Source organism: Pseudomonas sp. GW821-FHT03A09 (assembly GCF_059421065.1).
On sequence record NZ_JBWKUX010000001.1, the window covers coordinates 170,422 to 600,401 of the forward strand.

At 60.7% G+C, this 429,980-nt stretch carries 404 protein-coding genes, 1 other RNA gene, 3 pseudogenes and 1 riboswitch (1 of these 409 running past the window's edge); of the genes and pseudogenes, 209 read left to right on the forward strand and 199 right to left on the reverse strand.

Annotation, left to right across the window (positions count from 1 at the left end):
• Window positions 1-238 carry the 5' portion of a metal ABC transporter ATP-binding protein gene (locus tag AC07V4_RS00805; protein WP_492635175.1) on the reverse strand. Its footprint begins 431 nt before the window's first position, so only the first 238 of its 669 coding nucleotides appear in the window; it begins with the start codon at window positions 236-238; its stop codon lies beyond the left edge, outside the window.
• The gene (folE2, locus tag AC07V4_RS00810) at window positions 235-1,125 is read right to left on the reverse strand and encodes a GTP cyclohydrolase FolE2 (RefSeq protein ID WP_492635174.1); all 891 of its coding nucleotides are present in this window, start codon (window positions 1,123-1,125) and stop codon (window positions 235-237) included. The genes AC07V4_RS00805 and folE2 overlap by 4 nt, the downstream gene beginning before the upstream one ends.
• A 128-nt stretch (window positions 1,126-1,253) precedes the next feature.
• Between folE2 and AC07V4_RS00815 the strand changes: the two genes are divergently transcribed.
• Window positions 1,254-2,465 carry an N-acetylmuramoyl-L-alanine amidase gene (locus AC07V4_RS00815; protein WP_492635173.1) on the forward strand — a complete coding sequence of 404 codons (1,212 nt, stop codon included), beginning with the start codon at window positions 1,254-1,256 and terminating at the stop codon, window positions 2,463-2,465.
• Here the strand turns inward: AC07V4_RS00815 and AC07V4_RS00820 are convergent.
• Window positions 2,462-2,830 carry a glutamine synthetase gene (locus AC07V4_RS00820; protein ID WP_431751598.1) on the reverse strand — a complete coding sequence of 123 codons (369 nt, stop codon included), beginning with the start codon at window positions 2,828-2,830 and terminating at the stop codon, window positions 2,462-2,464. The genes AC07V4_RS00815 and AC07V4_RS00820 overlap by 4 nt on opposite strands.
• Before the next feature lie 128 nt (window positions 2,831-2,958).
• On the opposite strand from AC07V4_RS00820, the gene dksA reads away from it, so the two are divergent.
• Genes dksA through AC07V4_RS00840 form a run of 4 tightly spaced genes read left to right on the forward strand, consistent with a single transcriptional unit; the run spans window position 2,959 to window position 6,250 of the window.
• Entirely contained in the window at window positions 2,959-3,363 is a 405-nt protein-coding gene (dksA, locus tag AC07V4_RS00825) for an RNA polymerase-binding protein DksA (RefSeq protein ID WP_431751592.1), read from the forward strand.
• A gap of 27 nt (window positions 3,364-3,390) precedes the next feature.
• Entirely contained in the window at window positions 3,391-4,599 is a 1,209-nt protein-coding gene (zigA, locus tag AC07V4_RS00830) for a zinc metallochaperone GTPase ZigA (RefSeq protein WP_492635172.1), read from the forward strand.
• Window positions 4,599-5,243 (forward strand): DUF1826 domain-containing protein, encoded by a 645-nt coding sequence (locus tag AC07V4_RS00835; RefSeq protein ID WP_492635171.1) that lies wholly within the window; start codon window positions 4,599-4,601, stop codon window positions 5,241-5,243. Before zigA ends, AC07V4_RS00835 begins: the two co-directional genes overlap by 1 nt.
• 44 nt (window positions 5,244-5,287) lie before the next feature.
• Complete coding sequence (locus AC07V4_RS00840; RefSeq protein WP_492635170.1) at window positions 5,288-6,250, forward strand: CobW family GTP-binding protein; 963 nt, start codon at window positions 5,288-5,290, stop codon at window positions 6,248-6,250.
• Here AC07V4_RS00840 and AC07V4_RS00845 read toward each other — a convergent pair.
• The gene (locus tag AC07V4_RS00845; RefSeq protein ID WP_492635169.1) at window positions 6,244-6,639 is read right to left on the reverse strand and encodes a DUF3301 domain-containing protein; all 396 of its coding nucleotides are present in this window, start codon (window positions 6,637-6,639) and stop codon (window positions 6,244-6,246) included. The two genes, AC07V4_RS00840 and AC07V4_RS00845, sit on opposite strands and share 7 nt — an antisense overlap.
• A gap of 117 nt (window positions 6,640-6,756) precedes the next feature.
• Between AC07V4_RS00845 and pdxY the strand changes: the two genes are divergently transcribed.
• Window positions 6,757-7,629: a pyridoxal kinase PdxY gene (gene pdxY / locus AC07V4_RS00850; RefSeq protein ID WP_492635168.1), complete on the forward strand. Its 873-nt coding sequence runs from the start codon at window positions 6,757-6,759 to the stop codon at window positions 7,627-7,629.
• Window positions 7,630-7,707: 78 nt separating this feature from the next.
• On the opposite strand, the gene AC07V4_RS00855 is transcribed toward pdxY, so the two are convergent.
• Entirely contained in the window at window positions 7,708-8,184 is a 477-nt protein-coding gene (locus tag AC07V4_RS00855; protein WP_028618540.1) for an acyl-CoA thioesterase, read from the reverse strand.
• Window positions 8,185-8,475: 291 nt separating this feature from the next.
• Between AC07V4_RS00855 and AC07V4_RS00860 the strand changes: the two genes are divergently transcribed.
• The gene (locus AC07V4_RS00860; RefSeq protein WP_431752149.1) at window positions 8,476-10,239 is read left to right on the forward strand and encodes a cation:proton antiporter; all 1,764 of its coding nucleotides are present in this window, start codon (window positions 8,476-8,478) and stop codon (window positions 10,237-10,239) included.
• Window positions 10,240-10,260: 21 nt separating this feature from the next.
• Here the strand turns inward: AC07V4_RS00860 and AC07V4_RS00865 are convergent, their stop codons facing one another.
• The 3 genes from AC07V4_RS00865 to uvrD all read right to left on the reverse strand — a co-directional run bounded on the left by AC07V4_RS00865 (window position 10,261) and on the right by uvrD (window position 14,054).
• On the reverse strand, window positions 10,261-10,668 hold the full coding sequence (locus tag AC07V4_RS00865) for an SMI1/KNR4 family protein (protein ID WP_123716619.1): 408 nt from the start codon (window positions 10,666-10,668) through the stop codon (window positions 10,261-10,263).
• Between the two features lie 135 nt (window positions 10,669-10,803).
• On the reverse strand, window positions 10,804-11,679 hold the full coding sequence (locus AC07V4_RS00870) for a Tim44 domain-containing protein (protein WP_431752148.1): 876 nt from the start codon (window positions 11,677-11,679) through the stop codon (window positions 10,804-10,806).
• Window positions 11,680-11,870: 191 nt separating this feature from the next.
• Entirely contained in the window at window positions 11,871-14,054 is a 2,184-nt protein-coding gene (uvrD, locus tag AC07V4_RS00875) for a DNA helicase II (protein ID WP_492635167.1), read from the reverse strand.
• A 279-nt stretch (window positions 14,055-14,333) separates the two neighbouring features.
• Between uvrD and AC07V4_RS00880 the strand changes: the two genes are divergently transcribed.
• The 3 genes from AC07V4_RS00880 (at window position 14,334) to AC07V4_RS00890 (ending at window position 18,597) form a co-directional block, all read left to right on the forward strand.
• Window positions 14,334-17,207: an EAL domain-containing protein gene (locus tag AC07V4_RS00880; protein WP_492635166.1), complete on the forward strand. Its 2,874-nt coding sequence runs from the start codon at window positions 14,334-14,336 to the stop codon at window positions 17,205-17,207.
• 163 nt (window positions 17,208-17,370) lie between these two features.
• Window positions 17,371-18,237: a transcriptional regulator HexR gene (gene hexR, locus AC07V4_RS00885; protein ID WP_003177007.1), complete on the forward strand. Its 867-nt coding sequence runs from the start codon at window positions 17,371-17,373 to the stop codon at window positions 18,235-18,237.
• A 162-nt stretch (window positions 18,238-18,399) separates the two neighbouring features.
• Window positions 18,400-18,597 carry a PA3496 family putative envelope integrity protein gene (locus AC07V4_RS00890; RefSeq protein WP_087945270.1) on the forward strand — a complete coding sequence of 66 codons (198 nt, stop codon included), beginning with the start codon at window positions 18,400-18,402 and terminating at the stop codon, window positions 18,595-18,597.
• Here the strand turns inward: AC07V4_RS00890 and AC07V4_RS00895 are convergent.
• Window positions 18,527-19,501 carry a LysR family transcriptional regulator gene (locus tag AC07V4_RS00895; RefSeq protein WP_431749427.1) on the reverse strand — a complete coding sequence of 325 codons (975 nt, stop codon included), beginning with the start codon at window positions 19,499-19,501 and terminating at the stop codon, window positions 18,527-18,529. The two genes, AC07V4_RS00890 and AC07V4_RS00895, sit on opposite strands and share 71 nt — an antisense overlap.
• A 196-nt stretch (window positions 19,502-19,697) precedes the next feature.
• Between AC07V4_RS00895 and AC07V4_RS00900 the strand changes: the two genes are divergently transcribed.
• Entirely contained in the window at window positions 19,698-21,113 is a 1,416-nt protein-coding gene (locus AC07V4_RS00900; protein WP_016971700.1) for an acetyl-CoA carboxylase biotin carboxylase subunit, read from the forward strand.
• An 11-nt stretch (window positions 21,114-21,124) separates the two neighbouring features.
• Window positions 21,125-22,933: a sodium-extruding oxaloacetate decarboxylase subunit alpha gene (oadA, locus tag AC07V4_RS00905; protein ID WP_431749426.1), complete on the forward strand. Its 1,809-nt coding sequence runs from the start codon at window positions 21,125-21,127 to the stop codon at window positions 22,931-22,933.
• A gap of 86 nt (window positions 22,934-23,019) precedes the next feature.
• Here the strand turns inward: oadA and AC07V4_RS00910 are convergent, their stop codons facing one another.
• From AC07V4_RS00910 to AC07V4_RS00925, 4 genes are all read right to left on the reverse strand, one after another.
• On the reverse strand, window positions 23,020-24,309 hold the full coding sequence (locus AC07V4_RS00910) for an autotransporter outer membrane beta-barrel domain-containing protein (RefSeq protein WP_492635165.1): 1,290 nt from the start codon (window positions 24,307-24,309) through the stop codon (window positions 23,020-23,022).
• Window positions 24,310-24,456: 147 nt separating this feature from the next.
• Window positions 24,457-25,128 carry a GNAT family N-acetyltransferase gene (locus tag AC07V4_RS00915; RefSeq protein ID WP_492635164.1) on the reverse strand — a complete coding sequence of 224 codons (672 nt, stop codon included), beginning with the start codon at window positions 25,126-25,128 and terminating at the stop codon, window positions 24,457-24,459.
• Between the two features lie 10 nt (window positions 25,129-25,138).
• A complete protein-coding gene (locus AC07V4_RS00920; protein ID WP_492635163.1) occupies window positions 25,139-25,585 on the reverse strand; it encodes a GNAT family N-acetyltransferase in 447 nt (148 codons plus the stop codon).
• The gene (locus AC07V4_RS00925) at window positions 25,582-26,220 is read right to left on the reverse strand and encodes an FMN-binding negative transcriptional regulator (protein WP_492635162.1); all 639 of its coding nucleotides are present in this window, start codon (window positions 26,218-26,220) and stop codon (window positions 25,582-25,584) included. Before AC07V4_RS00925 ends, AC07V4_RS00920 begins: the two co-directional genes overlap by 4 nt.
• Before the next feature lie 87 nt (window positions 26,221-26,307).
• Here AC07V4_RS00925 and pdxR point away from each other — a divergent pair, with 87 nt between their 5' ends.
• Window positions 26,308-27,852 carry a MocR-like pyridoxine biosynthesis transcription factor PdxR gene (gene pdxR, locus AC07V4_RS00930; RefSeq protein ID WP_492635161.1) on the forward strand — a complete coding sequence of 515 codons (1,545 nt, stop codon included), beginning with the start codon at window positions 26,308-26,310 and terminating at the stop codon, window positions 27,850-27,852.
• Between the two features lie 86 nt (window positions 27,853-27,938).
• A complete protein-coding gene (locus AC07V4_RS00935) occupies window positions 27,939-30,194 on the forward strand; it encodes a hypothetical protein (protein WP_492635160.1) in 2,256 nt (751 codons plus the stop codon).
• Here AC07V4_RS00935 and AC07V4_RS00940 read toward each other — a convergent pair.
• From AC07V4_RS00940 to aspA, 25 genes are all read right to left on the reverse strand, one after another.
• Entirely contained in the window at window positions 30,178-31,269 is a 1,092-nt protein-coding gene (locus AC07V4_RS00940) for a polyamine ABC transporter substrate-binding protein (protein WP_492635159.1), read from the reverse strand. The two genes, AC07V4_RS00935 and AC07V4_RS00940, sit on opposite strands and share 17 nt — an antisense overlap.
• Window positions 31,266-32,306, reverse strand: coding sequence for a histone deacetylase family protein (locus AC07V4_RS00945; protein WP_492635158.1), 1,041 nt, complete (start codon window positions 32,304-32,306; stop codon window positions 31,266-31,268). The genes AC07V4_RS00940 and AC07V4_RS00945 overlap by 4 nt, the downstream gene beginning before the upstream one ends.
• A gap of 152 nt (window positions 32,307-32,458) precedes the next feature.
• Window positions 32,459-33,451 (reverse strand): AraC family transcriptional regulator, encoded by a 993-nt coding sequence (locus tag AC07V4_RS00950; RefSeq protein WP_492635157.1) that lies wholly within the window; start codon window positions 33,449-33,451, stop codon window positions 32,459-32,461.
• Between the two features lie 50 nt (window positions 33,452-33,501).
• On the reverse strand, window positions 33,502-34,479 hold the full coding sequence (locus AC07V4_RS00955) for an asparaginase (RefSeq protein ID WP_492635156.1): 978 nt from the start codon (window positions 34,477-34,479) through the stop codon (window positions 33,502-33,504).
• A gap of 77 nt (window positions 34,480-34,556) precedes the next feature.
• Window positions 34,557-36,002 (reverse strand): alanine/glycine:cation symporter family protein, encoded by a 1,446-nt coding sequence (locus AC07V4_RS00960; protein WP_492635155.1) that lies wholly within the window; start codon window positions 36,000-36,002, stop codon window positions 34,557-34,559.
• Between the two features lie 308 nt (window positions 36,003-36,310).
• Window positions 36,311-37,537, reverse strand: a complete 1,227-nt coding sequence (locus AC07V4_RS00965) for a hypothetical protein (RefSeq protein ID WP_492635154.1) — start codon at window positions 37,535-37,537, stop codon at window positions 36,311-36,313.
• A gap of 415 nt (window positions 37,538-37,952) precedes the next feature.
• Entirely contained in the window at window positions 37,953-38,912 is a 960-nt protein-coding gene (locus AC07V4_RS00970) for a PDR/VanB family oxidoreductase (RefSeq protein ID WP_492635153.1), read from the reverse strand.
• Entirely contained in the window at window positions 38,905-39,336 is a 432-nt protein-coding gene (locus AC07V4_RS00975) for a RidA family protein (protein WP_492635152.1), read from the reverse strand. The genes AC07V4_RS00970 and AC07V4_RS00975 overlap by 8 nt, the downstream gene beginning before the upstream one ends.
• Window positions 39,333-40,367 carry a Rieske 2Fe-2S domain-containing protein gene (locus tag AC07V4_RS00980; protein ID WP_492635151.1) on the reverse strand — a complete coding sequence of 345 codons (1,035 nt, stop codon included), beginning with the start codon at window positions 40,365-40,367 and terminating at the stop codon, window positions 39,333-39,335. The genes AC07V4_RS00975 and AC07V4_RS00980 overlap by 4 nt, the downstream gene beginning before the upstream one ends.
• Window positions 40,368-40,388: 21 nt before the next feature.
• Window positions 40,389-40,616: a recombinase-like helix-turn-helix domain-containing protein gene (locus tag AC07V4_RS00985; protein WP_034116488.1), complete on the reverse strand. Its 228-nt coding sequence runs from the start codon at window positions 40,614-40,616 to the stop codon at window positions 40,389-40,391.
• A 1-nt stretch (window position 40,617) separates the two neighbouring features.
• Entirely contained in the window at window positions 40,618-40,935 is a 318-nt protein-coding gene (locus tag AC07V4_RS00990; protein WP_492635150.1) for a hypothetical protein, read from the reverse strand.
• 2 nt (window positions 40,936-40,937) lie between these two features.
• Window positions 40,938-42,080 carry an FAD-dependent monooxygenase gene (locus tag AC07V4_RS00995; RefSeq protein ID WP_492635149.1) on the reverse strand — a complete coding sequence of 381 codons (1,143 nt, stop codon included), beginning with the start codon at window positions 42,078-42,080 and terminating at the stop codon, window positions 40,938-40,940.
• A 13-nt stretch (window positions 42,081-42,093) separates the two neighbouring features.
• Window positions 42,094-43,059 (reverse strand): VOC family protein, encoded by a 966-nt coding sequence (locus AC07V4_RS01000; RefSeq protein WP_492635148.1) that lies wholly within the window; start codon window positions 43,057-43,059, stop codon window positions 42,094-42,096.
• Complete coding sequence (locus tag AC07V4_RS01005; protein WP_492635147.1) at window positions 43,059-44,552, reverse strand: aldehyde dehydrogenase; 1,494 nt, start codon at window positions 44,550-44,552, stop codon at window positions 43,059-43,061. Before AC07V4_RS01005 ends, AC07V4_RS01000 begins: the two co-directional genes overlap by 1 nt.
• Window positions 44,553-44,562: 10 nt before the next feature.
• Window positions 44,563-45,366, reverse strand: coding sequence for an aspartate dehydrogenase (locus AC07V4_RS01010; protein ID WP_492635146.1), 804 nt, complete (start codon window positions 45,364-45,366; stop codon window positions 44,563-44,565).
• A 10-nt stretch (window positions 45,367-45,376) separates the two neighbouring features.
• The gene (locus AC07V4_RS01015) at window positions 45,377-47,059 is read right to left on the reverse strand and encodes a thiamine pyrophosphate-binding protein (protein ID WP_492635145.1); all 1,683 of its coding nucleotides are present in this window, start codon (window positions 47,057-47,059) and stop codon (window positions 45,377-45,379) included.
• The gene (locus AC07V4_RS01020; protein WP_492635144.1) at window positions 47,052-47,849 is read right to left on the reverse strand and encodes an SDR family oxidoreductase; all 798 of its coding nucleotides are present in this window, start codon (window positions 47,847-47,849) and stop codon (window positions 47,052-47,054) included. The genes AC07V4_RS01015 and AC07V4_RS01020 overlap by 8 nt, the downstream gene beginning before the upstream one ends.
• A gap of 1 nt (window position 47,850) precedes the next feature.
• A complete protein-coding gene (locus AC07V4_RS01025) occupies window positions 47,851-48,684 on the reverse strand; it encodes an IclR family transcriptional regulator (RefSeq protein WP_034116480.1) in 834 nt (277 codons plus the stop codon).
• Window positions 48,681-49,559 (reverse strand): alpha/beta fold hydrolase, encoded by an 879-nt coding sequence (locus tag AC07V4_RS01030; RefSeq protein ID WP_492635143.1) that lies wholly within the window; start codon window positions 49,557-49,559, stop codon window positions 48,681-48,683. The genes AC07V4_RS01025 and AC07V4_RS01030 overlap by 4 nt, the downstream gene beginning before the upstream one ends.
• Before the next feature lie 4 nt (window positions 49,560-49,563).
• A complete protein-coding gene (locus AC07V4_RS01035) occupies window positions 49,564-50,103 on the reverse strand; it encodes a cupin domain-containing protein (RefSeq protein WP_029289969.1) in 540 nt (179 codons plus the stop codon).
• A gap of 13 nt (window positions 50,104-50,116) precedes the next feature.
• Window positions 50,117-50,881: an SDR family oxidoreductase gene (locus tag AC07V4_RS01040; RefSeq protein WP_492635142.1), complete on the reverse strand. Its 765-nt coding sequence runs from the start codon at window positions 50,879-50,881 to the stop codon at window positions 50,117-50,119.
• The gene (locus AC07V4_RS01045) at window positions 50,881-51,654 is read right to left on the reverse strand and encodes an ABC transporter permease (protein ID WP_492635141.1); all 774 of its coding nucleotides are present in this window, start codon (window positions 51,652-51,654) and stop codon (window positions 50,881-50,883) included. The genes AC07V4_RS01040 and AC07V4_RS01045 overlap by 1 nt, the downstream gene beginning before the upstream one ends.
• 28 nt (window positions 51,655-51,682) lie before the next feature.
• Window positions 51,683-52,675: an ABC transporter substrate-binding protein gene (locus tag AC07V4_RS01050; RefSeq protein ID WP_492635140.1), complete on the reverse strand. Its 993-nt coding sequence runs from the start codon at window positions 52,673-52,675 to the stop codon at window positions 51,683-51,685.
• Window positions 52,676-52,713: 38 nt separating this feature from the next.
• Window positions 52,714-53,550, reverse strand: coding sequence for an ABC transporter ATP-binding protein (locus AC07V4_RS01055; RefSeq protein ID WP_492635295.1), 837 nt, complete (start codon window positions 53,548-53,550; stop codon window positions 52,714-52,716).
• A 432-nt stretch (window positions 53,551-53,982) separates the two neighbouring features.
• Window positions 53,983-55,407, reverse strand: a complete 1,425-nt coding sequence (gene aspA / locus AC07V4_RS01060) for an aspartate ammonia-lyase (protein WP_492635139.1) — start codon at window positions 55,405-55,407, stop codon at window positions 53,983-53,985.
• A 182-nt stretch (window positions 55,408-55,589) separates the two neighbouring features.
• Here aspA and AC07V4_RS01065 point away from each other — a divergent pair, with 182 nt between their 5' ends.
• The 5 genes from AC07V4_RS01065 (at window position 55,590) to AC07V4_RS01085 (ending at window position 59,384) form a co-directional block, all read left to right on the forward strand.
• A complete protein-coding gene (locus tag AC07V4_RS01065) occupies window positions 55,590-56,513 on the forward strand; it encodes a LysR substrate-binding domain-containing protein (RefSeq protein WP_492635138.1) in 924 nt (307 codons plus the stop codon).
• Between the two features lie 316 nt (window positions 56,514-56,829).
• On the forward strand, window positions 56,830-57,321 hold the full coding sequence (gene purE / locus AC07V4_RS01070; RefSeq protein WP_003176980.1) for a 5-(carboxyamino)imidazole ribonucleotide mutase: 492 nt from the start codon (window positions 56,830-56,832) through the stop codon (window positions 57,319-57,321).
• A gap of 11 nt (window positions 57,322-57,332) precedes the next feature.
• Entirely contained in the window at window positions 57,333-58,418 is a 1,086-nt protein-coding gene (locus AC07V4_RS01075; protein WP_095014035.1) for a 5-(carboxyamino)imidazole ribonucleotide synthase, read from the forward strand.
• A 105-nt stretch (window positions 58,419-58,523) separates the two neighbouring features.
• Window positions 58,524-58,769: a GlsB/YeaQ/YmgE family stress response membrane protein gene (locus AC07V4_RS01080; protein ID WP_431749398.1), complete on the forward strand. Its 246-nt coding sequence runs from the start codon at window positions 58,524-58,526 to the stop codon at window positions 58,767-58,769.
• Between the two features lie 78 nt (window positions 58,770-58,847).
• The gene (locus tag AC07V4_RS01085; protein ID WP_050784921.1) at window positions 58,848-59,384 is read left to right on the forward strand and encodes a DUF3299 domain-containing protein; all 537 of its coding nucleotides are present in this window, start codon (window positions 58,848-58,850) and stop codon (window positions 59,382-59,384) included.
• A gap of 118 nt (window positions 59,385-59,502) precedes the next feature.
• Here AC07V4_RS01085 and AC07V4_RS01090 read toward each other — a convergent pair whose 3' ends face one another.
• Together AC07V4_RS01090 and AC07V4_RS01095 are read right to left on the reverse strand one after the other, a co-directional pair.
• Complete coding sequence (locus tag AC07V4_RS01090; protein ID WP_492635137.1) at window positions 59,503-60,402, reverse strand: D-hexose-6-phosphate mutarotase; 900 nt, start codon at window positions 60,400-60,402, stop codon at window positions 59,503-59,505.
• A 57-nt stretch (window positions 60,403-60,459) separates the two neighbouring features.
• A complete protein-coding gene (locus tag AC07V4_RS01095; RefSeq protein ID WP_003176975.1) occupies window positions 60,460-60,864 on the reverse strand; it encodes an acyl-CoA thioesterase in 405 nt (134 codons plus the stop codon).
• 458 nt (window positions 60,865-61,322) lie between these two features.
• On the opposite strand from AC07V4_RS01095, the gene AC07V4_RS01100 reads away from it, so the two are divergent.
• The 10 genes from AC07V4_RS01100 to AC07V4_RS01145 all read left to right on the forward strand — a co-directional run bounded on the left by AC07V4_RS01100 (window position 61,323) and on the right by AC07V4_RS01145 (window position 72,538).
• Window positions 61,323-62,612, forward strand: coding sequence for an MFS transporter (locus AC07V4_RS01100; protein WP_492635136.1), 1,290 nt, complete (start codon window positions 61,323-61,325; stop codon window positions 62,610-62,612).
• 250 nt (window positions 62,613-62,862) lie between these two features.
• The gene (locus AC07V4_RS01105; RefSeq protein WP_431749401.1) at window positions 62,863-63,849 is read left to right on the forward strand and encodes a phosphate ABC transporter substrate-binding protein PstS; all 987 of its coding nucleotides are present in this window, start codon (window positions 62,863-62,865) and stop codon (window positions 63,847-63,849) included.
• A 484-nt stretch (window positions 63,850-64,333) separates the two neighbouring features.
• The gene (locus AC07V4_RS01110; protein WP_492635294.1) at window positions 64,334-66,367 is read left to right on the forward strand and encodes an ABC transporter permease subunit; all 2,034 of its coding nucleotides are present in this window, start codon (window positions 64,334-64,336) and stop codon (window positions 66,365-66,367) included.
• A 15-nt stretch (window positions 66,368-66,382) separates the two neighbouring features.
• Window positions 66,383-68,053 carry a phosphate ABC transporter permease PstA gene (gene pstA / locus AC07V4_RS01115; protein ID WP_492635135.1) on the forward strand — a complete coding sequence of 557 codons (1,671 nt, stop codon included), beginning with the start codon at window positions 66,383-66,385 and terminating at the stop codon, window positions 68,051-68,053.
• Between the two features lie 179 nt (window positions 68,054-68,232).
• Window positions 68,233-69,066 carry a phosphate ABC transporter ATP-binding protein PstB gene (gene pstB / locus AC07V4_RS01120; RefSeq protein ID WP_017738993.1) on the forward strand — a complete coding sequence of 278 codons (834 nt, stop codon included), beginning with the start codon at window positions 68,233-68,235 and terminating at the stop codon, window positions 69,064-69,066.
• A 71-nt stretch (window positions 69,067-69,137) separates the two neighbouring features.
• Entirely contained in the window at window positions 69,138-69,899 is a 762-nt protein-coding gene (gene phoU, locus AC07V4_RS01125) for a phosphate signaling complex protein PhoU (RefSeq protein WP_431753060.1), read from the forward strand.
• A 168-nt stretch (window positions 69,900-70,067) separates the two neighbouring features.
• Complete coding sequence (locus tag AC07V4_RS01130) at window positions 70,068-70,976, forward strand: response regulator (RefSeq protein WP_431753061.1); 909 nt, start codon at window positions 70,068-70,070, stop codon at window positions 70,974-70,976.
• A 187-nt stretch (window positions 70,977-71,163) separates the two neighbouring features.
• Window positions 71,164-71,487, forward strand: coding sequence for a type II toxin-antitoxin system RelE/ParE family toxin (locus AC07V4_RS01135; RefSeq protein ID WP_431753062.1), 324 nt, complete (start codon window positions 71,164-71,166; stop codon window positions 71,485-71,487).
• Window positions 71,488-71,491: 4 nt separating this feature from the next.
• Window positions 71,492-71,791, forward strand: a complete 300-nt coding sequence (locus AC07V4_RS01140) for a helix-turn-helix domain-containing protein (protein ID WP_492635134.1) — start codon at window positions 71,492-71,494, stop codon at window positions 71,789-71,791.
• Between the two features lie 66 nt (window positions 71,792-71,857).
• Window positions 71,858-72,538, forward strand: coding sequence for a peptidoglycan DD-metalloendopeptidase family protein (locus AC07V4_RS01145; protein WP_492635133.1), 681 nt, complete (start codon window positions 71,858-71,860; stop codon window positions 72,536-72,538).
• A 4-nt stretch (window positions 72,539-72,542) separates the two neighbouring features.
• Here the strand turns inward: AC07V4_RS01145 and AC07V4_RS01150 are convergent, their stop codons facing one another.
• From AC07V4_RS01150 to phoB, 3 genes are all read right to left on the reverse strand, one after another.
• Window positions 72,543-73,883 carry a hemolysin family protein gene (locus AC07V4_RS01150; protein WP_431753065.1) on the reverse strand — a complete coding sequence of 447 codons (1,341 nt, stop codon included), beginning with the start codon at window positions 73,881-73,883 and terminating at the stop codon, window positions 72,543-72,545.
• Between the two features lie 269 nt (window positions 73,884-74,152).
• Window positions 74,153-75,439 carry a phosphate regulon sensor histidine kinase PhoR gene (phoR, locus tag AC07V4_RS01155; protein WP_492635293.1) on the reverse strand — a complete coding sequence of 429 codons (1,287 nt, stop codon included), beginning with the start codon at window positions 75,437-75,439 and terminating at the stop codon, window positions 74,153-74,155.
• A gap of 80 nt (window positions 75,440-75,519) precedes the next feature.
• The gene (gene phoB / locus AC07V4_RS01160; RefSeq protein ID WP_003176964.1) at window positions 75,520-76,209 is read right to left on the reverse strand and encodes a phosphate regulon transcriptional regulator PhoB; all 690 of its coding nucleotides are present in this window, start codon (window positions 76,207-76,209) and stop codon (window positions 75,520-75,522) included.
• 153 nt (window positions 76,210-76,362) lie between these two features.
• Here phoB and AC07V4_RS01165 point away from each other — a divergent pair, with 153 nt between their 5' ends.
• Entirely contained in the window at window positions 76,363-76,740 is a 378-nt protein-coding gene (locus AC07V4_RS01165; RefSeq protein WP_492635132.1) for a COG4315 family predicted lipoprotein, read from the forward strand.
• A gap of 112 nt (window positions 76,741-76,852) precedes the next feature.
• Here AC07V4_RS01165 and ubiA read toward each other — a convergent pair whose 3' ends face one another.
• Both ubiA and AC07V4_RS01175 read right to left on the reverse strand, forming a co-directional pair.
• Window positions 76,853-77,743: a 4-hydroxybenzoate octaprenyltransferase gene (ubiA, locus tag AC07V4_RS01170; protein ID WP_492635131.1), complete on the reverse strand. Its 891-nt coding sequence runs from the start codon at window positions 77,741-77,743 to the stop codon at window positions 76,853-76,855.
• Entirely contained in the window at window positions 77,743-78,306 is a 564-nt protein-coding gene (locus tag AC07V4_RS01175; RefSeq protein ID WP_492635130.1) for a chorismate--pyruvate lyase family protein, read from the reverse strand. The genes ubiA and AC07V4_RS01175 overlap by 1 nt, the downstream gene beginning before the upstream one ends.
• Before the next feature lie 195 nt (window positions 78,307-78,501).
• On the opposite strand from AC07V4_RS01175, the gene AC07V4_RS01180 reads away from it, so the two are divergent.
• From AC07V4_RS01180 to AC07V4_RS01190, 3 genes are all read left to right on the forward strand, one after another.
• The gene (locus AC07V4_RS01180; protein WP_015886569.1) at window positions 78,502-78,669 is read left to right on the forward strand and encodes a rubredoxin; all 168 of its coding nucleotides are present in this window, start codon (window positions 78,502-78,504) and stop codon (window positions 78,667-78,669) included.
• A gap of 37 nt (window positions 78,670-78,706) precedes the next feature.
• Window positions 78,707-79,855, forward strand: coding sequence for an NAD(P)/FAD-dependent oxidoreductase (locus AC07V4_RS01185; protein ID WP_431750136.1), 1,149 nt, complete (start codon window positions 78,707-78,709; stop codon window positions 79,853-79,855).
• 191 nt (window positions 79,856-80,046) lie between these two features.
• Window positions 80,047-80,322, forward strand: a complete 276-nt coding sequence (locus AC07V4_RS01190) for an HU family DNA-binding protein (protein ID WP_003176958.1) — start codon at window positions 80,047-80,049, stop codon at window positions 80,320-80,322.
• A 90-nt stretch (window positions 80,323-80,412) separates the two neighbouring features.
• Here AC07V4_RS01190 and AC07V4_RS01195 read toward each other — a convergent pair whose 3' ends face one another.
• From AC07V4_RS01195 to tssA, 12 genes are all read right to left on the reverse strand, one after another.
• Window positions 80,413-81,075 carry a hypothetical protein gene (locus AC07V4_RS01195; protein WP_492635129.1) on the reverse strand — a complete coding sequence of 221 codons (663 nt, stop codon included), beginning with the start codon at window positions 81,073-81,075 and terminating at the stop codon, window positions 80,413-80,415.
• 8 nt (window positions 81,076-81,083) lie between these two features.
• Window positions 81,084-85,526: an RHS repeat-associated core domain-containing protein gene (locus tag AC07V4_RS01200; protein ID WP_492635128.1), complete on the reverse strand. Its 4,443-nt coding sequence runs from the start codon at window positions 85,524-85,526 to the stop codon at window positions 81,084-81,086.
• A 12-nt stretch (window positions 85,527-85,538) separates the two neighbouring features.
• On the reverse strand, window positions 85,539-85,970 hold the full coding sequence (locus AC07V4_RS01205) for a DcrB-related protein (protein WP_492635127.1): 432 nt from the start codon (window positions 85,968-85,970) through the stop codon (window positions 85,539-85,541).
• A gap of 15 nt (window positions 85,971-85,985) precedes the next feature.
• Window positions 85,986-87,926 (reverse strand): type VI secretion system Vgr family protein, encoded by a 1,941-nt coding sequence (locus AC07V4_RS01210; RefSeq protein WP_492635126.1) that lies wholly within the window; start codon window positions 87,924-87,926, stop codon window positions 85,986-85,988.
• A 96-nt stretch (window positions 87,927-88,022) separates the two neighbouring features.
• Window positions 88,023-90,701 carry a type VI secretion system ATPase TssH gene (tssH, locus tag AC07V4_RS01215; RefSeq protein ID WP_492635125.1) on the reverse strand — a complete coding sequence of 893 codons (2,679 nt, stop codon included), beginning with the start codon at window positions 90,699-90,701 and terminating at the stop codon, window positions 88,023-88,025.
• Window positions 90,694-91,737: a type VI secretion system baseplate subunit TssG gene (gene tssG, locus AC07V4_RS01220; protein WP_431749802.1), complete on the reverse strand. Its 1,044-nt coding sequence runs from the start codon at window positions 91,735-91,737 to the stop codon at window positions 90,694-90,696. The genes tssH and tssG overlap by 8 nt, the downstream gene beginning before the upstream one ends.
• Window positions 91,701-93,560, reverse strand: coding sequence for a type VI secretion system baseplate subunit TssF (gene tssF / locus AC07V4_RS01225; protein WP_492635124.1), 1,860 nt, complete (start codon window positions 93,558-93,560; stop codon window positions 91,701-91,703). Before tssF ends, tssG begins: the two co-directional genes overlap by 37 nt.
• On the reverse strand, window positions 93,557-94,072 hold the full coding sequence (gene tssE / locus AC07V4_RS01230; protein WP_431749800.1) for a type VI secretion system baseplate subunit TssE: 516 nt from the start codon (window positions 94,070-94,072) through the stop codon (window positions 93,557-93,559). Before tssE ends, tssF begins: the two co-directional genes overlap by 4 nt.
• 78 nt (window positions 94,073-94,150) lie before the next feature.
• Window positions 94,151-94,639: an Hcp family type VI secretion system effector gene (locus AC07V4_RS01235; protein ID WP_005792512.1), complete on the reverse strand. Its 489-nt coding sequence runs from the start codon at window positions 94,637-94,639 to the stop codon at window positions 94,151-94,153.
• A gap of 172 nt (window positions 94,640-94,811) precedes the next feature.
• Entirely contained in the window at window positions 94,812-96,308 is a 1,497-nt protein-coding gene (gene tssC / locus AC07V4_RS01240) for a type VI secretion system contractile sheath large subunit (protein WP_431751480.1), read from the reverse strand.
• 2 nt (window positions 96,309-96,310) lie between these two features.
• Window positions 96,311-96,817, reverse strand: coding sequence for a type VI secretion system contractile sheath small subunit (gene tssB, locus AC07V4_RS01245; protein ID WP_010168268.1), 507 nt, complete (start codon window positions 96,815-96,817; stop codon window positions 96,311-96,313).
• A gap of 54 nt (window positions 96,818-96,871) precedes the next feature.
• Window positions 96,872-97,891, reverse strand: coding sequence for a type VI secretion system protein TssA (gene tssA, locus AC07V4_RS01250; protein WP_492635123.1), 1,020 nt, complete (start codon window positions 97,889-97,891; stop codon window positions 96,872-96,874).
• A gap of 393 nt (window positions 97,892-98,284) precedes the next feature.
• On the opposite strand from tssA, the gene tagH reads away from it, so the two are divergent.
• The 13 genes from tagH to AC07V4_RS01315 all read left to right on the forward strand — a co-directional run bounded on the left by tagH (window position 98,285) and on the right by AC07V4_RS01315 (window position 115,750).
• Window positions 98,285-99,595, forward strand: coding sequence for a type VI secretion system-associated FHA domain protein TagH (gene tagH, locus AC07V4_RS01255; RefSeq protein WP_492635122.1), 1,311 nt, complete (start codon window positions 98,285-98,287; stop codon window positions 99,593-99,595).
• A gap of 52 nt (window positions 99,596-99,647) precedes the next feature.
• Window positions 99,648-100,157 carry a type VI secretion system lipoprotein TssJ gene (gene tssJ / locus AC07V4_RS01260; RefSeq protein WP_492635121.1) on the forward strand — a complete coding sequence of 170 codons (510 nt, stop codon included), beginning with the start codon at window positions 99,648-99,650 and terminating at the stop codon, window positions 100,155-100,157.
• Window positions 100,158-100,175: 18 nt separating this feature from the next.
• Window positions 100,176-101,510 (forward strand): type VI secretion system baseplate subunit TssK, encoded by a 1,335-nt coding sequence (tssK, locus tag AC07V4_RS01265; RefSeq protein ID WP_492635120.1) that lies wholly within the window; start codon window positions 100,176-100,178, stop codon window positions 101,508-101,510.
• 6 nt (window positions 101,511-101,516) lie between these two features.
• Window positions 101,517-102,806: a DotU family type VI secretion system protein gene (locus AC07V4_RS01270; RefSeq protein ID WP_492635119.1), complete on the forward strand. Its 1,290-nt coding sequence runs from the start codon at window positions 101,517-101,519 to the stop codon at window positions 102,804-102,806.
• Entirely contained in the window at window positions 102,803-106,303 is a 3,501-nt protein-coding gene (gene tssM, locus AC07V4_RS01275) for a type VI secretion system membrane subunit TssM (protein WP_492635118.1), read from the forward strand. Before AC07V4_RS01270 ends, tssM begins: the two co-directional genes overlap by 4 nt.
• Window positions 106,300-106,953: a type VI secretion system-associated protein TagF gene (gene tagF / locus AC07V4_RS01280; protein ID WP_431749138.1), complete on the forward strand. Its 654-nt coding sequence runs from the start codon at window positions 106,300-106,302 to the stop codon at window positions 106,951-106,953. Before tssM ends, tagF begins: the two co-directional genes overlap by 4 nt.
• Window positions 106,954-107,673 carry a PP2C family protein-serine/threonine phosphatase gene (locus tag AC07V4_RS01285; protein WP_492635117.1) on the forward strand — a complete coding sequence of 240 codons (720 nt, stop codon included), beginning with the start codon at window positions 106,954-106,956 and terminating at the stop codon, window positions 107,671-107,673.
• Window positions 107,670-110,636, forward strand: coding sequence for a serine/threonine-protein kinase (locus tag AC07V4_RS01290; protein WP_492635116.1), 2,967 nt, complete (start codon window positions 107,670-107,672; stop codon window positions 110,634-110,636). The genes AC07V4_RS01285 and AC07V4_RS01290 overlap by 4 nt, the downstream gene beginning before the upstream one ends.
• On the forward strand, window positions 110,636-111,340 hold the full coding sequence (locus AC07V4_RS01295; protein WP_492635115.1) for an ABC transporter ATP-binding protein: 705 nt from the start codon (window positions 110,636-110,638) through the stop codon (window positions 111,338-111,340). Before AC07V4_RS01290 ends, AC07V4_RS01295 begins: the two co-directional genes overlap by 1 nt.
• Window positions 111,340-112,524 carry an ABC transporter permease family protein gene (locus tag AC07V4_RS01300; RefSeq protein WP_492635114.1) on the forward strand — a complete coding sequence of 395 codons (1,185 nt, stop codon included), beginning with the start codon at window positions 111,340-111,342 and terminating at the stop codon, window positions 112,522-112,524. The genes AC07V4_RS01295 and AC07V4_RS01300 overlap by 1 nt, the downstream gene beginning before the upstream one ends.
• Window positions 112,517-114,244 carry a formylglycine-generating enzyme family protein gene (locus AC07V4_RS01305; protein WP_492635113.1) on the forward strand — a complete coding sequence of 576 codons (1,728 nt, stop codon included), beginning with the start codon at window positions 112,517-112,519 and terminating at the stop codon, window positions 114,242-114,244. The genes AC07V4_RS01300 and AC07V4_RS01305 overlap by 8 nt, the downstream gene beginning before the upstream one ends.
• 83 nt (window positions 114,245-114,327) lie before the next feature.
• The gene (gene tagQ, locus AC07V4_RS01310; RefSeq protein ID WP_431751012.1) at window positions 114,328-115,251 is read left to right on the forward strand and encodes a type VI secretion system-associated lipoprotein TagQ; all 924 of its coding nucleotides are present in this window, start codon (window positions 114,328-114,330) and stop codon (window positions 115,249-115,251) included.
• Window positions 115,252-115,375: 124 nt separating this feature from the next.
• Complete coding sequence (locus AC07V4_RS01315; RefSeq protein WP_010207528.1) at window positions 115,376-115,750, forward strand: hypothetical protein; 375 nt, start codon at window positions 115,376-115,378, stop codon at window positions 115,748-115,750.
• Between the two features lie 131 nt (window positions 115,751-115,881).
• Here the strand turns inward: AC07V4_RS01315 and AC07V4_RS01320 are convergent, their stop codons facing one another.
• The 6 genes from AC07V4_RS01320 to exbB all read right to left on the reverse strand — a co-directional run bounded on the left by AC07V4_RS01320 (window position 115,882) and on the right by exbB (window position 122,751).
• Window positions 115,882-117,282: an aminoacyl-tRNA deacylase and HDOD domain-containing protein gene (locus AC07V4_RS01320; RefSeq protein WP_492635112.1), complete on the reverse strand. Its 1,401-nt coding sequence runs from the start codon at window positions 117,280-117,282 to the stop codon at window positions 115,882-115,884.
• Between the two features lie 77 nt (window positions 117,283-117,359).
• Window positions 117,360-119,435 (reverse strand): ATP-dependent DNA helicase RecG, encoded by a 2,076-nt coding sequence (recG, locus tag AC07V4_RS01325; protein ID WP_492635111.1) that lies wholly within the window; start codon window positions 119,433-119,435, stop codon window positions 117,360-117,362.
• Between the two features lie 8 nt (window positions 119,436-119,443).
• A complete protein-coding gene (locus tag AC07V4_RS01330) occupies window positions 119,444-120,364 on the reverse strand; it encodes a hydrogen peroxide-inducible genes activator (RefSeq protein WP_431751009.1) in 921 nt (306 codons plus the stop codon).
• Window positions 120,365-120,592: 228 nt separating this feature from the next.
• Window positions 120,593-121,342, reverse strand: coding sequence for an energy transducer TonB family protein (locus AC07V4_RS01335; protein WP_492635110.1), 750 nt, complete (start codon window positions 121,340-121,342; stop codon window positions 120,593-120,595).
• Window positions 121,339-121,764 (reverse strand): TonB system transport protein ExbD, encoded by a 426-nt coding sequence (exbD, locus tag AC07V4_RS01340; protein WP_003195519.1) that lies wholly within the window; start codon window positions 121,762-121,764, stop codon window positions 121,339-121,341. The genes AC07V4_RS01335 and exbD overlap by 4 nt, the downstream gene beginning before the upstream one ends.
• Window positions 121,765-121,770: 6 nt before the next feature.
• Window positions 121,771-122,751, reverse strand: a complete 981-nt coding sequence (gene exbB, locus AC07V4_RS01345; protein WP_492635109.1) for a tonB-system energizer ExbB — start codon at window positions 122,749-122,751, stop codon at window positions 121,771-121,773.
• Between the two features lie 187 nt (window positions 122,752-122,938).
• Between exbB and AC07V4_RS01350 the strand changes: the two genes are divergently transcribed.
• Complete coding sequence (locus AC07V4_RS01350; protein WP_492635108.1) at window positions 122,939-123,790, forward strand: SDR family oxidoreductase; 852 nt, start codon at window positions 122,939-122,941, stop codon at window positions 123,788-123,790.
• Window positions 123,791-123,915: 125 nt separating this feature from the next.
• On the opposite strand, the gene AC07V4_RS01355 is transcribed toward AC07V4_RS01350, so the two are convergent.
• The 6 genes from AC07V4_RS01355 to AC07V4_RS01380 all read right to left on the reverse strand — a co-directional run bounded on the left by AC07V4_RS01355 (window position 123,916) and on the right by AC07V4_RS01380 (window position 129,226).
• Window positions 123,916-124,659, reverse strand: a complete 744-nt coding sequence (locus AC07V4_RS01355) for a hypothetical protein (protein ID WP_492635107.1) — start codon at window positions 124,657-124,659, stop codon at window positions 123,916-123,918.
• Window positions 124,660-124,715: 56 nt separating this feature from the next.
• Window positions 124,716-125,096: a RidA family protein gene (locus AC07V4_RS01360; protein WP_003176922.1), complete on the reverse strand. Its 381-nt coding sequence runs from the start codon at window positions 125,094-125,096 to the stop codon at window positions 124,716-124,718.
• Between the two features lie 38 nt (window positions 125,097-125,134).
• On the reverse strand, window positions 125,135-127,240 hold the full coding sequence (gene spoT / locus AC07V4_RS01365) for a bifunctional GTP diphosphokinase/guanosine-3',5'-bis pyrophosphate 3'-pyrophosphohydrolase (RefSeq protein ID WP_056860838.1): 2,106 nt from the start codon (window positions 127,238-127,240) through the stop codon (window positions 125,135-125,137).
• 60 nt (window positions 127,241-127,300) lie between these two features.
• Window positions 127,301-127,564, reverse strand: a complete 264-nt coding sequence (rpoZ, locus tag AC07V4_RS01370; protein WP_003195508.1) for a DNA-directed RNA polymerase subunit omega — start codon at window positions 127,562-127,564, stop codon at window positions 127,301-127,303.
• A gap of 167 nt (window positions 127,565-127,731) precedes the next feature.
• Entirely contained in the window at window positions 127,732-128,352 is a 621-nt protein-coding gene (gmk, locus tag AC07V4_RS01375) for a guanylate kinase (protein ID WP_033901130.1), read from the reverse strand.
• A 10-nt stretch (window positions 128,353-128,362) separates the two neighbouring features.
• Window positions 128,363-129,226, reverse strand: coding sequence for a YicC/YloC family endoribonuclease (locus AC07V4_RS01380; RefSeq protein ID WP_492635106.1), 864 nt, complete (start codon window positions 129,224-129,226; stop codon window positions 128,363-128,365).
• A gap of 185 nt (window positions 129,227-129,411) precedes the next feature.
• Here AC07V4_RS01380 and rph point away from each other — a divergent pair, with 185 nt between their 5' ends.
• Together rph and AC07V4_RS01390 are read left to right on the forward strand one after the other, a co-directional pair.
• On the forward strand, window positions 129,412-130,134 hold the full coding sequence (gene rph, locus AC07V4_RS01385) for a ribonuclease PH (RefSeq protein ID WP_431751774.1): 723 nt from the start codon (window positions 129,412-129,414) through the stop codon (window positions 130,132-130,134).
• Between the two features lie 24 nt (window positions 130,135-130,158).
• On the forward strand, window positions 130,159-130,530 hold the full coding sequence (locus tag AC07V4_RS01390) for a DUF4870 domain-containing protein (RefSeq protein ID WP_431751775.1): 372 nt from the start codon (window positions 130,159-130,161) through the stop codon (window positions 130,528-130,530).
• A 58-nt stretch (window positions 130,531-130,588) separates the two neighbouring features.
• Here AC07V4_RS01390 and crc read toward each other — a convergent pair whose 3' ends face one another.
• On the reverse strand, window positions 130,589-131,368 hold the full coding sequence (gene crc, locus AC07V4_RS01395) for a catabolite repression control protein Crc (RefSeq protein ID WP_003195493.1): 780 nt from the start codon (window positions 131,366-131,368) through the stop codon (window positions 130,589-130,591).
• Between the two features lie 82 nt (window positions 131,369-131,450).
• Here crc and pyrE point away from each other — a divergent pair, with 82 nt between their 5' ends.
• On the forward strand, window positions 131,451-132,095 hold the full coding sequence (pyrE, locus tag AC07V4_RS01400) for an orotate phosphoribosyltransferase (protein WP_492635105.1): 645 nt from the start codon (window positions 131,451-131,453) through the stop codon (window positions 132,093-132,095).
• A 201-nt stretch (window positions 132,096-132,296) separates the two neighbouring features.
• Here the strand turns inward: pyrE and argB are convergent, their stop codons facing one another.
• The 4 genes and pseudogenes from argB to coaBC all read right to left on the reverse strand — a co-directional run bounded on the left by argB (window position 132,297) and on the right by coaBC (window position 136,555).
• Window positions 132,297-133,202 (reverse strand): acetylglutamate kinase, encoded by a 906-nt coding sequence (argB, locus tag AC07V4_RS01405; RefSeq protein ID WP_431751160.1) that lies wholly within the window; start codon window positions 133,200-133,202, stop codon window positions 132,297-132,299.
• Window positions 133,203-133,221: 19 nt separating this feature from the next.
• Window positions 133,222-134,643: pseudogene (locus AC07V4_RS01410) on the reverse strand (phosphomannomutase/phosphoglucomutase); the annotation flags it as partial.
• Between the two features lie 242 nt (window positions 134,644-134,885).
• The gene (gene dut, locus AC07V4_RS01415; protein ID WP_016975923.1) at window positions 134,886-135,341 is read right to left on the reverse strand and encodes a dUTP diphosphatase; all 456 of its coding nucleotides are present in this window, start codon (window positions 135,339-135,341) and stop codon (window positions 134,886-134,888) included.
• Between the two features lie 5 nt (window positions 135,342-135,346).
• A complete protein-coding gene (gene coaBC / locus AC07V4_RS01420) occupies window positions 135,347-136,555 on the reverse strand; it encodes a bifunctional phosphopantothenoylcysteine decarboxylase/phosphopantothenate--cysteine ligase CoaBC (RefSeq protein WP_016970585.1) in 1,209 nt (402 codons plus the stop codon).
• A 157-nt stretch (window positions 136,556-136,712) separates the two neighbouring features.
• On the opposite strand from coaBC, the gene radC reads away from it, so the two are divergent.
• Window positions 136,713-137,387: a RadC family protein gene (gene radC, locus AC07V4_RS01425; RefSeq protein ID WP_492635104.1), complete on the forward strand. Its 675-nt coding sequence runs from the start codon at window positions 136,713-136,715 to the stop codon at window positions 137,385-137,387.
• Between the two features lie 3 nt (window positions 137,388-137,390).
• Here the strand turns inward: radC and AC07V4_RS01430 are convergent, their stop codons facing one another.
• Window positions 137,391-138,983 (reverse strand): ABC transporter substrate-binding protein, encoded by a 1,593-nt coding sequence (locus AC07V4_RS01430; protein ID WP_492635103.1) that lies wholly within the window; start codon window positions 138,981-138,983, stop codon window positions 137,391-137,393.
• 458 nt (window positions 138,984-139,441) lie between these two features.
• Between AC07V4_RS01430 and rpmB the strand changes: the two genes are divergently transcribed.
• On the forward strand, window positions 139,442-139,675 hold the full coding sequence (rpmB, locus tag AC07V4_RS01435) for a 50S ribosomal protein L28 (RefSeq protein WP_010207494.1): 234 nt from the start codon (window positions 139,442-139,444) through the stop codon (window positions 139,673-139,675).
• Between the two features lie 11 nt (window positions 139,676-139,686).
• The gene (gene rpmG, locus AC07V4_RS01440; RefSeq protein ID WP_003176906.1) at window positions 139,687-139,842 is read left to right on the forward strand and encodes a 50S ribosomal protein L33; all 156 of its coding nucleotides are present in this window, start codon (window positions 139,687-139,689) and stop codon (window positions 139,840-139,842) included.
• Window positions 139,843-139,913: 71 nt separating this feature from the next.
• Here rpmG and AC07V4_RS01445 read toward each other — a convergent pair whose 3' ends face one another.
• Window positions 139,914-140,276, reverse strand: coding sequence for a cupin domain-containing protein (locus AC07V4_RS01445; protein WP_492635102.1), 363 nt, complete (start codon window positions 140,274-140,276; stop codon window positions 139,914-139,916).
• Between the two features lie 230 nt (window positions 140,277-140,506).
• On the opposite strand from AC07V4_RS01445, the gene AC07V4_RS01450 reads away from it, so the two are divergent.
• Together AC07V4_RS01450 and AC07V4_RS01455 are read left to right on the forward strand one after the other, a co-directional pair.
• Window positions 140,507-142,000, forward strand: a complete 1,494-nt coding sequence (locus AC07V4_RS01450) for an aldehyde dehydrogenase (RefSeq protein ID WP_492635101.1) — start codon at window positions 140,507-140,509, stop codon at window positions 141,998-142,000.
• Between the two features lie 182 nt (window positions 142,001-142,182).
• Window positions 142,183-143,325, forward strand: a complete 1,143-nt coding sequence (locus AC07V4_RS01455) for an MFS transporter (protein ID WP_492635100.1) — start codon at window positions 142,183-142,185, stop codon at window positions 143,323-143,325.
• Window positions 143,326-143,440: 115 nt separating this feature from the next.
• Here the strand turns inward: AC07V4_RS01455 and AC07V4_RS01460 are convergent, their stop codons facing one another.
• On the reverse strand, window positions 143,441-145,009 hold the full coding sequence (locus AC07V4_RS01460; protein ID WP_492635099.1) for a phospholipase D family protein: 1,569 nt from the start codon (window positions 145,007-145,009) through the stop codon (window positions 143,441-143,443).
• A 62-nt stretch (window positions 145,010-145,071) separates the two neighbouring features.
• Window positions 145,072-146,496, reverse strand: coding sequence for an aminotransferase-like domain-containing protein (locus AC07V4_RS01465; RefSeq protein ID WP_492635098.1), 1,425 nt, complete (start codon window positions 146,494-146,496; stop codon window positions 145,072-145,074).
• 165 nt (window positions 146,497-146,661) lie between these two features.
• Here AC07V4_RS01465 and AC07V4_RS01470 point away from each other — a divergent pair, with 165 nt between their 5' ends.
• A complete protein-coding gene (locus AC07V4_RS01470; protein ID WP_431750283.1) occupies window positions 146,662-146,880 on the forward strand; it encodes a DUF1127 domain-containing protein in 219 nt (72 codons plus the stop codon).
• 1 nt (window position 146,881) lies between these two features.
• Here the strand turns inward: AC07V4_RS01470 and AC07V4_RS01475 are convergent, their stop codons facing one another.
• Window positions 146,882-148,174: an NAD(P)/FAD-dependent oxidoreductase gene (locus AC07V4_RS01475; RefSeq protein ID WP_492635097.1), complete on the reverse strand. Its 1,293-nt coding sequence runs from the start codon at window positions 148,172-148,174 to the stop codon at window positions 146,882-146,884.
• A gap of 115 nt (window positions 148,175-148,289) precedes the next feature.
• On the opposite strand from AC07V4_RS01475, the gene AC07V4_RS01480 reads away from it, so the two are divergent.
• Window positions 148,290-148,643, forward strand: a complete 354-nt coding sequence (locus AC07V4_RS01480) for a YkgJ family cysteine cluster protein (protein ID WP_016975913.1) — start codon at window positions 148,290-148,292, stop codon at window positions 148,641-148,643.
• 49 nt (window positions 148,644-148,692) lie between these two features.
• On the opposite strand, the gene AC07V4_RS01485 is transcribed toward AC07V4_RS01480, so the two are convergent.
• The gene (locus AC07V4_RS01485) at window positions 148,693-149,181 is read right to left on the reverse strand and encodes an Lrp/AsnC ligand binding domain-containing protein (RefSeq protein WP_003176896.1); all 489 of its coding nucleotides are present in this window, start codon (window positions 149,179-149,181) and stop codon (window positions 148,693-148,695) included.
• A gap of 155 nt (window positions 149,182-149,336) precedes the next feature.
• On the opposite strand from AC07V4_RS01485, the gene dadA reads away from it, so the two are divergent.
• From dadA to AC07V4_RS01515, 6 genes are all read left to right on the forward strand, one after another.
• Window positions 149,337-150,638 carry a D-amino acid dehydrogenase gene (gene dadA / locus AC07V4_RS01490; protein WP_492635096.1) on the forward strand — a complete coding sequence of 434 codons (1,302 nt, stop codon included), beginning with the start codon at window positions 149,337-149,339 and terminating at the stop codon, window positions 150,636-150,638.
• Window positions 150,610-150,963, forward strand: a complete 354-nt coding sequence (locus tag AC07V4_RS01495; protein ID WP_034116404.1) for a RidA family protein — start codon at window positions 150,610-150,612, stop codon at window positions 150,961-150,963. Before dadA ends, AC07V4_RS01495 begins: the two co-directional genes overlap by 29 nt.
• Window positions 150,964-151,042: 79 nt before the next feature.
• Window positions 151,043-152,116, forward strand: a complete 1,074-nt coding sequence (gene alr, locus AC07V4_RS01500) for an alanine racemase (RefSeq protein WP_492635095.1) — start codon at window positions 151,043-151,045, stop codon at window positions 152,114-152,116.
• A 116-nt stretch (window positions 152,117-152,232) separates the two neighbouring features.
• Window positions 152,233-152,781, forward strand: a complete 549-nt coding sequence (locus AC07V4_RS01505) for a cupin domain-containing protein (protein ID WP_492635094.1) — start codon at window positions 152,233-152,235, stop codon at window positions 152,779-152,781.
• Between the two features lie 181 nt (window positions 152,782-152,962).
• Window positions 152,963-153,373, forward strand: a complete 411-nt coding sequence (locus AC07V4_RS01510) for a c-type cytochrome (RefSeq protein ID WP_431751989.1) — start codon at window positions 152,963-152,965, stop codon at window positions 153,371-153,373.
• Window positions 153,374-153,509: 136 nt separating this feature from the next.
• Window positions 153,510-155,432 (forward strand): acetyl-CoA hydrolase/transferase C-terminal domain-containing protein, encoded by a 1,923-nt coding sequence (locus AC07V4_RS01515; protein ID WP_492635093.1) that lies wholly within the window; start codon window positions 153,510-153,512, stop codon window positions 155,430-155,432.
• A gap of 144 nt (window positions 155,433-155,576) precedes the next feature.
• Here the strand turns inward: AC07V4_RS01515 and AC07V4_RS01520 are convergent, their stop codons facing one another.
• The gene (locus AC07V4_RS01520) at window positions 155,577-156,149 is read right to left on the reverse strand and encodes a xanthine phosphoribosyltransferase (protein ID WP_003195447.1); all 573 of its coding nucleotides are present in this window, start codon (window positions 156,147-156,149) and stop codon (window positions 155,577-155,579) included.
• Window positions 156,150-156,207: 58 nt separating this feature from the next.
• A complete protein-coding gene (rep, locus tag AC07V4_RS01525; RefSeq protein ID WP_492635092.1) occupies window positions 156,208-158,217 on the reverse strand; it encodes a DNA helicase Rep in 2,010 nt (669 codons plus the stop codon).
• A gap of 255 nt (window positions 158,218-158,472) precedes the next feature.
• Between rep and AC07V4_RS01530 the strand changes: the two genes are divergently transcribed.
• Window positions 158,473-160,137: a putative bifunctional diguanylate cyclase/phosphodiesterase gene (locus AC07V4_RS01530; RefSeq protein ID WP_492635091.1), complete on the forward strand. Its 1,665-nt coding sequence runs from the start codon at window positions 158,473-158,475 to the stop codon at window positions 160,135-160,137.
• A gap of 109 nt (window positions 160,138-160,246) precedes the next feature.
• On the opposite strand, the gene AC07V4_RS01535 is transcribed toward AC07V4_RS01530, so the two are convergent.
• Window positions 160,247-161,650 (reverse strand): NorM family multidrug efflux MATE transporter, encoded by a 1,404-nt coding sequence (locus tag AC07V4_RS01535; protein WP_492635090.1) that lies wholly within the window; start codon window positions 161,648-161,650, stop codon window positions 160,247-160,249.
• 152 nt (window positions 161,651-161,802) lie between these two features.
• On the opposite strand from AC07V4_RS01535, the gene AC07V4_RS01540 reads away from it, so the two are divergent.
• Both AC07V4_RS01540 and AC07V4_RS01545 read left to right on the forward strand, forming a co-directional pair.
• Entirely contained in the window at window positions 161,803-162,723 is a 921-nt protein-coding gene (locus AC07V4_RS01540) for a LysR substrate-binding domain-containing protein (protein WP_492635089.1), read from the forward strand.
• A gap of 167 nt (window positions 162,724-162,890) precedes the next feature.
• Window positions 162,891-164,867, forward strand: a complete 1,977-nt coding sequence (locus AC07V4_RS01545) for a methyl-accepting chemotaxis protein (protein WP_492635088.1) — start codon at window positions 162,891-162,893, stop codon at window positions 164,865-164,867.
• A 3-nt stretch (window positions 164,868-164,870) separates the two neighbouring features.
• On the opposite strand, the gene AC07V4_RS01550 is transcribed toward AC07V4_RS01545, so the two are convergent.
• Window positions 164,871-165,785 (reverse strand): ABC transporter six-transmembrane domain-containing protein, encoded by a 915-nt coding sequence (locus tag AC07V4_RS01550; RefSeq protein ID WP_492635087.1) that lies wholly within the window; start codon window positions 165,783-165,785, stop codon window positions 164,871-164,873.
• 112 nt (window positions 165,786-165,897) lie between these two features.
• Here AC07V4_RS01550 and AC07V4_RS01555 point away from each other — a divergent pair, with 112 nt between their 5' ends.
• The gene (locus tag AC07V4_RS01555) at window positions 165,898-166,482 is read left to right on the forward strand and encodes a TetR/AcrR family transcriptional regulator (RefSeq protein WP_492635086.1); all 585 of its coding nucleotides are present in this window, start codon (window positions 165,898-165,900) and stop codon (window positions 166,480-166,482) included.
• Here AC07V4_RS01555 and AC07V4_RS01560 read toward each other — a convergent pair.
• Both AC07V4_RS01560 and AC07V4_RS01565 read right to left on the reverse strand, forming a co-directional pair.
• Entirely contained in the window at window positions 166,479-167,975 is a 1,497-nt protein-coding gene (locus AC07V4_RS01560; RefSeq protein WP_492635085.1) for a YifB family Mg chelatase-like AAA ATPase, read from the reverse strand. The two genes, AC07V4_RS01555 and AC07V4_RS01560, sit on opposite strands and share 4 nt — an antisense overlap.
• 232 nt (window positions 167,976-168,207) lie before the next feature.
• Window positions 168,208-168,468, reverse strand: coding sequence for an accessory factor UbiK family protein (locus AC07V4_RS01565; RefSeq protein ID WP_492635084.1), 261 nt, complete (start codon window positions 168,466-168,468; stop codon window positions 168,208-168,210).
• Window positions 168,469-168,890: 422 nt separating this feature from the next.
• On the opposite strand from AC07V4_RS01565, the gene glnK reads away from it, so the two are divergent.
• From glnK to sutA, 4 genes are all read left to right on the forward strand, one after another.
• Window positions 168,891-169,229 carry a P-II family nitrogen regulator gene (glnK, locus tag AC07V4_RS01570; protein ID WP_002555808.1) on the forward strand — a complete coding sequence of 113 codons (339 nt, stop codon included), beginning with the start codon at window positions 168,891-168,893 and terminating at the stop codon, window positions 169,227-169,229.
• A 35-nt stretch (window positions 169,230-169,264) separates the two neighbouring features.
• Window positions 169,265-170,605, forward strand: a complete 1,341-nt coding sequence (locus AC07V4_RS01575; protein ID WP_492635083.1) for an ammonium transporter — start codon at window positions 169,265-169,267, stop codon at window positions 170,603-170,605.
• Window positions 170,606-170,817: 212 nt separating this feature from the next.
• Window positions 170,818-171,243: a secondary thiamine-phosphate synthase enzyme YjbQ gene (locus tag AC07V4_RS01580; RefSeq protein WP_492635082.1), complete on the forward strand. Its 426-nt coding sequence runs from the start codon at window positions 170,818-170,820 to the stop codon at window positions 171,241-171,243.
• 102 nt (window positions 171,244-171,345) lie between these two features.
• Window positions 171,346-171,672, forward strand: coding sequence for a dormancy-specific transcriptional regulator SutA (sutA, locus tag AC07V4_RS01585; protein ID WP_016970540.1), 327 nt, complete (start codon window positions 171,346-171,348; stop codon window positions 171,670-171,672).
• A gap of 181 nt (window positions 171,673-171,853) precedes the next feature.
• On the opposite strand, the gene AC07V4_RS01590 is transcribed toward sutA, so the two are convergent.
• The 6 genes from AC07V4_RS01590 to lptM are packed head-to-tail and all read right to left on the reverse strand — an operon-like array spanning window position 171,854 to window position 176,430.
• Window positions 171,854-172,549, reverse strand: coding sequence for an HAD family hydrolase (locus AC07V4_RS01590; protein ID WP_492635081.1), 696 nt, complete (start codon window positions 172,547-172,549; stop codon window positions 171,854-171,856).
• Window positions 172,546-173,445, reverse strand: coding sequence for a tyrosine recombinase XerC (xerC, locus tag AC07V4_RS01595; protein WP_492635080.1), 900 nt, complete (start codon window positions 173,443-173,445; stop codon window positions 172,546-172,548). Before xerC ends, AC07V4_RS01590 begins: the two co-directional genes overlap by 4 nt.
• Before the next feature lie 2 nt (window positions 173,446-173,447).
• Entirely contained in the window at window positions 173,448-174,164 is a 717-nt protein-coding gene (locus AC07V4_RS01600) for a DUF484 family protein (protein WP_431753470.1), read from the reverse strand.
• Window positions 174,165-174,177: 13 nt separating this feature from the next.
• Entirely contained in the window at window positions 174,178-175,008 is an 831-nt protein-coding gene (dapF, locus tag AC07V4_RS01605; RefSeq protein ID WP_492635079.1) for a diaminopimelate epimerase, read from the reverse strand.
• A 3-nt stretch (window positions 175,009-175,011) separates the two neighbouring features.
• A complete protein-coding gene (lysA, locus tag AC07V4_RS01610; protein ID WP_492635078.1) occupies window positions 175,012-176,259 on the reverse strand; it encodes a diaminopimelate decarboxylase in 1,248 nt (415 codons plus the stop codon).
• 9 nt (window positions 176,260-176,268) lie between these two features.
• Window positions 176,269-176,430: an LPS translocon maturation chaperone LptM gene (gene lptM / locus AC07V4_RS01615; protein ID WP_074851643.1), complete on the reverse strand. Its 162-nt coding sequence runs from the start codon at window positions 176,428-176,430 to the stop codon at window positions 176,269-176,271.
• Window positions 176,431-176,668: 238 nt separating this feature from the next.
• On the opposite strand from lptM, the gene cyaY reads away from it, so the two are divergent.
• The 3 genes from cyaY to rnk all read left to right on the forward strand — a co-directional run bounded on the left by cyaY (window position 176,669) and on the right by rnk (window position 177,782).
• Window positions 176,669-177,016, forward strand: coding sequence for an iron donor protein CyaY (gene cyaY, locus AC07V4_RS01620; protein ID WP_431750844.1), 348 nt, complete (start codon window positions 176,669-176,671; stop codon window positions 177,014-177,016).
• 2 nt (window positions 177,017-177,018) lie between these two features.
• On the forward strand, window positions 177,019-177,237 hold the full coding sequence (locus AC07V4_RS01625) for a DUF1289 domain-containing protein (RefSeq protein ID WP_431750845.1): 219 nt from the start codon (window positions 177,019-177,021) through the stop codon (window positions 177,235-177,237).
• Window positions 177,238-177,368: 131 nt separating this feature from the next.
• Window positions 177,369-177,782 carry a nucleoside diphosphate kinase regulator gene (gene rnk, locus AC07V4_RS01630; RefSeq protein ID WP_492635077.1) on the forward strand — a complete coding sequence of 138 codons (414 nt, stop codon included), beginning with the start codon at window positions 177,369-177,371 and terminating at the stop codon, window positions 177,780-177,782.
• 11 nt (window positions 177,783-177,793) lie between these two features.
• Here rnk and AC07V4_RS01635 read toward each other — a convergent pair whose 3' ends face one another.
• From AC07V4_RS01635 to AC07V4_RS01645, 3 genes are all read right to left on the reverse strand, one after another.
• The gene (locus AC07V4_RS01635) at window positions 177,794-180,634 is read right to left on the reverse strand and encodes a class I adenylate cyclase (protein WP_492635076.1); all 2,841 of its coding nucleotides are present in this window, start codon (window positions 180,632-180,634) and stop codon (window positions 177,794-177,796) included.
• 168 nt (window positions 180,635-180,802) lie between these two features.
• Window positions 180,803-181,057: a TIGR02647 family protein gene (locus AC07V4_RS01640; RefSeq protein ID WP_014720451.1), complete on the reverse strand. Its 255-nt coding sequence runs from the start codon at window positions 181,055-181,057 to the stop codon at window positions 180,803-180,805.
• A gap of 152 nt (window positions 181,058-181,209) precedes the next feature.
• Window positions 181,210-181,494 carry a hypothetical protein gene (locus AC07V4_RS01645; protein WP_431753486.1) on the reverse strand — a complete coding sequence of 95 codons (285 nt, stop codon included), beginning with the start codon at window positions 181,492-181,494 and terminating at the stop codon, window positions 181,210-181,212.
• A 126-nt stretch (window positions 181,495-181,620) separates the two neighbouring features.
• Here AC07V4_RS01645 and AC07V4_RS01650 point away from each other — a divergent pair, with 126 nt between their 5' ends.
• Window positions 181,621-182,280: a glutathione S-transferase family protein gene (locus AC07V4_RS01650; protein ID WP_492635075.1), complete on the forward strand. Its 660-nt coding sequence runs from the start codon at window positions 181,621-181,623 to the stop codon at window positions 182,278-182,280.
• 105 nt (window positions 182,281-182,385) lie between these two features.
• On the opposite strand, the gene argH is transcribed toward AC07V4_RS01650, so the two are convergent.
• Window positions 182,386-183,780, reverse strand: coding sequence for an argininosuccinate lyase (argH, locus tag AC07V4_RS01655; protein ID WP_071488042.1), 1,395 nt, complete (start codon window positions 183,778-183,780; stop codon window positions 182,386-182,388).
• Window positions 183,781-184,282: 502 nt separating this feature from the next.
• Here argH and AC07V4_RS01660 point away from each other — a divergent pair.
• From AC07V4_RS01660 to rsd, 7 genes are all read left to right on the forward strand, one after another.
• Window positions 184,283-185,029 (forward strand): LytR/AlgR family response regulator transcription factor, encoded by a 747-nt coding sequence (locus tag AC07V4_RS01660; RefSeq protein WP_492635074.1) that lies wholly within the window; start codon window positions 184,283-184,285, stop codon window positions 185,027-185,029.
• Between the two features lie 138 nt (window positions 185,030-185,167).
• Window positions 185,168-186,109 (forward strand): hydroxymethylbilane synthase, encoded by a 942-nt coding sequence (gene hemC, locus AC07V4_RS01665; protein ID WP_431750760.1) that lies wholly within the window; start codon window positions 185,168-185,170, stop codon window positions 186,107-186,109.
• Window positions 186,106-186,864, forward strand: coding sequence for a uroporphyrinogen-III synthase (locus tag AC07V4_RS01670; protein WP_492635073.1), 759 nt, complete (start codon window positions 186,106-186,108; stop codon window positions 186,862-186,864). Before hemC ends, AC07V4_RS01670 begins: the two co-directional genes overlap by 4 nt.
• 18 nt (window positions 186,865-186,882) lie before the next feature.
• Window positions 186,883-187,995: a uroporphyrinogen-III C-methyltransferase gene (locus tag AC07V4_RS01675; RefSeq protein ID WP_492635072.1), complete on the forward strand. Its 1,113-nt coding sequence runs from the start codon at window positions 186,883-186,885 to the stop codon at window positions 187,993-187,995.
• A 5-nt stretch (window positions 187,996-188,000) separates the two neighbouring features.
• On the forward strand, window positions 188,001-189,242 hold the full coding sequence (locus tag AC07V4_RS01680) for a heme biosynthesis protein HemY (protein ID WP_492635071.1): 1,242 nt from the start codon (window positions 188,001-188,003) through the stop codon (window positions 189,240-189,242).
• A gap of 235 nt (window positions 189,243-189,477) precedes the next feature.
• Window positions 189,478-189,999 carry a disulfide bond formation protein B gene (locus AC07V4_RS01685; protein ID WP_492635070.1) on the forward strand — a complete coding sequence of 174 codons (522 nt, stop codon included), beginning with the start codon at window positions 189,478-189,480 and terminating at the stop codon, window positions 189,997-189,999.
• Between the two features lie 210 nt (window positions 190,000-190,209).
• On the forward strand, window positions 190,210-190,668 hold the full coding sequence (rsd, locus tag AC07V4_RS01690; RefSeq protein ID WP_492635069.1) for a sigma D regulator: 459 nt from the start codon (window positions 190,210-190,212) through the stop codon (window positions 190,666-190,668).
• A 53-nt stretch (window positions 190,669-190,721) separates the two neighbouring features.
• Here the strand turns inward: rsd and AC07V4_RS01695 are convergent, their stop codons facing one another.
• Window positions 190,722-191,399: an FKBP-type peptidyl-prolyl cis-trans isomerase gene (locus AC07V4_RS01695; protein WP_492635068.1), complete on the reverse strand. Its 678-nt coding sequence runs from the start codon at window positions 191,397-191,399 to the stop codon at window positions 190,722-190,724.
• A 192-nt stretch (window positions 191,400-191,591) separates the two neighbouring features.
• Between AC07V4_RS01695 and AC07V4_RS01700 the strand changes: the two genes are divergently transcribed.
• Window positions 191,592-192,545 carry an AlgP family protein gene (locus AC07V4_RS01700; RefSeq protein WP_495029356.1) on the forward strand — a complete coding sequence of 318 codons (954 nt, stop codon included), beginning with the start codon at window positions 191,592-191,594 and terminating at the stop codon, window positions 192,543-192,545.
• On the opposite strand, the gene AC07V4_RS01705 is transcribed toward AC07V4_RS01700, so the two are convergent.
• The gene (locus AC07V4_RS01705) at window positions 192,542-193,009 is read right to left on the reverse strand and encodes a TIGR02444 family protein (RefSeq protein WP_492635065.1); all 468 of its coding nucleotides are present in this window, start codon (window positions 193,007-193,009) and stop codon (window positions 192,542-192,544) included. The two genes, AC07V4_RS01700 and AC07V4_RS01705, sit on opposite strands and share 4 nt — an antisense overlap.
• A 50-nt stretch (window positions 193,010-193,059) precedes the next feature.
• Between AC07V4_RS01705 and AC07V4_RS01710 the strand changes: the two genes are divergently transcribed.
• From AC07V4_RS01710 to AC07V4_RS01725, 4 genes are all read left to right on the forward strand, one after another.
• Window positions 193,060-194,970: an ATP-binding cassette domain-containing protein gene (locus AC07V4_RS01710; protein WP_492635064.1), complete on the forward strand. Its 1,911-nt coding sequence runs from the start codon at window positions 193,060-193,062 to the stop codon at window positions 194,968-194,970.
• On the forward strand, window positions 194,970-195,524 hold the full coding sequence (locus AC07V4_RS01715; protein ID WP_431749951.1) for a mechanosensitive ion channel domain-containing protein: 555 nt from the start codon (window positions 194,970-194,972) through the stop codon (window positions 195,522-195,524). Before AC07V4_RS01710 ends, AC07V4_RS01715 begins: the two co-directional genes overlap by 1 nt.
• A 70-nt stretch (window positions 195,525-195,594) precedes the next feature.
• On the forward strand, window positions 195,595-196,227 hold the full coding sequence (locus AC07V4_RS01720; RefSeq protein ID WP_492635063.1) for a LysE family transporter: 633 nt from the start codon (window positions 195,595-195,597) through the stop codon (window positions 196,225-196,227).
• 329 nt (window positions 196,228-196,556) lie between these two features.
• Window positions 196,557-198,452 (forward strand): FTR1 family protein, encoded by a 1,896-nt coding sequence (locus AC07V4_RS01725; protein ID WP_492635062.1) that lies wholly within the window; start codon window positions 196,557-196,559, stop codon window positions 198,450-198,452.
• Window positions 198,453-198,580: 128 nt separating this feature from the next.
• Here AC07V4_RS01725 and elbB read toward each other — a convergent pair whose 3' ends face one another.
• Window positions 198,581-199,246: an isoprenoid biosynthesis glyoxalase ElbB gene (gene elbB / locus AC07V4_RS01730; RefSeq protein ID WP_431749948.1), complete on the reverse strand. Its 666-nt coding sequence runs from the start codon at window positions 199,244-199,246 to the stop codon at window positions 198,581-198,583.
• Between the two features lie 116 nt (window positions 199,247-199,362).
• Here elbB and AC07V4_RS01735 point away from each other — a divergent pair, with 116 nt between their 5' ends.
• Window positions 199,363-200,598, forward strand: a complete 1,236-nt coding sequence (locus tag AC07V4_RS01735; protein ID WP_492635061.1) for a sterol desaturase family protein — start codon at window positions 199,363-199,365, stop codon at window positions 200,596-200,598.
• Here the strand turns inward: AC07V4_RS01735 and AC07V4_RS01740 are convergent.
• Window positions 200,579-201,226, reverse strand: coding sequence for a DedA family protein (locus AC07V4_RS01740; RefSeq protein WP_431749946.1), 648 nt, complete (start codon window positions 201,224-201,226; stop codon window positions 200,579-200,581). The two genes, AC07V4_RS01735 and AC07V4_RS01740, sit on opposite strands and share 20 nt — an antisense overlap.
• A gap of 208 nt (window positions 201,227-201,434) precedes the next feature.
• On the opposite strand from AC07V4_RS01740, the gene hemB reads away from it, so the two are divergent.
• Window positions 201,435-202,448 carry a porphobilinogen synthase gene (hemB, locus tag AC07V4_RS01745; RefSeq protein WP_431749945.1) on the forward strand — a complete coding sequence of 338 codons (1,014 nt, stop codon included), beginning with the start codon at window positions 201,435-201,437 and terminating at the stop codon, window positions 202,446-202,448.
• Window positions 202,449-202,466: 18 nt separating this feature from the next.
• Complete coding sequence (gene ppk1 / locus AC07V4_RS01750; RefSeq protein WP_431749944.1) at window positions 202,467-204,689, forward strand: polyphosphate kinase 1; 2,223 nt, start codon at window positions 202,467-202,469, stop codon at window positions 204,687-204,689.
• Between the two features lie 132 nt (window positions 204,690-204,821).
• On the opposite strand, the gene ppx is transcribed toward ppk1, so the two are convergent.
• Window positions 204,822-206,324, reverse strand: coding sequence for an exopolyphosphatase (ppx, locus tag AC07V4_RS01755; RefSeq protein ID WP_492635060.1), 1,503 nt, complete (start codon window positions 206,322-206,324; stop codon window positions 204,822-204,824).
• A 445-nt stretch (window positions 206,325-206,769) separates the two neighbouring features.
• Here ppx and AC07V4_RS01760 point away from each other — a divergent pair, with 445 nt between their 5' ends.
• The 4 genes from AC07V4_RS01760 to AC07V4_RS01775 all read left to right on the forward strand — a co-directional run bounded on the left by AC07V4_RS01760 (window position 206,770) and on the right by AC07V4_RS01775 (window position 211,296).
• Window positions 206,770-207,420, forward strand: coding sequence for a DUF1120 domain-containing protein (locus AC07V4_RS01760; RefSeq protein ID WP_492635292.1), 651 nt, complete (start codon window positions 206,770-206,772; stop codon window positions 207,418-207,420).
• Window positions 207,421-207,550: 130 nt separating this feature from the next.
• Window positions 207,551-208,252 (forward strand): fimbria/pilus chaperone family protein, encoded by a 702-nt coding sequence (locus tag AC07V4_RS01765; protein WP_492635291.1) that lies wholly within the window; start codon window positions 207,551-207,553, stop codon window positions 208,250-208,252.
• Window positions 208,253-208,259: 7 nt separating this feature from the next.
• Window positions 208,260-210,776 (forward strand): fimbria/pilus outer membrane usher protein, encoded by a 2,517-nt coding sequence (locus AC07V4_RS01770; protein ID WP_492635059.1) that lies wholly within the window; start codon window positions 208,260-208,262, stop codon window positions 210,774-210,776.
• Window positions 210,766-211,296, forward strand: coding sequence for a DUF1120 domain-containing protein (locus tag AC07V4_RS01775; RefSeq protein WP_492635058.1), 531 nt, complete (start codon window positions 210,766-210,768; stop codon window positions 211,294-211,296). The genes AC07V4_RS01770 and AC07V4_RS01775 overlap by 11 nt, the downstream gene beginning before the upstream one ends.
• Here AC07V4_RS01775 and AC07V4_RS01780 read toward each other — a convergent pair.
• The 4 genes from AC07V4_RS01780 to AC07V4_RS01795 are packed head-to-tail and all read right to left on the reverse strand — an operon-like array spanning window position 211,277 to window position 214,116.
• Window positions 211,277-212,014, reverse strand: a complete 738-nt coding sequence (locus AC07V4_RS01780) for an amino acid ABC transporter ATP-binding protein (RefSeq protein WP_492635057.1) — start codon at window positions 212,012-212,014, stop codon at window positions 211,277-211,279. The two genes, AC07V4_RS01775 and AC07V4_RS01780, sit on opposite strands and share 20 nt — an antisense overlap.
• A complete protein-coding gene (locus AC07V4_RS01785; RefSeq protein WP_492635056.1) occupies window positions 212,001-212,651 on the reverse strand; it encodes an amino acid ABC transporter permease in 651 nt (216 codons plus the stop codon). Before AC07V4_RS01785 ends, AC07V4_RS01780 begins: the two co-directional genes overlap by 14 nt.
• Complete coding sequence (locus tag AC07V4_RS01790) at window positions 212,648-213,316, reverse strand: amino acid ABC transporter permease (protein WP_431749125.1); 669 nt, start codon at window positions 213,314-213,316, stop codon at window positions 212,648-212,650. The genes AC07V4_RS01785 and AC07V4_RS01790 overlap by 4 nt, the downstream gene beginning before the upstream one ends.
• A 14-nt stretch (window positions 213,317-213,330) precedes the next feature.
• Window positions 213,331-214,116, reverse strand: coding sequence for a transporter substrate-binding domain-containing protein (locus AC07V4_RS01795; RefSeq protein WP_492635055.1), 786 nt, complete (start codon window positions 214,114-214,116; stop codon window positions 213,331-213,333).
• A 256-nt stretch (window positions 214,117-214,372) separates the two neighbouring features.
• Here AC07V4_RS01795 and AC07V4_RS01800 point away from each other — a divergent pair, with 256 nt between their 5' ends.
• The 6 genes from AC07V4_RS01800 (at window position 214,373) to AC07V4_RS01825 (ending at window position 221,645) form a co-directional block, all read left to right on the forward strand.
• The gene (locus tag AC07V4_RS01800; RefSeq protein WP_492635054.1) at window positions 214,373-215,068 is read left to right on the forward strand and encodes a FadR/GntR family transcriptional regulator; all 696 of its coding nucleotides are present in this window, start codon (window positions 214,373-214,375) and stop codon (window positions 215,066-215,068) included.
• A 121-nt stretch (window positions 215,069-215,189) separates the two neighbouring features.
• Window positions 215,190-215,519 carry a thioredoxin TrxA gene (gene trxA, locus AC07V4_RS01805; RefSeq protein WP_015886460.1) on the forward strand — a complete coding sequence of 110 codons (330 nt, stop codon included), beginning with the start codon at window positions 215,190-215,192 and terminating at the stop codon, window positions 215,517-215,519.
• A 234-nt stretch (window positions 215,520-215,753) separates the two neighbouring features.
• Entirely contained in the window at window positions 215,754-217,013 is a 1,260-nt protein-coding gene (gene rho, locus AC07V4_RS01810; protein ID WP_016973082.1) for a transcription termination factor Rho, read from the forward strand.
• A gap of 155 nt (window positions 217,014-217,168) precedes the next feature.
• Window positions 217,169-219,151 carry an acyltransferase family protein gene (locus tag AC07V4_RS01815; RefSeq protein ID WP_492635053.1) on the forward strand — a complete coding sequence of 661 codons (1,983 nt, stop codon included), beginning with the start codon at window positions 217,169-217,171 and terminating at the stop codon, window positions 219,149-219,151.
• Between the two features lie 59 nt (window positions 219,152-219,210).
• Window positions 219,211-220,677 (forward strand): 4-hydroxy-3-polyprenylbenzoate decarboxylase, encoded by a 1,467-nt coding sequence (ubiD, locus tag AC07V4_RS01820; protein ID WP_492635052.1) that lies wholly within the window; start codon window positions 219,211-219,213, stop codon window positions 220,675-220,677.
• Window positions 220,677-221,645: a CDP-6-deoxy-delta-3,4-glucoseen reductase gene (locus AC07V4_RS01825; protein ID WP_492635051.1), complete on the forward strand. Its 969-nt coding sequence runs from the start codon at window positions 220,677-220,679 to the stop codon at window positions 221,643-221,645. The genes ubiD and AC07V4_RS01825 overlap by 1 nt, the downstream gene beginning before the upstream one ends.
• A 130-nt stretch (window positions 221,646-221,775) precedes the next feature.
• Here AC07V4_RS01825 and AC07V4_RS01830 read toward each other — a convergent pair whose 3' ends face one another.
• Entirely contained in the window at window positions 221,776-222,240 is a 465-nt protein-coding gene (locus AC07V4_RS01830; RefSeq protein WP_492635050.1) for a sn-glycerol-3-phosphate transporter, read from the reverse strand.
• 286 nt (window positions 222,241-222,526) lie between these two features.
• Here AC07V4_RS01830 and AC07V4_RS01835 point away from each other — a divergent pair, with 286 nt between their 5' ends.
• Window positions 222,527-224,914 carry a TonB-dependent receptor plug domain-containing protein gene (locus tag AC07V4_RS01835; RefSeq protein WP_492635049.1) on the forward strand — a complete coding sequence of 796 codons (2,388 nt, stop codon included), beginning with the start codon at window positions 222,527-222,529 and terminating at the stop codon, window positions 224,912-224,914.
• Between the two features lie 27 nt (window positions 224,915-224,941).
• Window positions 224,942-225,598: a gamma-glutamylcyclotransferase gene (locus tag AC07V4_RS01840; RefSeq protein ID WP_431749574.1), complete on the forward strand. Its 657-nt coding sequence runs from the start codon at window positions 224,942-224,944 to the stop codon at window positions 225,596-225,598.
• Here the strand turns inward: AC07V4_RS01840 and glpT are convergent.
• Together glpT and AC07V4_RS01850 are read right to left on the reverse strand one after the other, a co-directional pair.
• Window positions 225,584-226,933 carry a glycerol-3-phosphate transporter gene (gene glpT / locus AC07V4_RS01845; protein WP_492635048.1) on the reverse strand — a complete coding sequence of 450 codons (1,350 nt, stop codon included), beginning with the start codon at window positions 226,931-226,933 and terminating at the stop codon, window positions 225,584-225,586. The genes AC07V4_RS01840 and glpT overlap by 15 nt on opposite strands.
• A gap of 233 nt (window positions 226,934-227,166) precedes the next feature.
• A complete protein-coding gene (locus tag AC07V4_RS01850) occupies window positions 227,167-228,144 on the reverse strand; it encodes an NADPH:quinone oxidoreductase family protein (protein WP_492635047.1) in 978 nt (325 codons plus the stop codon).
• Between the two features lie 150 nt (window positions 228,145-228,294).
• Between AC07V4_RS01850 and AC07V4_RS01855 the strand changes: the two genes are divergently transcribed.
• Window positions 228,295-228,702 (forward strand): flagellar basal body-associated protein FliL, encoded by a 408-nt coding sequence (locus tag AC07V4_RS01855; RefSeq protein ID WP_431752810.1) that lies wholly within the window; start codon window positions 228,295-228,297, stop codon window positions 228,700-228,702.
• Between the two features lie 97 nt (window positions 228,703-228,799).
• Here the strand turns inward: AC07V4_RS01855 and AC07V4_RS01860 are convergent, their stop codons facing one another.
• From AC07V4_RS01860 to AC07V4_RS01875, 4 genes are all read right to left on the reverse strand, one after another.
• Complete coding sequence (locus tag AC07V4_RS01860; protein ID WP_492635046.1) at window positions 228,800-229,918, reverse strand: ABC transporter permease; 1,119 nt, start codon at window positions 229,916-229,918, stop codon at window positions 228,800-228,802.
• On the reverse strand, window positions 229,918-232,635 hold the full coding sequence (gene rbbA / locus AC07V4_RS01865; RefSeq protein ID WP_492635045.1) for a ribosome-associated ATPase/putative transporter RbbA: 2,718 nt from the start codon (window positions 232,633-232,635) through the stop codon (window positions 229,918-229,920). Before rbbA ends, AC07V4_RS01860 begins: the two co-directional genes overlap by 1 nt.
• Window positions 232,632-233,597, reverse strand: a complete 966-nt coding sequence (locus tag AC07V4_RS01870) for an HlyD family secretion protein (RefSeq protein ID WP_492635044.1) — start codon at window positions 233,595-233,597, stop codon at window positions 232,632-232,634. The genes rbbA and AC07V4_RS01870 overlap by 4 nt, the downstream gene beginning before the upstream one ends.
• A 69-nt stretch (window positions 233,598-233,666) precedes the next feature.
• On the reverse strand, window positions 233,667-234,116 hold the full coding sequence (locus AC07V4_RS01875) for an EVE domain-containing protein (protein ID WP_492635043.1): 450 nt from the start codon (window positions 234,114-234,116) through the stop codon (window positions 233,667-233,669).
• Window positions 234,117-234,311: 195 nt separating this feature from the next.
• On the opposite strand from AC07V4_RS01875, the gene AC07V4_RS01880 reads away from it, so the two are divergent.
• Window positions 234,312-234,461: a hypothetical protein gene (locus AC07V4_RS01880; RefSeq protein ID WP_017253679.1), complete on the forward strand. Its 150-nt coding sequence runs from the start codon at window positions 234,312-234,314 to the stop codon at window positions 234,459-234,461.
• Between the two features lie 12 nt (window positions 234,462-234,473).
• On the opposite strand, the gene AC07V4_RS01885 is transcribed toward AC07V4_RS01880, so the two are convergent.
• The 4 genes from AC07V4_RS01885 to AC07V4_RS01900 all read right to left on the reverse strand — a co-directional run bounded on the left by AC07V4_RS01885 (window position 234,474) and on the right by AC07V4_RS01900 (window position 235,893).
• Window positions 234,474-235,103, reverse strand: a complete 630-nt coding sequence (locus AC07V4_RS01885; protein WP_492635042.1) for a 5-formyltetrahydrofolate cyclo-ligase — start codon at window positions 235,101-235,103, stop codon at window positions 234,474-234,476.
• 57 nt (window positions 235,104-235,160) lie between these two features.
• Window positions 235,161-235,339: non-coding RNA, 6S RNA (gene ssrS, locus AC07V4_RS01890), on the reverse strand.
• Between the two features lie 30 nt (window positions 235,340-235,369).
• On the reverse strand, window positions 235,370-235,687 hold the full coding sequence (locus tag AC07V4_RS01895; protein WP_492635041.1) for a cell division protein ZapA: 318 nt from the start codon (window positions 235,685-235,687) through the stop codon (window positions 235,370-235,372).
• Window positions 235,684-235,893: a TIGR02449 family protein gene (locus tag AC07V4_RS01900; protein ID WP_003177365.1), complete on the reverse strand. Its 210-nt coding sequence runs from the start codon at window positions 235,891-235,893 to the stop codon at window positions 235,684-235,686. The genes AC07V4_RS01895 and AC07V4_RS01900 overlap by 4 nt, the downstream gene beginning before the upstream one ends.
• A gap of 138 nt (window positions 235,894-236,031) precedes the next feature.
• Here AC07V4_RS01900 and AC07V4_RS01905 point away from each other — a divergent pair, with 138 nt between their 5' ends.
• The 8 genes from AC07V4_RS01905 to gcvH all read left to right on the forward strand — a co-directional run bounded on the left by AC07V4_RS01905 (window position 236,032) and on the right by gcvH (window position 245,000).
• Window positions 236,032-236,589, forward strand: a complete 558-nt coding sequence (locus AC07V4_RS01905) for a YecA/YgfB family protein (RefSeq protein WP_492635040.1) — start codon at window positions 236,032-236,034, stop codon at window positions 236,587-236,589.
• Between the two features lie 19 nt (window positions 236,590-236,608).
• Window positions 236,609-237,931 carry a Xaa-Pro aminopeptidase gene (gene pepP, locus AC07V4_RS01910; RefSeq protein WP_492635039.1) on the forward strand — a complete coding sequence of 441 codons (1,323 nt, stop codon included), beginning with the start codon at window positions 236,609-236,611 and terminating at the stop codon, window positions 237,929-237,931.
• Complete coding sequence (ubiH, locus tag AC07V4_RS01915; RefSeq protein ID WP_492635038.1) at window positions 237,928-239,115, forward strand: 2-octaprenyl-6-methoxyphenyl hydroxylase; 1,188 nt, start codon at window positions 237,928-237,930, stop codon at window positions 239,113-239,115. The genes pepP and ubiH overlap by 4 nt, the downstream gene beginning before the upstream one ends.
• A 61-nt stretch (window positions 239,116-239,176) precedes the next feature.
• Entirely contained in the window at window positions 239,177-240,394 is a 1,218-nt protein-coding gene (locus AC07V4_RS01920) for a 2-octaprenyl-3-methyl-6-methoxy-1,4-benzoquinol hydroxylase (protein WP_492635290.1), read from the forward strand.
• Window positions 240,395-240,556: 162 nt separating this feature from the next.
• Window positions 240,557-241,561: an extracellular solute-binding protein gene (locus AC07V4_RS01925; protein WP_492635037.1), complete on the forward strand. Its 1,005-nt coding sequence runs from the start codon at window positions 240,557-240,559 to the stop codon at window positions 241,559-241,561.
• A gap of 145 nt (window positions 241,562-241,706) precedes the next feature.
• Window positions 241,707-243,323, forward strand: a complete 1,617-nt coding sequence (locus AC07V4_RS01930) for an ABC transporter permease (RefSeq protein WP_492635036.1) — start codon at window positions 241,707-241,709, stop codon at window positions 243,321-243,323.
• A 157-nt stretch (window positions 243,324-243,480) separates the two neighbouring features.
• Window positions 243,481-244,563, forward strand: coding sequence for a glycine cleavage system aminomethyltransferase GcvT (gene gcvT / locus AC07V4_RS01935; RefSeq protein ID WP_492635035.1), 1,083 nt, complete (start codon window positions 243,481-243,483; stop codon window positions 244,561-244,563).
• Between the two features lie 53 nt (window positions 244,564-244,616).
• A complete protein-coding gene (gene gcvH, locus AC07V4_RS01940) occupies window positions 244,617-245,000 on the forward strand; it encodes a glycine cleavage system protein GcvH (RefSeq protein WP_492635034.1) in 384 nt (127 codons plus the stop codon).
• 133 nt (window positions 245,001-245,133) lie between these two features.
• Here gcvH and AC07V4_RS01945 read toward each other — a convergent pair whose 3' ends face one another.
• The 6 genes and pseudogenes from AC07V4_RS01945 to AC07V4_RS01970 form a co-directional block, all read right to left on the reverse strand.
• A complete protein-coding gene (locus AC07V4_RS01945; protein ID WP_492635033.1) occupies window positions 245,134-246,276 on the reverse strand; it encodes a DegT/DnrJ/EryC1/StrS family aminotransferase in 1,143 nt (380 codons plus the stop codon).
• A 162-nt stretch (window positions 246,277-246,438) separates the two neighbouring features.
• Window positions 246,439-246,753, reverse strand: coding sequence for a DUF2388 domain-containing protein (locus AC07V4_RS01950; protein ID WP_043046966.1), 315 nt, complete (start codon window positions 246,751-246,753; stop codon window positions 246,439-246,441).
• A gap of 69 nt (window positions 246,754-246,822) precedes the next feature.
• Window positions 246,823-247,269 carry an NfeD family protein gene (locus AC07V4_RS01955; protein ID WP_492635032.1) on the reverse strand — a complete coding sequence of 149 codons (447 nt, stop codon included), beginning with the start codon at window positions 247,267-247,269 and terminating at the stop codon, window positions 246,823-246,825.
• Between the two features lie 10 nt (window positions 247,270-247,279).
• The gene (locus AC07V4_RS01960) at window positions 247,280-248,200 is read right to left on the reverse strand and encodes an SPFH domain-containing protein (protein WP_492635031.1); all 921 of its coding nucleotides are present in this window, start codon (window positions 248,198-248,200) and stop codon (window positions 247,280-247,282) included.
• Window positions 248,201-248,277: 77 nt separating this feature from the next.
• Window positions 248,278-249,966 (reverse strand): annotated as a pseudogene (locus AC07V4_RS01965) (GspE/PulE family protein).
• An 83-nt stretch (window positions 249,967-250,049) separates the two neighbouring features.
• Window positions 250,050-250,388, reverse strand: a complete 339-nt coding sequence (locus AC07V4_RS01970) for an ACT-like domain-containing protein (protein WP_492635030.1) — start codon at window positions 250,386-250,388, stop codon at window positions 250,050-250,052.
• 127 nt (window positions 250,389-250,515) lie between these two features.
• Between AC07V4_RS01970 and AC07V4_RS01975 the strand changes: the two genes are divergently transcribed.
• Window positions 250,516-250,986, forward strand: coding sequence for an Lrp/AsnC family transcriptional regulator (locus AC07V4_RS01975; RefSeq protein WP_003195279.1), 471 nt, complete (start codon window positions 250,516-250,518; stop codon window positions 250,984-250,986).
• A gap of 87 nt (window positions 250,987-251,073) precedes the next feature.
• Here the strand turns inward: AC07V4_RS01975 and AC07V4_RS01980 are convergent, their stop codons facing one another.
• Complete coding sequence (locus AC07V4_RS01980; protein WP_492635029.1) at window positions 251,074-252,441, reverse strand: CYTH domain-containing protein; 1,368 nt, start codon at window positions 252,439-252,441, stop codon at window positions 251,074-251,076.
• A 158-nt stretch (window positions 252,442-252,599) separates the two neighbouring features.
• On the opposite strand from AC07V4_RS01980, the gene argE reads away from it, so the two are divergent.
• Window positions 252,600-253,748: an acetylornithine deacetylase gene (argE, locus tag AC07V4_RS01985; protein ID WP_492635028.1), complete on the forward strand. Its 1,149-nt coding sequence runs from the start codon at window positions 252,600-252,602 to the stop codon at window positions 253,746-253,748.
• A gap of 135 nt (window positions 253,749-253,883) precedes the next feature.
• Complete coding sequence (argA, locus tag AC07V4_RS01990) at window positions 253,884-255,185, forward strand: amino-acid N-acetyltransferase (protein ID WP_431750042.1); 1,302 nt, start codon at window positions 253,884-253,886, stop codon at window positions 255,183-255,185.
• 117 nt (window positions 255,186-255,302) lie between these two features.
• Here the strand turns inward: argA and tauA are convergent, their stop codons facing one another.
• Window positions 255,303-256,289, reverse strand: a complete 987-nt coding sequence (gene tauA, locus AC07V4_RS01995) for a taurine ABC transporter substrate-binding protein (RefSeq protein WP_492635027.1) — start codon at window positions 256,287-256,289, stop codon at window positions 255,303-255,305.
• A 370-nt stretch (window positions 256,290-256,659) separates the two neighbouring features.
• On the opposite strand from tauA, the gene AC07V4_RS02000 reads away from it, so the two are divergent.
• The 8 genes from AC07V4_RS02000 (at window position 256,660) to AC07V4_RS02035 (ending at window position 263,902) form a co-directional block, all read left to right on the forward strand.
• Window positions 256,660-257,991, forward strand: coding sequence for an OprD family porin (locus AC07V4_RS02000; RefSeq protein WP_492635026.1), 1,332 nt, complete (start codon window positions 256,660-256,662; stop codon window positions 257,989-257,991).
• A gap of 273 nt (window positions 257,992-258,264) precedes the next feature.
• Window positions 258,265-258,903 carry a peroxiredoxin gene (locus AC07V4_RS02005; protein WP_492635025.1) on the forward strand — a complete coding sequence of 213 codons (639 nt, stop codon included), beginning with the start codon at window positions 258,265-258,267 and terminating at the stop codon, window positions 258,901-258,903.
• Between the two features lie 324 nt (window positions 258,904-259,227).
• The gene (gene ssuE / locus AC07V4_RS02010) at window positions 259,228-259,821 is read left to right on the forward strand and encodes an NADPH-dependent FMN reductase (RefSeq protein ID WP_492635024.1); all 594 of its coding nucleotides are present in this window, start codon (window positions 259,228-259,230) and stop codon (window positions 259,819-259,821) included.
• Between the two features lie 93 nt (window positions 259,822-259,914).
• Window positions 259,915-260,883, forward strand: a complete 969-nt coding sequence (locus AC07V4_RS02015) for a sulfonate ABC transporter substrate-binding protein (protein ID WP_492635023.1) — start codon at window positions 259,915-259,917, stop codon at window positions 260,881-260,883.
• Between the two features lie 25 nt (window positions 260,884-260,908).
• Window positions 260,909-262,057 (forward strand): FMNH2-dependent alkanesulfonate monooxygenase, encoded by a 1,149-nt coding sequence (ssuD, locus tag AC07V4_RS02020; RefSeq protein WP_492635022.1) that lies wholly within the window; start codon window positions 260,909-260,911, stop codon window positions 262,055-262,057.
• A 9-nt stretch (window positions 262,058-262,066) separates the two neighbouring features.
• Window positions 262,067-262,855 carry an aliphatic sulfonate ABC transporter permease SsuC gene (ssuC, locus tag AC07V4_RS02025; protein ID WP_431750178.1) on the forward strand — a complete coding sequence of 263 codons (789 nt, stop codon included), beginning with the start codon at window positions 262,067-262,069 and terminating at the stop codon, window positions 262,853-262,855.
• A complete protein-coding gene (ssuB, locus tag AC07V4_RS02030; RefSeq protein ID WP_492635021.1) occupies window positions 262,852-263,658 on the forward strand; it encodes an aliphatic sulfonates ABC transporter ATP-binding protein in 807 nt (268 codons plus the stop codon). Before ssuC ends, ssuB begins: the two co-directional genes overlap by 4 nt.
• Window positions 263,659-263,686: 28 nt before the next feature.
• Entirely contained in the window at window positions 263,687-263,902 is a 216-nt protein-coding gene (locus tag AC07V4_RS02035; RefSeq protein WP_431750176.1) for a TOBE domain-containing protein, read from the forward strand.
• 115 nt (window positions 263,903-264,017) lie between these two features.
• On the opposite strand, the gene AC07V4_RS02040 is transcribed toward AC07V4_RS02035, so the two are convergent.
• Both AC07V4_RS02040 and AC07V4_RS02045 read right to left on the reverse strand, forming a co-directional pair.
• On the reverse strand, window positions 264,018-264,647 hold the full coding sequence (locus AC07V4_RS02040; protein WP_492635020.1) for a TetR/AcrR family transcriptional regulator: 630 nt from the start codon (window positions 264,645-264,647) through the stop codon (window positions 264,018-264,020).
• Between the two features lie 220 nt (window positions 264,648-264,867).
• Window positions 264,868-266,244: a glutamine synthetase family protein gene (locus tag AC07V4_RS02045; RefSeq protein WP_492635019.1), complete on the reverse strand. Its 1,377-nt coding sequence runs from the start codon at window positions 266,242-266,244 to the stop codon at window positions 264,868-264,870.
• 278 nt (window positions 266,245-266,522) lie between these two features.
• Here AC07V4_RS02045 and AC07V4_RS02050 point away from each other — a divergent pair, with 278 nt between their 5' ends.
• The 8 genes from AC07V4_RS02050 to AC07V4_RS02085 all read left to right on the forward strand — a co-directional run bounded on the left by AC07V4_RS02050 (window position 266,523) and on the right by AC07V4_RS02085 (window position 275,172).
• On the forward strand, window positions 266,523-266,762 hold the full coding sequence (locus AC07V4_RS02050) for a hypothetical protein (protein ID WP_492635018.1): 240 nt from the start codon (window positions 266,523-266,525) through the stop codon (window positions 266,760-266,762).
• 80 nt (window positions 266,763-266,842) lie between these two features.
• The gene (locus AC07V4_RS02055; RefSeq protein ID WP_135290680.1) at window positions 266,843-268,201 is read left to right on the forward strand and encodes a glutamine synthetase family protein; all 1,359 of its coding nucleotides are present in this window, start codon (window positions 266,843-266,845) and stop codon (window positions 268,199-268,201) included.
• A 58-nt stretch (window positions 268,202-268,259) separates the two neighbouring features.
• Complete coding sequence (locus AC07V4_RS02060; protein WP_492635017.1) at window positions 268,260-269,624, forward strand: aspartate aminotransferase family protein; 1,365 nt, start codon at window positions 268,260-268,262, stop codon at window positions 269,622-269,624.
• A 194-nt stretch (window positions 269,625-269,818) separates the two neighbouring features.
• Window positions 269,819-270,913: a polyamine ABC transporter substrate-binding protein gene (locus tag AC07V4_RS02065; protein WP_492635289.1), complete on the forward strand. Its 1,095-nt coding sequence runs from the start codon at window positions 269,819-269,821 to the stop codon at window positions 270,911-270,913.
• Between the two features lie 151 nt (window positions 270,914-271,064).
• On the forward strand, window positions 271,065-272,159 hold the full coding sequence (locus AC07V4_RS02070) for a polyamine ABC transporter substrate-binding protein (protein ID WP_492635016.1): 1,095 nt from the start codon (window positions 271,065-271,067) through the stop codon (window positions 272,157-272,159).
• Window positions 272,160-272,231: 72 nt separating this feature from the next.
• On the forward strand, window positions 272,232-273,374 hold the full coding sequence (locus AC07V4_RS02075; protein ID WP_016973037.1) for an ABC transporter ATP-binding protein: 1,143 nt from the start codon (window positions 272,232-272,234) through the stop codon (window positions 273,372-273,374).
• Window positions 273,371-274,291 carry an ABC transporter permease subunit gene (locus tag AC07V4_RS02080; RefSeq protein WP_431750475.1) on the forward strand — a complete coding sequence of 307 codons (921 nt, stop codon included), beginning with the start codon at window positions 273,371-273,373 and terminating at the stop codon, window positions 274,289-274,291. The genes AC07V4_RS02075 and AC07V4_RS02080 overlap by 4 nt, the downstream gene beginning before the upstream one ends.
• Window positions 274,288-275,172: an ABC transporter permease subunit gene (locus AC07V4_RS02085; protein ID WP_492635015.1), complete on the forward strand. Its 885-nt coding sequence runs from the start codon at window positions 274,288-274,290 to the stop codon at window positions 275,170-275,172. Before AC07V4_RS02080 ends, AC07V4_RS02085 begins: the two co-directional genes overlap by 4 nt.
• Window positions 275,173-275,232: 60 nt before the next feature.
• On the opposite strand, the gene AC07V4_RS02090 is transcribed toward AC07V4_RS02085, so the two are convergent.
• Window positions 275,233-275,871 carry an HD domain-containing protein gene (locus AC07V4_RS02090; protein ID WP_492635014.1) on the reverse strand — a complete coding sequence of 213 codons (639 nt, stop codon included), beginning with the start codon at window positions 275,869-275,871 and terminating at the stop codon, window positions 275,233-275,235.
• A 255-nt stretch (window positions 275,872-276,126) separates the two neighbouring features.
• Here AC07V4_RS02090 and AC07V4_RS02095 point away from each other — a divergent pair, with 255 nt between their 5' ends.
• Entirely contained in the window at window positions 276,127-277,092 is a 966-nt protein-coding gene (locus tag AC07V4_RS02095) for a GlxA family transcriptional regulator (RefSeq protein WP_492635013.1), read from the forward strand.
• Here AC07V4_RS02095 and AC07V4_RS02100 read toward each other — a convergent pair.
• On the reverse strand, window positions 277,070-277,423 hold the full coding sequence (locus AC07V4_RS02100; RefSeq protein WP_016973032.1) for a carboxymuconolactone decarboxylase family protein: 354 nt from the start codon (window positions 277,421-277,423) through the stop codon (window positions 277,070-277,072). The two genes, AC07V4_RS02095 and AC07V4_RS02100, sit on opposite strands and share 23 nt — an antisense overlap.
• 99 nt (window positions 277,424-277,522) lie before the next feature.
• On the opposite strand from AC07V4_RS02100, the gene AC07V4_RS02105 reads away from it, so the two are divergent.
• Window positions 277,523-278,425 carry an AraC family transcriptional regulator gene (locus AC07V4_RS02105; protein WP_492635012.1) on the forward strand — a complete coding sequence of 301 codons (903 nt, stop codon included), beginning with the start codon at window positions 277,523-277,525 and terminating at the stop codon, window positions 278,423-278,425.
• Window positions 278,426-278,539: 114 nt separating this feature from the next.
• Here AC07V4_RS02105 and AC07V4_RS02110 read toward each other — a convergent pair whose 3' ends face one another.
• The gene (locus tag AC07V4_RS02110) at window positions 278,540-280,894 is read right to left on the reverse strand and encodes a penicillin acylase family protein (protein ID WP_492635011.1); all 2,355 of its coding nucleotides are present in this window, start codon (window positions 280,892-280,894) and stop codon (window positions 278,540-278,542) included.
• A 158-nt stretch (window positions 280,895-281,052) separates the two neighbouring features.
• On the opposite strand from AC07V4_RS02110, the gene AC07V4_RS02115 reads away from it, so the two are divergent.
• Both AC07V4_RS02115 and AC07V4_RS02120 read left to right on the forward strand, forming a co-directional pair.
• Window positions 281,053-282,159 carry a GNAT family N-acetyltransferase gene (locus AC07V4_RS02115; protein ID WP_492635010.1) on the forward strand — a complete coding sequence of 369 codons (1,107 nt, stop codon included), beginning with the start codon at window positions 281,053-281,055 and terminating at the stop codon, window positions 282,157-282,159.
• Window positions 282,156-283,034 carry a hypothetical protein gene (locus AC07V4_RS02120; RefSeq protein ID WP_492635009.1) on the forward strand — a complete coding sequence of 293 codons (879 nt, stop codon included), beginning with the start codon at window positions 282,156-282,158 and terminating at the stop codon, window positions 283,032-283,034. The genes AC07V4_RS02115 and AC07V4_RS02120 overlap by 4 nt, the downstream gene beginning before the upstream one ends.
• On the opposite strand, the gene AC07V4_RS02125 is transcribed toward AC07V4_RS02120, so the two are convergent.
• From AC07V4_RS02125 to AC07V4_RS02140, 4 genes are all read right to left on the reverse strand, one after another.
• Complete coding sequence (locus AC07V4_RS02125; protein ID WP_492635008.1) at window positions 283,012-284,232, reverse strand: DegT/DnrJ/EryC1/StrS family aminotransferase; 1,221 nt, start codon at window positions 284,230-284,232, stop codon at window positions 283,012-283,014. The genes AC07V4_RS02120 and AC07V4_RS02125 overlap by 23 nt on opposite strands.
• The gene (locus tag AC07V4_RS02130) at window positions 284,232-284,642 is read right to left on the reverse strand and encodes a DMT family transporter (RefSeq protein WP_492635007.1); all 411 of its coding nucleotides are present in this window, start codon (window positions 284,640-284,642) and stop codon (window positions 284,232-284,234) included. Before AC07V4_RS02130 ends, AC07V4_RS02125 begins: the two co-directional genes overlap by 1 nt.
• Window positions 284,642-284,998, reverse strand: coding sequence for an EamA family transporter (locus AC07V4_RS02135; protein ID WP_248730984.1), 357 nt, complete (start codon window positions 284,996-284,998; stop codon window positions 284,642-284,644). The genes AC07V4_RS02130 and AC07V4_RS02135 overlap by 1 nt, the downstream gene beginning before the upstream one ends.
• Before the next feature lie 90 nt (window positions 284,999-285,088).
• Window positions 285,089-285,667: a DUF6436 domain-containing protein gene (locus AC07V4_RS02140; protein ID WP_492635006.1), complete on the reverse strand. Its 579-nt coding sequence runs from the start codon at window positions 285,665-285,667 to the stop codon at window positions 285,089-285,091.
• 99 nt (window positions 285,668-285,766) lie between these two features.
• On the opposite strand from AC07V4_RS02140, the gene bipL reads away from it, so the two are divergent.
• Complete coding sequence (gene bipL, locus AC07V4_RS02145; protein ID WP_492635005.1) at window positions 285,767-286,708, forward strand: phospholipase BipL; 942 nt, start codon at window positions 285,767-285,769, stop codon at window positions 286,706-286,708.
• Between the two features lie 104 nt (window positions 286,709-286,812).
• Here the strand turns inward: bipL and AC07V4_RS02150 are convergent, their stop codons facing one another.
• Window positions 286,813-287,565, reverse strand: coding sequence for a DUF2059 domain-containing protein (locus AC07V4_RS02150; protein WP_492635004.1), 753 nt, complete (start codon window positions 287,563-287,565; stop codon window positions 286,813-286,815).
• 131 nt (window positions 287,566-287,696) lie between these two features.
• Here AC07V4_RS02150 and AC07V4_RS02155 point away from each other — a divergent pair, with 131 nt between their 5' ends.
• Entirely contained in the window at window positions 287,697-288,329 is a 633-nt protein-coding gene (locus AC07V4_RS02155) for a 2OG-Fe(II) oxygenase (RefSeq protein WP_492635288.1), read from the forward strand.
• A gap of 2 nt (window positions 288,330-288,331) precedes the next feature.
• Entirely contained in the window at window positions 288,332-288,826 is a 495-nt protein-coding gene (locus AC07V4_RS02160) for a 2-thiouracil desulfurase family protein (protein WP_492635003.1), read from the forward strand.
• A gap of 30 nt (window positions 288,827-288,856) precedes the next feature.
• Here the strand turns inward: AC07V4_RS02160 and AC07V4_RS02165 are convergent, their stop codons facing one another.
• On the reverse strand, window positions 288,857-289,351 hold the full coding sequence (locus AC07V4_RS02165; RefSeq protein ID WP_492635002.1) for a transporter substrate-binding domain-containing protein: 495 nt from the start codon (window positions 289,349-289,351) through the stop codon (window positions 288,857-288,859).
• Window positions 289,352-289,485: 134 nt separating this feature from the next.
• On the opposite strand from AC07V4_RS02165, the gene AC07V4_RS02170 reads away from it, so the two are divergent.
• Window positions 289,486-289,926 (forward strand): DUF4399 domain-containing protein, encoded by a 441-nt coding sequence (locus tag AC07V4_RS02170; protein WP_492635001.1) that lies wholly within the window; start codon window positions 289,486-289,488, stop codon window positions 289,924-289,926.
• Between the two features lie 63 nt (window positions 289,927-289,989).
• Here the strand turns inward: AC07V4_RS02170 and serA are convergent, their stop codons facing one another.
• Window positions 289,990-291,219, reverse strand: a complete 1,230-nt coding sequence (gene serA / locus AC07V4_RS02175) for a phosphoglycerate dehydrogenase (RefSeq protein WP_431750253.1) — start codon at window positions 291,217-291,219, stop codon at window positions 289,990-289,992.
• A gap of 366 nt (window positions 291,220-291,585) precedes the next feature.
• Between serA and AC07V4_RS02180 the strand changes: the two genes are divergently transcribed.
• From AC07V4_RS02180 to AC07V4_RS02195, 4 genes are all read left to right on the forward strand, one after another.
• On the forward strand, window positions 291,586-292,980 hold the full coding sequence (locus AC07V4_RS02180) for an FAD-binding oxidoreductase (protein WP_492635000.1): 1,395 nt from the start codon (window positions 291,586-291,588) through the stop codon (window positions 292,978-292,980).
• Window positions 292,981-293,001: 21 nt separating this feature from the next.
• Complete coding sequence (locus tag AC07V4_RS02185) at window positions 293,002-293,667, forward strand: fumarylacetoacetate hydrolase family protein (RefSeq protein WP_492634999.1); 666 nt, start codon at window positions 293,002-293,004, stop codon at window positions 293,665-293,667.
• A 248-nt stretch (window positions 293,668-293,915) separates the two neighbouring features.
• Entirely contained in the window at window positions 293,916-294,848 is a 933-nt protein-coding gene (locus AC07V4_RS02190; RefSeq protein WP_492634998.1) for an SdiA-regulated domain-containing protein, read from the forward strand.
• Window positions 294,848-295,753, forward strand: a complete 906-nt coding sequence (locus tag AC07V4_RS02195) for an SdiA-regulated domain-containing protein (RefSeq protein WP_492634997.1) — start codon at window positions 294,848-294,850, stop codon at window positions 295,751-295,753. Before AC07V4_RS02190 ends, AC07V4_RS02195 begins: the two co-directional genes overlap by 1 nt.
• Before the next feature lie 122 nt (window positions 295,754-295,875).
• Here the strand turns inward: AC07V4_RS02195 and rpiA are convergent, their stop codons facing one another.
• Complete coding sequence (gene rpiA / locus AC07V4_RS02200; protein ID WP_431750248.1) at window positions 295,876-296,547, reverse strand: ribose-5-phosphate isomerase RpiA; 672 nt, start codon at window positions 296,545-296,547, stop codon at window positions 295,876-295,878.
• A 108-nt stretch (window positions 296,548-296,655) separates the two neighbouring features.
• On the opposite strand from rpiA, the gene ilvA reads away from it, so the two are divergent.
• Window positions 296,656-298,200: a threonine ammonia-lyase, biosynthetic gene (gene ilvA / locus AC07V4_RS02205; protein ID WP_492635287.1), complete on the forward strand. Its 1,545-nt coding sequence runs from the start codon at window positions 296,656-296,658 to the stop codon at window positions 298,198-298,200.
• Between the two features lie 40 nt (window positions 298,201-298,240).
• Window positions 298,241-298,654 (forward strand): DUF2269 family protein, encoded by a 414-nt coding sequence (locus AC07V4_RS02210; RefSeq protein ID WP_431750247.1) that lies wholly within the window; start codon window positions 298,241-298,243, stop codon window positions 298,652-298,654.
• A gap of 101 nt (window positions 298,655-298,755) precedes the next feature.
• Here AC07V4_RS02210 and AC07V4_RS02215 read toward each other — a convergent pair whose 3' ends face one another.
• Entirely contained in the window at window positions 298,756-299,412 is a 657-nt protein-coding gene (locus tag AC07V4_RS02215; protein ID WP_492634996.1) for a histidinol-phosphatase, read from the reverse strand.
• 143 nt (window positions 299,413-299,555) lie between these two features.
• On the opposite strand from AC07V4_RS02215, the gene AC07V4_RS02220 reads away from it, so the two are divergent.
• Together AC07V4_RS02220 and ptsP are read left to right on the forward strand one after the other, a co-directional pair.
• Complete coding sequence (locus AC07V4_RS02220; protein ID WP_003176750.1) at window positions 299,556-300,035, forward strand: RNA pyrophosphohydrolase; 480 nt, start codon at window positions 299,556-299,558, stop codon at window positions 300,033-300,035.
• 22 nt (window positions 300,036-300,057) lie between these two features.
• Entirely contained in the window at window positions 300,058-302,337 is a 2,280-nt protein-coding gene (gene ptsP / locus AC07V4_RS02225) for a phosphoenolpyruvate--protein phosphotransferase (protein ID WP_492634995.1), read from the forward strand.
• 98 nt (window positions 302,338-302,435) lie between these two features.
• Here ptsP and AC07V4_RS02230 read toward each other — a convergent pair whose 3' ends face one another.
• The gene (locus tag AC07V4_RS02230; RefSeq protein ID WP_492634994.1) at window positions 302,436-303,182 is read right to left on the reverse strand and encodes an NRDE family protein; all 747 of its coding nucleotides are present in this window, start codon (window positions 303,180-303,182) and stop codon (window positions 302,436-302,438) included.
• 214 nt (window positions 303,183-303,396) lie between these two features.
• Here AC07V4_RS02230 and lgt point away from each other — a divergent pair, with 214 nt between their 5' ends.
• Window positions 303,397-304,209, forward strand: a complete 813-nt coding sequence (gene lgt / locus AC07V4_RS02235; RefSeq protein WP_492634993.1) for a prolipoprotein diacylglyceryl transferase — start codon at window positions 303,397-303,399, stop codon at window positions 304,207-304,209.
• Between the two features lie 63 nt (window positions 304,210-304,272).
• On the forward strand, window positions 304,273-305,106 hold the full coding sequence (locus tag AC07V4_RS02240) for a thymidylate synthase (RefSeq protein WP_431753659.1): 834 nt from the start codon (window positions 304,273-304,275) through the stop codon (window positions 305,104-305,106).
• A 140-nt stretch (window positions 305,107-305,246) separates the two neighbouring features.
• Here AC07V4_RS02240 and cadR read toward each other — a convergent pair whose 3' ends face one another.
• The gene (gene cadR, locus AC07V4_RS02245; RefSeq protein ID WP_176999723.1) at window positions 305,247-305,696 is read right to left on the reverse strand and encodes a Cd(II)/Pb(II)-responsive transcriptional regulator; all 450 of its coding nucleotides are present in this window, start codon (window positions 305,694-305,696) and stop codon (window positions 305,247-305,249) included.
• An 85-nt stretch (window positions 305,697-305,781) separates the two neighbouring features.
• Here cadR and AC07V4_RS02250 point away from each other — a divergent pair, with 85 nt between their 5' ends.
• From AC07V4_RS02250 to AC07V4_RS02280, 7 genes are all read left to right on the forward strand, one after another.
• A complete protein-coding gene (locus tag AC07V4_RS02250) occupies window positions 305,782-308,082 on the forward strand; it encodes a heavy metal translocating P-type ATPase (RefSeq protein WP_492634992.1) in 2,301 nt (766 codons plus the stop codon).
• 16 nt (window positions 308,083-308,098) lie between these two features.
• Window positions 308,099-308,962 carry a LysR family transcriptional regulator gene (locus tag AC07V4_RS02255; protein WP_492634991.1) on the forward strand — a complete coding sequence of 288 codons (864 nt, stop codon included), beginning with the start codon at window positions 308,099-308,101 and terminating at the stop codon, window positions 308,960-308,962.
• A 237-nt stretch (window positions 308,963-309,199) separates the two neighbouring features.
• Window positions 309,200-310,264, forward strand: coding sequence for a putative 2-aminoethylphosphonate ABC transporter ATP-binding protein (locus AC07V4_RS02260; protein ID WP_178920007.1), 1,065 nt, complete (start codon window positions 309,200-309,202; stop codon window positions 310,262-310,264).
• Between the two features lies 1 nt (window position 310,265).
• The gene (locus AC07V4_RS02265; protein WP_492634990.1) at window positions 310,266-311,978 is read left to right on the forward strand and encodes a putative 2-aminoethylphosphonate ABC transporter permease subunit; all 1,713 of its coding nucleotides are present in this window, start codon (window positions 310,266-310,268) and stop codon (window positions 311,976-311,978) included.
• Between the two features lie 22 nt (window positions 311,979-312,000).
• Window positions 312,001-313,023 carry a putative 2-aminoethylphosphonate ABC transporter substrate-binding protein gene (locus AC07V4_RS02270; RefSeq protein WP_431753664.1) on the forward strand — a complete coding sequence of 341 codons (1,023 nt, stop codon included), beginning with the start codon at window positions 312,001-312,003 and terminating at the stop codon, window positions 313,021-313,023.
• 125 nt (window positions 313,024-313,148) lie between these two features.
• The gene (locus AC07V4_RS02275) at window positions 313,149-314,282 is read left to right on the forward strand and encodes a TIGR03364 family FAD-dependent oxidoreductase (protein ID WP_492634989.1); all 1,134 of its coding nucleotides are present in this window, start codon (window positions 313,149-313,151) and stop codon (window positions 314,280-314,282) included.
• Window positions 314,282-314,836 carry a phosphonate degradation HD-domain oxygenase gene (locus AC07V4_RS02280; protein ID WP_492634988.1) on the forward strand — a complete coding sequence of 185 codons (555 nt, stop codon included), beginning with the start codon at window positions 314,282-314,284 and terminating at the stop codon, window positions 314,834-314,836. The genes AC07V4_RS02275 and AC07V4_RS02280 overlap by 1 nt, the downstream gene beginning before the upstream one ends.
• On the opposite strand, the gene AC07V4_RS02285 is transcribed toward AC07V4_RS02280, so the two are convergent.
• Both AC07V4_RS02285 and AC07V4_RS02290 read right to left on the reverse strand, forming a co-directional pair.
• Entirely contained in the window at window positions 314,833-316,200 is a 1,368-nt protein-coding gene (locus AC07V4_RS02285) for a GTPase/DUF3482 domain-containing protein (RefSeq protein WP_492634987.1), read from the reverse strand. The two genes, AC07V4_RS02280 and AC07V4_RS02285, sit on opposite strands and share 4 nt — an antisense overlap.
• Complete coding sequence (locus AC07V4_RS02290; RefSeq protein ID WP_492634986.1) at window positions 316,193-317,572, reverse strand: DUF2868 domain-containing protein; 1,380 nt, start codon at window positions 317,570-317,572, stop codon at window positions 316,193-316,195. Before AC07V4_RS02290 ends, AC07V4_RS02285 begins: the two co-directional genes overlap by 8 nt.
• Before the next feature lie 69 nt (window positions 317,573-317,641).
• Here AC07V4_RS02290 and AC07V4_RS02295 point away from each other — a divergent pair, with 69 nt between their 5' ends.
• Window positions 317,642-318,154, forward strand: coding sequence for a dihydrofolate reductase (locus AC07V4_RS02295; RefSeq protein WP_492634985.1), 513 nt, complete (start codon window positions 317,642-317,644; stop codon window positions 318,152-318,154).
• Window positions 318,155-318,239: 85 nt separating this feature from the next.
• On the opposite strand, the gene AC07V4_RS02300 is transcribed toward AC07V4_RS02295, so the two are convergent.
• Window positions 318,240-319,631 carry an L-cystine transporter gene (locus tag AC07V4_RS02300; RefSeq protein ID WP_492634984.1) on the reverse strand — a complete coding sequence of 464 codons (1,392 nt, stop codon included), beginning with the start codon at window positions 319,629-319,631 and terminating at the stop codon, window positions 318,240-318,242.
• Between the two features lie 241 nt (window positions 319,632-319,872).
• Between AC07V4_RS02300 and AC07V4_RS02305 the strand changes: the two genes are divergently transcribed.
• Window positions 319,873-320,931 (forward strand): HAD family hydrolase, encoded by a 1,059-nt coding sequence (locus tag AC07V4_RS02305; RefSeq protein WP_492634983.1) that lies wholly within the window; start codon window positions 319,873-319,875, stop codon window positions 320,929-320,931.
• 124 nt (window positions 320,932-321,055) lie between these two features.
• Here the strand turns inward: AC07V4_RS02305 and ilvD are convergent, their stop codons facing one another.
• The 3 genes from ilvD to AC07V4_RS02320 form a co-directional block, all read right to left on the reverse strand.
• Window positions 321,056-322,897: a dihydroxy-acid dehydratase gene (gene ilvD, locus AC07V4_RS02310; protein ID WP_492634982.1), complete on the reverse strand. Its 1,842-nt coding sequence runs from the start codon at window positions 322,895-322,897 to the stop codon at window positions 321,056-321,058.
• A 263-nt stretch (window positions 322,898-323,160) separates the two neighbouring features.
• Complete coding sequence (locus AC07V4_RS02315; RefSeq protein ID WP_492634981.1) at window positions 323,161-324,360, reverse strand: MFS transporter; 1,200 nt, start codon at window positions 324,358-324,360, stop codon at window positions 323,161-323,163.
• A 138-nt stretch (window positions 324,361-324,498) separates the two neighbouring features.
• A complete protein-coding gene (locus AC07V4_RS02320) occupies window positions 324,499-325,695 on the reverse strand; it encodes a class I SAM-dependent rRNA methyltransferase (RefSeq protein WP_003195152.1) in 1,197 nt (398 codons plus the stop codon).
• Window positions 325,696-325,961: 266 nt separating this feature from the next.
• Here AC07V4_RS02320 and AC07V4_RS02325 point away from each other — a divergent pair, with 266 nt between their 5' ends.
• Together AC07V4_RS02325 and mutM are read left to right on the forward strand one after the other, a co-directional pair.
• On the forward strand, window positions 325,962-326,774 hold the full coding sequence (locus tag AC07V4_RS02325; protein ID WP_492635286.1) for an HDOD domain-containing protein: 813 nt from the start codon (window positions 325,962-325,964) through the stop codon (window positions 326,772-326,774).
• Window positions 326,775-326,795: 21 nt separating this feature from the next.
• Window positions 326,796-327,608: a bifunctional DNA-formamidopyrimidine glycosylase/DNA-(apurinic or apyrimidinic site) lyase gene (mutM, locus tag AC07V4_RS02330; RefSeq protein WP_492634980.1), complete on the forward strand. Its 813-nt coding sequence runs from the start codon at window positions 326,796-326,798 to the stop codon at window positions 327,606-327,608.
• 103 nt (window positions 327,609-327,711) lie between these two features.
• Here mutM and AC07V4_RS02335 read toward each other — a convergent pair whose 3' ends face one another.
• From AC07V4_RS02335 to AC07V4_RS02355, 5 genes are all read right to left on the reverse strand, one after another.
• Window positions 327,712-327,963 carry a YfhL family 4Fe-4S dicluster ferredoxin gene (locus tag AC07V4_RS02335; protein WP_017139475.1) on the reverse strand — a complete coding sequence of 84 codons (252 nt, stop codon included), beginning with the start codon at window positions 327,961-327,963 and terminating at the stop codon, window positions 327,712-327,714.
• Between the two features lie 102 nt (window positions 327,964-328,065).
• Window positions 328,066-328,545 carry a pantetheine-phosphate adenylyltransferase gene (gene coaD, locus AC07V4_RS02340; RefSeq protein WP_003176711.1) on the reverse strand — a complete coding sequence of 160 codons (480 nt, stop codon included), beginning with the start codon at window positions 328,543-328,545 and terminating at the stop codon, window positions 328,066-328,068.
• Window positions 328,546-328,648: 103 nt separating this feature from the next.
• Window positions 328,649-330,244 (reverse strand): GMC family oxidoreductase, encoded by a 1,596-nt coding sequence (locus AC07V4_RS02345; RefSeq protein WP_492634979.1) that lies wholly within the window; start codon window positions 330,242-330,244, stop codon window positions 328,649-328,651.
• Window positions 330,245-330,304: 60 nt separating this feature from the next.
• A complete protein-coding gene (locus AC07V4_RS02350; protein WP_492634978.1) occupies window positions 330,305-330,850 on the reverse strand; it encodes a twin-arginine translocation pathway signal protein in 546 nt (181 codons plus the stop codon).
• A 28-nt stretch (window positions 330,851-330,878) separates the two neighbouring features.
• Complete coding sequence (locus AC07V4_RS02355) at window positions 330,879-332,306, reverse strand: coniferyl aldehyde dehydrogenase (protein ID WP_492634977.1); 1,428 nt, start codon at window positions 332,304-332,306, stop codon at window positions 330,879-330,881.
• Window positions 332,307-332,451: 145 nt separating this feature from the next.
• On the opposite strand from AC07V4_RS02355, the gene AC07V4_RS02360 reads away from it, so the two are divergent.
• Both AC07V4_RS02360 and AC07V4_RS02365 read left to right on the forward strand, forming a co-directional pair.
• Window positions 332,452-333,123, forward strand: a complete 672-nt coding sequence (locus tag AC07V4_RS02360; RefSeq protein ID WP_492634976.1) for a TetR/AcrR family transcriptional regulator — start codon at window positions 332,452-332,454, stop codon at window positions 333,121-333,123.
• A gap of 33 nt (window positions 333,124-333,156) precedes the next feature.
• The gene (locus tag AC07V4_RS02365) at window positions 333,157-334,011 is read left to right on the forward strand and encodes a sulfurtransferase (RefSeq protein ID WP_492634975.1); all 855 of its coding nucleotides are present in this window, start codon (window positions 333,157-333,159) and stop codon (window positions 334,009-334,011) included.
• Between the two features lie 30 nt (window positions 334,012-334,041).
• Here AC07V4_RS02365 and AC07V4_RS02370 read toward each other — a convergent pair whose 3' ends face one another.
• From AC07V4_RS02370 to AC07V4_RS02385, 4 genes are read right to left on the reverse strand one after another with little or no spacing between them, the layout of a single operon-like run.
• Entirely contained in the window at window positions 334,042-335,037 is a 996-nt protein-coding gene (locus AC07V4_RS02370) for a hydrolase (protein ID WP_492634974.1), read from the reverse strand.
• An 8-nt stretch (window positions 335,038-335,045) separates the two neighbouring features.
• The gene (gene rsmD, locus AC07V4_RS02375; RefSeq protein ID WP_431749815.1) at window positions 335,046-335,654 is read right to left on the reverse strand and encodes a 16S rRNA (guanine(966)-N(2))-methyltransferase RsmD; all 609 of its coding nucleotides are present in this window, start codon (window positions 335,652-335,654) and stop codon (window positions 335,046-335,048) included.
• Entirely contained in the window at window positions 335,654-337,144 is a 1,491-nt protein-coding gene (locus AC07V4_RS02380; RefSeq protein ID WP_492634973.1) for a M16 family metallopeptidase, read from the reverse strand. The genes rsmD and AC07V4_RS02380 overlap by 1 nt, the downstream gene beginning before the upstream one ends.
• A complete protein-coding gene (locus AC07V4_RS02385) occupies window positions 337,137-338,492 on the reverse strand; it encodes a M16 family metallopeptidase (RefSeq protein WP_431749817.1) in 1,356 nt (451 codons plus the stop codon). The genes AC07V4_RS02380 and AC07V4_RS02385 overlap by 8 nt, the downstream gene beginning before the upstream one ends.
• Window positions 338,493-338,830: 338 nt before the next feature.
• Here AC07V4_RS02385 and ftsY point away from each other — a divergent pair, with 338 nt between their 5' ends.
• The 4 genes from ftsY (at window position 338,831) to rpoH (ending at window position 342,893) form a co-directional block, all read left to right on the forward strand.
• On the forward strand, window positions 338,831-340,219 hold the full coding sequence (gene ftsY, locus AC07V4_RS02390) for a signal recognition particle-docking protein FtsY (protein ID WP_492634972.1): 1,389 nt from the start codon (window positions 338,831-338,833) through the stop codon (window positions 340,217-340,219).
• Window positions 340,216-340,887, forward strand: a complete 672-nt coding sequence (gene ftsE / locus AC07V4_RS02395; RefSeq protein ID WP_003176700.1) for a cell division ATP-binding protein FtsE — start codon at window positions 340,216-340,218, stop codon at window positions 340,885-340,887. Before ftsY ends, ftsE begins: the two co-directional genes overlap by 4 nt.
• Entirely contained in the window at window positions 340,884-341,909 is a 1,026-nt protein-coding gene (gene ftsX, locus AC07V4_RS02400) for a permease-like cell division protein FtsX (RefSeq protein ID WP_431749819.1), read from the forward strand. The genes ftsE and ftsX overlap by 4 nt, the downstream gene beginning before the upstream one ends.
• 129 nt (window positions 341,910-342,038) lie before the next feature.
• On the forward strand, window positions 342,039-342,893 hold the full coding sequence (gene rpoH / locus AC07V4_RS02405) for an RNA polymerase sigma factor RpoH (protein WP_016972967.1): 855 nt from the start codon (window positions 342,039-342,041) through the stop codon (window positions 342,891-342,893).
• Window positions 342,894-343,017: 124 nt separating this feature from the next.
• On the opposite strand, the gene mtgA is transcribed toward rpoH, so the two are convergent.
• The gene (gene mtgA, locus AC07V4_RS02410; RefSeq protein ID WP_492634971.1) at window positions 343,018-343,740 is read right to left on the reverse strand and encodes a monofunctional biosynthetic peptidoglycan transglycosylase; all 723 of its coding nucleotides are present in this window, start codon (window positions 343,738-343,740) and stop codon (window positions 343,018-343,020) included.
• Window positions 343,741-343,814: 74 nt separating this feature from the next.
• Between mtgA and AC07V4_RS02415 the strand changes: the two genes are divergently transcribed.
• The 4 genes from AC07V4_RS02415 to trmB all read left to right on the forward strand — a co-directional run bounded on the left by AC07V4_RS02415 (window position 343,815) and on the right by trmB (window position 346,042).
• A complete protein-coding gene (locus AC07V4_RS02415; protein ID WP_431752387.1) occupies window positions 343,815-344,192 on the forward strand; it encodes a DUF423 domain-containing protein in 378 nt (125 codons plus the stop codon).
• A gap of 71 nt (window positions 344,193-344,263) precedes the next feature.
• Window positions 344,264-344,464, forward strand: coding sequence for a sulfur carrier protein ThiS (gene thiS / locus AC07V4_RS02420; RefSeq protein ID WP_032865944.1), 201 nt, complete (start codon window positions 344,264-344,266; stop codon window positions 344,462-344,464).
• A 48-nt stretch (window positions 344,465-344,512) separates the two neighbouring features.
• On the forward strand, window positions 344,513-345,307 hold the full coding sequence (locus AC07V4_RS02425) for a thiazole synthase (RefSeq protein WP_003234615.1): 795 nt from the start codon (window positions 344,513-344,515) through the stop codon (window positions 345,305-345,307).
• Window positions 345,308-345,316: 9 nt separating this feature from the next.
• Window positions 345,317-346,042 (forward strand): tRNA (guanosine(46)-N7)-methyltransferase TrmB, encoded by a 726-nt coding sequence (gene trmB, locus AC07V4_RS02430; RefSeq protein WP_431752388.1) that lies wholly within the window; start codon window positions 345,317-345,319, stop codon window positions 346,040-346,042.
• Window positions 346,043-346,186: 144 nt separating this feature from the next.
• On the opposite strand, the gene AC07V4_RS02435 is transcribed toward trmB, so the two are convergent.
• The 9 genes from AC07V4_RS02435 to AC07V4_RS02475 form a co-directional block, all read right to left on the reverse strand.
• Entirely contained in the window at window positions 346,187-346,510 is a 324-nt protein-coding gene (locus AC07V4_RS02435) for a DUF3392 domain-containing protein (RefSeq protein WP_431753053.1), read from the reverse strand.
• Window positions 346,511-346,529: 19 nt separating this feature from the next.
• Window positions 346,530-347,732: a radical SAM family heme chaperone HemW gene (gene hemW / locus AC07V4_RS02440; protein ID WP_492634970.1), complete on the reverse strand. Its 1,203-nt coding sequence runs from the start codon at window positions 347,730-347,732 to the stop codon at window positions 346,530-346,532.
• Complete coding sequence (gene rdgB, locus AC07V4_RS02445) at window positions 347,729-348,325, reverse strand: RdgB/HAM1 family non-canonical purine NTP pyrophosphatase (RefSeq protein WP_492634969.1); 597 nt, start codon at window positions 348,323-348,325, stop codon at window positions 347,729-347,731. The genes hemW and rdgB overlap by 4 nt, the downstream gene beginning before the upstream one ends.
• Window positions 348,322-348,756, reverse strand: coding sequence for a DUF4426 domain-containing protein (locus tag AC07V4_RS02450; protein WP_492634968.1), 435 nt, complete (start codon window positions 348,754-348,756; stop codon window positions 348,322-348,324). Before AC07V4_RS02450 ends, rdgB begins: the two co-directional genes overlap by 4 nt.
• Window positions 348,757-348,777: 21 nt before the next feature.
• A complete protein-coding gene (gene metW / locus AC07V4_RS02455) occupies window positions 348,778-349,398 on the reverse strand; it encodes a methionine biosynthesis protein MetW (protein WP_016972957.1) in 621 nt (206 codons plus the stop codon).
• Window positions 349,399-349,405: 7 nt separating this feature from the next.
• The gene (metX, locus tag AC07V4_RS02460; protein ID WP_492634967.1) at window positions 349,406-350,545 is read right to left on the reverse strand and encodes a homoserine O-succinyltransferase MetX; all 1,140 of its coding nucleotides are present in this window, start codon (window positions 350,543-350,545) and stop codon (window positions 349,406-349,408) included.
• Window positions 350,546-350,738: 193 nt separating this feature from the next.
• The gene (locus AC07V4_RS02465) at window positions 350,739-351,326 is read right to left on the reverse strand and encodes a YggT family protein (protein ID WP_431750075.1); all 588 of its coding nucleotides are present in this window, start codon (window positions 351,324-351,326) and stop codon (window positions 350,739-350,741) included.
• Window positions 351,327-351,351: 25 nt separating this feature from the next.
• Entirely contained in the window at window positions 351,352-352,170 is an 819-nt protein-coding gene (gene proC / locus AC07V4_RS02470; RefSeq protein ID WP_492634966.1) for a pyrroline-5-carboxylate reductase, read from the reverse strand.
• Window positions 352,171-352,203: 33 nt separating this feature from the next.
• The gene (locus AC07V4_RS02475; protein WP_492634965.1) at window positions 352,204-352,890 is read right to left on the reverse strand and encodes a YggS family pyridoxal phosphate-dependent enzyme; all 687 of its coding nucleotides are present in this window, start codon (window positions 352,888-352,890) and stop codon (window positions 352,204-352,206) included.
• A gap of 57 nt (window positions 352,891-352,947) precedes the next feature.
• On the opposite strand from AC07V4_RS02475, the gene AC07V4_RS02480 reads away from it, so the two are divergent.
• The gene (locus AC07V4_RS02480) at window positions 352,948-353,979 is read left to right on the forward strand and encodes a type IV pilus twitching motility protein PilT (protein ID WP_492634964.1); all 1,032 of its coding nucleotides are present in this window, start codon (window positions 352,948-352,950) and stop codon (window positions 353,977-353,979) included.
• A 147-nt stretch (window positions 353,980-354,126) separates the two neighbouring features.
• Here AC07V4_RS02480 and AC07V4_RS02485 read toward each other — a convergent pair whose 3' ends face one another.
• Window positions 354,127-354,762: a C40 family peptidase gene (locus tag AC07V4_RS02485; protein WP_492634963.1), complete on the reverse strand. Its 636-nt coding sequence runs from the start codon at window positions 354,760-354,762 to the stop codon at window positions 354,127-354,129.
• A gap of 250 nt (window positions 354,763-355,012) precedes the next feature.
• On the opposite strand from AC07V4_RS02485, the gene AC07V4_RS02490 reads away from it, so the two are divergent.
• Window positions 355,013-355,441 (forward strand): NINE protein, encoded by a 429-nt coding sequence (locus AC07V4_RS02490; RefSeq protein WP_431750080.1) that lies wholly within the window; start codon window positions 355,013-355,015, stop codon window positions 355,439-355,441.
• A 151-nt stretch (window positions 355,442-355,592) separates the two neighbouring features.
• Here the strand turns inward: AC07V4_RS02490 and AC07V4_RS02495 are convergent, their stop codons facing one another.
• The 7 genes from AC07V4_RS02495 to gshB form a co-directional block, all read right to left on the reverse strand.
• Window positions 355,593-356,864, reverse strand: coding sequence for a dihydroorotase (locus AC07V4_RS02495; RefSeq protein ID WP_492634962.1), 1,272 nt, complete (start codon window positions 356,862-356,864; stop codon window positions 355,593-355,595).
• Window positions 356,861-357,865, reverse strand: a complete 1,005-nt coding sequence (locus AC07V4_RS02500; RefSeq protein WP_338574510.1) for an aspartate carbamoyltransferase catalytic subunit — start codon at window positions 357,863-357,865, stop codon at window positions 356,861-356,863. The genes AC07V4_RS02495 and AC07V4_RS02500 overlap by 4 nt, the downstream gene beginning before the upstream one ends.
• Before the next feature lie 24 nt (window positions 357,866-357,889).
• Window positions 357,890-358,396 carry a bifunctional pyr operon transcriptional regulator/uracil phosphoribosyltransferase PyrR gene (pyrR, locus tag AC07V4_RS02505; protein ID WP_069078480.1) on the reverse strand — a complete coding sequence of 169 codons (507 nt, stop codon included), beginning with the start codon at window positions 358,394-358,396 and terminating at the stop codon, window positions 357,890-357,892.
• A gap of 71 nt (window positions 358,397-358,467) precedes the next feature.
• Window positions 358,468-358,905 carry a Holliday junction resolvase RuvX gene (gene ruvX / locus AC07V4_RS02510; protein WP_003195067.1) on the reverse strand — a complete coding sequence of 146 codons (438 nt, stop codon included), beginning with the start codon at window positions 358,903-358,905 and terminating at the stop codon, window positions 358,468-358,470.
• Window positions 358,905-359,474, reverse strand: coding sequence for a YqgE/AlgH family protein (locus AC07V4_RS02515; RefSeq protein ID WP_431750082.1), 570 nt, complete (start codon window positions 359,472-359,474; stop codon window positions 358,905-358,907). The genes ruvX and AC07V4_RS02515 overlap by 1 nt, the downstream gene beginning before the upstream one ends.
• Window positions 359,475-359,541: 67 nt before the next feature.
• A complete protein-coding gene (locus AC07V4_RS02520; RefSeq protein WP_492634961.1) occupies window positions 359,542-360,447 on the reverse strand; it encodes an energy transducer TonB in 906 nt (301 codons plus the stop codon).
• Window positions 360,448-360,524: 77 nt separating this feature from the next.
• Window positions 360,525-361,478 carry a glutathione synthase gene (gene gshB / locus AC07V4_RS02525; protein WP_016976046.1) on the reverse strand — a complete coding sequence of 318 codons (954 nt, stop codon included), beginning with the start codon at window positions 361,476-361,478 and terminating at the stop codon, window positions 360,525-360,527.
• Window positions 361,479-361,717: 239 nt separating this feature from the next.
• Between gshB and pilG the strand changes: the two genes are divergently transcribed.
• From pilG to AC07V4_RS02555, 6 genes are all read left to right on the forward strand, one after another.
• Window positions 361,718-362,125: a twitching motility response regulator PilG gene (pilG, locus tag AC07V4_RS02530; protein ID WP_492634960.1), complete on the forward strand. Its 408-nt coding sequence runs from the start codon at window positions 361,718-361,720 to the stop codon at window positions 362,123-362,125.
• 46 nt (window positions 362,126-362,171) lie between these two features.
• Entirely contained in the window at window positions 362,172-362,537 is a 366-nt protein-coding gene (gene pilH / locus AC07V4_RS02535) for a twitching motility response regulator PilH (protein WP_016972941.1), read from the forward strand.
• Between the two features lie 12 nt (window positions 362,538-362,549).
• Window positions 362,550-363,074: a chemotaxis protein CheW gene (locus AC07V4_RS02540; RefSeq protein ID WP_492634959.1), complete on the forward strand. Its 525-nt coding sequence runs from the start codon at window positions 362,550-362,552 to the stop codon at window positions 363,072-363,074.
• Window positions 363,071-365,122: a methyl-accepting chemotaxis protein gene (locus tag AC07V4_RS02545; RefSeq protein WP_492634958.1), complete on the forward strand. Its 2,052-nt coding sequence runs from the start codon at window positions 363,071-363,073 to the stop codon at window positions 365,120-365,122. The genes AC07V4_RS02540 and AC07V4_RS02545 overlap by 4 nt, the downstream gene beginning before the upstream one ends.
• 184 nt (window positions 365,123-365,306) lie before the next feature.
• Entirely contained in the window at window positions 365,307-371,126 is a 5,820-nt protein-coding gene (locus AC07V4_RS02550; RefSeq protein ID WP_492634957.1) for a hybrid sensor histidine kinase/response regulator, read from the forward strand.
• Window positions 371,119-371,574, forward strand: coding sequence for a chemotaxis protein CheW (locus AC07V4_RS02555; protein ID WP_492634956.1), 456 nt, complete (start codon window positions 371,119-371,121; stop codon window positions 371,572-371,574). Before AC07V4_RS02550 ends, AC07V4_RS02555 begins: the two co-directional genes overlap by 8 nt.
• A gap of 125 nt (window positions 371,575-371,699) precedes the next feature.
• Here the strand turns inward: AC07V4_RS02555 and AC07V4_RS02560 are convergent, their stop codons facing one another.
• Complete coding sequence (locus tag AC07V4_RS02560; RefSeq protein ID WP_431752577.1) at window positions 371,700-371,987, reverse strand: HigA family addiction module antitoxin; 288 nt, start codon at window positions 371,985-371,987, stop codon at window positions 371,700-371,702.
• A 640-nt stretch (window positions 371,988-372,627) separates the two neighbouring features.
• Here AC07V4_RS02560 and AC07V4_RS02565 point away from each other — a divergent pair.
• The 10 genes from AC07V4_RS02565 to madM all read left to right on the forward strand — a co-directional run bounded on the left by AC07V4_RS02565 (window position 372,628) and on the right by madM (window position 380,429).
• Window positions 372,628-373,047 carry a hypothetical protein gene (locus AC07V4_RS02565; protein WP_492634955.1) on the forward strand — a complete coding sequence of 140 codons (420 nt, stop codon included), beginning with the start codon at window positions 372,628-372,630 and terminating at the stop codon, window positions 373,045-373,047.
• Window positions 373,048-373,305: 258 nt separating this feature from the next.
• A complete protein-coding gene (mdcA, locus tag AC07V4_RS02570) occupies window positions 373,306-374,976 on the forward strand; it encodes a malonate decarboxylase subunit alpha (protein ID WP_492634954.1) in 1,671 nt (556 codons plus the stop codon).
• Window positions 374,977-375,810, forward strand: coding sequence for a triphosphoribosyl-dephospho-CoA synthase (locus tag AC07V4_RS02575; RefSeq protein ID WP_492634953.1), 834 nt, complete (start codon window positions 374,977-374,979; stop codon window positions 375,808-375,810). It begins immediately after the preceding gene.
• Window positions 375,810-376,109: a malonate decarboxylase subunit delta gene (locus AC07V4_RS02580; protein WP_032884109.1), complete on the forward strand. Its 300-nt coding sequence runs from the start codon at window positions 375,810-375,812 to the stop codon at window positions 376,107-376,109. The genes AC07V4_RS02575 and AC07V4_RS02580 overlap by 1 nt, the downstream gene beginning before the upstream one ends.
• Window positions 376,102-376,944 carry a biotin-independent malonate decarboxylase subunit beta gene (locus AC07V4_RS02585; RefSeq protein ID WP_492634952.1) on the forward strand — a complete coding sequence of 281 codons (843 nt, stop codon included), beginning with the start codon at window positions 376,102-376,104 and terminating at the stop codon, window positions 376,942-376,944. Before AC07V4_RS02580 ends, AC07V4_RS02585 begins: the two co-directional genes overlap by 8 nt.
• Entirely contained in the window at window positions 376,941-377,711 is a 771-nt protein-coding gene (mdcE, locus tag AC07V4_RS02590; protein ID WP_492634951.1) for a biotin-independent malonate decarboxylase subunit gamma, read from the forward strand. Before AC07V4_RS02585 ends, mdcE begins: the two co-directional genes overlap by 4 nt.
• Window positions 377,705-378,292 carry a malonate decarboxylase holo-ACP synthase gene (locus tag AC07V4_RS02595; protein ID WP_492634950.1) on the forward strand — a complete coding sequence of 196 codons (588 nt, stop codon included), beginning with the start codon at window positions 377,705-377,707 and terminating at the stop codon, window positions 378,290-378,292. Before mdcE ends, AC07V4_RS02595 begins: the two co-directional genes overlap by 7 nt.
• A complete protein-coding gene (gene mdcH / locus AC07V4_RS02600; RefSeq protein WP_492634949.1) occupies window positions 378,289-379,188 on the forward strand; it encodes a malonate decarboxylase subunit epsilon in 900 nt (299 codons plus the stop codon). The genes AC07V4_RS02595 and mdcH overlap by 4 nt, the downstream gene beginning before the upstream one ends.
• Window positions 379,189-379,255: 67 nt before the next feature.
• A complete protein-coding gene (madL, locus tag AC07V4_RS02605) occupies window positions 379,256-379,663 on the forward strand; it encodes a malonate transporter subunit MadL (protein ID WP_431749204.1) in 408 nt (135 codons plus the stop codon).
• Window position 379,664: 1 nt separating this feature from the next.
• Window positions 379,665-380,429 (forward strand): malonate transporter subunit MadM, encoded by a 765-nt coding sequence (gene madM / locus AC07V4_RS02610; protein ID WP_060753435.1) that lies wholly within the window; start codon window positions 379,665-379,667, stop codon window positions 380,427-380,429.
• Between the two features lie 103 nt (window positions 380,430-380,532).
• Here the strand turns inward: madM and AC07V4_RS02615 are convergent, their stop codons facing one another.
• The 3 genes from AC07V4_RS02615 to AC07V4_RS02625 are packed head-to-tail and all read right to left on the reverse strand — an operon-like array spanning window position 380,533 to window position 382,593.
• Entirely contained in the window at window positions 380,533-381,447 is a 915-nt protein-coding gene (locus tag AC07V4_RS02615; RefSeq protein ID WP_431749203.1) for a LysR family transcriptional regulator, read from the reverse strand.
• 37 nt (window positions 381,448-381,484) lie between these two features.
• Entirely contained in the window at window positions 381,485-382,027 is a 543-nt protein-coding gene (locus AC07V4_RS02620; protein WP_492634948.1) for a chromate transporter, read from the reverse strand.
• Window positions 382,027-382,593 (reverse strand): chromate transporter, encoded by a 567-nt coding sequence (locus AC07V4_RS02625; RefSeq protein ID WP_492634947.1) that lies wholly within the window; start codon window positions 382,591-382,593, stop codon window positions 382,027-382,029. Before AC07V4_RS02625 ends, AC07V4_RS02620 begins: the two co-directional genes overlap by 1 nt.
• Window positions 382,594-382,778: 185 nt before the next feature.
• Here AC07V4_RS02625 and trhA point away from each other — a divergent pair, with 185 nt between their 5' ends.
• A complete protein-coding gene (trhA, locus tag AC07V4_RS02630) occupies window positions 382,779-383,396 on the forward strand; it encodes a PAQR family membrane homeostasis protein TrhA (protein ID WP_060753433.1) in 618 nt (205 codons plus the stop codon).
• A 63-nt stretch (window positions 383,397-383,459) separates the two neighbouring features.
• On the opposite strand, the gene AC07V4_RS02635 is transcribed toward trhA, so the two are convergent.
• Window positions 383,460-384,362: a LysR family transcriptional regulator gene (locus AC07V4_RS02635; RefSeq protein WP_492634946.1), complete on the reverse strand. Its 903-nt coding sequence runs from the start codon at window positions 384,360-384,362 to the stop codon at window positions 383,460-383,462.
• A 108-nt stretch (window positions 384,363-384,470) separates the two neighbouring features.
• Here AC07V4_RS02635 and AC07V4_RS02640 point away from each other — a divergent pair, with 108 nt between their 5' ends.
• From AC07V4_RS02640 to AC07V4_RS02650, 3 genes are read left to right on the forward strand one after another with little or no spacing between them, the layout of a single operon-like run.
• Window positions 384,471-385,712, forward strand: coding sequence for a D-amino acid dehydrogenase (locus tag AC07V4_RS02640; protein WP_492634945.1), 1,242 nt, complete (start codon window positions 384,471-384,473; stop codon window positions 385,710-385,712).
• Window positions 385,713-385,722: 10 nt separating this feature from the next.
• Window positions 385,723-386,073 carry a RidA family protein gene (locus AC07V4_RS02645; protein WP_492634944.1) on the forward strand — a complete coding sequence of 117 codons (351 nt, stop codon included), beginning with the start codon at window positions 385,723-385,725 and terminating at the stop codon, window positions 386,071-386,073.
• A gap of 25 nt (window positions 386,074-386,098) precedes the next feature.
• Window positions 386,099-387,001, forward strand: coding sequence for a transporter substrate-binding domain-containing protein (locus tag AC07V4_RS02650; protein WP_492634943.1), 903 nt, complete (start codon window positions 386,099-386,101; stop codon window positions 386,999-387,001).
• A 142-nt stretch (window positions 387,002-387,143) separates the two neighbouring features.
• Here the strand turns inward: AC07V4_RS02650 and AC07V4_RS02655 are convergent, their stop codons facing one another.
• Window positions 387,144-387,863, reverse strand: a complete 720-nt coding sequence (locus AC07V4_RS02655; protein ID WP_492634942.1) for a 16S rRNA (uracil(1498)-N(3))-methyltransferase — start codon at window positions 387,861-387,863, stop codon at window positions 387,144-387,146.
• Window positions 387,864-387,893: 30 nt separating this feature from the next.
• On the reverse strand, window positions 387,894-389,300 hold the full coding sequence (locus AC07V4_RS02660) for an adenosylmethionine--8-amino-7-oxononanoate transaminase (protein WP_492634941.1): 1,407 nt from the start codon (window positions 389,298-389,300) through the stop codon (window positions 387,894-387,896).
• A gap of 273 nt (window positions 389,301-389,573) precedes the next feature.
• Between AC07V4_RS02660 and AC07V4_RS02665 the strand changes: the two genes are divergently transcribed.
• Window positions 389,574-390,125, forward strand: a complete 552-nt coding sequence (locus AC07V4_RS02665) for a cytochrome b (RefSeq protein ID WP_431750380.1) — start codon at window positions 389,574-389,576, stop codon at window positions 390,123-390,125.
• 32 nt (window positions 390,126-390,157) lie between these two features.
• The gene (locus tag AC07V4_RS02670; RefSeq protein WP_431750381.1) at window positions 390,158-390,757 is read left to right on the forward strand and encodes a YceI family protein; all 600 of its coding nucleotides are present in this window, start codon (window positions 390,158-390,160) and stop codon (window positions 390,755-390,757) included.
• Window positions 390,758-390,981: 224 nt separating this feature from the next.
• Here the strand turns inward: AC07V4_RS02670 and rhlE2 are convergent, their stop codons facing one another.
• From rhlE2 to ahcY, 5 genes are all read right to left on the reverse strand, one after another.
• A complete protein-coding gene (gene rhlE2 / locus AC07V4_RS02675) occupies window positions 390,982-392,859 on the reverse strand; it encodes an RNA helicase RhlE2 (protein ID WP_492634940.1) in 1,878 nt (625 codons plus the stop codon).
• Window positions 392,860-393,080: 221 nt separating this feature from the next.
• On the reverse strand, window positions 393,081-393,884 hold the full coding sequence (locus AC07V4_RS02680) for a substrate-binding periplasmic protein (RefSeq protein ID WP_492634939.1): 804 nt from the start codon (window positions 393,882-393,884) through the stop codon (window positions 393,081-393,083).
• Window positions 393,885-393,947: 63 nt separating this feature from the next.
• On the reverse strand, window positions 393,948-395,030 hold the full coding sequence (locus AC07V4_RS02685; RefSeq protein WP_492634938.1) for a hypothetical protein: 1,083 nt from the start codon (window positions 395,028-395,030) through the stop codon (window positions 393,948-393,950).
• Window positions 395,031-395,108: 78 nt separating this feature from the next.
• Window positions 395,109-395,954, reverse strand: a complete 846-nt coding sequence (gene metF / locus AC07V4_RS02690) for a methylenetetrahydrofolate reductase [NAD(P)H] (RefSeq protein WP_492634937.1) — start codon at window positions 395,952-395,954, stop codon at window positions 395,109-395,111.
• 176 nt (window positions 395,955-396,130) lie between these two features.
• Entirely contained in the window at window positions 396,131-397,540 is a 1,410-nt protein-coding gene (gene ahcY, locus AC07V4_RS02695) for an adenosylhomocysteinase (RefSeq protein ID WP_492634936.1), read from the reverse strand.
• Window positions 397,541-397,561: 21 nt separating this feature from the next.
• A riboswitch (S-adenosyl-L-homocysteine riboswitch) is annotated at window positions 397,562-397,668 on the reverse strand.
• 198 nt (window positions 397,669-397,866) lie between these two features.
• Between ahcY and AC07V4_RS02700 the strand changes: the two genes are divergently transcribed.
• Together AC07V4_RS02700 and AC07V4_RS02705 are read left to right on the forward strand one after the other, a co-directional pair.
• Entirely contained in the window at window positions 397,867-398,271 is a 405-nt protein-coding gene (locus tag AC07V4_RS02700; protein ID WP_003194988.1) for an acyl-CoA thioesterase, read from the forward strand.
• A 99-nt stretch (window positions 398,272-398,370) separates the two neighbouring features.
• Window positions 398,371-400,301: pseudogene (locus tag AC07V4_RS02705) on the forward strand (patatin-like phospholipase family protein).
• 90 nt (window positions 400,302-400,391) lie between these two features.
• Here the strand turns inward: AC07V4_RS02705 and AC07V4_RS02710 are convergent.
• From AC07V4_RS02710 to AC07V4_RS02720, 3 genes are read right to left on the reverse strand one after another with little or no spacing between them, the layout of a single operon-like run.
• On the reverse strand, window positions 400,392-401,807 hold the full coding sequence (locus AC07V4_RS02710; RefSeq protein ID WP_492634935.1) for an ArnT family glycosyltransferase: 1,416 nt from the start codon (window positions 401,805-401,807) through the stop codon (window positions 400,392-400,394).
• A complete protein-coding gene (locus tag AC07V4_RS02715; RefSeq protein ID WP_492634934.1) occupies window positions 401,807-402,793 on the reverse strand; it encodes a glycosyltransferase family 2 protein in 987 nt (328 codons plus the stop codon). Before AC07V4_RS02715 ends, AC07V4_RS02710 begins: the two co-directional genes overlap by 1 nt.
• The gene (locus AC07V4_RS02720; RefSeq protein ID WP_493074385.1) at window positions 402,774-403,202 is read right to left on the reverse strand and encodes a GtrA family protein; all 429 of its coding nucleotides are present in this window, start codon (window positions 403,200-403,202) and stop codon (window positions 402,774-402,776) included. Before AC07V4_RS02720 ends, AC07V4_RS02715 begins: the two co-directional genes overlap by 20 nt.
• Before the next feature lie 276 nt (window positions 403,203-403,478).
• On the opposite strand from AC07V4_RS02720, the gene AC07V4_RS02725 reads away from it, so the two are divergent.
• The gene (locus AC07V4_RS02725) at window positions 403,479-405,365 is read left to right on the forward strand and encodes a DUF3857 domain-containing transglutaminase family protein (protein WP_492634933.1); all 1,887 of its coding nucleotides are present in this window, start codon (window positions 403,479-403,481) and stop codon (window positions 405,363-405,365) included.
• A gap of 17 nt (window positions 405,366-405,382) precedes the next feature.
• Here AC07V4_RS02725 and AC07V4_RS02730 read toward each other — a convergent pair whose 3' ends face one another.
• Window positions 405,383-406,642, reverse strand: coding sequence for a cation:proton antiporter (locus tag AC07V4_RS02730; protein ID WP_492634932.1), 1,260 nt, complete (start codon window positions 406,640-406,642; stop codon window positions 405,383-405,385).
• Between the two features lie 181 nt (window positions 406,643-406,823).
• Here AC07V4_RS02730 and AC07V4_RS02735 point away from each other — a divergent pair, with 181 nt between their 5' ends.
• The gene (locus AC07V4_RS02735) at window positions 406,824-407,210 is read left to right on the forward strand and encodes an MAPEG family protein (protein WP_492634931.1); all 387 of its coding nucleotides are present in this window, start codon (window positions 406,824-406,826) and stop codon (window positions 407,208-407,210) included.
• A 69-nt stretch (window positions 407,211-407,279) separates the two neighbouring features.
• On the opposite strand, the gene mltA is transcribed toward AC07V4_RS02735, so the two are convergent.
• On the reverse strand, window positions 407,280-408,461 hold the full coding sequence (gene mltA, locus AC07V4_RS02740; RefSeq protein ID WP_492634930.1) for a murein transglycosylase A: 1,182 nt from the start codon (window positions 408,459-408,461) through the stop codon (window positions 407,280-407,282).
• Between the two features lie 129 nt (window positions 408,462-408,590).
• Between mltA and AC07V4_RS02745 the strand changes: the two genes are divergently transcribed.
• Window positions 408,591-409,040 (forward strand): c-type cytochrome, encoded by a 450-nt coding sequence (locus AC07V4_RS02745; protein ID WP_492634929.1) that lies wholly within the window; start codon window positions 408,591-408,593, stop codon window positions 409,038-409,040.
• A 6-nt stretch (window positions 409,041-409,046) separates the two neighbouring features.
• On the opposite strand, the gene AC07V4_RS02750 is transcribed toward AC07V4_RS02745, so the two are convergent.
• The 5 genes from AC07V4_RS02750 to AC07V4_RS02770 all read right to left on the reverse strand — a co-directional run bounded on the left by AC07V4_RS02750 (window position 409,047) and on the right by AC07V4_RS02770 (window position 414,050).
• Complete coding sequence (locus AC07V4_RS02750; protein ID WP_492634928.1) at window positions 409,047-409,442, reverse strand: DUF1090 domain-containing protein; 396 nt, start codon at window positions 409,440-409,442, stop codon at window positions 409,047-409,049.
• A gap of 70 nt (window positions 409,443-409,512) precedes the next feature.
• Complete coding sequence (ligB, locus tag AC07V4_RS02755) at window positions 409,513-411,177, reverse strand: NAD-dependent DNA ligase LigB (RefSeq protein WP_492634927.1); 1,665 nt, start codon at window positions 411,175-411,177, stop codon at window positions 409,513-409,515.
• 95 nt (window positions 411,178-411,272) lie between these two features.
• Entirely contained in the window at window positions 411,273-411,623 is a 351-nt protein-coding gene (locus AC07V4_RS02760; protein WP_431749972.1) for a hypothetical protein, read from the reverse strand.
• A 221-nt stretch (window positions 411,624-411,844) separates the two neighbouring features.
• Window positions 411,845-413,035 (reverse strand): methionine adenosyltransferase, encoded by a 1,191-nt coding sequence (metK, locus tag AC07V4_RS02765; RefSeq protein ID WP_431749973.1) that lies wholly within the window; start codon window positions 413,033-413,035, stop codon window positions 411,845-411,847.
• A gap of 19 nt (window positions 413,036-413,054) precedes the next feature.
• Window positions 413,055-414,050 carry an ArsR/SmtB family transcription factor gene (locus AC07V4_RS02770; protein ID WP_492634926.1) on the reverse strand — a complete coding sequence of 332 codons (996 nt, stop codon included), beginning with the start codon at window positions 414,048-414,050 and terminating at the stop codon, window positions 413,055-413,057.
• Window positions 414,051-414,309: 259 nt separating this feature from the next.
• Here AC07V4_RS02770 and tkt point away from each other — a divergent pair, with 259 nt between their 5' ends.
• The 6 genes from tkt (at window position 414,310) to fba (ending at window position 420,664) form a co-directional block, all read left to right on the forward strand.
• Window positions 414,310-416,307 (forward strand): transketolase, encoded by a 1,998-nt coding sequence (tkt, locus tag AC07V4_RS02775; protein WP_492634925.1) that lies wholly within the window; start codon window positions 414,310-414,312, stop codon window positions 416,305-416,307.
• 138 nt (window positions 416,308-416,445) lie between these two features.
• Complete coding sequence (gene epd, locus AC07V4_RS02780; protein WP_431752008.1) at window positions 416,446-417,501, forward strand: erythrose-4-phosphate dehydrogenase; 1,056 nt, start codon at window positions 416,446-416,448, stop codon at window positions 417,499-417,501.
• 17 nt (window positions 417,502-417,518) lie between these two features.
• Window positions 417,519-418,682, forward strand: a complete 1,164-nt coding sequence (locus tag AC07V4_RS02785) for a phosphoglycerate kinase (protein ID WP_492634924.1) — start codon at window positions 417,519-417,521, stop codon at window positions 418,680-418,682.
• Between the two features lie 29 nt (window positions 418,683-418,711).
• Window positions 418,712-418,939, forward strand: coding sequence for a hypothetical protein (locus tag AC07V4_RS02790; protein ID WP_492634923.1), 228 nt, complete (start codon window positions 418,712-418,714; stop codon window positions 418,937-418,939).
• 61 nt (window positions 418,940-419,000) lie between these two features.
• The gene (locus tag AC07V4_RS02795; protein ID WP_492634922.1) at window positions 419,001-419,333 is read left to right on the forward strand and encodes an MliC family protein; all 333 of its coding nucleotides are present in this window, start codon (window positions 419,001-419,003) and stop codon (window positions 419,331-419,333) included.
• 266 nt (window positions 419,334-419,599) lie between these two features.
• Complete coding sequence (gene fba / locus AC07V4_RS02800) at window positions 419,600-420,664, forward strand: class II fructose-bisphosphate aldolase (protein WP_003177554.1); 1,065 nt, start codon at window positions 419,600-419,602, stop codon at window positions 420,662-420,664.
• Window positions 420,665-420,738: 74 nt separating this feature from the next.
• On the opposite strand, the gene AC07V4_RS02805 is transcribed toward fba, so the two are convergent.
• Window positions 420,739-421,404: a polysaccharide lyase family 7 protein gene (locus tag AC07V4_RS02805; RefSeq protein ID WP_492634921.1), complete on the reverse strand. Its 666-nt coding sequence runs from the start codon at window positions 421,402-421,404 to the stop codon at window positions 420,739-420,741.
• Between the two features lie 311 nt (window positions 421,405-421,715).
• Between AC07V4_RS02805 and AC07V4_RS02810 the strand changes: the two genes are divergently transcribed.
• From AC07V4_RS02810 to AC07V4_RS02820, 3 genes are read left to right on the forward strand one after another with little or no spacing between them, the layout of a single operon-like run.
• A complete protein-coding gene (locus tag AC07V4_RS02810; protein ID WP_492634920.1) occupies window positions 421,716-423,821 on the forward strand; it encodes a putative bifunctional diguanylate cyclase/phosphodiesterase in 2,106 nt (701 codons plus the stop codon).
• Between the two features lie 42 nt (window positions 423,822-423,863).
• A complete protein-coding gene (locus AC07V4_RS02815; protein ID WP_431750731.1) occupies window positions 423,864-424,364 on the forward strand; it encodes a M48 metallopeptidase family protein in 501 nt (166 codons plus the stop codon).
• A gap of 18 nt (window positions 424,365-424,382) precedes the next feature.
• A complete protein-coding gene (locus AC07V4_RS02820) occupies window positions 424,383-424,679 on the forward strand; it encodes a winged helix-turn-helix domain-containing protein (RefSeq protein ID WP_431750730.1) in 297 nt (98 codons plus the stop codon).
• Between the two features lie 108 nt (window positions 424,680-424,787).
• Here the strand turns inward: AC07V4_RS02820 and AC07V4_RS02825 are convergent, their stop codons facing one another.
• Window positions 424,788-425,240 (reverse strand): GNAT family N-acetyltransferase, encoded by a 453-nt coding sequence (locus AC07V4_RS02825; protein ID WP_431750729.1) that lies wholly within the window; start codon window positions 425,238-425,240, stop codon window positions 424,788-424,790.
• Window positions 425,241-425,438: 198 nt separating this feature from the next.
• Here AC07V4_RS02825 and AC07V4_RS02830 point away from each other — a divergent pair, with 198 nt between their 5' ends.
• Window positions 425,439-426,176: a substrate-binding periplasmic protein gene (locus tag AC07V4_RS02830; RefSeq protein ID WP_492634919.1), complete on the forward strand. Its 738-nt coding sequence runs from the start codon at window positions 425,439-425,441 to the stop codon at window positions 426,174-426,176.
• A gap of 94 nt (window positions 426,177-426,270) precedes the next feature.
• Here the strand turns inward: AC07V4_RS02830 and yccS are convergent, their stop codons facing one another.
• The gene (gene yccS / locus AC07V4_RS02835; RefSeq protein ID WP_492634918.1) at window positions 426,271-428,454 is read right to left on the reverse strand and encodes a YccS family putative transporter; all 2,184 of its coding nucleotides are present in this window, start codon (window positions 428,452-428,454) and stop codon (window positions 426,271-426,273) included.
• Window positions 428,455-428,670: 216 nt separating this feature from the next.
• Entirely contained in the window at window positions 428,671-429,849 is a 1,179-nt protein-coding gene (locus AC07V4_RS02840) for a BaiN/RdsA family NAD(P)/FAD-dependent oxidoreductase (RefSeq protein ID WP_492634917.1), read from the reverse strand.
• Between the last annotated feature and the right edge of the window lie 131 nt (window positions 429,850-429,980).

A 429,980-nucleotide genomic window follows, 5' to 3' on the forward strand; every position in this document is an offset into this window, starting at 1 on the left:
GGCGATCCAAGTGTTGTTGTTGGGGCAGAAATGACAAGCCACCACGGCGTGGAACCTCCACGGTGACTTTGCCAGCCAGCGGTTTTTGCAGGCCGGCGATGACTTTAAGCAGGCTGCTTTTACCGGTGCCGTTGGCGCCGATGATGCCAGTGAGGCTGCCTTTTTCCAGGGTCAGATCCAGCGCGGGGGTCAGCGGTTGGCCCGGTGCGCCCCAGCGCAAAGCATTGCAGGTGATCATGCAGGGTGTCTCGTCCAGCGGCTTTCAGCCACGGCATCGTGCGCGTGCAGGCTTTCGGCGTGGATCACTTTGAGATGGAAGGCTTTGACGGCATCCGAGCGTTTCAAGGCGAGGTTCAGGCGGCGGGCGGCGTCTTCGCAGAACATCAGGTTCTGCCCGTTGGCCAACGCGAAGGCTTGTTCGTCCGCACGTTTCACCGCGGTTTGTACGGCGGTGCCGAGGGCGGCTTCTGCGGTGTTTATCAGGTCTGTCAGCGGCAGATGCTCGCCTTGCAATTGGACGTGCAACTGCGCGCTGCTGCGTTGGCTGTGCGGCGTGGCGACGATACCGTTCGCGCTGCCAAGCCATGTCAACACGTCTTCATGCTGCAACGGCGTTTTGGCGAAATCTTCGAGAAATTGTTGTTGAATCAACTGCCTGGCGAGGGCAGCTGAGCAGGGGCAGGTTGAGGAGTAAGTAACGTCAATTTTTAGTTCCACGTGGAACATCTGGTTTTCCAAGCGCGCTTCGATGCACACCGGGTAGCCTTTCCACCCGGCCAATGGGCTGACCAGTGCCGGGCGCTTCAGCAGCAGATTCGTGTGAATACGCAAGTAAGCGTTCTTAGATAAACCTTCATGACTGTCGAGAAAGCGCTGAAGTACATTACGCAGAAGTGCAGGCGTAAGAAGTTGCTGATCGAGCATTTCCAGGGCCAGGTACAGGCGCGACATATGAATGCCACGGGCCGAACCATCGTCCAGGCTCACGCCGGCATCAGCGGTGGCGGTCAGGCGTTGGTTGTCGATCAGGATGGGCAGGGCGATGCCGCACATGCCCACCCAGTCGAGTGGCAAGGCTTGGCGTGAAGCCTGCGCGGCGATATCCGGCAGAGTCAGCGCATTCATGGGCAGGTCCATCGTTGGAAATAAAAAGACATGTTATATTATAACGATTGAGTCGACGATGATTTTTCTACTTCAGTCTTTCTTCAGTCATGTCGAGCAGGGACGCTCCTTTATTTGCGGTATTTGCCATGCACAGACGTCAGCTCCTTAACCTGCTGTTGGTCAGTCCCCTGTTCACCTTGCCGTTGGGGGCTTATGCCACGCAGATTCGCAACGCGCGCTTGTGGCGCTCGGAAGACAAACTGCGGCTGGTGCTCGACCTCAGCGGCCCGGTGCAATACAAGACCTTTTCCCTGACGTCGCCGGAGCGCGTGATCATTGACCTGAGCGGTGCCGGCCTCTCGGGTGATTTTTCTCAGTTGGCGTTGAAGAACAGCGGGATCACTTCCATCCGCTCCGGGCATTTCGGCAAAGGTGACACGCGCATCGTGCTGGACCTGGCCGCACCGATGCAGCTCAACAGCTTTCTATTGCCGCCGCAGGATGGCCAAGGGCATCGCTTGGTACTGGATTTGACCAATGCCGCCCGTGCACCTCGTCAAATCGCTGCAGAGCCCGCGCTTTTGGCCGCGCCTGTGGACAAGGCCCACCCCAAGCGCGACATCATCGTTGTGGTCGACCCTGGCCACGGTGGCAAAGACCCAGGGGCCATTGGCTCCAAAGGCCAGCGCGAAAAAGACGTGGTGCTGTCTATCGCCCAATTGCTGGCCAAACGTTTGAAGCGCGAGAAGGGCTTCGACGTGAAACTGGTGCGCAACGATGACTTCTTCGTGCCGCTGCGCAAGCGCGTGGACATCGCTCGTCAGCACAAGGCCGATATGTTCATCTCGGTGCATGCCGATGCCGCGCCACGGCTGACGGCCTCGGGGGCGTCGGTGTACGCGTTGTCTGAAGGCGGCGCCACATCTGCCACGGCGCGTTTCATGGCGCAGCGCGAAAACGGCGCAGACTTGCTCGGCGCCACCACGTTGCTCAATCTCAAGGACAAGGACCCGATGCTGGCCGGGGTGATTCTCGATATGTCGATGAACGCTACCATCGCTTCCAGCCTGCAACTGGGCAGCTCAGTGCTCGGCAGCCTGCAAAGCATCACCACGCTGCACCAGAAGCGCGTGGAACAGGCGGGCTTTGCGGTGCTCAAGTCACCGGACGTGCCGTCGATCCTTGTGGAAACTGGGTTTATCTCCAATACCCAGGATGCCCAGCGGCTGGTGACGGCGCGTCATCAACAGGCGGTGGCGGATGGTCTTTTTGAAGGTCTGAAAAAATACTTCCAGAAGAACCCACCGATGAACAGCTATATGGCATGGGTTCAGGAACAGAAGAACGGCCAGGTCTAACAGCCGGTAATGCGGCTGCACGTGAACTTGGCGCTGGCGCCACCTGAACTGGAGAACCGGTTGATGGTGGTCCAGCCCACGCGGCGCGTGTAGCCGACCCACGCCTCACCGTCCGACGCCAACCCGGTAAAGAACGTCAGTTGCCCGTAGCGGCTGTTGGTCTGTGCCCAATAGCGCTTTCCGATCACTTCGAAACCCCGCAGATACGTGGTGCTGCCAACAGTCGCCACGCTATAGGCGTTGCCCAACGGGTCCACACAGGCCAGCACGTTGGCGCTGCGCGTGCAATTGGCCAGCAGGCTCGGCGCTTGAGCATGGGCTTGGCCTGTCGCTGCCAATAACAGAGCGCACACCAGGTATTTCATCGAGGCTTCTCGTCGCAAGAAAGTGCTCCAGCATTGCGCCCTTCGTCGTGACGAGCAAGGGAGGATTGGCTTATCTGTATTGTTATACTATAACATTAAAAGACAACCCGATCCGTGAACCGCTTCCCATGACTGAGCAAGACCTCCTGGCCCAACCGCCCGCCGATTACATGAATGAGGCCCAGCAAGGCTTCTTCCGCGAGTTGTTGCTGGCCCAACGTAATGAGCTGCAAGCGCGTATCGATGCCGAGTTCCTGGCGCTACGCGAGCAGGAAACCAACAGCGACCCGGCCGATGTCGGCAGCGCAGAAGAGCAACGCCAATGGCAACTGCGCCTGCTGGAGCGGGAAAAGAAGCTGTTGGACAAGATCGACGACGCCCTGGAACTGCTGGCCCGTGGCGAATACGGCTGGTGCCGTGAAACCGGCGAGCCCATCGGCCTGCAACGCCTGCTGCTGCGTCCCACCGCCACCCTGTGTATCGAAGCCAAAGAACGTGAAGAGCTGCGCGAACGCCATAAACGGGCGATTTGACCGGCCACCCTTGATGAGGATTACCTGATGACCAACCGTCTTCCCGTTACCGTGTTGTCCGGCTTTCTCGGCGCCGGAAAAAGCACGCTGCTCAACTATGTCCTGCGCAACCGCGAGAACCTGCGGGTGGCGGTGATCGTCAACGACATGAGCGAAATCAACATCGACGGCAGCGAGGTCCAGCGCGACGTCACCCTCAATCGTGCCGAAGAAAAACTGGTGGAAATGAGCAACGGCTGCATCTGCTGCACCTTGCGTGAAGACCTGTTGGAAGAGGTCGGAAAACTCGCCAAGGAAGGTCGTTTCGACTACCTGCTGATCGAATCCACAGGTATTTCCGAACCGTTGCCCGTGGCTGAAACCTTCACCTTCCGCGATGAAAACGAGCAAAGCCTGGCCGATATTGCCCGCCTGGACACCATGGTCACCGTGGTCGACGGTATGAACTTCCTACTCGACTATCAGGCCGCCGAAAGCCTTGCTTCTCGGGGTGAAACCCTGGGCGAAGAAGATGAGCGTTCCATCACCGACCTATTGATCGAGCAGATCGAATTCGCCGACGTGATCCTGATCAGTAAGATCGACCTGATCAGCAGTCGCGAGCGCGAAGAACTGATGGCCATCCTTGAGCGCCTGAATGCCCAGGCGGAAATCATTCCGATGGTCATGGGTGAAGTGCCGCTGCACAAGATCCTCAATACTGGCCGTTTCGACTTCGAACGTGCCTCCCAAGCGCCGGGCTGGCTGCAGGAAATGCGCGGTGAACATGTGCCGGAAACGGAAGAATACGGCATCGCCTCCACGGCCTATCGCGCACGCCGTCCGTTTCATCCACAGCGCTTTTTCGACTTTATCGACCGCCCGTGGGTCAACGGTAAACTGCTGCGTTCCAAAGGCTTTTTCTGGTTGGCCAGCAAACATCAGGATGCGGGAAGTTGGTCCCAGGCCGGTGGTTTGATGCGTCATGGTTTTGCCGGTCGTTGGTGGCGTTTTGTGCCGAAAAGCCAATGGCCTCAAGACGAAGAAAGCATCGCGGCGATCATGGGCAACTGGCAATTGAGCACCGGCGACTGCCGACAGGAATTGGTCTTCATCGGGCAAAATATCGACTTTACCCAGATGCGCGCCGAGCTGGACGCGTGCCTGCTTACCGATGAAGAAATGGCCCTGGGCGTCGAAGGATGGCGCCAACTGGTCGACCCCTTTGGCCCTTGGTATGAAGAGGCTGCCGCGTGATGCTTGCCCCGGTTATCCCGCTACGGCCCGTTATCCGCCAGACTCGCGGCGAAACCCCGTTGGCGCTGTCCGACATCCTCGAAGACGGCGTCAACCTGGCGGTGTGGCAACGCCAGTTACCGCTGCACATCGCGGAATTTGGCGCCTTGCTGGTAGCGCTCAACGAGCCATTGGCCGAGTCCTTGGTGATTGAGCTTAATCACGAGGATGCCATGCCGAACTTGCAGGGCTTGGCGTCCAGTTGCCGCGATCTGGAAGGCTACGAAGGCTTTATCGCCGACGTATCATGGCTGGTCAGCGCCTTCGCTTGCCTGCTGGGGGCCAAACGGATTGGCGTACGTCTGCGGTTGTTGGACAAGGCCATGTGCCCGCGTTTTCACGTCGATCATGTGCCTGTACGACTGATCACCACTTATGCCGGGATCGGTAGCCAGTGGTTGCGCGAAGGGGTGATGGACCGACGTAAGCTTAGCCAGCCGGAGGCCGAACCTGTCGAGCGTATCGAGCAGATCCACTGCGGTGAAGTCGCCTTGCTCAAGGGCACCAAATGGCATGGCAACGAAGGTCACGGTCTGATCCACCGCTCGCCGGCGCTCAACGCGGATGAGCGACGGTTGATCCTGACGCTGGATTGGCTCGCATAACCGCGTAGGATCAACCTCTCTACACGGTCTGAATGATGCCCCTCATGCTGCAGAACATCCCGACTCATGTGATTGCCGGGCCTTTGGGCGCCGGCAAGACCAGCCTGATCAAACACCTGCTCGCCCAGCGCCCGGCCAACGAGCGTTGGGCCGTCTTGATCAACGAGTTCGGGCAGATCGGCCTGGACGCTGCCTTGCTCACCCAGGATGACGACGGCATTGCCCTGGGTGAAGTGGCCGGAGGCTGTTTGTGCTGTGTGAATGGTGCGCCGTTCCAGGTGGGCCTGGGTCGCTTGCTGCGTAAGGCCAAGCCGGATCGGTTGTTTATCGAGCCATCAGGCCTGGGGCATCCGGCGCAATTGCTCAAGCAACTGCGGGCTGCGCCTTGGCAGCAGGTGCTGGCGGTACAACCCTGTGTGCTGGTGTTGGATGCCCAGGCGCTGGCGGCGGGCAAAGCTTTGCCTGAAGCGCAGCGGGAAACACTGACAAGTGCCGGGCTGCTGGTATTGAACAAGGATGAGTCGCTCGATGCGGCTCAACGCCAGGTTATCGAACGCCAATTACCCAATCGCCCGCTTTATTGGACCCAGCAGGCGCATTTGCCGTTGGCGCAGTTGCCGGGTCTGAATTCAACAGCGGTAACAGCTGTGGATAACTTCGAGTTGCCCAAAGGTTTGGCGCAAATACCCGCCATCTGGAGTGATCCGGCGCTGCCTATCTGTCTCAGTCAATCACAGGAGGGTGGCTGGAGCATCGGCTGGCGCTGGCACCCGAGCCAGCAATTCGATACCCCGCGCCTGCATCACTGGCTGAGCAGCCTTGAATGGCGTCGTGCAAAGCTGGTTATCCACAACCGCGATGGTTGGGTCTCGGCCAATGCTGTGGATAACAGCCCACTCGACTGGCAACCCAGCGAGTGGCGTCGTGATTCGCGCATGGAATTGATTTTCAGCGAACCCCAGGATGAGGTCGCGTTGCAGAGCGCTCTTGCCGCCTGCCGTCAGTGACGGTGCTTGGTGGCGTGGTCCTGACGCCACTGGCTCAATTCAATCACCTCGGCGCTGGGCAGCGGTGTCTTGATCTCGAACGGGTAGGGCGCCAGTTCGATCTGGGCGCTGTGGGCGCCAAACTGGGTGATGGTCCCGGGATGACGGGCTTCCCCGGTCACGGTGAACTCGAAGTTATAGATGCGGGCCAGGCGCCGCCGACCATTGGCGTCTTTCACAAAACCAATGCGTTTCAACGCCACCGCGCCGTCGAGCAGTTCTATGTCGAGCTTGGCGCAATGCTGCTTGACCCGCTCCAGCGCCCGCTCGCGCAGGCCGTGGTTGTGCCATACCCAGGCGGCACCGGTCGCCAGCAGCATCAACATGAAGATGTTTCCCAGGGTCAGCATGCGATGAACTCCAACAAAGTGAGAGCAGCTTAACTGTGTCGCTGGTCTGTCGTACAGGCTGCGTTTAGTCGCATACTGCGCGGCCAGAATTTCAATGGCTTTACGGAAATCTCCCGCATGAAACGCACACCTCATCTGCTTGCGATCCAGTCTCATGTGGTCTTTGGCCACGCCGGAAACAGCGCCGCCGTATTCCCCATGCAGCGGGTCGGGGTGAATGTCTGGCCGCTCAACACGGTGCAGTTCTCCAACCACACTCAGTATGGCCAGTGGGCGGGAGAAGTGTTGGCGCCGCAGCAAATTCCTGCACTGGTGGAAGGCATTGCCGCGATTGGTGAACTGGGTAACTGCGACGCGGTGCTGTCCGGCTACTTGGGCAGTGCTGATCAGGGCCGGGCGATTCTCACGGGTGTGGCGCGTATCAAGGCCATCAACCCCAAGGCCCTGTACCTGTGCGACCCGGTGATGGGCCATCCGGAAAAAGGTTGCATCGTGCCCCAGGATGTCAGTGATTTCCTGCTGGACGAAGCCGCAGCCATGGCCGATTTCCTATGCCCCAACCAGCTTGAGCTGGACAGCTTCGTCGGGCGCAAGCCGCAATCGCTGTTTGATTGCCTGGGCATGGCCAAGGCGTTGCTGGTGCGGGGGCCGAAGGCGGTGCTGGTCAAACACCTGGATTACCCGGGCAAACTGCCGGATGGTTTCGAGATGCTGCTGGTCACCGCTGAAGGCAGCTGGCACCTGCGCCGGCCGTTGCTGGCCTTTCCGCGCCAGCCGGTGGGTGTGGGGGACCTGACGTCCGGGCTGTTCCTGGCGCGGGTACTGTTGGGCGACAGCTTGCTGGCTGCCTTCGAGTTCACGGCAGCCGCCGTGCATGAAGTACTGCTGGAAACCCAGGCCTGCGCCAGCTACGAGTTGGAACTGGTGCGGGCCCAGGATCGTATCGCCCATCCGCGCGTGCGCTTCGAAGCGACACCGATCGGCCTATAAGTACACAGATCAAAATGTGGGAGGGGGCTTGCCCCCTCCCACATTTTGATCCGGTTAACAGCTCGGAATTTGCGCCCGTCAGCCTTTGATTTCCTGGTAACGTTTTTCCAGCTCCTGGCGAATCTGTCGACGCTGCTGGGCCTGTACGAACCGGCGTTTGTCTTCGCTGTTCTGCGGCTGCAGCGGCGGTACGGCGGCCGGTTTGCGCTGGTCGTCCACCGCCACCATGGTGAAGAAGCAGCTGTTGGTGTGGCGCACCGAGCGCTCGCGGATGTTCTCGGTCACCACCTTGATGCCCACCTCCATCGAGGTGTTGCCGGTGTAGTTGACCGATGCGAGGAAGGTCACCAGCTCGCCGACATGGATCGGTTCGCGAAAAATCACTTGGTCGACCGACAGTGTGACGACATAGCGCCCGGCATAACGGCTGGCGCAGGCGTAGGCCACTTCGTCGAGATACTTGAGCAGGGTGCCGCCGTGGACATTGCCTGAGAAGTTGGCCATGTCAGGGGTCATCAATACCGTCATCGACAGCTGGGCGTTTCCGGGTTCCATAGCACACTCACGGGTTGTAGGCATCGGTTGGGGGGCACCTCTGCGGGTGCTGGAATCTTTGCAGCGCTCTCCCTTACGGGACGCCGGTGGGCCGCTCGCCGTCACGCCGGGACCGATCTGTTTCCATATATTGCACCGGCTTTCTGCCGGAAGTCGCGGTGTTAACCTTCAAAAGCCCATCTCAGGGTATTTCTTACGATCAAGGCCGACTTTTCCTTTCGCACTTTGCGACATTTCAAAGGTGCGCGCGGAAGTGGGAAAAGCGCCAGTACCCTCAAGGAGCCCCTCGCCATGCACGCCATCAGCTTTATCCAGGACTTGGCCGTGATCATGCTGGTGGCAGGGGTTGTCACCATCCTGTTTCACCGTCTCAAGCAACCGGTGGTACTGGGCTACATCGTCGCCGGCTTCATCATCGGCCCTCACACTCCGCCATTCGGTCTGATCCACGACGAAGACACCATCAAGACCCTCGCTGAGTTGGGGGTGATTTTCCTGATGTTTTGCCTGGGCCTGGAGTTCAGCCTGCGGAAGCTGTTCAAGGTGGGCGCCACGGCGTTTATCGCGGCCTTCCTGGAAATCATCCTGATGATCTGGATCGGCTACGAAATCGGCCGCTGGTTCGACTGGAACACCATGGACTCGCTGTTCCTCGGTGCGATCCTGGCGATTTCCTCGACCACCATCATCGTCAAGGCGCTCAATGACTTGAAGATGAAAAACCAGCGCTTCGCCCAGCTGATCTTCGGTGTGCTGATCGTCGAAGACATCCTTGGCATCGGCATTATTGCCTTGCTGTCGAGCATTGCCGTCAGCGGTACGGTCAGCTCCGGTGAGGTGTTCTCCACCGTCGGCAAGCTCTCGCTGTTCATGATTGTTGCGCTGGTCATCGGCATTTTGCTGGTGCCGCGCCTGCTGGCCTATGTCGCCAAGTTCGAAAGCAACGAAATGCTGTTGATCACCGTGCTGGGCCTGTGTTTCGGCTTCTGCCTGCTGGTGGTCAAGCTGGAATACAGCATGGTATTGGGCGCATTCCTGATTGGCGCGATCATGGCCGAATCCCGCCAATTGATTAAGATCGAGCGCTTGATCGAACCGGTTCGCGACATGTTCAGCGCAATCTTCTTCGTTGCCATCGGTTTGATGATCGACCCACAAATTTTGCTGCAATACGCCTGGCCGATCGCGGTGATCACCGTGGCAGTGGTGCTGGGCAAGATGCTCTCCTGCGGCCTGGGTGCCTTTATCGCCGGCAATGATGGTCGCACCTCGCTGCGGGTGGGCATGGGGCTGTCACAGATTGGCGAGTTCTCTTTCATCATCGCGGCCCTTGGGATGACGCTTCAGGTAACCAGCGACTTCCTGTATCCAGTGGCGGTGGCTGTGTCGGCGATCACCACGTTGCTCACGCCGTACCTGATTCGTGGGGCAGACCCATTGTCATTGAAGATCGCGTCGGTAATGCCCAAGCGTATGAGCCGGGTGTTCGGGATGTATGGCGAATGGCTACGCAGCATTCAGCCTCAGGGTGAAGGCGCGATGCTGGCATCGATGATCCGTAAGATCATCCTTCAAGTAGGCGTGAACCTGGCGCTGGTGGTGGCGATCTTCTTCGCCGGCAGCTTTTTTGCGGCGCGCATCGGCGGGTATCTGGAGGGTTGGATCAACGATCCTAGCTGGCAAAAGGCGTTGATCTGGGGTGGGGCGTTACTGTTGTCGCTGCCGTTTTTGATTGCGGCGTATCGCAAGCTCAAGGCACTGTCGATGCTGCTGGCGGAGATGAGCGTAAAGCCGGAGATGGCTGGGCGGCATACCCAGCGGGTGCGACGGGTGATCGCCGAATTGATACCGATCTTGTCGTTGCTGGTGATCTTCCTGCTATTGGCAGCCTTGTCGGCCAGTATTTTGCCAACCAACAAGTTGCTGGTGTTGATCGCCGTGGTGACGGCGGCGGTGGCGGCTGTGCTCTGGCGGTGGTTCATCCGCGTGCATACGCGGATGCAGGTCGCTTTGCTGGAGACGCTGGATAACCACAAGGACACGCCGGAGCACTGACAGGTTCTGACTGGGGCGGGCTCAGCTTTCCAGCCAGACGTCCCGCGCCCAGTGCCACACCGACTCCCAGGACTCTTCGGTGACAAGTTCCTCTTCGCCGGACCACAGCACCACGGTGCCGTCTTCTTCCACGCAATAGTAGTCATCGCCGTCCTGGCAGATCGGGATCAGCTCGCGCGGTACACCGATGTCCCAGGCGGTTGCCGCCACTTCAGGCAAGTAGGTGTGGGAGCCCGGATCAGTGATGGTCACTGGCTCCAAACTGCCGTAGACCACGTCGCTGACAGTCAGCAGGAATTCCTTGAAGACAAACGGAATGTTGATGAACAGCTGTTCTTCGACTTCCACCAGTTGGTCTTCGTCTGGCAGCTCCAGCGGTACCGGGACCGGTTCGTTGGCTTCACGCAATTGTTCGATGATTTCTTCCACGGCCGGGATCCTCTTGCTAGATGGCGCGGTTTATAGGGGCGTTTTATACAGTAGCTCGCTATAAGTGCAACCGTGAAATAGAAAACCCCGGAACATGTCCGGGGTTTTATTACCAAGTGCTTAAACGCGCAGCTATCAGCCGTTCTGGCGGATACCGGCGACCAGCCAAGGCTGGTTGTCGCCCTGGGCACGTTCCATGTTCCAGCTTTCGCTGAACACTTCACCCTGGTCGAAGCGCGAGGTCTTCGACACACCGCTGAAGGTCAGAGTGGCGATGGTCTTGTCGGCGCGATCATCCACACCTTCCAGTTGTACGCGCAGGTCGTCGATGTAGGTCGACTGGAAACCGTCGCCCAGGTCGGCGCGTTCGCGCTTGAGGAACTCCAGCAGTTGTGGGGTCACGAACTCGGCGATCTTGTCCATTTCGTTGGCGTCCCAGTGTTGCTGCAGGGACTGGAAGTGGTTACGGGCTGCTTCGACGAAACGTTCTTCGTTGAACCAGGCCGGTGCGTTGATTACCGGACGGGCGGCGGCAGGCGCAGCCGAACCACCGAAGATCGAACCCATGGCAGCGGGCTTCTGCTCGAACACTTCACGCTGCATCGGTGCGCCGGCTGGAGCCATGTGCTCCTGCTGCTTGCGTCGACGGGCGGCGATAAAGCGGAAGATCACAAAGGCGATGACCGCCATGATCAGGATGTCGAAGATCTGCATGCCCTGGAAGCCGCCGCCCATGAACATGGAGGCGAGCAGGCCACCGGCGGCGATACCGGCCAGAGGGCCCAACCAGCGCGAAGCACCGCCGGCCTTGGCAGCAGCGCCTGCTGCACCAGCTGCACCAGCGGTTGCGGCTGCGCCGCCCATGCCACCGGCAGATGGAGCCATTTGGCTGGTCTGGTGAGTCGGTGCCGAGCCCATGCTTTTGCCGCCACCGAAGCGTTTGGCGTTGGCGTCGAGGCTCATCGTCAGGCCGATGCACAACGCCATGGCGATGCTAAGAAAACGTTTCATAAAGGGAATTCCCATTTGTGGATTGCACGCGCGCCATGTTGCACAGGTGTCGTGACAGTGGCTAGCGACATAATGTTTCGGGCTTTTGCGTAGGACCGAATCAGAATGGTCTGTAGGACTTATTACTGATATTGGCCCGCGCTCGTTAAAAACAAGGGCGAGCCAATAATCTTCGCTACGCGGGCAGGGTGTCAGACGGCTTCGAGCTTTGCGTAACCCATCATCAGCCACTTGCTGCCTTCGGCGAAATTCACCTGTACCCGCGCCTGGGCGCCGGCGCCTTCGAAGTTGAGGATCACCCCTTCGCCGAAGATCGCATGCTTGACCTGTTGGCCCAGGCTGAATGGAGTTTCCGGGATCTCGGAGCCGGCAAACATGCTGCTGGAGTTCTGTTGCTGACCACCACCGAACGGACGGCTGACGCTGTTGGACAGACGTACTTCCTGGATCAGCCCCTTCGGCACTTCACGTACGAAGCGCGACACCTTGTTGTAGGTCTCGCTGCCGTAGAGGCGCCGGGTTTCGGCGTAGGTCATCACCAGGTTCTGCATGGCGCGAGTGATGCCCACGTAAGCCAGGCGGCGTTCTTCCTCAAGGCGGCCGGGCTCTTCCAGGCTCATCTTGTGCGGGAACAGGCCTTCTTCCATGCCCACCAGGAACACATACGGGAACTCCAGGCCCTTGGCGCTGTGCAAGGTCATCAGCTGGATGCTGTCTTCATGCTCATCGGCCTGGGTATCACCGGCTTCCAGCGACGCATGGCCGAGGAAAGCCGCCAGTGGCGTCAGCTCTTCATCTTCCTCGGTGTTCTCGAACGCACGGGCGGCGCTGACCAGTTCCTCAAGGTTTTCTACTCGAGCCTGACCTTTTTCGCCTTTTTCCGCTTCGTGATAGGCAATCAGGCCGGATTGTTCGATCACGGTCTGGGTCATCAAATGCAACGGCATTTCCGCGCACTTGGCGGCCAGGTTCTCTATCAGCTCGACAAACGCGCCCAGCGCACCCGCAGCGCGCCCGGTCAGGCCTTTATTGGCGATCAGCAGGCGCATGGATTCCCACATCGACACATCGGCGTGACGCGCGTGGTCGCGGATCGCTTCAACGGTTTTTTCGCCGATGCCACGGGCCGGGATATTGATCACCCGTTCCAGCGCCGCATCGTTGCCCCGACCTTCCAGCAGGCGCAGGTATGCCATGGCGTTCTTGATTTCCGCCCGCTCGAAGAAGCGCTGGCCGCCATAGATGCGGTACGGGATACGTTCGCGTAGCAAGGCCTCCTCCAGCACCCGCGATTGGGCGTTGGAGCGGTACAGAATGGCGATGTCGCTGCGTGCCAGGCCGGTTTTCAGCGCGCTTTCGATGGTTTCCACCACGTAGCGTGCTTCATCGTGCTCGTTGAACGCGGCGTACAGGTTGATCGCCTCGCCTTCGCCACCGTCGGTCCACAGCTCTTTGCCCAGGCGCCCGGTGTTGTTGGCGATCAAGGCGTTGGCGGCCTTGAGGATGCCGGCGGTGGAGCGATAGTTCTGTTCCAGGCGGATGGTGACCGCGTCCGGGAAGTCTTCGGAGTACTGGTAGATGTTCTCGATTTTCGCGCCACGCCAGCCGTAGATCGACTGGTCGTCATCGCCCACCACCATCAGGCTGTCGCCACCTTTGGCCAGCAGGCGCAACCAGGCGTACTGCACGGCGTTGGTGTCCTGGAACTCGTCCACCAGGATGTGGCGGAAGCGCTTCTGGTAATGGGCCAGCAAACCCGGGTTGTCACGCCACAGGTCCAGGGCGCGCAGCAGCAGTTCGGAGAAGTCGATGACACCGGCGCGCACGCAGGCTGCCTCGTAGGCTTCATAAATACTGCGCATGGTGGCCAGGAACAAATCGCCGCTGGCCTGGATGTGTTGCGGGCGCAGGCCTTCGTCTTTCTGGCCGTTGATGAACCATTGCGCCTGGCGTGCTGGCCAACGTTGTTCGTCGAGGCCCAGCTCGCGGATCACCCGCTTGACCAGGCGTTGCTGGTCGTCGCTGTCGAGGATCTGGAAGGTCTGGGCCAGGCCCGCCTCCTGCCAGTGGGCCCGTAACAGGCGGTGCGCCAGGCCGTGGAAGGTGCCCACCCACATGCCTGCCGGGCTGATGCCCATTAACTGTTCGATGCGATGGCGCATTTCGGCAGCAGCCTTGTTGGTGAACGTCACCGACAGGATGGAATGCGGGGACGCGTTCTCGACCTGGATCAACCAGGCGATACGGTGCACCAGCACTCGGGTTTTACCGGAGCCAGCACCGGCCAGGACCAACTGACGGCCAACGGGGGCTGCTACGGCCTGGCGTTGGGCATCGTTGAGGGAGTTCAGCAAAAGAGAGAGATCATCGCGCATCGGCGCATTCTAGGGTGCTGGGGGGAGACGGGCAAATCCCAATGCCGGGTGGTCGACGCAAAGCGCCAAACGCTGTGACGGGCGGGTCGACATTCTGCGATCAGTGATGACCGGTTGGTCATGGGCCACAGCCCGCGCAGCGTCTCGCTCAAGCTGTCTGGCCCCGATGTTTGCGCGCAAATGTCGTGCGGTTTTTATGACGTGGAGCAGTTTGGCCCGCGCGTTTGCTTGTGTATGCTCCGTCGACGTTTCGGGCTCACCATTATAAGAACACTGCCTATGACTCTCAGCTCCGACCTGCTCGGCCCCTCGGCGGCGCCCGCGCAGGTCATCCGTAAATACTATGCGACCGAGATGGCGGTAGAACGCACTCGTCTGCTGTATCAGGGCTCGCTGCTACCCACCTTATTGATGCTGGTCAACGGGTTGGTCTGCGCCTGGCTGTTGTGGAACCCCAAGCAATACGTGTTGGACAGCATCTGGTTGATCTGGCTGCTGGCCCTGGTAGCCATGCGCGTGATCCAGGTGGCGGCCTTTGATTCGGCCATGCCCAGCCGCCAGGCCCAACCGGTCTGGGGGCGCATGTTCATGCTCGGTTCGGCGGTCAGCGGTTTAACCTTGAGCACCGCCGCCATTGCCCTGGTGCCGGCGGACAGCTTTATGCAACAGGCCTGGGTGTTCGGCCTGATCGGTGCTGCGACGTTGTCGGCCAGCGTTGCCTATGCCGTGAGCCTGCCGGCGTTCCTGTCATTTGCCGTGCCTTGCCTGGTGCCGACCATCCTTTATCTGTTCTGGAGTGGCGCCCCACAACAGCAAGGCTGGGGCGTGCTGGGTCTGATCCTGTTGGCGTCCTTGAGCCTGGTTGCCTGGCAGGTCAACCGCTTGATCCAGCGTGGATTGCTGCGCCGTTTCCAGAACCAGGCTCTGATCGAGCACCTGCAACAGGCACAGCAGCGCAGCGAACAGTTGAATCAGGAGTTGTTGCGCGAAGTCGAGCAGCGCCGCCAGGTTGAACAAGAATTGCGCGAAGCCCAGATCGGCCTGCAAGACCGCGTCACACAACGCAGCCAGGAGCTGGACGCCGCCAGTCTCGCCCTGAACAAAAGCGAAGCGCGCCTGGCCATGGCCCTGCAAGCCAGCGAACTGGGCCTGTGGGACTGGAATCTGCAAACCGACGAAGTCCACCACACCCAGCTCAAGGAGCTGTTTGGTCTGGAACCGGAGTACGTCACGGCGATGCTCAGCCATCTGAAGCCGCGCCTGCACCCCGAGGACTTGCCGCTGCTCAAGCGCGCCTTGGTGGAGCACCTGAAAGGTCGCAGCGAGGACTATCAAGTGGAATACCGTGTGCGCCATGGCGACGGCCATTGGGTGTGGATCGAAGACCGTGGCCGTGCGGTGGAGCGCACCGCCAGCGGACGGGTCACGCGCATGCTGGGTACACGCCGTGATATCAGTGCTGACAAAGCCTTGGAAGAGCAGCAGCGCCTGGCCTCGACCGTATTCGAAGCCGCCAGCGAAGGCATCGTGATTCTCGACCCGGACTATGTGTTGATCGCGGTGAACCAGGCGTTCAGCCGTGTCACCGGCTTTGAAATCGACGACATGATTGGCCGTAATGTCGTGGAATTACCCAGCAGCCGCGATGCGCGACGCCACTTCCCGGTGATCCGCCAGGCTCTGCTCAGCCACGGCACCTGGCAGGGCGAGTTGGTGGAGACCCGCAAGAACGGCGAGCTGTATCCACAGTGGCTGCAACTGAATGTCGTGCGCGATGTTCGTGGAAAAGTCAGTCATATCGTGGGGTTTTTCGCCGATTTGTCGGCGCGTCGCGAATCGGAGGAGCGTATGCGCTACCTCACCCATTACGACGAGTTGACCGGCCTGGCCAACCGCTCGCTGTTCCGCGAGCGCCTGCGCGAGGCTCATGGGCGGGTGCGCCAGGGCGGGCGTAGCCTGGCGCTGCTGCATATCAATCTGGACCGTTTCAAGCTGCTTAACGACAGCCTGGGCCACGAAGTCGCCGACCAATTGCTGCAAAAAATGGCGCGACGGTTGATCAATGCTTTACCCGAGGCCGACACCATTGCGCGCCTGTCCGGTGATGAGTTCGCGGTGCTGTTCGATGCCTACGGCAACCTGTCGAGCCTGGCGCGGGTGGCGACTCGGTTGCTGGCCAAGTTACGAGTACCGGTGACGGTGGAGGAGCATGAGCTGGTGGTCAGTGCGTCCATGGGCGTCAGCTTGCTGCCGGATAACGCGCGGGAAATTTCCGCGCTGGTCAGCCAATCGAATATGGCCATGCAGCACGCCAAGCACTTGGGCGGCAATAACTTCCAGTTCTATACCGACAGCCTGCAGGCAAGCACCCTGGAGCGCTTGCAGCTGGAAAATCATCTGCGCAAGGCCATCGACGAGCGCCAGCTCACGGTGTTCTATCAGCCCAAGCTGTGCCTGGCCACCGGTAAGCTGAATGCCGCCGAGGCGCTGATTCGCTGGGAGCATCCGCAGTGGGGCATGGTGCCGCCGGGCGATTTCATCGGCTTGGCCGAAGAGACCGGGCTGATCGTGCCGCTGGGCGAGTTCGTGTTGCGCCAAGCCTGTTGGCAGGCGTGTGAGTGGCAGCGTCAGGGGCTGGCGCCGATCCGGGTCTCGGTGAACCTGTCGGTCCATCAATTGCGCCAGGGCAAGTTGGTCAGCCTGGTGCGGCAGGTGCTCGAAGAAACCGGCCTTGATCCGCAATATCTGGAGCTGGAGCTGACTGAAAGCCAACTGCTCGACAGCGTCGAGCACATCATCGCCACGTTCCAGCAACTGCGCGACCTGGGTGTGAAGCTGGCCATCGATGACTTCGGCACCGGTTATTCCTCCCTCAGTTACCTCAAACGCATTCCGGTGGATTACGTGAAGATCGACCAGACCTTTATTCGCGGCCTTGGCCAAGGTCGTGAAGACGCCGCGATTACCCGCGCCATCATTGCCATGGCGCACGGGTTGGCCCTGAAAGTGGTGGCCGAGGGTGTGGAGGACCAGCAGCAGCTCGATTTCCTGCGAGTGGAGCGTTGCGATGAAGTGCAGGGCTACCTGATCAGCCGGCCTATGCAGGCTCAAGGGGTGGCAGAATTGTTACGGAAAAATGCGGATTTTCCTTAGCGACGACGAGGGCGCCTTTGTGGCTACCAAAGCGTCTGCCCTTTGATTCAGAGGGCAGCAGGGCGATTTAGTGATGCATCGGACGGGCAAAACGACAATTCTTGTAGTATAACTACAAGCTTGCTACATCCCTGGCGTCTGCCAATAACAAGAGTCCTGTCCTTTGAACCTGTTGCAACATATCGCCCAGTCGCGCCACCTGTTACGCAAATCGGAACTCAAGGTTGCCGATCATGTGCTGCTTGACCCTGCGGCCGTGATGCACAGTTCCATGGCCGACCTGGCCCACAGTGTGGGCATCAGTGAGCCGACCATCGTGCGCTTCTGCCGCGCCATCGGTTGCTCCGGGTTCCAGGACTTGAAACTCAAGCTGGCCCAGAGCCTGGCCGCGGGTGCGAGCTTCGGGCAGTTTGCGATCCACGAAGACGACTCCGTCGCCGACTACAGCCTGAAAATCTTCGACACCACCCTGCATACCTTGATGGAAGTGCGCGAGAAGCTCGACCCGGTGGAGCTGCAAAAGGCCGTGACTGCCATGTCCCAGGCTCAGCGAGTGGAGTTCTATGGCTTTGGTGCTTCCGGTGCAGTAGCTGCCGATGCCCAGCACAAGTTCTTCCGCCTGCTGCTCACGGCGGCGGCCTACAGCGACCCGCACATGCAGGCGATGTCGGCGGTGACATTGAAGCCAACCGATGTGGCCATCTGCATTTCCCAGTCGGGCCGTTCCAAAGACCTGCTGATCACCGCCAACTTGGTGCGCGAAAGCGGCGCCTCGCTGATCACGCTGTGCCCGAGCCAGACGCCGTTGGCGGAACTGTCCACGGTCAATCTGGCGATCGATGTGCACGAAGACACTGAGATCTATACGCCGCTGACTTCGCGCATTGCGCATCTGGTGGTGATCGACGTGTTGGCGATGGGCGTAGCCATGGCGCGCGGGCCGAGCCTGGTCAACCACCTCAAGAGCGTGAAGCGCAGCTTGCGCAGCCTGCGGCTGTCACCCAAGTCCGTCAAAGCGCTCGACGACTGATCTTCGGCTTAACTCGGTCAAAGTGTGGGAGGGGCAAGCCCCCTCCCACATTTGGATCTGTGCCAGCGTCGGAATATTCATCGTCCTGTAATCCTCACGCCGCTAAACCGTCATCCCCTGCGCCCATCCTGAGCTCCCCGTACTCGCATTGGGAGACTCCAAATGACCCGGCACTACGAAGACAGCAACAGCACCGTCAAGACCCGTCGTCAGCAGGAAGACCAACGCCGCATGGCGTTCCGTCGCGCAATCGAAGACCGTTGCGAGGAGCGTCAACTGCTCCAGAGCATCAGTGACTACCCGGAACTCCACTGGCAGGCACCCGTGGCTGCCCAGCGAAACGCTCAGCCAGCGCGCTGATCTGTAGCCGTTCGCTGCGGATAAAGCCCAGGAACGCATGGGCCACCGGTGACAGTCGCTTGGCCTTGGCTTGCACCAGGCACCAGCTGCGGTATAGCGGCAGCTCTTCCACCGGCAACTCCTTGAGTCCGCCGGTAGCCAGCTCCAGGTTGACGGCGTGGCGCGTCAGCAAGGCCACGCCCAATCCTGCGGTCACGCATTCACGTTGGGCTTCGGCTGAAGACACTTCCACCGTCTGGGTGAAGTGCACGCGCTTCTCCTTGAAGTACTCCTCGCAGGCCAATCGTGTGCCGGACCCGGGTTCGCGAATCAGCAGCGTGTAAGGTTCCAGGTCCTGCAGGCGCAGCGGGCCTTGCAGGCTCAAGGGATGGTCCAGAGGCGCCACGGCAACGATTGGGTTGTTGAGGAATGGCAGGAATTCCAGGCCCATGTCCTGAGGCACCATGGACATGATCACCAAGTCATCGCGGTTGTCCGAAAGCCTGCGGATCACCTGGCCGCGGTTGACCACCGTCAGGTGCAATTGCACCTCGGGGTGCTGGCGCTTGAAGGCGGCAAACAGGTGCGGCACGAAGTATTTGGCGCTGGACTCAATCGCCAGTTTCAACTGGCCTTGCAGCGAGCCTTGCATGTCCGACAGCTGCATATCGAGGTTTTCCAGGCGTCCGAAGATATCGCGGCTGGCCCGTTGCAGCGCTTCGGCGGCTTCGGTCATGTAGAGCTTTTTGCCGACATAGTCGAACAGCGGCTGACCGATTAGCTCCTCCAACTGGCGAATTTGTAGGCTGACGGCTGGTTGTGTGAGCGACATTTCCTCAGCGGCACGGCTATACGAGCGCAAGTCGCACACTTCATTGAAGATCTGTAATTGACGCAATGTCATACGCATCAATGACTTACGCATTTTTTAAGTCCTTTCGCCCGAGGCTGTTCGGCCAACTATAAGTCTTTGCTTATGCACGACCCAATAATTATTGATTTTTGTTAATCCCTTGAGCGGCTTAGTGTGTGTCTCGCGACTGGCTTGAAACATTTGGTCACGCGCCGACCCGGGTCTAGCGGGTCGAAGAACGCAGCAATCGGCTCAAGGGAATTTCCAAGTGATAAAAAAGATCCTGATCGCCAACCGTGGTGAAATTGCCGTACGAATCGTGCGTGCGTGCGCCGAGATGGGCATTCGCTCGGTCGCGGTCTTTTCCGACGCCGACCGTCATGCGTTGCACGTAAAACGTGCCGACGAAGCCCACAGCATTGGTGCCGAACCCCTGGCCGGCTACCTGAACCCGCGCAAGCTGGTGAACCTGGCTGTGGAAACCGGTTGTGATGCGCTGCACCCGGGTTACGGTTTTCTCTCGGAAAACGCCGAACTGGCAGACATCTGCGCCGAACGTGGAATCAAGTTCATCGGCCCGTCCGCCGAGGTCATTCGCCGCATGGGCGACAAGACCGAAGCGCGCCGCAGCATGATCAAGGCCGGTGTGCCGGTCACGCCGGGCACCGAAGGCAACGTGGCCGACATCCATGAAGCGCTCACCGAAGGCGACCGCATTGGTTACCCGGTGATGCTCAAGGCCACCTCCGGTGGTGGCGGCCGTGGTATCCGTCGTTGCAACAGCCGCGAAGAACTCGAACAAGCCTTCCCCCGCGTGATTTCCGAAGCCACCAAGGCGTTCGGTTCGGCGGAAGTGTTCCTGGAAAAGTGCATCGTCAATCCCAAGCACATCGAGGCGCAGATCCTCGGTGACAGTTTCGGCAACGTGGTGCATTTGTTCGAGCGCGATTGCTCGATCCAGCGCCGTAACCAGAAACTCATCGAAATCGCCCCCAGCCCTCAACTGACTCCGGAACAGCGTGCCTACATCGGCGACCTGTCAGTGCGTGCGGCCAAGGCGGTGGGCTACGAGAACGCCGGTACCGTGGAGTTCCTGCTCGCCGAGGGCGAGGTGTACTTCATGGAGATGAATACCCGGGTGCAGGTGGAGCACACCATCACCGAAGAAATCACCGGGATCGACATCGTCCGTGAGCAGATCCGCATCGCCTCGGGCCTGCCGCTGTCGGTGAAACAGGAAGACATCCAGCACCGTGGCTTTGCGTTGCAGTTCCGCATCAACGCCGAAGACCCGAAAAACAACTTCCTGCCCAGCTTCGGCAAGATCACCCGTTACTACGCGCCCGGCGGCCCCGGCGTGCGCACCGACACGGCGATCTACACCGGCTACACCATCCCGCCGTTCTACGACTCCATGTGCTTGAAGCTGGTGGTGTGGGCGTTGACCTGGGAAGAAGCCATGGACCGCGGCCTGCGTGCCCTGGACGACATGCGCCTGCAAGGCGTGAAGACCACCGCCGCCTACTACCAGGAAATCCTGCGCAACCCGGAATTCCGCAGTGGCCAGTTCAATACCAGCTTCGTGGAAAGCCATCCTGAGCTGACCAACTACTCGATCAAGCGCAAACCCGAAGAGCTGGCCCTGGCCATCGCCGCCGCCATCGCCGCCCACGCAGGCCTGTGAGGAATATTCCAATGACTAAAAAGATCTTCGTAACCGACACCATCCTGCGCGACGCCCACCAATCGCTGCTGGCAACCCGCATGCGTACCGACGACATGCTGCCGATCTGCGACAAGCTCGACAAAGTCGGCTACTGGTCCCTGGAAGTCTGGGGCGGCGCGACGTTCGACGCCTGCGTACGCTTCCTGAAAGAAGACCCGTGGGAGCGCCTGCGCAAACTGCGCGCCGCGTTGCCCAACACTCGCCTGCAAATGCTGCTGCGCGGCCAGAACCTGCTGGGCTATCGCCACTACAGCGACGACGTGGTCAAAGCCTTCGTCGCCAAGGCTGCGGTGAACGGTATCGACGTGTTCCGTATCTTCGACGCGATGAACGACGTGCGTAACCTGCGCGTGGCCATCGAAGCGGTGAAAGCGGCGGGTAAACATGCCCAAGGCACCATCGCCTACACCACCAGCCCGGTGCACACCATCGACGCGTTTGTGGCCCAGGCCAAGCAAATGGAGTCCATGGGCTGCGACTCGGTCGCGATCAAGGACATGGCCGGCCTGCTCACTCCGTACGCCACCGGCGAACTGGTCAAGGCACTGAAAGCCGAGCAAAGCCTGCCGGTGTTCATCCATTCCCATGACACCGCTGGCCTGGCCGCGATGTGCCAACTCAAGGCCATCGAAAACGGTGCCGACCACATCGACACCGCGATCTCCAGCTTCGCCTGGGGCACCAGCCACCCAGGGACCGAGTCGATGGTCGCCGCCCTTAAAGGCAGTGAATTCGACACCGGTCTCGACCTGGAGCTGTTGCAAGAGATCGGCCTGTATTTCTACGCGGTGCGCAAGAAGTACCACCAGTTTGAAAGCGAATTCACCGCCGTCGATACCCGCGTACAGGTCAACCAGGTGCCAGGCGGGATGATTTCCAACCTGGCCAACCAGTTGAAAGAGCAGGGCGCTCTCAACCGCATGAGCGAAGTGCTGGCTGAAATCCCGCGCGTACGTGAAGACCTCGGCTTCCCGCCGCTGGTGACGCCGACTTCGCAGATCGTCGGCACCCAGGCGTTCTTCAACGTGCTGGCCGGCGAGCGCTACAAGACCATCACCAACGAAGTGAAGCTCTACCTGCAAGGCGGCTACGGCAAGGCGCCGGGTACCGTGAACGAGAAGCTGCGCCGTCAGGCCATCGGCAGCGAAGAAGTCATCGACCATCGCCCAGCCGACCTGCTCAAGCCGGAAATGACCAAACTGCGCGGCGAAATCGGCGCGTTGGCCAAATCCGAAGAAGACGTGCTGACCTACGCCATGTTCCCGGATATCGGCCGCAAGTTCCTCGAAGAGCGCGACGCTGGCACCCTGACGCCGGAAGTGCTGTTGCCGATCCCTGAAGCGGGTGGCGTGGCCCGTGCCGGCGGTGAAGGTGTGCCGACCGAGTTCGTCATCGACGTGCACGGCGAGAGCTACCGCGTGGACATCACCGGTGTGGGTGTGAAGGCCGAAGGCAAGCGCCACTTCTACCTGTCTATCGACGGCATGCCGGAAGAAGTGGTGTTCGAACCGCTCAACGAGTTTGTCAGCGCCGGCGGCAGCAAGCGCAAGCACGCCACCGCGCCGGGCCATGTCAGCACCGCGATGCCGGGCAATATCGTCGATGTGCTGGTCAAGGAAGGCGATGTGGTCAAGGCCGGCCAGGCCGTGCTGATCACCGAAGCCATGAAGATGGAAACCGAAGTGCAGGCAGCGATTGCCGGCAAGGTGACCGCCGTTCATGTGGCCAAGGGCGATCGGGTCAACCCGGGCGAAATCCTGATTGAAATCGAAGGCTGATCCAGCCTTCGACATTACCGTTTAATCCTCGGGGGGGCAGGTGCCCCCCTTTTTTTGCCTGGGATTTATCCCCGGCCAGGGAGGCTTTAGAACGTCAGCCGCCATTGCCCCATCAGCCCATGGTTGCGGCTGTTTGAGCCGTTCTCACCGCTGTAGGCCAGGCCGATCGTGTGTTCCTGTGACAGTGCCAGATCCAGCCCAGCCTGCTGGTTGACACTGTTGCGGTCCAGGGAGGTGCCGCTGATGGTGAAGTCATCGACGAGGCCGGGTGCATGGCGAAAAGACTGGCGAACCTGGCTGCCGACGTCCCCATAGAGGTGTTTCCAATGGGTACTCACGTAGGGCGTGAGGCTCATCCGGTTATCGAAGCGGTATACCGTGGCCATTCGTAAGCCGACGGTACTGTTCAGGTTTTGTAGAGTTTGCGGGCCAACGTTCAGGGCCGTCAGGCCGCCACGCTCCTTGAAGCGGTCACGCTGATAGCGCTGGTAGCCGAGGCCGGCAAAAGGCTCGACGCTGAAGTCTGCGTTGCCCAGTTGGTAGCCCCACTCGGAAAACACACTCTGGCTTTGGGCGTCATAGCTGCCCTTGAGCGAATCCTTGTAATCCAGGAATTGAACATGGCGAGTGTTCTGCCCGGCATGGCTGCTGTAGATCGCCCCCAGACGCATGGCCAGCGGACCGTCCTGTCGCACGGCGTAACCGCCCAGGTGCCAGCTGTCGAGGTCGGCGGAGAAGCGTTGCGCATCCAGTTTGCTGTTGGTTTTTGCGCCCATCACACCGACCCGCCAGGCGTGGTCCAGTGCCCAGTCGGCACCCAGCAACAAGCCTTGGGTACCGTACTTCAGACCGGCGCTACCACCTTGCTTGTCGAGGCTGCCGTCGTTGCCCAGGCGTTGTACCCAGAAGTGCCCACTGTCGTCAGTGGGCAGGCTGCGCAGGGTCGACAGCAGTTGAGCGTTGAGCTGTTGGGTGGCATTTTGGGTCGCGGCGGCCAGGTTGGCATTTTGGCTACCAGCCAGTTGCTCAAGCACTGCGCCGACCCCGCCGGGTTGCCGGGCAAGCTCATCACCCAGTTTTTCAAGTGCTTTGATTTGCTCAGAGGTCAGTTCCCCGGATTCGAGCAGGCGAGCCAGCGCGGGCTTGAGCACCTTGGCTACCTGCAAGCCGTTGTGCGTCGTGGCCTGCCGGGTGAAATAGCCATCGACGGGGTTCACCTCGAACTCCGGAGTGTAGGGCCAATCATCAGCAGGTGCGTCGTAGGGTTGAAATCGATACGGCGTGTATTCGATATCGCCTCGCGCTTGCGCCTGTTGAAAGCAGGCGGCAACGGCGAGGCTGATGGCAAAGACGAATGTGCGGGGTGTAAAGGGCATGAATTCCCGACCTCTTATGGATGAGGCCGGGAATTTAGCGAGCGGGCGGGGTGATAACTGTCAGGTCATCGCTCCCTGGTTTGCGGGAGTTGTCTCCCGTTTTGGGCGATTAAAAACACATCGCCCAATGGCAGGTGTTCGGGCGTTTCAGGCCCGACACTGCGCCAGGCTTTGCACCTGTGTCTCACCACTTTGGTTTTCATCCGACAACCATGCTTCGAACCCGGCCCCAACCTTCGGCCATTCCGAATCGATGATCGAATACCAAGCGGTATCCCGATTCTGCCCCTTCACCACCATGTGTTGGCGGAACACGCCTTCAAAACTGAAGCCCAGGCGCTCGGCTGCATATTTGGAGCGCGCATTGCCGTTGTTGCACTTCCACTCCAATCGGCGATAGCCCTGCTCGAACGCATGCTTGGCCAGCAGGTACACCGCCTCGGTGCTTTTCGGCGAGCGCTGCATCGGTGCGCCGAAGGTGACGTGGCCGATCTCGATGCGGCCCTGGGCCGGGACGATGGACATCAGGCTGAGGATGCCTTGGACCTGGCCGGATACGCGGTCGATCACGCTGAAAAAGTAGGGGTCGCTATGGGCCGCGTGGTTGTTCAGCCAGTCATTGAACGCGCTGCGCTCTGGGAAAGGGCCGTAAGGCAGGTAGTCCCACAGTTTCGGATCGGCGCCGGGGCCTTGGAGCGCTTGGAACAGGTCATCGCCATGGCGCGCCGGGTCGAGTTTTTCCAAGCGGATAAACCGTCCTTCGAGCAGTTGGACGGTGGGCGCCGGAACGCCTTTCCAGTCGGCGGGGGAAATGGGCATGGTGCGCTCCTTAAAGGCCTTTGCGAAATTGGATGAAACCCGGACGTTCGGCGATGCGTTCGTACAACTGGATCGCTGTGGCGTTGGTTTCGTGGGTCAGCCAATGCACCTTGCAGCAACCATCGGCCTTGGCGGTGGTGTAAACGAATTCGATCAGTTTGCGGCCGACGCCGGTACCGCGTTGGGCCGGGTCCACCAGCAGGTCTTGCAGGTAGCAGGAGTTTTCGATGCTCCAGTTGGAACGGTGATAGATGAAGTTGACCATGCCCACCGCTTTACCGTCCTGCCAGGCCAGCGCCGAATGAGTGGGTTCGTTGGCGTCGATCAGGCGTTGCCAAGTGTTCTGGCTTACCGCGTCGGGCAGTTCGGTGTTGTAGAACTTCAAATACGCTTGCCACAGTGGCAGCCAGGCCGCGTGGTCGGCAGCGGTGACGTGGCGGATATCGATCGAACTCATTCTGAAACTCCTTGAGGAATAAAGCGGGCGAGTGTCTGGTCGCGCACGTCGGTACTGGCCGCCAAACCCTCGCGCACGCCGGCCATGTCGGCCTGGCTGCGGTTCTGGCTGAGTTTGCGTTTGCCGATCAGGCGGTCAATCGGCAGGGCGAAACCGACAATGGCCTTGAGCATGCCGTCGATGTAGTCGGCCGGAGCGTCGCTGACTTTCCACGGTTGGGCACGCCCACCTTCGTGGTGATCAGTCAGCGCAGTGACAACACGCAGCAGGCGCTCGGCGTCGCTGAATACTTCGGCTTTGCCATAGGCATGCACCGCGAGGTAATTCCAAGTGGGTACCACTTTGCCGTGCTCGGCTTTGGCTGGGTAAAACGCCGGGCTGATGTAAGCGTCGGCACCGGCAAAAATCACCATGGCTTCACTGCCGTTCTGCAATTCTTTCCATTGTGGGTTGGCCTTGGCCATGTGCCCGTAAAGCGTTCCGTTCGGACCTTCATCGGGGTTGAGCAGCAGCGGTAGATGGCTGGCTAGCAAGCCTTGCTCGCCAAAGGTCACCAATTGCGCCAGTCGGGTGTGCTGGATCAGTTGCTGGATTTCAGGCAAGTCATCGAGGGCAAAGGCGCGAGGTGTGTACATGGAAATTTTCCTTGGCGAATGCCTGCATCCTAGGCAGGCTAATGGTTCGTTGTAAGAGCCATCTCGGGTCAATTTCATAGGTCCAATATGCCGCTGATCACGCCACCGCTGTCCTTCAACCCTGCGGGTATCGAGTTGGATCGCCGCCAAGGCTTGACCCGTCAATTGTATGAAGCCCTGCGCCTGCGGGTGCTGGACGGACGTCTGGTCAGCGGTACGCGCCTGCCGGCTACTCGCGATTTGGCGACGGCCTTGTCGATCTCCCGCAACAGCGTGGTACGTGCCTACGATCAACTGTATGCGGAGGGTTTTATCGAAGGCCGGGTCGGCGATGGCACTTATGTGGCCCAATTGCCCACGACAAAAAAACTATCCACAAAAGTATCCACAGGGTTTTCAACAGGCTTATCCCCAGCCTTATCCACAAAATGGGCACTTTTGCCGGAAGATCTGGACAGTGAAGTTATCCACAGCGCGAGCTTGGCGCGGATAAAAACCAACCATCTGCCTCAGCCTCCGTCGGGCCCGCCACGTGCGTTCCGTGTGGGTGTGCCGGCGTTCGATCTGTTTCCGTTCGAGGTCTGGGCCAAGCTGAATGGGGCGTTTTGGCGAAAGCCGGACCTGGAGCAACTCTGCTACGGCGATCCGGCCGGCGACGCTCGGTTGCGTGGTTTGATCGCCGCCTACCTGCGTAGCTCACGTGGGATGCAGTGCACGGCTGAACAAATAGTGATCACCAGTGGTGCACAACAGGCAATCAGCCTTTGTGCACAGTTGCTGGTGGAGCCCGGAGACGGCGTGGCTGTGGAAAACCCCGGCTATCGCGCTGCAGGACATGCATTCGCCCTGGCGGGAGGCCAATTGCACGGTGTACCGGTGGACGGTGAGGGTATCGATTGCCAGGTGCTCAACACCTTGCAGGATTGCCGTGTGGCCTATGTCACGCCCTCCCACCAATACCCGCTGGGCGTGGTGATGAGCCTGGCGCGACGCCTGGAACTGCTGGCCTGGGCTGATCGTACGGGTGGCTGGATTATCGAGGATGACTACGACGGCGAGTATCGCTACAGCGGCGCGCCGCTGTCGCCATTGGCTGCGCTGGATCGCAGCGGGCGGGTGCTGTATGTCGGCACGTTCGGCAAGGTGGCGTTCCCTGCGCTGCGCCTGGGTTATCTGGTTCTGCCGCCGGGTTTGGTGGACGCATTTTCCCGGCGCCGTGCCGTCGACATGCGCCACTCTGAAGTCAGCACGCAGTCAGTGATGGCCGAGTTCATGGCGGCAGGGCACTTCCAGCGTCATATCCGGCGTATGCGACGTGCAGCGTTGAGCCGGCGTAATGCTTTGCTGGCAGGTTGGCCCAGCGGTTTGCCAGGTGTTGGCGAACTGCCCAGCGTCGCAGCGGGGCTGCATATGACGGTGCGCGTGGACAGTCTGGCCCGCGAGCAGGAGCTGCTGGCACAGGCGGATACGGCAGGGGTTGAAGTCAACGGGTTGAGCAACTATTGGCTGGCACAATCGGCCACCCCCGCAGACCAGCGCGCCGGTTTGGTGCTGGGCTTTGCCGCCGTGCCTGAGGCCGACATCGCCTCGGCGTTGGCGCGGTTGCGCCAGGCCTGGGCTGGCGTCAACTAAGTACCCACATACGCAAGAGCGGATCTCTACCTTGGGCTGGATTGCCGGCAGCAGCATGCGGCCGGTGCTTATCAAGGTAATCCGTTATGCCTGACCTCTTTATGTTGCACCTCTGCCAGCTGTTTGCGCAGCGTCCGACGCTCCGGTCGCTAGGGATCACCCAAGCGCAGCTCGATCAGCAATATCAGGGCGTGCTCGATCACTATTCTGAGCAATTGATCCGGTTTTTCAGCAAGCCCAACACCCGTGAAGGTAGTCGATGGGCGCATTTGGCGCAGATGCTTGCAGGGCGTCTGCACCTTGCTCGGCTGGCACTCGACGATACCCCCGTGCGCACGATGGTTGGCGCCGTATTGAGTTACCCCGACAGTGGCCAGCGCGACAGCCAATTGGGTGAGCACTCGCCGCAGGTCTACCGCATGACACGACACGATTGCCTGGGGCTGGCGATCCGCCTGACGGGCGTCCCCCTTGTGGTATTCACTCTTGCACGAGGTTTTGAAACACTCGATGACGCCAGCACCTCGTTGGCTGACGCTGAGTACCTGGAGCACGACGTATTCGAGGAGTGGGCTTTGGGTGCTTTGGACGCAGTGTTGCAGCGTGTCGCGCAGATCGACCCGGCCCGGTTTTCTCGCCTCGACGCCCTGGAGCTGCAACTGGCACTGGCTTCGCGCCCGTCGGATTTTATTGAATATCAGGCCAATCAAGATCCCCTACGTCATGAGTTGGAGCAGCAGTTGCCGGCCTGGCTCAAGAACGCCGTGTCCGAGGGATGCGTGGCATACAGCCGTTGGCTGGAGGCGTTGGCGCTGTTCCATGAAACGTCCGAGAGCAAGACGGCTCAAGAACAATTCGAGCACCAACTGGCCCTGCACCTGCGTCGCCTGGCTTTGGAGTGCTGGCTTAAAGGTGAGTCCAACGTCACGTCCGAAGGCTATCGCGTTATGCGTGCGGCGCTGAAAACCCAAGCGTCGGATCGCCGCCTGCATGGTGTGGTTGTCGCGTTTCGGCCATTGCTGGATGGCAGTGGGTATCTGGTCGGCCCATCAAGGGGGTCGCAGGGAACTTGGTTGCTGGTGCGGCCGGGTACAGCGCAGGTGATAGAACAGGTGGGCACCCAGCAGGAGGTAGGCGCACCGCTGAGTGATCCGCTCGCGGCGCTTTACCACGCAGGCAGAGAGCGTTGGCTACCGCTATTCGAAGAACCGTTAGAGACTTTGGCACGCCTGAAGCAAGTCGGTGGCAATCTGCAAGGAGAGTGCGCATCAGCGCCTACTATGCGATGTAACGTCAGCCTGCTGCGTAACCTGGCGTTGTTGCTGGTTTGCCCCGGCGCCGTGCAGCCTGCCGGGCCTGTGGTTAACGTGGCGCGGCTCAAACGCCTGGACGGTGCGTGGGCCGGTGCCCACGCGGATTTGTCGGTGGCGCAAAACCAGCGGATGGAAGCACTTCGGTTACCGTCACCCAAGACCTTGGGCAGCTTGATCACCGACGGCGTGCATAAAGGGCTGCAGTGGTTGGGGGGCGTGCTGGTCTACAACAAGGACGAAAACCACTACAACGTCTTTTCCAACAACCAGATTTACTTCAACGTGCCCGTCGTCGAACACCAGTTGGTGGACCAACCCGAGCAACCGACCCTGTACGGTCCGCACATTGCTCCCGATGCCAATAGCCATTGGCAGCCTCAGCGCGCACCCAGGCTGCGGCGCGATCTTGATCGCCAGAGTCCGGCGCAGGTGAGTGCCCGCTTGTCTGAGCTGTTGCGCGCCGCCACCCGGCGGTCACAGGTGCCAGGCACATTGCCGGTGGAGGTGGAGGAGGGGCTTGAGCGCAGTGCTCGCGCTTTCGATGATGCAGCGCGCACTCTCCAGCGAACCGGTGACAACGTCGCACAGGTTCGTCAGCTAAGCGACGGGGCCCGAGAGCTGCGCGCCTATGGCCGCAGATTGCGCATCGACATGGTCCGGCACACGCCTAGGCCGACCGTGGGAGATGTGGAATACCTGCTGCGGCAACAGGTGATCCGCATCTGCCGGGTCGATGGCCGTATGGCAGAAACCATCGACGGCCAGATGGACTACTTGCAGGAATACGAAGTCCAGGACCTCACTGACGGTAACAAGCCGCTGTGGTACGCGCACTTTCACTACGCGACGCTCCAGACGGCCGATGACCACCCCACCAAAGCGCATTTGAAGACCGTGGCCCAACGCAAGCTGGGCCGTCTCTTCGAGCAGAGTGAGCGCACGGCCGGGCGTAACACCCAGGTCTATCGCGGGCCGATCACCAATGCGGCTGGGCGGCAGCTATTTCTCGGGGTCAGGTGCCCGACTTGATCTTGGTCCAGGCCCGCGTCCTGGCCCGTTCCGCATCACGCCCCAGGGGCTTCAAGGTGTACAGCGTGGCCATTGCCGCCTCGGTCGGGTACAGGTTGGGATTGTTGCGAATCGCTGGGTCGACCAGCTCGGTCGCGTCTTTGTTCGGGTTCGGGTAGCCGACAAAATCACTGATCGGCGCGATCACCTGAGGTTGTAGCAGGTAGTTGATAAAGGTGTAGGCGTCCTGTGGGTTCTGCGCGCCCTTGGGAATGGCGAGCATGTCGAACCAGATCGGTGCGCCTTCTTTAGGCAGGCGCATGTCCACGGTCACACCGTTCTTGGCTTCCTTGGCGCGGTTGGCGGCTTGGGAAAAGCTGCCCGAATAGCCCACGGCCACGCAGATGTCGCCATTGGCGATATCGGCCATGTATTTGGACGAATGGAAGTAGGTAATGTACGGGCGGACTTTCATCAACAGCGCTTCAGCCTTGACGTAGTCCTTGGGGTTGTTGCTGTTGGGGTCCAGGCCCAGGTGCTGCAGGGCCAGCGGCAGGATTTCCGAAGGTGAGTCGAGGAGGGCCACGCCGCACTGCTTGAGCTTGCTGATGTTTTCCTCCTTGAAGATCAGGTCCCAGCTGTCCACCGGCGCGTCAGGGCCCAGTACGGCCTTGACCTTGTCCGGGTTGAAGCCGATGAGGATGGTGCCGTACATGTAGGGCACGGCGAATTTGTTACCGGGGTCGTTGGCTTCGATCAGCTTCATCAGCTTGGGATCGAGGTGGTTCCAGTTAGGTAGTTGGCTGCGGTCCAGGGGCTGGAACACACCGGCTTCGATCTGCTTGGCCAGGAACACGTTGGACGGCACCACCACGTCATAGCCGGAGTTACCGGTGAGCAGTTTGGCTTCGAGGGCTTCGTTGGTGTCGAAGATGTCGTAGACCAGCTTGATCTTGGGGTTCTGGGCCTTGAAGTCTTCAAGCGCCTTGGGGGTGATGTAGTCGAACCAGTTGTAGACCTTCAGGGTTTTCTCTTCGGCCTGGACCGCGCCGCTCAGTACCGCCGCGCACAGGGCAAGGGAGGTGAGCATCTTCATCGGGTAGCTCCTTCTTGTTCGAAACCTTCGAGGACGTTGACGGCGTTGATGCCGATTTCTTCGACGGCGTAGCCGCCTTCCATCACGAAGAGAGTGGGCTTGCCCAGGCGGGCGATGCGTCGGCCCATGGCCAGGTAATCCGGGCTGTCGAGCTTGAATTGCGAGATGGGGTCGTCCTTGAAGGTGTCCACGCCCAGGGACACCACAATGATGTCGGCGCCGTAGCGTTCGATCTCCCGACAGGCTTCTTCGAGGGCTGCACTCCATTGGTTCCAACCGGAGCCGGCCGGCAGTGGGTAGTTGAAGTTGAAGCCTTCCCCGGCACCTTCGCCCAACTCATCGGCGTAGCCCAGGAAGAACGGGAATTCCGCTTCCGGATGGCCATGAATCGAGGTGAACAGCACGTCGTTGCGTGCGTAGAAAATCGACTGTGTGCCGTTGCCGTGGTGGTAATCCACGTCGAGGATCGCGACCCTGTTGTGGCCCTGGTCGAGGAAGGCCTGGGCGGCAATCGCGGCGTTGTTGAGGTAGCAATAACCGCCCATCAAGTCGCTGGCGGCGTGATGTCCCGGTGGTCGACATAAGGCGAATGCACTGTGGGCGCCTTGCTGGATCGCCTGTTGCGCGGTCAGCGCCACTTGCGCCGCGCTGTAGGCCGCTTGCCAGGTGCCGGCGGTAATTGGTGCACCACCGTCAAAGCTGTAATAACCCAGCTGGCCATGCAAGCTGGTGGGCAATACGCGGCGCAGGGTGCGGGCGGGCCAGGTGTAGGGCAGAAGATCGCCGTCTGTACCGAACTCGGTCCAGCGGGCCCAGGCACCTTTGAAGAAATCGAGGTAGTCGCGACTGTGGATGCGCTGCAACGGTGCCAGGCCAAAGTCTTGCGGCGGCTGCACCGGGCCCAACTCGCGATCCTTGACCCGTTGCAATACATGGTCGGCGCGGGAGGGCATTTCGAAGCAGGGCATCAGTTGCCCGTCCATCAATTCGCAACGGCCGTGGTGCAAGTGGTGATCGTCCGAGTAGATCGTCAGCATTATTGTTCTCCGCAGGCTGTATCGGTGGATGCAGTCTTGCGGCAGGCAGGTTTTAAGAGAACGGCAAGAGCGGCCAAAAGGGGATAAATACGGCCAAATTGTTTGTCCGTAATTCGCCCCGATACCGAGCGGCTGCGCACCAACAGGAGGCGTCAGGGGCGAAACTGACTCGGCGCCACGCCGCTCCAACGCACAAACGCGTGACGAAAACTGGCGGTTTCGCTGAAGCCCAAATGCTCGGCTATCTGGTAGATCGGCAGTTCATCCTGCCCCAGCAACTGCTTGGCGCGCTCAAAGCGTAGTTCGTCGAGCAGTTCCTGATAGCTGCAACCCAGGTCATGCAGGTGTCGGCGCAATGTGCGCGCGGAACAGTTCATCTGCTCGGCCAGGCCATCGATGCCGGGGGCTGCGTGGAGTTGGGCGGCGAGTAACTGGCGGATGCGCCCCAGCCAGGCCTGGCGCCCGGTGAACTCCAGGTTCTGCTTGCGGCAGCGTTCGGCCACCGTCTGGTGGGTAACTGCGTCGGCCAATGGCAATGGCTGGTCGAGCCAGCGCTTATCAAACGCGAAGGCGTTGCTGCTGGCTTCAAAGTGCAGCGAGCAGTTGAAGCACTCGTTGTAGCGCGCGTGATAGTCCGGCGCGCTGTGTTCAAAGCGTGCGTCGAGCAGCGGCAGCGGTTGGCCCAGCAGGTCGTCGCAGATGATCTTCATCGAGACCAGGCAGAATTCGACGTTGAACATTTCCAGCGCGGAATTTTCCCGGTAATCGGCGGCGGTGAGCCAGATACGCTCACCGTCTGCTTCCAGGCTGAGTTCGAAAAGTGTTCCCAACAGCGCCGGATAATGCAGGGCCAAGCGTAAAGCGTCACCTAAGGTGGCACAGGTGAGCAGGGCATAACCGAGCATGCCGTAGGACGACACATGCATCCGCTGGCCCAATTCCAGTCCGATATCCCGTCGGCGCGCCACGGCATTGGCACACACACGCATTTCTTGATCGGTGGTGATGCAGGTGTCGGCACGGCTCAAATCCGCGGCACAAATGCCGCTACCCGCTAACAAGTCTTCAGCAGCCGAGCCTTCGGCCCTGAAGGCACTGAGCACCAGTGAGACGGCATTGAGGGTGGTGAGGTGGGAGTGCAGCATGGGATCTTCCAGCCAGGGGATGGCTGGAAGAGGAGCAAGTTACATGCCGTTCAGCGCAGTTCGCCGCACAGGTCCAATTCCACCAGGCGGCGGATTTCCTCGGTGTCGAGCCCGGCGCCGATCAGCGCGTTGAGCTTGCCGAACGCCGCTTCGCGGGTCATGCCGCCGCCGGACAATACGCCCACGCCGCGCAAACGACTGCCGGCTTCGTAGACATCCAGCTCCACGCCGCCTTCATGGCATTGGGTGATTGCCACTACGACAATCCCTTTTTCCTGCGCGTGCTGCAGGCTGGCGAGAAATTCCGGGTTGTCGCTGGGGCCGGTGCCACTGCCGAAGCATTCGAGGATCAGTGCCTGGATACCGCTGGCAACGATTGCGTTCAGCTGCGCCGCGCCGATGCCCGGCACCAGCGGCAGTACGCCGACAGTAGCCAGGGCCTTGGGCTGGCGATAGTCCAGGGCTTGAGGGATGGCGTCGGCACGGGCCACGCCGCCCTGGCGATTCAACGCCGCGAAAGGGTTGCGCCCAAAGCTGCGGACTTTCGCGCAGCGGGTCGGTGCGATCAATGCGCCGTGGAAGTGCAGGTGTACACCCGGCGCCAAACCGGTGCCCAATGCCTGCAATGCGCCGCTGACGTTTTCCCAGGCATCACTGTCCGGCACGCCAGCCGGCAACATCGAACCGGTAAACACCACCGGCGCTGGCAAACCCAGCAATTGGAAGCTCATGGCCGCCGCGCTGTAGGCCAGGGTGTCGGTACCGTGCAGGACCAGCACGCCATCGCAGCCTTGGTCCACGGCGTCGATCACCGCCGTGCGCAGGCGCTGCCAGTAGGCGGGGGTCATGTTGGCGCTGTCGATCAGCGGGGCCATTTCCTGGAAGCGCCAGGCGGGCAATGGCTGGTTGGCTAGCTGTTCGCGCATGCGGGCTTCGAAGCCGGATGCAGGGGCCAGGCCATTGGCGCTGGCCTGCATGCCGATGGTGCCACCGGTGTAGAGCACCATGACGCTATGAGATGGGGACATCGAATTTTCTCCTGAACGAAAAACGCCGCCGGGCCCAGAGCATGCCCAAGGCCAGGCGGCGTGTCATCTATCTACGCTCAGCGTTGCGCTTGAGCGTTCAGTTCAGCCGATGGGGCCGCTTGCGGTTTTACCGGGTTGGCCGGCCAGGCCTTGCGGTCCAGATCCAGGTCAGGGAACTGGCTGGAGTCGAACACCGGGGTCTTGATGCCCGCAGCACGCTGGTTGTCGTAGTCGTTCAGGATGCGCATGGCGATCTTGAACAGGAACGCCAGGGCGAACAGGTTGACGAACGCCAGCATGGTCATGGTGATGTCGGCGAAGGCGAACACAGTGCTCAGGTTCTCGATGGAGCCCCAGAAAATCAGCACCAGCACCAGCGCACGGTAGCCCATCAGCACCTTGCGGTTGTTGCCTACCAGGAAGCGCAGGTTGCTCTCACCCAAGTAGTAGTTGTACATGATCGAAGTGAACACGAACAACGCCAGGGCCACCGAGATGAACATGCGGCCCCAGTCACCGACCACGGCCGCCAGGGAGTTCTGGGTCAGGGCAATGCCGTCGCCTTCGAAGCCTGGGGTGTAGAAGCCGGAGAGCAGGATCAGCAGCGCAGTGCAGGTGCAGATCACGAAGGTGTCGAGGAACACGCTGAACGCCTGGACCACGCCTTGGGCGATCGGGTGTTCCACGGAGGCCACCGCCGCCACGTTAGGCGCACTGCCCAGGCCGGCTTCGTTGGCGAACACGCCGCGTTTCACGCCCATGATGATTGCGCTGCCCACCAGGCCACCGAAGGCTTGGTCGAGACCGAAGGCGCTCTTGACGATGGTCGCGAGCATGGCCGGTACGTGATCGAATTGCAGCACGATCACGTAGAGGGTCACGGCGATGTAGACCAGGGTCTTGACCGGCACCAGCAGGTCGGCAATCGAGGCAATGCGCTTGATCCCGCCGATGAACACCAGGCCCAGCAATACCGCCAGGGCCAGGCCGGTGTAGGTGGTGTCGAGGCCGAAAGCGTTGTTCAGCGAGTGGGTCACGGCGTGGGCTTGCAGGCCATTGAAGGCAAAGCCGAAGGTCACCAGCAGCAGGAACGCCATCAGCATGCCCAGCCAGCGTTTTTGCAGGCCGTGCTGGATGTAATAAGCCGGGCCGCCACGGAAGGTGCCTTCCGCATCAGTACGCTTGTATAGCTGGCCGAGGGAGCACTCGATAAAGCTCGAAGACATGCCCACCAATGCGGTGACCCACATCCAGAACACGGCACCCGGACCACCCAGGGTCACGGCGATGCCGACACCGGCAATGTTACCGGCACCCACGCGGCCAGCCAGGCTGAGCATCAGCGCCTGGAACGAGCTGAGCTGGTCGGAACTGTTTTTCAGGCTGTCGCGAAACACCGAAAACATGTGGAAAAAGTGACGCAATTGAACGAAACGCGAGCGGATCGTGAAATAACCGCCGAGCCCGACAATGAGCACGATCAGTACTTTCCCTGAGAGGAAGTCGTTGATGACTTCGAGCATGGAGTGTTCCTCGCTGATTTTTCTAATGGCAAACGCAGGACGGTCCGAGCCCTCGCATGGCACCAGGCAGTGCGCGACGGTTCGATCCCAATCCTTTTGCGGGTGTTGTTATTCATGCGCTTTCGCGTTATTTCCGGGCCTCGTTACCGACGGCCGCAGACGCGAAGAGGGGCGGCACTATACCTAGGTGCGCGCCAGCCGTCTGCAAACAACGCAACGGGGCGAGGAACGGTAAGCGGGTCAAGGGGATGGATCGATTCTTGCGCCAGCGGGGTCGCGCCGATCCAGAGCCCCTGTGTGCGTCGGGCTTAGAAGTAATATCCGATGTTGACGTTAGTGCGGTAATACCACTCATTGCTGCCCACCGAGCTGGTGTTGGTAAAGCCGCTGCCATTCTCTGCGCCGCCGTAGGGGTTGGCGTTCCTGGCCCAGGTCAGGTCGACCCAGGCCATCACCGGCATCGCCAGGAACTGCGCGCCCACGGTAAACATCTGCGAATCATCCCAGGCGCTCTTGTCTTTCATCATCCGACTGTAATCGGTGTACAGCTTGACCTTCTTCAGTTGCCCCAGCGTCGGCGTGTAGACGTCGTAACCGACGTTGAGCGAGGCCAGGCTGGCCTTGGCGGCGATCAGGTACGCAGGGGTCAGGCCATTGCCGCCCATCAGTATCGAATCCTTGCTGACGCCGGCCGGGTTTTCGGGATCGTATTCGTAGCGGATGGCCTGGGTGGTGACAGTCCACAGGCCTTTGCTGATGACGGCATGTACGCCTGCGGCCCAATAGTCACCGTTGTCCTTGGTGGTGGCGTTGTACAACTGGGCTGTGGCCAGTGAAGCCCCTATTTCGGTCTGCCAGCCATCGCTGTTGAAGGTTCGCGCTACGCGGGCGTTGAGCTGGTTACGCTTTTCGTTGTCCTGCCCCGATTGGGTGAAGGCGATCGCATTGTCCTTCAGGTTGGCGTAACGCCCGACTTCGGGCGAATAGCGAAGGTCGCTGGGGAGCATGCGCGGGAAGTAGCCCAGTTGCACGTCCCAGTCCCGATCCTTGTAGCTGTACTTGAGGCCCGTACCGGCGCTGACCCCATAGCCCATGAAAAACGGCAGGTGGTAACTCCAGCCGAATTGCGGATAAGGCTCCAGGCCAAACGGTTTGAACGGCGCTCCCAGTTGCAGGTTGGAGTTGGCATTGAGCCGATAGCCAACGAAGCCACGATCGATGGAGCGCTTGCCGTCGTCCTGGAACCAGTAGCCGACATCGCTATAGAGGCTCTTGTAGGTGGCCTGCACATCCAGGCGAAAAGTATCGAAGAGGAACCGGCCATTGTTCTCGGTGGTGTCCCAATGCTCGTCGCGATAATTGGTGCGCAACGCGCCGCCGATATCCAGGCTGCTGTCGCCGGCCTCGCTGCGCCAGGAAATATGCGGGAAAGGTTTATTGGCGGCGTTGGCCCGCACCGGCTCCGAAGGAATAGGTTCTGCGGCGAAACTGGTGAAACTGGCAAATATCATTCCTGCACACAAGACACGCTTCATAGGGACCTCTATACCGGGTGATCGGCAACACTCGTCCGCTTGCCATTAACGGCAACTAAGGAGGGAGCGGGTCTTACCGGGGTTAAGTGTGGGTTGTTATTGTTTTATCGGCGAAACACCGTTTAATCAGTGGATGCACAGGAGTAGAGCAGGAAGTGTGCCAGGCGGCGTATTGGCGGGGATGTTGTATAAAGTCCTGTAAAAACAATTATTTATATTTGAATAAAAACAGTTTGTATAACCCATGAAACAACCAGCATGTCCGGTAACAAAGTTGCTCGTAATAGGTGCGTCTTTATTGCACGTTGCCAATAAAACGGGCGCTTCGATGTTTTGTGGATGAATAATAAGTTGCCTACTTATTCAATATTGTAGGAACGAGCCTGCTCGCTCCTACAAGTAAAGGGGCTGGCTGTTAGAGGTCCAGCACCAACCGCCGGCTCTTACATCCGGAAACACACACCATCATCGATTTATTCGCCGCGCGCTCGGCTTTGGTCAGCACCCCATCGCGGTGGTCGATTTCGCCTTCCACCACTCGGGTTTCACAGGAGCCGCAAACACCCTCGCGGCAGCTGTGATCGATGTCGCAACCGGCTTGCAGCAGTACATCCAACAGGCTCAAACCGGGTTCCACCGTCAGCGTCTTGCCGGATTTTTTCAGTTCCACGCTGTAGCTGTCCTGGGCATCTTCGCTGGGCGGCAGTTCGGCGGCGGTAAAGCGTTCGATATGCGCATGGGGATAACCCAGGCGCTCACAGGTGCCCTCAAAGGCATCCAGCATTGGCGTCGGCCCGCAGCAGTAGAAGTGCGTATCGGCCGGTTGACCGGTGAGGTAGGCGGTGAGGTCCGGCGGCACGCCTTTTTCGTCATTGAAGTGGTAAACCACTCGCGCATCGAGCCCGTTCAACGCTTCCACCAGCGCCGCTTCCTGGCGCGAGCGCGCGCAGTAGATCAGCTCGGCGGATTTCCCCAGGGCCAGCAACTGGCGGAACATGCAGTAGATCGGCGTAATACCGATGCCACCGGCCACCAGCACGCTGTGGCTGGCGCTCAGGTCCAGCTCGAAGTTGTTGCGTGGCACCGAGATCGACAGCGGCATGCCGACCCGCAATTGGCTGTGCACGTATTCCGAACCGCCACGGCTGTTGCGGTCACGCAGGATGCCGACGGTGTAGCGCCCCTGGTCGCTGGGGGAGTTGAGTAGCGAGTAACTGCGCACCAAGCCGTTGGCCAGGTGCAGGTCGATGTGCGAGCCGGCCTCGAACGGCGGGAATACGGTATCGCCCAACGGCCGAAACTCCACGCTGATGATGCCTTCGGCTTCATAGCGCAGGGTGTGCACGCGGGCGGTGAGCAGGGAAGGCTTAGACATCATTCACCTCTGTGACGGTACGCAGGTCGACATCGAGCCGGGCACTGGCCTCGATCTCGACCCGTAGTTCAGGAAACACCAGCGCGCTGACGGCTACGAGGGTCGACGTGGGAAACAGTGCCTGCCCGCCGAAAAAATCCCGCCGGGCACGGCCCACCTGGTCTTTGTCGGCGATATCGGTGAGGTACACCGTCAGCCGGTAGATATTGCCGATATGCCCACCGGCAGCCTCCACCAGTGCCTGGATCTTGCCCAGCACCACCAGGGTCTGGGCGTAGCAGTCCAGGGTCGCCTCGCGGCTGGCGGGGTGCGCAGTCATCCCCGACATCACCACTTCGCGGCCGACCAACAAGCCATTGCACCAACTGGCACCGGCCGGCTCGGCCACGTCGGGGCTGTAAACCCGTCGCACGGCCTGGTTCATGGCAGTTGCTTCGCTTCGATCAGTTCAAGCTGGGCCTTGGCTGCGTTCTTCAGGTAACGGCGCATGCGCACCACACCCAGGTCGTGCTGGTAGAGGTTTTCACGCTGGTTGGCGTCCGGTTCCATGAACTCCAACAGCACCCGATCCTGTTCCAGCACGGCCCAGTGGCGGGCTTCCAGGCGGTTCTTGTAGAGGAAGCGCCAAGTGTCGCGCTGCCAGCCGGTCAGCGGTCGGCAGCGCCAGTGGAACACGGCTGACAGCGTGCGGCTGCTCGGCGTATAGCTACCGATAATGGTGAAGTTGCCGCCCGGGCCGCCGGTTTTCGGATAGGGGATTTCCAGGCGCAGCCAGTGGCAGCCGTTGTCCATGAACTCGGTCCAGTCGAAGTTCACGCCGCGCTGGCCTTCCTTCTCGAAGAAGAACCCGTTGTCGGTATCGCGGGTGACGAACTTGGCGGTGGCTTCGCCTTCGCTCATCGAGTGCGACATCTTGTGCAGGTACGTGCCGTGCATCGGGTCCATGACGTTGTCGATCACGTAGCGGTAGTCACCTTTCCACTCGGTGTAGCAGACGAAACTGCTCCACTCGGGGGACGTCAGTTGCTCGGGCAATACCAGTTCCGGTGGCGTCTCCAAGTGCGGGTCGGCGGCGTTGAACAGAAAGATCGCACCCGCCGCTTCGCGCGTATGGAACATACGGGTCGGACGGCTGCCTTCGAGTTTGCAGCCGGGGCTGCCCGGGACCTTGGTCACGGTGCCGTCGCAGCGCACTTCGACGCCGTGATACGGGCACTGCAAGCGATCACCCAGCACCGGGCCCTGGGACAGCGGCGCGCCGCGATGAGGGCAATGGTCTTCGAGGGCGTGCACGCGGCCATCGTTATCGCGCCACAGGGCGATCTTGTAGCCGAGGCGGCGCACCGACACCGGCTTTTCCCCCAGCAGGTCCGAGGGCAATACCGGGAACCAGAGGTCTTTGAGGCCATTGGCCAGATGGTTTTCAACAGGGTCGACGGTCAATTGCATATTCATTGTTTTATTCCTTCTGCCGGGTCATTCGCCCAGCCGGGCCATCAGGGTTTGATAGGCATCTGCCGTCCACTCGCCGCTGGTCAGCGGGCAGGGCGGGCCGGCCAGGTTGAGGTGGGCGAGCAGCGCCGGCAGTTCAGTCACGCCATTGCCGAAGGCGCGTTCGATGGAGTCGCCCAACAGCTCTTCAAACTGGGTATTGGGCCGTTTGCGCGCCTGATGGGGCTCGAGGAATCGTTCGGTAGTGCTCATCTCATTGACCTCCGTTGCGTACCCGTTCGCGGATCATTTCGCGCACCGGGATAAAGTCGTATGTCGGGAAAACCTCAGTGCTGAACACGCCCCACGCCGAGCGTTCCAGCTCGACGTTGAGGGCGGGCAGCAGGCTTGGCGGCAGACGCAGCGTGACGATCTGGCCCAGGCCCATGGCCACGGTCCAGCTCACCAGCTCCACGCCTTGCGGTGGAAAGCGCTCCCACCAGTCCTGCTGTTTCATATGCCGCTGAATGTCTTCCAGGTTCTTCGATTGGTCGTGCTTGAGCAGCACGGTCACCAACAAGCTGTCGTTCATGTTCAGGCCGCACTTTGTGTGGGGATGGTCCAGGCGTCGTAGCCATAGACCCAGTCGGCGTTGCCGCCGTCCTTGAGCCACTGGTTGCCACGCGAACCGATCTGGATCTGGCTGGTACGTTCCAGGCGCGCCTGCTGGTAAGCCTGCAAGGCGTCGGCGACCTGGGCTTGGCTGTCGAGGTCTTGCAGGTAACGGGCGAGCACCACCGCATCCTCGATGGCCTGGCCCGCACCCTGGGCCATGAACGGCATCATCGGGTGGCAGGCATCGCCCAGCAGGGTGATCGAGCCCTTGGACCAGAACGGCAGCGGGTCGCGCTCATACAACGCGGTCTTGAGCACATCGCTGCACGCGTCGAGCAAGGCACGGGCGTCCGGATGAAACGCCTGATAGTGGCTACGCAGCTCGTCAGCATCGCCAGCGCTGGTCCATGACTCTTCGTGCCAGCTGTCCTGGGCGGTGGTGGCGAAGATAAAGATGTCTTTGCCCTGGTTGAGCGGGAACGTGACGATCTGGCTCTGCGGGTTGGGGCCCCACCATTTGGTGAAGGCCTGGATGTTCGGCACATGGGCCACCCGCTCGGCCGGCACTACCGCACGGTAGGCCACCACCCCGGTAAAGCGTGGATGCTCTTCGCCGAACAGCGCGTTGCGCACCACCGAGTGGATGCCGTCGGCGCCGATCAACACATCACAGCGGTGCTGGCTGCCATCCTTGAAATGCAGGTAGATGCCGCCTTCAGTTTGCTCGACCCGTTCGGCGCGCTTGGCAAACTGCACCCGATCCAGCGGAAACACTTCGGCCAGGGCCGCCAGCAGGTCGGCGCGGTGGATCGTCAGTTGCGGGGCGCCGTATTTCTGCTCGGCGGCATCGGACATTTCCAGGCGCGAAGTTTCTTCGCCGCTGTCCCACATCCGGCTGATACGGTGGGTCGGCCGGGCGGCAGGGATGCGCACGGCGGCACCAATGCCCAGGCCATCCAACGCACGTACCGCGTTGGGCGTGAGATTGATATCGGCACCGACCCGCAAAAAGGCCTTGGACTGTTCGAACACGGTGACCTGGTGACCGGCGCGATGCAGGGCGATGGCGGCGGTCAGGCCGCCGATGCCCGCGCCGGCGATAGCAATGTTCAGGGAAGACATGGGCGACTCCTGTTCAGGATTTCGGTTTGTCGGTGAGGAACTTGCCTTGCGGCGCCTCGACGTGTTGCTGGCGCCGGGTATTGCCGTCGATACCGCCGGCAATCGCCCATTCGGCGAACACCGTGGGGCCCGGTTCAAAGGTGCGTGGCTGCCATTCGCTGGTCAGTTGGTCTTCGTCGGCGTAGTACTCCACCAGTGCGCCGGCTGGGTTTTTGAAGTACCAGAAAAACGCCGAAGACACCGGGTGGCGCCCCGGGCCGATCTCGGTCGGCCAGCCGCTGCGGGACACGTGCATGCCGCCGCCAAACACCTCGTGCACATCGCGCACGGTAAACGCCACATGGTTCAGGCCGGCCCGTGGCGCCGGTAGTTGCAGCATGAACAGGTCGTGGTGGCCGCCTTCCTCGGCCGTGCGCAAAAAGGCGCCACGATCCGGGTAGCGGTCCGAGGCCTGGAAGCCGAAACGCTCGTGGTAGAAGGCTTCGCAGGCGTTCACGTCCTTGACGAAAAACACCACGTGGCCGACCTCAATCGGTGTGGCGCGCTCGTAGATCGGCGCGGCCTTGTTGATCCGGCCCTTGGTCTGCCAGGTGTTGTGGCCACTGCATTCAATCTCCAGCTCGCGCTTGCGCGTCACTTGCAGGCGGATCGCCAAGCCGTTGGGGTCGGTGCAGCCGATGCGCCCGTTGCCCTCGACAAACCCCGGATCGTTGGCGATGCGTTCGGCGTACAGCGCCAGGTCGGCCGCGTCGGCCACGCCCCACACCACTTCGCGCACGGTGGAGCCGGCTTCGATGGCGGGCGGCAGGCCTGGTTTGTTCAGGTCGGCCAGTACCACGCGGCAGCCGTTGAGGGTTTCGAAAATCACCTCATCGGGTTGAGCGCTGACTTGGGTCAGGCCCCAGTCGCTGAAAAAACGCACGCAGGTGTCGAGGTCCTCGACGCCATAGGTGACTTCATCAATACCTAAAACGCTCATCACGCTACCTCGTGTGGCACACCGGCCCAGGCCAGTGGCTGTTGGTTCATGCCCCAGTAGAGGCTCTTCTGTTCCATGTACTGCAGGATTCCCAGGCGCCCTTTTTCGCGGCCCAGGCCGCTGTCGCGCCAACCGCCGAACGGCGTGGAAATCGAGAACTGCTTGTAGGTGTTGATCCACACCGTACCGGCCTGCAAGCGCCGGCCCAGGGCCCAGGCGCGCTTGTAGTCACGGCTCCAGATGCCTGCCGCGAGGGCGTACAGGCTGTCGTTGGCCTGCTCCAGCAGTTGCTCTTCATCATCGAAGGGCATGGCCACCAGCACTGGGCCGAAAATTTCTTCCTGGCACACCTGTTGTTGGTTGTGCAGGCCTTCGAGGATGGTCGGCGGGTAGAAGTAACCCTGGTCATACAGGCCACCGCTGGGGCGCTGCCCACCGAGGCGCAGGCGCCCACCTTCGGCCAGGCCAAGCGCCACATAACGCTCCACCGATTCACGGTGGTCGGCGCTGATCAGCGGGCCCATCTGCGTGTTTTCGTCGGCCGGGTCGCCCATGCGCAGATTCGCGGCGGCGGCCACCAGACGTTGCATGAAAGGTTCGTACAGGGCACGCGCAACAAACAGCCGCGAGCCGGCAATGCAGGCTTCGCCCGAAGAGCTGAAAATGCCGTACAGCACGCCCGCTACTGCGTGGTCGAGGTCGGCATCATCAAGGACGATGGTCGGCGACTTGCCGCCCAGCTCCAGGGACACTGGCATCATCTTGTCGGCGGCGATATGGGCGATGTGCTTGCCGGTACGGGTGCCACCGGTGAACGACACGCGCTTGACCAACGAGTGGCGGGTCAGTGCATCACCCAGTAGCGAACCCTTGCCCGGCAGCACGCTGATCAGGCCCTTGGGCAGGCCGGCCTCTTCGCACAGGCGCGCCAGGCGCAGGGCGAGCAGCGGGGTGATCTCCGCCGGCTTGATCACCACCGCATTGCCCGCAGCCAGCGCGGGCGCGACCTTTTGCGCCTCGCTGGCAATCGGCGAGTTCCACGGGGTGATTGCGGCAACCACACCCATCGGCTCATACACGCTCATGCTGACGAAATCACCGCGCGAGGGGGTGATGGTTTCTTCCAGGGTTTCGCAGGCGGCGGCGAAGAACTGGAAAGTACCGGCCGCACTGGCCACCAGCGCACGGGTTTCATTGATCGGCTTACCGTTGTCCTGGCGCTGCAGCTGCGCCAGCTCTTCACTGTGCAGGCGGATCAGCTCGGCGATGCGATACAGCACGCCGGCCCGTTCGTGAGGTTTGCGCTGGGCCCAACCGCTGTGCAGGAAGGCCTGGTGCGCGCCCTGGATGGCGTCTTCCACATCCTGCAAATCGGCGGCATTGAGCCAGGCCACGGCTTCGCCGGTGGCCGGGTAGCGGCTGGCATAGCGCTCGCCACGGCCCAGGCGCCAGTGGCCGGCGATGCAGATCGGTAAAGTCTGTTCGAGGGTCATCGACGGGCTCCTAAATTGAGATGGCATGGGCGTGGTTGCCCAAGGCACGGACCACGCTGTACACCGTCAGCGCCGAGGTCTTGGGGTTGGCCAGCAGCGGCTTGCCGCGCAGGCTCAACTCGAAACGGCCAAAGGCGCCACGGGCTTCGAAGTGATGGACGTTTTCGTCACTGTGGGGGTCGGCAATCAGCGTCACCTGCGTGCGGTCCAGGCCCAGCCCGGCCAGCGACAGGGTGGCCGCGACGTTGGCGTTTTTCGGGTACAGCCGCGCGGCTTCGCGGGCGCTGCCCTGGAAGATCACCGTGGCCTCGCTGATGGTGTCCAGCTCGCAGGCTTGTTCGCCCGGGGTGTTCTTCCAGGCGCTGGCCGGCTTGCGGCCGGTGTAGTTGACCGAATCGAGCCCGCCGACCTTGGCCGCCGACAGCGCATCGATGCCGCCAATTGCACCGGGCAGCAGCTCGATACGTGTCTGGCCGCGTTCGGCGGCTGCCTCAAGGCGCTCCACCAGGCCGACTTCGGACAACGCACCGACCGAGACAATCAGGCAGGCGATGCCGCGCTCCAGAGCCGGCAACACATGTTCCTCGATGGCACGGTGGCCGGCGCACTCCACCAGCAGATCCGGGCGGGCATCGGCCGGCAATGCGGTGAGCACCTGCGGTGGTTGCTTGAAACTGGCCAGACGCTGGCGCACCAGAGCCTCGGAACCCGCGGAGGCAATGACGTAGTCCACGCACAACTGCGGGTCGTTCTCCAGTAGCTCAAGCACGCCGACGCCAATGGCGCCGCAGCCGATCATGGTGATATGCAACATGGGGCGATCCTCAGGCGGTGGCCTTCTGGGCTTTGGTTTCGCTGTTGGGCGGCCCGGCGAACTGGGTGGCGAAGTTGCCCACGCTGAGCATGTCCACTTCCAGCAGGAACGGGCCCGGCTGGCTCAGGGCACTGTCGACGACCTTGCCGAAGTCCTTGAGGTCGGTGACCAGGCCATGGCGCAGGCCCATGGATTCGGCCAGCTTGGTGTAGTCCGGGGTGTGCAGGTCGACATAGCAATGCCGGCTGCCGTACACCGCGTCCTGGATGTTGCGGATCACCCCGTAGCGTTGGTCGTTCATCAGCAGGATCACCAGGTTGGCGCGCTCCTGGACCAGGGTCGCCAGTTCGCCGAGGTTGAGGATGAAGCCGCCATCACCGGCCAGGGCAAACACTTTGCGTTCGGGCGCGGTTTCGGCCGCTGCCACTGCGGCACCGATCCCCATCGCCAGGCCTTGGCCGATACCGCCACCGAGGGCGTGAACCCCGGCACGTGGGTGGTAAAGGTTGAGCAGGCGGTTGCCCCAGATGCTATTGGACAGGGTCACATCGCGCACCCAGGAGAAGTTGCGCCCCGTGCTGGCCTCCAGTTGCTCGACCATCGCCGAGTACGGCCCCAGGTCCGCCACCAGTTGGCTGCGTGATTGTTCACGTACGGCCTTGAGTTCGCCATGGAAGTTCGGGTCGGTGTGCAAGCGGCCTTCGAGACGGTCGGCCAGGCCTTCGAGGGCCAGCGCTGCATCACCACAGATAAACAGCTCGCTGGCATAGCTGCGGCCTTCGATGGCCGGGTTGGCGTCGATACGCAGGGTGTTCTGCGGCAGCTTGAGTGCGTACTTGAACGTCTCGTTGCTGCGCAGGCGCGACCCGGCGATCAACAATGCATCGCAGGTTTGCAGGAACTGCTCGACCCGCTTGTTCTGCGAAAAGGCCCCCAGGCAACGCTCGTCGTCTTCATTGACCACGCCACGGCCCTGGGTCGAAGTGATGACACCTACGCCCATCGCCAGCAGGCGTTTGACCTGCGCCCCGGCATGCCGTGCGCCGCCACCGAGCCAGAGCATCGGGCGCTTGGCGCTGGCCAGGCGCTCGGCTACCAGGTCGAGCGCTTCCGGCGCCGGCACGGCGACCGGGATCGGCAGTGGCGACAGGTCGGTAGGCATCGGGATAAAGGTCGACTGGATGTCGATCGGGATCTCGACGCTGACCGGGCCGGTCGGCGCGGTCAGCGCGGTTTGTACCGCAAGCTTCAGGGTGCTGATCGCGGTCTCGACGCTACGCACGCGAAAAGCGGCCTTGGACACGGCCTTGAGCATGTTCAACTGGTCGCGGGCTTCGTGGATATAGGCCAGTTCCTGGTCCAGGTACGGCGTCTCGATCTGCCCGGTGATATGCAGCAGCGGGGTGCCGGCGGTCTGTGCCTCGACCATGGCCCCAGCGGCATTGCCGGCGGCGGTGCCGGTGGACGTCAGGCACACGCCCAGGCCCCCGGTGGTACGGGCATAGGCATCGGCCATGTTGGCGGCGCCGGCTTCACCCCGGGCCATGACGAAGCGGATATTGCCGCGCACGGCGAAGGCATCGAGGATCGGCATGTTGTGGATCGAGATCACGCCAAACGCGGCCTTGACGTCGCATTGTTCGAGAAAGGCGGTGATGGCAGCGCCCACGGTGACAGTGTTTTCATTACGCATGGCGGGACAGGCCTCCGGATACATCGATATGGCTGCCTGTGGTGTAAGCCGACAGAGGCGAGGCCAGGAACAGGATCGCGCGGGCCGCTTCAATCGGCAGGCCCAGGCGCCCCAGGGGAATATGTTTTTGTTGGGCGAGGCGGGCGGTCCATTGCGCCCAGTCGAGGTCGCGCTCTTCACGCGCTTCGAAGCGGCGGCGCCATTGCCCGGACTCCACCAGGCCAATGAGGATGCCGTTGACGCGGATGCCCTGTGGGGCGAATTCAGTGGCCATCGAGCGCACCAGGTTCTTGATCCCGGCGCGGGCGGCCGAGGTCGCAACCATGTGCGGCTCCGGCTGGCTGGCCAGCAGCGAGTTGACGCAGACGATGGCGGCGTCGGCCTGGCTTTGCAGTTGCGGCTTGAAGGCACGGACCGGGTTGATCACCGAGAAAAACTTCAGGTTCAGCTCTTCGGTCCAGGCGCTGTCGGTGGTGTCGGCAAAGGTCGAGACCCGGCCTTGCCCGGCGTTGTTGATCAGCACGCTGGCGGCGCCGAGCGCCGCCAGGCTGGCGCTGGCAAAGGCGTTGACGGATTCGCCATCGAGTACATCGCACACCTGGGCCAGCAGTTGACCTTGCGGGAAGCGCTGGCGCAGGTCGCTTTCGGCACGGCGCAGGCGCTCTGCATCGCGGCCGCAGAACGCGACGGCCGCGCCAGCTTCCAGCAGCAGTTCGACGCACGCCAGGCCAATGCCCGAGGAGCCTCCGGTGACGATCGCGGTACGGCCCTGCAATGAATAAAGGCTCATCTCAATCTCTCATCAAGGCAGTGACGCGGGGCTGACCGCTGTGGGCGCCGCCGTTGTAGTTGAGCAGGCGCGACAGCTCGTCGGCGCTACGCCGCACCTGGGTCAACAGCTCTTCAAAATTCACGTGAGCGATCTGCGTGGTGGGGATGGTCACGCCGAGGGCCGCAACGATGCCGCCGCTCTGGTCGCGCACTGGCGCGGCCACGGTGGAAATCGCCGACTCGAAAAAACCTTCGCCGCTGACAAAGCCGCGCTGGCGGTCGGCCTGGACCAGGTCGAACAGCTCCATCACGGTTTTTGGCGTGCAGTGGGAGTGCTGTTCCAGATGCTCCTCTGGATACAGCTCGCGCAGTTCGGCCAGCGACAGGTCTTCGAGGAGGATGCGCCCCAGTACCGTGGCATGGGCCGGCAAACGGGTGCCGACGTTGACCGCGTTGGAGAACACTGAAGGTGGCGAGACCTTGGCCACGTACACGATGGAGCGTCCGTCACGTACCACCAGGTTGCTCGGGTAGTTAACCCGGTCGCACAACCGTGCCAGCAGCGGTTGGCCGAGTTCGGTCAGCTCCAGCGACGCCAAGTACTCGAAGCCCAGGCGCAGCACCGACATGCCCAGGCGGTATTCGTTACCGCTGCGGGTGACGAAGCCCATGGTTTCCAGGGTGGTCAGCAGACGGAAAATGGTCGAACGCGGCAGCGCCAGGCGCCGTGCCAGTTCCGGCGCGGTCAGGGTGCGGTTGCGCCGGCTGAACTCGCAGAGCAACAGCAAGCCGCGCTCCAGGCCCGGCACGATGTATTTGTCCTGGGCATCCTTCAGCAGATCTGAGTCATTCATAAGGTTCTACCTGTCAGGGATTGTTTGAGGGCGTAGGCCAGGCGACCGGCAACCACCAGCGGTTGTTCGATGGGGCTGGCATGGCCTGCGTCGGCGATCAGGTTGAAGCTGGCGCCCAGAGCCTTGGCCACGCTCAGGCAGGTCTCGGGCGTGGTGATGCTGTCGGCTTCGCCGCAATGCACGTCGCAGGGCATCGCAGGTTGGCCGTGGCGCAGCAGGTCATCGCCGCACAGCAATTCGATGGCCTGGCGATAACCCACCGGGTTCAGGCGGGCCATGTTCCAGTGGACCCAGGCCAGCGCTTCGGGCTGTGCACGCGGCGACAGCATGTGGGCGCTGCGTTGTTCGGCCAGCCCAGCGATGCCCAGGCGTTGCAGGTTGTCCAGACGTTGCTGGCGCACCTGCTGACGCTGCTGGCTGCGCTCTGGCGCGCCATAGCCACGAGCGGGGCTGATCAGTACCAGGCGGCTCACGCGTTTGGCCTGGGCACTGCGGGCCAATGCCACGGCGGTCAGCGCGCCCAGGGAATGGCCGACCAGCACACACTCGTCCACCTCCAGCGCATCGAGCATCTGCACCAGGCGGGTGGCGTATTGCTCGGCCTTGGGCACGTCCGACTCCAGGGGGCTGGAGTTGCCATAGCCGGGCGCGTCCCAGGCAATGACCCGAGCCTGGGCCGCCAAATGCTGTGCCACCTGCAGCCAGGACGCCGCCCCGGAGCCGATACCGTGCAGCAACACCACGGCCGGCCCTGTGCCGCATTCGCGCAAAGCCTGCTGGCCACCGGCAGCGGGTACCAGGCGCTGGGGAAAGTCCCGCTCCAGTTGGGCTAGCAGGTGGGCCGTCGGATCGGCTTGAGTGAGTCCTGGCAACATGGGCTTACCCGCGCTTGATCGAGGCCAGAGGGTGCTCTGGCGGATAGGTTGGGGTGATCGGCTTTTTCGCGCCGAGCATCACGCACATCAGCGCGTCTTCGTCGCCGATGTTGATTTCTTCGCGGTACACGCCAGGCGGCACGGAAATCACGTCGCGGTCGGTCAGGATGGTTTCGAAACGCTCACCGTCCTTTTCCAGCACCACCTTGAGTTTGCCGCGCAGCACGAAGAACACTTCTTCGACGTCAATGTGCAGGTGCGGTGGGCCTTCGTGGCCGGCCGGGATCACCATGGTGGAAAAGGTGAAATGCTCCGACGGGATGGTGTTCATGTCGGTGCTGATGCCGGTGCCGCCGGTGCCGATGTAGCGCATTTGCGCGCGGCGGAACTTGGGGTCGTAGTCGGCCTGGAACTTCAGCGCGTCCCAGTCGTACTTGCGCGTCTCGTAGCGGGCGATACGGGTGCTCATCCAGCTTTCCAGGCTGGCGCCGGCAGGGCGGTCCCAGCTTTTGGGGGTATCGTTTTGGGCAGATAGATCAGTCATGACATTCTCCAGATCAAGGCATGACGAACCCGCCGTTGACCGGCAGGGTTTGTCCAGTGATGAAGCGGGCAAGGTCGGACAGCGCGAACAGCACGGCGCCGCTGACGTCTTCGGGTAATTGCGGGCGTTGCAGGGCCCGTTGGTCGTTGTACAAACGGTGGCGCGCCTCGGGCACGTAGGCGGTGGCTTCCACCAGCACCAGGCCGGGGGCGATGGCGTTGACGGTGATGTTGTCGGTGCCCAGCTCCCGCGCCAGGCTGCGGGTCATGGCGATGATTGCGCCCTTGCTGGCGACATAGGCCAACAGGTTCGGCGCGCCCCACAGCGGGGTGTCCGAGGCCAGGTTGACGATGGCGCCCTGGCCACTGGTGCGCAGGGCCGGCAGGCAGGCGGTGGTCATCAGCCAGGTACCGCGCACGTTGACTTGCATCACCTGGTCCCAGGTGTCGATGCTCAGTGCTTCGCAGCCCTTGCCACCGGAGTTGGTGATTGAGGCGTTGTTCACCAGGCCATCGAGGCCGCCCAGCAGGCTGATCGTCGCGTCGACACATGCCTGGATCGATGCGGGTTGCGCCAGGTCGACGGTCACGGCTTGTACGTCCAGGCCCAGCTCCCGTAATTCACAGGCGGCCTGCTGCACACGCTCGTGCAGCACGTCGGCAATCACCACTCGGGCACCGGCTTGGCCGATGGCCTGGGCAAAGGCGTAGCCCAAGCCACGCGCGCCACCGGTGACCAGCACACGACGGCCTGCCAGCAAAAGATCATGGCGGCTCATCATTGGGTGCTCAACATGGCTTTGGGCATGTAGTGCAGGACGCGTTTTTCCGCCCACACCACAGCGCCGTAGGCGATCACCCCAATCAGGGTAAGTGCCACAATGGCGACGAACACCCCGGCCGTGTTGCCCTGGCCCTCGGCGTCCACCAGCAGGAAGCCCAGGCCCTGGTTGCCGCCGACCAGCTCACCGACGGTGACGCCGATCACTGCCAGGGTCGAGGCGATACGCAGTCCGGAAAACAGCGCGGCCATGGCCGATGGGAATTCCACCAGGCGGAAGATCTGCCAGCGGCTGGCGTTCATGGTGCGGACCAGGTTGATCATGTCCGGGTCGACGGTGCGGATCGCCGAGAGCACGTTGATCATCACGGGGAAAAACACGATCAGGATGGCGATCAGGATCTTCGGGTAGATGGTGTAGCCCAGCCACATGACGAACAGCGGCGCGAAGGCGACTTTCGGCGCGATCTGCAACGCCAGGATGTACGGCGACAGCATGGCCTCGGCTGCAGGCGACAGGCCCAGTGACACACCGATCATCACGCCGAGCAGGGCGCCGAGGGCGAAGCCGACGACGATCTCCAGCGCGGTGATCAGGGTGTGTTGCAGCAAGTCGCCGGAGTGCCACATCACCAGGCTTTCCTGGGCTACGCGGCTGAGTTTGGGCATGACGAACTCGGGCATGCCGAGCAGGCCAGGGCCCCATTGCCAGAGGACCAGAAACAGGATCAGCAGCGCGACGCTACCGAGCACGGAGTTATTGTTTTTCATCGTGTATGTACCTCAATGTCCCGGTGGTTCACTGTGCGGCGACCGGGCTGTCGACGAATTGGTTGGTGAAGAGCTCCTCAAGCGGGGTCGCCTGGGTGACGATGCCTTCGCTGACATAGAACTGCAGGACCTTGTCCAGGTGCTGCGGATCGATGTGACCGAGCACGGCCTGCTTGGCGTAGACGTGTTCGACGTAGAGCTTGAAGATCTTCTCCAGCGAGTCTTCCTTGCCGGCGTAGGCTGGTACTGCCTTGGCGAAAGTCACGGCGGCGGCGCGCGGGTCCTGGATGATGTCGCGCATGCCTTGCAGGGTGCCCTGGACCACGCCGCGCACAATCTGTGGCTGGTTCTTGATCGCGTCATCCGAGGCGAGAATCGCCTGGGCCATGCTCTCGAAGATCTGGTCCTGAGGGATCAGCTTGATCTGCACTCCGGCTTCCTCGGCATTGATCACCCAGTCCGGCACACCCGCCATGGCCTGGGCCTTGTTCGCGGAGAACAACTGCCAGACCCCGGCGGGACCGGCGGCCTGGATGTTCACGTCGTTCTTGCCCAGCCCGGCTTTGCGCAACGAGGCGAGCAGGGCGTAGTAGGTGGTGTCGGAGTACGACATCACCGTCATGGTCTTGCCCTTGAGGTCGCTGACGCTGTTGATATTGTCCTTGGCGTTGGTGGCGATCATGGTTACCCCGCCGTCGCCGAGCATTGCCACGGCGCGCACCGGGATGCCATTGGCCCGCACCACAATCGGTGTGTCGCCGATGGCTCCTCCGATCAGGGCGTTGCCGGCGCCGATCTGTTTGGCTACGTCTACGCCACCTTTGGCGGCGATAAAGGTCAGGTCCAGGTCCTGGGCCGAGTAGTAGCCCTTTTCCTTGGCGATGATCCACGGTGCGAATGCGGGCGAGTTGGGCGGCGCCGGCAACAGGTAGGTGACCTTGGTCGGCTGCGCCTGGGCAGCGCAGGCCATACCGAGGCCCAGGCTGAGGGCGCAAAGACGTTGAAACAGAGACTTGAGCATGGAGACTCCTGAATCGTTTGGGGCCGCAAGGGCGGTGATCAGTGCAGTTCGGTGTCGGCGCCGACCTGGAGCAACTCCATCAGGCGGCCTACCAGCGGGCCGATTTCCGGCAGCTTGCGGCGCTCCAGGGGGTTGTCACGAAACGGCAGGTCGATGCTGATTTCTTCGACGATGGTGCCGGGTCGGGCGCTCATGACCAGCAAGCGGTCGGACATGGCGATGCCTTCGATCAGGTCGTGGGTGATGAACAGCGCGGTCTTTTTTTCGTCGAACAGCATCCGCGCCATGTCCTGTTGCAGGATCATCTTGGTCTGGGCGTCGAGGGCCGAGAACGGCTCGTCGAGAAACAGCACTTGTGGGTCTATGGCCAGGGTGCGGGCCAGTGCGGCGCGCTGGCGCATGCCGCCGGAGAGCTGGAACGGGTAGTGATCGGCGTAGCCATTGAGGTGGCAGCGGTCGAGCAGGTCCAGGGCGACTTTCTGCCGGGTGGCGGCGGGCACACCCTGGATCTCCAGGCCCAGTTCCACGTTGCGGCGGATGCTGCGCCAAGGCATCAGCAGGTCCTTTTGCAACATGAACGCGACCTGCGGCACCGGCCCGGTGACCGGCTCGCCACTGACGAACACTTCACCTTCGCTGGGGCGGTACAGGCCCGAGCCCATATTGAGAATGGTGCTCTTGCCACAACCGGAAGGGCCGATGATCGAGACCACTTCGCCCCGGCGAATCTTGAAGTTCACCTCGCGAATGGCGAAGGGTGCGTCCGCTTTACCTTTGGCCGGGAAACATTTACCGACATTGCGAAATTCAATTTCAGTCGGCTCCAGCTCTTCCTTGAGAGCGGGGTTATTCCATTGGGGCGTCACGGCATACATCTCTTTCACAGCCATCAGGTAGGTACTCTGGTCTGTTTTATAGGTGATACGCCGTTTAGTGCATGAACAATGCCAGTAGTTTATTTATGGGCATTAATTGTAAAATATCTTTGTATATTAATAAGTTATGAATGATTGATTGATAATCGAGCGTTTTATATATGAAACGTTGGTTCTTATATGACACGAAATTGCACACTGCCCGAGCACGCACTGGGAAGTTGCGAGAAGTCGGTGCTTTTTCAGGTAACGTCGGAAAGGTGAGAAATAGCGAATTTGTTTTATATATAAAACGCCGCAACAGAAAGTTGCGCGTGCCTATATAAGAAGAGAAATGGCAGACAAAAAAAGGGCCTGAAGATCGAAATCTTCAGGCCCTCAAAAGGTGAGAGGTGTCTAGTCCCTCAACCTGGTGAGCGGTGCAACAGACGCTTAGGCCTTCAGTGGAACCAAGCGTGGGGCAATCATGTTTTCAGGGCGCAGGATGTCGTCGAGCATGGCGTCGTCGAGCAAGCCTTCTTCGCGCACCAGTTCCAGCACGCCGCGGCCGCTTTCAAGGGCGATACGGGCGATGCGGGTGGCGTTTTCATAGCCGATGTACGGGTTCAGCGCGGTGACCAGGCCGATGGAGTGCTCCACCAGCTCGCGGCAGCGGGCTTCGTTGGCGGTGATACCCGTGATGCAGTGCTCGCGTAGCATGTCCATGGCACGTTGCAGCAGGCGGATCGAATCGAAGATCTTGAAAGCGATCAGCGGTTCCATCACGTTCAGTTGCAGCTGGCCGCCTTCGGCCGCCATGGTCAGCGCCAGGTCGTTACCGATGACTTGGAACGCGACTTGGTTCACGGCTTCCGGGATCACCGGGTTGACCTTGCCGGGCATGATCGAGCTGCCTGGCTGACGCGCTGGCAGGTTGATCTCGTTGATGCCGGTGCGTGGGCCGCTGGACAGCAGGCGCAGGTCGTTGCAGATCTTCGACAACTTCACGGCGGTACGCTTGAGCATGCCGGAGAACAGTACGAAGGCGCCCATGTCGGACGTGGCTTCGATCAGGTCGGCGGCGGGTACGACCGGCTGGCCGCTGATCACGGCCAGGCGTTGTACGGCCAGGGCCTGGTAACGCGGGTCGGCGTTGATGCCGGTACCGATGGCGGTGCCGCCCAGGTTCACTTCGGTCAACAGCTCTGGCGCCAGGGTTTTCAGGCGGGCCAGGTCTTCACCCAGAGTGGTGGCGAAGGCGCGGAATTCCTGGCCGAGGGTCATCGGCACGGCGTCTTGCAATTGAGTGCGGCCCATTTTCAGCACGTGGCTGAACTCGGCACCCTTGGCGGCGAACGCCTGGATCAGGCTGTCGAGGCTGGCCAGCAGCGCGTCATGACCCAGCAACAGACCCAGGCGGATCGCAGTCGGGTAGGCGTCGTTGGTCGACTGCGCCATGTTCACGTCGTTGTTGGGGTGCAGGTACTGGTATTCGCCCTTGTTGTGGCCCATGGCCTCCAACGCGATGTTGGCGATGACTTCGTTGGCATTCATGTTGGTCGAAGTGCCAGCGCCGCCTTGAATCATGTCCACCACGAACTCGTCGTGGAAATCGCCGCGGATCAGACGAGCACAGGCTTCGCTGATGGCAGCGTGCTTGGCTTCGCTGAGCTGACCCAGCTCGCGGTTGGCGTCAGCCGCCGCTTGCTTGACCATTGCCAGACCGACCACCAATTTCGGGTAATGCGAAATCGGAACGCCCGAGAGGCGGAAGTTATTCACCGCTCGCAGGGTCTGGATGCCGTAATACGCTTGAGCCGGTACTTCGAGTACGCCAAGCAGGTCTTTTTCGGTACGGAAAGATGCAGCGGAGGACATGACGGAAATCATCTCGATATGGACCCGGAACTGGCCGGAACGCTGCGAATGCTAGGCTTGTGGGAATATTTGGGCCAATGCTGTTAAACACTGGCCTATGCACAAACGGCATAATGTGAGTGTGACCCGGTTATCATGGCGGGCGTGTGTGCCAAAATGGTGCGTACCCACGGGAGACAGTAATGAACCTTGAGAGCAAATGGCTGGAAGACTTCAGTGCCCTGGCGGCGACTCGCAGCTTTTCCCAGGCAGCGGAGCGACGCTTCGTCACCCAGCCGGCGTTCAGCCGTCGTATCCGCAGCCTGGAAGCAGCGTTGGGCCTGACGCTGGTCAACCGTTCGCGCACGCCGATCGAGCTGACGGCAGCGGGGCAGTTGTTCCTGGTGACTGCGCGCACGGTGGTCGAACAGCTCGGTGAAGTGCTACGCCATTTGCATCATCTCGAAGGCGGTCAGGGCGAAGTCATGCAGGTGGCAGCCGCTCACTCCCTAGCGCTGGGCTTCTTCCCTCGCTGGATCGCGCAATTGCGCAACGAAGGTTTGAACATCGCCACGCGGTTGGTCGCCACCAACGTCGGCGACGCGGTGCATGCCCTGCGTGAAGGCGGCTGCGATTTGATGCTGGCGTTCTACGACCCGGACGCGGCTATGCAGATGGACGCGGAGATCTTCCCGTCACTGCACCTGGGCAACACCGAAATGCTCCCGGTTTGCGCCGCTGACGCCGACGGCAAGCCGCTGTTCGACCTGGAGGGCGAGGGCAGCGTGCCATTGCTGGCCTACAGTGCTGGTGCGTTCCTTGGGCGATCGGTGCACTTGTTACTGCGCCAGCGGGCGTTGCGCTTTACCACCGTGTACGAGACCGCCATGGCTGACAGCCTCAAGAGCATGGCCCTGGAAGGCCTGGGCATTGCCTGGGTGCCGCAGTTGAGCGTGCGCGCCGAGCTGGCGCGGGGTGAGCTGGTGGTCTGCGGAGGACCGCAATGGCATGTGCCGCTGGAGATTCGTCTGTATCGCTGCGCGTTGGTACGCAAGGCAAATGTGCGGTTGTTGTGGCGCAAGCTGGAGGGTGGGGCGGCGCAGAATCCGTCGGGAGAGCGAGGTTAAGTGTGGGAGCTGGCTTGCCTGCGATTGCAGTGGGTCAGCACCTGGGATGCTGGCTGATTCACCGTCATCGCAGGCAAGCCAGCTCCCACAGTATTTCGCGGTGTTTTCGCTGACCTGAAAGTCAATAAAACCGCCACTTTGGCCCGCAAGACAGATGGTCACTCCAGGGGCTGTTTATCTGGATTATTACGGTATACTGCGCGGCCTTCGGCCGGTCCAACCGGCCTTAATTCGTACACCAAGCCACGCCGGATTTCCCGCGTGGCTTGTTGTTTTTTGACGCGCCTGCGGGCGCCCAGAGAGAAGAGGCACGACGATGAGTGCATTGGTTGGCGTGATCATGGGCTCCAAGTCCGATTGGTCCACCCTTAGCCACACCGCCGATATGCTGGAAAAACTCGGCATTCCCTACGAAGTGAAAGTGGTCTCCGCCCACCGCACTCCGGATTTGCTGTTCCAGTATGCCGATGAAGCAGAATCCCGTGGCATCGAGGTGATCATCGCCGGTGCCGGTGGTGCGGCGCACCTGCCGGGCATGTGTGCGGCCAAGACCCATCTGCCGGTACTCGGCGTGCCGGTGCAGTCGGCGATGCTCTCGGGCGTGGATTCGCTGTTGTCTATCGTGCAGATGCCGGCCGGCATTCCGGTGGCGACCCTGGCGATCGGCAAGGCCGGCGCGATCAATGCCGCGTTGCTGTCCGCCAGCATCCTGGGCGCCAAGCATCCGCAATTCCATGCGGTGCTGAAAAAATTCCGTGCCGAACAGACAGACAGCGTGCTGGACAATCCAGACCCACGTATCGCCTGAGGTTGTTGACGATGAAGATCGGTGTAATCGGTGGCGGCCAACTGGGCCGCATGCTGGCCCTGGCGGGAACGCCGCTGGGGATGAACTTCGCTTTCCTGGACCCGGCGCCGGACGCCTGTGCGGCCGCATTGGGTGAGCACTTGCGCGCTGACTACAGCGACCCGGACCACCTGCGCCAACTGGCCGACGAAGTCGACCTGGTGACCTTTGAGTTCGAAAGCGTCCCGGCTGAAACCGTGGCCTTCCTGTCGCAGTTCGTGCCGGTGTACCCGAGTGCTGAAGCCTTGCGCATCGCCCGTGACCGCTGGTTCGAGAAGAGCATGTTCAAGGACCTGGGCATTCCGACCCCGGCCTTCGCCGATATCCAGTCCCAGGCGGACCTGGACGCCGCAGTTGCCAGCATCGGCCTGCCGGCCGTGCTAAAAACCCGCACCCTGGGTTACGACGGCAAGGGCCAGAAAGTCCTGCGCACCGCCGCCGATGTGGTCGGTACTTTCGCCGAACTGGGCAGCGTTGCCTGCCTGCTGGAAGGCTTCGTGCCGTTCACCGGCGAAGTTTCACTGATTGCCGTGCGTGCCCGTGATGGCGAAACCCGCTTCTACCCGTTGGTGCACAACACCCACGACAGCGGCATCCTCAAGCTGTCCGTGGCCAGCACCGATCATCCGTTGCAGGCGCTGGCGGAAGATTATTCCAGCCGCGTATTGAAACAGCTGGATTACGTCGGCGTGATGGCGTTCGAGTTCTTTGAAGTCGACGGTGGCCTCAAGGCCAACGAAATCGCCCCGCGCGTGCACAACTCCGGGCACTGGACCACCGAAGGTGCCGAGTGCAGCCAGTTCGAAAACCACCTGCGGGCGGTGGCGGGCTTGCCGCTGGGTTCCACGGCCAAGGTCGGCGAGAGCGCCATGCTCAACTTCATCGGCACGGTGCCGGCAGTGGATAAAGTCATCGCCATCGACGACTGTCACTTGCATCACTACGGCAAGGCCTTCAAAGCCGGGCGCAAGGTCGGTCACGCCAACCTGCGCTGCAAGGACCGTGCAACGCTGCAAGCGCAGATCCTCAAGGTCGAAGCGCTGATCGCCGAACAATAAGCCTGGTTTAGGCGGGAACCATTTAGGGATCGCCATCCTCTGATTGCAGGATGCCAAAGCCTAGCTAGGCTTTGGCATAGCTCACTTCAATCAGAGGGAAATGCCATGGGTATCATCGGAACCATCTTTATCGGCTTGATCGTCGGCCTGCTGGCGCGTTTCCTGAAACCAGGCGACGACAGCATGGGTTGGATCATGACCATCCTGCTGGGTATTGCAGGCTCTCTGGTCGCCACCTACGGTGGTCAGGCGCTGGGTATCTACCAGGCAGGCCAAGGCGCGGGCTTCTTCGGGGCGTTGATCGGCGCCGTCGTGCTGCTGGTGATCTACGGTCTGCTGAAAAAGAAATGATCTAAGCGACGAAGCCCTCTGCGCTGCGCAGGTGCAGAGGGCTAGAATGCTCGCCACCTGTATTTGTCGAGCCTTTCCATGCGCCGTCTTCTGTTGACTCTCCTCCTGCTGGGCTCTGGCCTGGCGCACGCCGGCGAATTGCCGGAAACCGACTGGCTTGACCTGATGCCGCTGTCGGACCAGAAAGCCCTCGAGGCCATGCCCGAGATCGACCATAACTCCCCCGAAGCCCAAGGCACGTTCACCGACAAAGGTGGCTTGAAGCAAAGCAAAGGCTTGCCTGCGGTGATGTATTCCACCAAAACCGTGGCCGCCATGAACGGCAAGAACATCCGTATCGGCGGTTACCCGGTGCCGTTGGAAACCGACGCCAAGGGCCGCAGCACCTTGTTCTTCCTGGTGCCATACCCGGGCGCGTGCATCCATGTGCCGCCACCGCCGCCTAACCAACTGGTGCTGGTGCGGTATCCCAAGGGGTTGAAGCTGGATGATATCTACACGCCGCTGTGGGTGACGGGCACATTGAAGGTGGAAAAGGTGAATAACGATTTGGCGGATGCAGCGTATGCGCTGGATGCGGGTAAGGTGCGGGTGGTGAAGGAGTCCGATCTCTAAAACCCAATGCCTATCAATGTGGGAGGGGGCTTGCCCCCGATGGCGGTCTATCAGTAGCAACTGGGCTGACTGATCCAGTGCTATCGGGAGCAAGCTCCCTCCCACATTTCGATTGGGTTTACAGGGCGATGCCGGTGATGCTCACGCCCAAGGTGTGGCTTTCGCCTGGCGCCAAGGCCACCACATCATCCAGCACATTCGCCGTCTCGATGCACAACATGCCCTGCCAGCCATCATCGGCCATGTCGTCGAACACCTTGGCGCGCTCGGTCCAGGGATTCCAGATCACTGTCGACTTCGAGCCCTGGCTGGTGAGCCGGATGCGGCGCTGCCAATCCTTGTCGATGATGTTCAACTGCGCCGGGGTATCGAGGTAGATGCGATCGGTTTCGGCAGTGAATTGCAGCAACCCGGTTTGCTGTTTGTTCGTCCAGCCGTCGGCGGTGTCTATGTAGGCTCCACCGTCCAACCCGTCGACCTGCACATTACGTACATCGCTCACGGCGAAATAGGTGTGCAGGGCCTGGCTGAAGGTCACGGTGTCGGTGCCGCGGTTGTGGCTGGTCAGGCGGATATGCAGCTGATCATCCAACAACAAGCTCAGTTTTAGATCGACTTGATGTGGCCAGCCGGGAAAACCACCAGCAGGTACGGGCAATGCCAAGTCGATGCGCAAGGCATTGCCTTCAAGCTCGGTCGCGACCAGAACCCAAAGCGCTGTGCGCGCGAAACCATGGGCGCCGGCGGGTTGATCGCTCTGGCGCATTGCTTTCACGCTTTGCGGGTTGCGGTCGAATACGCCGAACCATGGCCAACACACGGGTACGCCGGTGCGAATACCTTTGCCCTGCTTGAACACCGCTTCGGGGTTCGGCCAGATCAGCGGCTGCTCGCCCTGGCGCTGGTAACTGAAGATATGCGCGCCCTGTTGGGCCACCATCAGTTCGGCGCCGTTGTGGCGGATGCGCCAGCAATCCAGCTCGTCGATTTTCACGGTTTCAACGTGGGGCGTAGGCATACAGGGCACTCTTTATGGCAGGCAATGGGGCAATTGACCGTCAAAGCCCCGCGATGTTTAACGGGCGCGCGACGGCACCGAACGCGTGCGGCCACTGCCATCGATGGCGACGAATACGAACACCGCCTCGGTGACCTTGCGCCATTCGCTGGACAGCGGGTCGTCGCTCCACACTTCGACCATCATCTGGATCGAACTGCGGCCAATTTCCAGGGCCTGGGTATAGAAAGACAGCTGCGCGCCCACGGCCACCGGCACCAGGAACGCCATGCGATCAATCGCCACAGTGGCTACGCGGCCACCGGCGACCTTGCTGGCCATGGCGGTGCCAGCCAGGTCCATCTGCGCGACCAGCCAGCCGCCGAAGATGTCGCCAAAACCGTTGGTTTCACGCGGGAGCGCAGTGATTTGCAAGGCGAGGTCGCCTTGCGGGATGGGATCTTCTTGTTCGAGTTCGATCATGCCGAGGGTGCCTCTGACCCGTGACGCTTCATGGGTATTTCAAGTGGATAGCCGTCTTCGAAAAAAACGTTTCAGCACCAACATACACCGCTCAATGCGTTTCTCGTAAGGCGTACTAAAGGGAAACTCTGCCAAATCGGCTGGGTGGCACCCAACGACGTTTTGGCACAGCAGCCCCTCAAGACAGCGGGTCTGGCACTTGCAAGGGCCGAGTATATCGAGACGATTGCGCCGCGACGACCTCCGGGCACTCATTTGGTCGGCAATTAGCGTCTGTAATGCGGCTTTTTCCGGCAACTGTGCTTCTTATTGCGGTTAACGCGCATCCGTGGGGAATATTTCGCCCATTCGAACGGTTATTCGGCGGGCGCTGTGCTTTTCCAGGCGATTTGCTATCTTGCCAAACCCGATGCAAGTCCCGGGTTTGCCGTTCTGATTACTATAAGAGAAGCCTTGCCATGTCCTCCGTGCCCGCAAGCAGTGCGCAACCGTCGCGCCCGCTGACCCGCAACGACTACAAAACCCTGTCGCTGTCTGCCTTGGGCGGGGCGTTGGAATTTTACGACTTCATCATCTTTGTGTTTTTCGCCACGGTGGTCGGAAAACTGTTCTTCCCCGTGGACATGCCGGAATGGCTGCGCATGATGCAGACCTTTGGCATTTTCGCTGCCGGCTACCTGGCGCGTCCGCTGGGCGGCATCATCATGGCGCACTTCGGCGACCTGCTGGGCCGCAAGAAGATGTTCACCTTGAGTATCTTCATGATGGCCGTGCCGACCCTGATCATGGGCCTGCTGCCGACCTACGCGCAGATCGGCCTGTGGGCACCGCTCCTGTTGCTGCTGATGCGCGTCATCCAGGGCGCGGCGATTGGCGGTGAAGTGCCGGGCGCCTGGGTCTTCGTCTCTGAGCACGTGCCGCCCCGGCACATTGGCTACGCTTGCGGCACCCTGACCAGTGGCCTTACAGCCGGCATCCTGCTGGGTTCGCTGGTGGCCACTGCCATCAACACCCTTTACAGCCCGGAGCAGGTGTCGGACTACGCCTGGCGTATCCCGTTCCTGCTCGGTGGCGTGTTCGGCTTGCTGTCGGTGTACCTGCGTCGTTGGCTGCATGAAACGCCGATCTTCGCCGAAATGCAGCAACGCAAGACTCTGGCCGCCGAGCTGCCATTGCGCGCGGTATTGCGTGACCACCGTGGCGCTATCGTACTGTCGATGTTGTTGACCTGGTTGTTGTCTGCCGGTGTGGTCGTCGTGATCCTGATGACCCCGACCGTGCTGCAAACCGTCTACCATTTCAGCCCTACCGTGGCCCTGCAAGCCAACAGCCTGGCCATCGTCACCCTCAGCCTGGGCTGCATCGCCTCCGGCGCCCTGGCCGACCGTTTTGGTGCCGGCCGCGTGCTGGTCAGCGGTTGTGCATTGCTGCTGGCGACCTCGTGGACGTTGTATCACAGCCTGCTTGACCATCCAGAGTGGCTGTTCCCGCTCTACGCCTTGACCGGTCTGTTTGTCGGCACCATCGGCGTGGTGCCTTATGTGATGGTGAAAGCCTTCCCGCCAGTGGTGCGCTTCAGCGGTTTGTCGTTCTCCTATAACGTCGCCTACGCCGTATTCGGTGGCCTGACGCCATTGGCCGTGTCGCTGCTGATGAAGGAAAGCCCGATGGGCCCGGCTTATTACGTGGCTGTCCTGTGTGTGATGGGGATGGCCGTGGGCGGATACCTCTGGCAGCGCGGACGTTAATTCGCGACTTAAAGATCCTTCCTACGTAGTGGCGTAGGAAGGGTCATAGATTACAGCGTGTTTCTGAAACACCTCTTCAAGCGCTCCAACCTCCTCGCAACCCCCGGTTTTATTGAGTTTTATCCTTCCTGTCAGGTTTTTCACAAATACTGGCCTTTCATCTAATTGTCATATTCCAGACATAGAGTGTTCACACGGCCTACCGATACTTGGCCCCGATCCAACTATCCCTATCTGCTAGGAGCAAGGCATGAAACTGAAACGTTTGATGGCGGCAATGACGTTTGTCGCTGCTGGCGTTGCGACCGCCAACGCGGTGGCCGCTGGTGTTGATCCGGCAATCCCGGCTTACGTTAAGACCACTGGTGTGTCGGGCAACCTGTCCAGCGTCGGTTCCGATACCCTGGCTAACCTGATGACCCTGTGGGCCGAGGGTTACAAAAAGGAATACCCGAACGTCAACATCCAGATTCAAGCTGCTGGCTCCGCCACCGCGCCACCTGCGCTGACTGAAGGCACCTCCAACCTGGGCCCGATGAGCCGCAAGATGAAGGACACCGAACTGGCTGCCTTCGAGCAGAAGTACGGCTACAAGCCAACCGCTATCCCGGTTGCCGTGGATGCCCTGGCTGTCTTCGTGCACAAGGACAACCCGATCCAGCACCTGACCATGGAACAAGTCGACGCGATCTTCTCCTCGACTCGTCTGTGCGGCGCCAAAGCCGACGTGAAAACCTGGGGTGACCTGGGTGTGACCGGCGACCTGGCCAACAAGCCGGTTCAACTGTTTGGTCGTAACTCGGTATCCGGCACCTACGGCTACTTCAAAGAAGAAGCCCTGTGCAAAGGCGACTACAAGCCAAACGTGAACGAACAACCAGGCTCGGCTTCGGTCGTGCAGTCGATCAGCTCTTCGCTGAACGGCATCGGTTACTCGGGCATCGGCTACAAGACTGCAAGTGTGAAGACTGTTGCCCTGGCTAAGAAAGGCAGCACCGACTTCATCGAAGACAGCGAAGAAAACGCCCTGAATGGCAAATACCCGCTGTCGCGCTTCCTCTACGTTTACGTCAACAAAGCCCCGAACAAGCCTCTGGCCCCGCTGGAAGCTGAGTTCGTGAAGCTGGTTCTGTCGAAGCAGGGCCAGGAAGTTGTCGTGAAAGACGGCTACATCCCACTGCCAGCCAAAGTGGCCGCCAAGGCCCTGGCTGACCTGGGTCTGAAAGAAGGCAAATAAGCCTGCAATACCTGGTGTAGATGCATGCTTTTCTGTGGGAGCGGGCTTGCCCGCGATGCTGGCGACGCGGTGTAGAGTTGAACCGTATTGATGCCATCGCGGGCAAGCCCGCTCCCACACTAGTCGTCTACACCTCCTAATTTTTAATCCGCTGCCAGCCCTGCTCCGCGGCGGATTTCTTGCGTCACTGCATTGTCATCTTTCTGTCATACAGGATCGCTAGGGTGTGCGCATGAATGATCTGGCCAATTCCACCATGACGACGACTTCTCCTCCCAAGCGCATTGATTTCAATACGCCTGAGCTGCAACGCAAGCGCCGCATCCGCGCGCTCAAAGATCGCCTGACCCGTTGGTACGTACTGGTCGGCGGCCTCGCCGTCCTCGGCGCCATTACCCTGATTTTCTTCTTCCTGGCCTATGTCGTTGCACCGTTGTTCCAAGGTGCTTCGCTGACCAAGGAAGCGGCGCTGACGCCTGCGTGGATTCAGGATGCCGGCAAGCCGTTGATGATCTCGATTGAAGAACAGAACCAAGTCGCCATGCGGGTTTCCGACAAAGGCCAGGCGCTGTTCTTTGATGTGCAAACAGGCGCTGAACTCAAGCGTATCGACCTGCCGCTGCCGGCCGGCAGCCAAGTGGTGTCCATCGGTAAAGACCAACCCGGCAGCCCGCTGGTGATACTCGGTTTGTCCAATGGCCAGTCCTTGGTGTTCCGCCACACCTATAAAGTGTCTTACCCGGACGGCAAGAAGACCATCAGCCCGGCTGTGGAATACCCTTACGGTGAAACACCGATCATCCTCGACGAACAGGGTCGCCCGCTGGAGCACGTCGCGCTCAACGCCACTGACTCCTCGCTGGTGGTGGCCGGTTCCGCCGGTTCCTACTTGAACGTGCTGAGCCTGAGCCGCGAAGAAAACATGATGACCGGCGAAGTCACCAGCGAGCAGAAGCGTATCGAGCTGCCGCAAATGACTGAGCCGGTGAAGGCGATCTTCATCGACCCGCGCCAGCAATGGCTGTATGTGGTCAATGGTCGCGCCCTGGCCGACGTGTTCAGCCTGCGCGACAAGAGCCTCAACGGTCGCTACAAACTGTCGGAAGATGGCACCGTAGACATCACTGCCAGCGCCCAGTTGGTGGGGGGCATTTCGCTGATCGTCGGTGACTCCAAGGGCGGCCTGGCCCAGTGGTTCATGGCCCGCGACCCGGATGGCGAACAGCGTCTGAAACAGATCCGTACCTTCCAGATGGGCACTGCGCCGGTTGTGGAAATCACCGCCGAAGAACGTCGCAAAGGCTTCACCGCCCTCGACGCCTCCGGCAAGTTCGGTGTGTTCCACAGCACCGCCCACCGCACCCTGTTGGTGGACCCAGTGGTTGACGGCCAAGGCCTGTTCGGCCTGTCACCACGCGCCAACCACGTTATCGTCGAAGCGGGCGGCAAGTTGCAACCGCTGCTGCTGGACAACCCGCACCCTGAAGTTTCCTGGAGCGCGTTGTGGAGCAAGGTCTGGTACGAAAACTACGACGAGCCTAAATACGTCTGGCAATCGACCGCCGCCAACACCGATTTCGAACCCAAGATGAGCCTGGCGCCGCTGACGTTCGGCACGCTGAAAGCTGCGTTCTACGCCATGCTGCTGGCTGCGCCACTGGCGGTCGCCGCAGCAATCTACACCGCTTACTTCATGGCCCCGAGCCTGCGCCGCAAGGTCAAGCCGGTGATCGAACTGATGGAAGCGATGCCGACGGTGATTCTCGGCTTCTTCGCCGGCCTGTTCCTGGCGCCGTATGTGGAAGGGCATTTGCCGGGGATTTTCAGCCTGCTGATGTTGTTGCCGATTGGCATCCTGGTCGCGGGCTTCATCTTCAGCCGTCTGCCTGAGTCCCTGCGCCTGCGGGTGCCGGATGGCTGGGAAAGCGCGATCCTGATCCCGGTGATCCTGTTCGTGGGCTGGCTCTCGCTGTACATGAGCCCGTACCTGGAAACCTGGTTCTTCGGCGGCGACATGCGCATGTGGATCTCCCACGACCTGGGCATCACCTACGACCAGCGCAACGCCCTGGTAGTCGGCCTGGCCATGGGTTTTGCAGTGATCCCGAACATCTACTCCATCGCCGAAGACGCCGTGTTCAGCGTACCGCGCGGCCTGACCCTGGGCTCCCTGGCCCTGGGCGCCACGCCGTGGCAAACCATGACCCGCGTGGTCATCCTGACCGCCAGCCCGGGCATTTTCTCGGCGCTGATGATCGGCATGGGCCGCGCTGTCGGTGAGACCATGATCGTGCTGATGGCCACCGGTAACACCCCGGTGATGGAGATGAACCTGTTCGAGGGCCTGCGCACCCTGGCGGCCAACGTGGCGGTGGAGATGCCGGAGTCGGAAGTGGGCGGCAGTCACTACCGCGTGCTGTTCCTCTCGGCGCTGGTGCTACTGCTGTTCACCTTCATCATGAACACCCTCGCCGAGCTGATTCGTCAGCGTCTGCGCAAGAAATACTCGTCGCTTTAAGAAAGGTAGAAGTCTGTGAAACAGAACTCCCTGAATGGATGGTTCAAGAGCGGCGCCCCCGGCGTCTGGATCAGCGGTGGCGCGGTGTCCATCGCGGTCATCATGACTATTGGCTTGCTTGCCGTGATTGCGGTACGTGGTCTGGGCCACTTCTGGCCGGCTGACTTGATCCAGGCCAATTACAACGTGCCGGGCCAGGAAAACCATATCGTCATCGGCGAAGTGGTGCAGAAGGAAGAAGTGCCCCGCGAGCGCCTGAAAAGCGCGGGCTTGCCGGTGCCGGACCAAGGTCCGGAATTCATGACCCGCGAGCTGATCAAGGTCGGCAACCGTGATCTGAATGGCAACGACTTCACCTGGATCGTCGGCGAGTGGTTGAAGGATCAGACCAAGCCGGTCGACCTGATGGCCATCGAGCGTCGTGAATGGGGCAACTTCTACGGCACCCTGATCAACGTCAAACAAGACGGCAAGGTTGTCGCCGAAGGCGAGGCTGCGTGGCCCGAGCTGCAAGCCCGTGTCGACCGCGTCAACAAGCTGGCCGCCCAGCTCAAGACGCTGGAGAAGTCGGATATCGGCGCGATCAACGCCGGACTGGAGCGCATCCGCCTGCACGGTCGCAAGCTGGAGCTGGAAGGCAAGCTCGACGCCACTGCACAGGCAGACATGGAGTCTGGCCGTGCCGAACTGAACAACCGCTACAAAGAAGTCGAAGCGCGCCTGTCGGACCTGCACGCCCAGTTCAACCGCGACAGCCTGACCGCTCGTGACGCCAACGGCAAAGAAGTGGAAATCAGCATCGGCAAAGTCGTGCATGCCTATCAGCCGAACGCCATGGGCACTTTGACCAAGATCGGCGTCTACTTCAGCAAGGTCTGGGAGTTCCTCAGCGACGACCCACGGGAAGCCAACACGGAAGGCGGGATTTTCCCGGCCATCTTCGGCACCGTGATGATGACCCTGATCATGGCGATTATCGTGACCCCGTTCGGCGTGCTGGCGGCGGTGTACCTGCGTGAATACGCCAAGCAAAACACCCTGACCCGTGTGATCCGTATTGCGGTGAACAACCTGGCGGGCGTACCGGCCATCGTTTATGGCGTGTTCGGCCTGGGCTTCTTCGTGTATGTACTGGGTGGCTCGGTCGACCGACTGTTCTTTGCCGAAGCCCTTCCGGCACCGACCTTCGGTACACCGGGCTTGCTGTGGGCCTCGTTGACCCTGGCGCTGCTGGCCGTGCCGGTGGTGATCGTGGCCACTGAAGAAGGCTTGGCGCGGATTCCCCGCACCGTGCGTGAAGGTTCGCTGGCGCTGGGTGCAACCAAGGCGGAAACGCTGTGGAAGATCGTGCTGCCGATGGCCAGCCCGGCGATGATGACCGGCATGATCCTCGCTGTGGCCCGTGCCGCCGGTGAAGTGGCGCCGCTGATGCTGGTGGGTGTGGTGAAACTGGCGCCATCGCTGCCGCTGGACGGCAACTACCCGTACCTGCACCTGGACCAGAAGATCATGCACCTGGGCTTCCATATCTATGACGTCGGTTTCCAGAGCCCTAACGTCGAAGCTGCGCGGCCGTTGGTGTACGCCACTGCCTTGCTGCTGGTGCTGGTGATCGCCACGCTCAACCTGTCGGCGGTGTGGATTCGTAACCACCTGCGCGAAAAATACAAAGCGCTGGACAGTTAACGCTTTTCAATGTGGGAGGGGGCTTGCCCCCGATAGCAGAGTGTCAGCCAGCACATCTGTTTCTGATACACCGCCATCGGGGGCAAGCCCCCTCCCACACTGGACTGCATGACCCGCGGAATTTGAGTAGATCGCCCCGGCGGTCCAACACAACGAATTGGTAGCACAGGGAGCATCCCATGCAGCACGAAACCCACACCCACGGCATCAACATGTCGGCCCTGGGTCGCGACAAGCAGAGCCTGAGCCTGGCCCAGGAAACCGTGGCCATCGAAGTACCGGGCCTGAGCCTCTACTACGGTGAAAAGCAGGCGCTGTTCGACGTCAGCATGAACATCCCCAAGCAGCGCGTGACCGCCTTCATCGGGCCGTCCGGCTGCGGCAAGTCCACGCTGCTGCGTACGTTCAACCGCATGAACGACCTGGTCGATGGTTGCCGCGTAGACGGCGCGATCAACCTCTACGGCACCAACATCTATCGCAAGGGCGAAGACGTGGCCGAGCTGCGTCGTCGCGTGGGCATGGTGTTCCAGAAACCGAACCCGTTCCCCAAGACCATCTACGAAAACGTGGTCTACGGTTTGCGCATCCAGGGCATCAACAAGAAGCGCATCCTCGACGAGGCGGTTGAGTGGGCCTTGAAGGGCGCGGCGTTGTGGGACGAGGTCAAAGACCGCTTGCACGACTCGGCACTCGGCTTGTCCGGTGGCCAGCAGCAGCGTCTGGTGATCGCCCGTACCATCGCCGTGGAGCCGGAAGTCCTGCTGCTCGACGAGCCGTGCTCGGCCCTCGACCCGATCTCGACCCTGAAAGTCGAAGAGCTGATCTACGAGCTCAAGTCCAAGTTCACCATCGTCATCGTGACCCACAACATGCAACAGGCGGCGCGGGTCTCCGACTACACCGCGTTCATGTACATGGGCAAACTGGTGGAGTTCGGTGACACCGATACCCTGTTCACCAATCCGGCGAAGAAGCAGACCGAAGACTACATCACCGGTCGCTACGGCTAGTACGCGGTGGTTCTGATTGCATTGAATGCTGCGGTTCTCCGCACCTTACCGGACGTTCCAAGGACGCCAACATGATTAGCAAAGAAGGCCTTACCCATCACATCTCCGCGCAGTTCAACGCCGAGCTTGAGGAAGTGCGCAGCCACCTCCTGGCGATGGGCGGGCTGGTGGAGAAGCAAGTCAACGACGCTGTCACCGCGCTGATCGAGGCCGACTCGGGCCTGGCCCAGCAAGTGCGCGAGATCGATGACCAGATCAACCAGATGGAACGCAATATCGACGAAGAATGCCTGCGCATTCTTGCCCGTCGCCAGCCGGCGGCCTCCGACCTGCGTTTGATCATCAGCATCTCCAAGTCGGTGATCGACCTGGAGCGTATTGGCGACGAATCCACCAAAATCGCCCGCCGCGCCATCCAGCTGTGCGAAGAAGGCGAGGCACCGCGCGGTTACGTGGAAGTGCGCCACATCGGCGACCAGGTGCGCAACATGGTTCGCGATGCACTGGATGCGTTTGCCCGCTTCGATGCCGAGCTGGCGTTGTCGGTGGCCCAGTACGACAAGGTCATTGACCGTGAGTACAAGACGGCGTTGCGCGAGCTGGCCACCTACATGATGGAAGATCCACGCTCTATCTCGCGGGTCTTGAACATCATCTGGGTATTGCGTTCCCTGGAGCGTATTGGCGACCACGCGCGCAATATCTCGGAACTGGTGATTTACCTGGTTCGCGGCACCGACGTGCGGCACATGGGCCTCAAGCGCATGAAGGCCGAAGTTGAAGGCACGGCTGATCAAATCCCTAATGTTCCAGGCGAACCTGACGATAAGTAAGGTTGCCCGAGAAATTAACGCCCGGCCTTTGGTCGGGCGTTTTTGTTTGTGGCCTCTGAATTTTTTGCGCAGCGGGAGCAATAAAGTCCCGCTGTGACCAGCGAGTTTTGGCAAACTGCCATCAGTCAGGCGTTTCGCGTGCCGAAGTTTCTATAGGATGAAGGGTCGATGAGTAAAGTCAGTGTATTGGTGGTGGACGACGCCTCGTTTATCCGCGACCTGGTGAAGAAGTGCCTGCGTAACTACTTCCCAGGGATCAAGATCGAAGACGCGGTCAACGGCAAAAAGGCGCAATCCATCCTGATGCGCGAGACCTTCGACCTGGTGCTGTGCGACTGGGAAATGCCCGAGATGTCGGGCCTGGAGCTACTGACCTGGTGCCGTGAGCAAGCGCACCTCAAGGCCATGCCGTTCGTGATGGTGACCAGCCGTGGCGACAAGGAAAATGTGGTGCAGGCGATCCAGGCCGGGGTTTCCGGCTACGTCAGCAAGCCGTTCACCAACGAGCAGTTGCTGAACAAGGTCAAGCAGGCCCTGCACAAGATCGGGCGCCTCGACGCACTGGTCGCCAGTGCACCGACCAAGATGAACTCGGCCTTCGGCAACGATTCCCTGAGCGCCCTGACCGGCGGCAAGCCTGAAGCGGTGCGTGCAGCGCCCGTTGCAACAGCCGCCCCTGCGCCAAGCAAGGGCCTGCTCAACAACCCACCCGTACAAGCGCCTGCAGCCGCGCCGGCGGCCGGTCGTGGCCAAGGTCAACTGCGGCTGTCCAGCGGCAACCAGCAATGCGTGATCAAGGCGCTGAGCATCAAGGAAGCGCTGTTGGTAGTGCGTCGCGGTGAAGTCCTGCCCCAGGTCCTGGAAAGCGCGGTGCTCGACCTTGAGCAAGGTGAAAACGCTGAAGTCGCCCGTCTCAACGGCTACCTGCACGCCATCGTCGCTTACGAGCCCAAGCCCGACAGCGACTGGCTGCAACTGACCTTCCGGTTTATCGACCAGGATGCGCAGAAGCTCGACTACATCTCTCGCCTGATCGCCCGCGGCACGGCGCAGAAGCATTTTGTGCCGGGTGCTTAATCTCCTGAATATCGGGAATCGACCGACCGTCTGATTGCCGTTGGCTGGCTTGATTTATATCTGTTTCGATATAGGCTCTCGATAACGCAACAGTGTTATCGAGCCTTTGCTATGCCTTGAAACAAACCCTCACCGCTCTTGGCTGAATCGTCGATTACGCTTCTTTTTTCCAGAAAAGGAGAAGCCAATGCCAAGGCACAAGGATGTGGTGTTTCTAGGAAGCTCACTCAAGGATCTCAAGGCATTTCCTCTCGATGCCCGTAGGGCCGCCGGTTTTCAGTTGGACCTATTGCAGCAGGGTGAACAGCCTTTTGATTGCAAGCCGATGAAAACAATCGGAAGGGGTGTCAGTGAGATCAGAATCACTGAGGAATCGGGAGCGTTTCGAGTGTTCTACGTGGTCAACCGGCCAGAAGCTGTCTATGTGTTGCATGCGCTGCGCAAGACCACACAGAAAACCGAAGGGCGGGATATCGAACTGGCTCGTGCCAGATTGCAGGAGTTAGGTTAAGCCAATGACAGACTCAAAAATTCACACCGAACGTTTCAGCTGCGTCTGGGATGCTCTGGAGGACACGCCTGCGCAAGCCGCCAATATGCGACTTCGCTCGAAGTTGCTGCTGGAACTGTGCAACACCATCCGCAGCTGGGAGCTTTCTCAGAAGGATGCGGCGCAAAGGCTTGGCATCAGTCAGCCACGTCTGAACGACGTGCTCAATGGCAAAATCGATAAGTTTTCTCTCGATGCACTCGTCAACTTGTCCGCTGCCGCTCAGATGCATGTGGATATCTGCTTTACTGCGCTGCCCGTTTGACGCTCACACAGTGTTGTCATGATCCCTTGCTAGCCTGCCGTTCAGTCATCCCGGCAGGTTCACGCCATGCTCATGCGTCTAATGCTGTTCTGCGGGCTGGCCTCGGTCGCCACCTCGACTCTGGCCATGACCCTCTACAAATCCACCGATGCCAATGGCGAGGTGTTTTTCAGTGACCGGCAAACCCCCGGCGCCCAAGCATTCGTGATTCAGGAGCGTAGGGTCGAGCGGGTCGAGCGGGTCAAGCGGCCGATGCTGGAGCTGCCCAGGCCGAGTTATCCACAACAAGCCTACCGCTACCCCTTTCCCTGGCGTGGCGGGCCGTTTCGCCTGACCCAGGGCCCCAACGGCAGTTTCAGCCACACCGACGCCAAAAGCCGCTACGCCATGGACATCGCCATGCCCGAAGGCACGCCGATCATCGCGGCGCGTAGCGGCGTGGTGGTGAAAATCGAGAATGGGCAGGCCGGGCGCGGTGGCGATGCTTCGGGGAATTTTGTGCGGGTACGGCACGATGACGGGACTGAGGGCGTGTACCTGCACCTCAAGCAAGGCTCGGTGAGTGTCAGGGCCGGGCAGCGCGTGGCACTGGGCAGCCCGCTGGCGTTATCGGGGAATACCGGCAACAGCAGCGGGCCGCATCTGCATTTCGTGGTGCAGCGTGCTACCGAGGCGGGGCTGGTGTCGATCCCGTATGAGTTCAACCAGCCGGTTGGCACATTGCCCAACTTTGCGTTGGGCAATTGAAGGATCAATCCAGCAGCAGAACCTTGGCCAACACGATCTTCGGCCCTTTCATCTTCTTGATGATGATCCGCAAGCCTTCCACTTCCAGCACTTCTTCCTCTTCCGGTACACGCTTCAAGGTGTCGTAGATCAGGCCGGCCAGGGTTTCGGCTTCGATGTGGTCCAGGTCTACGCCCAGCAGGCGTTCCACCTTGAACAACGGCGTGTCGCCGCGCACCAGCAGTTTGCCCGGCTGGTAGGCGAGGATGCCGCGCTCGGCCTTGCGGTGTTCATCCTGGATATCACCCACCAGTACTTCGAGCACGTCTTCCATGGTCAGGTAGCCGATGACTTTGCCGTCGGCTTCTTCCACCAGGGCGAAGTGCGCGCCGCCTTTGCGGAACTGCTCCAGCAGCTGCGACAACGGCATGTGCCGCGAAACGCGCTCCAGCGGGCGGGTCAGTTCGGCGAGGTTGAACGACTCGGGGATGTGGTCCAGGGCTGCCAGTTCCAGCAGCAGGTCCTTGATGTGCAGCAGGCCGACGAACTCGTTTCGATTCGCGTCATACACCGGATATCGGCTGAACTTGTGGCGACGGAACAGCGCAAGGATTTCCTTGAGCGGGGCGTTGAAGTCGAGGGTGACCAGGTCTTCCCGGGAATTGGCCCAGTCCACCACTTCCAGCTCGCCCATTTCCACGGCGGAAGCCAGCACGCGCATGCCTTGGTCGCTCGGGTCCTGGCCACGGCTGGAGTGCAGGATCAGTTTGAGTTCTTCGCGGCTGTAATGGTGCTCATGGTGCGGGCCGGGCTCGCCTTGGCCGGCGATGCGCAGGATAGCGTTGGCGCTGGCGTTGAGCAGGTAGATCGCCGGGTACATGGCCCAGTAGAACAGGTACAGCGGCACAGCCGTCCACAGCGACAGCAACTCGGGTTTGCGAATGGCCCAGGATTTGGGCGCCAGTTCACCGACCACGATGTGCAGGTAGGAAATCACGAAGAAGGCGGCAAAGAACGACACGCCTTTGATCACTTCAGGCGATTGCACGCCCACGGCATTCAGCAACGGCTCGAGGATATGCGCGAAGGCCGGCTCACCGACCCAGCCCAGGCCAAGGGAGGCGAGGGTGATACCCAACTGGCAGGCCGACAGATAAGCGTCGAGCTGGCTGTGCACGGTGCGTAGGATCTGCCCGCGCCAGCCGTTCTTGTGGGCGATGGCTTCGACCCGAGTGGCGCGCAGTTTGACCATGGCAAATTCCGCCGCAACGAAGAAGCCGTTGAGCAGTACCAGGATCAGTGCAAAAAGAATCATGCCGAAGTCGGCGAAAAGTGAAGCGAGGGTAATACCAGGGGAAGGGTCCATGATGGGGTTTTGCAGGTTCCGTGTATTCAATTAAAGGTCAAGGGGCGGCCTGAAAGGCAGGCATAAGTCGGCCAATGTAGCGGCTGACGGGGCGCTTGCCTAGTGGTTGCTGCCGGGCGGGGCTTGGAATTCCTTCTCCAACACGACACCGGCCCAATGTGGGAGGGGGCTTGCCCCCGATGGCGGCGGGTCAGATGTGAATGTGTTGACTGACACCCTGCTATCGGGGGCAAGCCCCCTCTCACATTTAGTTCAGTGTTGTTTTCGGGTTATTCGCCGGTGCCGAGCACTCGCGAGCGAGTCACCTGAGCCGGCGGAAAATGGCAGGTAAACGTACTGCCGTGGCCCAGCACGCTGCTGATCTCCAGCCGTGCACGGTGGCGCAGCAGTACATGCTTGACGATGGCCAGCCCCAGCCCGGTCCCGCCAGTGTTGGAGTTGCGGCTGGAGTCGACACGGTAGAAGCGTTCGGTCAGGCGTGGCAGGTGTTTGGCGTCGATACCGATGCCGGAGTCCTGCACGCTCAGGTGAGCACCTTGTTCGTCGGCCCACCAGCGGATGCGGATGTTGCCTTTATCCTGGGTGTACTTGACGGCGTTGAACACCAGGTTGGAAAACGCGCTGCGCAATTCGCCTTCGCTGCCTTTGAGCAAAACCTGCGGGTCGGCTTCCAGGGTGATCTGCTGGCCGCGCTGGCCGGAGAGGGCCTGGGCATCGTTCTTGATGGTCTGCAGCAGGCTTTGCACGGTCACCGGGTGGTTGTCCGACGGGTAATCGGTCGCTTCCAGCTTGGCCAGCAACAGCAGGTCGTTGAGCAGGGTCTGCATGCGCGAACCTTGCTGCTGCATTTGCTGCAGGGCGCGGCTCCAGCGCGGGTTGATCTCGTCGACATTGTCCAACAGCGTTTCCAGGTAACCGCAAATCACCGTCAACGGCGTGCGCAGCTCATGGGAGACGTTGGCGACGAAGTCTTTACGCATCTGTTCCAACTGGTGGATACGGGTCACGTCGCGCACCAGCATCAGGTGTTCGTTGTTGCCGTAGCGCGTCAAGTACAGCTGGATGCGCACGCGGTCATTGGTGGGCGAGGGGATTTCCAGGGCTTCTTCGTAATTATCCTGCTCGAAGTATTCCTTGAAGCGCGGATGGCGTACCAGGTTGGTCACCGGCTGGCCGCTGTCCTGGGGCGTCTTGAGGCCCAGCAAGGTCTCGGCGGCGCGGTTCCACCACTCCAGGTTGCCATCGCTGTCGAGCATGATCACCGCGTCTTTCAGGGCGGCGGTGGATTCCTGTACCCGGTCGATCACTGCTTGCAGACGTCCGCGTACTCGTTGGTCGCGGCGTTGCAGGTGGTAGATGCTGTCGAACACCTCGCCCCACAGGCCATAGCCGTCGGGTGGTGCTTCATCGGGTTTGTGCTGGCGCAGCCATTCATGCAGGCGCAGCAATTGCTTGAGGGTCCAGCCCAGGTACAGGCCGAGGCCGACGGCCAGGCTCCAACCGTAATAGCCGCTGATCAAGCCTACCAGCAAGCAGCCGGTGATCAGCAAAAGCATGTGGCGGATCAGGGTGCCATGCCAGTTTTGGTTCACTTAAACATGCGTCCTTGTCAGCTGTTCAGGGAATTCGGCTCGGCTCAGCCTTTGGTAGAAAAACGGTAGCCGGTGCCGCGCACGGTTTGTACCAGATTCTCGTAGGCATCGCCCAAGGCTTTGCGCAGGCGGCGGATATGCACGTCCACGGTGCGCTCCTCCACATACACGTTGCCGCCCCACACTTGGTCGAGCAATTGGCCGCGGGTGTAGGCACGCTCCTGGTGGGTCATGAAGAATTGCAGCAGGCGGTATTCGGTCGGGCCCATCTCGGCCGGCTTGCCGTCAATGGTCACACGGTGGCTGATCGGGTCCAGCAGCAGGCCGCCGACTTCAATCGGCGCTTCACCATCGGTAGGGCCGGCGCGGCGCAGTACGGCCTTCAGGCGCGCAACCAGTTCCCGCGGGGAAAAGGGTTTGGTGATGTAGTCGTCGGCGCCGACTTCCAGCCCTTGGATCTTGTTGTCTTCTTCACCCTTGGCGGTGAGCATGATGATCGGGATATCCCCGGTCAGCTCGTCACGCTTGAGGCGGCGGGCGAGCTCGATGCCGGAGGTGCCTGGTAGCATCCAGTCCAGCAGGATCAGGTCCGGCTTGCGGTCGACGATAATGGCGTGGGCCTGCTGGGAGTTCTCCGCCTCCAGGCAGTCATAGCCGGCCATTTCCAACGCAACGGCGATCATCTCGCGGATGGGCGCTTCGTCGTCGACGATCAGAATGCTCCTGCCAACCATGCCTAAATCCTCTTGTCATTTAACTGTCTTGCGCCGCATTAGATAACGGAATTATTGCAGTCGTGTGACAGTAATTTAGTCGCTTGGGCAATTTGCGTCGCTCTGGACTACGCTTTGGGACCGAATCCTGACAACCACAAAAGGAAGGTTCCGATGACTAAAAGTACGTTTTCCTGGAAAGCCCTGCTGGTCACGGCGGCGTTGACGTTGCCGAAGGTGGCATTCGCGGCGGAGCCCGCGATGACTCAAGACGGGATATTAGTGGACCACAAGGGCCTGACCCTCTACACCTTCGACAAGGATGCTGACGGCAAGTCAGTGTGCAAGGACCAGTGCGCGACCAACTGGCCGCCGCTGAAGGCTGAGTCCACCGACAAGCCGACGGGCGATTGGACCGTCGTTACCCGCGACGACAATTCCAGCCAGTGGGCCTACAAGGGCAAGCCGGTCTATACCTACAAGGATGACCATAAAGCCGGTGACAAGGCCGGGGATGGCAAGGGTGGGGCGTGGCACGTCATCAAACCCTGAACCTGCGGCGCCGCTGAGACCTTCGCGGGCAAGCCCGCTCCCACAGGGGGCACATTCCAAATGTGGGAGGGGGCTTGCCCCCGATGAGGTCGGGACAGCCGCCACAAAAACCTCAGCGAAAGGCGTAATCCGCCACAATCCCGACAAAAATCGCCAGCCCGGCCCAGTGGTTGTGCAAAAACGCCTTGAAGCACTTCATGCGATCTCTGTCCCGGGTATACCAGAACTCCCAGGCAAAGCAGCCCGCCGCCGCCAGCAGACCCAGATGGAACCAGCCGCCCAGTTCGAATCGTGCGCCCGCCAATAACAGGCACACCAGCGACAGGCCCTGCAGCGTGAGGATGATCACACGGTCGGCATCGCCGAATAGAATGGCCGTGGATTTCACGCCGATCTTCAAGTCATCGTCGCGGTCGGTCATCGCGTAATACGTGTCGTAGCCCACCGTCCACAGCAAGTTGGCGATGTACAGCAGCCACGCGGTGGCGGGCAGGTGGCCGGTTTCAGCGGTGAACGCCATCGGCATGCCCCAGGAAAACGCCGCGCCCAGCACCACTTGCGGGTAATAGGTGTAGCGCTTCATGAACGGATAGCTTGCCGCCAGCGCCAGGCCGCCAAGGGAGAGCAGGATGGTGCTGGCGTTGGTCAGCAGTACCAACAGGAAACTGATGCCCATCAGCACCGCAAAAAACACCAGTGCCTCTTTGGAGCTGATCTTGCCGCTCACCAGCGGGCGTTGCTCAGTGCGCTTCACATGGCCGTCGACCTTGCGGTCGGCCCAGTCGTTGATCACACAGCCACCGGCGCGGGTCAGCACCACGCCCAGCACGAAAATCACGATGTTGAGAACGGATGGCGAGCCCTTGCCGGCGATCCACAGCGCCCACAGCGTCGGCCACAGCAGCAGGTAAATGCCGATGGGCTTGTCCATGCGGGTCAGCTGAATGAAGTCCCAGGCCCTGGGATTCAGGTGGTTCAAGGATTTGAGCAGACGTTGATACATCAGCAGTTCTCCGGATGGTCATGCAGCGCATGCCAGAAGCTGGGCAAAAAGATTTCAGCGACCAGCACGCTCAAGGGCCCGCGATCAAAGCGCGAACGGCGGCCCCATAGCCCATCGGCCTGATCCGCAGAGGGCAGCCATTGCCGTGGGTAATGGCACACCTCGATGGCCTGGCGGGTGAAGGCGTGATCGCAGAACAACAACTCCCCCAGCGAGCGGCTACCCAGTTCATCCATATGCAGGCCGTCACCCTCCAGTGCACTGCGCGCCGCCACGCTACGGGCGAACACCCATGGTTGGCCATGCCCACGCAGATACACTTCACGTACCCAACCGACTGTGGCCGTGGGCAGACCCAGTGCCACACATTCATCATCGCGCAAAGGCTGCCAGCCTTCGAACAGCGGCGTCACGCTGAAGCCGTCGTTGGACAGCCACGTCAGCCGCCGCGTCAGCGAGTCTTCATTGAACAGCCAATTGAGGGTCAAGGGTGTGGGCACAGGCAGTAGAAGGCTCTGGATCAGCCATTGGCAAGCATCGGGAGGGTCGATTGAGTGCGGCACGGTGAGTCAGTATTGGCAGCAAAAGAGGCGGCGAGCTTACCATGGCGTCCTGGTTTTTTGCCGGACTGAACCGGCTGTTTGCGTCGATCGTGCTTGCATCTGCCAGCCCCGATCAGTACAAAACGCCCTGAGCCGCACGGCAACGCGGGTCTATCGACCGTCGGCCAAGATGCCTGGACCCTGAGGAAGCAAGTAATGAAGAAGTGGCAATGTGTAGTCTGCGGCCTGATCTATGACGAGAAAGACGGTTGGCCGGATGATGGAATCCTGCCTGGTACCCGTTGGGAAGACGTCCCGGAAGACTGGCTGTGCCCGGACTGCGGCGTGGGCAAAATGGATTTCGAAATGATCGAAATCGGCTAATTTTCGGTTTTCAGATAAGTACTACAAGGAGAAAGGAATGAACGCACCTGTCGTGATCATCGGCACAGGATTGGCCGGTTATAACGTGGCCCGGGAGTTTCGCAAGCTCGACAGCGAGACCCCACTGCTGTTGATCACCGCGGATGACGGGCGCTCCTACTCCAAGCCCATGCTCTCCACCGGCTTTGGCAAGAACAAGGAAGCCGATGGCCTGAGCATGGCTGAACCGGGCGCCATGGCCGAGCAACTCAAGGCCGAAGTGCGCACTCACACCCGCATCAGCGGCATCGACCCGGGCCACAAGCGCCTGTGGATCGGCGAGGAAGCGGTGGCTTATCGCGACTTGATCCTGGCCTGGGGCGCGGAGACGGTGCGTGTGCCAGTCGAAGGCGATGCGGCTGAGCTGATTTTCCCGATCAACGATCTTGAAGACTACGCCCGTTTTCGCACTGCTGCGGCCGGCAAGCGCCGCGTGCTGTTGCTGGGCGCCGGCCTGATTGGTTGCGAGTTCGCCAACGACCTGATCCTCGGCGGCTATGAAATCGACCTGGTGGCGCCGTGCGAACAAGTCATGCCGACCCTGTTGCACCCGGCAGCCGCTGCAGCAGTGCAGGCTGGGCTGGAAGGCCTCGGCGCACGTTTCCACCTGGGGCCGGTGCTCAACCGTCTGCAGCGCACTGCCGATGGCCTGGAAGCCCACCTGTCCGACGGTGAAGTGATTCACTGCGACTTGGTGATCTCGGCCATCGGCCTGCGTCCACGTGTCGACCTGGCTGCTGCTGCCGGCTTGCAGACCAACCGTGGGATCATGGTGGACCGCCACCTCAAGACATCCCACGCCAACATCTACGCCCTGGGCGACTGCGCCGAGGTCGATGGGCTGAACCTGCTGTACGTGATGCCGCTGATGAGTTGCGCCCGCGCCTTGGCCCAGACCCTGGCCGGCAATGCCACCGCCGTCAGCTATGGACCGATGCCGATCACCGTGAAAACCCCGATTTGCCCGCTGGTCGTGTCGCCACCGCCACGGGGCACCGAAGGCGTCTGGAGTGTCGAAGGCCAGGGCGCCGATATCAAGGCCCTGTGCCGCGACGCCAGCGGTCGCCTGCTGGGTTACGCGCTGACCGGCAGCGCCGTCATGGAAAAACTGGCCCTCAATAAAGAACTTCCGCCTTTACTGGCGTAAATGCCGGTCGTTCTGTCGGAATCAGCACGCTCCTACCCTCAGAAAGGTCGCCGCGAGACTGGCGGAGCGTGCGAGGGCATGCCATCCTCACTCCCGTCTGCCGCAGAGTAGAGCCTGCGGCGCCTTGGGCGCTGCTCCGTCGATGAGCAGCACGGACATAACAACAAAAAACCGTCAAAGAGGCTTCACATATGCGTAAACCAGAACTCGCAGCCGCCATCGCTGAAAAAGCGGATCTCACCAAAGAACAGGCCAACCGCGTCCTCAACGCCGTTCTCGAAGAAATCACCGGCGCCCTGCACCGCAAGGACAGCGTCACCCTGGTTGGTTTTGGCACCTTCCTGCAACGCCACCGCGGCGCACGCACTGGCAAAAACCCACAGACCGGTGAGCCGGTGAAAATCAAGGCCAGCAATACTGTTGCGTTCAAGCCGGGCAAATCGCTGAAAGACACAGTCAACGCGTAAGGGCGTTACCGTCTCGAAGGGGGCGGGGTGGTAGAAAAAATGGGCACGCCGACTGGGTCGGGTGCCCATTTTTTGTGAGGGCCTTGCTGGTTAATCACACACAAGCGAGTGATCCGGGAACTGGCTCAGTTTGAGCTTCTTTAATTCTTGTGCAACGGAGTTTTCAAGGTGCTGCGGGGCCATCAGTGTTTTGACTTCACGCTCCCAGCCCGCTGCTCCGCCTACGCGTTGAGTCACACCTTCCGGCCATCCCTGAAGGATGGACTTGTAATGCTCGATGCGTTCGTGGGCCATTGCACTCTTTTTGCACCAAGCCAATAACAATATATTGTCGGTCATGGCCTGTACTGGGAAGTTATCTCCACTGGCTACAGTAGTTTTATAAATAGAGTCCAGCGTGGTACATGACAGTGTCTCGAGGAACGCAATAGGGCATTGTGATCGAAAACGTTCAATAAGTTCTTCGAACTTATTTGAGTGGCGCAAAGGGCTTATCGATTCCTCAACACCCTTATTGTTCAATAGTGACATCGGCGAAACCAGCGAGACTACTGGGAACGACGTCATCAATGAGTGAGTGTGGAACACCGGAACATAGTGTTCCTCACCGTAAACGGGCTTGAGATAAATGCCGGTCAGCAGAGGGCCGTTACGCTTTAATAAATGAAGGGGTTTATATATCTCATAAGTCCCCATCACTTCTTTCCAGTCTTGGGTAATTGCCTTTTTTTCAGTGGCCGTCATTTTTTTCATAAGGTGTCTCAGGGGTGTATCGCTGTCTGTGAAGGTGGTTTTATCGGGAGGTTATTATTATTGTTGGTCTGTTGTCGACTGCTAATCGGCCCGTTCGGGTCTTTTGTGAACTTGTAATCCAGCACTTCCCCGGTGTTCTTGTTGTAAACATCTGGCCGCGCGCTACCGGCGGTTCCTTTCGGGACCTCAACGCCTTTCAAATAGGATTTCTCCACCGCCAAGTGAGTCTTTTGCCCGGTCATGCGCTGGTAGCGTTTTAGCAATTTGTCGGCGTAGGTGTGCTTTTTGCTGCCCTGGACCGGACCAGTGCCTGCAGCGCCATGCTTGTTTTTAACGCCCCATTTTTCCGCCTTGCTGGCAATTTTCTTGACGAAATCCTTATCCGACAGACTGGCTGCTGTAGGTTTTTTGTTTGTGCAGGACAATCCCAGTGGATCTATCCAGGTAATCGGATTAGGGCCGTAGGCGTACAAGTTGAGCCCACCCAAGAGTCCGATAGGATCGGGTGTCGTGAAGCGGCCAATATCCGGGTCATAGAACCGGAAGGTATTGAAATGAAGTCCGGTTTCTCTATCCAGGTACTGGCCTTGGAATCTGAGGTTTTGCTCCTCGATGTAATAGGGTTCACGGGTTTCCCGTATGGTATTTCCCCATACGCGATAAGTGGCCTGCCACAGCGTTTGGCCGTCGGCTTCAGTGAGCTCAAGAGGGAGGCCATTGAAGTCGTTATGGTAGTACCGGATCTTTTGCTGGGAGCCTACACCGTCCACCTTGGCCAATGGCTCATAGCCGTCTTCTTCATACAGATAGAGGCTGGTCTGGTTGTTCCGGTGTTCTTGCAGGAGCCGTAAGCCATCCCAACTGAAATGTGTTGTCCCGAGTAAGTATCCGTCGCTGCTCGTCTCGTTTTTCTCGATGCGTCGACCCAGTGGGTCGTAGGTCATGCGGACCACATTGCCGCTCTGGTTCCGTACTTCGATCAGACGATGTTCGGCGTCATAACGCATGTGTTGTACGCCGCGATGACCGCTTCGCTTTTCGACCATTCGGCCAAAGCCGTCATAGCGATAACGTTTGTCCTGATAAGTCAGTAGGCGGTTATGCACAACCAGTCCGCTACCGGATGGTGGCCCATCCAGTAAATTGGCGGCGGCGTCATAGGAAAAGGTTTCGTGCTGCCCCATTCCGCTGTCCTGGCTGGCGATAATCCGAGCGGTGGCATCGTAGTGCAGCAACTGGCGAGCTTGGTTCGCGGGGTGTCGGTCCAATTTAGTGATCAGATTGTCTGCCGCGTCGTATTCGAACTGCTTTTGTAACGATGCCGCTCCCTGCGTACCCGGGCTGGTCTTGCGGCGTTGTCGTGCACGCAGGCGGCCCGAACGATCGTAGTTGCTCTGAGTGCTGATCTGGCCCTGGGTGCGCAGTACTTCACGGTGCAGCCGGTCGCGCTCAAAATCACAGATGACCTGGCCATCGAGGTTAATTTGATGCAGATGGCCGCTGCCATAATAAAGACGATTGATCCAGCGCCCGTCGGGCAGTTTGCTTTGGATCAGATTCCCTAGTTCGTCGTAGTGATGTTGCAATGAGCCTGCTTGGCTCTGTTCTTCCAGCATCTGCCCGAGAGCGTCGTACGAGAACCCCAGTGACTGTGACTGACCGCTCGTGTCCATGAAGTGGACACCAGTCAGTTGGTCCAACATATCGTAGGTGTATTGGGTGTGACCATCATCCGTTGTCTTGGCGCTCAACCGCCCCATTGCATCGCGCGTGAGTCGATGGACAATGGGTTTGGCAGCTATTTCCGGTACCAGTCCGATCCCGCTGCCGTAAGGTGCGGGAACGCTTTCAAACTGGATGACATTGTCGAGACAGTCGTGCTCGTAGCGTTTGGAGCTGCCATCCAGATCCTGCTGTTCGGTCAGGCGATCGCCTGCATCCCACGAAAATCGATAGCTTTCGCCGTTCTCGTTGGTCAGAGACAGAAGGCGCCCATAAGCATCGTATCCAAACTGCACGTTACGACCGTGGGCATCAGTGCGTTGCCGTACCTGGCCACGTCGTGTGTATTGATAATGGGTGCTGTGCCCGGCGGGATCTGTGTACCCGACCAGTTGTCCGCTGGCATCGCGCTGATAGTGTTCTTCGCGACCATCAGGCAATTGGACGCCAATCAGTCTGCCCTGCGCGTCGTGCTTGAATTCAGTCCGCTCCCCCAGTGCGTCAGAGATAGCCTGCAAATGTCCGCGTGCGTCATAAATGAACCGTGTCGGCGAGCCCGAGCAATCGACGTGTTCAATCAGTTGCCCTGCTTGGTTCCAGCGGAGTTTTTTACGTTTGCCGGTGGCATCGATGATTTCAACAGGTTGGCCGTGAGTGTCGTACTGGTAACGCGTGATGTTGCCGAGAGGGTCGGTCTCACGGATACAGTTGCCTCGGGGGTCATACAGGAATTTCCAGCTGTTGCCGGCGGCGTCGGTCTCGACTAGCGGCAATGACCAATGATCAAGCCAGAGGGTTGTGTCGCGGCGCCCCAGAGGGTCCATTTCGCTGATCAGATTGCCGGATTCGTCATAACAGTATTCATAACGTCCACCTTGCGGGTCTGTTGCGCTGAGCAATTGGCGTTCGTCGTTCCATTCAAAGCGCCATACTTGCCCCAGATTATCGGTGTACTGGGTAACCTGATATTGGGTATTCCATACGCGTGTGCTTACCCTTTGTAAGCCGTCGGTGATACGTGTCGTCCCTGCGTTCAGGTCATAGTCGAAATGATAGCGATCGCCGTCATTGGTCCAATGGCCAGTTACACGCCACTCGACTCCTTCAATCAAAGCCCATTCATAGAAGCAGCGCAGACCGGTAGGCAGTTGGTGCTCCACCATGCGACGCCCGGTGTCGTATGCGAAGCGCCGTTGGACCTGATCCGTAGCGTCACGCACTTCTGCCAGGTTGCCAGCCTGGTCATAGGCATAACTGACTAGAACTTCCCGGCGATGATCGGGATGCAACTGCTCAATCCGGTCGACACGGCCTTGTTCGTGAATCAACTCGACTCGGACCAGGTCAAACGTGTCGCGCAGCGCCATCAATCGACCCGCTGCGTCATATTCCAGATAGATACGATTGTCGTTGCGGTCGCCCAATTGGCTCAGGCGCAGTAATAAAGCGTCGTCGGGGGAGGCGTCAAATAGCCGATACAGACCGTTGTCGCTTTCAATCAATAGTTGCCCGTTACGGTGGCGTCGAATGCTCAAGCCCTCGCCAGGGCTGAACATCGCACTACCCAGCGCCACTGAACCCAGGTTGATACGACGGCCCTGCTCGTCGGTATAGATCAGTTCTTCACCGCCATCTGGATGAGGCTGTATTTGTACGGCGACTTCATAAGGCACGCTCCAGCCTGCACCGAACAGCCCATCGCGGCGAAGGTCGCGGCTGTTGTAGAAGCGCTGCCAGTCAATCGGCAACACTCCAGGCAGGGAAAAGTCCAGGTCGAAATCGCTGCCCAGAACTTTGGCGCCTGTTGCCGCATGCACGGGGTTGGGCGACCCCATCGCAGCGTTTGCCATCGCCCCCATGGCTTGGCTCACTGCGTAAGCCCCCACACCGCTGAGCAACATGCACGGCAAATTACTCAGCGTTTTCCCCTTCGCGCCCTTGAGCATCATGAGGGCTTCAATCGCCAGCCCCACACCGGGTGTCTTGCCGCTGCGAATCTCCTGTACCACTACCGTGCCGCCACCAATCGTGACGTTTGGCGAAATCAGGCCTGAGGAAACTACCGTCGCATCGCACATGCTGCGGTCGCCGCTGCGTACGGCGGGTTGACCGTTGATGGTGACTTTATCGGAGCCCTCGGCAAGGAGCTGCGGGGGCATTGGTGGGTGGCGGGCGCATAGGACCAAGTCGGTGGGCAGCGGCACGACACCGGGTGCTGGATAGGCAACGGTAGGGCGCCACAGTTGGGAGAAGAATCCCTCAGCCATGTCCAGGAAGCCGGGTTCTGGCGCAGTTTCGACATCAGGTTCGGGTTCGTCGGGTTCAAGCTCGGTCCCAGCGGGCGCGACATGGGAGGGAATTGCACCTGCCGCACGCGCAGCGGGGATGCTGTTGACGAACGTGTCGGTCGAGCCCACCGCAATCGTGGCTTCCACCACCGGTGGAAACAGCGCATTGGCGAAACTCTCGCACATCTTGCTGAGGCCCTTGTCGGCCCCCGTCTTGCTCATGGCCATGCCGACGACAATACCGACCACGGCGCCGAGGATGCAGCCACCAATGCCGGCAGTAGCGACCGTGACACCAATCGCCGCCGCCACCGCTGCAGTCGCCAGTGCTGTGATCGCCACGTTGGCTGCCACCTCCAATACACCGCCGAGGATATCGGCCATCATGGAAGTGTGGGTCAGCGCATCGCCCATCCGGGCAGCCCATAGAGCATCAGACATGCAGGCAACTCATCAAAGGGCGTCGAACGCCAGCGAATTCTTGATCGTCGCCCAGTGCGCGGCCTCGGTATCCCCGAGCTTGTCCGCCTTCACATAACTCAAGGCGAGCATCTTGCGCGTACCCGGCAACACCAGGGCCAACTGGTACTGGAACACTTTGTCATTGCCCTTGTTGAATTGGCTGCGCAACTCGATGCCTTCCACTTCTTGCGCAGCGCCCAGGCGCACATCAACGCCCGGCTGATAACGCAGATCCTGTACCTGTTTTTCCAGGCGCTGGAGTTGGTCATTGAAGTTGCTGTGCAGGGTTTCACCCTCGGCGAGCAAGCTGCGGCTGACGATCAAGGAGGTGCCCAATTCAGGGAACTTGAGGATATTGATCGACGCGTCCTGCAGCTCGCCGGCCGGCAGTTGGAACTGGAATTCATTGATTCGGTACGTCATGGCAAACAGGTCTCGTCAGGAGCTTTTAGGCGTAGGGAACGCGGCTTTGATGTTGGCGTCGATGCTGGCTTTCACACCCTGGCCATCAGGCGTCGCACCCGCGCCACCGCCGTTGTTCAGGTGCAGCACACCGCCCGTGTTGAACTCGGCGTCGCCGCTGGCGTAGAAGCTGATTTGCACGCCGGTCAGGTTGATCTGCCCGCTGGCGTTCAATTCCAGGATGCTTTCGCCGCACACCAGGCGCAGGTTCTCGCCCACTTCGATCACGTAGCTTTGGCTGATGCTGTCGGTCTTGCGCTGGCCAACCGAAAGGATGTCCTCTTGCTTGACGATGCGCAGGCGGTTGTTGCCGATGGTCACCGTCTCGTTGTGGCCGATGCTCTTGTTGCGGTCATGCCCCACCGAGTGGCTTTCATCCACCTCGACCACGATGTCCTGGTTACGCTCGGCGTGGATGTACAGCTGCTCCAGCCCCTTCTTGTCCTCCATGCGGATTTCATTGAAGTTGGCCGGTGTGCCGCCCTTGCTGGATCGGCTTTTCATGCCGCTCTGGGTCGCGTTTTCCGGCAGGTCGTAGGGCACGGTCTGTTCGGCGTTGTACACGCGGCCGGTGATAATTGGCCGGTCCGGGTCGCCTTCCAAAAAGCTCACAATCACTTCCTGGCCGATCCGTGGAATCTGCATCGACCCCCAGTTTTTTCCTGCCCAGGATTGCGATACACGAATCCAGCACGAGCTGTTTTCGTTGGATTGATCGTGGCGGTCCCAATAGAAATGCACCTTCACGCGGCCGTACTGGTCGGTCCAGATTTCCTCACCTTTAGGGCCGACTACCAACGCGGTCTGCGGGCCTTTGACGATGGGCCGGTGGGTGTTCGCCAGCGGCCGGAAATTCTGCTGGGCGTCGATGCAGGTGAGGCTGCTTTCGAACTGCGCCGAGGCTGATCCGCTGCCGCTTTCCAGGCTTTCCTGGACGATGTAGTAACGGCAACCGACGATCAGGTATTCGCGGTTCTGGTCCTGGCGGCTGAAGCCGGTGAGGCTGAACAAATGCCCTGAACCCAGGCCGCGGGCATTGCCGCTGAACTCGATCTGTTCATGCAGGGTTTGCAGGGCTTCGATGCGGGTGCGTGCGTAGTGTTCGCCGTCTTGGCTTTGCACGTAGGTGCCGGGGTAGTCGTACAGCGGGTAGTCACCGGCGGTGTGCGGACGCGGCATGGCCGAACGTACGTCGATGCTGGCGCTGGGGCGCTGGAAGTCGTAGTCGTTGAGTTCCAGCGAACCCGGCTGTACTTCCTGCGCCAAGTGCCAGTTATGCATGTGGTCGCGTTCGCGTTGCTGCTCATCCTTGGGGTAGTACGGAATCGACGCGTAGCCCGGCACGGTGGTGTGGGCGCCATAGGCGTCGGCCAGCACCAGCACATGGCGATCCTGCTCATGACGGAAGAAGTAGTAGATGCCTTCTTGTTCCATCAGGCGGCTGACGAAATCGAAGCTGGTCTCGCGGTACTGCACGCAGTATTCCCACTCGCGGTACGGCCGGCTCAGAGCGTCTTCGAAATCGGAAAAACCCAGGTCGCGGAACACCTGCTTGATGATCTGCGGGATGCTCAGGTTCTGGAAAATCCGGCAGTCCGAGGTGCGGCTGAGCAGCCACAGCCAAGGGCGCAGCGTCACCTGGTAACTGGCGAACTGGCCCTGGTCGATGTTCTGGCTACAACGAGCAACGATGCCGTGGAAGTGCCGCTCACCACCGTCCGCCAGTTGCAGGCCCACACTCATCGGCTTGCCCAGTAACTGGTTAAGGTCGATGTTGGCGTCCAGGGACGTCAGTTGCAGCTCGTAGTTGAACAGCCTACCCAGCTCTTCGCCGCCGCCCATTTCATTGAGCAGCAGCACATCCGGCCCGAGAGGGCTGGTGACTTTGGCCAGGCGTGAGGCTTGGTTGAATAGCATCGGGCGTCTCGTAAATGACTAAATAACTGAAGAAACCGAATCCAAGTGTGGGAGGGGGCAAGCTCCCTCCCACATTTTTGATTGTGTTCCTTCAGGTCAATCAGCGTCGCTGAAGTCGTAGTGCAATTCATTATCCCGGCTGCTGATCCGCACCCCCGCCAGTGCCTTGCCTTCGAGCATGCGTGTGAGGAACTCACGGCTCATGTCCGGCAGCAGGCTGTTGGTGAGAATGGTGTCGATCATGCGGCCGCCGCTTTCGGTTTCGGTGCAGCGCGAGACGATCAGGTCGACCACTGCGTCGTCGTAGTCGAAGGCAACTTTGTGCGTACTCTCCACGCGCTTTTTGATGCGGTTGAGTTGCAGGCGGGTGATTGCCTTGAGCATCTCGTCGCTCAGCGGGTAGTACGGAATGGTCACCAGACGGCCCAGCAACGCCGGTGGGAAGATCTCCAGCAGCGGTTGGCGCAGGGCCTTGGCGATGTCTTCCGGCTCCGGCACGTTCGCCGGGTCTTTGCACACGTGGGAAATCAACTCGGTGCCGGCGTTGGTGGTCAGCAGGATCAGGGTGTTCTTGAAGTCGATCACGCGGCCTTCACCGTCTTCCATCACGCCCTTGTCGAACACCTGGAAGAAGATCTCATGCACGTCCGGGTGGGCTTTTTCCACTTCGTCCAGCAGCACCACGCTGTAGGGTTTGCGCCGTACCGCTTCGGTCAGCACGCCGCCTTCGCCATAGCCGATGTAGCCGGGGGGTGCGCCCTTGAGGGTCGACACCGTATGCGCTTCCTGGAACTCGCTCATGTTGATGGTGATGACGTTCTGCTCGCCGCCGTACATGGCTTCGGCCAGGGCCAGGGCGGTTTCGGTCTTGCCCACGCCAGAAGTGCCGGCGAGCATGAACACACCAATCGGCTTGCTCGGGTTGTCGAGGCCGGCGCGGGAAGTCTGGATGCGCTTGGCGATCATCTGCAGGGCGTGGTCCTGGCCGATGATGCGTTTCTTCAGGTGCTGGTCGAGGTTGAGCACCGTCTCCAATTCGTTGCGCGCCATGCGGCCTACCGGGATGCCGGTCCAGTCTGCGACCACCGAAGCCACGGCCTGGTAATCCACGGTGGGTAGGATCAGCGGGGTTTCACCTTGCAGGGCGGTGAGGCGATGTTGCAGGTCGACCAGTTGGGTACGCAGCTCATCGCTCTCGTTGTTACCGGCAGCACTGTCCACCACACCCACTTTTTCACGCAGGGTGGCGCGAGTGGCGAGCAGTTCATCCACCAGCGTTTTCTCTTCGGCCCAGCGACTTTCCAGGGTGGCAAGACGCTCACGCTCAGCGCTCAACAGTGCCTCGGTGTTGGTTTGGCGCGCGCCAATTGCAATACCGATGGCATGTTCGCGAGCGATGATTTGCAGCTCGGTTTCCAGCGCTTCGATGCGACGGCGGCTGTCGTCCACTTCCGCCGGCACCGCGTGCAGGCTGATGGCGACGCGAGCGCAGGCGGTGTCCAGCAGGCTCACGGATTTGTCCGGCAACTGGCGCGCCGGGATGTAGCGGTGAGACAGTTTCACCGAGGCTTCCAGCGCTTCGTCGAGGATCTGCACCTGGTGGTGTTTTTCCATGGTCGACGCCACGCCGCGCATCATCAGCAGCGCCTTGTCTTCCGACGGTTCGGCGACTTGTACCACCTGGAAGCGCCGGGTCAGCGCCGGGTCTTTCTCGATGTGCTTCTTGTACTCGGCCCACGTGGTCGCGGCCACGGTGCGCAAGGTGCCGCGTGCCAGGGCCGGCTTGAGCAGGTTGGCCGCGTCACCCGTGCCGGCAGCGCCACCGGCACCCACCAGCGTATGGGCTTCGTCGATAAACAGGATGATCGGCTTGGGCGACGCCTGCACGTCTTCGATGACCTGGCGCAGGCGCTGTTCGAACTCGCCTTTCATGCTGGCGCCGGCTTGCAGCAGGCCCACGTCGAGGCTGCGCAGTTCCACGTCTTTCAGCGCGGGCGGCACGTCACCGGCGACGATGCGCAGGGCGAAGCCTTCCACCACGGCGGTCTTGCCCACACCGGCTTCACCGGTGAGGATCGGGTTGTTCTGGCGGCGGCGCATGAGGATGTCGACCAGTTGGCGGATCTCTTCATCGCGTCCCACAATCGGGTCGAGCTTGCCGCTGCGCGCCTGCTCGGTCAGGTCGACCGTGAAGCGCTTGAGCGCTTCCTGCTTGCCCATCGCGCTCGGCGCCATGGCACCGCTGGCTTCGCCCGGCACCGCGCCGGCACTGAAACCATCGCTGGCACTCAACGCGTTCTCGGGTGAATCGCCGACGTACTCGTCAAAGCGCTCGCTCAGGGCCTCGGCCTTGATCTTGTCGAACTCGGAAGACAGGCCCAGCAAGGCATGGCGCAGACTTGGCGTCTTCAAGATGCCGAGCACCAAGTAGCCGGTCCGCACTTGGCTTTCACCAAACATCAAGCTGCCATACACCCAGCCACGCTCAACGGCTTCTTCCACATGGGAGGACAGGTCGGTGATCGACGTCGAGCCACGCGGCAAACGGTCCAGCGCTTCGGTCAGGTCTCGGGCCAGGCGCGCCGGCTCCACGTTGAACTGACGGATGATGCGGTGCAGGTCCGAGTCCTGCAGTTGCAGTAACTGGTGAAACCAGTGGGCCAGTTCCACATACGGGTTGCCCCGCAGTTTGCAGAAGACGGTGGCGGCTTCGATGGCCTTGTAGGCCACGCTGTTGAGTTTGCCGAACAGTGCGGCGCGACTGATTTCACCCATGCTCTGGATTCCTTGAGGTGGTGGCCTGATCGGCGTAATGCCGGGCCAGGATTAGGTCGTTGGCGTCATGCGCGGGTTGGCCGAGCCAGGTGTTGAAGCCCAGGCGGAACTGGCCGTTGAGTTGCAGCGCCGGTACTTCAGGTTGTTGCAGAACCAGGTTCAAGTCCCAGTCCAGTTCATGGCCCAGGTACTCGGCCACCCACGCCACCAATTCGTTAAACGGCTGGTGGCCGGGCAGCATGCCCATGTAGTCATCGAGCTTGAGCGGGCCTAAGCGAATACGAAATTTATGCTGGCGGTCCCACACATGGCTGCCCAGGCAAAAGTCCACGCCCAACTGGTTGGCGCTCACGCCCACGCGGCTGCGCTCGGGCAGTTCCAGCCATTGGCCGATGTACTCTTCGATCTCCACCGGCAGGCCGAAATACTCACCGAGGATCGCCTTCAAACCGTCTGGGTAACGGGTCTGCGCCGACAGGTGGCCGCTGTAATGCAGCTTTGCGGTATCAGGGATGAGCCCCTGATTCAGCAGGCTCGGCATGCCTCGTCCACTCAGGGCGGCGAGGCGCGCGGACCAGTAATCATCGTCCGGGCGGTCGTGACTGACCGTCGGCCGCGCCTCGGCCCAGGCCCGGTAAAACAGGCTGAGCAGGCGATGGTGGAACACATCCAGGAACTGCTTGCTGGTACTGTCGGCGTTGTTGCGCTGACGCTCGCGCACGTACTCGGTGATATGCAGCGGCAGCGGGCCGTTGGGGCCGCCCAGGCCGAAGAAGAACTGCTCCAGGCGCGCCGGCTTGCCGTCGCCACCGGGATCGACCGAGGCCAGGGTAGCCGGGGCGAAGGTGCAATCGGCCTGTTGCCCCATGCGCAGCGGATCATCCGCCAGGCGCAGGGAATGGCCCAGGCGCGGCAGGTCCGGCGATTCGCACTCGATACGCCGCAGCGCCTGGAAGAAATCGTATTCCCAGGGCTCCTGATGCATCGCATCCAGGGTACTCACAGGGTCGGACGACGTCCGGGCTTGGCTTTCCATCGCATGATCTCGCCGCGTTCGGTGGTACGGATCACCGTCTCGGTAAAACTGTTGATCGACACGTAGCGTGCCAGGAAGCGTTCCAGTACCGCACCGAGCAGGAACACACCGGTGCCGCGAAACGCGTTTTCATCGAACTCCAGGGTGATCTCCAGGCCACGGCCAAACACAATCGGGCCGGGCATGGGCAGGCGTCGGGTCACGGCTTTGCTGCTGACTTCGCGCAGGCCCTCGATCTGCAATTGCAAGGCGGCGTCGTTGCTGTCGCCGTACAGGCGCAGCAGTTCGCGCAAGGCGCCCGCCCCCTGGCCTTGCTCGCTCAGGGACAGATAGTTGAGCGACAACTGGCTGATCAGGCGCCAGGCCTTGGCGTCGTGGGCGTGGCTGGCGCGGGGCCGGCTTGGGCCTGCGACACAACGCACGGCCAAGACCGGCGCGCTGTCGGCCAGGGTGAAGTCGGTCTTGCCATTGCCTACGCTCATGAACAGCGGCAAATCACGGTTGGTACACAGTGCGGTCACGCCAAGTTGGCGCAGGTCGTGACGGTAGGGTGCCTGCTTGCTGTCCACCAGGCTGACAAAGGTTTCGCTGCCCACATAGGTGGAGCGCGGACCGTTGCGACGCTGGTCGCTGGAGAGCACGCGCGGCTCGCGGCGCACGGTGTAATAAGCCTGGTCGCGGCCGTAGCGGGATGGATCGCGCACGGCATAGAACGGCAGGAACGGCTGCTCCGGTCCGGTGCCGTGACCGGTGATGCCGCTCAACGAATGAATCTCGAAATCCATCGGCCGTGTGCGGTCGGCGATCACATGGTGTTCATTGACGCGGTCGGACAAGTGAATGCGGTCCACACGCTTGGGAAACAGGTTGATCGCCGGGGTACAAAACGGCAGGAACTGTGCCGCGCCGACACTGCCTTCCAGGCTTGGCTCATGGCGGTCGAACAGCACGATCAGTTCCAGTTCCTGGCCGTCGCAGCGCTTGACCGCACGGTGCAGTTCGGCGAATTCGACGAACAGGAAGCGGTGGGGCAGGGCGAAGTATTCCTGCAACAGGCGATAGCCCTGGAAGGCGCGCGCCACCACGGGCATGGCGGCGTCGGCGTCGTCAAAACCACGGGAGCGCAATGCGTCCTGCGGCAGGCGCTCGACCCAATCACCGCCCGGCTTGCGCGCGAACACTGCGCAGGCATTGCCCAGCAGTTGTTCGTAGAGGCGGAACGGCTGTTCGTCGGCACCGCTGAGGTAGAGCGGCAAGCAGTCCAGGTCGAGGCTGTTGAACGGCAACTCGGCGCCGGTGCGCAGGGTCAGGCGCAAACCGGCCTTGGCTTTCGGCTCACTGGCGGCCAGGCGGCCCAACACAGCGGCGGGGTTGCCGAAGTACTCGGCGTTGCTCACCTGCAATGGCCACAGCGTCACCGGGTGTGCGGTGCGGTACTCGCAGCAGGTCTGGGTTTCGCGACCCAACGCGGCACGCAGTACGCTGTCGCGGGGCAGCGGGAAGCCGCTGGCCAGTGAGCCCTCGTCCGGGTCGGTCTGCAATTGCACCACGGTCATCGACGGCGTCGGTGCCAGGTAGTGCGGGTAGGCGATTTCCAGCAGGTTGTGGGTGAAGGTCGGGTACTCGGCGTCGAGTTTGAGCTGCACGCGGGCCGTGAGGTAAGCAAAGCCTTCGAGCAAACGTTCGACGTACGGGTCGGCGCAGTCCATGCCGGACAGGGTCAGCCGACTGGCGATCTTCGGGTATTCCTTGGCGAACTCGGCGGCGCTTTCGCGCACGTGGTGCAGTTCCTGGTTGTACAGCTCCAGCAGGCGCGGGTTCATGGACGCCTCCGCTGGTCGGCATTCACCACGCGTACATGGCCGGACTCCAGGTCGAGGTCGGTTTGCAGCAACAGGCGCAACGGCACCGGCTGTGCCCACAGGTCGCCCTCGATCTCGAAACTCAGGGCGTTGTGGTTCATTTCGTCATGGCCGACGCGGGCTTTGACGCGCAGGGTGTGACGCAAAATACGTGGCTCAAAGGTGGCGATGGCCTGGTAGATCAGCGCCTCCAGCGTCTTGATGTCGACGCTGGAAACACTGTTGCCCGCCAGTGCCGGCAGGCCATAGTTGACCACGGAGGTGCCGGCCGGGGTGTGCAGCGTGGCATCGGTATCCAGCAACGACGTGGTGTTGAGCAGCCACGCCAGGTCACGCAGTACCGAGGCCTTCAATTGGGTCAGGGACAGCACGCGTTTGTCGGCGCTTTCCTTGGGATTGGTCGGGTCGTCGTCGGTCAACCGGTCCAGCAGGGACGGTTGCAGACGGTCGCGGGAAGCGATTTCAGTTACCACCAAAGCAGCTCCACGGACGGGGTGTGAGAAGGACAAGGTTTCTGGGGCCGTGGCGGGGAGCCACGGCCACCAGAGCTATCAGCGCTTGGTGTTGGAACGGATGTTCCAGCCAAACTTGATCGCGCCGCCGTCTTTGGTGCCGTCGGCTTTCTGCGGCTGGTAGTCGACCATCACTTGGGCAAAGTTCAGGGTAACGTTCTCGGTCAGGCGGTCGTCGGTGCCCGAACCACCGGTGCTCAGGGACGTAACCAACACTTCTTCCAGGTTGATCACCATGTATTCGACCTGGCTTTCACCACCGGCCTTGCGCACGGTGAGCTTGACCTTGTCGATGTGCTTGCCGCTGGCGCAGTGCATCATCAGGTTGGGCGAAGCCTTGTCGACGTACTTGGTCAGCGACAGGTCCTGGATGTTCACCTTGCCCGCGCCGCCGCCACCGCCAACGTGCATATTGCCGGACTGGGCCATGCCCCAGCTCCAGTTCAATACGTCGATTTCGTCCTTGTGGGCCTTGTCCATGGACTCGCCCTTGATGTCGCCGATCTTGATGAAAATATCAACAGCCATGTTTTCTCCCTGTGTGGCCCATGCCACTTGATTTGGTTAAGCCCGATGGGGCTTTGCTTTTCTGTGGGAGCTGGCTTGCCTGCGATTGCATCACCGCGGTCTGCCAGCCGGACCGCGCCGCCTGTATCGCGGGCAAGCCCGACTCCCACAGAAGAGCCGGTTCAACAGCTACTTATGCGCTTTTCGCCGAAGGCAGCTTCGATACCAGACGCAACGACACCGTCAGCCCTTCAAGCTGGTAATGCGGGCGCAGGTAGAACTTGGAGTTGTAGTACCCCGGGTTACCTTCCACTTCTTCCACGATCACTTCGGCGGCAGCCAACGGGTGCTGGGCCTTGGTGGTTTCGGTGGAGTGGGCTGGATCGCCGTCCACGTAGTTGAGGATCCAGTCCTGCAACCAGCGCTGCATCTCGTCCTTCTCTTTGAAGGAGCCGATCTTGTCGCGCACGATGCACTTCAAGTAGTGAGCGAAACGGCAAGTGGCGAACAGGTACGGCAGGCGCGCGGCCAGGTTGGCGTTGGCGGTGGCATCCGGGTCGTCATATTCGGCCGGTTTCTGCAACGACTGGGCGCCGATGAACGCGGCGAAGTCGGTGTTTTTCTTGTGCAGCAGCGGCATGAAACCGTTCTTCGCCAGTTCCGCTTCACGGCGGTCGCTGATGGCGATTTCGGTCGGGCACTTCATGTCCACGCCACCGTCATCAGTCGGGAACGTGTGGGCCGGCAGGTTTTCCACTTCACCGCCGGACTCCACGCCACGGATGCGCGAGCACCAGCCGTAGTGCTTGAACGAACGGTTGATGTTCACCGCCATCGCGTAGGCAGCGTTGGCCCAGGTGTACTTGGAGCTGTCGGCACCGTCGGTGTTTTCTTCGAAGGCGAAGGCTTCCACCGGGTCGGTCTTGGCGCCGTACGGCAGGCGCGCCAGGAAGCGCGGCATGGTCAGGCCGATGTAGCGCGAATCTTCCGACTCACGCAGCGAACGCCAGCCGGCGTATTCCGGGGTGGTGAAGATCTTGGTCAGGTCACGCGGGTTCGACAGTTCCTGCCACGAGCCCATGCCCATCACGGTCGGCGAAGCGGCTGCGATGAACGGGGAGTGCATGGCGGCGCAGACTTTGGACAGCTCGCCCAGCAGTTCCACGTCGGGAGGCGACTGGTCGAAGTAGTAGTCGCCCACCAGGCAGCCATACGGTTCGCCGCCGAACTGGCCGTATTCTTCTTCGTACATCTTCTTGAAGATCGGGCTCTGGTCCCATGCAGTGCCCTTGAATTTCTTCAGGGTCTTGTGCAGGTCCGGCTTGGAGATGTTGAGCACGCGGATCTTGAGCTGCTCATCGCTCTCGGTGTTGTTGACCAGGTAGTGCAGACCACGCCAGGCGCTTTCCAACTGCTGGAAATCCTGGTGGTGGATGATCTGGTTGACCTGGGCGGTGAGCTTGGCGTCGATGGCGGCGATGATCGACTCAATCGACTTGATCGCGTCGTTGGACACCAGGTCGGTTTGCGCCAACGCCTGTTCGGCCAAGGTGCGCACCGCAGTTTCCACGGCTTCGCGGGCACGCTCGGTCTTGGGTTTGAATTCTTGCAGCAGCAGGTTCGCGAACTCGCTGGTTTCCTCGGTCGCACCCAGGTTCTGGGCGCCTTCGCGGGCGGTATTGTCAGTCATGATTACTGGTCCCCTGCAGGCTTGGGCGCGCTGGCAAGTGCTTGAAGCAGTGCCGGGTCCTTGATCGCCTTCATGATGATTTCTTCAGCGCCGGTCTTGCCGTCCATGTAGGTCAGCAGGTTGGCCAACTGAGTGCGGGCTTCGAGCAGCTTGTTCAAGGAGTCGACCTTGCGCGCCACGGCGGCTGGGCTGAAGTCGTCCATGCTTTCGAAGGTGATGTCCAGGCTCAGGTTGCCTTCGCCGGTCAGTTCGTTGGGTACGTGGAAGGCCACGCGCGGCTGCATGGCCTTGAGGCGTGAGTCGAAGTTGTCGACGTCCACTTCAAGGAACTTGCGGTCGGCCACGGGGGCGAGCGGCTCGGCAGGCTTGCCGGCGAGGTCGGCCATCACGCCCATCACGAAGGGCAGCTGGACCTTTTTCTCGGCGCCGTAAAGCTCGACGTCGTACTCGATCTGCACTCGAGGCGCACGGTTGCGCGCGATGAATTTCTGAGAACTTTGCTTCGCCACGTTGCTGCTCCTGGTCGCTTGAGCGACGGTGTTGTTACTGCATAGCCCGGTGGCTTACTCGCTGTCCGGGCCGCGCAGGTTTTCAAATTGAGACATGCCGTCGGGAATCAGATTGCGCACGATGGCCGCGAAGTCGGCGTGCACCAGATTCTTCGCTCGGTTCAACAGCACCGGCAGCGGGCTCGAAGGCTCGTGTCGGGTGTAGTACGCAAGGATTTTGTCGAGGCTGCGCAGCACATCATCGCGAGTGGCGATGTCGCCGGTCGGGCGAGGGGCTGAGGGTGCAGCGGCGAAGTCGACCGAGGGGGCATTGTCGTCACTGACGGCCTCGGGTTCGCTACTGCTGTCGGTGCCTGGCACCGCTTGATTGAGTATTTGCAGGGCCTGCTTGAGCGGTTGCTTCAAGAGGCTTAAGTCCACGCCCTGGGCGGACCCGACCTGGTCATTGACCTGTTGCTCGATGGCCTCGCACGCGGTACGCGCTGCGCTCAAGGCGTCGCGGGTGGCTTGCAGCTGCTCGGGGTCGCTGTCGAGGAACGCGGCGTTTAGCTGCTGGGCGCCGAGCTGTTCTTCGGCAAACACTTGCAGGCCGCTGGCGTTGAGCGCTGCGCGTAGGCTCACAGGCCCGAAGGTGCGTGAGCGTGTGAGGATGCTTTCGCGCAGCAGGCGGATGTTTGTGTCGCAGGTCAGGCCGGTGAGGGCGTTGATGCGTACGGTAGGGTCGTTATCATCGTCGGCATCCAGGCGCGGATGCAGGTCGGACCAGTAGTCGCGTAGCAATGCGTTGATCAGCGAAAGGACTTCAGCCAGTCCGGCCACGCCCTGGAGGGCGAGGGTGCTTTGCAGCAGGAAATGGGTGATGCGCAGGTCTTTGCTGCGCTGTAGCAAGTCGAGACTTTGCTGCTGGATGCTGCGCCATTCCGGCGGTTCAGCGGGCAGGATCGAGTCGCCCATGCTGCGCTCGGGTTGGCCCTTGGCATCACGCTCCAGTTGGAGAAATTGCGCGTCATACTCCATGTCTTCGCCACACGGCGAATTCGGGGAAACGGCGGCGAGCAGCAACGGCACATCCACTGAATTTGATCTCCTTATCAGCCCGTTAGATGGCGGGCAATGCATGCATTAGTTACACGAGGAACTTTGCATGGATTCTTGACCTTATATCCAGAGTGCCACTACGGTGCCACTACTGATGTTCAAGAAGTTGTGCATTTTTGGTGTAGTACTTATGCCTTGTCAAGGTAAGCTATTCACGCTCTGTGACAGATGTGCGGTGTTTAACAACCTGCGCGACTGGCGGGTCGAACGGCGCCCCCAGGCAGGATTTTTGTCATGGAAGCCGGCTAAGATCAGTGATCATGCGGGTTTTAGCTGATGTTATGGTCATTTGCGTGACCTGGCGGAGATCTCTGGGGAAGCGTTGTCCCAGGAAATTGACCGCGCGCGATGTATCAGCAAGGAGGCAAGATGTCGCTGTGTTTGACTATCACTAGTTATCACAAGATTACCCCTGGGCAATGCTCGGAAAAGTCCATGGATCAGGGCGTGATGGCTATTGGCCGCAATTCGGATAATGACTGGGTATTGCCCGATCCGGAGCGTCTCGTCTCTTCGCAACATTGCGTTATTCAATACAAAGATGGCCGTTATTATTTAACCGATAACAGTACAAACGGGGTGGAGTTGGTTAACGCCGGTATCCGTTTGCGCCGAGGTAATAGCGAGCCGTTGCAGGATGGCGAGCTGATCCGCATCGGTGACTACGAGATCCAGGCGCGTATCGATTTCAACCTGCAAGCCGTTGATAGCCAGCCGTTTGCCGGTGATTCACCGAATAGCTTTGAGGCGTTGATGGGCGCTGTGGCAAGCACTCCAGCCCCTACGCCCGTGATCGCGCCGCAATTCCAGGGCGCCTCGGCGATGGACACCCTGCCGGACCTGTTCGATTTCCTCAGCCCCACCGCCGTACCGCCGCCGACCGTGGCGGATCATGTGCCGTCCGAGCAACACGACTTCCGCCCGCCGACGCCGGTCGCCGTCGAAAAACCGGTGGCATCCGGCTCGGTGATTCCCGAAGACTGGGACCTGTTTGCCGACACGTCGGCCCCGGTCGCCCCGCCGCCAGCAGCACCGGTGATTGCGCCACCCCCTGTGGTCGAGCCGGTGCTCCCCGTGGCGGATACCCAACAACAGCCCGATTTACTGCAAGCGTTCCTGCGCGGTGCCGGGCTGGATCAACTGCGCCTGGACAAGGCCGACGCCTGCGCCCAGATGGAAAACATCGGTCGCAGCTACCGCTTGATGGTCGAGGGCCTGATCGACGTATTGCGTGCCCGGGCCAGCCTCAAGGGCGAGTTCCGGATGCAGCAGACCATGATCCGTCCCGCCGAAAACAATCCGTTGAAATTTGCGCCGAACGCCGACGAGGCCTTGTTGCTGCTGCTTCGCCACGGCAATCAGGCGTTCATGGCACCGGATGCCGCCGTACGCGACAGTTTCGACGACCTGCGCGCCCACCAGTTGGCCGTCATGGCAGGCGTGGAGGCGGCGATCAAGCACCTGCTCGGGCGCTTCGAACCGAAGCAACTGGAAGAGCGCATGGGCAAACCCGGTGGGCTATCGAGCCTGTTCAACGGCTCGCGCCAGGCCCAGTACTGGCAGCAGTTCACCGAGCTCTACAGCAATATTTCCCGTGAGGCCCAGGAAGATTTCCAGGACCTGTTCGGCCGCGAATTCAGCCGAGCCTACGAAGAACACAGCGCCCGACAGCGACGCTGAACCGCAACACATGGATTTAACGGATAGCTAAATACGTCATTGAGGACGCAGGATGATTCCCAGGTTTTTACTCGCAGCCGCCACCGTGTTGCTGCTGACGGCGTGTGCCAAGGACGCGGTCAAGCCCGAAGCGGCCGCTGAGACCGAGGCAGACACCGCCGCTGTCGAGCTGCATTTTCACGCCATTGCCGGGCTCAACCCGGGCGCCAACGGCCAGGCCGCACCGGTACGAGTGCGGATCTTCGAGCTGAAAAACGCCGCCACTTTCGGGCGCTCCGACTACTTCGCCCTGGCGGATCGTGCGCAATCTACCCTCGGCCTGGACCTGCTGGACCAGGACGAAGTCATGGTGCAACCCGGGCAGCAATTGAGCATCCAGCGCGACCTTGACCCTGCCACGCGCCAGATCGGTTTGCTGGTGGGCTACCGCGAGCTGGACCGGGCGCAATGGCGCGCCGTGATCAACGTGCCGCCGCGCCAATACACCGAATACCAGATCAGCCTCGATGTGCACGCGGTACGTGCCGACGTCGTGGTTCCCCCATCCAGCCCTGCCCAATAAGAATCCCTCGGAGCCCCCATGTCCTGGAACAATCGCGTGGTCTGGTCGGAAGGCATGTTCATCGGAACGCAGCACTTCCAGCAGCATGACCGTTACCTGGAAAACCTGATCGACGCCCGCAGCCGCCCGTTGTCCGCAGGCAGCTGGGGCTTTTCCGAGTTGCTGATCGACCAGGGGCTACTGGCCCAGGGCAAGCTGGCAATCGTTTCGGCACGGGGCCTGCTGCCTGACGGCACGCCGTTCAATATCCCCCAGGACGACCTGGCGCCGAGCCCGCTGAACATCGATGACCACCTGCGTGACGGCCTCGTGTACCTGGCCTTGCCGCTCAAGCGCGCCGGTGCCCGCGATACCGTGGATGAAGGCGAAGCCCTGGAAGCCGCACGTTACGTGAGCCAGGTGCGCGAAGTGCGGGACGACAACGCCCCGTTCGAAAACCGTGCGCCAGTGGCGGTCGGTTCGCGCGCGCTGCGCCTGCTGACCGCCCAGGATGGCATCAGCGATTACGCCGCTATCGGCATAGTGCGCATCAAGGAGAAACGCGCCGACCGAGCGCTGGTGCTGGATGACACGTACATCCCGCCAGTGCTCGACGTGGCCGCAAGCAAGCCGCTGACGGCCTTTCGCAGTGAGCTGCTGGGCCTGCTGCATCAACGCGGTGAGGCCCTGGCTGGTCGTGTGGTCGCCTCGGGTGCCGGTGGTGCGTCGGAGATCGCCGATTTCATGTTGTTGCAGCTGGTCAACCGCGCCCAACCGTTGCTTCAGCATTTCAACCAGTTGAGCCCGCTGCACCCGGAACGGTTTTTCAGTGAGCTGGTGAGCCTGGCAGGTGAGTTTTCCACGTTCTCCACGTCCGGTCGTCGTCCCCAGGAATACCCGCAATACCAGCACGACGACCTGGCCCTGAGCTTCGCCCCGGTCATGGCGGCGCTGCGTGAAGCGCTGTCGATGCTGATCGACAGCAAGGCCACGCCGATTCCAATCGTGGAAAAAGCCTACGGCATCCACGTGGCCATGCTCGCCGACAGAACCCTGCTCGACAGCGCCAGCTTCATCCTCGTGGTACGTGCCGACGTACCCGGCGAAACCCTGCGTGCGCGCTTCGGCCAGCAGAGCAAGGTCGGCTCGGTGGAGCACATCCGCGACATGGTCAACCTGCAACTGCCGGGCATCGGCCTGCTGCCGTTGCCGGTGGCGCCTCGGCAGATTCCGTATCACGCAGGCTCCACCTATTACGAGTTGGACCGGGGCAGCGAGCACTGGCAGCAATTGAACAACTCTGGCGGGTTTGCCTTCCACATCGCCGGGCAGTTCCCGGGCTTGAACCTGGCCTTCTGGGCGATCCGAGGATAATCCGCGATGCACCCCAATGACGATGACCGCACCCAGTTCATGCCGCGCCCGGGTGGCCGAGCGCCAGAACCTGCGCCTGCAGCCCCTGCGCCTTTGTCGATGCCGGCTGCGCCGATGCTCACCGGCAAGAGCCAGGGCCTCAACCCGCTGGAAAGCGCCGCCGGGCCGCTGTTGGCTTTGCTGACCCGCCTGCGCAACACCATCGCCCACCCGGCGCCGGCCAGCTTGCGCGCGCAATTGCTGGCGTACTTACGCCAGTTCGAAGAGCGCGCCGAAGCCGCCGGCATCCCGCGCAACGAAGTGCTGCTGGCCCGCTACGCACTGTGCACTGCCTTGGATGAAGCGGTACTGAGCACGCCGTGGGGCAGCACCAGCGATTGGGGCAAACAGAGCTTGCTGATCACTGTGCACAACGAAGCCTGGGGCGGTGAGAAAGTCTTCCAACTGCTTGACCATTGCCTGCAGAGCCCACGGGAACGCCTGTATCTGCTGGAGCTGTTGTACCTGTGCATGTGCCTGGGTTTCGAAGGCCGTTACCGTGTGATGAACGATGGGCGCAGTCAGTTGGATGCGTTGCGTGAGCGCACGGCGGCGGCCATTCGCAGTGCCCGTGGCGAACACGAGCGCGAGCTGTCGCCACACTGGCGCGGCGTGACCGTGGCGCGGGACCGCCTGGCGCAATTCATGCCGCCGTGGATCGCCGTGGCCATTGGCCTGGCGCTGTTGCTGGCGTTGCTGTTCGGCTTGCGCCTCAAGCTGGCGTCGGACGCCGAGCCGGTGTTCAAGAATATCCATGCCCTGGGCGAGATCCCGGTGCAGGCCATCGACCGTCCGGTGGCACAACCCAAAGTCATCGAGCGCCCACGCCTGGCCGGCTTCCTGGTGGAAGACATCAAGGCTGGTCGTGTGGCGGTGGAAGATGCCGTGGACCGGTCCGTGGTGACCATTCGCGGTGACGAATTGTTCGCCTCGGCCAGCTCCAGCATCGTCGATAACTACCAGCCGCTGATGCTGCGCATCGCCGACGCCATCCGCAAAGTCAAAGGCCAGGTGCGTGTCACCGGGCACAGCGACAACCGCCCGATTGCCACACTGCGTTTCCCGTCCAACTGGGCGCTGTCCGAAGCGCGGGCCAAGTCGGTACTGGAGATCCTGGCAGCCAAGACCGGCCAGGCCGAGCGCTTCAGCGCCGAGGGCCGAAGCGATACCGAGCCGGTGGCCACCAATGCCACCGCCGAAGGCCGTACCCGTAATCGTCGGGTTGAAATCACCGTATTGGCGGAGGGCGTCGAGTGAAGGCGTTTTTCAGTTTCATGATTCGCTGGGTGATCCCGGTGCTGGGCCTGATCGCCCTGAGCCTGATCATCTGGTTTGTCGGGCCGTTGCTCGATGTGTTGGTACCGGAAGGGCGCCGTTGGGCGCTGATCATCCTGATGTTCGCGGTGTGGATCGCCTACCGCGTGTTCCGCATCATCCAGGCGCGCCGGCAGGCGGCCGAAGTGATGCGCAGCCTGGCGGCGGAAACGCCGGTCGACCCCAACAGCGTTGCCACCGCCGAAGAACTCAGCACTCTGCGCCAGCGCATGGATGAAGCCCTGGCGCTGTTGAAAAAAGCCAAGCTCGGTGGTGATGAGCGCCGCAACCTCTACGAGTTGCCGTGGTACGTGATCATTGGCCCGCCGGGTTCGGGCAAGACCACTGCGCTGGTCAACTCCGGCCTGCATTTCCCACTGGCAGCGCAGTTGGGAGCCGGCGCGGTGCGTGGTGTCGGGGGGACGCGTAACTGTGATTGGTGGTTTACCGACCAAGCCGTGCTGCTCGATACCGCTGGCCGCTATACCACACAGGACAGCAACTCCACGGTGGATAAAGCCGCGTGGCTGGGCTTCCTCGACCTGTTGAAAAAACAACGTTCACGCCGCCCAATCGACGGAGCATTCATTGCGATCAGCCTGTCGGATCTGCTGCTCGGTACTGACGCCGAGCGCGCCGCCCATGCGGCGGCGATCCGCTTGCGTATCCAGGAGCTGTACACCCAACTGGGCGTGCGTTTCCCGATCTACCTGATGCTGACCAAACTCGATTTGGTGCCAGGCTTCATGGAGTTCTTCGACAACCTGAGCAAGGAAGACCGCGCCCAGGTGTGGGGCATGACCTTTGCCCTGGACGACGGCAAGCACAGCGACAGCCCGCTGGCACACCTGCAAAGCGAATTCGCCGGCCTGGAGCAACGCCTCAACGAACGTTTGGTGGAACGCCTGCAACAGGAACGTGACCCGGCGCGGCGTGACCTGATCTATGGCTTTCCGCAGCAGTTCGGCGCGTTGAAGGATTGCCTGCAAAGCTTTCTCGAAGGTGTGTTCAAACCCAACGCCTTCGAAGAGCGTGTACTGCTGCGCGGTGTGTATTTCACCAGCGGCACCCAGGAAGGCAGCCCGATCGATCGCCTGATCGGCGCGATGGCTCAAAGCATGAACCTGGATCGCCAGCAGTTGGCGCGCCAGAGTGGGACCGGGCGTAGTTACTTCATCGAAAAACTGTTCAACGCCGTGGCCTTTGCCGAGCGTGGCTTGGTGGGGGTGAACCCCAAGGTCGAGCGTCGGCGCAAGTGGATTGCACGCGGCGTACTGGCGGCCACTGTGGCGCTGGTGGTGGTGGTCAGCGGTTTGTGGTGGGTGAGCTACCGCGCCAACCAGGCGTATATCGCCCAGGTCGACCAGAAGGTCGCGCCACTGGGCCAGGCGGTGCAGAACCTGAGCCCCGCCCAGCGCGAGGTGCTCGCGGTGTTGCCGTTGCTCAATGCGGTGAAGAACCTGGCCGGTGATTCGCCCAGTTGGGCCGAAGGCTTGGGCTTGTATCAGGGCGATATGCTCGAAGCCGAATCCAGCAGTGTGTACCGCAAACTGTTGATCGCCGTCTTCGCTCCGCGCCTGGTGACGCGCATCGAAGAACAACTGCACGCAGGCGGCAACTCTGACTTCCTCTACGAAGGTCTCAAGGCCTACCTCATGCTGGCCGACAGCGAGCATTACGACCCGGCATTCATCAAGGCCTGGATCGCCCTGGACTGGGACCGCAACCTGCCCCGCGACCTGCCGGGCGATCAGCGCCAGGCGCTGGCCGGGCACTTGCAGGCGTTGTTCGACCGCCACCCGCCGAGTGCGCGCCTCGACCCGCGCTTGATCGACGACCTGCGTCGCCAGCTGCAGCAACTGCCAGTGGCCCAGCGCGTCTACGATCGGGTCAAGCGCCAGAAACTGCCCGACGGTATCCCGGATTTTCGCATCAACGAAGCGGCGGGCCGCGATGCGGCGCTGGTGTTCAGCCGCAAAAGCGGCAAGCCCCTGGGCGAGCCGTTGAGTGGTTTCTTTACCGCCAAGGGCTATCGGCAGGCGTTCCTGTTGAGCAGCCTGAACCAGACCGGCACTCTCGCCGAAGAGCAATGGGTGTTGGGCCACGAGCCGGCCGATCAGCAGAACGTGGTGAGCTTGGCCGGTGATGTGCGCCGTCTGTATTTCCAGGACTACCAGCGCCAGTGGGACGCGCTGTTGGCCGACATCGACTTCGTGCCGATCACCAGCGTGGCCCAGGCGGCCGACGTGCTGCGGGTGATTTCCGGTCCCACTTCGCCGCTGAAAAAACTGCTGGTGGCAGTGGCCAAGGAAACCGACCTGCAAGCCGAAGAACGCCAACTGGCGGCCAAAGGCGTGCCGGTGGAAGGCGGCGTCGACAAGCTCAAGGAGCGCCTGGGCAACCTGCTCGGCCAGGAGCAGCCAACCGCCAATGCGCCCGTTGCGGCAGACGATCCGGTGACCGCGCACTTTGCCGAACTCAACAGCATTGTCAGCAAGAACGAAGGCGAGCCAGCGGCCATCGATGGTCTGCTGGCGGACATGAACGCGCTGTATGTACAGGTCAGCGCCATGGTCGGCGCCAGCGGCGATGCCTTGCTCGGTGAGGCGAAGAACCAGGCGGCGGCTGCGGCCACGCGGGTCAGCCTGAACGCCGAACGCCAGCCGCCGTTGGTGCAGGGCATGGTCAAGTCGGTGGTCAACTCCACCACCAACAGCATGATGGGCGGCGTGCGCAACCAACTGAACGCGGCCTGGGTCAGCGAAGTGGTCAACGTGTATCGCCAGTCCCTGGCCGGGCGTTACCCGATGTCGCCGGGCAGTGCGCGGGACGCCACCCTGGATGACTTCGGTCAGTTTTTCGGCGTGGGCGGGGTGATGGACAACTACTTCCGCAAGTATCTGCAGCCGTACGTGGACACGTCCACCCCGACCTGGCGCTGGCAGCCTGGCGCGGCACAAAAGTTAGGGATTGCGCCGGGTGTGCTGCAAACCTTCCAGCGTGCGGCGACGATTCGTGATGCGTTCTTCCGCGCCGGGGGCACCCAGCCCATCGTGCGTTTCGAACTCAAGCCGGTGTCGATGGACCCGACCATCACGCAGTTCCTGCTCGATCTCGACGGCCAACAATTGAGCTACGACCACGGCCCAAGCCGCCCAGTGGCGATGCAATGGCCGAACCCCGGCAGCATTGGCGTGGTGCGTATTTCCATCATGCCACCGTCGGCCAGCGGCCGTTCCGGCGTGACCCTGGATGGGCCGTGGGCCTGGTTCCGTCTGCTGGAGCAGTCGGACCTCACCGCTGGCAATTCACCGGACCGCTTCAACCTGCGCCTGCGGGTCGACGGCGCGAGCATCGCCTACGAGTTACGTGCCAACAGCGCCTTCAACCCGTTCAAGAGCCGGGTACTCAGCGGTTTCAGCCTGCCGGAGCGGTTATGACCACGCTGGGTTTCTACGGCAAGTTGGCCAGCCGCGGTGACTTTGTCAGCCGCGCCTTGCCCCAGAGTTTTATCGGCCCGTGGGACAACTGGCTGGCAGCGGGTTTGCTCGCCAGCCAGAACCGCCTGGGTGGCGATTGGCTCAGCGTGTACCTGGTCAGCCCACTGTGGCGCTTCGTGCTGGCGCCGGGTGTGTGCGGGCCGGATGCGGCGGCGGGTGTGGTGATGCCGAGCATTGATCGGGTTGGGCGCTACTTTCCGTTGGCGGTGGTGGCCATGTTGGATCAGGACACCAATCCCGCCTCCCTCGTGGGCGGGCCGGACATCTGGTTCGAGCAGGCCGAAGCACTGTTGCTCAGTACTCTGGACGCGGGTGCCACGTTCGAGAGCTTCAACGATGGCGTGGACAACCTGGGCATCCCGGCCAGCGAGCCGCGTGCGGTAGACAGCCGTTTCGCTGGTTTGCAACGGGTGAACGCCACGCTGCCCCACAGCCGGATGACCGCGCTCGCCGAACAGGCGTGCGCCGGTTCCAGCCTGTGGTGGGGGCGCGGGTCGCAACGCATTTCTCCCGGTTTATTGCGGTGCCAGGGCTTGCCTGCCGCCGATGATTTTGCGCAGTTTTTGCTCGGACAAGAAGGTGTGGTGTAGATGGGGTCGACGTTCAAATCCGCGAGCAAAAGCCATGTGGGCATGGTGCGTCAGGTCAATGAGGACGCGTGCCTGGACCTGCCGGAAAATCGCCTGTGGGTGGTGGCTGACGGCATGGGCGGGCATGCGGCAGGGGATTACGTCAGCAGCCTGATCGTCGACAGCCTGCGCCAGGTGCCGGTGGGGCGATCCCTGGATGAATACTCGGCGGCGCTGCGTAATGACCTGATCCGCATCAATGCGACCGTGCGCGAAGAAACCGCCAACCGTGGCGTGACCATGATGGGCAGCACCGTGGTGGTGTTCGCCGCACGCGGCTTGCGCGGTGTGTGTTTGTGGGCCGGTGACAGTCGCCTGTACCGTCTGCGCGACGGCGTGCTGGAAAGCATTTCCCGTGATCACAGCTACGTGCAGGACCTGCAAGACAGCGGCCTGCTCAGCGAAGCCGACGCCCGTGTGCACCCACGCGCCAATATCGTTACCCGTGCAGTGGGCGTGGAAGCCCAGTTGGAGGTTGCCATCGTCGACCTGTTGATCGCTCCCGGTGACAGCTACCTGCTGTGCAGCGACGGCCTGAACAAGACGGTCGAAGACCATGAAATCCGCGAAGTGCTGGGGCATGACGCGCCGGATGAAATCGTGCGTAGCCTGGTGCACCTCGGACTCAACCGGGGAGCGCCGGACAACATCACCACCATTGTTGTGAAGGTGTCGCCATGAACATCGTGATCCCGGGCTATGACATCGAAGGCGAGATCGGTGAAGGCGCCATGGCCAGCGTATACCTGGCGACCCAGCGCTCGTTGGAGCGCAAGGTGGCGCTGAAGGTGATGGCGGCGGCGCTGGCGGCTGACCCGACCTTCTGTGAACGCTTCCTGCGCGAGGGCAAGACCCTGGCGCGGCTTTCACACCCGCACACGGTGACCATCCATGACATTGGCAATGTCGGTGAGCTGTATTACATGGCCATGGAGTACCTGCCCAATGGCACGCTCAAAGAGCGCATTGCCGCGGGGCTGACGCCGGAGCAGGGCGTGACGCTGATCCGCCAGATCGCCTCGGCGTTGGGTTATGCCCATGCCCAGGGGCTGGTGCACCGCGACGTCAAACCCGCCAACATTCTGTTCCGCGCCGATGGCACGGCGGTGCTGTCGGACTTCGGCATCGCCAAGTCCCTGGATGATCGCACCCAGTTCACCCAGGCCGGTTTTGCCGTGGGCACGCCGAGCTATATGAGTCCGGAACAGGCGCGGGGGCAGGAGATCGATGGTCGTGCCGACCTGTATGCGCTGGGTGTGGTGCTCTATGAAATCCTCGTCGGCAAGCTGCCCTATAGCGGCACCGATGCGTTGTCCACGGCGCTGGCTCACCTGACCGAGCCGTTGCCGGAACTGCCGGTGCATCATGGCCGTTATCAAGGCGTGCTGCGTAAGTTGTTGGCCAAGGACCCGGCGGATCGTTTCCCGGATGCGGCGGCGTTGTTGCTGGCGCTCGATCAGCTCCCGGCCGATTCACTGGAAGCCACGCTGGTACGGCCCTTGCCGATCCCGATGAATTTTGACCTGGGTGGCATCACGCCGGAGTCCATCGAGATCCCGACCGCACCGCCTCAACCCGTACGCCAGCCCCTGGTGACGCCCGCGTCTACGCAGCACAGCGAACAGCGTCGAGGGCCGGTGTTGGCATTGGCGGCGGTGGCTGTGGCGGTTGCTCTGGCCATCGGCGGCGCCAGTTATTGGTGGTTGAGCGGCAGCGATAAGCCTGTCGAACCGCCTGCCGCTGTCATCCCGAAAACACCACCGCCCGAGTTGAAAACCGCCGTTGCCGACGCGGACGGCGGTCAGCGCCCCTTGTTGATGGCTGGCAAAAAGACCTTGTTCCAGCGCGTGCTCAGCAAGCCCGGGGCCAAACTTTCCAGCGAGGCGGGTGCCACGCCTGGTAAAGCCTTGCCGGCGTTCTCCGTGCTCTACGTCTACCAGCGCAAAGACGTCGATGGCAGCCCGTGGGTACGCGTCGGCGCCGCCACCGATGGCCGCAGCGATGGTTGGTTGCCTGCCGCCCAGATCAGCGACTGGAAGCAGAGCCTGGTGCTCAAGTTCACCGAGCGTTCGGGGCGGGCGCCGGTGATGTTCCTGCGCCAATCCAGCGAAGTGGAAAAGCTGCTGGCTGATCCTGCTGCGGCCAAAAACGTATTGGCCAAGGCGCAGAAAAACAGCGAGGACAATCAGCAAGTGCTGGCGCTGGAACCGACCGCCAGCGCCGTGCCGCAGAATCAGTTCTACCTGTTGCCGATCTTCGATTCCAAAGAGAGCTTCGACGAAAACGGCCAGCCGGTGCAGTTGCTCAATGTCGCGTCCATCGATCCGGGTAGCAGCGTCGGCAAGCCGGCTGTACCCGCCGCCAGCGCCGACGCCTTCCGAACGGCCGTGGTGTTGGTGGTCGACACCACCGTGTCGATGCAGCCCTACATCGACCAGGTCCGCGATGTGGTGCATGAGTTGCAAACGCGCATCGCCGAGCGGGGCGAGTTGGACAGCGTCAGCTTCGGTCTGGTGGGCTTTCGCAACAGCATCAAGAAAACCCCGGGCCTGGAATATGTGGCCAAGACCCTGATCACCCTAGATCAAGGTCGTGATCCGCAACGCTTCCTCGACATGGCGCGGCAGGTCAAGGCATCCACCGTGTCCAGCCATTCGTTCAACGAGGATGCGTTTGCCGGGGTGATGCAGGCGGTGGATGGCATGGATTGGTCCGGCTACGGCGGGCGCATTATCCTGCTGGTCACCGACGCGGGTGCGTTGCGCAAGAACGACCCGTTCGCTACCACCCAGATGAACGAGGCCGAAGTACGCCAGGCTGCGCTGGGCAAGCAGATCAAGATCTACGCGCTGCACCTGCGCACTGACGCCGGCAAGAAAACCCACGCTGGCGCCGAGAGCCAGTACCGCATTCTCACGGCGGACGCCAACCCGCAGATCGGCGACCTGTACACGGCGGTGCCGGGCGGCGATGTGCATAAGCTCGGGGAGCGTGTGGATGAGATCGGCAGTGTGTTCGCCAACCTCGTCCACCAGGTGCGCAGCAACACACCGCAGGCCGTGCCGCTGCTGAGCAGCGCGCCCAGTCTGGCGGACAAGTCCGCCGCCGTCGGTTACGCCATGCACATGGATTTTCTCGGCCGCAAAACGGCTAGCCAGGCACCGCAGCTGGTCAGTGCCTGGACCGCCGACCGCGACCTGACCAACCCGGCACTGCCGGCGTTCCAGGTGTGCGTGATGTTGACCAAATTGCAGCTCAACGATTTGCAGCAGTCGTTGAAACTGATCGTCGATGCGGCGCGCAAAACCCAAAGCTCACCCAAGGACTTCTTCCAAGAGATCGCCAGCGCCTCGGCCTACATGAGTCGCGACCCGCAAGCGCTGCGCAAGGGCGGCAACTTGGCTGATGGGGGGCTGCTCGGCGAATACCTGGAGGGCCTGCCGTACCGCAGCAAGTCGCTGAACATGACTCAAGACTTGTGGTTGTCGTTGAGCGTGGCCGAGCAGGAAGACTTTATCGACGAGCTGGACTCAAAAATCCGTCTCTACGAAACCTTCCATAACGATGTGGCCAACTGGGTCCGTTTCGGCGATGCCGAGCCGGGCGATGCGTTGTACCGCGTGCCGTTGTCGACGTTGCCGTAATGCTGAACCTGAGCGCGGTGCACAAGAGCCGGGGTGTCGGTAGCCAGCGTTACAGCCTGGTGATCCCGGCGCTGCACCTGCATGCGGGTGAGCAACTGGCGATTGTCGGCGCCAGTGGCTGCGGCAAAAGCACCTTGCTGGATATCCTGGCGTTGGTGCTGGCGCCGGATCAGGTCGGGCAGTTCGCGTTCAATCAGCAGGACATCGGCGGGTTGTGGCGGGCGGATCGGCAGTCCACCTTGGCCGAGCTGCGCAGCCGGCATCTGGGCTATGTGCTGCAAACCGGGGGGCTGTTGGGCTTTCTCGATGTACGCGGCAATATCGCCTTGTCCCGGCAACTGCTGGGTTTGCAGGATGACGGCAGCGTGACACGGCTGGCCGAGCAGTTGGAGATCGGCGACCAGTTGAGTAAGAAGCCGGCAGCCCTGTCGGTGGGGCAACGCCAGCGCGTCAGTTGCGCCCGCGCATTGGCTCATGGGCCGCAACTGGTGTTGGCCGATGAGCCAACTGCCTCCCTGGACCCGCTGAATGCCGAGCGGGTGATGCAGGCGCTGCTGGCCCAGGCCCGTGAACACCGTGCAGCCTGTGTGATCGCCACCCATGACGAACCCTTAGTTCGCGCCAGTGGCTTGCAGGTGCGGCGCATCAGTTGTCGTCGCGACACTGACGGCGGCGTCACAGCCACCCTCGGGGAGGTGTGCTGATGCGTATCGGCTTGGTCGCCTCCCTGGCTTGGCAGGATTACCGCAACGACGCCTGGCTGTCGGCCTGTTCGGTGCTGGCATTGGTGGCGGTGATCGCGCCGTTGCTGGTGTTATTCGGCCTGAAATTTGGACTGGTTGGCAGTTTGACCGAACGTTTGGAGACCGACCCGGCGACCCGTGAAATTATTCCGTTGGGTGGTGGTCGATTCAGCAGCCTATTTGTCGAGCAGCTAGGCCAGCGCAGTGACGTGGCGTTTGTCGTGCCGCGTACGCGGCAGATCGCGGCGACGGCACAGGTCGGTGCGCTGACCTTGGAGATGCTGCCAACCGCGCCGGGTGATCCGTTGCTCGCCGGTTTGCCGATGCCGAAGGGCCTGGACCAGATCGTGCTGAGCCACACTGCCGCCGAAAAGCTCGCCGCGCGCCCCGGTGATTGGCTGGACACCCGTTTTGCGCGGCAAGTGGCGGGGCGTGTCGAGACGCAGCGCACGCGTTTGCAGGTGTTGGCGGTGTTGCCGCTGGAAGCGTTCGCCCGTGACGGTTTGTTTGCCGACTTGAGCTTGCTGGAAGCGGCGGAAGACTATCGCGACGGCCGTGTGGTGCCGGCGTTGGGTTGGGCCGGTGAGCCGGTCGATGTGAGTGAGCAGCGGGTGTACCCGGCATTCCGCTTGTACGCCCGCCACCTTAGCGATGTGGAACCGTTGCGTGTGTATTTCGCCGGGCAGAACCTGTTGGTGTCGACCCAGGCAAACACCATCGCCCAGGTGCAGTCGTTGAGCCGCAACCTGTCGATCGTGTTTTGGATCATTGCCGGGTTGGCCCTGGCGGGCGCATTTGCGGCGATCTTCGCCGGAGCCTTGGCCGCCGTGGCGCGCAAGCGGCGGGAATTGTCGGTGTTGCGCCTGTTGGGTTTTTCCACCGGTGGACTGTTGTTGTTTGTGGTGGTGCAAGCGCTGTACAGCGCAGGCGCGGCTGCCATGCTCAGTGCTGGGCTGTATGGCTTGGCCGAGACAGCGTTGAATAAACTGTTCGCGCAGGTGCCGGGCGAGTACGCCAGCCATCTGCTGGCGCGTCATTACGGCCTGGCCCTGGTTGCAATCCTCGGCGTCAGCGCCGTGGCGGCGGCTTGTGGTGGTTGGCGTGTGGCGCGGATCCAGGCTTCTGAAGGAATCAGAGATGTATAAGTTACTGGGCGCCTGTGTGGTGCTGAGCCTGGCCTCGCTGGCCTGGGCTGACGATGACTCTTTATCAGTGAAGCAGGACAAGCTCGATAATCCCAAACCGTTGGCGGACGACGTGAGCCTGCCGCTGCCGTGTGAAGGCAACATGGTGTTCCGCTACGCCTACGTGCTGGCCCAAGGCACCCTGGATGATCGCGAAATCAGCCTCGGCTACCCCTTCGCCGAAGGCGAGGCGGGTTACCAGCAATCGTTTATTTCCGGCTACCGCCGCGACTTCATCAACGGCCAGTTCACCCTCAAGGATTTGCCCAAGGATTGGAATAAGGTCATCGCGCCCTTGATGCCGAAGACCGACGCCAAGACCCCGCTCAAGCCCATGCTGTACTTCATCGGCAAGTACGAAGTGACCGCGCGCCAATACGCTGCGGTGATGGCCCAGGCGCAATCCCTGGCTAGCGGTGAGCCGGCACCGGCCTGCGATATTCCCACTGGCATGGCGGCACGGCTGCCCAAGGTGAAGCTGTCGCGCTTTGAGGCCGAACGCTTCTCGGCGGTGTACAGCGCTTGGCTGATGAAATACCACCGCGACTTGCTGCCGGTCAGTGGTCGCGGCTCTTCGGCGGAAGACGGCGGCCTGGGTTTTGTGCGCCTGCCCACCGAAGTGGAATGGGAATACGCCGCGCGCGGCGGCCAGGCGGTGAGCCGCCAGGAGCTGGAAGGTCGCTTGTTCCCCCGGCGCGTCGAAGGCAGCGAAGGCGAGGGCCCGTTGGCGGATTACGCAGTGTTCAACCAAGTTGCCGGTGGCACCGGCCAGGCGGCGCGCCTGATGCCTATCGGTACCAAGTTGCCCAACCCGATCGGTATGTTCGACGTGATTGGCAACGCCGCGGAAATGGTCCAGGAGTCCTTCCAACTGGTGCACGCCGGGCGTCGCCAGGGCACCTATGGCGGCTTTGTGGTCAAGGGCGGCAACTACCTCGAAGGCGAGGGCACGCTGTTTACCGGTATGCGCCGCGAGTACCCGCTGTTCGCCGCCGACGGCACTGAGCAAAGCAATGAAACCACCGGTTTTCGCGTGGCGATTGGCGCCTTGTCTGCGCCGCGTTCGCGCTACAAGGAGCTGTTTGCCCAGTGGCAGAAAGAAGGCCGCCTGGCCGCGCTGACCGACGCTATTGACGACGCCCAGGACCCAACCAAGCGCCTGGACACCATCATCGCCGCCAGCGTCGACCCCAAGCTGCAAGCCGAACTGGGGCTGGTCAACGAAGAGCTCAAGCGCAACGTCTCGCTGATCGCCCAGCAACGCGAAGAAGCGGCGGGCAACCTGATTCAGTCCGCTGCGTTGGTGGCCGAGACCATCAGCAACTACAACATCCGTCTGATCAACCTGCAGAAGAGTCGCGAGCAAGCCGTCGCCAACAAGGACGAGGCCAGCGCGCAGTTGTTCGCTACCGCCATCGACAATGGCCGCAGCGCCCTCGATGGCGCGGTAGCGATCTATATCGACAACCTGGCCACCGGCACGCGCTACACCGATGCGGTGATCCAGGCTCAGTTTCAACGGATCAAGGAAGAGTTGGATCGCAAACCCGTGCTCGGCAAGAGCTTGGTGACGCGCGCGACACTGTTCGTTCGCCATGTCGGCAACTACCGCAAGCAACAGCGGGCCGACCCGGCAACGATCTTGAAGGAACTGCTCGCAGCGAGTGGTCAGCGGTCTTGACCGCTGGTTGTCGGCGAGCTTGGAAGGGACTCAGGCGGCGGTGGGCCGTGCTGGGCAAGTCAAACTAAATAGAGATCACACCTATGTTTTTTTCCCGTAAGGCGGTTTCCAAGCGTCACCTGCTGCTGATCGCAGCCGGTTTCAGCACCGTATTGACTGGTTGCGCCACGTCGCCGACCTCCAAGGTCGCGTCGAGCACCAAGGTCGAGTACTACCCGAACTGCTACGAGCCGGTGCAACACCTGCGCGCCACGGATTCGGACATGACCAAGTCAGTGGTGACCGGTGCGGCCCTCGGTGCGGCCGGTGGTGCATTGCTGGGTGCCCTGACCGGCGACTCGGACAAGCGCGGTCGTAACGCGGCCATCGGTGCAGCAGGCGGTGCCCTGGCCGGCGGCGCGGCGGGTTACTACACCGAGCGTCAAAAGCAGATCACCGATGACAACCAGCGCATCGCGTCCTACTCCACCGACTTCAACAAAAGCGCATCCGACATCGATCGCAGCACCGCTTACGCCAAAGCGTCCCAGCAGTGCTACCAGAGCGCGTTCACCAAGCTGGTGAATGACCGCAAGGCCAAGACCGTCAACGACACCGAAGGCCGCAAGCGCCTGGCGGAAATTGTCGCGGGCCTGAAGGAGTCCAATGACCTGATCGTCGCGGTCAACGGCAAAGCCAGTGAAGACCTGAACAACTACACCCAGGCTTACGAGAAAGACCTGCAACAGGTGGGTGTACAGCGCAACGATGTGGTCACCGTGGCCCAAGCCGACGTAGCACCTGTCGTCGTACCATCCAAGAAGGGCGGCAAGACTCCGCCAAAAGTCGCGAAGAAGCTGCCAACCGTGCCGAAAGAAGCGGTCACCACCGAGAAAAGCATCCAGACCGTGCAGGCCAAGCAAGCTGAAAGCAAGCAGGTCGCCAGCGCCGGTAAAGCGCAGATCGAAGGCACTTGCCGTGATCCAAACCTGGCCGACTGGGCGCCGGTACCTTGCCCTAACGTTTAAGTAAGATGTTGCTATAAGCGTTAAACGCCTGCCGATCTCCTGCTAAAGCGCGAGATCGGTGGCGTTCTGCCGACAAATCGTTAAACTGCTGCGGCCACTTAATAAATACACCGAGGCCGTGTGCATGAAATTTCGTCTTCTGCTGTGGGTGCTGGGCCTGATGATGGGCAAAGCCAGCCGCACCAATCCTGCCTTCCAGCAACAGTTGGGTGATAAAGACCTGGCGTTTCAGTTGCAGACCCTCGACGGCAAGGTTGCCCGTCACTTCATCGTCAAAGACCAGCGCATCACCAGCCGTTCGGGTGTTCATCCGTCACCGGCATTCGCCATTGCGTTCAAGGATGCCGCCTACGGCTTCGCCACGATGCAGGCGAAGAACAAGCAACTGGCGTTCATGACGGGGATTCAGGACAAGTCGATCCAGATCAAGGGCAACCCGGCGCTGGTGATCTGGTTCCAGGGGTTGACCAAGTATTTGAAGCCGAAGAAAAAGAAGTAGCGTTTTCAGCTAGACCGAGTTGAGTTCATCGCAGGCAAGCCAGCTCCCACATTCGACCGCATTTCAAAGCTGGAACTCGGTCAAATGTGGGAGCTGGCTTGCCTGCGATAGCGATCTAACAGGCTACAGATTCAGGCCTGGTTGAACTGCGATGCCAGTTCGCGCAACAACACCTCGGCATCCAACACTTTACCCACTACTTCCTCAGCTTTGTCCCGCGTCAGCCCCAAACGCTCCAGCAGCGCATCCGGGATCGCCTCGTCCGGCCCGGAGCCGATGCCATGGCTGCGCAACAGGCGCACGGCCAAACACACCAGGTTCGGGTATTCGGCATATTGCCCGTCGTAGGTCGGGTCGTGCTGGAAGCGCAGGGCGGTGGACAGTTCGTCCGGCATGTCCCAGTAGCGCATCAGCCAGGCGCCGATCTGCTCGCGGCTGATGCCCAGCAAGTGTTGCTCGACATAGCTGTGGCACAGGTGCGGGTTGACCTCCAGGTGACGGCAGATCAGCGAGAAGTGTGGCGGGAACACGTGTGCCAGTAGCAGGTAGCCGAAGTTGTGCAGCAGGCCAGCCAGATAAGTCAGGCCGGCTTCCGGGCGCTGGGCGCGGGGCATGGCGCGGGTCAGGCCTTCGATCACGGCTGCGGTGTAGATCGACTGGTGCCAGTACGGTGTGGATTGGTGCGGGTGGTCCTTGGGCAGGCTCAGGGTCTTGCCCAGGGCCAGGCCTAGCGCCAGGTTGATCACCAGGTCGAAGCCCAGCACGCGCACGATGGCGTCTTCCACTGAACGAATCTTGCCCGGCGAGGCGTAGTACGGCGACGCGGCCCAGCTCACCACCTGGGCGGCGAGGGCCGGGTCGGTTTCCACCACGCCGGTGATGTCATCGATAGTGGCGTTGGGATCGACGCGAAGTTTGATGATTTTTTGCGCGGTGTCGGCCAGCGGTGGAATCTCGATGGTCGCTTCCAGGCGCTGCTGGATGCGGCGGGCGGTAAACGCCTGCATCGCCTGGGTGATTTCCTCGCGGTCATCATTGGGGCGGTCGAGGTTGGGGCGGATGTTGCTCAGCGGCTCGCCGAAGTGCCCGGCGCTGGCCTTGGTGAGCATGGTCTTGAAGTCGACGCTGGCGATTTCAAGCAGCAGTCCGGCTTCACCCGAATGCACCAGCAGGCTCGGTTCGCTGAGCAGGCTGCCTTCGTACAGGCACGGCGAGCTGGTCAGCGCGGGCAGGCCAGGCAGCAGGCTCAACTCATGCTTGCCCAGCATGCGTTCGACACGCTCCGGCGCCACGGCTGTCAGGCGGCGCCCGGTCAGTTCGGCGAGACGGTTGAGGTCGAGCAATTGGCTCTGGGGGAACAGGACCATGAGTGCGCCAACGGCATCTTCCAGCAGCACCGCCTGGACCTTTCGGGCAGGGTTCAGGCCAGGCTGTTCCGCGACTTCCGTGTAAGGGATGGCGAGCTTTGCGAGCAGAGCCCGAATGACCGGCGGGGCGGTCAGTGGGGCTGTGGCGAGGGCTACTTCTGACATGGCCTGATCCAAATTCGTACAGTCCAAGAAGTATAACCAGCTTGATACAGGTGTTGGTCGGATAAGTGAGTCAGGCGTCACACTTGGCCGTATTGCTGCCCATGTCGTAGCCAGCGATTGAGCAGTGGGCTGACATGTTCCGGCCAGCGCTCCAGCAGCGCTTGTGCCGCATCACGCACGGCGGGCAACAGGTCGGCATCGCGCATCAGGTCGGCCACCTTGAATTGCAGCAGGCCGGTCTGGCGGGTGCCGAGCATTTCACCGGGGCCGCGCAGTTCGAGGTCTTTTTCGGCGATGACAAAGCCGTCGTTGGTTTCGCGCATGATGCCCAGGCGCTGGCGACCGATTTGTGACAGTGGCGGGTGATACAGCAACACGCAATGGCTGGCCGCGCTGCCTCGGCCGACGCGGCCGCGTAATTGGTGCAATTGCGCCAGGCCCAGGCGCTCGGGGTTTTCGATGATCATCAGGCTGGCGTTGGGTACGTCCACGCCGACCTCGATCACCGTGGTGGCCACCAGCAGTTGCAGGTTGCCGGCCTTGAACTCGGCCATCACCGCGGCTTTTTCTGCAGGCTTCATGCGGCCGTGGATCAGCCCGACCTTCAGTTCGCCCAGGGCGCTGGTGAGGTCTTCGTACGTGGTTTCGGCGGCCTGGCAGGTCAGCTCTTCGGACTCTTCGATCAACGTGCACACCCAGTACGCCTGACGGCCTTCGGCGCAGGCGCCGCGCACCCGCTCGATCACTTCCACGCGGCGGGTGTCGGTGACCAGTACGGTATTGACCGGGGTACGACCGGGGGGCAGTTCGTCGAGAATCGACGTGTCGAGGTCGGCATAGGCGCTCATGGCCAGGGTGCGCGGGATCGGCGTGGCGGTCATGATCAACTGGTGCGGGTTCATGCGCCCGCCCACGCCTTTCTGGCGCAGGGCCAGGCGCTGCTGCACGCCGAAGCGGTGTTGCTCGTCGATGATCACCAGGGCGAGGTTCTTGAACTGCACTTCGTCCTGGAACAGCGCGTGGGTGCCGACCACCATCGGTGCGCCGCCGGCGATCTGGTCCAGAGCTGCTGCGCGGTTTTTGCCCTTGAGCTTGCCGGCCAGCCACGCCACTTCCAGGCCCAGCGGTTCAAGCCAGCGCTTGAAGGTGATGAAGTGCTGTTCGGCGAGGATTTCGGTGGGCGCCATCAGCGCCACTTGGTAACCGGCTTCCAAAGCTTGCAGGGCGGCGAGGGCGGCGACCACGGTCTTGCCTGCGCCTACGTCACCCTGGATCAGGCGCAGCATGGGTTCTTGCTGGCTCAAGTCGTAGGCAATTTCATTACCCACGCGTTGTTGTGCGCCGGTTGGGGTGAAGCCGAGATTGGCCAGGTATTGCGCGGGCAAGCGCATTGCCTTGGGCATCGCAGGTGCGCGCAAGGAACGCATGCTTTCGCGCAAGCGTTGCTGGGACAACTGATGAGTTAGCAGTTCTTCGAACGCCAGACGGTGCTGGGCCCAGTGATGACCCAGTGCCAGTTCATCGACATCAGCGTCAGCGGGGGGGTGATGCAGGTAGCGGATTGCATCGTCCAGCGGTGCCAATTGATAGTCGCGAGCCAGTTCCAGAGGCAGCCAGTCGGGTAGGCTTTTCGGGCCGAGCATCGTCAGGGTTTGCATGCACAATTGGCGCAGGCGTTGCTGGGTCAGGCCTTCGGTGAGCGGGTAGATCGGGGTAAGTGTGGTGTCCACTGGTGGCGGCTCATCACCGGTGATGGCGCGGTATTCCGGGTGGTAGATTTCCAGGCCCGAGGCGCCGGGCCGTGCTTCACCGTAGCAGCGTACGCGGGTGCCCCGCTTGAGGCCCTCTTTCTGCGCGTTACTGAAGTGGTAGAAACGCAGGCTCAGCCCACCGGTACCGTCCTGCAGACGCACCACCAGGCTGCGACGCTTGCCCATCACTACGTCGGCCCCGCTGACGGTGCCTTCGATCACCGCGTCTTGCCCGGGGCGCAACTGGCCGATGGGCACCACGCGGGTACGGTCCTGATAGCGCAGCGGCAGGTGGAACAGCACGTCCTGGAGGTTTTCCAGGCCGACCTTGGCCAACTTCTCGGCCATGGCTTCACCGACACCCTTGAGTGCCGTCACCGACACCTGCGACAACTCAGTCATACGTCTATTTAGCTCGCAGCAGGCGGCTTGGCCACCGAACACAGGCGGATCGAGTCGGCGAGGATCTCAATGGCTTTGGGCCGAGGGAAACTGGCGCGCCAGGCAATGGCCACCGTGCGGAACGGCACCGGTGGTGTGAGCGGACGCACTTCGATCACACCGGGGGCGTAGTGGTGGCTGTCCACCGCTGACAGCGGCAGGATCGAAATGCCCAGGCCGGAAGCGACCATGTGGCGAATCGTTTCCAGGGAGCTGGATTCCACGGTGGTGTGCTTGGCGCCGTCGTTGCCTTTGGTCAGGGTCGGGCAGGCTTCGAGCACCTGGTCGCGGAAGCAGTGGCCTTCGCCGAGCAGCAGCAGGCTCTTGTCGTTGAGCAGGGCGGCGTCGATGGTGTCTTTCTGGGTCCACGGGTGCGAGGCCGGCATCAGTACCTGGAATGGCTCGTCGTAGAGCGGCAGGGTCAGCACGTCCGCCTCGTTGAAGGGCAGGGCGATGATGATTGCGTCCAGCTCGCCATTGCGCAGCTTGTCGCGCAGCACGTGGGTGAAGTTTTCTTCGATATACAGCGGCATCTGCGGTGCGACACGGTGCAGTTGCGGGATCAGGTGCGGGAACAGGTACGGGCCGACGGTGTAGATGGCGCCGACTTTCAGCGGTGCCGTCAGCTGGTTCTTGCCGGCCTGGGCCAGTTCGCGAATGCTTTGGGCTTGCTCCAGGACCTTCTGGGCCTGGGCCACGATGCCTTCACCCACCGGGGTGAGGCGCACGGCGCTCTTGCTGCGCTCGAAGATCAGCACACCGAGTTCGTCTTCAAGCTTCTTCACGCCCACCGACAGCGTCGGTTGGCTGACATGGCAACGCTCGGCCGCATGGCCGAAGTGCTGCTCTTGGGCGAGGGTCACGATGTAGCGCAATTCTGTAAGAGTCATAGCGGGCGTCCATGAGGTTGCGGGCCAAGCATACCGGCTGCAATCGATAGACGCACGTTATCAGAACTTTACTGGGGATTGAGCGGGGATTTGCCTGAGATATTGGTTGCATGCAACCAAATGTGGGAGCGGGCTTGCCCGCGATGCAGGCACCTCGGTCTATCAGTTGCACCGAGGCGATGCTATCGCAGGCAAGCCAGCTCCCACACAAGCTGGCTCCCGTAATCCTTAGCGGCGGCGTTTTTCGATGTTGTAGACGAATGGCGCGACGATTTCGACGCTGCCGCCTTTCAACATGTCGGCGGGTGGCTTGGGTAGCGGCTGGGCACGACGGATCATGTCCAGGGTTGCACGGTCCAGGTCGGCGTTGCCGGAGCGGCCCACCAGCTCATACGACAGCACATTGCCTTCACCATCGACCACGAAGCGCAAGCGGTTCAGGCCTTCCTTGCCGCTGCGCTGGGCGCTCTGCGGGTACTTCTTGTACTTCTGCAAATGCGCCAGCAGGGTGCCTTCCCAGGACGCTTTGGCGGCGACCTGTTGGGGCGACGGGCCAGGCACGGGTTGTGCCGACTTTTCTGCCGGTGTATTGGTCGGTGGGGTTTCGCTCGGCGGCTCTTCGGAAGGTTTCTCCTTGGGCGGCTCGGGCTTTTTCTCCACCGGCTTGGGCGGTTGCGGCTTGGGCTTGGGTTTGACCGGCTTGGGCACCTGGATCGTCGGCTTGGGCGCCTCGGCCAGTTTCGGCAGGGGCAGCTCTTCCACCGGGGCAGGTGGTTGCGGCGGCGTGATCACCTTGGGCGGTGCCGGAGGCGGCGGCGCAGGCATTGGCGCCAGGTCGATGACCATGGCGGCCGGCGGCAGCTGCACAGGGTGCGGCGCGGACCATTGGAGCGCGATGATGATCGCGACGGCGTGCACGCCCAGCACGACGGCAAGGCTGGTGCCATAACGCGTCAGTTTGTGGCGCGTCGTGATCATTTCTTGGCTGCCGTCTCAAGTCCGACCAGGCCCACCTTGAGGTAGCCGGCTGCCCGCAGGGCATCCATCACACTCATCAGGTCGCCGTAGTCCACGCCTTTGTCGGCCTGGAAGAAGATCGTCGTGTCTTTCTTGCCTTGGGTCTTGGCGTCAAGTACAGGGCCCAGGGTTTCGGCTTTGACTTCTTCTTCGCCCAGGAACAGGCGTTGGTCCGCCTTGACGCTGAGGAAGATCGGTTTTTCCGGTCGCGGCGCAGGCTTGGCGCTGGACGCTGGCAGGTCGACCTTGATGTCTACGGTCGCCAGCGGTGCCGCCACCATGAAGATGATCAGCAGCACCAGCATCACGTCGATAAACGGTGTGACGTTGATCTCGTGGTTCTCGACGAGCTCGTCGTCGCCTTGATTCAAATGCAGGCCCATGGCCGATTACCCCACTTTCACCATGTGCGGTTGCGAGCTGCGCTCGGTAGGCAGGTGATCGAGGTCGCGGCTGACCAGCAGCAACACTTCTGCCGACGCATCCGATACCTGGGCCTTGTAGCCGGCGATCGAACGGGCGAAGACGTTGTAGATCACTACCGCAGGAATCGCGGCAACCAGGCCCAGGGCGGTAGCCAGCAGGGCTTCGGCGATGCCGGGGGCAACGACGGCGAGGTTGGTGGTCTGGGTTTTGGCGATACCGATGAAGCTGTTCATGATGCCCCACACGGTGCCGAACAGGCCGACGAACGGTGCGGTGGAACCGATGGTTGCCAGTACGCCGGTACCGCTGCTCATGTTGCGACCGCAGGCAGCGACCAGGCGCTCCAGGCGGAAGGCGACACGTTCCTTGATGCCTTCTTTTTCGCGGGTGTTGGCCGACAGGCGCATTTCTTCCAGCGCGTCGTGTACCAACAGGTTGGCCAGGGTGCCCTTCTTGGTGGCGGTGTCGCTCGCTTCCTTGAGGGTGGTGGCCTTTTTCAAGTGGACGATTTCGGTGCGCAGGCGGCGTTTGGCGCCCAGCAGCTCGAAGCCTTTGGCGATCCAGATGGTCCAGGTAATGATCGAGGCGATGGCCAGGCCGATCATCACGGCTTTTACCACCACGTCAGCGTTCTGATACATGCCCCACGGCGACAGGTCGTGGGCCATGCCCAGGGTGTTGTCTTCTTCCAGCACAACACCGGTCTCGTCGGCAGGCGCTGGCGTTGCGGCCTGGGTCGGATCGGTGGCGACCGGTGCGGCGGCAGGCGCTGCCTGGGTTGCCGCACTGTGCTCGGCAGCGGCCGGAGCGGCTGGGGCAGTGGCATCAGCGAATGCGGCGGTCGGCGCCAGCAGTACGCTGAACAGCATCGCAGCCATCGCACGCCAGGCGCGGGATGGGCTGTGAAGCATGGTTGGCGAAGCGGAGTTTGTATTACGTGTCATGCTGGCCGGACCTGAGAGAAAAAATGGGTGATCGTCCTTCCAGACCCTTTAGGCCGAGGACAAATGGGCGGTTATTATTGCAAGTAATTCTTGTTAACAAAAGTAATACAGTTACTTTATTTGTCCTTTTGCTGGCCGCTGGTCATCTTCGGCGGCTAATCTGCGCCTTTAAGTACGGAGTTTTGAGATGTCTGCGCCTTCTGTTGTGATTGCCGGTTGTGGCGATGTGGGTAGTCGGCTGGCTAGCCAATTGCTGGCCTCGGAATGGGAGGTTCATGGCCTGCGCCGCGATATTTCGCGCCTGCCCGACGGTGTGATCGGCATTGCCGGCGACCTCTTCAAAAAGGACTGTCCTGACACCTGGCCGATCGGTGGGGTGGATTACCTGGTGTATTGCGCCGCTGCAACGGACCACGATGAGGCCGGCTATCGCGCCGCTTACGTACAAGGGCTGAAACATGTGCTGGAGTGGCTGGGCGACTACGGCCAAGAGCCGAAACACCTGCTATTTGTATCTAGCAGCAGTGTGTACGGGCAGCAGAATGGCGAGTGGGTTGATGAAACATCCGACACCGAGGCCCAGGGCTATTCTGGAACGGTCATGCTCGAAGCTGAGCAAGTGGCGCTTAACAGTGGCATACCCGCGAGCATCGTGCGTTTGACCGGCATTTACGGTCCGGGCCGTGAGTGGCTGCTGACCCAGGTGCGCCAGGGGTATCGCGTGGCTATCGACCCGCCTTTGTATGGCAACCGCATTCATGCGGATGACGCGGCGGGCTTGTTGGCCTTTTTGTTGCGGCATGTGGAGCAGGGCGGTTCTCTGGATAAGGTCTATATCGGCGTGGACGACGCCCCGGCACCGTTGGCCGACGTGGTCGGTTGGCTGCGTGAATATCTCGGTGTGACCGAATGGGCAGACGACGCGAGTGTGCGCCGTGCTGGGAGCAAGCAGTGCAGTAATGCGCGGGCGAAGGCGTTGGGCTGGGTGCCGACCTATCCGAGTTACCGTGAAGGCTACGCCGCGATTCTCAAGGGCTGAATCACGGTCAAAAATGTGGGAGGGGGCTTGCTCCCGATAGCTGTGCACCAGCCAATTTAACGGTGGCTGTCACTCTGCAATCGGGGGCAAGCCCCCTCCCACATTTGGATCTCGGTAATGGCGGCTTATTGTTTTTCCAGCAACCACTGGCGAGGGCCGGGAGTGAACTGCGGCACTTCATCTGCCAGTGCAGTGTTCACCGCCTGGAAGATTTCCAGTTGCTTGCCCTTGCGCGCGAAAATCCACGGGTTGCCCTTGCCATTCAGCTGTAGCCAGATGCTGTCGTAGCCGCCGCTCATCGAGGCGCAATCACCCGCCAGGCACAGCGAATACTGGTCGGCCCCAGGCAGGCCGGCAACCTTGCCATTGGCCAGGAATTGTACGGTGGAGCCGTTACCGTTGCCGTCGGTGATCTTCCAGTCGCCGCCCATATAGGCTGCATACAGTGCTCGTTCGAAGTTGGCACCCAGTGGTGCGCCTTCCGGGGCCGGATCCTTGGCGCGGGCGAACAGCTGTTCAGGTTCGTTGTCGTTGGCCACTTGCAGCAGTTGTTTGCCTTTGCGCTTGAGCTCGGTGGCGGTGCTGCCATAGAAGTCGACGCTCCAGGCGCCGGGCTTCTCGCCGAGCAACTTGCCTTCAGCGACTTCAAAACCGTTGTAGTAGCGCGCCTGCAGGGCCTTGGTGTTGACCTCCCATTCGAGGTTTGGGCCGTTGCTCTGCAGCGCTTCACGCAAAGGGCCGCCCTTGGCTGCCGCGTTGATGGCGGCCTGGTTGATCCAGGTGCCGCCCACATCCAGGTCGGCAGGGTTACTGGCACAGCCGCCCAACAACAGGGCTAGCAACGAAGAGGCTACAAGCGCTTTGCGCATTACGAAATCCTTCTAAAACGAAGTCGGCGCAGCCTGTGGAGGCCGCGCCGGGTGTTTTACTCGATGACCAGAATCGCGTCCATCTCAACCTGCGCACCCTTTGGCAGGGCAGCAACGCCGATGGCGGCGCGGGCTGGGTAAGGTTGTTCGAAGTACTTGCCCATGATCTCGTTGACCTTGGCGAAGTGGCTCAGGTCGGTGAGGAAGATGTTCAGTTTGACGATGTCCTTGAACGAACCACCGGCCGCTTCGGCGACGGACTTGAGGTTTTCGAAGACCTGAACGGTCTGTGCTTCGAAGCCTTCAACCAGTTCCATGGTCTTTGGGTCCAGCGGGATCTGGCCGGACATGTAGACGGTGTTGCCTGCCTTGATCGCCTGGGAGTAAGTGCCAATGGCGGCTGGGGCCTTGTCGCTGGTGATAACGGTCTTGGTCATTTGTGACTCCTTGTAAGAGAACATGGCTTATCTAAAAGCTAGGCACGCATGCGGGTGATGCGGATCACTCCGGTCAGGGCGCGCAGTTTCTTGATCACGCGGGCCAGGTGTACGCGATCGTGAACGCTGACCACCAACTGGACCACGCTGATGCGGCCATCGCGCTCGTCCATGCTGATTTTCTCGATATTGCCATCGGCGGCGTTGACGCTGCTGGCCAGCAGGGCGATCAAGCCGCGCTGGTGTTCCAGTTCCACCCGCAGCTCGACGTTGAATTCGCCGGTGACATCCTTGGCCCACGAGAGTTGGATGCATTTTTCCGGGTTATGGCGGATTTCGGTGATGTTGCGGCAATTATCCAGGTGCACCACCATGCCTTTGCCGGCGGACAGATGGCCGACAATCGGGTCGCCTGGAATGGGCGTACAGCACTTGGCGTAGCTGAGCACCAGGCCCTCGGTGCCGCGAATCGCCAGCGGGCCTTCGGGGCTTGGCAGCTGTTCGCCTTCGCCCAGCAGGCGGCGGGCGACCACGTAGGCCATGCGGTTGCCCAGGCCGATATCTTCCAGCAGGTCTTCGATGGTTTCCTGGCGATATTCATGGAGCATCGCTTGCACGCGCTCTGCAGGAATCTTGTCCAGGGCGCTGTCGAAACCGTTGAGCACTTTGTTCAGCAGGCGTTCGCCCAGGCTGATGGACTCGGAGCGGCGCTGCAGTTTCAGGGCGTGACGAATGTGTGTGCGCGCCTTGCCGGTGACCACGAAGTTCAGCCATGCCGGGTTCGGGCGGGCGCCCGGGGCGCTGACGATCTCGACCGTGGAGCCGCTTTGCAGCGGTTCGGACAGCGGCGCGAGACGGCGATTGATCCGACAGGCAATGCAGCTGTTACCCACGTCGGTGTGTACGGCGTAGGCAAAGTCGACCGCCGTGGAGCCTTTGGGCAGCTCCATGATCCGGCCTTTGGGCGTGAACACGTAGACCTCGTCCGGGAACAGGTCGATCTTCACGCTTTCGATAAATTCCAGGGAGTTGCCGGCACGTTGCTGCATTTCCAGCACGCCCTTGACCCACTGGCGTGCACGAGCGTGAGTGCCTTTAGGCTGCTCGTCGCCGCTGGACTTGTACAGCCAATGGGCGGCGATGCCATTGTTGGCCATTTCTTCCATTTCGCGGGTGCGAATCTGGATCTCGATCGGCACCCCATGCATACCAAACAGCGTGGTATGCAGTGACTGATAGCCGTTGGCCTTGGGAATCGCGATGTAGTCCTTGAAGCGGCCCGGCAAGGGTTTGTACAAATTATGTACAGCGCCCAGCACGCGGTAGCAGGTGTCGACCTTGTCGACGATGATCCGGAACGCGTACACGTCCATGATCTCGTTGAAGGCCCGACGCTTGCCGCGCATCTTCTTGTAGATGCCGTAGATGTGTTTCTGCCGGCCGCTGACTTCACCCTCGATCTCGTCGATCGCCAGGCAATGGCTCAGGGACTCTTCGATCTTGTTGACGATTTCCTTGCGGTTACCCCGGGCGCGCTTGACTGCCTGGTAGATGCGCGCCGAACGCATCGGGTGCATGGCCTTGAAGCCGAGGTCTTCGAATTCGATACGAATGGCGTGCATGCCCAGCCGGTTGGCGATGGGCGCGTAGATTTCCAGGGTTTCCTTGGCGATGCGCCGGCGTTTTTCACCAGACAGCACTTCCAGCGTGCGCATGTTGTGCAGCCGGTCGGCGAGCTTGACCAGAATGACCCGGATGTCGCGGGCCATGGCCATGGCCATCTTCTGGAAGTTTTCCGCCTGGGCTTCGGCCTTGGTCTCGAAGTTCATCTGGGTCAGTTTGCTGACCCCGTCGACCAGTTCGGCCACGGTTTCGCCAAACTGCGCACTGAGCGCTTCCTTGGCGATGCCGGTGTCTTCGATCACGTCATGCAACATCGCAGCCATCAGGCTCTGATGGTCCATGTGCATGTCGGCGAGAATATTTGCCACTGCAAGAGGATGCGTGACATACGCCTCGCCACTACGGCGGCGTTGGCCGTCGTGAGCTTGTTCGGCGTAGAAATACGCTCGGCGGACCAGGTTGACCTGGTCTGGGCCGAGGTAGGCCGATAAGCGATCGGCGAGGGCGTCTATGCTCGGCAAAGTGTGAACTCCTGCCGTTGGCTGTGACCCCGCGCCGTGCTACGTCGACCAGGCATAGGCTTAGACGTCCTCGTTGGACTCGCCTTCGAACGCGGCAAACAGCGGTTCGTCTTCAACGATTTCGGCATTGGCGATGAACTCGTAGCTCATCAGGCCTTCGGCGATTTCACGCAGGGCGACAACGGTAGGCTTGTCGTTTTCCCACTGGACCAGGGGCTCTTTGCCGCCAGTGGCCAGTTGACGGGCACGCTTGGTAGAGAGCATGACCAGCTCAAAGCGGTTATCCACGTGTTCTAGGCAGTCTTCAACGGTTACGCGGGCCATGGTATTCCTCGGAGCGAATGCAAGATGCGCGCTGCCCGGTTGGGCGAGCGGACTAAACAGTTTAAAAAATCACCAGCGTTTAGGGAAGCGCTGATTTTTCGCAGGCCCTCGCAAAACCGCTACAAGTGCCAATGTAAAGCGCTTGCGGCGGTTTTGGGAAGAGCCAATCAGCCAAGCAGTTCGGCGAGCAATTTGCCGAAACGCTGCTGTTGGCGCTTTTGCTGGAGCTGATTGGTGCGGAAAATCGCCTTCAGATCATCCAGTGCGTGGGCAAAATCGTCGTTGATGATCAGGTAGTCGTAGTCGACGTAGTGGCTCATTTCACTGACGGCTTCACGCATGCGGCCTTCGATGATTTCGTCGCTGTCCTGGCCACGGTTGGTCAGGCGCTGGTGCAAGGCTTCCAGGGATGGCGGCAGGATGAAGATCGAGCGCGCCTGGGGCATCAACTTGCGCACTTGTTCGGCGCCCTGCCAGTCGATTTCCAGGATCAGGTCGTGGCCTTCGTCCAGGGTCTGCTGCAGATGGCTTTGCGAGGTGCCGTAGAGGTTGCCGAAGACTTCGGCGCGCTCGAGGAAGTCGCCGTGCTCGATCATCTTGACGAACTCGGTGCGCTCGACGAAGTGATAGTGCTCGCCGTTCACCTCGCCCGGACGCATGGCACGGGTGGTGTGGGAGACCGAAATGCGGATCTGCTCGTCAGCGTCGGTCAGGGCCTTGACCAGGCTGCTCTTGCCCGCGCCCGAAGGGGCGGAAATGATGTAAAGGGTGCCGGTGCTGTGGGTCATGGAAGTTGCCTTACTCAATATTCTGTACTTGTTCGCGCATCTGCTCGATCAACACTTTGAGGTTGACCGCCGCTTGTGTGCTGCGCGGATCAAACGCCTTGGAACCCAGTGTATTGGCTTCGCGGTTGAGTTCCTGCATCAAGAAGTCCAGGCGCCGACCGGCGGCACCGGCGGACTTGAGTACGCGGCGCACTTCGAGGATGTGGGTGCTGAGGCGGTCGAGTTCTTCGGCGACGTCGCTTTTCTGGGCAAGCAGGACCATTTCCTGCTCCAGGCGCGTCGGGTCGAGGTCAGCCTTCATGTCGGTGAAGCGGTCGAGCACCTTTTGGCGCTGGGTGGCGAGCATTTGCGGCACCAGCTCGCGCAGGGTGATCACGTCTTCTTCGATTGAAGTCAGGCGCTCGTTGATCAGGCGGGCCAGTTCGGCACCTTCGCGCTCGCGACCGGCCTTGAGCTCCTTCAAACCTTGGGTGAACAAGGTGAGGGCTTCGGCGTTGAGGGCCTGCGGGTCGGTGGCGTCGGCCACCAGTACGCCGGGCCAGGCCAGCACTTCCAGTGGGTTCAGCGCGGCGGGTTGCTTGATCAGGCCAGCGATGGTTTCCGCAGCGGCGACCAGTTGTGCGGCGCGATCGCGATCAACCTGCAAGGGCTTGCCGGTGGTTTCTTCGGTAAAGCGCAGGGTGCATTCCAGCTTGCCGCGGGAGATGCCTTGGCGCAGAGCTTCGCGCACGGCGCCTTCGAGGTCGCGGAATGATTCCGGCAAGCGCAGGTGCGGCTCCAGGTAACGGCTGTTGACCGAGCGCAGTTCCCAGCTCAGGGTGCCTTGGGCGCCGGCTTTTTCGACGCGGGCGAAGGCGGTCATGCTGTGCACCATGGAGGTACCTCGCGTTGCAGCCGCGCAAATACGGGCTGATGGTTAAGAAGGCGCAGGATTGTAGCGCAGTGGGACGAGCGCGCCCAAACCCGACCATTCGTAACCGAATTTTTAGCAGTGCCCCGAATCGGCTCGCGGCTCTATAATGCTCGGCAGTTTTTCGTCCTCAGTACAGGTGTATCCCTATGAAACGTCCAAGTGGTCGCGCTGCCGATCAGCTCCGCTCGATCCGCATCACCCGCAACTACACCAAACACGCCGAGGGATCTGTACTGGTCGAGTTTGGCGATACCAAAGTCATCTGCACCGTCAGCGTCGAAAATGGCGTGCCGCGTTTCCTCAAGGGCCAGGGCCAGGGTTGGTTGACCGCCGAGTACGGCATGCTGCCGCGTGCTACCGGCGAGCGTAACCAGCGTGAAGCCAGCCGTGGCAAGCAAGGCGGTCGTACCCTGGAAATCCAGCGCCTGATCGGTCGTTCCCTGCGCGCAGCACTGGATATGTCCAAGCTGGGCGACGTGACCTTGTACGTCGACTGCGACGTGATCCAGGCCGATGGCGGTACCCGCACTGCCTCCATCACCGGCGCCATGGTGGCCCTGGTCGATGCGTTGAAAGTGATCAAGAAGCGTGGCGGCCTCAAGGGTGGTGACCCGCTCAAGCAGATGATCGCCGCCGTATCGGTAGGCATGTACCAGGGCGAGCCTGTGCTGGACCTGGACTACCTGGAAGACTCGGCCGCCGAGACCGACCTGAACGTGGTGATGACCAGCACCGGTGGTTTCATCGAAGTGCAGGGCACCGCCGAAGGCGCGCCGTTCCAGCCGGCCGAGCTGAATGCCATGCTGGCCCTGGCCCAGAAAGGCATGACCGAAATCTTCGAACTGCAGACCGCCGCACTGGCTGACTGAGTCCCCGCCTCAAGGAGAAGCGCCATGAATGACAACAGCCAGATGCCTGTGCCTACGCCTTCCTACGAAGTGCGCCAGAGCGCGATGTTGTGCCATCTCGCGGCGTTTCTGGGGTTTGTGTTCCCCTTTGGCAGCGTCGTGGGGCCGCTGATCCTGTGGCAGATGAAGAAGGAAGTGGACCCGTTCATTGATGATCAGGGAAAGGAAGCCTTGAACTTCCAGATCACCGTGGCCATCGCGTGGATTGTCTGCATTGTGCTGGCCTTCGCGGTCATTGGATTTTTCCTGATGACGGCGCTGGCCATCGCCGGTGTGGCGCTGACGATCATCGGTGCGATCAAGGCCAACAAGGGAATCGCCTACCGCTACCCCTTGACCTGGCGCGTGATCAAATAATGAGCACCCACAAAAAAACCGACAGCAATGTCGGTTTTTTTGTGCCTGGGAAAAGACCTCAGATGGTCAGTGTCCAGTCGTAGTCCACGATCAGTGGCGCGTGCTGCGAGAAGCGTGGCTGGCGTGGCAGGCGTGCGCTGCGAACGAACCGGCGCAGACCTGGGGTCAGCAACTGGTAGTCGAAGCGCCACCCCAGGTTGAGCATCTCAGCCTGTTCGTTATCCGGCCACCAGCTGTACTGGTCGCCTTCGCGGCTGACTTCGCGCAGGGCATCGACATAACCCATGTTGCCGACAATCTCGTCCATCCAGGCCCGTTCCGGCGCCAGGAAGCCCGGGGATTGCTGGCTGTCGCGCCAGTTCTTGATATCCAGCTTCTGTTGCGCCACGTACAGCGAGCCACAATAAATGTACTCGCGACGTTTGCGCCGCTGTTTATCCAGGTAACGGGCGAAATCGTCCATTAGCTTGAACTTCTGGTTCAAGTCTTCATCGCCGTTCTGCCCCGAAGGGAGCAGCAAGGTCGCGATGCTGACCTTGTCGAAATCGGCTTGCAGGTAGCGCCCGTAGCGGTCGGCTGTCTCGAAGCCGAGGCCGCTGATGACCGCCTTGGGTTGCAACCGCGAGTACAAAGCCACGCCACCTTGGGTGGGCACTTCGGCATCGCAGGCATAAAGGAAGTAGCCATCCAGTTGGAAGGCTGGGTCGTCCAGTTCAAAGGCGGAGGCGCGGGTGTCCTGCAGGCAGATGACGTCGGCATTCTGAGCTTGCAGCCAACTGAGCAAACCACGCTCGACTGCAGCCTGAATACCATTAACGTTCACACTGATGATCCGCATAAATGGCCCCAAAAATCGCGTGCGTGTATGATACACGCCGTCTACCTAATTAGCTAAATCCGTGGTATCTGAGGCTTTTTTCATGCAGGCGTATCAACGCGATTTCATTCGTTTTGCCATCGATCGCGGCGTTTTGCGCTTCGGTGAGTTCACTCTCAAGTCCGGGCGCACCAGCCCGTACTTCTTCAATGCGGGCTTGTTCAACTCGGGTTCGGCCCTGGCTCAGCTGGGTCGTTTCTATGCGGCGGCCATCGTTGAAAGCGGTATTGCATTCGACGTGCTGTTCGGCCCGGCCTACAAAGGCATTCCTTTGGCGGCCGCGACCGCCGTGGCGTTGGCTGAGCATCACGGGCAGGATTTGCCGTGGTGCTTCAACCGCAAAGAGGCCAAGGCTCACGGTGAAGGCGGTAGCCTGGTGGGCGCGCCACTCAAAGGTGAAGTGCTGATCATCGACGACGTGATCACCGCCGGCACTGCCATCCGTGAAGTGATGCAGATCATCGCTTCCCAGGACGGCGCCAATGCGGCGGGCGTGCTGATCGCGCTGAACCGCCAGGAGCGCGGCAACGGTGAGTTGTCGGCGATCCAGGAAGTGGAGCGTGATTTCGGCATTCCAGTCGTGAGCATCGTGTCGTTGAACCAGGTGTTGCAGTTCCTGGAAGATGACCCACAGCTCAAGCAGCACTTGCCAGCGGTGAAGGCGTACCGCGAGCAGTTCGGCGTCTGACACCGATCCCTCTTGTGTGTGAAGGCTAGTGTGGGAGGGGGCTTGCCCCCGATGACTGAGTGTCAGCTGCAATTATATTGGCTGATACACCGCCAATCGGGGGCAAGCCCCCTCCCACATTTGGATCTACAGTGTGTTCAAATCCTGCACAAAAAAGCCCCCGCTCAATTCAATTGAATGGGGCTTTTTTGTTTGTAGCAGTTAAGGACGCTTGCGGTTACTGATCAGCGTGCCCATGCCGGTATCCGTGAAGATTTCCAGCAATACCGCATTCGGGACGCGGCCATCGATGATCAGCGAGCTGCCCACGCCGCCTTGCACCGCTTCCAGCGCGCAACGGATCTTCGGCAGCATGCCGCCGTAGATGGTGCCATCGGCGATCAACTCGTCCACCTGTTGGGTGGTCAGGCCGGTCAGCACCTTGCCTTGCTTGTCCATCAGGCCAGCGATGTTGGTCAGCAGCATCAGCTTCTCAGCCTTCAGCGCTTCAGCCACCTTGCCGGCTACCAGGTCGGCGTTGATGTTGTAGGACTCGCCATTGGCGCCCACGCCGATAGGCGCGATCACCGGAATGAAGTCGCCTTTCACCAGCAGGTTCAGCAGGTCGGTGTTCACGCCAACCACTTCACCCACCTGGCCGATATCGATGATTTCCGGCTGGGTCATTTCCGGTGTCTGGCGCGTTACCGTGAGTTTTTTCGCGCGGATCAGCTCCGCGTCCTTGCCGGTCAGGCCGATGGCGCTGCCGCCATGACGGTTGATCAGGTTGACGATGTCCTTGTTGACTTGGCCGCCGAGGACCATCTCCACCACGTCCATGGTCTGCGCGTCAGTGACGCGCATGCCATCGATGAAGTGACTCTCGATCGACAAGCGCTTGAGCAGGTCGCCGATTTGCGGGCCGCCGCCGTGCACCACCACCGGGTTGATGCCCACGGCTTTCATCAGCACGATATCGCGGGCAAAGCCGGTTTTGAGCTCGTCGCTTTCCATGGCATTGCCGCCGTACTTGATCACCAGCGTCTTGCCGACGTAGCGTCGAATGTAAGGCAACGCTTCGGACAGGACCTTGGCAGTGTTGGCAGCGGCTTCGCGTTCGAGGGTCATTCAGGGCTCCGGTAAAAAATCAGAACGGTAATTGGAGATCAGGGGCAACACGTTTCAACTGGGCGTGGAACACGTCCTTGATGCGCTGCAACTGCGCCTCGGTATCCGCCTCGAAACGCAGCACCAGCACCGGTGTGGTGTTGGACGCGCGAACCAGGCCCCAGCCTTGGGCGTAATCGACTCGCACACCATCAATGGTGGTCAGGTTGGCGCCTTCGCCCCATTGCGCATCGTGCAGTGCGTCAATGATGCTGAATTTGCTCTCCTCGGTCACATGGATATTGATCTCTGGCGTAGAAATATCATTCGGGAAGGTCTGAAACAGCTCTTCGGCGGTGGATTTTTCCTTGCTGAGGATCTCCAGCAGACGAGCGGCGCTGTAAATGCCATCGTCAAACCCGAACCAGCGTTCCTTGAAGAACACGTGGCCGCTCATTTCGCCGGCCAGCAGGGCGCCGGTTTCCTTCATTTTCTTTTTGATCAACGAGTGACCGGTCTTCCACATTAGCGGGCGACCGCCATATTCCTTGATCAGTGGCGTGAGGCGGCGGGTGCATTTCACGTCGAAGATGATTTCGGCGTTGGCATTGCGTGCCACCACGTCACGGGCAAACAGCATCAGCAAGCGGTCCGGGAACACGATCTCACCGGTTTCCGTCACCACACCGACACGGTCGCCGTCGCCATCGAATGCGAGGCCGACATCTGCGCCCACTTCCTTGACCTTGGCGATCAGGTCCACCAGGTTTTCAGGCTTGCCTGGGTCCGGGTGATGGTTGGGGAAGTGGCCGTCCACTTCGCAGAACAGCGGGATGACTTCACAGTTCAGGGCTTCGAGCAGCTGCGGTGCGATCACGCCGGCCGCGCCGTTGCCGCAGTCCACCACGACTTTCAGGCGACGTGCGAGTTTGACGTCGCGGGTGATTTCGTCGGAGTAACGCTGAAGGATATCGACCTTGGTGATGCTGCCCTTGCCGCTGGTCAGGTCATTATTTTTCAGGCGATCATGCAAGGCCTGGATCTGTTCGTTGGCCAGGGTGTCGCCGGCGATGACGATCTTGAAGCCGTTGTAGTCCGACGGGTTATGGCTGCCGGTGAGCATTACCCCGGATTTGCCGGCCAGTACGTTGGCGGCGTAGTACAGCGCCGGTGTCGGCACCAGGCCCACGTCGCTGACGTGACAACCGCTGTCGGCCAGGCCCTGGATCAGTTGTTCCACCAGCATCGGGCCGGACAGGCGACCGTCACGGCCGACCGAGACATTGGGCTCGCCCTGGGCCAGGCTTTGGGCGCCGATGGCGCGGCCGATCCAGTAAGCGGTTTCGGCGGTCAGGGTCTTGGGCACGACGCCACGAATATCGTAGGCACGGAAGATGCTGTCGGGGAAGGTCGGGGCTACTCGGGCTGCGGTACTCATCGCGGGGGGAAACTCCATCTGAAGGGGGCAAGGCTGGCCTTAAAGTGGCTGACCGGCAGGCTCAAACTGAAGGGTATGACGACGTTTTTGGCAGAGAGTTCGTGGTGCAAAAAGGCCATCGGAGGGCTGGCTCCGTTGTGGCGATCGCGTAATGCATTGATTTCATAAGGGAAATCTCGCTGATTGGATCCGCGCATTCTTCATCCTGAAAAGCCGTGCGGTGGTATCGGGCCGGGCGGGGGGGCGTCCGGCCTGATTCAGCTTAGTCAGTGGCTGCCGGAATGCCCAAAACCGCCTGCGCCGCGTTGGGTTTCGTCGAACTCTTGCACCAGTTCGAAGTGCGCTTGTACCACCGGCACCAGCACCAACTGGGCAATGCGTTCGCCGACGGCGATGTTGAAAGCGGTTTGACCACGGTTCCAGCACGACACCATCAGTTCGCCCTGGTAGTCGGAGTCGATCAGGCCCACCAGGTTGCCCAGCACGATGCCGTGTTTGTGGCCCAGGCCGGAGCGCGGCAGGATCAGTGCCGCCAGGCCAGGATCACCCACATAGATCGACAAGCCGGTAGGGATCAGGATGGTCTGGCCCGGTTCAAGAACGGTGTCTTCCTTGAGCATGGCGCGTAGGTCCAGGCCGGCGGAGCCCGGTGTGGCGTAGGCCGGCAGTGGGAATTCGTTGCCGATGCGTGGGTCGAGGATCTTGGCTTGCAAAGCGTGCATGGAAATTAAACCTGGTTCAGCCGTTGGGCGATAAAAGAGATCAGTTGGCGGGCAATCTTGCCCTTGCTGGTCTGGGCGAAAAGGGTGGCGTGCAGGTCGCGGTCGATCACGCTGCAGGCGTTTTCCTCGCTGTTGAAGCCGATGCTCGGGTTGGCGACATCATTGGCAACGATCAGGTCGAGGTTTTTGTCTTTCAATTTGCGTGCGGCGTAGTCCAGCAAATGCTCGGTCTCGGCGGCGAAGCCGACGCTGAACGGACGGTCTGGACGGGTGGCGATGGTGGCCAGGATGTCTGGGTTGCGCACCATTTGCAGGAGCAGGCCGTCGCCGCTTGTAGGGTCTTTCTTGAGTTTTTGCGGGGCGACCACTTCCGGACGGTAGTCCGCAACCGCTGCCGAGGCGATGAACAGGTCGCACGGAATGGCCGCCTCACAGGCCGCCAGCATGTCGCGGGCGCTGACTACGTCGATTCGCGTGACCCGATCGGGGGTCGGCAAATGTACTGGGCCGGTGATCAGGGTAACGCGTGCGCCTGCCTCGACCGCTGCTTCAGCCAGGGCAAAGCCCATTTTTCCTGAGCTATGGTTGGTGATGTAGCGCACCGGGTCGATGTTTTCCTGGGTCGGGCCGGCAGTGATCAGCACGTGCTTGCCGGTCAGGGCCAGGTGCTGGAAGCACTCGGCGGCGCATAGCGCCAGGTCGGTGGCTTCGAGCATACGGCCCATGCCGACGTCGCCGCAGGCCTGGCTGCCAGAGGCCGGGCCGAACACCTTGAGGCCACGGCTTTGCAGAAGCTGGGTGTTGGCCTGGGTGGCCGGGTCGCGCCACATGGCCTGGTTCATGGCAGGAGCAATGGCGACGGTGGCGTCGGTGGCCAGTACCAGCGTGGTCAGCAGGTCATCGGCGATGCCTTGGGCCAGGCGCGCGATCAGGTCGGCAGTGGCCGGGGCGATCAGGACCAGGTCGGCCCATTTGGCCAGTTCGATATGGCCCATGGCGGCTTCTGCCGCCGGGTCCAGCAGGTCCAGGTGAACCGGGTGGCCGGACAGCGCTTGCATGGTCAGTGGGGTGATGAACTCACTGCCGCCACGGGTCATGACCACGCGCACTTCGGCGCCCTGGTCTAGGAGCCTGCGAACCAGCTCTGCGCTCTTGTAGGCGGCAATGCCGCCGCCGACGCCGAGAACGATGCGTTTCCGATACAGACGCTGCATTGGTTTGCCTTTCCAGTTCAGTGATGCCAGTTCAGTGACGCATGCGATGACCCCTCCCCAGGTGAAATCGCACGCAAAAAAGAGGGCCTACGATAACACAGCGCCCGCCAGGCAACAGCGGCGCACATGCCATGGCGCGTATGGAGAGGGAGGTGGGATGAGTATTCGTGATTGGCCTGTGGCGGAGCGTCCACGGGAGAAACTTCTGGCGTGGGGGGCGGCGAGTCTGTCCGATGCCGAGCTGTTGGCGATTTTCCTGCGCACCGGGGTTTCCGGTAGAAGCGCAGTCGATCTGGCCCGCCACCTGTTGGCGCAATTTGGCGGGCTTCGCCCACTGCTGGAGGCCAGCCAGGCGCTGTTCAGCCAGCAATTGGGACTGGGGCCGGCGAAGTTTGCCCAGTTGCAGGCGGTATTGGAAATGTCCCGTCGCCACCTGGCCGAACGGCTGCGCACGGACTCAGTGTTGGAAAGCCCGGTGGCCGTCCGTGATTACCTCAAGGCACTGTTGCGCCATGAGCCCCACGAGATATTCGGCTGCCTGTTTCTCGACTCAAAGCATCGAGTACTGGGTTTCGAGGCGTTATGCGAGGGCACCATCGACACGGCGATCGTCTACCCTCGGCAAGTGGTCAAGCGTGCACTGGCGTACAACGCGGCGGCGTTGATCCTGTGCCACAACCATCCATCCGGGAGTGTGGAGCCCAGTGCAGCTGATCGAAAATTGACCAAGTTGCTGCAAAAGGCTCTGGAAGTGGTGGATGTACGGGTGTTGGATCACATCATCGTGGGGGATGGTGATCCACTGTCCATGGCCGAATATGGTTGGATGTAAGGTTCAGGGTTTTATGCTGACCTTGGAGTAGTCCTGGCGTCCAAACGGACTCACCTGATACCCCTCGATATTCTTGCGTGCCAGGGCAAATGCCGTCGGATGCGCCAGCGGCAACCACAACGCCTGCTGCTGGATCTGCGTCTGGGCCTGTTGGTACAACTTGCTGCGTACCCCTTGCTCGCTGGTGGTCTTGCCGGCGCTGATCAGTTTGTCCAGCGCTGGGTCGCAGTAGCGGGCGAAGTTCGTACCGGACTTCACTGCTGCACACGAGAACTGCGGGGTCAGAAAGTTATCCGGGTCGCCGTTGTCGCCGGCCCAGCCCATGAACAGCAGATCGTGCTCACCGGCCTTGGCGCGGCGAATCAACTCGCCCCACTCGATCACCCGGATTTCGGCCTGGATACCGACCTTCGCCAGGTCCGCCTGCAGCAGTTGTGCGCCGAGGTTCGGGTTGGGATTCAGCAGGCTGCCGGTTGGGCGTGTCCAAATGGTGGTCTTGAAACCGTCCTTGAGGCCTGCGCGCGCCAACAATGCCTTGGATTTGGCAAGGTCCTGTGGATAACCCGGCAACTCCTTGGCATAGCTCCACGTGTTCGGTGGATAAATACCATTGGCCGCTTCGGCGGTGCCCTCGAATACGGCCTTGAGGTAGCTGCCCTTGTCAAAGGCCAGGTTGATTGCCTGACGCACTTCGGGCTTGTCCAACGGTGGGTGCTGGCTGTTGATGGCAACGAATGCGGTCATGAAAGCGGCGGTCTTCTCCACCTTCAGCGCCGCGTCCTTCTCTGCTTCGCCCACATCCAGGGGTTTGGGCGACAGGGCGATCTGACACTCATCGCGGTGCAGTTTCTGCAGGCGTACATTGGCGTCCGGGGTGATGGCGAAGATCAAGTTATCCACAGCCGGCTTGCCAGCAAAGTAGTCCGGGTTGGCCTTGTAACGCACCACGGCATCTTTTTGGAAGCGCACGAACACAAACGGGCCAGTGCCTATTGGCTGGCTGTTGAGTTTCTCCGGTGTACCGGCCTTGAGCAGTTTGTCGGCATATTCCGCTGGATAGATCGATGCGAACCCCATGCTCAATGCCGCGAGGAACGTGGAGTCGGCGTGATCGAGGGTGAAACGCACGGTCAGCGGGTCAAGGGCGTCGATTTTTTTGACCAGCGTGGGCAATTGCAGTGACTGCGCATGGGGGAAGCCGCTTTGGGCGACCTGGTGCCAAGGGTTGGCCGGGTCGAGCATGCGTTCGAAGCTGAAACGCACGTCTTCCGCCGTCAGGGTGCGGCTTGGGGTGAAATACTCGGTGCGATGAAATTTCACGTCCGGGTGCAGCTTGAAGGTGTATGTCAGGCCATCCGGGGACACTTCCCAGCTGTCTGCCAGGCTTGGCACCAGCTTGCCGCTGACTGCATCGTAGTCCACCAGGCGATTCATCAGTACGTCGGCTGAGGCGTTGGTGGTAGTCAGCGAGTTGTACTGCACCACATCGAATCCTTCAGGGCTGGCTTCGGTGCAAACACTCAAGCTGGTGGCGGCAACGGCCAGCGGCGTAATAAATAGAGGGGCTAGCAATAGCGGTAGGGCAGCGAGGCGCATATTCGGTTTCCTGTGCAGATCGAAGGCCCATCTGCGAGTGCAGTCTGGAAAAAAGCCTACCGTAGTGGTCTGCCGGATAAATGACTAGCCCATTTTTGCCTGTGCTTTTGCCGCAAATGCTGTTTTGATGGCGCCTCGGCGCATTTCGCAGTGCAGTTCACCGGCACGCGGGCGTTGTAAATCATTTTGTGCGACGAGCGGTCGGCTATTGCAGCGGCCCCTGCTGGCAACGGTTCAGGCGTCCGATGCCAAGATTTAAGTCGGTAAAAACGCACGGGCTGTTGTTGCGCTGGGGTCTTTCTGGTATAAAGCAGCGCTCTTTTCTAGGGGCCCGGTTCCTTCGTTTGTAGGTGTAGCCGGTAAGACCCTAAAGAAACGCGGCGCCTGGCGCCAAATGACTGAGAGATTAAGCGGCCAACCCATGCCGGGTTGGGCATGTGGTTTTAGAGGGCTGAGGCATGTCGAGAGTCTGTCAAGTTACCGGTAAGGGTCCGGTGACTGGGAATAACATTTCCCACGCAAATAACAAAACCCGTCGTCGTTTCCTGCCGAACCTGCAGCATCACCGCTTCTGGGTTGAAGAAGAGAAACGTTTCGTCCGTCTGCGCGTATCTGCCAAAGGCATGCGCATCATCGACAAGCGTGGCATCACTGTCGTGCTGGCTGAATTGCGCCGCGCTGGCACAATCTAAGGAGCTATATCATGCGTGAATTGATTCGAATGATCTCTAGCGCCGGTACTGGTCACTTCTACACTACCGACAAGAACAAGCGTACTACCCCGGACAAGCTCGAAAAGAAAATGTTCGACCCGCGCGTTCGCAAGCACGTGATCTACAAAGAAGGCAAAATCAAGTAATTGATTTTCTTCCTTGTGAAAAAAAGCCCGTATCTCACGATCCGGGCTTTTTTTTGCCTGGGATTTTCCAATCAGGCTTTCTGTTCGAACACCACGTAGATCTTGCGGCACGGCTCCAGCACTTCCCAGGTGCCGCTGAAACCGGCTGGGATCACGAAACGGTCGCCGGCGCGTAAGGTCTTGGCGTTGCCATCGGCATCCCGCAATACAGAAACGCCCTGCACAATCTCGCAGTATTCATGCTCGGTGTAATGGACCTTCCATTGCCCGACTTCACCTTCCCACACCCCGGCGCTCATCTGTCCGCACGGACTGTTGTAGTGGTTGTAGAGGGTTTGTTCGGGATCGCCCTTGAGGATTTTTTCGGCGGCCGGGCGGTAGCGGTCGGGGGCGGTGTTGGCTTGGCTGAAGTCGACGATGTCCTGGATGCTCATGTGCGTGTCCCGTCTGGCCTGGGGTTGGAGAGCCCAAAGTCTATGTTTATTAAAATGAACATCGCAAGGGCGTTTACTGGCGTTATGTCAAATATATTGAAACACCCCCAGTCGCTGGTTTAGGGTGGCAGCTGCCTTGAGCCGAACAGCAGGCTGGCCGGGCAAGCATTCTTTGAGGCTGCCGGGGGACATCACCTGGCCCTTGTATTCAATAAGAGGAGGACACTCGCATGACCACCCTGACCCGTGCCGACTGGGAACAACGCGCCAAGGATCTGAAGATCGAAGGCCGCGCCTACATCAATGGCGAGTACACCGCCGCTGTTTCCGGTGACACTTTCGAATGCATCAGCCCGGTCGATGGTCGCCTGCTGGCCACCGTCGCCAGCTGTGATGTCGCCGACGCCCAGCGTGCCGTGGAAAACGCCCGCGCCACCTTCAACTCCGGTGTCTGGTCGCGTCTCGCGCCGGCCAAGCGCAAGGCCGCCATGATCCGCTTCGCCGCGCTGCTCAAGGACAATGCCGAAGAGCTGGCACTGCTCGAAACCCTGGACATGGGCAAGCCGATCAGCGACTCCCTGAACATCGACGTCCCCGGCGCGGCGCAAGCCTTGAGCTGGAGCGGCGAGGCCATCGACAAAATCTACGATGAAGTGGCCGCTACACCACACGATCAGTTGGGCCTGGTAACCCGCGAACCGGTGGGTGTGGTTGGCGCCATTGTGCCGTGGAACTTCCCACTGATGATGGCCTGCTGGAAACTCGGCCCGGCGCTGTCCACCGGTAACTCCATTATTCTCAAGCCGTCCGAAAAATCCCCACTGACCGCCATCCGCATCGCGGCCCTGGCTGTTGAGGCCGGTATTCCGAAAGGCGTGTTCAACGTGCTGCCGGGTTATGGTCACACCGTGGGTAACGCGTTGGCGCTGCACATGGACGTCGACACCCTGGTGTTCACCGGCTCCACCAAGATCGCCAAACAACTGTTGATCCGCTCCGGCGAATCGAACATGAAGCGCGTGTGGCTGGAAGCGGGCGGCAAGAGCCCGAACATTGTGTTTGCCGATGCGCCGGACCTGCAAGCGGCTGCCGAATCCGCTGCCGGAGCGATCGCCTTCAACCAGGGCGAAGTCTGCACCGCAGGTTCGCGCCTGCTCGTAGAGCGCTCCATCAAAGACAAATTCCTGCCGCTGGTGATCGAGGCCCTCAAGGGCTGGAAGCCAGGCAACCCACTGGACCCGGCGACTAACGTGGGTGCGTTGGTGGACACGCAGCAGATGAACACTGTGCTGTCGTATATCGAGGCTGGTCATGCCGATGGCGCCAAGTTGGTCGCGGGTGGCAAGCGCACCCTGGAGGAAACCGGTGGCACCTACGTTGAGCCGACGATTTTCGACGGTGTGACCAACGCAATGAAGATTGCCAAGGAAGAGATCTTCGGCCCAGTCCTGTCGGTGATCACCTTCGACAGCGCCGAAGAAGCTGTCGCCATCGCCAACGACACCATTTACGGTCTGGCTGCAGCCGTGTGGACAGCCGATATCTCCAAGGCGCACCTGACCGCCAAAGCCCTGCGCGCCGGCAGCGTGTGGGTCAACCAGTACGACGGTGGCGACATGACTGCACCGTTTGGTGGCTTCAAGCAGTCGGGCAACGGCCGTGACAAGTCGCTGCATGCGTTCGACAAGTACACCGAGCTGAAGGCGACCTGGATCAAGCTCTAAGCAACACCGCAGTCCAAATGTGGGAGCCGGCGTGTGTGGGGGCTGGCTTGCCTGCGATAGCATCACTGTGGTGTGGCTGACACACCGAGGTGCCTGCATCGCGGGCAAGCCCGGCTCCCACACAAGCTCGCTCCTACAGTTCGTTTACAACTCTCAAAATAATGATCCACAGGAGCGTGGAAATGCGTTGGGCGACTTATTTCGCCGTCCTGGCCTCGGTCCTGAGTGTCGGCCTGGCCCTGGGTGTCAGTATGCCGTTGGTGTCCCTGCGCCTGGAGGGTTGGGGCTATGGCAGTTTCGCCATTGGCGTGATGGCAGCGATGCCGGCCTTCGGCGTGCTGCTGGGGGCGAAAGTCTCCAGCCGCATGGCCTCATGGTTGGGCACCGCCAACCTGATGCGCCTGTGCCTGTGGGCGGGTGCGGTTTCCATCGGGTTGTTGGCGATCTTGCCCAGCTACCCGGTCTGGCTGGTGCTGCGCTTGATGATCGGGGTGATCCTGACCATCGTATTTATCCTCGGTGAAAGCTGGATCAACCAGTTGGTGGTGGAGCAATGGCGTGGCCGCCTGGTGGCTCTGTATGGTTGCAGTTATGCCTTGAGCCAGCTGTCGGGGCCGCTACTGCTGGGTGTACTGGGCACTGATCATGATTATGGCTTCTGGGTGGGTGTGGGTCTTTTGATGGTGGCGCCGTTGTTGCTGTTGAGGCGCTCCGGCGCACCCACGGCCGAATCTTTCAGCGTGACTTTCGGCGACCTGTGGCGCTTCTGTCGCAGCCTTCCGGCGATTGCCTGGGCAGTGGCGTTGTTCGCTGCGTTCGAAGCGATGATCCTGACGTTGCTGCCGGTATATTGCCTGCAACAAGGTTTTACCGCCGAGATTGCCTTGGCGATGGTCAGTACGGTGGTGGTCGGTGATGCGTTGCTGCAATTGCCGATTGGCGCGCTGGCGGACTATCTGCCGCGACGCACGCTGTTCTTGAGTTGTGCGGTGCTGTTGCTGGCCTCAAGCTTGGCGATTCCATTGCTGATGCATACATTGCTGATCTGGCCGGTGTGGGTGATCTTCGGCGCCAGTGCCGGTGGATTGTTCACACTGTCGTTGATCCTGATTGGCGAGCGCTACCGCGATGATGCACTAGTGCGTGCCAATGCCCATGTGGCGCAGCTGTGGGGTATCGGTTGCCTGATTGGCCCGTTGGTGGCGGGTGCCGGCAGCCAGTGGATCAGTGGGCATGCATTGCCGCTGCTGATGGCGGCTGGGGCGCTGGGCCTAGTGTTGCTGTTGTTGCGCCAAGGTGCATTCGGCGTCGCGCAGCCAGCCTGACCTAAAAATGTGGGAGGGTGTTTGCCCCCGATAGCGGTGGATCAGCCAGCACTTTTAGTGCCTGACACACTGTAATCGGGGGCAAGCCCCCTCCCACATTTGATCGATGGTGTTCTTAAAGCATGCGCTCCAGGCCCACATGGGTGGCAAACCAGGCATTAAAGCGCCGCCACCAACTGCCCGGCTCGTGGCTCAGCGTATGCATTTGGCCGTTGTCCTCGGTGACCCAGACTAACTGGCCGTCCTGTAACTTCGCCTGATAGCTCAAGGCTGGCGACATACCTTCCAACGCCAGGTTGCGCACGTGTTCCGCTAGCTCGGGGCTGTCCACCAGTACGCCGACTTCGGTGTTCCATAGCACCGAGCGCGGGTCGAAGTTGAACGAGCCGATAAACGATTTTCCCCGGTCAAAGATCATCGCCTTGCTGTGAAGGCTGGAGTCAGAACCGTGAAAAGTGCCCCGGCGAAACAGGTGCGGGCCACTGCCGCCGCTACCGGAGCCTGGCTGGCGGCGCAACTCGTAGAGTTTTACCCCATGTTCCAGCAGCGCCTTGCGATACGGTGCGTAGCCGCCGTGTACTGCGGGTACATCGGTGGCTTCCAGGGAGTTGGTGAGCAGGCTCACCGACACGCCAGCATCGGCACGGCCGGTCAGGTAAACCAGCCCGGGTTGGCCCGGTACGAAATACGCCGAGATCATCATCAGCTCATGGTTGACGCCTTTCAACTCTGGCGCCAGTTGTGTGGTGAGCAGCAAGCGCGGGTCCGGGTCGGCCTTGGCCAGCACCTTGCTCGGCGCGTCCCACAGCGCCTGGTTCCAGGCCCAGATCAGCTCGCGACGCCAAGTATCCATGCGCGGTTGGGTTTGGTAAGTGCGCAGGCGGTTATACAGGGCGTGATTCTGCTGGCGTGATTCGGCCAGCGAATCCTGCAGGCGTACGCGTGCCGCGGCCAAATCACTTTTGGACGGGTTGTTCGACACGAAGTCGTCGATGGGTTTGCTCAGGGCGCTGTTCCAGTATTGGTCAAAGCTATGCCCGAGCTGCTCAGCCACCGGCCCCACGCTGAGCATGTCGATATCGGTGAAGTTCAGGTTGGGTTCGGCGTCGAAATACTCATCCCCCAGGTTGCGACCGCCAACGATGGCCGCGCTGTTGTCCGCCAGCCACAGCTTGTTGTGCATGCGTCGGTGCTGCAGCGACAGGTTGAACAAGCGGCCCATGGCCCGCGTCACGCCGGTGCTGCGTCCCAGGTGCAGCGGGTTGAACAGGCGAATCTGGATCTGCGGGTGGGCGGCGAGGGTGGCGATGATCTGGTCGAGACCGTCGCTGGTGGTGTCGTCCAGCAGAATGCGAATGCGCACGCCACGATCAGCAGCCTTGAGCAGCTCATCCACCAGCATGCGCGTGCTGATGCCGTCGTGGACGATGTAGTACTGCAGGTCGAGGCTGCTTTGGGCGTTGCGGATCAACTCGGCGCGAGCCATGAAGGCTTCGCTGCTGTTGGGCAGCAGGCGAAAGCCGGAGCGGCCTTGGTAGGGTGCTGCCTGGGCCTGGATCGAGCGGCCAAATGACGATTGTGCGGCGGGCAGCGCGTCGCTGGGAATGCGTGGCACATCCACCGTGGCGCAGCCGCCCAGGGCCATGGCGGCGAGCAGGAAAAACGGTAAAAGCCGTCGAGTCATCAAAGGCGCTGCTTCCAGGTCAGGGCGGTTGTGGGCATATGACGGCTAATTCCGGGGAAAGATCAGTCTTCAACCTCGGCGAGCATCTTGATCGCCGCAGCGCCGACTTTGCGCACGGCTTCTTCAATCTGCGGGGTTGGCTTGGCGCCGTAGTTCATGCGCAGGCAGTTCCGGTATTTGCCCGATGCAGAAAAGATGCTGCCTACGGCCACCTGTACGCCTTGTTCCACCAGTACGCGATTGAGCTTGAGGGTGTCGAAGCCTTCCGGCAGTTCTACCCACAGCATGAAGCTGCCCTGGGGGCGACTGGCGCGGGTGCCGGCCGGGAAATAGCGGCTGACCCATTCGAGGATCAAGTCGCGATTGCGTTGGTATTGAGTGCGCATCCGCCGCAAATGCGGTTCGAAATGGCCATTTTTGAGGAATTCCGCGATGGCGATCTGCGGCTGTGTCGCCGTAGAGCCGGTGCTGATGTATTTCATATGCAGAACCCGGTCCAAATACCGGCCCGGCGCCACCCAGCCAATCCGCAGGCCGGGAGCCAGTGTTTTTGAAAAGGAACTGCAGAGCAATACGCGGCCATCTTCGTCGAAAGACTTGATGGTGCGTGGGCGCGGGTAGCTGTAGGCCAAGTCGCCATACACATCGTCTTCGATGATCGCCACGTCAAAGCGCTGGGCCAGAACCAGCAGCGCGCGTTTACGCGCCTCCGGCATGATGTAGCCCAGCGGGTTATTGCAGTTGGGGGTCAGTTGGATGATCTTGATCGGCCACTGTTCCAGCGCCAGTTCCAGGGCCTCCAGGCTGATGCCGGTGATGGGGTCGGTAGGGATTTCCAGGGCTTTCATGCCCAAGCCCTTGAGGGTTTGCATGGCGCCGTGGAAGCTCGGCGAGTCCACGGCAACGATGTCGCCCGGCTCGCAGATGGCGTGGATGCTGGCAGACAGCGCCTCATGGCAACCGGTGGTGATGACGATATCTTCGGCGGTGAGTTGGCAGCCCGAATCCAGCGACAACCGGGCGATTTGTTCGCGTAATTCCATACAGCCGAGGATGTTGTCGTAATACAACCCCGGCAGATCCTGACGACGACTCACGCGGGCCAGGCTGCGCAGCAAGGGCTTGAGGGTCGGTGACAATACATCCGGCATGCCACGGCCCATCTGTATGACATCTTTGCGTGGCACCGCGCGGATCAGTTCCAGGACCTGGTCCCACTGGGAGATTTCCACTGGTCGCTGGGCCGGGCGCCCCACCTCGGGCAGGGCCGGCAGCTCGCGGCCGACGGGCACGAAGTACCCTGATTTGGGCTTGGGCATGGCCAGGCCGTTGTCTTCCAGTACACGATACGCCTGTTGCACGGTGCTCAGGCTGACCCCGTGTTCCACACTCAGCGCCCGTACAGACGGCAGGCGATCACCCGGGCGGTAGAAGCCCTGTTCAATGCGAGTCCCCAGCAATTCGGCGAGGTTGACGTAAAGGGTCATGGCGGCCACTCCTGGGGACCAGTACAGATGTACCGAAAATACAGGATTCAAGGAGCTAAAGGCAGTGTCTGTATGGTTTTAATAAAGTTGAGTTGAATCTGTAATGGTTTTGCCTGCTCGTCGATCCTAGCCACTCATGGCAACAAGCAAATGAGGGGCAGCAAAATGAGCGGCATGAGCGATGTGCGGTTGACGCTACACAGTCAGGAGTTGGAAGCGGAGCAGGCAATGTCGATGTCGGCCCGTCACCGCTGGAACCTGTTCTGGCGCCATCGTCACACCCGCAAGGCCCTGTTGAGCCTGACCCCTGAGCAATTGCGCGATGTCGGGCTGACGGCGGAACAGGCGCGCCACGAAGGTTTGAAACCCTTCTGGCGCGGCTGACTCAGACCAGTTCTTTGAAGCGGTGCCAGAGCATCCCCAGCGCCAACAGCGGCGAGCGCAGATGCTTGCCGCCGGGGAAGGTGATGTGCGGCACCTGGGCGAACAGGTCGAAGCGGCCCTGCTGCTGGCCGCTGATGGCTTCGGCCAGCAGCTTGCCAGCAAGGTGCGTGGCGTTGAGGCCATGGCCGGCGTAGGCCTGGGCGTAATACACGTTGGGTTGGTCCGCCAACCGGCCAATCTGCGGCAGGCGGTTGGCACCGATGCCGATCATGCCGCCCCATTGGTAGTCGATCTTCACGTCGGCCAATTGCGGGAACACTTTGAGCATCTTCGGTCGCATATAGGCGCCGATATCCTGGGGGTCGCGACCGGAGTAGTGGCAAGCCCCGCCGAACAACAGGCGGCGGTCGGCGGACAGGCGGAAGTAGTCCACCGTTACCCGCTGGTCACACACGGCCATGTTCTGCGGCAGCAGACTGGCGGCCTGGGTTTCGCTCAACGGCTCAGTGGCGATGATATAGCTGCCGGCGGGCAGGACTTTGCCGCTCAACTGCGGATTCAGGCCATTGAGATAAGCGTTGCAGGCCAGCACCAACGTTTTGGCGCGCACGTTGCCTTGAGCCGTGTGCACGTTGACTTCAGGGCCGTAGTCGATGTGCGTCACTTCGGATTGTTCGAACAACTTCACGCCCAACTGCCTGGCGGCGGTCGCTTCGCCGAGGGCCAGGTTCAGCGGATGCAGGTGGCCGGAGCCCATGTCGATCATGCCGCCGACATAGCGCTCGGAGCCGATCACGCTGCTCATTTCGTTGGCTTGCAGCAGGCGCACTTCATGGCGATAGCCAAGGCTGCGCAGTTCTTCGGCGTCTTCGGCCAAGCCTTCCAGGTGGTGAGGTTTGTTGGCCAGGTCGCAATAGCCCCAGGTCAGGTCGCAGGGGATTTGATAGCGCTCGATGCGTTCGCGCACGATTTCCACGGCTTCCAGACCCATCAACTTCATTTGGCGCACGCCATCGGTGCCGATGACGTTGGCAAACTGGTCCAGGCCGTGGCCGACGCCGCGAATCAACTGGCCGCCGTTACGTCCGCTGGCACCCCAGCCGATCTTGCGCGCTTCCAGCAGCACCACGCTGAAGCCGCGCTCGGCCAGCTCCAGCGCGGTATTCAGCCCGGAATAACCACCGCCAATCACGCACACATCCGCACGCATTTCGCCGGCCAGCGCCGGGTAGTCGGGTTGCGGCACGCTGCTGGCAGCGTAGTAAGAGGTGGTGTGCCGGGCGCTGGCGGTCATGGGGAGCATCCCTGTTTGGAAAATTTGACGCAGGATACAGCGGTCGGGCGAAGCTGTCTCACCGGGGCTTTTTGCGGCAGAATCCACGCCTATTCGCCGTTCGGTACGTGTTTCGATGAGTTGCAACAGTCAGAAAATCAGCGCGCTGCGCAGGCAGATTCCTTCGTTCGAGTGCGTTCCCGGTTGCCACGACTGCTGTGGGCCGGTGACGACGTCGCCCGAGGAAATGTCGCGGCTGCCACGCAAGACCGCCGCTGAACAGGACGCAGCCATGGACGAGCTGAACTGCGTGCACCTGGGCCCTAACGGTTGCACGGTGTACGACGAACGCCCGCTGATCTGCCGGCTGTTCGGCACCACCAAGACCCTGCCGTGCCCGAATGGGCGGCGGCCGGTGGAACTGATTCACCCGCGGGTGGAGAAGCAGATCCACGAGTACATGGCGAGCACTCGGCAGGTACTGGTATAGCGTGTGTTCGCGGCAAGCCAGCTCCCACATTTGACCGAGTTGTGTCAGCTCAATCCGGGATCGGCAGGTTCAAGCTCTCTTTCACCTCTTCCATCACGATATAGCTCTTGGATTCCCGCACATGGGGCAGCTTGAGCAGGATATCGCCGAGCAATTTCCGGTAAGACGCCATCTCGGAAATCCGCGCTTTCACCAGGTAGTCGAAGTCGCCTGAGACCAGATGGCACTCCAGCACGTGGGGCAGTTTCAGCACGGCGCGGCGGAACTCTTCAAAGGTGTCGCCGGACTTGTAATCGAGGCTGATCTCGACAAATACCAGCAAACTGCCCTTCAAATGCTGCGGGTTGAGCCTCGCGTTGTAACCCATGATGATCCCTTCGCGCTCCAGCCGACGGACCCGCTCGGTGCACGGCGTGGTCGACAACCCGACTTTTTCCCCCAGCTCCGTGAACGAAATGCGCCCATCGGTTTGCAGGATGCGCAGGATGTTGCGGTCGATCTTGTCCAGCTCCCGCTTGGTCTGAGTGTTGGTACGCATAGGGGATACGCCTCTGTGAAAAGGGTTATTGCCGAGAATTGTCGCCAAATATAGGCAGTTATATAGTGAAATGCACTGGCAATTGCTTTTTATACTGCGCGCATCATTGCTCGAACAACACACGTCAGCGGTCAAGCCGCGATGAGGATATAAAAATGCGCGTTCTGGTCTTGGGTAGCGGCGTCATTGGGGTGACCAGCGCCTACTATTTGGCTCGGGCCGGCTTTGAAGTCGTTGTGGTCGACCGTCAGCCTGCTGCTGCCATGGAAACCAGTTTCGCCAACGCAGGCCAAGTCTCCCCTGGTTATGCTTCGCCTTGGGCTGCGCCGGGCGTACCGCTCAAGGCTATCAAGTGGTTGTTGCAGCGCCACGCGCCCCTGGCGATCAAGGCCACCGCCGATATCGACCAATACTTGTGGATGGCGCAGATGCTGCGCAACTGCACCGCCAGCCGTTACGCGGTGAACAAGGAGCGCATGGTGCGCCTGTCCGAGTACAGCCGCGACTGCCTCGATGAACTGCGCGCCGAGACCGGTATCGCCTATGAAGGCCGCAGCCTTGGCACCACCCAGTTGTTCCGCACTCAAGCCCAGCTCGATGGCGCCGCCAAGGACATCGCGGTGCTCAAGGAGTCCGGTGTGCCATTCGAGTTGCTCGACCGCGCCGGTATTGCACGCGTTGAGCCAGCCTTGGCCAGCGTTACGGATATTCTAGCCGGTGCCCTGCGCCTGCCGAACGACCAGACCGGCGATTGCCAGATGTTCACTACGCGCCTGGCCGAGATGTGCAAGCAACTGGGCGTCGAATTCCGTTTCGAACAAGACATCCAGCGCCTGGATTATGCGGGCGACCGTATCAACGGCGTGTGGATCGACGGCCAGCTGGAAACCGCCGACCGCTACGTGCTGGCTCTCGGCAGCTACTCGCCGAAGCTGCTCAAGCCGCTGGGGATCAAGGCACCGGTGTACCCACTCAAGGGCTACTCGCTGACCGTGCCGATCACGAACCCGGCGATGGCACCGACCTCAACCATTCTCGACGAGACCTACAAGGTCGCGATCACCCGTTTCGACAACCGCATCCGCGTCGGCGGCATGGCTGAAATAGCCGGTTTTGACCTGTCGCTCAACCCGCGTCGGCGTGAAACCCTGGAGATGATCGTCAACGACCTTTATCCTCAGGGCGGCGATTTGACTGAAGCCACGTTCTGGACCGGCCTGCGTCCGACCACACCCGATGGCACACCGATTGTCGGTGCTACCCCATTCAAGAACCTGTTCCTGAATACCGGCCACGGCACCCTCGGTTGGACCATGGCCTGTGGCTCCGGTCGTTTGTTGGCCGACCTGATGGCGAAGAAGACCCCGCAGATCAGCGCCGAAGGCCTCGATATTTCCCGTTATGGCAACCACCAGGAGTCCGCAAAACATGTCAATCCAGCGCCAGCTCACCAATGAGCGCATGAGCCAGATCGTCGTTCACAGCGGCACCGTGTATTTGGCAGGCCAAGTCGGCGACGACATGAGTGCCGGGATTGAACAACAGACCCGTGAAACCCTGGCCAATATCGAACGTTTGCTGGATTTGGCCGGCACCGACAAGACCAAGTTGCTGTCGGTGACGATCTACCTGAAAGACATCGACGCCGATTTCGCCGGCATGAACGCGGTGTGGGACAAGTGGCTGCCCAAGGGAGTTGCTCCAGCCCGTGCCACGGTTGAAGCCAAGCTGTGCGAACCGGAAATCCTGGTAGAGCTGTCCGTTGTGGCCGCGCTGCCTTAAATCAAGATCCCTCTCCCGGTGCCGGCGTTGTCGGTCGGTACCGGTTTTTCTTCACTCTGCCGCCTAGAAGCCTGCCGCCATGCGTCCTGCCCGTGCCCTGATCGATCTCCAAGCCCTGCGCCACAACTACCAATTGGCTCGTGAAGTCACGGGGGCCAAGGCCCTCGCCGTGGTCAAGGCCGATGCCTACGGCCATGGCGCCGTGCGTATGGCCCAGGTGCTGGAAGCCGAGGCCGATGGGTTTGCCGTGGCGTGCATCGAGGAGGCGCTGGAACTGCGCGCCGCCGGTATCCGCGCGCCGGTGCTGTTGCTGGAAGGCTTTTTCGAAGCCGACGAGTTACCGCTGATCATCGAGCATGATTTCTGGTGCGTGGTGCATTCGCTGTGGCAACTGGAGGCCATCGAGCAGGCCCGCTTGAGCAAGCCACTGACGGTCTGGCTCAAGCTGGATTCGGGCATGCACCGCGTGGGCCTGCACCCCAAGGACTATCACGAGGCTTACCAGCGCCTGCTGGCCAGCGGCAAAGTCGCCAAGATCGTGTTGATGAGCCACTTCGCCCGTGCCGATGAGCTCGATTGCGTGCGCAGTAATGAACAGGTTGCAGTGTTTGAGGCTGCGCGCCAGGGCTTGTCGGCTGAGGTGAGTCTGCGCAATTCGCCAGCGGTGATGGGCTGGCCGGGTGTGTCCAGCGACTGGGTACGCCCGGGCATCATGTTGTACGGCGCCACGCCGTTTGGTGAAGACCAGGCCATCGCCGCTCGTTTGCAGCCGGTGATGACCCTCGAGTCCAAGGTTATCTGCGTTCGCGAACTGCCGGCCGGTGAGCCGGTGGGCTACGGTGCCAAGTTCATCACGCCCAAGCCGATGCGCATCGGTGTGGTTGCCATGGGGTATGCCGATGGTTATCCACGTCATGCACCCACCGGCACACCGGTGTTGGTGGCGGGCCAGCGCAGCCAGTTGCTGGGCCGCGTCTCCATGGACATGCTGTGCATCGACCTGACGGATGTGCCCCAGGCCGGCCTTGGCTCGACGGTGGAGTTGTGGGGCAAGAATATCCTCGCCAGCGACGTCGCGACCGCCGCCGAAACCATTCCCTACCAGATTTTCTGCAACCTGCGCCGCGTTCCAAGGCTCTATTCCGGCGCTTGATCGCCCGATACGAACTCCGCTGCCCGGGATTTAGGCCCAAGTGTTGTAAATACTGAACGCTGTCGCCATGATAACGCTCAACTACAACAAAGCCTGAATCCTAGGAGGCTCCTGCATTGGACGTCGGCGAACGACTGCAATCCATCCGTAAACTCAAAGGTCTTTCCCAGCGTGAGCTCGCCAAGCGTGCGGGTGTCACCAACAGCACCATTTCGATGATCGAAAAAAATAGCGTCAGCCCCTCGATCAGCTCCTTGCGCAAGGTGCTGGGTGGCATCCCCATGTCCATGGTCGAGTTCTTTTCCGAGGAGATCCTCCAGGAAATACCGACGCAGATCGTCTATAAAGCCAATGAGCTGATCGACATCTCGGACGGCGCCGTGACCATGAAGCTGGTAGGCCGCGCGCACCCCAGCCGGGCGATTGCGTTTCTCAACGAAATCTACCCGCCGGGCGCCGACACAGGCGAAGAAATGCTCACTCATGACGGCGAGGAAACCGGGATTCTGGTGGAAGGGCGTCTGGAGTTGGTGGTCGGGCTTGAAACTTTTGTGCTCGAAGCTGGCGATAGCTACTACTTTGAAAGCACCAAGCCCCATCGTTTTCGCAACCCGTTCGACGCGCCAGCGCGACTAATCAGCGCAGCCACACCTGCGAACTTTTGACAGAAGAGGCGTGCTGCCAGCGTTGCAGACACACCCGTAGCTCTATCCGTGCCGCCGAATCTCCCTTTATTTAATAGGGTTGTTTCGGCCAGACGGGCTAACCGTTATACTTTCGCCGCCTGCGAAACCGTGGCCGCAGGCGTGAATAGCCACCATTGAGGGTGAACGCGTGAACCTAATTATGAAAATGCTGGCTGCACCAGCAACCGTACTGGCCCTATGGGCTGTCAGCGCTCAAGCTGCGACCAATGATGAAATTGCCAAGCGCCTGGAGCCTGTCGGCCAAGTCTGTGTTCAAGGCCAGGAGTGTAAAGGCATGGAAGTCGCCGTAGCAGCGGGCGGCGGCGGGGCGAAAACCCCGGACGACATCATCGCCAAGCACTGCAACGCGTGCCACGGTACTGGCTTGCTGGGTGCACCGAAAATCGGTGACGCCGCAGCGTGGAAAGATCGCGCCGACCATCAAGGGGGGCTCGACGGCCTGCTGGCCAAGGCGATCACCGGGCTGAATGCCATGCCGCCGAAAGGCACCTGCGCCGATTGCTCGGATGACGAGCTCAAGGGTGCAATCAAGAAGATGTCCGGCCTGTAATCGACGGATCTTCGCCAAAAATGCCGCTTACGAGCGGCTTTTTTGTGGCTGTATTTTATGTATCAGGCTGTTCTTTGCAGCAAAGACCGGCCACTCTCTGTCCAACCCCTAATCACGGAATGTTCAGGAGGGTCGGATGGTGCAGTTGTGTTCAATCGAGCAAGCCGTTGACGACGTGCTGGCGCGGCTGCCGGCACATGTCCACATGGGCATGCCACTGGGGCTGGGCAAGCCCAACCTGTTCGTCAATGCGTTGTATCGGCGTATCGCCCAGTTGCCTGAGCGGGCGCTGACGATCTACACCGCATTGAGCCTGGGCCGCCCCACGATGGGGGACGGCTTGCAGAAGCGCTTTCTCGAACCCTTCATCGAGCGCGTATTTGGCGACTACCCGGAACTGGATTTCCTCGCCGATTTGCACAAGGACAATTTGCCGAAAAACATTCGCGTACAGCAGTTCTTCATGCAGCCCGGCAGCCTGCTCCACAGCGCCTCGGCCCAACAGGACTACGTGAGCAGCAACTACAGCCATGCTGCGCGGGATATCAATGCGGCAGGCCTAAACCTGGTGGCACAGTTGGTGGCCAGTAGCGCTGAGCATCCCGATCGCCTGAGCCTGAGTTGCAACCCCGATATCACCCTCGATCTGTTGCCGATGATCGCCAAGCGCCGTGAGGCCGGGGAAACCATCCTGGTCGTGGGTCAGGTCCACCGCGATTTGCCCTATATGCCGGGTGATGCCGAACTGGGCATGGACGCGTTCGATTACCTGCTCGACGAAAAGGACAGCACCACGTTGTTCTCCACGCCGAACATGCCGGTGGGGTTCCAGGACCACTTTATCGGCCTGCATGCCAGTACTCTGGTGCGCGATGGCGGCACCTTGCAGATCGGCATCGGCTCCATGGGCGATGCGCTGACCGCTGCCTTGCTGGCGCGCCAGGCCGATAACGAAGCCTATCGACTGCTGCTGACGGACCTGGATGTGTACCAGTGGGCGCCGTTGATCAGTCATGAAGGCGGTGTCGCACCCTTTGCGCAGGGCCTTTATGGTTGCAGTGAAATGTTCGTCAACGGCCTGCTGGTGCTGGCCGATGCTGGGATTGTGCGGCGCAAGGTCTACCCGGACGTAGCGACCCAGGCGCAAGCCAACGCCGGTACCCTGGATGGTGCAGCGCAGCCCGACGGCGTGTCGATCCACGGCGGTTTCTTCCTTGGGCCGTGTAGTTTTTACCAGCGCTTGCAGGAAATGACTCACTCCAAGCGCCTTGAATTCAACATGACCCGCATCAGCTACATCAACGAGCTGTATGGCCAGGAAGAACTCAAGCGTCTGCAACGGCTGGATGCTCGCTTCATCAACAGCGCAATCATGGTGACGCTGCTCGGTGCGGGCGTGGCTGATCAGTTGGAAGATGGTCGCGTGCTCAGCGGCGTGGGCGGGCAGTACAACTTCGTTGCTCAAGGCCATGCGCTGGAAGGTGCGCGATCGATATTGATCCTGCGCAGCTGGCGCGAGTCGGCGGGGGAGGTCAGTTCCAATATCGTCTGGGAATACGGCCACTGCACCATTCCACGGCACCTGCGGGATATCGTCGTCACCGAGTACGGTATCGCCGACTTGCGTGGGCAGACGGATGCCAAGGTGATTGAGGCGCTACTGAACATCACCGATTCACGCTTCCAGGGCGACTTGATCGAACAGGCACAAAAGGCCGGCAAGCTGCCCAAGGAATTCCGGCTGGACCCGCGCTTTACCGACAATACGCCGCAGCGGCTCAAAGACACTCAGGCGCGGCATCGTCGGTTGTTTCCGGAGTATCCGCTGGGTAGTGACTTCACTGATGAAGAAAAGGATCTGTTGCGCGCACTGAATTGGCTCAAGAGCAAGTTCAAGCTGACGGAGATCCTGGAGTTGGGCAGGGCTGCGCTGGATGCACCGGAGCCGGAGGCGTTTCCCAAGCATCTGGAGCGGATGCGGTTGGATAAGCCGGAGGGGTTGAAGGAGGATCTGTATCAGCGCTTGTTGCTGGCAGGCCTACAGGCCACCGCCACCTAACAGATCACACAAGCCAAATGTGGGAGCTGGCTTGCCTGCGATTGCGGTAGAACAGCGACATTGATGTCGCCTGACACTCCGCTTTCGCAGGCAAGCCAGCTCCCACATTTAACTGTGCTTACTCAAGATTTGCAGTGTTGCTGCTTACTCGATAAAGGTCACAACACCACCGGCCAGCGATTTGACCCGCGCCAGCGACTCAACGCGATAACCCTGTGCATCCAGCTCCGCACGGCCACCCTGGAACGACTTCTCGATCACAATCCCCAAGCCCGCCACGGTTGCCCCGGCTTGCTTGATGATCGAAATCAGCGCCTGGGACGCCTTGCCGTTGGCCAGGAAGTCATCGATCACCAGCACGCGGTCGCTGCTGGTCAGGTGGCGTGGGGAGATCGCTACAGTGCTTTCGGTCTTCTTGGTGAAAGAGTACACCGTTGCCGATAGCAGGTTTTCAGTCAGGGTCAGGGACTGTTGTTTGCGGGCGAAGATCACCGGCACGCCCAGGTTCAGGCCGGTCATGATCGCCGGTGCGATACCCGAGGCCTCGATGGTGACGATCTTGGTGATGCCCGAGTCCTTGAACAACGCGGCGAATTCGTCGCCGATCAGTTTCATCAGCGCCGGGTCGATCTGGTGGTTCAGGAAGGCGTCGACCTTGAGTACCTGATCGGAAAGCACGATGCCTTCTTCGCGAATTTTCTTGTGCAGTGCTTCCACGGAAAGCTTCCTCTAATGGCGCGGTGTGCGCCGAAAGTAGATTAAAAAGTAGTCGATTCTAGCGCTTTAACATCGCGCGTATATCCGCCAAGGCGGTGTTGCCGCGGACGGCCTTCACCTCGGTGGGGGTGTCGTCATTGCCTTCCCAGGCCAGGTCGTCCGGCGGAAGTTCGTCGAGGAACCGGCTGGGGGCACAATCGATGATTTCGCCGTATTGCTTACGCTTGGCGGCGAAGGTGAAGGCCAGTGTCTGACGTGCGCGGGTAATGCCCACGTAGGCCAGGCGCCGTTCTTCTTCGATGGTGTCGGCTTCGATGCTGGAGCGGTGCGGGAGGATTTCCTCTTCCATGCCCATGATGAACACGTAGGGGAATTCCAGGCCTTTGGAGGCATGCAAGGTCATCATCTGCACACCTTCGGCGCCGTCTTCCTCTTCCTGCTGGCGCTCAAGCATGTCACGCAGCACCAGCTTGCCGATGGCGTCTTCGACGGTCATTTCGCCGTCTTCGTCTTTTTCCAGGGTGTTCTTCAACGCTTCGATCAGGAACCAGACGTTGCTCATGCGGTAATCCGCAGCTTTATCGCTGGAACTGTTGGTGCGCAGCCAGTTTTCATAGTCGATGTCCATGACCATGCTGCGCAGGGCGCTGATCGGGTCTTCGCCCGCGCACTGCTCGCGCACCTTGTCCATGAAGCGCTTGAAGCGCGACAGGCGGTCGGTGAAGCGGGTGTCCAGGTGTTCGCCCAAGCCGATTTCGTCGGTGGCGGCGTACATCGAGATCTTGCGTTCGGTGGCGTAGTTGCCGAGTTTTTCCAGGGTGGTGGAACCGATTTCCCGGCGCGGCACGTTGATCACGCGCAGAAAGGCGTTGTCGTCGTCCGGGTTCACGATCAGTCGGAAGTAGGCCATCAGGTCTTTCACTTCCTGGCGTCCGAAAAAGCTGTTGCCGCCCGACAGGCGATACGGCACCTGATGGTGCTGCAACTTCAGCTCGATCAGTTTGGCCTGGTAGTTGCCGCGATAAAGAATCGCGAAATCGCTGTAAGGCCGGTCGGTGCGCAAGTGCAGGCTGAGGATTTCAACGGCCACGCGTTCAGCTTCGGCGTCTTCGTTGCGGCAGCGGATCACGCGGATCTCGTCGCCGTGGCCCATCTCGCTCCACAGTTGTTTTTCAAACTCGTGGGGGTTGTTGGAAATCAGCACGTTGGCGCAGCGCAGGATGCGACTGGTGGAGCGGTAGTTCTGCTCCAGCATCACCACTTTCAGGGACGGGTAGTCGTCCTTGAGCAGCATCAGGTTTTCCGGGCGGGCGCCGCGCCAGGCGTAGATCGACTGGTCGTCGTCGCCCACCACGGTGAACTGGTTGCGCTTGCCAATCAGCATTTTCACCAGCAGGTATTGGCTGGCGTTGGTGTCCTGGTATTCGTCCACCAACAGATAGCGCACCTTGTTCTGCCATTTTTCGAGGATGTCGGCGTGTTCCTCGAACAGCTTCACCGGCAGCAGGATCAGGTCGTCGAAGTCCACCGCGTTGAACGCCTTGAGCGTGCGCTGGTAGTGGGTGTAGACGATGGCGGCGGTCTGTTCCTTGGGGTTGCGCGCGTTTTCCAGGGCCTGGGCGGGCAGGATCAGGTCGTTTTTCCAGGCGCCGATCATGTTCTTGATCTCGTCCACGCCGTCGTCGCCTGCGTACTCCTTTTGCATGATGTCGGTCATCAGCGACTTCACGTCGGTTTCGTCGAAGATCGAGAAACCGGGCTTGTAGCCCAGGCGCACATGTTCCTTGCGGATGATGTTCAGGCCCAGGTTGTGGAAGGTACACACGGTGAGGCCGCGGCCCTCGCCGCTCTTGAGTAGCGTGCCCACACGCTCTTTCATTTCCCGCGCCGCCTTGTTGGTAAAGGTCATGGCGACGATGTACTGGGCGCGGATGCCGCAGCTCTGGATCAGGTGCGCGATCTTGCGGGTGATCACGCTGGTCTTGCCGGAGCCAGCACCGGCGAGCACCAATAGAGGGCCGCCGACGTAGTTCACGGCTTCTTGCTGCCGGGGATTGAGTCGGGACATACGAAATTCAGGGAGTCGTTGTTCAAAAGGGCGGGCATTTTAACAGGCTCGCAGGATTCTGCTCTCACAGAACGACAGTGTGACGTACCACTCGATCTAAATTTGCCGGTTTTGATACTTTGCCGCAGGATGTGGGAGCTTTTGCAGCTGATGTGTGCAGTCTGCGTATTTGATAAGTCTTATCATTGGTGATTGTCAGGCCGCACGTCATACTGCCCGCCGCCAATGAAATCTTGCAGAGTCTAGGGAGCTAGCTTGTCTACGCCTGTCGAACCCTTGCGTTTGCTGCTTCTGGCCGATACGCCTGAGTGGGCAGCATTGCTGCGCGAGTGCCTGGCGCCGATGGGCGAAGGGGCTGTGCTGATCAGCGCACCCAACTGGGACTCGGTGAGTCGTCTGTTCGATGACGACCACGGTGCTGTGTTATTGACCGAACCCAACCTGCAACCCGGTCCCGGCCGTTGCAGTTTGCCGTGCGTATTGCTGTTGGAACAGGAGCCGCTGGTGCCGCCGCTGGGGGTCAGCGATTGGCTGATCCGCAATGTATTGGACGCCGACACATTACGCCGTTGCCTGCGCCACGTGCGTGAGCGCGGTGTGCTGGAGAACACCTTGCAACGCCTGGCCGAACAGGACCCGCTCACCGGCATCGCCAATCGCCAGGGTTTTCAGACCTTGCTGGCAGCGCGGCTGGCGGAAAACGAAGGGCGCGGCCTGGCCCTTGGGCATCTGGATCTCGACAACTTCCGTCATGCCAACGACGCTTTGGGGCATCAGGCTGGCGACCGTTTGATCCTGCAAGTGGTGTCGCGGCTCAAGAGCCAGCTCGAAGCCGGGGACCAGTTGGCACGCCTGGGCAGCGACGAATTCGCGCTGCTGATCGACACCCGCCGCGCGCCCCAGCGCGCCGAATGGATGGCTGAGCGCATCACCGAAGTGATGGCCGAACCGTACTGGGTCGATGGTGAAAGCCTGTTGATCGGCTGCAGCCTCGGTGTGGCCCATGCCCGTGCACGCGCCGGTGCCGACCCATTGATGTGGCACGCCCATATCGCCATGCAGCAGGCCAAGAGCACACAGGGCTGCACCTTTCATATCTTCAACGAACGCATCAACCGCAACGCCCGCAGCCTGGCCGATCTGGAAAGTGAACTGCGCCGTGCGTTGCGCCGTGACGAGCTGGAGCTGCATTACCAGCCGCGCCTGGACCTGGACGACGGGCATATCGTCGGCCTGGAAGCCCTGGTGCGCTGGCGCCACGGTGAGCGTGGGCTGTTGCCGCCCAGTGAATTCGTGCCCCTGGCCGAGCAGAGCGGCTTGATCGTGCCGCTGGGTTACTGGGTCATCTCCCGGGCCCTGCGCGACATGCAAGACCTGCGCGAACGCGGCCTGCCTGCGCTGCACATGGCGGTCAACCTGTCATTTCGCCAATTCCAGGACAGCCAGTTGCTCTCGACACTCAGTCGGCTGATTGCCGAGCGCGGTGTGGAGGCGCAGTGGCTTGAATTCGAACTGACCGAAACCGCCGTGATGCGGCGCAGCGACCTGGTCAAGCAGACCATGGACGCCCTGGGTCGCCTTGGCGTGCGGTTTTCCCTGGATGACTTCGGCACCGGTTTCTCATCGTTCGTGCACCTCAACAGCCTGCCGATTGCCTTGTTGAAGATCGACAAGAGCTTCGTCGGCGGCATGGAGGAGCGCGAAGAAAACCGCAAGCTGGTGCACGCGATGATCAACCTGGCCCACAACCTCAACCTGGAAGTGGTGGCCGAAGGTGTGGAAACGCCTGAACAGCTGGCGCTGTTGCGCTTGTTCGGCTGCGACCAGGCTCAGGGCTATCTCATCAGCAAACCGTTGCCGTTGCCGGAGTTGGTGGAGTACCTGACCTTCGGCAAGAGCCAGGAGGCTTTGCTGGGTTGAGTTGTGGGAGCTGGCTTGCCTGCGATGACGGCCTGGCAGTCGACACTTCTGTCGCCTGACATTGCGCTATCGCAGGCAAGCCAGCTCCCACATTGACCGCGTACAGCCGCTACTCAGGCTGCAGCGCTTGGAATTCAGGTGAGACTTCAGGCTCCTGGCGAATCATCCGCTTCATCTTCGCTTCAAACGCCCAGGTCAGGGTGATCGCCGCACACGCCAGCCCCAACGCCAACCCCCACCACACACCGGTCGGCCCCCAGCCCAGGGTGAAGGCCATCAGCCACGCCGACGGTGCGCCAATCAGCCAGTAGCAACCCAGGCCCACCAGGAAGGTGGTCTTGGCGTCTTTCAGCCCGCGGATGCAGCCCATGGCGATGGTTTGCACGCCGTCGAACAGCTCAAACCAGGCGGCGACGGCCAGCAGGCTCACGGCCAGGACGATGACGTCGTGGAAAGCCGGGTCGTTATGATCGAGGAAAAGCCCGATCAGTGGGTCGGAAAACAGCCACAGCACCGCCGCAAACCCCAGCATCACCATCGCACCAAAACCGATGCCGACCCGCCCGGCCAGGCGCGCCTGCAGCAGTTGCCCGGCGCCGTAATGCTGGCCGATACGCATGGTCACCGCGTACGACATCCCCGCCGGCACCATGAACGCCACCGACACAATTTGCAGGGCGATCTGGTGCGCCGCCAACTGCGTACTGCCCATGGTGCCCATGCACAGCGCTGCGAAGGCGAACAGCCCGACCTCCACGGCATAGGTGCCGCCAATCGGCAAGCCCAGGCGCCACAGTTCACGCAAGTAGTGGGTGTTCAGGCGAAGCAGGCCCGTACCCAGCGGGTAGGCAGCGTAAGTGCGGTTGCTGCGGATGTACCACCACAGCGCCAGCGCCATGCAGTTGGCAACGATTGCAGTGACCAGCCCGATACCCATCAAACCCAGTTTGGGCAGGCCAAACATGCCTTCGATCAACGCATGGTTGAGCAGGTAGTTGACGACGGTGCCACACAGGCTGATCACCATGACGGGCGTCGCCTTGCCGATGGCGCTGGTAAAGCCGCGCAGGGCCATGAAGCTCAGGTAGCCGGGCAGGGCGAACGGCAGGATGGTCAGGAATTGCCCCGCCGCGTGCACATTGGTTTCGGTCTGGCCGAACATCAGCAGCACCGGCTTGAGGTTCCATAGCAGCAGGGCCGCCGCCAGGGCCATCAGCCAGGCAAGCCATAGTCCGGCCTGGGTCAGGCGGGTGGCGCCTTCGATGTCGCCTGCGCCGTGACGAATGGCAACCAGGGTGCCCACGGCGGCAATCACGCCGATGCAGAAAATCGCCACGAACGAATAACTCGCCGCGCCAAGGCCGCCACCGGCCAGGGCTTCGGGGCTGAGGCGGGCCATCATCAGGGTGTCGGTCAGCACCATCAACATGTGCGCCAACTGTGAGGCAATCAGTGGCCCTGACAGCCGCAGAATGGCCCAGAGTTCGGTACGCGCCGGATGTTGCATGATCATCACGCTCGGAAAATCAGAGGGTTGGGGGAGGGTTGATTCTCGGCGCTCTCAGCCAATTGTACAAAACGATAAATGCGATCATCCGCATGATTAAAACTCATGCCTGATGGATTCTGTTAGGGTTTCGAGATTGCGCCGTCGGAGCTTTCTGCATGTCTCGTCGTCTTCCTCCGCTGTATGCCTTGCGTGCTTTTGAAGCGGCTTCCCGGCATAACTCCTTCACCCGTGCGGCGGAGGAGCTGTCGATTACCCAGAGTGCCGTAAGCCGGCACATCCGCACGCTGGAAGAGCATTTCGCCTGCCGCCTGTTCCAGCGCAGCGGCCGCACCTTGCAGCTCACCGAGGCCGCGCGTCTGTTGCTGCCGGGCGTACGCGAAGGCTTCGCCGCGCTGGAGCGGGCCTGCCATACCTTGAACGCTGAAGATGACATCCTGCGCATGAAGGCGCCGTCCACGTTGACTATGCGCTGGCTGCTGGCGCGGCTCAGTCGCTTCCGGGCCTTGCAGCCGGGCAATGAGGTGCAATTGACCAGCGCGTGGATGAGCGTGGATGAAGTGGATTTCAATCAGGAGCCCTTCGACTGTGCGGTGTTGCTCAGCTATGGGCACTTTCCGGCAGATTGGGAGGCCAGTTACTTGTTCCCTGAATTGCTGATTCCAGTGGGCGCACCGAACCTGTTGGATGACGGACCTTGGGGCGTCGAACGCCTGGCAGGTGCCGAACTGCTGCATCCCACGCCGGACCGTCGCGATTGGCGCAACTGGCTGGAACGCATGGGGCTGTCATCCCAGGTGTCGCTCAAGGGCGGTCAGGTGTTTGACACCCTGGAACTGGGCATGATCGCCGCCGCGCGAGGCTATGGGGTGTCCATGGGCGACCTGTTGATGGTGGCCGAGGATGTGGCCCAAGGGCGATTGAGCTTGCCGTGGCCGACGGCGGTAGCCAGTGGGGAAAGTTACTACTTGGTGTGGCCCAAAACCCGTCCAGGCGGTGAACGCTTGCGGCGTTTGGCGGAGTTTCTTCAAGGTGAGGTCCGCGCCATGGAGTTCCCACGAGTTGAACGCCTGGATTGAGTGGGCAGTGCAATCGTTTGCGCGATACCCCTGTGTAACGCTCAAGTATTGCCCGCACCCGCCGAAGAAAGGGTGTTGGAACCATCGTGCACCCACGCTACCCATTAGATAAATTGCCGAGCAGCGCTATGAGATCAGGACGATCCTGGCCTCGGCCAGGAGCTGTCATGTCTCAACCTCGCGCTCGGATCGCCTCCCAGTTAGGTCTCGCCTTGGCCGTTATTCTGGCTGTCGTCATCAGCGGCAGTACGGTCTTCGCCCTGCGTTCCCTCGACTCCGCCAACCTCGATACCCGCGAGGAACACCTGGCCAGTGAGGCACGCCTGCTGGCGGACCAACTCAATACCTTCCACAGCACCTTGCGTGAAAGTACCCAGCGCTTGAGCGGGCTGTTTGAAAAGCGCTTTGGCGCCGGCTTGAGTGTGCGGTCGGACCAACCAGTGTCCGTGGCCGGCGTGCAAACCCCAAGCCTGTTTCTGGGTGACGTTGTGCTGAACAACAATTTCGTCGAAGTGGACGAGTTCAAGCAGATGTCTGGCGGCGTCGCGACGGTATTCGTACGCAGCGGTGAAGACTTTATCCGCATCAGCACCTCCCTGACCAAGCAGGACGGCAACCGTGCTATCGGCACCGTGCTCGATCACCAACATCCGGCTTACCAGCGTCTACTGGCTGGGCAAGGGTATGTGGGGCGTGCGGTGCTGTTTGATCGGTCCTATATGACCCAGTACACCCCGGTGCGGGACGCGGGTGGCAAAGTGATCGCCGTGTTGTTCATTGGCTTTGACTACACCGATGAGCAGAAGGCCCAGTTCGACAATCTCAAGCGTTTCCGTATAGGCCAGACTGGCTCTCTCGCGTTGCTGGATGAACAGAAACACTGGCTGGTGCCACCCGCTGGCGTGCAGGCGCCGGACCAGGCGATCCCGGTAATGCTCGACCTGGCGAAAAAGCCGGGCTCAGGGCGCTTCTGGAGTGACAAAAACGAAGACTTCTACAGCGTCGCGGTGCCATTTGAAGGCGGCCCGTGGTCGGTGGTGGCGAGCATGCCGAAGTCCGAGATTCGCGCGGTGACCTGGGCGGTGGGGATTCGCCTGGTGATTGGCAGCCTGCTGGCAATGCTGCTGGCGGTGGGCGCGGCAGTCTGGTTGCTGCGCAGTAAGTTGCAGCCTCTGAGTGACTTGGTGCGCCAGGCCGAAGCCTTGGGCGCCGGCGATTTGAGCGCCCGCTTGAACGTGTCCAGCCATGATGAAATCGGCCAGTTGGCGCGCAGCTTCAACCAGATGGGGGAAGCGCTGTCGACCATGGTCTCGCACATCCGCAAGGCCGCCGAGGAGGTCAACAACCGTGCTCAGGCGTTGTCCGGCCTGTCTGGCGGTGCGTATGAAGGCATGGAGCAACAGTCCGGCGAGATCACCAGCATGGCCGGTGCGGTAGAAGAGTTCAGCGCCACTTCGTTGAACATTGCCGACAACATGGGCAATACCGAGCGACTGGCCCAGGAAAATGCCCAGCAAACCCGCATCGGCCGTACGTCGATGCAGGAAGCGTCGTCGTCCCTCGAACACATCGCTGCTGCGCTGAACAGCACGGCTACGGTGATCAACACCTTGGGCCAGCGCTCCCAGGAAATCGGTGGGATCGTGGGTGTGATTACCTCGATTGCCGAACAGACCAACCTGCTGGCGCTTAACGCTGCCATCGAGGCGGCCCGGGCCGGTGAGCAGGGGCGCGGCTTTGCGGTGGTTGCCGATGAAGTGCGCAACCTGGCGTCGCGGACGCGTCAGGCCACGGACGAAATTTCGGTGATGATCCAGAGCATCCAGCAGGAAACCGGCAACGCCATCAGCACTATGGAACACGGCAATGTGCTGATGCAGGAAGGCTTGTCACGCAACGCCGACGTGGCCTCGGCCCTGGCGCGCATCGACGAACAAAGTCGCTCGGCCGGCCAGCAGTTCGCCGCGATCACCACGGCGACCCAGGAGCAGAGCAGCACCGCGAATGTGCTCAGCAGTAATCTGCAGAGCATTGCGCTGGCCAACAGCGAGCAGCGCGAAGTGGTGTCGAACCTGGCCGTTACCGCCAAGGAACTGGAGTCCTTGGCGGCCAGTTTGCGCCATGAAGTGGATCGCTTTCGTTAAGGCTTACTGGTCGTTGAGGCCCGGGTCCACGCGCTTGCCGATATCCTTCAGGCGCGCCAGTTGATCGACCATCCCTGGTGCTTCGTCCATGCTGGTGACGAAGGTCCACAGGTAGGTCATCACCGCGTACACGTGGCCGGCCTTGACCGCCGGTGACAGCGCCAACTGAGAGATGGCAACCACGAACAGCAGGGCTGCCAGCGTGCCGAGAAACAGGTACGCGGCGGCCTCGCGGTCTGACAGCCAGATCCGCAGGCGTGACAGCACGTGGTAATGACGGTGCAAGGTCGGTGCGCCGACTTTTTCCACCAGGCCGATTTCCTTTTCCAGACGGTCGTTCAGGCGCTCATGCAGTTCCTGATTGCGCTGGGCAAAACGTGGCAACAGCGTGACGCACAGCAGCAGCGCGGCCAGGCACGCCAAGCCTACCCAGGGCTCAATCACGATCAACATCACCGCCGCACCGATAATCGAAACCAGCGCAGTGGCGATGATCGGCACGTGTTTTTCAAAGAAGTCGACGAACTCCCGCGCGAGCACCACTCGTGCCGCTGATTTCGAAGTGCTGTGGTTTTGCTGGCGCTGGTTGAGAATCACCGGCACCGCAAGGTCGGCGTAGATCCGGGTGAACGTGCGCGTGTCCAGCGCCCGTCGTGCCGCTCCGACCACCCAGAACGCCATGACTACGGCGGCGTAGAACAACGCGCTGGTGGCGTCGCCGCGGATGATTGAGTCCACCGCGAACCCGGCGAACAGCGGGTAGGCCAGCAACAGCGCGTTCTCCAGTGCCACCAGCGACAAAGTGCAGAACAGCTTGCCGGGGTAGGCTTTGGCGATGGCCTTGAGGGTCTGGCTAGCGGACTGCTGGCCGATTTTCTTGCTTTCTTCGATCAGAATTTGTGGGGTGGCGGATGACATGGGTGCACCAAAGGAGTGATAGACGCTATTATTGAGCGACTGCTCAAGTATCCTTGAGCGATCGCTCAAAAAGCAAGCGCCGCTCATCTACCGACGCTCGAAGGAATTGCCCATGTCGCGTATCGACCGTAAAGACCAGATCATCGCCGCCGCCCTGGAGCTGTTTCGCAGCAAGGGTTTTGCCGATGTATCCACCCGCGATCTGGCTGAACATGCCGGTCTGTCACGCAGTCACGTCTACCACTACTTCAGCGACTGGAATGAACTGCGCCGCGCAGCGTTTGTACGTTTTGCCAACGAACAACTGGAAGACGTGCGTGCGCCATTGGTCGACCTTCCCCCCCTTGATGCGCTGGTAGGGTTTTTGCGCGACTGCCTGCCATACACCGCCGATGCCGGCTGGGCGCTGTGGCTGGATGCCTGGGATGAAGCCATGCACGACCCGCAAATGGCCCAGGCGTACCTGGAGATCAACGCCCAATGGCAAGCCATGCTTGCCGCTGTGATCGAACAAGGTGTGGGTGAGGACGTTTTCCATTGCGATTCATCCCAGCGCGCTGCCCGCCAGATCTTTGCCCTGGCGATGGGGTATGCCGATGACCTGATGCTCAAGCCGTCCACCGAATCGGCCGAAGCGGTACTGGATGAAGTCATGGAAGTGGCGAGGTTGCTGCTGGGCTTTCCCGAAAAGCCCTAGCCGACTGTCGCTGGCCGGTATTGCAGCGCTTCCGCCAAGTGTTGGCGGGCGATGCTATCCACCTGCTCAAGGTCTGCAAGGGTGCGCGCAACCTTGAGCAATCGATGGGCCGCTCGCAGCGATAACGTCAGCCGCTCGCAGGCACTTTCCAGCCAGCCCTCGTCATCTTTAGCCAACTGGCAATGTTCCCGCAGCCCTGGCAAATCCAGGAATGCATTGGCGCAGCCTTGGCGTTTTTGCTGGCGTTCTCGCGCCTCGGCCACCTGTGCCGAGGCTTTCGCCGTGGTATCGCCAACCTGCTGCGTCGGATTGAGCGCAGTCGTTTCCCGGGCGACGGTGAGGTGCAGGTCGATACGATCCAGCAGCGGCCCCGAGAGTTTGTTGCGGTAGCGCTGGATTTGCTCCGGCGTACAACGGCAGCGCCCACTGGGTTCGCCCATGTAGCCGCAGGGGCAGGGGTTCATGGCGGCGACCAACTGAAAGCGGGCAGGGAAGCTCACCCGGTCGCGGGCACGGGAGATCACGATATGCCCGGACTCCAAGGGTTCGCGCAGCACCTCCAGCACCTTGCGATCAAACTCCGGCAACTCGTCCAGAAACAGCACGCCATGGTGGGCTAGGGTGATTTCCCCCGGTTGCGGCTTCGACCCGCCGCCTACCAGGGCCGGACCCGATGCTGAATGGTGCGGCTGGCGAAAGGGTCGGTGTGGCCAATGACTCAGTGGCGCCAGGCTGACGACGGATTGAATGGCTGCCACCTCCAGCGCTTCCTGCTCACTCAGCGGTGGCAGCAGACCGGGCAAGCGGCTGGCGAGCAACGTTTTCCCGGTGCCCGGTGGGCCGCTGAACAACAGGTTGTGGGCGCCCGCTGCGGCGATCAACAGCGCACGCTTGGCCGCCAACTGGCCCTGCACCTCGCTCAGATCCGGGTAGGGTTTGTTCAAGTACAACAAACCGTCGGACTTGTAAGGCTCTATGGGTTGATGCCCATTCAGATGTGCCGCGACCTGCAACAGATGATCCACCGCGAGTACCTTCAACCCCGACGCCAGGCACGCTTCCTCCGCATTCGCCCGAGGCACCATCACAGTGCGCCCGGCCTTGCGCGCTGCCAATGCTGCCGGCAACACGCCTTTTACCGCCCGTACTTCGCCCGATAAGGCCAGTTCTCCTAGGCACTCCACGTCATCGAGCATCAACGTCGGCACCTGTCCGCTTGCCGCCAGGATGCCTAGCGCAATCGCCAGGTCAAAGCGTCCGCCGTCCTTGGGCAGGTCGGCGGGCGCGAGGTTAAGGGTGATGCGCCGGGAAGGATATTGCAGCGCCGAATTGAGAATGGCACTGCGTACGCGGTCCTTGCTCTCCTTGACGGCCGTCTCCGGCAAACCCACCAGTGTCAGGGAAGGCAGACCATTGGCCATATGCACTTCGACGGTGACGGCGGGGGCTTCGACGCCAATCTGGGCACGGCTATGGACGATGGCGAGGGACATGCGTGTTCCTTGAAAAGAAGGCCGCTTCCTGCGGTTTTTCAAGGGTAGACGAGGTGGGGTCGAGCGGGAGGGGGGAGGTTTTACAGAACGTATCCGGAGAGATCACAGCGCTTTATGTGGGAGCTGTCGAGCTCCAGCGAGGCTGCGATGGGATCACCGCAGTCTAACTGGGAAACCGCAGTGCCTGCATCGCAGCCTCGCTGGGGCTCGGCAGCTCCCACACTGACCGAATTTATTCAGCGGGTGACGCCAACCTGGCTTCGAGTTCAGCCACTTTTGCCTCCAGGCTCTCCAACCGCGCCCGCGTACGGGCCAGCACTACCATCTGGCTGTCAAACTCTTCCCGGCTCACCAGGTCGAGCTTGCTGAAACCGCTTTGCAGCAACGCCTTGAATTGGCTTTCGATTTCATTGCGGGGCAGCGGGGTGTCGCCGCTGAACAGGCGAGCAGCGTGGCCGCTCAGGGCGTCGAGGAGATCTTTGGGCGCGAGCATGGGAAATATTCCGGAAAACTGTTGGCCGGCAGTGTATCACGCAGCGTCTATAGTCTTTTTCATGTCGCAAAGCGCACGCTTTTCGCGCAACGGGGCGAACGGCGACGCACTGTTTTTGTGCGCATTGCAGCCGCCAAAAAGCCCCGTAGGTGGGCATAAGTGGGCAAGGGACTGATTTCAGTGATTTTTACGGAGCTGGCAAGGTTTCTGCTTAGACGATCATGACCCATGCACTGATGCAGTCGCTGTGACGAATGCAGTGCGCCGACGGATCAGGGGTACAGGTTTCGTCACCAGTGGTTCGCTGGCGTCGCCGCGGGTATTACCGAGGCGACGATGCGTTACAAAGCCAGGCACTGCGCTTAGACTTGAGACGGGTTTGTTTTCCTGGGGCAAGTCCACCAATTCGGGAGAGAGTTTTCATGAAGCTAGTCACTGCCATCATCAAGCCGTTCAAGTTGGACGATGTACGCGAGTCACTGTCCGAGATCGGCGTGCAGGGCATTACCGTTACTGAGGTCAAAGGCTTCGGTCGGCAGAAGGGTCATACCGAGCTGTATCGCGGCGCGGAGTACGTGGTTGATTTCCTGCCGAAGGTGAAGATTGATGTCGCCATTGACGACAAGGATCTTGACCGGGTTATCGAGGCGATAACCAAGGCGGCCAACACCGGCAAGATCGGTGACGGCAAGATCTTCGTGGTCAATCTGGAACAGGCTATTCGCATCCGTACCGGCGAAACCGATACCGACGCAATCTAAGCCGCCAAACCCCCAACGCCCCAGGAGAAAACAATATGACTCTGCGTAAATTCGCAGGGCTAGGAGCCCTGTTGTCCCTCGTAATGCCAGCCCTGGCATTGGCGGCGGACCCAGCCCCTGCTCCAGTCCTCAATTCCGGCGATACGGCGTGGATGCTGACATCCACCGCGCTGGTGCTGTTCATGACTATTCCGGGCCTGGCGCTGTTCTACGGCGGCATGGTTCGCTCCAAAAACATTCTTTCCGTGATGATGCAATGCTTCGCCATCACTGGTTTGATCACCATCCTGTGGTTTGTCTACGGCTACAGCATGGCGTTCGATACCACGGGTATGGAAGCGGGTGTCGTCAACTTCAACTCCTTCGTGGGCGGCCTGTCCAAACTGTTCCTGTCGGGTGTGACCCCAGCGAGCATCACCGGCCCTGCGGCGCTGTTCCCCGAGGCGGTGTTCGTCACCTTCCAGATGACGTTTGCCATCATTACTCCTGCACTGATCGTCGGTGCTTTCGCCGAGCGCATGAAGTTCTCTGCGATGCTGATCTTCATGGGCGTCTGGTTCACGCTGGTCTACGCGCCGATTGCCCACATGGTGTGGGGTGGTCCGGGTTCGTTGCTAGGCGACTGGGGCGTGCTGGACTTCGCCGGCGGCACCGTGGTGCACATTAACGCCGGTGTGGCTGGCCTGGTGGCATGCCTGGTACTCGGCAAGCGTAAAGGCTTCCCGACCACTCCGATGGCTCCTCATAACTTGGGTTACACCTTGCTCGGTGCGGCCATGCTGTGGGTGGGTTGGTTCGGCTTCAACGCGGGTTCGGCTGCGGCGGCCAATGGCACTGCCGGCATGGCGATGCTGGTGACACAGATCGCGACCGCCGCTGCGGCCCTGGGCTGGATGTTCGCCGAGTGGGTCACCCACGGTAAGCCAAGCGCACTGGGCATCGCCTCGGGTGTGGTGGCGGGCCTGGTGGCAATCACCCCAGCCGCCGGCACCGTGGGCCCGATGGGTGCCCTGGTGATTGGCCTGGCAGCGGGCGTGGTGTGCTTCTTCTGCGCCACTACCCTGAAACGCAAACTGGGTTACGACGACTCCCTGGATGCCTTCGGCGTGCACGGTATTGGCGGTATCCTCGGCGCGATCCTGACCGGCGTGTTCGCGGCGCCTTCCCTGGGCGGCTTCAATGCGGCCACCACGGATATCGCGGCGCAAGTCTGGATCCAGTGCAAAGGCGTCGGCTTCACCGTGATCTACACGGCCATCGTGACCTTCATCATCCTCAAGGTGCTGGATGCAGTCATGGGCTTGCGGGTTACCGACGAAGAAGAGGCGGTTGGCCTCGACCTGGCGCAACACAACGAACGCGGCTACAACTTGTAAGTACGCGAAAAAAAAGATGCCCGGCTTGCCGGGCATTTTTTTGTCTGGCGTTTGTCAGTCGTAGGACGCTGTACCGGTTTTTGCGTCGAGTTTGTGATGGGGCGCACATGACACTTTTCAGCGTGCGAATGTCTTACAGGCATGTAGGCGTATTCGGCACTTTGTTTTTTTCCAGAGCGCGCTAGAATGCGCGCCGATGGGCGGAGAACTGTATGTGGCAACAGACCTTGATCACCCTGCGGGCCAAGCCCCGGGGCTTTCACCTGGTAACCGACGAGTTGCTGGCCGGCTTGCCTGAATTGAAGGCATGTCGTGTAGGTCTGTTGCATCTGTGGCTGCAGCACACCTCGGCCTCGTTGACCGTCAACGAGAATGCCGATCCGGCGGTTCGCCGTGACTTCGAACGTTATTTCAACTCGCTGGTGCCGCAGGGCCGGGCAGGGTTCGAACACAACGACGAAGGTCCGGATGATCTGCCGGCGCACTTCAAGGCCAGTCTCCTGGGCTGCCAGCTGAGTTTGCCGGTCAGGGCCGGCCGCTTGGCGATGGGGACCTGGCAAGGTGTTTATCTGGGCGAGCACCGTGATCATGGCGGTGCTCGTAAAGTCCTCGCCACCTTGCACGGTGACGAGGCATAAGCCACTGGTTATCCAGTGGATGTGATTTTTTTCCGGCGCCCTTCGACAGAAGGTAAAGCTGGGCTATAACTAATCTGCTTTTCGCAAGTCATGAGGTAGAACATGAGCGACGATGATCTGGAAAACGACGAACTCGAAGTCGGTGATGATGACGAGACCGAAGAAGGTCTTGAAGCAGCGGCGGAAGACGTTGCTGACGACGATGGTGGCGATGATGCACCTGTTCCGGCGGCCAAAGGCAAAGCCAAGGCAGCTGTTTCGGTAGACGAACTGCCGAGTGTTGAAGCCAAGAACAAAGAGCGCGATGCGCTGGCCCGTGCGATGGAAGAGTTCCTCGCTAAAGGTGGCAAAGTGCAGGAAGTCGAGGCCAACGTGGTGGCAGACCCACCGAAGAAGCCGGATAACAAGTACGGCAGCCGACCTATCTGAGGTCCGTCACCTGCTTGTAAGAAAAAGCCCGCCGTCGCTGCGGGCTTTTTCATGCTTGGAACTAACTCGCCGCAATACCCTGTGGGAGCTGGCTTGCCTGCGATAGCTGTCTGTCAGCCAGCACTGTGCTTTCTGATCCACCGCTATCGCAGGCAAGCCAGCTCCCACATGGGGTTCGGTGTTAGTTCCAGCTGTTCAGCAGTGACGGTAGTTCTGCCAAATTGCGAATCTGCGCATCCGGGCGCTTATTCCCTTCCCACACCTTACCCGCTGGGTTGAACCACACCGCTCCAAGCCCCGCCTGTTGTGCGCCAGCGATGTCATCCCCAGGATGATCGCCAATATGCACCGTCTGGCTCGCATCCACGCCCCCACGCTGCAACGCCTCCTGAAACAACCGCGCATCCGGCTTGGCAATACCGATATCTTCAGCGCGCAAGGCAAAGTGGAAGTAGTCCGCCAGGCCCACACGTTGCACGTCGGCATTGCCGTTGGTGATCACTCCCAGCAGGAAGTGCTGGCGCAAGGCTTGAAGCATGGGCTCGGCTTCGGGAAATGGGGTGAGCTGATGCCGCGCATGAATAAACGCTTCGAAGCATATGTCTGCCATTTGCGTGGCTTCAGGCTGTGGGTAACCCGCCTCTTCAAAAGCCTGCATCAACACCCGCTGGCGCAGAATGCTGATGCGGTACTTCAACTCGGGATGACGCTCCAGCACCTGCTGGCGCAGGCGGGCGAAATGTTCCAGTGGCAGGTCGCCGACCTTGGCGGCATGGGTCGCCAGCCATTCGCGCATCGACGCTTCGGCGCTGATGATGACGGGTACGTTGTCCCAGAGGGTGTCGTCCAGGTCGAAGGTGATCAGCTTGATACTCATGAGTCGCCGCCCTTGATGCGTTTGGCCCGTGGATGGGCGCTGTCGTACACCGTTGCCAGGTGTTGGAAATCCAGATGGGTGTAGATCTGCGTGGTCTTTATGTCGGAATGACCGAGCAGCTCTTGAACCGCACGCAGGTCCTGGGACGATTCCAGCAGATGGCTGGCAAAGGAGTGTCGCAACATGTGTGGATGCAGGTTCTGCCCCAGCTCTCGCTCGCCGGCCGCCTTGACCCGCAGCTGGATGGCGCGTGGACCCAGGCGTCGGCCTTGCTGGCTGATAAACACGGCATCGTCCACCGGGTTGGCCAGGGCGCGCAACGGTAGCCACAGTTGCAAGGCTTCCCGGGCTTTGCGGCCCACGGGCAGTACGCGGGTCTTGCTGCCCTTGCCGAGCACTTGCACCAGGCCGTCGGCCAGGTCCAGTTGATCGAGGTTCAGTCCGGTCAATTCCGACAGGCGCAGGCCCGAGGAGTAAAACAGTTCAAGGATCGCCTGGTCGCGATGGGCAAGGAAGTCATCTTCAACGGCGCCATCGAGCAATTGCAGGGCGCGATCGGTGTCGAGGGTTTTGGGTAGGCGCCGTTCGCCCTTCGGCGGAGACAAGCCATTGGCCGGATCGTGGTCGCACAGGCCTTCGCGGTTCAGGTAGTGATAAAGGCCACGCACCGCGGATAGCAGTCGCGACAGGCTGCGCGAGGATTGGCCGGCCTGATGCAGGCGAGCGATCAAACTGCGCAGGCCCTGGATATCCAAGGCCTTCCAGCTGCTGATCTGTTGCTTTTCGCAGTATGCCAGGACCTTGTTCAAGTCCCGTCGATAGGCTTCCAGGGTGTGGGGCGACACCTGGCGCTCGTTGCGCAGGTGAGCGCAATAAGCGTCCAGTTGCCGTTCCATGGCTAGCGTACCGCGCGCAAGGCGGTGGTGAAGCGCGGCAATACGCGGCCGAGCACTTCGGCGATGTAGGTCAGGAACAGTGTGCCGACCGAGCTTTTGTAGTGCGCAGGATCGCGACTGGCGATGGCCAATACGCCATGTAGGCCCTGGTGGCTGAGGGCGACCACGGCGGTGGAGCCGATCTGCTTGCGCTGTTCGGCACCAAACAGGAAATCCAGCTCATGTTCGCGCAAGGTGCCGCTGATGGTCTTGCCTTCGGAGAGCAGGCCGCCGATAGCCGTCTGGGCTTCGCCACCGCTGACCCAGCGACCCACCGGCATCGGGTTGTCGCTGAACAGGATCAGGCTGACAAAGGGCACCTGGAAGTCCTGGCGCAGGCTGTCTTCTACGGCGATTACCGTTTCTTCCAGGCTGTTGGCGTCCATCAAGGTCAGGATCAGGCGACGGGTCTTGTCGAACAGGCGATCATTGTCGCGGGCCACATCCATCAGGTGGGAGAGCCGATGGCGCATTTCGATATTGCGCTCGCGCAGGATCTTCATCTGGCGCTCCACCAGCGACACGGTATCGCCACGCTGATGGGGAATGCGCAAGGCCGGCAGGAGTTCTTCGTGCTCGACGAAGAAGTCCGGATTAGCCTCAAGGTACGCCGCGACGGCAGCGGCCTCCAGACTGTCGCTTGGGGATGCTTGTGCGGGTACTTGAGGCTTATCGGTCATTGGCTTGGCTCACTTATAGACGGACCTGTCCTTCGTATACACGCGAGGCCGGCCCGGTCATCATCACCGGGTGGCCAGGGCCTGCCCATTCGATGGACAAACGTCCGCCGGGCAGGTCGATCAGCAGCGGCGAATCCATCCACCCCTGGCTGATCGCGGCCACGGCTGCGGCGCAAGCGCCGGTGCCGCAGGCCTGGGTTTCGCCGGCGCCGCGTTCCCACACGCGCAATTGCGCGCGCGAACGGTCGATCACCTGCAGGAAGCCCACATTGACCCGTGCCGGAAAGCGCGGGTGATGTTCGATCTTCGGCCCCAGTTCATGCACGGGCGCGTTGTTGATGTCATTGACCCGCAACACGGCATGGGGATTACCCATCGACACGGCGGCGATATCCACCGTCTTGCCGTCGACGTCCAGCGGGTAGCTGGCGGCCTGCTCGGTGGCCTGGAATGGAATATCCGCCGGAACCAGGCGTGGCGTGCCCATGTTGACGCTGATCTGGCCGTCGCTGCGGATGTCCAGTTCGATCACGCCGCTCTTGGTTTCGACGCGGATCTGGCGCTTGGCGGTCAGACGCTTGTCCAGCACAAAGCGCGCAAAGCAGCGCGCACCGTTGCCGCACTGCTCTACTTCGGAACCATCGGAGTTGAAGATCCGGTAACGGAAATCCACCTCCGGGTTGCTCGGTGCCTCGACAATCAGCAACTGGTCGAAACCGATGCCGGTGTGACGGTCGCCCCACTGTTTAGCGTGTTTGGGCAGGATGTGCGCGTGCTGGCTGACCAGGTCGAGGACCATGAAGTCATTGCCCAACCCGTGCATCTTGGTAAAACGCAGCAGCATGGCTTACTCCGGCAGCAGGCTTTCGCCAGCATACAACTCGGCTACCGTCTCGCGGCGACGCACTTCAAACGCTTGATCACCGTCCACCAGCACCTCGGCGGTACGGCCGCGGGTGTTGTAGTTGGAACTCATGACAAACCCATAGGCGCCGGCCGAATGCACGGCGAGCAGGTCGCCTTCTTCCAGGGCCAGCTGACGATCCTTGGCCAGGAAGTCGCCGGTCTCGCAGATCGGGCCGACGATGTCATAGGCGCGGGCTTCGCTTGCGCGAGGCGTCACGGCGGTGACGTTCATCCAGGCCTGGTACAGCGCCGGGCGGATCAGGTCGTTCATCGCCGCGTCGACGATGGCGAAGTCCTTGTGCTCGGTGTGCTTGAGGTATTCGACTTGGGTCAGCAGCACGCCGGCATTGGCAACGATATAGCGGCCTGGCTCGAACATCAGTGTCAGGCCGCGGCCCTCGATGCGCTCAAGGGCTGCTTTGATGTAGTCGGCCACCAGCGGCGGTTCTTCGTCGCGATAACGCACGCCCACACCACCACCCAGGTCGATGTGGTGCAGGTAGATGCCGCATTCGCCGAGACGGTCGACCAGTGCCAGCAGGCGGTCGAGGGCGTCCAGGAACGGTGGCAGCGTGGTCAGTTGCGAGCCGATGTGGCAATCGACGCCCAGCACTTCCAGGTTCGGCAGTTGGGCGGCGCGGATGTACACGTCTTCGGCGTCGGCAATGGCGATGCCGAACTTATTCTCTTTGAGACCTGTGGAAATGTACGGGTGGGTACCGGCATCGACGTCCGGGTTGACACGCAGGGAGATCGGCGCACGAACGCCCATCTCGGCGGCGACCACTTGCAGGCGCTCGAGCTCGTCGGTGGATTCGACGTTGAAGCAATGCACGCCGACTTCCAGCGCACGGCGCATGTCTTCGCGGGTCTTGCCGACGCCGGAAAACACGATCTTGTCAGCCTTGCCGCCAGCTGCCAGCACGCGCTCCAGCTCGCCACGGGAGACGATGTCGAAACCGGCGCCCAGACGCGCCAGGACATTCAGTACACCCAGGTTGGAGTTGGCCTTGACCGCATAGCAAACCAGGCTCGGCGTGCCTTCCAATGCGTCGGCAAAGCTGCGGTATTGGGCTTCGATGTGCGCACGGGAGTACACATAGGTCGGGGTGCCGAAGCGCTCGGCAATCGCGGACAGCGCCACGCCTTCCGCGAACAGCTCGCCGTCCCGGTAGTTAAAAGCGTCCATGAGGTTCCCTTAGTAGGTGTCGTGCTTGTGCGCTTTGGACTGCGACGTTTGCGCCTGATCATTGGGATCTTTGCTGTCATCCGGCAGGTACAGCGGGCCTTTCTGACCACAGGCACTAACGAGGCAAGCGACCGCGACGAGCGCAGCAAGGGAAGAGATCAGGCGCTTCATGGCGAAATCCTTGAATATGCATTAATTGCGCCCGAGTATACCGACCACCCGCCAGCTTGCCTATGCGCCGGAATACCCGTCCGGCGGGGGTTTGCCGAGATAGTTCGGAAGCGGGCTACGCTAGCTGAGGATTTTTCATGCGGCCATTGCGAATGAAATCGGTATCCTTTGCATTCGGCGAAGCTCGCCCGTATGGTGCGGCGCTTGAGCAAAACCAGACACTTTTGAGGTTGCCACAATGAGTTTGACCGAAGCCCGTTTTCACGACTTGGTGGATTCGACCCAGCAGGCGCTGGAAGATATTTTCGATGACAGCGGCCTGGACGTGGACCTCGAAAATTCGGCTGGCGTACTGACCGTCAAGTTCGAGAGCGGCCAGCAGCTGATCTTCAGTCGCCAGGAGCCGCTGCGTCAGCTGTGGCTGGCGGCGCGTTCCGGTGGTGTCCACTTCGACTACGAAGAAGAAAGCGGCAAATGGCAGTGCGACAAGAGTGAAGAGCTGTTGGGCGAGATGCTCGCGCGCCTGGTCCAGGAATATACCGGCGAAGAGCTGGACTTTGATGAGTTGGGGCAGGACGAGATCTGACCGTGACCCAGCCTGCGCCTGCACGCCCGCCGAAGCCGCTGTTCAGCAATGTCAGCCCGGCGGTGCCGTCACCTTGTATCAGTTTGTGTCGCCTGGATGAGCAGAAAGTCTGCCTCGGCTGCTTCCGTCACGTGGAAGACATCCGAGAATGGCGCTCTGCCGATGATCAGCGCCGCCGCGTCATCGTCGCCCAGGCCGAGCAGCGCAAGGCCTCTGTTTGAGCCCGGCTTGTTTATTTGTTGTGCTGTGGTAGTGTCCGGATACACCTCAACTCATCGAGGTCCGTGAGAACCCCGCCTCTTTCTGGCGGGGTTTTGCTTTTTTGTGCAGAAAAAAGGAGTCTGCCTGAATCATGACCACCGCACCGTCCATCATCCTCACCCGTCTTGACGTGCAGCGTCTGGAGCAACTGATCGACCGCTTGGGCGACGAGTCTCCCGGCGTCGCAGCGTTGCAAGCCGAACTCGACCGCGCCGATGACGTGGTTGGCCACGATGAAGTGCCTGCGGGTGTCGTGACCATGAACTCCAGCGTGCATTGCCGTGAGCAAAGCAGCGGCAAGGACTATCACCTGACCTTGGTCTACCCGAAGCACGCGAACGCCGATGAAGGCAAGATTTCGATCCTGGCGCCCGTGGGCAGTGCGTTACTTGGCCTGCAAGTGGGCCAGCACATCGATTGGCCAGCGCCGGGCGGCAAGACCCTCAAGCTGGAGTTGCTCAGCGTTGAAGATCAGCCGAAAGATGGCGGTGCATTTCCCCTTTAAGAAGAGCCGCTTTAAATCTGGCTGAGTGCCTCATTGAGCGACAGCTCCAGCTCGGCCTTGTAACGCAGATACAGGTTGCTCGGGTTTTGCACATCCCCGAGCAGGCCCGAGAGGTCCAGGTCGGTGATGTAGCAGCGGTAGCGCTCGGTTTCCTGGCGCTGCCCGACGATCTCCTGGGCGACCACGGCAAACAGCTGGTCGCCAAACTCCAGCTCGGAAAACTCCCGCTGATTGCAGTACAGCGTAATGCCCACCTTGCCAGGGGCCGCCTTGCCGATAATCGCCTGCACGTCATAAAACGCTTTGTTGGCTGGGATCGAAGGTGCCGGCCGCGGCTCGATGCCGCGTGCGCGGGTGCTGCCGGATGGCAATAGTTGGTAGTACAGAGTTTGCACTGCGCCCAATGGTTGTTGCGTGTCCAGCGGCGAAAGGGCTTCCCGGCGGAAGATGATCGCTTGCAGGAAGCGTTGCAGTGGCGCCAACAGGCTCTGCTCATCATGGAACGGCAAGCGTTGCTGCCATAGCGCGTTGAACTCATCCAACACGTACAACTCGGCATGGCCTTCATTTACCCGGTAGAACACCTGCACGCAGTCGGCCATGCCCATGGGCAGCAGCAGCGCCAGGTCATGGTCTTCCAGGGCCATGGCGTCCAGGTGCAGTGGGCTGTAGCTGGCCAGTTCTTCGCTGAGGTAGGCGATCAGCGCGTCTTGGGTCGGCAGTGACACATGGTTGGCCTGGCCTGGCACCAGTTCCATCACGTGGTAATGCTGCTGTATCTGGAGCAGGTAGCGGTGATTGCCCTGGCCGAGCAGCAGGTTTTGCGCGGTATCGAAGATTTCCTCGACGCGTTGGGCAATGAACTGCGCACGGTTGTGACAGAAGCAGCGCACCCGCAGCCGGGGCAAGTGATCCGGCGGAAGCTGGTTGAGGTAGTCGCGCAAGCAGTCGAGCAGCGCGTTGGGGCCGTCGAAGCGGCTGACCATCACCTCGTTCCAGCTATTGAGCGTGACCTGATCCAGGGTCAACACGAGGTTGTCGCGCGCGCCGGCGTAGCTGAGCGAATCGGTGCGCTCGGTGGTCATCAGGATGTTCAAGTCGCGGTGATGCTTGAGTGGGTCGACGCCGACGTTGATCAGCAACAACACTTCTTCCGGCACCGCCGAACGCAGCAGGCGCTCTTCATCGACGCTGGCCAAGGGCAGGGGGATGGTTTGCTGCAGGCTGCCCAGCAGGTTGAACAGCTCGAACTCCGTCATGTCGCTGGTGCCCGGGTGCAGCGCCAGGCGGGTGCTGCTGTCGATCACGCCGTTGCGATGGCACCAGGTGAGCATCTCCAGCAAGTCGCGGCTGCGCTTGATCGGTGCGAAGTGCTCCCATTCCAAGGCTGTCAGGTTACCGTTATACAGGCCCCAGTGGTGCTGGCCAGGTTCTTTGCGGTTGGGTGATTGCACCAGGGTGAGGGTGTCTTCGGCCAGGTCCGGGGCGATGCCAGGGTTGATGAACTCGACCTTGCCGGCCTTGCGTTCAAAGGCTGCATATAAACGTCGACCCAGCACATTGAGGTCACGTTTGTTGATCAGGCTGACGGTTTGCTCGGTGCGGGCGAATTGGGTCAGGAAGCGATAGCTGTAATTCAGTTCATTAACCAGCGCCCGGCGTTCCGAGGCCACCTGGCGCACCTTCCACTGGCTGCGGCTGTCCAGCAGGGTCAGTTGGCGCTGGTCCCAGCCCCATTCGTGGGCCAGCCGCTCCAGCAGCAGGCGCTGCCAACCGGTGCTGCGTTGGCCGACGCTGAGCTTGCGGTTGACCTTCAGGTACAGCGCGCGTCGTACCAACTCCAGACGTTCCGGTTCGTTGCGTGCCTTGAGGTACTCCTCGATCCGGCGATAGACCACGATGTACGGGTCCAGCTCATCCAGGTCCATCTGGTTGGCGAACACCGCCCGTTTGAAGCGCAGGCTCAGGCACTGCACGTTCGGGTGCTCGCTGGCGTAGACCTCGGTCAGCAGCAGCTTGAGCACCGACTTGTAGGGTGACTCAATGCCCTTGAACAGTTGCCACAGGCCGGCGCCAATGAACTCTCCCGGAGGAATGCGCGCCAGGTGGCCGAGGTCGAGGGTTTCATCGGCGCGGATGAAACGCTTGGAAATCAGCGCGTGGGTGAACTCGGCATAGCGGGTTTCTTCGTACACCGGCACCAGCCACCAGATCGGCGTACGCCCGGCCAGCCAGATGGCGGTTCGGTAGAACTCATCCAGCAGCAGGTAATGCTGGGTGGTACCACAGTCGTCGGAGCTGAGCTGCGTTTCACGCTCACCCAGGACAAAGCGTGTCGGCTCGATCAGGAAGAAATGCGCCTCGGCGCCCATGGTCAGGGCCCAGGCTTCCAGCAGTTGGCACTTTTTGCGCAGCTCGGCCAATTCGGTTTCGTTAAGGTCGGGTGCATGGCACACCCACACGTCCATATCGCTTTGGTCTGCCTGGGCCAGGGTACCGAGGCTGCCCATCAGGAACAGGCCGTGGATCGGTCGCGGCGGGTTGCCATGGCGCGGTTTGTAGGAGAACGAGCGGGTCAGGCGTTGGGCTTCGGTCAGGGCCTGGGCGTCGGGCTCGTAATTCGACAGCCCTGCCGGCGTACTGCCGGACACGTAGCCCGGCAACAGCGGGTGATTGACGTGGAAAAACAGCGGCAACATCGCCAGGACGCTCTGCTGGCGTGGCGTCAACCCTTCGACGGCCCGGGCCATGCGGCCTTCGTTGAGGGCCATGAAACGCGCACGCAACTGGGCCAGCACCTTGCGGTCGATGCCTTCGTCCAGGTCGGGGCGGATTTCATGGGTGCGGGTCATTTCGAAGTCGTTGGCTCGCAGAGCCCGACGTGGGCGGCCGTGTAAGAGTTTACAGCCAGAAGCGTAGGAGGTTTAGAGGGAAAAGGTTTTTGGCGTCAGAATTTTGAGCCTTCCACAGCAACGCCCTCGGAATCCGCAAGGGGCGGACTCCATGGGCGGTATCAGATGTCAGGCGGCTTCTTTGGTGTTGGCGGTGGTCAGAATGGTCAGCAGGGTTTGAGCCTGTTCTGCGGCGTCGCGACCAAGGCTGGTCAGGTAGCCTCCGTCCGGCTGGTCGATGAGGCCTTTCGCGTGGAGGCGCTTGGCTGCGGCGATGGCCGTGGGAGCAGCGGTCTGGTGGACTTTCAGACCTTCTTTGGTGCTGTCCAGGGGGAAGAGTACAAGGATTTCCAGTTCGGCAACCAGCTCAGGGGTATACGACATAAGGACTCCAGACTTTCTAAAATTTATTAGAGGCTAGCAGGGCATAAGGTGAACGCACTTTGCCGGGCTGTCCAGTCACAAACTCCTGGGTCTTGATATGGCGCAGGTTTGTGGCGGGGAAGCAGGCTTCCCGGCCACGCAGAGCCCCGGATTCAGGCGTTTTCCGGTGGTAGCTCAGGCAGTGCGCGCAGCGCGGTTTCATACCATTGGGTATCGAATGCGCGGTCTTCTTCGAGCATCTTGTCGATTTCCACGGCCAGAACATGGGCCATGAGATTCAGAATGTCTTCACGCTCGTAACCCACCAGTGTCAGCTTGTTGAAGGTGGCCTTGGCGGCAGGCGGGTTGTCGCTTTCGATCTGGTTTTCGATCGCCTGGATCAGCGTACTTTCAGTGAACTCTTCTTCGTCGTTGTCGATATCAGTCGGCTCGCTCATGGCAGGCTCCTCAAGGAAAGGGCGCCAGTCTACGCCCATTCAGGCAGGTGATGCTGCTGGTCAGAGCGGCTCCATGGATCTATAACTCTTGCAGCCAACCCCACACCCGGCCTGGAGGCATGCCCAATGCTCAAGCTTTATGGATTTTCGGTCAGCAACTACTACAACATGGTCAAACTGGCGTTGATGGAGAAAGGGCTGCCTTTCGAGGAAGTGTGGTTTTCTGCTGGCCAGACGCCAGAAATCCTGGCGATCAGCCCTCGTGGCAAGGTGCCGGTACTGGCCGTGCCCAACGGTTTTATCAATGAAACCAGCGCCATTCTTGAATACCTCGAGCAGACCCAGAACGGCCCTGCGCTATTGCCGGGTGACCCTTTTGAGCGCGCCCAGGTGCGTGCGATGTGCCGCGAGATCGAGCTGTACCTGGAGCTTCCGGCACGTGCCTGTTTCGGTGAGGCGTTCTTTGGTATGCCGGTACCGGAAGCCATCAAGGAGAAGTCCAAGGCAGAATTGTTGCTGGGCATCGGGGCATTGAGTCGCTATGGCAAATTTGCGCCCTATGTGGCGGGCGCCACATTCAGCCTCGCGGATGTGTATTTCATGTACAGCTTGAACATTGCCTGCGCCGTGGGCGAGAAGCTGTTTGGTCTGGATTTGCTGAAAGAGTTACCACAAGCCAAGGCGTTGTTGGCGCAGCTGCACGCTATGCCAAACGCGCAGAAGGTGGCGGCGGACCGGGAGGCGGCGATGCCGGCATTTTTGGCGATGATCGCGGCCAAGAAATAGAGCGATGGCGCCTGGGATGACGCCATCGCGGGCAAGCCCGCTCCCACACCAAGCTTGGAATGCAATCAAATGTGGGAGCTGGCTTGCCTGCGATGCCTTTAGCTTTTAGCGGCTGGCGAGCAGTGCCTGGCCGCGCACGACGGCTGCCTTCACCTGCGCCGGCGCAGTGCCGCCCACATGGTTACGGGCATTGACCGAACCTTCCAGGGTCAGTACGGCAAACACGTCCTGCTCGATCTGGTCGCTGAACTGACGCAGTTCTTCCAGGCTCATCTCGGCCAGGTCCTTGCCGGTGTCCACGCCGTATTTCACGGCATGACCAACGATTTCGTGGCAGTCACGGAACGGCAGGCCACGGCGCACCAGGTAGTCCGCGAGGTCGGTCGCGGTGGAGAACCCACGCAGGGCCGCTTCACGCATGATCGCGTGCTTGGGCTTGATTGCCGGGATCATGTCGGCAAAGGCGCGCAGAGAGTCGCGCAGGGTGTCGGCGGCGTCGAACAGCGGCTCTTTGTCTTCCTGGTTGTCCTTGTTGTAGGCCAGCGGTTGGCCTTTCATCAGGGTCAGCAGGCCCATCAATGCACCGAATACGCGGCCGCTCTTGCCACGCACCAGCTCGGGCACGTCGGGGTTTTTCTTTTGCGGCATGATCGAGCTGCCAGTGCAGAAACGGTCCGGCAGGTCGATGAACTGGAATTGCGCGCTGGTCCACAGCACCAGCTCTTCGGAGAACCGCGACAGGTGCATCATCGCGATGCTGGCCGCGGCGCAGAATTCGATGGCGAAGTCGCGGTCCGACACACCGTCCAGGGAGTTGCCGCCCACGGCGTCAAAACCCAGCAGTTGTGCGGTGTATTCGCGGTCGATCGGGTAGGTGGTGCCAGCCAGCGCGGCACTGCCCAGCGGCATGCGGTTGGCGCGTTTGCGGCAGTCCACCAGGCGCTCGTAGTCACGGCTGAGCATTTCGAACCAGGCCAGCAGGTGGTGGCCGAAGGTCACGGGCTGCGCGGTCTGCAGGTGGGTGAAGCCCGGCATGATGGTGTCCGATTCACGCTCGGCCTGCTCCAGCAGGCCTTTTTGCAGGCGGGTGATTTCGGACAGGATCAGGTCGATTTCGTCACGCAGCCACAGGCGGATATCGGTGGCTACCTGGTCGTTACGGCTGCGACCAGTGTGCAGTTTCTTGCCGGTCACACCGATGCGGTCGGTGAGGCGGGCCTCGATATTCATGTGCACATCTTCCAGGTCGACGCGCCAGTCGAACGTGCCAGCCTCGATCTCGCCACGGATGGTGGTCAGGCCGTCGATGATGCTGTCGCGCTCGGCGTCGGTCAGCACGCCGACCTTGGCCAGCATCGTGGCGTGGGCGATCGAGCCCATGATGTCGTGGCGGTACAGGCGCTGGTCGAAGGTGACGGAGGCGGTGAAGCGGGCGACGAAGGCGTCGACGGGTTCACTGAAGCGGCCGCCCCAGGACTGGTTGGTCTTGTCGGTGCTCATGGATTCGCTCGTGATCTGCTTAAAAGAGGCGTGGAGGTGTGCCGCCGATAATAACAGGGTTGCCCGGGAAGGCGGTGCTGCGGGTGATCGGCATTTTTATTTGTGCAAAGGATGGCTAAGTGCCTTGCCGCCGGACGCGTCCGGGAAGAGACTGGTGCCAGGTGTTTATTGAAACGATATTTGACGATTGAGCAATGTCGTCTCAGTGAACGTCTACAGTTGCACTGATAGAGCGTGAATGCACCAAAGTCGGGTGATGCGGTCGAAGCCCAGACTATCCATTAAAAAGGGGGGTATTCGGATTGTGTATCAGTAAACCCTACGACGATGCCCTAAGGCAGCAGGTCTTGGGCGCAATTGAACAGGTCCGGGTAAATATGGGTGCCACTCTCAGGGCACTTTTTGCCGCTCGCGCTAGTCTTAGCGTGGATCGCTGTGACGCAAGTCACCGCACCTGTCTACGCTACCCTTGTGCGAGACTCACGCAGGAATCCAGCGCAATATGAATGTCCTGATCGTTGATGACGAACCCCAAGCCCGCGAGCGACTGAGCCGTTTGGTCAGTGAACTTGAGGGTTATACAGTCCTTGAACCGAGCGCCACCAACGGCGAAGAGGCGTTGACGCTGATCGACAGCCTCAAGCCGGATGTGGTGTTGCTCGATATCCGCCTGCCGGGCCTGGATGGCCTGCAAGTCGCTGCTCGCTTGAGCGAACGAGAGTCGCCACCTGCCGTGGTGTTGTGTGCCAGCCAGGAAGAGTTCTCCGCGCAGACGCTGGAGGCCAGCGGTGTCAGTTTCGTGACCAAGCCGGTAACCGCGGACCTTCTGCTCAAAGCCTTGAAAAAGGCCGAGCGTCCAAACCGCGTCCAGCTTGCCGCGCTGACCCAACCCGCAGCCCAAAGTGGTAACGGGCCTCGCAGCCATATCAGCGCGCGGACCCGCAAGGGCATTGAGCTGATCCCCTTGGGGCAGGTGGTCTACTTCATTGCTGATCACAAGTACGTGACCCTGCGCCACGAGACGGGCGAAGTGTTGCTCGATGAACCCCTCAAGGCCCTTGAGGATGAGTTTGGCGACCGCTTCGTGCGTATCCACCGTAACGCGTTGGTGGCCCGTGAGCGGATAGAACGCCTGCAACGCACACCTCTTGGGCACTTTCAGCTGTTTCTGAAGGGGCTCAATGGTGATGCCTTGATCGTCAGCCGACGCCATGTCGCCGGCGTTCGCAAGATGATGCAGCAGCTTTAGCCCAAGGGCTGCAGCGAGGTCTGCAATCCTGATCCCGGTGCGACGCGGCCAGGGAGGCCCCGCACTTGCTGATACAAATCAAAGCGTGATTGCCTGAGCTGTTATTATCTGCCGTATCTATTCAGTACGGATTGATCCATGTCCTCTCGCGAAATCCGCATCGCCACCCGTAAAAGCGCCTTGGCCTTGTGGCAGGCCGAATACGTCAAAGCACGCCTTGAGCAGGCCCATCCAGGTCTCAAGGTAACCCTGGTGCCCATGGTCAGTCGCGGCGACAAACTGCTCGACTCACCGCTGTCGAAGATCGGCGGCAAGGGCTTGTTCGTCAAGGAACTGGAAACCGCGCTACTGGAAAACGAAGCCGACATCGCCGTGCACTCGATGAAAGACGTGCCCATGGACTTCCCCGAAGGCCTGGGCCTGTATTGCATCTGCGAGCGCGAAGACCCACGCGACGCCTTTGTTTCCAATACCTATACGTCTCTGGACGAACTGCCTTTGGGCAGTATCGTCGGCACCTCCAGCCTGCGTCGTCAGGCGCAGTTGCTGACCCGTCGCCCGGACCTGCAGATCCGCTTTTTGCGTGGCAACGTCAATACCCGCCTGGCCAAGCTGGACGCCGGTGAATATGACGCGATCATCCTCGCAGCGGCGGGTTTGATCCGCCTGGGCTTTGAAGACCGCATCACTTCGGCGATCAGCGTCGAAGACAGCTTGCCCGCAGGCGGGCAGGGGGCCGTGGGTATCGAATGTCGAACTGCCGACAGTGAAATTCATGCCTTGCTCAAGCCCCTCGATCACCCCGATACCGAAGTCCGTGTCACGGCCGAGCGTGCGCTGAACAAGCACCTCAACGGTGGTTGCCAGGTGCCGATTGCCTGTTACGCGGTGCTTGAGGGTGAAAACCTTTGGCTGCGTGGCTTGGTGGGTGATCCTGACGGCGGCACCTTGCTCACTGCACAAGTGCGTGGGCCGCAGTGTGACGCCACCGCCTTGGGCATCCAGGTGGCTGAGGAACTGTTGGCCAAGGGCGCTGGCGCCATTCTGCAAAAAGTCTACGGCGAGGCGGGTCCGCAGTGACCCAGTGGCGTGTGCTGCTGACGCGGCCTGCCGAGGAATCGATGGCGCTGGCGGCGTCATTGTCCGAGGCCGGCATTTTCAGTGGCAGCCTGCCCTTGCTGGATATCGAAGCCTTGCCGGTTACGGCTGAGCAACAGACGGTTTTTGCTGAGCTGGGTCGCTATTGCGCGGTGATCGTGGTGAGTAAGCCTGCTGCACGCCTTGCTTTACAGCAACTGGATCGGGCTTGGCCGCAGCTGCCCTGGTTCAGTGTTGGCGCAGCCACCGCACAGGTACTGGCCGATCACGGCCTCAACGTTCACTATCCGCAAACCGGCGATGACAGCGAGGCCTTGCTTGCATTGCCTGCCTTGCGCGAGGCTATCGCAGGCCCGGGTGCCCGTGTGCTGATCCTGCGCGGCGAGGGCGGCCGAGAGCTGCTGGCTGAGCGTTTGCGTGAACAAGGTGCTAGTGTCGACTATCTGGAGTTGTATCGTCGTTTTCTTCCGGCGTACGGCACCGGGGTGCTGATGCAACGCATCCAGTTGGAACGCTTGAACGGCGTAGTGGTCAGCAGTGGGCAGGGTTTTCTGCACCTGCAAGCCCTGGCCGGGCCGGATTGGCCGCAGGTGGCACAGCTGCCATTGTTCGTACCCAGCCCGCGAGTCTATGAGATGGCGCGGGCCGCAGGTGCAGAAAAAGTTGTGGATTGTCGCGGCGCGAGTGCCGCGGCTTTGTTAGTGGCGTTACGGAGCCATCCCGTTCCCACTCTCTGATACGCAAAGGACGGATACGTGAGCGAAACAGCCTTGCCTAAAGATGAAGCTCAGCCCGCGCTCGATGCGCCGGTTGCACCGGTCACCGCACCACGCCGTGGCAATGGCCTGGCAATCATCGCTCTGCTGCTGGGTGCTGCGGGTGTTGCTGCCGGCGGCTGGGGGATCTTGCAGGTCCGCGCCTTGCAAGCCAGCAACCAGCAACAGCTGGGCCAGGTGCAGACCCTTGACGATCAGTCTCAATCCCTCAAGCAGAGCCAGCAACAGCTGTCGGCACGCCTGGCACAGTTGCCGGGAGCGGACGAGCTGGAGGAGCGACGCCGCCTGGTAGCCCAATTGCAGGGCGATCAGCAACGCTTGAGCCAGCGTCTGGAAACCGTGCTGGGCGCCAGCCGCAAGGATTGGCGCCTGGCCGAAGCCGAGCACTTGATCCGCTTGGCCAGCTTGCGTTTGTCCGCCTTGCAGGACATCAACAGCGCGCAATCGCTGGTCCAGGGCGCCGATGAAATTCTTCGTGAACAGAGCGATCCCGGTGCCTTCGCCGCCCGCGAGCAATTGGCCAAGAGCCTTGCCGCGCTGCGCAGTACCGAGCAACCAGATCGCACCGGGCTCTATCTGCAATTGGCTGCGCTGCGTGACCAGGTCGTACAACTGGCGGCTATCGCACCGGAATACCAGCTCACTGAGCCGGCCTCCCAAGGGCGTCCGACCACCGATACGGAAAACCGCTTGAGCCAATGGTGGGAACAGATTTCCCGCTACTTCCGTATCGACTTCAACCCCGACGACAACATTCGCCCACTACTGGCTGGCCAGGGCTTGAACCAGGTGCGCCTGGCGCTGAGCCTGGCCCTTGAGCAAGCGCAATGGGCGGCGCTCAACGGTGAGGTGGCGGTGTACAGTCGCTCCCTCGGGGAAGCACGTAGCGTGCTGCAGGACAATTTCAACCAGGACAACCCACAAAGCAAGGCGATGCTGGCGCGTATCGCCGAGCTGGAGCCCAAGACTGTGTCGGTGGTGACTCCGGACTTGGCTGCAAGCCTCGCAGCGGTGCAGGCGTACCTTGAGCGTCGCCATCTGTCTGCCGATGAAGCCAAGGCGTCGGCGGGCACGCCGGCGACCCAGGAGTAGAGCCGATGAAGCGTTTCTATGTGATCCTGGTGCTGGCGATTGCGATTGCCCTGGCATTGGCCGTGGGCATTTCGAAACACACCGGCTATGTGCTGATCACCTATCCCCATCTGCTGCATTACGAATCGAGCCTGTGGGCCACGTTGGTGGCGGTGTTTGCCATTGGCCTGGCGATCTACCTGGTCCGCGTTTTGTTGAGCTTGCTCACTACCTCCGGTGGTGTGGTCAACCCGTGGTCGCGGCGCAATCGCAGCCGCCGTGTGCAGATCGCGATCGAACAAGGCCAGATGGACCTTGCCGAGGGCCGCTGGGCCAGCGCCGAACGCCATCTGCGTCGCGCCGCCGAGGCGGAGCGCCAGCCATTGCTGTACTACCTCGGCGCGGCGCGTGCGGCCAATGAGCAGGGACGTTACGAGGAATCCGACGGTTTGTTGGAGCGCGCCTTGGAGCGCCAGCCCCAGGCGGAACTGGCTGTTGCCTTGAGCCATGCGCAATTGCAGATGGATCGTGGCGATACGGAAGGCGCACTGGTTACCTTGCAAGCCATGCACGAGCGTCACCCCCATAACGCCCAGGTATTGCGCCAGTTGCAGCGCCTGCATCAGCAGCGAGGTGACTGGTCGTCGGTGATTCGCTTGTTGCCCGAGTTGCGTAAGGACAAAGTGCTGCCCGCCAGCGAATTGGCTGAATTGGAGCGCCGTGCCTGGGGTGAAAACCTGAGCGTGGCAGCCCAGCGTGAGGCACAGGGCGAAGCCGGTTTGCAGTCACTTGAGCGAGCGTGGGAGCAACTGACTTCGGCCCAGCGCCAGGAACCGCAACTGGTATTGGCCTACGCCGACCAACTGCGTCGACTGGGCGCCGATGCCAAGGCCGAAGAGGTGCTGCGCGGTGCGATCAAGCGCGGTTACGACAGCCACCTTATCCGGCTGTATGGGTTACTGCGCGGCAGTGATCCGGCTCGCCAACTGAAGTTTGCCGAAAGCTCGCTAAAGGATCATTCCGGCGATGCCAGCCTGCTTCTGACGCTGGGGCGCCTATGCCTGCAAAACAGTTTGTGGGGTAAAGCGCGGGACTATCTGGAAAGCAGCCTGCAGGTGCAACGTAATCCAGAGGCCTGTGCCGAACTGGCCCGGCTACTGGCCCAATTGGGTGATACCGAGCGCAGCAACCAACTGTTCCAGGAGGGCCTGGGGTTACTCGATAACCGCCTGTTGGCCTCTCCATTGCCAGTGCCTATGCGGGTTTGAAGTAGGAAAAGGTGAGGGGTTGGTGCGGGCTATCTGAAAGCCAACCCTGAAACGCTGAGCAAACCCACGCTGCAAATGGCTCGTTTTGCGATTCCTACGTGTAATTGCGGTATTTCTTCCAGGTTCTTGCGGGAAGTCCCTACGGTTTCGCGGAATCGTCTGCTCTAGCGTGTATTGAAAGGGGTCGGGCCTTTCCTCTACCGTAGCGGCCTGTCTCTCGCAGTACGGATGAACAATGTCTTTGGCCCCCTTACGCTCTATGTTTTTCCTGGCGTTCATGGCTGGTGCGCTGACGTTGGGCGCGTCTTTCTACCTGGAATACGGCGCGTTGTTACAGCCTTGCTTCCTATGTCAGGTACAGCGGTTGTTTCTCGCCACTTATGTGTTGATCAACCTGATCGCTGCCCTTCATAACCCTGGGCGCTCCGGCCTTTACCGGTACGGGCTGGCGAGCATGGGGTGTGCGTGCTTCGGTGCCATTACCGCAGTACGCCAGGTCTTGTTGCAGAACACATCATCAGACCAGGTTCAGAATTGCTGGCCGAGCCTTCAGTACATGATTGAAAACCTTTCCTTTTGGCAGGCGCTACGATCGATGTTCAACGGCACCGTCGACTGCGTTGAAGTCAAATGGACACTGTTCGACTTGAGCCTTCCTGAATGGAGCCTGTTGTTCTTTTTGGCGATGCTGATGTTGGGGTGCATGCAGTTTTCACGGCTGATGCTGGGTCAACGTTTGCGCATTGCGCGGCCATGAAAATGAGGCTCAGGCTGTGGGAAGGGATTAAACACTTGTATGAACTTTCTCTCCTGCGTACCTTGAAGCCATAGTCATGCGGGCATAATCTGGCCCGCACGCGTTATCAAAACTGTTTGTCAGACGCGGCCTTGTCCGGCTGCTGCTTTATCCTTGAAGTGTTGCGCGGGCACAAGGCGGCAGCGCCCCTATTAGGGAAGAGAGATCATCATGCTGGAAAGTTGTCAGAATGCTCAGGAACGCTGGGGTGGGGTGCACAAGCTGATCGACAGCTGGTTGAAGGCACGTCACGAACTGGTTCGGGCCTTTGATGCTCTCGGCGCCAAGCCCGAAGCATTGGCTGAGAACCGCGAACCGTTGCAGGATTTCTGTGGTGTGTTGGTGGACTACGTGTCGGCCGGCCATTTTGGCGTCTATGAACAACTGACCAAGGAGGCAGAAGCCTTTGATGATCAGCGTGGTCTGGATTTGGCTGAGACCATTTACCCGCGCATTGATGTCATCACCGGAAAGTTGCTCGAGTTCACCGATCTGTGTGATGCCGGTAACTGCGTGGCGGATAAATTCAAAGAATTGGGCGCGTTGCTTCACGAGCGTTTCGAACTGGAAGACTGCTTGATCGAAGTGCTGCACAACGCTCACAAGGAAGAGCCTGCTACCCAGGCTTGATCCCCGATAGCAGTACAAAAAACGGTGCGCATGGCGTGCCGTTTTTTATTGGGTCAGTGGCGAGTGCCGAGCAATTCGATCTCGAATACCAACGGTGTATACGTCGCAATCAACTCGCCCGCGCCGTCGGCACCGTAGGCTTGTGCAGAGGGAATCACCAGGCGCCATTTCGCGCCTACCGGCATCTGCTGCAGCGCAGAACTCCAGCCGCTGATCACGCTGTCCAGGCGAAACCACTGCGGTTGCGTGCTCTGGTCGAAGACCGTCCCATCGGGCAGGCGGCCTACATATTTCACCTGCACTTCATCACTGGCTGACGGCTTGTTACCCGTGCCCGGCACCAGCTCGGTGAGCAGGATGCCGTCTGCCAACTCGCGCACACCCTTGGCTGTTTTTTCCTGGGCCAGAAATTGTTGCTCGGCGGCGAGTGCTTTTTCGCTTTGCGGAACTTGGGCGTCGGCTGCGCTCTGTGTCTCGTGTTGAGCGAGGATCTGTTCGATGCGCGCGTTATCCAGCGCCAGCGGCTTGCCTTGATAGGCCTGCTTGAGACCATCGATAAGGGCCTGGATCTGCAGGTCGGGGACTTCCTGGCGCAGTCGTTCGCCGAGGCTTGCACCCAGGCTGTACGCGAGGTCGTGCGGGTCGGGTTCGGCGATTTTGGAAGGCAACTGCTCGCTCGCATTGGCCACGCAAATCCCCAAGCCAAGCACTAGAAAAAGGTAACGCGACATGGGCATTCTCCCGGCGAAAGTGCGACGGATTATGCCAGTGTGAGTGGGTAAAAAGTGCCGTGGTTTTTCGTTATATCGATAAGAATTTTTTCACGGTGCAACGCAACGCAAACGATACTGTCAACATGCCCTAGCGGCGGTAAGAGCAGAGGGCTAGTATGAGCCGCACCCACGTCAGCCAGGAGGTAAACCATGTCGGCCAAACAGAAGCCTGTAAATACCCCGTTGCACTTACTCCAACAACTGTCGGGCAGCTTGCTCGAACATCTGGAAAGCGCGTGTTCCCAAGCCTTGGCCGATGCAGAAAAACTGCTCGCCAAACTGGAAAAACAACGCGGTAAAGCGCAAGAAAAGCTGCACAAATCCCGTACCAAACTGCAAGACGCCGCCACTGCCGGCAAGGCCAAGGCTCAAGCCAAAGCCAAAGACGCTGTCAAAGAACTTGAGAACTTGCTGGACGCTCTCAAGGATCGCCAAGCTGAAACCCGCGCCTACATTTCCCAACTCAAAAAAGATGCCCAGGAAAGCCTGAAATTGGCTCAGGGTGTTGGTCGTGTGAAGGAAGCCGTCGCTAAAGTGCTGGGCGCTCGTACCCCTGCAAAAGCGGTTGCTGCTAAAGCGGTAGCCAAACCAGCTGCTAAAACTGCTGCTGCAAAACCAGCCGCCAAGCCAGCTGCTAAAACTGCTGCTGCAAAACCAGCCGCCAAGCCAGTTGCTAGAACCGCTGCTGCAAAACCAGCCGCCAAGCCAGTTGCTAAAACCGCTGCTGCAAAACCAGCCGCCAAGCCAGCTGCTAAAACCGCTGCTGCAAAACCAGCCGCCAAGCCAGCTGCTAAAACTGCTGCTGCAAAACCAGCCGCCAAGCCAGCTGCTAAAACTGCTGCTGCAAAACCAGCCGCCAAGCCAGTTGCTAGAACCGCTGCTGCGAAACCAGCCGCCAAGCCAGTTGCCAAACCCACTGCTGTAAAACCAGCCGCTAAGCCAGCTGCCAAACCAGCCGTTGCCAAGCCAACTGCCGCAAAACCGGCCCCGGCCAAGCCTGCAGTCACCGCTGCCACCCCGGCGGCATCCACCGCTTCAACCGCACCGGCTAGCAGCACCCCTGCACCGGTAGCGCCAAGCACCACTCCAACCAGCGCTTCCTAAGTGTTGGTGACCACGACGCGCAGTTGCTGCAGCGCGTCGTGGTCAAGGTTGGCGGCATCCTCAGCCGCCAATCCTTCCAGCCATGGCTGGTGACTCACTTGCGCCTCTGTCGACCATTGCTGTGACAACGTTTCCAGGCGTACCAACAGCTCGCGTTCAGCCTCCAGCTCCAAGGCTTTGACCCGCTCACGTAATGCCGCCAACGGCTTATCTTGCTGCGCCAACACGCGCCATTGCATGCGCACCTGCCGCAACGGTTCAACCACCTGTGCCTGCCAAGGCCCGGCGATCTGTTTCAGTACTCGAATTCGCTCGGCACTCACTGCTATGCCGCGCTGTTCCAGCCACGCCCCGCAGAGCAACAGGCACACATCCGCTCCCTGCTCCTGCAAGCGCAGACACGCGGCTTCGACACCCGGGCGGGCGTAAGTCGAGAGGGCAAAGCTCCACAGGTCAGTGCACATATTCACACCCAAGCCAGCGGCCAACGAAGCTGGTAGACTCCGCCGCCATTATGATCCGACTTCAAAGCCTAACATTACAGCGTGGCCCGCAGCGTCTTCTTGAAGACGCCGAGCTGACCCTGCACGCCGGTCACAAAGCCGGCCTGATCGGTGCCAACGGCGCCGGCAAATCCACGTTGTTTGCCCTGTTGCTGGGTGAGCTGACCCCGGATTCCGGGGACTGCTTGCTGCCGGCCGACTGGCGCATCGCCCATATGCGCCAGGAGATCGACACCCTGGACCGCATCGCGATTGACTACGTGCTCGATGGCGACCTGCGTCTGCGCCAGGTGCAACACGACCTGGCCGAGGCCGAGAAAGCCCAGGACGGTGCCGCCCAGGCCCGTCTGCACGCGGAACTCGACAGTGCCGACGGCTACACCGCCGACGCCCGTGCCCGCAAAATGCTCGCCGGCCTTGGCTTTACCAACGAACAGATGGACCGCCCCGTCGCCGACTTCTCCGGTGGCTGGCGCATGCGCCTGAACCTGGCCCAGGCGCTGATGTGCCCGTCCGACCTGTTGCTGCTCGATGAACCGACCAACCACTTGGACCTGGACGCGATCCTGTGGCTGGAAGATTTCCTCAAGAGCTATCAGGGCACCTTGTTGCTGATTTCCCACGATCGGGATTTCCTCGACGCCGTGGTCGATAACATCGCCCACGTCGAACAGAAGAAAATCACCCTCTACCGTGGCGGCTACACCGCGTTCGAGCGTGCACGCGCCGAGCGCCTGGCCCAGCAGCAACAAGCCTACGAGAAGCAGCAGGCGCAGCGCGCGCACATGGAAAGCTATATCGCTCGGTTCAAGGCCCAAGCCACCAAGGCCCGTCAGGCTCAAAGCCGGATCAAGGCCCTGGAGCGCATGGAGGAGCTGTCGGCGGCCCACGTCGATTCACCGTTCGACTTCGTGTTCCGCGAGTCGGCGAAGATTTCCAGCCCGCTGCTGGACCTCTCGGATGCGCGCCTGGGTTATGGCGACAAAACCATCCTTGAGAAGGTCAAGCTGCAGCTCACGCCGGGTGCGCGCATTGGTTTGCTCGGCCCTAACGGCGCGGGCAAGTCGACGCTGATCAAGAACCTGTCCGGGGAACTATCGCCTTTGGCGGGGCGTTTGACCCGTGGCGAGAACACCGTGGTGGGCTACTTCGCCCAACATCAACTGGACTCCCTGGACGCCAAGGCCAGCCCGTTGCTGCACCTGCAACGCCTGGCACCGACCGAGCGCGAGCAAACGCTGCGCGACTTCCTCGGTGGTTTTGACTTCCGTGGTGCGCGTATCGACGAGCCGGTATTGAATTTCTCGGGTGGCGAAAAAGCTCGCCTGGCCCTGGCGTTGATCGCCTGGGACCGCCCAAACCTGCTACTGCTCGACGAACCGACCAACCACCTCGATCTGGAAATGCGCCTGGCGCTGACCATGGCCCTGCAGGAATTCAGCGGTGCGGTACTGGTGGTGTCTCACGATCGCCACTTGCTCAAGAGCACTACCGACAACTTCCTGTTGGTGGCGGACGGCAAAGTCGAAGAGTTCGATGGCGACCTTGACGACTACGCACGCTGGCTCACGGACTACCGCCTGCGCAACGCGCCTGTCAGCAACACCCCGGTGAACCCGGACAAGACCGACAAGAAGGCCCAGCGCCAGGCCGCCGCTGCGCTACGCCAGCAGTTGGCGCCGCACAAGCGTGAAGCCGACAAGCTGGAAGCCGAGCTGGGCAAGGTACACGAGCGTCTGGCCAAGATCGAAACCAGCCTGGGCGATAGCGCCGTATACGAAGCCGCCCGCAAGGACGAACTACGTGACTTGTTGGCCGAGCAAGCCAAGCTCAAAGTGCGCGAAGGACAGTTGGAAGAGGCTTGGATGGAAGCGCTCGAACTACTGGAAACCTTGCAAGCGGAGTTGGAGGCGTTGTCCTGATGGAAGCGCTGCAATTGCCGTTACCGGCGCAATGGGTCGAGCCTGTGTGGATTGGCGTGCAAATCCTGCTGATCCTGTTGGCCGGCTACCTCACCCAGCGCTTTGTTGCCAAAGGCCTGACGCGCCTGGGCGAGCGCTATCCGTTTCCACCGCAGTTGCTGATGCCTCTGCGCGGCGGTTTGCGCTGGTTGATCATGGGCAGTGCGCTGATCTTCGTGCTGGGCCGCCTGGGCGTTTCCGCCACGGTGCTGTGGACGGCGCTGTCGGGGTTTGTCGCGGTGGCTGCCGTGGCGTTCTTTGCCATGTGGTCGGTGCTGTCCAACCTGCTGTGCGCGATTTTGATCTTCACTGTCGGGCCGTTTCGCCTGGGTGACATCGTCGAGCTGGTGGACACCCTCGACAAGCCGGGCGTGAAGGGGCGTGTCGTAGCGATCAACCTGCTCTACACCACACTGATCGAATTGGAAGAAGCAGGAACCAACAGTGCGATGGTGCAGGTGCCCAACAGTTTGTTCTTCCAACGCTCGGTACGACGCTGGAACGGCCCCGCATAGAATTTTATAGCCAGGCCTCGGTGCTCGGAGTTAGCTTAGCGCTTACGACGAATTTGAAACGAGGTGTGTAATGGCTCTCGATACATGGCTGGCCTTTTTCCTGGCCAGTTGGATCATCTCCCTTTCCCCTGGTGCAGGCGCCATTGCCTCGATGTCCAGCGGCCTGCAATACGGTTTTGTGCGCGGCTACTGGAACGCCCTGGGCCTGCAAATTGGCCTGGCGATGCAGATTGCCGTGGTCGCGGGCGGCCTGGGTGCCATTCTGGCGACGTCTTCTACCGCCTTCTATGCGATCAAATGGTTTGGCGTGGCGTACTTGGTGTACCTGGCGATCAAACAATGGCGCGCCTTGCCGATGGACATGACCGATGACGCGGCGGTGCGTCCGATCGGCAAGCCGCTGGCGATGATGTTCCGTGGTTTCCTGGTCAACGCCAGCAACCCCAAGGCGTTGGTGTTCATGCTGGCGGTGTTGCCACAGTTCGTGAACCCGCAGGCGCCGTTGCTGATCCAGTACCTGATCCTGGGCGCGACGATGATCTGCGTCGACATGATCGTGATGGCGGGCTACACGGGGCTGGCGTCGAAAGTCCTGCGCCTGTTGCGTACGCCGAAGCAGCAGAAGCGCATGAACCGTACGTTTGCAGGGTTGTTCGTGGGGGCGGCGGGTTTCCTCGCCAGCCTGCATCGCGCAACCGCTTGAACTGAAGAAACGGGATTAAAAATGTGGGAGGGGGCTTGCCCCCGATGGCAGTGGGTCAGCTACAGATAAGTTGGCTGACAGATTGCTATCGGGGGCAAGCCCCCTCCCACATTGGTTTTGTGTTGTGTGAAAGTTCGAGTATCAGCGCAAGATCTTCTGCGCTTCACTACCCGCAGCCGGTTCAGGCTGACGCGCCCGTCATGGGCAATGCAATGGTTTTTGATGCTGCAAAACCCCCGTCTTCGCAAACGCCAAGTCACTAACGCCTTGAGTCAAACCCTCTAAGGCTTAACAATGTGTTACTTCGTATTTCCCTTTGAGATTCATTCATGATTGCCCCCATCCGTTTTCTCGCCTGGCTGATAGTGCCGGCGCTGATGTCGTGCAGCTTCAATCTGCTGGCCGCGACTGCCGAGGGCGCGCCCCAAGCCCTGCATTTGCTGGACTACATCGGCGCCGATTACCCCCCGACAGTGGAAGCGGGCAAGGTGGTTGATGAGTCGGAATACCGCGAACAGGTCGAGTTTCTGGGGGTACTGCAAGGCTTGGTGGCGCAGTTGCCGGAACGGCCTGAGCGCGCCGACTTGGTCAAAGGTGTCGATGAATTGCTGGCGTCAGTCACCGCCCATGAAGACGGTGTGACTGTCGCCCATCAAGCCCGTCAATTGGGCGCCAAGCTGGCGGTAGCCTATGAGGTAAGCCAGGCGCCGGCCATCACGCCCGATCCAACGCGGGGCGAGCCGCTTTACGCCCAGCATTGTTCGGTGTGCCATGGCACTGTCGGCGCCGGTGACGGTCCGGCCAGCGTAGGCATGACCCCGCCGCCCGCCAACCTGCGCGATGCCGCACGCCTGGACCGCCTGAGTCTCTACGCGATCTACAACACCCTCGGCCTGGGTGTCGAAGGCACTGACATGCCGTCCTTCGCCGACCAACTGGATGACCGTCAGCGTTGGGACCTAGCCACCTACATCGCCAGTTTCACGGCCGACCCAGCTGCCGCCAAAAGCGAGCAAGTGTTCAACCTTGCTGATCTGGCTCGCCAGACTCCCAATGAGGTGCTGGCTGCACAAGGCCCCGCTGTTGCCGCAACTTTCCGCGCACAACGCGCGCAACCGCCGCAGGTCAAGCGAGGCCCGGCACAGTTGCTCGATTACACCGCTGCCACCCTGGACAAAAGCCTCGCCGCGTTCCGCAACGGGGACCACGAGCAAGCGTACGACCTGTCGGTAGCGGCTTACCTGGAGGGCTTCGAGCTGGTGGAAAGCTCCCTGGACAACGTCGATGCCAACGTACGCAAGGACACCGAGAAAGCCCTGATGGCCTATCGGCAGTCGTTGCAGGACGGTTTGCCGATCGAGCAGGTGCAACAGCGCCTGGACGTGGCCAAGGGCAAGCTCACTGAGTCTGCCGGCCTGCTGGGCGGCGACGGCCTGAGTTGGTCATTGAGTTACATCTCGGGCCTGCTGATTCTGCTGCGCGAAGGCCTGGAAGCCATCCTGGTGTTGGCGGCGATCCTCGCCTTCCTGCGTAACACCGGCCAGCAATCGGCAGTGCGCAGCGTCAACGTGGGTTGGGGCTTGGCGCTATTGGCCGGCCTGGGTACCTGGGCGTTGGCGGCGTATGTGATTGACGTCAGCGGCGCCCAGCGCGAATTGCTTGAAGGTTGCACCGCGTTGTTCGCCAGCGTGATGGTGTTGTGGCTGGGCGTGTGGATGCACGACCGCCGTCACGCGGCAGCCTGGCAGGACTACATCAAGAGCAGCCTGGTAGGCGGTGGCGGGCGATTTGGTTTTGCCGTGCTGGCGTTCTTCTCGGTGTATCGCGAACTGTTCGAGGTGATCCTGTTCTACGAAACCCTGTGGCTGCAAGCAGGTCCCGCCGGGCACAACGCGGTGTTGGCCGGTGGCGCCACGGCACTGGTGCTGTTGGTGGGCCTGGCCTGGGTGATCCTGCGTGGTTCTGCGAAGTTGCCGCTTGCGTTGTTCTTCGGGATCAACGCGGCACTGTTGTGTGCGCTGTCGGTGGTGTTCGCCGGGCATGGTGTAAAGGCGTTGCAGGAAGCGGGCATCTTCGGCACCCGGCCGGTGGCGTTTTTTGACTTCGACTGGTTGGGCATTCATGCCGATGCGTATTCGTTGAGTGCTCAGGCCGTGGCGATCCTGGCGATTGTGGTGCTCTATGGCCGTAGCCGCCTCGCCGAGAAGCGGCGAGTTACGGCTTAAGCCAGGCGGGCACGGACCCAATGTGGGAGCGGGCTTGCTCGCGAATGCGCAGTGTCAGTCACTAGATTCATCGGCTGATCCACCGCCTTCGCGGGCAAGCCCGCTCCCACATGTTTGAATACGGTGGGTCAGTCGTTTTCGTGAGTCAGTTCCAGCACCCGATCCACCAATTTGTTGATGCCGGAAGCGACCTCACTGATACGTTTGCCAAGCATATAGGCCGGCGTGCTCACCAGCTTGCGCGCCTTGTCCTCAACGATATCTTCCACCGAGCATTCCTGGTGGGTGGCGCCCATCTTGTCCAGGGCTGCTGCCGTGTCGGGACAGTTGCCGATGGTGCAGGTCACGCCAGGGCCGTAGATTTTCGCGGCCAGGGCAGGGGAGATGCAGATCAACCCCACCGGCTTTCCAGCCTCGGCAAAGGCTTCCGCCAGTTCCAGCAACTGCGGATTGACGCTGCAACCGGCGCCTTCCACGGCAAAGTTCGACAGATTCTTGGCCGCACCAAACCCGCCAGGCACGATCAGCGCATCAAAGTCGTCGACGCTCGCTTCGCGAATGTCTTTCACCTCACCTCGGGCAATGCGCGCCGACTCCACCAGCACATTGCGTGACTCGGGCATCTCTTCGCCGGTCAGGTGGTTGATCACATGCAGTTGCGCGATATCCGGGGCAAAACATTGGACCTGAGCACCACGTTGGTCCAGGCGCAGCAGGGTGATCACGCTTTCATGGATCTCTGCGCCGTCGTATACGCCACAGCCGGAAAGGATCACTGCAATCTTTTTGCTCATGAGTATTTCTCCCTATTTCGTGGCGTTAAATGTCTACTAATTTGTCACCTGTTGCCAATGGGATCTCCTGCCGCTACACCTAATCTTGATGTCACAAAAATACATCGGACTAGCCCATGGACTTCGTGCCTTACGCGGTACCGTTTTTCATCGCCTTGATTGTGATCGAGCTGCTCGCCGACCGTTGGCGCGGTGCGCGCAACTATCGGGTGGCAGATGCCATCAACAGCCTCAGCACCGGTGTGCTGTCCACCACCACGGGGCTTCTGACCAAAGGCGTGGGGTTGCTGACTTACGCTTTCGCCCTCAAGCACCTGGCGCTGATCGAGCTGTCGGCCCAGAGCGTGTGGACCTGGGTGTTCGCCTTCGTGTTCTACGACTTCTGTTACTACTGGCTCCATCGCATGGGGCATGAGCGCAATATCCTGTGGGCCGCGCACTCTGTGCACCATCAAAGCGAGGACTACAACCTCACTACCGCACTGCGACAGACCAGCACCGGCTTTCTGCTGAGCTGGATCTTCTATCTGCCCCTGGCCGTACTCGGCGTGCCGCTGGTGGTGTTTATCAGCGTGGCGTCGCTCAACCTGCTGTACCAGTTCTGGGTACACACCCGGCATGTGCCCAAGCTCGGCTGGTTCGAGTGGTTTTTTGTCACACCCTCCAACCATCGCGCCCACCATGCGCAGAACGCGCTCTACATGGATCGCAACTACGGCGGGGTGTTCATTATTTGGGACCGACTGTTCGGTTCCTTTCAAGAAGAAGACGATAACGAACCGGTGATCTTTGGCGTCACCACACCCCTGGCCAGTTGGAACCCGCTGTGGGCCAACCTGCAGTTTTATGCACAGCTCTGGAACGATGCCCGGCGTACTGAGCGTTGGTGGGACAAGCTGCGCATCTGGTTCATGCGCACCGGCTGGCGTCCCGCAGACGTGAAGGCGAAGTACCCGATGGCCAAGCATGACCTGAGCCAGTTCCGCAAATTCGAAGTGCCGCTGGACGCACGCCAGCAGGTCTACGTCGCCCTGCAATTTGCGGCGTATGTCGGGTTTGGCAGTTATCTGATGAATTTCGGCGAGGGGTTGCCCACGGCAGCGCTGATCCTGGGGTGGACTGTCATGGCGCTGGGGCTGTTTACCTTGGGCGTGGCCTTGGAGAATCGCTCGTGGGCGCTCAAGGCCGAGTGGGTGCGCCTGGGGCTGAATGTGCCGTTGGTGTGGCTGGCGCCACTGGTCGGGTTGTGGCCCGCCAGCAGTCTGGGCTGGCTGGGCCTGGGAAGTTACAGTCTGCTGAGTGTGATCGGCCTCTACTGTTGCAGAAACCGGCTTACTCGGTTGGCGTCTTAGGCGCGTCAGCCTTGGCGGGCTCGGCCAGTTGCGTTTCGGCCAGCCGGGCTTTGGCTTCGGCGCAGGCCAGGCGAGTGGCACGTGCGTTCTTGATACGGCGTCGTAGCCACAGGGCAAAGCCCAGCACAAGCAGGGCACCCAGTACCCAGAGCTCATACTTCTTGACGCTGCCGAGCATACCTTCCAGCACCGCTCCGAAGTGGTATGCCGCCGCGCCCAAAGCTGCAGCCCAGACCGCAGCACCAATGCCGTTGAGGATCAGATAACGCAATGGCGGGTAGCCGGACAGGCCGATCGCCACGGGCATTACCGTGCGCAGTCCGTAGACGAAGCGGAAGCTCAACACCCAGATGTCCGGGTGCTTGCGAATATGTTCCAGGGCCTTGTCGCCCATCAATTGCCAGCGCGGTTTGCGCGCCAACAGTTTGCGGCCGTGTTTGCGCCCCAGGAAATACCACAGCTGGTCACCGGCGTAGCTGCCGAAAAAGGCAACTACCACCACCAGGTTGATATCCATGTACCCACGGAACGCCAAGAAGCCTGCGAGAACCAAGATGGTCTCACCTTCGAAGAACGTGCCCAGGAAGAGCGCAAAGTAGCCGAAGTCATGCAGAAATTGTTGAAGCATGGTCTGGGGTGCTGGCGAAATGAACGCGCAGCCTACGCCTTCGTGAACATTCATGAAAGTATCGAGATGTGTCACGAAGTGAACAATTCCTCGATAAACGACGAATGCGACTACAGGTCGCATCGATAAGCACAACTGTCATTCCTTCGTCATAATGGCCGCTTATAACTGCAACGCTCGCCCGTAAACGCGGGCTCAGGAGTCTGTCGTGAGCTTTACCCCTGCCAATCGCCTGTTTCCCGCTACCCGTCTGCGTCGCAATCGCCGTGATGATTTCTCCCGCCGTCTGGTACGTGAAAATGTACTGACGACGAATGATTTGATTCTGCCGGTGTTTGTGTTGGACGGTGAAAATCGTCGGGAAGCGGTAGCGTCGATGCCGGGGGTAGAGCGTTTGACCATTGATTTGCTGCTTGAAGAAGCGGCCGGTTGGGTCGAGCTGGGGATTCCAGCGTTGGCGCTGTTCCCCGTGACCCCGTCTGAACTCAAGAGCCTGGACGCTGCCGAAGCTTGGAACCCGGACGGGATCGCTCAACGCGCCACCCGAGCCCTGCGCGAGCGTTTCCCGGAGCTGGGCGTGATCACCGACGTGGCCCTGGACCCGTTCACCACCCACGGGCAGGATGGCATTCTTGACGAAGAAGGCTATGTTCAGAACGACATCACCGTCGACGCACTGGTCAAACAGGCGCTGTCCCATGCCGCAGCAGGCGCCCAGGTGGTCGCGCCGTCGGACATGATGGACGGCCGCATCCAGGCGATCCGCGAAGCCCTGGAGCTGGCCGGCCACGTCAACGTGCGGATCATGGCCTACTCGGCCAAATATGCCAGCGCCTATTACGGCCCGTTTCGCGATGCGGTGGGTTCGGCCCTTAACTTGGGCAAGGCCAACAAGGCGTCGTACCAGATGGACCCAGCCAACAGCCATGAGGCATTGCACGAAGTGGCAGCCGACCTGGCTGAAGGCGCCGATATGGTGATGGTCAAGCCCGGGATGCCGTACCTCGACATCCTTTATCGGGTCAAAGAAGAATTCAAGGTGCCGACCTTTGTCTATCAGGTCAGCGGTGAATACGCCATGCACATGGCCGCGATCCAGAATGGTTGGTTGAGTGAAGGGGTGATCCTCGAATCCCTGACAGCCTTTAAACGTGCTGGCGCTGATGGCATTCTGACTTACTTCGCCGCCCGCGCTGCCCAATTGCTTAGAGAGCAACAATAGCCCTCACAGGAACACTCGATGAATACCGAAGGACTCACAGACGTTGCCGTAAAAGACGCTCACCCGGTGGTTGAACAAGTCAGCGAAACCCCGCCGGAGATGGAGCCCGCCGCTCCTGCCGTGGTGGCCGAAGCGCCCGTGCCGGCCCCGGTGGCCGCCGTGACCAACCTGGATGACAGCAGCCTGTACATCCACCGCGAGCTGTCGCAACTGCAATTCAACATCCGCGTGCTGGAGCAGGCGCTGGATGAGTCCTACCCGCTGCTGGAGCGGCTGAAATTCCTGCTGATCTTCTCCAGCAACCTGGACGAATTCTTCGAAATCCGTGTGGCCGGCCTCAAGAAGCAAATCACGTTCGCCCGTGAACAAGCCGGCGCCGACGGCCTGCAGCCGCATCAGGCCTTGGCTCGCATCAGCGAACTGGTGCACGGTCATGTGGACCGCCAGTACGCGATCCTCAACGACATCCTGCTGCCGGAACTGGAAAAACATCAGGTCCGCTTTATCCGTCGTCGTCACTGGACTGCCAAGATCAAGACTTGGGTGCGTCGCTATTTCCGCGACGAGATCGCGCCGATCATCACCCCGATTGGCCTCGACCCGACGCACCCGTTCCCATTGCTGGTGAACAAGAGCCTGAACTTCATCGTCGAACTGGAAGGCATTGACGCCTTCGGCCGCGATTCGGGCCTGGCGATCATCCCCGCGCCGCGCTTGCTGCCACGGATCATCAAGGTACCGGAAGAGGTGGGTGGGCCTGGCGACAATTATGTATTCCTGTCGTCGATGATCCATGCACACGCCGATGACTTGTTCCAGGGCATGAAGGTCAAGGGTTGCTACCAGTTCCGTCTGACCCGAAACGCCGACCTGGCGCTGGACTCCGAAGACGTCGAAGACTTGGCCCGTGCCTTGCGCGGCGAGCTGTTCTCACGGCGCTATGGCGATGCGGTACGTCTGGAAGTGGCCGACACCTGCCCGAAACACCTGTCGGACTACCTGCTTAAGCAGTTCAACCTGGGCGAGACCGAGTTGTACCAAGTCAATGGCCCGGTGAACCTGACGCGTCTGTTCAGCATCACTGGCCTGGACAGCCACCCGGAGCTGCAATACACGCCGTTCACGCCGCAAATCCCGAAGCTGCTGCAAAACAGCGAGAACATTTTCAGCGTGGTGAGCAAACAGGACATCCTGCTGCTGCACCCGTTCGAGTCCTTCACCCCGGTGGTCGACCTGCTGCGCCAGGCTGCCAAGGACCCACACGTACTGGCTGTGCGCCAGACCCTGTACCGCTCCGGTGCCAACTCGGAAATCGTTGATGCCTTGGTCGATGCTGCGCGTAACGGCAAGGAAGTCACCGCGGTGATCGAACTGCGGGCGCGCTTCGACGAAGAGTCCAACCTGCAACTGGCCAGCCGCCTGCAAGCAGCCGGTGCGGTCGTGATCTACGGTGTGGTGGGCTTCAAGACCCACGCCAAGATGATGCTGATCCTGCGCCGCGAAGCCGGAGAGATCGTGCGTTACGCCCACCTGGGTACCGGTAACTACCACGCCGGCAACGCCAAGCTCTACACCGACTACAGTCTGCTGACCTCTGACGACGCCTTGTGTGAAGACGTCGGCAAGCTGTTCAGCCAACTGATCGGCATGGGCAAGACGCTGCGGATGAAGAAGCTGTTGCACGCACCGTTCACGCTCAAGAAGGGCATGCTCGACATGATTGCCCGCGAGACCCAGTTCGCCCTCGACGGCAAGCCGGCGCATATCATCGCCAAGTTCAACTCGCTGACCGACCCGAAGATCATCCGCGCGCTGTACAAGGCCAGCCAGTCCGGTGTGCGCATTGACTTGGTGGTACGCGGCATGTGCTGCCTGCGCCCAGGCATTGTCGGTGTGTCGCATAACATCCATGTGCGTTCGATCATCGGCCGCTTCCTGGAGCACACGCGGGTGTTCTACTTCCTCAACGGTGGCGAGGAGCAGATGTTCCTTTCCAGTGCCGACTGGATGGAGCGCAACCTCGACAAGCGTGTGGAGACCTGCTTCCCGGTGGAAGGCAAGAAGCTGATCATGCGGGTCAAGAAGGAGCTGGAAAGCTACCTGACCGACAACACCCACAGCTGGAGCCTGCAGTCGGACGGCCGCTACGTGCGCAACACGCCAACCGGAAACCAGAACCCGCGCAGTGCGCAGGCGACGTTGCTGGAGAAGCTGGGTAGCCCGATCCTGACGGTGAACTAAAGCCCGACGGGTCTAAAAATGTGGGAGGGGGCTTGCCCCCGATGGCGGTATGTCAGTCACTGGAACCTTTGACTGATCCACAACTATCGGGGGCAAGCCCCCTCCCACATTTTGTTTTGCGGGGTCTTTTGGTTAGCGCAGGTTCAGGCTGAACCCTACCCGCGTCAGCCATTCTGCTTCCTGGCCGAAGTCCGCCTGGGTCAGTTGGTTCTCATCCAGCCAGCCTTTCGGGAACACCACGTCCAGGCTGTCGCCGTTGGCGCGCAGGGTCACCTGGGGCATTTCCTGGGTGCCACGGATGTGATGGAACAGGATCGCAAAGCGCAGCAGCACGCACAGGCGTATCAGCTTGATGCCTTCGTCGCCGAATTCGGCGAACTTGTCCTTGGGAATATTGCGACGGTGGCCGCGTACCAGCAGGGCGAGCATCTGTTGGTCTTCGCGGGAGAACCCGGCGAGGTCCGAGTGCTCGATCAGGTAGGCGCCGTGCTTGTGGTAATGGTAGTGGGCGATATCCAGGCCCACTTCATGCACCTTGGCGGCCCAGCCAAGCAGCTCGCGCCACACGCCGTCTTCCAGGTCCCAGTCCTCGGCCACCTGATCGAAGGCATGCAGGGCTTTGCGCTCCACGCGGGCCGCTTGTTCCAGGTCGACGTGGTAGCGCTCCATCAGCGAGCTGAGGGTGCGCTCGCGCACGTCCTCGTGATGATGGCGGCCCAGCAGGTCATAGAGCACGCCTTCGCGCAGGGCGCCGTCGCAGTGGTCCATGCGTTGCAGTTCGAGGGCATCGAAGATCGCCTCGAGAATCGCCAGGCCGGCCGGGAAGATGGTGCGACGGTCGGGTTTGATGCCGTCGAAATCGATCTTTTCGGCATCGCCCAGTTTGAACAGCTTGCGCTTGAGCCATGCCAACCCTTCGGCGTTGACCTCGCCGGTGCCATGGCCGCCGGCTTTCAAGGCCAGGCCAATGGCGCGGATAGTTCCCGACGAACCAATGGCTTCATCCCACGTCAGGCGGTGCAGGGCGTGCTCGATGCTCATGATCTCCAGCCGCGCCGCCGTGTAGGCCTGGGCGTAGCGTGCCGGGGTGATCTTGCCGTCCTTGAAATAGCGCTGGGTATAACTGACGCAACCCATCTGCAGGCTTTCACGCAGCAGCGGTTCGAAACGCTGGCCGATGATGAATTCGGTACTGCCGCCGCCGATGTCTGCCACCAGGCGTTTGCCGGGTGTGTCGGCCAATGTGTGGGAGACGCCGAGGTAGATCAGGCGCGCTTCTTCACGCCCAGAGATGACTTCTACCGGGTGCCCGAGGATTTCCTCGGCGCGATGGATGAATTCGTTGCGGTTACGCGCCTCGCGCAGTGCGTTGGTGCCGACAATTCGCACGGCGCCAGGGGGCATGCCGTTGATCAGTTGCGCAAAACGCTTGAGGCAATCGAGCCCGCGCTGCATGGACTCTTCATTGAGCTGGCGCTCATCGTCGATGCCGGCGGCCAGTTGTACTTTCTCGCCGAGCCGCTCAAGGATACGGATTTCGCCGTTCTGGGCCTTGGCCACGACCATGTGAAAGCTGTTGGAGCCCAGGTCGATGGCGGCGATCAGGGACAGATTCTTGGCTTGGGATTGCGGCATGGTAGGGGGGTCTCGGTCGATAACCCAGCCATCGTGCCACGATCGACCTTTGGTGCCAACGCGTACGGCTTCGGTAATTTTCCTACTGGTGTCTGTGAGGACTTCTTGAGGGATGTGTAGGGTGGTTTTCTAAGTTTAAAGAGAATGGTGTTTTATCTTTGTAGGAATTATTAATGATCTGTTGTAGTTGTGAGGCTTGTAACTTTACCTACAGGGTTGGGTTTATTGGCTTATCGGTTTCGAATTTAAGCCTACCCGGTACTTAGGTTTAGCCCGCCTTTTATATTTGCCCTCTCCCACAATAATTGGCGTGCTCTCTGATTCATTAGTCAGGTGCCAAAGCCACAGACTGTCATTCGGCAATTTCGCCGTGGTGTTATTTATTTATGGTCGGAATATTGGGCCATCGTAAATGCACCTGCTCATTACAGATGACAGGTTGAATATGAAAAAAATGCTTGGTGTGACAGTGGGGGCTCTTTGCTTGGCTGCAAGTATCGGCGCTCATGCAACGAATGTTGCTGAACTGGTTGTACGAGGGACTATCAAGCCGGTGGCTTGCAACCTTAGCCTCGCCGGTGGCGGCATCGTCGATTACCAGACCATTCCCGCCGCAAGCTTGTCGCCGACGCAGTTCACTCCTCTTGCCGCGAAAACTGTGGGCTTGAACATCAATTGCGGCCAAGCGCCGGCGCAGTTTCGAGTGGCACTGACCGACCTGCAACCCGCCAGCAAGGTGACAGGCATCCTCGGTGCCGGGTTCACCGAGGCGCAGAACTACGGCCTGGGCCTCGCCAATGGCAGGCGTACCGGTGGGTACTCCGTTACTCTCAAAAGCCTGCAATCGTCCAGCGGGGCCCTGAACCCTATCATGCGCAGCAGTCAGGGGGCTTCTTGGCAGAACAGCGACGGTAAAGTCGCCCAATCGCCTGCCCAGTATTCATGGCGTAGCGGCGCCACTGCGGTACCTGCATCCATCACCAGTCTTACAGGCACGCTTGAAGTGAAAGCCGTTATCAACCGCACGAACGATTTGGACCTGACCCGTGATGTAACGCTGGATGGTCGCACCAATCTGTCAGTGGATTACATCTAAGTACGTCATTAATAGCCGACATGAACGCAAAGACACTTACCTGTCTCTGTTAAGTGTCGGTTTTTTTAACGTGTGCGTTTATTGGTGTTCGACTTTATGGCTGTGGGGGAAATCGGTGAATGCTCTATCAATAATCCTGAAGTCGCTGTTGCGCTATATAAGCTTGTGCCTTTTTTGGTGTGGTATGGCAGTAGCGGACGGAATGCAGCCCGAAACAACCGTTGTCATTCTAGATGAGGAAGAGGGTGAGGCGACACTTAATGTTAAAAACACGGACCCTGGCCCTGCGTTACTTCATTCGGTCATACAAAACATACCGGAAGACCTGGAACCCTTGTTGATCGTGACGCCCCCGATTACTAGGGTCGAAGCGGGCGACACTCAACTGGTGCGCTTCATCAGTACCACAAAGAAACCGCTCAAGACCCAGCGGCTGAAACGAGTTTCCTTTGAAGGTATCCCCGAGGCACGTGCGCCCGGTGGTGCGACCATTGGTATCACTCTGCGCCAGAGCCTGCCATTGATCCTGCACCCCAAAGGCTTGCCCAGACATGATGCGCCCTGGCAGTTGCTGACATGGAAGCGTGAAGGGGATCAGTTGAAGGTCCACAACAACAGCGCTTACGTCGTACGCATGGGGATGGAAGTACAACTGCATCCACAGGCAAGCGTGGCAACGTTGCCGCGAACCTACATCCTGCCGGGCGAAGTGTTGACGCTTGCGTCTGCAGGCTCTGTGGCAGGAGTGGTGGCCGTGGAGATTCACCCGGCCACGGTCTACGGGTTTACGGTGGACAGTTATCGCGCCCCCGTTGCGGTTGATGCGGATTGACGGGCCTATGAAAAAGATCAGGCATACCCGTCGCTCTGCCAATAGCGTGCCGAGCAATGTTTCCCAGGCACGCTCCAAAATTCTGCTGGGGCTTGCAACCTTGTGGAGCCTGCCAGGTACCAGCGCAGCGGTTGGGCTGGGGGAAGGTTTTGATTTGGCCGCGTTGACCTCCCTTGGAATTGATCCGCAGGTGTCTGAATACTTTCGTAGTGCAGCGCGCTTTCGCGAAGGTGTCCATGTGGTCGGACTGCGAGTCAATGGCACGCCGCTGGGGTTGGTTGACGCCCGTTTCGATTACCAGGGTCAGTTGTGCTTCACTCCCGCGTTACTGGCAAAGGCCGGTTTGGTTACCCCGTCCAGGCTTCTGCGCGAGGGCATCACCCCTGACCAGGCCTGCCATGACTTTGTTGGGGAATATCCGGCGACCATGGTGCGGCTGCGCCCCAGCAGCGACGAGGTCACGCTGGTGGTGCCGACCCAGTCCCTGCGTGCGCCGGAGTGGGAAGGCGGGAGTTTTTCCGAGGGTGGCACGGCCGCCATCTTCAACTACGACGTATTGGGTTTCGATACCCGCTCGCGCAGTGGGTCAAGTCGTTTCGTGTCGGCCTATACCGAGGCGGGATTCAACCTGGGTAATTGGATTGTTCGCAGCCGTCAGTTTTATGTTTCCGACAATGGCAAGACGCGCACCGAACAGGTGAACGCCTATGCGCAGCGTGATATCGCGGCGTTGCAGTCGACCTTCCAGGTGGGGCAGATTTCCAGCAACAACCCGATTTTTGGCGGTGTACAACTGACAGGCTTGCAGTTCTCCCCGGACGGCCAGCGGCGCAGCGGTGCGGGCGACAGCAATGTCGTGGTTGAAGGGCTGGCTCAAAGCCAGTCGCGGGTCGAAGTTCGTCAATCGGGTGCGTTGATCCACTCCACCCTGGTGCCGGAAGGTCCGTTCAGGCTGACCGGTTTGCCGTTGCTGAACAGCACCAGCGATCTCGACGTGAGCGTGATTGACGTGCGTGGGGCAAAGCGCAGTTTCGTGGTGCCCGCTGCGTCCTTTCGTGGTGGGGCTCCGGTGGAGCCGGGGTACTATTTTTCCCTCGGCAAGGTACGTGAGACGGCCATCGACAACCAGGAATCCCCGGTGGTCGCCATGGGCAGCGGCACCTGGGGGCTGGGCCAGCGCTCGTCGCTGGGTTTCGGTTTGCTGAGTACCGACGAGTATCAGTCGGCAGGCGGCTCCCTGAGCAGTGTGTTTTTCCATCAGGTGAACGTGGGCGTGCGCCATAACCTGTCCCGTGATGCTCAAGATGAGGTGGGCGGCGCGCGTAGCACGCTGTCTTTGGGGACTCCGTTATTTGCCAACCTTGATATCAACCTGAGTGCCTCGGTGCAGAGCCGCGGCTACCGTGAGGTACTGGACGCTGGCCAGGCGTCGCGGGGGTACAACCTCGATGCGCGTTTCAAGCGCCAGTACACGGCAGGTTTGAACTGGGCGGCCCCGTCCCTGGGTGGTTTCTCCCTCGGTTTCACCCGTAGCTCGCAATTTGACGGGCAATCCAACGATCACCTCTTTGCCTCATGGAACAACACGTTCAGCGGCGTGGGTGTCGCACTGATCGCCGACGCCCAGGTAGGTGCGACCGAGCCTCGGCGCCTGGACTCGGTTCGGGGTAGCCGCCGTGACGAGCGGCTGGACGAGGGCACGTCTGTCAGGCTGCAGGTCACGGTGCCCTTGGGTGCTGATCGAAGTGTGAGCTCTTATGTCAGCCGTCGAGGTGACCGTCTGGATGCCGGCACCGCCCTCAGCGAGCGGGTCAACGACTATGTGAACTACGAGGTCGGTGTTGATCGGGACGTGAAAGAGCGAGAGCAAAGCGTGCGCGGTCGTGTGGACGTCTTGCCGCTGTATACCCGCGTGAGCTTGGGCGTCGACCGTGATCCGTCGAACACCAACTACTCCGGCCAACTGCAAGGCGGCATCGTGGCCCATGAGCACGGGGTGACGTTCTCGCCTTACGCAGTCCAGGACACCTTTGGCATCGCCTCGGTGGGCGATATCGGTGGGGCCAAGATCTCGACCCCCCAGGGGCCGGTCTGGACCGACTTCAGTGGCCAGGCGGTGATTCCCGGGCTGCAGGCCTACAGCAACAACCATCTGCAAGTGCAGACCCAATCGCTGCCCAAACGCGTCGACTTGAAGAACGGCACCAAGGTGCTCGCCGCCGGTCGTGGTTCAGTCAATACCTTGGACTTTGGTGTGGTGAAAGTCCGTCGTCTGTTGCTTGAAGCCCAGGACGAAGAGGGCCGGCCACTGCCTCAAGGTGCCGCGGTGTTCGGCGAAGGCAACCACTTTGTGACCAGCGTAGTGGGTGAGGGCATGGTTTTCCTGAGCAATATCGATGGGCCGCAAACCCTGACGGTTTCACTGCCGGATTCCAAATCCTGCCTGCTGCAAGTCAATCCTGAGCAAGAGCCTGACGATGACAAACTCTATGAAACCGCACCGGTGGTCTGCCATGTTCGCTAAGCACAGAAGCCTGTGGCTGTTGTGGGTGGTCCTTGTGGCGACCCAGGCGCAGGCCGAAAACTGCCGGATGACGTTGAGTGAGCCCCGTGTCGACTACGGGGTGATTCGTCCTTCGCAAGCATCGTCCGGCAGGGCAACAGTGACGCTGGATACGCCTCGTACGCTGCACTTGAGTGTACTTTGCACGGCACCTTCTGCGATGGCGCTGCGTTTTAGTGGTGCAGCCGCCGATGCCCAAGGCTTCCAGTTTGGTCGGCAGGGACGTTTTACCTTGAGCCTGAGGCAGGCTCAGGTCGACGGCAGGCCGGTAGCGTGGCAGCCCGATGATGCCTACAGCGGGCAGCTGTTACCGGGGCGTGCGCTGTATGCCAGCGCAGGCGGCACGCCGGTGATGGGCCGGCGGCTGACGGCCCAGGTAGAAATAGCGGTTCAATTGCCGGCCGACGCCCTCTCGGTACGTCGGGAGATGCTGCTGGAGGGGCGTGGCCAATTCGAACTGGTCAGCCCGGCTGTTCCGTAGAGCCAATGAAATTGGCCAGCTCGGCGGTTTCCGGGCTGGCGAACAACACTTTGGGGTCACCCACCTCATGCACCTTGCCCTGGTGCATGAACACCAGTTTGTCGCCGACCTCACGGGCAAAGCGCATTTCGTGGGTCACCATGATCAGGGTCATGCCGTCCTTGGCCAGTTGGCGCACCACGCTGAGCACTTCATTGACCAGTTCCGGGTCGAGGGCCGAGGTGATTTCGTCGCACAGCAGCACCTTGGGCGACATGGCCAGGGCCCGTGCAATCGCCACGCGTTGTTGCTGGCCGCCGGACAGACGATCGGGGAAGGCGTCGAACTTCTCGCCCAACCCGACGCGCTCCAGCATTTGTCTGGCCAATTGGGCTGCCTTGGCCTTCGGCACTTTCTGCACCACCTGCGGCGCAAGCATCACGTTTTCACCCACCGTCAGGTGCGGGAACAGGTTGAACTGCTGGAACACCATGCCGACTTTCTGTCGCAGGCTGCGCAAGTCGGCGCGGGCGGCGTCGAGGTATTCGCCATCGACTTCGATCACGCCATCATTGATGGACTCCAGGCCATTGAGTGTGCGTAGCAGGGTGGATTTACCCGAGCCGCTACGGCCGATGATCGCCACGACCTGACCTTCATCCACCGTCAGGTCGATGCCCTTGAGTACGTGGTGATCGCCGTAATACTTATGCAGGGCGGAAATTCTAAGCAGAGGCATGCAGTCTCCTTTCCAGGTAGCGCGCACTGAGGGACAGGGGGTAGCAGAGCAAGAAATAACCAAGGGCTACCAGGCCGTAGACCATGAAGGGCTCGAAGGTAGCGTTGGCGAGCATGCCGCCGGTCTTGGTCAGTTCGGTGAAGCCGATGATCGAGGTCACGGCGGTGCCTTTGACCACTTGCACCGAGAAACCCACGGTAGGCGCTACGGCAATGCGCAGCGCCTGGGGCAGGATCACGTAGCGCAGTTGTTCAAGCGGATTCAGTGCCAGGCTGGCCGAGGCTTCCCATTGCCCGTGGGCGATGGAGTCGACGCAACCGCGCCAGATTTCGGCGAGATAGGCGCTGGTGAACAGCGTCAGGGCAATCGCCGCCGCCAACCACGGCGAGATATCCACACCGAGCAGGGCGACGCCGAAGAACACCAGGAACAGTTGCATCAACAGCGGTGTGCCTTGGAACAGTTCGATATAGGTGCGGGCGACATTGCGCGGGAATGCTTTGCGGCTGATGCGCATCGTCATGACCAGCAAACCGATCACGCCACCGCCGACGAACGCTACCAGCGACAACAACACGGTCCATTGCAGGCCGGTGAGCAGGTTGCGCACGATGTCCCAGAAGGAAAAATCACTCATCGGCTGTTCCTCATCACAAACCGGCTGCCGATCCAGTTGAGCAATTGGCGAATCATCAGCGCCATGCACAGATACACCAGGGTGGTCAGGGCATAGGTTTCAAAGGCGCGGAAGTTGCGCGACTGGATGAAGTTGGCGGCAAAACTGAGTTCTTCCGTGGCGATCTGTGAACACACCGCCGAGCCGAGCATCACGATGATGATCTGGCTACTCAGGGCCGGCCACACCTTGCCCAGCGCTGGCAGCAGTACCACATGGCGGAAGGCCTCGAAGCGCGTCATTGCCAGCGCGGCGGCGGCTTCCAGCTGCCCGCGCGGGATGGCCTGGATACCGGCGCGGATGATTTCCGTGGAGTAGGCCCCCAGGTTGATCACCATCGCCAGCACGGCGGCTTGCCACTCGGTGATCTTCAGCCCCAGGGACGGCAGGCCGAAGAAGATGAAGAACAGTTGCACCAGGAACGGCGTGTTGCGGATCAACTCGACATACACGCCGAATAGCCAGGTGAAGGGCTTGATCTTCCACGCCCGTACCACGGCGCCGACGGTGCCCAGCGCCACTCCCAGGATCGCGCCGATAGCCGTCAGCTCAAGGGTGAACAATGCGCCACGCAACAGCAGGTCGGTATTGGCCAGCACCGGCACAAAGTCGAATTGATAGGCCATGGATCAGCTCCGCTTTAGAGGTCGGCAGGCAACGGCTCTTTGAGCCACTGCATTGCGTTCTTTTCCAGGCTACCGTCGGCCTTGGCCGCGACCAGTATCTGGTTAACCTTCTCCAGCAGGGCCGGCTCGTTTTTATTCACGCCTACGTACACCGGCGAGTCCTTGAGCTTCACCTTCAGCGCCGGGACGCGTTTCGGGCTGCGCTCGCTGATCGCCACCATCACCACGTTGCCGCTGGCGATCAGGTCGACCTGGCCGGCCAGGTAAGCGGCGATGGTCGAGTTGTTGTCTTCGAAGCGCTTGATAGTGGCTTCCTTGGGCGCGACGGCGGTCAACTCGATGTCTTCGATGGCGCCACGGGTCACGCTGATGGTCTTGCCCTTGAGGTCGTCGGTGGTACTGATGGGCGCGTCGGGTGGGCCGAACACGGCCAGGTAGAACGGTGCGTACGCCTTGGAAAAGTCGATGACTTTTTCCCGCTCGGGATTCTTGCCCAGGCTGGAAATCACCAGGTCGACCTTGCCGGTGGTGAGGAACGGGATGCGGTTGGTGCTGTTGACCGGGGTCAGCTCCAGTTTGACCTTGAGTTGGTCAGCCAACAGTTTGGCCGTATCGATATCCAGGCCGCGTGGCTTCATGTCGGGGCCGACCGAGCCGAAGGGTGGAAAGTCCTGGGGCACGGCGACCTTGAGGGTGCCACGAGCAACGATATCGTCCAGACCATTGGCCTGGGCGGGTGCCTGGCTCAGCATCAGGCTGGCAAACAAGGCAGTGAGCAGGGCGCTGTAGCGCTTGGTCATGGCAACTCTCCGGAAGAGACGGGGGGAATATTCTGTTTCGGGTCACTGCATGGCCCATGCCATGACGGTGCAAATGGCCTGGATCGCTGGAATATGTTGCGTTTTTCTGGTCTTACTGGTCTGAACAGTGCGGGAGTGTTTCGCACCCTTTTCGAGCGTCGACAAAACCGCGCGAGTCCCTTTGGGGCGTCGCTTGCCGAGGGCTGCGAATAGCTTTACAACTAGCCGATCAGTTGTCTGGAACCCTGAGTCCTTTATGAACTCCATCGCACAAGCCGTACCGGAAGCGGCCTTGCAGGCCATTCGCAAACTGATCAAGGAACAGGGCTTTGCAGCCGGCGATGCGTTACCGTCCCAGCGCGACCTGGCGGTGCAGTTGGGGGTCAGTCGGGCCTCGTTGCGTGAAGCGTTGTCATCCTTGAGTGCCTTGGGCGTGATCAGTGTGCAGCCGGGCAAAGGCGTGTTCGTTCAAGAGGCCCAGGAAACACCTGGGTTCGCCTGGCCCTTCGCCGCCCAGGCTACGCCGTTGGATATCTTCCAGCTGCGCTATGCCCTGGAAGGGTTTGCAGCGGGGTTGGCGGCGGTGACGCTGACGCTCGATGAGCTGGACTGTCTGGAAGATAACGTCGAAGCCATGCGCAAGGTACTCAAGGCCGGTGACTTCGAAGCCGCCGCTCGGCTGGACTTCGAATTCCATCAGCGCATTCTGCTGGCCAGTGGTAATCAGGCGATGGTGAGTATTCTGAGCGCCAGCGCCGATGTGTTCCTGGAAAGCCAGAAGCTACCGTTCATCCGACCGGAGCGAGCCATGGAAACCTGGCAGGAACACCGCAGGATCCTGCGCGCCCTGGCCCGCCGGGCCAGCGCGGCGGCACAGAAAACCATGCAGGAACACGTGCGTAATGCGGCGTTGCGCACGGGTATAGCCTTCGTGACCCCCGTAATACCGTGAGTTGGGCTATACCCAAACTCATGGGTCATCATAGGAAGACTCAATCAGAGGCGGCTTCCTGAACGGGGGAAGGGCGGCTATGATGGGCAACGTTTTTTTTGCTTACAATCCGGAGACATCCATGAGCAACGATCTTATCAAGCACGTCACCGACGCGACCTTTGAGGCCGAAGTACTCAAGGCTGCTGGCCCGGTGCTGGTTGACTACTGGGCTGAATGGTGTGGCCCTTGCAAAATGATCGCGCCTGTTCTGGACGACATTGCGACCACCTACGAAGGCAAGCTGACCATTGCCAAGCTGAACATCGACGACAACCAGGAAACCCCGGCCAAGCATGGCGTGCGCGGTATTCCTACGCTGATGCTGTTCAAGAACGGCAACGTCGAAGCTACCAAGGTAGGCGCGCTGTCGAAGTCTCAGCTGCAAGCTTTCCTCGACGCTAACATCTAAGCGCCGACAAAAAAGCCCCGTTAATAGCGGGGCTTTTTCGTGAAACAGGGCTAGACGCTCCCAAACTCAGGTGGTACATTCGGCCCCGCACTGGTTTCTCCACTGCCCCCTGCAAGCCGTCGCCGACGCACTCCTTTTCGATTAGTACGCGATCCTGTCGCCTTCTCTGCGGCGCGGCCTCATTAAGCCAAAAGCTTAATTTCCCCCCTCCATAAATGATTACGTCATTCCTATATGAATCTGACTGAACTCAAGCAAAAGCCGATTACCGACCTGCTTCAACTGGCCGAAGAAATGGGCATAGAAAATATGGCCCGTTCGCGCAAGCAGGACGTGATTTTCTCCCTGCTGAAAAAGCACGCGAAAAGCGGCGAGGAAATCTCCGGTGATGGCGTGCTGGAGATTCTCCAGGACGGCTTCGGCTTCCTCCGCTCTGCAGACGCTTCCTATCTCGCCGGCCCAGACGATATCTACGTCTCGCCGAGCCAGATCCGTCGCTTCAACTTGCGCACCGGTGACACCATCGTTGGCAAGATCCGCCCTCCGAAGGAAGGCGAGCGTTATTTCGCCCTGCTCAAGGTCGACACGATCAACTTCGATCGTCCCGAGAACGCGAAGAACAAGATTCTCTTCGAGAACCTGACCCCGCTGTTCCCGACCGTGCGCATGAAGATGGAAGCCGGTAACGGTTCCACCGAAGACTTGACCGGTCGTGTGATCGACCTGTGTGCCCCGATCGGCAAAGGCCAGCGTGGCCTGATCGTCGCTCCGCCGAAAGCCGGTAAGACCATCATGCTGCAGAACATTGCAGCGAACATCGCACGTAACAACCCAGAAGTTCACTTGATCGTGCTGCTGATCGATGAGCGTCCGGAAGAAGTGACCGAAATGCAGCGCACCGTGCGCGGCGAAGTGGTTGCCTCCACGTTCGATGAGCCACCAACCCGCCACGTGCAGGTTGCCGAAATGGTGATCGAGAAGGCCAAGCGCTTGGTTGAACACAAGAAGGACGTGGTGATCCTGCTCGACTCGATCACCCGTCTGGCGCGCGCCTATAACACCGTGATCCCGAGCTCCGGCAAGGTATTGACCGGTGGTGTCGATGCCCACGCCCTGGAGAAACCGAAACGTTTCTTCGGCGCTGCGCGGAACATCGAAGAAGGCGGCTCGCTGACCATTATCGCCACCGCGTTGGTTGAAACCGGCTCGAAGATGGACGAAGTGATCTACGAAGAGTTCAAGGGTACCGGCAACATGGAATTGCCCCTGGACCGTCGCATCGCTGAAAAGCGAGTGTTCCCGGCAATCAACATCAACCGTTCCGGCACCCGCCGTGAAGAGTTGCTGACGGCCGACGACGAACTGCAGCGTATGTGGATTCTGCGCAAGCTGCTGCACCCGATGGATGAAGTTGCAGCCATCGAGTTCCTGGTCGACAAGCTGAAGACCACCAAGACCAACGATGAGTTCTTCTTGTCGATGAAGCGTAAGTAATACGACGCTTCAGGTCCGAAAAATGGCGCCCCCAGGGGCGCCATTTTTTTTGCGTCGAGATTGAACAATTTTTGTGGCATAAGTGTCCGTTAAGTAACAAAAATTGTACGTGCGGTAACGCTCGCCACTTTCGCAGCAGACTGACCACCATTCTTATGACCACTCTTGCATACCGAAGAGACATCGACGGCCTGCGTGCCATTGCTGTCCTTGCTGTCGTGTTGTTTCACTTCGGCGTTCCTGGCGTTACCGGCGGCTTTGTCGGTGTCGATGTGTTCTTCGTCATCTCTGGGTTTCTGATCACCTCCATTATCTGGCGTGAGCGCCAGGCTGGACGTTTCAGCTTCATCGACTTCTGGGCGCGCCGTGCCCGGCGGATTCTGCCGGCGCTGTTCGTGATGATGGCGGCAACGCTGGCGGTAGGTTGGTTTCTGCTTACCCCCAAAGACTATGAAGAGCTGGGGCGATCCGCGCACTATCAGGTGATATTCACCTCAAACCTGCTGTTTTCCCGTCAGCAGGGTTACTTCGATGTGTCTTCTGACATCAAGCCCTTGCTGCACACGTGGTCGCTGGCGGTGGAGGAGCAGTTCTACATTGTCTTCCCGCTGTTGCTGACGTTGCTTTCAAGTCGCCTGAAACATTGGCGCGTGGCACTCTTCGGTGTGTTGCTGGCGTCGTTTGGCATGAGCGTCTGGGCGGTCTCCCATGAACCGCAAAAGGCTTTCTTCCTGTTGCATCTGCGGGCTTGGGAACTGTTGGCCGGTGCCATGCTGGCGGTACTGCCCATGCGCGAATGGCGGGCTTCGCCCGCCCTGGCCCAAGGGGTGAGCCTGGTTTCCCTGGGGCTGATCCTGATCGCCGTATTCGGTTTTGACGCTACTACACCGTTCCCAGGTGCCTCCGCGCTGCTGCCGGTGCTGGGCGTGGTCGGGTTGATCTGGGCCAACGGCCAGCAACATACCTGGGTCGGGCGTATGTTGAGTTCGCGGGTGATGGTGGGTATTGGGCTGATCTCTTATTCCTGGTACCTCTGGCACTGGCCGGTCTTTGTCTATGCCAGCTATGCCGCCGTGGATGGCTTAAGCCCGCTGGAGTTGGCTGGGCTGATGTTGCTCTCGTTGGTGCTGGGCTACCTGTCCTGGCGCTTTGTCGAGGCCCCGTTTCGAGAAAAACGCCTGTTCGCCGGACGCAAGGCGATCCTGGCCGCTGCCGGGGCCGGTATCCTGTGCCTGGGCTTGACCGGCGTGGCAATACGCACATCCGAGGGTGTGCCTTCGCGCTTGTCCGAGCAGGCCTTGCGGTTTGCCCAGGCCAAGACATGGAGTCCGGAGTTGATGGCCTGTATGGCGGATAAGGACACGCCCGACGATCGCCTGTTCTGCCACTTCGGCCCTAAAAGCGCCTCGGTATCAGCGTTGGTCTGGGGCGACAGTCACGCCACGGCGCTGATTCCGGCCCTCAAAGAGGGTGCCAAACGCCACGATATCAGCTTGGTCGAAGCCAGTTTTGCAGGCTGCGTACCGTTGGATGGCCTGGAAAACATTGCCCGATGCGCGCATTTCAACCAGCGCGTCGAGAAGGCGATGACCGAACAAACGTTCAGCGATGTGGTGCTGGCCGCCCGCTGGAGCCTTTACCTCTATGGCCAGATGTCGGGTGATACGGAGCATGCGCTCAAGGACCCCACGACCGGCAAGTACGTGCGTGCCATCGCTGAGCAGCGGTTTGCCGACGGCCTGCGCGAGCGCATCCGCGGGTTGCGTGCGGCCGGGCATCGGGTCTGGCTGGTCAAGGAGGTGCCATTGCAGGAGATCATCGTGCCTTACCGCCTCAGCCGCCTGGCGATGATGAACCGGTCGGTGGACGGCGAGGGGCTCGCCTTGACGGAGCACACGAAGCGCCAGGCGTTCATTACCCAGCTTTTCAATGAGCTGGCCGCTGCTGATAGCGGCGTAGCGGTGCTGGACCCCGCGCCATTGCTGTGCGGTGCCGATGGTTTGTGCCGGGTAGAGCTCAATGGCCGGTCGTTGTACACCGACGACAACCATATCTCCGATGTGGGCGCCCGACACATCGAAGCCTTCCTGGAGCCCTTGTTCAGTTCCTTGCAATCACGAGGGCTGACGGCCAATTAAGCTGCCAGCCGCCCTCAGAGCAGGTAGGATGTACGCCTATTTTACGGGTGGCATGGTTAATGAAATTCAAGGATCTTCGGGATTTCGTGCAGCAACTTGAGCAGCGCGGAGAGTTGAAACGTATCCAGATGCCGATTTCCCCGGTGCTGGAAATGACTGAGATTTGCGACCGTACCTTGCGTAACAAGGGCCCGGCGCTGCTGTTCGAGAACCCGACCGGGTTTGATATCCCGGTGCTGGGCAACCTGTTCGGCACGCCTGAGCGCGTGGCCTTTGGCATGGGCGCCGAGTCGGTGAGCGAGTTGCGCGAGATCGGCAAGTTGCTGGCCTTCCTCAAGGAGCCGGAACCGCCGAAGGGCTTGAAGGATGCCTGGTCGAAGCTGCCGATCTTCCGCAAGATCATTGCCATGGCCCCCAAAGTGGTCAAGGACGCGGTGTGCCAGGAAGTGATCATCGAAGGCGATGATGTCGACCTGGCCATGCTGCCGGTGCAGACTTGCTGGCCCGGCGACGTCGGCCCGCTGATCACTTGGGGCCTGACCGTCACTAAAGGTCCGAACAAGGACCGTCAGAACCTTGGTATCTACCGCCAGCAAGTGATTGGCCGTAACAAGGTCATCATGCGGTGGTTGAGCCACCGTGGCGGCGCCCTGGACTACCGTGAGTGGTGCGAAAAACACCCAGGCAAACCGTTCCCGGTCTCTGTGGCCCTGGGCGCTGATCCAGCCACAATCCTGGGTGCCGTGACCCCGGTGCCCGACAGCTTGTCCGAATACGCATTCGCCGGCCTGCTGCGGGGTAACCGCACCGAACTGGTGAAGTGCCGTGGCAACGACCTGCAAGTGCCGGCCACTGCCGAAATCATCCTTGAAGGCGTGATTCATCCGGGCGAAATGGCCGATGAAGGCCCTTACGGCGACCACACCGGTTATTACAACGAAGTCGACAGCTTCCCGGTGTTCACCGTGGAGCGGATCACCCATCGGATCAAGCCGATCTACCACAGCACCTACACCGGCCGTCCGCCGGATGAGCCGGCCATTCTCGGCGTGGCACTCAACGAAGTGTTCGTGCCGATCCTGCAGAAGCAATTCCCGGAAATCACCGACTTCTATTTACCGCCGGAAGGCTGCTCATACCGCATGGCCATCGTGACCATGAAAAAGTCGTACCCAGGCCATGCCAAGCGGGTAATGCTGGGTGTGTGGTCGTTTTTGCGACAGTTCATGTACACCAAGTTCGTTATCGTCACCGACGACGACATCAACGCCCGCGACTGGAACGACGTGATCTGGGCCATCACCACGCGCATGGACCCCAAGCGCGACACGGTGATGATCGACAACACGCCGATCGACTACCTCGATTTCGCCTCGCCCGTGTCCGGTCTGGGATCGAAAATGGGCCTGGATGCCACCCACAAGTGGCCGGGTGAAACCACCCGCGAGTGGGGTCGGGTGATCGTCAAGGATGAAGCCGTCACCGCCCGTGTCGATGCGATCTGGAAAGAATTGGGAATAGATTGATGCGTGTAACCCTGCAACCTTCCGGCGCGGTGCTGGAGCTGGTCCCTGGCGAGCGAATCCTTGAAGGCGCGCGCCGCCTCGGCTACGAATGCCCCCAGGCCTGTCGCAATGGCGTGTGCCATGTGTGTGCGGCGCTGCTGGTGGAAGGCCGTGTTCAGCAGGCCGGTGAGGTGCGCGATCATGGTGAGTTCTACACCTGCATCGCTGAACCGCTGGAAGATTGCATTGTGTTGTGGGATGGCGTGCTGGCGCCGGGAGAGTTGCCGTTGCGCAAATTGTCGTGCCAGTTGAGTGAGTGCGTGGAGGTCGGCGGCGATGTCTGGCGTGTACGCCTGCGTGCGCCGGCAGGCAAGGCCGTGCGTTACCACGCCGGCCAGTACCTGATGATTGAGCGGGAGAACGGCGAAAAATCGGCATTCTCTCTGGCCTCGGCGCCCCACGGCGGGCGCGATTTGGAGTTGCATGTGCTGGCCCGCGAAGACAGCGCTCGTAACTTGCTGGAACAGTTGCAGCGCAACCAGATGGCCCGCGTCGAGATGCCATTCGGTGACACCCACCTGGCCGAGTTGCCCGATGGGCCGTTGGTGCTGATCGCAGCCGGTACCGGCATGGCGCAGATGCACAGCCTGATCGAGCATTGTCGCGCTTCCGGTTTCAAGCACCCGGTGCATCTGTATTGGGGCGTGCGCCGCCCGGAAGACTTCTACGACATCGAACACTGGGCGCAGTGGCAGCAACTGCCCAACCTGTTCTTGCACAAAGTGGTCAGCGACCTGTGTGGTTGGGAAGGTCGTTGCGGGCTGCTGCATGAAGCGGTGTGTGAAGACATTGCCGACCTCAAGGCCGTGCATGTCTATGCCAGCGGCTCGCCAGCCATGATCTATGGCACGTTGGATGCGCTGGTCGACGCCGGCATGGATGCGCACCAGATGCGCGCCGACGTGTTTGCCTACGCACCGAGGCCCTGACTTAATCCCATACGCCGATCAACATGTGTGGGCTTACCCGCGAAAGCGGTGCGACAGTGACAGATTCAGTGACTGATACTCTGCCTTCGCGGGCAAGCCCGCTCCCACACTAGGCCGTGTTGTGCCCGTTTCAGAAGCGCACTCCGGCCGTCAGCATCGCTGCATTGAAGCCCAGCAGCACAAACTCACTGGCCACCGGGCCGAAGTGCACGCCGACAGAAGGGATGATGGCCGGTGCCACGCCAAATTTGTTGAGCGGGATCTTGTCGCGGTACTTGCCGCGATAACCCTGGAGTGCGCCAGCCGTCACCTTCACGTAAAACGGCGAGTCAACGATGTCGTAGCGCTTGCCGGCGTAGACGTAATACGAACGCTGGCTGAACGAGTTGCGAAACGTCGCCCCGCCATACACCAGCCCTGACGCTTCGTTGCGCTCCAGGTTGATCAAATCCTGATGATTATTGTGCTGTGGGTCCGGTGAAAAATGCCGGGTGTACAGGCTGGTCTGCGCGTACCAGAAGCCTTTGTCGTCTTCGCTGGCCAACGCCGTGGCGGCCTGCGCCAATAGCAACAGGCCGGTCAGAAGGTATTTCATGGTTCGACCTCGATAGTCGTTTGAGGGGGCGGCTAGGGTGGGTCGCGGAATGCAGACAGTTTGACGGCTAGCGTCCTGCGCGGCCTGAACCTGAGCTGAAAGCAAGGCCGCCTATGCTTATGCAATCTGGGTATTATTTATGTAGGAAAAATCTCATTAAGCTATAAGCAACGGACTACCGCCTTTCAGCCAATAACCAATAGATGACCGCCACCGCTCGCCAGCCGGATCGATCGTACGAACTCAGAGCATTGAAGTTCTGATTGTTGATTCAAAGGGGAGCGGTATGGGGAGCTACAAGAAGCACGCGCTGTACACGGCGATTTTGTCGGCGAATTTGCTGGCCGCTGTGGGATTCAATCCAGTCCAGGCGGCCGACACGCCCGCCGCCGATGCACCTAAACTCGACACCGTGATCGTCACCGGCACCCGCGCCCAGGAGCGCACTGCCAGTGCATCGTTGTCGCCTGTCGACGTGATTTCCGGCGAAGCCCTGCGCAGCACCGGCTCCGATGAACTGGGTGCGGTGCTCGCACGGTTGATCCCATCGATCAACTTCCCGCGCCCAAGCCTGGTGGATGGCGCCGAGTTGGTGCGCCCGGCGCAGTTACGCGGCCTGTCGCCGGATCAAGTGCTGGTGCTGGTCAACGGTAAACGCCGCCACACCAGCGCTTTCGTCAACCTCGGCGGCGCCGTGGGGCGTGGTTCGGCACCGGCGGATCTGAATGCGATCCCGCTATCAGCGGTGGACCATATCGAAGTGCTGCGCGATGGCGCTTCCGCTCGCTATGGCTCTGATGCGATTGCCGGGGTAATCAACGTGATCCTCAAGCATGCCGACCACGGCGGGTCGATCTCCAGCAAGTTCGGCGAGTACAAAAAAGGCGATGGTATCCAGCGCAATCTCAGCGGTAACACCGGCCTGGCGTTGGGCGACAACGGTTTTATCAACCTCTCGGGCGAAGGCGCCGACAACGATTACACCAACCGCGCCGGCGATGATTTTCGCCCCGGTAGTGTAGGCTCAACGACCTACGGCCAGCGGGTGTTCCGCCAGGGCGAACCGGCCACCAACGAAGGTAAGTTCCAGTTCAACGCCGAATATTCGTTCAACGATGCGGCCGAACTCTACAGCTTCGGCGGCTACAGCAAGCGGCGTGGCGAGACGGCGGCGTTCTACCGCGCAAGCAATGCGTCCAACAACATCCCGGCGCTCAACCCCAACGGTTACCTGCCGTTGATCAAGGGCAACCTGGAAGACACCTCGCTGGTCGTGGGCTTGCGCGGCTTGCTGGCCTACGACTGGCATTACGATCTGTCGGCCAACTACGGCAAGAACCAGTATGAGCTGGGCACCGAGACCATCAACACCTCTCTCGGCCTGGGGACGCCACGCAAATTCAACAATGGCACCCTGAGCAACGACCAGCGACAAGTCAGTCTGGACCTGTCCCGTGAATTCGATGTGGGTTTCCTGCCCTATCCAGTCTCGGTGGCTTTTGGCGGCGAATACTTGCGTCAGGGTTATCAAATCGAAGCGGGCGAACCGGCCTCTTATTATCAGACTGGCAGTTCGGGGCTCGGCGGGTTCCGTGATGCTGACGCGGGCAGTACGTCGCGCCACAACTGGGCTCAGTACCTGGACCTGGAAACCAATTTCACCGAGAAACTCAGCGCCTCGGCCGCCGTGCGGCATGAGGATTACAGCGACTTCGGCTCCAACGTCAGCGGCTCGCTGTCGGCCCGATATGACTTCACCCCGCAAGTCGCTTTGCGCGGCAGTATCTCCAACGGTTTCCGCGCACCTTCCCTGGCCCAGCAGAATTTTGCCTACACCTCGTCGCAGTTGATCGGCAACACCATCCAGGAGGCCGGCACCTTCCCGGCCAACAGCCAAGTCGCCCGCCTGCTCGGCGCCGAAGACTTGAAGCCGGAAAAGTCGCGCAACTACAGCCTCGGTCTGGTGCTGGAGCCGGCCGATGACCTGACTGTGACGCTCGATGTGTACCGCATCGATATCCGCGACCGCATCAGCCTGTCGTCCAACCTCAACCTGAACCCGGCGACCATCGCCTACTTGCAAGCCAACGGTGTCGGCAACATCAACTACACCAGCGCCCGTTACTTCACCAATGCCACTGATACCAGCACCGACGGCGTCGACCTGGTGGCCAACTATCGCTATCAGTTCGATAACGGCATCCGCTGGAACAGCATTGTCGGCTACAACTACAACCACACCAAGGTCACCGATGTGAAAGCCAACCCGGCGATCCTCGACAGCCTCGGTGCCAACCTGGTGCGAGTGGACCGCCGCGAGCGCATCGGTTTGCTTGGCGATACCACGCCACAGCACAAGCTGAGCCTGGGCAACGACTTCACCTATGGCCATTGGGCGCTGCACAGCAACCTAGTGCGCTATGGTGAGTTCACCAGCTACCAGGCAGACAAGGTCAACGACCAGACCTTCAAGGCGGCTTGGGTGCTCGACCTGTCGGCGGACTACAAGTTGAAAAACTGGACCTTCACCCTGGGTGGCGACAACATCACCGACAAATACCCGGAGAAGGTCAACGCGTACGCCAGCAGCGGTGGCAACCTCGCCTACAGCACTTTTTCGCCGTACGGTTACAGCGGCGCGTTTTATTACGGTAAAGTTGCTTACAACTGGTAATACACAGGAGGCGCACCGCTCTTCGCCATGACCGCCATTGAAACCGATCTTTTGCAATTGGCTTACCCTCCGCGGCTCGATCTGGGGCCGCAACTCACTCACGAACAGTTGATGAGCTCCATGCAGGCCACCATGGCCCGGCATAAGGGTGGGCCGGTCTGGCTATTTGCTTACGGCTCGCTGATCTGGCGTCCTGAATGTTCGTCGACCGAGCGGGTGCGGGCACGGGTTCACGGTTATCACCGGGGCCTGTACCTGTGGTCCCACGAGCACCGGGGTACGCCGGAGTTACCGGGGCTGGTGTTTGGTCTGGATCGCGGTGGTTCGTGCAGCGGGTTTGCCTACCGCTTGCCGGAAGATCAATTGGACGCCTCGCTGTACGCCTTATGGCAACGCGAAATGCCTTACCCCTCGTACCGGCCGCACTGGCTCAGCTGCCGTCTGGAAGATGGCAATCAGGTACAGGCGCTGGGGTTTGTATTGGAGCGGCATTTGCCCAGCTATGCCGGCAACTTGCCCGATATCGTGCTGAACCACGTACTGCAAAGCGCTTGCGGGCGTTACGGCACTACTCGCGATTATGTCGAGCAGACCGTGAACGCCCTGCGTAGCCACGCCATGCCAGATAAGAACCTGGAGGCGCGGCTCAAGCGTTGTGCCAAGGATTGCTTAGGCGGTAGCTGACCGCGCCTCGCTGACGCTGTTGGTGTGCCACAGCGTTGGAATGAGGAATGCGATGGCCAACAGGCACGCGCCCACCAGCAACACAAACCCGCCATCCCAGCCGAAATGGTCAACGGTGTAGCCCATGGCCGCACTCGCCGCCACCGAACCGCCCAGGTAACCGAACAGCCCCGTGAAGCCCGCCGCAGTGCCCGCGGCTTTCTTCGGTGCCAGTTCCAGCGCCTGCAGGCCGATCAGCATCACCGGGCCGTAGATCAGGAAGCCGATGGAGAACAGCGCGATCATGTCGATGGTCGGGTTGCCCGGCGGGTTGAGCCAGTAAACCAGGGTCGCCACGGTCACCAGTGCCATGAACACCACGCCGGTCAGGCCACGGTTGCCACGGAAGATCTTGTCCGACATCCAGCCGCACAGCAGCGTGCCAGGAATACCGGCCCACTCGTAGAAGAAGTACGCCCACGAGGTTTTATCCACGTCGAAGTGCTTGGCTTCCTTGAGGTAAGTCGGCGCCCAGTCCAATACGCCGTAGCGCAGCAGGTAGACGAAGACGTTGGCGAAGGCGATGTACCACAGCATTTTGTTGCGCAGCACGTACTTGACGAAGATTTCCTTGGCGCTGAATTCTTCTTCGTGGCTAGCGTTGTAGCCTTCCGGGTAATCATTCTTGTATTGCTCGATCGGCGGCAGGCCGACCGATTGTGGGGTGTCGCGCATGGTGATGAAGGCAAACGCCGCCACCAGCAACGCCACGGTGGCCGGGACGTAGAACGCCGCGTGCCAGTCGTTGAACCAGGCCATGCCCAGCAGGAACAGCGGGCCGATCAAGCCGCCGCCGACGTTGTGCGCCACGTTCCACACCGACACCACGCCGCCGCGCTCTTTCTGCGACCACCAGTGCACCATGGTCCGTCCACTTGGCGGCCAGCCCATGCCTTGGGCCCAGCCGTTGATGAACAGCAAAATGAACATCATGGTCACGCTGGACGTTGCCCAAGGTGCGAAACCGAAAATGAACATCACACCGGCTGAAACCAGCAGGCCGAAGGTCAGGAAGTAGCGTGGGTTGGAGCGGTCGGACACCAGGCCCATCAAGAATTTGGACAAGCCGTAGGCAATCGCGATTGCCGACATCGCCAGGCCCAGTTCGCCACGGGTGTAACCCTCGTCGATCAAGTAGGGCATGGCCAGGGAGAAGTTTTTGCGCAGCAGGTAGTACCCGGCATAGCCGAAGAAAATACCGGCGAAGATCTGCCAGCGCAGCCGTCGGTAGGTACTGTCTATTTTTTCTTCAGGCAGGGGTGCCTGGTGTGCGGCAGGACGAAAGAAAGCAAACATTCAAGAGCTCCAAATTTCTTGTTTTGACTGCGGATGCGAATGTTACAGTTTCGTTACCGAAAATAGCATTGCCTCTTATCTGCAAACACAGGAAAACGGAGCGATTGCATGTTCTCTTACGAACATGTCGCTAATAGATAAGTGTGGGTCGTAATCTGCTTCTTGGAAATAATGCAGATCAAACTGTGGGAGGGGACAATCCCCCTCCCACAGTTGGTTGCATTTCAAGTTGATTAGCGGGTTTGGACGACGACCTTGCCCACCGCCTTGCGCTGCCCCAAGTCATTGATCGCCTGAGCCGCCTGCTCCAGCGGATACACCTGCGATACCAACGGCTTCAACTTGCCCTCGGCATACCAGGTGAACAACTGCTGGAAGTTCGCTGCATTGTCCTGCGGTTGGCGCTGGGCGAACGAGCCCCAGAACACCCCGACCACGGCCGCGCCCTTGAGCAGCGCCAGGTTCACTGGCAGTTCGGGAATGCGCCCGCTGGCAAAGCCCACCACCAGCAGGCGGCCGTTCCAGGCGATGGAGCGGATGGCCTGGTCAAACAGATCGCCGCCCACCGGGTCGTAGATCACATCGACGCCGTTACCATTGGTCAGGCGTTTGATCTCTTCCTTGAGGTTTGCCTCGCTGTAATTGATCACCTCATCGGCGCCGGCCGCCTTGGCCACGGCCAGTTTGTCGGCGCTGCTGGCGGCGGCGATCACCCGGGCGCCCATGGCTTTGCCGATTTCCACCGCAGCCAGGCCCACACCACCGGAGGCGCCGAGCACCAGCAGGGTCTCGCCGGGTTGCAGGTTGGCGCGTTGTTTCAGGGCGTGCATCGAGGTGCCGTAGGTCATGCTGAACGCGGCGGCGGTGTTGAAATCCATGCTCGGCGGGATCGGCAGCACGTTGTAGCCCGGCACCGCGACCTGCTCGGCAAAGCCGCCCCAACCGGTCAACGCCATGACCCGGTCACCGACTTTCAAGTGGCTGACCTTTTCGCCGACTTCACTGACCACGCCCGCCGCTTCGCCACCCGGTGAGAATGGGAAGGGCGGCTTGAACTGGTATTTGCCCTCGATGATCAGGGTGTCCGGGAAGTTCACCCCGGCGGCGTGCACGTCGAGCAGGATCTCGTTCTTCTTGATCGACGGGCGCTCGATCTCTTCCAGCACCAGGGTTTCGGCGGGGCCGAAGGCTTTGCACAGCACAGCTTTCATCGGACTATTCCTTTTGGCGTCGTGGCCGATAAGTGTAGGAGGGTGCGCCCGTGGGTCAACGAGCATGCCCGGGCCTGATAAGTCGCCATAAGCTTGTGCTCAGCCTCGCTAGCGTTATGCTACCGGGCAACCGAATGTGAGGATTGAACTGTGAAAGCGTGGATTCTGTTGATGCTGGCCTTGACCTTGCCGATGGCGGCCCAGGCCGAAGAGGCCAAGGAAGGTGAGGCGCCGAAGGTCAGCTATATCAGCCTGACCCCGCCGTTCGTGGGCAACTACGGTCTGGATGGCACAGCGAAACTCAAGGTATTCAAGGCCGATATCGCCCTGCGCGTGACTGGGCCTGAAGCCGCTGCTGCGGTCAAAGCCAACGACGCGTTGATTCGCAACCAACTGGTGGCGCTGTTCACCCAGCAGACCAACGAGGCCATGAGCACGGTCGAGGGCAAAGAAAAACTGCGCCAGGAAGCCTTGAAGCAAACCCAGCAAGTCATGAACGACGAAACCGGTAAGCCGGTGGTGGAAGACCTGTTGTTCAACAACTTGATCATCCAATAAGTCGCTACGCGACTATCGGGGGCAAGCCCCCTCCCACAGTTGGAATGCGATCAAATGTGGGAGGGGGCTTGCCCCCGATGACGGCGGTACAGCCACCTCAGGACGCCAGGCTTTTCCTGAATCGCGCCAACGCCACCGCAAAAAACACCAACCCAATCCCCGCCAGCGCCAGCAAATCCGGCCACACCACGCTCACGCCCGCATCCCTGAACAGAATCGCCGCGCTCAAGCTCACAAAGTGCGTTGACGGCGAGCCCTGCATCACCCACTGCAACCATTCGGGCATGCTGTCCAGCGGCGTGCTGCCGCCTGAGAGCAGCAGCATCGGGATGATCACCGGGATCGCCAGCAAGCCGAACTGCGGCGTCGATCGGGCGAGGGTGGCGAGGAAAATCCCCAGGGCAGTGCTGGCGAACAGATACAGCGCCGTCACCAGCAGGAACAGGCCCAACGACCCGGCCAGCGGCACGCCGAGCAAGCCCTTCACCACCAGCTCCACCGACAGCCAGGTGCACAGCACCACCACCAGCATGTTGCTCCAGATTTTCGCCAGCATGATTTCCAGCGCGGTCAGCGGCAGCACCAGCAAATGGTCGAGGGTGCCATGTTCGCGCTCACGCAGCAGCGCCGTGCCGGTCAGCACGATGGCAAGAATGGTGATGTTGTTGACGATCTGGATCACTGCCAGGAACCAGCCGCCTTCCAGGTTGGTGTTGAACAGTGCCCGCGTGGTCAGTTGCGCCGGCGCCTTGCCGGCGGCATCGGCCTGGCCGCTGTAGCGCTGCAACTCACGCTGGAAAATCCGGCCGATATAGCCTGCGCCCATGAAGGCCTGGCTCATCGCCGTTGCATCGACGTTCACCTGCACGCCCGGTTGGCGCCCGGCCAACAGGTCTGCCTGGAAGTTGGCCGGTACATTGATCACGAAGGTGTACTCGCCACTGTCCATGACCTTGTCCAACTGGTCGTAGGCCAGCGGTGCGGGTGGTTGGAACTCGGGTGGCTGCAGCGCCTCGGCCATCTGCCGCGACAGCGCGCTGTGGTCTTCATCGACAAAGGCCACGCTGGCGTTGTGCACGCCGATCACCGAGCCGGCGGCGGGCATGTAGATCGCCACGGTGAAGGCGTAGAACAGAAACAGCAGCAACACACTGTCGTGGCGCAGGCTGGTCAGTTCCTTGAGACCCAGGCGCAGGACATGCGCGAACGTGTGCATCAGGCCTCCTGCTTCTTGAGCATGATCAGGCTCAACCCGGTGAACCCGACGAAAAAGCCAAACAGCGCCAGGCACTGCGGCCACAGCTGGCGCAGGTCCAGGGCTTTGGTGAACGTGCCCACTGCGATATCCAGGAAGTGCCCCGCCGGGAACAGCATGCCCATCAACGCGGCGGCACCTTCCAGGGATGAACGCGGCACGATCAGCCCGGAAAACTGGATGGTCGGCAGGCTGGTAATGATCATGGTGCCGAGGATCGCCGCGATCTGGGTGCGGGTAAACGCGGAAATCAGCAGGCCCATGCTGGTGGTGGCCAGTACATACAGCAAGCCGCCGAACGCCAGGGCCACGCCGCTGCCCTTGAACGGTACGCCGAACAACCAGCGGTTCATCGCCACCAACAGCGCCAGGTTGACCAGGCTGACGGCCAGGTACGGCGCCTGTTTGCCCAGCAGGAATTCCAAGCGGGTCAGGGGCGTGGCATAGAAGTTGGTGATCGAGCCCAGCTCTTTTTCGCGCACGATGCCCAGGGCGGTGAGCATGGCTGGGATAAATGCCAGGATCAGCGCCATCACGCCGGGGCCGATGGCATTCACGCTGACTACGTCTTGGTTGTAGCGAAAGCGCGTTTCCAGTTTGGCGGCGGCTTGAGTGCTGCGGGGCAGGCTGCTCAGTTCGGCCAGCTGTTGAAGATTGCCTTGGTGCACCGCCTCTACATAGTTGCGGCTGGTTTCCGCGCGAAACGGCATGCCACCGTCGAGCCAGGCGGCCACCGTGGGCTGGCGCCCGGCGTAGAGGTCGCGGCCAAATCCGGGCGGGATCTCCAGGGCCAACTTGATTTCCGAGCGTTGCAGGCGCCGGTGCAGCTCATTGGCGTCATGAATCGGCGCTTGTTCGGCGAAGTAGCGCGAGCTACGGAATGCTTCCAGGTAGGCGCGACTTTGTGGGGTCTGGTCCTGGTCATAGACGGCGAAGGCGAGGTTTTCCACGTCCAGGGAAATGCCGTAGCCGAAGATCACCATCATGAACATCGCCCCGAGCAGCGCGAAGGCCATGCGCACTTTGTCGCGCAGCAGCTCCTTGCCTTCGCGGCTGGCCACCGCCAGTAGCCGAGCCAGGCTGAAACCGCGCTTGCTGACTGGTGGCGCGCTGGCTTCGCTGACGGTTTTGTTCGGCGTGGTGGCTTCGGTTTCGCCCTGGGCCTGTTCCAGGCAGGTGACGAAGGCGGCCTCCAACGTGTCGCCGTGGAACTGCTGTTGCAGGGCGTCAGGAGTGTCGCAGGCCAACACTTTCCCCGCGTGCATCAGGGAAATACGGTCGCAGCGCTGGGCCTCGTTCATGAAGTGGGTGGACAGGAAGATTGTCACGCCCTGTTCCCGGGACAGCTCAATCAGCAGCCGCCAGAAATCATCCCGCGCTGCGGGGTCGACACCTGAGGTGGGTTCATCGAGGATCAGCACTTCGGGGCGATGTAGCACGGCCACGGCCAGGGATAAGCGCTGGCGAAGGCCGAGGGGCAGTTCGCCGGAAGGTTGCTCGGCCACACCGCCCAAGTCGAAGCGCTGGATCAGTTCATCAATGCGCGGGTCGCTGTCAGCCTTAGGCAAATCGAACAATTGCGCATGGAGCACCAGGTTTTGCCGCACGCTGAGTTCGCCGTACAGCGAGAAGCTTTGCGACATGAACCCCACGCGCTTACGGGTCGCCAGGTCCTTGGCGTTCACCGGGTTGCCCAGCAGCATCGCACGGCCTTCGGTGGCCGGCATCAACCCGGTGAGCACTTTCATGGTGGTGGTCTTGCCGCAGCCGTTGGAGCCGAGGAAACCGAAAATTTCGCCACGACCGATGGCGAAGCTGACTTTATTGACGGCCGTGAAGTCGCCGAAGCGCAGGGTCAGGTCGTGGGCCTCGATGGCAATGTCTGCGTTGGCGGCTTCACGCGGTGGAATGACCAGCGGTTGGTTGTCGTGGGCGCTGTCGCCCTGGAAGTGAGTGAAGGCGTCGTCCAGTTTGCCGCTGGGTGTGGCGGCTGCCAGCTCCCGGCTCAGGCCGTCAGCGATCAGCTTGCCGCGATCGAGCATCAGGCAGTGTTCGAACTGTTCGGCTTCTTCCATGTAGGCCGTAGCTACCAGCAGTGTCAGTTGCGGGCGTTCGCTACGGACGGTCTCTACCAGTTCCCAGAAGCGCCGGCGAGACAGTGGGTCGACGCCGGTGGTGGGCTCGTCGAGGATCAACAGGTCTGGGTCATGGATCAGCGCGCAGCACAGGCCGAGCTTCTGCTTCATGCCGCCGGAAAGCTTGCCGGCGGGACGTTCGGCGAAGCGTGCAAGGTCGGTGGCCAGCAGCAGGTTGTGCATGCGCTGCTCGCAATCGGCCTTGGACAGGCCGAACAACGTGGCGAAGAAGCGGATGTTTTCGCTGATGGACAGCTCGGGATACAGGTTGCCGCCCAGGCCCTGGGGCATAAAGGCGATGCGCGGGTACAGGCTGTTGCGGTGGCGGCGGTTCTCGATGGAGCCGCCGAGCACTTCCAGATGACCTTGCTGGAGCTTCTTGACCCCGGCGATCAACCCCAGCAGGCTCGACTTGCCCGCGCCGTCCGGGCCGATCAGCCCGCAGCGGGTGCCAGCCGGCAGGCTGAACGCGATGTCGAGCAGGGCCTGTTGCTTGCCGTAGCGGTGGTTGATCTCCGTGGCGTGCAGCGCCAGGCCGGTCATTGCAGGTTGGCCGGCCAGTCGATATCAGCCGTGCGCACATAACCGGCGCCGGGCATGCCCGGTTTGGCCTGGGGCACGGCGCTGGGTTGAGTCAGGCGCAGCTTGACGCGGAACACCAGCTTCTGGCGTTCGTCGCGGGTCTCCACCTCTTTGGGGGTGAACTGGGATTTGGCGGCGACGAAACTGATTTTTGCCGGCAGCGGTTGCTGGGGCAGGGCGTCGAGCAGGATGCGCGCGTCACTGCCGACGGTCAGGCGCCCGGTGACGGAGGCGGGCAGGTACAGGTTCATGTACTGATCATTCGGGTCAATCAGCAACAATACACGGCCTCCCGCGCCCAGCACTTCGCCAGGCTCGGCCAGGCGCAACTGGATGATCCCGTCGATGGGCGCGCGCAGGCTGCTGTCGTCGATCTCGCTGGTGAGTTGTGTGACCTGGGCCTCGGCGGCGCCGATGGCGGCTTTCACCGAATTGACCTGGGCTTGCGCGGCGATTACGGCGGCATTGCCGGTGTTCTGGCGCGCTTGCTGCTGGTCTATCAACTGGCTGCTGGCGAAGCCGCGTTTGTACAGTTCCTGGGTGCGCTTGAGCTCCTGGTTGGCCAGCAGTTGCTCGCTTTGGCGCAATTGCACGTTGGCTTCGGCGGCGGCGAAGTTTTCCTTGGCGCGCAGCACTTCGGCTTCGGCCTGGGCGCGCTGGGCTTCCAGGGTGCGGGTGTCCATGCGCGCCAGCAATTGACCCTTGAGCACCTTGTCGCCTTCGTCCACCCGCACTTCGGCCAGGCGCCCGGGGATCTTGGCGGCAATTTGTACTTCGGTGGATTCCAGGCGGCCATTGCCCATGCTCAGCCCGGCGGGCAAGCGGTCTTGGGTGGAGCGCCAATAACCGAAGCCACCGGCACCGACCAGCAGGGCGATCAGGGCGATGGCGAAAAGGCGGGACAAAAGGTGATTCGTTGACATGGCTGCATCCTGCGGCATTAGCGTCCTAGTTTGACCGGTGTGCCCCGAGAAGGGCTTGATGCCGGTCAGTTAAAGCAGATTGATCACTGCGGCCCATTGCTCCGGCGTGACGGCCATTACTGAAAGGCGACTGCCTTTTTGCACCAGCGGCAGTTCGGCGAGGGCGGTTTGCTGTTTCAAGTAACCAAGGCCCAGCACTGTGGGAAAGGTTTTCACGTGGGCCACGTTGATTGCGCTCCACGGATTTTTCTCCGGGGTGGACTTGGCGTCGAAATAGTGGCTATCTGGTTCTAGCGCTGTCGGGTCCGGATAGGCTGCCTCGATGATTTTGCCGATGCCGGCAATGCCCGGCTCGGGGCAACTGGAGTGGTAGAAGAAAAACTCATCGCCCACGGCCATGGCTCGTAGGAAATTGCGCGCCTGGTAGTTACGCACCCCGTCCCAGCGGGCTTCGCCAAGCTTTTCCAGGCCCTTGATGGAGAGTTCATCGGGCTCGGATTTCATCAGCCAATAGGCCATTTTTGGGCTCCTGAAAAAGGCACTGGGCAAGTTGTCGGGCAATTCCATGACAAACCGACAGTCGGTTGGCGTCAAGGTTTGCGTGTTGGTTCACGTTAACGCAGAATGCCGGGATTTTAAGCTTGACGCAGCTGCAACGGACTACTTTTGAACGTTGTTGTCATCGTGTACGAGGTGCCTGAAGGGGGGCAATCGATGCAACGTAAACCGGATTTACTATGGATTTTGGTTATTTTGTTTGGTCTGGGCGTCGTGACCACCGGGTACGCGCAGAGCCTGTGGTCGAACAAGACCGATGCTCCCGTTGAACTGACTCAGCAGCAGTCGCAACCGTTCAAGCGTTAACACCCTTCTTTATCAAGGCGCCGCTGTTTCCAGCGGCGGTTTTGCAACATACCAGCGTTTATCGGTGACAGTGCCCGCCAACGGCACGTCCCAGCTCGCCTGCGCCAATCGATCGACCTTCTGACATTCGTGGGCCAGCCCCAGCAGCGTCGGTTTGCGCCAGCTTTTGCGTCGCGCCAGGTAGGCGAGGCTGCGGTCATAAAAGCCGCCGCCCATGCCAAGGCGCCCGCCCACGTCATCAAACCCCACAAGTGGCAGCAGCACCAGGTCCAGCGCCCAGATCTGGCGTTGGCGATTGGCATTCACCCGTGGCTCAAGAATGCGAAAGCGGTTCGGCAGCAACGTATCCCCAGGTCGCACGCGCTGGAACACCATCTTGGTTCGCGGCCAGGCGCTGAGGACTGGGAGGTAGGTGGCTTTGCCCCGACGCTGGGCGGCGCGCAGCAGCAGGCGCGGATCGATTTCACCGTCCGTCGGTAGATAGAGCGAGATATGTTTGGCCCGGCGAAACAGCGGGTGCTGTGCCAGTTGCCGATACAGGCCATGGGCGGCCTGGCGCTGCTCGCTCGGCGACAGTTCGCGGCGGGCTTTGCGCAACATGCGTCGAAGTTGCGGACGGGAAAGCGGCGCAGGTTCGGTCATGGTTTTCGGCTCATAAAACAATGCCAGTCCTAAGACTGGCATTGAGTTTGGGAATTCAGGCTCCCCGACAGAGCCGCTGTCGACTTAGCCCTTGAACCCGAAAGTTCAAGGTGGAAGAAGCAGTAGGCTTTAAGGCTTTCCGTCTAGCGGACATGCACACCAGCCCAACGTGCAACTTCCAGGGTAGTGCGAATCGGCTCAGGGACATCGCCGACTGGCAAACACGCCAGGGAGTGGGGCGAGTATACCTTAAACCGGCACGTCAATCAGCCCTTGGATGCGTCTGAATCGCTGGAAAGCGCCAGATCCACACGTTCCAGCAGGTCACGCACCTGTTCACGTGTCGACCCGCTGGCCTGCACGTCAGGCTGTTCCTGCTTATGCAGCAGATCGTGGGTGATATTCAGCGCGGCCATCACGGCGATACGGTCGGCGCCGATGACTTTGCCGCTGCTGCGGATTTCACGCATCTTGCCATCCAGGTAACGGGCGGCACTCACCAGGTTGTTGCGTTCTTCCTGGGGGCAGATGATTGAGTATTCTTTGTCGAGGATCTGCACGGTTACGCTATTGCTTGAACTCATGAGTCTTGCTCCAGGGCCTTCAGGCGCGAAATCATCGATTCGACCTTACGCCGGGCGATTTCGTTTTTTTCAATGAGGTGAGCGCGTTCCTCGCGCCAGGTCTTTTCCTGAGCTAATAGGAGTCCGTTTTGACTCTTAAGTTGCTCGACCCGATCAATTAGCAGTTCGAGTCTGGCCATCAGCGCTTGCAGGTCGGTGTCTTCCATTGGGTTCCACTGGATTTGTCTGATGAATGGCAACTGCAGGATAAACGATCTGACGCCCTCGATAGTCTTGGTACGTCTGCCGGTGCTAGGATACAGCGCTTCATTCTAGACATTGCGCCGTCTGGCGCCTAGCTCACCATGCCTATTCAGAACTCCCCGTACGAAGCTTTTTCCAAACTGCTGAGCACCAGCGGCCATCCTTGCTCGCCTGCCGAGTTGCACGGCGTGTTGCTGGGCCGCAGCTGCACCGGTGTCGGCTTTGATGCTGACAACTGGTTGGCCGATGTGGCCGAGCTGCTGGAGAAAGAGCCAGAAGATAATGTGCGTAATGCGCTGATCGGCCTGCAGGAAATGGTCAAGGGCGAGCTGACCGGTGATGACGTCACCGTGGTCCTGCTGCTGCCGACCGACGACGCGCCGCTCGCCGAGCGCGCCGCCGCCTTGGGCCAATGGTGCCAAGGCTTCCTTCACGGCTTCGGCGTCAACGCTGGCGGCCTGGAACTGAGCACCGACGCCAAGGAAGTGCTACAGGATTTGGCCGCCATCTCCCAGGTGCAAGATGCCCTGGAAGAGTCCGAAGACGGCGAAGGCGACTACATGGAAGTCATGGAATACCTGCGCGTCGCACCGCTGCTGCTTTTCACCGAGACCAAGAAGTCCGCTGAACCTGCTGCACCCAAGCCGTCGCTGCATTAAGAAGGAAGCCCATCTGCCCATGATTCATATCCCCAAAGCGGAATACACCCGGCGCCGCAAGGCGCTCATGGCGCAGATGGAACCCAACAGCATCGCGATCCTGCCAGCCGCCGCCGTGGCGATCCGCAACCGTGATGTGGAGCACGTGTACCGCCAGGACAGCGATTTTCAGTACCTGAGCGGCTTCCCCGAACCGGAAGCGGTGATTGTGCTGATGCCCGGTCGCCTTCATGGCGAGTACGTGCTGTTCTGCCGCGAACGCAATGCCGAACGCGAGCTGTGGGATGGTCTGCGTGCCGGCACCGAAGGCGCGATCCGCGACTTTGGCGCTGACGATGCCTTTCCCATCACCGATATCGACGACATCCTGCCTGGCCTGATCGAAGGCCGCGACCGGGTGTATTCGGCCATGGGCAGTAACGCCGAGTTCGACCGGCATGTGATGGAGTGGATCAATGTGATCCGCTCCAAAGCTCACCTGGGCGCCCAGCCGCCGAACGAATTCGTTGCCCTGGATCATCTGCTCCACGACATGCGCCTGTATAAATCGGCGGCAGAAGTGAAGGTGATGCGTGAAGCTGCACGTATTTCCTGCGCGGCCCACGTGAAGGCGATGCAGGCCAGTCGCGCCGGTTTGCATGAGTTCAGCCTCGAAGCCGAGCTGGACTACGAGTTTCGTAAAGGCGGGGCGAAGATGCCGGCCTACGGCTCCATCGTCGCCGCTGGGCGCAACAGCTGCATCCTGCATTACCAGCAGAATGACGCGGTGCTCAAGGACGGCGACCTGGTGCTGATCGACGCCGGCTGCGAGATCGACTGCTATGCCAGCGATATCACTCGCACCTGGCCGGTCAATGGCAAGTTTTCGCCCGAGCAAAAGGCGATCTACGAGATTGTGCTGGCCTCCCAAGAGGCCGCCTTTGCCGAGATCGCACCGAACAAGCATTGGAACCAGGCCCATGAGGCAACGGTGCGCGTCATCACCACCGGGCTGGTGAAGCTGGGATTGTTGCAGGGCGATGTCGATGAACTGATTGCCAGCGAAGCCTACCGCGCTTTTTACATGCACCGCGCCGGCCATTGGCTGGGCATGGATGTGCACGATGTGGGCGAGTACAAAGTGGGTGGTGAATGGCGTGTGCTGGAGGTCGGCATGGCGTTGACCGTGGAGCCGGGGATTTATATCTCGCCGGACAACCAGAACGTGGCAAAGAAATGGCGTGGCATTGGCGTACGCATCGAGGACGACGTGGTAGTGACCAAGCAAGGCTGTGAAATCCTGACTGGCGGTGTGCCCAAGACCGTCGCCGACATCGAAGCACTGATGGCGGCAGCCCGATGAGCCGGGTCAACCTGGCGATTATCGGCGGTGGCCTGGTGGGTGCCAGCCTGGCGCTGGCCTTGCAGGCCGGGGCCAAGGCCCGTGGCTGGAAGATCGTGCTGATCGAGCCGTTCGCCCCCGGCGATACTTACCAGCCGAGCTACGACGCACGTTCATCGGCGCTGTCATTTGGCGCCCGGCAGATTTATCAGCGCCTGGGCCTGTGGCAGGAAATCTCCCGCCGCGCCGAGCCGATCAAGCAGATTCATGTGTCGGACCGTGGGCGTTTCTCCACCGCACGGTTGTCCGCCCTGGAAGAGGGCGTGCCTGCCCTGGGCTACGTGGTGGAAAACGCCTGGCTCGGCCAATGCCTGTGGCAAGGCCTGGACAAAGACGTGATCAGCTGGCGCTGCCCAGCGGAAGTGACACGCATGGAGCCGCTGCCCGACGGCTATCGCCTGACGCTCAACGATGAAACCGTGCTGGAATGCGACCTGGCCGTGTTGGCCGACGGTGGCCGCTCCGGTTTGCGTGAGCAACTGGGCATCGGGGTCAAAACCCGTCCGTACAACCAGAGCGCGTTGATCGCCAACATCACCCCAAGTGAAGCCCACAACGGAGAGGCCTTCGAACGCTTCACCGATGAAGGCCCGATGGCCCTGCTGCCGCTGCCGGACAACCGTTGCGCGCTGGTCTGGACGCGCCTCGGCATGGACGCCCAGCGCCTGGCCAACCTCGACGAACGCAGCTTCCTGAGTGAATTGCAGGGCGTGTTCGGCTACCGCCTGGGCACCCTGAAGCAAGTCGGCGCCCGTCACCTGTATCCGCTGACCTTGGTGGAAGCCGAAGAGCAAGTGCGCTCGCACCTGGTAATCCTCGGCAATGCTGCTCACAGCCTGCACCCGATTGCCGGGCAAGGCTTCAACCTGTCCCTGCGCGATGCCAACGCCTTGGCCGAGGCTCTGCTGGCCGGTCCGGCGGTGCCGGGTGACCTGGCGACTTTGCAGCGTTATCGCGAGCGCCAGCGTCTGGACCAGAACCTGACCGTAGGCTTCTCCGACCAGGTCACACGCCTGTTTGGCAGTGCGCAACCGCTGGTGGCGGTGGGCCGTAACCTGGGCCTGTTGGGGCTGGACTTGCTGCCGCCGGCCAAACGTTGGTTCGCCCGTCAGGCCATGGGCCTGGGCACGCGTCCTGATGTTTGAACCCGCCCATCACTTCATTCGCGGCCTGTGCCGCACACGAGACAAGGCTTAAAGCATGGACATGCGCGCAGATGTGCTGATTGTCGGGGCCGGAATGGTCGGAAGCGCCCTGGCGCTGGCGTTGCAGGGCAGTGGCTTGCAAGTGCTGCTGCTCGACGGCAGCCCGTTGAGTGTCAAGCCATTCGACCGTGAGGCCGCTTTCGAGCCTCGTGTGAGCGCCTTGTCGGCTGCCAGCCAGCATATCCTCGAGCGGCTTGGCGTGTGGGAGGGCATCGTCGAGCGGCGTGCCAGCCCTTACGGCGAGATGCAGGTGTGGGATGGCAGCGGCACGGGGCAGGTCCACTTTTCGGCCGCCAGCGTGCATGCCGACGTGTTGGGGCATATCGTCGAGAACCGCGTGGTTCAGGATGCCTTGCTCGACCGCCTGCATGATTGCGATCTCGGCCTTCTGGCCAATGCGCGCCTGGAACAGATGCGTCGCTCCGGCGATGACTGGCTGCTGACCCTGGCTGATGGCCGCAAACTGCGTGCGCCGCTGGTCATCGCTGCTGATGGCGCCAACTCTGCCGTACGCCGTCTGACCGGCACGGTGACTCGTGAATGGGATTACCTGCATAACGCCATTGTCACCAGTGTGCGCAGCAGCCAGCCGCACCAGCGCACGGCGTGGCAACGTTTTACAGATACCGGCCCGTTGGCGTTTCTGCCTTTGGTGCGCGATGGGCAGGAGGATTGGTGTTCGATCGTCTGGTCGACCACGCCAGCTGAGTCCGAGCGGCTGATGGCGCTGGATGATGAACGCTTCTGCCGTGAGCTGGAGCGCGCCTTTGAAGGGCGACTCGGCACGGTGGTCAGTGCTGACCCTCGTGTGTGCGTGCCGTTGCGCCAGCGGCATGCCAAGCGCTACGTGGCAGAAGGCTTGGCGTTGATCGGCGACGCTGCCCACGTGATCCACCCATTGGCGGGACAGGGTGTGAACCTGGGCTTCCTCGATGCCGCCGTTCTGGCTGAAGTGTTGTTGTCGGCCACCGAACGCGGTGAACGCCTGGCGGACGTGAAGGTGCTGAGCCGTTACGAGCGTCGGCGCATGCCGCATAACCTGGCGTTGATGGCAGCGATGGAAGGCTTTGAACGGTTATTCCAGGCCGATCAGCTGCCGCTGCGCTGGCTGCGTAATGCCGGCTTGAAAATGGTCGACCAGATGCCCGAAGCCAAGGCAGTGTTTGTGCGTCAGGCGCTGGGCCTGACCGGTGATCTCCCGGAGCTCGCCAAACCCTGAGGTTGAAATTCAATCCCCTGTGGGAGCCGGGCTTGCCCGCGATGAGGCCATTAGCCGCACCGCAAATCCCGGCTATGCAACATCTGGTAACGCCTCCGCCGAGCGCTACCAAATGTGAGTCCTTATCATTTGCGCTCTTTTTGCAAATGAGAGACCGCACCCATGTTGGCACCCAAGCGCCTCCTGACTGCCCTGGCACTCACCCTCATCGGCAGCACCACCGTGCAGGCCGCCGACGAAGTCGTGGTCTACTCCTCGCGCATCGACGAACTGATCAAGCCGGTGTTCGACGCCTACACCAAGAAGACCGGCGTGCAGGTGAAGTTCATCACTGACAAGGAAGCCCCGCTGATGCAGCGCATCAAGGCCGAAGGCGAGAACGCCACTGCCGACCTGCTGCTCACCGTTGATGCCGGCAACCTCTGGCAAGCCGAGCAAATGGGTATCCTGCAGCCGTTCACCTCCGAGGTGATCGACAAGAACATTCCCCTGCAATACCGCTCGTCCGCCCATGCCTGGACGGGTTTGAGCCTGCGCGCACGGACCATCGCCTATTCCACCGACCGGGTAAAAACCGGAGACCTGACCACCTACGAAGCCCTGGCCGACAAACAGTGGGAAGGCCGCCTGTGCCTGCGTACGGCGAAGAAGGTCTACAACCAGTCGCTGACCGCCACCTTGATCGAAACCCACGGTGCGTCCAGGACCGAAGAAATCGTCAAGGGCTGGGTCAACAACCTGTCCACCGATGTGTTCTCCGATGACATCGCAGTACTCGAAGCCATCAATGCGGGGCAGTGCGATGTGGGCATCGTCAACACCTACTACTATGGTCGCCTGCACAAGCAGAACCCGAACCTGGCGGTGAAGTTGTTCTGGCCGAACCAGGGCGACCGTGGCGTGCACGTGAACCTGTCGGGTATTGGCCTGACCAAGCACGCGCCGCACCCGGAAGCGGCCAAGGCACTGGTGGAGTGGATGACCACGCCGGAGGCGCAGAAGATCTTTGCCGATGTGAACCAGGAGTTCCCGGCCAACCCGGCGGTGCCACCTTCGGCGGAAGTGGCAACCTGGGGTAAGTTCGTGGCGGACACCCTGCCGGTGGAAGTGGCGGGCAAGCGCCAGGCCGAGGCGATTCGCTTGATGGATCGCGCCGGCTGGAACTGAAGCAGGTTTAAATGTGGGAGCTGGCTTGCCTGCGATGCAGACACCTCGGTGTATCAGTGATACCCAGGTGATGCTATCGCAGGCAAGCCAGCTCCCACATTGGTTAGTGGTAACTTCGAGATTTCATTTTCCTGAGAGCTTTTCCTTGGCCCACCCCGCCCAACGCCGCTGGTACCTGCCGGTCTTCACCGTCGCCGCCCTGGTGCTGCTGCCGCTGAGCGTGCTGCTGTTGTCCTGGCAAAGCATCGATGCGCAGATCTGGTCCCACCTCTGGGAAACCCAGATGCCGCGGCTGCTGGGCAACACCTTGACGTTGGTGCTGGGGGTGGGTGTCGGTGTGACGCTGCTGGGCGTCAGCCTGGCGTGGCTGACCAGCCTGTGTGAATTCCCCGGACGGCGCTGGCTCGATTGGGCGCTGATGCTGCCGTTTGCGATTCCGGCCTATGTGTTGGCCTTCGTGTTTGTCGGCCTGCTGGATTTCGCAGGTCCGGTGCAAACCCTGCTGCGTGAATGGTTTGGCGCGGGGCTGCGTCTGCCACGAGTGCGTTCCACCAGTGGCGTGATCATCGTGTTGGTGTTGGTGTTCTACCCGTATGTCTACCTGCTGGCGCGCACCGCGTTTCTCGCCCAAGGCAAAGGCCTGATGGAAGCGGCGCGCGTGCTGGGGCAGTCGCCATGGCAGGCGTTCTGGCGTGTGGCGTTGCCCATGGCCAGGCCGGCGATTGGTGCGGGTGTCGCCTTGGCGTTGATGGAGACACTGGCGGATTTTGGCGCCGTCTCGGTGTTCAACTTCGACACGTTCACCACGGCGATCTACAAGACCTGGTACGGCTTTTTCAGCCTGTCCAGCGCGGCACAGTTGGCCAGCCTGTTACTGCTGGTCGTCATGCTGGTGCTGTATGGGGAACGACGCGCCCGTGGGGCGAGCCGCCCGAGCAATGAGCGGCCGCGAGGTAAGGCGCTGTATCACCTGCATGGGCTCAAGGCCGCGATGGCCAGTGGTTGGTGTCTGTTGGTGTTCGCCTGTGCTTTTGTGATTCCGATGCTGCAACTGATTGCGTGGTTCTGGCAGCGTGGCCGGTTTGACCTGGATGAGCGTTACGCCGGGTTGATTGTTCACACCCTCTACCTGGGTGGTATCGCAGCGCTGATTACGGTCAGCGTGGCGTTGATATTGGCCTTCGCCAACCGTCTGGCGCCGACACGAGCGATTCGCTCCGGCGTCGGCCTGGCCAATATCGGCTATGCCTTGCCGGGCTCGGTGCTGGCGGTGTCGATCATGCTGGCGTTCAGCTATTTGGACCGTGAACTGGTGGTGCCGCTGTCCGGCTGGCTGGGCGGTGCGGGCAAACCGCTGCTGCTGGGCAGTTTGTCGGCGTTGGTGTTGGCATATCTCGTGCGATTCCTGGCGGTGGCCTATGGGCCGCTGGAAAACAGCCTGGCGCGTATCCGCCCCTCGTTGCCGGAAGCGGCGCGCAGTCTCGGTGTGGGTGGCCCGCGACTGTTTTGCAAAGTGTATCTGCCGTTACTGCTTCCGGGGGCGATGAGCGCGGCACTGTTGGTGTTCGTGGATGTCCTCAAGGAAATGCCCGCTACCCTGCTGATGCGCCCGTTCGGCTGGGATACCTTGGCGGTGCGCATCTTTGAAATGACCAGTGAGGGCGAATGGGCGCGAGCCTCTTTGCCGGCGCTGACGCTGGTGTTGGTAGGCTTGTTGCCGGTCATCGGGCTGATTCGCAGGTCTGCACGGCAAATCGGTTAGGTGCCAGTACTACGGCTTGCGGCTACAATGCGCGGCATTCGGTGCGCTTCGTCTTTCGGAGCGGGTCGCTGGGCGTGGCTGGAAGCCTTGTAATTCAAGGTGTTCAGGCGCGAACAGCAGCTCCGCGCACCTTCGCCAAGCCCGGAAGGAGAAACCCATGGGACAGCGTACGCCTCTGTATGACCTGCATCTCGCCCTCGGCGCGAAAATGGTCGATTTTGGCGGTTGGGATATGCCTCTGCATTACGGTTCGCAAGTTGAAGAACACCATCAGGTGCGACGCGACTGCGGGGTGTTTGATGTATCCCATATGACCGTGATCGATGTCACAGGCCTTCAGGCCAAGGAATGGCTCCAGCACTTGCTGGCCAATGATGTGGATCGTCTGCATGGCTGTGGCCGTGCGTTATACAGCGCCATGCTCAACGAGCAGGGCGGCGTGGTGGATGACATGATCGTCTACCGCACCGACACGGGGTACCGGCTGGTGTTCAACGCCGCCACCCGCGACCAGGACATGGCCTGGATGCAGGCCCAGTTGGGTCGTTTCTCGGTACAACTGCAGGAGCGGTCCGAGTTGGCCATGCTGGCTATCCAAGGCCCGCATGCCCGGCAGAAAATCGCCGAACTGGTCACCCAGTCGCGTGGCGCCCTGATCCACCAGCTTAAGCCTTTTGAGGGCCAGGCCGACGGCGATTGGTTTATCGCCCGCACGGGTTATACCGGCGAAGATGGCCTTGAAATCGTTTTGCCTGCCGATCAGGCTCCAGGTTTCTTCAACGACCTGGTGGGTGCCGGCATTTCACCCATCGGCCTCGGCGCTCGTGACACGCTGCGCCTGGAAGCCGGTATGAACCTGTACGGCCAGGACATTCACCTGGACGTTTCGCCACTCGTGGCCAATATGGCCTGGAGCATTGCCTGGGAGCCTGCCGAGCGTGATTTCATCGGCCGTGCTGCACTTGAGGCGGAAAAAGCGGCGGGTGTGCAGTTCAAATTGGTCGGGCTGGTGCTGGAGGAGCGCGGGGTTTTGCGCGCTCATCAAGTGGTTCGTATCGCCAATGTTGGCGAAGGAGAGATCACCAGTGGTAGTTTCTCTCCTACGCTGAGCAAATCCATTGCCCTGGCGCGTGTACCGACGGCCACCGCCGATCGGGCCGAAGTGGAAATCCGCGGCAAGTGGTACCCGGTTCGAGTGGTCAAGCCGACCTTCGTGCGCCATGGCAAAACCTTGATCTAACCTATTTCCGGCAGGCCAAAGGCCGCTGACATTTCTTCTTGAGGACACAGACTATGAGCGATATCCCTGCCGAACTGCGTTTTGCCGAAAGTCACGAATGGGCTCGTCTGGAAGCTGACGGCACCGTGACCGTCGGGATCTCCGACCATGCTCAGGAAGCGTTGGGGGATGTGGTGTTTGTTGAGTTGGCCGAAGTAGGCGCCACGTTTGATGCTGAAGGTCAGGCTGGGGTGGTTGAATCGGTAAAGGCAGCGTCGGACATCTACGCGCCGGTCGCTGGTGAAGTGATTGCCGTCAACGAGGAGTTGAGCGCAAGCCCGGAACTGCTGAACTCTGACCCGTACGGTGCCTGGATCTTCAAGCTCAAGCCAAGCAACCCGGCCGACCTGGAAAAACTGCTGGATGCCGCCGGCTACAAAGCCGCCATCGGCGAGTAAACGCCGGTAGTAGAAGCCAAGCAAATCACTGTGGGAGCTGGCTTGCCTGCGATAGCATCACCGGGGTGTGACTGAACCACCGAGGTGTTTGCATCGCAGGCAAGCCAGCTCCCACATTTGATTGTGGTGGAGCTTAATCGGCTTTCAGCACCGCTTTGACGGCCGCAACCGACCGCTCCACGTCCGCTTCTGTCATTGCCGTGAACATCGGCAACGACACGATCAAACGTCCCACACGCTCAGACACCGGGAACATGCCTTCCTTGAATCCCTGTGCCCGATACAGGCTCAACAGGTGAATCGGCGGGTAGTGATAGCCAATGCCGACGCCATGAGCCTGCATTTGCTCCATGAACGTCGCACGTGCCGGCAAACCGTCTTTACGCTCTGGCAGTACCAGTTGGAACAGGTGCCAGTTGCTGTTTTCGAAGTCCGCCGGCGGCAGTTGCGCGCCGTACTTCTCTTCAAAGTCACTGCCGAAGCACTTGAAGTAATGCCGTGCCAGGCTCTGGCGGTGGGCGGTGATTTTTTCGATATGGGCAAATTGTCCCAGGCCGATGGCTGCGGCGATGTCGGTCATATTGAACTTGCCGCCCAGCACATCCACATCCAGGCCGTCGAAGCCAGTACGGGTAACGCCCTGCAGGCGATACTTCTCTGCCAGACGCGCTTCCTCGGCGTTGTTCAACACCAGGCAACCGCCTTCGGAGGAAGTGATGTTCTTGTTGGCCTGGAAGCTGAACGACACGAAGTCACCGGTCGCGCCGATACGTTCGCCATCCCAACTGGAGCCCAACGCCTGGGCAGCGTCTTCGATGATGCGCAGGTTGTACTTGTTCGCCAGCGCATACAGCATTGGCATGTCCAGGGGCAGGCCTGCCAGGTACACCGGAATGATCGCCTTGGTACGTGGGGTAATGGCGGCTTCCACCTGGGCCAGGTCGATATTGCGGGTGACCGGGTCGATATCGGCAAACACCGGGGTGGCGCCCACTTCCAGGATCACGTTGGCGGTGGCGACCCAGGAGATCGGGGTGGTGATGACTTCATCCCCAGGGCCGATACCGGCGATACGCAAGGCGATCTCCATGGTGCAGGTGCCCGAGTTGAACGTGCGCACCGGGCGGCCGCCAAAATATTCCGACAGTTGAGCTTCGAATGCCTGCACTTTCGGTCCGCTGGTGATCCAGCCGGAGCGCAGTACATCGCCGACCGCCGAGATGGTGGCTTCATCAATGGTAGGTTTGGAAAACGGCAGAAAAGGCTGTGAGCTCATGACGAAGAAGGCATCCGTTTCAGGTAGGCGATGAGTAATAGACGTGTCAGTACCGCATGGTTGCACGGTTCGACTGAATATAGCCTGTCACGCGTGAATGAATCGTCATGATACGGGCAAAAAAATGCCGCTTCAAAAAGCGGCATTTTCCAGGGGGCGGTGTTACTCGGTCACGGCGTTTTTCGCCAGGATGGCGTTGGCCAATTCCATGTCGGTAGCCTTCAGGCCAGGGTTGTCGGCGCGGACTTTCTGCATGGCGGCCTCCAGGTACGGGCCGCGAATGCCGCCGTCGCTGGCAACGAAGCTGCCGGCGTCGTCTTGTGCGGCAACCACCAGCTTGTGGTCTTTGAAGGTCAGGTACGTCGAGCCGGTGGTGGCACCCGATGAGATGACATTGCGCCAGAAGCTGTCGGCCATGGCTGAGCCGACAGGAAGAGAAAGCACGGCGAGGGTAGCGACGGCATATTTGAGACGCATGATGGGTGACTCCGGGTGGGTTATCTGAACAGTTTGATTGTAGTTAACCCAACCGAGTTCCATCACTGACTAAACAGTTTCGACGTGCAAAATCGCCCCATTCTGAGCAATAACGCGTACTTGAGTACCTACGGGGCTGTCCGGGCCGGTCACCATCCAGACGCCATCACCGACTTTTATCTTGCCCCGGCCATCGACGATTGCTTGATGCACCACAAATATGCGCCCGATCAGCTCTGAACCACGCATGTTCAGTCCCGGCTGGTCGCTGACCTTGGCGCTGCTGCGCTGGCGTTTCCACCAGTACACCGCCGTCAGGATCGACAACACGGCGAACAGCAGCAGTTGCCATTCCAGGCCGAGCGGCGGGATCAGGAACTTGATCACGCCCACGACCGCCGCCGCGATGCCCATCCACAGCAGGTAACCACCGGCGCCGAATACCTCAAGGATCAACAGCACCGTGCCCAGTGCCAGCCAATCCCAGAACGACAGATGCTGCAGGAAATCCCACATGGCGACTGCCTCAGCCTTTCTTGTTGTCGAAGGTGGCCTTGACGATCTCGCCGATACCCCCGACGGCACCGATCATTTGACTGGCCTCCAGTGGCATCAGGATTACCTTGCTGTTGTTGGCCGAAGCCAGCTTGCCTAGCGCATCGATGTATTTTTGCGCGACGAAGTAGTTCACCGCCTGCACGTTGCCCGACGCGATAGCCTCGGAAACCACTTGTGTCGCACGGGCCTCAGCTTCTGCCTGGCGTTCACGAGCCTCCGACTCAAGGAATGCCGCCTGACGACTACCCTCGGCCTCCAGGATCTGAGCCTGCTTCTTGCCTTCGGCCGTCAGGATCGCCGACGCTCGCAAGCCCTCGGCCTCCAGGATTTGTGCACGCTTGATCCGCTCGGCTTTCATCTGGCCGGACATGGCGGCCATCAGATCGGCAGGTGGGCTGATGTCCTTGATCTCGATGCGGGTGATCTTGATGCCCCACGGCGCCGTGGCTTCATCGACCGTGCGCAGCAGTTTTTCGTTGATGCCATCGCGTTGGCTCAGCATCGCATCCAGCTCCATGGAGCCGAGCACGGTACGGATATTGGTCTGCAGCAGGTTGCGGATGGCATGTTCGAGGTTGTTGACCTCATAGGCCGCCTGGGCGGTATTGACCACTTGGAAGAAGCACACAGCGTCGATCTGCACAGTGGCGTTGTCGGCGGTAATCACTTCCTGGGGCGGGATATCCAGCACGCTTTCCATCATGTTGATCTTGCGACCGATACGGTCCATGACCGGGATGATGATGTTGAGGCCGGGTTTGAGGGTGTTGGTGTAGCGGCCGAAACGCTCGACTGTCCATTGGTAGCCCTGGGGCACCACTTTGAAACCCATGAACAGGATGGCGATGGCCAACCCCACGAACAGAAGCAGTACGGTTCCGATCTGCATAGCGATTCCCTATCTGAAGGTGTCAGTAAAACGACGTTCGACCAATTGTAACGGCCTGGTCACGGATAAGAACGGTTTCACGGTCCAACTATCAAAGGATTTGTTTCTGAATCCCCAGGCGTTACCCGTAATACTTCTACCATCGTGGTCAGGCCGGCGTTCACTTTCTCGATACCGGCCATGCGCAGGCTGCACATGCCTCGCTCAACGGCTGCCCGGCGTAGCACCTGCACATCGGTACCGGGAGTGATCAGTGCCTTGAGCGGCTCGTCCATCAGCATGATTTCATAGAGTCCGGCCCTGCCTAGATAGCCGCTGTCGCGACACTCCGAGCACCCGACAGCCTAGTGGGAGTACTCCTGCGCATGCACCACGCGCTTGCAGTGAGGGCACAAGAGACGTACCAAACGCTGCGCCATCACTCCTATCAGCGTAGCTTTGATCAAATAATGAGCAATTCCTAGTTCCTGCAAACGACTGATAGCGCTGGGCGCATCGTTGGTATGCAGGGTCGACAGCACCAGGTGCCCGGTGAGTGCGGCCTGGATGGCCATCTCTGCAGTCTCCTGGTCGCGGATCTCGCCGATCATGATGATGTCGGGGTCTTGGCGTAGCAGCGCGCGAATGCCACTGGCGAAGGTCAGGTCGATGTTGTGCTGTACCTGCATCTGGTTGAAGGCGGGTTCGACCATCTCGATCGGGTCCTCCACCGTGCACAGGTTGACCTCACGGGTCGCCAGTTGTTTTAGCGTGGCGTAAAGCGTGCTGGTCTTGCCCGAGCCGGTAGGGCCGGTGACCAGGATGATGCCGTTGGCCTGGCCGGTCATGCCGCGCCAACGCTGCTGGTCAGCGGGCGACAAACCCAACTGATCGAAATCCTTGAGCAGTACCTGCGGGTCGAAGATCCGCATGACCAGTTTTTCGCCAAATGCTGTCGGCAAGGTTGAAAGGCGCAGTTCCACTTCGACGCCCGCCGGGCTTTTGGTCTTGACCCGGCCGTCCTGGGGTTTGCGTTTCTCCGCTACATTCATCCGGCCCAGGCTTTTCAGGCGGCTGACCACCGCCATCGTGACTTGGGGGGGAAACTGATAGACGTCGTGCAACAGCCCGTCGATGCGAAAGCGCACGCGACCTTGTTCGCGACAAGGTTCGATGTGTATGTCGCTGGCCCGCTGGCCAAAGGCGTACTGCAACAGCCAGTCGACGATGTTGACGATATGCGCGTCATTGGCATCCGGTTCTTTATCGCTGGCGCCGAGGTTGAGCAATTCAAAGTTGCCGGGTACCGCCACCTTCTGGTCTGCGCTGCTGACCGACTTGGCCAGCCGGTAGAACTCGTCGATGCAGCGCTGAATGTCTTGGGGGTTGGCGACCACGCGTTTGATCGAACGCTTGAGCACTTGCGCCAACCCGGCTTCCCAGCCGGTGACATAGGGTTGCGCGCTGGCGACGGTGACGGTCTGTGCGTCTACAGCCACCACGAGAATAGTGTGGCGCAGTGCGAAGGCATGGGACATCAAGGGCACGACTGCCGCCACGTCGATCTTCAGCGGATCGATACGCCAATAAGGTTGTCCGGCGTGCCGGGCCAGCCACTGGGTCAGGGTTTCCAGGCAGGGGCCTTGGGCGGCGATACATTCCAGGGGATGCTGGGTGTTGCTGGCCGGTAGCTTCGCCAAGCGCTGTGCAACATCGTAAGTGATCAGCCCCCCGTCGATCAATGCCGGCAGCATCGGGTGAAGTTCCAAACGTTGATCAACGGGCATGGCGGTTTTCCTGGGGGCAGTGGAGGTAAACCCCAGGCTAGCGAGCCCCTGAACATCTTTCCCCGGTCGTGTATTGCAGGCCTTTACTGAGCAACCGCTACCCGCGCCTGAGGCTCCGCAGAGTCAACCGGCCACAGGTCCAGCGAGCACACGCTGATCAGGTTTCGAATCTTTTCACTGATCACTTGGGCGCGGTGCCAGCTCAAACCGTCCATCACGATATCGATGTTCAGCAGGTCGTCCTCGCGGTCCACAGTGACTTGCCGTGGTGTCAGGAACTGCAACGCGAAATAGTTGAGCACACGGCACAACACATCGGGCTCGGCCTCGGCCACGATGCGGTAATGCGCTTGGCAATGGGCGCTGTTGACGGCCCAGGCATCGACGCGGGCAACAGGCTGGTGGGTTTCGACGGCGTGCATGGGGACTCTCCAAATTAGGCTGGAGAAATTTTTACATTCGCCACCGGAGATTTCTTATCTAAGATGGGCCTGAATGGCGATTAATCGAATTGTTTAATTCAGTATGGGAACCATCAAAGGTATTTTTATGCACAGTGAGTTGGACGCCTATGACCGCCGCATCCTGGCGCTGCTGCAAGAAGACGCTTCGCTGTCCAGTGCACAGATCGCCGAGCAGGTCGGTTTGTCCCAGTCGCCTTGTTGGCGACGCATTCAGCGGCTCAAGGAGGAGGGTGTGATTCGCGGCCAGGTGACCTTGCTGGACCGCAAGAAGATCGGCCTCAACACGCAGATTTTTGCCGAGGTCAAACTCAATGCCCACGGCCGCTCCAACTTCACGGAATTCACCGAGGCGATTCGCGGATTTCCGGAAGTGCTGGAGTGTTATGTGCTGATGGGGGCGGTGGATTTTCTGCTGCGTATCGTGACGTCGGATATCGAGGCGTACGAACGGTTTTTTTTCGAGAAGCTGTCGATGGTACCGGGGATTCAGGAGGTCAACTCGATCGTGGCGTTGTCGGAGATCAAGTCCACCACCAGCCTGCCAGTATTGCGCTGACAGGGATGGCCTCATCGCGGGCAAGCCCGGCTCCCACAGAGGAATGCATTCCAAATGTGGGAGCCGGGCTTGCCCGCGATAGCGATTTTACAGACGCAGCAGGGTTTTCCAGGCACGGTTCTGGAATACCGCAATCGCCTGATGCATCCGCGCATCCAACGACTCATCCGTGATCGGCTGGTTGGCCAGTTGCGCCAACTTGTTCAGCTCGCCGTACAGGCGGTCCAGTTCCGGGATGTCCACCACATGACGAGCATGGTGCAGCCATGCCTGGATACGTTCGATGCGCGGCAGTTGCTCGGCCAGGTCTTCCGGCTGTTGCTGGTAGCGCGGCAGTTGCAGGGCCACTGCATCTTCGGCCAACAGGCGCGGAAGCCAGTTGGTGATTTGCGCGGCGCCCTGGCGGTTGCCTCGCACGTTGCGGTCGGCGGTCCAGGTGCGAGCCAGTAGCCAGCGCGAAGCGTTCAGTGAGAACAGGCCCCAACGCACGTCGTCCAATTCTTCGACGAATTGCTCCGGTGCGGCTTTGCGGATGTCTTCGTCGTCGTCACCGGCCTGCACCAGTGGGCGCCAGTCTTCCAGAAGGGCATCGAGTGCGCTGCGCAGTTCGCTGGTGGATTGGCGCGGAGCAGCCTGGCCAAGGCTGCCAACCAGGGCGCGCAGTTCGCCGAGATTGTCGACCCAGTCTTGCAGCAGGCGCCAGTGGCCATTGAAGCGGTATTGTTCGGCCAGGCGCTGGCTGCTGCCCAACAGGTGCCACATGATGGCGGCGAAGGCGTCGTCCAATGGCATTTCGGCGTGCAGTTGCGGCGCCGGCAGGCTCAGGGAGTAGCTGCTGGCGTCGTACAAGCGGTAGCCGCGCTCGGCCTTGCTGATATCGCACGGCATCAGCGCCAGGGTGGCGGCCAGCTCGGAGGCCAGCTCCAACAGGGCAGCCGGCTCGCCTTCGCGCAGTTCCAGCTCCAGTTCGCAGATTTCTTCTTTCTGCTTGCCGACCACCACATGGCCCAGGTCCAGGGCCGCTTCGATCACCACCTTGGCCTTGCCGCGACCCCAGGCGATTTCGGCGCGTTCACGCACGAAGTCGGTGGTAAAGATCGGCTTTAGGGTCTTTTTGTCCAGCTCGGCCAGTTGTTCAGGCCAGCATTCGCCGTCGAGTTTTTTCACATCGAGCTTGGCTTTGGGCAGGTCCCAGTTGTACTCGTTACGTTCCGACAAGCCGGCGACGCTCTGGCCACGGGTCTTGAGGGTCTGGATGATTTCTTCACCGTCCTTGCGCAGGCGCAGGGCGACTTTGGCCTGGGCCAGGTCTCGCTCTGGGGTGTCGAAGTACTGGTTCATCAACTCACGGCGTTCCCAGCCACTTTTGTTGCGTTTTTTCAGGAGCGGGTGCTCACGCAGCGCGGCGAGGGTCTCGCGGCTGACGCGGAGCTTGATTTCGGTTTCTTTTTGCATGGCCGGAACATCCAGGATCGGGAGCGCAGCCGGGGAAAAGAGTGGCTGCCAAGGCCGTGCAGTGTACAGGACTGAGCCCGGCAACGCGCCGCAACGGTTTATTGTGTCGTGCAGATGGCTCTATAGTGGGGTTCATCCGGGAAGTTGAGAGGCCGCGCATGCCGTTACCGTCCATGAAAGAGCAATTCGCCGCGCTGATTGCCGCACCGTCGGTCAGTTGCACCCAAGCGTCTCTCGACCAGACCAACCGCCCGGTGATCGACTTGCTCGCCAGTTGGCTGGGTGATTTGGGTTTTGCCATCGACATCCAGCAAGTCAGCCCCGGCAAATTCAACCTGCTGGCCAGCTTCGGCAGCGGCCCCGGTGGCCTGGTGCTGGCGGGTCATAGCGACACCGTTCCTTATGACGCGGCGTTGTGGAAGACCGATCCGTTGAAATTGACGGAAGTCGACGGCCGCTGGGTAGGGCTGGGCAGTTGCGACATGAAGGGCTTTTTCGCGCTGGCGATCGAGGCCGTGTTGCCGCTGTTGGATCAATCGTTCAAACAACCGTTGTTGATCCTCGCTACCTGTGACGAAGAAAGCTCCATGTCCGGTGCTCGCGCGTTGGCCGAAGCAGGCCGCCCGCTGGGGCGTGCGGCGGTGATTGGTGAGCCGACGGGCCTCAAGCCGATCCGCCTGCACAAAGGCGTGATGATGGAACGCATCGACATCCTCGGCCAAAGCGGCCATTCGTCGGACCCGAGCCTGGGCCACAGCGCCCTCGAAGCTATGCATGACGCCATCGGCGAACTGCGCGGTTTGCGCCTGGCCTGGCAGCGCGAGTACCGCAACCCGCAGTTCAGTGTGCCTCAGCCGACCATGAACTTCGGCTGCATCCATGGTGGCGACAACCCCAACCGCATCTGCGGCCAGTGTTCCCTGGAGTTCGACTTGCGCCCCCTGCCGGGCATGGACCCACAGGTGCTGCGTGACGCTATCCGGCAGAAGCTCGAACCCTTGGCCGAGCGGCATAAAGTAAAGATCGACTACGCGCCGCTGTTCCCCGAAGTACCGCCATTCGAGCAGCCGGAAGATGCCGAACTGGTGCGGGTGGCGGAGCGATTGACCGGGCATCGTGCCGAAGCAGTAGCGTTCGGCACCGAAGCGCCTTATCTTCAGCGCCTTGGTTGTGAAACCCTGGTGCTGGGCCCTGGCGACATTGCCTGTGCCCACCAGCCGGGCGAGTACCTCGAAATGTCACGCTTGACGCCTACAGTGCGTCTATTGCGGGAACTGATCGAGCATTACTGCCTGAAACCCGCATAAATTAACCCCTGCCCATTCGTACATAGAAGGAGAGCGAGCGTGTCGCCAAGCCTGTTCCGACGATAACCATCAGCCCGCTGTGCGCTTTCACGATTCATCCTTGTTTGGCTGCTTTTTATTACAGGCCCAGGTTTTATGCCCGAATACGTCAATTGGCTTCGTCACGCTTCGCCCTACATCAATGCTCACCGGGACTGCACCTTCGTGGTCATGCTGCCCGGCGATGGTGTGGAACATCCGAACTTCGGCAATATCGTCCACGACCTGGTGCTGCTCCACAGCCTGGGGGTGCGGCTGGTGTTGGTACACGGTTCGCGCCCACAGATCGAAGCTCGCCTTGAAGCCCGCGGCCTGGTCCCGGCTTACCACGAAGGTCTGCGCATCACCGATGCCGCGACCCTGGAGTGTGTGATCGACGCGGTCGGCCACCTGCGCATCGCCATCGAAGCGCGCTTGTCCATGGACATGGCTTCCTCGCCGATGCAGGGTTCGCGCCTGCGGGTGGCCAGCGGCAACCTTGTGACCGCACGGCCTATCGGTGTGCTGGAAGGTGTGGATTATCACCACACCGGCGAAGTGCGTCGGGTCGACCGCAAGGGTATCAATCGTTTGTTGGACGAGCGCTCCATCGTGTTGCTGTCGCCCCTGGGTTACTCACCGACAGGCGAGATCTTCAACCTGGCCTGCGAAGACGTCGCCACCCGCGCCGCTATCGACCTGGGCGCCGATAAGCTGCTGCTGTTCGGCGCAGACATGGGCCTGATTGATGAAAACGGCCGGCTGGTGCGCGAGTTGCGTCCCCAACAAGTGCCGGCGCACCTGCAGCGCCTGGGCAAAACCAACTACCAGGCCGAATTGCTCGATGCGGCCGCCGAGGCCTGTCGTGGCGGGGTGGGGCGCAGCCATATCGTCAGCTATGCCGAAGACGGCGCCTTGCTCACCGAACTGTTTACCCGGGACGGCGGCGGTACGCTGGTGGCCCAGGAACAATTCGAACAGGTGCGCGAAGCGGCGATTGAAGACGTCGGTGGCTTGCTCGACTTGATCAGCCCGCTGGAAGAGCAGGGCATTCTGGTGCGGCGCTCGCGGGAAGTGCTGGAGCGTGAGATCGAGCAATTCAGCGTGGTCGAGCGTGAAGGCATGATCATCGCTTGTGCGGCGCTGTACCAGATCGCCGATTCAGATGCTGGCGAGTTGGCGTGCCTGGCGGTGAACCCGGAGTACCGCCATGGCGCACGCGGCGATGTGCTGCTGGAACGCATCGAAACCCGTGCCCGGGCGCAGGGGTTGAAGACGCTGTTTGTCCTCACCACCCGCACCGCTCACTGGTTCCGCGAACGCGGTTTTGTGCCGAGCAGCGTGGATCGCCTGCCGTCGGCGCGGGCATCGCTGTACAACTACCAGCGTAATTCGAAGATTTTCGAAAAGGCTCTGTGATTTAACGCAGGGCTTGCTTTTGTGGGAGCTGGCTTGCCTGCGATTGCATCACCTCGGTTCAACTGAAAGACCGAGGTGTCTGTATCGCAGGCAAGCCAGCTCCCACAGGGACTGCATTTATTCCTTGATAAATCTGTCGGTCACGAAGGCTGAATAGTCGGGCAGCACCGTTTCAACCTTCCCCTGTTCTTTCAAGAACTTCGCCGTCTCCCCAATCGCTTTCGCCGTGCCACCTTTAAGCAGTGCGTTGGTTTGCTGCGCCTGGGCATCCGGGAACGCAGTGCCGGCCAGTAGCTCGGGAATGTCGGCGGCATTTGAACCTGTCAGTTTGGCGATTTTTTGCACCGGTTCGGAATCCACCGTCCAACTGTCTTTGTGGGCGGCATAGTCGGCGAATGCATCCAGGGTGACCTTGGCAAACTTGGCCACTACGTCAGGATGTTTTTCCGCGAAATCCTTGCGTGCCACCCACACTTCGAAGGTCGGTGCACCCCACTGACCCACCTGGGCCGCGTCTGTCAGGGTTTTACCGGTCTTGCGGATCTCGCCCAGGGCCGGTGACCACACGAATGCACCGTCGATATCGCCACGTTTCCACGCGGCGGCGATTTCGGCGGGTTGCAGGTTCACCACCTTGACTTGTTTGGTGTCCAGGCCCCAATGCTTGAGGGCGCCGAGCAGGCTGTAATGAGAGGTTGAAACGAACGGCGTGGCGATGGTTTTGCCCACCAGATCTTGTGGCTTGTCGATCCCGCTGCCATTGCGCACCACCAACGCTTCAGAAGCATTGATCTGCGCCGATACGATAAACGCCACGATAGGTAGATTGCGTGAAGCCGCCGCTGCAAGGGGGCTGGAGCCGAGATTGCCGATTTGCACATCACCGGATGCGATGGCCGTGACCACTTCCGGGCCGCTGTTGAACCGGCGCCAGGCGATCTTTTCGCCGATGGCTTTTTCGTAGAGGCCATCAGCCTGTGGGACTTTGCTGGGATCGATGCCGGTTTGGTAGCCGATAGTCAGGTCGGCCGCGTTGACACCAAAAGAAAGTATTAGCGATACAAAAACTGTAACAAATTGACGGGAGGATGTGCCTTTGGCCATGATGGCGTCGCCTTTTTGATCGTGGGTGACGTATGCAACAGTACGGCCACACTAATCGATCTAAAAAAAGGCTGGTAAATACCGTTTAGGCATTAGCTTATGGAGCGGTTGGTCTACGCTAACCGGCTCGCTTCATGGAATGGCTTATTCCTGGATCGTATGAAAAAGAATGAAATAATTCTTTTTGGGTGTATGAAAAACTCATTACCCTGCAGGGACCAAATTAACTGCGATTAGACGAAGGTAGTAGACATATCAGGTTACGATTGACTTGGTAGTCACTATCTGGCGCTAATCGCGCATCTGTGGATCGAGGGCGTCAGACCCGAGACCTAAGAAATACAAAAATTAGAAATGAGAGGAGCGGTACATGAAGAAGTCAACATTGGCGTTGGCCGTGGCTGTGGCTGCAATTGCACAACAGGCACACTCCGCCGGTTTCATCGAAGACAGCAAGGCCACTCTGGGTCTGCGTAACTTCTACATCAACACAGACAACCGCACCGGTACTGGCGCGAACAAGAACGAAGAGTGGGGCCAAGGCTTCGATCTGCGTTTCATCTCGGGCTACACCCAAGGCACTGTTAAGTTTGGTGTTGACGCTATCGGCCTGTACGGCGTGCGACTGGATTCCAGCCCAGCCAAGAGTGGTAACGCGGGCGGCACCGCTTCCGGTGGCACCATCTTCCCAAGCGACGGCAACCGTGCTGTTCCAGATTTCGCCAGCTTGGGCCTGACCGGTAAAGTCAAGATTTCGGAAACCGAGCTGAAAATCGGTACATTGATGCCGAACAACCCGGTTATCAAGGCCAACGACGGTCGTCTGCTGCCGCAAACCTTCACCGGTGGCCAGATCACCTCGGGCGAAATCAAAGACCTGACGCTGACAGCAGGTCAGATCGAGTCCGCCAAGGGCCGTAACTCCAGCAACGACGAAAACCTGTCGATTGCTGGCGCGAACAAAAGCTCCAACTACGACACTGGCAAGTTCAGCAACAAGTTCTACTACGCTGGTGCTGACTACAAGATCACCAAGGATCTGACCGCTTCGTACTACTTCGGCGAGCTGAAAGACTTCTACTCCCAGAACTTCCTGGGCTTGGTACACAACTGGGCAATCGGCCCAGGCGTGCTGAAAAGCGACCTGCGCTACTACCGCAGCCGTGATAACGGTTCTAACGGTAATACCGCTGCCTACTACACCACTGGTTACTACAACGACGGTGCCAAGCCAACCACGCTGGGCAAGGTCGACAACGACCTGTACAGCTACCTGGCGCTGTACTCGGTTAACGGCCACACCTTCGGTGGCGGTTACCAGTACACCAAGGGTGACAGCGACTTCCCTTGGCTGAACCAAGGTGACGGCTCGTCGAACAGCACCACCACCGACATGCAGATCCAGAAGTTTGCCCGCGCCGGCGAGCGCACTTGGCAAGCTCGCTACGCTTATGACTTCGCCAAAGTCGGCGTACCTGGCCTGACCGCTGGTATCATTTACCTCAAAGGTACCAACATCCAGACCACTACTGGCGACAAGTCCGAGTGGGAACGCGATATCACCCTGGCATACGTTGTTCCAGAAGGCCCGCTGAAAAACCTTGGCGTGGCTTGGAAAAACGCAATGTGGCGTACCGATGTGGCTACCCGCGACCAAGACGAAAACCGTCTGATCGTCAGCTACTCGATCCCGTTGCTGTAAGCGTGTAAAACCTTGCCCGGCGCAATGCCGGGCAGGGTGTCTTGCTTTCAAGTCGGGCTCAACCCCCGCAAGCCCTTCCCGAATCCCCTCTTTGTACAGCGTCTCAAGGCCTTCTCGAACCTTGAAACCGATGTTGCTCTTCGCCCGTTCCCGCGTCCAATGAACAGATTTTTAATATTCCTTTATCGTCTAGATAAATCGATATTTATTCTTTTTAAATAATCTCCAATCCATGCACAGTGGGCTCCATAAGCACTCATCAGGAGCCACACCATGAGCCTAAGACTGGGCGACATCGCCCCCGACTTCGAACAGGATTCCAGCGCCGGCAAGATTCGTTTCCACGAGTGGCTGGGCGATAGCTGGGGTGTATTGTTTTCCCATCCGGCGGACTTCACCCCGGTGTGCACCACCGAATTGGGCTTCACCGCCAAGCTCAAGGACGAATTCGCCCTGCGCGGCGTCAAGGCCATCGCCCTGTCGGTCGACCCGGTGGACTCGCACCACAAGTGGATCGAAGACATCAACGAAACCCAGAATACGGTCGTCAACTTCCCGATCCTGGCTGATGCCGACCGCAAAGTGTCGGATCTCTACGACCTGATCCACCCCAACGCCAGTGACACCCTCACCGTGCGTTCCCTGTTCGTGATCGACCCGAACAAGAAGATTCGCCTGACCATCACGTACCCGGCCAGCACCGGCCGCAATTTCCACGAGATTCTGCGGGTCATCGACTCGTTGCAACTGACCGACAATCACAAGGTCGCCACACCCGCCAACTGGCAGGACGGTGATGAGGTCGTGATCGTGCCGTCGCTCAAGGATGAGGAAGAGATCAAGAAGCGCTTTCCGAAGGGCTATCGTGCGGTGAAGCCTTACCTGCGGCTCACCCCGCAACCCAACCGTTAACGCAGAACCGCAGAACCAATGTGGGAGGGGGCTTGCCCCCGATAGCGGAGTGTCAGTCAATACATCCACTGCTGAACCACCGCCATCGGGGGCAAGCCCCCTCCCACAGTTGTATCGCATTTCAAGTCTCACACAGCAGGGGTTTTCAGGCCGTTTCGACGGCCTTTTTTTTCGCCCTGGAATAGGTGATTCGTATATGCCTTTATAGAATAAATAAATGAAAAAATAAGATTTATAGATATATAAATCAGCTGATATGGTCTGTTCCATCTTGGCGCCATTGCCACACAGCGAACCGCCGACACTTGCTCAAGGAATACCTGCATGCTGGTCGTAACACTTGGAGGCAGCCCCAGCCAGCGTTCCCGCTCCGGGGTCTTGCTGGATAAAACCCGTCAGTGGCTACAGCAAAAAGGCGTGGAAGTGGTGAGTTATCAGATACGGGACTTCCCGGCCGAGGACTTGCTGCACGCTCGCTTCGACAGCCCCCAAGTCATCGACCTGTTGCAGCAGGTGGCCAATGCCGACGGCCTGGTCATCTCCACTCCGGTGTACAAAGCCTCGTTTTCCGGCGCGCTGAAAACCGTGCTCGACCTGCTGCCTGAACGCGCCTTGGCCGACAAAATCGTGCTGCCCATGGCCACTGGCGGCAGCATCGCCCACATGTTGGCGGTGGATTACGCCTTGAAGCCCGTGTTGTCGGCCCTGAAAGCCCAGGAGTTGCTCCACGGCATCTTCGCCGAAGACAGCCAGATCGCTTATGGCGAAGGCAGTGCCCAGGCGCAACTGGTGCCAGTGCTCGAGCAGCGTTTGCACCAGGCCCTGGAGACGCTCTACGGCGCCATGGCCCGTCGCCCGAAACCACTGGACCCTCATGTGTTGAATGACCGTTTGTTGAGTGCTCGCTGGAGCATCTGAGCCTTACCGGAATATGTAGTACTCACCTTACTCAGCCGCCAACGGCCAAGCAGGTGCAGCCAACCCCTTCATCGCAAATTTGGAGAGAGCGCCATGCGCACTGTCATCTTGCGTCGTGGTCTGGTCGCACTGTTTGCTGCGGCTGTGTCCTTCGGCGCCATTGTTCAAGCTCAAGCGGCCGAGACCCTGCGGATCGGTTATCAGAAATACGGCACGCTGGTGCTGCTCAAGGCCAAGGGCACGCTGGAAAAGCGCCTGGCTGCCCAAGGTGTGCAGGTGCAGTGGACTGAGTTCCCAGGCGGTCCGCAATTGCTGGAAGGCTTGAACGTCGGCTCCATCGACTTCGGTGTCACCGGCGAAACCCCACCGGTCTTCGCCCAGGCCGCCGGCGCCGACCTGCTTTACGTTGCCTACGAGCCACCGGCGCCTACCAGCGAAGCGATCCTGGTGCCGAAAGACTCCGCGATCAAATCGGTGGCCGAGCTCAAGGGCAAGAAAATCGTCCTGAACAAAGGCTCCAACGTGCATTACCTGTTGGTACGAGCCCTGGAAGACGCCGGTCTCAAATACACCGACGTGCAGACTGTATTCCTGCCACCCGCCGATGCCCGCGCCGCGTTCGAGCGTGGCAGCGTGGACGCCTGGGTGATCTGGGACCCTTACCAGGCCGCCGCCGAGAAACAACTGCAAGCCCGCACCCTGCGTGACGGTACCGGCATTGCCGACAACCACCAGTTCTACCTCGCCACCAAGCCTTACGCCACACAGCATCCGGACGTGATCAAGGCGTTGGTGGAAGAAGTGCGCGCAGTGGGCGAATGGTCCAAGGCCAATCCGCAGGAAGTGACTGAACAAGTCGCACCGCTGCTCGGACTGCCGGCTGACATCACCTTGATCTCGGTGAAACGCCAGGGCTACGGCGCACTGTTCCTGACCCCGGAAGTGGTCGCCGCCCAGCAGAAAATCGCCGACAGCTTCTACCAACTCAAATTGATCCCCAAGCCCTTGAACATCAAGGATGTGATCTGGACCCCACCCGCCGCCGTTGCCAAAGCGCCGTAATCCGACTTCTTCAGGAGACAACTCCATGAGCCTCAATATTTTCTGGTTCCTGCCTACCCACGGCGACGGCCATTACCTTGGCACCGCCGAAGGCGCTCGCGCCGTCGATCACGGTTACCTGCAGCAAGTGGCCCAGGCTGCTGACCGCCTGGGCTTCGGCGGGGTGCTGATCCCCACCGGGCGCTCTTGCGAAGACTCGTGGCTGGTGGCTGCCTCGCTGATTCCGGTGACACAACGCCTGAAATTCCTCGTCGCACTGCGCCCCGGGATCATTTCGCCGACGGTGGCCGCGCGTCAGGCAGCCACCCTGGACCGCCTGTCCGGCGGCCGTGCGCTGTTCAACCTGGTGACCGGCGGTGACCCGGAGGAATTGGCCGGTGACGGTTTGTTCCTCAGTCACGAAGAGCGCTATCAGGCTTCGGTGGAATTCACCCGCATCTGGCGTCGCGTGCTCGAAGGCGAAACCGTGGACTACGACGGTGAGCACATCAGCGTCAAAGGCGCCAAGCTGCTCTACCCGCCGATTCAGCAACCGCGTCCGCCGCTGTATTTCGGTGGTTCTTCCGAAGCCGCCCAAGACCTGGCGGCCGAACAAGTGGAAATGGTGCTGACCTGGGGCGAGCCTCCGGCCGCCGTCGCCGAGAAAATCCAACAGGTCCGGGCCAAGGCCGCCAAGCTCGGGCGCACCGTGCGCTTTGGCATTCGCCTGCATGTGATCGTGCGTGAAACCAACGACGAGGCCTGGAAAGCCGCCGACAAACTGATCTCCCACTTGGACGACGACACCATCGCCCGTGCCCAGGCGTCCCTGGCGCGCTTTGATTCCGTCGGCCAGCAACGCATGGCCGCCTTGCACGGTGGCAACCGCGACAACTTGGAAGTCAGCCCCAACCTGTGGGCCGGCGTCGGCCTGGTGCGGGGTGGTGCAGGCACGGCACTGGTGGGCGATGGCCCAACCGTGGCTGCGCGGGTCAAGGAGTACGCGGACTTGGGCATCGACACCTTTATTTTCTCCGGTTATCCACACCTGGAAGAGTCGTATCGGGTGGCCGAGTTGTTGTTCCCACATTTGGATATCGAGCGTCCCGAGCTGCCGAAAAGCGCCGGTTACGTCAGCCCGTTCGGCGAGATGGTCGCCAACGACATCCTTCCCAAAGCTGCGTCGCAGAGCTGAGGCAGCGCCATGAACCTTGAAAAATTGAGTCATCGTGTGGCGCCTTGGGTGCTGCCGATTTTGTTGCTGGCGGTGTGGCAGTTGTCGGTGTCGGCGGGCTGGTTGTCGACGCGCATCTTGCCGGCCCCCAGTGCGGTGATCGAAGCCGGGGTGAACCTGGTCAGCAGTGGAGAAATCTGGAAACACCTGGCTATCAGCGGCTGGCGCGCCGGCCTGGGTTTTGTGATCGGCGGCAGCATCGGCCTGGCCCTGGGCTTTATCACCGGCCTGTCGAAGTGGGGCGAGCGCCTGCTGGACAGCTCGGTGCAGATGATCCGTAACGTGCCGCACCTGGCGCTGATCCCGCTGGTGATCCTGTGGTTCGGCATTGACGAGACCGCGAAAATTTTCCTGGTCGCCCTCGGCACGCTGTTCCCGATCTATCTGAACACCTATCACGGCATCCGCAACGTCGACCCGGCGCTGGTGGAAATGTCGCGCAGCTATGGATTGTCCGGCTTCAGCCTGTTCCGTCAGGTGATCCTGCCGGGCGCGCTGCCGTCGATCCTGGTCGGTGTGCGTTTCGCCCTGGGCTTTATGTGGCTGACGCTGATCGTGGCGGAAACCATCTCGGCCAGCTCGGGCATCGGGTATCTGGCAATGAACGCACGGGAATTCCTGCAAACCGACGTCGTGGTGCTGGCCATCGTCATGTACGCGATCCTCGGCAAACTGGCCGACCTTGCCGCGCGCGGGCTGGAGCGTGTGTGGCTGCGCTGGCACCCGGCTTATCAAGTGAATAAAGGAGGTGCGGCATGACGGCTCAACAACCTCCGCGCCTGCTTAAAGGCATCCCGCTGGCGGTGCGTAAATTGCGCAAGGCCTTTGGTGCGCGGGAAGTACTCAAAGAGATTGACCTGCATATTCCGGCTGGCCAGTTCGTGGCCGTGGTCGGTCGCAGCGGTTGCGGCAAAAGTACGTTGCTGCGCCTGCTGGCTGGCTTGGACAAAGCCAGTGGCGGCGAACTGCTGGCCGGCTCCGCACCGCTCGGCGAAGCGATTGAAGACACACGGTTGATGTTCCAGGAAGCGCGTTTGCTGCCGTGGAAAAAGATCATCGACAACGTGGGGCTGGGGCTCAAGGGCAACTGGCGGCCCAAGGCGTTGGAAGCCCTGGAAGCGGTCGGCCTGGCCGAACGTGCCAATGAATGGCCAGCGGCGCTGTCCGGTGGGCAGAAGCAGCGCGTGGCCCTGGCTCGCGCGCTGATTCACCAGCCGCGTCTGCTGTTGCTCGACGAACCGCTGGGCGCGTTGGATGCCCTGACCCGCATCGAGATGCAGCAACTGATCGAAAACCTCTGGCAGAAGCACGGGTTCACCGTGTTGCTGGTGACCCATGACGTCAGCGAAGCCGTGGCGATTGCCGACCGGGTGATCCTGATCGAAGACGGCGAAATCGGCCTGGACCTGATCGTCGACCTGCCGCGTCCCAGGGCCCGAGGCTCACACCGCCTGGCCGCGCTGGAAGCCGAAGTGCTCAACCGTGTGCTGTCGTTACCCGGCTCGCCGCCGGAACCCGAACCTGTTTCACCGCTGCCTACGCAATTGCGTTGGGCTCAATAACTCACTCGTCCCATGAAGGAAGCAGACCATGACTATTAAAGCCATCAACGTGCGTAACCAGTTCAAAGGCATCATCAAGGAAATCGTCGAAGGTGATGTGTTGTCGGAAATCGATGTGCAGACCGCGTCCGGCATCGTGACGTCCGTGATCACCACGCGTTCGGTCAAAGAGCTGGAGCTGGTGATCGGCAGTGAAGTGATTGCCTTCGTTAAGTCGACCGAGGTGTCGATCGCCAAGTTGTGATCGCGCTTGAGGCCGCCATCGAAGGCAAGCCCCCTCCCACCTTTTGAATGTATTCACAGGTCAAAATGTGGGAGGGGGCTTGCCCCCGATGAGGCCGGCCCAGCCACCACAATACTCAACGCTTGGGCAGGTACACCGGCAAATAAAGCCCCACATACGCATCAAACACCCGCATCCCTTCCTCCGCCATGCGCGGCGTGATCAACCCGTGCTGATGCACCGAGCGCGCATACACGCGGTCGCTCAACTCCAATGCCAGGGCAAATACATCCACATCAGCGGGTAAGCTCGGCACTTCGAAATGGCGGTTGAACACGGCCAGCATCAGGTCACCCAGTTCCAGGTCATGCTGACGGTCTGCCTGTGTCACTTCGGTCAGCCCATGCTGCGCCAGGATCAACTGGCGAGCAGCGGCATCCTGTTCGTAGACACTGAGCATGCGCTGCTCGACGATGTAGGACAGGTCACGCCAGTGCTTGAGTGAAGCATGGTCGATGGGCGCCTGGATGGCGGCGCGGAAAGCGGCATGCACGTCGGCGGTCAGCGCTTCTAAAAGCGCCGGCACACTGGCGAAGAAGTGATACACCGACGACGGCGGAATCTGTGCCCGTTCCGCCACGCTGTAGATCGACAAACTCGCCACGCCTTCGGCGGCCAGCAAGGTGCGGGCGGCGTCGAGGATCGCATCGATCCGTGCCTGGCTGCGGGCGCGGGGTTTGCGAGGGGCGGCAGGGCGGGTGGTCATGGATGTCTCCTACAAGGCAGCGGGCATTGTATGAGCAGGAGTCTGTGTTGTCTGCCAGGGCCTCATCGCAGGCAAGCCAGCTCCCACACATGAATGTATTCACAGATCAAAATGTGGGAGCTGGCTTGCCTGCGATGAATCCACTCCGGTCTGCCGGAAGAAACCCATAAAAAAACGCCACAGACCAAAGCCCGCAGCGTTTTTTCAATGCAGCCGCCGTTTAGACGGTATGCAAGTACCAGTTGTACTCAAGGTCGGAGATGGAGTGTTCGAACTCTTCCAGCTCACTTTCCTTACAGGCGACGAAGATATCGATGTATTTAGGATCGATGTACTTGGCCATGACCTCGCTGTCGTCCAACTCGCGCAGGGCATCACGCAGGTTGTTCGGCAGGCTCTGTTCGTTCTGCTCGTAGCTGTTGCCTTCCACTGGTGCGCCTGGCTCGATCTTGTTGGTCAGGCCGTGGTGCACGCCCGCCAGGACCGAGGCCATCAGCAGGTAAGGGTTGGCGTCGGCACCGGCCACACGGTGTTCGATACGTACGGCATCGGACGAGCCGGTCGGTACGCGAATCGCTACGGTGCGGTTGTCCAGGCCCCAGCACGGCGAGTTCGGCACGTAGAACTGTGCGCCGAAACGACGGTAGGAGTTGACGTTAGGGCACAGGAACGCCATTTGGGCGGGTAGGGTCTCGAGCACACCGCCGATCGCGTGACGCAATGCGGCGTTCTGCTCGGGATCCTCGCTGGCAAAGATGTTCTTGCCGTCCTTGTCCAAGACCGAAATGTGTACGTGCAAACCGTTGCCTGCCTGGCCTGGGTAAGGCTTGGCCATGAAGGTGGTGTCCATCTCATGGTCGTAGGCGATGTTCTTGATCAGGCGCTTGAGCAGTACGGCGTAGTCGCAGGCCTTGATCGGGTCGGCCACGTGGTGCAGGTTCACTTCGAACTGCGCCGGGGCACTTTCCTTGACGATGGCGTCGGCCGGGATGCCTTGCTCTTTTGCGCCTTCCAGGATGTCCTGGAGGCAGTCGACATATTCGTCGAGGTCGTCGATCAGGTAGACCTGTGTCGAGTGCGGGCGTTTGCCGGAGATCGGCGAGCGGGGCGGTTGTGGGCGGCCGTTCACGTTCTCCTGGTCGATCAGGTAGAACTCAAGTTCGAAAGCGGCGCAGATGGTCAGACCGAGGTCATCAAATTTGCTTACAACTTGGCGGAGCACTTCGCGCGGATCGGCGAAGAAAGGTTCACCTTCAAGTTCGTGCATGGTCATCAGCAGTTGCGCGGTGGGGCGCTTTTGCCAGGGTTCATTGCACAGGGTGTCGGGAATTGGATAACAGATTCGGTCAGCATCACCGATGTCCAGACCCAGGCCGGTGCTTTCCACCGTCGAGCCGTTGATATCCAGGGCAAATAAAGAGGCAGGCAGGTTAATGCCCTTCTCGTAAACCTTGTGGAGGCTGGTGCGTTCGATGCGCTTACCGCGCACCACACCATTCATATCCGCAATTAGAAGGTCTACGTACAGAACCTCAGGATGATCCTTAAGGAACGCGTTCGCTTCGTTAAGCTGAACGGCACGCGGGGGTACCGACATGATGCAACACCTTTGTTGTTAAAAATATCAATCATTGATCTTTTCTGGTTTCAGTCAACCCGAACGGCATGCCGAAGTCAAGCGAGGCCTTTTTTGCCCTAAAAAAGCGCTACGAGGGCATTTTTGGGGCTTTTTGGGGCGGTTTTTGGGGTTTGAACGGCTTGGGACTAGCAGGCTTGAGCGGGCCGTGTTGTATTTTTTACGGGGGTGTTGTGTAAAAAAATGAACAAGGCTAAGCTCGATTCAAACCCATAACAGCAATAATACCGGGGTGCTTCATGTTTCTCCTGCCGCCCAACGGCGTCTTGGCCTGCTTCAGCCGGGCTGTGTCATCCGTAAAATCTTCCCGCGTGAATGCTCGCGTACCGGCCAATATTCTTGACGCCTCGGCCCACCTCTTTTTTGCCCCCTTGCTTGCCGCCCAATGGCGCGCGCCCAACGTGCTGCTCAAGATTGCGCACAACTTTGGCGTGAGGAATGCAACGTCGCAGCAAATGGCAGGTAAGCTCCTACCCTGAACGAAAAAACGACGCGGATGCTGCGTCAACCAACGCCTGGCCTTTTAATGGACGCCAGGAAACCCAGCCCAGAGGCATTTATGAGTAACAACCTCGACCAGCTCACCGATTGGTTGAAAGACCACAAGATCACAGAAGTCGAATGCATGATTGGCGACCTCACCGGCATCACCCGGGGCAAGATCTCGCCGACCAACAAGTTCATCGCCGAAAAAGGCATGCGCCTGCCTGAGAGCGTGCTGTTGCAGACCGTGACCGGCGACTATGTCGAAGACGACATCTATTACGAATTGCTCGACCCGGCCGACATCGACATGATCTGCCGCCCCGACCAGAACGCGGTGTTCCTGGTGCCTTGGGCCATCGAGCCGACCGCCCAGGTGATCCACGACACCTACGACAAGCAAGGCAACCCGATCGAGCTGTCGCCGCGCAACGTGCTCAAGAAAGTCCTCAAGCTCTACGCCGACAAAGGCTGGCAGCCCATCGTGGCGCCGGAGATGGAGTTCTACCTGACCAAACGCTGCGAAGACCCGGACTTCCCGCTGCAACCGCCGATTGGCCGTTCCGGTCGCCCGGAGACCGGCCGCCAGTCCTTCTCTATAGAAGCGGCCAACGAATTCGACCCGCTGTTCGAGGACGTCTACGACTGGTGCGAATTGCAGGAACTGGACCTCGACACGCTGATCCACGAGGACGGCACCGCGCAGATGGAAATCAACTTCCGTCATGGCGATGCCCTGTCCCTGGCCGACCAGATCCTGGTGTTCAAGCGCACCATGCGTGAAGCCGCGCTCAAGCACGACGTGGCCGCCACCTTCATGGCCAAGCCGATGACCGGCGAGCCCGGCAGCGCGATGCACCTGCATCAAAGCATCATCGACATCGCCACCGGCAAGAACGTCTTCTCCAATGAAGACGGAACCATGAGCCAGCTGTTCCTCAATCACATTGGCGGGCTGCAGAAGTTCATCCCTGAATTGCTGCCGCTGTTTGCCCCCAACGTGAACTCGTTCCGCCGCTTCCTGCCCGACACCTCGGCGCCGGTGAACGTGGAATGGGGTGAAGAAAACCGCACCGTTGGCCTGCGTGTACCGGACGCCGGCCCGCAGAACCGCCGTGTGGAAAACCGTCTGCCGGGCGCCGACGCCAATCCGTACCTGGCGATTGCCGCCAGTTTGCTGTGTGGCTTCATCGGCATGGTCGAAGGCCATAACCCGAGCGCGCCCGTGGTGGGCCGTGGTTACGAGCGGCGCAACCTGCGCCTGCCGTTGACCATCGAGGACGCCTTGGAGCGCATGGAAAACAGCAAGACCATCGAGAAATACCTGGGGCAGAAATTCATCACCGGCTACGTCGCGGTCAAGCGGGCCGAGCATGAAAACTTCAAGCGCGTGATCAGTTCATGGGAGCGGGAATTCCTGCTCTTCGCCGTCTGATGCGCCGGGCGCGCTGTGGGAACAGCGCGCCCTCACCTGAAACATCTAGGAGATTGGTATGTCCAGCAACAACCCGCAAACCCGTGAATGGCAAGCCTTGAGCAGCGATCATCACTTGGCGCCGTTCAGCGATTTCAAGCAATTGAAAGAGAAGGGCCCACGGATCATCACCAAAGCCCACGGCGTTTACCTGTGGGACAGCGAAGGCAACAAGATCCTCGATGGCATGGCCGGCTTGTGGTGCGTGGCGATTGGTTACGGTCGCGATGAACTGGCCGACGCTGCCGCCAAGCAGATGAAAGAGCTGCCGTACTACAACCTGTTCTTCCAGACCGCGCACCCGCCGGTGCTGGAGCTGGCCAAGGTGATTTCCGACATCGCACCGGCCGGCATGAACCACGTGTTTTTCACCGGCTCCGGCTCCGAAGGCAACGACACCATGTTGCGCATGGTCCGCCACTACTGGGCGATCAAGGGCCAGCCGAACAAGAAAACCATCATCAGCCGCAAGAACGGCTATCACGGTTCCACCGTGGCCGGCGCCAGCCTGGGCGGCATGACTTATATGCATGAACAGGGCGACTTGCCGATTCCAGGCATCGTCCACATCGCCCAGCCGTACTGGTTTGGCGAAGGCGGCGACATGAGCCCGGAAGAGTTCGGGATCTGGGCCGCCAACCAGCTTGAAGAGAAGATCCTGGAAGTCGGCGTAGACAACGTCGGTGCCTTTATCGCCGAGCCGATCCAGGGCGCGGGTGGTGTGATCGTGCCGCCTGAGACTTACTGGCCACGCATCAAGGAGATCCTCGCCAAGTACGACATCCTGTTCGTTGCCGACGAAGTGATCTGTGGTTTCGGCCGTACCGGTGAGTGGTTCGGTAGCGACTTCTATGGCCTCAAGCCCCACATGATGACCATCGCCAAGGGCCTGACCTCGGGTTACGTCCCCATGGGCGGCCTGATCGTGCACGACGATGTGGTTGCCGTGCTGAACGAAGGCGGTGACTTCAACCACGGTTTCACCTATTCCGGCCACCCGGTGGCAGCGGCGGTGGCCCTGGAAAACATCCGCATCCTGCGCGATGAGAAAATCGTCAGCCGTGTCCACGACGAAACGGCACCGTATTTGCAGAAACGTCTGAGGGAACTGACTGATCACCCGTTGGTGGGTGAAGTTCGTGGTGTGGGTATGCTCGGGGCAATTGAGCTGGTGCAGGACAAGGCCACGCGCAAGCGCTATGAAGGTCGGGGCGTGGGCATGATCTGTCGTACGTTCTGCTTCGAGAATGGCCTGATCATGCGCGCCGTGGGCGACACCATGATCATTTCGCCATCGCTGGTGATCAGCAAGGCAGAAATCGACGAGCTGGTGACCAAGGCTCGCCAGTGCCTGGACCTGACTTTGGCGGCATTGCAGGGCTAAGTGCTAGGCTCAGAACGCAGCGGCTCTCGGGCGCTGCTTTCTGAGCAGTTATAAATGAGGCTTTGGTTGAAAGCCGGCCTCGGAACTTGCCAGACTGTCGCCCTGTTTTGTTGCCCTTAGACGGGCCGCTTAACGATGAAGAACGTGGCCCAAAAAAGAAAAAATTGGAGCATCACCAAATGAAGGCATTAGGTTTGAAGAACGCTGGCAAGACCCTCCTCGCCTTGTCCCTGATGGGCGCAATGGCGAGCGCGGCCCAGGCCGACGACAAAGTGCTGCACGTCTACAACTGGTCCGACTACATTGCACCGGACACCATCGCCAACTTTGAAAAAGAGTCGGGCATCAAAGTGGTGTACGACGTTTTTGACAGCAACGAAACCCTGGAAGCCAAGTTGCTGGCAGGCAAGTCCGGTTACGACATCGTCGTGCCGTCGAACAACTTCCTCGCCAAGCAGATCAAGGCCGGTGTCTACCAGGAGCTGGACAAGTCCAAGCTGTCCAACTACGACAACCTGAACAAATCCCTGCTTAAAGCCGTGTCGGTCAGCGACCCGGACAACAAGCACGCCTTCCCGTACATGTGGGGCTCCATCGGCATCGGCTATAACCCGGAGAAGGTCAAGGCTGCGCTGGGCGTGGACAAGATCGATTCGTGGGACGTGCTGCTCAAGCCTGAGAACATCGCCAAGCTGAAAAGCTGCGGTGTGAGCTTCCTCGATTCGCCAACCGAAATGCTGCCGGTGGCGCTGCATTACCTGGGCCTGCCGACCGATACCCAGAAGAAAGCCGACCTCAAGCAAGCCGAGGACCTGTTCCTCAAGCTGCGCCCATCGATCGGTTACTTCCACTCGTCCAAGTACATCTCGGACCTGGCCAACGGCAACATCTGTGTCGCCGTGGGTTACTCGGGTGACGTGCAACAGGCCAAGTCCCGCGCGGCCGAAGCCGGTGGCAAGGTGAAAGTTGCCTACGACATTCCGAAAGAAGGCGCCGGTAGCTTCTACGACATGGTCGCCATCCCTAAAGATGCCGAAAACGTCGACGCTGCCTACAAGTTCATGAACTACCTGCTCAAGCCGGAAGTCATGGCTGGCATTACCAACAGCGTGCGTTTCCCGAACGGTAACGAGAAGGCCACCGCACTGGTCGACAAAGACATCACCAGCGACCCGGGCATCTACCCGCCAGCGGATGTGCAGGCCAAGCTCTACGCCATTGCCGACCTGCCGGCTGCGACCCAGCGTGAAATGACACGCAGCTGGACCAAGATCAAATCGGGTAAATAAGCCCTGAAACCTGTGGAGGGGCAGTTTGACTGCTCCTCTCACACATTAAATGACAGAAAGTTTTGCCGGATCGGTTTATCGAGGGTAAGTTGCGCGCCGGTTTTGTTGCCGGGCAACAACTTTGGGCCCAACTATTTAAGAGGACCTCCACTTGCCAATTTCTTTATTTCGCAAAGCCATGCTGGTGGGTGCAGGTATCACGCTGGCGATCAGCGTGCAGGCTGCGCCGACTGTGCATATTTATAACTGGTCGGACTACATCGGTACCGACACCCTGGCCAACTTCGAAAAGGCCACCGGCATCAAGCCCGTGTATGACGTGTTTGATTCCAACGAAACCCTGGAAGGCAAGCTGCTGGCCGGACGTACCGGCTACGACGTGGTCGTACCGTCCAACCACTTCCTCGGCAAGCAAATCAAGGCCGGGGCGTTCCAGAAGCTCGACAAGTCATTGCTGACGAATTACGCCAACCTCGACCCGGCGCTGCTCAAGCGCCTGGAAAAGAACGATCCGGGTAACCAGTACGCCGTTCCGTACCTGTGGGGCACCAACGGTATCGGTTACAACGTCGACAAAGTGAAGGAAGTGCTGGGCGTCGACCATATCGATTCCTGGGCCGTGCTGTTCGAGCCGGAAAACATGAAGAAGCTGGCGACTTGCGGCGTGTCGTTCATGGACTCGGCGGATGAAATGCTGCCGGCGGTGCTCAACTACATGGGCCTGAACCCCAACAGCACCAACCCCGAAGATTACAAGAAGGCCGAAGAGAAGCTGCTCAAAGTGCGGCCCTACGTGACCTATTTCCATTCTTCCAAATACATCTCCGACCTGGCCAACGGCAACATTTGCGTGGCCGCAGGTTTCTCCGGCGATGTGTTCCAGGCCAAGGCCCGTGCCGCCGAGGCTGGCAAAGGCGTGAACATCGCCTACACGATTCCGAAAGAAGGCGGCAACCTGTGGTTTGACGTGCTGGCGATCCCCAAGGATGCCACCAACGTCAAAGAGGCCCACGCCTTCATCAACTATTTGCTGCAACCTGAGGTGATCGCTCAGGTCAGTGATTACGTCGGTTATGCCAACCCTAATCCGGGGGCGGACAAACTGATGGAGCAATTGATACGCACTGACGCAGCGGTTTACCCACCGCAGGCGGTTCTCGACCGGACATTCGTCAACTTCGAGCTACCCCCGAAAGTGCAGCGTTTGATGACCCGTAGCTGGACCAAGGTCAAGACGGGCAAGTAAGACTCAAGGCTCAAACTATCCAAGGTTTCGCCCGTATTGGTCGAACAGAAAATTTTGTTGGGAGTTTCGCAAATGGCAGTTGCCTCCGGCGCCTATAAGAAAGCCCTCGAGGGCGACCAGACACCGAAAAAGGTGTTGGTCAAAATCGACCGGGTCACGAAAAAATTCGACGAGACGATTGCCGTGGACGATGTGTCCCTGGAAATCAAGAAAGGCGAGATTTTCGCCTTGCTCGGCGGTTCGGGATCGGGCAAATCCACCTTGCTGCGCATGCTCGCAGGCTTCGAACGCCCAACCGAAGGTCGCATCTACCTCGACGGTGAAGACATCACCGACATGCCGCCCTACGAGCGGCCGATCAACATGATGTTCCAGTCCTACGCCTTGTTCCCCCACATGACCGTGGCGCAGAACATCGCCTTCGGCCTGCAGCAGGACAAGATCCCCAAGGCCGAGATCGACGCCCGCGTGGCCGAGATGCTCAAGCTGGTGCAGATGAGCCAGTACGCCAAGCGCAAGCCGCACCAGTTGTCTGGTGGCCAGCGTCAGCGTGTGGCCCTGGCTCGTTCCCTGGCCAAGCGCCCGAAATTGCTGCTGCTCGATGAGCCGATGGGCGCGCTGGACAAGAAACTGCGTTCGCAGATGCAACTGGAGCTGGTTGAGATCATCGAGCGCGTCGGCGTGACCTGCGTGATGGTGACCCACGACCAGGAAGAGGCCATGACCATGGCCGAGCGCATCGCGATCATGCACTTGGGCTGGATCGCCCAGATCGGCAGCCCGATCGACATCTACGAGACGCCGACCAGCCGCCTGGTGTGCGAGTTCATCGGCAACGTCAACATCTTCGACACCCAGGTGGTGGACGACGCCGAAGGTCACGCGGTGCTCAAATGCGCTGACCTGGATCGCGACATCTACGTGGGCTACGGAATCGCCACTTCGGTGGAAGACAAGTCGGTGACTTACGCGATTCGTCCGGAAAAACTGCTGGTCACCACCGAAATGCCGACCTGCGAGCACAACTGGTCCAGCGGCAAGGTGCACGACATCGCCTACCTGGGCGGCCACTCGGTGTTCTACGTGGAACTGCCAAGCGGCAAACTGGTGCAGTCCTTCGTCGCAAACGCCGAACGCCGTGGCCAGCGCCCGACCTGGGGTGACCAGGTGTACGTGTGGTGGGAAGACGACAGCGGCGTGGTGCTTCGCTCATGAACATGAAGAAGCTCAAGCGCCAGTTGCAACGAATAACCCCCGGTGGCCGGCATGTGGTCATCGGGATTCCTTTCCTATGGCTGTTCCTGTTCTTCATGCTGCCGTTCTTCATCGTCTTGAAGATCAGCTTTGCCGAAGCCGATGTCGCGATCCCGCCTTACACCGAGATCTACACCTTCGTTGAGCAGAAACTGCAGTTGGTGCTGAACCTGGCCAACTACTCGATGCTCGGCGACGATGAGTTGTACATCGCCGCGTACCTGGGCTCGCTGAAAATGGCGTTTTTCAGCACGCTGCTGTGCCTGCTGATCGGCTACCCGATGGCCTATGCCATCGCCAGTGCGCGCAAAGAGATGCAGACCGTACTGGTGCTGCTGATCATGATGCCGACCTGGACCGCGATCCTGATCCGCGTGTATGCGTGGATGGGCATCCTCAGCAACAACGGTTTGCTCAACGGCTTCCTGATGTCCATCGGGCTGATCAACGAGCCGCTGCAGATCCTCAACACCAACATCGCGGTGTATATCGGCGTGGTCTATTCGTACCTGCCGTTCATGATCCTGCCGCTGTACGCCAACCTGGTGAAGCACGACCAGAGCCTGCTAGAAGCCGCGTCCGACCTGGGGTCGAGCACCTTCAACAGTTTCTGGAAGATCACCGTGCCGCTGTCCAAGAACGGCATCATCGCCGGCTGCATGCTGGTGTTTATCCCGGTGGTGGGCGAGTTCGTGATCCCGGAACTGCTGGGCGGCCCGGAAACCCTGATGATCGGTAAAGTGTTGTGGCAAGAATTCTTCAACAACCGTGACTGGCCGGTGGCCTCTGCCCTGGCGGTGGTGATGCTGGCGATCCTGATCGTGCCGATCATCCTGTTTAACCGCAGCCAAGCCAAAGAGATGGAGGGCAAGATATGAAGCGCGTCAGTTTCTCAAGCTTCATGCTGGTGGCGGGGTTGTTGTTCATCTACCTGCCGATGCTGATCCTGGTGATCTACTCGTTCAACGAATCCAAGCTGGTGACAGTATGGGGCGGTTGGTCGATCAAGTGGTACGTGGGCTTGCTGGACAACACCCAGTTGATGGGTTCGGTGGCGCGCTCCCTGGAAATCGCCTGCTACACGGCGGTGGCCGCAGTAGCGCTGGGTACGTTGGCCGCCTTCGTGCTGACACGCATCAGCCAGTTCAAGGGCCGCACGCTGTTTGGCGGCCTGGTGACCGCACCGCTGGTGATGCCGGAAGTGATCACCGGTCTGTCGCTGTTGCTGCTGTTCGTGGCCATGGCGCAGATGATCGGCTGGCCCCAGGAACGTGGCATCGTCACCATCTGGATCGCCCACACCACGTTCTGTGCGGCGTATGTGGCGGTGGTGGTGTCGGCGCGCTTGCGTGAGTTGGACCTGTCGATTGAAGAAGCGGCGATGGACTTGGGGGCACGCCCATGGAAGGTGTTCTTCCTGATCACCATTCCGATGATCGCGCCGTCGTTGGCGGCGGGCGGCATGATGTCGTTCGCGTTGTCCCTGGATGACCTGGTACTGGCCAGCTTCGTGTCGGGCCCGGGCTCTACGACCCTGCCGATGGAAGTGTTCTCGGCCGTGCGCCTTGGGGTCAAACCCGAGATCAATGCCGTGGCCAGCCTGATCCTGTTGGCGGTGTCGCTGGTGACTTTCCTCGTGTGGTTCTTCAGCCGTCGTGCCGAAGAGATGCGCAAGAAGGCGATCCAGCAAGCCGTAGAAGAAGCGGCGGCGGATGGCTGGCAGCAGCCGGACAAGCGCCGCGCGCCTGCACCGGTCTAAAGCTGTGTGAGGTCCAAATGTGGGAGGGGGCTTGCCCCCCCTCCCACAGTTGATTGCATTTCAAGTCCAGGGCGATTTGCGGATGACTTCAACAAAATTCATCGGCTTGAACCCCGGCTCCTGATCTACCAGCACATCCGTCTTCACGTTGCCGAACGTGGTCTGTGGGCGATGGCGCAAGCCGTCGGCAAAGGCGCAGATGATGCACTCCTTGAACCCTTCACCCCGTGGATGCGCATGCACCACCGCCTCGCGCTGCACGCTGGAAAACGCTGCGTAATCCATACCCAAGACATCCATCTCGACGCCAGCCGTCACCAGTGCAACGGTTGGGCGCAGATGCTGCGGCACGCCCGGCGTGGTATGCAGGGCGATGGACAGCCACACCTGTTCGATGTCGTCGTCACTCAACCCGTAAGGCTTGAGGAACGTGGCCGCCGCATTGGCGCCGTCCACTTCGAAACGCTCGTTGTCACTGCGATGGCCTTCGACCAGGCCCAGGTCATGGAACATCGCGCCGACGTAGAGCAACTCCGGGTTGTAAGCGAGTTGTTTGCGTTCACCGCTTAAGGCGCCGAACAGAAACACGCGGCGGGAGTGGTGATAAAGCAGGTCGGATTCGACGTCGCGAATGTATTCGGTGGTGGCCTTGGCCAGTGCGCTGTCGGGTATCTGGATACCGGCGATGGTGGTGCTCATGATGGCTCTCCTCTGGAAAGATTCCAGTCTGGTCGCGTGCCTGCGAAGGGGCCATCACGGCGAGGGAGCGATCCCGGCCAATGTGGTTGCACATCGTGCCAAGGCTGTACGCGATCAAATGTGGGAGCTGGCATGTGGGAGCTGGCTTGCCTGCGATAGCATCACCTGGGTATACCTGACAGACCGAGTCGCCTGCATCGCGGGCAATCCCGGCTCCCACAGGGTTTCGCGCCAGTCCAGAGATAAGGTTTACTCATGCGAAAAACCGTTGCCATTCTGATCTTTCCCGGCGTCCAGTCGCTGGATGTGACGGGGCCGATGGATGTGTTTTGCGAGGCCAACCGCTTTTTGCCGCCGCAGGACCATTACCAGCTCGAAGTCATCGGCCTTGGCCACGGCACGATGGTGGCCTCAAACGGCCTGTCACTACAGGCCCATCGGCATTACAGCGAAGCTCTTGAGTCCTACGACTTGCTGCTGGTCGCTGGCGGCCCGCAATTGCCCTTCGAGGATTTCGGTGCCTCCTTCGATGACTGGCTACGCGGCGCAACCCAGAGAGCACACCGCTTCGGTTCGATCTGCAACGGCGCCTTCCTGCTGGCCCGCGCTGGCTTGCTGAATGGAAAAACCGTCACCACCCACTGGAACGACGCCGCGGACTTGGCGCGCCTGTGCCCTACCGCCCAGGTCGATGCCGATCGCCTCTACGCACAGGACGGCAACCTCTACACGTCGGCGGGTGTGACCGCAGGCATCGACCTGTCGCTGTACCTGTTGGCCCAGGACCATGGCCCGGAAGTCGCGCTGAGCGTGGCCAAGCGTCTGGTGGTGTTCACCCAGCGTTCCGGTGGGCAGTCGCAGTTCAGCCCGTTCCTCACGCCCCACGCCGAAAACACCTCGGCGGTGGCGCTGGTGCAGCTGTACGTGTTGGCGAACCTGACGGGGGATTTGACCATCGCCGATCTGGCCAAGGCGGCCAATATGAGTGCACGCAATTTCTCCCGGGTGTTTGCCCGTGAAGCACGGATAACGCCGGCTGAGTTTGTAGAGCGAGCCCGGGTGGATGCGGCGCGGGTGATGCTCGAAAGCAGCCCCGCACCGCTCAAGACCGTGGCCTACCAATGCGGCTTTCGCGATGCCCAGCACATGCGCAGTGTGTTCAATCGCCGGCTGGGCGTGACGCCGCAACAGTTCCGGCTTAACTTTGCGGCGCCGGTTTGAGCGTGTCGTAGGCTTCCAGGGCGCGCAGCGAGTAGATGTACGCGGCGCCGGCATTCAGCGAGATCGCGGTAGCCAGGGTGGCGGCGACTTCTTCGCGGGTGGCGCCGGCCTTGATTGCCGCATCGGCATGTACGCCGATGCAGCCGTCGCAGCGGGTGGTGATGGCCACGGCGATGGAAATCAGCTCGCGGGTCTTGGCGTCGAGCACGTTGTTTTCCTCGGCAGCCTCGCCCAGCGCCATGTAGGCTTTGACCATCTTCGGGTTGCTCTTGCCCAGCGCGCCAAAGGCTTTCTTCACGGTAGGCAGCAAGTCGGACCAGTTATTGAACATTGCGGTAACTCCTGAACGGGTTGGGTGTGAAGCCAGTGTGTGCCGTTCAGTGTTGGCGTTATTGTTCAATCCGCTCATCTTTTTGACCGATGCTCGCAAATGAATTCAATCGACACGCTTATCGCACTGGCCAACCTGCGCGGCAGCCTGGACTTGCGATGCCAGTTCCAGGGCGATTGGGCCCTGGATCACGCCCCGGAAAATCTTGGCATAGCGCCGTACCACATTGTGCTCAGGGGCACCTGCAATGCCGAGCTGTCGGGTGGGCAGCACGTGACGCTGGAAGAGGGCGATATCCTGCTGATGCCCGGCGGCGCCACTCATTTGCTGCGCAGTCAGGGTGCGCGCATCCGGCCGGTGCAGCCCACGGTGATCGACGGCGGGTTACTCCCGGTGCATCGCCTGGGCGGTGAGCGACCGGAGGTGGACATGCTCTGCGGCAGCTTTCACTACCACCGTCAGTCATTGTTGTTTGGAGCGTTGCCCGAGTACTTGGTGGTGTCCAGCCGGGAGTGGCAGGGCGACGGCCAACTGGCGGCGTTGATCGCTTTGCTGCGCAGCGAAGCGGACGGCCAGCAACTGGGGGCGCGTACGTTTATCGATGCACTGTCATCAGCGCTGTTCACCCTGATCTTGCGTACCTGGCTGGCTCACCAGGCGCCGGTGGCAGGCACCTTTGCGCTGCTTGCCGACAAGCGCCTGAGCAAAGCCTGGCAGGTGATGCTGGCCGAGCCGGGCCATGAGTGGACCATCGACAGCCTGGCCGCTGCTGCGACCATGTCACGGGCGACCTTTATGCGGGCGTTCGTGAAAGTGGCTGGCGTGTCGCCGTGGGTGCTGCTGACCCAGTTGCGTATGGAGTTGGCGTTCAACCTGCTGCGCCAGTCGCGCCTGAGCCTGATGGATATCGCCGCCCAAGTGGGCTACCAGTCCCAGGCGGCGTTCAGCAAGAAATTCAAGGAAACCTATGGCGAAGCGCCGGGGCGGATGCGGGCGCAGTAGTCGCTTCACCACACATCAAATGTGGGAGCTGGCTTGCCTGCGATAGCGATGTGACTGAACCACCGCTATCGCAGGCAAGCCAGCTCTCACATTCTTTGGCCCTATTTCAAGCTGCTATCTGGCCGGCAATAGTTTCAGGGTGCCACGGGTATTCGCCGTGACTTCCTCCTCACTGAAGTGCGCTTGTTCGTATCCACCCTCGATGTAGGTTTGCGCCTGGTCGCTATAGTGCCGATCGAACGGCACGCCGCTTTGCCCCACCGGGTTGATGGTCAGGGCGTGGGCCGGTTCGGCGAAGTCGATCAGGCGGCGGGTCGACGGGCCGTAGGTCACGGGCCAGGGCGCCGGTCCGATCATGGCCGATTGGTTGTTGGGTACTTCATGGCTGCCGGGGGCGGGGAACGGGCCGACGTTGAAGATCTTGTCCAAAGGCTTTTGCATGCCCAGCGGATGGCCGTGGGTCAGGGTGTGCGCCTTGCCCCACTGCCACTGGCTCGGGTCATCGCCGAAGGTGGCCTTGAGGTGCGCCAGGCTGTTGTCCCAGGCGAGCTTGACGATGTCGGCGCGTTTGCCGTTCCACCATGGTGAATCCGCTGAAGTGGCCAGGCGCGGCAGGGCGGCGTCGATCATCCGGGTGGTGATCAAGGTCTTGAACAGGGCATCGCCCAGTTTCGGGTGGAACGTCGCGTCGGTGAGGTTGAACAGGAACTGGTTGAACAGCGTGGCGCTGGTGGAGTCCAGTGGGTAGTCACCCTTCCAGTTTGCAAGCTGTTCCACCAGCTTCAACTGGGCGGGGTCCTTGATCACGTCACGTAATACCGGCAGCAGCGGCGCCAACAGGCGTGGGCCGTAGGCGGTGGTGGTGCCCAGTTGCAACGCCTGGCTGTTGTTCACGTCCCACTTCACGCTCTTGTCGCTCAACTGCATGTTCAGCTGTTGACCACGGTCGGCCAGGTTGTAATAGCCAGGGATTTCCATGCCAGTCGGGGAGGCCGGTTGAGCATTGGCCGACACCACATACCCGCGCGCCGGGTTCTCTTCCTGAGGGTTGGCGCTGAACGGGTAGAAGCCCAACTTGTCGGCCTGGGCGGTGCTGCCGTCGAGGATGAATGCCGGGTTGACCCCGGCCGGGCGGATCGGCAATTGCGCTGCGGCCCACCAGCCGATATCGCCCTTGGCGTTCGCCCACACGATATTCAGCCCGGGCGCCGACACCTTGGCGGCTGCGGCACGGGCCTTGGCCAGGGTGTCGGCCCGGTTGAGCTGGTAGAAACCTTCGAGGATCGGGTTTTCGCTGTCGAGGAACGCCCACCACATGGCGATCGGCGTCTTGCCCGCATTTTCGCCGAGCACGTCATTGATGATCGGGCCGTGGGGCGAACGGCGCAGGGTCAGCACCACTGGCTCCTGGCCCTTGACGGCAATCTGCTGCTCGCTGCTGGTCATGTCGACCCATTGGTCGTGGTACCAGACCTGGTTGGGGTTGTCCGGGTTGACCTTTTCGGCGATCAGGTCGAGGTCATCGTTCTGGAACATGGTCAGGCTCCAGCCGAAATCCAGGTTGTGCCCCAGGAACGCCACCGGCACCAGCGCGTTGTGATAGCCGTATAGTTCAAAGCCCGGCGCCGACAGTTGCGCCTCGTACCACACCGAAGGCACCGAGAAGCGGATATGCGGGTCACCCGCCAGCAAGGGCTTGCCACTTTGGGTGCGGCTGCCGCTGATGGCCCAGGCGTTGCTGCCTTCGAACTGCGGCAGGCCGTTGTCGGCCAAGGCCCTGTCACTCAGGGCGGCGAGGGCGCCGAGGGTTTTCCAGTCGCTGGTGGCCAGGTTGAGCGCGCCCTTGGGTTGCCAGTCCAGGTCGAAGACTTTCAGGTAGTCGCTGCCCAGTTGGTCGCGTATGTAAGTCAGCACCGGCTCGGTACGAAAGGCCACGGCAAAACTGTAGGCCATGTAACCGGCGACACTGATGGTGTCCTCGGGCGTGAAGGGCCGCTTGGTGATGCCCAGCACATCGAACTCCATCGGGCTGGCGTGGCTGGCCTGATACTGGTTGATCCCGTCCAGGTAGGCTTGCAGGGCTTTCCAGGCGTTCGAGTCATGGTCGATGTGTTCCACGTAACTCAAGGCGCGCTCACGAATGCGCAGGCTACGGAACAGTTTGTCGGTTTCCAGCAGCTTGGGGCCCAGCACCTCGGCCAGCTCGCCACGAGCCAGGCGCCGCAGGATCTCCATCTGGAACAGCCGGTCCTGGGCATGCACATAGCCCAGGGCGCGATACAGATCGGCCTCGTTCTCGGCGCGGATGTGCGGCACGCCACGGTCGTCGTAACGCACCGTGACCTCGCCTTGCAGGTTGTTCAGCATCACCGTGCCCTGGCGGGTCGGTTGCTTGCTGTAGACATACCAGCCGGCGCCGGCCAGAAGGGCGGCAATCAGGAGGGCGAGCACGGTCAGGCTGCGTTTCATGGACGGTCCTTGAGTCAGTCACCTTGAAGGTCAACGGAGTCTAATCGGTTTGGTGGAAACTGCGGAAAATGCTGATGCGTCGTTGTGACAGCCGAGGTTCAAGCGTCCAGCATGGCGGATGGGCTACTATTGCGCCCGTCGTCCTTGAGCTTTTTTTCATGACCTGCGCCACGCCATCCAAGCCAGATCCCAGCCATTCAGACGTTGCCTACGCCTGCTGCCTGGAAGCGCCATCGCTGATCGGTCGCTTCTTGCAGCATCCGCCGCAAGGTTTTGACGCTCGGTTGTCCGACCAGGGCCTGCCCTATTTCTTCACCCCGTTCGACCTGCTGACCACCGCCGACGATGAATTCGAGAAGCGTGTGCGCGGTTGGCCGGGGTATGCCATGTGGCAGTCGTGGCTGCGTATCGACAGCTGCTTTGTGGGCACCACGGTCAGTGAGTACGCGCCGTTCCCCCAGGACGTGCCGCCCCAGGACCTCGCGCGCTGGCTACAAGAGGAATGCGCGCCGCAGCGCAAACTCACCATCGTCAAAGACGTACCCCATAACTCACCGCTGCTCAGCGAAGCGGACAACCGCTACGCGCAAGCCTTGATGGATGAGTGCACCCAGCGTGGCTTCATCAGCCTTGAAGGCCAGGCGCTCGCCTATGTGCCCATCAACTTCACCACCGTCGACGAATACCTGGGGCGCTTGTCTCACAGCCGTCGCCGCAATATCCGACGCAAACTGCGCAGCCGCGAAGCGTTGCGCGTGGAGATCCTGGACACCGGCGATGCACGCTTCAACGATGACGCCTGGCTGACGCAGTTGTACGGGTTGTACAAGGCTGTGTACGACCAGAGCGAGATCCATTTTGACCTGCTCACGCCGGAGTTCTTCAGCGGGTTGCTGAGGGATGCCAGCAGTCACGGGCGCGTGTTCTGTTACTGGCACTGCGACGAACTGATCGGCTACAACCTGTGCTACGTGGAGGGTGACAAGCTGCTCGACAAGTACATTGGCCTCAGCTACCCGCAGGCGCTGGAGTTCAACCTGTATTTCGTCAGCTGGTTTGTGAACCTGGAATACGCGATGGCCCATGGGCTGAAATTTTATGTGGCGGGTTGGACCGACCCGCAGGTCAAGGCCAGCCTCGGTGCCGACTTCACCTTCACGCGACACTTGGTGTGGATACGCAACCCGTTGTTGCGCAAGCTGGGCAACCGGTTCCGTCATCATTTTGAAAGCGACAACCAGTGGCACCAGGAGCACACCGCATGAGCCAGGACCGCGCACCGCTGATTCTCGATTTTGATGGCGCCGTCAGCGACATTCCCGGCGCGACCACCCTGGCGCTGCAGGCGTGGCAGGAAAAAATCCGCTTCGGCTGCCGTTGGGCCCAGTTCAAGGAGCTGGAAACCGCCCTGCATACGCAGATGCCCAGCGACTACGGCTGTGTGTTTACCGGCAGCGGCGACTATCACCACCTCAGCCAGCTCCTGTTGAACCGCCTTCCCACGCAGCAGAAATACCAACTGATCATTTGCGACAACCACCCCGACAATATGCGCTACCCATTCGGCATCCACTGCGGTTCGTGGGTCTATTGGGCCAGCCGTTTGCCCCAGGTCGAGCATGTGCATGTGCTCGGTATCGGTTCGCAGGACATTGCCCTCGGCCACGCCTGGGAGAATCACTGGTCGCCGCTGCTCAAGCGCAAGTTGACCTACTGGAACGTCAACGTCGATACGCGCTGGATGAACTGGATCGGTGCCGGGCGCAGCAATCGCGCCTTCAGCCATCCGGATGAGCTGATGAGTGCGTTCCTGGCACAGCTGGATCGTTCACTGCCGGTGTACCTGTCCATCGACAAAGATGTGCTGAGCCCGCAGGTGGTGAACACCAACTGGGACCAGGGTGAGTTCCTGGAGCAACATTTGAATGATCTGATCGATGCCTGCCAAGGGCAGATCATCGGCGCGGATATTACGGGCGATGTGTCGGCCTACCACTATGAAAGCAAGTTCAAGCGCTGGCTGAGCGCGTCCGACGGCCAGGAAGAGCTGCCCGAAGCGCAGGTGCAGATCTGGCAACAGCAGCAGAACGAATTGAATGGCCGCCTGGTGGCGCGCATCAATCAGGGCTGGAAACGATAACTTTCAACCGGGCCAGGATCTGTTCGAAGTGCTCGTCGGTCAGCCAATGGCTGTTGCTGATCGACAGGGTGCGGTGGGCGAAAGCCTGGGCCTGGGTGATCGGGTTGCCCGGCTCCAGCAAGGGGGCCACGTCGGGATAATCCGGCAAGGCGTGTATGAATAGGCGCGTCACGCCCAACCCCGAGGTCCAGAGCTGCGCCATCGCCACATCGCGGGCGTGGGCCGAGGGCATCATCACCATCAGGAACGGCCAGGTGCCTTGCTGCCCGGGTCGGTCCATGATGACCGAGACACCGGGCAGGGCATTCAAGCGTGCGGCACGGCGTAAGGCGCGGGCGTGGCCTTGTTGCAAGTGATCGGGCAAGCGCGCCAGCGCAGCGGCGCCGACTCTGCGGCGATAACCGCCCAGGTGATGCAGCGGAATGTCGTTGACCGAAAAATCATCGCCCACCGCGGCCACTGCATCGCCGTGCGCCAATGCTGCGCGCAAGGCCTTGCCGTACACGTAGTACAAGCCGCTGGGCCGGTAAAGCAGGGCATATCCCCACAGCTCGGCGCTGCGTTGCGCTTCCCAGCGCAGGCTGAAGGGCAGGTCCTGGCGGCATTGACGGTGCAGCGCTTGATGCAGCACCGGGTCGCGACTGAACAACACACCGCCTTCTGCCGTCGTCAGCCCTTTACCCAGCGCCATGCTGAAAAAGCCTACGTCGCCCTTGAGCCCGACGCTGCGGCCATCGTCCCGCGCGCCCATGGCTTGCGCGGCATCTTCGATGATCGCCGCGCCGACGGCGCCGGCAATGCGTTGGGCGGAATCGACATCCGCCACGCGCCCGGCCAAATGGGTAACCACCACCGCCAGGGTGCTTTCGTCGCACAACTGCGCCAGATGCTGTTCGTCCAGGTCGATGCTGTTGGGCTGCAAATCACAGGGCACTACCCGCAGCGGCGGGCAGTAATGGGCGGCCAGGGCCACCAGCGGGCAGGTGTAGGCTGGCACGATAAGCCGGGTACGCCCTGGCATGCGCTGTTGCAACACCCGCAGGGCGATGACCAGTGCGGCGGTGCCGGAGCAAGGCAGCGCCGGCAGCGGAATCGATAGTTGGCGGGCCAGGGCAGGGGCCAGGTCGCCCGACAGGCCGAGCAGATCCCGCCAGCGCAGGGGCAGTCCTGCGGTGGGCGGAATCTCCCGAGGGAGCATTACGCCAGCGTCTCCGAACGACCGGCACCGATGACTTTGCCGGCTTCGTCCTCGCTGCGCGCCAGGCACAGGATGCCGGCAATGATCAGCGCGCCGCCGATGATTTTCGGCAGGGTCAGGCTGTCATCGAACAACCACACGGAAATCAGCGTCACGCTGATCAGTTCCAAGTGCGAGGCCGCAAACGCCGGGCCTACCGGGGCGTATTTGAGCAAGGTCATCCAGGTGAAGAAGGCGCCGATGTAACCGACAAAAGCGCCGTAGATCCACGGGGCGCCAAACACGCGCACCAGCCAGGCAGCGTCCATCGTCAGGGGCTCGGCATGCACCGAGGCGAACTTGAAGCTGACCTGTGCCAAGGTGTCGAAAATGATCAGCGCGAGAAAACCCAGGATATAAAAGCGTTTCATTATTCAAACCCCACGACGGTCACGCCACAGGCGATCAGCATGATGCCGATCAACCGCCATTTGCTCAGGCTTTCCTTGAACAGGAAACGCCCGGCAATCATGATCACCACAATGTTGATGGAGCCCAGCATCACGCCGACCGACAGCGGTACCAGGGTCAGGAACGCCAGCCACAACACGAATTCGAAGACGTAGCAGATAACGCCGATCCAGATCCACGGCCGCTTGAGCATGTGTTTCCAGTGGGCCAGGCCATCATGCTCGGCGCTGGCTGAAGCCGCCGCCTTGAATGCCAGCTGGCCGGACGTGTCGACGATAACGTTGAGTATCCAGAGGATGATGGTTAACTGGCTCATGTATTCCTATGCTTACAATCCTGCCGAGAGCGTACGATACAGCAGCCTGTCGCTTGGGTGACTGGAGTTTGCCGGTCGAACAGCCTGTGTTCAGTTTGATTCCTTGCGCCATTCGCAATAGCAGCCCACCGCCAGGGTGTGGGTCGCGTCAATTTCGCGCCCGGCCCCGAGGGCTTTCAAGATCGGCTCGATAAAGCTGTTACTCGAATTACACGTCAGCCCTTCACTGTAGGGGCCGAAGTACGCGAGCTTGCCCGTGCGATCCCAAATTCCCACGGCCGGCGTTGCTGGCACCTGGTCGGCGCCGGGCAAGGCGGCGAGGGTTTTCATCTTGCGCAGGTTGTCGGGCAGTTGGCCGTGGCTGCCGGCCTTTTGCAGGGCATAGAACTCCACGCCCTGAGGCGCGTACTCCTCGATCAGCTCGCCCAGATGCTGCTGGTTGCCGACATTGCACGGGCACGCCGGGTCCCAGAAATGCACCAGGCGTATCGGTCCCGGGCCTGCGAGCTCAGCGGGCAGGCGCAAGGCATCCCCGGAAAACACCGCCGTGTGTTCGCTGAAGACGCGCAGGTAGCGGCCCTGGAACCAGTCATAGGCCGTCCACAGCACGCCGACGCAAATGACCAGCATCAGGCCGGCGAACAGGGCGGTGCGGGAGTGCTGTCGCATTCAGATCTATCCTCGGAGGTCGCGTAGCTTGCCATGCTTGCCCTGACAGATGAATATCGCAGCTCGATATTCATCTTCACCGAGAGTCTGGAACCCTTTATGCCTGTCAGTTTTGACCCCGATCATCTGCGCGAAAGCTTGCGGCCCCTGGTGGATGCGCAGCCGCTTTCCGTGGAGGCCCGGGTCTACCAGCGGTTCTACGGGCTGGACCTGCCAGCGCGCAAGGTGCCGGCGCCCAGCCGCTTGGGACGCTTCGAAGTGGAAGGCTTCCAGGTAGTGGCGCAGGTATGGTGGCCAGCGCAGCCGGTGGCGACGATGTTCATGTTTCACGGCTTCTACGACCATATGGGGTTGTACCGCCATGTGGTGGATTGGGCGCTGGACCAGGGTTTTGTGGTGATCGCCTGCGATTTGCCGGGCCATGGGCTGTCCAGTGGCGCTCGTGCCAGCATTGATGATTTTGCGGTGTATCAGGCGGTGGTGAGGGCGTTGTTCGCCCAGGCCGAAGCGCTGCGACTGCCGCAACCCTGGCATTTGTTCGGGCAAAGCACTGGCGGTGCGGTGGTGGTCGACCATTTGCTCAATCATGGCCTCGACAGCCCGGCCCAGGGCAAGACCTTCCTGTTGTCCCCCTTGGTACGTCCCCGTGCCTGGGGTTGGTCACAGGTCAGCTATTACCTGCTGCGCCCGTTTGTGAAAGGCATTGCCCGACGGTTCAGCGAGAACACCAACGATCCGCAATTCAAGCCGTTCCTGGAGGCTGACCCGTTGCAACCACGCCAACTGCCCACGGCCTGGGTAGGCGCGCTGGCACGCTGGATCAAACGCATCGAAGCCGCTCCGCGCAGCCCACGGCGGCCACTGATCGTGCAAGGTGAGGAGGATATGACGGTGGACTGGCAGCACAACTTGCAGGTGCTGCGCAGTAAGTTCGATCAGCCTGAGGTGTTGATGCTGCCGCGGGGCAGGCATCACCTGGCGAATGAGATTCCGGAGATTCGTGAGCAGTACTTCCGGTATTTGACGGAGCATTTGAAGTAACGCAACCCAAATGTGGGAGGGGGCTTGCCCCCGATTACGGTGGTCCAGCAAGAAAGTATTTGCCTGACACACCGCTATCGGGGGCAAGCCCCCTCCCACATTTTTTATTGCGATAGGCTGGAAGTGCTTTGACCGACCGCCAAGCCTGCGCGAATGGCAGCAAGAGCCGCCTGGTAATACGCCTTACCCTCCGGCGACTCCGCAAACGTAGCGAACTCTTCCAGTTCCGGGTCGGACAAATCCCGATAGACGTACAGCAGCGTGTTGTTCAGGTCATTGCCGATCTGCTGCATCAAACGCTCACGCTGACCATTCAACATGCCTTGGGCCTGGCCACCGCCCAGCAGGCCGGGGATCATCTGGCTCAAGCTGTCAGCCGCGACACCGGCAATCGCCAGGCTGACTTCCGCACCGGCTTCACGAGCCGGCAGTGCTTGTGCCAGGTGGCCGATGATCAGGCTGCGAGTCGCATCGGCGTCCATGTGTGGCAAGCCCTGAGCGTTTTTCGCCAATTGGTCGCGGCGAGTGGCGAGCAACTCGGCGGCGACAATCTTGCGGCCCAATGGCGATTGAAAAAACGCCAGCGCAGGCTTCGGGTCGGCCAGGTTCTTGCGCAATTGCGCTTCGGCGCGCTGGTCCACGGCCTGGGCTGCAAAGCGTTTGTTGCTGTTGTCCACCAGCGCCTGGTACACCGCCGGCGGCAGGCTATTGCGGTAGCGTTGCTGGGCGGCAGTGAGGGCGTCATTGAAATGTGCGCGTTGTTCGGCCCAACCGGCGACCTTGTATAACTGGTCATGGCTGTCTGCCCAGGCGGGCAAAACGCAGAACATCAGCACGGAAAAAAACAAACGACGCATAGGGACTCCTGTCAGTCGGCCACTATTGTCCGTGTCGGGCGTGGGATTTGTCGAGAAATCCTATCAATCACCTGACTAAAGTGTGTTCAGGTGCTCGGCGGCGCTGTCGGATTCACAGGCGTATGGATACTATGCGCGCCATGCAAATATCCCTCGATCACCCGCTGTTGCAACGTATCGTCGACGATCTGGCCGAAAAAGGCTGGTCGCAGCAGAACGGCTTCCTGCCCCAGGCTCTGACCCTGGAGCTGGCGGCTGAGTGCCGTAAACGTGCGGCCGAGGGTGAGTTGGCCCCCGCCGCTGTAGGGCGAGGCCCAGCCCAGGAGATTCGCGAGGGGATTCGCGGTGACCATATCCAGTGGCTGGAAGAGGGCGATGCGCCGGTCTGCGAGACCTACATGGGCTTGATGGATGGCCTGCGCCTGGCCATGAACCGCCATCTGTTCCTCGGCCTTGAAGACTTCGAAAGCCACTTCGCGATGTACCCGCCGGGGGCGTTTTACCTCAAGCATCTGGACCGCTTTCGTGACGATGACCGGCGCATGGTCTCGGCCGTGGTCTACTTGAACGACGCCTGGTTGCCGGAGCATGGTGGTCAGTTGCGCATGTACCTCAAGGACGGCGTGGAATACGATGTGGAGCCCGCTGGCGGTTGCCTGGTGGTGTTCCTGTCGGGTGAAGTGCCCCACGAAGTCCTGCCCGCCACGCGCGAACGCTTGTCCTTGACCGGCTGGTTTCGCCGGCGGGGTAACGAGCCGTTTTAAGCATGGAAAAGATTCTGATCAGCCGCTGCCTGCTTGGGCACAAGGTGCGCTACGACGGCGGAGCCAGCGGCCCGTTCGACCAACTGGCGCAGTGGCAGGCTGAGGGGCGCGTCGTTGCAATCTGCCCGGAGGTGTCAGGCGGCTTGCCAACACCCCGGCCACCCGCCGAAATCGCGGGCGGGCAGGGCGTCGATGTGTGGGACGGGCGTGCCCGGGTGCTCACCGCCGAGGGCGAAGACTTCAGCGCCGCCTTCATCGATGGCGCCCGCCAGGCGTTGGCACTGGCGCAGCGCCACGGTATCCGCATCGCGATCCTCAAGGCCAACAGCCCATCCTGCGGCAACCTGTTTATTTATGACGGCACCTTCAGTGGCGTCAAAATCAGTGGCGAGGGTGTGACGGCGGCGTTGCTCAAGCGCCATGGGGTGCAGGTGTTCAGTGAGTTGGAACTGCCTGAAGCGGCTTGCGCCTTGGCCCATCTCTCAAGCCTTACCTAGATCAAAACTGTGCCCCTCCCACATTTGGATTTACTGCGTCTGAGTCACCGGTGCACGGCCGTCAAACCACTTCTGCGTCAGTGCCTTCAAGCGCCCATCGGCCTTAACCTGTTGCAGTGCCCTGTTCAGGCTGCTCTTGAATGCGGGATTCCCCTTCTGGAACGGAATCGCCAGTTCTGGTTTTTCGCGATAGGCATCACTGAAATCGAACCGATCACGCAGCTCGGCAGTCATAGCGATATGGTTGATGGCCACATCGTATTTGCCGGTCTCGACGCCTGGCAATAGATCGCTGTCATCGGTGGTGATGAAGGACGGGCGTACGTCCATTTCCTTGGCTAATTGTTCACCCAACTCCACTTCAAAACCGGTTAGCTTATCGCCGTCCTTGAAGTTGAACGGTGGCGTGTTGGCTTCAAGAGCGATGCGCAGTTCACCGCGATCAAACACTTCATCGATCAGTTCGGCATGAGCCAAAGGGCTCAGAAGGGACAGTAAAAGTACCAGGCCAGGCGAGAAACGCATGGTCGCTCCTAAAGAATTCATGTGTGCGAGGCCTCGTTCAGCATCGCTTTGCTATGGTGTTGAGTGCCTTGGACAGCAATTTGTCGCGAAGTTGTCATAACCCAACAGATTTCCTGCAGAAACTGGAGAAGCGAATGAAAGCCTTATTGTCCCGTGCAACGATTGCCAGCCTGCTGCTGGGTGCCTCGATGTTTGCCAGCGCCGCTGATGTCCCTCGTACGCCCGCTCCTAAAGGCGCCGAGGTGTTTATCGTCTCGCCCAAAGACGGCGCGACGGTCGATAAAACCTTCACCGTCAAATTCGGCGTCAAGGGCCTGGACCTGGAGCCGATCGACAAACAGGTACCTGGCGCCGGCCACCATCACCTGCTGGTAGACCAGGACGTGATGTCGCTCAAGGCAGATGAAGCCATTCCAGCCACCGCCACGTCGATTCACTTCGGCAAGGCGCAAACCGAGACCGAACTGACCCTCACCCCTGGCAAACACACCTTGCAACTGGTGGCGGGCGACAACGTGCATCGCCAGTTCGAACCGACTGTAGCCTCGAAAGTGATCACGGTTAACGTCAAGTAAGATTTGTTCAGATGAAAAAAAGGGAGCCCCGAGGGGCTCCCTTTTTCGTGGTGCGTTGAAACCTTAGAACAACACGCGGCTACGGATGGTGCCGTTGATGTGCTGCAGCTTCTCTTGCGCCAGGTCCGAGTACTCGGCGTCGACGTCGATCACCACGTAGCCGACCTTCTCGTTGGTCTGCAGGAACTGACCGGAGATGTTAATGCCGTTTTCTGCGAAGACCTTGTTGATCTCCATCATCACGCCAGGGATGTTCTGGTGGATGTGCAGCAGACGGTGCTTGCCAGGGTGAGCCGGCAGGGCCACTTCCGGGAAGTTCACGGACGATACGGAAGTACCGTTGTCGCTGTACTTGACCAGTTTTTCCGACACTTCCAGGCCAATGTTGGCTTGGGCTTCGGCAGTGGAGCCGCCGATGTGCGGGGTCAGGATCACGTTGTCCAGGCCACGCAGCGGGCTTTCGAAGATGTCGTCGTTGGAGCGTGGCTCCACCGGGAACACGTCGATGGCGGCGCCGATCAGGTGCTTGTCCTTGATCGCTTCAGCCAGGGCGTCCAGTTCGACCACGGTGCCGCGCGCGGCGTTGATCAGGATGCCGCCTTTCTTGATGGCGCGGATTTCCTTCTCGCCGATCATCCACTGGGTCTCAGCGGTTTCCGGAACGTGCAGCGTCACGATGTCGGACATGCCCAGCAGCTCGGTCAGGCTGGCCACTTGCGTGGCATTGCCCAATGGCAGCTTGGTCAGGGTGTCGTAGAAGAACACCTGCATGCCGAGGCCTTCAGCCAGGACCGACAATTGAGTACCGATCGAACCGTAGCCGACGATACCCAGCTTCTTGCCACGGATCTCGAAGGAGTTGGCCGCACTCTTGATCCAGCCGCCACGGTGGCAGGAAGCGTTCTTCTCAGGAATGCCGCGCAGCAGCAGGATCGCCTCGGCCAGCACCAGTTCTGCAACGGAACGGGTGTTGGAGTACGGTGCGTTGAACACCGCGATGCCGCGCTCGCGCGCTGCGTTGAGGTCGACCTGGTTGGTGCCGATGCAGAAACAGCCGACCGCCACGAGTTTCTTGGCGTGATCGAAGATTTCTTCGGTCAGCTGAGTGCGGGAGCGAATGCCGATAAAGTGCGCGTCGGCGATCTTTTCCTTGAGCTGGGCTTCCGGCAGAGAACTGGTGATGTACTCAATGCTGGTGTACCCGGCGGCTTTCAGAACGTCGACAGCCGATGGGTGGACGCCTTCCAGAAGAAGGAACTTGATCTTGCTCTTATCGAGAGAAGTCTTGCTCATCTGCGTAAACCTGTATCCCGGAGAAAAATGGCAGGGAATCGAGCAGCTGGATGCGCCGTGATTCACCAATACTGTTTCTGTTTGACGGCGTCTGTTGCCGTCATGCTGCGTTGCCGCTCCTCCCCATAGCCAGCTATGAGTCGTCGCGGCGCCTTGCCTGACGACAACAGCCACTCGTCAAACAAAAACGTATTGGCGAATTACGGCGCAGAGCTGACCCGGACGGCAGGAAAGCCGTCACCGCAGAAACGCCCTTGGGCTCTGTCCTGCGGGGGCGGTATGCTAGCATACGCGCCCCGCTAAACACCTATTCCTGCGACGTGAAGCGTTCTCAGGATGACCATGAATTGTTCGAGAGTTCTGTCGATGACCCATCCTGCCCTGATTGATGAGCTAAAGACCCTGGTTGAGCCTGGCAAAGTGCTGACCGATGCAGACTCCCTGGAGGCTTACGGCAAGGATTGGACCAAGCACTTCGCACCGGCGCCGACCGCCATCGTCTTCCCCAAGACTATTGAACAGGTGCAGGCCATCGTCCGTTGGGCCAATGAACACAAGGTGGCGCTGGTGCCGTCCGGTGGTCGGACCGGCCTGTCGGCAGCCGCCGTTGCGGCGAATGGCGAGGTGGTGGTGTCGTTCGACTATATGAACCAGATCCTCGACGTGAACCTCACCGACCGCACCGCCGTGTGCCAGCCGGGCGTGGTCACCAAGCAGTTGCAGAACGCTGCCGAAGAACAGGGCCTGTACTACCCGGTGGACTTCGCTTCGTCCGGTTCGAGCCAGATTGGCGGCAATATCGGCACCAATGCCGGCGGGATCAAGGTGATTCGCTACGGCATGACCCGCAACTGGGTGGCCGGCATGAAGGTCGTCACCGGCAAAGGCGATGTACTGGAACTGAACCGCGACCTGATCAAGAACGCCACCGGCTATGACATGCGTCAGCTGTTCATCGGCGCCGAGGGCACCCTGGGCTTTGTGGTCGAGGCCACCATGCGTCTGGACCGTGCGCCGAAGAACCTCACCGCCATGGTGCTCGGCACCACCGATTTCGACTCGATCATGCCGGTGCTGCACGCGTTCCAGAGCAAGCTGGACCTGACCGCCTTCGAATTCTTCTCCGACAAGGCCTTGGCCAAAGTCCTCGGCCGTGGCGACGTGCCGGCACCGTTCGAAACCGAGTGCCCGTTCTACGCGCTGCTGGAATTCGAAGCCACCACCGAAGAAGTCGCCAACCACGCCCTGGAAACCTTCGAACATTGCGTGGAGCAGGGCTGGGTGCTGGACGGCGTGATGAGCCAGAGCGAAACCCAGTTGCACAACCTGTGGAAGCTGCGCGAGTACATCTCCGAAACCATTTCCCACTGGACGCCGTACAAGAACGATATTTCGGTCACTGTCTCCAAAGTGCCGGCGTTTTTGAAGGAAATCGACGCGATCGTCGGCGAACATTACCCCGATTTCGAGATCGTCTGGTTTGGCCATATCGGCGACGGCAACCTGCACCTGAACATCCTCAAGCCGGAAAACCTGAGCAAGGACGATTTCTTCGCCAAGTGCGCCACCGTGAACAAGTGGGTGTTCGAAACCGTCGAGAAGTACAACGGCTCGATCTCCGCCGAGCACGGCGTGGGCATGACCAAGCGCGATTACCTGACCTACAGCCGCTCGCCGGTTGAAATCGAATACATGAAGGCCGTCAAAGCGGTGTTCGACCCGAACGGGATCATGAACCCCGGCAAGATCTTCGCTGTTTAACCGCCCCGTAGGAGTCGTTCCATGAGCTACCAGCACAAGTATGCCGACGGCACCAACATCCACTTCCCGCTGGGTAAAGTGGTGTGTATCGGGCGTAACTACGCCGAACATGCCAAGGAGCTGGATAACCCGGTGCCGACCGAACCGTTGTTGTTCATCAAACCGGGCAGTTGCGTCGTGGCCCTGGAAGGCGGCTTCGCCATTCCGACCGAGCGCGGTTCGGTGCACTACGAGGCGGAAATCGCGGTATTGATCGGCAAGCCTTTGTCGACCAAGCCCAGCCGTGAGGAAGTGTTGGATGCCATCTCCGGCTTCGCCCCGGCCCTGGACCTGACCCTGCGCGACAAGCAGGCCGAGCTGAAAGTCAAGGGCCTGCCCTGGGAAATCGCCAAGTCCTTTGACGGCGCGGCGGTGATTGCGCCGTTTGTGGTCGGCAGCACCTTCCCGGACGTGACCGATATCGGCATCCGCCTGACCATCAACGGCGAAGTGCGCCAGGACGGCAACAGCTCGCAGATGCTCAACCCGATCATTCCGATGATCCAACACATGGCCGGCTGCTTCTCGCTGCAGGCGGGTGACGTGATCCTCACCGGCACCCCGGCCGGCGTGGGCCCGTTGAATGTCGGCGATGAGCTGGTGCTGGAATTGCCGGGCGTGAGCCGCTTCGAAAGCAGCGTTCGCTGACTTCCTGGCAAAACGCGGTAAAAAGTGTGGGAGGGGGCTTGCTCCCGATAGCAGTGGGTCAGCCAGCACAATGGTGACTGATACACCGCTATCGGGGGCAAGCCCCCTCCCACATTTGATCTATGTATTACCGCTAAATTGGTTTTTTGCATTTTTTTCACACGCCATCCGGATAATTCGCAACCTCCTGCGCGCGGGCTTTCTGATCCTGTGCTATGCCCTATAGCTGTCTTTTCGGAAAGCACTCAATGGCCGTGTCCCTCCCCACCTCGAAACCTAAGCTTCGTTCGCGTTTTGCCCTGCGTTGGTATTCCTGGCTGTTTCTGGTTGGCGTAATCATCTACGGCGTTTCCTGGGCGATGCACTGGGATGATCGGGGCCTGCTGTGGGTCGCCGAGCGCTTCGAAACGCCGGCCGAACGCCAAGCCAGCGTGTGGCTGCCCGACTACCGTGCGGTGATCGACGCCAAATTGCTGCCGGGTATGGAGAAGGACGAAGCCTCGGATGTCTCCTACAACCCGCAGACCAAGACCCTGTTTTCCGTGATGGGCAAGAACCCGTTCCTCGTCGAGTTGAGCTTGCAAGGCGATGTGCTGCGCAAAATGCCGCTCAAGGGCTGGAACAACCCGGAAGGTGTAACGGTGATGGAAAACGGCCTGATGGCCGTGGTGGACGAACGTGATCACAGCCTGACCGTGGTCAAGGTCGACGCGACCACCACCCAGTTGAACAAAGCAGACTTCACCAGCTATGACCTGGGCCCGTCCAAGGATCAGAACAAAGCCTTCGAGGGGGTCACCTGGGACAAGCGCAACCAGCAAATCGTGCTCGGCGAAGAGCGCCCACCGGCGCTGTTTACCTGGAAAAGCGACGGCAGCACGCTGACGGGCGATAAGCAAAAGGTCGCCAGCACCGAGCTGGACATGCGCAACCTGTCGGCCCTGGCCATCGACCCACGTACTGGGCACATGCTGGCGCTTTCGGCTGACTCCCACCTGCTTCTGGAGTTGGATGAGAAAGGCGAGCAAGTCAGCTTCATGGTCCTGCTCGGCGGCTTCAACGGCCTCAAGCACACCATCCCGCGTGCGGAAGGTGTCACGATGGATGAGGACGGCACGTTGTATATGGTCAGTGAGCCGAACTTGTTCTATCGCTTCGAAAAACAGAAACAGACTCCCTGATGCGTCGACTCGCCCGCCCCAAACCCGCGTTTTTCGTACTGTTGCTGATAAGCCTGGTGGTCGCCGGGCTGGTCGCCCAGCACTTTCGCTTGTTTGAACGGGCCTGGTTCAACCTTCAGACGTGGCGTCATCCGGCCAGCGAACGCTCCATTGGCCTGGCCGATTACCGTGTCATCCTTGAAGCCAAGGCCATCGAAGGGCTCAACGATGACGTCTCGGCGCTCACCTATGATCCGGTGCGCAAAAGCCTGTTCACGGTGACCAATAAAAACCCAGAGTTGATCGAGCTGTCCTTGGACGGCACGATAGTGCGGCGTATCCCGCTGATCGGGTTTGGCGATGCCGAGGCCGTGGAGTTCATTAGCGACAATATTTACGTGATCAGCGATGAGCGCCAGCAGCGGCTGATCAAGGTGCATTTGAGCGACGACACCGAATTTCTCGATGCCGCCGATGCTGAGCAGATGACCCTGGGTGTGCATAGCGGCAGTAACAAAGGTTTCGAGGGCTTGGCCTACGATTCGGTGGGCAAGCGCCTATTCGTGGCCAAAGAGCGCGACCCGATGCTGATCTACGAGGTGCGTGGCTTTCCCCACTTCAAACCGGAAAAAACCTACTCGGTGCATGTGATCAACAACCCCAAGCGTGACGCGGGGCTGTTTGTGCGAGACCTGTCGAGCCTGCAATACGACGAGCGCAGCGGCCATTTGCTGGCGCTCTCGGATGAATCGTTTCTGGTGTTGGAGCTGGACATCGACGGTCGCCCGCTGAGCAGTCTGTCACTGCTGAACGGGCGCCATGGCTTGACCAAACGGGTGCCCCAGGCCGAAGGGATCGCCATGGATGACGAAGGTACGCTGTACCTCGTCAGCGAGCCGAACCTGTTCTACGTCTTCAAGAAATGAATCCGATCCTCAGAGTGGCGAGGATCAAATGTGGGAGCTGGCTTGCCTGCGATACAGTCACCTCGGTCTGTCAGTCAAGCCGAGGCAGGCAAGCCAGCTCCCACAAAAAAGCCAGGTGAGCGTCAGGCTTTGAGGGTTTTTACGCCTTCCGGGGTGCCCAGCAGCAACACGTCAGCAGGACGCGCCGCGAACAAACCATTGGTCACCACGCCGACGATCGCATTGATCTGCGTCTCCAGCTCCACCGGGTTGGTGATCTGCAGGTTGAACACGTCGAGGATGATGTTGCCGTTGTCGGTCAGTACACCTTCGCGGTACACCGGGTCGCCGCCCAGTTTCACCAGCTCGCGCGCCACGTGGCTGCGGGCCATCGGGATCACTTCTACCGGTAGTGGGAACGCACCGAGCACCGGCACCAGCTTGCTGGCGTCGGCGATGCAGATGAAGGTCTTGGCCACGGCCGCGACGATCTTCTCGCGGGTCAGGGCTGCGCCGCCGCCTTTGATCAGGTTCAGGTGCGCGTCGCTTTCATCGGCGCCGTCGACGTAGAACTCCAGGTCGCTCACGGTGTTGAGCTCGTACACCGGAATGCCATGGCCCTTGAGGCGTGCGGCGGTGGCTTCGGAGCTGGCCACGGCGCCGTCGAACGCGCCCTTGTGTTGGGCCAGTGCGTCGATGAAGCAGTTGGCGGTGGAGCCGGTGCCGACACCAACGATGCTCTTGTCGTCGAGTTTGGGAAGGATTAAATCGACGGCGGCCTGGGCCACTGCCTGTTTGAGTTGATCCTGGGTCATGCGGGCTCCGGAACGGGCGGGGAGTTATCGAGGGGCGCGAGTATAACCCAACAAAACCTCGGGATTCGTGTGGTCGTCCGGTCAAAAGCCGGGTTAGACTCCTTGGCCCTGCCAAACCGTGAAAGTAGAAGCCCGCCGATGCTTGAACAGTACGTCAAAAAGATCCTCACCTCGCGCGTCTATGACGTTGCTGTAGAAACCCCGCTGCAGACCGCTCGCCAGCTCTCCGAGCGGCTGGGCAACAAGGTCTGGCTCAAGCGTGAAGACTTGCAGCCGGTGTTCTCGTTCAAGATTCGCGGCGCCTACAACAAGCTGACCCAACTGACCGCCGAAGAGCGTGCGCGCGGCGTGGTCACCGCCTCGGCGGGCAACCATGCCCAGGGGCTGGCCCTGGCGGCCAAGGTGTTGGGGGTGAAAGCCACCATCGTGATGCCCAAGACCACTCCCGAGATCAAGGTCGAAGGCGTGCGCTCCCGCGGCGGCAAAGTGGTCTTGCACGGCGATTCCTTCCCGGAAGCACTGGCTTACTCGCTGAAATTGGTCGACGAAAAAGGCTACGTCTACATCCACCCCTACGATGATCCGCACACCATTGCCGGGCAGGGCACCGTGGCGATGGAAATCCTGCGCCAGCACCCAGGGTCGCTGGACGCGATTTTCGTACCGGTGGGCGGTGGCGGTTTGATCGCCGGTATTGCGGCGTATGTGAAATACCTGCGTCCGGAGATCAAGATTATCGGCGTGGAGCCGGACGACTCCAACTGCCTGCAAGCTGCCATGGCTGCCGGCGAGCGTGTGGTACTGCCGACCGTCGGCATCTTTGCCGATGGCGTGGCGGTGGCCCAGATCGGCCAGCACACCTTCGACATCTGCAAAGACTATGTAGATGAAGTGATCACCGTCAGCACCGACGAAATCTGTGCGGCGATCAAGGACATCTACGACGACACCCGCTCCATCACCGAGCCTGCGGGTGCATTGGGTGTGGCGGGCATCAAGAAGTACGTGGAGACCCGTGGCGTCAGCGGGCAGACCCTGGTGGCCATTGATTCCGGTGCCAACGTCAACTTCGACCGTTTGCGCCACGTCGCTGAGCGCGCTGAGTTGGGCGAAGGCCGCGAAGCGATCATCGCGGTGACCATCCCGGAGAAACCGGGCAGCTTCAAGGCGTTCTGCGAAGCCGTGGGCAAACGCCAGATCACCGAATTCAACTACCGCTATCACTCCGGCAGCGAGGCGCATATCTTCGTCGGCGTGCAGACCCACCCGGAAACCGACCCGCGCAGCGCGTTGATCGCCAGCCTCACCAGCCAGGGTTTCCCGGTGTTGGACCTGACCGAGAACGAACTGGCCAAGCTGCACATTCGCCACATGGTCGGCGGGCACGCGGCCAAAGTCAGCGATGAGCTGGTGTTTCGCTTCGAGTTCCCAGAGCGTCCCGGGGCGTTGTTCAACTTTCTCAACAAGCTGGGCGGGCGCTGGAACATTTCCATGTTCCACTACCGCAACCACGGCGCGGCCGACGGTCGTGTGGTCGCGGGCCTGCAAGTGCCGGCGGACGAGCGTCATCTGGTGCCTGCGGCACTGGCGGAAATCGGCTACCCGTACTGGGATGAAAGCGAAAACCCGGCCTACCAGCTGTTCCTCGGTTGAGCGACTACGCTGACTGAGCGGCCTTTAAGGAATCGAAACCATGGAAACGCTGACCACCCTCAAGGTTATCCACATCACCGCCACCGTGTTGTTGCTGCTCAGCGGCCTCGGGCTGGCGGTATTGGCCTGGCGCAAACGCAGCGCCGGCCCGGCGGCGACCGTGCAACGCCCGTGGGCGTTCATTTGGCTGCTGATGGGCATTTGCCTGGTGAGCATGCCGTTTACCGGCTGGTGGCTGGTGCACCTGATCGGCTGGCCACTGGGGCAGACCTGGATCCTGGGTTCCAGCATTCTCTACACCGTGGCGGCGCTGGCCTGGTTCTGGCTGGTGGCGCGGCTTAATCGCCTGCGCAAAGGCGAGGGCGGTAGCCTGAACTTCACCCTGGTGCTGGCGGTGGTCAGTCTGGTGGGGTTTGTGGCGATTGCCGGGTTGATGGGCGCCAAGCCGGTTTAAGGCTTTAGACCGCGTCGACTGCATCGCAGGCAAGCCAGCTCCCACCTTTGACTGTGTTCGCACATCAAAATGTGGGAGCTGGCTTGCCTGCGATGGCGCACTCAGCTGCGCAGTGTAATCACCGGCCAACCCCGTTTTTCGGCCTCAGCCCGCAAATTCGGATCCGGGTCCACCGCCACCGGGTGGGTCACCTGCTCCAGCAGCGGCAAATCATTCATCGAGTCGCTATAAAAGTAGCTGTCTTCCAGGCTATGCCCGGTTTCTTCCAGCCAGCGGTTCAAGCGCGTCACCTTGCCTTCGCGAAAGCACGGAATATCGGTGCTGCGCCCGGTGTAGCGGCCATTTTCCATCTCGCATTCAGTGGCGATCAGGGTTTCAACGCCAAGGCGTGCGGCAATCGGCGCGGTGACGAAACGGTTGGTGGCGGTGATGATCACCAGCTTGTCGCCGGCGGCGCGGTGTTTGGCCAGCAGTTCTGCGGCGTGTGGCAGCATCAGTGCGTCGATGCAGTCGCGCATGAAGTCGTTATGCCATTCGTCCAACTGGGCCATGTCGGTACGGCCGAGGATTTCCAGGCTGAAATTCAGGTAGGCGGCGTTGTCGAGCTTGCCGGCCAGGTAGTCCTGGTAGAACTCGTCGTTGCGGGCCTTGTAGGCCACCGGGTCGAGAATCCCGCGTTCACACAGGTAATCGCCCCAAGCGTGATCGCTGTCACCGCCGAGGAGAGTGTTGTCCAAGTCGAATAAAGCCAGGCGCATTGCAGTTACTCGCTGAAAAGTCTGTAAAAAGGCGTCCAGAATACGGTCTTTTCACAAGAGTGCACATAAGGTAAGAAGCCTCGTTGCCGCTGGAACAACCTTTGTGGAACAATGCGGCGACATGCGTTTGCGAGGTTGTTGCCGTGATCGACCCCGATGGTTTCCGTCCTAATGTCGGGATTATTCTTACGAATGATGCCGGACAGGTGCTATGGGCTCGCCGAATCAACCAAGATGCCTGGCAGTTTCCTCAAGGCGGGATCAACCCCGACGAAACCCCTGAAGACGCCTTGTACCGTGAGTTGAATGAAGAAGTCGGCCTTGAGCGCGAAGATGTGCAAATTCTGGCCTGCACCCGTGGCTGGTTGCGCTATCGTTTGCCGCAACGCCTGGTGCGTACCCACAGCCAACCGCTGTGCATCGGCCAGAAGCAGAAATGGTTTCTCCTGCGCCTGATCTCCAACGAGCAGCGGGTGCGGATGGATTTGACCGGTAAACCGGAGTTCGATGGCTGGCGTTGGGTCAGCTATTGGTACCCGTTGGGCCAGGTGGTGACATTCAAGCGCGAGGTTTATCGTCGCGCTCTCAAAGAGCTTGCCCCGCGCCTTTTAGCGCGCGACTGACGACGGAGTTCGACCCCGAGCCATGCTCAATACGCTGCGCAAGATCGTCCAGGAAGTTAACTCCGCCAAGGATCTCAAGGCGGCGTTGGGGATTATTGTGTTGCGCGTCAAGGAAGCCATGGGCAGCCAGGTCTGCTCGGTTTACCTGCTGGACCCCGAGACCAACCGGTTTGTGCTGATGGCCACCGAAGGCTTGAACAAGCGCTCCATCGGCAAGGTCAGCATGGCGCCCAATGAAGGTCTGGTGGGCCTGGTGGGGACGCGTGAAGAACCCCTCAACCTTGAAAACGCGGCCGATCACCCGCGTTACCGCTACTTCGCCGAAACCGGTGAAGAGCGCTACGCCTCGTTCCTCGGTGCACCGATCATTCACCACCGCCGCGTCGTTGGCGTGTTGGTCATCCAGCAAAAAGAGCGCCGCCAGTTCGATGAGGGCGAAGAAGCCTTCCTCGTGACCATGAGCGCGCAGCTCGCCGGGGTTATCGCTCACGCCGAGGCCACCGGCTCGATTCGCGGCCTGGGCCGCGAGGGCAAGGGCATCCAGGAAGCCAAGTTCGTCGGCGTGCCGGGTTCGCCGGGCGCGGCTGTCGGTACGGCAGTGGTCATGCTGCCGCCGGCCGATCTGGACGTGGTGCCGGACAAGCCCGTCAAAGACATTGACGCCGAAATCAAACTGTTCAAGACCGCCCTGGAAGGCGTGCGCGCCGACATGCGCAACCTGTCGGCCAAACTGGCGACCCAACTGCGCCCCGAAGAGCGCGCACTGTTTGACGTGTACCAGATGATGCTCGACGACGCGTCCCTGGGTAACGAAGTCAAGAACGTGATCAAGACCGGCCAGTGGGCCCAGGGCGCGTTGCGCCAGGTGGTCACCGATCACGTCAACCGCTTCGAAATGATGGATGACGACTACCTGCGCGAGCGTGCCTCGGATGTGCGCGACCTCGGCCGGCGGCTGCTGGCTTATCTGCAGGAAGACCGCAGCACCAATATGGTTTTCCCCGATAACACCATTCTGGTCAGTGAGGAACTGACGGCGACCCAGCTCGGCGAAGTGCCGGAAGGCAAGCTGGTGGGCCTGGTCTCGGTACTCGGTTCGGGCAACTCCCACGTTGCGATCCTGGCCCGGGCCATGGGTATCCCGACGGTGATGGGGCTGGTGGACCTGCCTTACGCCAAGGTCGACGGCATTGACATGATCGTCGATGGCCATCGCGGTGAAGTCTTCACCAACCCCAGCGAAGTGTTGCGCAAGCAATACGGCGAGGTGGTGGAAGAAGAGAAACAACTGGCGCTGGGCCTCGATTCATTACGCGAGCTGCCGTGCGTGACCCTTGACGGTCATCGCGTGCCGTTGCTGGTCAACACTGGCCTGTTGGCCGACGTGGCCCGTGCGCAACAGCGTGGCGCCGAGGGCGTGGGGCTGTACCGCACCGAAGTGCCGTTCATGATCAACCAGCGTTTCCCGAGTGAGAAGGAGCAGCTGGCGATTTATCGCGAGCAACTGCAGGCCTTCCATCCGTTGCCGGTGACGATGCGCAGCCTGGACATCGGCGGCGACAAGTCACTGTCGTATTTCCCTATCAAGGAAGACAACCCCTTCCTCGGCTGGCGCGGCATTCGCGTCACCCTCGACCACCCTGAAATTTTCCTCGTGCAGACCCGCGCCATGCTCAAGGCCAGCGAAGGCCTGAACAACCTGCGCATCCTGCTGCCGATGATCTCCGGCACCCATGAGCTGGAAGAGGCACTGCACCTGATTCACCGTGCCTGGGGCGAAGTGCGCGACGAAGGTTCCGACGTACCCATGCCGCCGATTGGCGTGATGATCGAGATCCCGGCAGCGGTGTACCAGGCCAAGGAGCTGGCGCGGCAGGTGGACTTCCTGTCGGTGGGTTCCAACGACCTGACCCAGTACCTGTTGGCTGTGGACCGTAACAATCCGCGGGTTGCCGACCTTTACGACTACCTGCACCCGGCAGTGCTGCAAGCGCTGCAGCACGTGGTGCGTGACGCCCATGCCGAAGGCAAACCGGTGAGCATCTGCGGTGAAATGGCCGGTGACCCGGCAGCGGCGGTGCTGTTGATGGCGATGGGCTTTGACAGCCTGTCGATGAACGCCACCAACTTGCCGAAGGTGAAGTGGATGTTGCGCCAGGTTGACCTGAGCATGGCCAAGGAGCTGCTGGCCGAGTTGATGACCATCGACAACCCGCAAGTTATCCACAGCTCGCTGCAACTGGCGCTGAAGAATCTGGGGCTGACGCGGATGATCAACCCGGCCTCGGCAAAAAGCCTCTAGACCGAGTTGCGCCCATCGCAGGCAAGCCAGCTCCCACATTGGAATGCATTTCAAATGTGGGAGCTGGCTTGCCTGCGATAGCGCCGGTTCAGGCACCGCTAAATCTGCAGTGATACCTCTCCCAACCGTCCACCATGTGGCCCGAAACTGCGTTCCACCATCCGCCGCGTGCCGTCGGCATTCACAATCAGCGCCGTACTTGCCCGTGTCCCATAGCTGGGGCTGGCAATAAACACGCTCGACAATAAACTCTCCGTGGCCAACCCCACGCCGGTGTCCGGCAAGTCGGCAAACGGTGCGGTTTGTGGGTCACTCAAAATGCCCAATAGGCTCTCCGGCTGCGGATCTTCCAGCACTTCGCGCAAGGCCGCCTTGGCTTTGAGCAATTTGGGCCATGGCGTATCCAGCCCGGCATTGGACAGTCCATAAACCCCAGGGCCCAGCCGCGTAGGCTCGGTTTGATTGGCGTTGTAATGCCACAGCTCGTGCTGCGTGCCTACCAACAGGTTGAACCCGGCATATTCAATCGAACGGCCGTTAACGTCGACTAAATACTCCTCAATGGGTAGCGAACCGCTGAGAAACCGCGCCACCAGTTCTCCACGGGACCTGCGTGCCGGAGGCTGGTGCGGGTCGCGGATGTTGGTGAGGGCGGCAAAGCGCCCATCGGCGTTTACCCCAAGCCAGGTGCCACCGGCTTCCTGGTCGCGGCCAGCGTAGATATCAGGCGCATCTGGCCACTGGGCCAACGGCAGGCTGGGGCGGGCGTAGAACTCATCACGGTTGGCCGCGACGATCAGCGGTTGGGCGTGGCCCGGCCGCCAGGCGAAAACGATCAGGCACATCAGGTGATCCCCTTTGTGTTTTTTGCCACTCTACGCACACAACGTCGGGCGTTCCATCGTATCGAAGTTGGGCCACACGCCTTCCATCCGTTAACATGCCTGGCGGTTCGGTGCGTGTGAACTTCTTAATTTGAAATAGCGGCTGTAACGCAGGCTTAATCGCACACCGGCATGGTCCGGTGCGCCATGACTAATGATTTAACGAGGAGTCGCAATGCTGCCTTACCCGCAGATCAACCCGGTGGCCGTGGCCATCGGTCCGCTGCAAATCCACTGGTACGGGTTGATGTACCTGATCGGCATCGGCGGTGCCTGGCTGCTGGCCTCTCGGCGCCTGAACCGTTTCGACCCGACCTGGACCAAGGAGAAGCTCTCCGACATGGTGTTCTGGATGTCGATGGGGGTGATCGTCGGCGGGCGCCTCGGGTATGTGCTGTTCTACGATCTGCCGGCTTACATTGCCAACCCGACGCTGATCTTCGAAGTGTGGAAAGGCGGCATGGCGTTCCACGGTGGCTTTGTCGGCGTGATGATCGCCGCGTGGTGGTTCGGCCGCCGCAACGGCAAATCCTTCTTCCAGTTGATGGACTTCGTCGCACCGTTCGTGCCGATTGGCCTGGGTGCCGGGCGCATCGGTAACTTCATCAACGCCGAGTTGTGGGGTAAGCCGACCGACGTGCCATGGGCCATGGTGTTCCCACCGTTCAGCGACCCGGCGCAATTGCCGCGCCATCCGTCGCAGCTCTACCAGTTCGCCCTGGAAGGTGTGGCACTGTTCCTGATCCTCTACATTTTCTCGCGCAAGCCCCGTCCGACCATGGCGGTTTCCGGCATGTTCGCGCTGTTCTATGGGATCTTCCGCTTCGTCGTCGAGTTCGTCCGCGTGCCGGATGCACAGCTGGGCTACCTGGCGTGGGGTTGGGTGACCATGGGTCAGATTCTCAGCCTGCCGATGATCATCGCCGGCCTGGGCCTGCTGTGGTGGGCTTACAATCGCCCGCAAGGCATCAAGAACACCGCGCTTTAAATTCGAATACCGAGGCTGCTTGAAGGGTTGGGCAGCCTCGGCTTCAACGATACGGGTAAAAACATGAAGCAATATCTCGAACTGCTGAACGACGTCGTGACCAATGGATTGACCAAGGGCGATCGCACCGGCACCGGCACCAAGGCCGTGTTTGCCCGTCAGTATCGGCATAACTTGGCCGACGGCTTCCCGCTGCTGACCACCAAGAAGCTTCATTTCAAAAGCATCGCCAATGAACTGATCTGGATGTTGAGCGGCAACACCAACATCAAGTGGCTCAACGAAAACGGCGTGCGTATCTGGGACGAATGGGCCACTGAAGACGGCGACCTGGGCCCGGTGTACGGCGAGCAGTGGACCGCCTGGCCAACCAAGGACGGCGGTACGATCAACCAGATCGACTACATGGTCGACACGTTGAAGAACAACCCCAACAGCCGCCGCATCCTGTTCCATGGCTGGAACGTCGAGTATCTGCCGGACGAAACCAAGAGCCCCCAGGAAAACGCGCGCAACGGCAAGCAAGCGCTGCCGCCGTGCCACCTGCTGTACCAGGCGTTCGTGCACGACGGCCATCTGTCGATGCAGTTGTATATCCGCAGCTCCGATGTATTCCTGGGCCTGCCGTACAACACCGCCGCCCTGGCGTTGCTGACCCATATGCTGGCCCAGCAGTGCGACCTGATTCCCCACGAGATCATCGTCACCACCGGCGACACCCACGCCTACAGCAACCACATGGAACAGATCCGCACCCAGCTGGCACGTACGCCGAAAAAGCTGCCGGAACTGGTGATCAAGCGCAAACCTGCATCGATCTACGACTACAAGTTCGAAGATTTCGAAATCGTGGGTTATGACGCCGACCCAAGCATCAAGGCTGACGTGGCTATCTAAAGCCGGCCTCGGTCTTAAGGTGTGGGCTTGTGTGGGAGGGGGCTTGCCCCCGATAGCGGTGTATCAGTCAGATATTTGCTGGTTGACACCCTGCAATCGGGGGCAAGCCCCCTCCCACATTGGGTTTGTGTTCACTTGAATCAGTGGCCGTGGCTTCTGCCCACATGCGAGGGCTCAGCCTCGCTGGCCGCCACACTCCCGCTGACCTCCAGCCGTTGCAGAATCCCGCACTGATCCAGATCCGGCCCACCGCCGCAACGCTGACGCAGGTCCAACAGCTGCTTCTGCAACGCCAGCAGCCCATCGATCCGCGCCTTCACGTGATGGATGTGCTCGTCAATCAACGCATTCACACTTTCGCATTGGTCCTGGGGGCTATCCCGTAACCCGAGCAGGCTGCGGATTTCTTCCAGGGTCATGTCCAGGCTGCGGCAATTGCGGATAAAGATCAGCCGTTCGGTGTGAGCCTGGGTGTACACGCGGTAGTTGGCGTCGGTGCGTGCCGGGGGCGGCAGCAAGCCTTCCTTCTCGTAGTAACGGATGGTTTCCACCTGACAGTCGGTCAGTTTGGCCAGTTCGCCGATCTTCATTGCAGCAATCTCCAAATGGGTGCTTGACCCTATAGTGGCTACAGGGTCTTTACTTGGCAACAGGCACCTCTACGGACGCGACAGAATGAGCGATTCCATCCACACCCCGAATAAGCATGATCACAAGCACGATCACGATCACGAGCATAACCATGATAATGATCATAACCACGACCACGGCGCCAAACTGACGCCCGTCAAGCCACATGATCACGCCAGCCATGGCGGCTCCTGCTGCTCCAGCAAAGTTGCGCCTGCGGTGGTCACGTTGAGTGAAGCACCCACCGCCGGTTCGCGCTTGAGCACTTTTCGCATCGAAGCCATGGACTGCCCCACCGAGCAGACGCTGATCCAGAACAAACTGGGTAAGCTCGCAGGTGTGCAGCAACTGGAATTCAACTTGATCAACCGCATCCTTGGCGTCACCCATGACCTGCCGAGTACTGCGCCGATCATTGAGGCGATCAAGTCCCTGGGCATGCAGGCCGACCCGATTGAAGAGGGCACGCCTGCCGCCGCACCTCCCGCCAAGAAACACTGGTGGCCATTGGCGGTATCCGGCATTGGTGCACTGGGCGCCGAAGTACTGCATTTCACCGGCGTTGCCCCCACGTGGGTGATTGCCTTGGTGGCGTTAGTGTCGATCCTCAGCGGCGGCCTCACCACCTATAAAAAGGGCTGGATCGCGCTTAAGAACCTGAACTTGAACATCAACGCGCTGATGAGCATCGCCGTGACTGGCGCCGTGCTGATTGGCCAGTGGCCGGAAGCGGCGATGGTGATGTTCCTGTTCACCGTGGCCGAGTTGATCGAAGCCAAATCCCTGGACCGTGCCCGCAACGCCATCAGCGGCTTGATGCAGATGACGCCGGAGCAGGCCACGGTGCAGCAGGCCGACGGTTCCTGGTTGGAAAAAGAGGTTAAAAGCATCGAGCTTGGCGCTATCGTTCGGGTAAAACCTGGCGAGCGTATTGGCCTGGACGGTGAAGTCACTGCCGGCCAGTCCACCATCGACCAGGCGCCGATCACCGGTGAAAGCCTGCCGATTGAAAAGACCGTGGGCGATAAAGTCTTCGCCGGCACGATCAACCAGGCCGGCTCCCTGGAATACAAAGTCACCGCCGCCGCCAACAACTCCACCCTGGCGCGGATCATTCACGCCGTGGAACAGGCTCAGGGCGCGCGGGCGCCGACGCAGCGTTTTGTCGACAGCTTCTCGAAGATCTACACCCCAGCCGTGTTCCTGTTTGCCCTGGGTGTGGCGATCATCCCGCCGTTGTTCATGGCGGGCGTCTGGTTTGACTGGATCTACCGCGCCCTGGTGTTGCTGGTGGTTGCCTGCCCATGCGCCTTGGTGATCTCCACGCCAGTGACCATCGTCAGCGGCTTGGCGGCGGCTGCGCGCAAAGGCATCCTGATCAAGGGTGGCGTGTACCTGGAGGGCGGTTACAAGCTTGATTACCTGGCGCTGGACAAGACCGGCACCATCACCCATGGCAAACCGGTGCAAACCGACTACCTGGCGCTGTTCCCCAATATCGCGGACAGCGCACCGGCCCTGGCCGCCAGTTTGGCTGGGCGTTCCGACCACCCGGTGTCCCTGGCCATCGCCAATGCGGCTGTGGATAAGAATCTGCCCATGCACGCTGTGGATAACTTCGAGGCCCTGGCCGGTCGCGGTGTGCGTGGCGATATCAATGGGGAAACCTATCACCTGGGCAATCACCGTTTGGTGGAAGACCTCGGCCTGTGTTCGCCGGCCCTGGAAGAAAAACTCTTCGCCCTGGAAAAACAAGGCAAGTCCGTGGTGCTGTTGCTCGACAAATCCGGCCCGCTGGCGCTGTTCGCCGTGGCCGACACCGTCAAGGACAGCAGCCGCGAAGCCATCCAGCAACTGCACGATCTGGGCATCAAAACCCTGATGCTCACCGGTGACAACACCCACACCGCCCAGGCGATTGGCACCCAGGTTGGCATCGACCAAGCCAAGGGCGATCTGCTGCCTACCGACAAGCTCAATGCCATCGAAACCCTCTACGGCCAAGGCCACCGCGTGGGCATGGTCGGTGACGGCATCAACGACGCCCCGGCCCTGGCCCGTGCCGAAATCGGCTTTGCCATGGCGGCGGCGGGCACCGACACGGCCATCGAGACCGCCGACGTGGCGTTGATGGACGATGATTTGCGCAAGATTCCGGCATTCATTCGTCTGTCGCGGCAAACGTCGAGTATCCTCAAGCAGAACATCGCCCTGGCGCTGGTGATCAAGGCGATCTTCCTCGCGGTCACCTTCCTGGGCATGGCCACCATGTGGATGGCGGTGTTTGCCGACATGGGCGTGAGCTTGCTGGTGGTATTCAATGGTCTGCGCCTGTTGCGCAAATAGACAATGAGAGGGTGGTGTGCTGAGTGCCGAGTTAAAGGCGTTTTTCATGGTCGCCCGCCTGGGCAGCATTACCCAGGCGGCGAAAAAACTCGGCCTGAGCCAGCCCACCGTCACCACCCAGATTCGAAACCTGGAAAGCCAATACGGCGTTGAGCTGTTCTATCGTGGCGGACGCCGGCTTACCGTCAGCGACGAAGGCGCGCGCCTGCTGCCGATGGTCAAGGCGCTGTTGCAGCAGGAAGCGGATATCGAGTTTTTCCTGCGCAACAACGGCCAGGTCCAGGGCGCTCTGCGCATCGCCGCGACGGCGCCGTATTACATACTTGATCTGGTCAAAGCCTTTCGCGAGCGCCTGCCGCAGGTGGAGGTGTCGGTGGAAATCGGCAATTCCCAACAGGTACTTGAAGCGCTGGATGATTACCGCGTCGACGTCGCGGCTTCCTCCCAACTGCTGGAAGACCCGCGGTTGATCCGTCGCGTGCTCGGTACTGACCCATTGGTGCTGGCGGTGCATCGTAATCATCCGCTGGCGGCGCTGGATCACGTGCCGCTGACGGCGTTGGCCGGGCATACCTTGCTGATGCGCGAAGCGGGTTCGACTACGCGGCGCCTGACGGAAGACATGTTGCAAGGCGCGGGCGTGAGTTATGGCCCTCTGCTGGAAATCGGCAGCCGGGAATCGATCCGCGAGGCGGTGCTGCGCAACATCGGCATCAGCATCATTGCCCGCCAGGAAGTGCCCCATGACCCGCAATTGCGTGTGCTGACCATCGAGAATGCGCCGCAGATTCCCGAGTATTTGTACTGCCTCAAGGAAAGAAAGGGCGCACGGTTGCCGGCTGCTTTTCTTGGGTTGGCACAGGAGATGTCGCCAATTTGAGGTTCTGTTTTGGCCTTTGAATCGCCATCGCAGGCAAGCCAGCTCCCACATCTGACTGTGTTCACAAATCAAAATGTGGGAGCTGGCTTGCCTGCGATGAGGCCCGTCCCGACAACACACTACTGAAGTCCTACACAAATCCACCAATACCACTATCGCCGCGTTTTGCCTTTCTGCCACAAGAGGTACGCATTGCCCGCCTAGCATGGCCTTCATCAGTTTGATGAGGTGCCTTCCATGAACACAGCCCTGACCAACCCCGGCGCGCCCATGACCGTGCGCGGTATCCAGAAGCGCTTCGGCGCCTTTACTGCGCTGGACAACGTGTCCCTGGACGTCGCCGCCGGCGAGCTGGTGTGCCTGCTCGGCCCGTCCGGTTGCGGCAAGACCACCTTGCTGCGCTGCATCGCCGGCCTGGAGCGCCAGGACAGCGGGGAACTGCGACTGGGTAACCGCGATGTGTCCCTGCTGCCGCCCCAGGCGCGGGACTACGGGATTTTGTTCCAGTCCTACGCGCTGTTCCCCAACCTGACCGTCGAAGCGAATATCGGCTACGGCCTCACCGGCAGCGGTCGCGATGAGGTGCGCAAGCGCGTCGGCCAGATGCTGGAGTTGGTGGGGCTGGTGGGCAGCGAAAAGAAATACCCGGGCCAACTGTCCGGTGGTCAGCAGCAACGTGTTGCCCTCGCACGAGCGCTGGCGCCGGCACCTTCGCTGCTGTTGCTGGATGAGCCGATGTCAGCCCTCGATGCCCGTGTGCGCGAGCATCTGTGTACCGAGCTGCGTCAACTGCAACGGCGCCTGGGCATCACCACGTTGATGGTCACTCACAACCAGGATGAAGCCATGTTGATGGCCGACCGCATTGCCGTGATGAACAACGGCAAGGTTGAGCAATACGCCACGCCCCAGGAAATCTACGACCGTCCGGCCACGCCGTTCGTGGCGGAGTTCGTCGGCCAAGGCAACTGGCTGCCGTTCAGCCGCAACAGCGCCAGCCACGCCCAGGTTGGCGGGATGAACATGCGCCTGGCCGACGATGCCGGCGTGGCCAAGTCCGGCCGTCTGTTCTGCCGCCCGGAAGCGATCAGCGTCAACCCACCGGTGCATGAAGAGAACCTGTTCCCGGCCAAGGTCCGAGAGATCACCTTCCTCGGCAACCGTTGCCGCATGAGCTTCGAGCTGGAGCAACTGCCGGGCCACCCACTGCTGGCCGAGCTGGCGCCGGAAGCCATGCCGCGCCTGGGCGCCCAGGACATCTGGGTGGCCTTGCCGCCGCGTAGCCTGCAGGTGTTTGCCTGAGATGGCCGTAGTCATGACCTTGCCTGTACCGCGTCAGGCGTCCCGTGCCGAGCTGGGCGACCGCCTCTTTGTGGTGGGTGGCAAACTGCTCTGGCTGTGCCTGCTGGGCGTGGCCGTATTGTTGCCATTGCTGGCGATCTTTTGGCGTGGTTTCAGCAGCGAAGCCGGGCAGGGCGGTGGTTTAGTCGCCGCGCGGGAACTGGTGACCAGCGACAACTTCCACTGGTTACTGGGCAATAGCCTGAAAGTGTCCCTCAGCGTAGCGGCCATCGTCGTACCGCTGGCTTATCTGTTTGCCTACGCCCTGCAACGCACGCTGATTCCCGGCAAAGCCATTTGGCGCGGCATGTCGCTGTTGCCATTGATGGCGCCGTCGATGCTGCCGGGCATTGCATTGGTCTACCTGTTCGGCAACCAGGGCATGTTGCGGGGGTTGCTCTCGGACAACATCTACGGCTTTTGGGGCATTGTGCTGGGCGAGGTGATCTACACCTTCCCACATGCTTTGATGATTTTGCTGTCGGCGCTGTCCCTGGCGGATGCGCGTTTGTTCGATGCCGCGTCCAGCATGGGCGCCAGCCCCTCTCGGGCGTTTCGCAGCATTACCTGGCCAGCCACGCGCCAGGCCGTATTCGCTGCGTTTTGCCTGGTGTTCACCCTGACCATCACCGACTTCGGTGTGCCCGTTGTCGTCGGTGGGGATTACCAAGTGCTGGCGCTGGAAGCCTACAAGGCGGTGGTCGGCCAGCAGCAGTTCGGTCGCGGCGCGTTGATCGGCATGGTGTTGCTGCTGCCGGCGCTGTTCAGCTTTGGGGTCGATGCCTGGCTGCGTCGCCGTCATGGCGACTCCATGAGCGGTCGCGCCCAGGTCTTCCAACCGGCGCCATCGCGTTTGCGGGATAACTGCTACCTGGCCATCGTGGTGTTGATCTGCGCGGTATTGCTGCTGGTGTTCGGCATGGCAGTGTATTCCTCGTTGGTGAAGTTCTGGCCGTACAACCTGTCGCTGTCACTCAATCACTACCAGTTCGAAGACACGGCCGGCGGTGGCTGGCTGGCCTATCGCAACAGCCTGACCATGGCCCTGTGCACAGCGTTGATTGGCAGCGTGCTGATCTTTACTGGCGCGTATTTGATGGAAAAGACCCGGGGCCAGAAAGGCCTGAACCTGGCATTGCGCATGCTCAGCTTCGTGCCGATGGCCGTGCCGGGGCTGGTGCTGGGCTTGGGCTACGTGTTCTTTTTCAACCTCAAAGGCAACCCGCTGCATGTGTTCTACGGGACCATGACGTTACTGGTGGTGTGCACGATTGCGCACTATCTGACCACCGCCCAGATGACTGCGACCACGGCCCTGCGCCAGTTGGACGCCGAGTTCGAAGCCGCCGCGCTGTCGCTCAAGGCACCGCTGTACCGCCACTATCTGCGCGTGACAGTGCCGATCTGCCTGCCGGCGCTGCTGGACATCGTGCGCTACTTGTTTGTGTCGGCGATGACCACCGTGTCGGCCGCGATCTTCCTCTACAGCCCCGACACCATCCTCGCCGCCGTTGCCGTGTTGAACATGGACGACGCCGGCAACGTGGGCGGCGCGGCGGCGATGTCGACCCTGATCCTGTTCACTTCGGCCGGTGTCTCGCTGCTGCTGGCGTGGGCCTCGCGTGGCGCGTTGCGCCGTTCCCAAGCCTGGCGCCAGACCGCGCCTGGCCAATAATCATCCTTGAAGGAGGTGTTCCATGTTCAAGCCCCTGGCGCTGGTCGCTGGCGTACTCACTGCATTCAGCCTGAATGCCTTCGCCAAGACTGACCTCACCGTGTACACGGCCCTCGAAGCCGAGCAGTTGAAGTCCTACAAGCAAGCGTTCGAAAAGGCCAACCCCGACATTGAGATCAAGTGGGTCCGTGATTCCACCGGGATCATCACCGCCAAGCTTCTGGCCGAGAAAGACCGCCCGCAAGCCGATGCCGTCTGGGGCTTGGCGGCTTCCAGCCTGGCGATCCTGGACCAGCAGGGCATGTTGGATAACTACGCACCGAAGGACCTGGACAAGATCGGCAAGAACTACCGCGACCCCGCCAATCCGCCCGCCTGGGTTGGCATGGACGTGTGGGCCGCGACCATCTGCTTCAACACCGTCGAAGCCGAAAAGCAGGGCCTGACCAAGCCGGTGAGCTGGCAAGACCTGACCAAACCTGAATACAAGGGCAAGATCGTGATGCCGAACCCGGCGTCCTCCGGCACGGGTTTCCTGGATGTGAGCGCCTGGTTGCAGACCTACGGCGAGAAGCAAGGCTGGCAGTACATGGACGATCTGCACCAGAACATCGGCCAGTACGTTCACTCCGGTTCCAAGCCGTGCAAGCTGGCGGCTTCGGGTGAATTCCCGATCGGCATTTCCTTTGAGTACCCAGCCGTGCAATTGAAACGTCAAGGCGCGCCGCTGGACATCATCCTGCCGAAAGAAGGCCTGGGCTGGGACATTGAAGCGACCGCTGTGATCAAGGGCACTGCCCATGCGGACGCCGCGAAGAAGCTGGCCGACTTCTCCGCCAGCCCTGCTGCGATGGAACTGTACAAGGACAACTTTGCCGTCCTCGCCCAACCGGGCATTGCCAAGCCGCAGACCGAATTGCCGGCTGACTATGAGCAGCGGTTGATCAAGAACGACTTTGCCTGGGCCTCGAAAAACCGCGACAGCATCCTGACTGAATGGCGCAAGCGCTATGACGGGAAGTCGGAGAAGGTTGCCGGTCAGTAAGGTTTTCGTTAGGGCTGATGGCCTCATCGGGGGCAAGCCCCCTCCCACATTTAGATTTGTAAACACAGTTAAGTGTGGGAGGGGGCTTGCCCCCGATGGCGGTCTTGAAAACAGGACATCATTGCATGACACACCACACCGATCTGCTAATTGTCGGCGCCGGCATCCTCGGCCTGTCCCATGCCTATGCCGCCGCCAAACGCGGCCTCAAGGTCAAGGTGTTCGAGCGCAGCGCCACACCGCTCGGCGCCTCGGTGCGCAACTTCGGCCAGGCCCTGGTTACCGGGCAACCGCCGGGGCCGATGCTCGACCTGGCACGAGAAAGCCGAGCCATCTGGGGTCACTGGGCCCAGGTGGCCGGGCTGCAGCTCAAGCGCAACGGCTCCTATCTGTTCGCCCGTACCGAGGCCGAAGAACATCTGCTGGAAGCCTTCTGTGCTGGCCGTGCCCAGGAGCACGCCTATAACGTCGAGCTGCTGCAAGGCGCGGCGATGAAGGATCTGTATGGCGGCCAGTTCCGCCATCACCGCGCCGCGCTGCACGGCAAGGACGATCAACAGTTGTATTCCCGCGAAGCGATTCCGGTGCTGATCAACTACCTGGCTCAAGAACTGAAGGTGGAGTTTCATTTCTCCACCTTGGTGCGCGATGTTGAACCCGGCCAGGTGCACACCACGGCAGGGAGCTTTCGCGGCGAGCAGATCATCGTGTGCTCCGGCCATGACTACCAAACCTTGCTGGCCGAGTCGATCGCCGAACTCAATCCAAGCATCTGCCGTCTGCAAATGCTTCGCGCGCGGCCAGCGGTGAACCTGAACCTGCAACACGCTTTGCTCACGGGCCTCAGCTGCGTGCACTACGGCGCCTTTGCCGATTTGCCCGAAGCGGCGCCGGTGCAGGCACAGATCCTGCGTGAAGCGCCTTACCTGCATGAACACGGCATCCACCTGCTGATCAGCCCAACGCCCCATGGCGAGCTGATCATCGGCGATTCTCACGATTACGGCAGCGATGCCTCGCCGTTCAATGCCGAGCAGGTCGATGATTGGATGATCGAGCTGGCTGAACAGACCTTGGGTTGCAAGATCCAGGTGGTGGAGCGCTGGCAAGGTGTCTACGGCTCACGGGGTCCGGGGCCGTTCTCGTTCTTGCGTGCGGCGCCGGGGGTGAGCGCTGCGTTGATGCACACCGGCGTGGGCATGAGCGTCGGGCCGGCGATGGCCGAGCGCAATATCAGCGCATTGTGGGGCGCGGTGTGATGAATCGGGAGCAGGTGATTGCCGAAGTCTTCGGCCTGTACGAGCAGCACGGCACGGCGGATTACATCGGTGAGCCGGTGTCGCAGATCGAGCACATGTCCCAGGCTGCGCAGTTGGCGATGGCCGAAGGTTTTGATGATGAAGTGGTGTTGGCGGCGTTTTTCCACGACATCGGGCACATCTGCGGGCAGGGTGGCGAAAACATGGGCGGTTATGGCGTGGTCAGCCACGAGCGGCTGGGGGCGGATTATTTGCGCCGCGCAGGGTTCAGCGAGCGCATGGCCAAGTTGGTGGAGTATCACGTGCAAGCCAAGCGTTACCTGACTTTCAGTCAGCCGGAGTATTACGCTCGTCTAAGTGAAGCCAGCCGCCGTACTCTGGAGTATCAGGGGGGCGTCATGACGCCAGAAGAAGCCCAGGCTTTTGAACAGGACCCGCTCTGCCATGTCAGCCTGCGCCTGCGCCACTGGGACGAACAGGCCAAGGAAATGCACGTGCCGGTGCTCGACCTTGAAGTGCTCAAGGCCAAGGCGCGGCAGGTGCTGACGGCTTAGGTTTCGTTCAGGCGCAGAGCCAGGGCCTCGACCTGTTCCTGACGCTCGGTCTGGCTGAGTTTGGCGTGGGGGTTGAGGGACGACCATTGCGGATGGGCGCGGGCCTTGTGCAAGGCGTCCGGCAACTTGCCTTCGCGCCAGGTTTTATCCTGGGGCGTGTCGACCTTGATGCTGTGCATCGCCGCGTGGCCACGCAGGTTCAAGGCCTTGAGCAGCTGGCGCTGGCGCAGGGCGAGCAGGCGCAGCACGCTGTCGTCCACGGTCAGTTCGCGCTGGCCTTTGATCTTGCCCAGCAGGCGGCTGCCATAGCTGCGCGCGGTTTGCAGCGCACCACCGGCAATCGCGCCGGCCAGGGCGGCGGCGCCCAGGGTCAAGCCGCCGACCAACAGATCCACACCGGCACCGGCGGCCGCGCCTGCGGCAATTCCACCGCCGACGCGCACGCCGAGTTGCTTGAGGGTTTCCGGGTTGAACAGGTCATCGCCCCAGCGGCCGTCCAGTAGTGGCAAGTCGCTGGCGGCCGCATCCTGCGGGCGAAAGCCGAACAACTTGAGCAGGGCTTCCACGCATTTCTGTTCGCGTTGGCGCACGGCTTTGCGCAGGTCGCCGATGGCTTGCTGCTCATCTTCGGTGACCACGCTGCGTCGGCAGGCGGCGCAGTCGATCAACAGGTCGACGATCAAGCGGGCGGCGCTTTGCTGGCGGGCTTGGCGCTGGGCTTCCTGGTCGAGAATCAACCGCTCCAACTGTGGGCGGGCGTTTTCCAGCAGCAAGGCGAGGCTTTCATACAGGCGCCGTTCGCCATCTTCCGGTGGTGCCACGCTGTCGAATCGCACCAGTGCATGCAGACCAAGACGCGCCAGGGCTTCGCGCCAGTCCGGCTCGCGGTGGTCGCTGCTGCTGACAAAGTTGAGCACCGGCAGCAACGGTTTGCCGCAACTGGCCAGCACTTGCAGCTCATCGCGGTACTTGGCCAGCACCGGTTCGCGAGCGTCGATCACATACAAACCTGCGTCCGAGGCCAGCAGTTGGCGCAACACTTTGGCTTCCTGTTCGAAACGCTGGCGTGCTTCGCTGCCTTCCAGAAAGCGCATCAGGCGCGCAGGACCGTCGAGGCGTTCACCGGGGCGATCCAAGCGCTCCAAGTAGTCGAGCAGGGCGATGGCATCTTCCAGGCCGGGTGTGTCGTACAGCTCCAGCAAGGGCTCACCGTCCACCGACAAGCGTGCGCCTTCGACATGCCGCGTGGTGCTCGGGCGATGGGAGACTTCGCCGAAGCCCACATCACGGGTCAGCGTACGCAGCAACGAAGTCTTGCCGACGTTGGTGTGGCCGACCACGGCGAGTTTCAGTGGTTTAGTCATGACCGGTCTCCAGCCAATTCAGCGGCGCGCAGTCGGCGAATGCCAGATCAAGCTGTTGCAGTGCGGTGTGCCAGTCACCCAGGCGTTCGGCATCCAGCGCCTGGCCGGGCGGCGCTTGCAGCAGCCAGACGCGGGTGGCGGTAGCGCTGCGCGCCAGTTCGGCGATCAGTGCCAGGCTGCCGCGATCCGGCGAGCGCCGTGGGTCGCAGGCGATGGCCAGGCGCGCGGGTGGGAAGCGGGTGAGTTGTTCCAGCAGTTTGTGGCGCGACTCGCGACTGTCGAGGATGCCGGCGTTCTTTACGCTGGCGGGCAACTTGGGCGGCCACGGGTGTTGCTCGTCCAACTCGATGGCTACCAGCAGGGCGCCGTCGCTTTCCAATTCGCTGGCGCCGCCGCTGACGTGGTGCAACTGTTCGGGCGCGGCGTCATTGACCCCGAGCCGTTCGCTGCTGGGCATCAGGCGTTCGCGCAACTGGCTGTAGCCGGGCAGGTTGAGGTCCAGGCGCAAGGCGGCGCGCCCGCGCTTCCAGCGCCACAGGCAGAGCAGGGCGAGGATCAGGCGCGGCAGCAGGCCGTAGACCAGCAACACGCCGACCAACCACGCGGCCCAGGCCTGGCGAGCGCTTTCGATATTCAGGGCGGAATCACCGCTGGCGCGGATCATCTCGACGGTGGGCACGTTGAAGCCTAGCAGTGCTGGCAGGGTGCCGAGGGCCTGGGTGACGGCGACGAAGGTGTCGGCGCCAAGGATGGTGGTTTCCCACACGAAACCGTAGCGGCGGGTGGCGAGCAGCGTCAGCAGGATCGCCATGGCACTGAGCAGGGCGAGTAGCCACAGGCTGTTGACCAATATGCCGACCGCCCAGCGATTGAGTTTCTGCCGTTGTAGCAACAACAACAGCGCCGGTGCCAACTGTGCGGCCTTGGCGTCGCGGGCGAGCTTTTCGCTGAGCCATAACCATAAGCGTCCAAGGCTGGCACCGTGCTCACCGGCAAACAGCAGGCCCAAGGCCCAACTGATCAACAGGATCAGGTTCAACCCGAGCAGGCTGCCCAAGGCCCAGAACACGTTGACCGGCGTCAGCCCGTTTCCCAACGCGGCAAAGGCCAGGCCGGCGCCACTGATGACCGCTACGATGGCCAGCAGCACCAAGGCCAGGCGGGCGCCTTGCAGCCAGCGGGTGAGGGCGGCGGTCAAGCCATCGCGCTCTGCCAGGTGCAGGGCGCGCTGCTGGATGCGTGTCGGCAGGTCGCCACCGGCCGTGCGGGCCAGGCGGTTGGCTTCCAGGTCTTCCAGGAGACCGGCGTGTTCTTCACGCAGGCGCACGGTTTCTGTCAGCCAGAGTTTGTGCAGGGGGGTAAGTGCAGTCACGCGCCGTCCTGTTGAGCAAGTGAGGTTGGAGCATAACCGCAGAGCCGTGGCTCTGGTATTCTCGTTGCCATGAAAAAAACTCTCCCTTTAAGCCTGATCGCAGCCCTCGGTGAAAACCGTGTGATCGGCGTCGACAACAGCATGCCCTGGCATTTGCCGGGGGATTTCAAATATTTCAAGGCCACCACGCTCGGCAAGCCGATCATCATGGGGCGCAAGACCTGGGATTCCCTGGGCCGACCGTTGCCGGGGCGCCTGAACATTGTGGTCAGCCGTCAGACCGATCTTAAGCTTGAAGGTGCGGAAGTTTTTCCATCACTGGACGCGGCAGTGGAACGCGCCGAGGCGTGGGCACTGGAGCAGGGCGTGGATGAGCTGATGCTGATCGGCGGTGCGCAGCTGTATGCACAGGGACTGGAGCAGGCGGATCGCCTGTATCTGACGCGCGTGGCGTTGAGCCCGGAAGGGGATGCGTGGTTTCCGGCGTTTGATCAGGCCCAGTGGAAGTTGGTGTCAAATCTGGAGAACCCGGCGGAAGGTGACAAGCCGGCGTACAACTTTGAGGTTTGGGAGAAAGCCTAAAAGCATCGCAGGCAAGCCAGCTCCCACACTTGACTGTGTTCACAGATCAAAATGTGGGAGGGGGCTTGCCCCCGATAGCGGTCTATCAGACTTGCGCTAACTCAGCATGCTCATCGGCATTCAGCAGCTCTTTGTCCGTCTGCCCCATGATCTGGCTGGTAATCGCCCCCGCCGTCATCGAACCATTCACGTTCAACGCCGTACGGCCCATGTCGATCAGCGGCTCCACGGAAATCAGCAGCGCCACCAGTGACACCGGCAACCCCATGGCCGGCAGCACGATCAGTGCGGCAAACGTCGCACCACCGCCCACGCCTGCCACACCCGCCGAACTCAAGGTCACAATCGCCACCAGAGTCGCGATCCACAATGGGTCCAGCGGGTTGATGCCTACCGTCGGGGCAACCATCACCGCCAACATCGCCGGGTAGAGACCGGCACAACCATTCTGGCCAATCGTGGCGCCAAACGACGCGGCGAAACCGGCGATGGATTGCGGGATGCCCAGACGGCGGGTCTGCGCCTCAATGCTCAGTGGAATCGCCGCCGCGCTGGAGCGGCTGGTGAAGGCAAACGTCAGCACGGGCCACACCTTGCGGAAGAACCGCAGCGGGTTGATCCCGGCCACGGACAGCAGCACGCCATGCACCACGAACATCAGGCCCAGGGCCAGGTACGACACCACCACAAGACTGCCGAGCTTGATGATGTCTTGCAGGTTGGAGCCGGCGACCACCTTGGTCATCAGCGCCAATACGCCGTAAGGGGTCAGTTTCATCACCAGGCGTACCAGGCGCATCACCCAGGCTTGCAGAGTGTCGATGGCGTTGAGCACTTTCTGGCCCTTTTCCACGTCATCCTTGAGCAGTTGCAGCGCGGCAACCCCGAGGAACGCGGCAAAGATCACCACACTGATGATCGACGTCGGCTTGGCGCGGGCCAGGTCGGCGAATGGGTTGGCCGGTACGAACGACAGCAGCAACTGCGGGATATTCAGGTCGGCCACCTTGCCCGCGTAATCGCTCTGGATCACTTGCAGGCGCGCCATTTCCTGGGTGCCGGCCACCAAACCCTCGGCGGTCAGGCCGAACAGGTTGGTCAGGCCAATGCCGATCAGCGCTGCAATCGCGGTGGTGAACAGCAGTGTGCCGATGGTCAGGAAGCTGATCTTGCCCAGGGACGAGGCGTTATGCAGGCGTGCCACAGCACTCAGGATCGAGGCGAACACCAGCGGGATCACGATCATTTGCAGCAGTTGCACGTAACCATTGCCGACCAGGTCGAACCAACCGATCGAGGCTTTGAGCACCGGGTTACCGTCGCCATAAATCGTGTGCAACGCCGCACCGAATACCACGCCAAGGACGAGGGCAAAGAGCACCTTCTTGGCGAGGCTCCAGTTTGTGCGACGGGTTTGTGCCAGGCCCAGCAACAGGGCCACGAACACCAGTAAGTTGAGAATCAGGGGCAGATTCATTGAAGCTCCGTTGAGAAGGCAGCCAATCGCGCGAGCCTGCGATTGCGAACCGGAAAGCTTAACAGCTTGAAATATATTGATTTAATACCGATATGGAATGGTGACTGTCGTTTTTGGAATAAGCGTTTGACGCTCAGGCACATGCCTTTGGCGTTATCACGACGTAAGCGGTCGTGCTCGGGCGATAACTGTCATACAGATTTGTTAGCGTCGATGTCTTTCACTCAGGGAGAAAACGCTTATGAAGCTCGCGCCAAAACTACTTGCCGCCGCCTTCTGCCTCGGCCTCGCCAGCCAGGCATTTGCCGCCACCGAGTTGAAGCACTGGCCGGCGCCCGCCGCCGAGCAGCTGAACAAGATGATCGCCGCGAACGCCAACAAGGGTAACTTCGCGGTGTTCGACATGGACAACACCAGCTACCGCTACGACCTCGAAGAGTCCCTGCTGCCGTACCTGGAAAACAAGGGCCTGATCACCCGCGACACCATGGACCCCTCCCTGAAGCTGATGCCGTTCAAGGACACCGCCGACCACAAGGAAAGCCTGTTCAGCTATTACTACCGCCTCTGCGAAGTCGACGACATGGTCTGCTACCCGTGGGTGGCGCAGATTTTTTCCGGCTTCACCCTCAAGGAACTCAAGGGCTACGTGGATGAGCTGATGGCCTCCGGCAAGCCTGTACCGGTCACCTATTACGAAGGCGACGTGGTGAAGACCTCCGAGGTACAACCGCCGAAGGTCTTTACCGGCCAGGCTGAGCTGTACAACAAGCTGATGGAAAACGGCATCGACGTGTATGTGATGACCGCCGCCTCGGAAGAGCTGGTACGCATGGTCGCGGCCGATCCGAAGTACGGCTACAACGTCAAGCCGGAGAATGTGATTGGCGTGAGCACCCTGCTCAAGGATCGCAAGACCGGCGAACTGACCACTGCACGCAAACAGATCACTGCTGGCAAATATGACGAGAAGGCTAACCTCGGCCTGGAGCTCACCCCGTACCTGTGGACCCCGGCAACCTGGATGGCCGGCAAGCACGCGGCGATCCTCACTTACATCGATGAATGGAAAAAACCCGTACTGGTGGGCGGCGATACCCCAACCAGCGATGGCTACATGCTGTTCCACGATGTGGACGTGGCCAAGGGGGGCATCCACTTGTGGGTCAACCGCAAAGACAAGTACATGACCCAGCTCAACGGCATGATGGCCAAGCATGCAGCGGCGCAGGCCAAGGAAGGGTTGCCGGTGACGGCGGACAAGAACTGGGTGATCGTCAAGCCTGACGAGATTCAGTAACTGATGAATGTGGGAGGGGGCTTGCCCCCGATAGCGGTAGGTCAGTTGTAGATGTATCCACTGACAGGTCGCCATCGGGGGCAAGCCCCCTCCCACATTTGATCTTCATTTTTATGAGCGGGGCTTACAGGCCGTCAAGCATCGCCTTGTTACGCACCGCACCCTTGTCGGCACTGGTAGCCAGCAGGGCGTAAGCCTTCAGCGCGGTGGTGACTTTGCGCGGACGCTTCTCCACTGGCTTCCAGCCTTTCTTGTCCTGCTCGACTCGGCGTGCCGCCAGTTCTTCATCGCCGATCAACAGGTTGATCGAGCGGTTTGGAATGTCGATCAGCACCTTGTCGCCATCCTGCACCAGGCCAATCGCGCCGCCTGCTGCCGCTTCTGGCGAAGCGTGGCCGATGGACAGGCCCGAGGTGCCGCCAGAGAAGCGACCATCGGTCAGCAAGGCGCAGGCTTTGCCCAGGCCTTTGGATTTCAGGTAGGAGGTCGGGTAGAGCATCTCCTGCATACCCGGGCCGCCTTTCGGGCCTTCGTAGCGGATGATCACGATGTCGCCTTCTTTCACTTCGTCGGCGAGGATGCCGCGAACCGAGCTGTCCTGGCTTTCGTAGATCTTGGCGCGACCTTCGAAGACATGGATGGACTCATCCACACCCGCGGTTTTCACCACGCAGCCGTCCAAGGCGATGTTGCCGTACAGCACGGCCAGGCCACCTTCTTGGGAGTAGGCGTGCTCGACACTGCGGATGCAGCCGTTTTCACGGTCGTCGTCCAGGGTGTCCCAGCGGGTCGACTGGCTGAACGCGGTCTGGGTCGGGATACCCGCCGGGCCGGCCTTGAAGAAGTGGTGAACCGCTTCGTCGTTGGTCTGGGTGATATCCCACTTGGCAATGGCCTCTTCCATGCTACGGCTGTGCACGGTTGGCAGGTCGGTGTGCAACAGGCCGCCACGGGCCAGGGAGCCCAGGATCGAGAAGATCCCGCCGGCACGGTGCACGTCTTCCATGTGGTACTTCTGGATGTTCGGTGCAACTTTGCACAATTGCGGCACGTGACGGGACAGACGGTCGATGTCGCGCAGGTCGAAATCGATCTCGGCTTCCTGGGCCGCGGCCAGCAAGTGCAGGATGGTGTTGGTGGAACCGCCCATGGCGATGTCCAGGGTCATGGCGTTCTCGAACGCCTTGAAGTTGGCGATGTTGCGCGGCAACACCGACTCATCGTTCTCACCGTAGTAACGCTTGCACAGCTCGACGATGGTACGGCCGGCCTGCAGGAACAGCTGCTCGCGGTCGCTGTGGGTGGCCAGGGTGGAACCGTTGCCCGGCAAGGCGAGGCCCAGGGCTTCCACCAGGCAGTTCATCGAGTTGGCGGTGAACATGCCGGAGCACGAACCGCAGGTCGGGCATGCGCTGCGCTCGTATTCCGCGACCTTCTCGTCAGAAGCGCTGGAATCGGCGGCGATGACCATGGCGTCGACCAGGTCGAGGCCGTGGGAGGCGAGCTTGGTCTTGCCGGCTTCCATCGGGCCGCCGGAAACGAAGATCACCGGGATGTTCAGGCGCAGGGACGCCATCAGCATGCCGGGGGTGATCTTGTCGCAGTTGGAGATGCACACAATGGCGTCGGCGCAGTGGGCGTTGACCATGTACTCCACGGAGTCGGCGATGATTTCGCGGCTCGGCAGGGAATACAGCATGCCGTCATGGCCCATGGCGATGCCGTCATCCACGGCGATGGTGTTGAATTCTTTCGCTACACCGCCAGCGCGTTCAATCTCGCGGGCGACCAGTTGGCCCAGGTCCTTGAGGTGGACGTGGCCGGGTACGAACTGGGTGAACGAGTTGGCAATCGCGATGATCGGCTTCTTGAAGTCGTCATCTTTCATCCCCGTGGCACGCCACAGTGCGCGGGCGCCGGCCATGTTGCGGCCGTGGGTGGATGTTTTCGAGCGGTAATCTGGCATGGAGCACTCCGGGCGGCTAATCACTTACTAATCAGGTGCGGAAAAGGGAGTGAGCTTCTATTGACGTCTGGAACACTCAGAAATGGCCGTGTGTCCGGAAGTTGCCACTCGCGTCGCGGGATCGCCGCTTGCTTGGGCCTCGAGCTCATAAACCCGCCGGGGGATGACTGGCGATGAATAGGCTCGATTCTACACCGCTGGCGGCGGGAGGGAATGGCCGTAAGCGTGGAGATAGTGCTTACGGGACGTGCGGATGGAAAACATCAGCGCCCGACCCTTGCGTTCGTCAGCCAACCCCAGAGGCTGAAAACAATGAAGCTCACGCCGATGGTCATCAATAGATGTGTCCCGGTTTGCGCAAGGACGGCGCTGCTGACGGCGGCCGTCAGGAACATGATGCTGTTGCCTGCCGATGCCGCCGTGCCTGCGCTGCTTGAAAACAGCAACATCGCCGCAGAAATGGCGGCCGGGCGCACCAGGGTAACGGCCAGCGCGCTGATCAGCATCGGGATCAGCAGGGTCACCGTAGTGATGGCCTCAAAGCTGACGATCAGCGTTAGCGACACACCGGCGACGAGCAGCAACCCGAGGCCGATATTGATCTGCCGAGACAGCGAGATGCGTTTTTGCAGGTGCGAGGCCGCAACGCCACCGAGAAGGTAGGCCACGCCGTACACCATCAGCACCAGTGCGTACTGGTATTCGGAGAGTTTCAGCGCATCCATGAAAATCAGCGGCGTCACGCTGATCAGCGCGAAGTAGCAGGCGAACACCAGCGCGGCGATCCACCAGTAACGCAGGAAGTCGCGATTGCGTGCGACCGCTTTAAGTGTGCCGAGGATGGACACCGGCTCGCGGTGCGGGCTGGCGGACTTCGACGGCAGGATGCAGAACGCGTGGATCAACATGCCCAATGCCATCAGGGCAAAGCCGTAGAAGCTGCCTTGCCAGTTGAAAGTGGTTTGCAGCCAGGAGCCGATCAGCGGTGACAGCGCGACAAACGAGCCGCTCAGGGTCATGTAATAGAGGCGCACACGGGCACGATCTTGTTCGTCGAACAGGTCTTCCACCAGCGCGTGGCCCAGTACAAAGAACCCGCAGCCCATGGCCTGGACGCTGCGAAACAGCAGGAAGGTCAGGTAGTCCGTCGACAGTGCGCAACCGATGGCGCCCAGGATCGACAGCGTGATGCAGCCGATCAGGACTTCCTTGCGTCCCCATTTATCCGACAGCGGGCCGGCGACCAACTGAGAAATGGAAAAGATCAGGGTGAACAAGCTGATGGACAGTGCGACTTCGGCGGTAGGCGTATCGAACCTTTCAGCCAAGGCGGGAAAAGAGGGCAGCAGGATATTGATCGGGAAAAAACTGATCAGGGAGATGCAGGTGATTAGGATAAAGCGGGACAGTTGTTGGCGCTTTATCTCGCCACTGATGGGGGGCGAGCAGGTGGACTCAGACATTGTTTTTGTTTTCCGGAGTAAAACCAGAAACCGATACTAGTCTGTGAAAAATGGAATTCAATCAAAAGTAACGTGGGCAGCTTCCCGGATCACCTGTAGGAACCGGCAAGCCGGCTCCTACAGGTGATCCGGTGTTACTTAGCTATTCGGCAACAACCGGCAAGTAATGCTCTTGATGTAGCGCGTCTCGGCAATCGCCGGGTGCACCGGATGATCCGGGCCTTGGCCACCGCGCTCCAGCATCTGGATATTGCGGTCCAGATGGCGGGCGCTGGTCAGCAGGATATTTTGCAGATCGTCTTCCGGCAGGTGCATGGAGCACGACGCGCTGACGAGGATGCCGTCCTTGCTGAGCAGGCGCATGGCTTGTTCGTTGAGGCGGCGATAGGCGCCTTCGCCGTTTTTCATGTCTTTCTTGCGTTTGATGAAGGCCGGTGGGTCGGCGACGATCACGTCGAAGCGTTCTTCGCTGGCCTTCAATTCTTTCAACGCCTCGAAGACGTCGCCTTCGATGCACGTCATCTTCTCGGCGAAGCCGTTCAGTGCAGCGTTGCGCTCCACGCCGTCGAGGGCGAAGGCGGAGGCGTCGACGCAGAACACTTCACTGGCGCCGAAAGCAGCAGCCTGCACGCCCCAACCGCCGATGTAGCTGTACAGGTCGAGTACGCGCTTGCCTTTGGCGTATGGGGCCAGGCGTGCACGGTTCATGCGGTGGTCGTAGAACCAGCCGGTCTTCTGGCCCTGGATCACCGGGGCTTCGAATTTCACGCCGTTTTCTTCCAGCGCAACCCACTCCGGCACCAGGCCGAACACGGTTTCAACGTAGCGATTGAGGCCTTCGGCATCGCGCGCGGCGGAGTCGTTCTTGAACAGGATGCCGCTTGGCTTGAGCACTTGGGTCAGCGCAGCGATCACGTCTTCCTTATGGGCTTCCATGGTCGCCGAAGCGATCTGCACCACCAGGATGTCGCCGAAACGATCGACTACCAGGCCCGGCAGCAGGTCGGAATCGCCGTAGACCAGGCGATAGAACGGTTTGTCGAACAGGCGATCACGCAGGGACAGGGCGACGTTCAGGCGATGCACCAGCAGCGACTTGTCCAGCGGCAACTTGATGTCGCGCGACAGCAGGCGGGCGCAGATCAGGTTGTTCGGGCTCATGGCCACGATGCCCAGGGTCTTGCCGCCGGCCGCTTCCAGGATGGCCTGGTCGCCTGCCTGGAAGCCGTGAAGTGGGGTGGCGGCCACATCGATTTCGTTGCTGTAGACCCACAGGTGGCCGTTGCGCAAACGACGATCGGCGTTGGCTTTGAGACGCAGGCTTGGCAGGGACATGACGTCGCTCCGGAAAAAAGAGCGGGAGTATACCCTTTGCGGGCCGATTCATGTGGGAGCTGGCTTGCCTGCGATGCAGACGGCGCGGTGTATCTGACGTACGGCGGTGATGCTATCGCAGGCAAGCCAGCTCCCACATTTGATCGGGTTTTGAGGTGTCGGTCAGCTTCGCATAGAGGTTAGAATCCCCGCCTAGCCCAGAGTGTGTACTTATGTCCCAAGAGCTTTCTCCCGAACAGATCCAGCAGGCCCTGCAAGGCATCAGCGTGCCGCCTCAACCGCAAATCATGGTGGATTTGCAGATGGAGCAGTACATGCCCGACCCGGACCTGGAAGTGATCGCACGGTTGATCGCCCAGGACCCCGGCCTGTCCGGCGCACTGCTGAAAATCGTCAACTCGCCGTATTACGGCTTGAGCAACAAGATCGCTTCGATCCAGCGCGCGGTGAACCTGCTGGGCAGCCGTTCGATCATCAACTTGATCAACGCGCAGTCGATCAAGGGTGAGATGAGTGATGACACTATCGTCACCCTCAACCGTTTCTGGGACACCGCCCAGGATGTGGCCATGACCTGCCTGACCCTGGCCAAGCGCACCGGTTCGCAAGCCATCGACGAGGCGTATGCCTTGGGTCTGTTCCACGATTGTGGCGTGCCGTTGATGCTCAAGCGCTTTCCCAACTACATGACGGTGCTGGAAGAGGCTTACGCCAACGCCGGCCCGGATTGTCGCGTGGTCGACACCGAGAACAACGCGTTCAACACCAACCATGCAGTGGTCGGCTACTACACCGCCAAATCCTGGCGCCTGCCGGAGCATGTGACCGACGCCATCGCCAACCACCACAATGCCTTGGCGATTTTCAGCGATGAGTCATCGCGCAACCCGCAACTGAAAAACCTGCTGGCGATCCTGAAAATGGCCGAGCACATTTGCTCGTCATACCGCGTGCTGGGCAACCAGGCGGTGGACCATGAGTGGAATGCCATCGGCCATTTGGTGCTGGATTACGTGGGCCTGTCGGACTACGACTTCGAAAGCATGAAATTGTCGATCCGCGAGCTGGGCGCCCACTAAACCTGTCTTCAAGAGGTCCACATGCCCGAGTTACCCGAAGTCGAAACCACCCGCCGCGGGATTGCGCCGCATCTGGAAGGCCAGCGCGTCAGCCGTGTGGTAGTGCGTGAACGACGCCTGCGCTGGCCGATCCCGGAAGACTTGGATGTGCGCCTGTCCGGGCAGCGCATCGTGCTAGTGGAGCGGCGGGCCAAGTACCTGTTGATCAACGCTGAAGTGGGTACCCTGATCAGCCACTTGGGCATGTCGGGCAACCTTCGCCTGGTGGAGGTCGGCCTGCCGGCGCTCAAGCATGAGCATGTGGACATCGAACTCGAATCCGGCCTGGCGCTGCGCTACACCGACCCGCGACGCTTCGGCGCGATGCTGTGGAGCCAGGACCCGTACAACCATGAGCTGCTGATTCGCCTCGGGCCGGAGCCTTTGACCGACCTGTTTGATGGTGATCGCCTGTTCAAACTGTCCCGTGGGCGCTCGATGGCGGTGAAACCGTACATCATGGACAACGCGGTGGTGGTAGGTGTGGGCAATATCTATGCGACGGAAGCGCTGTTCGCGGCGGGGATTGACCCGCGCCGAGAGGTCGGCGGCATTTCACGGGCGCGGTACTTGAAGCTGGCGATTGAGATCAAACGTGTACTGGCGGCTGCCATCGAGCGAGGCGGCACCACATTGCGCGACTTTATCGGTGGCGATGGGCAACCGGGGTATTTCCAGCAGGAGTTGTTCGTCTACGGCCGGGGCGGTGAGGCGTGCAAAGTCTGCGGGACCGAGTTGCGCAATGTGGTGTTGGGGCAGCGGGCGAGTGTGTTTTGCCCCAAATGCCAGAGCTGATCTTGTGTGATGGCTGATATCGCCATCGCAGGCAAGCCAGCTCCCACATTTGGATGGGTGAATACGTTCAAGTGTGGGAGCTGGCTTGCCTGCGATGAGGCCCTTAAGCCTTACCGGTAATCAACCGATACTTGGCCATCAGCTGCTCTTCCGTCTCCGGATGGGCTTCATCCAGCGGAATGCAATCCACCGGGCACACTTGCTGGCATTGAGGCTCGTCGTAGTGGCCGACACACTGGGTGCACAGGTTGGGGTCGATCACGTAGATCTCCTCACCCTGGGAAATCGCAGCGTTCGGGCACTCGGGTTCGCAGACGTCGCAATTGATGCAATCGTCGGTGATGATCAGGGACATGGAAACTCCTGCCAGGGCCGTCAGCCAAGGCATCTGAAAACTAATGCGCGCAATTGTGCCGCATTGGCGCCCGCAGTGCGAGCGGGCGCCGATTGAGCGGTGTTACTTCTTGAAGCGCAGCGTCAGTGCATCGGCCACGGCCGGGTGCACGAACTTGGTGATATCCCCGCCCAACGCCGCGATTTCACGGACCAACGTCGAGGAAATGAACGAATAACGCTCCGACGGTGTGAGGAACAGGCTTTCCACGTCCGGCGCCAGTTGGCGGTTCATGTTGGCCAGCTGGAATTCGTATTCGAAGTCCGACACCGCACGCAGGCCACGCAGGAATACATTGGCGTTCTGCTCTTTGGCGAAATGTGCCAGCAGTGTGGAGAAACCCACTACTTCCACGTTGGGCAGGTGCTTGGTGACCTCACGCGCCAGCTCCACGCGCTGTTCCAGGGGAAACAGCGGGTTTTTCTTGGGGCTGGCCGCGACCGCAATGATCACATGATCGAACAGGCGAGAGGCGCGTTCGACCAGATCGCCATGGCCTTTGGTAATCGGGTCGAAGGTACCTGGGTACAACACTCGGTTCATCGCGTCGTCCTGGCGGAGTCCGTTGGGGAACCGGATGGTATCGCAGCCATCCCGGTCGGCCAAGTCGACTTATGTAGATAGATACCGCGAATACCCGGTTTATTCATGCCGTTTTCAGACGTTCGGCCAATGCCGTCGCCAGTTGTGCGGTCAAGCCATACACCGACAATTGCGGGTTGGCACCAATGCTGGTGGGGAACAGCGAGCCGTCGTGGATCGACAGATTACGCAGTTGGTGATGGCGACCCAGGCTGTCGGCTACCGCGTTTTTTGGATCTTCACCCATGGCGCAACCGCCCATTACATGGGCGCTGCCCAGGGTGGTGCGATGCAGTTCCAGACTCAGGCCGTCAATCAGGCTGCGTGCCTCAGCCAAGGTGTTCACGTAACGCGCATCGTGGTGCAACGGCTTGACCGACTTGGCGCCTCCTGCGAACTGGATCTCGGCCATGCTGTGGAAGGCCCGGCGCAAACCGTCCCAGGCGTAAGGCGAAACCTGATAGTCGAGCACCGGCGTGCCGTCCCCACGCAAGCCCACGGTGCCGCCTTGGCTGTCGGGGTGAAAGCCGTCGCGCAGCAACGCCAGCATGGCGTGGGTGTGGGGCAGTTGGCCCATCTCCAGCGCGTTTTGCGTGCCATAGCCACCGAACAGGGTGCTGGCCAATCCCGGGTGCAGGGGCGGTGCTTCGAGCTTGTAGGACATTTTGCCGGTGGTGCCGTCCTGCCATTGGAAGTGGTCGGAATAGATTGACTGCGGTGCGCCGTAGAACGGGTTGATCACCTCGTCGAATAGCCCCGCGGAGAAATTCACCAGGTGCAGGAACGTACGCTTGCCCAGGCGCGAATGCGGGTCGGGCGCATCCGAGCGCATCAGCAGCGCCGGGCTGTTGATGCCACCACCAGACAGCACGTAATGCTTGGCCTTGACTGTAATTTTATGGCCGGTGGGCGCCACACAGCGCTCGTCCATGGCCACGCATTCCAGGCTGCTGATGGTGTCGCCGCTGTACTTGAGGTGCTCGGCACGAGCCAGGTAGAGCAGTTCGCCACCTTTTTCCAGGGTGGAAGGGATAGTCGTCACCAGCATCGATTGCTTGGCGTTGACCGGGCAGCCCATGCCGCAATAACCCAGGTTGAAGCAGCCGCGTACATTGCGTGGGATCACATGCCAGCTATAGCCGAGTTTTTCGCAGCCTTTACGGATCACATCGTTATTGGCATTGGGCGGAATGGCCCAGGGGGCGATGCCGAGGCGTTGCTCCATTTTCTCGAACCATGGCGCCATCTCGGTGCTGCTGTGGCCTTTGACCGCGTATTCACTGGCCCAGTGTGAGAGCGTGGCGTCGGGCGTGCGGAAGCTGGACGTCCAGTTGATCAGCGTGGTGCCACCCACGGCTCGGCCTTGCAGGATAGTGATCGCGCCGTCTTTGCTCATGCGGCCAATGCCTTCCTGGTACAGGCTGGCGTAGGCCTCGTCTTCCAACAGTTTGAAATCGCTGCTGGTTTTGAGTGGGCCTTCTTCGATCAGCAGCACCTTGTAGCCGGCGGCACTGAGGATTTCAGCCGTGGTGCCCCCTCCCGCACCGCTGCCGATGATCGCCACGTCGGCCTCCAGGGTGAGGTCATGGTCGAGGGCGGCACCATTGTGGGTTTTCCAGCCGCGGGCCAGGCCGTCGCGGAACAGATCGGGTACGGGCATAGGAATGAACTCTTCTTTTTGTATGAAGTTGCAATCACTGTGGGAGCTGGGTTTCCAGGGTTAGATCTTCGGCGGCCCGGGGTAGCCGCAATGGGCCCAGGATGCCGGCCGGAAGTACCAGGCCATGATCACCAGTTTGAGCAGCGAGCCCTGGCCCATGCGCAGCAGGTTCAGGTAGCTGTTTTCCCAGCGATACAGGAAGTTGCGGATCTGGTCCGCGCTGGCGTTTTCCCAACTGCCCCAGATTCCGGTCAACGGCCCACGGGTGATGCCCATGCCCAATACGTCGAACAGTTGCTGGGTGAGCTTGAACATTTCCGGCGACAGGTGTTGCAGGCTGTAGTCGAGTTTTTTCAGGGTGTCTTCAATCCCGCTGGCCACTTCCTGGGCGCTGGCTGCGCCTTCGAGCAGCACTGGGATCACCGCTCGAAGGAAGGGCAGGTCACTGCTGCGTAGCATGGCAAAGCCGCTGGCCGGGGTGCTGCTGGAGCAGCCGCTGAGGCTGGCGCCCACCCCGGCGGTGGCCAGGAAGGCGCTGGCACACAGGCCGATTTTCAAGACGCCGCGCCGTGACAGCGCGGGTGATTCAGTCAGGCTGGGGTTCATTGTTTTTATGGTCCCGAGGGTGGCGATATCAGCGGATAAACAGCTTCTGGATGAGCTTCTGGATCGATTTTCCATAAGGCGGGTAGATCAACTTCGCCGCGTTCAGGCGCTGTTTCACCAGTACGCCTTTGGCCTTGCTGAACGTCAGGAAGCCTTCATGGCCATGGTAGTGGCCCATGCCTGATGGGCCGATGCCACCGAACGGCATATCGTCCTGGGCAACGTGCAGCAGCGTGTCGTTCAGGCATACGCCGCCGGAGTGGGTTTCGTGGAGCACTCGGTTTTGTTCGCCCTTGTTGTAGCCGAAGTAATACAGGGCCAGTGGGCGAGGGCGTTGGTTAATGTAGGCAAAAGCCTGGTCGAGGCCGCGATAAGGCACGATCGGCAGCAGTGGCCCAAAGATCTCATCCTGCATCACGATCATGTCATCGTTGACGTTCAGCAACAGGCTATGGGCCATGCGCCGCGCCTGGCCCTGGTCGTACAGCGGAATCAGCGTGGCACCTTTATCGGTCGCGTCTTTGACGTAGCTATTGAGCCGGGCCAATTGCCGTTCGTTGATGATGGCGGTGTAGTCCGGGTTGTCGGCCAGGGTTGGATAAAACCCGCGAACGGCCTGGGTGTAGGCTTCAACGAAGCCTTCGACGCGATCTTCCGGCACCAGCACGTAGTCCGGTGCCACGCAGGTTTGCCCGGCGTTCAAGGCTTTGCCGAAGGCAATGCGTTCGGCGGCATCCTTGAGCGGCACATCGGCGGAAACGATGGCTGGGGATTTACCACCCAGCTCCAGGGTGACTGGTGTGAGATGTTCGGCCGCCGCGCGCATCACATGCTTGCCGATGCTGGTAGCACCGGTAAACAGCAGATGGTCGAAGGGCAGCTTGGAAAACGCCATGCCCACTTCGGCCTCACCCAGCACCACGCATACCAGGTCCTCGGGGAAGATTTTCGCCAAGAGTGCCTTGAGCAGTTCGCCAGTGGCAGGTGTGGACTCGCTGAGCTTGAGCATTACCCGGTTACCCGCTGCCAGCGCCCCGACCAGTGGGCCAATAGCCAGGTACAGCGGGTAATTCCAGGGCACGATCACACCCACGACACCCAGCGGTTGGTAGATAACCTTGGCCGACGCCGGTTGGAAGGCAATGCCTACGGCGCGACGGGAGGGTTTCATCCAGCCCTTGAGGTGTTTGCTGGCGTAGTGAATGCCATGCAGGCTGGGCATCAGTTCGGCGAACAGGGTTTCGTCGGCGCTGCGGTTGCTGAAGTCCTGGTTGATCGCGTTGATCAACCCTTGGCGTTCGTCACTGAGCAGATCGGACAAGGCCTTGAGCCATTGCTGGCGCTGCGCGGCCGACGGCATCGGGTTGGCCGCATAGGCACGACGTTGGGCGTCGAACAGGTGCTGGAGTTGATCCAGTGCCTGGGAATCTTGCAGGTAGGCAACGTTGGCAGACATGGCGCAGTTCCCGACTATTATTGGAATGCACCATTTATTAGAGTCATTGCTCTAAAATGTCAAATAACATTGCAGCAACATGCGGATTTATCCTGACAAGGATAGGCCGTAAGATGCCTCATCACGTGTACAGAAGCTGATCCCCATGGCACCACGAGTAAAGACCAGCGAGCGCATTGTGCAAACCAGCCTGGAGCTTTTTAACCAGCAGGGCGAGCGCAGTGTCAGCACCAACCATATTGCTGCTCATATGGAAATTTCCCCGGGCAACCTGTACTACCACTTCCCCAACAAGCAGGCGATCATCGCCGTACTGTTTCGCGAATATGAAACCTTGGTGGACAGTTTCCTGCGCCCGCCCCAAGGCCGTGCCGTCACCGTCGAAGACAAGCGCTTCTACCTGCAGGCCGTGCTGGCCGGCATGTGGCGCTACCGTTTCCTGCATCGCGACCTCGAACATCTGCTGGAAAGCGACCCGGAGCTGGCTACCGGCTACCGACGGTTCTCCCAGCGCTGCCTGACCCAGGGCAATGCCATCTATCAGGGGTTTGTCGATGCCGGCATCCTCAATATGGACCCGGTGCAAACCGAGGCCCTGACCCTCAACGCCTGGATCATCCTCACGTCCTGGGTACGTTTCCTGTGCACCACCAATGAAAACTCCGCCCACTTGAGCGCCGAAGCCATCAAACGTGGGGTGTACCAGGTGCTGGTGCTGGAGGCGGGGTTTGTCGCGCCAGCGGCCAAGGGCGCGGTGGATGCATTGTTCAAAGAGTTTTACGTGCCGTTGAATCAGGCACTGGAAGAAGTGAAGTAGGGCCTTTCCCGAATCTGTTCACAGGAGTCCGTCATGCCGCTTGCCCAACTGATCAGCCCCCAGCAACTGGCCGAGCGCCAACAGCGTGGAGGGTTGGTGACCCTGGATTGCCGTTTCGCCTTGGAAGACCCGGATTATGGGCGTTGCAGCTACGCCGAAGGGCATATCGAAGGCGCGCAATACGCCGACCTGGAGCGCCATCTCAGCGGCCCGGTGACCAAAGGCGTGACCGGTCGTCACCCGTTGCCGGCAGCGGACACCTTGATTGAGCAGTTGCAAGCCTGGGGTATCAGCGCCGACACCGACATCGTGCTGTATGACGACGGCCCTGGCGCCTATGCCGCCCGTGCCTGGTGGCTGCTGGCCTGGCTGGGCAAGCGGGAGGGTGTGTTTATTCTGGACGGTGGCCTCAAGGCTTGGCATGCGGCCGGCTTCCCGCTGAGCCTGGATGCGCCGGTGGTTGAGCCGGGAACGTTCAGCGGTGCGCCGGACAATCATCTGCTATTGGATGCCGAACACCTGCAAAAACGCTTGGGCGAATCGGACATGACCTTGATCGACGCCCGCGCCCAACCGCGTTTTCGCGGCGAAGTGGAGCCCATCGACCCAGTCGCCGGGCACATTCCCGGTGCCCAATGTGCGGCATTCAATGAAAACCTGGGCAGTGACGGCCGTTTCCTGCCGGCTGAACAGCTCAAGCAGCGTTTCGCCACGCAGTTGCAGGGCCGTTCGCCGGATAAGCTGGTGGCGTATTGCGGATCAGGTGTGACGGCGTGCCATAACCTGTTTGCCCTGAGCCTGGCCGGCTACCCGTTAGGGAAGTTGTACGCGGGGTCGTGGAGCGAGTGGATTACTAATCCTGAGCGGGAAGTTGCAACCGGCGACTGATTTGCTTGGTGTGTAAACCCTCCCACATTTTTAGCTGCGTTGTGTCAGCAGCCATTGTGGGATTCGGCGTTCGAGGTAGTAGCCCGGCTGTTTCAGTGAGCCGTCCACAAACCCCACATGTCCGCCCTTGGCCAGTAACTCGAACTCGGTGCAAGCCGACAGCTCGCTGGTCTCGGGCAAGCTGTGGGCAAACACAAACGGGTCATCCGCCGCTTGGATGATCAGGGTCGGCGTGCGGATCGCCCCCAGGTAATAACGGCTCGATGCGCGGCGGTAATAGTCTTCGGCACTGAGAAAGCCGTGCAGCGGCGCGGTGACTCGGCCGTCGAAGTCCCAAAAGGTGCGCATCTTTTCCAGCGACCCCAGGTCCTCCAGGGTTTTCAGGCCTTCAGCACGACCATCCTGTAGAAATCGGCTTTGTTTGATGCGGATATACGCCAGCATCTCGCGCATGAAGTGCTTTTGATAAACCCGCGAAAACCCTAGGCCGATACGGTCTGCACACTGATCCAGGCGAAATGGCACCGACACCGCCGCGGCGCCTTGCAGGCCCGACATTTCACCGGTTTCCCCCAGGTGCTTGAGTAGCACGTTACCGCCCAGCGAATAACCCACCGCATACAGTGGCGCCAACGGCCGTTTGGCTCGCAAGTGCGCAATCGCTGCCGCCAGGTCTTCACTGGCGCCGGAGTGATAACTGCGCGCCAGCAGGTTCGGTTCACCTGAGCAACCACGCCAGTTCAACGCCGCGCTGGCCCAGCCTTGGGTGGCAAGGGCTTTTTGCAGGCCGGCTACATAGGGGGAGTTGGATGAACCGGTCAACCCGTGCAGCACCAGCACCAACGGCGCTTGCGCGTCGTGGGGACCGTGCCAGTCGAGGTCGAGGAAGTCGCCATCGTCCAGCCACAAGCGTTCGCGTTGGCGTTCGATGTGGGTGGTCGGGCGCCATAGCGGCCCCCACAGCGTTTGCAGATGGGGGTTGCCGAGGCCGAAGGCGGGTTTGAAGGTTTCAGAAGAAGGCTTCATGACACTCACTACAAGGTGTTGCGGTGCCACAGTGCGTAATACACCCGACCGGACTTCTGCTCCCGGTGCAGGCGCCAGCTGCCTGGCAGGCCAAGGGTGGATGGTGCGGTCTCGCTTTCAGTGTAGATCCACGCATCCGCCGCCAGCCATTGGCGTTCTTCCAACAACGCACACACAGTCGGCAGCAGGTTCTGGTTGAACGGTGGGTCGAGGAACACCACGTCGTATTCGCTGGCCGGCTGGGTTTCCAGATAGCGCAATGCATCAGCTGTCTGGACCTGGCCGGTGGTACAGCGCAGGGTTCCCAGGTGTTCCTTGAGGCTGGAAACCGCCACATTGCTGGCATCCAGCGCCTGGCCTTGGGCCGCACCACGGGACAGCGCCTCGAGGAACAGTGCGCCACTGCCGGCAAACGGGTCCAGCACCTTGGCTCCGCCGATGTACGGCGCGAGCCAGTTGAACAGGGTTTCACGCACGCGATCGGGTGTTGGGCGCAGGCCCACGACGTCGGGGAAGCTCAGCTTGCGGCTGCCCCATTCGCCACCAATGATGCGCAGTTGGCCCACACCGTTATGCACGTTGTGGACGGGTTTTTTCGGGCGAGATGAACTGGCCATTAATGCTCCGGAACCCCGAGCGGTTGCTCGGCAGGTTTATCAGTGGGGGGCGGTAGTGGCTTTTGCGCAATCGTCGGGCCGGCGGTCACGATGACCATCTTGTCGGCGCTCAAGTGTTTGTTCAAGGCAGCCTTGACCTGCTCTACGGTCAGGGCCTGGGATTGTTTCATGAAATCTTCCAGATAGCTCAGCGGCAGGTTGTAGAAACCCATGGCGCCCAGTTGCCCGACGATATCGGCGTTGCTCGCCGTCGACAGTGGGAAGCTGCCCGCCAGCTCGCGCTTGGCGTCATCGAGTTCCTTTTGCGTCGGACCGGTCTTGAGGTAGTCAGCCAGCACGTCTTCAACCAGGCGCAGGGTGCCGCCGCTCATTTCGGCGCGGGTCTGCAGGTTGATCATGAACGGGCCGCGTACCTGCATCGGCGAGAAGCCGGAGTACACGCCGTAGGTCAGGCCGCGTTTTTCGCGGACTTCGCTCATCAGGCGAGTACCGAAGCCGCCGCCACCGAGGATCTGGTTGCCCAGGGACAGGGCCGCGTAGTCCGGATCGGCGCGGTCGATACCCAGTTGGGCGAACAGCAGGTGAGTCTGTTTGGATGGAAATTCGATATGGCTCAGGCCGGCCTTGGGCTCAACGGGTTGGGCGATCTTGGCCAGGGCCGGGCCTTTGGGCAGCGCTGCGGAAACCTTGGCCGTCATGGCCTCGGCTTCGGCGCGGGTCAGGTCGCCAACCACTGCAATGACGGCATTGCCCGCGGCGTAAGCCTTGGCGTGGAAGGCTTGCAGTTGGGCCAGGGTGATTTTTGGAATGCTCTCGGGCGTGCCTTCACTCGGGTGTGCGTAAGGGTGATCACCGTAGAGGCGCTTGAACAGTTCCAGGCTCGCCAGTTTACCGGGGTTCTGTTTCTGGTATTCGAAGCCGGCGAGGATCTGGTTCTTGATGCGCGCCAGGGAGTCGGCCGGGAAGGTCGGCTTGCCGATCACCTGATCAAACAGGCTCAGGGCCGCCTCGCGTTTGTCGCTGTCGCTCAGGCTGCGCAAGGACACCAGCGCCATGTCGCGGTACGCACCATTGCCGAAGTCAGCACCCAGGCCTTCAAAACCGCTGGCGATCTGGCTCACATCCTTGCCCGGTACGCCTTCGTTGAGCATGGCGTTGGTCATCAGCGCCAGGCCCGGTGCATCGCCGTCCTGGCTGCTGCCGGCGGCGAACAGGATGCGCAGGTCGAACATCGGCAGTTCATGGGCTTCGACGAACAGGACCTTGGCGCCTTCGGCGGTGTTCCAGGTTTGTACGTCGAGCTTGCGGTTGGTCGGCGCCTTGCCGTCCAGCTCCGCCAATGATTGCAGTTTGTTGGCCGATTGCGCCTTGTCCAATGCCTGGCTGGCGACGGACTCGCTCGGGCGCAGGAAATACACGGCGCTCGCGGCGATCAGGGTGACGACGACCAGGCCGGGAAAAATCAGGCGGCTGCTTTTGCGATCACTCATGAGCGGTCTCCTCAGGCAGAACATGGGCGACGCTCAGACGTTCGCGGGTGAAATAGGTACGTGCGGCTTTCTGGATATCTTCCGGCGTCACGCTTTGCAGGTCAGCCAGTTCGGTGTCCATCAACTTCCAGGACAGGCCGACGGTTTCCAGGGAGCCGATGGCCGTGGCCTGGCTGGTGATGGAGTCGCGTTGGTAGACCACGCCAGCAATGACCTGGGCGCGGATACGCTCCAGTTCCTCGGTGGTTGGCGGCTTGGCTTTCAGTTCATCCAGCAGGCGCCACAGGCCGGCTTCGGCTTGGGCAATGGTCTTTTTCTTCTGCTGGTTTGGCGTGGCCGTCAGGGTGAACAGGCTGTCACCACGGGTATAGGCGTCGTAGCTGGTGGAGGCGGCGGAAACCAGCTCTTCACCGCGCTCCAGTTGCTCCGAAATGCGTGCGCTATAGCCACCATCCAGCAGCGCCGAAATCAGGCGCAGGGCTTGTACCGATCGCTTGTCTTCGGCAGTCGCCAAGCCGGGTACGTTGAAGCCGAGGATGACGCTCGGCAGTTGGGTCTGCACGCGCATGGTCAGCAGGCGCTCGCCGGGCTCGGCCAGCTCCAGCGGGATCTTGGCGGGCGGAACGTCACGCTTGGGGATCGGGCCGAAGTAACGCTGGGCCAGGTTTTTCACTTCATCCGGCGTTACATCACCGACCACCACCAGGGTGGCGTTGTTCGGCACGTACCAGGATTGGTACCAGTGGCGCAGTTCTTCAACTTTCATGCGCTCAAGGTCGGCCATCCAACCGATGGTCGGCGTGTGGTAGCCGCTGGCCGGATAGGCCATGGCCTTGAAGCGTTCATAAGCCTTGGACATCGGGTTGTCGTCGGTGCGCAGGCGGCGCTCTTCCTTGATCACTTCGATTTCGCGGCTGAATTCATCGGCCGGCAGGCGCAGGCTGGCCATGCGGTCGGCTTCCAGTTCGAAGGCCACGCCCAGGCGATCACGGGCCAGCACCTGGTAGTAGGCGGTGTAGTCGTCGCTGGTGAAGGCGTTCTCCTCGGCGCCCAGGTCGCGCAGGATCAGCGAAGCTTCGCCGGGGCCGACCTTGGCGCTGCCCTTGAACATCATGTGTTCCAGGGCGTGGGACAAACCAGTCTGGCCCGGGGTTTCATAGCTCGATCCCACCTTGTACCAGACCTGGGAAACCACCACCGGCGCGCGATGGTCTTCGCGCACGACCACTTTGAGGCCGTTATCCAGGGTGAATTCATGGGTGGGTTGTGGGTCGGCAGCCAGAGCTGAAAGGGGCAGACAAACTGTGCTGAGCAGCAGGCCTGCGGCGCGGCGGGCTAGAGCATTCATTCGTTTTTAAACCTGTTGGGCTGCCCGCTTGGTCTTAGCGTCGGCGGGCGAGGAGGTGCTAGGATACTGATCCGACTTAGGGTCGGCCACTGCGGCCGCCATATCGTGCCGGATCAAGTCGTAGGAATGCTGGAATAGAACGTGGGTTTCCCCGACGATCTTCCACTTTTCGCCGATGTTGTCGCTTCAGTCCTTTATTGAAACGATTCGTTAAGGCACTTATTTACGCCTTACAAAATGTTGCGCATGAACAAGCCAGCCTTAAAGCAGTCTGTTCTGCATCGAATTTATTTACCGAGGCGCCTTGGCGCATCGCTACTTTGAGATAGCCGTCCTCCATGTTTGGTTCCAACGACGACAAGAAGAGCCCAGCTGCGGCTGGCGAGAAAAAAGGCCTGTTCGGATGGCTGCGCAAAAAGCCGCAGGAAACCGTCGTCGAACAGCCACAGGTGCAACCTGAGCCGATTCCTGAGCCAATAAAAGAAGCCGAACCGGTTGCTGAAACTCCGGCACCGGTGGTGCTGCCGATGGCTGAACCGGTGTTGCAGCCGGTGGTCGAGGCGGCGCCGGAACCAAAGTCGGTGCCAGAACCTGAGCACAAACCGTGGCTGGAATTGCCGGTGGCTGAAGAACCGGTGGCGCTGGTTGAAGACGTACAGGCCGAACACATCACACCACCGATTCCTGCAGTCGTTGAGCCAGTGGCGGTGGTGGTCGAAGCGCCGCCGGTCGTAGAAGTGGCTGCTCCTGCTGCCATCGAGCCAGAGCCTGTGGTTGCTGCCGCTGCCGAAACCAGCAAAACCGGCTTCTTCGCCCGTCTCAAGCAGGGCCTGAGCAAGACCAGCGCCAGCATCGGCGAAGGCATGGCCAGCCTGTTCCTGGGCAAGAAGGTCATCGATGACGAGCTGCTGGAAGACATCGAAACCCGCCTGCTGACCGCCGACGTGGGCGTCGAAGCCACCGCCGTGATCATCCAGAGCCTGACCCAGAAGGTCGCACGCAAGCAGCTGACTGACGCCGACGCACTGTACAAATCCCTGCAGGCTGAGCTGGCCGCGATGCTCAAGCCCGTGGAAGCCCCTCTGGTAATCACGCCGAACAAGCCATTTGTGATCCTGGTCGTGGGCGTCAACGGCGCCGGCAAGACCACCACCATCGGCAAGCTGGCCAAGAAACTGCAGTCGGAAGGCAAGAAAGTCATGCTGGCTGCGGGCGACACCTTCCGCGCCGCTGCCGTTGAACAACTGCAAGTGTGGGGCGAGCGCAACAAGATCCCGGTAATCGCCCAGCACACCGGCGCCGACTCCGCTTCGGTGATCTTCGATGCCGTGCAGGCCGCCAAGGCGCGCAACATCGATGTGTTGATCGCCGATACCGCCGGTCGCCTGCACACCAAAGACAACCTGATGGAAGAGCTGAAGAAGGTGCGCCGCGTGATCGGCAAGCTCGACGCAGACGCGCCCCACGAAGTATTGCTGGTGCTGGACGCCGGTACTGGCCAGAACGCCATCAACCAGGCCAAACAATTCAACCAGACGGTGCAACTGTCCGGCCTGGCATTGACTAAGCTCGACGGCACGGCCAAGGGTGGCGTGATTTTCGCCCTGGCTAAACAGTTCGGGTTGCCGATTCGTTATATCGGTGTTGGTGAAGGTATCGATGACCTGCGCACCTTTGAAGCCGAACCCTTTGTACAGGCACTGTTTGCCGAGCGGGAGCGTTCATGATTCGATTCGAGCAGGTCGGTAAACGCTATGCCAACGGGCATGTGGGCTTGCATGAGCTGAGCTTTCGAGTGCGCCGTGGCGAATTCTTGTTTGTCACCGGCCATTCGGGTGCTGGCAAAAGTACATTGTTGCGTCTGCTGCTGGCCATGGAGCGCCCGACCACCGGCAAGCTGTTGCTGGCCGGCCAGGACCTGGCGACCATCAGCAATGCGCAGATTCCGTTCCTGCGCCGCCAGATCGGCGTGGTGTTCCAGAACCACCAGTTGCTGTTCGATCGCACGGTATTCAATAACGTCGCGCTGCCGTTGCAGATTCTCGGGCTGTCCAAGGCCGAGATCATCAAGCGTGTGGATTCGGCCCTGGAGCGCGTGGCGCTGTCGGACAAGACCGACCTTTACCCAGGCGACCTGTCCACCGGCCAGCAGCAGCGCGTCGGCATCGCCCGCGCCATCGTTCACCGCCCGGCCTTGCTGCTGGCGGACGAACCCACCGGTAACCTCGACCCGCGTCTTGCCGCCGAAATCATGGGCGTGTTCGAAGACATCAACCGCCTGGGTACCAGTGTGCTGATCGCCAGCCACGACCTGGCGCTGATCGCTCGCATGCGCCACCGCATGCTGACCCTGCAACGCGGTCGCTTGATCGGTGACGGGGAGGCTGGTGTATGAGTGCCACTCGCAGCCCTAAAGTTTCCGAACGCGTGGCGCCGAAAGCGGCCGACCCGCAACCGTCGAAGAAGAAAAAGCACGACGAGGACGATGGCCCGGATTTCGGCACGCTGCTGCGCGCCTGGATCGAAAGCCATCGCGCCAGCCTGCTCGACAGCCTTCGTCGCTTGGGCAAGCAGCCGATTGGCAGCTTCTTCACGTGCCTGGTGATGGCCGTGGCTTTGAGTCTGCCGATGGGTTTGTCGCTGCTGCTTAATAATGTGGAGCGCCTGGGCGGGTCCTGGCAGCGTGCGGCGCAGATTTCCCTGTACCTCAACCTCGACGCCAGCACCAAGGATGGCGAGGGGCTGCGCGATGACATCAAGAACCTGCCGGGTGTGGCGGATGCTGAGTACATCAGTCGCGACCAGGCTCTTGAAGAATTCCAGCAACAATCCGGGCTGGGCGAGGCGCTGAAAGAGCTGCCGCAGAACCCGTTGCCGGGCGTGGTGCTGGTGACGCCGAACGAAGTCGACAAGCCGGCCCTTGAGGCCCTGCGACAAAAACTCGCAGAGATGCCCAAGGTGCAACAGGCGCAGCTTGATCTAGTCTGGGTAGAGCGCCTGGCGGCGATCCTCAAGCTGGGCGATCGCTTTGTGTTCGGCCTGACGGTGCTGTTGGTGTCTGCATTACTTTTGGTGATAGGCAATACCATTCGTCTTCATATTGAAAACCGTCGCACCGAGATAGAAGTGATTAAACTGGTCGGCGGCACGGACAGCTATGTGCGTCGTCCTTTTCTGTACATGGGCGCGCTTTATGGCTTGGGTGCCGGGATTTTGTCCTGGGGCGTGCTGGCGTTTGGCCTTGACTGGCTGAACGACGCGGTCATCGGGCTTGCCGGCTTGTATGGCAGTGATTTCGCGCTGGCCGGCGTGCCGGTTGCCGATGGTCTGAGTCTCTTGCTTGGCGCAGTGTTGTTGGGGTATATCGGTGCTTGGATTGCGGTCGCTCGTCATTTACGCGAGCTGGCACCGAAGTAGTTAATGTCAGATTAATGTGGTTTCGTTTGTATTGACCGTATTGGTGGTTTAGGGAACTTTTCCTGCGGTTCCCGGTCAATTTTCGCAGTGCTGAACAGCACGAGTTATGTGAGTCGGAGGTTTTTTCGTATGACCACTTCTTTGCAACCTGCTTATGCCTTGGTCCCGGGTGCGAACCTGGAGGCTTATGTGCACACGGTGAACAGCATTCCATTGCTGACGCCTGAGCAGGAGCGTGAACTGGCCGAGAGTCTCTACTATGAGCAGGATTTGGGGGCGGCTCGGCAGATGGTGCTCGCCCACCTGCGTTTTGTCGTACATATCGCCCGTAGCTATAGCGGCTACGGCCTGGCCCAGGCTGACCTGATCCAGGAAGGCAACGTCGGCCTGATGAAGGCTGTAAAGCGCTTCAACCCTGAAATGGGCGTGCGCCTGGTGTCGTTTGCCGTGCACTGGATCAAGGCGGAAATCCACGAGTTCATCCTGCGCAACTGGCGCATCGTGAAAGTCGCGACCACCAAGGCCCAGCGCAAGCTGTTCTTCAACCTGCGCAGCCAGAAAAAACGCCTGGCGTGGCTGAACAACGAGGAAGTCCACCGCGTGGCCGAAAGCCTCGGAGTGGAGCCCCGTGAAGTGCGCGAGATGGAAAGTCGCCTGACCGGCCATGACATGGCCTTCGACCCGGCTGCCGAAGCGGACGACGACAGTGCCTTTCAATCGCCGGCCAACTACCTGGAAGACCACCGGTACGACCCGGCGCGTCAACTGGAAGATGCCGACTGGAGCGATAACTCCAACCACAACCTGCACGAAGCGCTGGAAGTGCTGGATGACCGCAGTCGTGACATCCTCTATCAGCGTTGGCTGGCAGAAGATAAGGCCACGCTGCACGACCTGGCACAGAAGTACAACGTGTCGGCGGAGCGGATTCGTCAGCTTGAAAAAAGCGCGATGAATAAGCTGAAGCTGTCGATCGCTGCCTAAACCGCGACGCGGTCAAAATGTGGGAGGGGGCTTGCCCCCGATAGCGGTGGATCAGTCAGCTTATCTGTAGCTGACCCACTGCAATCGGGGGCAAGCCCCCTCCCACATTTGTTTCTGTGTTGTGTCAGTCGGACCAGGGGGCCTTGCGGGAGCTGTTCAGCTCAAGCAGGTAGCCATCGCCACCGAGCTGGCTCATTTGCTGGCGAATCCAGGCCGCCCGCCTTGCCACGTATGCGGTCGGATGGCTGGCACTCCACGCCCGCGGGTTCGGCAACACCGCCGCCAGATAACTGGCCTGCTGGCGAGAAAGCGCCTCGGCGCTCACCCCGAAGTGATGCCGCGCTGCCGCTTCCGCGCCAAACACCCCTTCATCCCATTCCACGCTGTTGAGGTATACCTCAAGAATCCGCTGCTTGGGCCACATCACCTCGATCAGCCCGGTAAACCAGGCTTCCAGGCCCTTGCGAAAATAGCTACGACCGGCCCACAGGAACAGGTTCTTGGAGACCTGCTGGCTCAGTGTACTGGCGCCGCGAATCGAGCCGCCACGCTCGTTATGCAGGATCGCTGCCTGGATCGCGCCGAAATCAAAGCCCCAATGCTGCGGGAAACGCTGGTCTTCACCGGCCATCACCGCCACTTTCAGGTCATTGGAGATCTCATCCCAGGGTACCCACGTGCGCTGCAGGTCAATTGGCTCGCCGTCGACCCAGGATTCGACCTTGCGCTCCACCATCAATGCGGTGAGCGGTGGCGGCACGACACGCAATAACAGCACCAGCAGCACACTGCCGATGGCAAACCATTTCACGACGTTAAGAAAGCGTTTGAAGAGGAGACGCAGCATAGAGATGGCTTGGCCGAACCCGTTGAGCGGGCCATTATACAGACCCGGCCCTTTGCGTCTGACTGGAGTTCCTCATGTTGCGTGGCTTTCTGATGTTGGCTGCCTTTTTCGGCTTTACCGGTGTCGCCCTTGGCGCCTTCGCCGCCCACGGCCTGAAAAATCGCCTGAGCGCCGAGTACCTGGCGATCTTCCACACCGGCGTGACCTATCAACTGGTACACACCCTGGCGCTGTTCGGCGTGGCGTTGTTGGCGGCGCATATTCCTGGCCGGTTGGTCAGTTGGGCGGGCATCTCGTTTACTGTCGGCATCCTGTTGTTCTCCGGCAGCCTGTATGTCTTGACCATGACCGGCATCAGCAAGCTCGGGATCATCACGCCGTTTGGCGGGCTGGCCTTCCTGCTGGGCTGGTTCTTCCTGGGCCTGGCGGCGTGGCGCTTGCAGACAGCCTGACCAAGGGACTTGGGCCGGCAACCTCAATCGGGCTAGAATGCGGACCCCTAAAAACGATGGCGGCCCGTGGCATGCGCATTCAGTTGAACGGCGAATCCTTTGAACTGCCCGACGGTGAAACCGTTGCGGCCCTGCTGACCCGCCTGGACTTGACCGGGCGTCGCGTCGCAGTGGAGCTCAACCTGGATATCGTCCCGCGTAGCCAGCATGCCGAGACTGCGCTCACCGAAGGTGACCAAGTCGAAGTGGTTCACGCCATCGGCGGCGGCTGATCGCCCGCCTGAATTCTGCAGAACCTCACCCCATTTCGAGGATTTCCCATGAGCATCGTTCGTAGCGACAAGCCCTTTGTGCTGGCCGGTCGTACCTACCAGTCCCGTCTGCTGGTCGGTACCGGCAAGTACCGCGACATGGAAGAAACCCGCCTGGCTATCGAAGCCTCGGGTGCTGAGATCGTCACCTTCGCCGTGCGCCGCACCAACCTGGGCCAGATCGAAGGCGAGCCGAACCTGCTCGAAGTGCTGTCGCCGGATCGCTACACGTTTTTGCCGAACACGGCCGGTTGCTACGACGCTATCGAAGCCGTGCGAACCTGCCGCCTGGCCCGTGAGCTGCTCGACGGCCACAACCTGGTGAAGCTGGAAGTGCTGGCCGACCAGAAAACCCTGTTCCCCAACGTGATCGAAACCCTCAAGGCCGCTGAAACCCTGGTCAAGGAAGGCTTCGACGTGATGGTCTACACCAGCGATGACCCGATCATCGCCCGTCAACTGGCGGAAATCGGCTGCATCGCGGTGATGCCGTTGGCCGGTCTGATCGGTTCCGGCCTGGGCATCTGCAACCCCTACAACCTGCAGATCATTCTTGAAGAAGCCAAGATCCCGGTGCTGGTGGATGCGGGTGTGGGCACTGCCTCCGACGCGACCATCGCCATGGAGCTGGGCTGCGACGCGGTGCTGATGAACTCGGCCATCGCCCATGCCCAGCAACCGATCATGATGGCCGAAGCCATGCAACATGCCATCGTCGCGGGCCGTTTGGCGTACCTCGCCGGGCGCATGCCGAAAAAACTCTACGCCAGCGCCTCTTCGCCGCTGGATGGTCTGATCAAGTAAGAGCCATTGATGACTGAATCAAACGAAACGCCGAACACCCTGGAAGAAGGCGACGAGTCCAAGCACCGCCGCATCAAGAGTTTTGTGATGCGCGCCGGTCGCATGACCGAGGGCCAGCAAAAGGGCCTGGAACAAGGTACGCCGCTGTTCGTATTGCCATTGGCCGATGCGCCAGTGGACTACGATCAGGTGTTCGGCCGTTCGGCCCCGCGTTCCCTGGAAATCGGTTTCGGCATGGGGCACTCCCTGCTGGAAATGGCGGCGGCCTCGCCGGACCAGGATTTTATCGGTGTGGAAGTGCACCGCCCGGGTGTCGGTGCGCTGCTCAATGGCGTGCTGACCCAAGGCCTGACCAACTTGCGAGTCTACGACTGCGACGCGATCGAAGTGCTCAACCGTTGCATCGCTGACAACAGCCTCGACCGCCTGATGCTGTTCTTCCCCGACCCATGGCACAAAGCCCGTCACCACAAGCGTCGGATCGTCCAGGCGTCCTTCGCGGAGCTGGTACGTAGCAAGCTGAAAGTGGGCGGCATCTTGCACATGGCCACCGACTGGGAACCGTATGCTGAATATATGCTGGAAGTGATGAACGTTGCCCCTGGTTACCGCAACCTGGCCGAAGACGGTAAATGCGTACCGCGTCCGGCTGAGCGTCCGATCACCAAGTTCGAACGCCGCGGCGAGCGGTTGGGGCATGGGGTGTGGGATTTGAAGTTCGAGAAGCTGGCCTAACCCGCCTGCAACTTTGAAATGCCGTGAAAAATGTGGGAGGGGGCTTGCCCCCGATAGCGGTGGATCAGTCAGCCTATTTGTAGCTGACCCACTGCAATCGGGGGCAAGCCCCCTCCCACATTTGTATCTGTGTTGGGTTTGGGATCAGCGGCGGTCGGCTACTACGCCAATCAACACCAGCACCACAATCAACACCGGCGCCAGGCTGTAGTTATTGAACTGGCTCAACCCCCGCACAATCCACGGCGTGGCGTAGATCAACGCCGCACCGCTACCGATCATGCACACCAACGCCATCAACGGTACGCGCAAGGCGCCGGCAATGTTACCCAGGCGTGCTTCGACCCAGCCCTTGATGTCAGCGCCAAACAGAACCAGTAAGCAGCCGACAAGGGCCAGGGAGATTTCCGACAGGTTACTACGGCTCCAGCGGGATACGGTGGCGAGCAGGTCGAGTACCAAATCCATGTGATTTCCTTAAGAGCGATCAGCTCAAAAACTTTTGCAACAGGTCATTGAGAAAGAGTTGCCCACGGTCGGTCGCCGCCAGGCGTGACGGTTCGACCTGCATTAAGCCACTTTGTTCTGCCTCGCGACGGCCTTCGTCCAGGCTCGCCAGGTCCAGCCCGGTGCGCTCGGCGTACAGCTTGGCTTCGACGCCTTCGGTGAGGCGCAAAGCGTTCATCAGGAACTCGAACGGCAGTTCCTCGTTGGTCAGTTCTTTCGCGCCGGCCTGAAAGCTTTTTGCCGGGTTGAGGTAGTCCTTCGGCGCCCGCGTCTTCCAGGTGCGCACGATACGCCCGTCAGGGTGGCTGAGCTTGCCGTGGGCACCTGCGCCGATGCCGATGAAGTCGCCGAAGCTCCAGTAATTCAGGTTGTGCCGAGCCGGGCGACCCGGTTGGGCATAGGCCGACACTTCATATTGCGCGTAACCGTGTTCAGCCAGCAGTGCCTGGCCGGCTTCCTGGATATCCCACAACGTGTCGTCTTCTGGCAGCGCGGGCGGCTGGTTCCAGAACACGGTGTTGGGTTCCAGGGTCAGTTGATACCACGACAAGTGTGTGGGCTTGAGGGCGATGGCCTGGCGCAGGTCGTTTAAAGCATCGTCCAGGGATTGGTTCGGCAAGCCGTGCATCAAGTCCAGGTTGAAGTTCTCGAACCCGGCCTGGCGCGCCATGCCTGCGGCGCGTACAGCTTCATCGCCATTATGGATACGCCCCAAGGCTTCGAGCTTTTCCTGCTGGAAGCTCTGGATGCCAATGGACAGCCGGTTGATGCCCAGCTTGCGGTACGCCACGAACTTCTCTTGCTCGAAGGTGCCGGGGTTGGCTTCCAGGGTGATCTCGATGTCGCCGGCAAACGGAATGCGCTCTTCCACGCCCTTGAGCAAGCGCCCCAGTGCGACAGCACTGAACAGGCTCGGCGTCCCGCCGCCGAAGAAGATCGAGCTCAGCTCACGGCCATATACCGCATGCAGGTCCTCATCGAGGTCGGCCAGCAAGGCGTCCACATACTCTTCCTCCGGCAGCACTTTGCTGGCGGTGTGGGAGTTGAAGTCGCAGTAAGGACATTTGCGCACGCACCACGGGATATGGATGTACAGCGCCAGGGGCGGCAAGTGGGGCAGGGCCGCCCGTGGTGTTTGCGCACCGCCGTGGATCAGCGGCTGCGCAGAGGTGTTTTGAGTCATTTCAAGCCCAGACGCTGGCGCAGCAAATCCATTGCGCGGGCGCGGTGGCTGATCTGGTTCTTGTCGGCCGGGCTCAGTTCGGCGCTGGAGACATTACGCTCGGGCACCCAGAACAGCGGGTCATAGCCAAAGCCATGCTCGCCGCTGGCCGCATGCAGGATGCGGCCGTGCCACAGGCCTTCACAGAGGATCGGCAGCGGGTCATCGGCGTGGCGAACCAGGGCCAGCACGCAGACGAACTGTGCGCCGCGCTCTTCATCCGGCACGTCCTTGAGGGCGTCCAGCAGCTTGGCATTGTTGGCCGCGTCGCCCTTGCCATCGGCATAACGTGCCGAGTAGATGCCAGGCGCGCCGCCAAGGAAATCCACCGCCAGGCCCGAGTCATCCGCCAGCGCCGGCAGGCCGGAGATACGTGCGGCGTTGCGTGCCTTGAGGATGGCGTTTTCGACGAACGACAGGCCGGTTTCTTCCGGCTCGACCTGGCTGAATTCGCCAATCGAGCGCAGTTGCACGGATTCACCGAGCATGGCCTGCAATTCTTTGAGTTTGCCGGCGTTATGGCTGGCCAGTACGAGTTGGGTGAGGTTCATCATTCGGCCGGGAAAAGTTCTTGGACAAAATTGAAGCCGTGGGCCTTGCCGCCGGTTTCAACGTTGATGGTGAAGGTCTTGAATTCCTGCTGCGGTACCGAGTAGGGCGCGAGGTAGTTGGTGACGCCTTTTTCGGTGATCTGCTTGAACGTCAGGACTTCGCTCTTGCCGAGTGAGTCCTTGATGGTGCCGGTCACTTGCGCCACCACGGGTGTCACACCCTTGAACACGGACACGTTGATCAAGCCCTTGTTCTTGCTGCGTACCACGCCCACCGCTTGCGCGGTTTCCGGTTGCAGGAAGCTGGAAGTGAAGGTGTTGTAGCGCACGGTGATATCGCCAAATTCCTTCGTGCGGTTAGGGTCGATAAGGTCGGCGGCCATGGCGTTGGCGCCCAGCAATGCAGTCAGTAGAAAAACAGCCAAACGACTCATGAGCGTCCCTCTTGAAAATGATTAGACGGCAATCTTGTGGTCGGTCAGGCCAGGGCTGCTGACCCGGTAAATCCCGATTTCGCCCAACAGGTTGGGCCACAGCTTACTCGCCCAGCCGTGGCGGTGCTGTTGATCGACGGCAAGGCGGTTGATCACCTTGGCTTCACGCTCGCCGCACAAGGCTTCGAAGTCTTCGAAGGTGCAGAAGTGGATGTTGGGCGTGTTGTACCACGTGTACGGCAGGAAATCCGACACCGGCATCCGGCCTTTGGTCGCCAGGTACCAGCGGCAGCGCCAGTGGCCGAAGTTGGGGAAGGTGATGATGCACTGGCGACCCACGCGCAGCATTTCGTCGAGGATGCGATCCGGATAGTGCACCGCCTGCAGGGCCTGGGTCATCACCACGATGTCGAAGCTGTTGCTGGCAAAGTTGCCCAGGCCCTTGTCCAGGTCCTGCTCGATCACGTTGATGCCCTTGGCCACGCACTGGGCGATGTTGTCGGGGTCGTTCTCCAGGCCATAACCGGTGACTTGCTTGTTGTCGCGCAGCCAGCTCAGCAGTTCGCCATCGCCGCAGCCCAGGTCGAGCACGCGGCTGCCGGCGGGTATCCAGTCTTGGATGATTTCCAGGTCAGCTCTCATGGCGTTCTCATACTGTAATGCGGTTCATGTAGTTGCCGAACGCCTGCAAGTAACGCGGGATCGGGATCAGGAAGGCGTCGTGGCCTTGTGGAGCATCGATCTCCAGGTAGCAGACGTCTTTGCGCGCGGCCATCAGCGCGTCCACCAGCTCACGGGAGCGGGCCGGCGAGAAGCGCCAGTCGGTGGTGAATGACATCACGCAGAACTTGGCCGTGGCGCCTTCGAAGGTTTTCGCCAGGTCGTCGTCGTGATTCGCGGCCGGGTCGAAGTAATCCAGCGCCTTGGTCATCAGCAGGTAGGTGTTGGCGTCGAAGCGTCCGGAGAACTCTTCGCCCTGATAACGCAAATAGCTTTCCACTTGGAACTCGACGCTGTGGAAGTCGTAGTTGAGCTTTTCGCTCTTGAGGCCACGGCCGAATTTCTCGCCCATGGAATCATCGGACAGGTAGGTGATATGCCCGACCATCCGCGCCAGCATCAGGCCGCGCTTGGGGATCACTCCGGCTTCCTGGAACGACCCACCATGGAATTCGGGATCGGTGAGGATCGCCTGGCGCGCCACTTCGTTGAAGGCGATGTTTTGCGCCGACAGTTTCGGGGCCGAGGCGATGGCCAGGCAGTGGCGCACGCGGTCCGGGTAAGTGATGGTCCATTGCAGCGCCTGCATGCCGCCCAGGCTGCCGCCGATCACCGCCGACCATTGGTGGATGCCTAGCAGGTCGGCAAGGCGCGCCTGGCTGTGCACCCAGTCTTCCACGGTCAGCACCGGGAAGTCGGCGCCGAATGGCTTGCCGGTTTCCGGGTTGATGCTGCTCGGGCCGGTGGAGCCGTTGCAGCCGCCGAGGTTGTTCAGGCTGACCACAAAGAACTTATGGGTGTCGATGGGCTTGCCGGGGCCGATGCAGCTGTCCCACCAACCGGGCTTGCGCTCGTCGGCAGCGTGGAAACCGGCAGCGTGGTGATGGCCGGACAAGGCGTGACAGATCAGCACGGCATTGCTCGCCGTGGCGTTCAGTTGGCCGTAGGTTTCATAGATCAGGTCGTAGGCAGGCAGCGAGCGGCCACAGGCCAGGGCCAGCGGTTCGCTGAAGTGCGCCACTTGGGGCACGACCAGTCCAACAGAATCGGGGGGGAAGGCAGCTGGCATCGACCCTGCTCTCGTTTAAATGAGGCGTAAGTCTAAAGAGCGGGGACTCCAGCGGCAAGCGAAGGCCTGCACCCGTGCACAGATACAAAATGTGGGAGGGGGCTTGCCCCCGATAGCGGAGCGTCAGTCGGCATCTATTTGACTGATCCATCGCCATCGGGGGCAAGCCCCCTCCCACAGGGTTTACTGCATTTCAGATCAGGCCGAACAGTTCCTTCGGCATGAACGCATAGAAGGCCAAGCGTGGGATCACCCAGCTTTGCAGCAACTGGATCGCGATAAACGCGAAGATCGGCGAGATATCCAGGCCGCCCAGGTTGGGGATCAAGCGACGGAACGGCGCCAGCACCGGCTCGGTGATCTGGTACACCAGCTCGGCGCCCGGGCTACGGCTGCCGGGTGCGACCCACGACAGGATCACGCTGATGATCATCGACCAGAAGATGATCTTCAAAAACAGCGAGAAAATGCCGATCAGGCCCCACGGCAACAGCAGCACGGTGTTGGCCTGGTAGCCGTTGAGCAGCAGGATCACCGCGAACAGCAGGATTTGCAGGAGCAGCGCCAGCACCAGCGACGACATGTCCAGGCCGAACATGCTCGGGATCACCCGGCGCAATGGCTTGAGCAGCGGCTGGGTGGCTTTCACCACGAACTGGCAGAGCGGGTTGTAGAAGTTCGCCCGCACCAGTTGCAGGATAAAACGCATCAGCACGATCAGCAGGTACAGGCTGCCCAGGGTCTGGATGATGAAAATGGCAGCGTCATTGATTCCGAGCATGTTTGTTTCCTAATGTAGGGGACGACTATTTGCCCAGCTGTTCGGCCATTTCGGCCGAACGATGTGCTGCGGCACCCAGTGCTTTTTCCACCAGGGCTTCAAAGCCCCCGGCCTGGAACGATTCGATGGCGGCCTGCGTGGTGCCGCCTGGAGAGGTGACACGACGGCGCAACTCGGCGGCATCCACATCGCTGCCCACTGCCATGTGCGCCGCACCCAGGGCGGTTTGCTCGGCCAGTTGCTCAGCGACTTCGTGAGACAGGCCCAGTTTTACACCGGCAGCGGTCATCGCTTCGATCAACAGGAAGAAATACGCCGGGCCGCTGCCGGATACGGCGGTGACGGCATCCAGCTGTTGTTCCTGTTCCAGCCACAGGGCGGTGCCCACGGCGGATAACAGCGCTTGAGCCTGGTCGCGTTGTTCGGCGCTGACCTCGGACGTGGCGTACAGGCCGCTCACGCCCTGGCGCAGCAGCGCCGGGGTGTTGGGCATGCAGCGCACGATGGGCTGGGCACCGAGCCAGTTGTTCATGCTGGCGCACGTGATGCCGGCGGCAATCGATACCACCAGTTGGTGCGGCTGCAGGCTTGGGCGCAGGCTCTCGCATACGGCCTTCATGGCCTGCGGCTTGACCGCCAGCACGATGACGTCGACGCCATGGATGGCTTCGGCGTTGTCGGCGAACGTTTCGATACCGTGTTCGGCGCTGACGCGGGCGCGGGTGTCGGCACCTGGGTCGCTGGCACGGATCTGCCCAGCTTCCAGGCCCTTGGCCCGCAGGCCGCCGATCAGGCTGGCCGCCATGTTGCCGGCGCCGATAAAGGCAATACGCGTGTTGCTCATGACAGGTCCCTATTCAGAAAGAAGTCAGCCATTTCACGGCTGACCGTAGTCGCGCGCACCAAACAGGGCGGTACCGATCCGCACCCAGGTGGCGCCTTGGGCGATGGCCGACTCAAGGTCGTGGCTCATGCCCATGGAAAGTGTGTCCAGCGGCAGGTTCAAGCTGGCCTGCAGGTCTCTTACGGTGGCGAACGCCGCATCTTGCGCAGCGCGGTCTTCAGTCGGCTCAGGGATCGCCATCAAGCCCCGCAGCTTCAAGCGCGGCAGGGCGCTGATGGCATTGGCCAGGGCCGGCAGGTCGGCGGGCGTGCAGCCGGACTTGCTGGCTTCGCCACTGACGTTGACCTGGATGCAGATGTTCAGCGGTGGCAGGTCGGCCGGGCGTTGTTCGGACAAGCGTTGTGCGATTTTCAAGCGATCCACGGAATGCACCCAAGCGAAGTTCTCGGCGATAGCGCGCGTCTTGTTCGATTGAATGGGGCCGATGAAGTGCCAACTCAAGGGCAGGTCGGTTAATTCGACCTGTTTGCCCAGGGCTTCCTGCAGGTAGTTTTCGCCAAAGTCGCGCATGCCGGCGGCAAAGGCTTCGCGCACGGCTTGCGCGGGTTTGGTCTTGCTCACGGCCAGCAGGTGGATGCTGTTTTCGTCACGTTGCACGGCGTGGGCCGCGGCACGGATCCGCTCGCTAACCAAGCCAATGTTGTCTGCTATCGTCGACATTCAAGATGCGCCCGTGGATATGGAGTCCGCGGCATTCTACTGGAAATGGAAAGCCCTATGGATATCACTGAACTGCTGACAGCCGGCGTGTCCCGTGGCGCCTCAGACCTGCATTTGTCCGCTGGCCTGGCGCCTATGCTGCGAATCGATGGCGAGGTCTGGCCCCTGGATGAAACGGTACTTTCGCCACCGCAAGTCGCGGACTTATTGAGCCCTTTGCTCAATCAACACCAACAAAAGGATTTCGAAACATCTCTTGAAACGGATTTTGCCTTTGAGTTGCCCGGCGTGGCGCGCTTTCGGGCCAATGTATTCCGGCAGGATCGGGGTATGAGCGCGGTGTTTCGCACCATTCCCGAGGTGCGGAGCCTGGAAAGCCTGGGGCTTGGGGAGGTGTTCCAGCGTATCGCTCAATTGCCCCGTGGCCTGGTGCTGGTGACCGGGCCGACCGGGTCCGGCAAGTCCACCACACTGGCGGCGATGATCGACCACCTCAACCAGCATCGGCGCCAGCACATCCTCACCCTCGAAGACCCCATCGAATTTATCCACAAGCCCAAACTGGCGCTGATCAACCAGCGTCAGGTGCTTCGCGACACCCACAGCTTCTCGGTGGCTCTGCGTTCGGCGTTGCGTGAAGACCCGGATGTGATTCTGGTGGGGGAACTGCGCGACCTGGAAACTATTCGCCTCGCGCTGACAGCGGCTGAGACCGGGAACTTGGTATTGGGCACCTTGCACACGGCTTCGGCGGCAAAGACCGTGGACAGGCTGGTGGACGTGTTCCCTGCGGGGGAAAAAGCGATGGTGCGCTCGATGCTGTCGGAATCGCTGCAGGCAGTGGTTTCACAGGTGCTTGTGAAGAAGATCGGCGGCGGGCGGGTGGCGGCTCACGAGATCATGTTGGGTACGCCGGCGATTCGTAACCTGATTCGTGAGGACAAGGGTGCACAAATGGTTTCGGCGATCCAGACGGGTGGGGCATTGGGGATGAAAACGCTGGATATGAGCTTGAAGGCGTTAGTCGCAGAAGGGCTTATCAGCCGGGAGGATGCACGGGAGAAAGCGAGGGTGCCGACAGATTTCTAAAAGATGCTGATATCAGTGTGGGAGCTGGCTTGCCTGCGATAGCTGTGTGTCAGCTTGCACAAATGTTGCCTGGCAGTCTGCTATCGCAGGCAAGCCAGCTCCCACATTGGGTGGTATTCCAAATTAGGGAGCCGGGTGCTTGTCAGATCAGCGTTGTACTACCCGCAGGTTGTTCTGCTCTTTGGGCAGAACCCGCTTGGCAATCACGTAGTTCTTGTCCCAGAACGGTTTCTTCAGTGTGTCGATGCTCACCGACTTGCCACGACGCGGTGCGTGGATGAAACGGTCGTTGCCCAAGTAGATGGCTACGTGATTGACCTGGCGGCTCTTCAACTTGAAGAACAGCAGGTCGCCCGGTTTCAGATCCTTGCGGTCGACCTTCAACCCGTGACCAGCGGCCATGGCGTTGGAGGTGCGTGGCAAATCCACCGCTTTGACGTCGTTAAACGCATATTTCACCAAACCGCTGCAGTCGAACCCTTTACTTGGGCTGCTGCCGCCCCAACGATAAGGAGTACCGAGCACGTTGACGGCGCGGCTGAGGACATTGCTGCTTTGCTTGGTGTTAACGGCCAGCTGGGAGTGAAGCGCTTTACCGTGGGCCTTGCCCACTTGAGTCGGGCGGTTCACGGTCAGCTTTGCCGATTTGGCAGTACTCGGTGTGCTGTGAACTTTAGGGGTGAAACCGTTAACGTTAGGAAGTCGTTGCTCACGATTGGTGGCGTGGGCGGCCAGTGGCATTAATAGGCAAATGGTTAGCCATGTCTTGAAAAATGGTCGCATTAGGCGTGGCTCTTATGGGTTTGCGCGCAACTTTATAACAGCTTTTTGTGCTGTTCTCAGGCCGTTTGTCGACTGAACCTTGGGGTCAAATACAGGAAAAGCGCGACGTTTTATCGCAATTGTCCTACAGAAGTCAGGCAGTACAAGGCTTTGAGGGGAGGGAAGATACCATTTGCCGTACGTCGGGCGCCCGTAAAAAAGTCACAAAGAAAATGAAAAAATTTATCTATCGAGGCAAAAGAGGTACTTCATGAACACCTATCGACAGGATGTTTCGCAGCAAGACACCCACAGCAAGGTGATTGGTTACCTGCTCTGGATTTTCGGTTTTACCGGTGCACACCGCTTCTACTACGGTAAACCCGTGACCGGCACGATCTGGTTTTTCACCTTCGGCTTGCTGGGCATCGGCTGGCTGATCGATCTGTTCCTGATCCCGGCCATGGACCGTGAAGCCGACCTGCGTTTTACCGCCGGGCCGATCGAATACAACGTGGCCTGGGTACTGCTGGCGTTCCTGGGTGTGTTCGGTTTGCACCGCATGTACCAGGGTAAATGGATCACCGGCCTGATCTACCTGCTGACCGGCGGCTTGTTCCTGATAGGGGTGCTGTATGACTTCTGGACGTTGAACACGCAGATTTCGATCCGCAATGCCGAGCGCAATAACGGCCGATAAGCCTACACCAATCAAGTGTGGGAGACGGCTTGTGTGGGAGCTGGCTTGCCTGCGATGCAGGCACCTCGGTGTATCAGACAAACCGAGGTGATGCTATCGCAGGCAAGCCAGCTCCCACATTGACCGTGCCCACATTAGAGGTGAGATTTTATCAGGCCTGGTAGGTAATCCGGCCGTCCACCAAGGTGTAGCGCACCGTCGCCGGCAGGCTATGACCGATGAACGGGCAGTTTTCACCCTTGGACAACCAGTGTTCCCCGGCCACCGTGGAGCTGGCCAGGTCAAACAGCACCAGATCCGCCGCCGAACCCACGGACAGCTTACCTGCCGGCAGGCGCAGGGCTTCGGCCGGGCCGGCGCCCAGGCGGGCCAGCAGCGTCGGCAAGTCGAGTAAACCGTCTTCCACCAACGTCATCGCCAGCGGTAGCAACAGCTCGACGCTGCTGATGCCTGGCTCTGTCGCGCCAAACGGTGCCAACTTGGCATCGCGTTCGTGAGGTTGGTGATGGCTGGAGATCGCCGACACCACGCCGGACTTCACCGCCGCACGCAAACCATCACGGTCGGCACGGGTGCGCAGTGGCGGTTGCACGTGATACAGGCTGGAGAAGTCGATCAGCGCCTCGTCCGTCAGAATCAACTGGTACAGCGCCACATCCGCCGTCACCGGCAAGCCACGGGCCTGGGCCTGGGCGATCAGGGCGACGCCCCGGGCACTGGTCAGTTGGCTGAAGTGCGCGCGCACGCCGCTTTGTTCCACCAGCAGCAGGTCGCGGGCCAGGGCCACGGTTTCGGCGGTTTCCGGAATGCCCGGCAAGCCGAGGAAGCTGGCGACGGCGCCTTCATGGGCCAGGCCGCCTTCGGCCAGGTCGTGGTCCTGGGAGTGGAAGATCACCGTCAAGTCGAAGGTGGCCGCATATTCCAGGGCTCGGCACAGGGTGCGGGTACTGCGGAAACTCTCCAGGCCGTTGCCGAAGGCTACGCAACCGGCGTCACGCAGGGCGATCAGCTCGGCGAGCTGTTCGCCCTCCAGGCCTTTGCTCAGGGCGCCGATGGGGAACACCTTGCAATTGCCGGCTTCACGGGCTCGATCAAGGATCAGCTCGGTCACCGCCGAAGTATCCAGGATCGGCTTGGTGTGCGGCGGGCAGCACAGGCTGGTCACACCACCGGCGGCGGCGGCGCGGGTTTCGCTGGTGATATTGCCTTTGCGGCTGTAGCCCGGCTCGCGCAGGGCGACGTTCAGGTCCACCAGGCCGGGCGCGGCCACCAGGCCCTTGGCGTCGATGGTCTCATGGGCGCTGAAACCGCTGGGCGCGGCGCCGATGGCGATGATCTTGCCGGCTTCCAGATGCAGATCGGTGACTTGATCCAGGCCACTGGCCGGATCGATGACTCGGGCGCCGAGAATGCTGAGCTTCACTGGGCGTTCTCCTGCTCGAATTGACGTTGTGCGGTTTGTCCGCTCATGGCCATGGACAATACGGCCATGCGCACGGCGATGCCGTAGGTCACCTGGTTCAAGATCACCGATTGCGGGCCGTCGGCCACTGCCGACTCAATCTCCACCCCTCGGTTGATGGGGCCCGGGTGCATCACGATGGCATCCGGCTTGGCGCCGGCCAGGCGTGCGGTGGTCAAGCCGAACAGGCGGTAGAACTCGCCTTCGCTGGGCAGCAGGCCTCCGGCCATGCGCTCGCGTTGCAGGCGCAGCATGATCACCACATCCACATCCTTGAGGCCTTCGGTCATGTCGGTATAGACCTTCACGCCGTATTGCTCGATGCCGATAGGTAGCAGGGTTTTCGGGGCGATCACGCGGATATCCGGGCAACCCAGGGCTTTCAGGGCCAGCATGTTCGAGCGCGCGACCCGCGAGTGCAGGATGTCGCCGACGATGGCCACCGAGAGGTTTTCAAAGCTGCCTTTGTGCCGACGGATGGTGAGCATGTCGAGCATGCCCTGGGTCGGGTGGGCATGACGGCCATCGCCGCCGTTGATGATCGCCACCTGTGGGCACACGTGTTCGGCGATGAAGTGCGCAGCGCCGGAGTCGCCGTGGCGTACTACGAACATGTCGGCGGCCATGGCTTCCAGGTTGCGCAGGGTGTCGAGCAGGGTTTCGCCCTTGCTCGCCGACGAAGTGGACACGTTCAACGTGATCACGTCGGCCGACAGCCGTTGGGCCGCCAGTTCAAAGGTGGTGCGGGTGCGGGTGGAGTTCTCGAAGAACACGTTGCAGATGGTTTTGCCGCGCAACAACGGGACCTTCTTCACCGCCCGACCGCCGACTTCGAGGAACGAGTCGGCCGTGTCGAGGATTTCGGTGAGCAGTTCGCGGGGCAAACCGTCGAGGGACAAGAAGTGTTGCAACTGGCCCTGAGCATTGAGCTGCAGCGGGCGCTTGGCATCTAGAGGCGTCATCGCGGGGACTCTTTACAAGGCGGTTTAAAGGGCGAGGTCTTGCAGTTCGAGTTCGAGCGGCGTGGGACCGGATAATTTTACTCGCTGGTGGGCCTCCAGGGACAGTGTGGCGCCGACCACATCCGGGCTGATCGGTAGTTCGCCAGCATCCAGGTCCAGCAGGCACACCAGCGTCACGCTGGCCGGGCGGCCGTAGTCGAACAGCTCGTTCATGGCGGCACGGATGGTACGACCGCTCATCAGCACATCGTCGATCAATACCAGGTGCTGGCCTTCGATCTCGAATGGCAGGGCCGAAGGGCGCACTTGCGGATGCAAGCCGTTCTGGCTGAAGTCGTCGCGGTAGAAGGACACGTCCAGCGTGCCCAGGGGCGAATCACTGCCCAGGGCTTCCAGCAACGCTTGGGCTACCCAGACACCGCCGGTGCGGATGCCGATGAAGCGTGGCTCGCTGATGGCACGGTGTTGCAGATGGGCCGTAAGGCTTGTCGCCATCTGGCTGATCAGTTCGGCGGGATTGGGCAGGCTCATGGGGCTCCTTCTAGGCCTTGCGCTGGCAAGGTCCGGGCTCAAACGTAAAAAGACGCGGCAAGCCGCGTCAGTCAGGATTCAAATAAAGCGGTGTTTTCGTCCAGCCAACCCTGCAGCAGCAAGGCGGCGGCGATGGCGTCCACGGGGTTGTCCCGGTAGCTGCCTTTCTGCCCGCCACGGTCACGGCGTTCACCTTTGGCTTCAAAGGTGGTGAGGCGCTCATCGTGGGTATAGAAGGGCAGGTTGTAGCGGCCATTGAGGCGGCGGGCGAATTTTTCGGCGCGCAGGCACATGTCGCTGGGGGTGCCGTCCATATTCAACGGCAGGCCGACCACGACAGCGTCGGGTTTCCATTCCTTGATCAGGGCTTCGACCTGGTTCCAGTCCGGCACGCCGTTCTGGGCTTTCAAGGTGCACAGCTCGCGGGCCTGGCCGGTAATCACTTGGCCGACCGCGACGCCGATCTGTTTGGTGCCGTAGTCAAAACCTAAAATCAGACGCAAAGCCATCAGGCGTGCCCCGCCTGGCTGGTCAGCAGGTTGAGGTTGATCCGCAGTTTGGCTGCTGCTGCGTCCAGGCGCAGTTCAGTGGGGGTGTTGAACAGGATGTCGGCGTCGAACGGGCACGTCAGCCAGGCATTACTGGCCAGTTCCGCCTCCAGTTGCCCGGCTTCCCAACCGGCATAGCCGAGGGTAATCACGCTTTGCTCAGGCCCGATGCCATCGGCGATGGCGAACAACACATCCTGGGAAGTAGACAGTGATACCCCTTCAAGGTCGACCGTGGCCTGGAACTTCGGCCCGGTGGGGTGCAGTACAAAACCGCGATCAGTCTGCACCGGCCCGCCGATGTAGATCGGTACGCCCTGGCAACGGGCCGGCGGCTCGACCTCCGGTCGTAGTTGCTCAAGGATATCGGCCAGGTTCAGCTCTTGCGGACGGTTCACCACCAGCCCCATGGCACCTTTGGCCGTGTGCTCGACGATGTAGGTCAGGGTCTGCGCAAAGTTCGGGTCGGCCATATGGGGCATGGCGATCAGGAATTGGTGCTTGAGATAGGTCGGGCTGACGTTTTTCATGTTTGATAGTGTGGCGTTGGAGGGGCGAACTGACAAGCTGGGGATGTGCGGCAGGCGGCAATTGTCATCAATTGCTGGACAACCGATCGCCCCTGGCGAACTTCCAGGTGCGGATGATTTCCAGACGGTCGATGTCGTTCAGGTCGCCGGTAAACGGTGCGAAGGGGGCAGCCAGGCGCACGATGCGCTGGGCGGCCTGATCGAGCAGCGGCTGGCCGGACGACTCCAGCACTTGCACTTCATATAACGAACCATCGCGATTGATCGACACCAGCAAGCGCAAATTGCCATAAATCTGCTGGCGCCGTGCCTCATCCGGGTAATTGAGGTTGCCGATGCGCTCGACCTTTTTGCGCCACTCGTCCTTATACCAGGCGCCTTTGTCGCGCATGGTCGAGGCGGCGTTCAGGCGATAGATGCGTGGGCGCTTGGCATACAGCTGTTGTTCGTTGGCCAGTTCCGCTTCCAGGCTGGAGATTTGGTCGGAAAGCTGCGAGCTGTCGAAGGTCGGCGCCGGTTTCGCCGGCTCGGGTTGCGGCTCGGTCTTGGTTTTTTCGCGCTGGGCCGGGGCTTTCTGCGGTTTGGGCGCGACGGTGGTCACGGCAGGCTTGGGTGTGGCCTGCTTGACCTCGGGCTTGGGTTTCGGCGGCGGGGTGACTTTATTCACCTTGTTGTCCTGGAACGGCGCCACTTCAGTGGTCTTGGGCACCGCTTTCTTGTCCAGGGTGCCGCTGCCTTGCTGGTTTTCCTGAGCGAGAAAATCGGCCTTCTCGGGCTTCTTTTCGCTCTTGAACGTAGCGAGGGTGATTTCCAGGGTCTTGGTGATCTGCTTGGGTTCGGCAAAGGTGAAACCCAGGCCGAGGAGCAACGCGAGGTGGATCAATGCTGCCAGGAACAGGGTGAATCCGAGCCGATCAGCCGGGCGCACGCCGCTGTGGGAGAGTTCTGGGGGCAGATCGGACGGGAGTGTCATGACAAGAAAACCAACATCGCGCTTTTCACAGGTGGCGCATGATAACGCAATGTTGGTACGTGTCCGGCTGTTCTATGTCACTTGGCTTGTAGCTTGCGTTCAATCGCTGCCATCAGCATTTCGCCGATGTTCGTGCCAAATGCATTGTCGATCTCGCGAATACAGGTCGGGCTGGTGACGTTGATTTCGGTGAGGTTTTCGCCGATGACGTCCAGCCCTACAAACAGCAGGCCTTTTTCGCGCAGGGTCGGGCCGACCTGGGCTGCAATCCAGCGGTCCTTGTCCGACAGAGGACGCGCTTCACCACGGCCACCGGCTGCCAGGTTGCCGCGGGTCTCGCCCGCCGCCGGAATGCGCGCCAGGCAGTAGTCCACCGGCTCGCCGTCGATCATCAGGATGCGCTTGTCGCCGTCCTTGATCGCCGGCAGGTAGGCCTGGCCCATGATCTGCTGGGTGCCCAGGGCGGTCAGGGTTTCCAGGATCACCGACAGGTTCGGGTCGCCGGCGCGGTGACGGAAGATCGACGTACCACCCATGCCGTCCAGCGGCTTGAGGATCACGTCACCGTGCTTGGCGGCAAATTCACGCAGCACGTCGGCGCGGCGGCTGACCACGGTCGGCGGTGTGCACTGTGGGAACAGAGTGGCGAACAGCTTTTCGTTGCAGTCGCGCAGGCTCTGCGGCTTGTTGACGATCAGCACGCCGGCGCGCTCGGCCTGCTCCAGCAGGTAGGTGGAGTAGACGAACTCCATGTCGAACGGCGGGTCCTTGCGCATCAGGATCACATCCAGATCGCTCAGCGGGCTGTCGATTTCGTCCGCCAGCTCGAACCACTTCTCAGGGTTGGCGAACACCTGCAACGGGCGCATGCGCGCGCGGGCCTCGCCGTCGCCCTGGTACAAGTCGCGCTGCTCCATATAGAACAGTGTCCAGCCGCGGGCCTGGGCGGCCAGGAGCATGGCCAGCGAGCTGTCCTTTTTATAGGAAATGCTGGCGATAGGGTCCATGACAATGCCGACGCGAACGCTCATGGGGGATTTCCTCTAGCAAATTAGGGCGCATAAAAGTGGCGTCAGAGTGGCGCTGCGGCTGTTGTGGGTCAAGGAAAAACCACCGGGCGGGCCGCTCGATAGATTGCGCCATGAGACTGTGCTAAAAAGACTGCCACGGCGCAGCAGCCCTTGAGTTCCAAGGCTTCTGGCGTTCATCCTGTGCAACATCAGGCAGTACACACCGAAAACCGATTCGCTGTGGCGATGGTAGAGCAGATATGGAACAGCATTCCCACGCCTTGAGAGTGATGGTGATCGACGATTCGAAAACGATCCGCCGCACCGCCGAAACCTTGTTGAAGAACGTAGGCTGCGAAGTCATCACGGCCATCGACGGTTTCGATGCCCTGGCGCGGATCGTGGATCATCACCCGCACATTATCTTTGTCGACATCATGATGCCGCGCCTGGATGGCTATCAGACCTGCGCGCTGGTGAAGAACAACCCGGCGTTCAAGTCGATCCCGGTGATCATGTTGTCCTCCAAGGATGGCCTGTTCGACAAGGCCAAGGGGCGTATCGTGGGTGTCGATCAGTTTTTGACCAAGCCTTTCAGCAAGGAAGAACTGCTGAGCGTGATCAAGGCCTACGTGCCTGCCTTCGCTGCAGTAGAACAAGCACACTGATACCGCCTCACAAGGGCCGGTGTCCACCAAAGTAATGGGGAAAACCATGGCACGTGTTCTGATCGTCGACGATTCGCCGACCGAAATGTACAAACTGACCGGCATGCTGGAAAAGCATGGCCACCAGGTACTGAAAGCCGAAAACGGCGCGGACGGCGTGGCCCTGGCCCGCCAGGAACTACCTGACGCGGTGCTGATGGACATCGTGATGCCGGGCCTCAATGGCTTCCAGGCCACCCGCCAGCTGTCCAAGGAGCCGGAAACCAACGGCATCCCGATCATCATCATCACCACCAAGGACCAGGAAACCGACAAGATCTGGGGCGCGCGCCAGGGCGCCAAGGACTACCTGACCAAGCCGGTGGACGAAGACACCCTGATCGCCACCCTGAACAAGGTGCTGGCCGGCTGACGGTTCACCATCATGACCGAGTCGCAAACCGCCTTCGAGTTGCTGCTGGACATCGACCGCCGCTGTCGCCTGCTGGCCGCCGACCTGCCGTCCCAGGAAACCCGCCAGCAGCGCTGGAGCGGGATCGCTTTCCGTGTAGGGTCAAACGGGTATGTGGCGCCCATGGGCGAAGTCGCCGAGGTGCTGCATGAACCGCGCTGCACCTTGATGCCGGGGGTCAAGCCCTGGGTCAAGGGCGTGGCCAACCTGCGCGGGCGCCTGCTGCCGGTGATGGACCTGGGTGGGTTCCTCGGCCTTGAACTGTCCAAGGCGCGTAAGCAACGTCGAGTGCTGGTGGTGGAATTCAACGACCTGTTTGTCGGGCTGCTGGTGGATGAGGTGGTGGGCATGCAGCATTTCGCGCAAGACGCATTAATGGCGATCGCCAACCCCGGCGCGCCGTTTATCCAGGGCCAGTTCGACGGCGACCCGCTGTGGCAGGTCTTCAGCCCCTTCGCCCTGGCCCAGGCCCCAGGCTTCATGGATGTTGCCGCATGACCACCGCTATCCCGCCCAAACCCCAGGCCGCATCGCGCAGCCGTGCGCAGATTATCGTGCTGTTTATCGCGTTGATCGTGTTCATCATGCTGCTGTTTGCCAACTTCGCCTATCTCAACACCCAATCGACCTACGACAAGCAGTACATCGGCCACGCCGGTGAATTGCGCGTGCTGTCCCAGCGCATCGCCAAGAACGCCACCGAGGCCGCCGCCGGCAAGGCAGCGGCGTTCAAGTTGCTGGGCGATGCGCGCAACGACTTCGCCCAGCGTTGGGGCTACCTGAAAAAAGGTGATACCGAGACGGGCCTACCGGCTGCGCCCCCTGCGGTGCGCGCCGAAATGCGCGCGGTGCAGACTGACTGGGAAGCACTGCTGAAAAACACCGACGCGATCCTCGCCAGCGAACAGACCGTGCTGTCCCTGCATCAAGTGGCCGCGACCCTGGCTGAAACCGTGCCGCAGTTGCAGTTGGAGTCGGAAAAGGTCGTCGACATCCTGCTGCAACGCGGCGCCCCGGCCAACCAGGTGGTGTTGGCCCAGCGCCAGTCGTTGCTCGCCGAGCGTATCCTGGGCGCGGTGAATACCGTGCTGGCCGGTGACGACACATCGGTACAGGCCGCCGATGCCTTTGGTCGAGATGCTAACCGTTTCGGCCAGGTGCTCAGCGGCATGCTCCAGGGTAACCCGGGCTTGCGCATCAGCCAGGTCGAGGACCACGACGCCCGCGCGCGGCTGGCGGAAATTGCCGAGCTGTTCGAGTTCGTTTCCGGCTCCGTGGATGAAATCCTCGAAACTTCGCCGCAACTGTTTCAGGTGCGGGCGTCGGCGAGCAATATCTTCAACCTCTCGCAGACCCTGCTCGATGAAGCCTCGCACCTGGCCACCGGCTTTGAAAACCTCGCCAGCGGGCGCAGCCTCGACACCATCGGCGGCTACGTGCTGGGCCTGCTGGCGCTGACCTCGATCATCCTGATCGGCTTGGTGATGGTGCGCGAGACCAACCGCCAGTTGCATGAAACCGCCGAGAAGAACGAGCGCAACCAGAACGCGATCATGCGCCTGCTCGACGAAATCGAAGATTTGGCCGACGGCGACCTGACCGTCACCGCCTCGGTGACTGAAGATTTCACCGGCACCATCGCTGACTCCATCAACTATTCGGTGGACCAATTACGCGATCTGGTGGCCACCATCAACCTCACCGCCGGGCAGGTCGCGGGTGCGGTGCAGGACACCCAGGCCACCGCCATGCACCTGGCCCAGGCCTCGGAGCATCAGGCCCAGCAGATCGCCGAGGCCTCCACCGCGATCAACCAGATGGCCCAGTCCATTGATCAGGTGTCGGCCAACGCTGCCGAATCTTCGGCGGTGGCAGAGCGTTCGGTGGAGATCGCCAACAAGGGCAACGAGGTGGTGCACAACACCATCCACGGCATGGACAATATTCGCGAGCAGATCCAGGACACCGCCAAGCGCATCAAGCGCCTGGGCGAATCGTCCCAGGAGATTGGCGACATCGTCAGCCTGATCGACGACATCGCCGACCAGACCAACATCCTCGCCCTCAACGCGGCGATCCAGGCGAGCATGGCCGGCGACGCCGGGCGCGGGTTTGCCGTGGTGGCCGATGAAGTACAGCGGCTGGCCGAGCGTTCGTCGGCGGCCACCCGGCAAATCGAAACCCTGGTGCGGGCGATCCAGGCCGATACCAACGAAGCCGTGATCTCCATGGAACAGACCACTACTGAAGTGGTGCGCGGCGCACGGCTGGCGCAGGACGCCGGAGTGGCGCTGGAAGAAATCGAAGGCGTATCGAAAACCCTGGCGGCGTTGATTCAGAGCATTTACAACGCGGCACAACAGCAGACGTCATCGGCGGGGCAGATTTCCCTGACGATGAACGTGATCCAGCAGATTACCTCCCAGACGTCGTCGGGCTCCACCGCTACGGCGGAAAGCATTGGCAACCTGGCGAAGATGGCCAGTCAGTTGCGGCGCTCGGTGTCGGGGTTCACTTTGCCGCCGCCAAAGCAGGTCGAAGATTGAAATGCTATCTCAGAAACACCCTGGAACCCCGGTGGGAGCTGGCTTGCCTGCGATAACGGTTTGTCAGGGCATGCATCTGCAGCTGACCCACCGCTATCGCAGGCAAGCCAGCTCCCACAGTTGATCTCTATCTGTCTGGAGATCTTGCACTACCAGCAACCCATGAATTCTTAGCGGAGCAGTTATGGTTGATCGGCACGACTACGTAGCCCTCGAATGGGTCAAGGGCGACATTGCCGAAACCCTGAAGCAGGCGCGTTCGGCGCTGGACACCTTTGTCGAAACCGGCGACAGCGACGCGATCGACGAGTGCCTGGCCGGCATCCACCAAGTGCATGGCGCGCTGCAAATGGTCGAATTCTACGGCGCGGCGTTGCTTGCCGAAGAACTTGAAGAACTGGCCCTGGCGTTCCAGGCCGGGCGCGTCAGCCAGCGCGATGAAAGCATCCGCCTGTTGCAGCAGGCCCTCGGCCAATTGCCGCTGTATCTGGATCGTGTCCACAGTGCCCGTCGTGATCTGCCCCTGGTCGTACTGCCGCTGCTCAACGACCTGCGCAGTGCGCGCGGTGAAAGCCTGCTGTCGGAAACCAGCCTGTTCAGCCCACAGCTGCTGGCGATTGCGCCGTTAACCGATGACGTCCTGGCGCAACGCACTTCGCCTGAGCTTCATGAGCAATTGCGCCAGTGGCACCAACTGCTGCAACAAGCCTTGGCCGGTCTGCTGCGTGAAGATCATGGCCCCAGTAACCTGGTGGACATGGCGCGGGTCTTCGCACGCCTCGAAGCACTGTGCCAGGGCGCGCCGCTGTTGCCCCTGTGGCAGGTCACCTCGGCGTTGGTCGAAGGCATGCTCACGGGCGTGATCGCCAACAGCCCGGCATTGCGCAGCCTGCTCAAGGCCAGCGACAAACAGCTCAAGCGCCTGCTGGCCCAGGGGATCGGAGGGATCAACCAGCCGGCGCCGGATGAATTGCTCAAGAGCCTGCTGTTCTACGTGGCCAAGGTCACTCGGCCAACGCCACGCATGCAAAGTCTCAAGGAGCGCTACGGCTTGGACGAAGCCCTGCCCGACAGCGCCGTGGTCGATGCCGAACGCGCACGCCTGGCCGGGCCGGATCGTGATGGCATGGGTTCGGTGCTCGGCGCTTTGTGTGAGGAGTTGGTACGGGTCAAAGAGCGCCTGGATCTGTTCGTGCGCAGCGACCGGCAGCACACCAGCGACCTTGATGCCTTACTGGCGCCGCTGCGGCAGATTGCCGATACCCTGGCGGTGCTGGGTTTTGGCCAGCCGCGCAAAGTGATCATCGATCAACTGGCCGTGGTGCTCAGCCTCGTCCAAGGGCAACGCGAACCCAACGATGCGGTACTGATGGATGTCGCCGGCGCCTTGTTGTACGTCGAAGCCACGCTGGCGGGTATGGTCGGCACCGTGGAGCCGGAAAGCCGCGAAGAAAGCCGCCTGCCCACCACCGACCTGACACAGATTCACCAACTGGTGATTCGCGAGTCCTGCCAGTGCCTGCGGCAAGCCCAAGAACTGGTCATCGATTGCATCGAAGCCCACTGGGATCGTCAGCGTCTGGAGTCGCTGCCGGAACTGCTGAGCCAGGTACGCGGCGCCCTGGCAATGATTCCTCTGCCACGGGCGGCGAGCCTGATGCAGGGCTGCTCGGATTACGTCGATGAACAGTTGATGGTCAACGACAGCCCGCCTTCCGAGGCGCAGTTGGGGCACTTTGCCGAGGTGATCAGCAGCCTGGAGTACTACCTGGAGCGTATGCTCCAGGACCCGGACGCGGCCGGTGAACGGGTGCTGGAGCTGGCGACCCAAGGCCTGGCCGCGCTCGGCTACCTGCCCGTCGAAAAACCTTGGCGCCAGGCGTTGGTTGCACCCGAGGGTGCACTGGCGAGTGAAATCACTCCCAGCCAGTCCCAGTTTGATGCGCTGGCCAACCCCACCTCGCGCTTGAACCCACCGGCCCTGCACCGCCCTGGCAGCCTGCTGCCACCGCCGGCCGATGAAGAGCCGATTGACGATGAGCTGCGCGAAGTCTTCCTCGAAGAAACCGACGAAGTCCTTGAGGTGCTGCGTCGCTACCTGCCCAACAGCGCCGATAAAATCGCCCAGGGCGAAATGCGCCGGGCCTTCCACACCCTCAAAGGTAGCGGTCGCATGGTGCGCGCCCTGGTCTTGGCCGAGCTGGCCTGGGCCGTGGAAAACCTGCTCAATCGCGTGCTGGAGCGCAGTGTCACCCTCGGCCCCGAGGTGCAACAGGTGCTGGATGAGGCGGTGGCCCGGCTACCGGAATTGATCGCCGACTTCGCCACCGGCAACCAACGCCAACGCGATGAAGTCGACGCCCTGGCCGCCCGTGCCCACGCCCTGGCCAACGGCCCGGCAGCCACTGCCGCCGAGCCCCATGACCCGATGCTGTTGGAGATCTTTCGCAACGAAGCCCAAAGCCATTTGGAAAGCCTTAACCACTTCCTGCAACAGGCCGCCGAACATGTGCCGCTGCAAGTCAGCGATGAGCTGCAACGCGCCCTGCATACGCTCAAGGGCAGCGCCTACATGGCGGGTGTGCTGCCTATCGCCGAACTGGCCCGGCCCCTTGATCACCTGACCCGCGAATACAAAGCCCATCGCCTGCCGCTGGACTTGGACGAAGTGGAGTTGCTGTTGGAAGCCGAGGGTTTGTTCCAGCACGGGCTGCGCGACTTGGACAGCGATCCCCTGGCGCCGATCAAAGGCGCGCAAGCGTTGATCAGCCGTACCCAACGCTTGCTTGATCAGCAACTGCAAGCGTTGCTGGACGCACCCAATACTGGCCTGCGTATCAAGCGCGACCCGCAACTGATCAGCAACTTTCTGGCCCAGGGCATGGATATTCTGCTCGACGCCGAAAGCCTGCTGCGTCGCTGGCAGCAGCACCCTGGCGAGCGCCAGGAACTGACGGCGCTACTGGATGAATTGACCACCCTGGGCGAGGGCGCGCACCTTGCCGATCTGCACAGTATTGACGAACTCTGCGAGGCCTTGCTCGACCTGTATGGCGCCGTGGAAGAGAGCAGCCTGGCGGTCAGCGAGCGGTTTTTCCATGAGGCCGAGCAGGCTCATGAAGCGCTGATCAACATGCTCGACCAACTGGCCGCTGGCCAGGAAATCAGCCCGGCACCGGCGCGGCTCGAAGCCTTGCGCGAGCTGTTGGATGAGGCCCTCGACCCCTCTGCCACCGGCCTGATCAAAAGTGACGGCAGCCGCGCCCTGAGCATCACCGAACTGGGCGCCGCGACTGCCACGCTGGGTCATGACACGGCCATGGACGACGAGATTGTCGAGATCTTCCTGGAGGAGGCCGTCGACATCCTCGACAGCGCCGGTCAGTCCCTCAAGCGTTGGCTGCTGGAGCCCGACGGTGCTGCGCCGTTGTCGTCCTTGCAACGAGATTTGCACACCCTCAAGGGCGGAGCGCGCATGGCCGAAATCGGGCCGGTCGGCGACCTGGCCCATGAGCTGGAAGGCCTTTATGAAGGTTTGGTAGACCGTCGCTACAGCTACTCCACCGAACTGTCCCAAGTATTGATGGCTTGCCACGAACGGCTGGCCTTGCAACTTGAAGAACTGCACCATCACCAGCCCTTGAGCGACAGTTCCGAGCTGGTTGCCAAGGTGCGTGCATTGCGCCAGGGCAGCGCTGCGAGTCCTGCCACGGCGGCACCGCCCGCCCAAGGTGCCGACCCTGAGCTGCTGGATATCTTCCTTGAAGAAGCCGCCGATATTCTCGAGAGCTCCAGCAGCGCGCTGGTGCGTTGGCAGGCCGAGCCGAATAACCGCCAGGAAGTGGAAACCCTGTTGCGCGACCTGCACACCCTCAAGGGCGGCGCACGCATGGTCGAGATCGGACCGATTGGCGACTTGGCCCACGAGTTGGAATTTCTTTACGAAGGTTTATCCGCCGGTCAACTGGCGCCATCCCCCGAGTTGTTCGCGTTGCTGCAAGGTTGTCATGACCGGTTGGCGCAGATGGTCGATGCGGTGGCGGACGGACTGCCGGTGGGCTCGGTGGACAAGCTCATCGGGCGGATCAAAAGCCTGGTACACCCCAGTGATGAGCCGTTAGTGCCCGTCGCGCTGGCCGGCGGCAAGACCGAAGCCGCTATCGATCCTGCGGCGGACATGGTGAAAATCTCCGCCGACCTGCTGGATGACCTGGTCAATCTGGCCGGCGAAACCTCGATCTTCCGGGGCCGTATCGAGCAGCAAGTCAACGACGCACGCGTCGCCCTCCACGAGGTGGAAACCACGATTGAGCGTATGCGCGACCAACTGCGCCGCCTCGACACCGAAACCCAGGGCCGTATTCTCAGCCGCCAGCAGGCCGAAGCCGAGCGCTTGGGCTATGAAGAATTCGATCCACTGGAAATGGACCGCCATTCGCAGTTGCAGCAACTCTCGCGGGCGTTGTCCGAGTCGGCTTCCGACCTGTTGGACCTCAAGGACACCCTCGACCGCCGTAACCAGGACGCCCATAACCTGTTGCAACAACAGGCCCGCATCAACACCGAGTTGCAGGAAGGCCTGATGCGCACGCGCATGGTGCCGTTCGAACGCATGGTGCCGCGCCTCAAACGCATCGTGCGGCAGGTGGCGGAGGAGTTGGGCAAGGACGTGGAATTCGTGGTCGGCAATGCCGAGGGCGAGATGGACCGCAATGTGCTGGAACGCATGGTGGCGCCGCTGGAGCACATGCTGCGCAACGCCGTCGACCACGGCCTTGAGTCCCGCGAAGCACGGCTGCTGGCCGGCAAACCGGAAAAGGGTCGCATCACCTTGGACCTGACTCATGAAGGCGGCGATATCGTGTTCGACATGCGCGACGACGGCGCCGGTGTGCCGTTGGAAGCGGTGCGGCGCAAGGCGATCAAGCGTGGCCTGCTCGACCCCAATCAAGAGATCAGCGACCGCGATGTATTGCAGTTCATCCTGCAGCCGGGCTTTTCCACCGCCGAAAAGATCACACAGATTTCCGGGCGTGGCGTGGGCATGGACGTGGTGCATGAAGAAGTGCGCCAGCTGGGCGGCTCGATGGTGATCGACTCGACACCGGGCGCGGGTGTGCATTTTCGCATTCGTCTGCCGTTTACCGTGTCGGTCAACCGGGCACTGATGGTGCAGTGTGCGGACGATCAATACGCGATTCCGCTTAACACTATCGAAGGGCTGGTGCGTGTATTGCCCCATGAGCTGGCCGGGCACTATCAGCAGGACCCGCCGCGTTATGAATACGCGGGGCAGTGCTACGAGTTGTTCTACCTGGGCGATTTGCTGCACACCGTCAGCCGTCCGAAACTGCTCGGCCAGTACCAGCCCGTGCCGGTGCTGCTGGTGCAATGCAACGAACGGCGCGTGGCGGTGCATGTGGACGCCATGGCCGGTACGCGAGAAATCGTGGTCAAGGGCCTGGGGCCACAGTTTGCGGGGGTGCAGGGCTTGTCCGGCGCGACGATCCTGGGTGACGGTCGTGTGGTGCTGATCATCGACCTACTTGCCCATATCCGTGCCCGGCAACCGGTCTTGCCGGCCCAGGTGGTCGATGCGCCGCTGATCCTCAACGATCCGCTGAAAAAGCGCCCGCTGCTGGTGCTGGTGGTGGACGATTCGGTCACCGTGCGCAAAGTCACCAGCCGCCTGTTGGAGCGCAACGGCATGAACGTGCTCACCGCGAAGGATGGCATCGACGCCATTGCGGTGCTCGAGGAGCACACCCCGGACTTGATGCTGCTCGACATCGAAATGCCGCGCATGGACGGCTTCGAAGTGGCGATCCAAGTGCGCAACGACCCGCGCCTGATGCGCCTGCCGATCATCATGATCACCTCGCGCACCGGCCAGAAGCACCGCGACCGTGCCATGGCCATTGGCGTCAACGACTATCTTGGCAAGCCGTATCAAGAGTCGGTGCTGCTGGAAAGCATCGCCTATTGGAGCAAATCCCATGCTTGACCACCGTGCCAGCCAAGTCACCGGCCTGCTGCTGCCCTTGGCCGACCGCCATCTGGTGTTGCCCAACGTCGCCATCGCCGAGTTGATCGACTACCAGCGCGGCGAACCGGCCAGTGATGCTCCGCCATGGTATTTGCGGCAAGTGACGTGGCGAGATCGGCAGTTGCCGTTGATCAGCTTTGAAGCCGTCTGTGGCGAGGCGATCATGGCGGGCGAGCGCTCGCGGATCGTGGTGCTGAATACGCTGGGCGGGCGACCGACATTGAAGTTCATTGCAATGGTGATCCAGGGGATTCCGCGTTCATACAAACTCGATAACCAGTTGAGTTATGTCGACGTGCCGTTGTGCCCACTGGAGCTGGCGGCGGTGCAGGTGGGGGAGCATGTGGCGAAGGTGCCGGACTTGATGGGGCTTGAGGCCTTATTGGTAGAGTCCGGCCTGGCCTGAATCCTTGTGAAAAACCAATGTGGGAGCTGGCTTGCCTGCGATAGCGGTGGGCCAGCTACACATGTATTAACTGACCCATCGCAGGCAAGCCAGCTCCCACACTGAACTGTGCTCGCCTCCAGATCTCAATCTATCCGCGCAAACGGCTCAATCGCCGGCTGTTCACGATGCTCGGCTTGCCACAAGTCGTAGGCGCTTTGCATCGACAGCCATAGTTGCGCGGTACTCACGCCGGCTCGCTCAAGCCTGACGGCGAGATCTGGACTGACCGGGGCGTGGCCATGCAAGATCCTTGAAAAGGTTTCGCGGGCGAAGCCAAGACGTCGGGCCATTTCGGTGATGGTGATGCCCAAGGCAGGGACCACGTCCTCAAGCAGAACCTCACCTGGGTGAGGTGGGTTGTGCATACCCATATTGGGCTTAGTGTTCGTATTCATGATGCTCGCCCGTGGTGGACATTGGGCAGAAAGGCTAGAACGACGGGTTCCGAGCAACAACCTGAAAAGCCTGTCAGAACATTCAGCTCTGATTGTCGGTAGCTCATGGATTCTACAAACAGTCTTGTCCTGACCCCGTGAATGTAAGGCTTGGATCGAATGGACGTCTGAAATTTCTGTAAGTACTGGCCCGACGTTTTTGCTGATTTTTGAGTGCTAGCTTTTGACGCTCAAACCCATCAGCAAGGATTCGCAAATGGCAGTTCCACCGATCCCCCCAGGCGTTTCGCTGCAAGACAATATTGCCTTGGCCAACAATCGCAGGATGCATTTAAAGCCTGGTTCCGCGTTCACTTATTCGTGGTTTTACTCACAGGTCCGAGGGCGTGGCCCTTGGGATTACAAACAAAAAAGTCGCGAGTACGAGGCGTTCGGCAACTTCAACTATGGCGTTACCGGTACTGTGCTGGGGATTCCGGAAACGTGCTGATGAGAGCGGCCGGTGCTGCGCAAAAGGCAGCGGGGACCTCCAGGGCGGATTTCGGAGACTGGTGGGGAGATGCGCCTTATGGCGACGATCATAGTGACCAGCATTGGATCAAGGAGGGTATCGAATATGCCAGAGCGCAAGGGTATTAAGTGGCCGGTCCAGGGCCTGCTCAACGGGCTGCTGGTGGTGTGTCTCGGGTACTTGGGCGTTGGTTGGTTGATGAGCCCCGGTACACCGGAATTGGATGAGGTCGTGCTCAGGTATTCCTTGGATAACGGCACCTCTATCTACGGCGCGCGGAATAATCAGGGGGGCGCGACGGTGGGCTTTTCCTACAACTACTACGTCCATAAGGATCTGGGTAATGATCAGGAAATACTCACGACATTGCTGTCGGCGCATCCCTTTCTGAAAACCAAAGAGCCGGATGTCCAAGTGAACCGGGTAGATGGAATCATCCACCTCATTATTCCTGGGAGGGTGTATGAGTACCGCAGCTACCTGCTTGAAGGTTTGGGGGCTGTGAGCATAGACATGAAGTTGTAGGCCGGCGCGCCTGGTCTTCGCACCCATGTAGGAGCTGGCTTGCCTGCGATGGCGGATTAGCAGTCGACCTCTCTACAGCTGCCCCACCGCTATCGCAGGCAAGCCAGCTCCCACCTTTTGAGGTGCATTAGGTTCGAGTTCAGTGTTTGTTGATGTTCTGTTACTCCAGCCGTAACGATCCGCCGCTGAGCTTGATTGATGGCTTCCCTCATTCACTCCTAAGGTACAGCCCACGACAGCAACCCCCGTGGAGCGACCATGACAACAATAGCCACCCCCGACTCGCGCTGGACGCGGCGGCGCGACGAGAAGCAGCGGCGCCTCGGGCGAGTCAAACAGTTTGCAGACGGGGCGGTGTTGCCCAGTGACAAGATCGTCGAAGCCCTGGAAGCCCTGATCCTGCCCGGCGACCGCGTGGTGCTGGAAGGCAACAACCAAAAACAGGCTGACTTCCTCTCCCGCTCTCTGGCCAAGGCCGACCCCGCCAAGCTCCACGATTTACACATGATCATGCCCAGTGTCGGCCGTTCCGAGCACCTGGACCTGTTCGAAAAGGGCATCGCCCGCAAGCTGGATTTTTCCTTCGCTGGCACCCAGTCCCTGCGCATCAGCCAGTTGCTCGAAGACGGCCTGCTGGAAATCGGCGCGATCCACACCTACATCGAACTCTATGCGCGGCTGGTGGTGGACTTGATCCCCAACGTGGTGCTTTCCGCCGGCTTCATGGCCGACCGCGCCGGTAATATCTACACCGGCGCCAGTACCGAAGACACCCCGGCGCTGATCGAGCCCGCTGCGTTCAGCGATGGCATCGTCATCGTGCAGGTCAACCAACTGGTGGACGATGTTACCGACTTGCCCCGCGTCGACATTCCCGCCAGTTGGGTGGATTTCGTAGTGGTGGCCGACAAGCCGTTCTACATCGAACCTCTGTTCACCCGCGACCCTCGCCATATCAAGCCGGTACACGTGCTGATGGCGATGATGGCGATTCGTGGCATCTACGAAAAACACAATGTGCAGTCGCTCAACCACGGTATCGGCTTCAACACCGCCGCCATTGAACTGATCCTGCCCACCTACGGCGAATCCCTGGGCCTGAAGGGTAAGATTTGCCGCAACTGGACCCTTAACCCTCATCCAACCCTGATTCCTGCGATTGAAAGCGGTTGGGTGGAAAGCGTGCATTGTTTCGGCACCGAGCTGGGCATGGAGAACTACATCGCCGCACGCCCGGATGTGTTCTTCACCGGCCGCGACGGCTCGATGCGCTCCAATCGGATGTTCTGCCAGCTGGCCGGCCAGTACGCGGTGGACCTGTTTATCGGCGCCACCCTACAAGTGGACGGCGATGGGCATTCCTCCACCGTGACCCGTGGCCGCCTCGCTGGTTTTGGTGGCGCGCCGAACATGGGCCACGACCCGCGTGGCCGTCGTCACGGCACCCCGGCGTGGCTGGATATGCGTCATGACGATGCGCCAGAAGCCTTGTTGGAGCGCGGCAAAAAACTCGTGGTGCAAATGGTCGAGACGTTCCAGGAGGGCGGCAAACCCACGTTTGTCGAGACCCTGGATGCGGTGGAAGTGGCGCGCAAAAGCGGGATGCCCCTGGCACCGATCATGATCTACGGCGACGACGTCACCCACCTGCTCACCGAAGAAGGCATCGCCTACCTGTACAAGGCGCGCTCCCTGGAAGAGCGCCAGGCGATGATCGCCGCCGTCGCAGGTGTCACGGCCATCGGCCTGCGCCACAACCCCAAGGACACTGCGCGCATGCGCCGCGAAGGCTTGATTGCCTTGCCCGAAGACTTAGGGATTCGCCGCACCGATGCCACCCGCGAGTTGTTGGCCGCCAAGAGCGTGGCCGATCTGGTGGACTGGTCCGGTGGCCTGTACAACCCGCCCGCCAAGTTCAGGAGTTGGTAAATGCGCGCCCTCAAACTGCATGAATTGAGCCTTGCCGATCGCCTGGCGGACATGGCCGTCGATGCGCTGATCGATGAAGCCGACCTGTCACCCAAGCCCGCCTTGGTGGACCGTCGCGGCAATGGTGCCCACAACGATTTGCACCTGGGTTTGATGCACGCCTCAGCGTTGTCGTTGTGGCCGACGTTCAAGTCCATGGCCGAAGCGGCGATTGAGTTCGGCGAAATCGGCTTGCCCCTGCGCGAAGCCCTTGGGCGAATCGGTCGCGAAGGTGAGCAAGCGATGCTCGCGACCACCCTCGGCGTGAATACCCATCGTGGCGCCATCTGGGCGCTGGGTTTGCTCACCGCAGCGGCAGCCCTGGAGCCCCGCACCATCACGCTGAACGCCGCCAAGCTGGCCCAGCTCAACGACCGCCACGCGCCGCAATCCATGAGCCACGGCGCACAAGTCGCCCAACGCTACGGCGCACGGGGTGCCCGTGAAGAAGCTCAACTTGGCTTCCCTTCGGTCATGCAACGCGGCCTGCCGCAACTGCACCAAAGCCGCCGGCAAAACGCGGGTGAGCAGAACGCTCGCCTGGATGCCTTGCTCGCGATCATGACCGAGCTGGCCGACACCTGCGTGCTCTACCGTGCAGGCCCGGAAGGTATCCGCGCCATGCAACGCGGCGCCCAGGCTGTGTTGGATGCAGGCGGCAGCGCAACCCTGGCTGGTCGCCGCCAGTTGCACGAACTGGACAACCAACTGCTGGCACTGAATGCCTCCCCAGGCGGCGCTGCCGACCTGTTGGCCGCCTGCCTGTTTATCGATCGCCTCGACGGAGCGTTGTGATGGAAACCTTATCCTTTGAATTCCCTGCCGGGCAGCCACCAAAGGGCCGCGCGCTGGTGGGATGTGTCGGTTCGGGCGACCTGGAAGTGCTGCTGGAACCGGGCACGGCGGGCACGTTGACGATCCAGGTACAGACCTCGGTGAATGGCGCCGAGCAGCGCTGGCAGCACCTGTTCGAGCGGATCTTCCAGGAGCAGACGCCACCGGCGTTGAACATCGATATCCACGATTTCGGCGCGACACCCGGTGTGGTGCGGCTGCGTCTGGAGCAAGGTTTCGAGGAGATCGGTCATGACTGACTTGCTCGCTAAGCACAGCTTCGTTGAATTGGGTGCTCGCCAGCGGAGCAAGGCCCTGTTGGACAGTGGCACCTACCGAGAATTGATCGACCCGTTCCAACGCGTCATGTCGCCCTGGCTCAGCCGCCAAGGCGTGGTGCCCCAGGCCGACGACGGCGTGGTGATCGCCAAGGGCAGCATCGCCGGAATGCCGGTGGTGATCGCGGCCATTGAAGGCAATTTCCAGGGGGGCAGCCTGGGTGAGGTCGGCGGCGCAAAAATCGCCGGCGCCCTGGAGCTGGCGGCCGAAGACAACCGCAACGGTATTCCCACCCGCGCGGTGCTGTTGCTGGAAACCGGTGGCGTGCGCCTGCAGGAGGCCAACCTGGGCCTGGCCGCCATTGCTGATATCCACGCGGCGATTGTCGACCTGCGTCAGTACCAGCCGGTGATCGGCGTGGTGGCGGGCAGCGTCGGTTGCTTTGGCGGTATGTCCATCGCCGCCGGGCTGTGCAGTTACCTCGTCGTTACCCGGGAAGCACGCCTGGGCCTGAACGGCCCGCAAGTGATCGAGCAGGAAGCGGGCATTGAGGAATACGACTCCCGCGACCGGCCTTTCATCTGGAGCCTTACCGGTGGCGAGCAGCGCTTCAACAGTGGCTTGGCCGACCGTTACGTGGCCGACGATGTAGGCGAGATTCAACAGACTGTCAGCGCATTGCTGCAACAAGGCTTGCCCGTTCAACAGCGCAGCCGCCAGGCCGACGACTACCTGGCGCGCCTGGCCGAACTGGATGCCACGGCGCAGATCGATCCAGCGACGGTGCGCGCGCTGTATCAAGGAGAACGCCCATGAGAGGTTTGCAGTGGTTCAACGCATTGAGCGCCGGGGCGACGCCTGTCGAAGGCTTGCCGGCTTCGTTGAGGGTTGCTGACGGTGTCTTGGGCGGACAAGCCGTGCGCTTTATCGCGGTCGTCACTGACCCGCAAAACCGCTTCCCCCGGGCACGTAACGGCGAAGTCGGTTTGCTGGAAGGCTGGGGCCTCGCCAAAGCGGTGGATGACGCCATTGCCCGTGGCGACAAGCGCCCGCTGATCGCCATCGTTGATGTGCCCAGCCAAGCCTACGGCCGTCGTGAGGAAGCCCTGGGCATTCATCAAGCCCTGGCCGCCGCCGCCGACAGCTACGCCCGCGCCCGGCTGGCCGGGCACCCAGTGATTGCTCTGCTGGTGGGCAAGGCGATGTCCGGTGCGTTTCTCGCCCACGGGTATCAAGCCAACCGCCTGATCGCGCTGCGTGACCCGGGCGTGATGGTACACGCCATGGGCAAGGCTTCGGCGGCGCGAGTGACCTTGCGCAGCGTTGAAGAGCTGGAAGCCCTGGCTGCCAGCATTGCGCCCATGGCCTACGACATCGACAGCTATGCCAGCCTCGGCTTGCTGTGGGAAACCTTGTCGGTCAGCCAGATTGAACAGCCCACGGCAGACGACGTGACTCGGGTCAGCGATTGCCTGCTGCTCGCCATCAACGATATCACCGGCCCTGATTTGAAAGGACGCCTGGGCGCCACCAATCGCGCCGCTTCCAGCCACGTGCGCCAACTGCTGCGGGAGCAATGGTGAACGCCCACGATTTGCTCTGGGGCATGACCCCGGCGCATCTGCCTGCTGGCGCCCCTGAGTGGGCGGTGGCGGCAGTCGGCACGGTGGTTGTGCGCCGCGCCATCGTTGCCCCGGGGCTTATCGCGGTGGGCGTGCGTGGGCGTGGCCGTGAGCAGCGGTTGGCCGCGGTGATGCCGGTTGCCGCCGTGCAGCGGCGAGTTGTACCCGAAGCCCTGTGCGACGTTATCTCACCACGGGACCTGCCCGCGTTGCAGGCACTCGATCAACTGCGCCCGGCGCTGGCGCCTTTGAACTGGGGCATCAGCGGCAGTGCGGGGTTTGAGTTGGCCACGGGCATCGAAGCGCTGCATGCCCAGAGCGATCTGGATTTGATCTTGCGTACGTCCGCGCCGCTTGACCGCAATGACGCCCGGGACCTGCTGGCGATGCTGGACAAGGCGGTGTGCGCCGTGGACCTGCAACTGCAAACGCCATTCGGTGCAGTCGCGTTGCGCGAATGGGCCGGCGCTTCACGGCGGGTGTTGCTGAAAACCGCCAGCGGCGCGCACCTCGTAGCTGATCCCTGGCAGCCCGTGGCATGAGCAGCCTTCTGGTATTTCCAGGGCAGGGCGCCCAACGGCCGGGCATGCTCCAGCCATTGCCTGTCGACGTATTGGAAGAAGCCAGTCATGCCTTGGGCGAAGACGTGCGTCAGCTCGACTCTGCCCAAGCCCTTGAATCGACACGCGCCGTGCAACTCTGCCTGTTGATCAGTGGCGTAGCCCATGCCCGTCAGTTGCAACGCACCGCCGATTACGTGGCGGGCCTGTCCATCGGCGCCTATCCGGCAGCGGTCATCGCCGGTGCCCTGGACTTTGCGGACGCCGTAAAACTGGTCAGTCTGCGCGGCGAGTTGATGCAGCAGGCTTATCCACAAGGCTACGGCATGACGGCAATCATCGGCCCGGAGTTATCCACCGTTGAAGCTCTGCTGGCAGCTGTCCACAGCCCGCAAACCCCGGTGTACCTGGCCAATATCAACGCCGACAACCAGACCGTCATCGCCGGCAGCAACGCGGCGATGCAACGCGTCGCCGAGCGTATCAAAGGCAATGGCATCGCCAAGCGCCTGGCCGTCAGCGTGCCTTCCCATTGCGCGCTGCTGGAACAGCCGGCCCAAGTGTTGGCGCAAGCTTTCGTTACGCTCAAGGCGCCGCGCATCACCTACCTGAGCAGCACCCGCGCCCGACCTATCCACAACCCTGAGCAACTGCGCGACGACCTGGCCTTCAACATGTGCCGCGTCGTCGACTGGCGCGGCACCGTACAAAGCGCCTACGAGCGCGGTGTGCGCCTGCAAATCGAACTGCCCCCGGGTGCGGTGCTGACCGGCCTGTCACGCCGTGTGTTCGCGCAAGGCACGGTGATCGCCTATGAAGGCGCACGCCTGGACACCTTGCAGGCCCTGCTGCAAGAGGAGGAGCGCCGCCACCGATAAAGCGCCACCCAAGGCTTTCGAAGCACAAAAACAACAATTTCGATCGAGCACTTCGAGGACAACAACAATGATTATCTACGGTGTGGCATTGCTGGCGATCTGCACGCTGGCGGGCGTGATCATGGGGGACATGCTCGGCGTGTTGCTGGGCGTCAAATCCAACGTGGGCGGGGTGGGAATCGCGATGATCCTGCTGATCTGTGCCCGCCTGTGGATGCAAAAACGCGGTGGCATGACCAAGGACTGCGAGATGGGCGTCGGGTTCTGGGGGGCGATGTACATCCCCGTTGTGGTCGCGATGGCCGCGCAGCAAAACGTGGTCACGGCGCTGCACGGTGGGCCGGTGGCGGTACTGGCGGCCATCGGTTCGGTGGTGGTGTGTGGTTGCACCATCGCGCTGATCAGCCGCACCCACAAGGGCGAGCCGTTACCCGCCGAAGAAGCGCCGCTGGTCACTGCCGCGGGAGGTCGCTGATATGTGGGATCTCATCGAAAAAGGCCTGGAGCATAACGGCCTGGTCACCGCATTTGCCTTCGTTGGCGTGGTGATGTGGATTTCCGTGGTGCTGTCCAAGCGCCTGACCTTCGGGCGCATTCATGGTTCGGCGATTGCTATCGTCATCGGCCTGGTACTGGCCTGGGTCGGCGGTACGCTCACGGGTGGGCAAAAGGGTCTGGCCGACGTGGCGCTGTTCTCCGGCATCGGCTTGATGGGTGGTGCGATGCTGCGCGACTTCGCCATTGTTGCCACGGCGTTTGAAGTGCAAGCCACGGAGGCGCGCAAGGCGGGCTTGATCGGCGTGATCGCGTTGCTGCTAGGCACGGTGCTGCCATTTATCGTCGGTGCGAGCATGGCCTGGGCGTTTGGTTATCGCGACGCGGTCAGCATGACGACCATCGGCGCAGGCGCGGTGACTTATATCGTTGGCCCGGTGACAGGTGCTGCCATTGGTGCGACTTCGGATGTGATGGCGTTGTCGATTGCCACCGGATTGATCAAGGCGATCCTGGTGATGGTCGGCACGCCCGTCGCGGCGCGGTGGATGGGTCTGGATAATCCGCGTTCGGCGATGGTATTTGGCGGCTTGGCCGGTACCGTGAGCGGCGTCACTGCGGGCCTGGCGGCCACTGATCGGCGGTTGGTGCCGTATGGCGCGTTGACGGCGACGTTTCATACCGGGCTTGGGTGTTTGCTTGGGCCTTCGGTGCTGTACTTCATCGTGCGCGGTCTGGTCGGCTAATTTGCGTCGCCTGTGAGGGCCCTATCGCAGGCAAGCCAGCTCCCACATTTGAATGTATTCACAGAGCAAAATGTGGGAGCCGGGCTTGCCCGCGATGGCGGTCTCAAGCCTGCCGATTGGCATACATCCGACACTCTGCCAGCAACGCGAGCAAGTTCGGGTCTCGCTCTTTCGCCTTCAAAAACACCACGCCAATATGCTGCTGCAACTGATATCGAGGTTGCAGCGGTATCAGCTTCACGCGGTTCTCATACACGGCGGCAATCCGCCCTGGCAGCAGGGCATAACCCACTCCTGAACTGACCATGCTCAATAAGGTGAAGATGTCATTTACCTGCATCGCCACCTTCGGCTCGAACCCTGCCTGCTTGAACACGCGGTTGCCATCCTGGTGAGTGGCGAAGCCTTGGGTGAGGGTGATGAAGGTGGCGTCGCGTACGTCGGCGAGGTCGATCTGCTGTTCGCGGTCGAAGGGTGAGTCGGCTGGGGTCGCGAGGAAGATATCATCGGAGAACAGCGCGATCTGTTCGCAGTCGGGGTCGTTGGCGTGTTCGTCGAGGGAGATGAGGATCGCGTCTACTTCCATGTTCTTGAGCTTGTAGAGCAGGTCGAAATTGGAGCCCAGGATCAGGTCGATGTTGAGTTCGCTGCGACGGATCTTCAGGCCCATGATCAATTGCGGCACAGTCTTCACCGTCAGCGAATACAGCGAGCCCAATTTGAAACGCTCGGCGGAGAAACCGGCGGCTTCGCGGGTGAGGCGCACGCTGTCGACCACGTCGGCCACCAATTTCTGTGCACGTTCTTCCAGCACGTAGGCGCTTTCCAGCGGCGTGAGGTTGCGTCCTTCATGTTTGAACAGTGGGCAGCGCAGGGCGTTTTCCAGGGAATGGATGGCGCGGTGCACGCTGACGTTACTGGTTTGCAGCTCGGCGGCGGCACGGGCCAGGTTGCCGGTGCGCATGAACGCCAGGAAGATCTCCAGCTTCTTGAGGGTGAACTCTTCGTCGATCAGCATGGCCGTGGCTCTTGTTCGAATACCGTCGATTGTGCCCCTAAAACCAGCGCGCTCCCAGCCATGCACTGCAAAGGCCCAATAGCACGCCGAGGAGGATCAGCCAGATCGCGTTCAGCCGCGTGTAATACACCACGGCGGCACTGGCGAGGGTCAGTACCAGGCTGGTGGTGTTGTTTTCCAGACTGTTCATCAAGATGTAGCTGGCGGCGAGGATCAAGCCGATAGAAATCGGCAACAAGCTGCGCTTGACCCGCTGCACCCACGGCGTGGCGGTGTGCTTTTCCAGCCAGCCCGCGCCTACGTAGGTGAGCACCGAACAGGGCACCAGCTTGGCCAGCAAGGCGACCGCCGCACCCGGTAGCCCGGCGGCTTGCTGGCCGATAAACACCAGCAACATGCCATTGGGCCCGGGCAGGGCCTGGGACAGGGCGAAGAAGGCGACGAACTGGGCGTCTGTGACCCAATTCATGTCGTTGACGGAATAACGGTGGATGTCTCCGACGGCGACCATGTTGCCGCCGATCGACATCAGCGACCACAACGCACATTGGAGCATCAGGTGCAGAAGGGTGCCTTGCATCAGTTGGCCACCTTGCGTGTGTCGATAAAACCCAGGGCCAGGGAACTGGGAATGCAGATCAGCAGCACCATCCACAGTGGCAGTACCAGAATCGCCATCAGCACGAAGGTCATCAAGAATGCGACATAGTTGGCGACTGTCCTGGGCATGGCCTTGAGCAGGCGCAGGGTGGTGCCGAGTATCAGCCCGGTGGCAATCGGCATGACGGCGCCGAAGATCTGCTGCACCACGTCATGACTCCACCACTTGGAGTAGGCGAAACCGGCGAATACGGTGATCACCGAAGGGAACAGGTACAACCCGCACACGGTCACAACCGCACCCGGCAAACCATGCAGGCGTCGGCCGTAGATGATGCCGACGTTGGCGATATTGGGGCCGGGGAAGAACTGGCCGGTGGTGAGCAGCTCATTGAAGCCCTGCTCGCTGACCCAGCGCCTGCGGTCGACCATCATCTGCCGTGCCCAGGGCATCACACCGCCAAAGCCGAACAGGCCGACCATGGCGAAGTTGTAAAACAGTTGCCACAGACTGGGCTGAGGCTGGTCAGGTTCGAGTTCGGGCATGGGATTACCGATACGGAGCTTTTATGTGGGCGCAGGCAAGCCAGCTCCCACAGGATGAAGTGAATGATCTATCGGGCCGTGTGTTTGGGCAAATGAAGAAAAGGTTGTTACCTGCTCAACCGTCACGGGCGTCAGAATGCAGGTAGCACAACCATGTGGTAACGGTTATTCGAGGTGAGTGACACATGTATCACGGGGAACGATTCAACGCCTGGAGCCATTTGCTCGGTACGGTCGCGGCGTGTATTGGCGCAGTGTGGATGTTGGTGGTGGCGAGCCTGGATGGCAGCCCCTGGAAAATCGTCAGCGTGGCGATTTATGGCTTTACGCTGTTGGTGCTATACAGCGCGTCGACCGTGTATCACAGCGTGCGCGGGCGGCGAAAAGAGATCATGCAGAAGGTCGACCATTTTTCGATCTACCTGCTGATTGCCGGGAGCTACACGCCCTTTTGCCTGGTGACCTTGCGTGGCCCGTGGGGTTGGACGCTGTTCGGCATTGTGTGGGGCCTGGCGGTGATCGGTATCTTGCAGGAGATCAAGCCGCGCTCGGAAGCGCGCATCCTATCCATCGTGATCTACGCGGTGATGGGCTGGATCGTACTGGTGGCGGTCAAGCCGCTGATCGCTGCGCTGGGCACGGCGGGGTTCACCTGGCTGGCGGCGGGTGGGGTGTTGTACACCGTCGGCATCATCTTTTTTGCCCTCGAGGACCGGCTGCGGCATTCCCATGGCATCTGGCATCTGTTTGTGATCGGCGGCAGCCTGCTGCATTTTGTGGCGATCATGCATTACGTGCTCTAACGGCCAACACACATCAAAATGTGGGAGGGGGCTTGCCCCCCCCACATTGGATTTTCGGTGTGCTTATAAGCGTTGCAGCAGCGCCTGGGCACGCTCGCCAAAAATCTCCAGCAGGTTGGCCAGCATATGCGGCGGCGGCTCGTCGGCACGGGTCAAGGCGTACAGGGTGATCGGCAGCGGCGGGGTGAGCGTGCGGATGCAGGTCGTGGCGGTCGAGGCACCGAGGGCGGTGAAGGGGTCGATGACGGTCAGGCCGGCGCCGGACTCCACCATGGCGCGGGCCAGGGAGTAGGTCTGTACGGAGATGGCCACCTTAGGCGCCGGGTCGACGCTTTCCAGGTAACTGTCGAGTTTTGCCGCCAGCGGGTCAGCGCTGGACAAGCCGATCAGCGGTGCACCCGCCAGGTCGGCCAACGGTAATGGCTTGCTCAGCGCAGTCTCGGGCCAAAAGCCTTTGGATGCCAATGCCACCAGCACACCGTTGGCCAGCACCTGGGTGGTCAAGCCCGGATGACCGGAGAAATTGAGCGTCAGCGCCAGGTCGATCTCGCGCATCAATAGCTTCTGCACCAGCTCGCGGCTATGGTCGCTGGACAACTCGCAGGCGATGTCCGGGTAGTCGCGCTTCCACTCCAGAACCGCCGGCGGCAATAGCGACAACGCCAGTGCCGGGATCGCCCCAATGCGTACGCTTTGCCCGGGCTCGCGACGCAAGCTCTTGGCCAGGCGCCGCACGCCTTGCAGGCTTTGAGTGACTTTCTCCACTTCGCTTTCCAGCGCCAGGGCTTCCGGGGTGGGTTGCAATTTGCCACGTACCCGCAGGAACAGCGGGAAACCCAGCTGCAATTCGGCGTGTTGCAACACCTTGGTCACTGCCGGTTGCGAGACGTGCAGCAATTGTGCGGCGGCACTGATGGAACCGGTCTGGCGGATGGCCTGGAAGATTTCGATATGACGCAAGCGCATGGCGAGTCCATAACCTTTGTTTATAGGTAGCCCATCTTTATTCATTGTCGCAGGCCTGTCACCTGCCCCTACCCTTGGCACCTCTTACTTCAACGACAGGTGGCGAGGATGGCCAAGCGAGTTTGTATCATTGGCGGTGGCGTCATCGGCCTGGCCAGTGCTTACGCGTTGGTACGCGCAGGCCATGAGGTGACCGTGATCGAGGCCCGCGACAGCCTGGGCCGCGAAACCAGCTTCGCCAACGGCGGGCAGTTGTCCTACCGCTATGTCGCACCGTTGGCCGACGCCGGTGTGCCTCTGCAAGCCATTGGCTGGTTGCTGCGTGGTGACTCGCCGCTGAAGCTGCGTCCGCGCCTCGACCCGCAGCAGTGGCGTTGGATGGCCGCGTTTCTCGGCGCCTGCCGTGGCTCGGTGAACAAGCGTAATGCCGCGCATTTGCTACGGTTGGCGTCCCTGAGCCAGGACACGTTGCAGCGGTGGCGTGAGGACGATCAACTGGACGGTTTTGACTGGCGGCGCAATGGCAAGCTGGTGACCTTTCGCCATGCGGCGACGTTCGAGCATGCACGCAGCAAAGTCACGGATATCCTCCAGCAGCAGGTACTGTCAGCCGATGATTGCGCACGCCTGGAGCCGGCGCTGGCGGGCGGTGGTTTTATTGGCGGCATTTACACGCCGAATGAAGAAGTGGCCGATTGTCATGCTTTCTGCCAGCGACTCGCCGAGCGGCTTGAGGCGTCGGGTCGTTGCCAGTTTTTGCTGGGGCGCAGGGTCACTGGGATTCGCCACGCCAGCGGCACGGTACAGGCCGTCGAGTTGGGTGATGAAGAGATGCCCGTGGAGCAACTCGTACTCGCTGCGGGCCATCGCAGTGCTCAACTGGGTTTGCCGGGGTTGTCGCTGCCGTTGTATCCGCTCAAGGGCTACAGCCTCAGTGTGCCGATTGGTCCACAACACCAGGCGCCGAACGTGAGCATCACCGACTACGACCGCAAGATCGTGTATGCGCGCATCGGCGAACAGCTGCGGGTGGCCGCCATGGTCGACATCGTTGGCTTCGACGCCAGCCTCGAACCCAAGCGCCTGGCGCTGATGAGGCGTCAGGCGCTGGAAACTTTTCCTCTGGCCGGTGACTACGCCCACGCAGTCGAATGGGCCGGCATGCGTCCGGCTACCCCGACCGGCGTGCCGCTGATCGGTGCCAGTGTTTATCGCAACCTGTGGCTGAACCTAGGCCATGGCGCGCTCGGGTTTACCCTGGCCTGCGGCAGCGGCCAACTGTTGGCCGAGTTGATTGACCAGCATGCTCCTTCCATTGACATGCAGGGCCTGGCGCCCCGCGCCGCATGAGGATGTACCCATGACCATCAGCCGAATCGACAGCAACCCGCGCCTCTCTGGAGCCGCCACCTTCAAGGATCTTGTATTCCTTTCGGGCCAGGTACCGGGTGAAGGCCTGGACGTGGCGACACAAACCCGTGAAGTCCTGGCAAAGATCGACGCACTGCTGGCGCAGGCCGGCAGCGATAAGAATCATCTGCTCAATGCGACTATTTACCTGAAAGACATTGGCGAAGGTTTTGCACCGATGAATGAAGTGTGGTCCGCGTGGTTATCGCCAAGCATGGCGCCCACACGCACCACGTTGCAAGCGGAATTGGCGCGGCCAAATGTGCTGGTGGAAATCAGCGTGATCGCTGTACGTAAATAACCAGAAAAACCAACGGAGAATAACAATGAAAAAGATCCTGTTGAGCGGCTGCGCCTTGGGGCTTTTGCTGGGGGCACAGGCTTATGCGAACGAGGCAGCACTGGACGGTACGCTGAGCAAGATCGCCAGCACTCAGTCCATCACCCTGGGTTATCGCGACGCGTCTGTGCCGTTTTCCTACGTCGGGGATAACAGCGGCAAGCCCATGGGGTATTCGGTTGAGCTGGCGAACAAGATCGTCGACCGTATCCAGCAGAAAACCGGGGTGGCGAATCTCAAGGTGAAGTACAACCTGGTGACTTCCCAAACGCGTATTCCGCTGGTGCAGAACGGCACCGTCGACCTGGAATGTGGCTCCACTGGAGTGACGGCCGAACGGCAGAAACAGGTGGCGTTTTCCTACGGGTTTATCTACGTGAAAGGCCAGCTGCTCACCGCCAAGGGCAGCGGCATCAAGGGGTTTGATGACCTCAAGGGCAAGAACGTGGTGACCACCGCAGGCACCACCAACGAGCGTTTTCTCAAGAGTTACAACGCCGAACACAAGGCCAATATGTTCGTGATCAGCGCCAAGGACCACGGCGAAGCGTTCAAGATGCTGGAGACCGGTCGCGCAGCGGCGTTCTACATGGATGACGCGCTGCTGTACGGCGAGCGCGCCAAGGCCAAGGACCCGCACCATTGGGTGGTGGTCGGTAAAGAGCAGTCACGGGAGATCTACAGCTGCATGGTGCGCAAGGACGACCCGCAGTTTCTGGCAGTGGTCAACGAGACGCTTGGCGACCTTTACCGCAGCGGGGAGATCAACGGGATTTACCAGCGCTGGTTTGAACAGCCGATTCCGCCCAAGGGCCTGAACCTGGAATTTCCGATGACCAGTGAGTTGAAGGCAATTATCGCCACGCCGGTCAGCGATCCGGTGGACTGATGTGGCGATGTGGTAATCCAATCTGAATGTGGGAGGGGGCTTGCCCCCGATAGCGGTGGGTCAGTTGTAGATGTATTCACTGACAGTTCGCCATCGGGGGCAAGCCCCCTCCCACATTTTTAATTGGGTATACCAAGGTCGGTTAGAAGTCGCCCCACAACTGTTGGGCGACGGCCAGTGCCACCACTGGCGCGGTCTCGGTACGCAATACCCGAGGGCCGAGGCGGGCGGCGTGGTAGCCGGCGCCTTGGGCGGTGTTGACTTCGTTGTCCGTCAGTCCGCCCTCGGGGCCGATCAGAAACGCCAGGCTCGATGGCTTGGCATGGCTGATCATCGGCTCGGCCACCGGGTGCAGTACCAGCTTCAAATCCGCCTCGGTTTGCTTCAGCCAGTCCGCCAGCAATAGCGGTGGATGAATCACCGGCACCGTCGAACGCCCGCATTGCTCGCACGCGCTGATCGCCACCTGGCGCCAGTGCAGCAGGCGTTTGTCGGCGCGTTCGTCCTTGAGGCGCACTTCGCAGCGCTCACTGAAGATCGGGGTGATTGCGTTGACGCCCAGTTCGGTGGCTTTTTGAATGGCCCAGTCCATACGCTCGCCCCGGGACAGGCCCTGGCCGAGGTGGATGTGCAGCGGCGATTCGGCCTGGCCAGCGAAGCTTTCTGTCAGTCGCACGGCGACGCGTTTTTTACCGACCTCCAACAAGCTGCCCAGGAACTCCTGGCCAGAACCGTCGAACAATTGCACGGCATCGCCTTCGGTCATGCGTAGCACGCGGCTGATGTAGTGCGCCTGGGCTTCAGGCAATTCATGATCGCCAATGCTCAGTGGCGTGTCGGTGAAAAAGCGGGACAGTCTCATTTCTGTTCTCTGGAAAAGGAGTGCAGGCCATCAGCCTGGATCACGGAAGCCTGGGTGGAAGTCTTTTGGCACAGCGACGCTGACGTTGCTGTTCGTCGCGATATCGATGCCTTCGCTGGCCACTTCGGCCAGGAAGTCGATCTGCTCCGGCGTAATCACATAAGGCGGCAGGAAATACACCACGCTTCCCAGTGGCCGCAGCAGTGCGCCGCGTTCCAGGGCGTGTTCGAACACCTTCAGGCCACGGCGCTCCTGCCAGGGGTAGGCGGTCTTGGTGGCTTTGTCCTGGACCATTTCGATGGCCAGCACCATGCCGGTCTGGCGGACTTCCGAGACGTGGGGGTGGTCCACCAGGTGCGCAGTGGCGGTGGCCATGCGCTGGGCCAGGGCCTTGTTGTTTTCGATGACGTTGTCTTCTTCGAAGATATCCAAGGTCGCCAGTGCCGCGGCACACGCCAGCGGGTTGCCGGTGTAGCTGTGGGAGTGCAGGAAGGCGCGCAGGGTGGGGTAGTCGTCGTAGAAAGCGTCGTACACGTCATCGGTGGTGATCACGGCCGCGAGCGGCAGGTAACCACCGGTGAGGGCCTTGGACAGGCACAGGAAGTCCGGGCGAATGCCCGCTTGCTCACAGGCGAACATGCTACCGGTGCGGCCGAAGCCCACGGCGATTTCGTCGTGGATCAGATGCACGCCGTAGCGGTCGCAGGCTTCGCGCAGCAACTTGAGGTACACCGGGTGGTACATGCGCATGCCGCCGGCGCCCTGGATCAGCGGTTCGACGATCACGGCGGCGACTGTGTCGTGGTTTTCCGCCAGGGTTTGCTCCATGGCCTGGAACATGTTGCGCGAGTGTTCTTCCCAGCTCATGCCTTCGGGGCGCAGGTAGCAATCCGGGCTCGGTACTTTGATCGTGTCGAGCAGCAACGCCTTGTAGGTCTCGGTGAACAGCGGCACGTCGCCCACCGACATCGCGGCGATGGTTTCGCCGTGGTAGCTGTTGGTCAGGGTGACGAAGCGCTTTTTATTCGGCAGACCACGGTTTAGCCAGTAGTGGAAGCTCATCTTCAGCGCGACTTCGATGCAGGACGAACCGTTGTCGGCGTAGAAGCACCGGGTCAGGCCTTCAGGTGTCATCTGCACCAAGCGTTCGGACAGCTCGATCACAGGCTGGTGGCTGAAACCGGCGAGGATCACGTGTTCCAGCTGGTCGACCTGATCCTTGATGCGTTGGTTGATGCGCGGGTTGGCGTGACCAAACACATTGACCCACCAGGAACTGACGGCGTCGAGGTAGCGCTTGCCTTCGAAGTCTTCCAGCCACACGCCTTCACCGCGCTTGATGGGGATCAGAGGCAGTTGCTGGTGGTCTTTCATCTGGGTGCAGGGATGCCACAGCACCGCGAGGTCGCGTTGCATCCACTGGTTGTTCAAGCCCATCGGTTATCTCCTCGAAGCGGTCCTGCGGCAGGCGCAGGCGAAACAATCGCGCAAGCCTATGCAATGGCGGGCGGTGCCACAACCCATTGTGGGGGAATTCGTGTTAAACGCAGGACGATCTGTCACGTTTCTTAGGAATAGTCCTTAATCCGTTGTTAACGTACTGTGCATATCGTCTAGATCGTATTTCTCGATATTTCAAAGCGAAAAATTGCGCTTTAATTCGATAGGTAAATCGCTAGTCTTGGGCACAGTTCTTACGGGATTAAGTACATGCAGCTACGCAACTCACCGGCCCGCTATGGTTGGGTCAGTATGGTTTTGCACTGGGGTGTTGCCCTTGTGGTATTTGGCCTGTTTGCCTTGGGCTTGTGGATGGTCGGTCTCGACTACTACAGCGCCTGGCGTAAAGACGCACCGGATCTGCACAAGAGTATTGGCATCACGTTGTTCGCCATCATGCTGGTGCGGATTGTCTGGCGCTTGGTCAGCCCGCCACCACCACCGCTGGCCAGCTACAGTCGCTTGACCCGTATCGGTGCCGCATTTGGCCACGCGTTCCTGTATCTCGGGCTGTTTGCCGTGATGATCGCCGGTTACCTGATTTCCACCGCAGACGGTGTCGGTATCCCGGTGTTTGGCTTGTTTGAAATTCCTGCCGTGATTTCCGGTCTACCGGACCAGGCAGATACCGCGGGCGTGGTGCACTTGTACCTCGCCTGGGTGCTGGTGGTTTTCGCCGGTTTGCACGGCGTGGCTGCATTGAAACACCACTTTATCGATCGTGACGCGACCCTGACGCGAATGCTGGGGCGCAAAGCCTGATGTTCAACCTCGACTCACAAGGAATAGAAAGCATGTTGAAAAAGACCCTCGCCGCTTTGGCAATCGGTACTGCCCTGCTGTCCGCCGGTTCGGCAATGGCTGCCGACTACGTGATCGACAAAGAAGGCCAGCACGCCTTCGTCGACTTCAAGATCAGCCACCTGGGCTACAGCTACATCACCGGTACCTTCAAGGACCTGGACGGCAAGTTCAGCTTTGACGCGGCCAAGCCTGAAGACGCCAAGATCGAAGTCAACGTGCGCACCGCCAGTGTGTTCTCCAACCACGCTGAACGTGACAAGCACGTCAACAGCAAGGACTTCCTGGAATCGGGCAAATTCCCTGATGCCAAGTTCGTCTCCACCAGCGTCAAGCCAACCGGCAAAAATGCAGATGGCAAGCTGACTGCTGACGTCACTGGCGACCTGACCTTCCATGGCGTGACCAAACCTGTTGTAGTCAAGGCTACCTTCCTGGGTGAAGGCAAGGACCCATGGGGCGGCTACCGTGCCGGCTTTGAAGGCACCACTTCGCTCAGCCGCAAGGAGTTCAACCCAGGTGGCATGGACGTAGGTCCACAGTCCGACGTGGTTCAGCTGTACATCACCTTTGAAGGTGTGAAAGCGAAGTAATTTTTGTTTTTACACGAAAAAACCGGATCTTGAGATCCGGTTTTTTTATGCCTGGAATGCAATCAATATGGGCGCTGGCTTGCCTGCGATGCGGGCACCTCGGAGCATCAGGCACACCGAGTCGATGCAATCGCAGGCAAGCCAGCTCCCACAGTTGATCTGTGTTGAGTCAAAAAAATGCCCCGTCTCGAAAGAGGCGGGGCATTTTTTATCGGCTTTGAAACTCAGCGGTTGCGGGTCAGCAACGCGGGTTTTTCACCACGAGGACGGCCTGGCAGTTGATCCAACTGTTCAGGTGTCGGGAAACGATCAGCCTTCGACTCTTTGTGGATGATCTTCGGTGCCGGGCCACCACGCGGGTTCTGCACGGCGGGTTCGGACGAGCGTGGCTGGTCATCGCGGGCTGGGCGGCGGTTGCGCGAGTCTTCGCGGCGAGCCTGGCCGTCACGCGGTGCACCATTGCGCGGGCCGTTGCGCTTGGCAGGTGGAGTACCTGTGGTACCGCCGCTGCTGTTGCGCGGACCGTTCTGACGACCGCCTTGCGGTTGACCGTTGCGTGGAGCACCCGTACCAGCGCCCTGTGCCGGGGCACCCGGGCGACGGCCGCGACCTTGGGCCGGCTTGGCCTGAGGTACGTAGTCGACGCGGTTGCCGAAGTTATCGATATCGTCGTCCAGGAACTCGTCCGGGGCACGATCAGCGGCAGCACGTGGCGGCTGGCTCGGCTGGCGCTGTTCGCGGGCCGGAGTACCTTCACGGGGCTTCTGCTCGCGGGCAGGGCGTTCGCCACGGCCGCTGGAGGCAGATTTTTCCTTGCCTTTGTCTTTGCCCTTGTCGCGACGACCACCGCCACCACCGCCGCCGTTCGGGCCATCGCCCTTCGGACCGCGTGGGTTGCGTGGGTTACGCACGTCCGGACGCTCGCGCGCTTCAGGCTTCTCGGCCTCCACGGCGCTGGCATCGAAGCCCATCAGGTCGCCGTCGGCGATCTTCTGCTTGGTCATGCGCTCGATGCTTTTCAGCAGTTTTTCTTCGTCCGGTGCGACCAGGGAAATGGCTTCACCCGAACGACCGGCGCGGCCGGTACGGCCGATACGGTGCACATAGTCTTCGTCGACGTTAGGCAGTTCGAAGTTGACCACGTGTGGCAACTGGTCGATATCCAGGCCGCGGGCGGCGATATCGGTGGCGACCAGGATGCGTACGGTGCCGGCCTTGAAGTCAGCCAGGGCCTTGGTGCGCGCGTTCTGGCTCTTGTTGCCGTGGATGGCGACAGCGGTGAGGCCGTGCTTGTCCAGGTACTCGGCCAGACGGTTGGCGCCGTGCTTGGTACGGGTGAACACCAGTACCTGTTCCCAGGCGCCGGCGGTGATCAGGTGGGCCAGCAGCGCACGCTTGTGGCTGGCGGCCAGGCGGAATACGCGTTGCTCGATACGCTCGACCGTGGTGTTCGGTGGCGTGACTTCGATGCGTTCCGGGTTGTGCAGCAGCTTGCCGGCCAGGGCGGTAATGTCCTGGGAGAACGTGGCTGAGAACAGCAGGTTCTGGCGCTTGGCTGGCAGGCGGGCGAGGACTTTTTTCACGTCATGGACAAAGCCCATGTCGAGCATGCGGTCGGCTTCGTCCAGCACGAGGATTTCCACGTGGGACAAATCGACGCTGCCTTGGCCGCACAGGTCGAGCAAACGACCCGGGCACGCCACCAGCACGTCAACACCACGGGACATGGCCTGAACCTGTGGGTTCATGCCGACGCCGCCGAAGATGCAGGCGCTGACGAACTTCAAGTCGCGGGCATACAGCTTGAAGCTGTCGTGTACCTGGGCGGCGAGTTCGCGGGTTGGGGTCAGGACCAGTACGCGCGGTTGGCGCGGGCCATGACGCTGGGATTTGTCCGGGTGACCGTTGGGGAACAACCGCTCCAGGATCGGGAGGGCGAAACCACCGGTTTTACCAGTACCTGTCTGAGCCGCAACCATCAGGTCGCGACCTTGCAACACGGCGGGAATGGCCCGCTGTTGCACCGGAGTAGGCTCGGTATAGCCCGCTGCCTCGATGGCGCGGACTAAAGCCTCGGAGAGACCGAGGGAAGCAAAGGACATGAGTAATCCTGTTTTAGTTAGGGCTTGGCCCAAAGGGATAATCTTGCCGGGCGTGAATGGCGCTTAGGGGAGCGCAACCCCGTCCGGTCCTGCTGCGTCTGGCGGGCACTCCACCAGCTCGCGCGGGCTGAAAGCTGCGCAGTAGCTGGGTTAGGTGCCTTTTTCAAGACCTCAGCGGCCGGGCGTGAGCCTAGCGGAAAGGCCGGAGTATAACAGAGCAATCACGGCGCGCTGCTTTCCTGGTGCTCAACGGTGCCTGTTGACGTTGTAATGGGGGCGATGTGCGCGTGGATACCGCCATATTTTGCGCTCAACACGGCGTAGGCCGGCTCTTGTTTGAAGCGCTTGAGCTCGGCGGCGAAGCGCTGCACCAGCAGATCCATGCCCGCACCCCGGCGTACGGCCAAAAATTGCTGCTGGCGGCTGATCACCAACGGTGCCTGGCTAACCTTGCCCTCCAGGCCGAGGTTCTTGATGACGTGCTGTCCCACACGGCGGTCGGTGATCACCATGTCGATACGGCCCAGCATGAGTTTGCCAAAGTTGGCTTCATGGCTGGGGGCCGGTTCGCGGTTGAAAGCCGTGGAGTCGCTGAACGCGTTGCCATAGAGGTAGCCAGGTGAGATACCGACGGTCAGGCCGTTCAGTTCGTCCAGGGTACCGACGGGGTGAGGGCGTTCGTTGGCGTAGAACAGCACGAACTCGACCTCTGACAGCGGCTCGCTGGGGTAGAGCAGCAAGGCATCGCGGTCGTGGCTGTGAAAAATATCCAGCGCGCCATCGGCGTGGCCTTGCTCTAGCATGGCCAGGCAGCGCTTCCAGGGCAGGAACTGCCATTGCACATCAACCCCCAGGCGCTGGAACACGATCACCGTGGTTTCATAATCGAGTCCGCGCATGGTGCCGTTGTCTTCGTATACGTAGGGTGTCCAGGGCTCGGTGACAATGCGCAACTTCTCGCCATAAGCGGTCAGGCTCAGGCAAGTGAAAAGGGCAGCAGTCAACAGCTTCAAAATGACAGGCATGCCCTGAGATTACGACTCTCCAGCCTTAAAGAGAAGCTCTGGCACAAGCATTGGCGCCAGGTGTCACTTGGCCGGGGAGTCCAGCAAGTGCTCATGGATTGCGGCTCGCCGTTCACCGAGAATCAGGCGCACAACAGGGTTGGCGAACCAATGTTCCAATTGGTGGGCATCGATAGGGCGCTTTTGGCGTTCTTCCTGATTTTGTCGGGCCTTGTCCCACCAAACCGGGCCGCATGCCTGGTCGAACTCGTTCTCGTGCTCGTAGCAGCCGTAGAGGATTTCACGGATGAACTGTTGCTGGTGCTTGGGCAGCAGCAGGGTGATCAGTTTGTACATCAGGCGCTGCAAGCGCGGCGGACGTGGCAGCTGGGAGGAGACCTGCCGTGTGTCCGCCAGGGCCTGTTCGCTGGTAGGTGCCGCCGCGTGCTTGGCGATCCACGCCTTGACCTTGGCGCGAAACAGCTGCTTGCGGCTCCAGTAGTGGTGGATCAGGTCCGGGCATTCGCGCACGTTAACGGTGCGGTAGGCGGCGATGGACAGGCAGAACTCTTCCAGGGTGTAGGCGCCCTGGGCGTGGGGGAACAGTTCATCCATCAGTTCGATCGAGCGATCGAGAATGTGCGCATCCTGTTGGGTCAGGCCCATGACGCCGGAGTTGAGGGTCATCATGTCGTCGTCGGCCACGCCCATGTCCAGCAGGCGCTGGTGCAGGGCGGTGTAGAGGATGCTTTCGTGGTTGTCGCCATACTTGGTGTAGAAGGCGTTGCACAGCAGGGTGCCAGGCTGCACGCGTTCGAACAGGGCCATGGGCGAGTGGTGAAAGAAGGTGTCGGTGTCGATCAGCAACGCCACCGGAGATTCTTGCAGTACCTGGCGCAATACCACGTGCTTGGTACGGAAGTGGTAGCCATGGGGCTCGCTCCAGCGCTTGCGCGTGGCGTCATCCAATGGGCGCACACGCACCGGCAGCAAGCGATAAGGTTCAGGGTTGTCACTGAAGACCTGGATGTCCACGGTGGCGTCCGGGGTGTCCTGCAGGAACGCCAGTGCGCTGGCGATGCTGAATACCGCTTCCTGATGGTAGGTTTCGGCACCGAATACCAGGTAGACCAGCTGCGGGCGGGAAGTCGGGGACACTGTGTTCATGGACTGCGGGATTCCGTGGCTACGTAAAACGAAAAAGGCCCTCGTCTGGACGAGGGCCTTGGCACAACCGGGCAAACCTTAGCGTGGCAGCTTGAGGTTGTTCCAGATGGCAAGGCTGGGTTCAGCCTGGTTCAGGGTATAGAAATGCAGCCCTGGCGCACCACCTTGTAACAATTGTTCGCACATTTCGCTGATGACCTGCTCGCCGAACGCCTGGATGCTCTTGACGTCATCGCCATAGGCTTCCAGTTGCTTGCGCACCCAGCGTGGGATTTCAGCACCGCAGGCATCGGAGAAACGCGCCAGCTTGCTGTAGTTGGTGATCGGCATGATGCCCGGCACGATTGGGATGTTCACACCCATGGCCCGTACGCGCTCGACGAAGTAGAAGTAGCTGTCGGCGTTGAAGAAGTACTGGGTGATCGCGCTGTTGGCGCCGGCGTTGGCCTTGCGCACGAAATTTTGCAGATCGTCTTCGAAATTGCGTGCTTGGGGGTGCATCTCCGGGTAAGCCGCCACTTCGATATGGAAGTGATCGCCGGTTTCTTCACGGATGAAGCTCACCAGGTCATTGGCGTAGCGCAGCTCACCGCTGGCCATGCCCATGCCGGACGGCAGGTCGCCACGCAGGGCGACGATGCGCTTGATGCCGGCGGCCTTGTACTGGGTCAGCAGGCTGCGCAGGTCAGCCTTGCTGTCACCCACGCACGACAAGTGCGGAGCGGCGGGAACTTTGACTTGGCTTTCCAGCTGCAGCACGGTGTTGATCGTGCGGTCACGGGTCGAGCCACCGGCGCCGTAGGTGCAGGAGAAGAAGTCGGGGTTGTAGCTGGCCAACTGCGTAGCAGTCGCCATCAGTTTTTCATGCCCAGCATCGGTCTTGGTCGGGAAGAACTCGAAGCTGTAGCGACGGTCTTGGGACATGGTCGTATCCTTGGAAACTCAAAAAACCGGAAGTATTCACCGATTTAATGTGGGAGCTGGCTTGCTCGCGAAAGCGGTGTGTCAGTCACCGGATGCATCAACTGACATAGCGCATTCGCGAGCAAGCCCGCTCCCACACAAGCCCGTCGCCACAAGGACAGCGGGCAGCAGGTAAATCAGTAACGGTAAGCGTGCGGCTTGAACGGACCTTCGACCGTCACGCCGATGTAGTCGGCCTGGGTCTTGGTCAGTTGGGTCACTACGCCACCGAAGCCGCGGACCATTTCCAGGGCCACTTCTTCGTCGAGTTTCTTCGGCAGTACTTCCACGGTCAGGCGCTCGGCTTTCTGGGCGGGCGACAGGTCGGCGTACTTCTGCTCGAACAGGAAGATCTGGGCCAGCACCTGGTTGGCGAACGAACCGTCCATGATGCGGCTTGGATGGCCAGTGGCGTTGCCCAGGTTAACCAGGCGGCCTTCAGCCAGCAGGATCAGGTAGTCGTCGTTCTGCGGGTCGAAATCACTAGCACCGGTACGGTGAACCTTGTGTACCTGTGGCTTCACCTCTTCCCATGCCCAGTTCTTGCGCATGAAAGCGGTGTCGATCTCGTTGTCGAAGTGGCCGATGTTGCAGACAACGGCGCGCTTCTTCAGAGCCTTGAGCATGTTGGCATCGCAGACATTCACGTTACCGGTGGTGGTCACGATCAGGTCGATCTTGCCCAGCAGGGCTTTGTCGATGCTTGCTTCGGTGCCGTCGTTCTGGCCGTTGATGAACGGCGAAACCACTTCGAAACCGTCCATGCAGGCTTGCATGGCGCAGATCGGGTCGACTTCGGAAACCTTGACGATCATGCCTTCCTGGCGCAGGGACTGGGACGAACCCTTGCCCACGTCGCCGTAGCCGATCACCAAGGCTTGCTTGCCCGACAGCAGGTGGTCGGTGCCGCGTTTGATGGCATCGTTCAAGCTGTGACGGCAGCCGTACTTGTTGTCGTTCTTGCTCTTGGTCACCGAGTCATTGACGTTGATGGCCGGGATTTTCAGCTCGCCCTTGGCCAGCATGTCCAGCAGGCGGTGAACGCCGGTGGTGGTTTCTTCGGTTACGCCGTGGACGCGGTCGAGGATCTGCGGGTATTTCTTGTGCAGCAGCTCGGTCAGGTCACCGCCGTCGTCGAGGATCATGTTGGCATCCCAAGGCGCGCCATCTTTGAGGATGGTTTGTTCCAGGCACCACTCGTACTCTTGCTCGGTCTCGCCTTTCCAGGCGAATACCGGGATACCGGCAGCAGCGATCGCGGCAGCGGCCTGGTCCTGAGTCGAGAAAATGTTGCAGGACGACCAACGCACTTCGGCACCCAGGGCAACCAGGGTCTCGATCAGTACGGCAGTCTGAATGGTCATGTGGATGCAGCCGAGGATCTTCGCGCCCTTGAGCGGTTGCTCAGCGGCGTACTTGCGGCGCAGGCCCATCAGGGCAGGCATTTCGGATTCGGCGATAAAGGTTTCGCGACGGCCCCAGGCAGCGAGGGACATGTCGGCGACTTTGTAGTCGTTGAAATCTGCAGGCGTGTTTACTGCGCTCATGAAGAGCCTCCATTCGTAGTGTGCGAATGGGCGCCGTTGTGCGTTTAGTATCAAGCCAGGGCAACCAGGCCGGACAACGCCCCATCCGAGCCTGACAGGTTGAACCTGCTGCAGCGCCCCTCGGACAGGTGGCGGGAGAACGGTATCAATCGAAGATGACCGTTTTGAAACGGTGGCGATTATAGCCGTGTGCGCCTGACTTCCCAAGCCTTTCTGTCGGCCATATGAAGATCGTTCATGGGGTTGATAGGCAATGGCTCATAGAGGTTGAGCCCGGGCTCTGCCATGATGTTGCCCATCATTCGGCAAGACGCTTTGGAGTGACTATGAACTTCCACACCCGCAAATGGGTAAAACCCGAAGACCTCAACCCCAACGGCACCCTGTTCGGCGGTAGCCTGCTGCGCTGGATCGACGAAGAAGCGGCGATCTATGCGATTGTCCAGTTGGGCAACCAGCGCGTGGTGACCAAGTACATTTCTGAAATCAACTTCGTCAGCGCTTCACGCCAGGGCGACATCATCGAGCTGGGCATCACCGCCACCGAGTTCGGCCGCACCTCCATCACCCTGACCTGTGAAGTGCGCAACAAGATCACCCGTAAAAGCATCCTCACCGTGGAAAAGATGGTCTTCGTCAACCTCGGCGAAGATGGCTTGCCAGCGCCTCATGGACGTACCGAGATCAAGTACGTGAAGGACCAGTTCAAGGACGATAGCCTTCCCGAGTAACCCTGCTGCGCTGTGATTTGCTTTACCAAATCATTCCGCACGGATCTTTCCCAGGCGCTCTCATCACTCAGGACCACACCCTGTAGAGAGAGCCCATGGATGAAAGTGTTTAACTCGATCACCAAGATTCAACCCTCAGTGACTGAAGAGGCGTATTCCCCGACCCAACAAGCGGTGGAGACGCCGCTGGTGGAGGGGGTGGGCGCGCGCAATGTGACACTCATGCGTGATCAGCAGGGACGGGTGGACGTGTTTTTATCGGCCCCCCTGTCACCAGCCTGGTACTCAGTGGGGGTGGCGCCAAGGGCATTGCTTTCTCGGGGGTGGTACGGGCACTTGAGGACGCCCAGAAGCTGCAAGGTATCCAATCGATCTCCGGCTCATCTGCCGGTGCTATTTCAGCAGCACTGATTGCCAGTGGCATGGGGGCTGAAGCGTTCGACCGGTTGTCGGACGGTATCGATTTGCCCAGCCTGCTGAACAGCAAAGACACCGTGACGGCCTGGATGCAGGATGCCAGTACGACACTGGGCAAGCAGGTGGGGCGCTTGCCCGGCGCCGTCGGCAGTACCTCTCAATTGTTGATGACTTTGCTGCCTCGCCTGCAGAGCGAGGCATTTCCCCTCGAAGAACTGGTCCGTAACGAGGCGCGTCAGTCGATTCTGGGCCATATCGCGCAAACCCCTCGGGAAACGCGGTCGGCGCAAGTCATGCGCATTGCTGACCGGTTGAGTGCTGGCGGCGCCCCTACGTTTGGCGATCTTGAGGTGCTGAGTCGGGATATACCCGCGATCAAGCAACTCAACATCACCGGCACCGGCATGTTTGCCGACTGCCCACAGCTGGTGGTTTTCAATGCCAGCCTGACCCCGGAGATGGATATCGCCCGGGCAGCGCACATCTCCGGTTCTTTGCCGCTGGTGTTCAAAAGCCCGGTGGAGCAAGGGCATGGTTTCCAGGCCTCAGCTGAAACCACCGCGTTCAAGGACGGCGGCCTGCTGCTCAATACCCCGGCGCCAGGTGTGGTGGATCGGGCGTTTCCCGAGAGCCCCCTGGCCAAGTCTGAGTCGTTGATCGTCAAGTTCGAGTCAGATGTTTCTGATACGCGAGCGCGCAGTGGCAGTTTTTTCAGCCACTTGGCAGATCGCATCACGGGCGTTCCGCATTCGGCTGCAGGGGCCTTCCAGGACAAAAAGCTCGAGGCGTTCGCCGAGCAGATCGTGATATTGCCCCTGAAGACCGAAAAAGGCGATTTTCGAGGCCTGCTCACGGGCACGGTCAACTTCACGATGCCGGATGAGCAGAAGCAACACCTGCAAGCGAGGGCGCGCCAGACGGTAGATGCGCATTTGGAGCGCCGCACCACGGCACTGGAGCACCACGCGTTCCAATCGCTGGGTGATGCGGTGTTGGCCATGGATGATGCAATGCTCGCCAGCGTGCAACCGACGCTGCAAAAAGACCCGGCCGCCGCGGATGTGCTGATGTTTCGGGAAAGCGCAAAACAGGCGATGCAAGTCCTGGATGCCGCGATTGCCGAGGCTAACCAGGCACCGGGCGCGCTGGTGCTCACGCCGAGAATCTTATCGGCCCTGCGTAACCTTGACGCCCTGGCCCAGCGTCCTGTGCACATCGATTGGTTGGGGCGGCGCCTGAATGTCGCCAGCCAGCCCAATTTTCAGCAGTTGCTGCAAGCGGCGGCCAAGCAGATCGCAGGCGGTGCATTGCCGATGTCCAAGGTCATTGGCCGTGCTGTCGCTGAGATGAGCGTGCGTGATATTGCGATGAAAGCTGAAAACTTCACACGTGAGGTGATCTACCCGTCGCTGTTCCGACCCGGCCAGCCCGAGTCCAATGTTGAATTGTTGCACCGTGCGGCCCAGGACCTGGCATGGGCCACCACACCCACCGAATTCAACCGGGTACTCGACACCCTCGTTGACAGTTACAAGGCGCGTAACAAACCCTGGGACAAGGCATCCAGCTCTACCACTGTGCAGATGGCCAAGGCCTGGCGTTTGCCGGCTTAGTTGATTAGCAGTGAAAGCCGCCTGCGAGGCAAGGCGGATGATCCGAATGGGAGGCAAGGCGGATGATCCGAATGGTGCAACGTGACGGTATCAGGGCGAAGGCTTTTGAGGGGCGCACCGAAACAGCACGCTCTCGCTGGCCCGCAGGCGTTCGTTGCAGTTGAGCGCCTGCAAGGGCTCGATGCCGTACTTCAGGTCGGACTCCCGGCGGGCGACATAGAACACTTTGTTATCGGGCAGCCGGGAAAGGTCTTTTGATCGTCTGGCCTGCCCCGCGGTGTAGAACTCCCCTGAATAGGAACGCCTCCCCCAATAATAAAGTTCTCCCGGTTCATCCTTTTGCAGTTGCTGCCAGGCCAGCGCCAGGGCCTGCTGATTGTTGGGACGCTCAAAGGCGCGGCCATCCACTACAGCCACCCCGATGAAGACCGGCAGCAGCAGGCTCAATACAAGGCCCACGGCAACCCGAGCCCGGCTCGCCGGCATGGTGTGATCGAGCGCACCGGCCAACAACAAGCTCCACGCCGGCAGCGCGGGCAACACATAGATCCACAAGATATTGCCGGAAAAGGTAAAGAAGGCCGGCGTTATCAAGGCCCACAAAACGACATAGCTGTAATAAGGCCAGGACTTGAGCAGCCTGCGGTAACCGAAGTACAAGGCAGGTAGCAACAGCGTCCAGGGAAACATCGCAATCAGCAGTTCCAGCCAGATCGCACCCGCCGTACGGGCGTGAGCAGTGCCGTACAAATCACCGGCCCAATCGCTGACGGTGTAGCGCCTCCAGTGCTCGCCGATCAGGAAATAGTCCAGAAACCCTGGTGTGCGCAGTTCAGCAACGACATACCAGGGCACGGCGATCAGCAGCATCAGAGCAATGCCTGTGACCCAGGGCAGTCGCACAAAGGCGCGCCACCGGTTGTGATAGAGCGTCCAGATCACCGCTGTTGCGCCCACCAGCACGCCCACCAGCGGTCCTTTGGACAACAGGCCCAGGCCCAGTCCGGCAAACCCTGCCAAGGCCCAGCGTTGATCATAACGGGCAGCGCCGCGCCAGAAACCGTAGCTGGCGAGTACGACTGAAAAGCTCAGTGCCGGGTCGGTCAACACCACACCTGCCGACAGCAAGCCAAGCGTTGAGCTGGAAAAAATAATCGCCGCCAGCAACCCGGTGCGCTCATCCGCCTCCTCGCGAGCGAAGCGGATAATGATCAGGCAGCTAGCGACATGAAACAGCCACGCCGGAAACCGAATGGCGAATTCGTTGATCCCCAGCAGTTTCATACTCAGCGCCTGGGTCCAGAAAGAGAGCACAGGCTTGCCCCAGAACGGTACGCCGACATCGAACAGCGGCGTTACCCAATCGCCCAGGGTGAGCATCTTGCGGGCCATTTCGCCGTAGCGGGCCTCGGATGTATCCATTAGCGGGTAGAAGCCAATGCTGGCCAGACGAATGCCAAGGATGGCGAGCAATACCAGCCAGAGGGTGCGGCGAGTCATCATCATCAGAGGGTTTCTTGTTCGAGGGCGGGAGTTGTGTCGGGTTTTCCTGGCTTTCGGGGCATGTGGCCCGCCTGGCCCTTGAGCAAATAGATCGGCCTGTGCCTGACCTCGCTCAATGTCGCACCCATGTATTCACCGATCATTGCGGTGCCCAGGGCGATAAACGCCGCGATACCCAGGACAAAGTGGTGGGTACCGAGGGTCTCGGCACTGAACTGGTGGACGATGAACGCCAGCGTGCTGATGAAGATCAGCAGGCTGAGCAGGCTGAACCAGCGCAAGGGTTTGCGAGACACCGCCAATACGCCATCGATACCCAGATCAACCAGTGCCAAGGGGCCCCATTTGGTTTGACCGGCGATGCGGGGCTCACGGTCGTAGGGCATCTCGATGGTGTTGAATCCGAGCCAGCCGATCAGGCCCTTCATGAAGCGTGTCCGTTCCGGCATGGCGCGCAGGGCAGCCAACGGCGCGGGGCCGATCAAGCGAAAGTCGCTGACGTGAGGCGGGACGTCGAACTTGTCTGCCAGAAAGCCGATGAGTGTGTAATACAGATGGGCGCTGATGCGTTTGCCGGGAGTGTCCGATACTCGACTGCGCCTCTGCATATTGACGATGTCGAAACCACTGAGCCACTGATCGACCATTAATGGGATACATTCGGGTGGATCTTGCAGGTCGGCATCAATAAATAGAACCGCGTCACCGCGCGCGTGATCGACCCCGGCCACCATCGCAGCCTCTTTGCCGAAGTTGCGACTCAAGTTCAGGCAGCGCACCTCGGGTGTTTGGCAGAAAAAACTCAGCACGTTCTGAGTTTCATCGCGGCTGCCATCATTCACGTACAGTAATTCATAACGAATACTCAATGTCCGCACTGCCGCCATCAAGCGCTGATGAAAGACAGGTAATACCTTGGCTTCGTTATAACAGCAGATAATGACACTGAGCATCGGGCGCAGTGCTCGATCAGCTATTGATAGGTTCATGGCGGAAGGTCCAATGCTGGTTGATTCGAAAGGCGATCAGCGTCAGGGCGCCCGTAGTGATCATCTGCATCAGCCAGGGATGCCGTGGAAACAGGTTCAGCAGCATTACCATCACCGCCAGGTTGCCAAGGTTGTAGAACAGGGCGGTGACCCCGAAACGCAGCCATTGGCGAGCGTCGGATCCGTCGACACGTTTAACGAACGTCCACCGTTTGTTGCCGTGATAACTCACGATGGTTCCCAGCAGAGCACCGAACAATGTGGAGACTATTAGCGGTAGTACAAAAGATAATAACAAGAGTGTTATATAGTGGGCGCCGGTCGCCAACAGGCCGATCATCAAATAATGGGGAAGGCACGCTCGAGCCTTATCGGGAGATGAATAGGTCATATAGTTGGGCGCGTTCATAGTCGGGCAAGTTTGGGTGGATGGATTCTATCGGGCGCATCGTTAACGTATATGAAAAAAATCGAAATAAGTCAGGTATTACCAAACTGTAATCGGGCAGTAAGTTATTTGTTAGTCAAGCGTTTGATAGAGACTTAAAAGTGCCGCTCGCAGTCAATGCGTGGGGCGGGCCTGGGATCACCGTTTTCCGCACGTTTCAATGATAGGGAAGTCGATTCGTCATAAATGAATGGCAAAGTCGCTGCGCGGTTTTCCATTCATGAAAGAAGGATCTTTATGCGGGCTTTTCCTTTCTTGCCGGTACGCAGGTGGTGTGTGCTGGTTGTGGCGGTAGGCGTGCTCGGCACGGCACAGGCCAAGGACGATGCGACGGATCGTTCCGTGACCATCGAAAAAAACACGCAAGCGTTTGTGGTCAATGCCGACGGCAGTTACGTGCTGAATGCCGATGAGGTCGTGCGGATCAATGAAGAGCGCGCCATCAAATTCAGCGCCCAGCGGGCTGTCACTTACAACCGCTCTCTGGACACCCTGGACATTCTCGAAGCCTTCACCCAGAAGCCCGACGGGCGCAAAGTGATGGTCAGTGCGGATCGGATCAGGGAACAGCAGGAGCGGGCCTCGGCGGATGCGCCGATGTTCCAGGACTCGAGGGTCAAGGTAGTGATCTTTCCGGACGTGGCCGTGGGTGATCGCCTTAACCTGCGTTTCCAACTGACGCGTAAGACGGCGATGTTCCCCGGCGAGTTCACGGCCCTCTCCGTTGCCAGCCTGAACCCGACCGAGGTCTACAGCCTGACCTACGACTTGCCGATCGAAAAAACCTTGTACGCCGATGCCCGTGGTTTTACGCCGTCCACACCGGTGGCGGCGCCCGGGCGCAAGGTCTATCGCTGGGACTATGTACAGGCCGAGAAAACTCGGCCTGAGCAAAGTGCAGTGGCCTACACCGACTACGGCCAAATGCTCGCTGTTTCGACCTTTACGGATTACAAGGCGATGGCCAGGGCCTACGAGGCACGCGCCACGGTTGAACTCACGCCGGCAATCACTGAGTTGGCGCAGACACTCACTGCAGGACTGACGACATCGCGGGAGAAGGCTTTGGCGCTGAGTGACTGGGTGCGTAAGAACATTCGCTATGTCGCTGTGTATCTCGATGTCGGCGGCGTGGTGCCGCACTCGGCGCAGTCGGTGCTAGACAATCGCTACGGCGACTGCAAGGACCATGTGGCACTGCTGGAGGCTTTGCTCAAGGCCGTCGCCATCGAAAGCTCGCCAGCCTTGATCAACCTGGGCAACGCCTACACCTTACCCACAGTGGCTGTGATGAGGCCGATCAACCATGTGATCACCTATGTCCCAAGCCTGGCGCTCTACCTGGACTCCACCGCGAGCGCCATTGCGGCCGGTTACTTGCCGCCGCAGGACCTAGACAAACCAGTACTGCTGACCCGCACCGGCGAGATGGCACGCACGCCGGCCACCCAGTCCAACAAAGTAACCAGTGAACTGGTGTTCAAGGTCGATGACAAAGGGGCGGCGGACTTTACCCAAACCACCCATGCGGAAGGCTGGCGCACGGAAGTGATGCGTTACATGGTCAGGTCGCGTCCGCCAACGGAGCGTGAACAGATAGTCGTGAAAATACTGCGCAGCCATGGACAGACGGGCAGCGGTACGCTGCAAACAGACGCGCTGGACGGTGATGCACCCCGTTTCAAGACCGTGCTGGCTGGGCATACGGAAAACCTTATCAACCTGCCCGGACCGATTGGCGTGCCGGCACTCAGTCGCCTGGGTGGCAGCATTGTCCAGGATGTACTGTTCCTCTCGGCAGAGAAGGCGCGAGCGCAGAACTTCACCTGCTTCGCCAATGAAAGCGTTGAAAAGGCCCGTTTCGAGTTTCCGCCGTCAGTGAACATCCTGGCGGTGCCCAAGTCCGTATCACTCAAGGGCGCGGACATGACCTACGAGGCTCGCTATGAACGCGACGGCAATAGCGTGCAAGTCTCCCGTACTTTCACATTCAGCCATCCCGGGGCGGTGTGCAGCCCTGAGTGGTTCAAGGCCGAGCAGCCGATGATCGAAGCCATGACCAATGATCTGAAAACCCAGATCATCGTTCAGGTTGCCCAAGACAGCGGGTTGGCGGCGAAGTGATTCGCCGCCGGTTTCACTCAGTGGGCGTCGGCTTGCGGTGCCGGTTCACCTTGGGTCACATGCTTGACCAGCTTGCCGATGCTCAAGCCTTGCAGCAGGATCGATGACAGCACCACGATGTAGGTGATGCTCAGCAGCAAGTCGCGTTCCGGGCCCAGCGGCAAGGCCAGGGCCAATGCCACGGACACACCGCCGCGCAAGCCGCCCCAGGTGAGGATACGGATGGTGCCGCGCGGCACGCTGCGCCAGCGACGCAGCAACAGGATCGCTGGCGCCACCGTTAGCAGGCGCGACAGCAGGATCGCCACGGCGAGCAAACTCGCCGCAAACACATGCAGCCAGTTGAACGGCAACAGCAACAGCTCCATGCCGATCAATGCGAACAGCAGGGCGTTGAGCATGTCATCGAGCAGTTCCCAGAAACCGTCCAGGTAGCGCCGGGTCATATCGTTCATCGCCAGTTTGCGCCCCAGGTTGCCGATGATCAGCCCTGCGACCACCATCGCAATCGGCGCAGAGACATGCAGCTCAGTGGCCATCGCCGAGCCGCCGATGACGAGGGCAAGGGTCAGCATCACTTCGATCTGGTGCTGTTCGATGCTCTTGATCATCAGGTACACCAGGTAACCAATCAGGCCACCGAACACTACGCCGCCAATCGCTTCATGGGCGAAGAGCATGGCGGTGGCGCCCACGGTCGGGGTTTCGCCCAACTGTGCGATGCCGAGCAGCACGGTGAACACCACGACCGCCGTGCCATCGTTGAACAGCGACTCGCCGACGATGGTGGTTTTCAACGGCTTCGAAGCGTTGGCGGTACGCAGCACACCCAGGACCGCAATCGGATCGGTTGGGGAAATCAGCGCGCCGAACAGCAGGCAATACAGGAAGCTCACGTGCCAGCCAAACAGGGCAAAGATGTAATACGCCAGGCTGCCGATCACCACGGTGGCAATCAAAACGCCAAAGGTTGCCAGCAGGCCGATGGGCCAGCGGTAACTGCGCAGGTCGTTCAGGTTGACGTGCAAGGCGCCGGCAAACAGCAGGAACGACAGCATCCAGTTCATCAGCAAGTCGCCGAAGTCGATCTGGCCGATCAGCTGCTGGATACGTTCTTCCAGGCCCGGGTAGCCGAGCACGCTCAGGCCTTGCAGGATCAGGGAGAACACCAAGGCCGTGACCATCACACCAATGGTGGGCGGCAGGCCGATAAAACGGAAGTTCACGTACGTGAGCAGGGTGGTGAGGCAAATGAAGGCGGCGACAAGTTCAAGCATCCGGGATCCTTGGAAGTTGGGTAAAGGTCATCAATGGTGGATGGACCGCAATAGCGACGGGATGTTGCAAGTGACGGACAGAACCTTTGCTATGTCACACGGCTCATCGCGGGTGAGTGCGATAGCACATGTTTAGTGCTAAAACTCTAATCGCTGGTAAAAACAACAAAAGGAATCTGTGATGACAGTGGCATTCTGGTGTGTATTGATCGCGATTTTTCTGCCTTACCTGTGCACAAGCGTGGCCAAATTCAGCGGCGGCAAGTTCGGGCTGCGAGATAACCATGACCCACGTGCCTTCCTGAATACCGTCGAAGGGGTGGCCAAGCGCGCCCACAACGCTCAACTGAACAGTTTTGAAGTGACGCCAGCCTTTGCGGCGGCGGTGATTATTGCGCACCTGGCGGGTACGGCGTCGCTGGTGACGATCGATGTGCTGGCGGTGTTGTTCATCACCAGCCGCATGCTGTACATCATTTGCTACCTGGCGGACTGGGCGGTGCTGCGTTCGCTGGTGTGGGGTGTGGGGATGGTGTTGATTGCGAGTTTCTTCTTTGTCTCGATCTAAAGCCTGACGCCGATCATGCTGGGCTTTTGTAGTGGGCGGGGCAAGCCCGCTCACTACATTAGTGTTCGATCAGGTTCCGGCGGGTGCATCTGGAACCTGCGGCAGCGCTGCGCCCTTGGGCCAGAGCATCCAGATCTGCCCTTGCTGCTTCATGTTGCCCGCCAATTCACCCGCCGCATCACCGGTGCCCCAGAACAGGTCCGCACGCACTTCTCCGGTGATTGCGCCGCCCGTGTCCTGCGCCGCGACGGGCCTGGCGATCGGTGAACCGTCGGGTTTGGTGGTGGACAGCCACAACAGGCTGCCCAGTGGGATCACCTTGCGATCCACCGCCACGCTATAACCGGCCGTCAACGGTACGTTCAGCGAACCACGTGGTCCTTCGTTACTGTCGGGGCGGGCGCTGAAGAACACGTAGCTCGGGTTGCTCGCCAACAGCTCTGGAATGCGTTGCGGGTTGGCTTTGGCCCAGGCACTGATGGTGCCCATGGTCACGTCGTCTTTTTTCAGTTCGCCTTGCTCCACCAGCCATCGACCAATCGGGCGATAGGGATAGCCGTTCTGGTCGCCGTAACCCACGCGTAGCTGGCGCCCGCCCGCCAGTTGAATACGGCCTGAACCTTGGATTTGCAGGAATTGCAGGTCCATCGGGTTGGTCAACCAGGCAATCGGCTTGGCGGTCGAGCCTTGGCTGTTGAGGGTGCCGGCGTCGTCATAGGGCTTGAGCACGCGACCTTCCAGGCGGCCGCGCAGGCGCTTGCCCTTGAGCTCGGGGTAGATACTTTCCAGGTTGACGATGATCAGGTCGTCCGGCACGCCGTACACCGGCACATGGGCGGTGGTGGTTTCGGTCAGGCTGCCGGGGTAGACCGGTTCGTAGTAGCCGGTGATCAAGCCGTTCGGGGTATTGTCAGCCGAGCGCAGGCCGAATACATCCAGATGCTCCTTGAGAAAACCACGAACTGCCACCGCATTACCTGGCACGCCTACGGCTGCGGCACACGTGGCGCCCCACACCGGGTCGGCCTTGAGGCGCTGGCAGGCGCTGCGCCAGGATTCAAAGCCGGCCAGCAGGTCGCTGTCGGACACGCTGGGCAAGGCTTCCCACGGTGCGCTTACATACGTGGCGACGGCGTGGGGTTTGGCGGCTTCCGGTTTATTGGCCTCTTTGCCGCCGTCACAGCCGGCCAGCAGCGCGATCATCGGTAGAGCCCACGCCAGGCGGCCCCAGGGTTTGAAGGTGAGATTCATACAAGCAATTCCTGAAGCGATCGCCCGTGCGTTCGCGCAAACGGGCAACCCTTATTGTTAATAGGGCTATTGGTCTTTATGGGCGGGGCGAGGATACTGGCCGCCGTTTCCCGTGACCTTGAAGCCATCATGACTTTTAAAAAACTGACTGTGGTATTGCTGGCCTGCCTGACTGTGTCCGCCTGTGGCGGCGTTGACCCCAACTCACCCCTGGGTCAGCGCAAGGCGATCTTCAAGCAGATGCTCAAGACCGGCGAAGACTTGGGTGGCATGTTGCGCGGGCGCATCCCGTTCGACGGCGCAAAATTTGCCGACGGCGCGGTCAAGCTGGACGCGTTGTCCCATGAGCCGTGGAAACATTTTCCCAGCGTGCGTGAGGAAGACCACACCAGCGCCAAGGATAACGTGTGGCAACAACAGGCACGCTTCCAGGAGCTGGCCCGCAACCTGGAGACGGCCACCGGTGAGCTGGTGATCGCCAGCCAGGTCCAGCCTTACAAAGCCAGCAACCTGGGGCCTGCGGTGCAGAAAGTCGAAGATGCCTGCACCGCCTGCCATAAACAGTTCCGGGACCACTGACCGGTTTTACTTGTCGAGTTCTTCCACTGCATCCTGCAGCTCTTTGCGGGACTCGGCGAGCTTGTCCTTGCGCTTGTTGATCTTGTCGGCGTCGCCTTTTTTCATTGCCTTGTCGAGGTCGGCCTGACGGCGACTGACTTCGTGCTTGGCGTCGAGCACCTTGTTTTCGCGTTCTTTGCGTAGGGAGGCATCAGTGCAGTTGGCGGTGGTTTCGCTGAGGGCTTTTTCCAGGCCGGCCTGCTGCTCGCTGTTGCCGTGAGCCTTGGCTTGTTCTATCTGGGTGCTGATGGCCTGGCGCTTGGCGGCGCAGCCGGTGAGGGGGGACGCCTCTTCGGCTGCCAGCAGCGGTGTGGCCATGAAACTTGCGACGGTCAATAGGGCAATGGGGGCAAAAAATTTCATGTGGGGCTCCAGGGTCGTAATCCGATGGCAGGGTGAATTCTGCCGTGGGTCAAAGGTTGTTGGCCTGGGTTCAAAACCCGTCTATCCCGGCCGTGTGTAATGTTTCAGCCAGCGCTTGCACTTGCGGGTCGCGAAAAAAAGCGCTGAGTTGCGCCGCACGACCGGGGCCGATGCCGTCGGTGGCTAGCCAGGCTTGCGTGTCCCGGCTGGCCAGGGTCTGCCAGCCGCCTTCCAGGTTATTGCGTGCCGAAGGCGGTACGCCCAGGGCTTTCAGCCATTGTGCAAAGGGTTGCTGCCGGGCGCTGCGGATGCTGTCGAGCACTCGCGTACGACGGCGGTCACCGAAGCCATCAATGTTAGCAAGCTCTGCTGCATCCAGGGTTAACCAATCGAGAAAGCCTGCGATTAGACCGGCCTGGATCAATACGTTCCAGGTCTCGCGGCCCATATGGGGCAAGGCCAGTCCTTGATTGCCGCTCAACCAGGTCAGGCGAGCAAGCAGTTGTTCCTCGCAGCCTGGGTCCAATTGCCAGCAGCTCAAGGCATGGAAGGCGTGGACGTTGGGTACTTGCACGTCCACCCTCGTCTCATTGCGCAGGATGACCTCGTCCAGGTGGGGAATCACTTGCCCGGCCAGGCTGATGGAAACGTGATCTCCGGGGCGAATATCCAAGGTTTGCCAACGATTCAGGGAGCCCACGCTGACCCGACGGATCTGCCGATCATCCAGGCGTACCGGTTCCAGTTCCAGAATGGGCGTAATACGCCCGGTGCGACCAATCTTGAATTGCACTTCGCGTACCAGTGCCAGGGCCTTGGCGGGTGGATACTTCCAGGCGACCGCCCAGTAAGGTGCACTGGCTTGCCAGCGGTCGGCGGGTGCATGGGCCGCTTGATGCAGCACCACACCATCGCTGGCAAAGGGCAGCGGTTGGTTGTACCAATGCGTGCGCCAATGGACGGCTTCGCTGATGTGCTTGATGGGTTGGCTGTAACGCCCGCTGTCGGTGAACCCCCAGCGTGCCAGGGTCGCCAGGCGCTCGGAGAAGTCGGCCGGGCCCTCTGGCCAGGCCCAGATGAAAAGGCCGACTCCGGCGGCTTCGACGTCACTCAACTGATGGCGGTTCATCAAGCCAGCCACCTTGCTACGGGCACTGATCCCTCCGTGTGCAGACTGCACGTGCGCTTCAAGGCGCCAATAGAGCTCGCCTTGCAACACCACGTCGACCGGTTCCGGCAACTGCTGGACGATGCCGGCGATTTTACTGGCAGAGGCTGACCAGTCCTGGCCGAGCATGCCGTCGCCCCGGCTGATGACTTGATTCAAGCGTCCGCCGCGATACACCAAGGTCACTGCCACGCCGTCGACCTTGGGTTGAATCCAGGCGTCTTCACGGGAACTGAGCCAGTCGCTGACGGCCGACTCATCCAGCAGTTTTTCCAGGCCGGTGTGTGCGATCGGATGAGGCAGGGTGCCCCGTGAGCTTGCCAGGGGATTGTCAGTGCTCGACGTGGGCTGGGGAAAACATTCGCGCCAACGGTCCAGGCGCTGGCGGGCCTGGTCGTAGAGTTCGTCGCTGACGGAGGGCTGGCCGAGTCGGTGGTAGTTGTCATCCCACAGGCGGACTTGCCGGGCCAGGGTGTCAAACTGTGAGCGGGTCAGGTCGGAGCACTCTTCGGCCCCGACCCAAAAAGGCAGAATGCTGAGCAGTAGAACAATTAGCCGGCGCATCATGAGCATCCTTGCTCGAAAAGGGCGTCCAGCCTAAGTGATCCACGCGGCCACAAAAAAGCCCCGAACGAGCGGGGCTTTTTACCGGGTGTTTCTGCTTACTTGAACAGGCCGCCCAAGGCTTTCACTGCGTCGTTGTTCTGCGCCTTGGCCTGCTGCTTTTGCTGGCTGGCGTCGACTTTGGCTTGAGACTCGGCGATTTTGTTGCAGCCTTTGTTTACCTGTTCCAGCGCGGCTTCAAATGCCTTTACTTTCAGAACGTCGTTCTGAGCGTTGGCGGCATCGATCTTGGCTTGCAGGTCTTTGGCGTGTTGTTGGCAGTCGCCGGAATTGCCGCTACCCAGTTGGGAGCTCAGGGCTCCGCTCAGTGCGCTCAGGTCAGCGGCGTGAGCGGGCAGGGTGAACAGGCTGAGCAGCAGGGCGGCAGGGGCGAGCGTGGAAATGCGCATGAAAAACCTCAATGTTCGATTGCCTGCGCGCTTATCCGTCTCGGGCGGGCGCAGTGCAATATCCAGATTAAGGTGAAGGGCCCGAGAGGGCGCGGATTCTAGAGGGCCATCATTTGGCCTGCAAGGTTTGGATCCAAAAAATGTGATCGTCGTCCGCAAACCCCATGGCAATAAAAAGCCCCGCCGGGCTAACCCGGCGGGGCCTTGAGTACCTAGAGCGATTACAGACCGGCAGCGGTGCGCAGGTCGTTGGCGCGGTCGGTTTTTTCCCAGGTGAACGTGGTGAAGGTATCGTCGCCGACAGTCTTCTGCGCTGGGGTACGGCCGAAGTGGCCGTAGGCCGCGGTTTCCTGGTACATCGGGTGCAGCAGGTCGAGCATGGTGGTGATCGCGTAAGGACGCAGGTCGAAGATCTCACGCACCAGCTTGATGATCTTGTCGTCGCTGATCTTGCCGGTGCCGAAGGTGTTCAGCGAAATCGATGTAGGCTGGGCCACACCGATGGCGTAGGACACCTGAATCTCGCAGCGCTCAGCCAGGCCAGCCGCGACGATGTTCTTGGCCACGTAGCGACCGGCATAGGCAGCCGAGCGGTCAACCTTGGATGGGTCTTTACCGGAGAACGCGCCACCGCCGTGACGGGCCATGCCGCCGTAGCTGTCGACGATGATCTTGCGGCCGGTCAGGCCGCAGTCACCCACCGGGCCACCGATGATGAACTGGCCGGTCGGGTTGATGTGGAACTGAGTGTCCTTGGTCAGCAGTTCGGCCGGCAGCACGTGCTTGACGATCAGCTCCATCACGCCTTCACGCAGGTCGGTGTAGGACACGTCCGGGTTATGCTGGGTCGACAGCACAACGGCGTCGATGCCCACCACTTTGCCGCCTTCGTAACGGCAGGTCACCTGGGACTTGGCGTCCGGGCGCAGCCACGGCAGCAGGCCGGATTTACGGGCTTCGGCCTGGCGTTGCACCAACTGGTGCGAGAAGGTGATCGGTGCCGGCATCAGCACGTCGGTTTCGTTGCTGGCGTAGCCGAACATCAGGCCCTGGTCGCCAGCGCCCTGATCTTCAGGCTTGGCGCGGTCCACGCCCTGGTTGATGTCGGGGGACTGCTTGCCGATGATGTTCATCACGCCGCAGGTCGCGCCGTCGAAGCCGACGTCGGAACTGTTGTAGCCGATGTCGGTGATCACATCACGGACGATCTGTTCCAGGTCGACCCAGGCCGAAGTGGTCACTTCGCCAGCGATGATCGCTACACCGGTTTTCACCAGAGTCTCGCACGCCACGCGGGCGAACTTGTCTTGAGCAATGATGGCGTCCAGCACCGCATCAGAAATCTGGTCGGCGATTTTGTCCGGATGCCCTTCAGACACGGACTCGGAGGTGAAAAGGGAGTATTCGCTCATCTCGATGTTTTCCTGATATTTACCGATGGTGAGTGTCGCCAGCCGGTCGCTGAAAATGGCGGACCTGGATCTGGAAACCATTACGTAAACCTACATAGAGGCTTTCCCCGGGAACGAGTCCCGCAGCGGTGGCCCAACGGGCCAGATCGTCCTGTTCAAAACCCAACCAAAGATCACCGCAGGCCTCCTTGGCCCAATTCTGGTTGTGGCTGCATAAATCCGTAACCAGCAGGCTACCGCCGGGGTGCAGCAACCCGGCCATTTGCTTGAGGGCGTCGGCGGGGGCGGCGAAATGGTGCAAGACCATGTTCAGCACCACGCAATCGGCCCGCAGGCTGGTGTGATTCAGGGCGTCGGCCAACTGCAGGCTGACATTCTCCAGTGCTTCTCGCTCGCACAGTTGGCGTGCCAGTTCCAGCATGGCCGGACTGTTATCCAATGCCGTGACCTGCTCGAAGCGGCGCGCCAGTTCCGGCAAGAAACCGCCATCCCCAGGGCCGACTTCCAATGCGGTTGCTTCTTCACTGAAGCTCAGCTTGTCCAACAACGCCAGTACGCTTTCGCGGTACTGGGGCAAGCCAGCGATCAAGTCCTGCTGGGCGCGAAACTTCTCTGCGACCCGTGAGAAGAAGTCCTGGCTGGCGGCGGCGCGCTGCCCATGCACCTGAGCGATACGCGACTGCACATCTGTCGGCAGCCCAAGGCTGTCCACTTCGTCCAGCAACGCAGCATGCAGTTTGCCGCCGAGCAGCTCGGTGTGGGGTAGGGCGCGGCGATAGAAGATCGCATTGCCTTCACGGCGGGTGGCCACCAGGTCGGCCTGGGCCAGCACCTTTAAATGGTGGCTCATGCCCGATTGGCCAATGGCGAAAATCTGCGCCAGTTCCAGTACGCCGAAGGAGTCGTTGGCCAGTGCGCGCAATACGTTCAGGCGCAACGGATCACCAGCGGCCTTGCACAAGGCTGCCAGCTCATCGCCGTCGTCGGGACGCAGGGAGGGCACGGGTAGGTTCATAAGGCCAGCAGTCTAGTGATGGGGGGGAATCCCCGCAAGGTCAATATCAAAAAGTTTTGATATTGATCGATAAGTGGCGGTTATAAGCAACCGCTATAGCCTTTAGACGAACCGTTGAAAGGTTTCTGCAGGCGAATGCCGCCCAAAGCACAGGAAAAACACCCTCAAGTGACTATCTGTCATTGCCCGCAAGCGGTGGCTGAGGGAAAATGCCGGTCCTTTTTTCCGTTTCTTTTCAGCAAACCCCAGGAGATCAGCGATGCCCAGCCGTCGTGAGCGTGCCAACGCCATTCGTGCCCTCAGCATGGATGCCGTGCAAAAAGCCAACAGCGGCCATCCCGGTGCCCCAATGGGCATGGCGGATATCGCCGAGGTACTTTGGCGTGACTACCTGAAGCACAACCCGAGCAACCCGTCGTTCGCCGACCGTGACCGCTTCGTGCTGTCCAACGGCCACGGCTCGATGCTGATCTACTCGCTGCTGCACCTGACCGGCTATGACGTCACCATCGACGACCTGAAAAGCTTCCGCCAGCTGCACAGCCGTACCCCGGGCCACCCGGAATTCGGCTACACCCCAGGCGTCGAGACCACCACCGGTCCCCTGGGCCAAGGCCTGGCCAATGCTGTTGGCTTCGCGCTGGCTGAAAAAGTCCTGGGTGCGCAGTTCAACCGCCCTGGCCACGACATCGTCGACCACCACACCTATGTGTTCCTGGGTGATGGCTGCATGATGGAAGGCATTTCCCACGAAGTTGCTTCCCTGGCCGGCACCCTGGGCCTGGGCAAGCTGATCGCCTTCTACGATGACAACGGCATCTCCATCGACGGCGAAGTCGAAGGCTGGTTCACCGACGACACCCCTAAGCGTTTCGAAGCCTACAACTGGCAGGTCATCCGCAATGTCGATGGCCACGATCCGGAAGAGATCAAGACCGCCATCGACACCGCCCGCAAGAGCGAGCAGCCAACCCTGATCTGCTGCAAGACCACCATCGGTTTCGGCTCGCCGAACAAGCAAGGCAAAGAAGACTGCCACGGCGCCCCACTGGGTGACGCGGAAATCGCCCTGACCCGTGAAGCCCTGAAGTGGAACCACGGTCCGTTCGAAATCCCGGCCGACATCTATGCCGAATGGGATGCCAAGGAAAAAGGCCGGGCGACCGAGTCCGAGTGGGACCAGCGTTTTGCTGCCTACTCCGCTGAATTCCCGGCGCTTGCCAACGAGCTGGTACGCCGCCTGGCCGGTGACCTGCCTGCCGACTTCTCGGAAAAAGCCTCGGCCTACATCGCTGAAGTCGCGGCCAAGGGCGAGACCATCGCCAGCCGTAAAGCCAGCCAGAACACCCTGAACGCCTTCGGCCCACTGCTGCCTGAGATCCTCGGCGGTTCGGCTGACCTGGCCGGCTCCAACCTGACCCTGTGGAAAGGCTGCAAAGGCGTGTCGGCTGAAGACGCCAGCGGCAACTACATGTACTACGGCGTACGTGAGTTCGGCATGAGCGCCATCATGAACGGCGTGTCCCTGCACGGCGGCCTGGTGCCTTACGGCGCGACATTCCTGATGTTCATGGAATACGCCCGCAACGCCGTACGTATGGCCGCGCTGATGAAGAAGCGCGTGATCCATGTGTACACCCACGACTCCATCGGCCTGGGCGAAGACGGCCCGACGCACCAGCCGGTCGAGCAATTGACCAGCCTGCGTACCACGCCGAACCTGGACACCTGGCGCCCAGCCGACGCGGTGGAATCCGCGGTGGCCTGGAAACACGCCATCGAGCGCAAGGACGGCCCTTCGGCGCTGATCTTCTCGCGTCAGAACCTGCAACACCAGGTACGTACCGACGCGCAGATCGCCGACATCAGCCGTGGCGGCTATGTGCTCAAGGACTGCATCGGCGAGCCGGAGCTGATCCTGATCTCCACCGGTTCCGAAGTGGGCCTGACCGTTCAAGCCTACGACAAGCTGACCGCACAAGGCCGTAACGTGCGTGTGGTTTCCATGCCATGCACCAGCGTGTTCGAAGCCCAGGACGCCGGCTACAAGCAATCGGTACTGCCGCTGCAGGTCAGTGCGCGTATCGCCATCGAAGCGGCTCACGCCGACTACTGGTACAAGTACGTGGGCCTGGAAGGCCGCGTGATCGGCATGACCACCTACGGTGAGTCGGCGCCGGCGCCAGCGTTGTTCGAAGAGTTCGGTTTCACCCTGGAAAACATCCTGGGTCAGGCTGAAGAGCTGCTGGAAGACTAAGTCAGTCTGCGTTGTCTGTACTGGCGCTATCGCGGGCAAGCCCGCTCCCACATATGGATTGCGGTCTAATGTGGGAGCGGGCTTGCCCGCGATAGCGTCAGAACATTCAACACCGAACTAACATTGATCGAGAACCCCATGCCTCAACCGCGTCCCTACAAAGTTGCACTCAACGGCTACGGCCGCATTGGTCGTTGCGTCTTGCGTGCTCTGTTCGAGCGAGGGGCGGCGGCCGGGTTTGAAATTGTCGCGATCAACGACCTGGCCGACATGGCCAGCATCGAATACCTGACACGCTTTGACTCCACCCACGGCCGCTTCCCCGGTGAAGTGCGGGTCGACGGCGATTGTCTGCATATCAATGGCAACTGCGTGAAAGTGCTGCGCAGTGCCACTCCCGAGGGCATCGACTGGGCGGCGCTGGACGTCGATCTGGTGTTGGAATGCTCCGGTGTTTATCACACCCGTGCCGATGGCCAGCGTTTTCTCGACGCAGGTGCACCCCGTGTGCTGTTTTCCCAGCCGATGGCCAGCGACGCGGACGTCGACGCCACCATCGTCTATGGCATCAACCAGGATTGCCTGACGGGCGATGAACTGTTGGTGTCCAATGCTTCCTGTACCACCAACTGCAGCGTGCCGTTGTTGCGCCTGCTGGATCAGGCGATCGGCCTGGATTATGTGTCGATCACCACGATTCACTCGGCGATGAACGACCAGCCGGTGATCGACGCCTATCACCACGAAGACTTGCGCCGCACGCGTTCGGCGTTCCAGTCGGTGATTCCGGTGTCCACCGGTTTGGCCCGTGGTATCGAACGCCTTTTGCCGGAACTTGCCGGGCGAATCCAGGCCAAAGCCGTACGGGTGCCGACGGTGAACGTGTCTTGCCTGGATATCACCATGCAGACCGTCAGCGACACCGATGCGACGGAGGTCAATCGGATTCTGCGTGACGCCGCCACCAGCGGCCCGCTCAAGGGGCTATTGGCCTACACAGAGTTGCCCCACGCCAGTTGTGATTTCAACCATGACCCGCATTCGGCGATTGTCGATGCCAGCCAGACCCGCGTTTCCGGCCCAAGGCTGGTGAACATCCTGGCCTGGTTCGACAACGAATGGGGCTTTGCCAACCGCATGCTGGATGTTGCCGAACACTATCTGCACATCGCTTCTAAACAACCTCAACAGTAATTCAGGAACTGCGACCCATGACCGTGTTGAAGATGACCGACCTCGATCTGCAAGGTAAGCGCGTACTGATCCGCGAAGACCTCAACGTCCCAGTCAAGGACGGTGTTGTCACCAGCGATGCGCGAATCCTGGCCTCGCTGCCGACCATCAAGCTGGCCCTGGAAAAAGGCGCGGCCGTGATGGTCTGCTCCCACTTGGGTCGTCCGACCGAAGGTGAGTTCTCCGCCGAAAACAGCCTCAAGCCTGTAGCCGATTACCTCAGCAAAGCCCTGGGTCGTGACGTGCCGCTGGTGGCTGACTACCTGAACGGCGTCGACGTGAAAGCCGGCGATATCGTGCTGTTCGAAAACGTGCGCTTCAACAAAGGCGAGAAAAAGAACAGCGACGAACTGGCCCAGCAATACGCTGCACTGTGCGACGTGTTCGTCATGGACGCCTTCGGCACCGCGCACCGCGCTGAAGGTTCGACCCATGGCGTGGCCAAGTTCGCCAAGGTCGCGGCGGCTGGCCCGTTGCTGGCTGCTGAACTGGATGCACTGGGCAAGGCGTTGGGCGCTCCGGCCCAGCCAATGGCCGCCATCGTGGCCGGCTCCAAGGTGTCGACCAAGCTGGACGTGCTCAACAGCCTGAGCCAGATCTGCAATCAACTGATCGTCGGCGGCGGCATCGCCAACACGTTCCTGGCCGCTGCCGGTCATCCAGTGGGCAAGTCGCTGTATGAGCCGGACCTGCTCGACACCGCCCGCGCCATCGCGGCCAAGGTCAGCGTGCCGTTGCCGGTCGACGTAGTGGTTGCCAAGGAATTTGCCGAAAGCGCTGCTGCCGCCGTCAAGCTGATCGCTGACGTGGCCGCCGACGACATGATCCTGGATATCGGCCCGCAAACCGCGGCCAACTTCGCCGAACTGCTGAAAGCGTCCCAGACCATTCTGTGGAACGGCCCGGTCGGCGTGTTTGAGTTCGACCAGTTCGGCAACGGCACCAAAGTGTTGGCCAAGGCGATTGCCGAGAGCGCGGCGTTCTCCATCGCCGGTGGCGGCGACACCCTGGCGGCCATCGATAAATATGGCGTTGCTGATCAGATCTCCTACATTTCTACTGGTGGTGGCGCGTTCCTCGAATTCGTCGAGGGTAAAGTGCTGCCGGCCGTTGAAGTGCTGGAAACCCGAGCCAAAGGTTAAAGCGCGTGATCCGGAAAAGGAGCCTTCCCATGATCAAGTCGTTGGCATTGGTGATCGCTGCGGGCCTGTTGGCCGGCTGCGGCAGCACCTCCCGTGTGTCGCCCGAGGCGGATAGAGCCGATGCGCCGCATAAACACAGCTGCTACCAGGCAGACTGGCAAGCCGAAACCATGCCGGTGATCAACAAGCGCATCGGCAATGAGCGGCTGGAGAAATACGACGCCGCGCCCAACGGTCAGGAACAGGGTTGCCCTTGATGGGTCTGATCAACTAACCGACAGCAGTGGCGGCCCTTGGGTCGCCGTTCGAGGATTGGCAATGAAAGGCGTATTCGCCCTGACGGCACTGGCCCTGTTGGCTGGTTGCAGTAGCATGAACATGTTCAACAAGGCTGAGCCTGCCGACAAGTGGACCACCTGGACCTGCGACAGCAAGGCCGAGGTCAACTGGCGCTTTGCCAATACGGCCCGCAGCGCAGTGGATGTACGCCTCGGCGGTTCCGACCAGGTTTACCGCCTCAAGCAAGAAGTTGCCGCCTCGGGCGTGCTGTACAGCGACGGGCAGTTGGCGTTTCACACAAAAGGTGAGGAAGGCCTGGTTTACTGGGTCGCCACCGATGATTTGATTGGGCGAGGCTGTAAAGCCCAATAGTGAGATCGCTGAAGATCAAATGTGGGAGCGGGCTTGCCCGCGAAAGCGGTGGGTCAGTTGGCGAATTCGGTGACGGGTGTACTGCCATCGCAGGCAAGCCAGCTCCCACATGGATTCGGTTCCACACTGGAATTTGAGTCGAGCTCAGCAGCAATAACGATTCAGCAGGCCAGATGCACTAACCCTGGCCTGCAATAACTTGAATAGCAGCCGCCGCTACGGCAGGCTTGCACGATTAACGACCCTCGATCGGGAGAGACAACACAATGGCACTTATCAGCATGCGTCAAATGCTGGACCACGCAGCCGAGTTCGGCTACGGCGTCCCAGCCTTTAACGTCAACAACCTTGAGCAGATGCGCGCCATCATGGAAGCCGCTGACAAGACTGACTCCCCGGTGATCGTCCAGGCTTCGGCCGGTGCCCGCAAATACGCTGGTGCGCCGTTCCTGCGTCACCTGATCCTCGCCGCGATCGAAGAATTCCCGCACATCCCGGTGTGCATGCACCAGGACCACGGCACCAGCCCGGACGTGTGCCAGCGTTCCATCCAACTGGGCTTCAGCTCGGTGATGATGGACGGCTCCCTCGGCGAAGACGGCAAGACCCCGACCGACTACGAGTACAACGTACGCGTCACCCAACAAACCGTCGCCATGGCTCACGCCTGTGGTGTTTCGGTTGAAGGCGAGCTGGGTTGCCTGGGTTCCCTGGAAACCGGCATGGCCGGCGAAGAAGACGGCATCGGTGCCGAAGGCGTGCTGGATCACAGCCAGATGCTGACCGACCCGGAAGAAGCCGCCGACTTCGTGAAAAAGACCCAGGTCGACGCCCTGGCAATCGCCATCGGCACCAGCCACGGCGCCTACAAGTTCACCAAGCCGCCTACCGGCGACGTGCTGGCTATCGACCGCATCAAGGAAATCCACAAACGCATCCCCAACACCCACCTGGTGATGCACGGTTCTTCCTCGGTCCCGCAAGAGTGGCTGGCGATCATCAACCAGTACGGCGGCGACATCAAAGAAACCTACGGCGTACCGGTTGAAGAAATCGTCGAAGGCATCAAGTACGGCGTGCGCAAGGTCAACATCGACACCGACCTGCGTCTGGCGTCCACCGGCGCGATGCGTCGCCTGATGGCTACCAACCCAAGCGAGTTCGACCCACGTAAGTTCTTCGGCGCGACTGTGACTGCGATGCGTGATGTGTGTATCGCACGTTATGAAGCGTTTGGTACTGCGGGTAATGCTTCGAAGATCAAGCCGATCTCCCTGGAAGCGATGTACCAGCGTTACCTGAAAGGTGAGTTGAACGCTAAGGTGAATTGAGCCTCAGGCGTTTGCAAAGAAGCCCGCAGTGATGCGGGCTTTTTTTCGACTGGAAGTCGACGCAAGCAAGCGGTTTATTCGTGATCAATATCCAACTTGGCAAACGTCACCCGCGCCCCTTCCTTGCTATCCCCACTGTTGTCCTGCACATACACCCCCGCCTTGAAGTACAACGGCTTCGCGCCCCACGCCGCGCCAATGCGTTCGTTCCACTCACCATCAGCGGCGTACACGTTGAGTAGCCCGGCCTTATTGAGATTGATCACGTAGGTAAAGCTCTTCTCCAGCGGTACATTCGACGCGATGGTCACCACGCGGCCTTCACCGTCATCCGGGCGCATGCGCACCTTGGCGACGATGTTGCCGGTCTGGGTTTTTTCCTTGAATTGGTATTCGAGTTTGATCAATGGCTTCTGGCTGTCATAGGCGTGGATCTGCCCGATCACGACTTTCCCGGATGACGGCACTTGGTTAACCGCCAAGGTTGCACGTAGGAAGTTGTTCGCCTCCGGGTAGGTCCAGTTACGCAGCCTCCCGTCGGCGTAGGTTTCACGCAGTTCACTGCGCGGGTAGATGGCGTTTTCGGTGCGGGTGCCAGTCACCGGTGTCCAGAATTGCACGTTGCTGCCTTCGGCCTGGAAGTACTGGTCTTTGAAGCCGCTCATCAGCTTTGGCGTGTCGATGGTCGCAGGCGGGGAGCCGACAGGAATGCTCAGGTTCCAGGTGGAAAGGTCGATCATGGTGTTGGCCTTATTGCGAGGGTTGAAGGCTTTAGCCCGAGGGCTGCACGGGTTCTTTATAGGTGGGTTCAAGCCGATTGTTAAACAATTGCTGGCAATTTATTGGCGTCAACAGAATGCCAAAAAGCCATGTTCCCCATGCCGCGTGGCCTGTAGCGCTTGACCGTTAGTCGGCTTCCTGGCCGTTGGCGCAATGATGGCATCCGTGTCACTTCTGCTTTTTTAGAACGAGGTCTAGAGTGAGCCCTCAGTGTTTGTCCGGTCTTAGTAGCAGAAGTGACCGGTGCAGCCCCTCAAGGAAGAGACGTAGCATGGATTGCGCTCCACACCCCGGCGATGGCAGTTCGGTTCTCTTGGTGGTCGATGACTACCCGGAAAACCTCATCAGCATGCGTGCATTGTTGCAGCGGGAGGACTGGCGAGTGATCACCGCCGCTTCCGGCCTGGAAGCCCTGGAATTACTGCTGGCCCACGAAGTTGATCTGGTACTGCTGGACGTGCGCATGCCCGGCATGGATGGCTTTGAAGTGGCGCGCTTGATGCGTGGTAGCCAGCGTACGCGCATGACGCCAATCATCTTTCTTACGGCCAATGCCCAGTCACCCGCCGCAGTGCTCGAAGGCTATGCCAGTGGCGCCGTCGATTACCTGTTCAAGCCGTTTGACCCGAATATCCTCAAGCCCAAGGTCCAGGCCCTGCTGGAGCACCAGCGCAATCGTCGCGCCTTGCAGCGCCTGAGCCATGACTTGGAGTCCGCCCGCGCCTTCAATGCCTCGGTGCTGGATAACGCCGCCGAAGGCATTCTGGTGGTGGGCGAGGGCAGTGTGATTCAGTACGCCAATCCGGCGATTTCACGCCTGTTGAACGCCACGATGGTTGAGTTGCAGGGGGAAAGTTTTTTGAGTTTCCTGCAAAAGCCTCACGTGCCTGCCTGGTTAGGTTTTCCGATGTACGAGGCCTATCGCAAAGGCGAAACCTGGCGCCTGCACGACGCGATCTTGCGCACCAGCCGCGGTCAGCAAGTGCCGGTGGCTTTGTCTTGCGCACCGCTGCCCGCCGAGCAGAAAGCCATGGTGGTGACAGTGCTGGACATGTCCGAGGTGCGCCATCTGCACCAGCAACTGGAGTTCCAGGCAGTCACCGATCCGTTGACCGGATTGTTGAACCGGCGCGGCTTTCATCAGGCGGTGGAAAGTACCTTGCTGCGCAGCGAGCGTAACGAGCTTTCGCTGGTGCTGCTGTACCTGGATCTCGATGGGTTCAAGCGAGTCAACGATACGTTGGGCCACGACGCCGGCGACCGTGTGTTGCGCTGGGTCTCTGAACAGATGCAGGCGTGCCTGCGTTCCTACGACATTCTTGGGCGCATGGGTGGGGATGAGTTCACCGCGTTATTGGAGCTGGAATTCCCGGAGCAGGCGGCGAAAATTTCGGAAAAACTGATCGAACGGGTATCTGTGTGCCAACAGGTCGACGGTTTGGATGTGATGCTCGGGGTCAGCATTGGTATTGCGACCTACCCGGACTGCGGCTCGGACCTGAACGGTCTGTTGCGAGCGGCGGATATCGCCATGTACGAAGCCAAGCGTGCGGGGCGTCAGCAGTATCGTTATTACGATCAGGACATGAACGGCCGCGCCCGCTCGCGGCTGATGCTCGAAGACAGTGTGCGCACCGCCATCCAGAACAAGGATTTCACCTTGGTGTACCAGCCGCAGGTGTCAATGGAGGACGGACGTTTGCGTGGCGTTGAGGCATTGTTGCGCTGGCAGCACCCGAGTGTCGGCGACGTACCTCCAGGGCTGTTTCTGCCGTTGCTGGAGGAGGCTCGCCTGATCAGCCAACTGAGTGCTTGGATCTATCAACAGGTCGTGGCTCAGCGCCAAGCCTGGCAAGCCACTTTCGACCAGGAGCTGGTGATGAGCGTGAGCCTGAGCAGCAGCCAGTTCAACATGCCTAACCTGGCGAACCAGTTGCAGCAGATCCTTGAGAAGCATGAGTTGCAGGGGCGACAGTTGGAGGTGGAAATCAGCGAAGACTGCCTGATGAGCAACCTTGAGGACTCCACCAAACAGCTCAAGTTGTTACGCCAGATTGGCGTGCGCATTGCCTTGGATGACTTCGGCTCGGGCCGCTGTTCCCTGGCCCATCTGCGTGATCTGGAGTTCGACACGCTCAAGCTGGACCCGCAGCTGGTGGCTCGCCTGCCGGGCTCGACGCGGGATGCGGCGATGGCGTGCAGCATCATCCAGCTGTGTGGGCATTTTGATGTGTTGGTCATCGCCGAGGGTGTTCAGACACCGGAGCAAGCCCGGTGGCTCAAGGCCAATGGTTGCCTGTTTATCCAGGGGCCGTTGGCGGCGCACCCCTTGATGGCGGAGGAAGTTGCTGCCTGGTCCCACCCTCGTCTGCTTTGAATTCGCTACACTGGCGACCTTTCGAACCCTGTTGCAGACCCCATGACCGCGTTGAAATACCTCCAGGCCTATCCCGCCGCGCTCCAGGAGCAGGTGCGCCAACTGATCGCCAAGGACCAGTTGGGCGCCTACCTGGAGCAGCGTTATCCCGAGCGCCACGCGGTGCAGAGCGATAAGGCGTTGTACGCCTATGCGTTGGCGTTGAAGCAGGAGCACCTGCGCAACGCGCCAGCCATCGACAAAGTGCTGTTCGATAACCGCCTGGACCTGACCCATCGCGCGCTGGGTTTGCACACCACGATCTCACGGGTGCAGGGCGGCAACCTCAAGGCCAAGAAAGAGATCCGTATTGCCGCGCTGTTCAAGGAAGCCGCGCCGGAGTTTTTGCGCATGATCGTGGTGCACGAGCTGGCGCACTTCAAGGAATCGGACCACAACAAGGCGTTCTACAAACTCTGCGACTACATGATGCCGGGCTACCATCAGGTGGAATTCGACCTGCGGGTGTACCTCACCTGGCGCGATTTGCAAGGCAAACCCTGACTGCACAAGGCACCGACCATGGACGTGAGCAAGACCAAAAGCAGCTTCTATCGCCGTCTGTACGTGGCGTATCTGATTGATAGCCAACTGGCCAGCAGTGTCCCGGCGCTGACCGACGTCACCGGCATGCCTCGGCGCACGGCCCAGGACACGATTGCGGCGTTGGCGGACCTGGATATCGTGTGTGAGTTCGAACAGGAAGACGGTGCTCGCAACCATGCCGGGCACTATCGGATACGCAGCTGGGGGGCGATTGATAAGGCTTGGATTGAGGCAAACCTGGCTTCGGTGAAGCAGGTGTTGGGCTATCCCTGAAGCTCGGCGGTGACCATACTGGCGCCATCGCAGGCAAGCCAGCTCCCACCTTTTTGATGTGTGAACACAGTCCAAATGTGGGAGGGGGGCTTGCCTGCGATGAGGCCCTCAGTCGCGCCGCATACCGATATGGGGAATATCGTCTTCCAGGTATTCCTCACCCGCGACCACAAACCCATACCGCCCGTAATACCCCTGTAAATGCGCCTGGGCTGACAGGAAGATCGGCATTTGCGGCCAGATATCGTCAATCTGTTTGAGCGTCTCTTCCATCATCTGGTGTCCCAGGCCAGTGCCGCGTGCCGAGGGGGCCACGATGACTCGGCCGATCACCACGTCGCCGCCCTGGGACTCCGGGTCCAGCAGGCGCAGGTAGGCCACCAGTTCATCATTTTTCCAGGCCATCAGGTGGTGGGTATCGCCCGACAGGTCCTGCCCGTCGATGTCCTGATAAACGCATTTTTGCTCTACCACAAACACCTCGCTGCGCAGGCGCAGGATGGCGTAGAGCTGTTCTTTGCCCAAATCGTCGTGATGCTTACAAACCCAATCAACCGTCATGATGTGTGCTCTTGGAAATGCCTGTACCGGATAGTAAGCGCGTCGGCGGCTGCTGTCTAAATCGTGCATTTTTGTGAATGGCGTCAATTTGCCATCATTCTCTGCGTTCGCCGCTGACTTCTTTGTGTAATCTGCAATGCAGGCTCATTGATGAGCTACTGTTATCAGGCCATCGCCTGCCCGCCAAGGACTATGAGCATGCCGCGATTTTCTCGTGCCGTTGCTTTGATCGCAGTGTTGTTGCTGGCCCAACCGGCGCTGGCGCAGCGTTTGCGTCTGGTTGCGGATGCCTGGCCACCGTTCACTGATTCGACCTTGATCAATGGCGGGCTGGCCACCGATATCGTCAGTACGGCGCTGGCCCGTGCCGGGTACGCCAGCGATTTCGAGCAAGTGCCCTGGGCTCGCGCACTGATGGGGGTCGGTGATGGGCGCTACGACGTGCTGATCAATGCCTGGTACGACGATGACCGCACGCACCTGGGGCAGTTTTCCGGGGAATACCTGCTCAACCGCGTGCGTTTCATCAAGCGTCGCGATGACCCCATCGACTATCAGAACCTGGAGCAGCTGCATGGCAAATCCATCGCTGTGGTGCGCGGGTATGCCTACTCGGCCGCCTTCGACCAGGATGCCCAGTTGCAGAAAGTACCGGTGCACAACTTCGCCATGGCCGTGCGCATGCTCGCGGCACAGCGGGTGAAGTTGACGCTGGAGGATGAGTTTGTCGCCCGCTACTACCTGGCGCGGGAGTCACCCCGGGTGCGCAATGCGGTGGAGTTTTTGCCCAAGCCGTTGAGTGAGAACAGCCTGCATATTCTCGTCAGCCTGAAGAACCCGGAACATGCGCAGATCGTGGCGAGCTTTGACCGGGAGATTGCCAAGATGAAGGCGGATGGCAGCTATGCAAGGTTGATGAAGGAGCATGGAATGTAGTGCTCTTGTGGGCCTCATCGGGGGCAAGCCCCCTCCCACGCTTGACTGTGTTCACACATCAAAATGTGGGAGGGGGCTTGCCCCCGATAGCGATCTAAGCCTCGCCGGTATCCTTGATCAGATGCGCCGCCAACGTGCGCAACGGGCCCAACTGCCGACAAATCAACGCCAACTGCGTCTGCACCAACCGCTGCCCTTCATCGATTTCATCCGGCATCTGCTCCAGCTCCGCCGCCAGCGCTTCCTCGGCATCACTCTGAATCGCAATCGGCTGCTTGTTCGCCAGCCCGGTGGCGATCTCATCGATGCTTGCCGCCAAGGTATTCCCGGCGCCGTCGATCAGATGCTCGCGCACCTCCGCTGGCAGTGGGGTTTCGCGGTGTGCGCCGAGCCCGGACAGATAGCTGAGCAGGGTGTGGGACAACACCAGGAAACGGAAGCCCACGTCCGCTTCCTTACGGAAGTGCCCCGGCTCCATCAGCATGTTCGCCAGGGTGGTGGAGAGCGCCGCGTCGGCGTTGTGCGCATTGCGTCGAGCCAGGCGGTAGGCGAGGTCGTCGCTCTTGCCGGCGGCGTATTGCTGCATGATCTGGCGTAGGTAGATGCTGTTGCAGGTCAGGGTGTTGGCCAGCACTTTGTTCAGGCGTCGGCCCTGCCAATCCGGCAGAAACAGGAACACCGCCAGGCCCGCAATCAAGCTGCCGAGCAAGGTATCGAACAGGCGTGGCAGGAACAGCCCGTAGCCATCTCCGACCTGATTGAAGCAGAACAGCACCATCAGGGTGATCGCCGCCGTGGCTAGGGTGTAGCGGGTGGTACGGTTGATAAAGAACACCAGGCCGGCGGCGATGGCGAACATCGATTGCACCAGCGGGCTGGGGAACAGGTCGAACAGCGCCCAGGCCACGGTGAGGCCGATGGCGGTGCCGATGATCCGCTGGCCAAGCTTGCGCCGCGTCGCGCCGTAGTTGGGTTGGCACACGAACAGGGTGGTGAGGATGATCCAGTAACCCTGGGATGGGTGGATCAAGTGCACCATCCAATAGCCGATACTCAACGCCAGCGGCAGGCGCAGGGCGTGGCGGAACAGCAAGGACGTCGGCGTCAGTTGGGTGCGCAAGCGTGTCCACATTTCCTTGAGGTTACGCGGTGAACGGTCAAGCAGGCTGCTGTCGGTGGCGTCGGCCAGGGCGTCGGGGTTGCTGGCGTCGCTGAGCAGGCGGTCGAGTGTGGACAGGTTGGCCGCCAAGGCGCGCAACGAACGCAGCAGGCCACGCCAGGCCGGGTTGCTCTGGATACGCAGGTGCTCCATGGACGCGTTCAAGTCGCCCAGGGCTTCGGCGAAGCTGTCGTCATAGATGAACGGCTGGCGCAGTTGGATCGACTCGGCCAGGGTCTGGCAGGCCTTGCCTTGCTGGCGCAACAGGCGTTGGCAGCGGAACAGCACATCACTGTGGAAGAAGGCTTCGGCCAAGGCGTTGTAGGGGTAGTGGGAAGAGCTGGCGCGTTCGTGGATGTCCTGGGCGAGGAAGTACAGCTTCAAGTAACGGCTGACTTTCGAGCCTGGCCGGCCATTGCCTACTCGGTGCAGGATGATTTCCTTCGCCGCATTCAGCGCCGCCACCACCCGGCCATTTTGCTGGGCCAGTTCCAGGCGGCGCGCTTCCACATCCAACTGGCGGATCGGTTCGAACAACGAGGACTTGAGCTTGAGGTAGCGCCCCAGCTCACGGAACAACCGCGCCAGGCTTTGTTGCACCGGCTGGTTGGAAAACAGCGCCTGCCATAGTACCGACAGTGCGCCATACCACGCGGCACCGGCCACCAGCAGCAGCGGTTCATGCCAGAAGTCAGTGACGGCGCCACCGCGCTGGTCCACGCCGATCATGGTGTACACCGACAGAATCAGCGTCGCCGAGGCAATCGCCCCATAGCGTTCACCCAGGGCGCCAAGCATGGTCAAGCCGAAACTGGCCAGGGCCAGGGCAATCGCGAAAATCCAGGGGTAGGGGAACAGCAGCTCCACCGACAGCGCGGCGATGCTAAAGCACACCAGCGTGACCGCCAGAGCATTGAGACGACCTTGCCAGCTGTCATCGGTCTCGGCCAGGGCGCTGGCGATAATCCCCAGGAACAGCGGGATCAGCAACGTCATTTCATCCTGATACCAGCACAGCGCCATGCTGCCGGTGAGGGCGATGAATACCCGTACGCTGTAGCTGAATTTATCCAGCGCCCACAGGCGCCGCATGGACTGCTTGAACGAGGTCGATGACATGAAGTCTGGAGCCTTCCGGGGCGATGCCGCTAAATTGAGCTATCAAGGACGCCACGGCAAGCGTGGCGATCACATCAATACTCAAAATACTTCCCTGACACACAACAAATCAAAATGTGGGAGCTGGCTTGCCTGCGATGGCGGTGGTGAATCCAACACCGCCATCGCAGGCAAGCCAGCTCCCACAGGGGATAGCATTTCAAGGTTTGAGTGGTGTCAGGCGTACTGCGCAGCCGCGTAACCCGAAGCCCAGGCCCACTGGAAGTTGAACCCGCCCAGATGACCGGTCACATCCAGCACTTCACCAATGAAGTACAAGCCCGGGCTTTTCAGCGACTCCATGGTCTTGGACGACACTTCCCGCGTGTCCACCCCGCCCAGCGTCACCTCGGCGGTGCGATAGCCTTCAGTGCCCGCTGGTACCAGTTGCCAGTTCGACAGTTTTTGCGCGATTTCGGCGATTTCGGCGTGGGTGTACTGCTTCATCGGCTTGGACACGAACCAAGTTTCCGCCAGCAGATTGGCCATCTTCTTGGTGAATATCTCACCCAGCAGGGTTTTCAGCTCACTGTTGGGGCGCTCGACCTGTTGCTGTTGCAGCCAGGTATGGGCGTCGTGGTCGGGCAACAGGTTGATCTCAACCGTGTCGCCGGATTCCCAGTACGAAGAAATCTGCAAAATCGCTGGCCCACTCAGGCCGCGGTGGGTGAACAGGATGTTCTCGCGAAAGCTCTGGTCGTTACAGCTGACCAGGCAATCCACTGAGGTGCCGGACAACTCGCCGCACAGTTCTTTAAGCTGGTCGGTGATGGTGAACGGCACCAGCCCTGCACGGGTTGGCAGCAGTTCATGGCCGAATTGCTTGGCCACCTGATAACCAAAACCTGTTGCGCCCAAGGTTGGAATCGACAGGCCACCGGTGGCGATCACCAGGGACTCGCAGCGCAGCTCACCCAGGGTGGTCTGCAGCTGATAGCCGTTGTCGAGCTTGGCGATTTCCTCGATGGACGTATCCAGGTGCAGGCTCACGCCGGTCTGGATGCATTCATCCAGCAGCATGCCGAGGATGTCGCTGGACTTGTTATCGCAAAACAGCTGGCCGAGCTTCTTCTCGTGGTACGGCACGCCATGCTTGGCCACCAGCCCGATAAAGTCCCACTGGGTATAACGGGCCAGGGCGGACTTGCAGAAGTGCGCGTTGTGCGAGAGAAAGTTGGCCGGCTCGGTGTACATATTGGTGAAGTTGCAGCGGCCACCGCCAGACATCAGGATCTTCTTGCCGGCCTTGTTCGCATGGTCGAGCAACATCACCTTGCGCCCACGCCCGGCGGCAGTCAGCGCACACATCAAGCCTGCCGCGCCGGCGCCAATGATCACAACTTCGGTCGAGCGCAAAACGGTGTCCTCATACAAATTCTGAATTGAAATACAGTCAAATGTGGGAGGGGGCTTGTGTGGGAGCCGGGCTTGCCCGCGATGCAGGCACCTCGGTATGTCAGGTACACCGAGGTGACGCTATCGCAGGC

What these genes read in the sequence shown, in the direction of transcription:
- rdgB (WP_492634969.1), bottom strand. Translation starts at nt 348,325, where the DNA reads ATGATGAACCTCACCCAACTCGTACTGGCCAGCCATAACGCCGGCAAA.
- AC07V4_RS00840 (WP_492635170.1), top strand. Translation starts at nt 5,288, where the DNA reads ATGCTGCAGAACATCCCGACTCATGTGATTGCCGGGCCTTTGGGCGCC.
- AC07V4_RS02465 (WP_431750075.1), bottom strand. Translation starts at nt 351,326, where the DNA reads ATGCTCGGAATCAATGACGCTGCCATTTTCATCATCCAGACCCTGGGC.
- bipL (WP_492635005.1), top strand. Translation starts at nt 285,767, where the DNA reads ATGCCTGTCAGTTTTGACCCCGATCATCTGCGCGAAAGCTTGCGGCCC.
- ftsE (WP_003176700.1), top strand. Translation starts at nt 340,216, where the DNA reads ATGATTCGATTCGAGCAGGTCGGTAAACGCTATGCCAACGGGCATGTG.
- ppx (WP_492635060.1), bottom strand. Translation starts at nt 206,324, where the DNA reads ATGCCGCAATCCCAAGCCAAGAATCTGTCCCTGATCGCCGCCATCGAC.
- rho (WP_016973082.1), top strand. Translation starts at nt 215,754, where the DNA reads ATGAATCTGACTGAACTCAAGCAAAAGCCGATTACCGACCTGCTTCAA.
- AC07V4_RS02120 (WP_492635009.1), top strand. Translation starts at nt 282,156, where the DNA reads ATGAGCCAGGACCGCGCACCGCTGATTCTCGATTTTGATGGCGCCGTC.
- AC07V4_RS01540 (WP_492635089.1), top strand. Translation starts at nt 161,803, where the DNA reads ATGTCTCGTCGTCTTCCTCCGCTGTATGCCTTGCGTGCTTTTGAAGCG.
- AC07V4_RS02655 (WP_492634942.1), bottom strand. Translation starts at nt 387,863, where the DNA reads ATGAGACTGTCCCGCTTTTTCACCGACACGCCACTGAGCATTGGCGAT.
- AC07V4_RS01775 (WP_492635058.1), top strand. Translation starts at nt 210,766, where the DNA reads ATGTTCGCTAAGCACAGAAGCCTGTGGCTGTTGTGGGTGGTCCTTGTG.
- AC07V4_RS02805 (WP_492634921.1), bottom strand. Translation starts at nt 421,404, where the DNA reads ATGATCGACCTTTCCACCTGGAACCTGAGCATTCCTGTCGGCTCCCCG.
- aspA (WP_492635139.1), bottom strand. Translation starts at nt 55,407, where the DNA reads ATGTCCTCCGCTGCATCTTTCCGTACCGAAAAAGACCTGCTTGGCGTA.
- AC07V4_RS02585 (WP_492634952.1), top strand. Translation starts at nt 376,102, where the DNA reads ATGACTGACTTGCTCGCTAAGCACAGCTTCGTTGAATTGGGTGCTCGC.
- AC07V4_RS02710 (WP_492634935.1), bottom strand. Translation starts at nt 401,807, where the DNA reads ATGATGATGACTCGCCGCACCCTCTGGCTGGTATTGCTCGCCATCCTT.
- AC07V4_RS02565 (WP_492634955.1), top strand. Translation starts at nt 372,628, where the DNA reads ATGCCAGAGCGCAAGGGTATTAAGTGGCCGGTCCAGGGCCTGCTCAAC.
- pyrE (WP_492635105.1), top strand. Translation starts at nt 131,451, where the DNA reads ATGCAGGCGTATCAACGCGATTTCATTCGTTTTGCCATCGATCGCGGC.
- AC07V4_RS01075 (WP_095014035.1), top strand. Translation starts at nt 57,333, where the DNA reads ATGAAGATCGGTGTAATCGGTGGCGGCCAACTGGGCCGCATGCTGGCC.
- purE (WP_003176980.1), top strand. Translation starts at nt 56,830, where the DNA reads ATGAGTGCATTGGTTGGCGTGATCATGGGCTCCAAGTCCGATTGGTCC.
- AC07V4_RS01895 (WP_492635041.1), bottom strand. Translation starts at nt 235,687, where the DNA reads ATGAGTTCAAGCAATAGCGTAACCGTGCAGATCCTCGACAAAGAATAC.
- AC07V4_RS01840 (WP_431749574.1), top strand. Translation starts at nt 224,942, where the DNA reads ATGACCGCCATTGAAACCGATCTTTTGCAATTGGCTTACCCTCCGCGG.
- AC07V4_RS02045 (WP_492635019.1), bottom strand. Translation starts at nt 266,244, where the DNA reads ATGTCGGTACCCCCGCGTGCCGTTCAGCTTAACGAAGCGAACGCGTTC.
- AC07V4_RS02105 (WP_492635012.1), top strand. Translation starts at nt 277,523, where the DNA reads ATGAATTCAATCGACACGCTTATCGCACTGGCCAACCTGCGCGGCAGC.
- AC07V4_RS02090 (WP_492635014.1), bottom strand. Translation starts at nt 275,871, where the DNA reads ATGAGCACCACCATCGCCGGTATCCAGATACCCGACAGCGCACTGGCC.
- glpT (WP_492635048.1), bottom strand. Translation starts at nt 226,933, where the DNA reads ATGTTTGCTTTCTTTCGTCCTGCCGCACACCAGGCACCCCTGCCTGAA.
- AC07V4_RS01005 (WP_492635147.1), bottom strand. Translation starts at nt 44,552, where the DNA reads ATGACCCTCGAACAGACTTTACCGATCTGCATCGCCGGCCACTGGCGC.
- AC07V4_RS02380 (WP_492634973.1), bottom strand. Translation starts at nt 337,144, where the DNA reads ATGAGTGATCGCAAAAGCAGCCGCCTGATTTTTCCCGGCCTGGTCGTC.
- AC07V4_RS02240 (WP_431753659.1), top strand. Translation starts at nt 304,273, where the DNA reads ATGAAGCAATATCTCGAACTGCTGAACGACGTCGTGACCAATGGATTG.
- AC07V4_RS01095 (WP_003176975.1), bottom strand. Translation starts at nt 60,864, where the DNA reads ATGATCGAACTCGAACAAGAAGATCCCATCCCGCAAGGCGACCTCGCC.
- AC07V4_RS01945 (WP_492635033.1), bottom strand. Translation starts at nt 246,276, where the DNA reads ATGAGCTCACAGCCTTTTCTGCCGTTTTCCAAACCTACCATTGATGAA.
- AC07V4_RS02265 (WP_492634990.1), top strand. Translation starts at nt 310,266, where the DNA reads ATGGCCGTAGTCATGACCTTGCCTGTACCGCGTCAGGCGTCCCGTGCC.
- dadA (WP_492635096.1), top strand. Translation starts at nt 149,337, where the DNA reads ATGCGCGTTCTGGTCTTGGGTAGCGGCGTCATTGGGGTGACCAGCGCC.
- lptM (WP_074851643.1), bottom strand. Translation starts at nt 176,430, where the DNA reads ATGAAGCGCCTGATCTCTTCCCTTGCTGCGCTCGTCGCGGTCGCTTGC.
- exbB (WP_492635109.1), bottom strand. Translation starts at nt 122,751, where the DNA reads ATGACACGTAATACAAACTCCGCTTCGCCAACCATGCTTCACAGCCCA.
- crc (WP_003195493.1), bottom strand. Translation starts at nt 131,368, where the DNA reads ATGCGGATCATCAGTGTGAACGTTAATGGTATTCAGGCTGCAGTCGAG.
- hemC (WP_431750760.1), top strand. Translation starts at nt 185,168, where the DNA reads ATGTCCTCTCGCGAAATCCGCATCGCCACCCGTAAAAGCGCCTTGGCC.
- phoR (WP_492635293.1), bottom strand. Translation starts at nt 75,439, where the DNA reads ATGCTTTTGCTGATCACCGGCTGCTTGCTGGTAGGCTTGATCAGCGGC.
- metF (WP_492634937.1), bottom strand. Translation starts at nt 395,954, where the DNA reads ATGTCCCAAGACCGTCGCTACAGCTTCGAGTTCTTCCCGACCAAGACC.
- argB (WP_431751160.1), bottom strand. Translation starts at nt 133,202, where the DNA reads ATGACCCTCGAACGCGAAGCCGCTGCCAACACTGCCAAGGTCCTGTCC.
- AC07V4_RS02785 (WP_492634924.1), top strand. Translation starts at nt 417,519, where the DNA reads ATGACCGTGTTGAAGATGACCGACCTCGATCTGCAAGGTAAGCGCGTA.
- rph (WP_431751774.1), top strand. Translation starts at nt 129,412, where the DNA reads ATGAAACGTCCAAGTGGTCGCGCTGCCGATCAGCTCCGCTCGATCCGC.
- AC07V4_RS01285 (WP_492635117.1), top strand. Translation starts at nt 106,954, where the DNA reads ATGGGGTCGACGTTCAAATCCGCGAGCAAAAGCCATGTGGGCATGGTG.
- lysA (WP_492635078.1), bottom strand. Translation starts at nt 176,259, where the DNA reads ATGGACGCTTTTAACTACCGGGACGGCGAGCTGTTCGCGGAAGGCGTG.
- AC07V4_RS01065 (WP_492635138.1), top strand. Translation starts at nt 55,590, where the DNA reads ATGAACCTTGAGAGCAAATGGCTGGAAGACTTCAGTGCCCTGGCGGCG.
- coaD (WP_003176711.1), bottom strand. Translation starts at nt 328,545, where the DNA reads ATGAACCGAGTGTTGTACCCAGGTACCTTCGACCCGATTACCAAAGGC.
- AC07V4_RS01815 (WP_492635053.1), top strand. Translation starts at nt 217,169, where the DNA reads ATGACCACTCTTGCATACCGAAGAGACATCGACGGCCTGCGTGCCATT.
- AC07V4_RS02160 (WP_492635003.1), top strand. Translation starts at nt 288,332, where the DNA reads ATGGAAAAGATTCTGATCAGCCGCTGCCTGCTTGGGCACAAGGTGCGC.
- AC07V4_RS01545 (WP_492635088.1), top strand. Translation starts at nt 162,891, where the DNA reads ATGTCTCAACCTCGCGCTCGGATCGCCTCCCAGTTAGGTCTCGCCTTG.
- AC07V4_RS01000 (WP_492635148.1), bottom strand. Translation starts at nt 43,059, where the DNA reads ATGAGCGTTTTAGGTATTGATGAAGTCACCTATGGCGTCGAGGACCTC.
- AC07V4_RS01485 (WP_003176896.1), bottom strand. Translation starts at nt 149,181, where the DNA reads ATGCGTACCAACACTCAGACCAAGCGGGAGCTGGACAAGATCGACCGC.
- AC07V4_RS01470 (WP_431750283.1), top strand. Translation starts at nt 146,662, where the DNA reads ATGAGCGGCATGAGCGATGTGCGGTTGACGCTACACAGTCAGGAGTTG.
- AC07V4_RS02140 (WP_492635006.1), bottom strand. Translation starts at nt 285,667, where the DNA reads ATGCGACAGCACTCCCGCACCGCCCTGTTCGCCGGCCTGATGCTGGTC.
- AC07V4_RS02355 (WP_492634977.1), bottom strand. Translation starts at nt 332,306, where the DNA reads ATGTCTGCCAACGTTGCCTACCTGCAAGATTCCCAGGCACTGGATCAA.
- tssJ (WP_492635121.1), top strand. Translation starts at nt 99,648, where the DNA reads ATGATTCCCAGGTTTTTACTCGCAGCCGCCACCGTGTTGCTGCTGACG.
- pdxY (WP_492635168.1), top strand. Translation starts at nt 6,757, where the DNA reads ATGAAACGCACACCTCATCTGCTTGCGATCCAGTCTCATGTGGTCTTT.
- tkt (WP_492634925.1), top strand. Translation starts at nt 414,310, where the DNA reads ATGCCCAGCCGTCGTGAGCGTGCCAACGCCATTCGTGCCCTCAGCATG.
- AC07V4_RS01495 (WP_034116404.1), top strand. Translation starts at nt 150,610, where the DNA reads ATGTCAATCCAGCGCCAGCTCACCAATGAGCGCATGAGCCAGATCGTC.
- AC07V4_RS02130 (WP_492635007.1), bottom strand. Translation starts at nt 284,642, where the DNA reads ATGAAACGCTTTTATATCCTGGGTTTTCTCGCGCTGATCATTTTCGAC.
- AC07V4_RS02195 (WP_492634997.1), top strand. Translation starts at nt 294,848, where the DNA reads ATGCGTCGACTCGCCCGCCCCAAACCCGCGTTTTTCGTACTGTTGCTG.
- AC07V4_RS01475 (WP_492635097.1), bottom strand. Translation starts at nt 148,174, where the DNA reads ATGACCGCCAGCGCCCGGCACACCACCTCTTACTACGCTGCCAGCAGC.
- AC07V4_RS01785 (WP_492635056.1), bottom strand. Translation starts at nt 212,651, where the DNA reads ATGAGTGATTTTTCCTTCTGGGACATCGTGCGCAACCTGCTCACCGGC.
- AC07V4_RS01055 (WP_492635295.1), bottom strand. Translation starts at nt 53,550, where the DNA reads ATGTATGCCGTGACGCCCCAATGGAATAACCCCGCTCTCAAGGAAGAG.
- rhlE2 (WP_492634940.1), bottom strand. Translation starts at nt 392,859, where the DNA reads ATGTCCTTTGCTTCCCTCGGTCTCTCCGAGGCTTTAGTCCGCGCCATC.
- alr (WP_492635095.1), top strand. Translation starts at nt 151,043, where the DNA reads ATGCGTCCTGCCCGTGCCCTGATCGATCTCCAAGCCCTGCGCCACAAC.
- AC07V4_RS01450 (WP_492635101.1), top strand. Translation starts at nt 140,507, where the DNA reads ATGACCACCCTGACCCGTGCCGACTGGGAACAACGCGCCAAGGATCTG.
- AC07V4_RS02345 (WP_492634979.1), bottom strand. Translation starts at nt 330,244, where the DNA reads ATGCCCGTACCCGATCTGTTCCGCGACGGCCTGGCCCGCGGCTGGAAA.
- AC07V4_RS01870 (WP_492635044.1), bottom strand. Translation starts at nt 233,597, where the DNA reads ATGTCAACGAATCACCTTTTGTCCCGCCTTTTCGCCATCGCCCTGATC.
- AC07V4_RS01185 (WP_431750136.1), top strand. Translation starts at nt 78,707, where the DNA reads ATGAACGCACCTGTCGTGATCATCGGCACAGGATTGGCCGGTTATAAC.
- serA (WP_431750253.1), bottom strand. Translation starts at nt 291,219, where the DNA reads ATGAGCAAGACTTCTCTCGATAAGAGCAAGATCAAGTTCCTTCTTCTG.
- AC07V4_RS01705 (WP_492635065.1), bottom strand. Translation starts at nt 193,009, where the DNA reads ATGTGCACTGACCTGTGGAGCTTTGCCCTCTCGACTTACGCCCGCCCG.
- pilH (WP_016972941.1), top strand. Translation starts at nt 362,172, where the DNA reads ATGGCACGTGTTCTGATCGTCGACGATTCGCCGACCGAAATGTACAAA.
- AC07V4_RS02370 (WP_492634974.1), bottom strand. Translation starts at nt 335,037, where the DNA reads ATGAAGCCTTCTTCTGAAACCTTCAAACCCGCCTTCGGCCTCGGCAAC.
- ruvX (WP_003195067.1), bottom strand. Translation starts at nt 358,905, where the DNA reads ATGGCTTTGCGTCTGATTTTAGGTTTTGACTACGGCACCAAACAGATC.
- AC07V4_RS01535 (WP_492635090.1), bottom strand. Translation starts at nt 161,650, where the DNA reads ATGATCATGCAACATCCGGCGCGTACCGAACTCTGGGCCATTCTGCGG.
- elbB (WP_431749948.1), bottom strand. Translation starts at nt 199,246, where the DNA reads ATGAGCAAAAAGATTGCAGTGATCCTTTCCGGCTGTGGCGTATACGAC.
- AC07V4_RS00910 (WP_492635165.1), bottom strand. Translation starts at nt 24,309, where the DNA reads ATGCCCTTTACACCCCGCACATTCGTCTTTGCCATCAGCCTCGCCGTT.
- AC07V4_RS02185 (WP_492634999.1), top strand. Translation starts at nt 293,002, where the DNA reads ATGAGCTACCAGCACAAGTATGCCGACGGCACCAACATCCACTTCCCG.
- AC07V4_RS02165 (WP_492635002.1), bottom strand. Translation starts at nt 289,351, where the DNA reads ATGCGTTTCTCGCCTGGCCTGGTACTTTTACTGTCCCTTCTGAGCCCT.
- AC07V4_RS01790 (WP_431749125.1), bottom strand. Translation starts at nt 213,316, where the DNA reads ATGGCCTATCAATTCGACTTTGTGCCGGTGCTGGCCAATACCGACCTG.
- AC07V4_RS02615 (WP_431749203.1), bottom strand. Translation starts at nt 381,447, where the DNA reads ATGCTGATCGACGAAGAGTTCACCCTCAAGAAGCTGGAGATCTTCCTG.
- AC07V4_RS02450 (WP_492634968.1), bottom strand. Translation starts at nt 348,756, where the DNA reads ATGAGTCGTTTGGCTGTTTTTCTACTGACTGCATTGCTGGGCGCCAAC.
- AC07V4_RS01825 (WP_492635051.1), top strand. Translation starts at nt 220,677, where the DNA reads ATGCGTGTAACCCTGCAACCTTCCGGCGCGGTGCTGGAGCTGGTCCCT.
- epd (WP_431752008.1), top strand. Translation starts at nt 416,446, where the DNA reads ATGCCTCAACCGCGTCCCTACAAAGTTGCACTCAACGGCTACGGCCGC.
- AC07V4_RS00975 (WP_492635152.1), bottom strand. Translation starts at nt 39,336, where the DNA reads ATGAACCAGGCCGTGCGACGGGTTTACAGCCCCGACGTGGCCGAGCCG.
- glnK (WP_002555808.1), top strand. Translation starts at nt 168,891, where the DNA reads ATGAAGCTAGTCACTGCCATCATCAAGCCGTTCAAGTTGGACGATGTA.
- AC07V4_RS02085 (WP_492635015.1), top strand. Translation starts at nt 274,288, where the DNA reads ATGAAGCGCGTCAGTTTCTCAAGCTTCATGCTGGTGGCGGGGTTGTTG.
- uvrD (WP_492635167.1), bottom strand. Translation starts at nt 14,054, where the DNA reads ATGCGCGATGATCTCTCTCTTTTGCTGAACTCCCTCAACGATGCCCAA.
- AC07V4_RS01590 (WP_492635081.1), bottom strand. Translation starts at nt 172,549, where the DNA reads ATGAGTATCAAGCTGATCACCTTCGACCTGGACGACACCCTCTGGGAC.
- rsmD (WP_431749815.1), bottom strand. Translation starts at nt 335,654, where the DNA reads ATGGCCAGTTCATCTCGCCCGAAAAAACCCGTCCACAACGTGCATAAC.
- AC07V4_RS01795 (WP_492635055.1), bottom strand. Translation starts at nt 214,116, where the DNA reads ATGACCAAGCGCTACAGCGCCCTGCTCACTGCCTTGTTTGCCAGCCTG.
- AC07V4_RS01770 (WP_492635059.1), top strand. Translation starts at nt 208,260, where the DNA reads ATGAAAAAGATCAGGCATACCCGTCGCTCTGCCAATAGCGTGCCGAGC.
- AC07V4_RS02650 (WP_492634943.1), top strand. Translation starts at nt 386,099, where the DNA reads ATGAAAAAGATCCTGTTGAGCGGCTGCGCCTTGGGGCTTTTGCTGGGG.
- AC07V4_RS02665 (WP_431750380.1), top strand. Translation starts at nt 389,574, where the DNA reads ATGCAGCTACGCAACTCACCGGCCCGCTATGGTTGGGTCAGTATGGTT.
- AC07V4_RS02620 (WP_492634948.1), bottom strand. Translation starts at nt 382,027, where the DNA reads ATGCAAGGCACCCTTCTGCACCTGATGCTCCAATGTGCGTTGTGGTCG.
- AC07V4_RS02425 (WP_003234615.1), top strand. Translation starts at nt 344,513, where the DNA reads ATGAGCATCGTTCGTAGCGACAAGCCCTTTGTGCTGGCCGGTCGTACC.
- AC07V4_RS01080 (WP_431749398.1), top strand. Translation starts at nt 58,524, where the DNA reads ATGGGTATCATCGGAACCATCTTTATCGGCTTGATCGTCGGCCTGCTG.
- ssuE (WP_492635024.1), top strand. Translation starts at nt 259,228, where the DNA reads ATGCTGGTCGTAACACTTGGAGGCAGCCCCAGCCAGCGTTCCCGCTCC.
- AC07V4_RS01695 (WP_492635068.1), bottom strand. Translation starts at nt 191,399, where the DNA reads ATGTCGCGTTACCTTTTTCTAGTGCTTGGCTTGGGGATTTGCGTGGCC.
- AC07V4_RS00860 (WP_431752149.1), top strand. Translation starts at nt 8,476, where the DNA reads ATGCACGCCATCAGCTTTATCCAGGACTTGGCCGTGATCATGCTGGTG.
- AC07V4_RS01560 (WP_492635085.1), bottom strand. Translation starts at nt 167,975, where the DNA reads ATGTCCCTCGCCATCGTCCATAGCCGTGCCCAGATTGGCGTCGAAGCC.
- AC07V4_RS02790 (WP_492634923.1), top strand. Translation starts at nt 418,712, where the DNA reads ATGATCAAGTCGTTGGCATTGGTGATCGCTGCGGGCCTGTTGGCCGGC.
- ssuC (WP_431750178.1), top strand. Translation starts at nt 262,067, where the DNA reads ATGAACCTTGAAAAATTGAGTCATCGTGTGGCGCCTTGGGTGCTGCCG.
- AC07V4_RS00880 (WP_492635166.1), top strand. Translation starts at nt 14,334, where the DNA reads ATGACTCTCAGCTCCGACCTGCTCGGCCCCTCGGCGGCGCCCGCGCAG.
- AC07V4_RS01140 (WP_492635134.1), top strand. Translation starts at nt 71,492, where the DNA reads ATGACAGACTCAAAAATTCACACCGAACGTTTCAGCTGCGTCTGGGAT.
- AC07V4_RS01360 (WP_003176922.1), bottom strand. Translation starts at nt 125,096, where the DNA reads ATGACCAAGACCGTTATCACCAGCGACAAGGCCCCAGCCGCCATTGGC.
- AC07V4_RS01205 (WP_492635127.1), bottom strand. Translation starts at nt 85,970, where the DNA reads ATGACGTACCGAATCAATGAATTCCAGTTCCAACTGCCGGCCGGCGAG.
- AC07V4_RS02575 (WP_492634953.1), top strand. Translation starts at nt 374,977, where the DNA reads ATGCGCGCCCTCAAACTGCATGAATTGAGCCTTGCCGATCGCCTGGCG.
- tssF (WP_492635124.1), bottom strand. Translation starts at nt 93,560, where the DNA reads ATGAACCCGCGCCTGCTGGAGCTGTACAACCAGGAACTGCACCACGTG.
- argE (WP_492635028.1), top strand. Translation starts at nt 252,600, where the DNA reads ATGCCGTTACCGTCCATGAAAGAGCAATTCGCCGCGCTGATTGCCGCA.
- ssuB (WP_492635021.1), top strand. Translation starts at nt 262,852, where the DNA reads ATGACGGCTCAACAACCTCCGCGCCTGCTTAAAGGCATCCCGCTGGCG.
- AC07V4_RS02230 (WP_492634994.1), bottom strand. Translation starts at nt 303,182, where the DNA reads ATGTGCCTGATCGTTTTCGCCTGGCGGCCGGGCCACGCCCAACCGCTG.
- AC07V4_RS02685 (WP_492634938.1), bottom strand. Translation starts at nt 395,030, where the DNA reads ATGAACACAGTGTCCCCGACTTCCCGCCCGCAGCTGGTCTACCTGGTA.
- ppk1 (WP_431749944.1), top strand. Translation starts at nt 202,467, where the DNA reads ATGAATACCGAAGGACTCACAGACGTTGCCGTAAAAGACGCTCACCCG.
- AC07V4_RS00890 (WP_087945270.1), top strand. Translation starts at nt 18,400, where the DNA reads ATGACCCGGCACTACGAAGACAGCAACAGCACCGTCAAGACCCGTCGT.
- metX (WP_492634967.1), bottom strand. Translation starts at nt 350,545, where the DNA reads ATGCCAGCTGCCTTCCCCCCCGATTCTGTTGGACTGGTCGTGCCCCAA.
- AC07V4_RS01975 (WP_003195279.1), top strand. Translation starts at nt 250,516, where the DNA reads ATGCACAGTGAGTTGGACGCCTATGACCGCCGCATCCTGGCGCTGCTG.
- AC07V4_RS02820 (WP_431750730.1), top strand. Translation starts at nt 424,383, where the DNA reads ATGGACGTGAGCAAGACCAAAAGCAGCTTCTATCGCCGTCTGTACGTG.
- AC07V4_RS01645 (WP_431753486.1), bottom strand. Translation starts at nt 181,494, where the DNA reads ATGAGCGAGCCGACTGATATCGACAACGACGAAGAAGAGTTCACTGAA.
- argH (WP_071488042.1), bottom strand. Translation starts at nt 183,780, where the DNA reads ATGAGCACCGACAAGACCAACCAGTCCTGGGGCGGCCGCTTCAGTGAA.
- AC07V4_RS02385 (WP_431749817.1), bottom strand. Translation starts at nt 338,492, where the DNA reads ATGAATGCTCTAGCCCGCCGCGCCGCAGGCCTGCTGCTCAGCACAGTT.
- AC07V4_RS01050 (WP_492635140.1), bottom strand. Translation starts at nt 52,675, where the DNA reads ATGCTCAAGTCTCTGTTTCAACGTCTTTGCGCCCTCAGCCTGGGCCTC.
- AC07V4_RS02365 (WP_492634975.1), top strand. Translation starts at nt 333,157, where the DNA reads ATGCCGCTTGCCCAACTGATCAGCCCCCAGCAACTGGCCGAGCGCCAA.
- AC07V4_RS02080 (WP_431750475.1), top strand. Translation starts at nt 273,371, where the DNA reads ATGAACATGAAGAAGCTCAAGCGCCAGTTGCAACGAATAACCCCCGGT.
- AC07V4_RS01105 (WP_431749401.1), top strand. Translation starts at nt 62,863, where the DNA reads ATGAAACTGAAACGTTTGATGGCGGCAATGACGTTTGTCGCTGCTGGC.
- AC07V4_RS01920 (WP_492635290.1), top strand. Translation starts at nt 239,177, where the DNA reads ATGCGCGCAGATGTGCTGATTGTCGGGGCCGGAATGGTCGGAAGCGCC.
- AC07V4_RS01350 (WP_492635108.1), top strand. Translation starts at nt 122,939, where the DNA reads ATGTCTGCGCCTTCTGTTGTGATTGCCGGTTGTGGCGATGTGGGTAGT.
- madL (WP_431749204.1), top strand. Translation starts at nt 379,256, where the DNA reads ATGATTATCTACGGTGTGGCATTGCTGGCGATCTGCACGCTGGCGGGC.
- AC07V4_RS01950 (WP_043046966.1), bottom strand. Translation starts at nt 246,753, where the DNA reads ATGCGTCTCAAATATGCCGTCGCTACCCTCGCCGTGCTTTCTCTTCCT.
- AC07V4_RS01380 (WP_492635106.1), bottom strand. Translation starts at nt 129,226, where the DNA reads ATGGTGCACAGCATGACCGCCTTCGCCCGCGTCGAAAAAGCCGGCGCC.
- AC07V4_RS01190 (WP_003176958.1), top strand. Translation starts at nt 80,047, where the DNA reads ATGCGTAAACCAGAACTCGCAGCCGCCATCGCTGAAAAAGCGGATCTC.
- gshB (WP_016976046.1), bottom strand. Translation starts at nt 361,478, where the DNA reads ATGAGCGTTCGCGTCGGCATTGTCATGGACCCTATCGCCAGCATTTCC.
- ilvD (WP_492634982.1), bottom strand. Translation starts at nt 322,897, where the DNA reads ATGCCAGATTACCGCTCGAAAACATCCACCCACGGCCGCAACATGGCC.
- AC07V4_RS01320 (WP_492635112.1), bottom strand. Translation starts at nt 117,282, where the DNA reads ATGTCAGAAGTAGCCCTCGCCACAGCCCCACTGACCGCCCCGCCGGTC.
- ptsP (WP_492634995.1), top strand. Translation starts at nt 300,058, where the DNA reads ATGCTCAATACGCTGCGCAAGATCGTCCAGGAAGTTAACTCCGCCAAG.
- AC07V4_RS02725 (WP_492634933.1), top strand. Translation starts at nt 403,479, where the DNA reads ATGCGGGCTTTTCCTTTCTTGCCGGTACGCAGGTGGTGTGTGCTGGTT.
- pilG (WP_492634960.1), top strand. Translation starts at nt 361,718, where the DNA reads ATGGAACAGCATTCCCACGCCTTGAGAGTGATGGTGATCGACGATTCG.
- dapF (WP_492635079.1), bottom strand. Translation starts at nt 175,008, where the DNA reads ATGCTGCTGCGTTTTACCAAGATGCACGGGTTGGGCAATGACTTCATG.
- AC07V4_RS01100 (WP_492635136.1), top strand. Translation starts at nt 61,323, where the DNA reads ATGTCCTCCGTGCCCGCAAGCAGTGCGCAACCGTCGCGCCCGCTGACC.
- AC07V4_RS01900 (WP_003177365.1), bottom strand. Translation starts at nt 235,893, where the DNA reads ATGGAAGACACCGACCTGCAAGCGCTGATGGCCAGACTCGAACTGCTA.
- AC07V4_RS02760 (WP_431749972.1), bottom strand. Translation starts at nt 411,623, where the DNA reads ATGCGCATTTCCACGCTCGCCCCTGCCGCCCTGCTGCTCAGCCTGTTC.
- mutM (WP_492634980.1), top strand. Translation starts at nt 326,796, where the DNA reads ATGCCCGAGTTACCCGAAGTCGAAACCACCCGCCGCGGGATTGCGCCG.
- AC07V4_RS01575 (WP_492635083.1), top strand. Translation starts at nt 169,265, where the DNA reads ATGACTCTGCGTAAATTCGCAGGGCTAGGAGCCCTGTTGTCCCTCGTA.
- AC07V4_RS02700 (WP_003194988.1), top strand. Translation starts at nt 397,867, where the DNA reads ATGAACTTCCACACCCGCAAATGGGTAAAACCCGAAGACCTCAACCCC.
- AC07V4_RS00855 (WP_028618540.1), bottom strand. Translation starts at nt 8,184, where the DNA reads ATGGAACCCGGAAACGCCCAGCTGTCGATGACGGTATTGATGACCCCT.
- trmB (WP_431752388.1), top strand. Translation starts at nt 345,317, where the DNA reads ATGACTGAATCAAACGAAACGCCGAACACCCTGGAAGAAGGCGACGAG.
- AC07V4_RS02000 (WP_492635026.1), top strand. Translation starts at nt 256,660, where the DNA reads ATGAAGAAGTCAACATTGGCGTTGGCCGTGGCTGTGGCTGCAATTGCA.
- AC07V4_RS02320 (WP_003195152.1), bottom strand. Translation starts at nt 325,695, where the DNA reads ATGTCCCTGCCAAGCCTGCGTCTCAAAGCCAACGCCGATCGTCGTTTG.
- AC07V4_RS01145 (WP_492635133.1), top strand. Translation starts at nt 71,858, where the DNA reads ATGCTCATGCGTCTAATGCTGTTCTGCGGGCTGGCCTCGGTCGCCACC.
- AC07V4_RS01685 (WP_492635070.1), top strand. Translation starts at nt 189,478, where the DNA reads ATGTCTTTGGCCCCCTTACGCTCTATGTTTTTCCTGGCGTTCATGGCT.
- rpoZ (WP_003195508.1), bottom strand. Translation starts at nt 127,564, where the DNA reads ATGGCCCGCGTAACCGTTGAAGACTGCCTAGAACACGTGGATAACCGC.
- AC07V4_RS01640 (WP_014720451.1), bottom strand. Translation starts at nt 181,057, where the DNA reads ATGTCGTATACCCCTGAGCTGGTTGCCGAACTGGAAATCCTTGTACTC.
- mdcA (WP_492634954.1), top strand. Translation starts at nt 373,306, where the DNA reads ATGACAACAATAGCCACCCCCGACTCGCGCTGGACGCGGCGGCGCGAC.
- dksA (WP_431751592.1), top strand. Translation starts at nt 2,959, where the DNA reads ATGACTGAGCAAGACCTCCTGGCCCAACCGCCCGCCGATTACATGAAT.
- AC07V4_RS02795 (WP_492634922.1), top strand. Translation starts at nt 419,001, where the DNA reads ATGAAAGGCGTATTCGCCCTGACGGCACTGGCCCTGTTGGCTGGTTGC.
- AC07V4_RS01515 (WP_492635093.1), top strand. Translation starts at nt 153,510, where the DNA reads ATGGTGCAGTTGTGTTCAATCGAGCAAGCCGTTGACGACGTGCTGGCG.
- AC07V4_RS01660 (WP_492635074.1), top strand. Translation starts at nt 184,283, where the DNA reads ATGAATGTCCTGATCGTTGATGACGAACCCCAAGCCCGCGAGCGACTG.
- lgt (WP_492634993.1), top strand. Translation starts at nt 303,397, where the DNA reads ATGCTGCCTTACCCGCAGATCAACCCGGTGGCCGTGGCCATCGGTCCG.
- AC07V4_RS02075 (WP_016973037.1), top strand. Translation starts at nt 272,232, where the DNA reads ATGGCAGTTGCCTCCGGCGCCTATAAGAAAGCCCTCGAGGGCGACCAG.
- AC07V4_RS02680 (WP_492634939.1), bottom strand. Translation starts at nt 393,884, where the DNA reads ATGCCTGTCATTTTGAAGCTGTTGACTGCTGCCCTTTTCACTTGCCTG.
- AC07V4_RS02660 (WP_492634941.1), bottom strand. Translation starts at nt 389,300, where the DNA reads ATGGGCTTGAACAACCAGTGGATGCAACGCGACCTCGCGGTGCTGTGG.
- AC07V4_RS00870 (WP_431752148.1), bottom strand. Translation starts at nt 11,679, where the DNA reads ATGAAACGTTTTCTTAGCATCGCCATGGCGTTGTGCATCGGCCTGACG.
- AC07V4_RS00965 (WP_492635154.1), bottom strand. Translation starts at nt 37,537, where the DNA reads ATGAAGCGTGTCTTGTGTGCAGGAATGATATTTGCCAGTTTCACCAGT.
- AC07V4_RS01885 (WP_492635042.1), bottom strand. Translation starts at nt 235,103, where the DNA reads ATGACCGAACCTGCGCCGCTTTCCCGTCCGCAACTTCGACGCATGTTG.
- AC07V4_RS01355 (WP_492635107.1), bottom strand. Translation starts at nt 124,659, where the DNA reads ATGCGCAAAGCGCTTGTAGCCTCTTCGTTGCTAGCCCTGTTGTTGGGC.
- AC07V4_RS02555 (WP_492634956.1), top strand. Translation starts at nt 371,119, where the DNA reads ATGCTTGACCACCGTGCCAGCCAAGTCACCGGCCTGCTGCTGCCCTTG.
- oadA (WP_431749426.1), top strand. Translation starts at nt 21,125, where the DNA reads ATGACTAAAAAGATCTTCGTAACCGACACCATCCTGCGCGACGCCCAC.
- AC07V4_RS01635 (WP_492635076.1), bottom strand. Translation starts at nt 180,634, where the DNA reads ATGACCCGCACCCATGAAATCCGCCCCGACCTGGACGAAGGCATCGAC.
- AC07V4_RS02635 (WP_492634946.1), bottom strand. Translation starts at nt 384,362, where the DNA reads ATGCGCTTGCGTCATATCGAAATCTTCCAGGCCATCCGCCAGACCGGT.
- tagF (WP_431749138.1), top strand. Translation starts at nt 106,300, where the DNA reads ATGACCACGCTGGGTTTCTACGGCAAGTTGGCCAGCCGCGGTGACTTT.
- AC07V4_RS01875 (WP_492635043.1), bottom strand. Translation starts at nt 234,116, where the DNA reads ATGGCCTATTGGCTGATGAAATCCGAGCCCGATGAACTCTCCATCAAG.
- AC07V4_RS02110 (WP_492635011.1), bottom strand. Translation starts at nt 280,894, where the DNA reads ATGAAACGCAGCCTGACCGTGCTCGCCCTCCTGATTGCCGCCCTTCTG.
- AC07V4_RS01210 (WP_492635126.1), bottom strand. Translation starts at nt 87,926, where the DNA reads ATGCTATTCAACCAAGCCTCACGCCTGGCCAAAGTCACCAGCCCTCTC.
- AC07V4_RS00915 (WP_492635164.1), bottom strand. Translation starts at nt 25,128, where the DNA reads ATGCCCATTTCCCCCGCCGACTGGAAAGGCGTTCCGGCGCCCACCGTC.
- AC07V4_RS00950 (WP_492635157.1), bottom strand. Translation starts at nt 33,451, where the DNA reads ATGCTGCACTCCCACCTCACCACCCTCAATGCCGTCTCACTGGTGCTC.
- AC07V4_RS02305 (WP_492634983.1), top strand. Translation starts at nt 319,873, where the DNA reads ATGAAGCTCGCGCCAAAACTACTTGCCGCCGCCTTCTGCCTCGGCCTC.
- AC07V4_RS02515 (WP_431750082.1), bottom strand. Translation starts at nt 359,474, where the DNA reads ATGAAAAACGTCAGCCCGACCTATCTCAAGCACCAATTCCTGATCGCC.
- cadR (WP_176999723.1), bottom strand. Translation starts at nt 305,696, where the DNA reads ATGAAGATCGGCGAACTGGCCAAACTGACCGACTGTCAGGTGGAAACC.
- AC07V4_RS02830 (WP_492634919.1), top strand. Translation starts at nt 425,439, where the DNA reads ATGCCGCGATTTTCTCGTGCCGTTGCTTTGATCGCAGTGTTGTTGCTG.
- AC07V4_RS01580 (WP_492635082.1), top strand. Translation starts at nt 170,818, where the DNA reads ATGTGGCAACAGACCTTGATCACCCTGCGGGCCAAGCCCCGGGGCTTT.
- recG (WP_492635111.1), bottom strand. Translation starts at nt 119,435, where the DNA reads ATGACTGAGTTGTCGCAGGTGTCGGTGACGGCACTCAAGGGTGTCGGT.
- tauA (WP_492635027.1), bottom strand. Translation starts at nt 256,289, where the DNA reads ATGGCCAAAGGCACATCCTCCCGTCAATTTGTTACAGTTTTTGTATCG.
- AC07V4_RS02315 (WP_492634981.1), bottom strand. Translation starts at nt 324,360, where the DNA reads ATGTCTGAGTCCACCTGCTCGCCCCCCATCAGTGGCGAGATAAAGCGC.
- AC07V4_RS00970 (WP_492635153.1), bottom strand. Translation starts at nt 38,912, where the DNA reads ATGTCTAAGCCTTCCCTGCTCACCGCCCGCGTGCACACCCTGCGCTAT.
- ssuD (WP_492635022.1), top strand. Translation starts at nt 260,909, where the DNA reads ATGAGCCTCAATATTTTCTGGTTCCTGCCTACCCACGGCGACGGCCAT.
- AC07V4_RS02720 (WP_493074385.1), bottom strand. Translation starts at nt 403,202, where the DNA reads ATGAACGCGCCCAACTATATGACCTATTCATCTCCCGATAAGGCTCGA.
- AC07V4_RS01830 (WP_492635050.1), bottom strand. Translation starts at nt 222,240, where the DNA reads ATGAAATACCTTCTGACCGGCCTGTTGCTATTGGCGCAGGCCGCCACG.
- AC07V4_RS02135 (WP_248730984.1), bottom strand. Translation starts at nt 284,998, where the DNA reads ATGAGCCAGTTAACCATCATCCTCTGGATACTCAACGTTATCGTCGAC.
- AC07V4_RS01565 (WP_492635084.1), bottom strand. Translation starts at nt 168,468, where the DNA reads ATGCTCGCGCCCAAAGATCTCCTCGACGCCCTGAGCGGCCACGCTGCT.
- AC07V4_RS00920 (WP_492635163.1), bottom strand. Translation starts at nt 25,585, where the DNA reads ATGAGTTCGATCGATATCCGCCACGTCACCGCTGCCGACCACGCGGCC.
- AC07V4_RS01430 (WP_492635103.1), bottom strand. Translation starts at nt 138,983, where the DNA reads ATGCGCCTCGCTGCCCTACCGCTATTGCTAGCCCCTCTATTTATTACG.
- AC07V4_RS02580 (WP_032884109.1), top strand. Translation starts at nt 375,810, where the DNA reads ATGGAAACCTTATCCTTTGAATTCCCTGCCGGGCAGCCACCAAAGGGC.
- AC07V4_RS02770 (WP_492634926.1), bottom strand. Translation starts at nt 414,050, where the DNA reads ATGAACCTACCCGTGCCCTCCCTGCGTCCCGACGACGGCGATGAGCTG.
- AC07V4_RS00945 (WP_492635158.1), bottom strand. Translation starts at nt 32,306, where the DNA reads ATGCTGACGATCTACTCGGACGATCACCACTTGCACCACGGCCGTTGC.
- AC07V4_RS00955 (WP_492635156.1), bottom strand. Translation starts at nt 34,479, where the DNA reads ATGTCCCCATCTCATAGCGTCATGGTGCTCTACACCGGTGGCACCATC.
- sutA (WP_016970540.1), top strand. Translation starts at nt 171,346, where the DNA reads ATGAGCGACGATGATCTGGAAAACGACGAACTCGAAGTCGGTGATGAT.
- AC07V4_RS01835 (WP_492635049.1), top strand. Translation starts at nt 222,527, where the DNA reads ATGGGGAGCTACAAGAAGCACGCGCTGTACACGGCGATTTTGTCGGCG.
- pstB (WP_017738993.1), top strand. Translation starts at nt 68,233, where the DNA reads ATGCAGCACGAAACCCACACCCACGGCATCAACATGTCGGCCCTGGGT.
- AC07V4_RS01020 (WP_492635144.1), bottom strand. Translation starts at nt 47,849, where the DNA reads ATGAGCCTTTATTCATTGCAGGGCCGTACCGCGATCGTCACCGGAGGC.
- AC07V4_RS02300 (WP_492634984.1), bottom strand. Translation starts at nt 319,631, where the DNA reads ATGAATCTGCCCCTGATTCTCAACTTACTGGTGTTCGTGGCCCTGTTG.
- AC07V4_RS01195 (WP_492635129.1), bottom strand. Translation starts at nt 81,075, where the DNA reads ATGAAAAAAATGACGGCCACTGAAAAAAAGGCAATTACCCAAGACTGG.
- AC07V4_RS02520 (WP_492634961.1), bottom strand. Translation starts at nt 360,447, where the DNA reads ATGACACTCCCGTCCGATCTGCCCCCAGAACTCTCCCACAGCGGCGTG.
- ubiA (WP_492635131.1), bottom strand. Translation starts at nt 77,743, where the DNA reads ATGTATCAACGTCTGCTCAAATCCTTGAACCACCTGAATCCCAGGGCC.
- AC07V4_RS01555 (WP_492635086.1), top strand. Translation starts at nt 165,898, where the DNA reads ATGTCGCGTATCGACCGTAAAGACCAGATCATCGCCGCCGCCCTGGAG.
- rpmB (WP_010207494.1), top strand. Translation starts at nt 139,442, where the DNA reads ATGTCGAGAGTCTGTCAAGTTACCGGTAAGGGTCCGGTGACTGGGAAT.
- xerC (WP_492635080.1), bottom strand. Translation starts at nt 173,445, where the DNA reads ATGGAACGGCAACTGGACGCTTATTGCGCTCACCTGCGCAACGAGCGC.
- AC07V4_RS01760 (WP_492635292.1), top strand. Translation starts at nt 206,770, where the DNA reads ATGAAAAAAATGCTTGGTGTGACAGTGGGGGCTCTTTGCTTGGCTGCA.
- AC07V4_RS02150 (WP_492635004.1), bottom strand. Translation starts at nt 287,565, where the DNA reads ATGCGTCGTTTGTTTTTTTCCGTGCTGATGTTCTGCGTTTTGCCCGCC.
- AC07V4_RS02125 (WP_492635008.1), bottom strand. Translation starts at nt 284,232, where the DNA reads ATGCTCCCTCGGGAGATTCCGCCCACCGCAGGACTGCCCCTGCGCTGG.
- fba (WP_003177554.1), top strand. Translation starts at nt 419,600, where the DNA reads ATGGCACTTATCAGCATGCGTCAAATGCTGGACCACGCAGCCGAGTTC.
- AC07V4_RS01850 (WP_492635047.1), bottom strand. Translation starts at nt 228,144, where the DNA reads ATGAAAGCTGTGCTGTGCAAAGCCTTCGGCCCCGCCGAAACCCTGGTG.
- AC07V4_RS02480 (WP_492634964.1), top strand. Translation starts at nt 352,948, where the DNA reads ATGGATATCACTGAACTGCTGACAGCCGGCGTGTCCCGTGGCGCCTCA.
- AC07V4_RS02295 (WP_492634985.1), top strand. Translation starts at nt 317,642, where the DNA reads ATGAAAAAAACTCTCCCTTTAAGCCTGATCGCAGCCCTCGGTGAAAAC.
- AC07V4_RS01045 (WP_492635141.1), bottom strand. Translation starts at nt 51,654, where the DNA reads ATGAAAAACAATAACTCCGTGCTCGGTAGCGTCGCGCTGCTGATCCTG.
- rnk (WP_492635077.1), top strand. Translation starts at nt 177,369, where the DNA reads ATGACCACCGCACCGTCCATCATCCTCACCCGTCTTGACGTGCAGCGT.
- thiS (WP_032865944.1), top strand. Translation starts at nt 344,264, where the DNA reads ATGCGCATTCAGTTGAACGGCGAATCCTTTGAACTGCCCGACGGTGAA.
- AC07V4_RS01150 (WP_431753065.1), bottom strand. Translation starts at nt 73,883, where the DNA reads ATGGACCCTTCCCCTGGTATTACCCTCGCTTCACTTTTCGCCGACTTC.
- AC07V4_RS02005 (WP_492635025.1), top strand. Translation starts at nt 258,265, where the DNA reads ATGAGCCTAAGACTGGGCGACATCGCCCCCGACTTCGAACAGGATTCC.
- gmk (WP_033901130.1), bottom strand. Translation starts at nt 128,352, where the DNA reads ATGACCCACAGCACCGGCACCCTTTACATCATTTCCGCCCCTTCGGGC.
- AC07V4_RS02625 (WP_492634947.1), bottom strand. Translation starts at nt 382,593, where the DNA reads ATGCCCGAACTCGAACCTGACCAGCCTCAGCCCAGTCTGTGGCAACTG.
- AC07V4_RS01085 (WP_050784921.1), top strand. Translation starts at nt 58,848, where the DNA reads ATGCGCCGTCTTCTGTTGACTCTCCTCCTGCTGGGCTCTGGCCTGGCG.
- ahcY (WP_492634936.1), bottom strand. Translation starts at nt 397,540, where the DNA reads ATGAGCGCAGTAAACACGCCTGCAGATTTCAACGACTACAAAGTCGCC.
- AC07V4_RS01880 (WP_017253679.1), top strand. Translation starts at nt 234,312, where the DNA reads ATGCAACGTAAACCGGATTTACTATGGATTTTGGTTATTTTGTTTGGT.
- AC07V4_RS00940 (WP_492635159.1), bottom strand. Translation starts at nt 31,269, where the DNA reads ATGAAGATGCTCACCTCCCTTGCCCTGTGCGCGGCGGTACTGAGCGGC.
- AC07V4_RS01295 (WP_492635115.1), top strand. Translation starts at nt 110,636, where the DNA reads ATGCTGAACCTGAGCGCGGTGCACAAGAGCCGGGGTGTCGGTAGCCAG.
- AC07V4_RS00980 (WP_492635151.1), bottom strand. Translation starts at nt 40,367, where the DNA reads ATGAATATGCAATTGACCGTCGACCCTGTTGAAAACCATCTGGCCAAT.
- AC07V4_RS01030 (WP_492635143.1), bottom strand. Translation starts at nt 49,559, where the DNA reads ATGTTGCCAGGACTCACTCAAGCCGATCCGACGGCCCACCTGCTAGCC.
- AC07V4_RS02735 (WP_492634931.1), top strand. Translation starts at nt 406,824, where the DNA reads ATGACAGTGGCATTCTGGTGTGTATTGATCGCGATTTTTCTGCCTTAC.
- AC07V4_RS02050 (WP_492635018.1), top strand. Translation starts at nt 266,523, where the DNA reads ATGTTTCTCCTGCCGCCCAACGGCGTCTTGGCCTGCTTCAGCCGGGCT.
- AC07V4_RS01300 (WP_492635114.1), top strand. Translation starts at nt 111,340, where the DNA reads ATGCGTATCGGCTTGGTCGCCTCCCTGGCTTGGCAGGATTACCGCAAC.
- rpmG (WP_003176906.1), top strand. Translation starts at nt 139,687, where the DNA reads ATGCGTGAATTGATTCGAATGATCTCTAGCGCCGGTACTGGTCACTTC.
- AC07V4_RS01720 (WP_492635063.1), top strand. Translation starts at nt 195,595, where the DNA reads ATGGCTCTCGATACATGGCTGGCCTTTTTCCTGGCCAGTTGGATCATC.
- AC07V4_RS00995 (WP_492635149.1), bottom strand. Translation starts at nt 42,080, where the DNA reads ATGTCTTCCCTGAACATTGCTATCGCCGGCGCGGGCATCGGCGGCCTG.
- AC07V4_RS01165 (WP_492635132.1), top strand. Translation starts at nt 76,363, where the DNA reads ATGACTAAAAGTACGTTTTCCTGGAAAGCCCTGCTGGTCACGGCGGCG.
- AC07V4_RS02260 (WP_178920007.1), top strand. Translation starts at nt 309,200, where the DNA reads ATGAACACAGCCCTGACCAACCCCGGCGCGCCCATGACCGTGCGCGGT.
- AC07V4_RS02415 (WP_431752387.1), top strand. Translation starts at nt 343,815, where the DNA reads ATGTTGCGTGGCTTTCTGATGTTGGCTGCCTTTTTCGGCTTTACCGGT.
- AC07V4_RS02335 (WP_017139475.1), bottom strand. Translation starts at nt 327,963, where the DNA reads ATGTCCCTGATCATCACCGACGATTGCATCAATTGCGACGTCTGCGAA.
- cyaY (WP_431750844.1), top strand. Translation starts at nt 176,669, where the DNA reads ATGAGTTTGACCGAAGCCCGTTTTCACGACTTGGTGGATTCGACCCAG.
- AC07V4_RS01650 (WP_492635075.1), top strand. Translation starts at nt 181,621, where the DNA reads ATGCTCAAGCTTTATGGATTTTCGGTCAGCAACTACTACAACATGGTC.
- AC07V4_RS01860 (WP_492635046.1), bottom strand. Translation starts at nt 229,918, where the DNA reads ATGCACACGTTCGCGCATGTCCTGCGCCTGGGTCTCAAGGAACTGACC.
- AC07V4_RS01180 (WP_015886569.1), top strand. Translation starts at nt 78,502, where the DNA reads ATGAAGAAGTGGCAATGTGTAGTCTGCGGCCTGATCTATGACGAGAAA.
- AC07V4_RS02825 (WP_431750729.1), bottom strand. Translation starts at nt 425,240, where the DNA reads ATGACGGTTGATTGGGTTTGTAAGCATCACGACGATTTGGGCAAAGAA.
- AC07V4_RS01445 (WP_492635102.1), bottom strand. Translation starts at nt 140,276, where the DNA reads ATGAGCATCCAGGACATCGTCGACTTCAGCCAAGCCAACACCGCCCCC.
- phoB (WP_003176964.1), bottom strand. Translation starts at nt 76,209, where the DNA reads ATGGTTGGCAGGAGCATTCTGATCGTCGACGACGAAGCGCCCATCCGC.
- AC07V4_RS01200 (WP_492635128.1), bottom strand. Translation starts at nt 85,526, where the DNA reads ATGTCTGATGCTCTATGGGCTGCCCGGATGGGCGATGCGCTGACCCAC.
- AC07V4_RS00845 (WP_492635169.1), bottom strand. Translation starts at nt 6,639, where the DNA reads ATGCTGACCCTGGGAAACATCTTCATGTTGATGCTGCTGGCGACCGGT.
- AC07V4_RS01335 (WP_492635110.1), bottom strand. Translation starts at nt 121,342, where the DNA reads ATGATCACGACGCGCCACAAACTGACGCGTTATGGCACCAGCCTTGCC.
- AC07V4_RS01025 (WP_034116480.1), bottom strand. Translation starts at nt 48,684, where the DNA reads ATGAATGACTCAGATCTGCTGAAGGATGCCCAGGACAAATACATCGTG.
- AC07V4_RS01270 (WP_492635119.1), top strand. Translation starts at nt 101,517, where the DNA reads ATGCACCCCAATGACGATGACCGCACCCAGTTCATGCCGCGCCCGGGT.
- AC07V4_RS01090 (WP_492635137.1), bottom strand. Translation starts at nt 60,402, where the DNA reads ATGCCTACGCCCCACGTTGAAACCGTGAAAATCGACGAGCTGGATTGC.
- AC07V4_RS02270 (WP_431753664.1), top strand. Translation starts at nt 312,001, where the DNA reads ATGTTCAAGCCCCTGGCGCTGGTCGCTGGCGTACTCACTGCATTCAGC.
- AC07V4_RS02250 (WP_492634992.1), top strand. Translation starts at nt 305,782, where the DNA reads ATGAGCGATTCCATCCACACCCCGAATAAGCATGATCACAAGCACGAT.
- AC07V4_RS00820 (WP_431751598.1), bottom strand. Translation starts at nt 2,830, where the DNA reads ATGAAATACCTGGTGTGCGCTCTGTTATTGGCAGCGACAGGCCAAGCC.
- AC07V4_RS01460 (WP_492635099.1), bottom strand. Translation starts at nt 145,009, where the DNA reads ATGACTCGACGGCTTTTACCGTTTTTCCTGCTCGCCGCCATGGCCCTG.
- AC07V4_RS00835 (WP_492635171.1), top strand. Translation starts at nt 4,599, where the DNA reads ATGCTTGCCCCGGTTATCCCGCTACGGCCCGTTATCCGCCAGACTCGC.
- AC07V4_RS01315 (WP_010207528.1), top strand. Translation starts at nt 115,376, where the DNA reads ATGAAATTTCGTCTTCTGCTGTGGGTGCTGGGCCTGATGATGGGCAAA.
- AC07V4_RS01680 (WP_492635071.1), top strand. Translation starts at nt 188,001, where the DNA reads ATGAAGCGTTTCTATGTGATCCTGGTGCTGGCGATTGCGATTGCCCTG.
- AC07V4_RS02550 (WP_492634957.1), top strand. Translation starts at nt 365,307, where the DNA reads ATGGTTGATCGGCACGACTACGTAGCCCTCGAATGGGTCAAGGGCGAC.
- AC07V4_RS02750 (WP_492634928.1), bottom strand. Translation starts at nt 409,442, where the DNA reads ATGAAATTTTTTGCCCCCATTGCCCTATTGACCGTCGCAAGTTTCATG.
- AC07V4_RS01780 (WP_492635057.1), bottom strand. Translation starts at nt 212,014, where the DNA reads ATGCCTCTGCTTAGAATTTCCGCCCTGCATAAGTATTACGGCGATCAC.
- AC07V4_RS02815 (WP_431750731.1), top strand. Translation starts at nt 423,864, where the DNA reads ATGACCGCGTTGAAATACCTCCAGGCCTATCCCGCCGCGCTCCAGGAG.
- AC07V4_RS02060 (WP_492635017.1), top strand. Translation starts at nt 268,260, where the DNA reads ATGTCCAGCAACAACCCGCAAACCCGTGAATGGCAAGCCTTGAGCAGC.
- AC07V4_RS02155 (WP_492635288.1), top strand. Translation starts at nt 287,697, where the DNA reads ATGCGCGCCATGCAAATATCCCTCGATCACCCGCTGTTGCAACGTATC.
- zigA (WP_492635172.1), top strand. Translation starts at nt 3,391, where the DNA reads ATGACCAACCGTCTTCCCGTTACCGTGTTGTCCGGCTTTCTCGGCGCC.
- mdcH (WP_492634949.1), top strand. Translation starts at nt 378,289, where the DNA reads ATGAGCAGCCTTCTGGTATTTCCAGGGCAGGGCGCCCAACGGCCGGGC.
- AC07V4_RS02670 (WP_431750381.1), top strand. Translation starts at nt 390,158, where the DNA reads ATGTTGAAAAAGACCCTCGCCGCTTTGGCAATCGGTACTGCCCTGCTG.
- AC07V4_RS02055 (WP_135290680.1), top strand. Translation starts at nt 266,843, where the DNA reads ATGAGTAACAACCTCGACCAGCTCACCGATTGGTTGAAAGACCACAAG.
- metK (WP_431749973.1), bottom strand. Translation starts at nt 413,035, where the DNA reads ATGAGCGAATACTCCCTTTTCACCTCCGAGTCCGTGTCTGAAGGGCAT.
- AC07V4_RS02115 (WP_492635010.1), top strand. Translation starts at nt 281,053, where the DNA reads ATGACCTGCGCCACGCCATCCAAGCCAGATCCCAGCCATTCAGACGTT.
- AC07V4_RS02595 (WP_492634950.1), top strand. Translation starts at nt 377,705, where the DNA reads ATGGTGAACGCCCACGATTTGCTCTGGGGCATGACCCCGGCGCATCTG.
- pdxR (WP_492635161.1), top strand. Translation starts at nt 26,308, where the DNA reads ATGCCGCTGATCACGCCACCGCTGTCCTTCAACCCTGCGGGTATCGAG.
- AC07V4_RS02275 (WP_492634989.1), top strand. Translation starts at nt 313,149, where the DNA reads ATGACACACCACACCGATCTGCTAATTGTCGGCGCCGGCATCCTCGGC.
- AC07V4_RS01925 (WP_492635037.1), top strand. Translation starts at nt 240,557, where the DNA reads ATGTTGGCACCCAAGCGCCTCCTGACTGCCCTGGCACTCACCCTCATC.
- AC07V4_RS02540 (WP_492634959.1), top strand. Translation starts at nt 362,550, where the DNA reads ATGACCGAGTCGCAAACCGCCTTCGAGTTGCTGCTGGACATCGACCGC.
- tssG (WP_431749802.1), bottom strand. Translation starts at nt 91,737, where the DNA reads ATGGAAAGCCAAGCCCGGACGTCGTCCGACCCTGTGAGTACCCTGGAT.
- AC07V4_RS00985 (WP_034116488.1), bottom strand. Translation starts at nt 40,616, where the DNA reads ATGAGCACTACCGAACGATTCCTCGAGCCCCATCAGGCGCGCAAACGG.
- gcvH (WP_492635034.1), top strand. Translation starts at nt 244,617, where the DNA reads ATGAGCGATATCCCTGCCGAACTGCGTTTTGCCGAAAGTCACGAATGG.
- AC07V4_RS01040 (WP_492635142.1), bottom strand. Translation starts at nt 50,881, where the DNA reads ATGAGCCGCCATGATCTTTTGCTGGCAGGCCGTCGTGTGCTGGTCACC.
- ftsX (WP_431749819.1), top strand. Translation starts at nt 340,884, where the DNA reads ATGAGTGCCACTCGCAGCCCTAAAGTTTCCGAACGCGTGGCGCCGAAA.
- AC07V4_RS02180 (WP_492635000.1), top strand. Translation starts at nt 291,586, where the DNA reads ATGACCCATCCTGCCCTGATTGATGAGCTAAAGACCCTGGTTGAGCCT.
- tssC (WP_431751480.1), bottom strand. Translation starts at nt 96,308, where the DNA reads ATGACTGACAATACCGCCCGCGAAGGCGCCCAGAACCTGGGTGCGACC.
- AC07V4_RS01955 (WP_492635032.1), bottom strand. Translation starts at nt 247,269, where the DNA reads ATGTGGGATTTCCTGCAGCATCTGTCGTTCTGGGATTGGCTGGCACTG.
- AC07V4_RS02280 (WP_492634988.1), top strand. Translation starts at nt 314,282, where the DNA reads ATGAATCGGGAGCAGGTGATTGCCGAAGTCTTCGGCCTGTACGAGCAG.
- AC07V4_RS01800 (WP_492635054.1), top strand. Translation starts at nt 214,373, where the DNA reads ATGAACTCCATCGCACAAGCCGTACCGGAAGCGGCCTTGCAGGCCATT.
- AC07V4_RS00895 (WP_431749427.1), bottom strand. Translation starts at nt 19,501, where the DNA reads ATGCGTAAGTCATTGATGCGTATGACATTGCGTCAATTACAGATCTTC.
- madM (WP_060753435.1), top strand. Translation starts at nt 379,665, where the DNA reads ATGTGGGATCTCATCGAAAAAGGCCTGGAGCATAACGGCCTGGTCACC.
- dut (WP_016975923.1), bottom strand. Translation starts at nt 135,341, where the DNA reads ATGCACGCTTTGCAAGCCAAGATCCTCGACCCACGCATCGGCAACGAA.
- AC07V4_RS02095 (WP_492635013.1), top strand. Translation starts at nt 276,127, where the DNA reads ATGCGAAAAACCGTTGCCATTCTGATCTTTCCCGGCGTCCAGTCGCTG.
- pyrR (WP_069078480.1), bottom strand. Translation starts at nt 358,396, where the DNA reads ATGAGCCTGCCCAATCCCGCCGAACTGATCAGCCAGATGGCGACAAGC.
- AC07V4_RS02545 (WP_492634958.1), top strand. Translation starts at nt 363,071, where the DNA reads ATGACCACCGCTATCCCGCCCAAACCCCAGGCCGCATCGCGCAGCCGT.
- ubiD (WP_492635052.1), top strand. Translation starts at nt 219,211, where the DNA reads ATGAAATTCAAGGATCTTCGGGATTTCGTGCAGCAACTTGAGCAGCGC.
- AC07V4_RS01465 (WP_492635098.1), bottom strand. Translation starts at nt 146,496, where the DNA reads ATGACCCTTTACGTCAACCTCGCCGAATTGCTGGGGACTCGCATTGAA.
- AC07V4_RS02035 (WP_431750176.1), top strand. Translation starts at nt 263,687, where the DNA reads ATGACTATTAAAGCCATCAACGTGCGTAACCAGTTCAAAGGCATCATC.
- AC07V4_RS01480 (WP_016975913.1), top strand. Translation starts at nt 148,290, where the DNA reads ATGAGTTGCAACAGTCAGAAAATCAGCGCGCTGCGCAGGCAGATTCCT.
- AC07V4_RS02100 (WP_016973032.1), bottom strand. Translation starts at nt 277,423, where the DNA reads ATGTTCAATAACTGGTCCGACTTGCTGCCTACCGTGAAGAAAGCCTTT.
- AC07V4_RS02810 (WP_492634920.1), top strand. Translation starts at nt 421,716, where the DNA reads ATGGATTGCGCTCCACACCCCGGCGATGGCAGTTCGGTTCTCTTGGTG.
- AC07V4_RS02730 (WP_492634932.1), bottom strand. Translation starts at nt 406,642, where the DNA reads ATGCTTGAACTTGTCGCCGCCTTCATTTGCCTCACCACCCTGCTCACG.
- AC07V4_RS01600 (WP_431753470.1), bottom strand. Translation starts at nt 174,164, where the DNA reads ATGACCGATAAGCCTCAAGTACCCGCACAAGCATCCCCAAGCGACAGT.
- AC07V4_RS02210 (WP_431750247.1), top strand. Translation starts at nt 298,241, where the DNA reads ATGGAAACGCTGACCACCCTCAAGGTTATCCACATCACCGCCACCGTG.
- AC07V4_RS01135 (WP_431753062.1), top strand. Translation starts at nt 71,164, where the DNA reads ATGCCAAGGCACAAGGATGTGGTGTTTCTAGGAAGCTCACTCAAGGAT.
- AC07V4_RS01235 (WP_005792512.1), bottom strand. Translation starts at nt 94,639, where the DNA reads ATGGCTGTTGATATTTTCATCAAGATCGGCGACATCAAGGGCGAGTCC.
- AC07V4_RS00960 (WP_492635155.1), bottom strand. Translation starts at nt 36,002, where the DNA reads ATGCTCGAAGTCATCAACGACTTCCTCTCAGGGAAAGTACTGATCGTG.
- trhA (WP_060753433.1), top strand. Translation starts at nt 382,779, where the DNA reads ATGTATCACGGGGAACGATTCAACGCCTGGAGCCATTTGCTCGGTACG.
- AC07V4_RS00925 (WP_492635162.1), bottom strand. Translation starts at nt 26,220, where the DNA reads ATGTACACACCTCGCGCCTTTGCCCTCGATGACTTGCCTGAAATCCAG.
- AC07V4_RS01970 (WP_492635030.1), bottom strand. Translation starts at nt 250,388, where the DNA reads ATGCACGCCGTCGAAACCCACCAGCCTGTTGCCCGCGTCGATGCCTGG.
- argA (WP_431750042.1), top strand. Translation starts at nt 253,884, where the DNA reads ATGCCCGAATACGTCAATTGGCTTCGTCACGCTTCGCCCTACATCAAT.
- phoU (WP_431753060.1), top strand. Translation starts at nt 69,138, where the DNA reads ATGATTAGCAAAGAAGGCCTTACCCATCACATCTCCGCGCAGTTCAAC.
- AC07V4_RS00990 (WP_492635150.1), bottom strand. Translation starts at nt 40,935, where the DNA reads ATGAACGACAGCTTGTTGGTGACCGTGCTGCTCAAGCACGACCAATCG.
- AC07V4_RS02715 (WP_492634934.1), bottom strand. Translation starts at nt 402,793, where the DNA reads ATGAACCTATCAATAGCTGATCGAGCACTGCGCCCGATGCTCAGTGTC.
- AC07V4_RS02435 (WP_431753053.1), bottom strand. Translation starts at nt 346,510, where the DNA reads ATGGATTTGGTACTCGACCTGCTCGCCACCGTATCCCGCTGGAGCCGT.
- folE2 (WP_492635174.1), bottom strand. Translation starts at nt 1,125, where the DNA reads ATGAATGCGCTGACTCTGCCGGATATCGCCGCGCAGGCTTCACGCCAA.
- AC07V4_RS02350 (WP_492634978.1), bottom strand. Translation starts at nt 330,850, where the DNA reads ATGAACCCCAGCCTGACTGAATCACCCGCGCTGTCACGGCGCGGCGTC.
- trxA (WP_015886460.1), top strand. Translation starts at nt 215,190, where the DNA reads ATGAGCAACGATCTTATCAAGCACGTCACCGACGCGACCTTTGAGGCC.
- AC07V4_RS01305 (WP_492635113.1), top strand. Translation starts at nt 112,517, where the DNA reads ATGTATAAGTTACTGGGCGCCTGTGTGGTGCTGAGCCTGGCCTCGCTG.
- AC07V4_RS02485 (WP_492634963.1), bottom strand. Translation starts at nt 354,762, where the DNA reads ATGCGACCATTTTTCAAGACATGGCTAACCATTTGCCTATTAATGCCA.
- AC07V4_RS02745 (WP_492634929.1), top strand. Translation starts at nt 408,591, where the DNA reads ATGACTTTTAAAAAACTGACTGTGGTATTGCTGGCCTGCCTGACTGTG.
- AC07V4_RS01725 (WP_492635062.1), top strand. Translation starts at nt 196,557, where the DNA reads ATGATTGCCCCCATCCGTTTTCTCGCCTGGCTGATAGTGCCGGCGCTG.
- AC07V4_RS02215 (WP_492634996.1), bottom strand. Translation starts at nt 299,412, where the DNA reads ATGCGCCTGGCTTTATTCGACTTGGACAACACTCTCCTCGGCGGTGAC.
- AC07V4_RS01455 (WP_492635100.1), top strand. Translation starts at nt 142,183, where the DNA reads ATGCGTTGGGCGACTTATTTCGCCGTCCTGGCCTCGGTCCTGAGTGTC.
- AC07V4_RS01905 (WP_492635040.1), top strand. Translation starts at nt 236,032, where the DNA reads ATGCCTATTCAGAACTCCCCGTACGAAGCTTTTTCCAAACTGCTGAGC.
- rpoH (WP_016972967.1), top strand. Translation starts at nt 342,039, where the DNA reads ATGACCACTTCTTTGCAACCTGCTTATGCCTTGGTCCCGGGTGCGAAC.
- AC07V4_RS01035 (WP_029289969.1), bottom strand. Translation starts at nt 50,103, where the DNA reads ATGACTGATCTATCTGCCCAAAACGATACCCCCAAAAGCTGGGACCGC.
- AC07V4_RS01710 (WP_492635064.1), top strand. Translation starts at nt 193,060, where the DNA reads ATGATCCGACTTCAAAGCCTAACATTACAGCGTGGCCCGCAGCGTCTT.
- tssH (WP_492635125.1), bottom strand. Translation starts at nt 90,701, where the DNA reads ATGGGTGAAATCAGTCGCGCCGCACTGTTCGGCAAACTCAACAGCGTG.
- ubiH (WP_492635038.1), top strand. Translation starts at nt 237,928, where the DNA reads ATGAGCCGGGTCAACCTGGCGATTATCGGCGGTGGCCTGGTGGGTGCC.
- tssK (WP_492635120.1), top strand. Translation starts at nt 100,176, where the DNA reads ATGTCCTGGAACAATCGCGTGGTCTGGTCGGAAGGCATGTTCATCGGA.
- AC07V4_RS01550 (WP_492635087.1), bottom strand. Translation starts at nt 165,785, where the DNA reads ATGTCATCCGCCACCCCACAAATTCTGATCGAAGAAAGCAAGAAAATC.
- AC07V4_RS01715 (WP_431749951.1), top strand. Translation starts at nt 194,970, where the DNA reads ATGGAAGCGCTGCAATTGCCGTTACCGGCGCAATGGGTCGAGCCTGTG.
- AC07V4_RS02190 (WP_492634998.1), top strand. Translation starts at nt 293,916, where the DNA reads ATGGCCGTGTCCCTCCCCACCTCGAAACCTAAGCTTCGTTCGCGTTTT.
- AC07V4_RS02040 (WP_492635020.1), bottom strand. Translation starts at nt 264,647, where the DNA reads ATGACCACCCGCCCTGCCGCCCCTCGCAAACCCCGCGCCCGCAGCCAG.
- AC07V4_RS01980 (WP_492635029.1), bottom strand. Translation starts at nt 252,441, where the DNA reads ATGCAAAAAGAAACCGAAATCAAGCTCCGCGTCAGCCGCGAGACCCTC.
- AC07V4_RS02475 (WP_492634965.1), bottom strand. Translation starts at nt 352,890, where the DNA reads ATGTCGACGATAGCAGACAACATTGGCTTGGTTAGCGAGCGGATCCGT.
- hemW (WP_492634970.1), bottom strand. Translation starts at nt 347,732, where the DNA reads ATGACTCAAAACACCTCTGCGCAGCCGCTGATCCACGGCGGTGCGCAA.
- AC07V4_RS01290 (WP_492635116.1), top strand. Translation starts at nt 107,670, where the DNA reads ATGAACATCGTGATCCCGGGCTATGACATCGAAGGCGAGATCGGTGAA.
- AC07V4_RS02560 (WP_431752577.1), bottom strand. Translation starts at nt 371,987, where the DNA reads ATGGGTATGCACAACCCACCTCACCCAGGTGAGGTTCTGCTTGAGGAC.
- mtgA (WP_492634971.1), bottom strand. Translation starts at nt 343,740, where the DNA reads ATGCTGCGTCTCCTCTTCAAACGCTTTCTTAACGTCGTGAAATGGTTT.
- gcvT (WP_492635035.1), top strand. Translation starts at nt 243,481, where the DNA reads ATGGGACAGCGTACGCCTCTGTATGACCTGCATCTCGCCCTCGGCGCG.
- AC07V4_RS01740 (WP_431749946.1), bottom strand. Translation starts at nt 201,226, where the DNA reads ATGCTTCAACAATTTCTGCATGACTTCGGCTACTTTGCGCTCTTCCTG.
- ligB (WP_492634927.1), bottom strand. Translation starts at nt 411,177, where the DNA reads ATGATGCGCCGGCTAATTGTTCTACTGCTCAGCATTCTGCCTTTTTGG.
- AC07V4_RS01700 (WP_495029356.1), top strand. Translation starts at nt 191,592, where the DNA reads ATGTCGGCCAAACAGAAGCCTGTAAATACCCCGTTGCACTTACTCCAA.
- proC (WP_492634966.1), bottom strand. Translation starts at nt 352,170, where the DNA reads ATGAGCAACACGCGTATTGCCTTTATCGGCGCCGGCAACATGGCGGCC.
- AC07V4_RS02170 (WP_492635001.1), top strand. Translation starts at nt 289,486, where the DNA reads ATGAAAGCCTTATTGTCCCGTGCAACGATTGCCAGCCTGCTGCTGGGT.
- mdcE (WP_492634951.1), top strand. Translation starts at nt 376,941, where the DNA reads ATGAGAGGTTTGCAGTGGTTCAACGCATTGAGCGCCGGGGCGACGCCT.
- tagQ (WP_431751012.1), top strand. Translation starts at nt 114,328, where the DNA reads ATGTTTTTTTCCCGTAAGGCGGTTTCCAAGCGTCACCTGCTGCTGATC.
- AC07V4_RS01330 (WP_431751009.1), bottom strand. Translation starts at nt 120,364, where the DNA reads ATGACTCTTACAGAATTGCGCTACATCGTGACCCTCGCCCAAGAGCAG.
- yccS (WP_492634918.1), bottom strand. Translation starts at nt 428,454, where the DNA reads ATGTCATCGACCTCGTTCAAGCAGTCCATGCGGCGCCTGTGGGCGCTG.
- radC (WP_492635104.1), top strand. Translation starts at nt 136,713, where the DNA reads ATGAGTATTCGTGATTGGCCTGTGGCGGAGCGTCCACGGGAGAAACTT.
- AC07V4_RS01510 (WP_431751989.1), top strand. Translation starts at nt 152,963, where the DNA reads ATGAAAATGCTGGCTGCACCAGCAACCGTACTGGCCCTATGGGCTGTC.
- rsd (WP_492635069.1), top strand. Translation starts at nt 190,210, where the DNA reads ATGCTGGAAAGTTGTCAGAATGCTCAGGAACGCTGGGGTGGGGTGCAC.
- AC07V4_RS02015 (WP_492635023.1), top strand. Translation starts at nt 259,915, where the DNA reads ATGCGCACTGTCATCTTGCGTCGTGGTCTGGTCGCACTGTTTGCTGCG.
- AC07V4_RS01015 (WP_492635145.1), bottom strand. Translation starts at nt 47,059, where the DNA reads ATGCGTAATGAAAACACTGTCACCGTGGGCGCTGCCATCACCGCCTTT.
- AC07V4_RS02645 (WP_492634944.1), top strand. Translation starts at nt 385,723, where the DNA reads ATGACCATCAGCCGAATCGACAGCAACCCGCGCCTCTCTGGAGCCGCC.
- tagH (WP_492635122.1), top strand. Translation starts at nt 98,285, where the DNA reads ATGTCGCTGTGTTTGACTATCACTAGTTATCACAAGATTACCCCTGGG.
- mltA (WP_492634930.1), bottom strand. Translation starts at nt 408,461, where the DNA reads ATGAATCTCACCTTCAAACCCTGGGGCCGCCTGGCGTGGGCTCTACCG.
- AC07V4_RS01735 (WP_492635061.1), top strand. Translation starts at nt 199,363, where the DNA reads ATGGACTTCGTGCCTTACGCGGTACCGTTTTTCATCGCCTTGATTGTG.
- rep (WP_492635092.1), bottom strand. Translation starts at nt 158,217, where the DNA reads ATGTCCCGACTCAATCCCCGGCAGCAAGAAGCCGTGAACTACGTCGGC.
- ftsY (WP_492634972.1), top strand. Translation starts at nt 338,831, where the DNA reads ATGTTTGGTTCCAACGACGACAAGAAGAGCCCAGCTGCGGCTGGCGAG.
- AC07V4_RS01130 (WP_431753061.1), top strand. Translation starts at nt 70,068, where the DNA reads ATGAGTAAAGTCAGTGTATTGGTGGTGGACGACGCCTCGTTTATCCGC.
- AC07V4_RS02640 (WP_492634945.1), top strand. Translation starts at nt 384,471, where the DNA reads ATGGCCAAGCGAGTTTGTATCATTGGCGGTGGCGTCATCGGCCTGGCC.
- AC07V4_RS00815 (WP_492635173.1), top strand. Translation starts at nt 1,254, where the DNA reads ATGCACAGACGTCAGCTCCTTAACCTGCTGTTGGTCAGTCCCCTGTTC.
- AC07V4_RS01390 (WP_431751775.1), top strand. Translation starts at nt 130,159, where the DNA reads ATGAATGACAACAGCCAGATGCCTGTGCCTACGCCTTCCTACGAAGTG.
- pepP (WP_492635039.1), top strand. Translation starts at nt 236,609, where the DNA reads ATGATTCATATCCCCAAAGCGGAATACACCCGGCGCCGCAAGGCGCTC.
- exbD (WP_003195519.1), bottom strand. Translation starts at nt 121,764, where the DNA reads ATGGGCCTGCATTTGAATCAAGGCGACGACGAGCTCGTCGAGAACCAC.
- rbbA (WP_492635045.1), bottom strand. Translation starts at nt 232,635, where the DNA reads ATGACCGGCCTGGCGCTGCACGCCACGGAGATCAACCACCGCTACGGC.
- AC07V4_RS01010 (WP_492635146.1), bottom strand. Translation starts at nt 45,366, where the DNA reads ATGTTGCATATCACCATGATCGGCTGCGGCGCCATTGGCGTCGGCGTG.
- AC07V4_RS02360 (WP_492634976.1), top strand. Translation starts at nt 332,452, where the DNA reads ATGGCACCACGAGTAAAGACCAGCGAGCGCATTGTGCAAACCAGCCTG.
- AC07V4_RS00935 (WP_492635160.1), top strand. Translation starts at nt 27,939, where the DNA reads ATGCCTGACCTCTTTATGTTGCACCTCTGCCAGCTGTTTGCGCAGCGT.
- AC07V4_RS02490 (WP_431750080.1), top strand. Translation starts at nt 355,013, where the DNA reads ATGAACACCTATCGACAGGATGTTTCGCAGCAAGACACCCACAGCAAG.
- rpiA (WP_431750248.1), bottom strand. Translation starts at nt 296,547, where the DNA reads ATGACCCAGGATCAACTCAAACAGGCAGTGGCCCAGGCCGCCGTCGAT.
- coaBC (WP_016970585.1), bottom strand. Translation starts at nt 136,555, where the DNA reads ATGCAGCGTCTGTATCGGAAACGCATCGTTCTCGGCGTCGGCGGCGGC.
- AC07V4_RS02500 (WP_338574510.1), bottom strand. Translation starts at nt 357,865, where the DNA reads ATGACGCCTCTAGATGCCAAGCGCCCGCTGCAGCTCAATGCTCAGGGC.
- AC07V4_RS02285 (WP_492634987.1), bottom strand. Translation starts at nt 316,200, where the DNA reads ATGACTAAACCACTGAAACTCGCCGTGGTCGGCCACACCAACGTCGGC.
- metW (WP_016972957.1), bottom strand. Translation starts at nt 349,398, where the DNA reads ATGAGAGCTGACCTGGAAATCATCCAAGACTGGATACCCGCCGGCAGC.
- AC07V4_RS01960 (WP_492635031.1), bottom strand. Translation starts at nt 248,200, where the DNA reads ATGCAGATCGGAACCGTACTGCTTCTGTTCGTGGGGTTGGCCATCGCC.